441 protein-coding genes, 28 tRNA genes, 1 other RNA gene, 3 pseudogenes and 1 riboswitch (2 of these 474 cut by a window edge) are annotated in these 447,202 nt (G+C 60.8%); of the genes and pseudogenes, 295 read left to right on the plus strand and 178 right to left on the minus strand.

Annotated elements, in window-relative coordinates; all coding sequences use genetic code 11:
* The 9 genes from tig to QMY55_RS06770 all read left to right on the plus strand — a co-directional run.
* Positions 1 to 620: the 3' end of a trigger factor gene (gene tig, locus QMY55_RS06730; RefSeq protein ID WP_283487898.1), read on the plus strand. It extends 691 nt beyond the left edge of the window; the window shows 620 of its 1,311 coding nt (coding positions 692-1,311); its start codon lies beyond the left edge, outside the window; its stop codon occupies positions 618 to 620.
* A 132-nt stretch (positions 621 to 752) separates the two neighbouring features.
* Positions 753 to 1,361, plus strand: a complete 609-nt coding sequence (gene clpP, locus QMY55_RS06735; protein ID WP_003068910.1) for an ATP-dependent Clp endopeptidase proteolytic subunit ClpP — start codon at positions 753 to 755, stop codon at positions 1,359 to 1,361.
* A gap of 177 nt (positions 1,362 to 1,538) precedes the next feature.
* Entirely contained in the window at positions 1,539 to 2,801 is a 1,263-nt protein-coding gene (gene clpX, locus QMY55_RS06740; protein ID WP_283487899.1) for an ATP-dependent Clp protease ATP-binding subunit ClpX, read from the plus strand.
* Between the two features lie 152 nt (positions 2,802 to 2,953).
* Entirely contained in the window at positions 2,954 to 5,368 is a 2,415-nt protein-coding gene (lon, locus tag QMY55_RS06745) for an endopeptidase La (protein WP_283487900.1), read from the plus strand.
* 109 nt (positions 5,369 to 5,477) lie between these two features.
* Positions 5,478 to 5,553, plus strand: a tRNA-Gly gene (locus QMY55_RS06750).
* A 57-nt stretch (positions 5,554 to 5,610) separates the two neighbouring features.
* Positions 5,611 to 5,686: transfer RNA gene (locus tag QMY55_RS06755), tRNA-Gly, on the plus strand.
* Positions 5,687 to 5,742: 56 nt separating this feature from the next.
* A tRNA-Gly gene (locus QMY55_RS06760) sits at positions 5,743 to 5,818 on the plus strand.
* Between the two features lie 57 nt (positions 5,819 to 5,875).
* Positions 5,876 to 5,951: transfer RNA gene (locus QMY55_RS06765), tRNA-Gly, on the plus strand.
* A gap of 15 nt (positions 5,952 to 5,966) precedes the next feature.
* Positions 5,967 to 6,040, plus strand: a tRNA-Cys gene (locus tag QMY55_RS06770).
* 86 nt (positions 6,041 to 6,126) lie between these two features.
* On the opposite strand, the gene QMY55_RS06775 is transcribed toward QMY55_RS06770, so the two are convergent.
* Positions 6,127 to 6,378, minus strand: a complete 252-nt coding sequence (locus tag QMY55_RS06775) for a hypothetical protein (RefSeq protein WP_283487901.1) — start codon at positions 6,376 to 6,378, stop codon at positions 6,127 to 6,129.
* Here QMY55_RS06775 and QMY55_RS06780 point away from each other — a divergent pair.
* From QMY55_RS06780 to QMY55_RS06870, 19 genes are all read left to right on the plus strand, one after another.
* A complete protein-coding gene (locus QMY55_RS06780) occupies positions 6,377 to 6,550 on the plus strand; it encodes a hypothetical protein (RefSeq protein WP_283487902.1) in 174 nt (57 codons plus the stop codon). The genes QMY55_RS06775 and QMY55_RS06780 overlap by 2 nt on opposite strands.
* Positions 6,551 to 6,566: 16 nt before the next feature.
* Complete coding sequence (locus QMY55_RS06785; protein ID WP_283487903.1) at positions 6,567 to 7,214, plus strand: nuclear transport factor 2 family protein; 648 nt, start codon at positions 6,567 to 6,569, stop codon at positions 7,212 to 7,214.
* A 9-nt stretch (positions 7,215 to 7,223) separates the two neighbouring features.
* A complete protein-coding gene (locus QMY55_RS06790) occupies positions 7,224 to 8,306 on the plus strand; it encodes an alkene reductase (RefSeq protein WP_283487904.1) in 1,083 nt (360 codons plus the stop codon).
* A 327-nt stretch (positions 8,307 to 8,633) separates the two neighbouring features.
* Positions 8,634 to 9,548 (plus strand): VOC family protein, encoded by a 915-nt coding sequence (locus tag QMY55_RS06795; RefSeq protein WP_283487905.1) that lies wholly within the window; start codon positions 8,634 to 8,636, stop codon positions 9,546 to 9,548.
* A gap of 3 nt (positions 9,549 to 9,551) precedes the next feature.
* Positions 9,552 to 10,430, plus strand: a complete 879-nt coding sequence (locus QMY55_RS06800; RefSeq protein ID WP_283487906.1) for a CoA transferase subunit A — start codon at positions 9,552 to 9,554, stop codon at positions 10,428 to 10,430.
* A gap of 11 nt (positions 10,431 to 10,441) precedes the next feature.
* Positions 10,442 to 11,212, plus strand: a complete 771-nt coding sequence (locus QMY55_RS06805) for a CoA-transferase subunit beta (RefSeq protein WP_283487907.1) — start codon at positions 10,442 to 10,444, stop codon at positions 11,210 to 11,212.
* Between the two features lies 1 nt (position 11,213).
* The gene (locus QMY55_RS06810) at positions 11,214 to 12,119 is read left to right on the plus strand and encodes an enoyl-CoA hydratase (RefSeq protein ID WP_283487908.1); all 906 of its coding nucleotides are present in this window, start codon (positions 11,214 to 11,216) and stop codon (positions 12,117 to 12,119) included.
* Positions 12,116 to 13,204 (plus strand): NAD(P)H-dependent flavin oxidoreductase, encoded by a 1,089-nt coding sequence (locus QMY55_RS06815; RefSeq protein ID WP_283487909.1) that lies wholly within the window; start codon positions 12,116 to 12,118, stop codon positions 13,202 to 13,204. The genes QMY55_RS06810 and QMY55_RS06815 overlap by 4 nt, the downstream gene beginning before the upstream one ends.
* A gap of 24 nt (positions 13,205 to 13,228) precedes the next feature.
* A complete protein-coding gene (locus QMY55_RS06820; RefSeq protein ID WP_283487910.1) occupies positions 13,229 to 13,987 on the plus strand; it encodes an enoyl-CoA hydratase family protein in 759 nt (252 codons plus the stop codon).
* Positions 13,988 to 14,015: 28 nt separating this feature from the next.
* Positions 14,016 to 15,170, plus strand: a complete 1,155-nt coding sequence (locus QMY55_RS06825; RefSeq protein WP_283487911.1) for an acyl-CoA dehydrogenase family protein — start codon at positions 14,016 to 14,018, stop codon at positions 15,168 to 15,170.
* Between the two features lie 28 nt (positions 15,171 to 15,198).
* Positions 15,199 to 16,338, plus strand: coding sequence for an acyl-CoA dehydrogenase family protein (locus QMY55_RS06830; RefSeq protein ID WP_283487912.1), 1,140 nt, complete (start codon positions 15,199 to 15,201; stop codon positions 16,336 to 16,338).
* Positions 16,335 to 17,489 carry an acetyl-CoA C-acetyltransferase gene (locus tag QMY55_RS06835; RefSeq protein WP_283487913.1) on the plus strand — a complete coding sequence of 385 codons (1,155 nt, stop codon included), beginning with the start codon at positions 16,335 to 16,337 and terminating at the stop codon, positions 17,487 to 17,489. Before QMY55_RS06830 ends, QMY55_RS06835 begins: the two co-directional genes overlap by 4 nt.
* 38 nt (positions 17,490 to 17,527) lie before the next feature.
* Complete coding sequence (locus QMY55_RS06840) at positions 17,528 to 18,403, plus strand: SDR family oxidoreductase (protein WP_283487914.1); 876 nt, start codon at positions 17,528 to 17,530, stop codon at positions 18,401 to 18,403.
* Positions 18,404 to 18,458: 55 nt separating this feature from the next.
* The gene (locus QMY55_RS06845) at positions 18,459 to 19,607 is read left to right on the plus strand and encodes an acyl-CoA dehydrogenase family protein (RefSeq protein WP_283487915.1); all 1,149 of its coding nucleotides are present in this window, start codon (positions 18,459 to 18,461) and stop codon (positions 19,605 to 19,607) included.
* Positions 19,604 to 20,767 carry an acyl-CoA dehydrogenase family protein gene (locus QMY55_RS06850; RefSeq protein ID WP_283487916.1) on the plus strand — a complete coding sequence of 388 codons (1,164 nt, stop codon included), beginning with the start codon at positions 19,604 to 19,606 and terminating at the stop codon, positions 20,765 to 20,767. The genes QMY55_RS06845 and QMY55_RS06850 overlap by 4 nt, the downstream gene beginning before the upstream one ends.
* Before the next feature lie 223 nt (positions 20,768 to 20,990).
* Entirely contained in the window at positions 20,991 to 21,776 is a 786-nt protein-coding gene (locus QMY55_RS06855) for an SDR family oxidoreductase (RefSeq protein ID WP_283487917.1), read from the plus strand.
* A 3-nt stretch (positions 21,777 to 21,779) separates the two neighbouring features.
* Positions 21,780 to 22,256 carry a MaoC family dehydratase gene (locus tag QMY55_RS06860; protein ID WP_283487918.1) on the plus strand — a complete coding sequence of 159 codons (477 nt, stop codon included), beginning with the start codon at positions 21,780 to 21,782 and terminating at the stop codon, positions 22,254 to 22,256.
* A gap of 142 nt (positions 22,257 to 22,398) precedes the next feature.
* On the plus strand, positions 22,399 to 23,601 hold the full coding sequence (locus tag QMY55_RS06865; protein WP_283487919.1) for an acetyl-CoA C-acyltransferase: 1,203 nt from the start codon (positions 22,399 to 22,401) through the stop codon (positions 23,599 to 23,601).
* A 34-nt stretch (positions 23,602 to 23,635) separates the two neighbouring features.
* Entirely contained in the window at positions 23,636 to 24,907 is a 1,272-nt protein-coding gene (locus QMY55_RS06870; RefSeq protein WP_283487920.1) for a helix-turn-helix transcriptional regulator, read from the plus strand.
* Positions 24,908 to 24,974: 67 nt separating this feature from the next.
* On the opposite strand, the gene QMY55_RS06875 is transcribed toward QMY55_RS06870, so the two are convergent.
* The 4 genes from QMY55_RS06875 to QMY55_RS06890 all read right to left on the minus strand — a co-directional run bounded on the left by QMY55_RS06875 (position 24,975) and on the right by QMY55_RS06890 (position 29,973).
* Complete coding sequence (locus QMY55_RS06875) at positions 24,975 to 25,316, minus strand: hypothetical protein (RefSeq protein WP_283487921.1); 342 nt, start codon at positions 25,314 to 25,316, stop codon at positions 24,975 to 24,977.
* A 403-nt stretch (positions 25,317 to 25,719) separates the two neighbouring features.
* Positions 25,720 to 26,214, minus strand: a complete 495-nt coding sequence (locus tag QMY55_RS06880; RefSeq protein ID WP_283487922.1) for a hypothetical protein — start codon at positions 26,212 to 26,214, stop codon at positions 25,720 to 25,722.
* Positions 26,215 to 26,495: 281 nt separating this feature from the next.
* Positions 26,496 to 27,608, minus strand: a complete 1,113-nt coding sequence (locus QMY55_RS06885) for a Rieske 2Fe-2S domain-containing protein (protein ID WP_283487923.1) — start codon at positions 27,606 to 27,608, stop codon at positions 26,496 to 26,498.
* Between the two features lie 238 nt (positions 27,609 to 27,846).
* Positions 27,847 to 29,973 (minus strand): oxidoreductase, encoded by a 2,127-nt coding sequence (locus QMY55_RS06890; protein ID WP_283487924.1) that lies wholly within the window; start codon positions 29,971 to 29,973, stop codon positions 27,847 to 27,849.
* Positions 29,974 to 30,378: 405 nt separating this feature from the next.
* Between QMY55_RS06890 and QMY55_RS06895 the strand changes: the two genes are divergently transcribed.
* From QMY55_RS06895 to QMY55_RS06905, 3 genes are all read left to right on the plus strand, one after another.
* Positions 30,379 to 31,152 carry a 3-alpha-hydroxysteroid 3-dehydrogenase gene (locus QMY55_RS06895; protein ID WP_283487925.1) on the plus strand — a complete coding sequence of 258 codons (774 nt, stop codon included), beginning with the start codon at positions 30,379 to 30,381 and terminating at the stop codon, positions 31,150 to 31,152.
* Positions 31,153 to 31,262: 110 nt separating this feature from the next.
* The gene (locus QMY55_RS06900) at positions 31,263 to 31,637 is read left to right on the plus strand and encodes a steroid Delta-isomerase (protein ID WP_283487926.1); all 375 of its coding nucleotides are present in this window, start codon (positions 31,263 to 31,265) and stop codon (positions 31,635 to 31,637) included.
* Positions 31,638 to 31,887: 250 nt separating this feature from the next.
* Positions 31,888 to 32,814, plus strand: coding sequence for a polysaccharide deacetylase family protein (locus tag QMY55_RS06905; protein ID WP_283487927.1), 927 nt, complete (start codon positions 31,888 to 31,890; stop codon positions 32,812 to 32,814).
* A 29-nt stretch (positions 32,815 to 32,843) separates the two neighbouring features.
* On the opposite strand, the gene QMY55_RS06910 is transcribed toward QMY55_RS06905, so the two are convergent.
* Entirely contained in the window at positions 32,844 to 33,659 is an 816-nt protein-coding gene (locus QMY55_RS06910; RefSeq protein ID WP_283487928.1) for an enoyl-CoA hydratase, read from the minus strand.
* A gap of 114 nt (positions 33,660 to 33,773) precedes the next feature.
* On the opposite strand from QMY55_RS06910, the gene QMY55_RS06915 reads away from it, so the two are divergent.
* The 13 genes from QMY55_RS06915 to QMY55_RS06975 all read left to right on the plus strand — a co-directional run bounded on the left by QMY55_RS06915 (position 33,774) and on the right by QMY55_RS06975 (position 49,923).
* Positions 33,774 to 34,571, plus strand: coding sequence for an SDR family oxidoreductase (locus tag QMY55_RS06915; RefSeq protein WP_283487929.1), 798 nt, complete (start codon positions 33,774 to 33,776; stop codon positions 34,569 to 34,571).
* A gap of 62 nt (positions 34,572 to 34,633) precedes the next feature.
* Positions 34,634 to 35,578 carry a Zn-ribbon domain-containing OB-fold protein gene (locus QMY55_RS06920; protein ID WP_283487930.1) on the plus strand — a complete coding sequence of 315 codons (945 nt, stop codon included), beginning with the start codon at positions 34,634 to 34,636 and terminating at the stop codon, positions 35,576 to 35,578.
* Positions 35,579 to 35,588: 10 nt separating this feature from the next.
* Positions 35,589 to 36,704, plus strand: a complete 1,116-nt coding sequence (locus QMY55_RS06925) for an acyl-CoA dehydrogenase family protein (RefSeq protein ID WP_283487931.1) — start codon at positions 35,589 to 35,591, stop codon at positions 36,702 to 36,704.
* A gap of 26 nt (positions 36,705 to 36,730) precedes the next feature.
* Entirely contained in the window at positions 36,731 to 37,147 is a 417-nt protein-coding gene (locus QMY55_RS06930) for a MaoC family dehydratase (protein WP_283487932.1), read from the plus strand.
* Positions 37,148 to 37,170: 23 nt separating this feature from the next.
* Positions 37,171 to 38,352 (plus strand): lipid-transfer protein, encoded by a 1,182-nt coding sequence (locus tag QMY55_RS06935; RefSeq protein WP_283487933.1) that lies wholly within the window; start codon positions 37,171 to 37,173, stop codon positions 38,350 to 38,352.
* Between the two features lie 10 nt (positions 38,353 to 38,362).
* On the plus strand, positions 38,363 to 39,544 hold the full coding sequence (locus tag QMY55_RS06940; RefSeq protein WP_283487934.1) for an acyl-CoA dehydrogenase family protein: 1,182 nt from the start codon (positions 38,363 to 38,365) through the stop codon (positions 39,542 to 39,544).
* A 37-nt stretch (positions 39,545 to 39,581) separates the two neighbouring features.
* On the plus strand, positions 39,582 to 41,363 hold the full coding sequence (locus QMY55_RS06945; protein ID WP_283487935.1) for a long-chain-acyl-CoA synthetase: 1,782 nt from the start codon (positions 39,582 to 39,584) through the stop codon (positions 41,361 to 41,363).
* Between the two features lie 274 nt (positions 41,364 to 41,637).
* Positions 41,638 to 43,017, plus strand: a complete 1,380-nt coding sequence (locus QMY55_RS06950; protein ID WP_283487936.1) for a DUF1329 domain-containing protein — start codon at positions 41,638 to 41,640, stop codon at positions 43,015 to 43,017.
* Positions 43,018 to 43,034: 17 nt separating this feature from the next.
* Positions 43,035 to 44,762, plus strand: a complete 1,728-nt coding sequence (locus QMY55_RS06955; RefSeq protein WP_283487937.1) for an N-acyl-D-amino-acid deacylase family protein — start codon at positions 43,035 to 43,037, stop codon at positions 44,760 to 44,762.
* Between the two features lie 222 nt (positions 44,763 to 44,984).
* A complete protein-coding gene (locus tag QMY55_RS06960) occupies positions 44,985 to 45,548 on the plus strand; it encodes a nuclear transport factor 2 family protein (RefSeq protein WP_283487938.1) in 564 nt (187 codons plus the stop codon).
* A gap of 290 nt (positions 45,549 to 45,838) precedes the next feature.
* Positions 45,839 to 47,218 (plus strand): DUF1329 domain-containing protein, encoded by a 1,380-nt coding sequence (locus QMY55_RS06965; RefSeq protein WP_283487939.1) that lies wholly within the window; start codon positions 45,839 to 45,841, stop codon positions 47,216 to 47,218.
* Positions 47,219 to 47,253: 35 nt separating this feature from the next.
* On the plus strand, positions 47,254 to 48,747 hold the full coding sequence (locus QMY55_RS06970; RefSeq protein ID WP_283487940.1) for a DUF1302 domain-containing protein: 1,494 nt from the start codon (positions 47,254 to 47,256) through the stop codon (positions 48,745 to 48,747).
* An 81-nt stretch (positions 48,748 to 48,828) separates the two neighbouring features.
* On the plus strand, positions 48,829 to 49,923 hold the full coding sequence (locus tag QMY55_RS06975; RefSeq protein WP_283487941.1) for a dienelactone hydrolase family protein: 1,095 nt from the start codon (positions 48,829 to 48,831) through the stop codon (positions 49,921 to 49,923).
* 173 nt (positions 49,924 to 50,096) lie between these two features.
* On the opposite strand, the gene QMY55_RS06980 is transcribed toward QMY55_RS06975, so the two are convergent.
* The 4 genes from QMY55_RS06980 to QMY55_RS06995 form a co-directional block, all read right to left on the minus strand.
* On the minus strand, positions 50,097 to 50,846 hold the full coding sequence (locus QMY55_RS06980; protein ID WP_283487942.1) for a glucose 1-dehydrogenase: 750 nt from the start codon (positions 50,844 to 50,846) through the stop codon (positions 50,097 to 50,099).
* A 124-nt stretch (positions 50,847 to 50,970) separates the two neighbouring features.
* The gene (locus QMY55_RS06985) at positions 50,971 to 51,438 is read right to left on the minus strand and encodes a nuclear transport factor 2 family protein (protein WP_283487943.1); all 468 of its coding nucleotides are present in this window, start codon (positions 51,436 to 51,438) and stop codon (positions 50,971 to 50,973) included.
* Positions 51,435 to 53,909 (minus strand): efflux RND transporter permease subunit, encoded by a 2,475-nt coding sequence (locus tag QMY55_RS06990; protein WP_283487944.1) that lies wholly within the window; start codon positions 53,907 to 53,909, stop codon positions 51,435 to 51,437. The genes QMY55_RS06985 and QMY55_RS06990 overlap by 4 nt, the downstream gene beginning before the upstream one ends.
* Positions 53,906 to 54,907 (minus strand): WD40/YVTN/BNR-like repeat-containing protein, encoded by a 1,002-nt coding sequence (locus tag QMY55_RS06995; protein ID WP_283487945.1) that lies wholly within the window; start codon positions 54,905 to 54,907, stop codon positions 53,906 to 53,908. Before QMY55_RS06995 ends, QMY55_RS06990 begins: the two co-directional genes overlap by 4 nt.
* A 344-nt stretch (positions 54,908 to 55,251) precedes the next feature.
* Here QMY55_RS06995 and QMY55_RS07000 point away from each other — a divergent pair, with 344 nt between their 5' ends.
* Complete coding sequence (locus tag QMY55_RS07000; RefSeq protein ID WP_283487946.1) at positions 55,252 to 55,455, plus strand: hypothetical protein; 204 nt, start codon at positions 55,252 to 55,254, stop codon at positions 55,453 to 55,455.
* Positions 55,456 to 55,796: 341 nt separating this feature from the next.
* Positions 55,797 to 56,000, plus strand: a complete 204-nt coding sequence (locus tag QMY55_RS07005) for a hypothetical protein (RefSeq protein WP_283487947.1) — start codon at positions 55,797 to 55,799, stop codon at positions 55,998 to 56,000.
* Between the two features lie 256 nt (positions 56,001 to 56,256).
* On the opposite strand, the gene tesG is transcribed toward QMY55_RS07005, so the two are convergent.
* The 5 genes from tesG to QMY55_RS07030 all read right to left on the minus strand — a co-directional run bounded on the left by tesG (position 56,257) and on the right by QMY55_RS07030 (position 60,944).
* On the minus strand, positions 56,257 to 57,297 hold the full coding sequence (tesG, locus tag QMY55_RS07010) for a 4-hydroxy-2-oxovalerate aldolase TesG (RefSeq protein ID WP_283487948.1): 1,041 nt from the start codon (positions 57,295 to 57,297) through the stop codon (positions 56,257 to 56,259).
* A 15-nt stretch (positions 57,298 to 57,312) separates the two neighbouring features.
* Positions 57,313 to 58,245 (minus strand): acetaldehyde dehydrogenase TesF, encoded by a 933-nt coding sequence (gene tesF, locus QMY55_RS07015; RefSeq protein WP_283487949.1) that lies wholly within the window; start codon positions 58,243 to 58,245, stop codon positions 57,313 to 57,315.
* 6 nt (positions 58,246 to 58,251) lie between these two features.
* Entirely contained in the window at positions 58,252 to 59,046 is a 795-nt protein-coding gene (tesE, locus tag QMY55_RS07020) for a 2-hydroxyhexa-2,4-dienoate hydratase TesE (protein ID WP_283487950.1), read from the minus strand.
* Positions 59,047 to 59,052: 6 nt separating this feature from the next.
* A complete protein-coding gene (locus QMY55_RS07025; protein WP_283487951.1) occupies positions 59,053 to 59,892 on the minus strand; it encodes an alpha/beta fold hydrolase in 840 nt (279 codons plus the stop codon).
* A 74-nt stretch (positions 59,893 to 59,966) separates the two neighbouring features.
* The gene (locus QMY55_RS07030) at positions 59,967 to 60,944 is read right to left on the minus strand and encodes a flavin reductase (RefSeq protein ID WP_283487952.1); all 978 of its coding nucleotides are present in this window, start codon (positions 60,942 to 60,944) and stop codon (positions 59,967 to 59,969) included.
* Positions 60,945 to 61,228: 284 nt separating this feature from the next.
* Here QMY55_RS07030 and QMY55_RS07035 point away from each other — a divergent pair, with 284 nt between their 5' ends.
* The 10 genes from QMY55_RS07035 (at position 61,229) to QMY55_RS07080 (ending at position 71,432) form a co-directional block, all read left to right on the plus strand.
* The gene (locus tag QMY55_RS07035; RefSeq protein WP_283488900.1) at positions 61,229 to 62,416 is read left to right on the plus strand and encodes an acyl-CoA dehydrogenase family protein; all 1,188 of its coding nucleotides are present in this window, start codon (positions 61,229 to 61,231) and stop codon (positions 62,414 to 62,416) included.
* 102 nt (positions 62,417 to 62,518) lie between these two features.
* A complete protein-coding gene (locus tag QMY55_RS07040; RefSeq protein ID WP_283487953.1) occupies positions 62,519 to 64,249 on the plus strand; it encodes an FAD-dependent oxidoreductase in 1,731 nt (576 codons plus the stop codon).
* 10 nt (positions 64,250 to 64,259) lie between these two features.
* Positions 64,260 to 65,993, plus strand: a complete 1,734-nt coding sequence (locus QMY55_RS07045) for an FAD-binding protein (RefSeq protein ID WP_283487954.1) — start codon at positions 64,260 to 64,262, stop codon at positions 65,991 to 65,993.
* An 82-nt stretch (positions 65,994 to 66,075) separates the two neighbouring features.
* On the plus strand, positions 66,076 to 67,149 hold the full coding sequence (locus tag QMY55_RS07050; RefSeq protein ID WP_283487955.1) for a ferredoxin--NADP reductase: 1,074 nt from the start codon (positions 66,076 to 66,078) through the stop codon (positions 67,147 to 67,149).
* 3 nt (positions 67,150 to 67,152) lie between these two features.
* Positions 67,153 to 68,775, plus strand: coding sequence for a FadD3 family acyl-CoA ligase (locus QMY55_RS07055; protein ID WP_283487956.1), 1,623 nt, complete (start codon positions 67,153 to 67,155; stop codon positions 68,773 to 68,775).
* A gap of 97 nt (positions 68,776 to 68,872) precedes the next feature.
* Positions 68,873 to 68,948 (plus strand) — tRNA-Gly (locus QMY55_RS07060).
* A 99-nt stretch (positions 68,949 to 69,047) separates the two neighbouring features.
* Positions 69,048 to 69,136: transfer RNA gene (locus QMY55_RS07065), tRNA-Leu, on the plus strand.
* A gap of 218 nt (positions 69,137 to 69,354) precedes the next feature.
* Positions 69,355 to 69,954, plus strand: coding sequence for a LysE family translocator (locus QMY55_RS07070; RefSeq protein WP_283487957.1), 600 nt, complete (start codon positions 69,355 to 69,357; stop codon positions 69,952 to 69,954).
* Between the two features lie 182 nt (positions 69,955 to 70,136).
* The gene (locus QMY55_RS07075; RefSeq protein ID WP_283487958.1) at positions 70,137 to 70,766 is read left to right on the plus strand and encodes a DUF6806 family protein; all 630 of its coding nucleotides are present in this window, start codon (positions 70,137 to 70,139) and stop codon (positions 70,764 to 70,766) included.
* Positions 70,767 to 70,844: 78 nt separating this feature from the next.
* Complete coding sequence (locus tag QMY55_RS07080; protein WP_283487959.1) at positions 70,845 to 71,432, plus strand: YgjP-like metallopeptidase domain-containing protein; 588 nt, start codon at positions 70,845 to 70,847, stop codon at positions 71,430 to 71,432.
* Positions 71,433 to 71,461: 29 nt separating this feature from the next.
* Here QMY55_RS07080 and murI read toward each other — a convergent pair whose 3' ends face one another.
* The 5 genes from murI to QMY55_RS07105 form a co-directional block, all read right to left on the minus strand.
* The gene (gene murI, locus QMY55_RS07085; RefSeq protein WP_283487960.1) at positions 71,462 to 72,370 is read right to left on the minus strand and encodes a glutamate racemase; all 909 of its coding nucleotides are present in this window, start codon (positions 72,368 to 72,370) and stop codon (positions 71,462 to 71,464) included.
* Positions 72,371 to 72,462: 92 nt separating this feature from the next.
* Positions 72,463 to 73,005, minus strand: a complete 543-nt coding sequence (locus QMY55_RS07090; RefSeq protein ID WP_283487961.1) for a hypothetical protein — start codon at positions 73,003 to 73,005, stop codon at positions 72,463 to 72,465.
* 67 nt (positions 73,006 to 73,072) lie between these two features.
* On the minus strand, positions 73,073 to 73,660 hold the full coding sequence (locus tag QMY55_RS07095; protein ID WP_283487962.1) for a hypothetical protein: 588 nt from the start codon (positions 73,658 to 73,660) through the stop codon (positions 73,073 to 73,075).
* Positions 73,657 to 74,463 (minus strand): DUF6630 family protein, encoded by an 807-nt coding sequence (locus tag QMY55_RS07100; RefSeq protein WP_283487963.1) that lies wholly within the window; start codon positions 74,461 to 74,463, stop codon positions 73,657 to 73,659. Before QMY55_RS07100 ends, QMY55_RS07095 begins: the two co-directional genes overlap by 4 nt.
* A 19-nt stretch (positions 74,464 to 74,482) precedes the next feature.
* Positions 74,483 to 75,085, minus strand: coding sequence for a hypothetical protein (locus QMY55_RS07105; RefSeq protein ID WP_283487964.1), 603 nt, complete (start codon positions 75,083 to 75,085; stop codon positions 74,483 to 74,485).
* A gap of 550 nt (positions 75,086 to 75,635) precedes the next feature.
* Between QMY55_RS07105 and QMY55_RS07110 the strand changes: the two genes are divergently transcribed.
* The 8 genes and pseudogenes from QMY55_RS07110 to QMY55_RS07145 all read left to right on the plus strand — a co-directional run bounded on the left by QMY55_RS07110 (position 75,636) and on the right by QMY55_RS07145 (position 83,568).
* On the plus strand, positions 75,636 to 78,611 hold the full coding sequence (locus QMY55_RS07110) for a monovalent cation/H+ antiporter subunit A (protein WP_283487965.1): 2,976 nt from the start codon (positions 75,636 to 75,638) through the stop codon (positions 78,609 to 78,611).
* A complete protein-coding gene (locus tag QMY55_RS07115; RefSeq protein ID WP_158387552.1) occupies positions 78,611 to 78,976 on the plus strand; it encodes a Na+/H+ antiporter subunit C in 366 nt (121 codons plus the stop codon). The genes QMY55_RS07110 and QMY55_RS07115 overlap by 1 nt, the downstream gene beginning before the upstream one ends.
* Positions 78,973 to 80,796, plus strand: a complete 1,824-nt coding sequence (locus tag QMY55_RS07120; protein WP_283487966.1) for a monovalent cation/H+ antiporter subunit D — start codon at positions 78,973 to 78,975, stop codon at positions 80,794 to 80,796. The genes QMY55_RS07115 and QMY55_RS07120 overlap by 4 nt, the downstream gene beginning before the upstream one ends.
* A complete protein-coding gene (locus QMY55_RS07125; RefSeq protein WP_283487967.1) occupies positions 80,793 to 81,293 on the plus strand; it encodes a Na+/H+ antiporter subunit E in 501 nt (166 codons plus the stop codon). Before QMY55_RS07120 ends, QMY55_RS07125 begins: the two co-directional genes overlap by 4 nt.
* Positions 81,290 to 81,568 carry a K+/H+ antiporter subunit F gene (locus tag QMY55_RS07130; protein ID WP_283487968.1) on the plus strand — a complete coding sequence of 93 codons (279 nt, stop codon included), beginning with the start codon at positions 81,290 to 81,292 and terminating at the stop codon, positions 81,566 to 81,568. The genes QMY55_RS07125 and QMY55_RS07130 overlap by 4 nt, the downstream gene beginning before the upstream one ends.
* Positions 81,565 to 81,951 (plus strand): annotated as a pseudogene (locus QMY55_RS07135) (monovalent cation/H(+) antiporter subunit G); the annotation flags it as partial. The gene QMY55_RS07130 and the pseudogene QMY55_RS07135, both read left to right, overlap by 4 nt.
* A 144-nt stretch (positions 81,952 to 82,095) precedes the next feature.
* The gene (gene crcB, locus QMY55_RS07140; protein WP_283487969.1) at positions 82,096 to 82,470 is read left to right on the plus strand and encodes a fluoride efflux transporter CrcB; all 375 of its coding nucleotides are present in this window, start codon (positions 82,096 to 82,098) and stop codon (positions 82,468 to 82,470) included.
* 222 nt (positions 82,471 to 82,692) lie between these two features.
* Complete coding sequence (locus QMY55_RS07145; protein WP_283487970.1) at positions 82,693 to 83,568, plus strand: LOG family protein; 876 nt, start codon at positions 82,693 to 82,695, stop codon at positions 83,566 to 83,568.
* Between the two features lie 111 nt (positions 83,569 to 83,679).
* On the opposite strand, the gene QMY55_RS07150 is transcribed toward QMY55_RS07145, so the two are convergent.
* The 14 genes from QMY55_RS07150 to QMY55_RS07215 form a co-directional block, all read right to left on the minus strand.
* A complete protein-coding gene (locus QMY55_RS07150; protein ID WP_283487971.1) occupies positions 83,680 to 84,207 on the minus strand; it encodes a DUF2199 domain-containing protein in 528 nt (175 codons plus the stop codon).
* Positions 84,208 to 84,218: 11 nt separating this feature from the next.
* Positions 84,219 to 84,863 carry a DUF938 domain-containing protein gene (locus QMY55_RS07155; protein ID WP_283487972.1) on the minus strand — a complete coding sequence of 215 codons (645 nt, stop codon included), beginning with the start codon at positions 84,861 to 84,863 and terminating at the stop codon, positions 84,219 to 84,221.
* 62 nt (positions 84,864 to 84,925) lie between these two features.
* The gene (locus tag QMY55_RS07160; RefSeq protein WP_283487973.1) at positions 84,926 to 85,513 is read right to left on the minus strand and encodes a hypothetical protein; all 588 of its coding nucleotides are present in this window, start codon (positions 85,511 to 85,513) and stop codon (positions 84,926 to 84,928) included.
* Positions 85,514 to 85,749: 236 nt separating this feature from the next.
* Positions 85,750 to 86,217: a hypothetical protein gene (locus tag QMY55_RS07165; RefSeq protein WP_283487974.1), complete on the minus strand. Its 468-nt coding sequence runs from the start codon at positions 86,215 to 86,217 to the stop codon at positions 85,750 to 85,752.
* Positions 86,214 to 86,639, minus strand: a complete 426-nt coding sequence (locus QMY55_RS07170; protein WP_283487975.1) for a GFA family protein — start codon at positions 86,637 to 86,639, stop codon at positions 86,214 to 86,216. The genes QMY55_RS07165 and QMY55_RS07170 overlap by 4 nt, the downstream gene beginning before the upstream one ends.
* A gap of 66 nt (positions 86,640 to 86,705) precedes the next feature.
* Positions 86,706 to 87,371, minus strand: a complete 666-nt coding sequence (locus QMY55_RS07175; RefSeq protein WP_283487976.1) for a TIGR02117 family protein — start codon at positions 87,369 to 87,371, stop codon at positions 86,706 to 86,708.
* Between the two features lie 21 nt (positions 87,372 to 87,392).
* Positions 87,393 to 87,764 (minus strand): hypothetical protein, encoded by a 372-nt coding sequence (locus QMY55_RS07180; RefSeq protein WP_283487977.1) that lies wholly within the window; start codon positions 87,762 to 87,764, stop codon positions 87,393 to 87,395.
* A 236-nt stretch (positions 87,765 to 88,000) separates the two neighbouring features.
* On the minus strand, positions 88,001 to 88,627 hold the full coding sequence (locus QMY55_RS07185) for a hypothetical protein (RefSeq protein WP_283487978.1): 627 nt from the start codon (positions 88,625 to 88,627) through the stop codon (positions 88,001 to 88,003).
* A gap of 12 nt (positions 88,628 to 88,639) precedes the next feature.
* A complete protein-coding gene (locus tag QMY55_RS07190; RefSeq protein WP_283487979.1) occupies positions 88,640 to 89,248 on the minus strand; it encodes a hypothetical protein in 609 nt (202 codons plus the stop codon).
* Between the two features lie 18 nt (positions 89,249 to 89,266).
* Positions 89,267 to 89,743, minus strand: a complete 477-nt coding sequence (locus QMY55_RS07195) for a hypothetical protein (RefSeq protein WP_283487980.1) — start codon at positions 89,741 to 89,743, stop codon at positions 89,267 to 89,269.
* Between the two features lie 78 nt (positions 89,744 to 89,821).
* Positions 89,822 to 90,592: a hypothetical protein gene (locus tag QMY55_RS07200; RefSeq protein WP_283487981.1), complete on the minus strand. Its 771-nt coding sequence runs from the start codon at positions 90,590 to 90,592 to the stop codon at positions 89,822 to 89,824.
* A 106-nt stretch (positions 90,593 to 90,698) separates the two neighbouring features.
* Complete coding sequence (locus QMY55_RS07205) at positions 90,699 to 91,280, minus strand: suppressor of fused domain protein (protein WP_283487982.1); 582 nt, start codon at positions 91,278 to 91,280, stop codon at positions 90,699 to 90,701.
* A gap of 168 nt (positions 91,281 to 91,448) precedes the next feature.
* Positions 91,449 to 93,002, minus strand: coding sequence for a fumarate hydratase (locus tag QMY55_RS07210; protein WP_283487983.1), 1,554 nt, complete (start codon positions 93,000 to 93,002; stop codon positions 91,449 to 91,451).
* A gap of 327 nt (positions 93,003 to 93,329) precedes the next feature.
* The gene (locus QMY55_RS07215; RefSeq protein WP_283487984.1) at positions 93,330 to 95,480 is read right to left on the minus strand and encodes a putative bifunctional diguanylate cyclase/phosphodiesterase; all 2,151 of its coding nucleotides are present in this window, start codon (positions 95,478 to 95,480) and stop codon (positions 93,330 to 93,332) included.
* Positions 95,481 to 95,721: 241 nt separating this feature from the next.
* Here QMY55_RS07215 and fumC point away from each other — a divergent pair, with 241 nt between their 5' ends.
* The 3 genes from fumC (at position 95,722) to QMY55_RS07230 (ending at position 99,537) form a co-directional block, all read left to right on the plus strand.
* Positions 95,722 to 97,113, plus strand: a complete 1,392-nt coding sequence (fumC, locus tag QMY55_RS07220; RefSeq protein WP_283487985.1) for a class II fumarate hydratase — start codon at positions 95,722 to 95,724, stop codon at positions 97,111 to 97,113.
* A gap of 106 nt (positions 97,114 to 97,219) precedes the next feature.
* Positions 97,220 to 97,864 (plus strand): ParB-like protein, encoded by a 645-nt coding sequence (locus tag QMY55_RS07225; RefSeq protein ID WP_283487987.1) that lies wholly within the window; start codon positions 97,220 to 97,222, stop codon positions 97,862 to 97,864.
* Positions 97,861 to 99,537 (plus strand): SulP family inorganic anion transporter, encoded by a 1,677-nt coding sequence (locus QMY55_RS07230; RefSeq protein WP_283487988.1) that lies wholly within the window; start codon positions 97,861 to 97,863, stop codon positions 99,535 to 99,537. The genes QMY55_RS07225 and QMY55_RS07230 overlap by 4 nt, the downstream gene beginning before the upstream one ends.
* Here the strand turns inward: QMY55_RS07230 and QMY55_RS07235 are convergent.
* The 5 genes from QMY55_RS07235 to QMY55_RS07255 form a co-directional block, all read right to left on the minus strand.
* On the minus strand, positions 99,492 to 100,085 hold the full coding sequence (locus QMY55_RS07235; RefSeq protein ID WP_283487989.1) for an SMI1/KNR4 family protein: 594 nt from the start codon (positions 100,083 to 100,085) through the stop codon (positions 99,492 to 99,494). The two genes, QMY55_RS07230 and QMY55_RS07235, sit on opposite strands and share 46 nt — an antisense overlap.
* A 17-nt stretch (positions 100,086 to 100,102) precedes the next feature.
* Entirely contained in the window at positions 100,103 to 101,317 is a 1,215-nt protein-coding gene (locus QMY55_RS07240) for a multidrug effflux MFS transporter (protein WP_407650640.1), read from the minus strand.
* Positions 101,307 to 101,780, minus strand: coding sequence for a MarR family winged helix-turn-helix transcriptional regulator (locus QMY55_RS07245; RefSeq protein ID WP_283487990.1), 474 nt, complete (start codon positions 101,778 to 101,780; stop codon positions 101,307 to 101,309). The genes QMY55_RS07240 and QMY55_RS07245 overlap by 11 nt, the downstream gene beginning before the upstream one ends.
* Positions 101,781 to 102,107: 327 nt before the next feature.
* Positions 102,108 to 102,449, minus strand: a complete 342-nt coding sequence (locus QMY55_RS07250; RefSeq protein ID WP_283487991.1) for a hypothetical protein — start codon at positions 102,447 to 102,449, stop codon at positions 102,108 to 102,110.
* Positions 102,450 to 102,504: 55 nt separating this feature from the next.
* Complete coding sequence (locus QMY55_RS07255) at positions 102,505 to 103,200, minus strand: DUF3334 family protein (RefSeq protein WP_283487992.1); 696 nt, start codon at positions 103,198 to 103,200, stop codon at positions 102,505 to 102,507.
* A gap of 82 nt (positions 103,201 to 103,282) precedes the next feature.
* Here QMY55_RS07255 and QMY55_RS07260 point away from each other — a divergent pair, with 82 nt between their 5' ends.
* A complete protein-coding gene (locus QMY55_RS07260) occupies positions 103,283 to 103,837 on the plus strand; it encodes a hypothetical protein (RefSeq protein ID WP_283487993.1) in 555 nt (184 codons plus the stop codon).
* Between the two features lie 101 nt (positions 103,838 to 103,938).
* Here QMY55_RS07260 and proX (QMY55_RS07265) read toward each other — a convergent pair whose 3' ends face one another.
* From proX (QMY55_RS07265) to QMY55_RS07290, 6 genes are all read right to left on the minus strand, one after another.
* On the minus strand, positions 103,939 to 105,006 hold the full coding sequence (proX, locus tag QMY55_RS07265) for a glycine betaine/L-proline ABC transporter substrate-binding protein ProX (RefSeq protein ID WP_283487994.1): 1,068 nt from the start codon (positions 105,004 to 105,006) through the stop codon (positions 103,939 to 103,941).
* A 106-nt stretch (positions 105,007 to 105,112) separates the two neighbouring features.
* Positions 105,113 to 106,201 carry a glycine betaine/L-proline ABC transporter substrate-binding protein ProX gene (gene proX / locus QMY55_RS07270; protein WP_283487995.1) on the minus strand — a complete coding sequence of 363 codons (1,089 nt, stop codon included), beginning with the start codon at positions 106,199 to 106,201 and terminating at the stop codon, positions 105,113 to 105,115.
* 93 nt (positions 106,202 to 106,294) lie between these two features.
* Positions 106,295 to 107,341 carry a glycine betaine/L-proline ABC transporter substrate-binding protein ProX gene (proX, locus tag QMY55_RS07275; RefSeq protein ID WP_283487996.1) on the minus strand — a complete coding sequence of 349 codons (1,047 nt, stop codon included), beginning with the start codon at positions 107,339 to 107,341 and terminating at the stop codon, positions 106,295 to 106,297.
* Between the two features lie 26 nt (positions 107,342 to 107,367).
* Positions 107,368 to 108,573, minus strand: a complete 1,206-nt coding sequence (proW, locus tag QMY55_RS07280) for a glycine betaine/L-proline ABC transporter permease ProW (RefSeq protein ID WP_283487997.1) — start codon at positions 108,571 to 108,573, stop codon at positions 107,368 to 107,370.
* Between the two features lie 12 nt (positions 108,574 to 108,585).
* Positions 108,586 to 109,887, minus strand: a complete 1,302-nt coding sequence (gene proV / locus QMY55_RS07285) for a glycine betaine/L-proline ABC transporter ATP-binding protein ProV (RefSeq protein ID WP_283487998.1) — start codon at positions 109,885 to 109,887, stop codon at positions 108,586 to 108,588.
* A gap of 724 nt (positions 109,888 to 110,611) precedes the next feature.
* The gene (locus QMY55_RS07290; RefSeq protein ID WP_283487999.1) at positions 110,612 to 111,253 is read right to left on the minus strand and encodes a TIGR00645 family protein; all 642 of its coding nucleotides are present in this window, start codon (positions 111,251 to 111,253) and stop codon (positions 110,612 to 110,614) included.
* 409 nt (positions 111,254 to 111,662) lie between these two features.
* Between QMY55_RS07290 and acs the strand changes: the two genes are divergently transcribed.
* Both acs and QMY55_RS07300 read left to right on the plus strand, forming a co-directional pair.
* Entirely contained in the window at positions 111,663 to 113,657 is a 1,995-nt protein-coding gene (acs, locus tag QMY55_RS07295; RefSeq protein ID WP_283488000.1) for an acetate--CoA ligase, read from the plus strand.
* Positions 113,658 to 113,856: 199 nt separating this feature from the next.
* A complete protein-coding gene (locus QMY55_RS07300) occupies positions 113,857 to 114,306 on the plus strand; it encodes a LapA family protein (protein ID WP_283488001.1) in 450 nt (149 codons plus the stop codon).
* A 92-nt stretch (positions 114,307 to 114,398) separates the two neighbouring features.
* On the opposite strand, the gene QMY55_RS07305 is transcribed toward QMY55_RS07300, so the two are convergent.
* The 9 genes from QMY55_RS07305 to QMY55_RS07345 all read right to left on the minus strand — a co-directional run bounded on the left by QMY55_RS07305 (position 114,399) and on the right by QMY55_RS07345 (position 121,856).
* Entirely contained in the window at positions 114,399 to 115,178 is a 780-nt protein-coding gene (locus QMY55_RS07305) for an ABC transporter ATP-binding protein (protein ID WP_283488002.1), read from the minus strand.
* A 2-nt stretch (positions 115,179 to 115,180) separates the two neighbouring features.
* The gene (locus QMY55_RS07310) at positions 115,181 to 115,894 is read right to left on the minus strand and encodes an ABC transporter permease (protein ID WP_283488003.1); all 714 of its coding nucleotides are present in this window, start codon (positions 115,892 to 115,894) and stop codon (positions 115,181 to 115,183) included.
* A complete protein-coding gene (locus QMY55_RS07315; protein ID WP_283488004.1) occupies positions 115,891 to 116,577 on the minus strand; it encodes an ABC transporter permease in 687 nt (228 codons plus the stop codon). The genes QMY55_RS07310 and QMY55_RS07315 overlap by 4 nt, the downstream gene beginning before the upstream one ends.
* 69 nt (positions 116,578 to 116,646) lie before the next feature.
* Positions 116,647 to 117,408 carry a lysine/arginine/ornithine ABC transporter substrate-binding protein gene (locus QMY55_RS07320; protein ID WP_283488006.1) on the minus strand — a complete coding sequence of 254 codons (762 nt, stop codon included), beginning with the start codon at positions 117,406 to 117,408 and terminating at the stop codon, positions 116,647 to 116,649.
* A 143-nt stretch (positions 117,409 to 117,551) separates the two neighbouring features.
* The gene (locus QMY55_RS07325; RefSeq protein ID WP_283488007.1) at positions 117,552 to 118,334 is read right to left on the minus strand and encodes a transporter substrate-binding domain-containing protein; all 783 of its coding nucleotides are present in this window, start codon (positions 118,332 to 118,334) and stop codon (positions 117,552 to 117,554) included.
* A 346-nt stretch (positions 118,335 to 118,680) separates the two neighbouring features.
* Entirely contained in the window at positions 118,681 to 120,018 is a 1,338-nt protein-coding gene (gene argG / locus QMY55_RS07330; protein ID WP_003057205.1) for an argininosuccinate synthase, read from the minus strand.
* 106 nt (positions 120,019 to 120,124) lie between these two features.
* Positions 120,125 to 120,442: a pyrimidine/purine nucleoside phosphorylase gene (ppnP, locus tag QMY55_RS07335; protein WP_003057202.1), complete on the minus strand. Its 318-nt coding sequence runs from the start codon at positions 120,440 to 120,442 to the stop codon at positions 120,125 to 120,127.
* Positions 120,443 to 120,579: 137 nt separating this feature from the next.
* Positions 120,580 to 121,368 carry a glycine zipper 2TM domain-containing protein gene (locus QMY55_RS07340; protein WP_283488008.1) on the minus strand — a complete coding sequence of 263 codons (789 nt, stop codon included), beginning with the start codon at positions 121,366 to 121,368 and terminating at the stop codon, positions 120,580 to 120,582.
* 125 nt (positions 121,369 to 121,493) lie between these two features.
* Positions 121,494 to 121,856, minus strand: a complete 363-nt coding sequence (locus QMY55_RS07345; protein ID WP_283488009.1) for an ArsC family reductase — start codon at positions 121,854 to 121,856, stop codon at positions 121,494 to 121,496.
* Between the two features lie 100 nt (positions 121,857 to 121,956).
* On the opposite strand from QMY55_RS07345, the gene folC reads away from it, so the two are divergent.
* From folC to QMY55_RS07470, 25 genes are all read left to right on the plus strand, one after another.
* Entirely contained in the window at positions 121,957 to 123,282 is a 1,326-nt protein-coding gene (folC, locus tag QMY55_RS07350) for a bifunctional tetrahydrofolate synthase/dihydrofolate synthase (RefSeq protein ID WP_283488010.1), read from the plus strand.
* A gap of 73 nt (positions 123,283 to 123,355) precedes the next feature.
* Complete coding sequence (locus QMY55_RS07355) at positions 123,356 to 124,291, plus strand: SPOR domain-containing protein (protein WP_283488011.1); 936 nt, start codon at positions 123,356 to 123,358, stop codon at positions 124,289 to 124,291.
* Between the two features lie 33 nt (positions 124,292 to 124,324).
* Positions 124,325 to 124,822 carry a CvpA family protein gene (locus QMY55_RS07360; RefSeq protein WP_283488012.1) on the plus strand — a complete coding sequence of 166 codons (498 nt, stop codon included), beginning with the start codon at positions 124,325 to 124,327 and terminating at the stop codon, positions 124,820 to 124,822.
* Between the two features lie 197 nt (positions 124,823 to 125,019).
* A complete protein-coding gene (purF, locus tag QMY55_RS07365; RefSeq protein ID WP_283488013.1) occupies positions 125,020 to 126,528 on the plus strand; it encodes an amidophosphoribosyltransferase in 1,509 nt (502 codons plus the stop codon).
* A 300-nt stretch (positions 126,529 to 126,828) separates the two neighbouring features.
* Entirely contained in the window at positions 126,829 to 128,040 is a 1,212-nt protein-coding gene (locus tag QMY55_RS07370) for an O-succinylhomoserine sulfhydrylase (RefSeq protein ID WP_283488014.1), read from the plus strand.
* A gap of 150 nt (positions 128,041 to 128,190) precedes the next feature.
* Positions 128,191 to 129,597, plus strand: a complete 1,407-nt coding sequence (gene gltX, locus QMY55_RS07375) for a glutamate--tRNA ligase (protein WP_283488015.1) — start codon at positions 128,191 to 128,193, stop codon at positions 129,595 to 129,597.
* 74 nt (positions 129,598 to 129,671) lie between these two features.
* A tRNA-Ala gene (locus QMY55_RS07380) sits at positions 129,672 to 129,747 on the plus strand.
* Between the two features lie 45 nt (positions 129,748 to 129,792).
* A tRNA-Glu gene (locus tag QMY55_RS07385) sits at positions 129,793 to 129,868 on the plus strand.
* Between the two features lie 48 nt (positions 129,869 to 129,916).
* A tRNA-Asp gene (locus tag QMY55_RS07390) sits at positions 129,917 to 129,993 on the plus strand.
* A gap of 86 nt (positions 129,994 to 130,079) precedes the next feature.
* Positions 130,080 to 130,155 (plus strand) — tRNA-Glu (locus QMY55_RS07395).
* 48 nt (positions 130,156 to 130,203) lie between these two features.
* Positions 130,204 to 130,280 (plus strand) — tRNA-Asp (locus QMY55_RS07400).
* 9 nt (positions 130,281 to 130,289) lie between these two features.
* Positions 130,290 to 130,365, plus strand: a tRNA-Ala gene (locus QMY55_RS07405).
* Between the two features lie 45 nt (positions 130,366 to 130,410).
* Positions 130,411 to 130,486 (plus strand) — tRNA-Glu (locus QMY55_RS07410).
* Positions 130,487 to 130,534: 48 nt separating this feature from the next.
* Positions 130,535 to 130,611: transfer RNA gene (locus QMY55_RS07415), tRNA-Asp, on the plus strand.
* Between the two features lie 9 nt (positions 130,612 to 130,620).
* Positions 130,621 to 130,696: transfer RNA gene (locus QMY55_RS07420), tRNA-Ala, on the plus strand.
* Between the two features lie 45 nt (positions 130,697 to 130,741).
* Positions 130,742 to 130,817, plus strand: a tRNA-Glu gene (locus QMY55_RS07425).
* Positions 130,818 to 130,865: 48 nt separating this feature from the next.
* Positions 130,866 to 130,942: transfer RNA gene (locus tag QMY55_RS07430), tRNA-Asp, on the plus strand.
* A 289-nt stretch (positions 130,943 to 131,231) separates the two neighbouring features.
* Positions 131,232 to 131,645, plus strand: coding sequence for a hypothetical protein (locus QMY55_RS07435; protein ID WP_283488016.1), 414 nt, complete (start codon positions 131,232 to 131,234; stop codon positions 131,643 to 131,645).
* A 263-nt stretch (positions 131,646 to 131,908) separates the two neighbouring features.
* Positions 131,909 to 133,276, plus strand: coding sequence for a TolC family protein (locus QMY55_RS07440; RefSeq protein ID WP_283488017.1), 1,368 nt, complete (start codon positions 131,909 to 131,911; stop codon positions 133,274 to 133,276).
* 55 nt (positions 133,277 to 133,331) lie between these two features.
* Positions 133,332 to 134,546, plus strand: coding sequence for an efflux RND transporter periplasmic adaptor subunit (locus QMY55_RS07445; protein WP_283488018.1), 1,215 nt, complete (start codon positions 133,332 to 133,334; stop codon positions 134,544 to 134,546).
* A 4-nt stretch (positions 134,547 to 134,550) separates the two neighbouring features.
* Positions 134,551 to 137,640 carry an efflux RND transporter permease subunit gene (locus QMY55_RS07450; protein ID WP_283488019.1) on the plus strand — a complete coding sequence of 1,030 codons (3,090 nt, stop codon included), beginning with the start codon at positions 134,551 to 134,553 and terminating at the stop codon, positions 137,638 to 137,640.
* A gap of 148 nt (positions 137,641 to 137,788) precedes the next feature.
* Entirely contained in the window at positions 137,789 to 138,121 is a 333-nt protein-coding gene (locus tag QMY55_RS07455) for a P-II family nitrogen regulator (RefSeq protein ID WP_283488020.1), read from the plus strand.
* Between the two features lie 147 nt (positions 138,122 to 138,268).
* Positions 138,269 to 138,344, plus strand: a tRNA-Ala gene (locus tag QMY55_RS07460).
* A 45-nt stretch (positions 138,345 to 138,389) separates the two neighbouring features.
* Positions 138,390 to 138,465, plus strand: a tRNA-Glu gene (locus QMY55_RS07465).
* A 48-nt stretch (positions 138,466 to 138,513) separates the two neighbouring features.
* Positions 138,514 to 138,590 (plus strand) — tRNA-Asp (locus tag QMY55_RS07470).
* 97 nt (positions 138,591 to 138,687) lie between these two features.
* Here QMY55_RS07470 and QMY55_RS07475 read toward each other — a convergent pair.
* The 3 genes from QMY55_RS07475 to QMY55_RS07485 form a co-directional block, all read right to left on the minus strand.
* Complete coding sequence (locus tag QMY55_RS07475) at positions 138,688 to 139,446, minus strand: 3-hydroxyacyl-CoA dehydrogenase (protein ID WP_283488021.1); 759 nt, start codon at positions 139,444 to 139,446, stop codon at positions 138,688 to 138,690.
* A gap of 244 nt (positions 139,447 to 139,690) precedes the next feature.
* On the minus strand, positions 139,691 to 140,239 hold the full coding sequence (locus QMY55_RS07480) for a phasin family protein (protein WP_283488022.1): 549 nt from the start codon (positions 140,237 to 140,239) through the stop codon (positions 139,691 to 139,693).
* Positions 140,240 to 140,305: 66 nt separating this feature from the next.
* A complete protein-coding gene (locus QMY55_RS07485; RefSeq protein WP_283488023.1) occupies positions 140,306 to 140,509 on the minus strand; it encodes a hypothetical protein in 204 nt (67 codons plus the stop codon).
* Positions 140,510 to 140,556: 47 nt separating this feature from the next.
* Between QMY55_RS07485 and QMY55_RS07490 the strand changes: the two genes are divergently transcribed.
* From QMY55_RS07490 to QMY55_RS07520, 7 genes are all read left to right on the plus strand, one after another.
* A complete protein-coding gene (locus QMY55_RS07490) occupies positions 140,557 to 141,015 on the plus strand; it encodes an acyl-CoA thioesterase (protein WP_283488024.1) in 459 nt (152 codons plus the stop codon).
* 224 nt (positions 141,016 to 141,239) lie between these two features.
* Positions 141,240 to 142,475, plus strand: coding sequence for a nicotinate phosphoribosyltransferase (gene pncB / locus QMY55_RS07495; RefSeq protein WP_283488025.1), 1,236 nt, complete (start codon positions 141,240 to 141,242; stop codon positions 142,473 to 142,475).
* Positions 142,476 to 142,666: 191 nt separating this feature from the next.
* Entirely contained in the window at positions 142,667 to 144,070 is a 1,404-nt protein-coding gene (locus QMY55_RS07500) for a sodium:proton antiporter (protein WP_283488902.1), read from the plus strand.
* 30 nt (positions 144,071 to 144,100) lie between these two features.
* Positions 144,101 to 145,078 (plus strand): 2-hydroxyacid dehydrogenase, encoded by a 978-nt coding sequence (locus tag QMY55_RS07505; protein WP_283488026.1) that lies wholly within the window; start codon positions 144,101 to 144,103, stop codon positions 145,076 to 145,078.
* A gap of 148 nt (positions 145,079 to 145,226) precedes the next feature.
* Positions 145,227 to 145,634 (plus strand): tautomerase family protein, encoded by a 408-nt coding sequence (locus QMY55_RS07510; RefSeq protein ID WP_283488027.1) that lies wholly within the window; start codon positions 145,227 to 145,229, stop codon positions 145,632 to 145,634.
* A gap of 312 nt (positions 145,635 to 145,946) precedes the next feature.
* A complete protein-coding gene (gene rmuC / locus QMY55_RS07515; protein WP_456064500.1) occupies positions 145,947 to 147,557 on the plus strand; it encodes a DNA recombination protein RmuC in 1,611 nt (536 codons plus the stop codon).
* Positions 147,554 to 148,747, plus strand: a complete 1,194-nt coding sequence (locus tag QMY55_RS07520) for an MFS transporter (protein ID WP_283488028.1) — start codon at positions 147,554 to 147,556, stop codon at positions 148,745 to 148,747. Before rmuC ends, QMY55_RS07520 begins: the two co-directional genes overlap by 4 nt.
* A gap of 130 nt (positions 148,748 to 148,877) precedes the next feature.
* Here QMY55_RS07520 and lapB read toward each other — a convergent pair whose 3' ends face one another.
* The 9 genes from lapB to gyrA all read right to left on the minus strand — a co-directional run bounded on the left by lapB (position 148,878) and on the right by gyrA (position 160,969).
* The gene (gene lapB / locus QMY55_RS07525) at positions 148,878 to 150,035 is read right to left on the minus strand and encodes a lipopolysaccharide assembly protein LapB (protein WP_283488029.1); all 1,158 of its coding nucleotides are present in this window, start codon (positions 150,033 to 150,035) and stop codon (positions 148,878 to 148,880) included.
* Positions 150,025 to 150,369 carry a LapA family protein gene (locus QMY55_RS07530; RefSeq protein ID WP_283488030.1) on the minus strand — a complete coding sequence of 115 codons (345 nt, stop codon included), beginning with the start codon at positions 150,367 to 150,369 and terminating at the stop codon, positions 150,025 to 150,027. Before QMY55_RS07530 ends, lapB begins: the two co-directional genes overlap by 11 nt.
* Before the next feature lie 69 nt (positions 150,370 to 150,438).
* Positions 150,439 to 150,753, minus strand: a complete 315-nt coding sequence (locus QMY55_RS07535; RefSeq protein ID WP_283488031.1) for an integration host factor subunit beta — start codon at positions 150,751 to 150,753, stop codon at positions 150,439 to 150,441.
* Positions 150,754 to 150,860: 107 nt separating this feature from the next.
* Positions 150,861 to 152,543 carry a 30S ribosomal protein S1 gene (rpsA, locus tag QMY55_RS07540; protein WP_283488032.1) on the minus strand — a complete coding sequence of 561 codons (1,683 nt, stop codon included), beginning with the start codon at positions 152,541 to 152,543 and terminating at the stop codon, positions 150,861 to 150,863.
* Between the two features lie 183 nt (positions 152,544 to 152,726).
* Complete coding sequence (locus tag QMY55_RS07545; protein ID WP_283488033.1) at positions 152,727 to 154,799, minus strand: bifunctional 3-phosphoshikimate 1-carboxyvinyltransferase/cytidylate kinase; 2,073 nt, start codon at positions 154,797 to 154,799, stop codon at positions 152,727 to 152,729.
* 111 nt (positions 154,800 to 154,910) lie between these two features.
* Positions 154,911 to 155,807, minus strand: a complete 897-nt coding sequence (locus QMY55_RS07550; RefSeq protein WP_283488034.1) for a prephenate dehydrogenase — start codon at positions 155,805 to 155,807, stop codon at positions 154,911 to 154,913.
* A complete protein-coding gene (gene pheA / locus QMY55_RS07555; RefSeq protein ID WP_283488035.1) occupies positions 155,807 to 156,907 on the minus strand; it encodes a prephenate dehydratase in 1,101 nt (366 codons plus the stop codon). The genes QMY55_RS07550 and pheA overlap by 1 nt, the downstream gene beginning before the upstream one ends.
* Before the next feature lie 135 nt (positions 156,908 to 157,042).
* Complete coding sequence (gene serC, locus QMY55_RS07560; RefSeq protein WP_283488036.1) at positions 157,043 to 158,152, minus strand: 3-phosphoserine/phosphohydroxythreonine transaminase; 1,110 nt, start codon at positions 158,150 to 158,152, stop codon at positions 157,043 to 157,045.
* A gap of 111 nt (positions 158,153 to 158,263) precedes the next feature.
* On the minus strand, positions 158,264 to 160,969 hold the full coding sequence (gene gyrA / locus QMY55_RS07565) for a DNA gyrase subunit A (RefSeq protein ID WP_283488037.1): 2,706 nt from the start codon (positions 160,967 to 160,969) through the stop codon (positions 158,264 to 158,266).
* Positions 160,970 to 161,198: 229 nt separating this feature from the next.
* On the opposite strand from gyrA, the gene ompA reads away from it, so the two are divergent.
* From ompA to QMY55_RS07595, 6 genes are all read left to right on the plus strand, one after another.
* A complete protein-coding gene (gene ompA, locus QMY55_RS07570) occupies positions 161,199 to 161,840 on the plus strand; it encodes an outer membrane protein OmpA (protein ID WP_283488038.1) in 642 nt (213 codons plus the stop codon).
* An 85-nt stretch (positions 161,841 to 161,925) separates the two neighbouring features.
* On the plus strand, positions 161,926 to 162,639 hold the full coding sequence (gene ubiG, locus QMY55_RS07575; RefSeq protein ID WP_283488039.1) for a bifunctional 2-polyprenyl-6-hydroxyphenol methylase/3-demethylubiquinol 3-O-methyltransferase UbiG: 714 nt from the start codon (positions 161,926 to 161,928) through the stop codon (positions 162,637 to 162,639).
* Between the two features lie 5 nt (positions 162,640 to 162,644).
* Positions 162,645 to 163,310, plus strand: a complete 666-nt coding sequence (gene gph, locus QMY55_RS07580; protein WP_283488904.1) for a phosphoglycolate phosphatase — start codon at positions 162,645 to 162,647, stop codon at positions 163,308 to 163,310.
* Between the two features lie 12 nt (positions 163,311 to 163,322).
* Positions 163,323 to 163,699: a transfer-messenger RNA gene (gene ssrA / locus QMY55_RS07585) on the plus strand.
* 440 nt (positions 163,700 to 164,139) lie between these two features.
* Positions 164,140 to 164,418 (plus strand): type II toxin-antitoxin system TacA family antitoxin, encoded by a 279-nt coding sequence (locus QMY55_RS07590; protein ID WP_029577227.1) that lies wholly within the window; start codon positions 164,140 to 164,142, stop codon positions 164,416 to 164,418.
* Positions 164,415 to 164,918 carry a GNAT family N-acetyltransferase gene (locus tag QMY55_RS07595; RefSeq protein WP_053821302.1) on the plus strand — a complete coding sequence of 168 codons (504 nt, stop codon included), beginning with the start codon at positions 164,415 to 164,417 and terminating at the stop codon, positions 164,916 to 164,918. Before QMY55_RS07590 ends, QMY55_RS07595 begins: the two co-directional genes overlap by 4 nt.
* A 15-nt stretch (positions 164,919 to 164,933) precedes the next feature.
* Here the strand turns inward: QMY55_RS07595 and QMY55_RS07600 are convergent, their stop codons facing one another.
* From QMY55_RS07600 to QMY55_RS07630, 7 genes are all read right to left on the minus strand, one after another.
* Entirely contained in the window at positions 164,934 to 165,365 is a 432-nt protein-coding gene (locus QMY55_RS07600; RefSeq protein WP_283488040.1) for a LacI family transcriptional regulator, read from the minus strand.
* Complete coding sequence (locus QMY55_RS07605; RefSeq protein WP_283488041.1) at positions 165,362 to 166,717, minus strand: recombinase family protein; 1,356 nt, start codon at positions 166,715 to 166,717, stop codon at positions 165,362 to 165,364. Before QMY55_RS07605 ends, QMY55_RS07600 begins: the two co-directional genes overlap by 4 nt.
* Positions 166,714 to 167,220, minus strand: coding sequence for a DUF2924 domain-containing protein (locus tag QMY55_RS07610; RefSeq protein WP_222228008.1), 507 nt, complete (start codon positions 167,218 to 167,220; stop codon positions 166,714 to 166,716). The genes QMY55_RS07605 and QMY55_RS07610 overlap by 4 nt, the downstream gene beginning before the upstream one ends.
* Entirely contained in the window at positions 167,217 to 167,435 is a 219-nt protein-coding gene (locus tag QMY55_RS07615; protein WP_283488042.1) for a hypothetical protein, read from the minus strand. Before QMY55_RS07615 ends, QMY55_RS07610 begins: the two co-directional genes overlap by 4 nt.
* Before the next feature lie 125 nt (positions 167,436 to 167,560).
* Complete coding sequence (locus QMY55_RS07620) at positions 167,561 to 168,775, minus strand: hypothetical protein (RefSeq protein WP_151022076.1); 1,215 nt, start codon at positions 168,773 to 168,775, stop codon at positions 167,561 to 167,563.
* Between the two features lie 17 nt (positions 168,776 to 168,792).
* Entirely contained in the window at positions 168,793 to 169,683 is an 891-nt protein-coding gene (locus QMY55_RS07625) for an ImmA/IrrE family metallo-endopeptidase (RefSeq protein ID WP_249041645.1), read from the minus strand.
* A 17-nt stretch (positions 169,684 to 169,700) separates the two neighbouring features.
* Complete coding sequence (locus QMY55_RS07630) at positions 169,701 to 170,021, minus strand: helix-turn-helix domain-containing protein (protein WP_151022080.1); 321 nt, start codon at positions 170,019 to 170,021, stop codon at positions 169,701 to 169,703.
* A 204-nt stretch (positions 170,022 to 170,225) separates the two neighbouring features.
* On the opposite strand from QMY55_RS07630, the gene QMY55_RS07635 reads away from it, so the two are divergent.
* From QMY55_RS07635 to QMY55_RS07710, 16 genes are all read left to right on the plus strand, one after another.
* A complete protein-coding gene (locus tag QMY55_RS07635) occupies positions 170,226 to 171,455 on the plus strand; it encodes a hypothetical protein (RefSeq protein WP_283488043.1) in 1,230 nt (409 codons plus the stop codon).
* The gene (locus tag QMY55_RS07640) at positions 171,418 to 172,422 is read left to right on the plus strand and encodes a hypothetical protein (RefSeq protein ID WP_283488044.1); all 1,005 of its coding nucleotides are present in this window, start codon (positions 171,418 to 171,420) and stop codon (positions 172,420 to 172,422) included. The genes QMY55_RS07635 and QMY55_RS07640 overlap by 38 nt, the downstream gene beginning before the upstream one ends.
* Before the next feature lie 182 nt (positions 172,423 to 172,604).
* Positions 172,605 to 172,817, plus strand: a complete 213-nt coding sequence (locus QMY55_RS07645; RefSeq protein WP_151022085.1) for a helix-turn-helix transcriptional regulator — start codon at positions 172,605 to 172,607, stop codon at positions 172,815 to 172,817.
* Positions 172,814 to 173,284 carry a hypothetical protein gene (locus QMY55_RS07650; RefSeq protein ID WP_151022087.1) on the plus strand — a complete coding sequence of 157 codons (471 nt, stop codon included), beginning with the start codon at positions 172,814 to 172,816 and terminating at the stop codon, positions 173,282 to 173,284. Before QMY55_RS07645 ends, QMY55_RS07650 begins: the two co-directional genes overlap by 4 nt.
* A gap of 5 nt (positions 173,285 to 173,289) precedes the next feature.
* Positions 173,290 to 173,604, plus strand: coding sequence for a hypothetical protein (locus QMY55_RS07655; protein WP_283488045.1), 315 nt, complete (start codon positions 173,290 to 173,292; stop codon positions 173,602 to 173,604).
* Positions 173,601 to 174,488, plus strand: a complete 888-nt coding sequence (locus tag QMY55_RS07660; protein WP_283488046.1) for an ATP-binding protein — start codon at positions 173,601 to 173,603, stop codon at positions 174,486 to 174,488. The genes QMY55_RS07655 and QMY55_RS07660 overlap by 4 nt, the downstream gene beginning before the upstream one ends.
* Positions 174,489 to 174,490: 2 nt before the next feature.
* Entirely contained in the window at positions 174,491 to 175,093 is a 603-nt protein-coding gene (locus QMY55_RS07665) for a hypothetical protein (protein ID WP_151022093.1), read from the plus strand.
* A 13-nt stretch (positions 175,094 to 175,106) separates the two neighbouring features.
* Entirely contained in the window at positions 175,107 to 176,783 is a 1,677-nt protein-coding gene (locus tag QMY55_RS07670) for a DEAD/DEAH box helicase (RefSeq protein ID WP_283488047.1), read from the plus strand.
* A 155-nt stretch (positions 176,784 to 176,938) separates the two neighbouring features.
* Positions 176,939 to 177,202: a DUF6511 domain-containing protein gene (locus tag QMY55_RS07675; protein ID WP_239901896.1), complete on the plus strand. Its 264-nt coding sequence runs from the start codon at positions 176,939 to 176,941 to the stop codon at positions 177,200 to 177,202.
* Complete coding sequence (locus QMY55_RS07680; protein WP_151022100.1) at positions 177,202 to 177,957, plus strand: PD-(D/E)XK nuclease family protein; 756 nt, start codon at positions 177,202 to 177,204, stop codon at positions 177,955 to 177,957. The genes QMY55_RS07675 and QMY55_RS07680 overlap by 1 nt, the downstream gene beginning before the upstream one ends.
* Positions 177,954 to 180,143 (plus strand): AAA family ATPase, encoded by a 2,190-nt coding sequence (locus tag QMY55_RS07685; protein WP_283488048.1) that lies wholly within the window; start codon positions 177,954 to 177,956, stop codon positions 180,141 to 180,143. Before QMY55_RS07680 ends, QMY55_RS07685 begins: the two co-directional genes overlap by 4 nt.
* Positions 180,144 to 180,457: 314 nt before the next feature.
* On the plus strand, positions 180,458 to 180,919 hold the full coding sequence (locus tag QMY55_RS07690) for a crossover junction endodeoxyribonuclease RuvC (RefSeq protein WP_151022102.1): 462 nt from the start codon (positions 180,458 to 180,460) through the stop codon (positions 180,917 to 180,919).
* Between the two features lies 1 nt (position 180,920).
* Positions 180,921 to 181,133, plus strand: a complete 213-nt coding sequence (locus QMY55_RS07695; protein WP_151022104.1) for a hypothetical protein — start codon at positions 180,921 to 180,923, stop codon at positions 181,131 to 181,133.
* Positions 181,126 to 181,530 carry a DUF6362 family protein gene (locus QMY55_RS07700; protein ID WP_283488049.1) on the plus strand — a complete coding sequence of 135 codons (405 nt, stop codon included), beginning with the start codon at positions 181,126 to 181,128 and terminating at the stop codon, positions 181,528 to 181,530. The genes QMY55_RS07695 and QMY55_RS07700 overlap by 8 nt, the downstream gene beginning before the upstream one ends.
* A 377-nt stretch (positions 181,531 to 181,907) precedes the next feature.
* Positions 181,908 to 183,323: a site-specific DNA-methyltransferase gene (locus QMY55_RS07705; protein ID WP_283488050.1), complete on the plus strand. Its 1,416-nt coding sequence runs from the start codon at positions 181,908 to 181,910 to the stop codon at positions 183,321 to 183,323.
* On the plus strand, positions 183,320 to 184,585 hold the full coding sequence (locus QMY55_RS07710) for a site-specific DNA-methyltransferase (RefSeq protein WP_283488051.1): 1,266 nt from the start codon (positions 183,320 to 183,322) through the stop codon (positions 184,583 to 184,585). The genes QMY55_RS07705 and QMY55_RS07710 overlap by 4 nt, the downstream gene beginning before the upstream one ends.
* Here the strand turns inward: QMY55_RS07710 and QMY55_RS07715 are convergent.
* The 3 genes from QMY55_RS07715 to QMY55_RS07725 form a co-directional block, all read right to left on the minus strand.
* On the minus strand, positions 184,579 to 184,980 hold the full coding sequence (locus QMY55_RS07715) for a hypothetical protein (protein WP_283488052.1): 402 nt from the start codon (positions 184,978 to 184,980) through the stop codon (positions 184,579 to 184,581). The genes QMY55_RS07710 and QMY55_RS07715 overlap by 7 nt on opposite strands.
* Before the next feature lie 58 nt (positions 184,981 to 185,038).
* A complete protein-coding gene (locus QMY55_RS07720; protein WP_283488053.1) occupies positions 185,039 to 185,578 on the minus strand; it encodes a DUF3489 domain-containing protein in 540 nt (179 codons plus the stop codon).
* Positions 185,579 to 185,668: 90 nt separating this feature from the next.
* Positions 185,669 to 185,845 (minus strand): hypothetical protein, encoded by a 177-nt coding sequence (locus QMY55_RS07725; RefSeq protein ID WP_165572369.1) that lies wholly within the window; start codon positions 185,843 to 185,845, stop codon positions 185,669 to 185,671.
* 106 nt (positions 185,846 to 185,951) lie between these two features.
* Here QMY55_RS07725 and QMY55_RS07730 point away from each other — a divergent pair, with 106 nt between their 5' ends.
* The 27 genes from QMY55_RS07730 (at position 185,952) to QMY55_RS07860 (ending at position 208,239) form a co-directional block, all read left to right on the plus strand.
* On the plus strand, positions 185,952 to 186,479 hold the full coding sequence (locus tag QMY55_RS07730; RefSeq protein ID WP_283488055.1) for an elements of external origin: 528 nt from the start codon (positions 185,952 to 185,954) through the stop codon (positions 186,477 to 186,479).
* Positions 186,479 to 188,440, plus strand: a complete 1,962-nt coding sequence (locus tag QMY55_RS07735; protein ID WP_283488056.1) for a phage terminase large subunit family protein — start codon at positions 186,479 to 186,481, stop codon at positions 188,438 to 188,440. Before QMY55_RS07730 ends, QMY55_RS07735 begins: the two co-directional genes overlap by 1 nt.
* Before the next feature lie 22 nt (positions 188,441 to 188,462).
* Positions 188,463 to 188,669: a phage head-tail joining protein gene (locus QMY55_RS07740; protein ID WP_283488057.1), complete on the plus strand. Its 207-nt coding sequence runs from the start codon at positions 188,463 to 188,465 to the stop codon at positions 188,667 to 188,669.
* Entirely contained in the window at positions 188,669 to 190,162 is a 1,494-nt protein-coding gene (locus QMY55_RS07745) for a phage portal protein (RefSeq protein WP_283488058.1), read from the plus strand. Before QMY55_RS07740 ends, QMY55_RS07745 begins: the two co-directional genes overlap by 1 nt.
* Before the next feature lies 1 nt (position 190,163).
* Positions 190,164 to 191,483 carry a S49 family peptidase gene (locus tag QMY55_RS07750; protein WP_283488059.1) on the plus strand — a complete coding sequence of 440 codons (1,320 nt, stop codon included), beginning with the start codon at positions 190,164 to 190,166 and terminating at the stop codon, positions 191,481 to 191,483.
* 3 nt (positions 191,484 to 191,486) lie between these two features.
* Positions 191,487 to 191,864, plus strand: coding sequence for a head decoration protein (locus QMY55_RS07755; protein WP_239901885.1), 378 nt, complete (start codon positions 191,487 to 191,489; stop codon positions 191,862 to 191,864).
* A 14-nt stretch (positions 191,865 to 191,878) separates the two neighbouring features.
* Positions 191,879 to 192,880 (plus strand): major capsid protein, encoded by a 1,002-nt coding sequence (locus tag QMY55_RS07760; RefSeq protein WP_261661808.1) that lies wholly within the window; start codon positions 191,879 to 191,881, stop codon positions 192,878 to 192,880.
* Positions 192,880 to 193,164: a head-tail joining protein gene (locus tag QMY55_RS07765; protein WP_261661809.1), complete on the plus strand. Its 285-nt coding sequence runs from the start codon at positions 192,880 to 192,882 to the stop codon at positions 193,162 to 193,164. The genes QMY55_RS07760 and QMY55_RS07765 overlap by 1 nt, the downstream gene beginning before the upstream one ends.
* Positions 193,165 to 193,174: 10 nt before the next feature.
* Positions 193,175 to 193,600 (plus strand): hypothetical protein, encoded by a 426-nt coding sequence (locus QMY55_RS07770; protein WP_283488060.1) that lies wholly within the window; start codon positions 193,175 to 193,177, stop codon positions 193,598 to 193,600.
* A 5-nt stretch (positions 193,601 to 193,605) separates the two neighbouring features.
* Positions 193,606 to 193,782, plus strand: a complete 177-nt coding sequence (locus tag QMY55_RS07775) for a DUF7210 family protein (protein WP_239901883.1) — start codon at positions 193,606 to 193,608, stop codon at positions 193,780 to 193,782.
* 2 nt (positions 193,783 to 193,784) lie between these two features.
* The gene (locus QMY55_RS07780) at positions 193,785 to 194,537 is read left to right on the plus strand and encodes a phage tail tube protein (protein ID WP_283488061.1); all 753 of its coding nucleotides are present in this window, start codon (positions 193,785 to 193,787) and stop codon (positions 194,535 to 194,537) included.
* A gap of 11 nt (positions 194,538 to 194,548) precedes the next feature.
* The gene (locus tag QMY55_RS07785; protein WP_283488062.1) at positions 194,549 to 194,950 is read left to right on the plus strand and encodes a DUF6631 family protein; all 402 of its coding nucleotides are present in this window, start codon (positions 194,549 to 194,551) and stop codon (positions 194,948 to 194,950) included.
* Between the two features lie 50 nt (positions 194,951 to 195,000).
* A complete protein-coding gene (locus tag QMY55_RS07790; RefSeq protein WP_197483786.1) occupies positions 195,001 to 195,162 on the plus strand; it encodes a hypothetical protein in 162 nt (53 codons plus the stop codon).
* Entirely contained in the window at positions 195,140 to 195,787 is a 648-nt protein-coding gene (locus QMY55_RS07795) for a DUF6441 family protein (RefSeq protein ID WP_283488063.1), read from the plus strand. Before QMY55_RS07790 ends, QMY55_RS07795 begins: the two co-directional genes overlap by 23 nt.
* A 3-nt stretch (positions 195,788 to 195,790) precedes the next feature.
* Complete coding sequence (locus QMY55_RS07800) at positions 195,791 to 198,985, plus strand: tape measure protein (protein WP_283488064.1); 3,195 nt, start codon at positions 195,791 to 195,793, stop codon at positions 198,983 to 198,985.
* A 2-nt stretch (positions 198,986 to 198,987) separates the two neighbouring features.
* Positions 198,988 to 199,959, plus strand: a complete 972-nt coding sequence (locus QMY55_RS07805; protein WP_261661812.1) for a hypothetical protein — start codon at positions 198,988 to 198,990, stop codon at positions 199,957 to 199,959.
* Positions 199,960 to 199,980: 21 nt separating this feature from the next.
* Positions 199,981 to 201,123 carry a hypothetical protein gene (locus QMY55_RS07810; protein WP_283488065.1) on the plus strand — a complete coding sequence of 381 codons (1,143 nt, stop codon included), beginning with the start codon at positions 199,981 to 199,983 and terminating at the stop codon, positions 201,121 to 201,123.
* Positions 201,124 to 202,806 carry a hypothetical protein gene (locus QMY55_RS07815; protein WP_283488066.1) on the plus strand — a complete coding sequence of 561 codons (1,683 nt, stop codon included), beginning with the start codon at positions 201,124 to 201,126 and terminating at the stop codon, positions 202,804 to 202,806.
* Positions 202,803 to 203,606: a DUF2163 domain-containing protein gene (locus tag QMY55_RS07820; RefSeq protein WP_283488067.1), complete on the plus strand. Its 804-nt coding sequence runs from the start codon at positions 202,803 to 202,805 to the stop codon at positions 203,604 to 203,606. The genes QMY55_RS07815 and QMY55_RS07820 overlap by 4 nt, the downstream gene beginning before the upstream one ends.
* Before the next feature lie 9 nt (positions 203,607 to 203,615).
* Positions 203,616 to 203,846, plus strand: a complete 231-nt coding sequence (locus QMY55_RS07825) for a hypothetical protein (RefSeq protein WP_105855892.1) — start codon at positions 203,616 to 203,618, stop codon at positions 203,844 to 203,846.
* The gene (locus QMY55_RS07830; RefSeq protein WP_283488068.1) at positions 203,843 to 204,070 is read left to right on the plus strand and encodes a hypothetical protein; all 228 of its coding nucleotides are present in this window, start codon (positions 203,843 to 203,845) and stop codon (positions 204,068 to 204,070) included. The genes QMY55_RS07825 and QMY55_RS07830 overlap by 4 nt, the downstream gene beginning before the upstream one ends.
* Positions 204,067 to 206,289 (plus strand): phage tail protein, encoded by a 2,223-nt coding sequence (locus tag QMY55_RS07835; RefSeq protein ID WP_283488069.1) that lies wholly within the window; start codon positions 204,067 to 204,069, stop codon positions 206,287 to 206,289. The genes QMY55_RS07830 and QMY55_RS07835 overlap by 4 nt, the downstream gene beginning before the upstream one ends.
* 1 nt (position 206,290) lies before the next feature.
* A complete protein-coding gene (locus QMY55_RS07840) occupies positions 206,291 to 206,644 on the plus strand; it encodes a DUF2793 domain-containing protein (protein WP_095558432.1) in 354 nt (117 codons plus the stop codon).
* 65 nt (positions 206,645 to 206,709) lie between these two features.
* A complete protein-coding gene (locus QMY55_RS07845) occupies positions 206,710 to 207,012 on the plus strand; it encodes a DUF6127 family protein (protein WP_088860322.1) in 303 nt (100 codons plus the stop codon).
* Positions 207,009 to 207,236: a DUF7940 domain-containing protein gene (locus QMY55_RS07850; RefSeq protein ID WP_088860321.1), complete on the plus strand. Its 228-nt coding sequence runs from the start codon at positions 207,009 to 207,011 to the stop codon at positions 207,234 to 207,236. Before QMY55_RS07845 ends, QMY55_RS07850 begins: the two co-directional genes overlap by 4 nt.
* Positions 207,233 to 207,742, plus strand: coding sequence for a lysozyme (locus QMY55_RS07855; RefSeq protein WP_283488070.1), 510 nt, complete (start codon positions 207,233 to 207,235; stop codon positions 207,740 to 207,742). Before QMY55_RS07850 ends, QMY55_RS07855 begins: the two co-directional genes overlap by 4 nt.
* Positions 207,739 to 208,239: a hypothetical protein gene (locus tag QMY55_RS07860; protein WP_283488071.1), complete on the plus strand. Its 501-nt coding sequence runs from the start codon at positions 207,739 to 207,741 to the stop codon at positions 208,237 to 208,239. The genes QMY55_RS07855 and QMY55_RS07860 overlap by 4 nt, the downstream gene beginning before the upstream one ends.
* 14 nt (positions 208,240 to 208,253) lie before the next feature.
* Here the strand turns inward: QMY55_RS07860 and QMY55_RS07865 are convergent, their stop codons facing one another.
* From QMY55_RS07865 to QMY55_RS07905, 9 genes are read right to left on the minus strand one after another with little or no spacing between them, the layout of a single operon-like run.
* Positions 208,254 to 209,267: a DUF4917 family protein gene (locus QMY55_RS07865; protein ID WP_283488072.1), complete on the minus strand. Its 1,014-nt coding sequence runs from the start codon at positions 209,265 to 209,267 to the stop codon at positions 208,254 to 208,256.
* A gap of 5 nt (positions 209,268 to 209,272) precedes the next feature.
* On the minus strand, positions 209,273 to 210,409 hold the full coding sequence (mcrC, locus tag QMY55_RS07870) for a 5-methylcytosine-specific restriction endonuclease system specificity protein McrC (RefSeq protein ID WP_283488073.1): 1,137 nt from the start codon (positions 210,407 to 210,409) through the stop codon (positions 209,273 to 209,275).
* Positions 210,409 to 212,631: an McrB family protein gene (locus tag QMY55_RS07875; protein WP_283488074.1), complete on the minus strand. Its 2,223-nt coding sequence runs from the start codon at positions 212,629 to 212,631 to the stop codon at positions 210,409 to 210,411. The genes mcrC and QMY55_RS07875 overlap by 1 nt, the downstream gene beginning before the upstream one ends.
* Positions 212,632 to 212,643: 12 nt before the next feature.
* Complete coding sequence (locus tag QMY55_RS07880; RefSeq protein WP_283488075.1) at positions 212,644 to 215,637, minus strand: type I restriction endonuclease subunit R; 2,994 nt, start codon at positions 215,635 to 215,637, stop codon at positions 212,644 to 212,646.
* Between the two features lie 4 nt (positions 215,638 to 215,641).
* The gene (locus QMY55_RS07885) at positions 215,642 to 216,805 is read right to left on the minus strand and encodes a restriction endonuclease subunit S (protein WP_283488076.1); all 1,164 of its coding nucleotides are present in this window, start codon (positions 216,803 to 216,805) and stop codon (positions 215,642 to 215,644) included.
* Positions 216,798 to 218,324 (minus strand): type I restriction-modification system subunit M, encoded by a 1,527-nt coding sequence (locus tag QMY55_RS07890; RefSeq protein ID WP_150427983.1) that lies wholly within the window; start codon positions 218,322 to 218,324, stop codon positions 216,798 to 216,800. Before QMY55_RS07890 ends, QMY55_RS07885 begins: the two co-directional genes overlap by 8 nt.
* On the minus strand, positions 218,321 to 219,808 hold the full coding sequence (locus QMY55_RS07895; RefSeq protein WP_283488077.1) for a type I restriction-modification system subunit M: 1,488 nt from the start codon (positions 219,806 to 219,808) through the stop codon (positions 218,321 to 218,323). The genes QMY55_RS07890 and QMY55_RS07895 overlap by 4 nt, the downstream gene beginning before the upstream one ends.
* Positions 219,808 to 225,237 carry a DUF4011 domain-containing protein gene (locus QMY55_RS07900; RefSeq protein WP_283488078.1) on the minus strand — a complete coding sequence of 1,810 codons (5,430 nt, stop codon included), beginning with the start codon at positions 225,235 to 225,237 and terminating at the stop codon, positions 219,808 to 219,810. The genes QMY55_RS07895 and QMY55_RS07900 overlap by 1 nt, the downstream gene beginning before the upstream one ends.
* Before the next feature lie 40 nt (positions 225,238 to 225,277).
* On the minus strand, positions 225,278 to 226,192 hold the full coding sequence (locus QMY55_RS07905) for a helix-turn-helix transcriptional regulator (protein WP_283488079.1): 915 nt from the start codon (positions 226,190 to 226,192) through the stop codon (positions 225,278 to 225,280).
* Positions 226,193 to 226,351: 159 nt separating this feature from the next.
* Between QMY55_RS07905 and QMY55_RS07910 the strand changes: the two genes are divergently transcribed.
* The 21 genes from QMY55_RS07910 to QMY55_RS08010 all read left to right on the plus strand — a co-directional run bounded on the left by QMY55_RS07910 (position 226,352) and on the right by QMY55_RS08010 (position 249,279).
* A complete protein-coding gene (locus QMY55_RS07910) occupies positions 226,352 to 228,229 on the plus strand; it encodes an ADP-ribosylglycohydrolase family protein (protein WP_283488080.1) in 1,878 nt (625 codons plus the stop codon).
* A gap of 16 nt (positions 228,230 to 228,245) precedes the next feature.
* Complete coding sequence (locus tag QMY55_RS07915) at positions 228,246 to 228,755, plus strand: hypothetical protein (protein ID WP_283488081.1); 510 nt, start codon at positions 228,246 to 228,248, stop codon at positions 228,753 to 228,755.
* Between the two features lie 23 nt (positions 228,756 to 228,778).
* Entirely contained in the window at positions 228,779 to 229,279 is a 501-nt protein-coding gene (locus QMY55_RS07920; protein ID WP_283488082.1) for a hypothetical protein, read from the plus strand.
* Positions 229,276 to 229,878, plus strand: coding sequence for a hypothetical protein (locus QMY55_RS07925; RefSeq protein ID WP_283488083.1), 603 nt, complete (start codon positions 229,276 to 229,278; stop codon positions 229,876 to 229,878). The genes QMY55_RS07920 and QMY55_RS07925 overlap by 4 nt, the downstream gene beginning before the upstream one ends.
* A gap of 577 nt (positions 229,879 to 230,455) precedes the next feature.
* Positions 230,456 to 231,673, plus strand: a complete 1,218-nt coding sequence (locus QMY55_RS07930; protein ID WP_279885908.1) for a tyrosine-type recombinase/integrase — start codon at positions 230,456 to 230,458, stop codon at positions 231,671 to 231,673.
* 63 nt (positions 231,674 to 231,736) lie between these two features.
* Positions 231,737 to 232,333, plus strand: coding sequence for a hypothetical protein (locus QMY55_RS07935; RefSeq protein WP_279885910.1), 597 nt, complete (start codon positions 231,737 to 231,739; stop codon positions 232,331 to 232,333).
* Between the two features lie 117 nt (positions 232,334 to 232,450).
* Entirely contained in the window at positions 232,451 to 232,699 is a 249-nt protein-coding gene (locus tag QMY55_RS07940; protein ID WP_158392212.1) for a helix-turn-helix transcriptional regulator, read from the plus strand.
* Between the two features lie 9 nt (positions 232,700 to 232,708).
* On the plus strand, positions 232,709 to 232,990 hold the full coding sequence (locus QMY55_RS07945) for a hypothetical protein (protein ID WP_283488084.1): 282 nt from the start codon (positions 232,709 to 232,711) through the stop codon (positions 232,988 to 232,990).
* Positions 232,990 to 233,208: a hypothetical protein gene (locus QMY55_RS07950; protein ID WP_283488085.1), complete on the plus strand. Its 219-nt coding sequence runs from the start codon at positions 232,990 to 232,992 to the stop codon at positions 233,206 to 233,208. Before QMY55_RS07945 ends, QMY55_RS07950 begins: the two co-directional genes overlap by 1 nt.
* Positions 233,208 to 235,655 (plus strand): DUF3987 domain-containing protein, encoded by a 2,448-nt coding sequence (locus QMY55_RS07955; protein WP_283488086.1) that lies wholly within the window; start codon positions 233,208 to 233,210, stop codon positions 235,653 to 235,655. Before QMY55_RS07950 ends, QMY55_RS07955 begins: the two co-directional genes overlap by 1 nt.
* A gap of 302 nt (positions 235,656 to 235,957) precedes the next feature.
* Positions 235,958 to 236,269, plus strand: coding sequence for a hypothetical protein (locus QMY55_RS07960; RefSeq protein WP_283488087.1), 312 nt, complete (start codon positions 235,958 to 235,960; stop codon positions 236,267 to 236,269).
* A complete protein-coding gene (locus QMY55_RS07965) occupies positions 236,266 to 236,979 on the plus strand; it encodes a hypothetical protein (protein WP_283488088.1) in 714 nt (237 codons plus the stop codon). Before QMY55_RS07960 ends, QMY55_RS07965 begins: the two co-directional genes overlap by 4 nt.
* Before the next feature lie 220 nt (positions 236,980 to 237,199).
* Complete coding sequence (hsdR, locus tag QMY55_RS07970) at positions 237,200 to 239,782, plus strand: EcoAI/FtnUII family type I restriction enzme subunit R (RefSeq protein ID WP_283488089.1); 2,583 nt, start codon at positions 237,200 to 237,202, stop codon at positions 239,780 to 239,782.
* A gap of 63 nt (positions 239,783 to 239,845) precedes the next feature.
* Entirely contained in the window at positions 239,846 to 240,484 is a 639-nt protein-coding gene (locus QMY55_RS07975) for a hypothetical protein (protein ID WP_283488090.1), read from the plus strand.
* A gap of 70 nt (positions 240,485 to 240,554) precedes the next feature.
* The gene (locus tag QMY55_RS07980; protein ID WP_283488091.1) at positions 240,555 to 242,054 is read left to right on the plus strand and encodes a type I restriction-modification system subunit M; all 1,500 of its coding nucleotides are present in this window, start codon (positions 240,555 to 240,557) and stop codon (positions 242,052 to 242,054) included.
* A gap of 42 nt (positions 242,055 to 242,096) precedes the next feature.
* A complete protein-coding gene (locus tag QMY55_RS07985) occupies positions 242,097 to 243,842 on the plus strand; it encodes a restriction endonuclease subunit S (protein WP_283488092.1) in 1,746 nt (581 codons plus the stop codon).
* A 10-nt stretch (positions 243,843 to 243,852) separates the two neighbouring features.
* Complete coding sequence (locus QMY55_RS07990; protein WP_283488093.1) at positions 243,853 to 244,857, plus strand: Abi family protein; 1,005 nt, start codon at positions 243,853 to 243,855, stop codon at positions 244,855 to 244,857.
* Positions 244,858 to 245,040: 183 nt separating this feature from the next.
* On the plus strand, positions 245,041 to 246,588 hold the full coding sequence (locus QMY55_RS07995; protein WP_283488094.1) for a DUF262 domain-containing protein: 1,548 nt from the start codon (positions 245,041 to 245,043) through the stop codon (positions 246,586 to 246,588).
* Positions 246,585 to 248,651: a GmrSD restriction endonuclease domain-containing protein gene (locus QMY55_RS08000; RefSeq protein WP_283488095.1), complete on the plus strand. Its 2,067-nt coding sequence runs from the start codon at positions 246,585 to 246,587 to the stop codon at positions 248,649 to 248,651. Before QMY55_RS07995 ends, QMY55_RS08000 begins: the two co-directional genes overlap by 4 nt.
* Positions 248,648 to 248,890, plus strand: a complete 243-nt coding sequence (locus tag QMY55_RS08005; RefSeq protein WP_283488096.1) for a hypothetical protein — start codon at positions 248,648 to 248,650, stop codon at positions 248,888 to 248,890. Before QMY55_RS08000 ends, QMY55_RS08005 begins: the two co-directional genes overlap by 4 nt.
* 312 nt (positions 248,891 to 249,202) lie before the next feature.
* Positions 249,203 to 249,279 (plus strand) — tRNA-Arg (locus QMY55_RS08010).
* Positions 249,280 to 249,374: 95 nt separating this feature from the next.
* Here QMY55_RS08010 and QMY55_RS08015 read toward each other — a convergent pair.
* Positions 249,375 to 250,754, minus strand: coding sequence for a M14 family metallopeptidase (locus QMY55_RS08015; RefSeq protein WP_283488097.1), 1,380 nt, complete (start codon positions 250,752 to 250,754; stop codon positions 249,375 to 249,377).
* A gap of 543 nt (positions 250,755 to 251,297) precedes the next feature.
* Entirely contained in the window at positions 251,298 to 253,127 is a 1,830-nt protein-coding gene (locus QMY55_RS08020; protein ID WP_283488098.1) for a DEAD/DEAH box helicase, read from the minus strand.
* 266 nt (positions 253,128 to 253,393) lie between these two features.
* On the opposite strand from QMY55_RS08020, the gene ettA reads away from it, so the two are divergent.
* Together ettA and QMY55_RS08030 are read left to right on the plus strand one after the other, a co-directional pair.
* On the plus strand, positions 253,394 to 255,055 hold the full coding sequence (gene ettA, locus QMY55_RS08025) for an energy-dependent translational throttle protein EttA (RefSeq protein WP_283488099.1): 1,662 nt from the start codon (positions 253,394 to 253,396) through the stop codon (positions 255,053 to 255,055).
* 48 nt (positions 255,056 to 255,103) lie between these two features.
* Complete coding sequence (locus tag QMY55_RS08030) at positions 255,104 to 257,233, plus strand: DUF1631 family protein (RefSeq protein WP_283488100.1); 2,130 nt, start codon at positions 255,104 to 255,106, stop codon at positions 257,231 to 257,233.
* Between the two features lie 9 nt (positions 257,234 to 257,242).
* Here QMY55_RS08030 and QMY55_RS08035 read toward each other — a convergent pair whose 3' ends face one another.
* Positions 257,243 to 258,265 carry a P1 family peptidase gene (locus tag QMY55_RS08035; RefSeq protein ID WP_283488101.1) on the minus strand — a complete coding sequence of 341 codons (1,023 nt, stop codon included), beginning with the start codon at positions 258,263 to 258,265 and terminating at the stop codon, positions 257,243 to 257,245.
* Positions 258,266 to 258,466: 201 nt separating this feature from the next.
* Between QMY55_RS08035 and QMY55_RS08040 the strand changes: the two genes are divergently transcribed.
* A complete protein-coding gene (locus tag QMY55_RS08040; protein WP_283488102.1) occupies positions 258,467 to 259,303 on the plus strand; it encodes a MetQ/NlpA family ABC transporter substrate-binding protein in 837 nt (278 codons plus the stop codon).
* A gap of 204 nt (positions 259,304 to 259,507) precedes the next feature.
* On the plus strand, positions 259,508 to 260,350 hold the full coding sequence (locus QMY55_RS08045) for a MetQ/NlpA family ABC transporter substrate-binding protein (protein ID WP_283488103.1): 843 nt from the start codon (positions 259,508 to 259,510) through the stop codon (positions 260,348 to 260,350).
* A 3-nt stretch (positions 260,351 to 260,353) separates the two neighbouring features.
* Here QMY55_RS08045 and QMY55_RS08050 read toward each other — a convergent pair whose 3' ends face one another.
* The gene (locus QMY55_RS08050) at positions 260,354 to 261,556 is read right to left on the minus strand and encodes a leucine-rich repeat-containing protein kinase family protein (RefSeq protein ID WP_283488104.1); all 1,203 of its coding nucleotides are present in this window, start codon (positions 261,554 to 261,556) and stop codon (positions 260,354 to 260,356) included.
* Between the two features lie 56 nt (positions 261,557 to 261,612).
* Here QMY55_RS08050 and QMY55_RS08055 point away from each other — a divergent pair, with 56 nt between their 5' ends.
* Positions 261,613 to 262,590, plus strand: a complete 978-nt coding sequence (locus QMY55_RS08055; protein WP_283488105.1) for an SMI1/KNR4 family protein — start codon at positions 261,613 to 261,615, stop codon at positions 262,588 to 262,590.
* 1 nt (position 262,591) lies between these two features.
* Complete coding sequence (locus tag QMY55_RS08060) at positions 262,592 to 263,101, plus strand: ankyrin repeat domain-containing protein (protein WP_283488106.1); 510 nt, start codon at positions 262,592 to 262,594, stop codon at positions 263,099 to 263,101.
* 57 nt (positions 263,102 to 263,158) lie between these two features.
* Here the strand turns inward: QMY55_RS08060 and QMY55_RS08065 are convergent, their stop codons facing one another.
* The 8 genes from QMY55_RS08065 to QMY55_RS08100 all read right to left on the minus strand — a co-directional run bounded on the left by QMY55_RS08065 (position 263,159) and on the right by QMY55_RS08100 (position 270,560).
* A complete protein-coding gene (locus QMY55_RS08065; RefSeq protein ID WP_283488107.1) occupies positions 263,159 to 263,527 on the minus strand; it encodes a copper-binding protein in 369 nt (122 codons plus the stop codon).
* A 20-nt stretch (positions 263,528 to 263,547) separates the two neighbouring features.
* Positions 263,548 to 264,045: a DUF411 domain-containing protein gene (locus QMY55_RS08070; RefSeq protein WP_283488108.1), complete on the minus strand. Its 498-nt coding sequence runs from the start codon at positions 264,043 to 264,045 to the stop codon at positions 263,548 to 263,550.
* Between the two features lie 17 nt (positions 264,046 to 264,062).
* Positions 264,063 to 264,551: a cupredoxin domain-containing protein gene (locus QMY55_RS08075; protein WP_283488109.1), complete on the minus strand. Its 489-nt coding sequence runs from the start codon at positions 264,549 to 264,551 to the stop codon at positions 264,063 to 264,065.
* A 14-nt stretch (positions 264,552 to 264,565) separates the two neighbouring features.
* The gene (locus tag QMY55_RS08080; RefSeq protein ID WP_283488110.1) at positions 264,566 to 265,963 is read right to left on the minus strand and encodes a multicopper oxidase family protein; all 1,398 of its coding nucleotides are present in this window, start codon (positions 265,961 to 265,963) and stop codon (positions 264,566 to 264,568) included.
* Position 265,964: 1 nt separating this feature from the next.
* On the minus strand, positions 265,965 to 267,398 hold the full coding sequence (locus QMY55_RS08085; protein WP_283488111.1) for a TolC family protein: 1,434 nt from the start codon (positions 267,396 to 267,398) through the stop codon (positions 265,965 to 265,967).
* Positions 267,395 to 267,754, minus strand: a complete 360-nt coding sequence (locus QMY55_RS08090; RefSeq protein ID WP_283488112.1) for a hypothetical protein — start codon at positions 267,752 to 267,754, stop codon at positions 267,395 to 267,397. The genes QMY55_RS08085 and QMY55_RS08090 overlap by 4 nt, the downstream gene beginning before the upstream one ends.
* Positions 267,755 to 267,869: 115 nt before the next feature.
* A complete protein-coding gene (locus tag QMY55_RS08095; RefSeq protein WP_283488113.1) occupies positions 267,870 to 268,331 on the minus strand; it encodes a hypothetical protein in 462 nt (153 codons plus the stop codon).
* Positions 268,332 to 268,436: 105 nt separating this feature from the next.
* Positions 268,437 to 270,560 carry a heavy metal translocating P-type ATPase gene (locus tag QMY55_RS08100; protein WP_283488114.1) on the minus strand — a complete coding sequence of 708 codons (2,124 nt, stop codon included), beginning with the start codon at positions 270,558 to 270,560 and terminating at the stop codon, positions 268,437 to 268,439.
* Positions 270,561 to 270,599: 39 nt separating this feature from the next.
* Between QMY55_RS08100 and QMY55_RS08105 the strand changes: the two genes are divergently transcribed.
* From QMY55_RS08105 to QMY55_RS08120, 4 genes are all read left to right on the plus strand, one after another.
* A complete protein-coding gene (locus tag QMY55_RS08105; protein ID WP_283488115.1) occupies positions 270,600 to 271,073 on the plus strand; it encodes a MerR family transcriptional regulator in 474 nt (157 codons plus the stop codon).
* Between the two features lie 57 nt (positions 271,074 to 271,130).
* A complete protein-coding gene (locus tag QMY55_RS08110) occupies positions 271,131 to 271,934 on the plus strand; it encodes an MlaE family ABC transporter permease (RefSeq protein ID WP_283488116.1) in 804 nt (267 codons plus the stop codon).
* 144 nt (positions 271,935 to 272,078) lie between these two features.
* A complete protein-coding gene (locus tag QMY55_RS08115) occupies positions 272,079 to 273,053 on the plus strand; it encodes an MlaD family protein (RefSeq protein ID WP_283488905.1) in 975 nt (324 codons plus the stop codon).
* Positions 273,050 to 273,748 carry a hypothetical protein gene (locus tag QMY55_RS08120; protein ID WP_407650643.1) on the plus strand — a complete coding sequence of 233 codons (699 nt, stop codon included), beginning with the start codon at positions 273,050 to 273,052 and terminating at the stop codon, positions 273,746 to 273,748. The genes QMY55_RS08115 and QMY55_RS08120 overlap by 4 nt, the downstream gene beginning before the upstream one ends.
* Before the next feature lie 66 nt (positions 273,749 to 273,814).
* Here QMY55_RS08120 and QMY55_RS08125 read toward each other — a convergent pair whose 3' ends face one another.
* Complete coding sequence (locus QMY55_RS08125) at positions 273,815 to 274,852, minus strand: porin (RefSeq protein WP_283488118.1); 1,038 nt, start codon at positions 274,850 to 274,852, stop codon at positions 273,815 to 273,817.
* Between the two features lie 506 nt (positions 274,853 to 275,358).
* Between QMY55_RS08125 and QMY55_RS08130 the strand changes: the two genes are divergently transcribed.
* A tRNA-Pro gene (locus QMY55_RS08130) sits at positions 275,359 to 275,435 on the plus strand.
* A gap of 235 nt (positions 275,436 to 275,670) precedes the next feature.
* Here the strand turns inward: QMY55_RS08130 and QMY55_RS08135 are convergent.
* The 5 genes from QMY55_RS08135 to cbiT all read right to left on the minus strand — a co-directional run bounded on the left by QMY55_RS08135 (position 275,671) and on the right by cbiT (position 281,612).
* Positions 275,671 to 278,043, minus strand: a complete 2,373-nt coding sequence (locus tag QMY55_RS08135; protein WP_283488119.1) for a DNA polymerase II — start codon at positions 278,041 to 278,043, stop codon at positions 275,671 to 275,673.
* Positions 278,044 to 278,417: 374 nt separating this feature from the next.
* Positions 278,418 to 279,167, minus strand: a complete 750-nt coding sequence (gene cobF, locus QMY55_RS08140; protein ID WP_283488120.1) for a precorrin-6A synthase (deacetylating) — start codon at positions 279,165 to 279,167, stop codon at positions 278,418 to 278,420.
* Positions 279,167 to 279,961, minus strand: coding sequence for a precorrin-4 C(11)-methyltransferase (gene cobM / locus QMY55_RS08145; protein ID WP_283488121.1), 795 nt, complete (start codon positions 279,959 to 279,961; stop codon positions 279,167 to 279,169). Before cobM ends, cobF begins: the two co-directional genes overlap by 1 nt.
* Positions 279,958 to 280,416 (minus strand): cobalamin biosynthesis protein, encoded by a 459-nt coding sequence (locus QMY55_RS08150; protein WP_283488122.1) that lies wholly within the window; start codon positions 280,414 to 280,416, stop codon positions 279,958 to 279,960. The genes cobM and QMY55_RS08150 overlap by 4 nt, the downstream gene beginning before the upstream one ends.
* Positions 280,413 to 281,612, minus strand: coding sequence for a precorrin-6Y C5,15-methyltransferase (decarboxylating) subunit CbiT (gene cbiT, locus QMY55_RS08155; RefSeq protein ID WP_283488123.1), 1,200 nt, complete (start codon positions 281,610 to 281,612; stop codon positions 280,413 to 280,415). The genes QMY55_RS08150 and cbiT overlap by 4 nt, the downstream gene beginning before the upstream one ends.
* On the opposite strand from cbiT, the gene QMY55_RS08160 reads away from it, so the two are divergent.
* Complete coding sequence (locus QMY55_RS08160; RefSeq protein ID WP_283488124.1) at positions 281,611 to 282,357, plus strand: cobalt-precorrin-6A reductase; 747 nt, start codon at positions 281,611 to 281,613, stop codon at positions 282,355 to 282,357. The genes cbiT and QMY55_RS08160 overlap by 2 nt on opposite strands.
* 13 nt (positions 282,358 to 282,370) lie before the next feature.
* On the opposite strand, the gene cobJ is transcribed toward QMY55_RS08160, so the two are convergent.
* From cobJ to QMY55_RS08185, 5 genes are all read right to left on the minus strand, one after another.
* Positions 282,371 to 283,147 carry a precorrin-3B C(17)-methyltransferase gene (cobJ, locus tag QMY55_RS08165; protein WP_283488125.1) on the minus strand — a complete coding sequence of 259 codons (777 nt, stop codon included), beginning with the start codon at positions 283,145 to 283,147 and terminating at the stop codon, positions 282,371 to 282,373.
* Between the two features lie 10 nt (positions 283,148 to 283,157).
* Positions 283,158 to 283,898, minus strand: a complete 741-nt coding sequence (gene cobI / locus QMY55_RS08170) for a precorrin-2 C(20)-methyltransferase (RefSeq protein ID WP_283488126.1) — start codon at positions 283,896 to 283,898, stop codon at positions 283,158 to 283,160.
* An 8-nt stretch (positions 283,899 to 283,906) separates the two neighbouring features.
* Positions 283,907 to 284,536, minus strand: a complete 630-nt coding sequence (locus tag QMY55_RS08175) for a precorrin-8X methylmutase (protein ID WP_283488127.1) — start codon at positions 284,534 to 284,536, stop codon at positions 283,907 to 283,909.
* Entirely contained in the window at positions 284,520 to 285,791 is a 1,272-nt protein-coding gene (locus QMY55_RS08180) for a nitrite reductase (RefSeq protein WP_283488128.1), read from the minus strand. Before QMY55_RS08180 ends, QMY55_RS08175 begins: the two co-directional genes overlap by 17 nt.
* Before the next feature lie 202 nt (positions 285,792 to 285,993).
* Positions 285,994 to 286,232, minus strand: a riboswitch (cobalamin riboswitch).
* 123 nt (positions 286,233 to 286,355) lie between these two features.
* Positions 286,356 to 286,790 (minus strand): YbaN family protein, encoded by a 435-nt coding sequence (locus QMY55_RS08185; protein WP_283488129.1) that lies wholly within the window; start codon positions 286,788 to 286,790, stop codon positions 286,356 to 286,358.
* Between the two features lie 224 nt (positions 286,791 to 287,014).
* Here QMY55_RS08185 and QMY55_RS08190 point away from each other — a divergent pair, with 224 nt between their 5' ends.
* Positions 287,015 to 288,118, plus strand: a complete 1,104-nt coding sequence (locus tag QMY55_RS08190; RefSeq protein WP_283488130.1) for an enoyl-CoA hydratase/isomerase family protein — start codon at positions 287,015 to 287,017, stop codon at positions 288,116 to 288,118.
* A gap of 134 nt (positions 288,119 to 288,252) precedes the next feature.
* Here the strand turns inward: QMY55_RS08190 and QMY55_RS08195 are convergent, their stop codons facing one another.
* Positions 288,253 to 289,338 (minus strand): DUF72 domain-containing protein, encoded by a 1,086-nt coding sequence (locus tag QMY55_RS08195; RefSeq protein WP_283488131.1) that lies wholly within the window; start codon positions 289,336 to 289,338, stop codon positions 288,253 to 288,255.
* A 179-nt stretch (positions 289,339 to 289,517) separates the two neighbouring features.
* Here QMY55_RS08195 and QMY55_RS08200 point away from each other — a divergent pair, with 179 nt between their 5' ends.
* The 5 genes from QMY55_RS08200 to QMY55_RS08220 all read left to right on the plus strand — a co-directional run bounded on the left by QMY55_RS08200 (position 289,518) and on the right by QMY55_RS08220 (position 298,092).
* Positions 289,518 to 291,908 carry a Tex family protein gene (locus tag QMY55_RS08200; protein WP_283488132.1) on the plus strand — a complete coding sequence of 797 codons (2,391 nt, stop codon included), beginning with the start codon at positions 289,518 to 289,520 and terminating at the stop codon, positions 291,906 to 291,908.
* A 56-nt stretch (positions 291,909 to 291,964) separates the two neighbouring features.
* A complete protein-coding gene (locus tag QMY55_RS08205) occupies positions 291,965 to 293,209 on the plus strand; it encodes an alpha/beta hydrolase family protein (RefSeq protein ID WP_283488133.1) in 1,245 nt (414 codons plus the stop codon).
* On the plus strand, positions 293,196 to 294,131 hold the full coding sequence (locus QMY55_RS08210) for an HDOD domain-containing protein (RefSeq protein ID WP_283488134.1): 936 nt from the start codon (positions 293,196 to 293,198) through the stop codon (positions 294,129 to 294,131). The genes QMY55_RS08205 and QMY55_RS08210 overlap by 14 nt, the downstream gene beginning before the upstream one ends.
* A gap of 87 nt (positions 294,132 to 294,218) precedes the next feature.
* A complete protein-coding gene (locus tag QMY55_RS08215) occupies positions 294,219 to 295,331 on the plus strand; it encodes a patatin-like phospholipase family protein (protein WP_283488135.1) in 1,113 nt (370 codons plus the stop codon).
* A gap of 373 nt (positions 295,332 to 295,704) precedes the next feature.
* Positions 295,705 to 298,092, plus strand: coding sequence for an AI-2E family transporter (locus tag QMY55_RS08220; RefSeq protein WP_283488906.1), 2,388 nt, complete (start codon positions 295,705 to 295,707; stop codon positions 298,090 to 298,092).
* A 327-nt stretch (positions 298,093 to 298,419) separates the two neighbouring features.
* Here QMY55_RS08220 and QMY55_RS08225 read toward each other — a convergent pair whose 3' ends face one another.
* Positions 298,420 to 299,556, minus strand: coding sequence for an iron-containing alcohol dehydrogenase (locus tag QMY55_RS08225; protein ID WP_283488136.1), 1,137 nt, complete (start codon positions 299,554 to 299,556; stop codon positions 298,420 to 298,422).
* A 228-nt stretch (positions 299,557 to 299,784) separates the two neighbouring features.
* Positions 299,785 to 300,705 carry an MBL fold metallo-hydrolase gene (locus QMY55_RS08230; RefSeq protein WP_283488137.1) on the minus strand — a complete coding sequence of 307 codons (921 nt, stop codon included), beginning with the start codon at positions 300,703 to 300,705 and terminating at the stop codon, positions 299,785 to 299,787.
* Between the two features lie 221 nt (positions 300,706 to 300,926).
* On the opposite strand from QMY55_RS08230, the gene QMY55_RS08235 reads away from it, so the two are divergent.
* Together QMY55_RS08235 and QMY55_RS08240 are read left to right on the plus strand one after the other, a co-directional pair.
* Positions 300,927 to 301,895, plus strand: a complete 969-nt coding sequence (locus QMY55_RS08235) for an alpha/beta hydrolase (RefSeq protein ID WP_283488138.1) — start codon at positions 300,927 to 300,929, stop codon at positions 301,893 to 301,895.
* Positions 301,896 to 301,911: 16 nt separating this feature from the next.
* The gene (locus QMY55_RS08240) at positions 301,912 to 302,769 is read left to right on the plus strand and encodes a GNAT family N-acetyltransferase (RefSeq protein WP_283488139.1); all 858 of its coding nucleotides are present in this window, start codon (positions 301,912 to 301,914) and stop codon (positions 302,767 to 302,769) included.
* Between the two features lie 334 nt (positions 302,770 to 303,103).
* Here the strand turns inward: QMY55_RS08240 and QMY55_RS08245 are convergent, their stop codons facing one another.
* Together QMY55_RS08245 and ygfZ are read right to left on the minus strand one after the other, a co-directional pair.
* Positions 303,104 to 303,601: a GlcG/HbpS family heme-binding protein gene (locus QMY55_RS08245; protein WP_283488140.1), complete on the minus strand. Its 498-nt coding sequence runs from the start codon at positions 303,599 to 303,601 to the stop codon at positions 303,104 to 303,106.
* Positions 303,602 to 303,923: 322 nt separating this feature from the next.
* Entirely contained in the window at positions 303,924 to 304,898 is a 975-nt protein-coding gene (gene ygfZ, locus QMY55_RS08250; RefSeq protein WP_283488141.1) for a CAF17-like 4Fe-4S cluster assembly/insertion protein YgfZ, read from the minus strand.
* Between the two features lie 45 nt (positions 304,899 to 304,943).
* Between ygfZ and mltG the strand changes: the two genes are divergently transcribed.
* The 6 genes from mltG to QMY55_RS08280 all read left to right on the plus strand — a co-directional run bounded on the left by mltG (position 304,944) and on the right by QMY55_RS08280 (position 309,892).
* Positions 304,944 to 305,939, plus strand: a complete 996-nt coding sequence (gene mltG / locus QMY55_RS08255) for an endolytic transglycosylase MltG (RefSeq protein ID WP_283488142.1) — start codon at positions 304,944 to 304,946, stop codon at positions 305,937 to 305,939.
* Positions 305,940 to 306,073: 134 nt separating this feature from the next.
* Entirely contained in the window at positions 306,074 to 306,751 is a 678-nt protein-coding gene (tmk, locus tag QMY55_RS08260) for a dTMP kinase (RefSeq protein WP_283488143.1), read from the plus strand.
* Entirely contained in the window at positions 306,748 to 307,782 is a 1,035-nt protein-coding gene (locus QMY55_RS08265; protein ID WP_283488144.1) for a DNA polymerase III subunit, read from the plus strand. The genes tmk and QMY55_RS08265 overlap by 4 nt, the downstream gene beginning before the upstream one ends.
* 79 nt (positions 307,783 to 307,861) lie before the next feature.
* A complete protein-coding gene (locus QMY55_RS08270) occupies positions 307,862 to 308,218 on the plus strand; it encodes a PilZ domain-containing protein (RefSeq protein ID WP_283488145.1) in 357 nt (118 codons plus the stop codon).
* A gap of 127 nt (positions 308,219 to 308,345) precedes the next feature.
* Positions 308,346 to 309,164 (plus strand): TatD family hydrolase, encoded by an 819-nt coding sequence (locus QMY55_RS08275; RefSeq protein WP_283488146.1) that lies wholly within the window; start codon positions 308,346 to 308,348, stop codon positions 309,162 to 309,164.
* Complete coding sequence (locus tag QMY55_RS08280) at positions 309,161 to 309,892, plus strand: ankyrin repeat domain-containing protein (RefSeq protein ID WP_283488147.1); 732 nt, start codon at positions 309,161 to 309,163, stop codon at positions 309,890 to 309,892. The genes QMY55_RS08275 and QMY55_RS08280 overlap by 4 nt, the downstream gene beginning before the upstream one ends.
* A 196-nt stretch (positions 309,893 to 310,088) precedes the next feature.
* On the opposite strand, the gene msbA is transcribed toward QMY55_RS08280, so the two are convergent.
* The gene (msbA, locus tag QMY55_RS08285) at positions 310,089 to 311,942 is read right to left on the minus strand and encodes a lipid A export permease/ATP-binding protein MsbA (RefSeq protein WP_407650644.1); all 1,854 of its coding nucleotides are present in this window, start codon (positions 311,940 to 311,942) and stop codon (positions 310,089 to 310,091) included.
* Positions 311,943 to 312,240: 298 nt separating this feature from the next.
* Here msbA and tolB point away from each other — a divergent pair, with 298 nt between their 5' ends.
* From tolB to QMY55_RS08310, 5 genes are all read left to right on the plus strand, one after another.
* Positions 312,241 to 313,560, plus strand: a complete 1,320-nt coding sequence (tolB, locus tag QMY55_RS08290) for a Tol-Pal system beta propeller repeat protein TolB (protein ID WP_283488148.1) — start codon at positions 312,241 to 312,243, stop codon at positions 313,558 to 313,560.
* Between the two features lie 64 nt (positions 313,561 to 313,624).
* On the plus strand, positions 313,625 to 314,152 hold the full coding sequence (gene pal / locus QMY55_RS08295) for a peptidoglycan-associated lipoprotein Pal (protein ID WP_283488149.1): 528 nt from the start codon (positions 313,625 to 313,627) through the stop codon (positions 314,150 to 314,152).
* Positions 314,152 to 314,913 carry a tol-pal system protein YbgF gene (gene ybgF, locus QMY55_RS08300; RefSeq protein ID WP_283488150.1) on the plus strand — a complete coding sequence of 254 codons (762 nt, stop codon included), beginning with the start codon at positions 314,152 to 314,154 and terminating at the stop codon, positions 314,911 to 314,913. The genes pal and ybgF overlap by 1 nt, the downstream gene beginning before the upstream one ends.
* Positions 314,913 to 315,740: a tRNA threonylcarbamoyladenosine dehydratase gene (locus QMY55_RS08305; protein ID WP_407650645.1), complete on the plus strand. Its 828-nt coding sequence runs from the start codon at positions 314,913 to 314,915 to the stop codon at positions 315,738 to 315,740. The genes ybgF and QMY55_RS08305 overlap by 1 nt, the downstream gene beginning before the upstream one ends.
* A gap of 94 nt (positions 315,741 to 315,834) precedes the next feature.
* A tRNA-Lys gene (locus QMY55_RS08310) sits at positions 315,835 to 315,910 on the plus strand.
* A 72-nt stretch (positions 315,911 to 315,982) separates the two neighbouring features.
* Here the strand turns inward: QMY55_RS08310 and QMY55_RS08315 are convergent.
* The 23 genes from QMY55_RS08315 to QMY55_RS08430 all read right to left on the minus strand — a co-directional run bounded on the left by QMY55_RS08315 (position 315,983) and on the right by QMY55_RS08430 (position 331,879).
* Positions 315,983 to 316,942, minus strand: coding sequence for a tyrosine-type recombinase/integrase (locus tag QMY55_RS08315; protein ID WP_328517810.1), 960 nt, complete (start codon positions 316,940 to 316,942; stop codon positions 315,983 to 315,985).
* Positions 316,943 to 317,019: 77 nt separating this feature from the next.
* Positions 317,020 to 317,238 carry a hypothetical protein gene (locus QMY55_RS08320; protein ID WP_283488153.1) on the minus strand — a complete coding sequence of 73 codons (219 nt, stop codon included), beginning with the start codon at positions 317,236 to 317,238 and terminating at the stop codon, positions 317,020 to 317,022.
* A gap of 88 nt (positions 317,239 to 317,326) precedes the next feature.
* Positions 317,327 to 318,214, minus strand: coding sequence for a hypothetical protein (locus QMY55_RS08325; RefSeq protein WP_283488154.1), 888 nt, complete (start codon positions 318,212 to 318,214; stop codon positions 317,327 to 317,329).
* Positions 318,211 to 318,489 (minus strand): hypothetical protein, encoded by a 279-nt coding sequence (locus tag QMY55_RS08330; RefSeq protein ID WP_283488155.1) that lies wholly within the window; start codon positions 318,487 to 318,489, stop codon positions 318,211 to 318,213. Before QMY55_RS08330 ends, QMY55_RS08325 begins: the two co-directional genes overlap by 4 nt.
* Positions 318,490 to 318,705: 216 nt before the next feature.
* Entirely contained in the window at positions 318,706 to 318,858 is a 153-nt protein-coding gene (locus QMY55_RS08335; RefSeq protein WP_283488156.1) for a hypothetical protein, read from the minus strand.
* The gene (locus QMY55_RS08340) at positions 318,834 to 319,085 is read right to left on the minus strand and encodes a hypothetical protein (protein ID WP_283488157.1); all 252 of its coding nucleotides are present in this window, start codon (positions 319,083 to 319,085) and stop codon (positions 318,834 to 318,836) included. The genes QMY55_RS08335 and QMY55_RS08340 overlap by 25 nt, the downstream gene beginning before the upstream one ends.
* The gene (locus QMY55_RS08345) at positions 319,085 to 319,687 is read right to left on the minus strand and encodes a hypothetical protein (protein ID WP_283488158.1); all 603 of its coding nucleotides are present in this window, start codon (positions 319,685 to 319,687) and stop codon (positions 319,085 to 319,087) included. Before QMY55_RS08345 ends, QMY55_RS08340 begins: the two co-directional genes overlap by 1 nt.
* Positions 319,688 to 319,691: 4 nt before the next feature.
* The gene (locus QMY55_RS08350) at positions 319,692 to 320,408 is read right to left on the minus strand and encodes a DNA methyltransferase (RefSeq protein WP_283488159.1); all 717 of its coding nucleotides are present in this window, start codon (positions 320,406 to 320,408) and stop codon (positions 319,692 to 319,694) included.
* Complete coding sequence (locus tag QMY55_RS08355) at positions 320,366 to 321,850, minus strand: hypothetical protein (RefSeq protein ID WP_283488160.1); 1,485 nt, start codon at positions 321,848 to 321,850, stop codon at positions 320,366 to 320,368. The genes QMY55_RS08350 and QMY55_RS08355 overlap by 43 nt, the downstream gene beginning before the upstream one ends.
* 220 nt (positions 321,851 to 322,070) lie before the next feature.
* Positions 322,071 to 322,817, minus strand: a complete 747-nt coding sequence (locus tag QMY55_RS08360; protein ID WP_283488161.1) for a methyltransferase — start codon at positions 322,815 to 322,817, stop codon at positions 322,071 to 322,073.
* A gap of 95 nt (positions 322,818 to 322,912) precedes the next feature.
* On the minus strand, positions 322,913 to 323,848 hold the full coding sequence (locus QMY55_RS08365; RefSeq protein ID WP_283488162.1) for a recombination-associated protein RdgC: 936 nt from the start codon (positions 323,846 to 323,848) through the stop codon (positions 322,913 to 322,915).
* A gap of 351 nt (positions 323,849 to 324,199) precedes the next feature.
* Positions 324,200 to 324,697, minus strand: a complete 498-nt coding sequence (locus tag QMY55_RS08370; protein WP_283488163.1) for a siphovirus Gp157 family protein — start codon at positions 324,695 to 324,697, stop codon at positions 324,200 to 324,202.
* A gap of 58 nt (positions 324,698 to 324,755) precedes the next feature.
* The gene (locus QMY55_RS08375) at positions 324,756 to 325,427 is read right to left on the minus strand and encodes a hypothetical protein (RefSeq protein WP_283488164.1); all 672 of its coding nucleotides are present in this window, start codon (positions 325,425 to 325,427) and stop codon (positions 324,756 to 324,758) included.
* Positions 325,428 to 325,476: 49 nt separating this feature from the next.
* Positions 325,477 to 326,127, minus strand: a complete 651-nt coding sequence (locus QMY55_RS08380; RefSeq protein WP_283488165.1) for an ATP-binding protein — start codon at positions 326,125 to 326,127, stop codon at positions 325,477 to 325,479.
* Between the two features lie 40 nt (positions 326,128 to 326,167).
* The gene (locus QMY55_RS08385; protein ID WP_283488166.1) at positions 326,168 to 326,386 is read right to left on the minus strand and encodes a hypothetical protein; all 219 of its coding nucleotides are present in this window, start codon (positions 326,384 to 326,386) and stop codon (positions 326,168 to 326,170) included.
* Positions 326,387 to 326,536: 150 nt separating this feature from the next.
* Positions 326,537 to 326,857 carry a hypothetical protein gene (locus tag QMY55_RS08390; protein WP_283488167.1) on the minus strand — a complete coding sequence of 107 codons (321 nt, stop codon included), beginning with the start codon at positions 326,855 to 326,857 and terminating at the stop codon, positions 326,537 to 326,539.
* A gap of 250 nt (positions 326,858 to 327,107) precedes the next feature.
* Complete coding sequence (locus tag QMY55_RS08400; protein WP_283488169.1) at positions 327,108 to 327,446, minus strand: hypothetical protein; 339 nt, start codon at positions 327,444 to 327,446, stop codon at positions 327,108 to 327,110.
* Complete coding sequence (locus tag QMY55_RS08405) at positions 327,443 to 327,592, minus strand: hypothetical protein (protein ID WP_283488170.1); 150 nt, start codon at positions 327,590 to 327,592, stop codon at positions 327,443 to 327,445. Before QMY55_RS08405 ends, QMY55_RS08400 begins: the two co-directional genes overlap by 4 nt.
* On the minus strand, positions 327,589 to 327,975 hold the full coding sequence (locus QMY55_RS08410) for a hypothetical protein (protein WP_283488171.1): 387 nt from the start codon (positions 327,973 to 327,975) through the stop codon (positions 327,589 to 327,591). The genes QMY55_RS08405 and QMY55_RS08410 overlap by 4 nt, the downstream gene beginning before the upstream one ends.
* A 920-nt stretch (positions 327,976 to 328,895) precedes the next feature.
* On the minus strand, positions 328,896 to 329,192 hold the full coding sequence (locus QMY55_RS08415; protein WP_283488172.1) for a hypothetical protein: 297 nt from the start codon (positions 329,190 to 329,192) through the stop codon (positions 328,896 to 328,898).
* Between the two features lie 382 nt (positions 329,193 to 329,574).
* Entirely contained in the window at positions 329,575 to 330,075 is a 501-nt protein-coding gene (locus tag QMY55_RS08420) for a CCDC90 family protein (protein ID WP_283488173.1), read from the minus strand.
* A gap of 280 nt (positions 330,076 to 330,355) precedes the next feature.
* On the minus strand, positions 330,356 to 331,141 hold the full coding sequence (locus QMY55_RS08425) for a hypothetical protein (RefSeq protein ID WP_283488174.1): 786 nt from the start codon (positions 331,139 to 331,141) through the stop codon (positions 330,356 to 330,358).
* A gap of 24 nt (positions 331,142 to 331,165) precedes the next feature.
* Positions 331,166 to 331,879 (minus strand): S24 family peptidase, encoded by a 714-nt coding sequence (locus QMY55_RS08430; protein WP_283488175.1) that lies wholly within the window; start codon positions 331,877 to 331,879, stop codon positions 331,166 to 331,168.
* Positions 331,880 to 331,978: 99 nt separating this feature from the next.
* Here QMY55_RS08430 and QMY55_RS08435 point away from each other — a divergent pair, with 99 nt between their 5' ends.
* Entirely contained in the window at positions 331,979 to 332,254 is a 276-nt protein-coding gene (locus QMY55_RS08435; protein ID WP_283488176.1) for a YdaS family helix-turn-helix protein, read from the plus strand.
* Between the two features lie 62 nt (positions 332,255 to 332,316).
* Here the strand turns inward: QMY55_RS08435 and QMY55_RS08440 are convergent, their stop codons facing one another.
* Entirely contained in the window at positions 332,317 to 332,550 is a 234-nt protein-coding gene (locus QMY55_RS08440; protein WP_283488177.1) for a hypothetical protein, read from the minus strand.
* A gap of 109 nt (positions 332,551 to 332,659) precedes the next feature.
* Here QMY55_RS08440 and QMY55_RS08445 point away from each other — a divergent pair, with 109 nt between their 5' ends.
* The 13 genes from QMY55_RS08445 to QMY55_RS08505 all read left to right on the plus strand — a co-directional run bounded on the left by QMY55_RS08445 (position 332,660) and on the right by QMY55_RS08505 (position 339,057).
* Positions 332,660 to 332,902 carry a hypothetical protein gene (locus QMY55_RS08445; protein WP_283488178.1) on the plus strand — a complete coding sequence of 81 codons (243 nt, stop codon included), beginning with the start codon at positions 332,660 to 332,662 and terminating at the stop codon, positions 332,900 to 332,902.
* 28 nt (positions 332,903 to 332,930) lie between these two features.
* Positions 332,931 to 333,155 carry a hypothetical protein gene (locus QMY55_RS08450; RefSeq protein ID WP_283488179.1) on the plus strand — a complete coding sequence of 75 codons (225 nt, stop codon included), beginning with the start codon at positions 332,931 to 332,933 and terminating at the stop codon, positions 333,153 to 333,155.
* 14 nt (positions 333,156 to 333,169) lie between these two features.
* A complete protein-coding gene (locus QMY55_RS08455; RefSeq protein ID WP_283488180.1) occupies positions 333,170 to 333,346 on the plus strand; it encodes a hypothetical protein in 177 nt (58 codons plus the stop codon).
* A complete protein-coding gene (locus QMY55_RS08460; RefSeq protein ID WP_283488181.1) occupies positions 333,339 to 334,118 on the plus strand; it encodes a hypothetical protein in 780 nt (259 codons plus the stop codon). The genes QMY55_RS08455 and QMY55_RS08460 overlap by 8 nt, the downstream gene beginning before the upstream one ends.
* Positions 334,118 to 334,480 carry a hypothetical protein gene (locus QMY55_RS08465; RefSeq protein WP_283488182.1) on the plus strand — a complete coding sequence of 121 codons (363 nt, stop codon included), beginning with the start codon at positions 334,118 to 334,120 and terminating at the stop codon, positions 334,478 to 334,480. Before QMY55_RS08460 ends, QMY55_RS08465 begins: the two co-directional genes overlap by 1 nt.
* The gene (locus tag QMY55_RS08470; RefSeq protein WP_283488183.1) at positions 334,458 to 335,432 is read left to right on the plus strand and encodes a DnaB-like helicase C-terminal domain-containing protein; all 975 of its coding nucleotides are present in this window, start codon (positions 334,458 to 334,460) and stop codon (positions 335,430 to 335,432) included. The genes QMY55_RS08465 and QMY55_RS08470 overlap by 23 nt, the downstream gene beginning before the upstream one ends.
* Before the next feature lie 199 nt (positions 335,433 to 335,631).
* Positions 335,632 to 336,075, plus strand: coding sequence for a hypothetical protein (locus tag QMY55_RS08475; protein WP_283488184.1), 444 nt, complete (start codon positions 335,632 to 335,634; stop codon positions 336,073 to 336,075).
* A complete protein-coding gene (locus tag QMY55_RS08480; protein WP_283488185.1) occupies positions 336,072 to 336,224 on the plus strand; it encodes a hypothetical protein in 153 nt (50 codons plus the stop codon). The genes QMY55_RS08475 and QMY55_RS08480 overlap by 4 nt, the downstream gene beginning before the upstream one ends.
* Before the next feature lie 199 nt (positions 336,225 to 336,423).
* Positions 336,424 to 336,597, plus strand: a complete 174-nt coding sequence (locus tag QMY55_RS08485; RefSeq protein WP_283488186.1) for a hypothetical protein — start codon at positions 336,424 to 336,426, stop codon at positions 336,595 to 336,597.
* Between the two features lie 130 nt (positions 336,598 to 336,727).
* Positions 336,728 to 337,066, plus strand: a complete 339-nt coding sequence (locus QMY55_RS08490; protein WP_283488187.1) for a hypothetical protein — start codon at positions 336,728 to 336,730, stop codon at positions 337,064 to 337,066.
* Positions 337,063 to 337,659: a recombination protein NinG gene (locus QMY55_RS08495; RefSeq protein WP_283488188.1), complete on the plus strand. Its 597-nt coding sequence runs from the start codon at positions 337,063 to 337,065 to the stop codon at positions 337,657 to 337,659. Before QMY55_RS08490 ends, QMY55_RS08495 begins: the two co-directional genes overlap by 4 nt.
* Complete coding sequence (locus QMY55_RS08500) at positions 337,656 to 338,306, plus strand: hypothetical protein (RefSeq protein ID WP_283488189.1); 651 nt, start codon at positions 337,656 to 337,658, stop codon at positions 338,304 to 338,306. Before QMY55_RS08495 ends, QMY55_RS08500 begins: the two co-directional genes overlap by 4 nt.
* A 346-nt stretch (positions 338,307 to 338,652) precedes the next feature.
* Positions 338,653 to 339,057: a hypothetical protein gene (locus tag QMY55_RS08505; RefSeq protein WP_283488190.1), complete on the plus strand. Its 405-nt coding sequence runs from the start codon at positions 338,653 to 338,655 to the stop codon at positions 339,055 to 339,057.
* On the opposite strand, the gene QMY55_RS08510 is transcribed toward QMY55_RS08505, so the two are convergent.
* Complete coding sequence (locus tag QMY55_RS08510; RefSeq protein ID WP_283488191.1) at positions 339,044 to 339,262, minus strand: hypothetical protein; 219 nt, start codon at positions 339,260 to 339,262, stop codon at positions 339,044 to 339,046. The two genes, QMY55_RS08505 and QMY55_RS08510, sit on opposite strands and share 14 nt — an antisense overlap.
* A 68-nt stretch (positions 339,263 to 339,330) precedes the next feature.
* Here QMY55_RS08510 and QMY55_RS08515 point away from each other — a divergent pair.
* The 19 genes from QMY55_RS08515 (at position 339,331) to QMY55_RS08600 (ending at position 351,409) form a co-directional block, all read left to right on the plus strand.
* Positions 339,331 to 339,404 (plus strand) — tRNA-Gly (locus QMY55_RS08515).
* A gap of 77 nt (positions 339,405 to 339,481) precedes the next feature.
* The gene (locus tag QMY55_RS08520; RefSeq protein ID WP_283488192.1) at positions 339,482 to 340,000 is read left to right on the plus strand and encodes a hypothetical protein; all 519 of its coding nucleotides are present in this window, start codon (positions 339,482 to 339,484) and stop codon (positions 339,998 to 340,000) included.
* Between the two features lie 129 nt (positions 340,001 to 340,129).
* Complete coding sequence (locus QMY55_RS08525) at positions 340,130 to 340,465, plus strand: hypothetical protein (protein ID WP_283488193.1); 336 nt, start codon at positions 340,130 to 340,132, stop codon at positions 340,463 to 340,465.
* Between the two features lie 80 nt (positions 340,466 to 340,545).
* The gene (locus QMY55_RS08530; protein WP_283488194.1) at positions 340,546 to 341,175 is read left to right on the plus strand and encodes a terminase small subunit; all 630 of its coding nucleotides are present in this window, start codon (positions 340,546 to 340,548) and stop codon (positions 341,173 to 341,175) included.
* Positions 341,165 to 342,628 carry a phage terminase large subunit family protein gene (locus QMY55_RS08535; protein WP_283488195.1) on the plus strand — a complete coding sequence of 488 codons (1,464 nt, stop codon included), beginning with the start codon at positions 341,165 to 341,167 and terminating at the stop codon, positions 342,626 to 342,628. Before QMY55_RS08530 ends, QMY55_RS08535 begins: the two co-directional genes overlap by 11 nt.
* Before the next feature lie 4 nt (positions 342,629 to 342,632).
* Positions 342,633 to 344,060, plus strand: coding sequence for a DUF4055 domain-containing protein (locus QMY55_RS08540; protein WP_283488196.1), 1,428 nt, complete (start codon positions 342,633 to 342,635; stop codon positions 344,058 to 344,060).
* An 11-nt stretch (positions 344,061 to 344,071) separates the two neighbouring features.
* Complete coding sequence (locus tag QMY55_RS08545) at positions 344,072 to 344,824, plus strand: hypothetical protein (protein ID WP_283488197.1); 753 nt, start codon at positions 344,072 to 344,074, stop codon at positions 344,822 to 344,824.
* Positions 344,825 to 344,895: 71 nt separating this feature from the next.
* Complete coding sequence (locus QMY55_RS08550) at positions 344,896 to 346,050, plus strand: P22 phage major capsid protein family protein (protein WP_283488198.1); 1,155 nt, start codon at positions 344,896 to 344,898, stop codon at positions 346,048 to 346,050.
* Positions 346,051 to 346,099: 49 nt separating this feature from the next.
* Positions 346,100 to 346,333: a hypothetical protein gene (locus QMY55_RS08555; protein ID WP_283488199.1), complete on the plus strand. Its 234-nt coding sequence runs from the start codon at positions 346,100 to 346,102 to the stop codon at positions 346,331 to 346,333.
* Between the two features lie 2 nt (positions 346,334 to 346,335).
* Complete coding sequence (locus QMY55_RS08560; protein WP_283488200.1) at positions 346,336 to 346,854, plus strand: DnaT-like ssDNA-binding protein; 519 nt, start codon at positions 346,336 to 346,338, stop codon at positions 346,852 to 346,854.
* 1 nt (position 346,855) lies between these two features.
* Positions 346,856 to 347,245, plus strand: a complete 390-nt coding sequence (locus tag QMY55_RS08565; protein ID WP_283488201.1) for a hypothetical protein — start codon at positions 346,856 to 346,858, stop codon at positions 347,243 to 347,245.
* Positions 347,246 to 347,249: 4 nt separating this feature from the next.
* On the plus strand, positions 347,250 to 348,311 hold the full coding sequence (locus QMY55_RS08570) for a hypothetical protein (protein WP_283488202.1): 1,062 nt from the start codon (positions 347,250 to 347,252) through the stop codon (positions 348,309 to 348,311).
* The gene (locus QMY55_RS08575) at positions 348,311 to 348,760 is read left to right on the plus strand and encodes a hypothetical protein (protein WP_283488203.1); all 450 of its coding nucleotides are present in this window, start codon (positions 348,311 to 348,313) and stop codon (positions 348,758 to 348,760) included. The genes QMY55_RS08570 and QMY55_RS08575 overlap by 1 nt, the downstream gene beginning before the upstream one ends.
* The gene (locus QMY55_RS08580) at positions 348,757 to 349,182 is read left to right on the plus strand and encodes a DUF4128 domain-containing protein (RefSeq protein ID WP_283488204.1); all 426 of its coding nucleotides are present in this window, start codon (positions 348,757 to 348,759) and stop codon (positions 349,180 to 349,182) included. Before QMY55_RS08575 ends, QMY55_RS08580 begins: the two co-directional genes overlap by 4 nt.
* A gap of 12 nt (positions 349,183 to 349,194) precedes the next feature.
* Positions 349,195 to 349,398 (plus strand): hypothetical protein, encoded by a 204-nt coding sequence (locus QMY55_RS08585; protein ID WP_283488205.1) that lies wholly within the window; start codon positions 349,195 to 349,197, stop codon positions 349,396 to 349,398.
* A 93-nt stretch (positions 349,399 to 349,491) separates the two neighbouring features.
* Positions 349,492 to 350,217 carry a hypothetical protein gene (locus tag QMY55_RS08590; protein ID WP_283488206.1) on the plus strand — a complete coding sequence of 242 codons (726 nt, stop codon included), beginning with the start codon at positions 349,492 to 349,494 and terminating at the stop codon, positions 350,215 to 350,217.
* A 105-nt stretch (positions 350,218 to 350,322) separates the two neighbouring features.
* Positions 350,323 to 350,751, plus strand: coding sequence for a hypothetical protein (locus QMY55_RS08595; RefSeq protein ID WP_283488207.1), 429 nt, complete (start codon positions 350,323 to 350,325; stop codon positions 350,749 to 350,751).
* The gene (locus tag QMY55_RS24870) at positions 350,748 to 351,053 is read left to right on the plus strand and encodes a phage tail assembly chaperone (RefSeq protein WP_456064501.1); all 306 of its coding nucleotides are present in this window, start codon (positions 350,748 to 350,750) and stop codon (positions 351,051 to 351,053) included. The genes QMY55_RS08595 and QMY55_RS24870 overlap by 4 nt, the downstream gene beginning before the upstream one ends.
* 173 nt (positions 351,054 to 351,226) lie before the next feature.
* A complete protein-coding gene (locus QMY55_RS08600; RefSeq protein ID WP_283488208.1) occupies positions 351,227 to 351,409 on the plus strand; it encodes a DUF2158 domain-containing protein in 183 nt (60 codons plus the stop codon).
* Between the two features lie 25 nt (positions 351,410 to 351,434).
* Here QMY55_RS08600 and QMY55_RS08605 read toward each other — a convergent pair whose 3' ends face one another.
* The 4 genes from QMY55_RS08605 to QMY55_RS08620 all read right to left on the minus strand — a co-directional run bounded on the left by QMY55_RS08605 (position 351,435) and on the right by QMY55_RS08620 (position 352,828).
* Positions 351,435 to 351,635 carry a hypothetical protein gene (locus QMY55_RS08605; protein ID WP_283488209.1) on the minus strand — a complete coding sequence of 67 codons (201 nt, stop codon included), beginning with the start codon at positions 351,633 to 351,635 and terminating at the stop codon, positions 351,435 to 351,437.
* Positions 351,636 to 351,644: 9 nt separating this feature from the next.
* On the minus strand, positions 351,645 to 351,959 hold the full coding sequence (locus QMY55_RS08610) for a helix-turn-helix domain-containing protein (RefSeq protein ID WP_283488210.1): 315 nt from the start codon (positions 351,957 to 351,959) through the stop codon (positions 351,645 to 351,647).
* The gene (locus QMY55_RS08615) at positions 351,956 to 352,294 is read right to left on the minus strand and encodes a type II toxin-antitoxin system RelE/ParE family toxin (protein ID WP_283488211.1); all 339 of its coding nucleotides are present in this window, start codon (positions 352,292 to 352,294) and stop codon (positions 351,956 to 351,958) included. The genes QMY55_RS08610 and QMY55_RS08615 overlap by 4 nt, the downstream gene beginning before the upstream one ends.
* Positions 352,295 to 352,447: 153 nt before the next feature.
* Entirely contained in the window at positions 352,448 to 352,828 is a 381-nt protein-coding gene (locus tag QMY55_RS08620; protein WP_283488212.1) for an Arc family DNA-binding protein, read from the minus strand.
* Between the two features lie 118 nt (positions 352,829 to 352,946).
* On the opposite strand from QMY55_RS08620, the gene QMY55_RS24835 reads away from it, so the two are divergent.
* The 11 genes from QMY55_RS24835 (at position 352,947) to QMY55_RS08670 (ending at position 364,411) form a co-directional block, all read left to right on the plus strand.
* Positions 352,947 to 353,117, plus strand: coding sequence for an Arc family DNA-binding protein (locus tag QMY55_RS24835; protein WP_407650648.1), 171 nt, complete (start codon positions 352,947 to 352,949; stop codon positions 353,115 to 353,117).
* A gap of 76 nt (positions 353,118 to 353,193) precedes the next feature.
* Positions 353,194 to 354,207 carry a BRO-N domain-containing protein gene (locus tag QMY55_RS08625; protein WP_283488213.1) on the plus strand — a complete coding sequence of 338 codons (1,014 nt, stop codon included), beginning with the start codon at positions 353,194 to 353,196 and terminating at the stop codon, positions 354,205 to 354,207.
* A gap of 91 nt (positions 354,208 to 354,298) precedes the next feature.
* A complete protein-coding gene (locus QMY55_RS08630) occupies positions 354,299 to 354,769 on the plus strand; it encodes a hypothetical protein (protein WP_283488214.1) in 471 nt (156 codons plus the stop codon).
* Positions 354,770 to 354,864: 95 nt separating this feature from the next.
* Positions 354,865 to 359,970 (plus strand): phage tail length tape measure family protein, encoded by a 5,106-nt coding sequence (locus QMY55_RS08635; protein ID WP_283488215.1) that lies wholly within the window; start codon positions 354,865 to 354,867, stop codon positions 359,968 to 359,970.
* A complete protein-coding gene (locus QMY55_RS08640; RefSeq protein WP_283488216.1) occupies positions 359,967 to 360,905 on the plus strand; it encodes a hypothetical protein in 939 nt (312 codons plus the stop codon). Before QMY55_RS08635 ends, QMY55_RS08640 begins: the two co-directional genes overlap by 4 nt.
* Complete coding sequence (locus QMY55_RS08645; RefSeq protein ID WP_283488217.1) at positions 360,905 to 362,293, plus strand: hypothetical protein; 1,389 nt, start codon at positions 360,905 to 360,907, stop codon at positions 362,291 to 362,293. The genes QMY55_RS08640 and QMY55_RS08645 overlap by 1 nt, the downstream gene beginning before the upstream one ends.
* Positions 362,294 to 362,304: 11 nt before the next feature.
* On the plus strand, positions 362,305 to 362,715 hold the full coding sequence (locus QMY55_RS08650; protein ID WP_283488218.1) for a hypothetical protein: 411 nt from the start codon (positions 362,305 to 362,307) through the stop codon (positions 362,713 to 362,715).
* Between the two features lie 58 nt (positions 362,716 to 362,773).
* On the plus strand, positions 362,774 to 363,181 hold the full coding sequence (locus QMY55_RS08655; RefSeq protein WP_283488219.1) for a hypothetical protein: 408 nt from the start codon (positions 362,774 to 362,776) through the stop codon (positions 363,179 to 363,181).
* On the plus strand, positions 363,178 to 363,477 hold the full coding sequence (locus QMY55_RS08660) for a hypothetical protein (RefSeq protein ID WP_283488220.1): 300 nt from the start codon (positions 363,178 to 363,180) through the stop codon (positions 363,475 to 363,477). Before QMY55_RS08655 ends, QMY55_RS08660 begins: the two co-directional genes overlap by 4 nt.
* Entirely contained in the window at positions 363,474 to 363,950 is a 477-nt protein-coding gene (locus QMY55_RS08665) for a glycoside hydrolase family 108 protein (protein WP_283488221.1), read from the plus strand. Before QMY55_RS08660 ends, QMY55_RS08665 begins: the two co-directional genes overlap by 4 nt.
* Positions 363,947 to 364,411: a hypothetical protein gene (locus QMY55_RS08670; protein WP_283488222.1), complete on the plus strand. Its 465-nt coding sequence runs from the start codon at positions 363,947 to 363,949 to the stop codon at positions 364,409 to 364,411. The genes QMY55_RS08665 and QMY55_RS08670 overlap by 4 nt, the downstream gene beginning before the upstream one ends.
* Before the next feature lie 236 nt (positions 364,412 to 364,647).
* Here the strand turns inward: QMY55_RS08670 and QMY55_RS08675 are convergent, their stop codons facing one another.
* The gene (locus tag QMY55_RS08675) at positions 364,648 to 364,800 is read right to left on the minus strand and encodes a hypothetical protein (protein ID WP_283488223.1); all 153 of its coding nucleotides are present in this window, start codon (positions 364,798 to 364,800) and stop codon (positions 364,648 to 364,650) included.
* 242 nt (positions 364,801 to 365,042) lie between these two features.
* Positions 365,043 to 365,372 (minus strand): hypothetical protein, encoded by a 330-nt coding sequence (locus QMY55_RS08680; RefSeq protein WP_283488224.1) that lies wholly within the window; start codon positions 365,370 to 365,372, stop codon positions 365,043 to 365,045.
* Positions 365,373 to 365,571: 199 nt separating this feature from the next.
* Between QMY55_RS08680 and QMY55_RS08685 the strand changes: the two genes are divergently transcribed.
* From QMY55_RS08685 to rimO, 4 genes are all read left to right on the plus strand, one after another.
* Positions 365,572 to 366,063, plus strand: a complete 492-nt coding sequence (locus QMY55_RS08685; protein ID WP_283488225.1) for a hypothetical protein — start codon at positions 365,572 to 365,574, stop codon at positions 366,061 to 366,063.
* Positions 366,064 to 366,886: 823 nt separating this feature from the next.
* The gene (locus tag QMY55_RS08690; protein WP_283488226.1) at positions 366,887 to 367,114 is read left to right on the plus strand and encodes a hypothetical protein; all 228 of its coding nucleotides are present in this window, start codon (positions 366,887 to 366,889) and stop codon (positions 367,112 to 367,114) included.
* Between the two features lie 858 nt (positions 367,115 to 367,972).
* Entirely contained in the window at positions 367,973 to 368,146 is a 174-nt protein-coding gene (locus QMY55_RS08695) for a hypothetical protein (RefSeq protein ID WP_283488227.1), read from the plus strand.
* A gap of 1,168 nt (positions 368,147 to 369,314) precedes the next feature.
* Positions 369,315 to 370,721 (plus strand): 30S ribosomal protein S12 methylthiotransferase RimO, encoded by a 1,407-nt coding sequence (gene rimO / locus QMY55_RS08700; protein ID WP_283488228.1) that lies wholly within the window; start codon positions 369,315 to 369,317, stop codon positions 370,719 to 370,721.
* Positions 370,722 to 370,900: 179 nt separating this feature from the next.
* On the opposite strand, the gene efp is transcribed toward rimO, so the two are convergent.
* From efp to QMY55_RS08715, 3 genes are all read right to left on the minus strand, one after another.
* Positions 370,901 to 371,455: an elongation factor P gene (gene efp / locus QMY55_RS08705; RefSeq protein ID WP_003056627.1), complete on the minus strand. Its 555-nt coding sequence runs from the start codon at positions 371,453 to 371,455 to the stop codon at positions 370,901 to 370,903.
* Between the two features lie 190 nt (positions 371,456 to 371,645).
* Entirely contained in the window at positions 371,646 to 372,767 is a 1,122-nt protein-coding gene (gene earP / locus QMY55_RS08710; RefSeq protein WP_283488229.1) for an elongation factor P maturation arginine rhamnosyltransferase EarP, read from the minus strand.
* A gap of 12 nt (positions 372,768 to 372,779) precedes the next feature.
* Positions 372,780 to 373,697, minus strand: a complete 918-nt coding sequence (locus tag QMY55_RS08715; RefSeq protein WP_283488230.1) for a LysR family transcriptional regulator — start codon at positions 373,695 to 373,697, stop codon at positions 372,780 to 372,782.
* Between the two features lie 160 nt (positions 373,698 to 373,857).
* Between QMY55_RS08715 and QMY55_RS08720 the strand changes: the two genes are divergently transcribed.
* The 7 genes from QMY55_RS08720 (at position 373,858) to QMY55_RS08750 (ending at position 380,795) form a co-directional block, all read left to right on the plus strand.
* On the plus strand, positions 373,858 to 375,090 hold the full coding sequence (locus QMY55_RS08720) for a CaiB/BaiF CoA transferase family protein (RefSeq protein WP_283488231.1): 1,233 nt from the start codon (positions 373,858 to 373,860) through the stop codon (positions 375,088 to 375,090).
* Positions 375,091 to 375,143: 53 nt separating this feature from the next.
* Positions 375,144 to 376,079: a hydroxymethylglutaryl-CoA lyase gene (locus QMY55_RS08725; protein WP_407650687.1), complete on the plus strand. Its 936-nt coding sequence runs from the start codon at positions 375,144 to 375,146 to the stop codon at positions 376,077 to 376,079.
* A 181-nt stretch (positions 376,080 to 376,260) separates the two neighbouring features.
* Positions 376,261 to 377,247: a Bug family tripartite tricarboxylate transporter substrate binding protein gene (locus QMY55_RS08730; protein WP_283488233.1), complete on the plus strand. Its 987-nt coding sequence runs from the start codon at positions 376,261 to 376,263 to the stop codon at positions 377,245 to 377,247.
* Positions 377,248 to 377,476: 229 nt separating this feature from the next.
* Positions 377,477 to 379,429, plus strand: a complete 1,953-nt coding sequence (gene uvrC, locus QMY55_RS08735; RefSeq protein WP_283488234.1) for an excinuclease ABC subunit UvrC — start codon at positions 377,477 to 377,479, stop codon at positions 379,427 to 379,429.
* A 68-nt stretch (positions 379,430 to 379,497) separates the two neighbouring features.
* Positions 379,498 to 380,061 carry a CDP-diacylglycerol--glycerol-3-phosphate 3-phosphatidyltransferase gene (pgsA, locus tag QMY55_RS08740; protein ID WP_283488235.1) on the plus strand — a complete coding sequence of 188 codons (564 nt, stop codon included), beginning with the start codon at positions 379,498 to 379,500 and terminating at the stop codon, positions 380,059 to 380,061.
* Positions 380,062 to 380,432: 371 nt separating this feature from the next.
* Positions 380,433 to 380,705: an HU family DNA-binding protein gene (locus QMY55_RS08745; protein WP_218243206.1), complete on the plus strand. Its 273-nt coding sequence runs from the start codon at positions 380,433 to 380,435 to the stop codon at positions 380,703 to 380,705.
* A 14-nt stretch (positions 380,706 to 380,719) separates the two neighbouring features.
* Positions 380,720 to 380,795 (plus strand) — tRNA-Val (locus QMY55_RS08750).
* A 196-nt stretch (positions 380,796 to 380,991) separates the two neighbouring features.
* Here the strand turns inward: QMY55_RS08750 and QMY55_RS08755 are convergent.
* The 5 genes from QMY55_RS08755 to QMY55_RS08775 form a co-directional block, all read right to left on the minus strand.
* Positions 380,992 to 381,747 (minus strand): porin family protein, encoded by a 756-nt coding sequence (locus QMY55_RS08755; RefSeq protein WP_283488236.1) that lies wholly within the window; start codon positions 381,745 to 381,747, stop codon positions 380,992 to 380,994.
* A 22-nt stretch (positions 381,748 to 381,769) separates the two neighbouring features.
* Positions 381,770 to 383,245 carry a metal-dependent hydrolase family protein gene (locus QMY55_RS08760; protein WP_283488237.1) on the minus strand — a complete coding sequence of 492 codons (1,476 nt, stop codon included), beginning with the start codon at positions 383,243 to 383,245 and terminating at the stop codon, positions 381,770 to 381,772.
* 163 nt (positions 383,246 to 383,408) lie between these two features.
* Positions 383,409 to 383,855 (minus strand): universal stress protein, encoded by a 447-nt coding sequence (locus tag QMY55_RS08765; RefSeq protein ID WP_283488238.1) that lies wholly within the window; start codon positions 383,853 to 383,855, stop codon positions 383,409 to 383,411.
* Between the two features lie 360 nt (positions 383,856 to 384,215).
* A complete protein-coding gene (locus QMY55_RS08770; protein ID WP_283488239.1) occupies positions 384,216 to 384,617 on the minus strand; it encodes a DNA breaking-rejoining protein in 402 nt (133 codons plus the stop codon).
* A 263-nt stretch (positions 384,618 to 384,880) separates the two neighbouring features.
* Positions 384,881 to 385,537: an FABP family protein gene (locus QMY55_RS08775; protein ID WP_283488240.1), complete on the minus strand. Its 657-nt coding sequence runs from the start codon at positions 385,535 to 385,537 to the stop codon at positions 384,881 to 384,883.
* Positions 385,538 to 385,861: 324 nt separating this feature from the next.
* On the opposite strand from QMY55_RS08775, the gene QMY55_RS08780 reads away from it, so the two are divergent.
* From QMY55_RS08780 to QMY55_RS08790, 3 genes are all read left to right on the plus strand, one after another.
* Entirely contained in the window at positions 385,862 to 387,757 is a 1,896-nt protein-coding gene (locus QMY55_RS08780; protein ID WP_283488241.1) for a SurA N-terminal domain-containing protein, read from the plus strand.
* 67 nt (positions 387,758 to 387,824) lie between these two features.
* Positions 387,825 to 387,900: transfer RNA gene (locus QMY55_RS08785), tRNA-His, on the plus strand.
* Between the two features lie 121 nt (positions 387,901 to 388,021).
* Positions 388,022 to 388,097: transfer RNA gene (locus QMY55_RS08790), tRNA-His, on the plus strand.
* 209 nt (positions 388,098 to 388,306) lie between these two features.
* Here QMY55_RS08790 and ureG read toward each other — a convergent pair.
* From ureG to QMY55_RS08830, 8 genes are all read right to left on the minus strand, one after another.
* Entirely contained in the window at positions 388,307 to 388,990 is a 684-nt protein-coding gene (gene ureG, locus QMY55_RS08795) for an urease accessory protein UreG (protein WP_283488242.1), read from the minus strand.
* Positions 388,987 to 389,712 (minus strand): urease accessory protein UreF, encoded by a 726-nt coding sequence (locus QMY55_RS08800; RefSeq protein WP_407650688.1) that lies wholly within the window; start codon positions 389,710 to 389,712, stop codon positions 388,987 to 388,989. Before QMY55_RS08800 ends, ureG begins: the two co-directional genes overlap by 4 nt.
* The gene (gene ureE, locus QMY55_RS08805; protein WP_328517811.1) at positions 389,696 to 390,226 is read right to left on the minus strand and encodes an urease accessory protein UreE; all 531 of its coding nucleotides are present in this window, start codon (positions 390,224 to 390,226) and stop codon (positions 389,696 to 389,698) included. Before ureE ends, QMY55_RS08800 begins: the two co-directional genes overlap by 17 nt.
* 14 nt (positions 390,227 to 390,240) lie before the next feature.
* Positions 390,241 to 390,714 (minus strand): GNAT family N-acetyltransferase, encoded by a 474-nt coding sequence (locus QMY55_RS08810; protein WP_283488244.1) that lies wholly within the window; start codon positions 390,712 to 390,714, stop codon positions 390,241 to 390,243.
* A gap of 20 nt (positions 390,715 to 390,734) precedes the next feature.
* Entirely contained in the window at positions 390,735 to 392,453 is a 1,719-nt protein-coding gene (gene ureC / locus QMY55_RS08815) for an urease subunit alpha (RefSeq protein WP_283488245.1), read from the minus strand.
* A gap of 1 nt (position 392,454) precedes the next feature.
* On the minus strand, positions 392,455 to 392,760 hold the full coding sequence (locus QMY55_RS08820) for an urease subunit beta (RefSeq protein WP_283488246.1): 306 nt from the start codon (positions 392,758 to 392,760) through the stop codon (positions 392,455 to 392,457).
* Positions 392,761 to 392,782: 22 nt separating this feature from the next.
* Entirely contained in the window at positions 392,783 to 393,400 is a 618-nt protein-coding gene (locus tag QMY55_RS08825) for a HupE/UreJ family protein (RefSeq protein WP_283488247.1), read from the minus strand.
* 64 nt (positions 393,401 to 393,464) lie between these two features.
* The gene (locus QMY55_RS08830; RefSeq protein ID WP_283488248.1) at positions 393,465 to 393,767 is read right to left on the minus strand and encodes an urease subunit gamma; all 303 of its coding nucleotides are present in this window, start codon (positions 393,765 to 393,767) and stop codon (positions 393,465 to 393,467) included.
* A 370-nt stretch (positions 393,768 to 394,137) separates the two neighbouring features.
* Between QMY55_RS08830 and QMY55_RS08835 the strand changes: the two genes are divergently transcribed.
* The 9 genes from QMY55_RS08835 (at position 394,138) to QMY55_RS08875 (ending at position 404,413) form a co-directional block, all read left to right on the plus strand.
* Positions 394,138 to 396,132 carry a TonB-dependent receptor gene (locus QMY55_RS08835; RefSeq protein ID WP_283488249.1) on the plus strand — a complete coding sequence of 665 codons (1,995 nt, stop codon included), beginning with the start codon at positions 394,138 to 394,140 and terminating at the stop codon, positions 396,130 to 396,132.
* A 15-nt stretch (positions 396,133 to 396,147) separates the two neighbouring features.
* Entirely contained in the window at positions 396,148 to 396,879 is a 732-nt protein-coding gene (locus QMY55_RS08840; protein ID WP_283488250.1) for a DUF4198 domain-containing protein, read from the plus strand.
* Between the two features lie 259 nt (positions 396,880 to 397,138).
* The gene (urtA, locus tag QMY55_RS08845; RefSeq protein WP_283488251.1) at positions 397,139 to 398,398 is read left to right on the plus strand and encodes an urea ABC transporter substrate-binding protein; all 1,260 of its coding nucleotides are present in this window, start codon (positions 397,139 to 397,141) and stop codon (positions 398,396 to 398,398) included.
* A 204-nt stretch (positions 398,399 to 398,602) separates the two neighbouring features.
* Positions 398,603 to 400,216, plus strand: a complete 1,614-nt coding sequence (gene urtB / locus QMY55_RS08850) for an urea ABC transporter permease subunit UrtB (protein ID WP_283488252.1) — start codon at positions 398,603 to 398,605, stop codon at positions 400,214 to 400,216.
* A gap of 142 nt (positions 400,217 to 400,358) precedes the next feature.
* A complete protein-coding gene (gene urtC, locus QMY55_RS08855; RefSeq protein ID WP_283488253.1) occupies positions 400,359 to 401,567 on the plus strand; it encodes an urea ABC transporter permease subunit UrtC in 1,209 nt (402 codons plus the stop codon).
* On the plus strand, positions 401,564 to 402,439 hold the full coding sequence (urtD, locus tag QMY55_RS08860; RefSeq protein ID WP_283488254.1) for an urea ABC transporter ATP-binding protein UrtD: 876 nt from the start codon (positions 401,564 to 401,566) through the stop codon (positions 402,437 to 402,439). Before urtC ends, urtD begins: the two co-directional genes overlap by 4 nt.
* A gap of 123 nt (positions 402,440 to 402,562) precedes the next feature.
* Positions 402,563 to 403,255 carry an urea ABC transporter ATP-binding subunit UrtE gene (gene urtE, locus QMY55_RS08865; protein WP_283488255.1) on the plus strand — a complete coding sequence of 231 codons (693 nt, stop codon included), beginning with the start codon at positions 402,563 to 402,565 and terminating at the stop codon, positions 403,253 to 403,255.
* 3 nt (positions 403,256 to 403,258) lie between these two features.
* Positions 403,259 to 404,089 (plus strand): urease accessory protein UreD, encoded by an 831-nt coding sequence (locus QMY55_RS08870; protein ID WP_283488256.1) that lies wholly within the window; start codon positions 403,259 to 403,261, stop codon positions 404,087 to 404,089.
* Positions 404,090 to 404,131: 42 nt separating this feature from the next.
* Positions 404,132 to 404,413, plus strand: coding sequence for a hypothetical protein (locus QMY55_RS08875; protein ID WP_283488257.1), 282 nt, complete (start codon positions 404,132 to 404,134; stop codon positions 404,411 to 404,413).
* A 97-nt stretch (positions 404,414 to 404,510) separates the two neighbouring features.
* On the opposite strand, the gene QMY55_RS08880 is transcribed toward QMY55_RS08875, so the two are convergent.
* Positions 404,511 to 405,092 (minus strand): TetR/AcrR family transcriptional regulator, encoded by a 582-nt coding sequence (locus QMY55_RS08880; RefSeq protein WP_283488258.1) that lies wholly within the window; start codon positions 405,090 to 405,092, stop codon positions 404,511 to 404,513.
* A 107-nt stretch (positions 405,093 to 405,199) separates the two neighbouring features.
* On the opposite strand from QMY55_RS08880, the gene QMY55_RS08885 reads away from it, so the two are divergent.
* Positions 405,200 to 406,471, plus strand: coding sequence for a beta-ketoacyl-[acyl-carrier-protein] synthase II (locus tag QMY55_RS08885; RefSeq protein WP_283488259.1), 1,272 nt, complete (start codon positions 405,200 to 405,202; stop codon positions 406,469 to 406,471).
* A 434-nt stretch (positions 406,472 to 406,905) separates the two neighbouring features.
* Here QMY55_RS08885 and QMY55_RS08890 read toward each other — a convergent pair whose 3' ends face one another.
* Positions 406,906 to 407,877: a Bug family tripartite tricarboxylate transporter substrate binding protein gene (locus tag QMY55_RS08890; protein ID WP_283488260.1), complete on the minus strand. Its 972-nt coding sequence runs from the start codon at positions 407,875 to 407,877 to the stop codon at positions 406,906 to 406,908.
* An 83-nt stretch (positions 407,878 to 407,960) separates the two neighbouring features.
* Positions 407,961 to 408,734 (minus strand): 3'(2'),5'-bisphosphate nucleotidase CysQ, encoded by a 774-nt coding sequence (cysQ, locus tag QMY55_RS08895; RefSeq protein WP_283488261.1) that lies wholly within the window; start codon positions 408,732 to 408,734, stop codon positions 407,961 to 407,963.
* 1,134 nt (positions 408,735 to 409,868) lie between these two features.
* Between cysQ and cysD the strand changes: the two are divergent.
* From cysD to QMY55_RS08935, 8 genes and pseudogenes are all read left to right on the plus strand, one after another.
* Positions 409,869 to 410,771, plus strand: a pseudogene (gene cysD / locus QMY55_RS08900) (sulfate adenylyltransferase subunit CysD); the annotation flags it as partial.
* Positions 410,771 to 412,684 carry a sulfate adenylyltransferase subunit CysN gene (gene cysN / locus QMY55_RS08905; protein WP_283488262.1) on the plus strand — a complete coding sequence of 638 codons (1,914 nt, stop codon included), beginning with the start codon at positions 410,771 to 410,773 and terminating at the stop codon, positions 412,682 to 412,684. The pseudogene cysD and the gene cysN, both read left to right, overlap by 1 nt.
* Before the next feature lie 113 nt (positions 412,685 to 412,797).
* Positions 412,798 to 413,907, plus strand: a complete 1,110-nt coding sequence (locus QMY55_RS08910) for a DUF1214 domain-containing protein (protein WP_283488263.1) — start codon at positions 412,798 to 412,800, stop codon at positions 413,905 to 413,907.
* The gene (locus QMY55_RS08915) at positions 413,904 to 415,091 is read left to right on the plus strand and encodes a sulfotransferase family protein (protein WP_283488265.1); all 1,188 of its coding nucleotides are present in this window, start codon (positions 413,904 to 413,906) and stop codon (positions 415,089 to 415,091) included. The genes QMY55_RS08910 and QMY55_RS08915 overlap by 4 nt, the downstream gene beginning before the upstream one ends.
* A 294-nt stretch (positions 415,092 to 415,385) precedes the next feature.
* On the plus strand, positions 415,386 to 415,841 hold the full coding sequence (locus tag QMY55_RS08920; RefSeq protein ID WP_283488266.1) for a nuclear transport factor 2 family protein: 456 nt from the start codon (positions 415,386 to 415,388) through the stop codon (positions 415,839 to 415,841).
* Between the two features lie 13 nt (positions 415,842 to 415,854).
* Positions 415,855 to 416,334, plus strand: a complete 480-nt coding sequence (locus tag QMY55_RS08925) for an SRPBCC domain-containing protein (RefSeq protein WP_283488267.1) — start codon at positions 415,855 to 415,857, stop codon at positions 416,332 to 416,334.
* Positions 416,335 to 416,376: 42 nt separating this feature from the next.
* Positions 416,377 to 417,171: an SDR family oxidoreductase gene (locus tag QMY55_RS08930; RefSeq protein WP_283488268.1), complete on the plus strand. Its 795-nt coding sequence runs from the start codon at positions 416,377 to 416,379 to the stop codon at positions 417,169 to 417,171.
* A 30-nt stretch (positions 417,172 to 417,201) separates the two neighbouring features.
* Positions 417,202 to 417,594 (plus strand): nuclear transport factor 2 family protein, encoded by a 393-nt coding sequence (locus QMY55_RS08935; RefSeq protein ID WP_283488269.1) that lies wholly within the window; start codon positions 417,202 to 417,204, stop codon positions 417,592 to 417,594.
* 299 nt (positions 417,595 to 417,893) lie between these two features.
* Here QMY55_RS08935 and QMY55_RS08940 read toward each other — a convergent pair whose 3' ends face one another.
* On the minus strand, positions 417,894 to 419,342 hold the full coding sequence (locus QMY55_RS08940; protein ID WP_283488908.1) for a sensor domain-containing diguanylate cyclase: 1,449 nt from the start codon (positions 419,340 to 419,342) through the stop codon (positions 417,894 to 417,896).
* Positions 419,343 to 419,930: 588 nt separating this feature from the next.
* Between QMY55_RS08940 and QMY55_RS08945 the strand changes: the two genes are divergently transcribed.
* Positions 419,931 to 420,245: a helix-turn-helix domain-containing protein gene (locus QMY55_RS08945; protein ID WP_283488270.1), complete on the plus strand. Its 315-nt coding sequence runs from the start codon at positions 419,931 to 419,933 to the stop codon at positions 420,243 to 420,245.
* A 316-nt stretch (positions 420,246 to 420,561) separates the two neighbouring features.
* Positions 420,562 to 420,996: an EamA family transporter gene (locus tag QMY55_RS08950; RefSeq protein ID WP_283488271.1), complete on the plus strand. Its 435-nt coding sequence runs from the start codon at positions 420,562 to 420,564 to the stop codon at positions 420,994 to 420,996.
* Positions 420,997 to 421,774: 778 nt separating this feature from the next.
* Here the strand turns inward: QMY55_RS08950 and egtB are convergent.
* Positions 421,775 to 423,004 carry an ergothioneine biosynthesis protein EgtB gene (egtB, locus tag QMY55_RS08955; protein ID WP_407650649.1) on the minus strand — a complete coding sequence of 410 codons (1,230 nt, stop codon included), beginning with the start codon at positions 423,002 to 423,004 and terminating at the stop codon, positions 421,775 to 421,777.
* Positions 422,991 to 423,956: an L-histidine N(alpha)-methyltransferase gene (gene egtD, locus QMY55_RS08960; protein ID WP_283488273.1), complete on the minus strand. Its 966-nt coding sequence runs from the start codon at positions 423,954 to 423,956 to the stop codon at positions 422,991 to 422,993. The genes egtB and egtD overlap by 14 nt, the downstream gene beginning before the upstream one ends.
* 162 nt (positions 423,957 to 424,118) lie before the next feature.
* On the opposite strand from egtD, the gene QMY55_RS08965 reads away from it, so the two are divergent.
* A complete protein-coding gene (locus QMY55_RS08965; RefSeq protein WP_283488274.1) occupies positions 424,119 to 424,457 on the plus strand; it encodes a GNAT family N-acetyltransferase in 339 nt (112 codons plus the stop codon).
* A gap of 230 nt (positions 424,458 to 424,687) precedes the next feature.
* Here the strand turns inward: QMY55_RS08965 and QMY55_RS08970 are convergent, their stop codons facing one another.
* Positions 424,688 to 425,701, minus strand: a complete 1,014-nt coding sequence (locus QMY55_RS08970; protein ID WP_283488275.1) for a LysR family transcriptional regulator — start codon at positions 425,699 to 425,701, stop codon at positions 424,688 to 424,690.
* A gap of 53 nt (positions 425,702 to 425,754) precedes the next feature.
* Here QMY55_RS08970 and QMY55_RS08975 point away from each other — a divergent pair, with 53 nt between their 5' ends.
* Positions 425,755 to 426,219, plus strand: a complete 465-nt coding sequence (locus QMY55_RS08975; RefSeq protein ID WP_283488276.1) for a (2Fe-2S)-binding protein — start codon at positions 425,755 to 425,757, stop codon at positions 426,217 to 426,219.
* Positions 426,220 to 426,236: 17 nt separating this feature from the next.
* A complete protein-coding gene (locus QMY55_RS08980; protein WP_283488277.1) occupies positions 426,237 to 428,498 on the plus strand; it encodes a xanthine dehydrogenase family protein molybdopterin-binding subunit in 2,262 nt (753 codons plus the stop codon).
* Positions 428,499 to 428,811: 313 nt separating this feature from the next.
* Here the strand turns inward: QMY55_RS08980 and QMY55_RS08985 are convergent, their stop codons facing one another.
* The 5 genes from QMY55_RS08985 to QMY55_RS09005 form a co-directional block, all read right to left on the minus strand.
* The gene (locus tag QMY55_RS08985) at positions 428,812 to 428,979 is read right to left on the minus strand and encodes a hypothetical protein (RefSeq protein ID WP_283489065.1); all 168 of its coding nucleotides are present in this window, start codon (positions 428,977 to 428,979) and stop codon (positions 428,812 to 428,814) included.
* A gap of 21 nt (positions 428,980 to 429,000) precedes the next feature.
* Positions 429,001 to 429,906, minus strand: a complete 906-nt coding sequence (locus QMY55_RS08990; RefSeq protein WP_283488278.1) for a LysR family transcriptional regulator — start codon at positions 429,904 to 429,906, stop codon at positions 429,001 to 429,003.
* A 63-nt stretch (positions 429,907 to 429,969) separates the two neighbouring features.
* Complete coding sequence (locus QMY55_RS08995) at positions 429,970 to 430,842, minus strand: pirin family protein (RefSeq protein WP_283488279.1); 873 nt, start codon at positions 430,840 to 430,842, stop codon at positions 429,970 to 429,972.
* Positions 430,843 to 430,854: 12 nt separating this feature from the next.
* Positions 430,855 to 431,427, minus strand: a complete 573-nt coding sequence (locus QMY55_RS09000) for an NADPH-dependent FMN reductase (protein ID WP_283488280.1) — start codon at positions 431,425 to 431,427, stop codon at positions 430,855 to 430,857.
* A gap of 53 nt (positions 431,428 to 431,480) precedes the next feature.
* Complete coding sequence (locus tag QMY55_RS09005) at positions 431,481 to 432,740, minus strand: patatin-like phospholipase family protein (protein ID WP_283488909.1); 1,260 nt, start codon at positions 432,738 to 432,740, stop codon at positions 431,481 to 431,483.
* Positions 432,741 to 433,041: 301 nt separating this feature from the next.
* Between QMY55_RS09005 and QMY55_RS24875 the strand changes: the two are divergent.
* Positions 433,042 to 433,233 (plus strand): annotated as a pseudogene (locus QMY55_RS24875) (hypothetical protein); the annotation flags it as partial.
* A gap of 3 nt (positions 433,234 to 433,236) precedes the next feature.
* Entirely contained in the window at positions 433,237 to 433,962 is a 726-nt protein-coding gene (locus tag QMY55_RS09020) for an FAD-dependent oxidoreductase (protein ID WP_283488282.1), read from the plus strand.
* A 393-nt stretch (positions 433,963 to 434,355) separates the two neighbouring features.
* Here QMY55_RS09020 and QMY55_RS09025 read toward each other — a convergent pair whose 3' ends face one another.
* Positions 434,356 to 435,294, minus strand: a complete 939-nt coding sequence (locus tag QMY55_RS09025) for a GlxA family transcriptional regulator (RefSeq protein WP_283488910.1) — start codon at positions 435,292 to 435,294, stop codon at positions 434,356 to 434,358.
* 116 nt (positions 435,295 to 435,410) lie between these two features.
* Between QMY55_RS09025 and QMY55_RS09030 the strand changes: the two genes are divergently transcribed.
* The 5 genes from QMY55_RS09030 to QMY55_RS09050 all read left to right on the plus strand — a co-directional run bounded on the left by QMY55_RS09030 (position 435,411) and on the right by QMY55_RS09050 (position 440,606).
* Complete coding sequence (locus tag QMY55_RS09030; protein ID WP_283488283.1) at positions 435,411 to 436,211, plus strand: SDR family NAD(P)-dependent oxidoreductase; 801 nt, start codon at positions 435,411 to 435,413, stop codon at positions 436,209 to 436,211.
* A 21-nt stretch (positions 436,212 to 436,232) separates the two neighbouring features.
* The gene (locus QMY55_RS09035) at positions 436,233 to 437,366 is read left to right on the plus strand and encodes a thiolase family protein (protein WP_283488284.1); all 1,134 of its coding nucleotides are present in this window, start codon (positions 436,233 to 436,235) and stop codon (positions 437,364 to 437,366) included.
* 22 nt (positions 437,367 to 437,388) lie between these two features.
* Complete coding sequence (locus QMY55_RS09040) at positions 437,389 to 438,621, plus strand: Bcr/CflA family efflux MFS transporter (RefSeq protein WP_283488285.1); 1,233 nt, start codon at positions 437,389 to 437,391, stop codon at positions 438,619 to 438,621.
* 21 nt (positions 438,622 to 438,642) lie between these two features.
* A complete protein-coding gene (locus QMY55_RS09045; protein WP_283488286.1) occupies positions 438,643 to 439,056 on the plus strand; it encodes a PaaI family thioesterase in 414 nt (137 codons plus the stop codon).
* 311 nt (positions 439,057 to 439,367) lie between these two features.
* The gene (locus QMY55_RS09050) at positions 439,368 to 440,606 is read left to right on the plus strand and encodes a GGDEF domain-containing protein (protein WP_283488287.1); all 1,239 of its coding nucleotides are present in this window, start codon (positions 439,368 to 439,370) and stop codon (positions 440,604 to 440,606) included.
* Between the two features lie 113 nt (positions 440,607 to 440,719).
* Here the strand turns inward: QMY55_RS09050 and QMY55_RS09055 are convergent, their stop codons facing one another.
* The 3 genes from QMY55_RS09055 to QMY55_RS09065 all read right to left on the minus strand — a co-directional run bounded on the left by QMY55_RS09055 (position 440,720) and on the right by QMY55_RS09065 (position 442,544).
* Positions 440,720 to 441,031: a hypothetical protein gene (locus QMY55_RS09055; RefSeq protein ID WP_283488288.1), complete on the minus strand. Its 312-nt coding sequence runs from the start codon at positions 441,029 to 441,031 to the stop codon at positions 440,720 to 440,722.
* Positions 441,032 to 441,111: 80 nt separating this feature from the next.
* A complete protein-coding gene (locus QMY55_RS09060) occupies positions 441,112 to 441,894 on the minus strand; it encodes a molybdopterin-dependent oxidoreductase (protein ID WP_283488289.1) in 783 nt (260 codons plus the stop codon).
* Positions 441,891 to 442,544 carry a cytochrome b/b6 domain-containing protein gene (locus QMY55_RS09065; RefSeq protein ID WP_283488290.1) on the minus strand — a complete coding sequence of 218 codons (654 nt, stop codon included), beginning with the start codon at positions 442,542 to 442,544 and terminating at the stop codon, positions 441,891 to 441,893. The genes QMY55_RS09060 and QMY55_RS09065 overlap by 4 nt, the downstream gene beginning before the upstream one ends.
* Positions 442,545 to 442,639: 95 nt before the next feature.
* On the opposite strand from QMY55_RS09065, the gene QMY55_RS09070 reads away from it, so the two are divergent.
* The 3 genes from QMY55_RS09070 (at position 442,640) to QMY55_RS09080 (ending at position 445,445) form a co-directional block, all read left to right on the plus strand.
* Complete coding sequence (locus QMY55_RS09070; RefSeq protein WP_283488291.1) at positions 442,640 to 443,350, plus strand: response regulator transcription factor; 711 nt, start codon at positions 442,640 to 442,642, stop codon at positions 443,348 to 443,350.
* Positions 443,350 to 444,825, plus strand: coding sequence for a sensor histidine kinase (locus tag QMY55_RS09075; protein ID WP_283488292.1), 1,476 nt, complete (start codon positions 443,350 to 443,352; stop codon positions 444,823 to 444,825). Before QMY55_RS09070 ends, QMY55_RS09075 begins: the two co-directional genes overlap by 1 nt.
* Before the next feature lie 236 nt (positions 444,826 to 445,061).
* Positions 445,062 to 445,445: a c-type cytochrome gene (locus QMY55_RS09080; RefSeq protein WP_283488911.1), complete on the plus strand. Its 384-nt coding sequence runs from the start codon at positions 445,062 to 445,064 to the stop codon at positions 445,443 to 445,445.
* Between the two features lie 169 nt (positions 445,446 to 445,614).
* Here QMY55_RS09080 and blaOXA read toward each other — a convergent pair whose 3' ends face one another.
* Complete coding sequence (gene blaOXA / locus QMY55_RS09085; protein ID WP_283488293.1) at positions 445,615 to 446,421, minus strand: class D beta-lactamase; 807 nt, start codon at positions 446,419 to 446,421, stop codon at positions 445,615 to 445,617.
* Between the two features lie 523 nt (positions 446,422 to 446,944).
* On the opposite strand from blaOXA, the gene QMY55_RS09090 reads away from it, so the two are divergent.
* Positions 446,945 to 447,202, plus strand: the 5' portion of a protein-coding gene (locus QMY55_RS09090; protein WP_283488294.1) for an AraC family transcriptional regulator. It continues 921 nt past the right edge of the window; 258 of the gene's 1,179 nt are visible here — the first part of the coding sequence; the start codon lies at positions 446,945 to 446,947; the stop codon falls past the right edge of the window.

A 447,202-nucleotide genomic window follows, 5' to 3' on the forward strand; every position in this document is an offset into this window, starting at 1 on the left:
AGACTGCCGACTTCCTGGTGACCGTCAAGAAGGTCGAAGCTCCCAACCTGCCCGAAGTCAACGAAGAATTCGTCAAGACTCTGGGCGTGGAAGGCGGCTCCGTGGCTGCTCTGCGCGACGACATCAAGAAGAACCTGGAGCGCGAGGTGAAGTTCCGCGTTCAAGGCCGCAACAAGCAAGCCGTGATGGACGCTCTGGTGTCCGTGGCCGAGCTGGATCTGCCCAAGGCTTCTGTGCAAGCTGAAGTGGGCCGTCTGCTGGAAGGCGCCCGTGCCGAGCTGCAACAGCGTGGCATCAAGGATGCGGCCAAGGCCGAGATCCCCGAAGACATCTTCCTGCCCCAGGCCGAGCGCCGCGTGCGTCTGGGTCTGGTGGTGGCCGAGCTGGTCAAGACCAACAACCTGCAAGCTACGACCGAGCAGATCAAGGCTCATGTGGAAGAGCTGGCTTCCAGCTACGAAAAGCCTGAAGACGTGGTGCGCTGGTACTTCGGCGACCGCAACCGTCTGGCAGAAGTGGAAGCCGTTGTGATCGAAAACAACGTGACCGACTTCGTGCTGGGCAAGGCCAAGGTGACCGACAAGGCCGTGTCCTTCGACGAACTGATGGGTCAGGCTTAATTGCCGGCCTTTTATCGGTGCTAGCCCTAGGGCGGTATCGATAAGTTAAAAAGCGGGGCTTGTGCTTTTGCGCGCAAGCCCCATTTTCTTTTCAGAATGCGGCTACAGTAGGCGCATAGCACTGGAGAAAACATGAGCGCATTGGATACATTGGGTTTGGGCATGGTGCCCATGGTCATTGAACAGTCGGGCCGCGGTGAGCGCTCCTATGACATTTATTCGCGTCTGCTCAAGGAGCGCGTGATTTTCCTGGTGGGTGAAGTCAACGATCAAACCGCCAATCTGGTGGTGGCACAGCTGCTGTTTCTGGAGAGCGAAAATCCCGACAAGGACATTTCCTTCTACATCAACTCGCCCGGCGGCAGCGTGACCGCTGGCATGGCGATTTTCGACACCATGAACTTCATCAAGCCTGACGTGTCCACACTGTGCACAGGCATGGCTGCGAGCATGGGGGCTTTCCTGTTGTCCGCCGGCGCCAAGGGCAAGCGTTACGCACTGCCCAATGCCCAGGTCATGATTCACCAACCCTTGGGTGGTGCGCGTGGTCAGGCGACCGAGATCGAAATCCACGCCCGCGAAATCATCAAGACCCGCGAGCGCCTGAACAAGATCCTGGCCGAGCGTACCGGCCAGCCGCTGGAAAAGATCCAGAACGACACCGAGCGTGACTATTTCCTTTCGGCCGATGAGGCTAAGGAATATGGTCTGGTGGACCAGGTCATCAGCAAGCGTTCCTGAAAACCATAGCGCCTGACGCTTGTCCGTATTGGGCTGGGAGGCGCTTATGGTGAAAAGGCAGGATGCTGAATAAACCTCCTGCCGAGATGCTCGGCGGCGTTTGTCCCTGAAGGGCAAACGCCGCCTTGTCTTTAGTTATCATTAATTTTCGTTTTTTCGTAACGAGGCACAGCCCCCATGGCCGACAAAAAAGGCTCTTCCACCGAAAAGAATTTGTATTGCACCTTCTGTGGCAAAAGCCAGCATGAGGTCAAGAAGCTGATCGCTGGTCCCTCCGTCTTCATCTGCGACGAGTGCATTGATCTGTGCAACGAGATCATTCGCGATGAGCAGCCGGCCGCTGATGCCAAGGACAGTCGCGGCGATTTGCCAACGCCCGCCGAGATCAAGACCAACCTCGACAACTATGTGATCGGTCAGGAGCAGGCCAAGCGTACGCTGGCCGTGGCGGTCTACAACCACTACAAGCGTCTGCGCTACAAGGACAAGGCTGGCAAGGACGAGGTGGAGCTGACCAAGAGCAATATCTTGCTGATCGGCCCCACAGGCTCGGGCAAGACTTTGCTGGCCCAGACCCTGGCGCGCCAGTTGAACGTGCCGTTCGTGATGGCCGATGCCACCACGCTGACCGAAGCCGGTTATGTGGGCGAAGACGTCGAGAACATCATCCAGAAGCTGTTGCAAAGCTGCGACTACGACGTGGAGCGCGCGCAGCGCGGCATCGTCTATATCGACGAAATCGACAAGATCTCGCGCAAGTCCGACAACCCCAGCATCACGCGTGATGTTTCGGGTGAAGGTGTGCAGCAGGCCCTGCTCAAGCTGATTGAGGGCACCATGGCCAGCATTCCTCCCCAGGGTGGACGCAAGCACCCCAATCAGGACTTCCTGCAGATCGACACGACCAATATTCTGTTCATTTGCAGCGGTGCTTTTGCGGGTCTGGAAAAGGTCATCGAAAACCGTACCGAGGCTTCGGGCATCGGTTTTGGTGCTACCGTCAAGAGTAAGAAGCAGCGCTCCATCTCCGATATCTTCCTGGAGATCGAGCCTGAGGATCTGATCAAGTTCGGCATCATTCCCGAGCTGGTGGGGCGTATGCCCGTGGTCACGGCTTTGGCCGAGTTGAGCGAGGATGCGCTGGTGCAGATCCTGACCGAGCCCAAGAATGCTCTGGTCAAGCAATACAGCAAGCTGCTGGCCATGGAAGGGGTGGAGCTCGAAATTCGCCCTGCAGCCCTCAAGGCCATTGCCCGCAAGGCTCTGGCGCGCAAGACCGGTGCCCGTGGCCTTCGCTCCATTGTCGAGCAGGCGCTGATCAGCACCATGTTCGAGCTGCCGACTGCTGAAAACGTGGAAAAGGTGGTGGTGGAAGAGGCCACTATCGAAGACGGTAAGGAGCCATTGCTGGTTTACCGCGAGGCCGCGAAAAAGGCCTGATACTTTGCAGGTGGTCAAGGTGACGGCGATGTTCGCCGGCCTGCCGCCTGGGCTGAAAGGCAATGCCCTTGGGCTGGCAAAAACAATTTGCTCCCAAGGGTTGAAATACACCGGTAGGCGGACCATCTTCCGCTGAGAAACCGAGGATACCTATGTCTGGACAAACCCCTTTGCCTTCTACCGAGCTGGAACTGCCGCTGCTGCCCTTGCGCGATGTGGTGGTGTTCCCGCATATGGTGATTCCGCTTTTTGTGGGGCGTGCCAAGAGCATCAAGGCTCTGGAGCTGGCCATGGAGGGCGACCGCCGCATCATGCTGGTGGCGCAGAAAACCGCTTCCAAGGATGAGCCTGCAGCGGAAGACATGTTTGATGTGGGCTGTGTGTCCACCATCTTGCAGTTGCTCAAGCTGCCCGACGGCACGGTGAAGGTGCTGGTCGAAGGTCAGCAGCGGGCCCTGGTCAAGCAGGTCAAAGACGAGGAGTCGCATTTCACGGCTTCCGTCGTGCCTGTGGAGGCCGAGGGCGATGCGCATGAGCAAAGCGAGATCGAAGCGCTGCGCCGTGCCGTGACCCAGCAGTTCGACCAGTACGTCAAGCTCAACAAGAAGATTCCCCAGGAAATCCTGACCTCGATCGCCAGCATCGACGATGCTGGCCGTCTTGCCGACACCATTGCTGCGCATCTACCTCTCAAATTGGAGAGCAAGCAGGCCGTGCTGGACCTGGTGGATATCAAGATTCGCCTGGAAAACCTGTTCGAACAGCTTGAGCGCGAAGTGGACATCCTCAATGTCGACAAGCGCATCCGTGGTCGCGTCAAGCGCCAGATGGAAAAGAACCAGCGCGACTTCTACCTGAATGAGCAGGTCAAGGCCATTCAGAAGGAGCTGGGCGAGGGTGAAGACGGCGCCGACATCGAGGAAATCGAGAAAAAGATCAAGCTCGCCAAGATGCCCGCCGAGGCCCGCAAGAAGGCTGAAGCCGAGCTCAAGAAGCTCAAGCTGATGTCGCCCATGTCGGCGGAAGCCTCTGTGGTGCGCAACTACATCGAGGTGCTCACCGGTTTGCCCTGGAGCAAGAAGACCAAGATCAAACATGATCTGACCAATGCCGAGACCGTGCTCAACGAGGACCACTTCGGCCTGGAAAAGGTCAAGGACCGCATCCTTGAATATCTTGCCGTGCAGCAACGCGTGGACAAGGTCAAGGCACCCATCCTGTGCCTGGTCGGACCTCCTGGCGTGGGCAAGACCTCGCTGGGCCAGTCCATTGCCAAGGCGACCGGCCGCAAATACGTGCGCATGGCGTTGGGCGGCATGCGCGACGAGGCTGAAATCCGTGGCCACCGCCGCACCTATATCGGCGCCATGCCGGGCAAGGTGCTGCAGAGCCTGGAGAAGGTCAATACCCGCAATCCTTTGTTCCTGCTCGACGAGATCGACAAGCTGGGCATGGATTTCCGTGGTGATCCGTCAAGCGCCTTGCTGGAAGTGCTGGACCCCGAGCAGAACAACAAGTTTGGCGACCACTATGTGGAGGTCGACTTCGACCTGTCCGATGTGATGTTTGTGGCGACTTCCAACTCCATGAACATTCCATCGGCCTTGCTGGATCGTATGGAGGTGATTCGCCTGTCGGGTTATACCGAAGACGAAAAGACCAATATCGCCATGCGCTACCTGTTGCCCAAACAGATCGGCAACAACGGCGTCAAGGATGGTGAGCTGGAAGTGACCGAATCGGCGATCCGCGACATCGTGCGTTATTACACCCGCGAGGCTGGTGTGCGCTCGCTGGAGCGCGAACTTTCCAAGATCTGCCGCAAGGTGGTCAAGGGTCTGCAGCTCAAGAAGCTTGAACCCAAGGTGGTGGTGACGGCCGACAACCTGCCTGATTACCTGGGCGTGCGCAAGTTCAGCTATGGACGTGCCGAACTCAACAACCAGATCGGCCAAGTGGTGGGCCTGGCCTGGACCGAGGTGGGCGGCGATCTGCTGACCATTGAAGCAGCAACCATGCCCGGCAAGGGCGTCATCACACGAACCGGCTCGCTGGGCGATGTGATGAAGGAGTCGGTTGAGGCGGCCCGTACCGTGGTGCGCAGCCGCGCACGCATGTTGGGTATCAAGGATGAGGCTTTTGAGAAGCGTGATATCCACGTTCACGTGCCCGATGGAGCCACGCCCAAGGACGGCCCCAGTGCGGGCGCAGCCATGACTACGGCTTTTGTATCGGTGCTCACAGGTATTCCTGTGCGCGCTGACGTGGCCATGACCGGCGAAATCACCTTGCGTGGCGAAGTCACTGCCATTGGTGGTCTCAAGGAAAAGCTGCTGGCTGCACTGCGTGGCGGTATCAAGACCGTGTTGATTCCTGAAGAGAACGTCAAGGATCTGCAGGAGATTCCGGATAACGTCAAGAGCGGCCTGGAGATCGTTCCCGTCAAGTGGATTGATCAGGTGCTCAAGGTCGCTCTGGAGCGCGAACCCCAGCCTCTAGCCGAAGAAGAAGTGGCGGCCGTTCCAGCGGCAGATGCCAAGTCTGTGGAGCCTGCCGTCAAACATTGATGGCTGATTTATGAAAAATGTGGCGTTTTTCCTGAGAGTCCTCAGAACTGCGCTACAATTCACCCATCGCAGCAAACGACGTTGTACAATGTCTGGCTTCGGTGGTTATGCGGGAATAGCTCAGTTGGTAGAGCGATACCTTGCCAAGGTATAGGTCGACGGTTCGAACCCGTTTTCCCGCTCCAGGTTTCAGAACCTGTAGCAATACAGGTTCGCATCAGAAGGCGATGAGTCTTTTGAATGCGGGAATAGCTCAGTTGGTAGAGCGATACCTTGCCAAGGTATAGGTCGACGGTTCGAACCCGTTTTCCCGCTCCAGGTTTTCAGAACCTGTAGCAATACAGGTTGCATCAGAAGGCGGAAGTCTTCTGAATGCGGGAATAGCTCAGTTGGTAGAGCGATACCTTGCCAAGGTATAGGTCGACGGTTCGAACCCGTTTTCCCGCTCCAGGTTTCAGAACCTGTAGCAATACAGGTTCGCATCAGAAGGCGATGAGTCTTTTGAATGCGGGAATAGCTCAGTTGGTAGAGCGATACCTTGCCAAGGTATAGGTCGACGGTTCGAACCCGTTTTCCCGCTCCAAATTTTTGTGATAGCGGCGCGATAGCAAAGCGGTTATGCCCCGGATTGCAAATCCGGTTAGACCAGTTCGACTCTGGTTCGCGCCTCCAGATAAGCCAGAACTCTCATGAGTTCTGGCTTTTTCTTTTTGAGCTCTCAGAGAGCCTCTCCCCATTGTTGGCAAGTCCTTCAACGATCAAACTGGCAGCGCCCCAGCGCGCTTGGACCCGCTAACGTCACCCTTGATGCGTTGTTTTTCAGCCTTGCCGTACTTTTGTACGGCTTGTGGCTTCGACTGACGCAACCCGATGCCTTGTCTTACCCACCAAATCTGCGATTTGCCGGGTGACGTTAGTGGCCCATAGTCTTGTTGGACGATGGGCAGGCATATGTTTTTTCTTACGCTGTCTCCATGTTGGGTCCAAGCCGATGTGGCGATTCCTGCCATGGTCGAAATCCTGGTCACGGCCGGCAGCTGTCCGACGAGGCTTCGCTCAAGAACACTGAAAGCTGATCTCGAGGAGGTGGCCAATGCCACCCTGTTCCTGACCAGTTATGTGACCGAAGCCGCACTGCCTGTGGACGACGGCCTTTCCGCCATGCTGGTGACGGCGCTGTAAGAAAGAGTCTCAAGAGATGAGTGAACCCGTGAATCAGTGGCCGCAAACGCTGGAAGAGCGTATCGACCGCCTGGAATCGCTGGATGCGATCCGTCAGCTGGCAGGCAAATATTCCCTGTCGCTGGACATGCGCGACATGGATGCCCATGTCAACCTGTTTGCGCCCGATATCCGCGTGGGCAAGGAGCGCGTGGGGCGCGAGCATTTCAAGGCTTGGCAGGACAGCACGCTGCGTGATCAGTTCACGGGCACCTCCCACCATCTGGGCCAGCACATCATAGAGTTCGTGGACCGGGATCACGCCACCGGCGTGGTCTATTCCAAGAACGAGCATGAGTGCGGCGCCGAGTGGGTCATCATGCAGATGCTGTACTGGGATGATTACGAGCGCATTGACGGCCGGTGGTTCTTCCGCCGCCGTCTGCCTTGCTACTGGTATGCCACGGATCTGAACAAGCCGCCGATAGGCGATATGAAGATGCGCTGGCCCGGTCGCGAACCCTATCACGGCGCCTTCCATGATCTGTTCCCGAGCTGGAAGGAATTCTGGGCCCAGCGCCCCGACAAGGACGAGTTGCCGCAGGTGGCCGCACCAGCGCCTCTGGAGCAGTTTCTCAAGATCATGCGCCGTGATACACCGCCCCCGCGCATGCGTGTGCGCTAAGGAGTCCGCATGGGTCAAATTCTTTTCACGCCCGTCAAGCTGGGCAAGATTGCGTTGCAAAACCGCGTGGTCATGGCGCCCATGACGCGCAACCGTGCTGCCGAGGATGGCGTGCCCACCGAGCTCATGGCCGAGCATTACGGCCAGCGCGGCGATGCTGGCCTGATCGTGGCCGAAGGCAGCTGGCCCGAGGTCACGGGTCAGGCCTACTGCCGCCAGCCCGGTATAGAGACCGCCGAGCATGTGCGTGGCTGGCGACGCGTGACCGATGCCGTACATGCGCGCGGCGGCTCCATCGTGCTGCAGATCATGCATTCGGGTCGTATCGGCAGCAGCCATATCAAGCCACCAGGCGTGCGCTCCGTATCGTCTTCGGCGGTGCAAGCGCAGGGTCAGATATGGACCGATGCGGCAGGCATGCAGGATTTTGATGTGCCGCAGGCCCTGACCACGCAAGAGGTGCGTCAGGCCATTGCCGAGCATGCGGCCGCCGCCAGGCGCGCCGTGGATGCGGGCTTTGACGGCGTGGAGCTGCACGGCACCAGCGGCTATCTGTGCATGCAGTTCATGAGCTCGGGGGTCAACCGGCGCAGTGACGAGTACGGTGGCAATGCCGCCAATCGCGTGCGCTTTGCGGCCGAATGCCTGGCAGCCATGGGAGATGCGATCGGGGCCGAGCGCGTGGGCCTGCGTCTGAATCCGGGCAACACCTATAACGACACCTCGGACGAGAACTCCGCGGCCACGCATGCCGAGCTGATGCGCCAGGCCGCGAGGCAGGGCATTGCCTATCTGCATGTGATGCGGGCGGTGTCGGACCCTGGCATCGATGCCTTCAAGCTGGCGCGCGAGAACTTTGGTGCCAACCTCATACTCAACGACGGCTTCGATGCGCAAAGCGCCGAAGCCGCGCTGCAGGCCGGTGACGGTCAGGCCATCTCGTTTGCGCGCCACTTCATCGCCAACCCCGATCTGGTGCGGCGCATGCGCCTGGGCTTGCCGCTGTCGACGTTCGATCGCAAGACGCTCTATACAGAAGGAGCAGAGGGCTATAACGACTATGCCCAGGCAGCAGAGGCGCTGACCACCTGATCCGCGAAGCCTGCTTGAGAAAGCCTCGGGTCAATGATTCCAAGGCACGCAAGCTGTTTATCGTGTTGGCCGCATTTTCCTGGGGGGATGCGGCATTTTTTGTTCACGTCGCCAACTTGCGCCCGGATGTCGACACGAGCTAATCCGAATGGCTGTCAGGGTTTGGGAGTATTGCGCCTCAATAGCCGCCAATCAGGCGTGGAGTGCTATTGATTTTGTATAAGACGGCGCCTCTTCGTTAGTCTCAACGGACGATGTTTTCAAGGCTTCTCATCTCCAGAATCAGCTGCATCACTACAGCTGAACTGGGTTGGAGGCCCCGACATCATGATGGAAATACGTGGACTGGCGTACGTTGTTGCCGAGAGCTCTGATTTGGACCGTTGGGTCGGCTATGCACGCGATGTGCTGGGCATGATGCCCAGCACCACGGCGGGTGGCGATCTGCTGATCAAGATGGATGAGCGTCAATTCCGCTTCCAGGTGCAGCCTGGCCGCAATGACAAATACTCGGCATCCGGCTGGGAGGTGGCCAACAAGGAAGCCTTTGAGCAGGCGCTCAAGGTGCTGCAGGCTGCCGACGTGCACTACGAGATGGGCAGCCCCGAGCTGTGCGCCAAGCGCCATGTGCAGCAACTGGTCATCGTGATGGATCCATCGGGCAACCGCCACGAGATCGTCTGGGGCTTCAAGTCCGACTTCACTCACTTTGCCTCGCCCCAAGGGGTGTCGCGCTTCATCACCGGCGACTACGGCCTGGGCCATACCGTGCTGCCAGCGCCCGAGTTCGACAAGACCGTGGCTTTTGCGCGCGACGTGCTGGGTTTTGGCCTTTCTGACATCTACAACTTCAAGCCTGCGGGCGATGCCGGTCCCACGATCCGCATCCACTTCTTCCACTGCGCCAACGGCCGCCACCACAGCCTGGCGCTGGCGGAGTTCCCCGCGGCCAGCGGCTGCGTGCACGTGATGGTCGAGGTGGACAACATGCCCGAGGTGGGCCGCGCCATGGACCGCATGCAAAAGAGCCAGGTCAAGCTGTCCGCCACCCTGGGCCAGCACACCAACGACAAGATGATTTCGTTCTACATGAAGACGCCCTCGAACTTCGATCTGGAGTTCGGCTATGGCGGCGCCATCGTCGACTGGGATCAGCACATCACGCATGAGTTCACAACCGTAAGCCTCTGGGGGCACGACTTCAGCGTGGGCCGTCCCGAAAGCAAGCAACAGGAGGCATGAGACATGGCCAATAAATTGATGACGGCAAAAGAGGTTGTGGCATCCATCAAGGATGGCATGACGATTGGTATCGGTGGCTGGGGGCCGCGTCGCAAGCCCATGGCTCTGGTACGCGAGCTGCTGCGCAGCCCCGTGAAGGATCTGACCGTGGTCGCCTACGGCGGTGCCGATGTGGGCATGCTCTGCGCGGCCGGCAAGGTCAAGAAGCTGGTCTTTGCCTTCGTCTCGCTGGACTTCATCCCGCTCGAGCCCTATTTCCGCAAGGCGCGCCAGAGCGGCGCCATCGAGGTCATGGAGATCGACGAAGGCCATATGGTGCTGGGCTTGAAGGCCGCGGGCATGCGCATTCCCTACATCCCCACCCGCGTGGGTCTGGGCACCGACGTGCTCAAGCACAACAACGGCATCAAGCTGATCGAGTCGCCTTATGACGGCAAGGAGTGGCTGGCCATGCCGGCCATCCATCTCGACGTGGCCCTGCTGCATGTGGACCGCGCCGATGCACGCGGCGTCTGCCAGATCGCTGGCCCCGACATCTATATGGACGACCTGTTCGCCCGTGCTGCCAAGAACACCTATGTGAGCTGCGACGAACTCGTGGAGTCCAGCAGCTTCGAGTCGGCCGAGGCCGCGCGCCTGGTGTTCTGGGAGCGCTCCGAAACCACGGGTGTGGTGCATCTGCCCGGTGGTGCTCACCCCACTTCCTGCGCGCCGCTGTACGGTTTTGACGTCAAGCACTTCAAGGAGTACGTGGCCAGCAGCAAGGAAGAGGGTGGCTGGAGCGACTACCAGCAAAAGTACCTGCGGTGCACGGAGCAGGAGTATCTGGAAAAAGTGGGCGGCATGGAGGCGATCAAGCGCCTGCCCCTGCCCGTGTTCTGAGGAGGCGGAAGATGAGTGAAATTGCATTGGTGGATCGCGTCATCTGCGCCGCGGCACGTGCCTGGGAAAACGACGGCGAGGTGCTGGCCACGGGCATTGGCCTGGTGCCGCGCCTGGCGGCATCGCTGTGCATGAAGTCCCTGAATCCGGACCTGATGATGACGGATTCCGAAGCCTGGATCGTGGGCGAGCCTGTGCCCGTGGGGCCGCGCGGCGACTACAAGATCAAGCGCGAAACCTGGATGGGCTTCTCGCGCATCTTCGACAATGTCTGGGGCGGCAAGCGCCATGCCATGGTGGGGCCGGTGCAGGTGGATCGCTTCGGTCAGGGCAATATCTCCATGGTCGGCAGCGACTACGCGCGACCCAAGTCCATGATGCTGGGCGTGCGCGGCTTTCCGGGCAACTCCATCAACCACGCCAACTCCTTCTTCGTGCCCAACCACAGCACCAAGGTGTTTGTGGAAGGCGAGGTCGATGCTGTGGGTTCGGTGGGCTACAACCCCGCGCGTCTGGCCAAGGGCTGGACCCTGGAGGAAACCACCGACATCCGCTTCATCTTCACGAATCTCTGCGTGATGGACTTTGGCGGCCCCGGCTATCAGGCGCGTCTGTTGTCCCTGCACCCCGGCGTGAGCGTGGAGCAGGTGCAGCAAGCGACGGGCTTTCCCTTGCACATCCCCGAGAGCGTGGGCGTGACGCCCGATCCCACGCCCGAGCAGCTGGCATTGCTGGCCCAGCTCGATCCGCACAATCTGCGCTCGACAGCGATGGGGGCCTGAGATGGAAAATGCGGCTGCCAGCGAATTCGTGACGCGAGAGGACCAGGCTGTCTACGAGACGCAAGAGCCCGTGCTCTACAGCGTGGACAACGGTGTCGCCACGGTCACCATGAACCGGCCCACGTTCAACAACGTGCAGAACTCGCAGATGACCTATGCGCTGGATGCGGCATTCCGCCGCGCCACCGACGACGACAGCGTCAAGGTCATCGTGCTGCGCGGCGAAGGCAAGCACTTCAGCGCGGGCCACGACATAGGTTCGCCGGGCCGCGACATCAACAAGCCGTTCGAGCGCGTGCATCTGTGGTGGGACCACACCAACAAGCCCGGTGGCGAGCAGCTGTTTGCGCGCGAGCAGGAGGTGTATCTGGGCATGTGCCGCCGCTGGCGCGACATTCCCAAGCCCATGATTGCCATGGTGCAGGGGGCCTGCGTGGCCGGCGGCCTGATGCTGGCCTGGGTCTGTGATTTGATCGTGGCCAGCGACGATGCCTTCTTCCAGGACCCAGTGGTGCGCATGGGCATTCCGGGGGTCGAGTACTTCGCGCATGCCCATGAGCTGCACCCGCGCATCGCCAAGGAGTTTCTGCTGCTGGGCGATCGCATGACGGCAGACCGTGCCTATCAGATGGGCATGGTCAACCGTGTCGTGCCGCGTGCCGAGCTCGAGGACCAGGTTTATGCCATGGCCCAGCGCCTGGCGGCACAGCCGCGTCTGGGACTGGCGCTGACCAAGATGGTCGTCAACAAGGCAGAAGAGCTGCAGGGCTTGCGCTCCACCATGGACATGGCTTTCGGCTACCACCACTTTGCCCACGCCCACAGCCAGGCCATGGGCATGGGCCAGCTGGGCGGCCAGGACGCGAAGTCCATGGCCAAGGCCAATAAAGAAGAGTCAAAGGCATGAGCAATATGAACGATATGGGCAGCTTGCGCACCCCCATCTGCGACCTGCTGGGATGCCGCTATCCCATCATCCAGACCGCCATGGGCTATGTGGCCGGTGCCGATCTGGTGATAGGCACCACCAATGCCGGTGGCTTCGGCTTTCTGGCCGGCGCCACCATTGCGGCCGACAAGATCGAGGCCGAAATCCTGCGCGTCAAACGTGAGACCGACGACCAGCCTTTCGGTCTGAACTTTCATATGTTTCAGCCCAACGCCCAGCAGCTGCTGGACCTGGCGGTCAAGCACCGCCTGCGTGCGGTCAGTTATGGCCGCGGGCCGGACAAGAAGGTGATAGGCCGTTTGCGCGATGCAGGCATCGTCTGCATGCCCACTGTGGGCGCCTTGAAGCATGCGCAAAAAGCCATAGAGATGGGCGCCAATGCCATCACCGTGCAAGGCGGCGAAGGTGGGGGCCACACGGGCAGCGTACCGACCACGGTGCTGCTGCCCCAGGTGGTGGATGCGGTCGATGTGCCCGTGATTGCCGCCGGCGGCTTCTACGACGGCCGCGGCCTGTTGGCGGCTCTGGCCTATGGCGCCTCGGGCATTGCCATGGGTACGCGCTTTCTGATGACCAGCGACTCCAAGGTTCCTGAAGCGACGCTGCAGCGCTATCTGGCCACCAGGGACGCGGAAAAGATCGCCATTTCGCATCTGGTCGATGGCATGCCCCAGCGCATGATCCCCAACGAATATCTGGCCATGCTGGAAAAAGCCAGCCCCATGAAGCGCCTGCGCATCGCGCTGAGCCTGGCGCTGCAATGGAAGGCCGAGACCGGCATGACCACGGGCCAGGCCATCAGCATCTTCATGCAGGCCGTGCGCGAGGACTCGTCCTCCGTGGCCCAGACCGTGATGGCTGCCAACGCACCCATGCTGCTGCAGCGCTCCATGGTGGACGGCAACCCGGCCGAGGGCGTGATGTCTGCCGGCCAGGTGGCAGCGTTGATCGGCAAGCTCGACAGCTGCGAGGACGTGATCGGCGGCATCGTGCGCCAGGCCATGGAAAGACGCAATGCATTGAATGCACTGACTCCCGCATAACAACAAGCCAACGAGAGACTGGATATGTCCCTTCAACAATTTCATTCCACTATTCATGACAACGGTGTGGCGGAGCTGGTCATCGACCGTGCGCCTGTGAATGCCTTGAATGCGGCAGGCTGGAACGGCCTGGCGCGCGAGATCCAGTCGCTGGGCGACAGGCCCGAGGTGCGCGTCATCGTCATCCGCGCCGAGAACCGCGGCTTTTGCGCCGGAGTGGACATCAAGGAGCTGGCCGCCAACGACAAGCTCATCGTCAATGTGAACGCCGGCAACTACGCGACCTTCAAGGCCGTGCACCTCAACAAGGTGCCGGTGATCGCAGCCGTGCACGGTTTTGTGCTGGGCGGCGGCATAGGCATCTGCGGCTCCTCCGACATCGTGATCGCCGCTGAAGACGCGACCTTCGGCCTGCCCGAAGTGGACCGTGGCGCCATGGGGGGTGCCGCCCATCTGCAGCGCATGTTTGGCGTGCAGAAGACCCGCTATCTGTTCTTCACAGGCGAGATGATCGGCGCTGCCGAAGCTCTGCGCCTGGGCGCCATCGAGCGTGTGGTGGCGCGTGAGCAGTTGCGCGATACCGCCATGGATATCGCCAACAAGATCGCCGCCAAGAGCCCGGCCATGATCCGCATCGCCAAGGAGGCATTGACCGGCATCGAGGATGGAAATCTGGAAGACAAGTACCGCTGGGAGCAGGGCTTCACCCTGCAGGCCTATATGAGTCCTGATTCCGCCGAGACGCGCAGCGCCTTTGTGGAAAAACGCGACGCCAAGTTCTGAGTATTACCGCGCAACGAGGAGACAAGACATGGATTTGACATACACCCCGGCGCAAAAGGCCTTCCGTGCCAAGGTACGCGAATGGCTCCAGGACAACGTGCCCAAGCAGCGCCTCAAGAGCTATGACACCCGCGAAGGCTTCGAGCAGCATCGCGAGTGGGAAGCCAAGCTGGCCGCGGCAGGCTATAGCGCCGTGACCTGGCCCAAAGAGCTGGGTGGTTGCGGTTGCGATCTCAACGAATGGCTGATCTTTGAAGAGGAATATTGGGCCGCCGACGCGCCCGCCCGCGTGAACCAGAACGGCATCTTGCTGCTGGGCTCCACGCTGATGGAATTCGGCACGCCCGAGCAGAAAGCCCGTTTTCTGCCGCGCATGGCGCGCTGCGACGATATGTGGGCCCAGGGTTGGTCCGAGCCCAATGCGGGCTCCGACATGGCAGCCATCAGCAGCCGTGCGATCCGCCATGGCGACAAGTTCATTCTCAACGGCCAGAAGATCTGGTCCACGCGCGCCATCTTTGCCGACTGGGTGTTCGGCCTGTTCCGCAGCGACCCCACTTCCAGCCGCCACCATGGCCTGAGCTACATCCTGGTGCCGTTGAACACGCCCGGTATTACGGTACGGCCCATCCGCGCCATCAATGGCAGCGAGCACTTTGCAGAAATCTTCTTCGACGATGTGGAAGTGTCTGCCGAGAACCTGCTGGGTGCCGAGGGCAAGGGCTGGCATGTGGCCATGGCCACGGCAGGCTTCGAGCGTGGCCTGCTGCTGCGCTCTCCCGCGCGGTATCAGCGCAGCGCCCAAAAGCTCATTGATCTGTATCTGCGTAACCAGGTGGAGGCCGACCGCGACCACTCCATCCGTGACGCCGTACTGCGTGCCTGGCAGGGGGCGGAGGCCTACACGCTGTCGTCCTATCACACCGTCGGCCGTCTGAACAAGGGCGCGCAGATCGGAGCCGAGGCCAGCACCAACAAGATCGTCTGGTCCGAGCTGGACATCCTGATTCACGAGACAGCGATGCGCATCCTGGGTCCGCGCGCCGAGCTGACGGACGACGCCGAAGCCAATGAATGGCTTGAAGGTTTCCTGTTCTCGCAGGCCGGCCCCATCTATGCGGGCAGCAACGAGATCCAGCGCAACATCATTGCCCAGCGCATGCTGGGTCTGCCCAAATCCTAACGCTGCATTGTTTGGCAGGGAGACCACCATGGACTTCACTTTTACCGAAGATCAAATTGCTTTCCGCGACTCGGTCAGCCGCTTTCTGATGACCGAAGCCGCGCCCGAGTTGCTGCGCGATATCTGGGAAACCGAGACCGGCCGCTCGCCCGAACTGTGGGCCAAGATTGCCGAGCAAGGCCTGATGGGGCTGTCGGCTCCCGAGGCTGACGGCGGCATGGGCATGGGTGATATCGACTGGGCTTTGCTGCTGCAGGAGGTCGGCTACTACGCGCTGCCTGACTCGCTGACAGACACCGCTTATGTGGCCGTGGGCATGCTCTCGGCGCTGCCCGAAGGACATGGCGCGCGCGCCTGGCTGGCCAGGATCGCCGAAGGCCGTTGCCGCGTGGCGGTCGGCCACTCCGTCAATCCCCATGTGGCGGATGCTGCACTGGTCGATGTGCTGCTGCTGCCCCATGCCACGGCAGCCGGGATGGAGTTGCACCTGCTGCTGCCCCAGCAATGCCAGATCACGGCGCTGCACAGCATCGATGCATCGCGCCGCCTGTGCAAGGTGGAGTGGACGGCCAGCGATGCGACCCGCATTCTGGATGCCGTCCAAGCTCAGAAGGTCTGGGACCAGGCCGGTGAGCGCGGAGCACTGGCTGCCGCTGCCCAGATGCTGGGTCTGGCCCAGCGCATGCTGGACCTGTCGGTGGACTATGTGGCCCAGCGCAAGCAGTTCGACAAGGTCATCGGCAGTTTCCAGGCCGTGCAACACCACCTGGCAGACATGGTCACCAAGATCGAGTTCGCCAAGCCTGTGCTCTATCGCGCTTTCTATGCGCTGCAGCATGACGAGGCCGATCTGGCCGTGCGCATTTCGCACGCCAAGCTCCAGTGCAGCGAAGCGAGCTGGTTTGCCTCACGCAACAGCCTGCAGGTGCATGGCGCCATGGGCTACACCTGGGAAGTCGATCTGCAGATGTTCATGAAACGTGCCTGGGTGCTGGACTCTGCCTGGGGAGACAAGGGCTTTCATTCCGCGCGTCTGACCCAGGGCCTGCTGCGCAGCCCCAACGCCCCCGTCGGCCCCGGCGCCACATTCGACCGTGAAACATCCGTGTGTGGCGGCTGCGCATCGCAGGCCGTTGCCAAGAACATTGCAGAGGAGGTGGCTGCATGAGCCAGCAAGCCTATATCGTCGATGCACTGCGTTCGCCTACGGGCAAGCGCAAGGGCTCTCTTGCCGCCGTGCACGGCGCCGACCTTGGTGCCCATGTGATCAAGGCATTGGTCGAACGCAACGAAGTCCCCGCGTCGGAGTATGACGATGTGATCTTTGGCTGCGTGGACACCATAGGCGCGCTGGCCGGCGACATCGCCCGCACCTCGTGGCTGGCTGCCGGCATGCCGCTGAACGTGCCCGGCACCACGATTGACCGTCAGTGCGGCTCATCCCAGCAGGCCATTCATTTTGCGGCGCAGGCCGTGATGAGCGGCACGCAGGATGTGATCCTGGCTGGCGGCGTGCAGACCATGTCGGCCATTCCCATTTCTTCGGCCATGCTGGCGGGCCAGCCTCTGGGCTTTAGCACACCGTTTGCCGAAAGCAGGGGCTGGAAGGCGCGCTTCGGCGATGCGCCTGTCAATCAGTTCTATGCGGCACAGCGCATTGCCGACCATTGGGGCATCAGCCGCGAAGACATGGAAGTCTTTGCCAAGCAAAGCCACGATCGCGCGCTCAAGGCCATGGAAGAAGGCCGTTTCGACCGTGAAATCGTGCCCTTTGGCGACTTCCGCATGGACGAGACTGCCCGCCTTTCCACGCTGGAGAAAATGGCCACGCTGGAGCCTGTGGACCCGACCTATCCGTCCATCACTGCTGCGGTGTCCAGCTCCACCTGCGATGCAGCCGCTGCAGTGCTGGTGGTGTCCGAGGCCGCGCTCAAGCGCTACAAGCTGACACCCCGCGCGCGCATTCATCACATCAGCGTGCGTGCCGACGATCCGATCTGGCATCTGACCGCTCCCATTGCGGCCACGGAGTTCGCTCTCAAAAAGGCCGGCATGAAGATGTCCGATATTGACTTGGTCGAAATCAACGAGGCCTTTGCCTCGGTGGTCATGGCCTGGCTCAAGGAAACCGGCTACGACCATGCCAGGACCAACGTCAACGGTGGCGCCATCGCGCTGGGTCATCCGCTGGGAGCTTCGGGCGCCAAGCTCATGACCACCTTGCTGCATGAGCTGGAGCGCACGGACGGCCGCTACGGCCTGCAGACCATGTGCGAAGGCGGCGGCCAGGCCAATGTGACCATCATCGAGCGCCTCTGATTTTTCGGAAGCGCCTTCAAGACAAAGAGGGAATGGAAATGGGTATTTGCCAAGACAGAACCGTCGTCATCACCGGTGCGGGCGGCGGCCTGGGCCGCGCCTATGCGCTGGCCTTTGCGCACGAGGGTGCCAATGTGGTGGTCAATGACATCCGCGCCGAAGCGGCTCAGGCCGTGGCCGATGAAGTCAAGGTCGCAGGTGGCCGGGCCATCGCCAATACCGGTGACATCACCACCGTGGCTGGCGCCCAGTCGATTCTGGATGCCACACTGGCGGCATTCGGCGATGTGCAGGTCATCGTCAACAACGCCGGCGTGCTGCGCGACCGCATGTTCCTGAGCCTGTCGGAAGAGGACTGGGACATGGTCATGCGCGTGCATCTGCGCGGCCATTTCTGCATGGCCAAGGTGTTCGGCGGCTACTGGCGCGACCAGAAGAAGGCGGGCAAGGAGGTCGATGCCCGCATCATCAACACCAGCTCCGGCGCGGGCCTGCAAGGCTCCATCGGCCAGAGCAACTATGCGGCAGCCAAGGCCGGCATCGCCGGCCTGACCCTGGTGCAGGCAGCCGAGCTGGCCCGCTATGGCATCACGGCCAACTGCCTGGCGCCTGCCGCGCGTACCTCCATGACCGAAGGCGCCATGCCCGACCTGGTCAAGAAGCCCGAGTCCGGTTTTGACGTCTGGGACCCGCTGAACGTGGCCTCCATCGTCGTCTGGCTGGGCAGCAGCCAGTCCGCGCATGTAACGGGCCGCTGCTTCGAGGCCAAGGGCGGCGAGCTGTCCGTGGCCGACGGCTGGTTCACCGGCAAGATCCATGACAAGCAGGCGCGCTGGGAGCCCGCCGAGCTGGGCGGTGTGGTCGATCAGCTGATTGCCGCCGGCAAGGCACCACAGAAGGTCTACGGCACTTGACGACACGGCCGGGTCACGGTACCCGGCTTTTTAAAAACTCAGGACGCGAGCCATCATGGATTTAAGTCTGAACGATGAGCAAAAAATGATCGCCGAAAGCGCGGTGGTGTTTTTGCAGGAAAAAAGCACGACGGCGCAGGTACGCAAGATGGCCGAGAGCGAAGACGGCATGGACCGTGCGCTCTGGCTGGAAGTGGTGGACATGGGCTGGTGCGGCGTGGCTGTGCCCGAGGCCGCAGGCGGCATGGGCCTGGGATGGCGCGAGCTGGTGCTGCTGCAGGAGCAGATGGGCTATCACCTGGCCTGCGTCCCTTTCTTTGATGCCGTGATCGCCCTGACACCGCTGTGGCAGAGCTTGAGCCAGACCGCGCAAGGCTTGCCCGTGGTGGAGCGCCTGGCCCAGTCCGGCCAGATCTGTGTGCTGGGCATGACGGTGCGCGGTGATCTGCCTGCCGCTGCTGTGGTCAAGGCGGATGGCGATGCCCTGGTGCTCAACGGTCAGTGGAATCAGGTCGGTTCCGGCGCTCATGCCGATGTGTTTTTGCTGCCTGCCACGCTGCCTTGCGGATCGCTGGGGCTGCTGGAGGTGGATGCCAGGGCCGAAGGCCTGACGGTGCAGGCGCTGCAGACCGTGGATGCCACGCGCAGCAGCGCCGATGTGTCGGCCGTGGACGTGAGGCTGACTGGCGCGGCTTTGCTGATGCATGGCGACGCCTTGAGCAAGCTGTGGGCGCAGACGCGCAATCTGGCCGCCATCGGCCTGGCCGCCGAGCAGGTGGGCGTGGCCGAGCGTGCTCTCGATCTGGCTGCGGACTACACCAAGGAGCGCCAGCAGTTCGGCAAGGCCGTGGGCAGCTTCCAGGGCGTCAAGCACCGCGCAGCGCAAATGCTGGTCAAGGTGGAAACCGCCAGATCGGCGGTTTACGCAGCAGCTTTCATAGCTGATACCGCCGGTGATGCAACGGATTTGACCTATTTCGCGGCGCAAGCCCGCACGGATGCTACGGAAGCCGCTCTCTTTTCCACGCGTGAAAGCATCCAGCTGCATGGTGGCGTGGGCTTTACCTGGGAGTTTGATCCGCATCTGTTCTTCCGTCGCGCGCAGGCCAGCAGCCAGCGCATGGGGACGGTGGAGCAGTGGCGCGAGCAGGTGGCCGCGCGTTTGTTGGATGAGCCTTTTGAGTCAGTTGCGGAGGCAGCATGAAGATGCAGGAATCGGAAATCAATGAAGCCTTCCGCACCGAGGTGCGCGAATGGATGGGCCGGCACCTGAGGGGCAAGTTTGCGCCGCTCAAGCATGCCAGCGGTCTGGGCGCCGAAGGCTATGACGCAGAGCTGGCCAAGGAGTGGGAGCAGGAGCTGGCCCGGGGCGGCTGGACGGGCCTGGGCTGGGAGACGCAGTATGGCGGCCGCAATCTGCCACTGGCCCAGCAGGTGATCTTCCACGAGGAATATGTGCGCTGCGGCGGCCCGGGCCGCATCGGCCACATTGGCGAGACCCTGCTGGCGCCCACGCTGATGGCTTTTGGCACGCCCGAGCAGAAGCAGCGTTTTCTGCCCGGTATTCTGGCGGGCAAGGATTATTGGGCTCAGGGCTATTCCGAACCTGGCGCCGGCTCCGACCTGGCGGCCATCCGTACCAAGGCTCAGCGCGATCCGGCCACCGGTGAATGGGTGATCAACGGCCAGAAGGTCTGGACCTCCTGGGCCCATGAGTCCGAATGGATCTTCGTGCTGGCCAGAACGGAAGAAGGCAGCTCGCGTCATACAGGTCTGACCTTGTTGCTGGTACCTCTGAATCAGCCCGGCGTGGAGGTGCGTCCGATCCGCCAGATCACGGGGACTTCGGAGTTCAATGAAGTCTTCCTTGACGGTGCCCGTACCGAGGGTGCCCTGCATCTGGGGCCCGTGGGCGACGGCTGGAAGGTCGCCATGTATTTGCTGGGCTGCGAGCGCGGTGCTTCGACACTGGGCCAGCAGGCACATTTCCGCTACGAGCTGGATCTGATCATCGCCCTGGCCAGGCGCAACGGCGCAGCCCGCGACCCGCTGCTTCGCCAGCGTCTGGCCAAGGCCGATATGGGCCTGCAGACCTTGCGTGCCCACGCGCTGCGCGCAAGCAGCGAGAACACGCCCATGCGCGTGGCCTCGGTCTCCAAGTACGCCTGGTCCAACTGGCACCGCGATCTGGGTGAGCTGGCCATGGATGTGCTGGGCGAGCAGGGCGAACTGCTCATGACCGATGCGGCGCTGCGCCCCCTGCAGCAACTGTGGCTGGTCAGCCGTGCCGACACCATTTATGCAGGCACCAATGAAATCCAGATGAATCTGATGGCCGAGCGCGCCCTGGGCATGCCGAGGTAGGCGTTCCCCCTGAGCCGCTGCGCGGCTTCCCCCTGAGGGGGACGACGGCCTTGGCTGCGGGGCGGCGGGGCCGCCTAGGCCCTTGCTGGCCGTCTCCTCGTTGGATTCGCGCTCTGGGGATTGTTGCTGAGGCGACATTAGGGAATCGCCTATCGTCCAAAGTGACGATGTTGCGGCGCAGCGTGAGAGAGATGATGAACTCAACTCTTCAATCTGACGACAAATGACAAGCGCTCCCTCCTACGTTGCCCCCCACGGTCTGCTCAAAGACAAGACTGTTCTCGTGACCGCCGCTGCTGGCGCCGGTATTGGCTTCTCTGCTGCAAAACGTGCGGCCGAAGAAGGCTGCAAGGCCTTGTTCATCTCGGACGTGCATGAGCGCCGCCTCGCCGAAGCCGTGGAGCAGATCCGGAAAGACACGGGCTTGACCCAGGTCTTCGGCAAGCTCTGCGATGTGAGCAAGGAAGAGCAGGTGCAGGCCCTGATCACCGAAGCCGACCAGACCATGGGCGGTATCGATGTACTGATCAACAACGCCGGTCTGGGCACCAGTTGCAAGGTCGTCGACATGAGTGACGAGGAGTGGAGCAAGGTCATAGACATCACGCTGACCGGCACCTTCCGCATGACGCGCGCAGCGCTCAAGGTCATGCAGCCACGCGGCAAGGGCGTGATCGTCAACAACGCCTCGGTGTTGGGCTGGCGCGCCCAGGTCGAACAGGCCCATTACGCGGCGGCCAAGGCCGGCGTGATGGCCTTCACGCGCTGCTCGGCGCTGGAAGCGGCCGAGTTCGGCATACGCATCAATGCCGTGGCGCCTTCGATTGCCATTCACGCCTTCCTCAAGAAGTCGGCATCCGAAGAACTGCTGGCCAAGCTGTCCGAGAAAGAGGCTTTCGGCCGCGGTGCCGAGCCCTGGGAGGTCGCGAACGTAATGATCTTCCTGGCCAGCGATTACTCGTCCTATATGACGGGCGAAGTGGTGTCGGTCAGCTCGCAAAGGGCCTGAGCCATGAGCGCAGTTGCGGAAAAAGTAATGTTCAACTCGGCCGCCGCCGTGCTGGCCTCGGTGGGCCGTCCGCTGGGCGAGACCGAGTGGATGCAGATCAGCCAGCAGCGCATCGACCAGTTTGCCGATGCCACGGGCGATCACCAGTGGATTCATGTCGACCCCGAAAAAGCCAGCAGTGGCCCCTTCGGCGCCTGTGTGGCCCATGGCTATCTGACGCTGTCGCTGGCCAATCTGTTTTTGCCCCAGCTCGTGGCCTATGAGGGTCTGAAGATGGGCGTGAACTACGGCTGCGAAAAAGTGCGCTTTCCCGCGCCGGTACTGGTGGATTCCTGGGTGCGCGGCAGCGGCGAGGTGGTGGCGGCAGCGCCGCTTGGCGACAACGGCGTGCAGGTCACGATCCGCATCACGGTACAGGTTCGGAACCAGGACAAACCTGGCTGTGTGGTGGAGACCATCAGCAGACTGTTTTTCCAGTGAAAAGCTGGCGAACCTTTTTCAAATGCCAATGCATAGCAGCCTGGCCAATCAATGAGGAGCGCGCCACAGCCAGGGTGGCCGTCCTCACACAGGCAACTTCGCTTGCCCAAAGCATGACGAACAAAAAATGAGGAGACAAGACATGAAAGATGCAGTCATCGTTTCGACGGCACGTACCCCCATAGCCAAGGCATATCGCGGCGCCTTCAATGACACCGAGGCCCCGGTGCTGGGCGGGCATGTGATTCGTGCGGCGCTGAACAAGGCCGGTGTGGCCGGCGAGGATGTGGGCGACGTCATTCTGGGCATCGCCGCCCAGCAGGGCACCCAGGGCTACAACCTGGGCCGTTTGTGCGGCTATACCGCAGGCCTGCCCGATTCCGTGGGCGGCATGGTGATAGACCGCATGTGCGCTTCGGGCCTGATGAGCATTGCCACGGCATCCAAGAGCATCATGACGGGTGAACTGGACATTGCCGTGGCCGGTGGCCTGGAGTCCATCTCCCTGGTGCAGAACAAGTACAAGAACGCCTACCGTGCCCAGTCCCAGGCCGTGCTGGCGGCCGAGCCCACGGCATATATCCAGATGATAGAGACGGCCGAGCTGGTCAGCCAGCGCTATGGCATCAGCCGCGAAGCGCAGGACGAGTACTCGCTGCGCAGCCAGCAGCGCGTGGCAGCCGCCCAGGCCAGGGGCCTGTTCGATGAGGAAATCGTGCCGCTGACCACCGTCAAGCAGTTGTTCGACAAGGAAGGCAATGTCACCGGCAGCGAGGAAGTCACGCTGACCCGTGACGAAGGCAACCGCGCCGACACCACGCTGGAGAGCCTGACCAAGCTCAAGCCCGTCTGGAAGAACGGCCAGTGGGTGCCGGAAGGCCGGTTCATCACCGCCGGCAATGCTTCTCAGCTGTCCGACGGCGCCAGCGCCTGCGTGGTGATGAGCGCTGACGAGGCGCGCAACCGTGGCCTGGCGCCCCTGGGTACCTACCGCGGTGTGGCCGTGGCTGGTTGCCGCACCGATGAAATGGGCATAGGCCCCGTCTACGCCATCCCCAAGCTGCTCAAGCAGCATGGCCTGACGGTGGGCGATATCGGTCTGTGGGAAATCAACGAGGCCTTTGCCTGCCAGGTGATCTACAGCCGCGACCAGCTGGGCATTCCCGACGAACGCCTGAACGTCAACGGCGGTGCCATCTCCATCGGTCACCCGTTCGGCATGTCGGGCGCGCGTCTCGTGGGTCATGCCCTGCTCGAAGGCCGCCGCCGTGGCGTGCGCTTTGTGGTGGTGAGCATGTGCATCGGCGGTGGCATGGGTGCCGCCGGTCTGTTCGAGCTCAACTGAAGCATCGTTGCGCGTGCAGCGAGAGGAGGCGAACATGATGGCCAGTGCCTACGCCCGGATGGGGTTTTCCGCATACACGCCGCCATCGATGGCGTGCGTGATCAGGGATGGAGCGATTCTCGATGGGTTAAGTCCGGCGGCCGAGGCTGCCACGGCTTCGGCCGCCGTGGCGGCCCCCACCGAGCTGATCAGTACCGAGCGTTTCAGCGAGTTCATCAACCATCTCTACGACGCCGTTTCTCAGACGGAGGAATGGGCGCCGTGCCTGGAGGTCATCCGCAAGCAACTGGACTGCAATTTCGCGTCGCTGATCATCCGCGACACCAGGGGCGAGCACGAAGGCTTGATCGTGACGGCTGCCGGCGGGCGCACGGATCTGCTGACGCACGACAAGTACAGCGAGCTCAGCCCCTTTCGCGACATGCCCAAAGAGCGCTTCATGACCATCACGGACTTGATGAGCGAGGCCGAGTGGCGCGAGAGTTTCTACTACACGGACTGGTGCCGGCTGCACAACGTCTACCATGTGATGGCGGCGAGGATCGTGACCGATGATGGCAGCGTCTACGGCCTGAATGTCACCCGGCCCGAGTCGGCGCCGGCTTTCAGCAAGCGCGACATGGCCCTGGGCCAGTTGCTGATGCCGCACATCCGGCGGGCGCTGAACCTGCATCTGGCGCTGCACCGCGACCGCCAGGTGATCTCACTGTACAGCCGTGCCACCGCGCAGCTGATGGTGGGCGTGGTGGTGCTGGACCAGAATGGCAAGGTGCTGGAGAGCAACCCGGCGGCCACCAGCATCCTGAACATGCAGGACGGGTTGAGGGTTTCGGGCGGCACGCTCGAGGCCACCTACGCCAACGACAACCGCAAGCTGCAGCGCCTGATCAAGGACGCGCTGCTGCATTCCGAGCTCGCGGGACTGGGCCTGACCGAAGGCATGTCGGCCAGCCGCCCTTCGGGCCAGCTCAACTGGGGCGTGGTGGTGCAGAGCATCTCCTCCGACGAGTGGACCGAAGGCAAGCAGCGCCCCAGCGTCGCCGTCTTTGTGCGCGACACGGGCGGCAAGGCCGATCCTCCGGTGAAGCTGGCCCAGCAGCTGTTCCAGCTGACCCCGGCCGAGACTGGGCTGGCGATTCAGCTGGCCAACGGCCTGTCGCTGGAAGAGGCCGCCGAGGCGCTCAATATCCGCCGCAACACGGCCAGAGCCCATCTGCGCTCCATCTTCTCCAAGACGGGGGTGCGTCGTCAGACCGAGCTGGTGCGGATTTTCCTCAACAGCGTGGCCTGGCTGGGGGACAAGTAGGTGCTTGGTGGAACGATCAAAAAACGGGCTTCGGCCCGTTTTTTTGTTTGCATTTGATGGCGGTCATTCAAGCCGCAAGGCTCAAGGCCTGCCGAGTGTCGGCGGCCTTTGTTGAAAGGCTTTTGCGCGGTGGAATCTTCAGCTTTCGCGGTTTCCGGTTCGAGCCCGTACCGCTGCAGACCTCCAGTGCCTCACCCAGCAGCTCCAGCTGCCTGGGGCCGCAGACCTGAACTGCGGGCGGTCCATCAGGTGTGTAGATGAAATAGTGAACGCGCAGATAGTCGTGCTTGGAGGCTACTTCCGCATAAAGACCCAGCTCGGCCGCGTACTTTTGCAGGTCTTCTGCCCATTGCTTGAGCTGTCCCAGATCTGCCCTGGGCAGTCTTCCCCGGCGTCCGTTGCTCAGCATCAGCTGCAAAGACCTTGGCAGGCCTGGCAGTCGATCCAAAACAACGTTGCCACATGCTTTCCTGACCCTCTCCCTGTTGCTGAGCTTGCGTCCCATCAGATCCTCTGAACTAGTTCAACCGTGCATGAGCTCTGAAGAATACCTGCACTCCGGCGCCCGGGCTCTTTGGGGCGTGACCTGAAGTTTCAACTTGCCGTGTTTTCGTTGAAATGCTTGCACCCTGTTGCAAATTGGGGAGGATTTAACGTGATCTGCGTTGCGCAAACCCCGCACTCGCAGGCTCTGGTGCTCATGAGGCTATAGCTTCAGGCGCTTGATTTGTGAGGGTTTTGAAAGGGATTCCTTGGAATCTTAATGAGAGAAAGCGCTGAATGCTCTTGTTTTGATAGTGAATGCCTGGCGCCTAACGGGGGATGGGACAGAGCTTGGCGCTGTTGGCGACCGCCGTGAAGGATTGCCGGACAGCGTTGTAGCGGTGCGCGATCAGATACGGGGTGCATTGGTCTGTGCCGCGCGCGCAAGTCTGCATGGCAACGCATAAGTGGCGGCCATGTCCCCAGACCTTGGCAGGCGGCTTGTCGAGTATGCCTTCGTAAAGAATCTGTTCTTGTTCTGCGCCATCTTTGCTGCTGCGCCAGCGGACCGAAATCTCTGTGGCGAAATGGTCATACCCAGCGTAGCGATAGCCGGAGAAGTATTGAATCGCTCCGACACCAGGGACGGAGGTGCTGCCTGAATCCTGGCTCTCCCAGTCCAGGGCTTCTTCGGCATGCGTGGGGGAGGAGAGCTGCAGTAGGAATATCGCAAGCAGGGGCAGCGCGCGGCAAACGATGAGCTGGAGTTTGCGCCGTGAGCGCCGGGTCGATTTATCCGTTGCTCTGCCGATTGATAAGTCCATCAAGCCTCCTGCCTGGTACGTCCTATAAGGAGCGCATAGAGTGATGCAGCCAGGGACGGTAGCTGCCGCCTCGTGCCTGCTATCTGCTCAGATCGTGCGTGCTGAACCGGGGCAACCAGACTGACGATCTGCCCGGATTTCAGAGTGTAGCTGCAGGCAGATCTTTGGCTGAAACAGCTCCTGTAGCTCTTCGTGACGGGTATGTGCTGGTGCTGCGCAAGTGTCTGGCCAACAAAAAAGCCCATGGAGAAAACCATGGGCCTTTTCGTGGGGAGCTCAGATCAGGCGACGGCCGCCTTTTCGCTATCGGCTGTGTATGCCACCATGCCGCGAGGCACATACTTGCCCTCGCACTGCTCCAGATAATCGGCCGCCTTGGCGCGCGGGTTGTAAAACTGCTTGTACCAGATACGGGCCTTGAGGAAGGCGCCGTCGCTGGGAATGAACAGCGGGTTCAGGCAGGGAGCCTTCTGCGACCAGACCTCGAAGTCCTGTGCAAAGGCCAGGCGGCTGGCTTCCTGGAACTGCTTGGCGGCGATTTCGTCGGCCTTGGTGGGCCGGCCGCCATGTGCGGTCTTGACCAGCAGGTTGTGCCAGACCTTGATCCTGCCGTCCTCGACGGGGGTGTGCATGATCATCATGAAAGAGTTGAACATGCCGCTGAGCTTGGCGACCAGGATGGCGGGGCCGTGGTACCAGGTGTCGGTATGCAGATCGGTACTGGCACCGCCTTCGCCGACCAGGGTGCGGTGACCGCCGCACTGGCGCTGAATGGCGTTGTGACCCTTGAATTCATTTTCGAAGCGCGTCACGGTGGAGCCATGGATGGGGCTCAGATGGCCGTAGTCGGCAATATTGTCCACGACCTCCATGGGGTGCTGGTTCAGCTCGCCCAGATAGTCCCACTGACCGTTGACATAGGTTTCGTCATGCCAGTCGCCAAAGCTGGGCAGCTCATAGTCGGGCTCGCCGCCTTCGGGGTCGAACCAGACCCAGATGGCTCCGTATTGCTCGACCACCTTCCAGCTCTTGACTGCGGCCGCTGCGGGGATGGCGCCGTCGTGATAGGGGATGTGGTTGCACTTGCCGTCTGCGCCGAAGCGCCAGCCGTGGTAGGGGCAGCGGATGCCGTCGCCTTCCACATTGCTGCCGCCGCCGTCGATCACCACATAGCTGGTGGTGTTGGGTGCTGCCAGATGGGTCTTCATATGGGGGCAGTAAGCGTCCAGCAGAATCACCTTGCCGCTTTCGCGGCCACGGTAGAGCGCGAAATCCTGGCCGAAGAAGCGTACGGCCACGGGCTTGTGGGTGTCTAGCGCCTTGGCCTCGGAAATCATGAACCAGCCACGTGGGTAGGTGAATTCACCGAGGCGGTAGTCCTTCGTGGTTGCCATTGCAGAGGTCTCCGTATTTAGTTTTGGACGGATGAATCTTCTGGCATGGCCCCAGGCTGCGCATACTCTGTTTGGACGAGTGGAGATGTGGCTTTGATCTTGCGCAAACCACCCAGGGTTTGCACCAATCCGAGTGTGAGTGCGTGCTCAAGCCTTGAAGATGGAAACTCTGTCATTCAAGAAAAAACCGCCTGCAGCCCGGTCGCTGCAAGCGGCTGCAGCTACAAAATCTGCAGTCTTAGATGCCGAGGCCAGCTGCATGGCCCGAATGCATGGCTCCCTCGATATAGCCGAGGTCGTTGCAGTCGCCGATGCGGCGCACGGGAGTCTGGGTCAGCGATTGGATCAGCTCCGCCACGCTGGAGTCGGCCTCTGCACCCAGGGCCAGCACCACGGAATCGGCAGGCGTGCGGCATTGCTCGCCGCTCTTGTCGGTCCAGATGACCTCCTTGCGTTTGATCTCGGTCACCGTGGCCTGCATCATCAGCTTGCCATGGGCCTTGATGGCGTCATAGACGCGCCAGCGGCGCACGATGGGCAGTTCGGAGCCGGGGTACGTGCCGGGGTCCAGCACGGTGACTTCGCGGCCGCGCTCGAGCAGGAACTCGGCCAGCTCCAGCCCTACCAGGCCTGCGCCGATGATGGTCACGCGTTTGCCCAGCGGCATCCACAGCTTGGACAGGTTCTGGATGGCGGCCGTGCTGTCCGTGACCTTGAGCATGCCGCCGGCCTTGAATAGCGCGCGCTCGGCCAGGCTGAGCTTGGCCCTGGCGATCTCGTCGGCGCGGTCGCCCGTCATCAGGCGGCGCAGCTCGTCGCCGCTCCAGACATGGCTCTGGTCCGCGCCGGGAATGGCCGGGGCTGCGCGTCTGGCGCCGGTGCCGACCAGGATTTCGTCGGGCTGGAGTTTGGCCAGCAGCCCGGTATCCACCGTGGTGTTCAGGCGTACCTCGATCTGCGGGTGCTGCATCTGCCTGACCAGATAGTCGAGCAGGCGGCCGTTTTCCGGGTAGGCCAGGGCTGCAAAGAACAGCGTACCGCCCAGGCGGTCGCTGCGCTCGGCCAGCGTGACGCGGTGTCCGCGCAGGGCTGCCACGCGCGCAGCTTCCATGCCCGAGGGGCCGCCGCCCACGATCAGCACATGCCTGGGCTTTTCGGCAAAGGTGATGGCCTTGGTGGTTTCGTGGCCGGTCTGCGCATTGACCGCGCACTTGATGCCCTTGTTGATGAAGATTTCGCTCACGCAGGCATAGCAGTAGATGCAGGGGCGCACATCCTGGGCGGCATTGGCATGCAGCTTGTTGGCCAGCTCGGGCTCGGCCAGCAGCTTGCGGCCCATGGCCACAAAGTCGATCTCGTTGTTGCCGATGGCCTTGGCCGCATCGTCCAGCTCCCAGCGGCCGGCCGAGATGACGGGAATGTTCACCGTCCTCTTGAAGCGAGCCGCGAACTCGCGGTAGGCATTGGGCTTTTGCGGAATTGGCGCATCGGTGAAGGCCGAACCCGTGGGCAGGCGCGCATAGGCCGAGACGCTGATGGCGTCCATGCCCAGCTCCTCGCAGAGCCTGGCGGTCTTGAGCGCCTCGTCCATGGCGATGCCGCCGGGCGTGTGCATTTCCTCGGCATCCAGGCGTACCCAGACCGGGAAGTCGGGGCCCACGCGCTTGCGCACCTCGGTCAGCACCTCGCGCAGCAGACGGCTGCGGTTTTCATAGCTGCCGCCGTATTCGTCGCTGCGGCTGTTGAAGTAGGGCGAGAGGAAGTTCGCAATCATGTAGTTGTGCGCGCAGTGCACTTCCACCGCATCGAAGCCGGCCTGCCTGGCGCGCATGGCGGCGGCGCCAAACCATTCGATCATCTGCGCGATATCGGCCCTGTCCATCACGCGGTAGCGGTCCGGGTGCGGGCCCACGCCCACAAAGGTCGAGAACTCCTTGGGCGTGATGGTGCTCATGGCCTCGGGTACGGGCGCATCGGGCGGAATCGAGGACACCCACATCTCGCGGCCATGGCTGCGGTCATTGGCCGCGACCTTGCCGCTGTGGTTGATCTGTATGGCCACCTTGCCGCCATGCGCGTGCACGCGGCGCGTGACTTCGGCCAGACCCGGAATGAAGTCGTCGCTGGAGATGCCCAGCTGATGGGGTTCGCTGGTACCCGTGGGCCAGGAGATGGCGGCCGTACCCATGATGACGAGGCCGGTGCCGCCCCTGGCGCGTGCTTCGTAATAAGCCTGGGCGCGCTCGCCGCAGATGCCGTCGAGGCCTCCATAGTTCTCGCCCATGGGCGCCATGACGATGCGGTTCTTCAGCTCCATGGTGCCGATACGCCCTGGCTGCAGCAGGGATGCGTGGGGATTGCTCATATTGCTTGCTGTCTCCTTTGGTGATTGACCGATTTCGGCTTCTTCTGGGATGGTGTTTGTTGCATCGATCCTGTGCGCAGTGCGGGCATCTTCGGTGACGATGAATTGCAGATTGGCTTGAGAGTGGTCGGTGCAGAAGAGGGCGGCTCTGCGTCTGATCCTGCAGCCATGGCATGCATGGAGCCCATCGGAATTCGCTGCTTGAGGGCGATAGGGTCAGCGGTGCTGGACTGCAGGAGAAGGGTGGGCATGACCGGGTTTGTGCGTGCGCAAATCTTGCTCCGGTGGGGAATGACCACGGTAAGTTTTCCCTGGGGGACTCACATCGTCCGTTTGCATGTAGTCCGGTTTTTCGCGATGGGTTTTGATGTGCGCCATCACAACCCAGGCAAAAGGAAGAAAGACATGTCCACCATCGTGATGAGCGGCTGTGCCACAGGCATTGGCGCTGCCACGCGCAAGGCGCTGGAGGCGGCTGGTCACAAGATCATCGGCATCGATATCCGTGATGCGGAAGTGATCGCCGACCTTTCCACGGCCCAAGGGCGAAAGCAGGCCATTGCCGATGTGCTGTTGCAGTGCAGCGAAGGCATGGACGGTGCGGTGCTGTGCGCAGGCCTGGGAGTGCAGGTCAAGCCCGCAGGCAAGGTGACTTCGGTCAACTACTTCGGCGCGGTGGAACTGCTGGACGCCTTCTTGCCCGAGCTGCAAAAAGGCCATCGGCCTGCCGCTGTCGTCATCTCGTCGGTCGCTTCGGCCCATCTGGCCTGGGACAGAAACCCGCTGGCCGCAGCCTTTGAAGCCGGCGATGAAGCCCAGGCTGCCGCCATTGTGGAGGGGGCGGGCGATCAGGGCGGCAACCTGGCTTATGCAGGCAGCAAGAACGCACTCACTGTTGCCGTGCGCAAGCGCGTTGAGACCTGGGGCAAGGCCGGCGTGCGTCTGAACACCGTTGCCCCTGGTGCGACCGATACCCCGCTGCTGCAGGCGGGTCTCAAGGACCCGCTATATGGCGAATCGATCGCCAGGTTTGTGCCGCCGTTGGGCCGCCGTGCCGAGCCCTCGGAAATCGCGGCGGTCATCGCTTTCCTGATGAGCCCCGCCGCCAGCTATGTGCATGGCGCGCAGTTCGTGATTGACGGCGGCATTGATGCGCTGATGCGGCCGACAGCGTTTTGATCCCACGGCCTTTGCTGGGGGCAGTCCGCGTTGCGGGGTGCTCCTTGCTGGCCATTTTGTGCTTGGACAGTGCCGGTTTTCAGCGGCATTCATTGAAAGGATGATGGAAGATGAACACCATAGAACATATGACGGGCGTGGTGCAGCGCTATGTGGCTGCACTGAATGCCGGCGATCTGGAGGCCATTGTTGCCCTGTATGCCGATGACGCCACGGTCGAAGACCCCGTGGGCTCCGAGCCTCAGCGAGGTATCGCGGCGATTCGGGCTTTTTATGCCGGCGCGCTCAGACTGCCTTTGCAGGTTGCTCTGCAAGGCGAGGTGCGGGCCGTCGCCAACGAAGCGGCTTTTGCCTTCAGCGTGAGCGTTGAATACCAGGGCCGCAAGACCGTGGTCGCACCCATCGACCATTTCCGCTTCAATGAAGCCGGCAAGGTGGTCAGCATGCGCGCGCTGTTTGGTGAGCAGAATATGCACGCGGGTTGAGTGTGAGCCGCTGCGGAGCAGAGCCTGATCTGCTCCTGATTTCAAAGCTGCTTGCGCTTGATTGATAGAGGGATTGCACATTAACCATGCTGAACTCTATGAATATCAGGCGCAAGCAGCTTTTGTTTTGATAGCGATTCATGTGCTGCTGTGAGCAGGGGGAGCGCTTGCGCAATTTCAAGCAATAGGGATAGGGTACGCTGAGGGCTGCCACCCCGCACCACCATGCACCGATGTGCAGCAAGCTCCAATGACCTCCCTATCTCGCGCGTTTTTGGCGCTGATTCTTGTATTCCTGTCCTCGTCGGGATTGGCTCAGAGCCTGAGCTTGACATTCGACGACGGTCTGAATCCCGATACGCAGCCCGGAGCGCGGGAATGGAACCAGCGCATCCTTTCACATCTGCAACAGGCGGATATCTCTGCAATGGTGTTTCCGTCGCTGGCGCGTACCGGAACTGGTGCAGGCCTGGATCTCATCATGGATTGGGCGCGGGCCGGCCACGCGGTGGGCAATCACACCTCCAGGCACCGCAGCCTGGCATCGGACCAGGTGACGCTGGCCGATTTTGTGCGGGATGTGAAAGAGGGCGATACGGTCCTGAGTCACTTTCCCACTTGGGAGCCCATGCTGCGCTTTCCTTATCTGAAGGAAGGCGACACGACCGAGAAGCGCGACGGCATGCGGGCCTGGATGAGGGCCAACGGTTACAGAGCCGCGCCTGTTTCCATCGACGCCAGTGACTGGTACTACAACCAGATCTATTCGGCCCACGCAAAGAGCGGCGCGCAGGAAAAGGCCGCCCAGGTCAAGAAGGCCTACATCGAGCATCTGCTGGATCGGGCCAGCTATTACGACGGCCTGGCCAAGCAGGTGCTGGGGCGAAGCCCCATGCATGTGATGCTGCTGCACACGAATGAAATCAATGCAGCTGCCCTGCCACAGGTGATTGCGGTGTTCCGAGAGAGAGGTTGGCACTTTGTGGCACCCAAAGCTGCGTTTGACGACCCTGTCTACTCTTTGCCGGTCAACACATTGCCTGCTGGCGAAAGCCTTATTTGGGCCAGTGCAAAAGCCGCAGGGCTTTCCGGGCTGCGATATCCGGCGGAGGATTATGTCTACGAAGAGCCCAAACTCCGATCGCAATCGCTGCTGCCCCAAGGCTCCTCAAGATAGGGAGGGCATTTGCCCTCTCTTGAGCCTGCTCACTCACCCTTGAACGCAGGCCGTCGCTTCTCGATGAACGCATTCATGCCTTCCTTTTGATCGCGTGTGGCAAACAGGATCTGGTTGGCCTTGCGCTCCAGCATCAGGGCGGTGTCCAGAGAGGCATCCATGCCGGCAATCACGACTTCCTTGATCTGCTCCGCGGCCAGCGGCGGCATGCTGGCAATCAGCTTCGCCATTTTCAGTGCCTCGGGGATGACCTGATCGTCCTCGCAGACCAGGCTGACCAGACCCATGGCGTAGGCTTCGTCAGCACTGACGGGTTTGCCGGTCAGCAGAATGCGCATGGCCTGGAACTTGCCCACGGCGCGCACCAGGCGCTGGGTGCCGCCGATGCCGGGCATGATGCCGATACAAATCTCTGGCTGGGCAAAGCTGGCACCCTTGCCGGCGATGATGATGTCGCAGTGCATGGCCAGTTCCGAGCCACCGCCAAACGCATAGCCGCAAACGGCGGCAATGACGGGTTTCGGGCATTTTTCGAGGGGCGCCCAGACGCGCTCGGTGTGGCGTTTCATGATCTCTATGGGACCGCAGGAGTCCATGCTCCGGATGTCGCCGCCCGCCGCAAACACCTTGTCACCACCGGTCAGAACGATGCAGCGCACGCCGGCGTCTGCGCTCAGCTCGGCGAAGGTTCGGGACAGTGCTGCCTGCAGGGAAAGGCTGAGCGCGTTGCGCGCCTGTGGGCGGTTCATGCGCAGCACGGCCACGCCGTCCGGACTGTGTTCCACGATGAGTTCGGGTTCGCTGGACGTCACGTTCTCCGCGGCCTGGCTGCCTGCTGGGTTCATCCCTTGCTCCTGTTTTTCTGGCGTTGCATGGCGCCCATGCTGTGCCGCGTCAGGGCGGCAGTCATCGTCCTTTTGGACGTATCTGTCGACAGGGGTGAAACCTAAATTGGGGCCATGGATACAAACCACGAATACCAAAACAAGGTGGTGCTGGTCACGGGCGGCACCAAGGGAATCGGCAAGGGCATTGCGCAGGCGTTTCTTGCGGCGGGGGCCACGGTGGTGGTCTGCGGTCGCCAGCAGCCCGACGACCTGCCAATGCATGGCGGGCGCAGCGCCGGCTTCATCGCCTGCGATGTGCGCGAGGCCCAGGCCGTCCAGGCCCTGGTGGACGAGGTGCATGCGCGCCACGGCCGGCTCGATGTGCTGGTCAACAACGCCGGCGGCGCACCGGCGGCGGACGCGGCCACGGTCTCGCCGCGCTTTCACGAAAGCGTGCTGCGGCTGAACCTGTTTTCCACGCTGCATGCCTCGCAGGCAGCCAACGCCGTCATGCAGCGGCAGCCGGGCGGCGGCGTCATCGTCTGCATAGGCAGCGTCAGCGCGCTGCGTCCCTCGCCGGGCACGGCGGCCTATGGCGCGGCCAAGGCGGCGGTGCTCAACCTGGTCGGCTCGCTGGCCGTGGAGTGGGCGCCCAAGGTGCGTGTGGTGGCCGTGAGCCCCGGCCTGGTGCGCACCGAGCAGTCCCACCTGCACTTTGGCGATGGCGACGGCCTGGCCGCCGTGGCGCAAACCATTCCGGCTGGCCGCCTGGCCGAGCCTGAGGACATTGCCCAGGCTTGCCTGTACGTGGCCTCTCCCCGCGCCTCGTACATGAGCGGCACCAACCTGCTGCTGCACGGCGGCGGCGAGCGCCCGGCTTTCCTGGGGGCCTCGAACGCGGAGCCAGGCGCCGGGCATGTGGCGGCTTAGGCCGCCTGATCCCATGGCCCCAGTTGCCGGCTGACCAGAAAAAAATTCCAAAGGAGACGAACGTGAGCGATCAAGACTGGATGGAGCAGGCCCGCGCCCTGGTGGGCCGGCAATACGGGCGCATCTACGCCTGGGACCCGGTCAACCGGCCCATGATTCGCCATTGGTGCGAGCTGATGGGCGTGGAGATGCGCAGCAACGCCGAGGGCCGGGCCATTGCGCCGGCGGCCATGCTGCAGGTCTGGTGCATGGCCGGCCCCGAGGCCAACCACTACCCCGAGGGATCCACCACCGACAACCCCTTCGAGGTGCTGGGCTGCCTGGAGGCTCAGGGCTTTGCGGCGGTGGTGGCGGTGAACTCCGAGTTCAGCTTTGCACGCGATGTGCTCGAAGGCGAGCGGCTGTACTGCACCACGCGGCTGGAGAGCCTGAGCGAGCAAAAGACCACGGCCCTGGGCGTGGGCTATTTCGTGACGGTCGTCATGGACTACTACGCCCAGGGCGAAGCGGGTGGCGCGGACGATCCCGTGGGCCAGCAGCTGTTCCGCGTCTTCAAGTACCGTCCCGCGCAGCAGGCCAGGCCGGTGGCTGCCGGCGCGCCGTCCGTGCCCGTGATTCCACGCGCCATGCCGGGTCTGAACGACGACAACCGCTTCTTCTGGGAAGGCGCCCAGCAGGGTCGGCTGCTGATCCAGCGCTGCCAGGGCTGCGGCGACCTGCACCATCCGCCCGGGCCGGTCTGCCCCCAGTGCCAGAGCTTCGAGTGGGACACGGTGCAGGCCAGCGGCCGGGGCACGGTGTACTCCTATGTGGTCATGCACTACCCCGAGGTGCCGCCCTACGAATACCCGAATCCCATCGGCCTGATCGAGCTGGAAGAGGGCGTGCGCGTGGTCGCGCAGCTGGTGGGCGTCCAGCCCGATCAGATGCAGATCGGCATGCCGGTGCAGGTGGAGTTCAACACCTTCGGCGAGTTGACCCTGCCGCAGTTCCGCCCTGTGGCTTGAGGAGCTTGTCATGGACTTTCAATTCAACGAAGAACAGAGTGCCTTCGCGGACATGGCCCGGGGCCTGTTTGCCGATTACTGCGGCGACGACCAGCTGCGCGAGCACGACCGCTCGGGCCGGCCCTTCATGCAGCCGCTGTGGCAGCAGTGCGTGGCCGCGGGCCTGCACGGCATTGTGGTGCCCGAAGCGGCCGGCGGACTGGGACTGGGCGCGACCGAGCTGATGGCCGTGCTGGAACAGCAGGGCCGCGCGCTGGCCCAGGTGCCGCTGTGGCAACAGCAGGTGGCGGTGGCCGCGCTGGCCCGGTTTGGCGGCGATGGCCAGAGCATTGGCGCCGTCATCGAGGCGGCCATGCAGGGCGAGCTGCTGGCCTTGTCGCTGCAAAGCCTCACGGCCAGCCGCGGCGCGCCGCTGCGCCTGGCGGACCAGCGCCTGAGCGGGCGCCTGCAGGCCGTGGCCCTGGCTGGCCAGGCGCATTGGGCCCTGGTGGCCGCCGAGGTCGACGGTGGCGAGCCTCGGCTCGCTTTGGTCGACCTGCAGGCGGCCGGCGTGCAGCGCGTGCAGGGCATGCGCCAGGACTACTGCGGCGTGGCCGACCTGGGCTTCGAGGGCACGCCCGTGCTGGCCGTGCTGGGCGCGGGCGCTGCTGCCTGGGCGCAGGAACAGGCCACCGCCTGCCTGGCCGCGCTGCAGCAGGGCCTGACGCAGGAGCAGCTGCGCCGCACGGTCGAGTACGTGAGCGAGCGCCAGCAGTTCGACCGGCCCATAGGCACGTTCCAGCTTGTGCAGGGGCAGATGGCCGACGGCTACATCCTGCTGCAGGCCCAGCGCAGCGCGCTGTGCCAGCTGGTGTGGCGCCTGGATGCGTGCCTGCCCTGCGTGCCCCAGGCGCATGCGGTGCGCGCCCAGTCCAACGAGCTGGGCCTCAAGGTGGGCCGCATGGCCCAGCACGTGCATGGCGGCATGGGCGTGGATGTGACCTACCCCATGCACCGCTTCCTGCTCTGGTGCCGCGCGCTGGCGGCCGAGCTGGGCAGCGCCGAGCACCACCTGCAAGCCCTCGGCCAGTGGCTGGCCGGCCACGGCTGCCTGGGCTGGAAGTACGACCTGCCCGAAGACCGATAAGAAGAGTGTTCCAAGGAGACAACGCGATGAGCAAGCCAAGCCCCCGCTTCGAGACGGTGAACGTCGGCGATGAACTGCAACCCCTGAGCGTGCCCGTCACCGTGCCGCTGATCACGGGCGGCGCCATCGCCACGCGCGACTACCAGAACGTGCACCACGACGCCGATGCCGCGCGCGCCCTGGGCTCGCCCCACATCTTCATGAACATCCTGACCACTAACGGCCTGGTGCAGCGCTTCGTCGAAAGCTGGGCCGGCTCGGGTTCGCGCCTGATGGACCTGAAGATCCGCCTGGGCGCGCCCAACTACCCGGGCGACACCCTGCAGTTCACCGGCGCCATCACCGGCAAGCACGAGGCCACGCGCAGCGTGCAGGTCGCGCTCAAGGGCACGAACTCCATGGGCGCACACGTCAGCGGCACGGTACAGGTCGCACTGCCATAAGAACGATTTGGGGAGACCGCACGGTGAATGACCTGAACATTTCCGGGCGCGCGGCCATCGTGGGCCTGGGCGCCACCGAGTTTTCCAAGCACTCCGGCCGCAGCGAGCTGCGCCTGGCCATGGAGGCCACGCTGGCCGCGCTGGCCGATGCCGGCATAGCTCCGAAGGAGGTGGACGGCTTTTCCTCCTACACCATGGACAAGGTGCCCGAGTACGAGATCGCGCGCCTGCTGGGACTGCCGAACGTGAGCTTCTTCTCGCAGGTGCCGCACGGCGGCGGCGCGGCCTGCGCGCCCGTGCTGCACGCGGCCATGGCCGTGGCCACGGGCGTGGCCAAGACCGTCGTGGTCTACCGGGCCATGAACGAGCGCAGCTGGTACCGCTTCGGCACGGGCGACTACGGCTTTCGCTCCCAGCCGTTCTTCGAGAGCGTGAACTTCGGCTGGTACATGCCGCACGGCTTCCACACGCCCGCGGCCTGGGTGGGCATGTTCGCGCGCCGCTACATGCACACCTATGGCGCAACCAGCGAGGACTTCGGCCGCGTGGCCGTGGCCGTGCGCGACTTCGCTGCCACCAACCCGGCGGCCTTCTTCCATGGCAAGCCCATCACGCTGCAAGACCACCAGCAGAGCAAGTGGATCTGCGACCCGCTGCGCCTGCTGGACTGCTGCCAGGAGTCCGACGGCGCCGTGGCCCTGGTCATCACTTCCAGCGAGCGTGCGCGCGACCTGCGGGCCAGGCCGGTCTACATCAAGGGCGCGGCCCAGGGAATCAGCGCGGGCCAGCAGTCCATGACCTCGTTCTACCGCGAGGACATCACCGGCCTGCCCGAGATGGGCCATGTGGCGCGCCAGCTGTGGCGGCAAAGCGGCCTGGGGCCCAAGGACATACAGACGGCGGTGCTGTACGACCACTTCACGCCCTTTGTGCTGACCCAGCTTGAGGAGTTCGGCTTCTGCGCGCGCGGCGAGGCCAAGGACTTCGTGCGCGCCGGCCAGCACGCGCGTGGCGGCCTGCTGCCCATCAACCCCCACGGCGGCCAGCTGGGCGAGGCCTATATCCACGGCATGAACGGCATTGCCGAAGGCGTGCGCCAGGTGCGCGGAACCTCGGTCAACCAGATTGCCGACGTGCGCAACGTGGTGGTCACGGCCGGCACCGGCGTGCCCACCAGTGGCCTGATCCTGGGCGATGCGGTTTGAGGGAGATGCCATGTTCATTGATCTGACCCCCGAGCAGCATGCGCTGCGCCTCCAGTGCCGCGACTACTTCCAGGCGCTGATGACGCCCGAGCTCAAGGCCCGCATGCGCGGCGCCGAGGGCGGCGACGAATACCGCGCCCTGATCCGCGAGATGGGCCGCGACGGCTGGCTGGCCATAGGCTGGCCCAGAGAGTACGGCGGCCAGGGCCTGTCGGCCACCGAGCAACTGATCTTCATGGAGGAGGCCAATATCGCGGGCGCGCCGCTGCCCTTCGTGACCATCAGCACCGTGGGCCCGGCGCTGATGGCGCACGGCTCCGAGGCGCAGAAGCAGGAGTTCCTGCCCGGCATGGCCAGCGGCGACACTATCTTCGCCATCGGCTACTCCGAGCCCGGCGCGGGCTCGGACTTGGCCGTGCTCAAGACCCAGGCCAGCCTGCAGGGCGACCTGCACAGCGGCCACTTTGTGGTCAATGGGCAGAAGCTCTGGACCTCGGGCGTGGAGGCGGCCGACTACGTCTGGCTGGCCGTGCGTACCAGTCCCGATCTGGCGCGCCACAAGGGCATTTCCATCATGGTGGTGGATACGCGAGCCCCCGGCTTTTCGCACACGCTGATCGAGACCGTGGGCGTGTACACGGCGGCCACCTACTACGACAACGTGCAGGTGCCGGCCAGCCGCCTGGTGGGGCCGCTCCACGGTGGCTGGAAGCTCATCACCGCGCAGCTCAACCACGAGCGCCTGGGCCTGGGCGCCTGGTCCGACAAGGTGTTCGGCCCCTTTACCCGGGTGCTGCAATGGGCCAAGGCCAGGGACGAGGACGGGCGCTGTGCCATGGACCAGGCCTGGGTGCGCCGCAGCCTGGCCGAATGCTATGTGCGGCTGGAGGCCCAGCGCCTGACCAATCTGCGCATTGCCGCCAGCCTGGAGGCCGGCGCGCTGGATGTGAGCCTGGCCTCGGCTTCCAAGGTCTATGGCTCCGAAGGCGTGGTCGAGGTGCTGCACAAGCTCATGGACATCGTGGGCAGCAGCGCCCTGGTGCGCGGCGGCTCGGCCGCGGCCTATCTGATGGGCGAGCTGGAGTACGAGCTGCGCGTGGCCACCATCAACACCTTTGGCGGCGGCACCAACGAGATCCAGCGCGAGCTGATCGCCCAGTTCGGCCTGGGCCTGCCGCGCCCGCAGCGCTGAGCATGGCGCCCACAAAAGCAAGAGGAGGAGACCCAGGATGAGCGTATCGACCACCGTGCCGCCGCGCGAGCAGACCCAGCAGAAGCTGGACCGCCGCTCGGCCATTGCCGCCAGGTACCTGGCATCCCTGCCGTACACCACGGCCGACCGGCTCGAGGACAGTGCGCGCCAGTTCGGCGAGCGCAGCCTGGTGCTCGAAGGCTTGCAGCGCTACAGCTACGCCGAGGTCAACCGGCGCGCCAACCAGGTGGCGCGTGCGCTGCGCCAGCAGGGCGTGGTCCGGGGCGACGTGGTGGCCCTGGCCATGGAGAACCGCGCCGCCTTCTTCTTCGCCTGGTTCGGCATCGCCAAGCTGGGCGCCGTAGTGGCCTTCATCAACACCCATGTGTCGGGCCGGCTGCTGCAGCATGCGCTGGAGGTGACCGGGGCCCGCCATGCCATCGTCGGCGGGGAATGCTCGGCGCGCTTTGCGGAGGTTGAAGACCTGGCGCTGTGGCACTGGCCCGATGCCGGAGCGGGCGAGTCTTGCGGCCCGGACCTGCAGGCCCTGGCCGGTGCCCAGGACGGTGGCAATGTGCCGCAAGAGTGGCGTGACGGGCTCAGGGCAGGCGACACGGCCCAGTACATCTTCACCTCGGGCACCACCGGCCTGCCCAAGGCGGCCATCGTCAGCCATGCGCGCTGGCTCATGGCGGGCGACTGCATGCAGGAGCTGTGGGGCATGGGCGTGGACGACTGCATGTACTGCTTTCTGCCGCTGTATCACGGCGCGGCCTCGATGTCGCTCACGTCCACGGCGCTGGGCGCGGGCTCCGCCATCCTGGTGCGGCGCAAGTTCAGCCGCAGCGAGTTCTGGACCGACGTGCGCCGCCATGGCGTCACTTTCTGCCAATACGTGGGCGAGATCTGCCGCTTTTTGCTCAGCGCGCCGGCCCGGGCCGATGATCGTGAGCACATGCTACGCAAGATGGCCGGCACCGGCCTGTCGCCCGAGATCTGGCAGCAGTGGACCAGCCGCTTCGGCGAGGACTTCCAGATCTTCGAGGGCTGGGGCAGCACCGAGGCTAACACCAGCAGCATCAACCTGGACAACCGCATAGGCTCCTGCGGCCGCATTCCGTTCTGGGAGAAGACCAACCTGCGCCTGGTGCGCTACGACCAGGAGCAGGGCGACTACCTGCGCGATGCCGACGGCTTCCTGCAGCTGGCCGCCGTCGGCGAGCCCGGCGAGGCCATAGGCATGCTGATGGCCTACCCCGATGTGATGGCCGGGCGTTTCGAGGGCTATACCAGCGCCGAGGCCTCCGAGCAGAAGATCCTGCGCGACGTGTTCGCCCGGGGCGATGCCTGGTGGTCCTCGGGCGATTTGTTGCGTTGCGACGACGAGGGTTACCTCTGGTTCGTGGACCGCATAGGCGATACCTTCCGCTGGAAGAGCGAGAACGTCTCGACGCTGGAGGTGGCCGATGCGCTGGGCGACTTCGCCGGCCTGGACGCCATCACCGTCTACGGCGTGCCGGTGCCGGGCCATGGCGGCCGCGCGGGCATGGCGGCGCTGGTGCTGCGCGAGGGCGCGGGCTTCGATCCGCAGGCCTTCTGGGCGCTGGCCACCAGCCGCCTGCCGCGCTATGCGGCGCCGCTGTTCGTGCGCCTGATGGACCAGCCCGACATGACGGGCAACTACAAGCTGCGCAAGGTCGACCTGCAAAGGCAGGGCTATGACCGTGCGCAGACCGGCGATCCGCTCTATGTGCGCGACGACCGGCAGCAACGCTATGTGCCGCTTACGGAGGCCGCCGTAGAGCAGGCGCTGGGCTAAGCCTTCCTGCCTCTGAAAAAGCCCGTGGATGCGTCTGCATCCACGGGCTTTTTTGCATGGGATGCCCGCTGCGAATGCTTAAAAAATAGGCGCCGTATTCTGGTAAATGCCGGGATACGCCAAGTGGGGATAGGACTTAGTCCTGTCGGACGATGGGGAAAGGGGGCGCCGATTCCAGCATCTACTTGTCTGCGAACGGTGCAGGCAGCGGGGCAGCGCGAAGCGTCCGCAGGGTGCGCCCTGCAGAAAGACCAGAACCAAGGAGACCGAGAAGATGAAGTGTGCAGTGACCAAAACTTCGCTGGCCATGGCGGTGGGCCTGATGCTGTGCGCATCGGCCCACGCCAAGGCTACAGTGAGCGAAGTGGAGCAATTGGGCAAGGAGCTGACCTGTGTGGGGGCCATCAAGGCCGGCAACAAGGAGGGCACGATCCCCGAGTTCACCGGCAAGTGGCTGGGCGCGCCGCCCGGCGTGCGGCATAACCCCCACAGCGGCGAGCACCCGGTGGACATTTATGCCGACGAAAAGCCGTTGTTCGTCATCACGGCGGCCAATGTCGAGCAGTACGCCGACAAGCTCAGTCCGGGCCAGAAGGCCATGTTCCAGAAGTACCCCAAGACCATGCAGATCCCCGTCTACAAGGGACATCGCGATTTCCGCTATAGCGACGCAGTTTGCGAGACCATCAAGAAAAATGCGCTGGAGGCCGAGGTAACTGAAAACCAAATGGGGCTCAAGGGGCGTATGGGAAGCATCAGTTTCCCGTTTCCCAAGACGGGTTTGGAGGCGCTGTGGAACACCTTGCTGCCTACGCGTGCCTATACCGAAGAGAGCCAGGCCGATGCGGTCAATGTGCTGTCCAACGGCTCCATCGTCTACGGGCGCAACGAATCGCGTTACCTTTCGACATTCAATGACCCGGCCAAGATGGGCAAGCCCATGGAGGATGTGACAGCTTACGCCTTCACCAGGACGCAGCTTCCCGATCGTGAAAAGGGCACGGTGGTCATCGTGGCCGAGCCGGCCAACTACGGTACGACCAAACGCCTGGGCTGGATGTACGACCCGGGTACGCGCCGCGTGCGCCAACTGCCCGACTTCGGCTACGACATGCCGACGCCCGGCACGGGCGGCAAGCTCACCACCGACTCCGACCGTTTGTTCAATGGTCCGCCCGACCGCTACGACTGGAAGCTGCTGGGCAAGAAGGAGCTGTACATCCCCGCCAACGCCTATCGGGTGATGCAGCCCAACATCACGTACAAAGATCTGCTCACGCCCAACCATGCAAACCCCAAATACATGCGCTACGAGCTGCGCCGGGTATGGGTAATCGAGGGCACGCTCAAGCCGGGCTACCGCCACGTCTATGGCAAGCGCGTGATGTATGCCGACGAGGACACGGGCCAGGCCGTGGTGGGCGATATGTACGACGCGCGCGGCCAGCTGTGGCAGCACGCCTTCATCAACATGTACTACTCGTACGACCTGAACGCTTGGCATGCCGGCGCGTCCTTCTACCACGACCTCAATGCCGGCTCCTACCTGGGCTATGCGCTGGTCAACGAGCGACCCAATGGACCGATTCTGGACCGCGGCGGGCTGACGCCGTCCATGTACACGCCCGAAGCCGCGCGCAACGCAGGCAATTGATTCCAAGGAGAACACACATGAACACGATTCTGATTAAGGGCGGCACGGTGGTGGACGGCAGCGGCGCACCCGCCTTTGCGGCCGATGTGCGGGTGCAGGGCAAGACCATCGTCGAGGTGGCGCCCGGGCTGGCACCGCGCGAGGACGAGCGCGTGATCGACGCCAAGGGCTGCTACGTCACGCCGGGCTTCATCGAGAGCCACACCCACTTCGACGCCACCATGTGGTGGCAGGCCGACCTGGACCCGCTGCCGGGCTACGGCGCGACCACGGTGGTGATGGGCAACTGCGGCTTCTCGGCCGCGCCGATCTCGAACGACCCCGAAGTGGCCCACGAGATGATCAAGATCTTCTCCTTCTTCGAGGACATTCCCGAGGGGCCGTTCCAGAAGAACCTGCCCTGGGACTGGCGCAAGTGGTCGGAGTACCAGCGCTCCATGACCACGCGGCTGAAGATGCCGGCCAACTACGGCTCCTTCGTCGGCCATATCGCCATCCGCCTTGCGGCCATGGGCATGGACGCCTGGAGCCGCGCGGCCACGCCGGCCGAGATAGAGCACATGGCCGAGCTGCTGGAAGACGCCATGCAGGCCGGCGCTTTAGGCATGTCGTCCAACCTGCTCGACCACGACGGCCAGGACCGGCCGATTCCCACGCTGCTGGCCGACGACGCCGAGTTCGATGCGCTGATGGCCGTGCTGGACCGCCACCCGGGCTGCACGCTGCAGGTCATCGTCGACACCTTCATGCGCATGTCGGCGCCGGCCAGCGTGGAGCGCATCGTGCGCCTGCTGCAGGGCAAGAAGCTGCGCGTGCAGATCGCCGGCGGCATTCCCACGCTGGAGTTCCAGAAGCCGGCGCTGGACATCCTCAAGCCGCTGATCGAGCGCGCCCAGGCCGACGGCCACGACATCTGGCCGGGCTTTGCCCATGTCTCGCCGACCAACACCCTGTCGCTCACGCGCTCGCTGATCTTCGCCCAGTCCAACGACTACGTCTGGCACGAGGTGGTGCTGGCCGAGACCGAGGAGGCTAAGCTCGCGCTGCTGAACGACCCGCTCTGGCGGGCGCGGGCGCGCGAGAGCTGGGACACCAAGGTCTGGCCGCACGCGCCCATGGCCAACCCGCAGCGTCTGCACCTGCGCAACTCGGACAACGGCATGGGGCCCATCAACCTCACGCTGCAGGACTATGCCGACCGGCGCGGCCTGCATACCTCGGACGCCATGGCCGAGTGGATCATCGCCAACGGCGTGCGCTCCACCGTGCACATGGCGCCCTTTCCCATGCTGGAGGACTTGACCATCGAGCTGCTCAGGCACCCGCAGACCGTGGGCAATATCTCGGACGCACCGGCCCACGGCCAGATGTTCTGCGGCGGCGGCGAGAACATCCTGCTGCTGACCAAGTTCTGCCGCGACGAGGGCCGGGTGACGATAGAGGAGGCCATCCACGCGATGACCGGCAAGCTCGCGCGGCACTTCAACCTGAGCGACCGCGGCGCGATTAGGCCCGGCCTGCGCGCCGACATCGTGGTCTTCGACCTGGCCGAGATCCAGCGCCGCGAGGAGTACAAGCGCTTCGACGTGCCCAATGGCGACTTCGGCGTCACCTGGCGTTACACGCGCGATGCTGCGCCCATGCGCCTGACCATGGTCAACGGCATGCCGACCTTCTTCGAGGGGCGCTTTACCGGCGCCATGCCCGGAGAGTTCGTGAGCCCGCGCGCCGAGTCCGCCGCCTGATGTCTCTTGAGCCTCTTCTAACGGGAGAGGTTGAATATCAAAAATCATAGCTTCTAGCGCTTGCTATGCAAGAAATTCAAATAGAAATGTATTTGAAATTATTGCTGATAGAGCGCAAGAAGCTCCCCTATTTGAAGCAACCCAAAAGCCGGCCACGGGCCGGCAGGCAGCGCCGCGCCTTGCGCGCTGGCCATCCTCTCCACCACCACCGGAAATCCACGAATGACCTACAAGATCGACCCCCGCAAGCAACTGCGCGCCATCGAGGCCCGCCTGGCCCAGCCCGGCGACGACGCCAAGACCGTGCGCAACCTGCGCAAGATGCTCGAGCACATGCACGCCGAGGCGTTGGGCGACTTCGAGACGCTAATGGCCACCGTGTCGCCGCAGGCGGCCTACATGAGCTTCAGCTCCGGCCCCGATTCACCTCAGAGCCCGCGCTCCAAGGAGGCCATCGCCCAGTACTACGGCGGCATGGTGGCGGCCAACTGCCACCAGATCGAGCACGCCATCGACCGTCTCGTCGCCGACCGCGACCATGTGACGGCCGAAGGGGCGCTGCGTATCGCCTACCCCACGGAGGTGTTGCGAGCCATGGGCCGGGCGGTGGATGGCGACGCTCCCTACTATTTGTTCGAGGCGCGCCTGCTCATTGTCTGGGGCTTCGACGAGCACAGCCTGGTGCGCTGCGAGGACTCCTACATCGCGGGCGACGGCTTCGCTGGAATTGAAGCGAGACCGCTGCAGCAGAAGGATATCTTCGCGCTCGTGACTGACCAGAGTTAATGTACGGATCACCTTCTCGCTTCCTAGCTGGGACGGCTGAGGGTGGTTGATTTTTTAGATCATTTCCCGTGCTTTCAAGACCCGTTATGCCTGAGTGCAAACGGGTTTTTTTTATGCATGTAGGTGCGGAAGCTGGCTTTCCAGGGTCTGACATTAGTCTCATCAGACGATGGCCGAAAGAGGTTGCAACCGTACTATCCGCTCGCCTGTCGATGGTGCAGGTAAGAGGATGCGATGAAGCTCCGTTTGTAGCCGCGAAAAAGTAAAAAACCAGAACCTAGGAGACATTGATGAAGCGTGTAATGGGAAAGACCCCGCTTGCTGTGGCGGTGGGGCTGATTGTGGCGGTATCGGCCCAGGCCAAAGTGTCTGCCAGCGATGCAGAGCGCTTAGGTAAGGACTTGACTTGTGTCGGCGCGATCAAGGCAGGCAACAAGGAGGGCACGATTCCCGAGTTCACCGGCAAGTGGTTGGGCGCGCCGCCCGGCGTGCGGCATAACCCCCACAGCGGCGAGCATCCGGTGGACATTTATGCCGACGAAAAGCCGCTGTTCGTCATCACGGCGGCCAATTTTGAACAGTACGCCGACAAGCTCAGTCCGGGCCAGAAGGCCATGTTCCAGAAGTACCCCAAGACCATGCAGATCCCCGTCTACAAGGGGCACCGTGACTTCCGCTACAGCGACGAGGTGTGCGCGGCCATCAAGAAGAATGCGACGACGGCAGAAATGGTGACCGATGGTCAGGGCATCAAGAGCCTGGGTGGCGCCATCAGCTTCCCCATTCCCAAGAATGGCCTCGAGGCGTTCTGGAACACGATGCTGCCCACGCGCGCCTATACCGAGGAGAACGTTGCCGACTCGGCCAACGTGTTGTCCGACGGCTCCGTCACCTTCGGCCGTAATGAGCTGCGCTACCTGGCACCGCCCAACAACCCGGCTGAAGTCGGCAAGCCGGTGGGCGATGTGACGGCCTACACCATCACCAAGGTGCAACTTCCCGAGCGCGAAAAGGGCAGCGTCACCATCACCTCGGACCCCGCCGACTACGGCACGAAAAAGCGCTTGGCCTGGCAGTACGACCCCGGCACCCGCCGTGTGCGCCAATTGCCAGAGTTCGGCTTCGACCAGCCCCTGCCCGGCACTGGCGGCAAGATGACCGTCGACTCCGACCGCCTGTTCAACGGCTCGCCAGAGCGCTACAACTGGAAGCTGGTGGGCAAGAAGGAGATGTACATTCCTGCCAACGCCCTGCGTCTGGTTCAGCCGACCGTCAAGTACAAGGACCTGCTCACGCCCCACCACCCCAATCCCGAGTTCCTGCGCTATGAGCTGCGTCGGGTCTGGGTGATCGAGGGCACGCTCAAGGAGGGCTACCGCCATATCTACGGCAAGCGCGTGATGTATGCCGACGAGGATACCGGCCAGGCCGTGCTCAGCGACATGTATGACGCGCGCGGCCAGTTGTGGCAGCACGCCTCGGTCAATATGTACTACTCGTACGACCTGAATGCCTGGCACGCCGGTACCTCGTTCTATCACGACCTCAACGCCAATTCCTACTTGGCCTACACGCTGTTCCAGGAGCGTCCGAAGGGCCCGGTGCTTAACCGCGGCGGAATGACGCCTTCCATGTTCACCCCCGAAGCCGCTCGCAACGCCGGCAACTAAGTTTTATCAACCAGCGATTCATCATGAAAAACAATATGAAGAAACTCACACCCATCGCAGTGGCCGCGCTGCTGTCCCTGGGCATGGGGGCTGTTCACGCGGGGGAGACGGTTGACCTTGGCGATGGCTTGAAGTTCGACTGGCGTCTGAACTTGAACTATGGCCTGGGTGTTCGTCTGAACAATCCTTCCCCGGTGATTGCATCTGACGGCAACAACAACTTTAAGAAGGGTTCTCTGACGGCCAACCGCCTTGGGGCGGTATGGGAGAGCAGGCTGTCCAAAGGCGATAGCGGTTTTGTGCTCAATGCCAGCACCTTCTATGACGATGTGTACCACCAGAGGAATGACAACAAGGGGCCGATCAGCACGGGCGGCCCTGCCGATCAGTTCACCTCGGCGGCCAAGCGCTATGGCGGCGGCTACTCGCGTCTGCTCGACACCTATGCCTACACGAGCTTCAACCTGGGTGAAGCCCGTGCCACGATGCGCCTGGGCAAGCAGGTGATGAACTGGGGCGAGTCCATGTTCTTTGCCAATATCGCCGGTGCGCAGGGCCCCAGCGATGCGGCCAAGGCGGCATCGCCTGGTGCGGAAATCAAGGAAATCCTGCTGCCCGAAGACCAGATCTCGGCATCGCTGGAGGTCAACCCCAAGCTGTCGCTGCTGGCCCACTATCAGTTTGGCTTCCATGAGACGCTGCTGCCGGCCGTGGGCATGTATACCAGCACCACCAACCTGATCGGCCCCGGCGCGAACTGCGGCTACAGGGCTGGACCGGCCTGCTATCTGCCGCGGGGCGACGACATCCGTCCCGGCAAGTCCGGTCAGTGGGGTATCGGTACGCGCTACCGTCTGACGAGTGAAACCGAACTGGGCCTGTACTACCTAGACTACAAGGATCGCTCGCCCACCGTCGCGATGAACGCTCTGGGGGGCTACAACATCAAGTACTTTGACGGCATCAAGATGCTGGGCGCCACGGTCAGCACGACCTTCGGCATGTTCTCCGCCTTCGGTGAAGCCAGCTACCGCAAGGGCACGCCCGTGCTGATGGGCGATCTGGCCACGCCGGTGCGCGGCAATGTGGTGCAGGGCAACGTAGGCGGCATCTTCAATATCGGTCGTACCTCGTTTGCCGATGATGTGTCCCTGGCGACTGAAATTTCCGGCTCACGTGTGATGAGTGTGGAAGAGGGCAGCCTCAACGATCTCAACTTCAAGACCCGCAACTCGCTGGTGGGCGCGGCGACCCTGACGCTGGGCTACCCCGGTATCTTCGAGGGCTGGGACATGAGTGTTCCCATCAGCTACCAGTCGCAGATCGTTGGTCGCTCGATGGTGGGTACTTTTGGCGGTGGTCAGGGCGACAGCCGTCTTAGCCTGGGCGTGACCTTTGTTCGCAAAAACAACCTCTCGATCAACGTCACTTACGCCAACTACATGGGCAATCCTTCCGTCGATCCGCTGAAGAACCGGATGCTGACAGACCGCGATCAGCTGTCTGTGACTGCAAAGTACTCGTTCTAAATCTCACGAGCAAATCCAACCCCAAAGGCCCGGTCATTCCGGGCTTTTGTGTCTGAGGTGGGAGTTAAGGAAATGCAATTCATGATCTCCAGGAAATGGTCCGGTCTGGGCATGGCGCTGCTGTGCCTGTGCAGCGCTTCGGCCGGGGCTCAGTCCATGTTCGATGCACTGCCGCCCTTGCCAAGAGTCATTCCCATGATGCCGCCCACGGTGCTGAACGGCGACACGCAAGGCGAGATTCGATTTAGATCCAGCAGCCCTTATGACCTCGATGTGCTGCTCAATCAGCCGGGCAAGGCCGAAGCCACCATGGGCATGGGCAAGCTGCTTTTGCCGGCACATGCCAGTGAGAAGAGGCCGGTGCCTGCCATGGTCATATTGCCGGGCGGGGCTGGAGCGATTCCGGGGCGTGAGAACGAAACCGCACAGGCGCTGGCCGATAGCGGCATTGCCGCGCTGGTCATCGACAACTTCAAGCCGCGCGGCATCAGCGAGGAAATGCCCGATGCGCTCAAGGTCATGGGGACCTCGGAGTTCGACGCGGTGGCCGATGCCTATGCGGCGCTGAAGACCTTGAACAAGCACCCGGCGATTGACGGCGGGCGCATCGGCCTGATGGGGTTTTCCAAGGGCGGGATCGCGGCGCGCATGAGCATGGACGAGCGCATCCGAGAGAAGCTGGCCCCCGAGGTGCGGCCCTTTGCCCTGCATGTGGATTTCTACGGCCCCTGCTATGCCAAATTGCAGACGCGCAAGACCACGGGGGCGCCGTTGATGAGCTTTCGCGCCGGCAGGGATGCATCGAACGACCTGGTGGCTTGCACCGAGCAGGAGACGGCGCTGCGCCACGCTGGCTCGGACGTCAGCACCGTGGTCTATGCCCGGGCCGGCCATGATTGGGAAAGCACCCGCGTGCGTCATGTCACGGACAAGCCCTATCTGGCCGGCTGCACCATCGAGTTCAACGACAAGGACCTGCCCATGCTCAACGGACAGGTGCTGATCCCAGAGGGGGCCAGGCCAGACCGACAGACCCGCTACCAGATCCGCATCCAGAGCGGCAAGGCGCTGGGCGACTGCGTGAAGGTCGGCTACCTCAGTGGCCGCGACGAAACCGCGCGTAGCCTGGCGAGCCGGCAGCTGCTGCAGTTTCTGAAGGCGCGCTTCGAGATGTAGCAGGAGTAGGACCCGCCACCAGGCCCGTAGTGATGCGGGCCTTTTTTGTGCATGAAAATGCTGCGTGGTCATTGACCATGCTGCGTTATTTGATCCTGTTTTTTATGAGTGCGCCCGCATGAAAAAAGCCACACGGCACATGCCGTGTGGCTCTGAGGCCGGCGCGCAAGCGCTTACATGATGACGGAGCCTGCGGTCAGGCCGCCGTCGACTACGAATGAGGCGCCGGTGGAGAACGAGGATTCGTCGCTGGCCAGGTAGACGACCATATTGGAGATTTCCTGGGGATGGGCGAAGCGCGTGAGGTTGGAGCCCTCGAAGTCCTTGTCCTCGATGGGGTGCAGGGCCTGGGTCAGCGGCGTGGCCACAGCACCGGGGTGCACCGAGTTGACGCGGATGTGGCGGTCCGCCAGCTCCAGGGCCACGGACTTGGTCATGCCGGTCGAGCCCCATTTCGAGGCGCAGTAGCCCAGCAGACCGGGGTGGGCGGTGAGCCCCGAGGTGGACGAGATGTTGATGATGGAGGCCGGCGCGCTCTTGGTGAGGGCTTCGAGCGCGGCCTTCATGCCCAGGAACTGGCTGGTGAGGTTGATCGCCAGCGTGCGATTCCACTGCTCGACGCTGTAGTCCGAGAGCGGGCCCATGGTGAGGATCCCGGCGTTGTTGACCAGGGTGCTGAGCTTGCCGAAGCGCTGCACCGTGATGGCCACGGCCTTTTCCCACTGGTCGAACTGGGTCACGTCGAGATGTACATAGTGCGCGGCATCGCCCAGTTCCCTGACCAGGGCCTGGCCTTGCTCATCGGCGATATCGCCGATCACCACCTGGGCGCCTTCGGCTACGAAGGCCCTGGCGTGCGATGCCCCCATGCCCATCGATCCGCCCGAGATGAGGGCAACCTTGCCTTGCAGACGTCCGGTCATGCCTGGCCCCCCTGCCGCACCGTGAATGGAGCGCGTTGCTGTTGTCTCATGCTTTTCTTTCTTTGGAAAATGCCCGGTTGCGGGCGGGTTACAAAAAATCGACAGCCGGTGGAGAAGGTTCGATCTAAGCGGCTGCGGGTGCTGGCTGCATCACGCTGCGGTCGCCGATCTCCAGCAGCAGCGTCATGCTGCGGCTGTGGATGCGCCAGCCCTGTGGCTGCTGCACCCATTCGTCCTCGTAATAACCCACCGCGTCATAGCGCAGCGGCGCGCGCTCGTGCAGGCCGGCATGTACGGCGCGCACATGAATCTTGCTGCGCACACGGGCGGGGTCGGAGGCGTCGACCTCCAGGTTGCCCAGCAGGTGCTGTGTGGGGCCGCAGCCCCCCATGTGCACATCGATCATGCGGCGGATTTCGGCCGCGCCCTGGCAGACATAGCTGCCGCCATAGGTGGCAGTGCAGTCCGCAGTGAAGACCTGGTCCAGCAGCGCCAGGTTGCGCGTATCCACGGCCGTGGCATAGCGGTTCAGGACCTGGAGCAGCGCGTGTTCGAGCGCTAGCTGCTCTGGGGTGCTGGGGGCGGCTTTCATTGCGGCTTTCCTTTCACGGGGGATTGAGGGGTGGGCTGGAGCGCTCCGCCTCGACGGTGTGGGGCGGCTGCGCCGGTTGTCGGCGCCGGGCGGGTCCGCTGGGCAGCGGCACGGGCGCGGGCCTCGGCGCCTTCCACGTTGAGCCAGTAGGCCATGGCAGGCAGCAGGAAGATGGCGCCCAGCATGTTCACCAGGAACATGAAGGCCAGCAAAATGCCCATGTCGGCCTGGAACTTCAGCGCCGAGAAAGCCCAGGTGCCGACACCGATGGACATGGTCAGCGCGGTGAAGATGGCCGCATTGCCACGCTGGCGCATGGCTTCATAGAAGGCCTCGCGCAGTGTGATGTCGCGCTCGCGCAGCTCATGCTGCATGCTCTCGAACAGGTAGATGCCGTAGTCCACGCCCACGCCCACACCCAGCGCCACCACAGGCAGCGTAGGCACTTTCAGGCCAATGCCCAGCATGGCCATCAAGGCATTGCAGAGGATGGAGACGATGGCCAGGGGAACGACAATGCACAGCACGGCGCGCCAGCTGCGGAAGGTCAGCCAGCACAGCAAGGTGATGGCGCCAAAGATGGAGCCCAGCATCTGCACCTCGGCGTGTTCCACGGCCTCGTTGGTGGCCGCTGCCACGCCGGCGTTGCCGCCAGCCAGCTTGAACGTGATGTTGGGGGTCTTGTCTTCAGCGATGAAGTTGCGCACTTCATCCACCACATGGCTCAGCGTTGCGCCTTCGTGATCCTTCAGGAAAACCTGCAGATTGATGACCTTGCAGCCTTCGGTGTTCAGGCCCAGATCGGGCGAAAGCGCCCTTGTGCCCGAGCGCAGAGCGGCTTCGGTGCGCTGCAGAGCAGACCAGCGGGGGTTGCCCTCGTTGTTGCTCGAGGCCGCAATCTTGGCCAGACCGGAGACGGTAGAGACCGATTGCACGCCGTCGACACGGCTCACGCGGGCTTCAAAGCGCTCCACGGCATTCATCACCTGCCAGTTCAGGCAGCTCTCCTCGAGGTTCGAGGTCTCGACAAAGACGGACAGCACGTCCATGCCGATGGAGTAGTTGCTGATGATGTTGTCGTTGTCGCGGTTGTAGCGCGAGTCGGCACGCAGCTCGGGCGCTCCGGTGCCTACGTCACCGGTCAGCAAGTGGCGCGACTCGTAAGTGCCTGCTGCCAGCAGCGTCAGCGATACGAACAGCGTCAGCAGGGCCGGGCGACCTTCGGCCAGAGCCGAGAGCTTCCACCACAGCGGGCTGCGGCCGCTGGCCGTCGAGGAAGGGGCCTGCATGGCCTTTTTTTCCAGGCGCAGATTGGCCAGCACGGCAGGCAGGAAGATCTTGTTGGTGATGATCATCAGCAGCACGCCCATGCAGGCGGTCAGGCCCAGCTCGTGCACGATGGGAATGTCGATCAGCATGATGACCATGAAGCCCAGGGCGTTGGTCAGCAGGGCCAGCGCACCGGGGATGGCCAGCTTGCGAATCGCATTCTCGGCAGCCAGCCTGGAGCTCAGGCCCGCGCGCACATCATGTTTCCAGGCTCCTGTCATCTGCACGGCATGAGACACGCCAATGGAGAAAATCAGGAAGGGCACCAGAATCGACATGGGATCAATGCCGTAGCCGATCAGCGGCAAAATGCCCAGCAGCCAGATCACGGGCAGCAGCGCCACGGCCAGACCCACCACCGTGATGTTGGTGGACTTGGTATAGAGGCGAAGCATGATGGCCGTGACGACAAAGGCAATGGCGAAGAAGGTCATCACCGTGCTCAGGCCGTCCATCACGTCGCCCAGCACCTTGGAAAAACCAATGATGTGGATGGAGATGTTCTTGCCTTCGAACTTGCTGCGGATCTCCTCCAGGCGCTGTGCCACCTTGTGATAGTCGAGCTTTTCGCCGGTCTTGGAATCCACTTCCAGCAGGTCGGCGCGCACCATGGCGGATTTGAGGTCGTTGCTGACCAGAGAGCCGATCTGGCCGGACTTGGCCACATTCGAGCGCACCTGGGCCAGCCCTTCGGCGTCGGCTTCGAAGCGTGAGGGGATCAGCACCTCGCCCACATAGCCGTCTTCGGTGATTTCTATGTACTTCACGTTCGGCGTGTAGAGCGAGTACACCTGGCCGCGGTTGACGCCGGGGGTGAAGAACACCTCGTCGGTGACACCGCGTAGGGCTTCGAGGAATTCCCGGTTGTAGATATCGCCCTGGCCCTTCCATTCCACGCTGACCAGGATGCGGTTGGCGCCCGAGAAGGTGGCAGAGTGTTTGAGGAACGCCTCCATATAGGCGTGGCGCATGGGGATGAGCTTGTTGAAGCCCGGGTCCAGATGCGTGCGCATGGCGGAGACGCCCAGCAAGGCGGTGGCAAGCAAGGTGAGCACGACGATGGTCTTGCTCCAGGAGATCAGCCAGCGGGCGGTGGCGGCGATGAACCGGTCCAGGCGGCTTACGGGTTCGGTCAAGGTCATGGCTTGTCTCCTTGGTCAGCCTGGGGGGCGGCCTCGGCCTGTGGGGGAAAGGGCTGCAGCCCGGCGTCGCTGGATATCCAGCCGTTGTTGGCGCCGGCCAGCACGATGTCGGTCAGCGTGGCGCGGCCCCTGGCGCGTTCCAGGGAGAAAGTCTTGCCGCCATCCATGCTCAGGCCCAGCATGCTGCCCTGACCGACCAGAACGATGGTTCCGTCGCCTTCCAGGGCGTGGCCAAAGAAGGAGATGGGGGCGGGAACCTGGGACTTGAGCCACTGCGCGCCCGGCGCCGACTGCAGGAAGGCATTGCCGCGCATGCCGTAGATCAGCCAGCCGTCCCCCTTGGTTGCCATGGCGTTGTAGAACGAACCGTTGTAGAAGGCGGGCTCGGTGTGCCAGGTGGCACCGGCGTCGTCAGACTTGAGCACCAGACCGCGCTCGCCCACGATCAGCCAGTGCTGCTGGTCGGCAGAGCTGGCAATGCGGTTCATATGCTTGTCTTCGACTTCTGCGGGCAAGGCCAGGGGCTGCCAGCTCTTGCCGCCGTCCTTGGACTCCAGTGCACGGCCAAATGCGCCCACGGTGATCCAGTCACCCGATGGCAGGCGTGCAACCGACATTAGGGGTTCGCCGTTTTCCTTGGAGAAGGCCATCTCCTCCCAGGTGCTGCCGCCATCCTTGGTGCGCAGAATCCAGCCTTCGTGGCCCACGGCAAAGCCGGTCTTTCTGTCGGGCGCAAAAGCGACGCTGACGATCAGGGCCTGACGATCCTGGTTCAGCCTGGCGGCAGTCCAGTGGGCGCCCTTGTCGTCCGAGTAGAGGATTTCGCCCATGGCTCCGACCGTGAGGATGCGGTCGCCAACCTGGGTGATGGCATTGAAATGGGTGCGCTCCACGCCTATGGTCGTGGGTGCGAGAGGTGGCGGGGTGCGAGGCGCAAAGGCTAGCGCGGAGGCAAATGCCACCAATGCTGCTGCGCCTATACCGACGGCTGTTTTCACTTTGTCTCCTTATGGGCCTGACACACGCTTGTGCGTGAGTCGCGAACACATATGCAGATTCAGGATTCGAGCCTTTGGCAACATCGTCCGAATGGACGTTAGCTCTGGGAACTGAGGGTATCTACGGGGCTGAGTTCTTAGTCTGCATTGACGATGGCCCGGGTGCTCTTTGCTCCCACAATGAGGCAACAATTTCTAAAAGAGGGAGACCAATTTGGGTTGGCAAGAGGAGGTAGCGCTGGTCGGCATTGCGCAGTACAGACCTGAGAGGCAGGCGACCGCGCCGCGCATGCTTCATCCGGAGTCGGTGGCCGATCTGACGCAACGGGCACTAGGCAACAGGCGTGGGCACCGAAGCGTTGAAGATCGGCATGGCCTTGCGTCCGGCGCCGGGTGACCGTGCCGTCAGCTTCAAGACCCGTGCGCTCGCGCATCAGGGGCGTGAAGCAGCTCAGGCGCAGCATGCAGATGATCATGGAGCTCAACATCCATGTGGCGGCCAGGACCATCCGGCTGTCATCAGCGATCTGGTGATTCTCTGTATGTGATTGCCTGGGCCCGGACGGTGGTGGCCGTCCGGTCTGGTTCAATTTCTTCAAGGTTTGGGCTTTGCTTTGGCAAAGCCCTTTTTTGTACCCGTTCGGCAGCCAGGCTGTTGAAATTGATAGCTGATGGCGCTTGTCTCCAAAGCATTTGAATTCTTGAAAAGCCTGAAATCTATTGTTTTAGGGTGGTGGAAGCTCTTGTTTCAATAGCTAAAACCATATCGAAGCAAAGTCTGCGGGTTGGCACCTAAGTAGATACCTGCTCATCAAGATGGACGATGCCGGCGTTTTTGCGCTGGCGATACTGCAGTCAAAGAGCCATTGAGACGGAACAGGAGACAACGATGAAAAAGCAATTCCATCTGCTGAACGGATTCAGGGTCATCATGCTTGCTGCCGCAGCGTTGGCCCTGTACCTGCCCGCCACGAACATGCCCCAACAGACGGTAGTGGCGGCGCAGGAGACTACCCAGGTCAAGCTGCCAGAGGGCATTCGTCTGGCCAGCTCCCAGACTTCCTGGCAAGTGGTCGCGGCTCTCGCCTATTGATCTCCAGGCCTGGGGCAGGCGCAGCACCGCCCTGAAAACGATCCGCGGCAGGTCCGTGCATGGCCGGACTTCGCTCGCTCTTTCTGTGGCCCTTCGTCCCGGTGCAAAGCCTGGCATCGTTGCCCGGCCTTTCTCTCCCTGCAGGTCGCTCTTGTTCAGATCTTGTGCACCGTGCTCCGTTGTCCATGAAAAAAGGTTCAGCGGCCGCCCAGGCAGCCACTGAACCCCATACAAAGTGGAAATGAACCGGTAAAGACTAGGCTGCGACGGGCTGCTTCTGGCGCTGGCGCACCATGGTCAGTGCCGTGTCCTCAATCATGTCTTCCTGGCCGCCCACCATGCCGCGGCGGCCCAGCTCCAGCAGCAGCTCGCGCGCGGGAATGCCGTACTTGGCTTCGGCGCGCTTGGCAAACAGCAGGAAGCTGCCGTACACGCCCGCATAGCCCAGGGTCAGCGCGTCGCGGTCGATGCGGATGGGGAAGTCCATCAGCGGCACGACCAGGTCTTCGGCCACGTCCTGGATCTTGAATACGTCCACGCCGGTTTCAATGCCCATGCGCGCGCATACGGCGATCAGCACCTCCATGGGCGTGTTGCCCGCGCCCGCGCCCAGGCCTGCAGCCGCAGCGTCAATGCGATTGGCGCCGACTTCGATGGCGGCCAGCGAGTTGGCAATGCCCATGGCCAGGTTGTGGTGGCCATGGAAGCCCAGTTCGGTCTCGGGCTTCAGCGCCTGGCGCACGGCGGACAGACGCTCCTTCACGTCGTCCGGCAGCATATAGCCGGCCGAGTCGGTGATGTAGATGCAGTTGGCGCCATAGCTTTCCATCAGCCTGGCCTGCTTGACCAGACCTTCGGCGCTGTTCATATGGGCCATCATCAGAAAGCCAACGGTGTCCATGCCCATCTTGCGGGCCATGGAGATATGCTGCTCGGACACGTCAGCCTCGGTGCAGTGCGTGGCCACACGGATGGTGGAAACGCCCAGCTCGTGGGCCATCTTCAGGTGATCAACGGTGCCAATGCCGGGCAGCAACAGGGCCGAGACCTTGGCCTGCTTCATCAGCGGGATGACGGCGGACAGGTATTCCTCATCCGTATGGGAGGGGAAGCCATAGTTGACCGAGCTGCCGCCCAGACCGTCGCCGTGGGTGACTTCGATCAGCGGCACGCCCGCCGCGTCCAGACCTGTGGCCACAGCCTTCATTTGCTCCAGCGAGATGAGGTGGCGCTTGGGGTGCATGCCGTCACGCAGCGTCATGTCGTGAACGGTGATTTTCTTGCCTTTGAGGGACATGTGTTTCTCCTTGGATCAGGCTGCAACAGCGGATGCGGCGGCTTCAGACAGCTCGAAGCGGCCAGCCAGGATTTCTTCGGCAAACATCTCGGCGGTGCGTGCGGCTGCGGCGGTCATGATGTCCAGATTACCGGCGTACTTGGGTAGGTAGTCGCCCAGGCCCTCGACTTCCATATAGATGGAGACGCGGTTGCCGTCGATGACCGGGCCGTTGACCAGCTTGTAGCCGGGCACGTATTTCTGTACTTGCTTGATCATGTCCTGCACCGAGGCTTCGATCTCGGCGGGCTTGGGCGTGTCCACCGTCAGGCAGTGGATGGTGTCGCGCATGATCAGCGGCGGCTCGGCCGGGTTGATCACGATGATGGCCTTGCCCTTTTGCGCGCCGCCGATCTTCTCGACTGCGCCCGAAGTGGTGCGGGTGAACTCGTCGATGTTCTTGCGCGTGCCGGGGCCGACGGAGCGGCTCGATACCGTGGCCACAATCTCGCCGTAGCTCACGGCCTGCACGCGCGATACCGCAGCCACCATGGGGATGGTGGCCTGGCCGCCGCAGGTGACCATGTTCACGTTCATGGCCTTTTCGGCGACCTTCTCGGCCAGGTTCACGCTGGGCACGCAATAGGGGCCGATGGCCGCGGGCGTCAGGTCGATCATCAGCACGCCCAGCTCGTTGAGCTTGCGGCTGTTTTCGGCATGGACATAGGCGCTGGTGGCGTCGAAGGCGATCTGGATGCCGTCTTGCTTGACGAAGGGCAGCAGGCCGTCCACGCCGTCGGCCGTGGTCTTGATGCCCATTTCACGGGCGCGTTTCAGACCATCGGATTCGGGGTCGATGCCGACCATCCATACGGGCTCCAGAATCGGGGAGCGCTGCAGCTTCATGAGCAGGTCGGTGCCGATATTGCCAGGCCCGATCAGCGCGCACTTGATCTTTTTTTGCGTCATGGTGTTTTACTCGGTGAATTGAATGGAGCAGGTGCCCAGGCCTTCGATGACCATCTTGAAATGGTCGCCGGCGGCCGCAGGCACCAGGGGAGCGAGGGAGCCGGAGAGAATCACTTCACCGGCCTTGAACGGAATGCCGAAGGCGCCCAGGGTGTTGGCCAGCCAGGCCACGGCTTCGGCAGGGTGGCCTTGCACGGCACTGCCAAGGCCTGAGCCTGCGGGCTGACCGTTCTTGTGCATCTGCATGGAGGTGGCGGCCAGATCTAAGGACGCAGGATCGGTGTGCTGCTTGCCGATGACAAAGACGCCGCAGGAGGCGTTGTCGGCCACGGTGTCCTGGATGCGGATCTTCCAGTCGTTGATGCGCGAGTCCACGATCTCGAAGCAGGGCGCCACCCATTCGGTAGCGGCCAGCACATCTTCCTTGGTCACGCCCGGGCCTTGCAGGTCCTTCTTGAGCATGAAGGCGATCTCGCCCTCGGCGCGGGGCTGAATCAGACCCGCGGCTTTGAGCGAGACAGCTGCGCCATCTTCAAACTCCATGCTGTCGGTCAGAAAGCCAAAGTCGGGCTGGAACACGCCCAGCATGTCTTGCACGGGCTTGGAGGTCACGCCTATCTTCTTGCCGATCACGCGCTCGCCCGCGGCTTCGCGCAGGCGCAGCATGTGCAGGGAGATGTGATAGGCATCCTCGACCGTCATCTCGGGGTGGCTGTCGGTCAGCGGTGCCAGGGTCCTGGCTGCGCGCAGCGCCTCATACAGGCGCTGGCCTTGCTGTTCGATGAATTGCTTGTCACTCATGATCAATCAGCCGTTCTTCATGAAGTCGATGCAAGTGCGATTGAACATCTCGCGATGCTCGACTTGCACCCAGTGACCGCACTGGTTGACCAGCACGACGCGGCAGTTTTTGATGCCGCGAGCCAGCTTGTCCGCACCGCCCACGGGGTTGAATGCATCCTGCATGCCCCAGAAGCCCAGCACATTGCATTGCAGCTGCGGCAACTGCTCGGTCATATTGGGGATGTACAGGCGTGAGCGCGAGGCCTCGGTCTGGGTCAGCGCAATGGGCGCGCGCTCGTTGATGATCTCGTCGGTCAGCAGGGCCTGGTCCACCACCTGCATGCTCATGACGGCGCGCATGGCTTCGGGGCCGGTCTTGCCCGATTTGTAGACATTGAACATATTGGCAATGCCGGGCATGGCCATATAGGCTTCAAACTCTTCCACGCCGCCGGGCGCCATGAGGATCAGGCTTTTGACATCTTCTGGGTACTTGAGTGCATAGCCCAGGGCCACCGCGCCGCCCAGCGAGTTACCCAGCAGGGTGATGTTCTTCAGCCCCAGTTGATCCACCAAGCCCTTGACGCCGGCGATGAAGAAATCCATGTCGTACTGCTTGGGCTCTTCGGTCTTGGAAGACAGGCCGTAGCCCAGCAGATCGGGAACGATGGAGTGGAAACCCGCCTTGGCAAATTCAGGATAGTTGCCCTTGAAGTTGCTGTAGCCGCTGGCACCCGTGCCGGCGCCGTGTAGAAAGATCACCGCCTCGCCCGAGCCCTGCTCGTGATAGTGCACGCGCTGGGGATGACCGGCCACCAGGCCGATGTCCACATATTTGCCTTCTGGAATAGAAAAAGTGCTCATCTCTGTTCTTTATGGTTGGAGTGAATAGGCGAAGGCTGTCTCCTACCTTCGGGTGAGGGAAAGCATTGAAGGGGTCAGACCTTGGCCTGCCAGAGCTTGGGCAGACCAGGGTCGGTAGCGGCAATGGCTTTCTTGAGCAGATTGCGCATGGTGGCGGCTTCCATTTCGCCCAGGCTTTCGATGAGATCGGTTTCCACGGCCTTGGCGGCCGCCAGCACATGCAAGATGGCTGCATTGCCCTGGGTCGTGAGTTGCAGTGACTGCGCGCGCTCCGGGCTTTCCTCGACCCAGCCCTTGCGGATCAGCGACTGCAGGGCCACGGCGCCGATATCCGTGCCGGTGTAGGCCATGTGAGAGGCGATTTCGGCAGGGGATTGGGGCTGCTGGATACTGAGCAGCGAGAGCACGTAAAAATCGGCATCCGTCATGCCATAGGCCGCCATGGGCTTGCGCAGACCGCTCAGAAATTGGAAGTGCGCGCGGCCCATCAGATAGCCGATCAGATTCTCGGAATAGGCGGTGTTGGTATCGGCCGCAGGCTCGCTGGCCACGGCGTCGGCCTTGCGTGAAGCCAGGGCGTAGCCCCCGGTCACATATAGCAAAGGTGCATGAGGGTTGGCGTCATAAGCGGTGACCTCGCCCACAAAAATGATGTGGTCGCCCCCGTCGTACTGGAAAGCGGTCTTGCATTTGAAGCGCGCGCTGCAGTCCTGCAGCAGCGGGGCATGGGCGGCCTCGGAGTCCAGCGCCAGGCCCGAGAACTTGTCTTCGCCAGCGCGCGCAAAGCGGTTGGACAGCGCCTCCTGCTCGTTGGAGAGGATGTGCACATTCCAGGTGTCGGCGCTCTGGAACACGGGCAGGCTGCGTGCGTTCTTGGCCAGGCTCCACAGCACCATGGGCGGCTCCAGCGAGACCGAGTTGAAGCTGTTGGCCGTGATTCCTACAGGCTCACCGTTTTCGGCACGAGTGGTGACGATGGTGACCCCGGTGCCGAACATGCCCAGGGCGCGGCGGAAGTCTTTGGGATCGAAGGGTGCTGCGGTGCTTTGCATGAGGTGAATGTCTCCTTGATGCAAGAGTGCGGCGATTGGGTTTTCTTTGAATCCTTCACATGGACTAGCAGGGAAAAGCAGCTCTCGGTGTTTGTCCCAGGTCCGTTTCTGGCGGCAGAAATCGCTTGCGGGAAGGGACTGTGAAGAGTGTCCGCTCGTTAGTCTGATCGGACGATGAAGCTGTGTTTGTGCGGTGAGAGCATTCTTTGCCATAGGCCCAATGCCTTGCCCACCACACCACAAGCCGCCCGGTGGAGCGGCAACCGGAGACAGCTATGAACACAATGACCGACAACTACCTCACCCCTGATGCACTGGCTGTGATCGAGCGTGCCAGGGCCCTGGCTGTCAAGCTGGCCGAGCGCGCCCAGCAGGCCGACCGTGAAGGCCGGATCAGCGACGAGACCATTGCTGAGATGGCCGAGGCAGGTCTGTTCCGCGTGCTGCAACCCAAGCGCTGGGGCGGTTACGAGATGGATCCGCGCGTGTTCTATACCGTGCAGATGGAGCTGGCCAAGGGCTGCATGTCCACGGCCTGGATCTACGGCGTGGTCGGTGTACACCCCTGGCAGCTGGCGTTGTTCCCTGACCAGGCCCAGCAGGATGTCTGGGGCAAGGACAGCGGCGTGCGCATTGCCTCCACCTATATGCCCACGGGCAAGGCCGAGCCTGTGGAGGGCGGCTTCAAGTTCAGCGGTCGCTGGAGCTTCTCCACCGGCTCCAAGCACTGCGACTGGCTGTTCCTTGGCGGTCTGCTGCCCAAGCGCGATGGCACGCCGGGCCTGGAGCATGTGACCTTTCTGCTGCCCAAGTCCGACTACCGTATCGAGGACAACTGGGACGTGCTGGGCCTGCGCGGCACGGGCAGCCACGACATCGTGGTGGAAAACGCTTTTGTGCCTGCGCACCGCATCCAGTACACCAATGACCACAGCGACGCTGGCTGCCCCGGCCGCAAGGAAAACACCGGCTGGCTGTTCCTTATTCCCTTCACCCATGTGTTCCAGCGTGCGGTCTCCACCGCCTGCCTGGGCGCGCTGGAGGGCGCGATCGCCTCGTTCACCCAGCGTGCGACCTCGCACATAGGCAAGCATGGCAACAAGATGGCCGAGGACGTGAATGCCCAGACTGCCGTGACCGAGGCCACGATTGCGCTGGACCAGCTCAAGCTCACGCTGTTCCGCAACTACGCCCGAATCGTCGATGCCGCCAAGACCGGTATCCAGCTCTCGCTGGAGGAGCGTTTGCTGCAGCGCGCTCAGGCCTCCTATGTACCCAAGCTCACGGGCTTTCATGCCAACGAGCTGATGCGTGCCTGCGCGGCCAGCGGCACGTTCAAGACCAATCCCATCGAGCGCGTGTTCCGCGACATCCACCAGGGCCGTACCCATATCGCCAACAACACCGATGCCTATGTGCGCGCTTATGGCTCGCATGTGCTGGGCATCGCCAACCAGGAGCCTTTTGTCTGATTGAGTTCAGCAAAAGCTGCGGCAGTTGCCCATTGCGGTCGCTGTCGCACTCGCCTTATTGCGACAGTCCATCCATAAAACAAAGATTGACGGAGACAGGGAATGGCAGAACAAGAATATGACCTGATCGTTGTGGGCTCTGGTGCGGGGGCCTTGCTGGGCGCCATTCGCGCTCAGGAGCAAGGCCTCAAGACATTGGTGGTGGAAAAGACGGATCTGTTCGGTGGTACCTCGGCTCTGTCGGGTGGCGGCATCTGGATTCCCGTCAATTACGACCAGCAGAACGCGGGCGTCAAGGACGATCTGGAAACCGCATTCAGCTATATGAAGCGATGCGTGCGCGGCATGGCCAGCGATGACCGCGTGCTGGCCTATGTGGAAACCGCCAACAAGATGGCCGAGTACCTGCGCCAGATCGGCATTCCCTACCGCGCCATGGCCAGGTATGCGGATTACTACCCGCATATCGAAGGCTCCAAGCCCGGTGGTCGAACCATGGATCCCATGGACTTCAATGCTGCCAAGCTGGGCCTGGACGCACTGGAAACCATGCGACCGGGCCTGCCGAGTACCCAGATCTTCGGTCGCATGAGCATGAACGCCTTCGAGGCCCATTCCATGCTTTCGCGCGAGTTCAAGTCTCGCTTCTCTCTGGTTGGCATCATGCTCAAATATTTTCTCGACTACCCCTGGCGCGGCAAGACGCGCCGCGACCGCCGCATGACCGGTGGTCAGGCGCTGGTGGCCGGTTTGCTGACGGCGGCCAACAAGGCGGGCGTCGAGATGTGGCGCAATGCCCCGTTCAAGGAGCTGATGCAGGATGCATCAGGCCGTGTGACGGGCGCTATCGTCGAAAAACATGGTCAGCGCACAGAGATCAAAGCCAGGCGCGGCGTAATGCTGGGCGCTGGCGGTTTCGAGCGCAATCAACAGATGCGCGATCAGTATCTGAACAAACCTACCAAAGCCGAGTGGACGGCCACGCCTGTGGGCGGCAATGAGGGTGATGCTCATCGTGCGGGTCAGACCGTGGGGGCTCAGTTGCACCTCATGGATTGGTCCTGGGGCGTTCCGACCATGGATGTGCCTATGGAGCCTGCATTCCGTGGCATCTTTGTCGAGCGCTCACTGCCAGGCTGCATGGTGGTCAATGCCAAGGGGCAGCGATTCCTCGATGAATCAGGTCCATACCCCGAGTTTCAGCAGGCCATGTTGGCCGAGGAAGCCAAGGGTAATGGCGGTGTGCCCGCCTGGATTGTGTTTGACGCGAGCTTTCGTGCACAAAACCCCATGGGCCCGCTGATGCCAGGCTCTGCCGTGCCCGACAGCAAGCTGCACAAGAACTGGCTGAACAATGTCTACTGGAAGGGCGAGACGCTGGATGATCTGGCGGCCCAGATCGGTGTCGATGCCGCGGGTCTCAAGGACAGCGCTCGTCGCATGACCGAATACGCCAAGACCGGCAAGGATCTGGATTTTGACCGTGGCGGCAATGTGTTCGACCGCTATTACGGCGATCCGCGTTTGAAGAACCCCAATCTTGGCCCCATAGAGAAGGGGCCGTTCTATGCCATGCGTCTGTGGCCCGGCGAGATCGGTACCAAGGGCGGTCTGCTCACCGATCGCGAAGGCCGTGTGTTGAACACCGAGGGCCAGATCATCGAGGGTTTGTATTGCGTGGGCAACAACTCTGCTTCGGTCATGGGGCCTGCCTATGCGGGCGCTGGCTCCACGCTGGGCCCCGCCATGACGTTTGCCTTTCGCGCCGTGGCCGATCTGGTTGGCAAGCCACTGCCACTGGAGAACCCGCATCTGTTGGGCAAGGCGGTTTGAAGGGACTGAAATGACAAACGGTTCCAAGCAACAGATCAGCACGATCAACCCGGTCGGCCCGGCGCTTGATGTACGTTCTGCAGAGGATGTTCAGTGGTCCGATGTCGCCGATGTGGTCGTGGTCGGCTGGGGGGGCGCAGGAGCCAGCGCCGCCATTGAAGCGCGCGAGCAAGGCGCCGAGGTGCTGGTGATCGACCGTTTCAGCGGTGGTGGTGCCAGTGTGCTTTCCGGCGGCGTGGTTTACGCCGGTGGCGGCACCAGATACCAGAAGGAGGCCGGCTTCGAAGACAGCCCCGAAGCCATGACCGCCTACCTCAGGCATGAGGTCAATGGAGTCGTCAGCGATGCCACTCTGGCGCGTTTCAGCCGCGAGAGCGTGGCCAATCTGCAGTGGCTGGAAAAGCAAGGCGCACGCTTTGATTCCACCATGCCGGCTTACAAGACCTCGTATCCGCCCGATGGTGTTTATCTCTACTACTCGGGCAATGAGGTCGTGCCGGCCTACGGCAACCCGGCACTGGCCGAGAAGCCCGCTCCGCGCGGTCACCGTGTGATGGCCAAGGGGCAATCTGGCGCTACTTTCTTTGCAGCGCTCAAGCAGTCCACGCTGGCCCATGGTGCCCGTACGCTGACCCAGGCGCGTGTCCAGCGCCTGGTGCGCGAGCAGGAGACCGGGCGTGTGTTGGGCGTAGAGGTGACGGTGTTGCCAGACGGTGATCCACGCACCGAACGCCATAAAAAGCTGGATGAACTGGTGGCCAAATGGCGCTTGTACCAGGCACCGCGTGCGCAGGCGGGCCGCCGCGAAGCGGCCCAGATCGAGAGCGAGATTGGCGAGAAGCTCTTTGTCCGCGCCAGAAAAGGCGTGATCCTCTGCACCGGCGGCTATATCTTCAACTCCGAGTTGATGGACCAGCATGCCCCAGCCTACAAGCCGGGCTGGCTGACAGGGGCGGCCGGTTGCGACGGCTCGGGTCTGCGTCTGGGGCAGTCCGTGGGTGGAATAGGGCAGGACCTGAACAATATCTCGGCCTGGCGCTTCCTCACTCCTCCGGCCGTCTGGCCCAAGGGGCTGGTGGTCAACACCAAGGGCAAGCGCTTTTGCAACGAGCAGGCCTATGGCGCCAAGCTGGGCTACGAGATGATGGAAAAGCAGGGCGGCAAGGCCTGGCTCATCATCGACAGCAGTCTGCGTCGTCAGGCAACCTGGCAGTGCCTGTTTGGTGGCCTCTGGGCTTTCCAGTCTGTTCCGGCGCTGGCGCTGATGTACAAGGTGGCGATCAAGGGCCGGTCGGTGGCCGATCTCGCTTGCAAGATCGGTGCTGACGCAGCCCTGTTGCAGCGCCAGTTCGATGCGGCCAATGCCGCGGCACGCGGCGAAATCGACGATCCCATGGGCAAGTCCCGGGATCTGCGCCATGAGTTCAAGGGTGGTTCTTTGTTTGCCATCGACATCTCCATTCACCAGAAGATGTTCCCGCTGGCCGTGCTGAGTCTGGGTGGCCTCAAGATCAATGAGGACAGTGGTGCGGTCGTCGATGGCGCAGGCCGTGACATACCAGGCCTGTATGCCGCAGGGCGTACGGCCATTGGCGTGGCGTCCTCGCGCTATGTCAGTGGGCTTTCCTTGGCGGACTGCGTGTTTTCCGGGCGTCGTGCAGGAAAGGCCGCGGCTTTGGCTGATGCGCCGCCATCCAGTGCCGCTGCAACTGCCTTGGGAGCAGAGGAAAGCCTGATTGTTTAACCCCTGAATGTTGGGGGCAGCCATGGGTTGGAGCGCCGGCCGTGGCTGCACAGATAAGTGTGAGTGAGTAAGGGGGATAAAAATGAGCAGTGAAGCCACAACAACCGCATCGCGCTATCACCCGTTGCGGGTGCGCGCGGTGATCGACGAAACACACGACACCAAATCCATTGTGTTTGATGTACCCGAGGCGTTGGCTGAGCAGTTCAGCTACAAGCCCGGCCAGTTTCTGACGCTGCGACTGCCGATAGAGGGCCACTTTGTACCGCGTTGCTATTCCATGTCCAGTGCACCGGAGCTGGATGATGCGCTGCGCGTGACCGTCAAGCGCGTGCATCAAGGGCGAGGCTCCAACTGGGTCTGCGACAAGGTGCGAGTGGGTGACACCATCGAGCTCATGCCGCCTTCCGGCCTGTTTTCTCCCAGGAATCTGGGCCAGAACTTTCTGCTTTTGGCCGGGGGCAGCGGCATTACGCCAGTGTTTTCCATCTTGCGCACCGTGCTCAAGCAGCATCGGGGCAATGTCGTTCTGTTCTATGCCAACCGTGACGAGCGCTCGGTCATTTTCAAGAAGGACCTGCAGCAACTGGCGGCAGAGTATCCGGACCGCTTGCAGGTTGTGCACTGGCTTGACTCGGTGCAAGGAGCTCCTTCCCTGCAGCAGTTGGTGGCCTGGGCCACGCCCTGGATACCCCATGCCGGTCAGGCCTTTATCTGCGGGCCGGGTCCTTTCATGGATGCCGCGCAAGCCGCGATGATTGCAGCCGGCATGCCCGCAGAGCAGGTGCATGTGGAGCGCTTTGTTTCTCTGCCTGACGAGGAAACCCTGCAACAGATGCAGCGGCAAGATGCGGCTTCGCTCGGGGAGGCGGCTGTCGATGAGGCGGTGGTGCAGCTGCGCCTGGATGGTGAAGACTACGAATTTGCCTGCAGCGGCACGGAAACCATTCTTGAAGCCGGTTTGCGCGCTGGCATCAACCTGCCTTTTTCCTGCCAGGCCGGAATGTGTGCCTCCTGCATGTGCCAGGTGCAGGACGGCAGCGTGCATCTGCGCCACAACGAGGTGCTGGATGCCAAAGACCTGTCCAAGAAATGGACCCTGGCCTGCCAGTCGGTTCCCACCAGCGAGAAGCTGCGCGTCAAATTCCCGGAGTAAACCATGTCGAACATCCAACAGAACGCGATGCCGGAGGCCGCACTGACCCTGCCTGGCATGCTGGCCGATGTGGCCGGCCGCTTTGCCGAGCGTGCAGCCATTGTCGAAAATGGCAACTCCATCAGCTATCAGCAGTTGCAGCAGTTCAGCCGCCAGGTGGCGCGGGCCCTGATGACGCTGGGTGTGCAGGCCGGTGACCGTGTGGCTCTGTGGGCGCCCAATCTCAGCGAATGGATTGTGGCGGCCTGCGGAGTGCATGCCGCGGGCGCCGTGCTGGTGCCCCTGAACACGCGCATGAAGGGGGCCGAGGCTGCCGACATTCTGGAGCGTAGCCGCGCCAAGGTGCTGGTCAGCGTGGGCGACTTCCTCAACAACTACTACCCCGACCTGCTGAGCGGACAGCGCCCTGCGACGCTGGAGCATCTGGTGGTGCTGGGCGACAAGGTCTTGCCCAGCGCGGATTTGAGCTGGGCCCAGTTCATGGCCAAGGCCGATGCCACAGATGCGCAGGCACAGCTGCAGCGTGAGGCCCGTATCAAGCCAGACGATACGGCGGACCTGATGTTCACCTCGGGCACCACGGGCCGTCCCAAGGGCGTGATGTGCGCGCACCGCCCGACGATTCTGGCATTCAAGGCCTGGTCCGATGTGGTGGGATTGAGCGAAGGCAGCCGCTATCTGATCGTCAACCCTTTCTTTCACACCTTCGGCTACAAGGCAGGCTGGGTGGCGGCTTTGCTGCAGGGCGCGACGGTCTATCCCGAACAGGTGTTCGATGCCGAGGCGATCCTGCGCCGCATCGAAAGCGACCGCATCAGCTTCATGCCCGGGCCGCCCACGCTGTTCCTGTCCATGCTGGCCCATCCGGGGCTCAAGAACTTCGATCTGAGTTCACTGGAGTCCTCGGTCACGGGGGCTTCGACCGTGCCTCCGATTCTGATCAAGCGCATGCGCGAGGAGCTGGGCATCAGAAACGTGACCACAGCCTATGGTCTGACGGAGTGCGGTGGCTGTGCCACCTTGTGTGAGCCGACGGATTCGGTGGAGACCGTGGCCAATACCTGCGGCAAGGCTTTGCCCGGCACCGAGGTGCGTTGCGTGGACGGGCAGGGCCGGACCGTGATGGCCGGCGAAGCCGGTGAGGTACTGCTGCGTGGTTATCACATCATGCAGGGCTACTTCGAGGACGAGCAGGCCACGGCAGAGACCATCGACGTCGACGGCTGGCTGCATACCGGCGATGTCGGCGTGCTCGACGAGCGTGGTTATCTGCGTATTACCGATCGACTCAAGGACATGTTCATCGTGGGCGGCTTCAATTGCTACCCTGCCGAAATCGAGCGCCTGCTTTCCAACCATCCCGAAGTGGCACAGGTTGCCGTGATCGGCGTGGCCGACGAGCGCATGGGCGAGGTCGGCTGTGCCTGCGTGGTGGTGCGCAACGGTATGACGCTGGACAAGGATGCCTTCATTGCCTGGTGCCGTGCCAATATGGCCAATTACAAGGTGCCGCGTTTTGTGCTGCAACTCGACAGCCTGCCCGTCAACGCCTCCAACAAGGTGCAAAAGCGGGACTTGATACAGATCGTCAAAGACCGCCTTGAGCCGGCGGTCCAGGCTGCTTGAAACCTGTAGAGCGAGAAATTTGCCGAACTTGAAAAGTCAATGAAATTTTCTGGCTATAATTCGAGTCTGTTCTGAAAAGCCTGATGCTTTCAGAGATGCGGGAATAGCTCAGTTGGTAGAGCGATACCTTGCCAAGGTATAGGTCGACGGTTCGAACCCGTTTTCCCGCTCCAAGTTTTGAAAAGGGAAGCAAAAGCTTCCCTTTTTTATTGCGTTGGCCTGTTGGCTGATGCAATACTTGCCGGGTGGTGCTTGCACCATGTGGCAAGTGGGCCTCGATGGTGAAATTGGTAGACACTGCAGACTTAAAATCTGCCGCTTTTAACGAAGCGTGCCGGTTCGATTCCGGCTCGAGGCACCAGTCTTTTGAGTGCGTTGACAAGGACTCCAGGCTTGTGGCCTCGAAGTCCTTTTTGTTTTGCACCCGCTGAAAAATGGCGTTCCCAGTGCGTGAAACATGGATGACAGAAACCTGTCGGCTCCCGCGCTCTGCGTCGAAAATTCTCTTTATGTCGTTATTCTTGCTGCATCGCAACAAAACATGCCCTGTTCTGCCGTTATCGCGGGGCTTGTTCAGGGATGAACGTTAACGATTGGTCTTTTCTGTTGGTCATTGCGACCATTCTTCTCACTCCCGGGCCCACCAATACCTTGCTGGCCTCTTCGGGCATCAGCCAGGGGCTGCGCCGCTCGGCTCCTTTGCTGTCCTTTGAGTGTCTGGGCTATGTCTGTGCGACCAGCATCTGGGGGCTGGTGCTCAACACCACGATGCATGACTATCCCTTTGTCATCAACATCATCAAGGTGGTCAGCGGTCTGTATATCGGCAAACTGGGCTTGCGGCTCTGGTACCAAGCCGGGCGGGATCCGTTACAGGAGTTGCTGGTTTCGGTCAGGCCTCTTGAGCTGTTCATTGCCACGCTGCTCAACCCCAAGGCCGTGATTTTTGCGATGGCGCTGTTTCCGGTGCAGACCTGGCTCAGCGTCTCCAACTATGCGGGAGTCATGGGCCGCTTTGTGCTGTTGGTGGCATCGATTGGCGGGCTGTGGATTGTATTTGGCTCCTTGCTCATAGGCGGCCGCGTCCGCTGGCTGCAGCCCCAGGTGTTTCAGCGCCTGGCGGCATTGACGTTGTGGGGTTTTGCGGCCTGGTTGCTGATCAACGGCATTTTCTTCTGAGCGTGGCTGAATCCACGAGCCTGCGCGGTTATGACTTCGGTGAGAAAATCTCCCTCTGTAATGCTATCGGGCACAGGGGTGCCAGGCATTGGTTAAGGAGCTTGGAAAAGCTCCGGCTTCGATGCAATATGGAGCTGAAGCTCTGTCATGCTGGTAGGGCCTGCACTCCAAGAGATCAATAAATGTCTAGTTACAACGCTGCTTTTGAAATTCATGTCCACGGTCAGGTTCTGCTCCGTGCTGATGTTACGTACGAGCAGCTCCAGGATGCGCTGCGCCCTTTGTGGGCCTATGCCGGTGCCCGCTCGCTGAAGGAAGGGGAGTCCAGCTTCTACGATGAAGAGCCTGGCATCCAGTTCAATGCGCAAGAGCGCGCGCTGCAGATGTGCTGGACGGTGCGTGGCGATGACGATTTCCGACAGGCTCTGGACGATATGTGCATGGGCCTCAATGAGCTGGCAGAGCAGGGTTCGCCCATCGAGGTGACGTTCTACGACACCGAGTTCGACGAGGACGAAGCACCAGCCGAAGCGCAAAGCCGCGACGACTTCCTGATGCTGTTCGTCGGTCCCAATCCGGCGGCCATCATGCAGGTGCAGCGCGATCTGCTGGTGCAGGATGTCGTCAACCTCATGGAGCGCCATTTCGACGGCGCCGAGCTGGGCGGTGTGGTGCAGGAAATCGACAAGCTGTTCTCGCAGCGTTTCGAGGCTCTGGTCAGCTCGCTGGAGCTGGGCAAGCCTCCGCGCGGCGGCTCCGGTGGCTCCGGCTCTGGTCATGGCGGCAATCGCCGCCCGCGCCATCTGCATTGATTCGGCCTCCAGCCTTTTGCCTGACCTCAAGCCCTCCCGGGTGCAGCAACTGCGGCACCGGAGGGTTTGTCATTTGATATGAAGCCTATTCCAACGCCCAAGTATTCGGGCTCCATCAGCGCGCAGCTGCGCAAGGACAAGGCTGCGGCGGCATCGCCGCTGGCCCTGCCTTATCTGGCCAGCTATGCGCCGTCGCTGCAGCAGAAAGTGCGCGACTGGCTGCAGGCCGGCAAGGCCGCTGAATGGCTGTTGCGCAAGTATCCGCAGGCGCATGCGGTGCGTACGGACAAGGCTTTGTACGACTATGTGGATGCCCTCAAGGCGCAATATCTGCGCAACGCAGGCCAGCTGCATCGAGTCGCCTACGACAGCAGGATCCATGTGGTGCGCAATGCCCTGGGCCTGCATACGCGCCGCGCAATTGCGCATGGCGGCAAGCTCAATGCACGCCACGAGATTCATGTGGCCGCCATGTTCAAGCAGGCGCCCGATGATTTCTTGCGCATGATCTGTGTGCACGAGCTGGCGCATATCCGCGTCATGGATCATGACAAGGCCTTCTATCAGCTGTGCACGCATATGGAGCCGGACTACCATCAGCTGGAGTTTGATGTGCGTTTTTATCTCAGCTATCTGGATACAGGCGCAGAGCCTCTCTGGGGCTGAACTGGTCCGAGGCAGGGCCCGCCGACGGCTCAGGCTGTCATGGCCTCTGCGCTGGGTGAAGGAATGGCCGCATGGCTGCAGCAGCTGCCTGGCAGTTCCAGCCAGCGCTGGGCAGCAGCCTGCAGCGCAGGCAGCGAGCCTGTGGTCATGAGCCGAATCTGCGCGGGCAGGGCCAAGCGGGGGCTGGCTGCATCGCTCTCGGCTTTTTCCGGAGCCAGCAGGCTGCGCTGCTCCAGCATGCGCCGGGTCTGGCGGGCGACGGGGGCGCCGGTATCCAGAAACTGTATGTCGGGGCCCAGCAACGCGCGCAGATCATCCTTGACGAACACATAGTGGGTACAGCCCAGGACCAGCGTATCCATCTGCCCGGTTTTTTGGCCAAATTGGCCCAGGGCGCCGATGTACTTTGCGCAGAGTGCTCTGGTTTCGGTAGTCTCCGTGCTTTCGGGCAAAGGCTGTTCGGTGCTGCGCTCTATGGCCTTGGCCAGACCGTCGCAAGCCATCAGGTGAAAGTGGGCGCGCTGACCATGCTCGTCCACCAGTCGTGCCACGCGCCCGCTGCTGATGGTGCCGCGTGTGGCGATCACGCCCACATGATGGGTCTGGCTGGAAAAGGACGCGGGCTTGATCGCCGGCTCCACCCCGATCACAGGCAGGTCCGGCATCTGCGCGCGCAGCAGCTCCACGGCAGCGGCCGTTGCCGTGTTGCAGGCAATGACCAGGATCTTGATGTCATGGTGCTCGCGCAGATGCCGGGCGATTGCCAGGGTTCTCTCCTGCACAAAGGCGTCCCCGCGCGCATCGCCATAGGGGGCATTGCCGCTGTCGGCCAGATAGACAAACTGCTCATGGGGCAGCTCGTGGAGCAGCGCCTGCAGCACGCTGAGGCCGCCTACGCCGCTGTCAAAAATGCCTATGGGAGACTGTGAGTGGTGCATGGCCTGGGCGGTGGAGTCGGTAGTGGGGTGGAGAGCTGCCCCGCAGTATCTGCCGCTTTGAAATTGGCAGTGGCAACAGGGCTATGGCGGGCTCAATTATGGTCCTGACCGGTTTGCGCGGCAGGCAGACCGCACAGGGAGCAGAACTGATCGTCATGAGACACCTCGTGGCCGGCCGGGCAGTAGCGGGTGGCAAGCATGCCGGGCCGCTTCCAGCTGGAAAAGAAAATGCTGAAGGCCATGGCATAGAAAGCCATGCCGTGACCTGTGAAGGCCCTGACGCCTTGCTCGTTGTCCACGCTGGAGTTGGAGATGACGGCGAGAAAGTTCACGATGGCATAGCCGAAGATGGTGAAGGCGGCATAGCGCATCCAGTCCGGGCAGCCTGCCAGCACTTTTTTCCAGGAGAACTTCAGGCGGTTGCCGTTGTTGATGCGTTGCGCAATCAGCACTGCAGGAATCCAGACCACAAAGATACCTCCACCCAGTGCAACCGACAGGTTTGTCTGCTGATCCTCATTGAGCAAACTGGTGAGCAGCTCCAACTGGCCCGTCAATGCGAGCAGGTTCACGCAGGCGCACAGCAGCAGGCCAAGGCCAGAAATCAACATCAGAGGGAGCAACAGGATTCTCATATTTCTACGCAAGTGATATCAAAAATGTAGCTGAAATCGCTTGATGTGTATGCGATGAGGTCGGTTTTCATTGGGGTTCTGCTCTGCGTGTGGCCAGCGCAATGCTGTCAATGGAGCGGCCAAAATAGCTTTGCCGGGCCGTCAGGCGTGCAGGCATGGGGCCGTCGGGAAGGCGGTCAAAGGCTTGCTCGTCTATGCAGAACTCGAAAAACATATAGCGCACCTCGGCCAGCTTGAGCTGGTAGTGACAGCTATAGCGTCCCGAGCTGCGCTTTTTGGTCGCGCTGCTCTCGGTCTGGACTTCCGTGGCGAAGACCAGGTTGTAGGTCTTGGGCAATGTGGCCGCCAGATTGAGCCAGAGCACCAGCAGCCAAAATCCCAGGCACAGTGGAATCATCAGCAGCCGCTTGAGGGGGCCGTAGTCTTGCCAGGGGCCGGCAGGTTTCCATTGACCGCGCTTGTACAGAACACGCAGCCAGATCAGGCCCAGAGCAGTCAATGCCAAAGAGAGGTAAAGCGCCTGCAGTTGCCATGTATCACTGGGCACAAAGCCCCGAGAGAACATGGGTACCAGCGCACCCAGCATGACGATCAAGAAAACGCCGACCAGCCATTTCTGAGCGCTTGAGGCGTCTGGGCTCCATAGTCCCTTCATGCGTCCAGCTCCTGCAGGTTCAGGCCCACCTCCTGCAGCGCCTGGCGCAGACGCTCTGCAGAGGCTGCATCTTGCAAACTCAGCAGATAGCTGTCGTCATCGTTTTCTATGACGCAAAGCCTGAGCTCCAGCGGCGCAAGCGCAGTGTTCACCGCCGCAATGGCTGCTTCGGCATCATCGAGTTCCGAGTCTTCGAGTTCATCCCATGGCGCTTGGGCATCGAGTTCTGGATAGTGTTTTTCCAGCAGATCGGCAGCGCCGTCAATGACAGACTCGTCATCCTTCCAGTCGACTCTGGCGATATGGCCTTCGTCTGCCAGCTGACGCAGCACCCAGTCCAGGCGCTGCTTTTTGCGCAGGTCTTCCAGTTGCATTTCATTGCGCAGCAGCCATTGCCGGGTCCAGCCAGCGTCGCGGCTCAATGCTGTGACCAGCTTTTGCAGCGGCTCCTGCCATTGGGGCTTGCGCCCTGTGCCGCGTCGAATCTGCTCGGGTGTTTCAGACAGCAGCTGGATGGCCCAGGTCATCATGGGCTCCATGCACCGTTGAGCGCGTTTGTTGAAGCTGTTGCCGGGGCTCAGCGACTGCAGCTGCGCAGCCTTGGAGCCCGGCTGCGCGGGACATTGCAGCAAGGCATCGAAAATCGGTTCACTGCCGTTGTTGTCGTGCAGACTGATGGTCAGGCGCAAGCTCAGCCCTTCGGCATTGCGGCGCAGATCCAGCAGGCGCTCGCCGTCGTGGGCCTTGCCCTGCACATCTGCGGGAAGTGCCTGCAGTACTTCGATCAGATGTTGAAGACTCATAGGTGGAGGGTGGTGGGCTTCATTCGTAGTATTCCCAGGCCGCAAGCATGGCTGCAGCCTGCTCTGCGCTGCCTGTGAAACGGGAGAGTTCGGCAAGTATCCGGGCTTTGCCCTCGGTGCTCAGGCCATCGTCGAGATTCAGCTCCTGCTCGTCCAATGCTTGATGCGCATTGGCGACCGTGACCAGCGCTCCGATGGCGGTGTAGAGGTCCGGTGCGAAAACCTTGGGAGCCCAATGCCCTGCACCATGAAAGGCAAACAATACCTGGCCGGACAGCCTGTCGTAGATGAAAGGATCCCCACCTTGCTCTGCAATCACCAGCCAATGACCGGGCCAGTTGTCAAAGGGCTTGTCGGGGTCCGATTGCCAGGCATAGCCTGCTTGCAGACCGAACAGTCGGCCAAGCGGCGGTATGCACACAGGATTGCCGCCCACGGACAAAGTGATGCCCACAGGCCCCACCGATTCATAGATCACTTCGCCCCAAGGGCCTATCTGTGCGTAAAAGTCCGCTATTTCCTGGGGGAGGGTCTTTTCGTCACCTTTCCAGAGACTGGCGTCCTGGGCGCGCAGCTCCCCCCAGTTGGAGAGCAGATGACGGATTTCTTCGGTGCTGTGCATAAAGTTTGGTGTATTTTTTGACCCTACAGGCATTGGGCGGAGTCACACCCCGCATGACGGGCAGTGGCTTGCGCCGGACCACAAAGCCGAAATGCCCAAGGCATGCCTGAGCACCGCGAGGCCTCGCTGCCGGGTTTGCGGTTCAATATATTCGATAAAAAGTCTTCTCACGCCCTTTCCACTTGCGCAGGCTGCTACGAAAAGTGATGCGGATAGCCGGATGCGGGCAGATTGGCATCGCCCAGGCCTTGTGTTGCTGCTCGTCGCAGTCGGCGGTGGTGGGGCAGGCATGCGGCATCGGCTGCTTGAAAGCTTCGTATATGCATGGGTAGGCAAAACTGCAGATAGTCGCCAGAATATTTTGGCGGCCCGCTGAGAGGGGACTTGAAGGTGATTGCTGGGCGATTGATCGCTGTTTTATATCTGCATGCAATCAGCGGGTTTGATGATTTTTCTGTCAACAAAAATCAATAACCATCAGTCTAAAGTCATTGAGGTGCTCAGGTTTTTGTAGCGGCGAAAGCGGAGCTTCCTCTAAAATAATTCGCCCATGCCCCTCATTACCCTCGTCCTTTTACCCTTTATAGGCAGCCTTTTGGCGGCCTTTCTGCCCGCGAACGCGCGCAATACAGAATCCACTTTGGCCGGCATCATTGCCCTGGCCTGCGCCATACAGGTAGGGATGCTTTTCCCTGAGGTAGCGGATGGGGCCGTGCTCAGGCAGGAGGTCGAATGGCTGCCGGCGCTGGGTCTGAATCTGGTGATCCGCATGGACGGATTTGCCTGGATGTTCTCCATGCTGGTCTTCGGCATTGGCGCGCTGGTAGTGCTGTATGCGCGCTACTACATGTCGCCCGCCGATCCTGTACCACGCTTTTTCTCTTTCTTTCTGGCATTCATGGGGGCCATGGCCGGGGTGGTGCTCTCGGGCAACATCATCCAGCTGGTGTTTTTCTGGGAGCTGACCAGTCTCTTTTCCTTCCTGCTGATTGGTTACTGGTACCACCGCAAGGATGCACGCCGGGGTGCACGCATGGCCCTGACGGTGACGGGCACAGGGGGGCTGGCCATGCTGGTGGGCATGCTGGTGCTGGGCCATATCGTGGGCAGCTATGACCTCGACAATGTGTTGGCTGCCGGTCAGCAAGTGCGTGACAGCAGCCTGTACATGGTGGCGCTGGTATTGATCCTGCTGGGCGCGCTGACCAAGAGTGCGCAGTTTCCCTTCCAGTTCTGGCTGCCCAATGCCATGGCTGCGCCGACGCCGGTATCGGCCTATCTGCATTCGGCCACCATGGTCAAGGCCGGCGTGTTCTTGCTGGCACGCATGTGGCCGGTGCTGGGAGATACCGATGCCTGGTTCTGGATGGTAGGCAGTGCGGGTGCGCTGACGCTGCTGATTGGCGGCTATTGCGCGATGTTCCAGCATGATCTCAAGGGCTTGCTGGCGTATTCCACGATTTCCCATCTGGGGCTGATCACCTTGCTGCTGGGCCTCAACAGCAAGCTGGCCGCGGTGGCGGCGGTGTTTCACATCATGAATCACGCCACGTTCAAGGCCTCGCTGTTCATGGCCGCCGGTATCGTGGACCACGAAAGTGGCACGCGCGACATTCGGCGTCTGTCCGGTTTGCGCTTGATGATGCCCATCACGGCGACTCTGGCCTGTGTGGCCAGCGCAGCCATGGCCGGTGTGCCCCTACTCAACGGTTTCATCTCCAAGGAGATGTTCTTCGCCGAGACGGTTTATCTGGATGCCGCACCCTGGGTAAAGACAATCTTGCCCGTGCTGGCAACGGTGGCAGGCATGTTCAGCGTGGCCTATTCGCTGCGTTTCACGGTGGATGTATTTTTCGGCCCCAAGGCCACGGATCTGCCCCATGAACCTCACGAGCCCCCTCACTGGATGCGTGTGCCGGTCGAGCTGCTGGTGCTGGCCTGCTTGATCGTGGGCATCTTTCCCGCATGGGCCATCGGCGGCTTTCTGGCTGCGGCTGCAACCCCTGTGGTGGGCGGCGATTTGCCTGAGTACAGCCTGGCCATCTGGCATGGCTGGAACATGCCGCTGATGATGAGTCTGGTGGCACTGGCCGGCGGCATTGTGCTGTATGTGCTGCTGCGCTGGCAGCGCAGCTCGGGCAACTTTGACACTACCCCTGTGCTGGGCCAGGTCAGTGGTCGCAGGGTCTTTGAAAACCTGATGGCCCGCCTGACCTTGATGGGACGCGCCGGCCGCCGTGCCTTGTCGACCCGACGCTGGCAATGGCAGATGCTGTGGCTGACCTGCGTGACACTGATTGCCGCAGCGCTGCCGCTGTGGCTTCGCGGCATGCAACTGGGCAACCGCGGCGTGCTGCCGGTGTCATCGGCGTTTGTACTACTTTGGGCGATTGGCTGCCTGTGCGCATTGGGGACTGCCTGGAAGGCCAAGTACCACCGTATGACGGCGCTGATCATGCTGGGCGGATCGGGCCTGTGCATGGTGCTGACCTTCCTGTGGTTCTCCGCACCTGATCTGGCCCTGACGCAACTGGTGGTGGAGGTGGTGACCACGGTGCTGATCTTGCTGGGGCTGCGCTGGCTGCCCAAGCGGGACAAGAACATGCGTACCGATGACAGCTTTGATGCCAGGGCCAAGGCCCGACGTCTGCGCGATCTGGTGCTGTCGCTGATTGCGGGTGGTGGTGTCGCCTGGCTGGCTTTTGCCATGATGAGCCGCCCGTTCTACGAAAGCACATCGACCTTCTTCCTCGAACATGCGCTTGGCGGCGGCGGTGGCACCAATGTGGTCAACGTGACGCTGGTGGACTTCCGCGGCTTCGATACCTTTGGCGAAATCGTGGTTCTGGGTATCGTGGGCATAGTCATCTATGCATTGCTGCGGCGCTTCCGTCCGGCGCGCGAAGCCATGGACATTCCCGAACAGCAGCGCTATGTGCCGGGCGACTTGCAGACCGATCTGCTGAACCCCCGCAATGCCAGCGATACAGCCGTGGGCTATCTGATGGTTCCTGCCGTGCTGGTGCGCTTGCTGCTGCCGTTTGCCACGCTGGTGGCGGCCTATATCTTTGTGCGTGGGCACAACCAGCCCGGCGGTGGCTTTGTGGCGGGACTGGTGTTCTCCGTGGCCTTGCTCATGCAGTACATCATTTCGGGAACGCACTGGGTGGAGGCCCATTTGCCGCTGTATCCACGCCGCTGGATAGGCGCAGGCCTGCTGTTTGCATTGGGCACGGGCCTGGGCTCCATCGCCGTGGGTTACCCCTTCCTGACCAGCCATGGCTTTGATTTTTCGTTGCCGTTGATTGGCCATGTGCACTTTGCCAGCGCCACTTTCTTTGATATTGGCGTGTTCGCCCTGGTGGTGGGATCGGTGATGCTGATCCTGACAGCGATTGCTCACCAATCGGTTCGCGGTCACAGATTCCACGCGCGCATGCTGGAAGAACAGGAACAAGAGGCCAAGAAGGCCGAGGCCGCAGTGCAGGCCGCTACCGCCGATGCGCTGGCCCGAGGAGGTATGTGATGGAAATCGTTCTGGCTGTTGCCATTGGAGTGCTGACCGGCTCCGGCGTCTGGCTGCTGCTGCGGCCCCGTACCTTCCAGGTCATCATGGGTCTGTCGCTGTTGTCCTATGCAGTCAATCTTTTCATCTTCAGCATGGGCCGTCAGGGCCTGGCCATCAACAAGGCCCCGGTGCTGCAAAACGGCGTACCCACCGATCTGTCGCATTACGCCGATCCCATGCCCCAGGCACTGGTGCTGACGGCCATCGTGATCGGCTTTGCCATGACGGCACTGTTCCTCGTGGTGCTGCTGGCATCGCGTGGCAGCTCGGGCACCGACCATGTGGATGGTGTCCATTCGCGGACTGAGCAGGAAATGCTATGACCGGATGGACCGAGTTCTTGATGCCGCATCTGATGCTGGCACCCATCATGCTGCCCATGTTCACGGCAGCGCTGATGCTGTTCATGGGCGAGGAGCGCCAGCGCCTGAAGCTGGGCATGAACATTTTGTCCACTACGGTGGGCCTGCTGCTCGTCATCATGCTGCTGGGCTGGACCAACCAGTCGGGCGCGACGGCCACCATGGCTGTCTACCTGCCAGGCAACTGGCAGGCGCCTTTTGGCATTGCGCTGGCACTGGACAGACTCAGCGCGCTGATGCTGCTGGTGATCTATGTCGTGGCGCTGGCGGCCCTGGTGTTTTCGGCGGCGCGGGGGCACAAGGCTGGCGTGCATTTCCACCCGCTGTTCCAGCTGCAGCTCATGGGGCTGAGCGGAGCGTTCCTGACCGCGGACCTGTTCAACCTGTTCGTGTTCTTCGAGATCATGCTGGCTGCCTCCTACGGTTTGCTGCTGCATGGCTCGGGGCGCACCCGTATCCAGGCGGGGCTGCATTACATTGCCATCAATCTGGTGGCTTCCTCACTGTTCCTGATCGGCGTGTCCATGCTCTACGGCATTACGGGCACGCTCAATATGGCCGATCTGGCACGTGCCATTCCCCTCGTGCATGAAGCGGATCGCGGCTTGCTGCATGCGGCTGTGGGCGTGCTGGGCACGGCCTTTTTGATCAAGGCTGCGATGTGGCCGCTGAACTTCTGGCTGGTGCCCGCATACAGCGCGGCCATAGCGCCATCGGCGGCATTGTTTGCCGTGATGACCAAGGTGGGCGTCTATGTCATCTTGCGCCTGTGGACGCTGCTGTTCAGCTCCGAGGCCGGTGAGTCGGCCCTGTTTGGTGGCAACTGGCTGATTGTGGGCGGCATGGTGACCATGGTTTATGGGGCCATCGGCATGCTGGGTTCGCAGCGGCTGACCCATCTGGCGGGCTTTGCCGCCATCCTGTCTTCGGGCACCTTGCTGGCCGCCACGGGCTTTGGCCAGAACCTGCTGACAGCAGGCCTGCTTTATTACCTGCCTGGATCGACTCTGGCCGTGGCGGCGCTATTCCTGATAGCCGATGTGGTGGATCGCTGGCGTGTCGATGAGGAGGCTGGTGAGCCCTACGAGGATGAGGAGGCACCATTCCTCAACGCGGAGCTGTTGCCCACCGAAGGCTTCAACCTTGATGAGGACGAAGAGCTGTTGATCGGCCGGGCCGTGCCTGCTGCGGCAGCCTTCATCGGTGTGAGCTTCATGATCTGCACCTTGCTGATCTCGGGCCTGCCACCGCTTTCGGGCTTTGTCGGCAAGTTCGCCATGTTGACCACCTTGCTCAATCCCCTGGGCCTGGGGACCAGCAATGGCATACAGGCCGGCTGGCAGGGCTGGGCCATGGTGGCGTTGCTCATCGTCACGGGCCTGATGGCCTTGATCGCATTGACGCGGGCGGGTATTCGCCATTTCTGGGCCAATCCCGAGCAAAGTGCGCCTTCGCTCAAGGTGGCCGAAGGGCTGCCGATTGCCGCCTTGCTGCTGTGCTGCGTGGCCTTGACGGTCAAGGCCGATGATGTGATGCGCTACACCCAGCGTGCGGCCAACGCCCTGCATTCGCCCGATGTCTATGTGAGTACCGTGATGGGGCAAACTCCCGTGCCGGCGCCCAATGACAAAAAGGCCCTGGATGCAGAAAGCCCCGAAGCTGCAGCCCGTGCTGCCGCCCGTGAAATGCAGGATGAACCTGCGCCCGGTATCGCCGAGCCTGAAAGCGAGAGCGCCGAATCCCTGCCAACGCTTGCGCGCAAGGAGGGCGGTCAATCATGAGAAAACTATTCAAGAGCATCTTCCCGGCGCCACTGCTGTCCGCCGCTTTGCTGCTGCTGTGGCTGCTGCTCAATCGCTCGGTCAGCTCCGGGCAGATTCTGCTGGGCCTGATTCTGGGCCTGCTGATTCCCTTGCTGCTGCGTGGCCTGCGTCCGTTGCCGGTGCAGGTCAGCCATCCGCTGACCATTTTGAAGCTGGCGCTGCGCGTGGTCTGGGATACCTCGGTATCCAACTTCAATGTGCTGCGTTTTTTAGTACTGCCCAAGCAACGCAGACATCCAGCTGCCTTTGTGCACATTCCGCTGGAGCTGCGTGACCCCAACGGACTGGCGGTGCTGGCCATGATTGTCTGCATCACGCCAGGCACGGCCTGGGCCGAGATTTCGCGGGATCGCTCCATGCTGCTGATCCATGCTCTGGAGGTGGAAAGCGCCGAGCAGACCATCGCGCATATCAAGCAATACTACGAGCGCCCGCTGATGGAGATTTTTGAATGAGCCCCTGGTTTTATTGGGTGTTGATGGCTTCTCTGGTCATGTTGCTGGCGGCCATGGGATGCGCGGTGCTGCGTCTGCTCAAAGGCCCGCACGCGCAGGACAGGGTGCTGGCGCTGGACTGCATGTATCTGAACGGCATGCTGGTCATGCTGGTCATGGGCATTCTGTATGACAGCACCAATTACTTCGAGGCGGCTCTGCTGGTGGCCTTGTTCGGTTGCGTGGGCTCGACCGCCATGGCCAAGTTCCTGCTGCGCGGCGAGGTGATCGAATGAGCACCGAGACCATTGGTGTGGACCTGCCGCTGTGGGCGCAGATTCTGGTGGCTGCGCTGGTGTTTGGCGGGGCGCTGATTGCGCTGCTGGGCTCCATGGGGCTATGGCGGCTCAAGAGCTATTTCGAGCGCGTGCACTCACCCTCCATCATTGCCACCATGGGCTGCTGGCTCATCATGCATGCCACCTGGATCTACTTTTCCGTCAGCGGTCAGGGCTTTGTCATGCACTCGGTGCTGATCGCCATCTTCATTGCCGTGACGGTGCCCATCACCACCATCTTTCTGATGCGCGCAGCGCTGTTTCGCTCACGCCGCGCGGGCGAATCCGTGCCGCCCACGCTGAGCAATCTGGTGCTCAACGAACCTCTGGATGAAGAGGAGAGCGACGAAGCTGCAGGGGACAAGAGCGATAGCAGTGATGAAGGCGACAAAGGCGACCAGGGCAGCAAGGCGCTCCCATCCGGCAAGCCGGCAGACACGCACTGATGCGGTAGATGACTGGCGTTTTGCTCTAAATTGCCACCCATGCTGAATATTTTTGCCATTTGCGTCGGTGCCTGCGTCGGGGCGCTATCTCGCTGGGGGCTGGGACTGTGGCTGAGCAGCGGCGCGACCATGCCCTGGGGCACCTTGGCTGCCAACCTGATCGGCGGCTATCTGATCGGCCTGTTCGTGGCGCTGTTTCAGGCCATGCCGCAGCTCGATCCGGCATGGAAACTGGCTTTGATCACGGGCTTTCTGGGGGCATTGACCACGTTTTCCAGTTTCTCCGCCGAGGTCATCGGACTGCTGCAACAGCAGCGCCTGATTGCCGCGGGGGGCTGGGCAGGCCTGCATCTGCTGGGCTCGCTGTGCATGACCTATCTGGGGATTCACAGCTGGTCGTGGTTCGGCCGCTGAGCCGGGCTGGCTCACCATTGCGCACTATGCTGGTAAACCTCTTATGCATGCAGAGGCTAAATACTGGCGAAAGCTATAGCTTTGTGAGCGTATAGTGCAAGCATCACACGCGCTTCACGCGCATTTGATATTGAAGTGTTTGACGGATGGGCGGTCCGTGCCAGCGAACTTTCAACAGTTCCACTGGCCAGTGCTGTCCAGCATTCTTAGATCCGAGGCTCCATGCAAATTTCTTCTCCTCTGTCCGATACCGATCTGGCCAATGCCTGGGCTGAACTTCACAACCAGGCGCATAACGGCAAAGAACTGGAACCTCATTCCAACCGTCTTGCTTTCGCCGACCCGGAGTTCATGTTCCGCCGGGAAACGCGCGGCATTCGCATGCAGCTGGAACTGCTCAAGCCCGATCTGGGGCAGATCGAGCACAATATCGAACACACCGTGGTCGTCTACGGCAGCGCCCGTTTTGTGGACATGGATCAGGCTCGCCAGCAGCTGGCAGAAGCCCGTGCCAGCGGCGACACGCAACGCATGGCCCTGGCCGAGCGCACGCTGCGCAATGCCGAGCGTTACGAGGCCGCGCGTGCCTTTGCGCGCATCGTGGCCACCGAAGGCATGAAGCAGCCGCCCAGCGAGCGTTTCTATATCTGCACGGGCGGCGGCCCCGGCATCATGGAGGCGGCCAATCGCGGCGCGCATGATGCGGGTGCGCCCAATATCGGTCTCAACATCTATCTGCCGCACGAGCAGCATGGCAACCCCTACATCACGCCGGAGCTGAGCTTCAAGTTCCACTACTTTGCGCTGCGCAAGATGCATTTCATGATGCGTGCCAAGGCGCTGGTGGCCTTCCCCGGCGGCTTTGGCACCATGGACGAGCTGTTCGAGGTGCTGACGCTGGTGCAGACGCACAAGAGCAAGCCCGTGCCCGTGATTCTGTTCGGCAAGGAGTTCTGGAAGAAGGTGTTGAATTTCGACGTGCTGATCGAGGAGGGCACGATCTCGGCCAAGGATCTCAATCTGTTCCGCTACACCGATGATCCAGCCGAGGCCTGGCAGCTGATTCAGCAGTTCTACCAGACAGGCTGGAATAGCTGATCTGCCTATTGCACGCATATGAAAAGCTGTCAGAGGGTATTCCTCCGGCAGCTTTTTTTTGCTCATGAATCCATAGCTTGTGGCGCTTTGTCACTAAGCGCTGCAGCCTTGTCAGGCCTGGATTCCATGCAGGGCTTGCTCGGCCAGCTGCTGGGCACGTGCAATTGAAATGCCTTCATGCTGGTCGATGACCAATGCATCGCTTTCATCGCCGGAGCGATGCAGCCGCACGCGCGGACGTGTGCCATCGGTCTGGATATGGACGTCGGCGGGGCGTGACTTCTGCGTGGGGTAGACGGCAATCAGATTGGACAGCCAGCCGAAGAAGATCAGGTCTTCGGGCAGCTTGTTGTAGGAGTCCAGATAGCGCTGAAAGCTGGTCTCGCTGGCCGAGACCCAGACACCCCAGAGAAAGGGCTCTTCCACACCATGAATCGGCACCTCCAGAAGCGCGCGCACATAGTATTGCGTGCCTTCGGGGTGGGTGATGACGCAGAGATCGTCGCCCAGCTCGGCCCATTCCTCGCGCTCTTGCTCGCTCAGATATCGGTAGGGTGCTGGAGCGTCGAAAGCAAAGCTTGGAGAGCCCTCATGAAGCTCGTCGCATTTGCGGCATTTGTAGGCAAAGATGGCGGCCATGGTGCTCCGTCTCAAAGTTTGTGAAAGACCAGTGTGCGGTTGTTGGCGGGCATGGCCTGGTCGAGTTGCAGCTGCATGCCATGCTCCTGTGCCAGAGCCGTGATGGCTTCAAAGTCGCGAATGCCGCTGGCCGCATCGCGTTGGCGCAGCCAGGCGTCGAAAGCCTGGTTGCTTTTGCTGGTGAACTGGCCACCATAGTTGAACGGCCCATAGATGGCAAACATGCCGCCTGTCGGCAGATGCTGACCCACCAGCGTAAACATGCGCTGCACCAGAGGCCAGGCCACGATGTGGCAGGTGTTGCTGGTGAATACGGCATCAAAAGACTGGGGGCTGCCGCTGTCAGGCCAGGCACTGCTGGCCAGATCAAAAACCAAGGGCGCACGCAGATTGGCAGCGCCATGGGCTGCATGCCAGGCCTGGATGCCTGCATGCTGCTCTTGCAGGTCGCTGGTCTGCCAGATCAGATGGGCTAGGCGAGGGGCAAGGAAGACGCTGTGCTGGCCGGTGCCGGAGCCAATCTCCAGCACATGGCGGCTACATGCAAAAGCGGTGCTCAGTACTTCGAAAATCGGGCCTTGATTGTTCTCGCAGGCCTGGGAAAAAGGCAATGGTGAGGAGGCGTTCATGTGGATGTGGAGCGAGACGGTTTTCATCAGCTTCTCTGCATTGTCCTCGTCGGGTGGGCGTCGCAGTGAGCTTGGGAGCCGTCACGCTCTCAGGGATTGAAGCGTAGCTTGATCTCGGGGCGCACACCTACTTCGCCGATGCGCCATGTATAGCTGCCGCTGCCGGAGGCAGGGGCGTTGTTCGCATTGTGAGAGATGACCTCGGCGCCTTCGGGAACATTGACGCGCAGGCTGCCATTTATCAGGACACCCATCTGGGCGAGGTCTGCTTTCTCCTTGCGCTTGACCGGTTGCACGGCAATCGTCATCACCCCGTCATGGCTGCTCTGGACGGAGAGCATGTCCAGCAGCTTCAGGGGCTCGCCCGCTTTGCGGCGGCCCTCCATTTCCAGCTGATAGCGGGCCTTGCCCATATAGACCGCTTTTTTGACATCGGGGTTCTGGCGCAGTTTCTGTGCTTCTGCGGCCAGGCTTTGCTGTTCCTTGTCGCTGAGAATCCCTTGCCGTTGCATCTTCAGCATGGCCATGGGGTCGATGGCGGTTCCTTCGTAGCTGTAGTCAAGGCTGGCATCGGGCTGAATGTCTATCTTCGCGGAAAAATGCTCGGGAATCAGGCAGCCGCTCAGCAAGGCTGCAGTTGCCAGGGCGGTCATCACCAGAAATGGTCGCAGATGCATGGTTGGTTCCTTTCTCACACCAGCGCCACACTGGTTTTGCATTGGGAGAGCTCGGCAATGCCTTGGTCGATGAAAGGCTGCGGGCCCTCGGGGCTGTGCACCCGGCGAGCTTGATTGACGCCTACAAATGCCACTTTGGCAATGCCCGATGACACCTATACGCTGGACAAGAATGGCCCTCGGCCAGCGGGCGTATGTCTTGTGCGCTCAGTGCAAAGCTTTTGCTCATCCTCACCTTATTTGTCGTAGATGCCGATACGGGAGAAGAAATCCTGGGTGCTGGTCAGCGTCAGCGAGTCCATGTAGTCGCTGCAGCTGAGGCGAGCCAGAGTCTTGCGGTTTTTGCTGACCAGGATTTCGGTGCTGCCAGCCAGTGGCTCGTGAATTTCGTAGTCATAGGCGCCGTTCTTGAAGCGCAGCGCGGCACCGCGAGGCAGCAAATCCAGCTTGAACAGGCCAAAAGGATGGCGGGGAGCGGAGGGGTAGGCAAACTCCTGCGTCGCTCCCTTGTAGGCACGGTACTGCAGATAGCCCTTGTTGGCTCCCAGGTCTTGCGATGCGCAGAGGGTATAGAACTTGCCATTGGCTTCGCAGTACCAGACCTGGCGTTCGGTCTGCGTGCAGGCATCGGGGCCTGCATGCGCTGTGCCGTGCAGGGACAGCAAGATCAGCGTGGTGCTCAGGGCCGTGCTCAGATGCTTCATGGCTTGCTGCTCGTGGGAGGAAGAGGTTGCTGCTCCACGCGCTGCAGCGATGCATCCATGCAGGCCCAGTCCGGGGCACTGGAGGCCCAGATATTCATGATGGGAGCCACGGAGGACGGGTTGTCGAGATTGCCGATACGGACCACGCGCAGCTGCGACCGTGCTGACGAGTAGGCGAAAAGCTGCGAGCCGCAGTTCGGGCAGAACTGGCGCGTGAGCTCATTGCCGCTGGCGGCAAGCTTGCGAAACTCGGCGACTTCGCCGCTGACGCTCAGGGCATCGACGGGCACCAGGGCATTGACCGTGCCGTTGGAGGCCAGATGCTGGCAGTCTCTGCACCAGCACACGCGCGCCATTTGCGGCTCGGCACTCAGCTTGAATTGCACCTTGCCACAAAGGCATCGGCCGGTTCTGTCGGTCATCAAGGTCTCCTGTGTTCGAATGGGCAGGCCATGGTAGCCGCTGAGCCTGGCGATACAAGCGCTGGCTCAGCGCGCGGCTTCGCAGCGCATGGCACTACGCTGTGCCGCGCCCAGCACGCTGCCGGCCGTCAGGCTGATGCGCGGCGAGATGGTGATGCCCGCTGCCTCCAGCACCGATGCCGTCCAGCGGTTGCAGGTATTGAGAGCGTTGTAGCTGCCATTGGCAATATAGAACTGACTGTTGCCATAGATGCCCGGGCCTGCGTCTACGGGCTCGCCACTGGCGCTGCGTGCAAAGCTGTCTGCCACCAGCGATGCCATGCGTTGATAGGCGGCTTCATCGAGGCAAAGAGCGGCGCTGTCGCTGCCCTTCAGAAAATGCTGCACATCGGTTACGGCCACCACATGCATGACCGACCCCCTGGAGGCAAACATGGCCTCCAGCGCCAGGCCGGCTGTCACGTTCTTTGCCCGGTAAAAGCCCACATCGCCCCAGCCAATCTCATAGTGGCTTGCGCCGGGAAAGCGCTGGCGTAGCAGCGGCAGCCGTGCGTTGATGGCCTGGGCCGGCAGCAGCAGACCGGCATGCCAGCCATTGCCAACGATATGGATGGTGAACGAACCTGGGGTGGGGACAGGGGGTTCCGGCCTGAAAAGCTGGCTGCCAATCCACCAGGCCAACGCAGCCATCATGAGCAGCAGCAAAAGAATGCGCTTGAGCGTAAAGAGCATGAAACAGGGCAAAGAGCTGCTTCAGCTTTCGCTGGTGAGGGGCCAGAGGCCGATATCGAGCAGCAGATTGCCAGGGAGCGGATGTACTGCTTGCCCCGAGATGCTCAGCTCCGTCCAGTCGCTGCGGTCTGCGGACTCGTGGTCTTCCATGATCCAGTAGTCGGAGGAGGGCGTACGGGTGCGGGTCTCGGGCAGCTCCAGCACCTTGGCGCTGGCGGTGATGCGGTGGCGTTCGCAAAACTGCAAGGTGGCGATCGCATCATCGAGCTGCAGCTTGGCGGGCAGCACGCTTTTGTCGCCTTGCTTCAGCCGCTCAAGCAGCAGGTTGCGCTGTTGCGCCAGGGACTCCAGAACGGGCTGGAATCTTGGGTTTGAAATGGTGGGGCTGCTCATGTCGCTGATGGCTTTGTGAATTGTGTTCGTTAATTGTTTTGATAGCTTCTCGCGCTGACTGGATATGGGCTCAAGGCAAAAAACACCGAATTAACCAGGGTGCCGGGCCGGGCTTGCCGGACACCGCTTTCCACCACGCGCCTTGATTGGCCGGGCAGAGACGCCACGCGGCATTTCAGAAAATGCCTGGGCACTGGCAGCAGTCTGTTGCGGTCTGGCCGTTGCACAGAGGGGAATCAGCATTGCCACAGCCATTTGGCTGACTTCGCGGGAGTGCCCTGGCAGCCGCAGCGAAACACATAGGCGCAGCCTCCGCCACCAAAGTTCATATCGTTTTCCCAGTTCGGGCCCTCTTCCAGCTGTGCGACAAATTCCATGGGCTGGGCGCAGGCGTCGCAGTTCGGTGTCTCCTCGCTCTGCAGCCATGAAGGCTGGCCGCCTTGCTGCCCCAGCACTTCGCGGCCCGGTTGCCCGCTTCGGGCGATCCACTCCTGCCGGGCTTGCTCATAGCTGGGGTTCTCCATGCTCTGCAAAACCGTGCCATAGCGGGTGCTCCGCAAGGTCTCGCCCTGCCCGGGCGGCTGAAGCAGTTGCAGCGCATGCGCTCTGACGGCAATGGCCCGGTTGCCGCCTGCGTCTGCATCCCATTCCTCGCAGCCACCGGGGTCGTTCTGGCACATGAAGAGCAGCAGCAATTCATCGTCGCCAGTTCGGATCTGGCCCTGGAACTGCATGGCGCCGCCGCATTCGCGGCACAGCGGCCAGGTTACCGCATGGGCTGGCGCGCTGGGCCGGCCGCCAAAAAGGGTCTGGTCGCTGGCCTCGGCGCCGGTGTCAGGCTGATGAATCAGCAATTGGGTCATGGTGTTTCCTCATCAAGCCAGGCGATGTGCCGCCCAGTCAAAGCTGCGGGTATGGGGGGCGAAAAATGCGCTGGGCAGCGTCAGCCCAATGCTCTTCAAGGCCTGATGCAGAGCGCGCTGTGTATGGTGGCCGTGCCCGCAGACGTCGGTTGCGAACAGCGTCTCCTGTGGCTCATAGCTCAGGCAATATTCAAAATCAAGATCGCCGCCCCACATGCCGCAGGCGTAGTAGACGACGGTCTCATGAAGCTGCTTTGCCAGAGTCGCCAACATGCTGCGCAGGTGCACCGAGGGCAGGGATGTTTCTGGCACCTGATCTGCCAGCGGCGTTGCAATATCGGCTTGCAGGCAGTGCAATGTGCCGGGGTTCAGGGGCAGGGAGGCCGTGTCCAGAATGGCTTCTTCATGCCACTGCGCGCCCTGGGCCGTGGCAGCGCAGACGGGGCGAATGACCAGCAGGCCGTCCTGGGGCAAGCCATGGCGATGCTCTGGCAGATACCAGTCAATGTCTTGCAGGCTGTGCAGGTGATAGGCAAAAGGCGCAAGCAGGGCAGAATTGCGAACGGCTTGCAGTGCAGCGGGCGTTGCGCGCAGCAGGATTTCTTGGGCGTACCAGGTCATGTTTGAAGAGTGAAAAGTTCAGTTTCGTGCATAGACCATGATCACCCGGTTCAGATAAAGCCCGTCCGTCACCACATTGACGCTGCGCAGCAAGCGGTCGCCATCCTGTGTCAACCGGTCGCAGATCTGGGTATCGCCATCGTCATAGCGCAGCAAGGCATTGCCGTGCTGATTGTCTTGTGGCATGGCCCAGGAGGCCATGGTTTCGGGGCGCAGATAGGCCGTGCTGCCAACCAGGGTGCAGCGGCCGGAAAATGGCTGCACGGTGTCGCTCAGGCATCCTTCGGCATCAAACCACATCACCTGAGCGTCGCCTGTGCATTGCTCGCTGAAGCCATCGGCATGGATTTCCATGCGCAGCCCCTGGGCAGGTTGCACCAGGGGCAGAAGTGAACGGCCATCATCATTGAGCCAGCCGGAAATGGCATCGTCTGGTGCTTCATCGTCCTCGTGCAGGATTTCAATTTCGCTGTTGATGGCGTGGCTGGAAACCAATTCCCATGTCCCTTGAAAAATGCTGAGTTCGGAGTTGTTCATCATGGTCCCGTGAGTATGGGCGATGGGCCTTCGGCCTCAAGCACCTTGCTGCTCGTTTTTGGATGACTTGCCGCGCTGGATATGGCGGTGACTGAGCCACAGCAAAACCACGCCCATAAGGGCCAACACGGTCGCAAAACTGGGCCAGAAAAACAAGACCCACAGCCAGCCGTAGCCGGGCTGGAAAGTTTTGAAACTCAGTGGCGCAAGCAGCAGCAACTGCACCTGCTCGCCCCGCAGTTGCGGGCCAACTTCCTGCACCGTAAAGCGGTAGTGTGATGGGCCAGTGGCCTGGGCAATGCGCGCCTGGGTGACCATGGGCCAGGTGAACTCGCCAGGGCGGGCGCTGTCGGTCCAGGGCGTCAATGGCCTGTCAATCGTGCTGTCGTTGCTGCTGCTGGCCGGCATGGCGACATAGGGCATCTGCTGGTCACTGGTTTCCACCAGGATTTTGAGGGGCTCACCGGGTTTGGAAAAAGCCAGAGAGGGGACCGCGACCCCCTGGGGCGGTATAGCCGGGGTGAGCCATTCACCGAGCTCCGGCCGGCTTTGGCCGGACTGGCGCGCAAACCGCAGTGCAAAGTTGCTGGGATGGGAGCAGGGGCGCCATACCGTGATTTCCGCACTTTGCCCAGCCGTCAGCGTGATGGGCAGTTGCACGGTTCGCACGCTGAGCTGGAACAGGCCGGTTGTCGCCAGCAGCAAAACCAATAGCAACACCCACAGCGCCCACATGGCCTGAAGGCCTGGTGAGAGCTGACGCCAGCGGCTGGCTGCAGAGGTGCTGCTGGATGAGTTGGGCTGCATGGGCATGTGTTGGAGTGGTTTACAGAGGGGTCAACTGCCCCGGGATCGGTCAGCGCTGGCCTTGCTTGCGTATAGGTATGGACTGGAGCCGCAAGAGTCCCGTCGTTCAGCGCGGCGCGAAGAGATTGATCTCGCGCTGCTCAAAGTATTGCCGCAGGCATGCTATGCCGCTTGCGCGGTAAACCTCCAGCTCCGGTCGGGTGATGGGGACGACATTGAGAATTTTCACGCACTGCGCCTCATGGCAGATATGGCTCCAGCCATCGTCCACGAATGCAGGGTGTATCAGCACGCTGCGCATGTCCGCGAAATGTGGAATATGGCCGGCCTCGGGAATCACATGCCACCAGTCCAGATGGCTGTGGTTGATGAAGGGATAGAGCGAGAGATTGGCCAGAAACAGCGTGATCCTGCCCATGGTCTGCGGGTCCACATTGCCTTCAAGTGAGAAGTGCAGCTCGGCCCGCCCGCCGGGCCTGGCCATTTCCTGGTCCGACATGCCTATGGTGGCAAAGCTGGTGATGTCCAGCTCTTCATCGGCGGGCCAGACCATCACGTCGACGAAGGCAGGTACGGCTGTCGAGCTGCCTACGGGAGCATCTTCATAGCGTATGGATTGTGCTGGTTCGCCAAACCGGGCGATATGCTCGCGATAGACGGCTTTGACAAGGGCTGACGGTTTTTTCATGCAGCAAGCAGCAGATGCATGCGAGTTGGATGGGAGCCTCGGGCGAGGGATTCACAGGCGGGCCGGCTCTGAAGCTGCCCTGTACTGGTGTCAATATAACCAAGCCACCCATGAAAAAACCGCCCGAAGGCGGTTTCTTGGATTCAAGCGGTATCCGCGCAGCAAAGCTTATGCGCCGGCAACCGAGATGCCCTTGAACTCGCCCGTGGCGATCTTTTCCTTCCAGATCGCGGGGCCGGTGATGTGGGCGCTGGTGCCGCCGGCGTCCACAGCCACCGTGACGGGCATGTCGACCACGTCGAACTCGTAGATGGCTTCCATGCCCAGGTCTTCAAAGCCCACGACCTTGGCGTGCTTGATGGCCTTGGAGACCAGATAGGCGGCGCCGCCCACGGCCATCAGATAGGCCGACTTGTGGTTCTTGATGCTCTCGATGGCGACGGGGCCGCGCTCGGCCTTGCCCACCATGGCGATCAGGCCGGTCTTTTCCAGCATCATGTCGGTGAATTTGTCCATGCGGGTGGCCGTGGTGGGGCCGGCGGGGCCGACGGCTTCATCACGCACGGCATCCACGGGGCCCACGTAGTAGATGATGCGGTTGGTGAAGTCCACGGGCAGTTTTTCGCCCTTGGCCAGCATGTCCTGAATGCGCTTGTGGGCGGCATCGCGGCCGGTCAGCATCTTGCCGTTGAGCAGCAAGGTGTCGCCGGGCTTCCAGCTGGCGACCTCTTCCTTGGTCAGGGTGTTGAGGTCCACGCGCTTGGACTTGTTGTAGTCCGGTTCCCAGTCGATCTTGGGCCAGGTGTCCAGCGAAGGCGCGTCCAGGTACACGGGGCCGCTGCCGTCCATCACGAAGTGGGCGTGGCGGGTGGCTGCGCAGTTGGGGATCATGGCCACGGGCTTGGAGGCCGCGTGCGTGGGGTACATATTGATCTTGACGTCCAGCACCGTGGTCAGGCCGCCCAGGCCTTGGGCGCCGATGCCCAGGGCGTTGATCTTCTCGAACAGCTCCAGACGCAGCTTTTCCACGTCATCGAGCTCTGCACCGCTGGCAGCCTTTTGCTGCAGCTCGTACATGTTCAGGTCTTCCATCAGGCTTTCCTTGGCCAGCAGGACGGCCTTCTCGGCCGTGCCGCCGATGCCGATGCCGATCATGCCGGGAGGGCACCAGCCTGCACCCATGGTGGGGATGGTCTTGAGCACCCAGTCGACCAGGTCGTCGCTGGGGTTCATCATGATCATCTTGGACTTGTTCTCGGAGCCACCGCCCTTGGCCGCCACGGTCACTTCCACGGTGTTGCCGGGCACGATCTGCACGTTGATGACGGCGGGCGTGTTGTCCTTGGTGTTCTTGCGCTTGAAGTGGGGGTCGGCCACGACGGAGGCGCGCAGCGTGTTGTCGGGGTGGTTGTAGCCACGGCGCACGCCTTCGTTGATGGCGTCTTCCAGCCCCATGGTGAAGCCGTCCCACTTGACGTCCATGCCGACCTTCAGGAACACGTTGACGATGCCGGTGTCCTGGCAGATGGGGCGCTGGCCGGTGGCCGACATCTTGGAGTTGGTCAGGATCTGCGCCATCGCATCCTTGGCCGCAGGGCTTTGCTCGCGCTCATAGGCACGGGCCAGGTGCTGAATGAAATCCGGTGTGTGGTAGTAGCTGATGTACTGGAGGGCGCCTGCGATCGAATCGATCAGGTCCTGCTGGCGGATGGAGGTGGTCATCGTGAAAGCTTCTCGGGGGTTGCAATGTGCGCGTGTGGGGTGCGCGCGGCTCACCTGCTGATTATCGGCCCAAGCATGGGCCTTTACAGGTCAAAGCCGACTAGTCTTATATAGGACTTGGCTGTGTGCCAGCTTACTGCATCTGCCCGGTGCATGTGCTCCAGGGGAATGTGATTGCTTTTATTATGATAGCTTCAGGCGCTTGATGGGTATGTGGTTGAGGCTGTTTTTATATGATTCTTTTGAGCGCTGAGTTGCGCAGAACTTCACGAGGCCTGCTGGCCGGGCAGCTCACAACTCACATAGCCGCCGCGGGTCGGTAGTGAATCAGGCCGGTGCCAGCCCACCGAATACGGAGTCCGAGAAATCCGCAGTTCCCGCAGGCTTGTCGCCGCGGGCCCAGGCCAGCAGCATGTCGGCAGGCATGGGTCTGGCGTAGAAATAGCCTTGCAGTTCGTCGCAGCGCATATTCAGCAGGATATCGCGCTGGCCGGCGGTCTCCACGCCTTCAGCCACCACGCGCAGGCCCAGTGCATGGGCCAGGCCCACCACGGCCTGGACTACGGCGCGGGCGTCTTCCTCGGTTTCGAGGTCGCGGATGAAGCTGCGGTCGATCTTGAGCTGCTGGGCGGGCAGCTGGCGCAGGTAGTTGAGGCTGGAGTAGCCGGTGCCAAAGTCGTCGATCGACAGATAGACGCCGATGTCGCGCAGCTCTTCGAAGGTGCGCTGCGTGGCCAGGGTGTCTTCCATGGCGATGGATTCGGTGATCTCGCACAGCAGCTGGTCGGCATCGACGCCATGGTTTTGGAGGGCCGTGGCAATGCGCTGGGCCAGGCCTGTCTCGCGCAGCTGGTGCACGGACAGATTGATGGCTACGCGCATGTGCAGGCCCAGTGCACGCCACTGGGCGAGCTGGCGGCAGGCCTCCTCAATGACCCAGTTGCCCAGTGCGAGGATGATGCCGAAGCGCTCGGCCAGGGCAATGAAGGTGTCCGGGCTGATCATGCCGCGCTCGGGGTGCACCCAGCGCAGCAGTGCCTCCACGCCGATGATGCTGCCGCTGGAGCCGTCGACCTTGGGCTGATAGTGCAGCGTGATCTGGCCGCGTGCAATGGCATGGCGCAGATCGTTCTGCAGTTCCAGCTGGGCGCTGGCATCGCTGCCCATATGGGGCTCAAAGACCACGATGCTGTTGCCGCCGTTGCGTTTGGCGGCGTACATGGCGGCGTCGGCATGCGCGATCAGGTGGTCGCCCACGCCATGGTCGGGAAAGACCACGATGCCGATGGAGCAGGTGATCTGCAACTCTTTGCCGCCCAGATGGAAGGGCTCGGACAGGGCCTGGAGAATGCGCCTGGCCACGGCCATGCAGGCGGCCACGTCCTGAACATCTTCCAGCAGCACGAGGAATTCATCGCCGCCCACGCGTGCCACGGTGTCGCTGGTGCGTGCCTGGGCGGCCAGACGCTCGGCCGCGCTTTTGAGAATCTCATCGCCGGATGCATGGCCAAAGGAGTCGTTGATGGGCTTGAAGCCATCGAGATCGACGAACAGCACGCCGGCGCGCTCCCTGACCTTTTGGTGATTGCTGCGTCCCATGCGCAGCAGGGCGTGGGCCAGCCGGTCTTCAAACAGCAGGCGGTTGGGCAGGTTGGTCAGCGGGTCCGTGAAAGCGCGCTGCTGTAGCTCGGCATTGGCTTTTTGCAGCTGGGTATTGCTGTCCTGAAGCGACTGATTGAGCCGGAACGCCGTGCTCTGCAGCCTTGCATCGAGCAAAGTGCTGAACAGGGCCGCGATCAGCAGCATGGCGGTGGTGATGACGATGATGGTCGTCAGCTCCGGACCGCCCAGAGCATTGGCCGTCAGGCAGATGCTGCCTTCCGCGAAATGCGCGGCAGCCATGCCGGTGTAGTGCATGCCGCAGATGGCAACGCCCATGACCAGGGCCGCCAGGGTCTGGTATAGCCATAGCTGCCTGCCGGTCAGGGAGTGCAGAACGCGAAACAGATTGAGTGCCGTGGCCGAGGCCAGTATGGCAATCAGGGCCGAGACGATGACCAGTTCCCAGTCCCAGACAATGGGCAGGGTCAGCTCGATCGCATGCATGCCCAGGTAGTGCATGGCGCAGATGCCGCCACCCATGAAGAGCGAAGCGGTCAGAAACTGCGGCCACCGGTAGTCGGGCCGCGCCGCCACGGCCAGTGCAATGCCCGAGGCCACAACCACTGCCAGCCAGGACAGCAGCGTAATGAGGCCGTTATAGCCGAGCAGTATGGGCAGCTCGAAGGCCTGCATGCCGATGAAGTGCATGGCCCAGATGCCAGTGCCCATCACCATGGAGCCTATAGACCACCAGATACGGCCCAGGTTGCCTGAGGCCATGCGCACGCGCCGGGCCAGCCCCAGCGTGACGAAGGAGGAGAACACGGCAATGATCACGGACACCGCGACCAGGACCGCGTTGTAGTCCGATGTCATGAAAGTGGTGGCAACGAGGGGAAAGTCGATGAGCATTGATGTGGCAGTCCAGCAAGGCTGTCCGTTGTCAGGGCCGAACGGGAGCTAATGTAACTACCTATTACAGCCCTCTGCCCGCGCAGGGATGTTGTACCCCCTGCCTTCATCGCCAGAGCCTGCGCTAGCATGGGGCTGAGCTTGATATCACGGCGGCCAGATTTTCCGGGCCGCCGTACCGACTCGTATCGCAAGGAGTAACACCATGACCGTGACGCGCCAGGAAAAAGATACCTTCGGACCGATAGAGGTTCCGGCAGACAGACTGTGGGGCGCGCAGACGCAGCGCTCCCTGCAGAACTTCGACATCAGCGGCGAGCATCAGCCGCGCGAGATCATTCTGGCGCTGGCCCAGGTCAAGCAGGCGTCGGCCACCGTCAATCAGCAACTGGGTTTGCTGGACGCGAAAAAGGCCCAGGCCATTGTCGCGGCGGCCGAGGAGGTCGTTGCCGGCAAGCATCCCGATGAATTTCCGCTGGTGGTCTGGCAGACGGGGTCGGGCACGCAGACCAATATGAACGTCAACGAGGTGTTGGCCAACCGCGCCAGCGAGCTGCTGGGCGGCGAGCGCGGCGAATCGCGTCTGGTCCATCCCAACGACGATGTGAACAAAAGCCAGTCCAGCAACGATGTCTATCCCACAGCCATGCATGTGGCGGCCGTTGCGGCCATCGAGCAAAAATTGCTGCCGGCCATGGCCAGGCTGCGTGCCACGCTGCAGGCCAAGAGCGTGGCTTTCAAGGACATCGTCAAGATCGGCCGCACCCATTTGCAGGATGCGACGCCGCTGACGCTGGGCCAGGAAATCTCGGGCTGGGTGGCTCAGCTAGCACATGGCGAAGCACATGTGCGCGCGGCATTGCCCCATCTGCACGAGCTGGCGCTGGGCGGAACGGCCGTGGGCACGGGCCTGAATGCGCCCAAGGGCTATGCCGAGGGGGTGGCCAGGGAACTGGCGCAGATCACCGGTTACCCGTTCGTCACCTCACCCAATAAGTTTGAGTCTTTGGCCAGTTGTGACGGCTTGGTGCATGCGCATGGTGCTCTTAAAACAGTAGCCGCCAGCTGCATGAAGATTGCCAACGATGTGCGCTGGCTGGCATCGGGCCCCCGCAGCGGCCTGGGCGAGCTGTCGATCCCCGAGAACGAGCCCGGCTCATCCATCATGCCGGGTAAGGTCAATCCCACCCAGTGCGAGGCCATGACCATGCTCTGCGCCCAGGTCTTTGGCAACGATGTGGCCATCAATTTTGGCGGGGCCAGCGGCAATTTCGAGCTCAATGTCTTCCGCCCGCTGGTGGCGCATAACTTTCTGCAAAGCGTGCGTCTGCTGGCCGATGGCATGGTCAGCTTCAACGACCACTGCGCCGTGGGCATAGAGCCCAATCGTGCGCGCATCACCGAGTTGCTGGACCGTTCGCTGATGCTGGTGACGGCCCTCAACCCCCATATCGGCTACGACAAGGCGGCCTTCATCGCCAAAAAGGCGCACAAGGCAGGAACGAGCCTGCGCGAGGCCGCCATTGCCAGCGGCCATGTGACGGCCGAGCAGTTCGACCAGTGGGTGGTGCCCGAGCATATGGTGGGAAATCTGTAAGCCAGCTTCGCCTGCTGTGAAAATGCTTCAAGAGCCCGTATGACGGGCTCTTTTCTTTTTCAAAAGCCGTTCACACAATGCTGCAATGTTCATCGCTGGAGTTCCCATGCCCGCACAGCAGCACCTGGTTCAGGTTCCGGTCACAGAATTGCGTCCCACGCAGATGACGGTGGGCGCGGCGGAGGTGGCGCTCAAGCGCTCGCAATGGGCGCAGCTCAAGTCCAAGGCGCGGGACAAATTGCTGCTCAGCCACTGGTTCCCGGCGGTCAAGGGGCCCAGAAACCAGTTCTTCATCGTGGACCACCATCACCTGGGGCAGGCGCTTGTGCACGAGGAAGTCAAAACCGTCTGGGTCATGCAGCTGGCCGATTACAGCACGCTGGAGCTGGATATGTTCTGGCGCTTGATGGAGTTTCACCATTGGGCCCACCCGTATAACGAAAAAGGCCTGCGCTGCGAGTTTTCCGCCATTCCCAAGATATTGAGCAAACTCAAGGACGACCCCTACCGCAGTCTGGCCGGGGAAGTGCGCAAGGCAGGAGGCTATGCCAAGGATTCCTCACCTTATACCGAGTTTCTCTGGGCCGATTTCTTCAGGCCGCTGTTTCGCAAGTCGGATCTGAGCGCCAAGGGCGGGCAGGGTTTGCCGCAGTCGCTTGTGGTGGAAGCCGTGGCTCTGGCTCGCGGTCCCAAGGCGCAGTTTCTGCCGGGGTGGTCCGGAGTCTCCGGCACCTTTCACCAGTCGACATGAGGACCCCGCGCCTGACACCTACGGGGGCAGACTGGATTGCAGGTCTGTCCATCGCAGGCCTGTTGCTGCCCGAGGCCGTGGCTTACTCAGGCATCGCGGGAGCACCGCCCCAGGCCGGGGTGATTGCGCTGTTCGCAGGCCTGCTGGTCTATGGTTTGTTGGGGCGCAGCCGCTTTGCGATTGTGTCCTCCACCTCTTCATCGGCGGCGGTGCTGCTTGCGGCTTCCAGTTCGGTACAGCATGTCACGGCCGATCATCGCGCACTCATGGGTGTGGGCATGGTGCTGGTGGCAGGCATTGTGTTTGTGCTGGCAGGCTTGCTGCGGCTGGGCGCCATCTCCCAGTTCATTGCCAAACCGGTGCTGCGTGGTTTTGCCATTGGCCTGGCGCTGACCATTGTGGTCAAGCAACTACCCCTGGCCGTGGGTGTGCACCCGGCTCACAGTGATTTTCTGCATTTCGGCTGGGACTTGCTGGGGCTGCTGCCGCAATGGAACTGGCGGGGGCTGGCCATGCTGGTGGCTGCCTTGCTGGCACTAAGGCTGCTGGCACGCTGGAAGGCGATGCCCGGTGCCTTGCTGGTGATTGCCGCAGGCATTGCGCTGGATGCATCGGGCTACTGCAACGCCTGGGGCATAGTGCCGGTGGGGTCGCTGCAACTGGGCAGTGCCCATCTGGCCGTACCCGAGCTGGACTGGGCCGACTGGCTGCGCGTGGGGCAGCTCGCAGTGGCTCTGGCATTGATTCTGTATGCCGAGTCCTATAGCTCCATTCGTTCATTGGCCCTGCGACACGGCGATGCAGTTTCGGCCAACCGCGACCTGCTGGCCCTGGGCGGTGCCAATATTGCCTCGGCGCTGTTTCAGGGCTTGCCCGTGGGGGCAGGGTTTTCAGCCAGCTCTGCCAACGAGACGGCGGGTGCGCAGAGCAAGGCAGCAGGCCTGATTGCCTGCGCCGTGGTGGCTTTGCTGATATGGCAGCTGCTGCCGTGGATGGAGCGCATTCCCGAGCCCATGCTGGCGGCCATCGTCATCCATGCCGTAGCGCATTCACTCAACTGGAAGGTGCTGCAGCCCTACTTTGCCTGGAGGCGGGACCGCACGGTGGCGCTTACCGCATTTGCCGCCGTCATTGTGCTGGGCGTGCTCGACGGTCTGCTGCTGGCCATGGTGGTCAGCATCGCCATGCTGCTCAAGCGCATGGCCCAGGCCCGGGTCAGCGAGCTCGGGCGGCTGGCGGACGGCCATGATTTCGTGGACCGCCAGACCCACCCGGAGGCTCTGCCCGTGGCCGGCTTGCTGATCGTGCGGCCCGAGGAGCGCATGTTCTTTGGCAATGCCGATGCGGTCATGGCCGAGATCAGTGCCCGCGTACGCAGCAGGCCGGGCCTGCAGGCCGTGGTGTTGAGCCTGGAGGAATGCCCTGACCTGGACAGCACCAGCATAGAAGCGCTGACGGAGCTGGCCGGCCAGCTGGCCAAGGCTGGGGTGCAACTGCGTCTGGCACGCGTCAAGGATGGGGTGCGGGACTTGTTGCAGCGCGTGCAGATTGCGGGGCTGAGCCCGGACAGCTACCTGGCCTGGAGTGTGGATGATGCGGTGCGCGCCCTGCTTCAGCTGCCAGCGGCTCACCAGGTGCCGGGAGGGGCGACACAGCCTGCGTCTTCGATATAGACATGCTTGCCTTGCTCCAGCTCGTCGGCCAGTTGCGCGATCCAGGCCGAAAAGCTGGGTGCCAGAACCGTCCTCGGACCGACCTCGCCGTCGAATTCGATGATCTGGCCAGCCTGCCCGCCTTCCGCCGGTTGCAGGTCCAGCATGGCGGCATCGCCCGAATTGTCGGTCAGCGCAATACGCAGCCCATCCCAATAGACGGGACGGATGGGGCCTTGCAGCTCGTCGGTCTGGTAGTCACTGCCCTGGCCCCAGCCCTCGTTGTGCTGCATGTCGCGATACATCTGCCAGAGCTCCAGAATTCTGGCCGTGGAGAGCAACTCGCCGTGATAGAGCAGATAGCCTTCGTTGGCCGCGCCGTTGTGCAGGCTCAATGAGTGGCGCAGATCGTCGGGCAGGCGCAGGCCCAGGGCGGTCTCGAGCTCTGCAATCTCGTCCTCGGACGCGCCTTCGGCCAAGACCAGCGTGCCTTGCGGCGTGTTTGCGGCATACCAGCGGGCGATGCGGCTCCAGTTGTGCTGGAGGTCTTGGCGGAGGTCTGGGTTCATATGTCTCTTTCTGACGGTTAGGCCGTCTTCACGCGCAGAGCGCTGCGAAAGCCGAGTTGTCCCACGATGCAGGCCAGCGTCAGCACGGTGAAGGCGGACAGGGCAGGATTGTTGCCCAGACTTGCGCCCAGCGTGCACAGGCCACCGACGGCCATTTGTGAAAAGCCGTAGACGCCTGCTGCAGACCCGGTGAGGTCGGTATGCACGCCCAGCGCCTTGGTCAGAGCCGCCGGGCTGGTGACGCCCGAGCCCAGGGTATAGACCATCATGATGCCCACCAGAACTGGCACGCTGAGATGGTGGGTGAGCGTTAGCAGCAACAGCAGGGCAACGCAGACCAGGCTCAGTAGATTGCCGCTCAGCATCAACCTCTCCACCGGCAAATGCTGAATCAGCTTGCGCGCCAGCGCATTACCCACGGCCATGCCCGCCATCAACAGGCCCAGGTAGAGGCCGACCTCCGATTTGCTGGCATGCAACTGGTCCATGAAGATAAAAGGTGCGGCGGCGATAAAGGCGTAGATGGAGGTGGTGGCGCTGCCACCGCCAATGGCGAAACCCAGGAACTGGGGGGAGCTCAGCAGGGTGCGATAGTCGTCGCGCACCTTGCGCCAGTCGAGCTGGCCCGTGGGCCTGCCGGTTTCAGGCAGCAGGCGCCACACACCCAGGGTCGTGAGCAGGCCCATCAGTGTCAGCGCCGCAAAGATGGAACGCCAGCCAAAGACGGCATCCAGCCCGGCGCCCATGGATGGGGCCACGCCGGGGCCGATCATCATCATGAGATTGAGCAGAGCCAGGCTGCCCACGGCTGTCTCGGGTGTGGCCGTATCGCGTGCGATGGCCCGGCCCAGTGCCAGCCCGGCGCAACCGCCCAATGCCTGAAACAGGCGGGCTCCGACCAGCATGGATGCTGAGGGGGCCAGTGCTGCCCAGAGGCTGGCTGCGGTGTAGAGGCACAAACCGGTGAGCAGCATGGGGCGGCGGCCCAGTGCGTCCGACATGGGGCCATAGATGAGCTGGCCGACGGCCAGGCCCACGATATAGACCGTGATGGTCTGCTGCATCTGGGCGTTGCTCGCCCCGAAATGTCGCGCCGCATCGGGCAGGGCCGGGATGAACATATGCATGGCCAGGGTGCCGACGATGGTGACGATGGCCAGCAGCCACAGGGGCGCTTTGGGTATGGAGGAAGTCGACGATTGCATGGCTGGATGAATGGCTTCAGTTTTCATCGGAGGGCTCTTCCGACTCCAGCGCCGCCATGCGATCGAGCATGGTGTTCAGAGCGGCCTGCATGGGGTCAAGCAGCTCCTCGGGTACCTCTTGCATTACCTCGGTACGCATCTGGGCCACCACTTTCTTGACGGCCTCCACCTGGGCGCGACCGGCCGAGGTCAGCTGTATGCGTTTGACACGGCGGTCCGTGTCATCAATGCGCTCCACCCAGCCCTGGGTTTGCAGACCGTCGATCAGACGCACGACGGAGGAGCTGTCCAGCGCCAGTGAGTGGGCCAGATCCTTTTGCCGCATGGCCCCGCTGTCACGCTCCAGATGCAGTAGCGGCAGCCACATGGCCTGTGTCAGTCCCAGTGGAGCAAGAGCCTTGTCCAGCGTGCGTCGCCACTGCTTGTTGACCTGGGCCATGGTGAACATGAGCTGGCGTTGGCGCTCCGGCAGGGCAGTGGATCTGGACATGATGAATGATGCAATTCAAATAGTTGGTATTCAAATTATTGCAAAGCATTCTTTCATGCGTTGTGACAAGGGGATATAGAGCCGCGCCCGGATTGACTGCGCATTCGTCTGCCTGCATAGACAAACCGGTTGGCGAGCAAACAGACAGAGTCCGTCAGCTAGGCTGGGACAGTGACTCCGGTCAAGGTGATTGCGTGGCGGACTTCAAGAGCCCGGGCAAAACGGCCTTTAGCCAAGAGCGTGGGGCCCTTTGGGGGGCGCACCAGCGGGTGGTCTGTATCCGGCCTTGGATTGCACAGCGTCTCGAGGTCCCGGATAAGCCGCGGGTCAGGGCTTTAGCTTGTGGGCAGGGTCCGATGGCAGTGCAGAAGGCCAGGCATCCATGGGATCTCTCTTGTGGCGAACAGGCTCTGCAGGCGTGCTGCTGCCACTGGGCCTGTACCGAGACATATTGCTGCTCTCATGCTGGCCCACTTTGCTGAAGTCGATATGAAGGCTGCGCTGCTGGCCTGGGCCCGAGAGTGCCGACTGTTCATAGGCCCGGGCCGCACTGCCGCTGCACTCGTAGCCCACACCATTGGCATTCATGCAACGGGCCTTCTGTGCATGGGCCGCATTGCCAACCAGCGCGAGGCTGCAGCAGATCAGGGGCAGGAGGGCGATGCGCATGGTGTGCTCCTTCGGGACGGGGACACCATGCTAGTTCCGCTTGCTGCGTGCTGTATTACAGGCCCAAGGATTTGAGCAAATCCTCGGTATCGCTGTTTGCAGCGGTATTGATAGCGGCAGGCGCTTGCTGAGCCTGCGCTTCACGGGTTTGGGCCATGACAAGATCGGGGTCCGGTTTTTCCTGGGCCTCAAAGTCCTTGATCTTGATGAACTCCATGTGGTCCACGGCCATCTCCAGATAGAAGATGTTGTTGTTGCCGGTGTAGAAGGTCACGCGGCGCGCTTCGGGCGCATCGAGGTTGGCGTCCACACTGAGGTTGACCTGCTTGTTCAGGCGGATCATCTTGGGCTGACTTTGCGAGATATGGGTTTGCAACTCGCGCTGCACCTTGCTGGTGAAGTCGCCCACGACCTGGTTCATCAGCTCGCCCATGACGTTGCTGACATCGTCCGATGTATAGGCGCTGGCCAGATCGCTCTCGGCCATGCCCATGGACAGCAGATAGCTGCGGTACAGCTCCATGGCGGCTTCGGCCGAGAAGTTGATGATGATCAGGGCCGAGAAGCCGCCGTCTATCAGTACAAAACAGCCGATATCGGGCTTGAGACTGGTTTTGGTGATGCGCTGCACCATGCCCGAATACTGGATGGGGCACTGGGTGGCGACCTGCAGCACGCGCGAGACGGAGTTGCACAGGGCAATCAGCACATCTTCGGTGCCGTGAATGATGGGGGCGTTTTGTGGGCTCATGGCTGTGATGATTCAACAGAGCTCCGATTATGGATGCAACACTTTGTTGCATTCAACTGAGCCAGGCCAGAACACCGTGCTCATGTCTGGTAACGTGCGCGCTGTTTTCGAGATTGCAGAGGTATTCATGCAGAACAAGCTGTGGCAACTGACGGCCGGTGCGGTGGTGGTGATGGGCCTGGCGGGCTGCTCGACCATGTCATCCATGACAGACAAGGTTTCGCAGAGCTGGGACAAGACCTGGTCCAGCCTCAGTGGCAAGAGCGCATCGACCAAGCCTGCCCAGGCCTCGGGCAAAGCGGCTCCTGTGGCAGAGCCCACAGGGCTCAAGCCCAGCACGCAGACGGAGCGCTGGCAGGGCCTCTATAGCCTAGAGAGCGATAGTGGGAGGTTTCAGGAGTGCGGCACGGGCCAGATCGTGCCGGTGCTGGCCGAGAAGGACAATGTGCTGCTGGAGCAGGCCTATCTGAATACCCGCGGCAATGCCGCCGCCGTGATGCTGGCCGAAGTCATGGGCCGCATGGTGGAGCAGCCCGCCAGCGACCCGGTGCTGGCCCAGCAGGGGCGCAAGGTGCTGGCGCTGCGCGTGGAGCGCTTTGTCACGCTGTCGAGCAAAACGGCCTGCCCCAAGCCCTGAGCCTGTTGGCGAGACCCATGACAGAGAGCCAGCAATGCTGGCTCTTTGTTTTTGATAGCTGTTCGCACTTTCTGGATAAGCGTCAGAGCCCGATTTGATGCTTATCTGCGTGCGGCGCTCCGTGCCTGCTCCAGCCAGCTGTCAAAGGTTTTCTGGTGGGCCTTGATCCAGCCATCGACATGACGGTTGACATCCGCGGCGCTGTTTTCACCCTGGCGCATGCGCATGTTCTGGGCGTCGATGTCTGCGATGGGAAGCTGCATCACGGCAAACAGCCTGGCTGCGGCGGGATTTTTCTCGGCCCAGGCCTTGTTGGCCAGGATGTACTGCTGATTGAGCTGGAAGCCGTAGTTCTTGCCATTGGGCAACTCGGTATTGTCTTCGCCCTGGGCGCCGGGGATGTTGGGCACTTCCAGCCAGGTCACCTCCTTGCCGGGACGCAGCACGGTGTTGACCCAGAACGGCGTCCACACATAGTAAAGAATGGGTTTGCCGGTTTTGAAGCGGGTGATGGTGTCGGCAATCAGGGCCTGATAGTTGCCTTGCAGATGGGTGATGGAAGACTCCAGGCCCAGACTCTTGAGATGCTTGTTGATGGCCAGCTCGCAGCCCCAGCCGGGGTTGCAGCCTGTCAGGTCGGCCCTGCCATCGCCATCGGTGTCGAATAGCGCTGCCAGCTTGGGGTCCTTGAGCTGCATGATGCTGGTGATCTTGTATTTGTCGGCCGTGGCCTTGTCGATCAGATAGCCCTGTACCGCATTGCGCGAATAGACGCCCGCTCGATAGAAGGCCTTGTCGCCACCGTTGTTCTCATAGAAAGCACGGTGCAGCGGCATCCAGTGAGTGGCCGTGAAAGTCGCATCGCCCTGGGCAATGGCCACATGCTGGGTGCCGTTTTCCAGACTCTTCATGGGCAGAACCTTGTAGCCCAGCTTTTCCAGGGCGCGTGAGACCAGCAGGGTCTGGAACATTTCCTCATCCACCGTGCCCTTGATGGGCTGCACCGTGATGCCCTTGCCCGGGAGCTCGGTCGAAGCGGTCTGGGCCTGCGCCACCGTAACGGCTGCGGCGCCCAGGGCCAGCAGGGTGCAGGCCGTCAGCTGGCGGCGTTTGCGCTGCCAGAAAGAATGTGCAGAGGAAGAGGAATGTGCGGACGTGCTGCTGTGCATGAATACTCCTTGGATGCTGGGTGCCTACCCCGAAATCGGCATGGAAGAAAGCGAAAGGGTTGATAAAAAACGGCGCCCGGATCTTGTCCGGTGCGCCGTTGGTCAATCAGGACTTCACTGCCGCAGCCTTGGCCTGGGCAATCCAGCCGTCAAAGGTTTTCTGATGAGCCTTGATCCATGCGTCCGCATGGCGGTTGATGTCCGAAGCCTTGCTCTCACCTTCGCGCAGCAACTGGTTCTGGCGGCTGATGTCGTTGATGGGAATCTGCATGATCTCGAACAGCTTGCCTGCGGCGGGGTTGTTTTCCACCCAGATCCTGTTGCCCACGATGTATTCGTTGTTCAGCGGAAAGCCGTAGTTGCGGCCGTTGGGCAGCCTGGTGTCGGTGCCGGCCTGCACGCCGGGCATGGATGAGCGCGGCACCTGCAGCCACACCACTTCCTGGCCGGGGCGCAGCACATTGCTGAGCCAGTAGGGCGTCCAGGCGTAATACAGCACGGGCTTGCCGGCCTTGAAGCGGGCCAGAGTGTCGGCAATCAGGGCCGGATAGTTGCCCTGGGTGTAGCTGACGGTGTTCTCCAGACCGAAAGCCTTGATCTGATGGGCCACCACAGCCTCGCCGCCCCAGCCTGCGTTGGGACCTATCAGATTGGCCTTGCCGTCGCCGTTCATATCGAACAGCGCGGCCAGCTTGGGGTCCTTGAGCTGGTCGAGGTGGGTGATCTTGTGCGCCTCGGCGGTCTTCTTGTCGATCATGTAGCCCTGCGCGGCCCCGGCTGCATACACGCCCTTGCGCGAGAGCCTGGCATCGCCGCCGGCCTGCTTGTAGAACTCGGCATGGTGAGGATTCCAGTGGTTGGCCATGAAGGTGGCATCGCCATTGGCCACGGCCACATGGATCAGCGGATAGTCCAGCTCTTCCCAGGGCTTGACCGTATAGCCCAGTTGCTCCAGCGCCTTCATCACCAGCAGGGTCTGGAAGTTCTCCTCAGCCAGAGCGCTCTTGACGGGCAGCACCGTGATGCCCTTGCCTGGCAGCGCATCGCCTGGCAAATTCCGGCCTGCGGCCCAGCTTGCGGATAGGTTCAGCCCCATTGCGGCAGCAGCAGTGCCCAGCAGCATCTGGCGCCGCTGCGCTGCGGCCTGTGCAGGGTGGAATCGGGCCGAAGTCATGGTTTGCAAAGTCTTGCTCATCTTTTTTGTCTCTCCTTGGTATGCAGCGGGCCTGGCGGCCCCATAAAAAAACGGTGGCCGCCGTAGCGGTCACCGTTGTTGTCTTGATGCGGTTCAGGGCTTGTGGGCGGCAGCGAGAGCCTGCGCAATCCAGCCGTCAAAAGCCTTCTGGTGGGCCTTGATCCAGCCATCGGTATGGCGCTCGATGTCGGCGCTCTTGTTCTGGCCCTGGCTCATCATGTAGTTCTGGGCATTGATGTCGCCCACGGGCAGCTTGATGATTTCAAACAGCTTGGCGGCAGCGGGGTTCTGCTCGGCCCAGGCCTTGTTGGCCACGATCTGCTGGTTGTTGGCAATGAAACCGTAGTTCTTGCCGTTGGGCAGCTTGGTGTCGGTGCCGGCCTGTTCGCCAGGCAGGGCCGAGAACGGCACCTGAAGCCAGACCACATCCTTGCCGGGCTTGAGCACATTGCTGACCCAGTAGGGCGTCCAGGTGTAGTAGAGGATGGGTTTGCCGGCCTTGAAGCGGGTGATGGTGTCGGCCATCAGCGCCGAATACGTGCCCTGCTTGTGCGTGACGGTGTCGCGCAGCTTGTAGGCCGTGAGCTGGTGCTCGATCATGGCTTCGCAGCCCCAGCCCGGCGTGCAGCCCGTCAGGTCGGCCTTGCCATCGCCATCGGTGTCGAATAGCTTGGCAATCTCGGGGTCCTTGAGCTGGCCCAGATTGGTGATCTTGTGGGCATCGGCCGTCTTCTTGTCGATCAGATAGCCCTGGGCCGCATTGGCCGAGTAGATGCCCTTGCGGTAGAGCTTGGCGTCGCCGCCCGCGTTCTTGTAGTAGTCGGCATGCAGAGGATTCCAGTGGTTGGCCATGAAGGTGGCGTCACCGTTGGCCAGTGCGATGTGGGCCGTGGGGTATTCCACCTCCTTCATGGGCTGCACGTCGTAGCCCAGCTTTTGCAGCGCCTTCATGACCAGCAGGGTCTGGAAGGTTTCCTCGGCAATCGAGCTTTTCAGCGGCTGGACCTTGATGCCTTTGCCTGGAAGATCGTCCGCTGCGAAGGCGGCGCCGCCCGCCAGGGCCATGCCTGCAGTAGCGGCGCCGGCCAGGATCCAGCGGCCCAGGGTGCGGCGGGAGTTCGGTGTGATGGCTGTCTTCATGGTTTTCTCCTTGGTTCTCGTTGGCATCAGACTTTGGCTGCAGTAGCGGCTTGCTCGGGCGCGGGAGCCGGTTGCTGGGGGCGCAGCATGCGCATCACCAGACCGGCTGGGCCGGTAGCCCACCAGCGGGCGCTGCCACGCTTGGGCTCGCCCATGGCCTGGGTGATGCGGTCAAGCACGATGGCCAGCAGCACGATGCCCAGGCCACCCACGGTCGCCAGGCCCATGTCCAGGCGGCCAATGCCGCGCAGTACCATCTGACCCAGACCGCCGACGGCAATCATGGAAGCGATCACCACCATGGACAGCGACAGCATCAGCGCCTGGTTGATACCGGCCATGATGGAAGGCATGGACAGAGGCAGTTGCACCTTCCACAGCAGCTGGGCGGGCGATGCGCCATAGGCGCGGCTGGCTTCGACTAGGTCTGGGCGCACCTGGCGGATGCCGAGGTTGGTCAGGCGGATCAGCGGCGGCAGTGCAAACACGATGGTCACGATGACGCCGGGCACGTTGCCGATACCGAACAGCATCACCACGGGCACCAGATAGACGAAGGCGGGCGTGGTCTGCATGGCGTCCAGCAGCGGACGGGTCCAGCGCTGTGCGCGGTCGCTGCTGGCCAGCAGAATGCCTACGGGCAGGCCGATCACGATGCAGAAGAACAGCGAGGTCAGCACCAGGGCCAGCGTCACCATGGCTTCGGACCAGATGCCCAGCAAAGCCACGATCAGCAGCGAAACGGCTGAGCCTATGGCCAGCTTGCGGCTGGCAAACTGCCAGGCCAGCAGTGCGATCAGCAGCACCAGCACCGGCATGGGCAGGGTCTGCAGCACATCGGTCACGCCGTTGAGCGTGGCATCAATGGGGGTGCGCACGGCCTGGAAGAAGGGGCGGAAATGATCGACCACCCAGGTCAGGCCGTTGTTGATGGAGTCCTGCACGGGCAGGCCGTCTGTCGTGATCTGGTGCCACAGATGGGCCAGGCCGCCATCGTCGCCGGGAGCATCGCCGCCAGCCGAGGTGCCGAGCCAGTCGCTGCTGCTGACGGAGTCGGCAGCGTCGCTGCCGGCCCAGGGATCGGCATTCACATCGCTGGTCGCGGAGGTGTCGGGAGCGGCAGTGGCTGCGGCGTTGCCGCTATCGGCAGGTGCAGAGGCTGCTGCCCATGGATCTTCAAAGGCCGCGTTCGAGGTTTCGGTGCTTGGGTTGTTCAGTGCGTTATCGGTCAAATCGGTCCCTCCTTATGGTGCTGCGGTCGGTGTGGCGCTGGCTGCGCCCTGTGCGCCGGGCTGGAAGTGCGGGTTCAGCTTGATGGGTGGAATTTCCTTCTGGGGCGGCGGCACGGGCGGTGTGGCGCGGTCCAGGAACTTGAGCATGGTGGTGCGGCTGATGACGCCCAGATATTTGCCGTCCTCGTCGACCACGGGCAGCGCAAACGGTGGCGAGGCCACCGCGCCAAACAGATCGGCCACGGGCGTATTGCTGGCGATGGGCTGCACATCGGGGATGAAGGCGTGCTTGAGACCCAGCATGCCCTCGTGTCCCTGCAGCGCATCGCGCAGCGACTGGGAGGACACCACGCCCAGGAAGCGCTTGCGGGCATTGAGCACATAAGCGTGGTCCCGGTCGGAGTCTTCCAGCAGACGCAGCGCGGCGCGGCAACCGCGGTCGCTGTGCTCGGAAATCACGGTCAGCGCCTGGCGTGCAATGTCGGAGGCCTTGAACACGGCCGCTGCATCCACGCCCTGGATGAAGGTGCGCACGTATTCGTTGGCGGGGTTGCGCAGGATGTCGTCCGGCGTGCCCACTTGCTGCACCACGCCATCCTTCATGATGGCGATGCGGTCGCCGATGCGCATGGCTTCGTCCAGGTCGTGCGAGATGAAGACGATGGTGCGGCGTTTGATTTCCTGCAGGCGCAGCAGCTCGGATTGCATCTCGGTACGGATGATGGGGTCGAGCGCCGAAAAGGCTTCGTCCATCAGCAGAATAGAAGGATCGGATGCCAGCGCGCGGGCCAGGCCCACACGCTGCTGCATGCCGCCCGACAGCTCGTCAGGGTAGCTGGCGCCCCAGGCGCCCAGGCCGACCTGCTCCAGCGCGTCCTGCGCCTGCTGCTGACGGGTGGCTCGGTCCACGCCGGCCAGTTCCAGGCCGAAGGCCGTGTTGTCCAGCACTGTCAGGTGGGGCATCAGTGCGAACGACTGGAACACCATGGAGATGTCCTTGCGGCGCAGCGCGCGCAGTTCCTTGTCGCTCAGGGCATTGATGTCCTGACCATCGACCAGGATGCGGCCGCTGGTGGGCTCGATCAGGCGGTTGAGCATACGCACCAGCGTGGACTTGCCCGAGCCCGACAGACCCATGACGACGAAGATTTCACCGGCTTCGATGGTGAAGTCGGCATCGAACACGCCAATAGACTGCCCGGTCCGGGCCAGGATTTCCTGTTTGTCCAGGCCTTGCTTGACAAGGTTGAGAGCGGTCTTCGGGTCGTTGCCGAAGACCTTGAAGACGTGATCGATAGCGATTTGCTTGGCCACTGTGGCGTTCTCCTTTTGGATGAGATGGAACACAGTCCAGCGCCCACATCCGGCAACAGCCGTGGGGCGCTGGCGCGCAAGCCAAAATGAGCTCTGATGCCGCAGCTCAGCCCGGCCTTTATGGGCGGGCTGCGCAATGCAGTTGGCGCAGTGAGAGCGCCTGTCAATCCGCCCGGATGGCACAGCAAGGTGTGCGCAAGAGCGTCAAAGCTTGGAGAAGCGGGTCACAACGGCTGGGTTGGAGTACCGACGGGCACACCGCAGCGTTACTTCTCGGTCGGATCATTTCCGGCACAGCGGCCAGAAAGAGCCTTGGCATCAGAGCCTGGTTTCGGCCCGGTTGACGGGGCGGTGTTCGGCTGGCGCGTAGCGCCTGGAGCTGGACACTGCTTTTCCGCCGGGAAAAAGGGATCAGCCGCATTCAAAAGAATGGGTGATAACCTGCAAGGCAGGCTGTAAATGACTTTTTAATATATCGAATTGAGTTTTATGCGTCAAATTTAGCTGTAAGCAATCGGGCCAAACAGCGCATGATTTCGTAACGATAAGACAGGTTGAATCTCAAAAAAGATAGCTTTATGCGCTTGATATCAAAGCGTTTGAAGGTGATTTGGTCTATTTTTTTGTAACTTGTCAGCTTTTATGGAAAAACCATGGCCTGCAGGCATGAAAAAAGCCCCGTCATGGCAGGCCATGCGGGGCTTGATGGAGGGCAAACCAGCGATCAATGGTGGTGATTGCTGCTGGTCAGTTTGTCGGTATAGGCAATGGCCAGAGCACTCAGCAGGAAGACCACGTGAATGATGGTCTGCCACATCAGCACCTGGACTTCGTAGCTGCCGGCATTGATGAAGCTCTTGAGCAGATGAATCGAGCTGATGCCGATGATGGACAGTGCCAGCTTGACCTTGAGCACCGAGGCATTCACATGGCTGAGCCATTCGGGCTGGTCGGGGTGGGCTTCCAGTCCCAGGCGGCTGACAAAGGTCTCGTAGCCGCCGACGATGACCATGATCAGCAGATTGGAGATCATGACCACGTCGATCAGCGCCAGAACCACCAGCATGATGATGGTTTCGTTCAGATGGGTGATCTGCACATCGCTCTTGTAGCCGATGTTGGTGATCAGGGCCTGCAGGGCTTGCTGATTGCCGAAGACCGCTTCGACCAGATGCCATAGCTCCAGCAGAAAGTGCCAGACGTAGACGGCCTGAGCGGCGATCAGGCCCAGGTACAGCGGCAACTGCAGCCAGCGGCTGGCAAAGATCAGTGCAGGCAGGGGGCGCAGGGCGGCCGGTGTCTGGTAGCTGGCGGGGTGCTGCGGGGCAGAGGCCTTGTCGGCATCGTCGGAATGAGTTCGGCTCATGATGGAGAGTGTGGCCGCAGCCAGGCTGCGCCGGGCACGGCGCGGCCAGCCAGAGCTTGCGGCGATGGCTAGGTTGAAGATGGGATGCAGCGAAAGTGAAGACGCGCGCCGCAGTGTTGAAATGCTTTTGTGCAGTGCACGCAATGGACTGCGGCCAGGGTGAAACAGCGGTGAGCCGGAGACACGCCTTGCGGCAGGCGCGCGATTTTAAGGGTTTGCGCCAATTTTTTGGAGCAAATATCGCGCAGGTGCTCTTGAATATTGCGTCAGATGCTGCAAAGTTGTGAGCGAATCCTTCGTTTTTTCATGGCCGAAATAACGATGCAAATTTCAGTCAGTGGCGTGTAAGACCGAGCGCCGACAGTACACCCACAATAATTTCATTGCGAAGTATCAGGAGACAACAAAGATGAGCACTACATCCTCTGCAATCGAGTCGGTATTGGTGGAAAACCGCGTGTTCCCGCCTTCCGCAGACTTTGCTGCCAAGGCGCGCATCTCGGGCATGGCGCAATACCAGGCCTTGTGCGATGAGGCAGAACGTGACTACGAAGGCTACTGGGCGCGCCTGGCCCGTGAGAACGTGGTCTGGACCAAGCCTTTCACCCAGGTGCTGGACCAGAGCAATCCTCCGTTCTACAAGTGGTTTGCCGATGGCGAGCTCAACGCCAGCGCCAACTGCTTGGACAAGCACATGGGCACGCCGGTCGAGAACAAGACCGCCATCATCTTCGAGGCCGACGGCGGTGAAGTCACCAAGGTCAGCTACAAGGAGCTGCTGGCCCGCGTGAGCCAGTTTGCCAATGCGCTCAAGGCGCGCGGCGTGAAAAAGGGCGACCGCGTCCTGATCTACATGCCCATGACCATCGAGGGCGTGGTGGCCATGCAGGCCTGCGCCCGTATCGGCGCCACGCATTCCGTGGTGTTCGGTGGTTTTTCGGCCAAGGCTGTGCAGGAGCGCATCGTGGACGTGGGCGCCAGCCTGGTGATCACCTCCAACTATCAGATGCGCGGCGGCAAGGAGTTGCCGCTCAAGGCCATCGTGGACGATGCACTGGCACTTGGCGGCTGCGAGGCCGTCAAGACCGTGCTGGTCTATGAGCGCACGGCGACTGCCTGCAATATGGTGGCAGGCCGCGACATCACTTTCACCGAGGCGCTGGCTGGCCAGTCCACGGAGTGCGCGCCCGAGGCCGTGAATGCCGAGCACCCGCTCTTCATCCTCTATACCAGCGGCTCCACCGGCAAGCCCAAGGGCGTGCAGCATGCCACCGGCGGCTATGTGCTGTGGGCCAGGCAGACCTTTGAATGGACCTTCGACCTGAAGGACAGTGATGTGTTCTGGTGCACGGCCGACATCGGCTGGATCACCGGTCACAGCTATGTGGCCTATGGCCCGCTGGCCGCAGGCGCCACGCAGATCGTCTTTGAAGGCGTGCCTACCTTCCCCAACGCGGGTCGCTTCTGGCAGATGATCGAGCGCCACAAGTGCAGCGTCTTCTACACCGCGCCCACGGCCATCCGCTCGCTGATCAAGGCGGCCGATTCGGACTCCGGCGTGCACCCCAAGAACTGGGACCTGTCCAGCCTGCGCGTGCTGGGTTCGGTGGGCGAGCCCATCAACCCGGAAGCCTGGATGTGGTACTACAAGAACGTGGGCGGCGAGCGCTGCCCCATTGTGGACACCTTCTGGCAGACCGAAAACGGCGGCCACATGATCACGCCGCTGCCCGGTGCCACACCGCTGGTGCCAGGTTCCTGCACCTTGCCGCTGCCCGGCATCACGGCAGCCATCGTCGATGAGTCTGGCAATGACATGCCCAACGGCGCAGGCGGCATTCTTGTCGTGAAAAAGCCCTGGCCTTCGATGATCCGCAATATCTGGGGCGACCCAGAGCGCTTCAAGAAGAGCTACTTCCCCGAGGAGCTCAAGGGCTATTACCTGGCCGGCGACGGTGCGGTGCGCAGCGAGGACCGCGGTTATTTTCGCATCACGGGCCGTATCGACGACGTGCTCAATGTCTCGGGTCACCGCATGGGCACGATGGAGATCGAATCGGCTCTGGTGGCCAAGACCGATCTGGTGGCGGAAGCCGCCGTGGTGGGGCGTCCCGACGATCTGACCGGCGAAGCCATTTGCGCCTTCGTGGTGCTCAAGCGCGGCAAGCCCACGGGCGAAGAAGCCAAGCAGATTGCCAACGAGCTGCGCAACTGGGTGGCCAAGGAAATCGGCCCGATTGCCAAGCCCAAGGACATCCGTTTTGGCGACAACCTGCCCAAGACCCGCAGCGGCAAGATCATGCGCCGCCTGCTGCGTTCGCTGGCCAAGGGAGAAGCCATCACCCAGGACACTTCGACACTGGAGAATCCGGCCATCCTGGATCAGCTGGCTGAAACCAACTGAGCCACGCCGCTGCAGCGCAAGACGCTTGCTGCATTCGACGACCTTCATATGGCGCAGGCCATATGAGTGGTCAAAGAGTTCTGGCATTACAAAAAGCCGCTGCCTGCAGCGGCTTTGGCGTTTTGGGCCTGTCTCTGACCTGATGCGGGTCCAACTTGGGTTAAAAACAGGTGCTTGCGCAACCCGCTAGGAGAACAAGATGAACTTTCGCACCATTTCCATTGCCATCATCGTGGCCCTGATCGCCGTGCTGGCGGTCTTCAACTGGAATGCACTGGCCACGCCCACGCCTGTTTCCTTTGGCGTGACGGAAATTCAAGCCCCTCTTGGAGTGCTGATGCTGGCGCTGACGGTCTTGCTCAGCGTGTTCTTCATCGCCTATGTGCTGTGGCTGCAAAGCTCGGTGCTGCTGGAGGCGCGCCGCCACAGCAAGGAGATGCAGACCCAGCGCGATCTGGCGGACAAGGCCGAGGCCTCGCGCTTTACCGAGCTGCGCGGCGTGCTCGAAGCCCTGCATGCTCAGGACAAGCAGGACCTGATGGCGCGTCTGGATGTGCTGGAGGCCCATCTGGTCAGCCGGGCTCAGGAGTCGGACAACAGCACGGCGGCCTATGTGGGCCAGCTGGAGCAGCAGCTTCACCTGCGTTGACTGAAATTTGATAGCTGCCGGCGCTTGCTGGATAAGCGCTAGAGGCCCAAAGCATCAAAGCCGCTGGAGACAGCGGCTTTTTGCATGGCGCCCTATTTCAGGTTGCCGGAGAGGAATTTGGCCAGCCGTTCGCTGCGTGGATTGCTCAGCACCTCGTGCGGATGGCCTTGCTCCTCGATCAGGCCCTGGTGCAGGAAGATCACGTGGTTGGACACTTCACGGGCAAAGCCCATTTCGTGCGTCACCACCAGCATGGTGCGGCCCTGCTGGGCCAGTACCTGCATCACGCGCAGTACTTCGCCGACCAGCTCCGGGTCCAGGGCCGAGGTGGGCTCGTCGAACAGCATCACCTCGGGTTCCACGGCCAGCGCGCGCGCAATGGCCACGCGTTGCTGCTGGCCGCCGCTCATGTGGCTGGGGTAGGCATCCTCGCGGCCCTCCAGTCCCACCAGCTGCAGGTATTTGCGGGCGCGGGTCACGGCTTCGTCGCGCGACAGGCCCAGCACATGGACCGGCACTTCGATGATGTTCTGCAGCACCGTCATGTGTGCCCAGAGGTTGAAGTGCTGGAACACCATGGCCAGTCGTGAGCGCAAGCGCTGCAGCTGGCGCTGGTCGGCCGCGGCCAGCGCGCCGCCTGGGCCGGGGCGCAGCTGCAGCTCTTCGTCTGCCACGATGATGCGGCCCTGCTGAGGTTGTTCCAGCAGGTTGATGCAGCGCAAAAAGGTGCTCTTGCCCGAGCCCGAGCTGCCGATGATGCTGATCACATCGCCGGCGCGGGCATTGAGCGAAACGCCCTTGAGCACTTCGTTCTGCCCATAGCGCTTGTGGATGTCCAGGGCCTGGAGTTTGTAAGGGGTGTTGCTTGTCATGCTCATGCCTTGCGCGGTGCCAGATAACCCAGATAGCGGCGTTCCAGCAGGCGGTTGGCACCGAGCAGGCTGAAAGTGATGCACAGGTAGATGGCGGCCGCGAAGAGGTAGGCCTCGAACGGCAGGTAGAAATCGGAATACACGCGGCTGGCGGCGCCGGTCAGGTCCAGCAGCGCCGGCACGGTGCTGGCCAGGCTGGAGCTGTGCAGCATCATGACCACCTCGTTGCCGTAGGCGGGCAGCATGCGGCGGATGGCGCTGGGCAGCACGATGCGGCGCATCAGCTGCCAGTCGCTCATGCCCATGGCGCGTGCGGCCTCGACCTCGCCCTTGTTGGTTTCGCGAATGGCGCCGGCCAGCATCTCGGCGGTGTAGGCCGCGGTGTTCAGGCTGAAGGACAGCAGAGCGCAGAAGAACGGCTCCTTGAAATGTGTCCAGGGCCAGACGGTGTCCCAGCGCGCCTGCACCCATTCGAGCTGGGCGAAGCCGTAATAGATCAGGTACACCTGGATCAGCAGCGGCGTGCCGCGCATGAAATAGGTGAATGCACTGACGGGCACGCGCACCAGGGCCGAACGGCTGACCAGGGCTAGCGCGAACAGCAGCGCCAGCACGGCGCCCACGGCCAGGCTGATCAGCGTCAGCTGCAGCGTGACGACCAGACCCTCGGCGTACAGCGCCAGGGTGTCGGCTTCGAAGATGACGCTCCAGTTCATAGCTGCACCTTGTCCGTTCCCAGGCTGTAGCGCGCGGACAGGCGCTTGAGCAGCTGCAGCGACACGGCGGTGAAGATCAGGTACAGCGCCGCCGTGAACAGGAAGAAGGCGAATGGCTCGCGCACGGAGGCGCTGGCCTGCTTGGCCAGATAAGTCATGTCATGCAGGCCGATCAGGCTGACCAGCGCCGTGGCCTTGATCAGTACCAGCCAGTTGTTGGTGAAGCTGGGCAGGGCATAGCGCACCATCTGCGGCAGCGTGATGCGCATGAAAGTGCGCATCGGGCTCATGCCGAAGGCCCAGGCGGCTTCCATCTGGCCCTTGGGGATGGCAAGAATGGCACCACGGAAGGTTTCGGTCATATAGGCGCCGTAGATGAAGCCAATGGTCAGCACGCCAGCGGCAAAGGGGTTCAGGTCCACGCTCTGGTCGCTGCCCAGGGCTTCGAGCAGGCTGTTGAGGCCGATGGCGCCGCCGTAAAAGATCAGCAGCATCATCAGTAGTTCGGGAATGCCGCGCACCACGGTGGTATAGACCGTGGCCGGCCAGGCCAGCATGCGACGGCCCGAGAGCTTGGCGGCCGCGCCCACAAGCCCGATCAGCGTGGCCACCAGCAGCGACGCCAGCGACACGGCGACCGTGAGCAGCGCTCCCTGGAGGATCGAGTAATAGTATCCGCTCATGTCATGCAGCTTGCGCGCCTTGCGCCATGCAGCCCGCAGGATGCACAGTGCAAGGCGCGCAATGTGGCTTTATTGGCCGTAGGGGTCGAAGTCGAAGTACTTCTTGGCGATCTTGGCGTAGGTGCCGTTCTTGCGGATCGTGTCGATCGCCTCGTCGAGCTGCTGCTTGAGCTCCTTCTGGCCCTTGCGCATGGCGATGCCGATGCCTTCGCCGTAGTACTTCACATCGTACTGGTCGGGGCCCACATAGCCGTAGTTCTTGCCCTCGGGCTTGCGCAGGAAGCCACCGTTCACTTCAACCTTGTCAGCCACGGTGCCGTCCAGGCGGCCGGCATCCATGTCCAGATAGACCTGGTTCTGCGACTGGTAGGACACCACGTTCACACCGGCGGGCTTGAGTTCGCCCATGGCCCATTTTTCCTGGGTGCTGCCCTTGAGCACGCCGATCTTCATGCCTTTGAGCGAGGCCGGACCGTCGTATTTGACGGTCTTCTTGACCACGATGGCGCTGGGTGTCTTGTAGTAGCGCTTGGTGAAGTCCACCACGCGCTGGCGCTCGGGTGTGATCGAGATGGAGCTGACGATCACATCGAACTTGCGGGCCTGCAGGCCGGGGATGACGCTGTCGAACTCGGACTCTACGAATACGCACTTGCGCTTGAGCTGTTCGCACAGCGCATTGGCGATGTCGATGTCGAAACCGACGATTTCGCCCGAGGCGGTTTTGTACTCAAAGGGCTCGTAGGCCGGATTGGTGCCCACCCGCAGGTCGGCGGCCAGGGTGGAGCCGGCCAGAGTTGCGAGGGCCACAGCCATCAGCGATGCGCGCATGGTGATTCCTTGTCTTGGATACGATATATGCGAAAAAACCAGCCCAGCTGGCGCAGGTGAGCGCACGCCACGTTGTAGGTCACGCGGTTACTGCAAGGCGGTGAACCCGGTATTCTCGCCGTTTCTGGCCGCAGCGCGGAAAATTAATTGCCGTAGGGGTCAAAGTCAAAGTATTTCTTGGCAATGTTGTTGTATGTGCCATTGCTGCGGATGGTCTTGATGGCGGCATTGATCTGGTCCTTGAGCTCTTTCTGGCCCTTGCGCATGCCGATGCCTATGCCGTCGCCGTAGTACTTGGTCTCGTACTGGTCGGGGCCCACGTAGCCGTAGTCCTTGCCCTCGGGCTTGCGCAAAAAGCCGCCATGCACCTCCACCTTGTCGGCCACCGTGCCGTCAAGACGGCCCGACTTGATGTCCAGATACACCTGATCCTGGGCTTCATAGGGCACGATGGTCGCGCCCACGGGTTTGAGCTCTCCCATGGCCCATTTTTCCTGGGTGCTGCCCTTGAGCACGCCAATGCGCTTGCCCTTGAGCGAGGCCGGGCCGATGTAAGACGTGCCTTTTTTCACCACGATGGCGCTGGGTGTCTTGTAGTAGCGGTCCGAGAAATCGATGATGCGCCTGCGCTCTTCGGTCATGGACAGCGAGCTGATGACCACATCGTATTTCCTGGCTTGCAGGCCTGGAATCATGCTGTCCCAGACCTGCTCGACAAACACGCATCTGCGCTTGAGCTCGGTGCAGATGGCGTTGGCGATGTCCACGTCGAAGCCCGTGGGCTTGCCGTCGGCGGTCTTGTAGGTAAAGGGTTCGTAGGTGGGGTCTATGGCCACCTTGAGGTCTGCCGCCTGGGCAGAAACCGCGGCTATGCCGCAGGCTGCGAGGATTGCGAAAGGCGCGACAGCCCATGTTTTCTTTGCCATACCCGTCCTTGGTTGTGCGGGAGTTCCGCAGGATGTACCAGCTTGTGGTCGCATTCTAGGCAGCAGCCTTGTCTCGGATGCTGCTTTTGTGGCGCTGTGGCGCTATCGAATACCCGGGGTAGCAATGCCGTGCCATGCTGGCATGGGAAATGGCGTACCAGCCCGCGCGCCTGCCCAGCCAGGAGAGACTTTTCATCAAAGGGGCTGGCAATGAAAAATGGCACCCCACGCTCCCCGCTGCGCGCGGTTCGCTGCCCCTCCGAGAGGGGCGCTTTTCATCTTGGGGCGGCCCGGCAATGAAAAAGCCGCTGACTGGCAGCGGCTTTTTCGCAGAGACCGACAGGAATTACTTCTTGTCGTTGCCCAGCTGTGGCAGAGCGTTGGCGCTGCTCACGCTCAGCAGGCCGGCTTGCGAGTAGATGGCCAGCTTGGCGCGGGTGTCGATCAGGTCCAGGTTGCGCATGGTCAGCTGGCCGATGCGGTCGATGGGGCTGAAAGGCGCATCTTCGACCTTTTCCATGGACAGACGCTCGGGAGCGTAGGTCAGGTTGGGCGACTCCGTGTTCAGGATGGAGTAGTCGTTGCCGCGGCGCAGTTCCAGCGTCACGGTGCCAGTCACGGCGCGGGCCACCCAGCGCTGCGAGGATTCGCGCAGCATGATGGCCTGGGGGTCGAACCAGCGGCCCTGGTACAGCAGACGGCCCAGGCGCAGGCCGTTGATGCGGTACTGCTCGATGGTGTCCTCGTTGTGGATGCCGGTCACCAGACGCTCGTAGGCAATGTGCAGCAGGGCCATGCCGGGGGCTTCGTAGATGCCGCGGCTCTTGGCTTCGATGATGCGGTTCTCGATCTGGTCGCTCATGCCCAGGCCGTGGCGGCCGCCGATGCGGTTCAGCTCCAGGAAGACTTCCACGGCATCGGTGTATTCCTTGCCGTTGATGGCCACGGGGCGGCCTTCTTCGAAGGTGATGGAGACTTCTTCTGCCTTGACTTCGACCTCGGGCTTCCAGAAAGCCACGCCCATGATGGGGTTCACGATGCGGATGCCGGAATTCAGGAATTCCAGATCCTTGGCTTCGTGGGTGGCGCCCAGCATATTGGAATCGGTGGAATAGGCCTTCTCGGCCGACATCTTGTAGCCGAAACCTTCCTTGGTCATGAAGGCCGACATTTCGGCACGGCCACCCAGCTCGTCGATGAAGTTGCTGTCCAGCCAGGGCTTGTAGATCTTCAGCGCGGGGTTGGTGAGCAGGCCGTAGCGGTAGAAGCGCTCGATGTCGTTGCCCTTGAAGGTCGAGCCGTCACCCCAGATGTTGACGTCGTCTTCCTTCATGGCGGCCACCAGCATGGTGCCGGTCACGGCACGGCCCAGGGGCGTGGTGTTGAAGTAGGTGATGCCGCCGGTGGAAATGTGGAAGGCGCCGGACTGGATGGCGGCAATGCCTTCGTTGGCCAGCTGGGGACGGCAGTCGATCAGACGGGCCTTTTCTGCGCCATATTCCATCGCCTTGCGGGGGATTTCGTCGTAGTCGGCTTCGTCGGGCTGGCCCAGGTTGGCCGTGTAGGCGTAGGGCAGGGCACCCTTGTTCTTCATCCAGCGCAGAGCGGCAGAGGTGTCCAGGCCGCCGGAGAAGGCGATGCCGACCTTCTGGCCGACGGGAACATGTTGCAGAATGGTTTCCATGAGATTTCTCTTCAAAGTGATAGCTGCAAACGCTTGACAGGTAAGCGATTGGGGCTGAAAAGGCTTGAAATTCTCGGGTCTGTCCCGAAGCCGGGCCAGGCGCGGATTACGCGTAGTGGCAGATGTAGTGATAAGCCTCGGTCACGCGGATGTCGAACTTGGAGTTCGCGGGGATCTGGAAGCTCTCGCCAGCCGAGGACTTCTTCCATTCGTCGCTGCCATCGAGCTTGTATTCGCAGGAGCCGCCCACGCATTCCATGATTTCTGCGGCCGCCGTGCCGAAGGTCAGGGTGGCAGGCAGCACCACGCCGACGGACTTCTTGGTGCCGTCGGCCAGCGTGAAGCTGTGGCTGACGCACTTGCCGTCAAAGTAAACATTGGCCTTGGTGGTGAGGCTGACGCCAGCAATGGTTTCGGTGGTCATGGAAGAAGTACGCGAAGCGCGGTCAAGATCAAAACCATTGATTTTAGGCCAGGGGACCCGCACCCGCGCGAATGTCTGTCAAAGCGCTGAAAACACAAAAGCCCCGGAGCGGGGCTTTTGTTTGCTGTGGCAGGGACTTAGCGGCGCCAGCCGTGACCACCATAGCCGGGGCGGTAGTAGCCGCCATGGCCGCGATAGTAGTGGCCGGGGCGTGTAGCGTAATAGGCGCCGGCGCCAATGACGGCACCGATCAGCAGGGGCGCCACATAGTCAGTGGCGGAATAGCTGCTGCCCACGGAATAGCTGGGAGCGACGGGCTGAGGGGCGTAGTAACCGCTTTGATAGCCGCCCTGGTAATCGGCAGGGTAACCATTGGAATAGCTGTCAGGATAGCTGGTCGAGTACGCCGCCTGCGGAGGCTGTTGCGTGCTGTAGTAACCGTTGCTGCCATAGGCGCTGTTATTCACCTCGGGTTGCACATTCAGTGCAATCCACTGGCCGGGCGGGTTGGTGGTTTGCGTGCTGTAGTTGCGACCGTTGTACTCATAGGTCACGTTGTAGCCCACGGTGCGGTTCTGATAGAAGGTCTGCGTGCTGCACTGGCGCATGTTCTGGTATTGCACGGGCCCCGAGGCCTCGACCTGATTGCCCAGCATGGCGCCGCCGATCAGGCCGGCAGCCGTCGCTGCTGCGCGGCCACCGCCGCCGCCCACGGCGTTACCCAGCAGGCCGCCTGCGATGGCGCCCACCACGGCCCCCGCGCCTGTGGGGCGAGGCGCCACGGCCACGGGTTGGTCCGAGCACACCTGCTGGGGCACGGCAACTTGCTGAGTGATGGGGGTGGATGACAGCACGCGGCCCCGTTCCTGGGCAAATGCCCCGGTGGCTGTCACGGCTGCAATGGTCAAAAACGCCAGGGTCTTCATATCAATCTCTCCTGTCTCTGCATGCTTAACGCAGCAGACTGCAGAAAAGTTTAGTCGTCTCTTGTGAAGACTGGGGATAGGCTCCGTAAAACTAGGTAAAGCCTTGTGCGAATGTTTGCGTTTGCTTACTTTGTAGCGATGGACTGCCATTCCTCGGGCTTGAAGCCCACGGTGACTGCTCCGGTGCCCCATTCCACGACGGGGCGCTTGATGGTGCTTGTGTGTTCCTGCATCACGGCTGCGGCGCTGGCCGCGTCATGCACGCCGGCCTTGAGGGCTTCGTCGAGCTTGCGCCATGTCGTGCCCTGGCGGTTGAGCACTTTTTCCCAGCCTGCGGCTTCCATCCACTGCGACAGATGCTCTGGCGGCACACCTTGCTTTTTGAAATCATGGAAGGTGTAAGTGATCGCCTGCTCATCGAGCCACTTGCGTGCTTTCTTGACGGTATCGCAATTGGGGATGCCAAAAACAGTGGTGGTCTTGCTCATGATGCTGCCTGATTTCAAACGTATGGTTCCAGTTTTAACAAGATATGCCAAGGGTTGCCCCTCATAGGGCCTCTGGCAGTGGGCGACAATAGCGACCAGTATGCACACCACATTTGCCACACTGGATGCCTGGCTCGCCTATTGCGAACGTCTGCATCCCCAGAACATCGCCCTGGGTCTGGATCGCGTGCGTGAAGTCGCACAGCGCATGGGCCTGCAGTTTGATTGCCCCGTCATCACGGTGGCGGGCACCAATGGCAAGGGCTCGACCTGCGCCATGCTGGAGGCAGTCGCCCTGCAGTCCGGCTATCGCCCCGGTGTCTACACCTCTCCTCATCTGGTGCACTTCGAAGAACGCTGCCGTGTAGGCGGCGAGATCGTCACCCCCGAGCTGTTGCTGCCGCACTTCGAAGCGGTGGAGCAGGCACGTGTGAAGGATGGCAATGAGGTTGCACTCACTTATTTCGAATTCACGACGCTGGCCATCCTGCGCCTGCTGAGCCTGTCCAAGCTGGACGTGGCAATCCTCGAGGTAGGTCTGGGCGGACGCCTGGATGCGACCAACATCGTCGATGCCGACTGCGCCATCATCACCAGTATCGATCTCGACCACATGGAACTGCTGGGTCCCGACCGCGAGAGCATTGGCCGCGAGAAAGCCGGCATCATGCGTGCCGGTCGTCCCGTCATCGTCAGCGACCCTGTTCCGCCGCAAAGCGTGATTGACCACGCAGCCGACATCGGTGCCGATCTCTGGCGCTTCGGCAAGGACTTCAACTATGACGGCGACAAGCAGCAATGGGGCTGGGCAGGGCGGGGCCGTCGCTACGCAGGCCTGGCTTACCCGGCGCTGCGCGGTGCCAATCAGTTGATGAATGCCTCGGGCGTGCTGGCCGCCTATGAAGCCATCCGCGCCAAGCTGCCGGTGACGGCGCAGGCCGTGCGCACGGGCTTGTCCATGGTGGAGCTGCCCGGCCGCTTCCAGATCATTCCCGGTCAGCCAACCTTGGTGCTGGATGTGGCGCACAACCCGCATTCGGTGGCGGCACTGACGGCCAACCTCGATGCCATGGGCTTTTTCCCGACCACGCACGCCGTGTTCGGGGCCATGGCCGACAAGGACTGGACGCATATGCTCACCAAGGTCGCTCCGCTGATCGACCGCTGGTATTTCACGGACCTGCCGACCGCTCGCGCCGATACCGCAGAAGGCCTCAAGGCCAAGCTGCAGAAGCTGCAGGCCGAAGGGGCTGTTCGCAAAGATGTGAGCATGGAATGCTTTGCCAATCCGCAGCAGGCCCTGGATGCTGTGGTAAGCGCAGCCGACGCGGCTGATAGAATCGTAGTCTTTGGATCGTTCTTCACCGTCGGTGGGGTGCTGCAAAACGGCACACCACGCCTGAACGCCAAACATCTGGCTCATTGACCTGGCTCACTGAGCCTGAGGCTCGCTCCTCCATCTTTGGATAGTGGAGCGGCCGCAACAAAGTCCTCACTCCATGGCACTTTTCAATTTCCGTTGGCCCGGCAAGAAAGACGAAGCCGAGTCTGTGGCTGGCGCCAAGCGTCCCAGCCGCCTGGCCCAGGGCGAGAGCGTGGAAGCCATGCGTCGTCGCGCCCGCCATCGTCTGATTGGCGCAGCAGCGCTGGTTCTCGTCGGGGTGATTGGCTTTCCGCTGCTGTTCGATACGCAGCCGCGCCCGATCCCCGTCAATATTCCGATTGAAATTCCTGATCAAGCCAATGTTGCTCCCGAGGTGGTGCCTGGTACCCAGGTGGCCGCTCAGACGCCTGCAGCCTCTGGGCGCGTGACGGCCAATGCGTCTTTGGACGATGGCGAAGAGGTGCTGACGCCTTCTGCAAGGCCAGCAACTCCAGCTCCCACACAGACACCGGCAACAGCAGCCGTGGCTGGTGCCGCTGCTGGCGCAGCAGTCGTGGCCGCAGCGCAGTCACCCAAACCAGAGCCAAAGCCCGAAGTCAAGCCTGAGCGCAAGCCCGACCCCAAACCGGAACCCAAGCCCGAGCCCAAACCTGAAAAGCCCAAGGCCGAGGTGAAAAAGCCCGAACCAAAGCCTGAGCCCAAGCCGGAAACCAAGCCCGAGCCAAAGCACAAGCCAGAGACCACCAAGGCTGATGAGGCAGCGCGTGCCCGTGCATTGCTGGAGGGGCGCAGCGCGCCCGAAGCAGCTGCGACCAAGGAGGCGGCTGGCAATGAGCGGTTCATCGTGCAGATCGGCGCTTTTGCCGATGCAGGCAAGGCCAACGAAATCAAGTCCAAGCTGGGTGGTGGTGCCTTTACGCAGACCGTGGATACCAAGGATGGCAAGCGCACCCGTGTTCGCATGGGGCCCTTCAAGAGCCGTGACGAGGCCGACAAGGCTGCTGCGCGAGCCAAGGGTCTGGGTTTGCCGGCATCGGTTTTCAAGGGCTGATGCCTGCAACCAGGTTTTGAGCTGAGCTTTTCGATGACCGCACTGGACTGGATTTTTGTGGCCGTCGTGCTGGGCTCCATGTTGCTGGGGGCCTGGCGCGGACTGGTCTATGAAGTCCTTTCCTTGATGGGCTGGGTGGTCGCCTTTGTCGTGGCGCGCACCTGGGCCCAGGAGGTGGCAGTGTGGTTGCCGCTTGACGGCTGGGATATGCAGCTGCGCTATGCGGCCGGTTTTGTGTTGTTGCTGGTGGGGGCAATGTTTGCCTGGGGGCTGGTGTCCTGGCTTTCCAAGCAGCTGATTGAAGCAGTGGGCCTGCGGCCGGTGGATCGTTCGCTGGGGGCTTTGTTCGGCCTGTTGCGCGGTGGTCTGTTGCTGCTGGTGCTGGCGCTGGTGATTCAGTACACGCCCTTGCATACGGCGTTGTGGTGGCAGGAATCGGGGCTGGCCCCCTGGTTGACGCAGGCATTGGGTTGGGTGCTGCCCGCCTTGCCTGAGGACTGGGGGCAGTATCTGCCCAAGGCTTCCACTTGAAGCGGGGTTTTTAGCCGCAATTTGCCTAAGGGCGAAAAGTGGTCAAGGTGCTTGTTGTAAAACGCAGCGAGTGCTTGCAGGAATTTGGTGCGGGCGTGATCCGCGTGCACCCGATGTCAAAGCGCAGGCTAGCCAATGGGTGGCAAAGCAGGCGAGTGTGGCGAAGAGTGATCTTCGCAAACAGATGGAACGCAACTATGTGTGGAATCGTTGGTGTGGTCAGCACCGCACCCGTGAATCAGCTGATTTATGACGCTTTGCTGCTGCTGCAGCACCGTGGGCAGGATGCAGCCGGCATCGTGACCCAGCAGGAACGCAAGTTCTTCATGCACAAGGCCAAGGGCATGGTGAAGGACGTGTTCCGCACCCGCAATATGCGGGCCCTGCCCGGTAATGTGGGTCTGGGCCAGGTGCGCTACCCCACGGCGGGCAATGCCTCCAGCGAGGAAGAGGCTCAGCCTTTCTACGTGAATGCACCGTTTGGCATCGTGATGGTGCACAACGGCAACCTCACCAACGCCAAGCAACTGCGCTGCGAACTGGCCGACACCGACCATCGTCACACCAACACCGAGAGCGATTCGGAAGTGCTGCTCAACGTGCTGGCACACGAAATCGGCCGCGCGTCCGGCAGCGCGCCGCTCAAGAGCGAGGACATCTTCAAGGCCGTGCGAGCCGTGCACAAGCGCATCAAGGGCTCGTATGCCGTGATCGCGCTGATCGCCGGCTATGGTCTGCTGGCCTTCCGTGACCCCTATGGCATTCGTCCCCTGTGCATGGGGCATGGCGCTGACGGCACCATCATGCTGGCCAGCGAGTCCGTGGCGCTGGAAGGCACAACCCATGTCTTCGACCGCGACATCGCTCCCGGCGAGGCCGTGTTTGTGCATAACGATGGCCGTGTCGAAAGCCAGCAATGTGCCGATGAAACCCATCTGAACCCCTGTGTGTTCGAGTTCGTCTATCTGGCCCGCCCCGATTCGACCATGGACGGTATCTCGGTCTACCAGGCGCGTCTGAACATGGGTGAGACGCTGGCCAAGCGCGTGGTTTCCACCGTGCCGCCCAGCGAGATCGACGCCATCATCCCGATTCCCGAATCCAGCCGTCCCAGTGCCATGCAGCTGGCGCAACTGCTGGGCATTCCCTACCGCGAAGGCTTCGTGAAGAACCGTTATGTCGGCCGCACCTTCATCATGCCGGGCCAGGGCGCGCGCAAGAAATCGGTGCGCCAGAAGCTCAATGCCATCGGCAGCGAGTTCAAGGGCCGCAACGTGCTGCTGGTCGATGACTCCATCGTGCGCGGCACCACCTCCAAGGAAATCGTGCAGATGGCGCGCGATGCGGGTGCCAACAAGGTGTATCTGGCATCGGCTGCGCCTCCCGTGCGTCACCCCAATGTCTATGGCATCGACATGCCTACCCGTTCCGAACTGGTGGCTCATGGCCGCACGGTTGAGGAAATCCGTGAAGTCATTGGCTGTGATGCGCTGATCTACCAGGATGTGGAAGCCATGAAGCAGGCCGTGGGCAAGATCAATACCCAGGTCGAAGGTTTCGAGGCTTCCTGCTTTGATGGGATCTACATCACCGGCGATATTTCGGATGCAGAAGTGACGGCACTCAACGAAGGCCGTAACCGCGGCAGCGAAGAAGAGAGCGAGGACACGTCCCGCCTGTCTCTGCCCAACGCGCAGGAAAGCTGAGCGTTCAAGCTCTGCTTGAATGACCGGATGTGAAAGGGTTGCTGCGGCAACCCTTTTCATTCAGGAGGACAATGGCAGGGCTGAGCGCATGGTGTGCTCTTGATATATGAGCGTGTTACGCAAGTTGGTAAAGCGTTTGAGCAGGATTTTGCTGAATGTTTGAATGACTGCGTGCTCGGCATCTTTGAAGATCGGCATGGCGGGTGCCGCCGATCAAGCTGGTCAAGTGATTGCGCCAGGGCTGCAGAAAGCCTGAGGCCGGACTTGCTGCCAGTACCCAACCATCTGGACTTGATAATTGTGAGCAACAAGACATTACCTGAAGGTTTGCATCCTGAGACTCTGGCTGTGCGCGAAGCGGTCGAGCGCAGCCAGTGGGGCGAGCATTGCGAAGCCCTGTACATGACCAGCAGCTTTGTGCAGCCCGATGCCGCCACGGCAGCGCGTCGCTTTGCCAACGAAGAGCCTGGTTTTACTTACAGCCGCACCGGCAACCCTACCGTCACCAGCTTTGAAAAGCGTCTGGCGGCCATGGAAGGCACGGAATGCGCTGTTGCCACATCCACCGGTATGTCGGCCATTCTGCTGGTGGCGTTGACCGCGCTCAAGGCTGGTGACCATGTGATCTGCTCGCAGTCCATGTTCGGCTCCACCATCAAGCTGCTGGGCACGGAAATGGCTCGCTTCGGTGTGGAGACCAGCTTTGTTCCGCAGACCGATCTCGAAGCCTGGAAGGCCGCGATCAAGCCCAACACACGCATGCTGTTTGCCGAGACGCCCACCAACCCGCTGACCGACCTCTGCGACATCGCAGCGCTGGCAGACCTGGCGCACGCCAACAAGGCGCTGCTGGCCGTGGACAACAGCTTTGCCACCCCCGTGCTGCAGCAGCCCGTGAAGTTCGGCGCCGACATCATCGTGCACTCGGGCACCAAGTTCCTCGACGGCCAGGGCCGTGTCATGGCGGGCGCGGTTTGCGGCACCCTTGCCCTGGTGGACAAGGTCATGGGCACCTTCCTGCGCAGCGGCGGCCTGAATATCGCTCCGTACAACGCATGGACGGTGATGAAGGGGTTGGAAACACTGGCCCTGCGCGTCAAGGCGCAAAGCGCTGCGGCGCTGGACTTTGCCGCCTGGCTGGAAGCTCACCCCAAGGTCGCGCGTGTTTATTACCCCGGCCTCAAGAGCCATCCTCAGCATGAGCTGGCCATGCGCCAACAAAACGGCATGGGCGGTGCTGTGCTGGCCTTCGATGTGGTCGGTGAGGGCGCCGAGCAACTGCGTGCCAACGCCTTCCATGTGGTGGACAGCACGCGTCTGTGCTCGATCACGGCCAACCTCGGCGATGTGAAAACCACCATCACCCACCCAGCCAGTACCTCGCACGGTCGTCTGACGGAAGAGCAGCGCCAGGCTGCCGGTGTGGGCCAGGGTTTGATTCGTATTTCCGTGGGGCTCGAGCATCTGGATGACCTCAAGGCCGATCTGTCGCGCGGACTGGATACGCTGTGAAACACCCCCTGAGCCGTTTTGCGCCTATGCCTTCTCAAAAGGCAATCTTGGGGCTGTGGAGTGGCTCTGGCTCGGCATCTCTGGCCGAAGCTGCGTGCGCATCATGTGCCGCAGTTTTGGCGCAGGGGATGCTGCACAAGGATTTCTGATATGACAAATAAAATTCGCACCCGCTTTGCCCCTTCGCCCACGGGCTTCATCCATCTGGGCAATATTCGTTCCGCTCTCTATCCCTGGGCTTTTGCTCGTGCCAATGGCGGTGACTTCGTGCTGCGCATCGAAGACACCGATCTGGAGCGCTCTACCCAGGCTTCCGTGGATGTGATCCTCGAAGGCATGGAATGGCTGCAGCTGGACCATGACGAGGGTCCGTTCTACCAGATGCAGCGCATGGATCGCTACAAGCAAGTGCTGGCCACGCTGCAGGAAAAAGGCTATGTCTACCCCTGCTATATGAGCATGGAAGAGTTGGATGCACTGCGTGAAAAGCAGATGGCCAACAAGGAAAAGCCGCGCTATGACGGCACATGGCGTCCCGAAGAAGGCAAGGTGCTGCCAGCGATTCCCGCAGGCGTGAAGCCCGTGCTGCGCTTCAAGACTCCGCAAACCGGCGTGGTAGCTTGGGACGACAAGTGCAAGGGCCGCATCGAGTTCCAGAACTCCGAGCTGGATGATCTGGTGATTGCCCGCCCTGATGGCACGCCCACGTACAACTTCTGCGTCTGCGTGGACGATATGGACATGAACATCACCCACGTGATTCGTGGCGACGACCATGTGAACAACACGCCGCGCCAGATTCACATCTTCGAAGCGCTGGGTGCGACTGTGCCTACCTTTGCCCACCTGCCCACCGTGCTCAATGAGCAGGGCGAGAAGATGAGCAAGCGCAACGGTGCCAAGGCTGTGACGCAGTACCGCGACGAGGGCTATCTGCCCGATGCCATGGTCAACTATCTTGCCCGTCTGGGCTGGAGCCACGGCGACGACGAAATCTTCAGCCGTGCCCAGTTCCTGGAGTGGTTCAACCTCGACCACTTGGGTCGCAGTGCTGGCCAGTTCGACGAAGCCAAGCTGCGCTGGGTCAATGCCCAGCACCTGAAGGCCATGGATGACGCCGAGCTGGCCAAGATGGTCAAGCCCTTTGTCGTCAAGGCAGGAGTTGCTGAGAACCTGATCGACGCCGATGACAGGCTAGTGCGCATTGCTGCCTTGTTCAAGGATCGCTGCGAAACCCTGGTGGATCTGGCCAACTGGGCCAAGGTCTTCTATGTGGATGGCGTGGAACGCAATGCCGAAGACTATGCAAAGCATGTGACGGAAGCTGCCAACCCTGTGCTGGATGCATTCACTGCCGTGATCGAGAGCGTGGAATGGAGTAAGGACGCCATTGCCGCAGCCATCAAGGAGCTGCTGAAGGCGCAAGGCGTGAAGATGCCCGTGCTGGCCATGCCAGTGCGTGTTCTGACGGTGGGAACAGCCCATACTCCGTCGGTGGATGCGGTGCTGGAATTGCTCGGACGCGAAAAAGTTATCGCTCGTTTGAAAAATCGCTAAAAACCTGTCTATAATTCGAGGCTCTGCACAACGCGATTGATAAAAAGATTGCGTTGCAAAGAGAAGGAATTTTTGGGGGTATAGCTCAGCTGGGAGAGCGCTTGCATGGCATGCAAGAGGTCATCGGTTCGATCCCGTTTACCTCCACCAAAATTTTTGACGGCTGATCGAGAGATCAGAAACGTTCTAGGAATTGACCCTATCGTCTAGAGGCCTAGGACATCACCCTTTCACGGTGAGTACCGGGGTTCGAATCCCCGTAGGGTCGCCAAGTTTGAAGCGCTTGCAGCTGCATGTTGTGCAGTGAAGCTTCCTGCCAGGAGTGGTAGTTCAGTTGGTTAGAATACCGGCCTGTCACGCCGGGGGTCGCGGGTTCGAGTCCCGTCCACTCCGCCAGTTTGGCTAGTCGCTTGATTAAAAAAGCGCCTTTATTTTCAGAAGGCGCTTTTTTAATCGGTGCGAAAGCAAAGATTCTAGGTTATGACCCTATCGTCTAGAGGCCTAGGACATCACCCTTTCACGGTGAGTACCGGGGTTCGAATCCCCGTAGGGTCGCCAAGTTTGAAGCGCTTGCAGTTGCATGATGTGCAGCAAAGCTTCCTGCCAGGAGTGGTAGTTCAGTTGGTTAGAATACCGGCCTGTCACGCCGGGGGTCGCGGGTTCGAGTCCCGTCCACTCCGCCAGTTATCTTTGGGGGTATAGCTCAGCTGGGAGAGCGCTTGCATGGCATGCAAGAGGTCATCGGTTCGATCCCGTTTACCTCCACCAAAGTTTTTGACGGCTGATCAAGAGATCAGAAACGTTCTAGGAATTGACCCTATCGTCTAGAGGCCTAGGACATCACCCTTTCACGGTGAGTACCGGGGTTCGAATCCCCGTAGGGTCGCCAAGTTTGAAGCGCTTGCAGCTGCATGATGTGCAGCAAAGCTTCCTGCCAGGAGTGGTAGTTCAGTTGGTTAGAATACCGGCCTGTCACGCCGGGGGTCGCGGGTTCGAGTCCCGTCCACTCCGCCAGTTATCTTTGGGGGTATAGCTCAGCTGGGAGAGCGCTTGCATGGCATGCAAGAGGTCATCGGTTCGATCCCGTTTACCTCCACCAAAATTTTTGACGGCTGATCGAGAGATCAGAAACGTTCTAGGAATTGACCCTATCGTCTAGAGGCCTAGGACATCACCCTTTCACGGTGAGTACCGGGGTTCGAATCCCCGTAGGGTCGCCAAGTTTGAAGCGCTTGCAGCTACATGATATGTAGCAAAGCTTCCTGCCAGGAGTGGTAGTTCAGTTGGTTAGAATACCGGCCTGTCACGCCGGGGGTCGCGGGTTCGAGTCCCGTCCACTCCGCCAGATTTATAAAAAGCCATCCATGCAAGTGGGTGGCTTTTTTGTTTTGGAATTTTGCATCGTGCTTGCCAGTCAGGATATCGTGCAGCTATGGACTTCCTAGCAAGAGCCCCTTGAGCAGCAATGACTATGACAACAGGCTATGGTTTGCATCAGTGCTAAAAGCTGACAGAAATTTTCCTTTCGGGAACTTTTCTCACGAATAGACACACCATCTTGTCTGCCTCAGGCCTTTTTGGCCTGATGTCTTACTGTCCTTCTTCTCGTCGTTGCTTGTTTCTCCAGAGAGTTCATGCGCCCGGTCTCGTCGTTTCTGCTGTCATTGCTGATGTTTGCCGCCATTGTGGGTGTGCAGATTGCCGTGATCTGGCCTGCAGGTGCGCATGACGTTGTGGCCATGAGCCATTCTTCGGAGGTTGAGCCTCACGAGTACGGCGTGGATATATTGCAGGAGTTCGAAGAGGATGTGGAAGACGAGACGGTGGAGTTCTCCATCCATCGGCCACATCGCACTGTCGAACTCAATCCTGCACAGGAAGATCGCAACGAGCTGTTTGGCCCGCCCGAAGATATCGCGGTGGGTATTGCTCATGTCTGGATGCAACCGCAAGCGCATGTGGAGCATCCTGATTCCGCTTGTCTGGACGGAATGCTGCGTCCGCCCAGTGACCGCCTGCCGCTGGCAGGCGGGTTCCAGCGCGTTTGATACAGGCCTGAGAGCCTGTGCACATGTTCTCGGATCTCATTGACTGATTTCAGCGTCGTAAAGCTTCAGCCTGCCGGTGTTCAGCCGCTGGCCTGAAGTCTGTTGCCCCGGTCGCGGGCAGCTTATCCACTCGACAGCTATCGCACCTGCCTCTTGGTGTTCCCTGGCCTTTGTAGCGCAGCAGGCTTGCTGCCGCATACGTACGGTTTGGGCATTCAACTCTTTCCTTACTTCATCTGCCCTCAAGAAGGCAGCTGTGTTCCATGTTCTATAGATCGATAGTGCCGGCGTCTTTGCCGGTCCAGGCGGCTGTACGTCATCACGATGGTGCCTCTTCCAGGCGCTGGTTGCGCCCTAGTGCGCTGGCCTTGTGTCTGGCTGCTGCCCTGTCTGCCCAGGCTGCCGGGCCTGATGCGGCAGCGGCTCAACCCCGCGCCACCATTTCCGACCATGCCACGCCCAAACTCAGCCTGAATCGGCTGATCGAGACCGTGCTGGATCACAACCCCGAGTTGCGCTCCGTGCAGCAGTCCAGCGTGACGGCACAGGCTGCGGTAGTCAGTGCAGGTGCATTGCCCAACCCCAAGCTGGAGTGGAGCCGCGGTGACAACAAAGCCCGTATGGCCTCGGCCACGCCCGGCAGCGTGAATTCCGTGGGGATTTCGGTGCCCATCGAGATGCCTTCGGTGCGCAGTGCCCGCATCGAAGCCGCCGAAGCCGGCCAGCGTGCCTCGGTGCATCAGATTGCAGCCTCCCGCAATGCCTTGGTGGCCCAGGTCAAGCTCAAGGCTTATGAGGTGGTGCTGCGCCAGGCTCAGGTGCAGGCTGCGCATGATGCGGTCAAGCTGCTGGAGCAGGCTCATGAGCGTGTCCGTGTGCGGGTAGCCAGCGGAGAGGCTGCGCGCTACGAAATCATCAAGGCCGACGCCGAGCTGATCAATGCGCGCCAGCAGGAGCAGACAGCGCGATTGATGGTCGAACAGTCTCAACTCACGCTCAACCGCCTGGCCGCCGGCCAGTTGCCAGTGCGTTTTGATCTGGACCTGTCTTTGCAAGACCCTGTGCAACTGGATGCACTGCAGCAGGGTATTGAGTCTCACCCCGAGTTGCTGCAGCTGCGCTCGGAAGTGGAAAAGGCCGAGGCCCAGAAGCAGGGTGCCAAGGCCGGCCGCTGGCCAGGGATTGAACTGCGTTATGCCCAGACCCGCGAGCCCGACATTCGCAACAACACCGTGGGCGTGAGCATGCAGATTCCGCTGTTTGACCAGCGTCGCGGCCCGATTGACGAGGCTGCTTCCGAAGAGCAGCGCGCACGGCTGCGTCTGGACGGGCGCAAGGCGGAGCTGCAGCAGCAGATGCTGCAGGCCAGCAAGGTGCTGGAGATGGCGCAGGTGCGCACCAAGGCCCTGGGAGAAGGATCGGTCAAGGAGGCGGAGGCAGCCTTGCGCGTGGCCGAGGCGGCCTATCGCTACGGCGAGCGCGGCATTCTCGACGTGCTGGATGCCCAACGGGTCTTGCGCACCGTGCGTGCCGATCTTCTGGAGGCCCGCTACCAGATGCAATCCGCACGCATTGAGCTGGATTTTCTGGCTGGCCGCTATGCGGATGCCGCTGCAGCCATTGCGCGCTGAGGCCGCACTACCGATTTCACGCAGAGACCGAGTTTTATTGTTTTAGGCACGCTTTATGTCTTCTCAACACAGCATGTTTTCAGCGGGGCACCACCGCCCGGCTTCCCTGGTCCTGGCTCTGGCGATCGCCGGGTTGATTTCACTGACTCTGACAGCCTGCGGCAATGGTGAAAAACCTGCGACCGCCGTGGCGGAGCAGGTCAAGCCAGAGCTGGATCCTTCGGAAGTGATGGTTTCTCCAGAAATGGCCAGCAATTTCAAGGTTGCGGCCGTGACTCAGACCGAGCTGGCCTCGGTGCAGGAGATTGCAGGCCGCATTGAGGCCAATGAGCGCAAGGTGACGCGCATTGGTGCCGTGGTCACCGGGCGCGTGACCGAGGTACTGGCAGAGGCCGGCGACCGCGTCAAGTCCGGTCAGGTTCTGGCGCGTGTGGCGAGCCCGGAGCTGACTTCGGCACAGCTGGCCTATATGCGTGCCAGTGCCACGGCCACCTTGGCGGAGCGATCTGTGGAGCGTGCGCGCCAGCTGATTGCCGCCGATGTGATCGGCTCTGCCGAGCTGCAGCGCCGCGAGTCCGAGGTGCAGATTGCCCGTGCCGAACTGCGCGCGGCGGGCGACCAGCTCAAGCTCATGGGACTGTCGGGCGATGCACTGACGCGCTTGCGAGGTCAGGGTAGCGTTGCGCCGGCTGCAGCCATTGCAGCCTCCTCGGCCGGCATCGTGATCGAGCGCCAGGTCAGCCAGGGGCAGGTAGCTCAGCCGGGTGACCCCTTGTTCACCGTGGCCGACCTGTCCAACGTCTGGGTGGTGGGGGCATTGCCCGAGCAGATGGCACGTAGCGTGCAAGTGGGTCAGGACGTTCAGGTTGATGTGCCGGCTCTTGGACTGACCGTGGAGGATCCACCTATCACCGGAAAGATCATTTATGTGGGCGATACCGTATCGACGCAAACCCGCACGGTTGCCATTCGCACTCAGGTGGATAACAAGGATCTGGCCCTCAAGCCCCAGATGCTGGCGTCCATGAGGATTCAGGGAGCGGTTGAGAAAGTGCTGGCCATTCCCGCGGTCGCTGTGGTGCGCGAGAACGACAAAGACCATGTCTATGTGAAGAAGGCCGAGAACCATTACCGCCTGACCCCCGTGGACCTGGGAGCCACCAGCGGTGGACAGCGTCCCGTGCTCAAGGGCCTGAGCGAAGGGGCTGAAATCGTGGTCGAGGGCGCTTTCCATTTGAACAACGAGCGCAAGCGCGCAGAGCTGGAGTAAGCCCATGATTGCCTCCATGATTCGTGCCGCGCTATCGCAGCGGCTGGTGGTGATCGTGCTTGCCCTGGTGATGTGCGGATTCGGCCTGCGTGCTGCCATGAATCTCTCGGTGGATGCATTCCCCGATGTGACCAATGTGCAGGTGCAGATCGCGACCGAAGCGCCAGGACGCTCGCCCGAGGAAATCGAGCGCTTCGTGACCGTACCGCTGGAAATCGCCATGACCGGCTTGCCGGGCCTGACGGAGATGCGCTCGCTCAACAAGAGCGGCCTGTCCATCATCACCCTGGTGTTCACCGATGCGACCGATGTGTACTTTGCCCGCCAACTGGTGACGGAGCGGCTGATCGAGGTCACGCCGCGCATGCCGCAGGGCATTGTTCCCGTGCTGGGGCCTGTTTCCACAGGTTTGGGCGAGGTCTATCAGTACACGCTTGACCATCCCGACGACGGCAAGCGCGAGCTGACACAGGCCGAGCTGACCGAGCGGCGCACCATCCAGGACTGGGTGGCGCGTCCGTTGCTGCGCTCCATTCCCGGCGTGGCGGAAATCAACTCGCAAGGTGGCTATGTCAAGCAGTACCAGGTACTGGTGGACCCAAGCCGCTTGCGTCACTATGACCTGACCGTGCGCCAGGTGGTTCAGGCCGTGGCGGATAACAATGCCAACGCCAGCGGCGGTATCCTGCCCCAGGTCACCGAGCAGTATCTGATTCGCGGCGTGGGCATGATCCGTTCGCTGGACGATATCGGCAACATCGTGCTCAAGGAGCAGGCAGGCATTCCCGTCTACGTGCGTGATGTGGCCACGGTGCAGATCGGCGCCGAAGTGCGCCAGGGCGCCATCATCAAGGGCGGCTATACCGAAGGTGTCTCCGGCATCGTGCTGATGATGCGCGGCGGCAATGCCAAGGAAGTGGTGACCCGCGTGAAGGAGCGCGTGGAGGAAATCAATTCCAAGGGCATGCTGCCTGGGGGTCTGCAGATCGTCTCGTACTACGACCGTACCGATCTGGTGGATTCTGCCTTGTGGACCGTTGGCAAGGTGCTGATCGAAGGCATCTTCCTGGTGGTCGTCGTGCTGTTCATCTTCCTGGGCGATGTGCGCTCCAGCCTGATCGTTGTGGCGACGCTCATCATCACGCCGCTGACGACTTTCATCCTAATGAACAAGTACGGCATCTCCGCCAATCTGATGTCTCTCGGGGGGCTGGCGATTGCCATCGGCCTGATGGTGGACGCGACCGTGGTGGTGGTGGAGAATGTCTTTCACAAGCTGGGGCAAGCGGGAAATAGCGTCGGGGAGCGCGTGCGTACTGTGCTGTCCGCTACTACAGAAGTAGCAACGCCGACCATTTTCGGTATTGCCATCATCATCCTGGTGTTCCTGCCATTGATGACGCTGCAGGGTATCGAAGGCAAGATGTTTGGGCCGCTGGCGCTGACGATCGCCATGGCGCTGGCGGTCTCGCTGGCAGTCTCGCTGTTCCTGTCGCCCGTGCTGTGCTCGTACTTCCTCAAGGGCGGCGCGGATCATGACACCAAGCTGATCGCCTTCCTCAAGCGCCACTACATGCGCCTGCTGGAGGCCGCGACATCGCGCAACCGCCTCACGCTGGCCGTGGCCGTGATTCTGCTGATTGGCTCTCTGGGCCTGTTTCCCTTTCTGGGCAAGTCCTTCATGCCGACCATGAAGGAGGGGGCGCTGACGCCTCAGATCAATCGCGTTCCCAGCATCTCGCTGGATGAATCCATTCGCATGGAAATGGCCGCGATGAAGGAGGTGGCGCAGGTCGATGGTGTGAAATCCGTGGTTTCCAAGCTGGGGCGTGGAGAGTCGCCGGCCGACCCTGCAGGTCCCAACGAGTCTGATCCCATCGTGCTGCTGGACCCCGAGTCCGAGCGCACGCAGGACGAGATCGATGAGGACATCCGTCAGCGCCTGTCCAAGATTCCTGGTGTTCAGATCGTGCTGTCCCAGCCGATTTCGGAGCGTGTGGACGAAATGGTGACGGGCGTGCGCTCGCAGCTGGCCATCAAGATCTTTGGCGACGAACTCGATGAGCTCAAGGATGTGTCCGAGCAGGTGGCGCGAATCCTCAAGAGCGTGCATGGCAGCACGGACATTCGCATCGAGCGCCTGTCCGGCCAGCAGGCCTTGACCGTGGATATCGACCGCAAGGCGATTGCGCGCCATGGCCTCAATGTGGCCGATGTGCAAAGCGTGCTGGAGTCGGCCATTGGCGGCAAAGACGTGACCACGCTGTATGAGGGCGAGCGCCGCTATGCCGTGGTGGTGCGCTTTCCTGAAGCCTTCCGCAGCTCGCCTGCATCGATTGGGGCAACGCTGCTGACCACGGCGACCGGGGGGCAGGTGCCGTTGAACAATGTGGCACGCATCGAACTGGTGGACGGCCCTGCACAGATCAGCCGTGAAGGCGGCAAGCGCCGTGTGGTGGTGGGGGCCAATGTGGAAGGGCGTGACCTGGGTGGCTTTGTGACCGAGGTCGAGCAACGCCTGGCGCAGGAGGTGAAGCTGCCCGACGGCTACTACTTCAAGTTCGGTGGCCAGTTCGAGAACATGGAGCGTGCCATGGGGACGCTGCAGGTGATCGTGCCGCTGACCATTGCGGCCATCTTCTTCCTGCTGTTCCTGTTGTTCAACTCGGTCAAGCTGGCCAGTCTCATCATTCTGGTGCTGCCCTTTGCTTCGATTGGCGGTCTGATCGGCCTGTTCGTCACTGGCGAATATGTGAGCGTTCCCGCGTCGGTGGGCTTTATCGCGCTCTGGGGTATTGCCGTGCTCAATGGCGTGGTGTTGGTGACCTGCATCCGTCATCTGCGCGAAGACGGCATGAGCGTGCATGACGCCGTGCGCGAAGGCTGTGCTCAGCGTTTTCGTCCGGTGATGATGACCGCGACGGTGGCCTTGCTGGGGCTGGTGCCTTTTCTGTTTGCGACGGGACCAGGCTCTGAAGTCCAACGACCGCTGGCGATTGTGGTGATTGGCGGTCTGATTTCTTCGACGCTGCTGACGCTGGTGGTATTGCCCACGCTGTACCGCTGGTTTGATGAAAAGCCGAGGGAAGCGTAAGCCACCTGTGCGGCGTTGCCGCTTTCCCCTCTCTGGCGCTTGACGCCGGAGCGGGCGACACCGCTGCAACGGGGCAGCTCTTGCGCGGTGTCTCTGACTCAGTCAGCGCCGAATTTTGAAGGCGTGAACATGGATAGGAGAGAGAACGATGACGATGAAAGAAATCCGGGCCATCGTGCGACCGAGCCGGCTGGAGCGTTTGCGCGCAGCCTTGCGTGCCATTCCCAATTTTCCGGGCGTGACCCTTTTCAAGGCCGAAGGCTTTACTGCGCCTGCAGCGATAGACAAGCGTACCGTCAAGGATGAGCTGACCGATTTTTCGGACAAGCTGATGGTGTGCGTGATTGCCGATGAGTCCATGGTCGAGCCGATTCGTGAAGCCATTGTCAATGCCTGCCGTACCGGTCAGATCGGTGACGGATTGGTCTGGACGGTGGACATCGCCGAGATGCATCGCATCCGCGATGGTGAAGAGGTCTGATACCGGCTGGGCAACAATTCGAAGGGGCGCCATGTGCGCCCCTTTTTCATGCGCTGAAGGAAAATTTCGCGATTTTCGAAAATCGGGTCAAAAAGGCTGTGCTACAATTTTTGTACTGCAGCGATGAGGCACTGTCTTGTTGCTCAAGGGGGTATAGCTCAGCTGGGAGAGCGCTTGCATGGCATGCAAGAGGTCATCGGTTCGATCCCGTTTACCTCCACCAAAATTTTTGACGACTGATCGAAAGATCAGAAACGTTCTAGGAATTGACCCTATCGTCTAGAGGCCTAGGACATCACCCTTTCACGGTGAGTACCGGGGTTCGAATCCCCGTAGGGTCGCCAAGTTTGAAGCGCTTGCAGCTACATGATATGTAGCAAAGCTTCCTGCCAGGAGTGGTAGTTCAGTTGGTTAGAATACCGGCCTGTCACGCCGGGGGTCGCGGGTTCGAGTCCCGTCCACTCCGCCAGATACAAAAACCGCCATCAAGCAATTGATGGCGGTTTTTTCTTTGCCTGAAAAGAAAACAGGCCTTCGTAAAGGCCATGTCTTCGATATGGATGGAATTACTTGGGTGCCATGCGGATGGCGCCGTCCAGACGGATCACTTCGCCGTTGAGCATATCGTTGTCCAGGATATGTTTGACCAGCTTGGCATAGTCCTCGGGCTTGCCGAGGCGGCTGGGGAAGGGCACGCTGGCGGCCAGTGCATCCTGCACTTCCTGCGGCATGGTGAACAGCATGGGGGTGCCAAAGATGCCGGGCGCAATCGTCATATTGCGGATACCGCTGCGCGCCAGGTCGCGAGCGATGGGCAGGGTCATGCCGACGACACCACCCTTGGAGGCAGCATAGGCCGCCTGGCCGATCTGGCCGTCATAGGCTGCAACGCTGGCCGTGGAGATCAGCACACCACGCTCGCCGGTAGCTTCGGGCTCGTTCTTGCTCATGGCATCGGATGCCAGGCGAATCATGTTGAAGCTGCCAACCAGGTTGACCATGATGGTCTTGGTATAGGTGGCCAGGCTATGGGGGCCGTTCTTGCCCACGGTTTTTTCTGCAGGAGCAATGCCTGCACAGTTCACCAGGCCAACCAGCTTGCCCAGGCTGGTAGCCTTGGCCACCACGGCCTGACCATCGGCTTCGTTGCTGACATCGCAGCGCAGATAAACACCGGCGATTTCGCGCGCTACGGCCTCACCGCGCTCGGTGTTCATGTCCGCAATCACAACCTTGCCGCCATTGGCGGCCAGCATGCGGGCCGTGCCTTCTCCCAAACCCGAAGCACCGCCGGTGACGATGAATACCCGATCCTGAATTTGCATGAGCTGTCTCCTGAAATGTGACGTTGACGTAAACGTCAATTATGCACAGAGACCGGCCAGTATTCGTATTGCGGAAAGCGCACAAAAAAAAGCCCGGTCTCAAAAGGCCGGGCTTGAAGGGATCCGTGAAACGGGGGTTTCAGGAGGATCCAAGGAGACAACTTGTGTGAGATCGTCTGATCTCGCATGCTGGCAATTATAGGTGTAAACCCTAGGTATTGCCAAGCCTGCAGAAAAACCTTGCTTAACGCTTGCCGCTGGAGGCGGTCTTCACCGCTTCGGCAGCGGTTTGGGTGGCGGCATTGAAGTTGGCTTCGGCGACGTCGGAGGCTTGCTTGACAGCCTTTTGCACGGAGTCAAAAGCGCTGTTGGCGGCAGAAACGGCGCTCTTCAGCACGGCCACGGCAGATTCGGAACCGGCGGGAGCGTTCTTGGCGGAAGTTTCCACCAGGCTGTTGAAGTTCTTGCGAGCTTCGGCGGACTGGGCTTCCAGGGCCTTGTTGAATTCGGCAGCGGTGCTGCTGGCGATGTCATACAGGTGGCGGCTGTAAGAAGCGGTCTTCTCTGCCAGGGGCTGGAACAGGCCGGCTTGCAGTGTCAACAGCTCTTGTGCGTCCTTGACGCTCAGAACAGCTTGTGTGTGCTGGGCAGCTTCGTTCAGGGCTGCGCGAGAAGCGGTGACATTCAGTTCCACCAGCTTTTCCACGCCGGCGAAAGCCTTGCTGGTCAGGCCGAACAGGGTTTCGATGTTGGCTTTGTGGGCGCTCAGGATTTGGTCAGGGGTCAGGCTCATTTCAATGCTCCAAATTTACGGATCTAACAAAGGGATCGGACCGGAGAAACATCTGCTCTGACATGATCATTCTCCTTGAATGACTTTATGTTGCAGTGCAGCATGGAATGAATTGTGAAAGAGTTTCTTCGGCAATGCAAGCATTAAATTGTTGCAGTGCAGCACAAAAGATTGATGACTGTTGTTTTTGAGTAAGTATTTGATTTCTCTCAACTTTGTTATGTCGGATAACTGACTTTGAGAGAGGCAGGCATTAGCTTGTGTACCCATGTCGCCTGTGTGCTGACGGCTTTCAAGGCGGGCTGCAAAATGCCTGAATGAGTGAAATCCAATCCCCCAAAGCAGGCCGGGCACAGCCACAGGAGCGCAGCAGTTATTGTGTATTTCGCGATATCAGCACGCGCTGGTCTGACAACGATGTCTATGGGCATGTGAATAACGTCGTCTATTACAGCTGGTTCGATACGGCAGTGAATGCCTATCTGATCGAGCATGGAGCGCTGGATATTCATGCGGGCCAGACCATTGGTCTGGTCATAGAGACGCAGTGCAATTACTTTGCTCCACTGGCCTTTCCGCAGTCCGTGGAGGCGGGGATTCGCGTCGCGCATATCGGCAGCTCCAGTGTGCGCTATGAGGTGGGTCTGTTTGCCAAGGGACAGACGCATTCGGCGGCGGCCGGGCACTTTGTCCATGTCTATGTGGATCGTGAGTCGCGCAGGCCGGCGAGCCTGCCTGAAGCCCTGCGCCAGGCATTGCTGCCGTTGAAGACCTGAGGTTCTCAAGAAACATAGCTGATAGCGCTTGATGGATAAGCGCTGCAGCCATATTTCATCAAGTTTTTGCTGAGCCCTTGGCTCAGGCAGGGCAGTTAAGGCCAGAGGCCATTGGCTCACTGTGAATCGCCTACACTCATAAACCTTCTTGAGGCGGGCCGGGCATGCATGCGGCCAACCTTGTCCAATGATTGAACACGGACCGCCAAGGCCCACCGTCGTCCATGATCATCACCAGCCTGCTAGACACCGACCTGTACAAATTCACGATGATGCAGGTGGTGCTGCATCAGTTTCCGGGCGCGCAGGTGGAATACCGCTTCAAATGCCGCAATCCCGGAGTGGAGCTGGCTCCCTATGTCAATGAAATCCGCGAAGAGATCCGTTCGCTGTGCAAGCTGCGCTTTCAGGATGCCGAGCTGGCCTATCTGAGTTCGCTGCGCTTTATCAAAAGCGATTTTGTGGATTTTCTGAGCCTGTTTCAGCTCAACGACAAATACATCACGGTCACGCCTTTGGCCAATGGAGAGATCGACATCACCATCAAAGGCCCATGGCTGCACACGATTCTTTTCGAAATTCCGGTGCTGGCCATCGTCAATGAGGTGTACTTCCGCAATACCCAGCCCGTGCCCGATTTTCTGGAGGGGCGCAAGCGCCTGGACGAGAAGATCGCACTGCTGCAGGGCACTGGCCTGGAGTCGCTCAAGATTGCCGATTACGGTACGCGCAGGCGCTTTTCCAAGGCCTGGCATGAAGAGGTGCTGCGCGTGCTCTGCGCCAAGCTGGGCCATGCAGGCTCGCGCGTGAATGGTCCAGCTTCGGGCCAGCGCAAGGGCCAGCTGGCAGGCACGAGCAATGTGCTGTACGCGATGAAGCTGGGCCTGATTCCGTTGGGTACCTTGGCCCATGAATATCTGCAGGCCTGCCAGTCTCTGGGCCCACGGCTGCGCGACAGCCAGATCTTTGGTTTCGAGACCTGGGCTCGGGAATATCGTGGCGATCTGGGCATTGCGCTGTCCGATGTCTACGGCATGTCGGCGTTCCTGCGTGACTTCGATCTGTACTTCTGCAAGTTGTTCGACGGCGCGCGCCATGACAGCGGTGACCCGTTTGACTGGGGTGAGCGCCTGATTGCGCACTACAAGGCCAACAAGATCGACCCGCTGAGCAAGGTGCTGATCTTCAGCGACGGACTGACGATTCCCAAGACCATTGAGCTGTTCGAGCGTTTCAATGGCCGTTGCCAGCTCGCTTTCGGCATCGGCACGAATCTGACCAATGACCTGGGCAGCCCGCCCAGCCATGTGCCGCTGCAAATCGTGATCAAGATGACGCGCTGCAATGGCCAGCCCGTGGCCAAGCTGTCGGACACGCCGGGCAAGAGCATGTGCGATGACGAGAAATATCTGGCCTATCTGCGTCAGGTGTTCAGCATTGCCGCACCACAGAGAGCTTGAATAGAAGTTGCGATGGCCTGGGCAGGCCCGGCCATCGCGGCAGAGGGGTACATGACTTAGGCAAATCAGGTGCAGGCAGGCGCTGCGCCTCAAGGCGGCATTCTTGCTCATCCTTGTTTGCCCAGGTCCTAAGGTAGATGGAGGAAGGCCTTTTGAACAACCGCAAACCTTGGGTCAAGGCCGCCGTGGCCATGGCAACAACCTTGGCCGTCGGCAGCGCCCGAGCGGCAGAAATCGACGGCGCAGCCATGTCCGTGGCCTGGGGCGTTCCGTTTGTGGGCATGCTGCTGTCGATTGCGCTGATGCCCTTGCTGGCACCGCATTTCTGGCATCAGCACTTTGGCAAAGTGACTGCGGGCTGGGCGCTGGCTTTTCTGCTGCCGTTTGCGCTGGTCTATGGCATGGGCGCTGCCGGGGTGAATCTTGTCCATGCGCTGCTGGCCGAGTACTTGCCGTTTGTCATCCTGCTGACCGCGCTGTACACCGTGGCTGGCGGTATTTATGTGCGCGGCAATCTGCGCGGGTCGCCGGGGCTCAATACAGCCATTTTGGCGATCGGTGCCGTGCTGGCCAGCTTCATGGGAACGACAGGCGCTTCGATGCTGCTGATTCGTCCTTTGCTGCGTGCCAATGACAACCGACGTCATCAGGCCCATGTGGTCGTGTTTTTCATCTTCATCGTCTCCAACGCCGGCGGGGCGCTCACGCCGCTCGGTGATCCGCCTCTGTTCCTGGGCTTTCTGAAGGGCGTGGATTTCTTCTGGACGGTGCGCCATATCTGGGGTCCCATGCTGTTCCTCACGCTGGCGCTGCTGGCGATCTTCTATGTGATCGACCACCGTCTGATGAGCGAGAAAGGCGAGACCGATCTGCCCGACCCCACACCCAGCGTCGATGTGACGGGTACGCAAAGCCGTCTGGGATTTGATGGCAAACTGAACTTTGCGCTGCTGGCGGTGGTGGTGGCTCTGGTGCTGATCAGCGGCGTATGGCGAACACCGGCAGGCTTCGAGATTGCAGGCACCCATGTGGGCGTGCCGGGACTGGTGCGAGATGTGGGCCTGCTTGTGGTTGCGCTGCTGTCGATCAGGCTTACACCGGCTCGCGTGCATCAGGCCAACGAGTTTGGCTGGGGGCCGATGCAGGAGGTTGCCAAGCTGTTTGCCGGCATCTTCCTGACCATCATTCCCGTGATCGCCATGCTCAAGGCCGGTGTCGACGGTCCCTTCGGCGCTGTGGTGCGCGCGGTCACCAACAGTGATGGTTCGCCCAACCCTGCCATGTATTTCTGGGCCACGGGCGTACTGTCCTCCTTTCTGGACAACGCGCCGACCTATCTGGTGTTCTTCAATACCGCGGGTGGTGACCCGGGGCATCTGATGACCGATATGGCGCTGACGCTGACCGCCATCTCGGCCGGTGCGGTTTTCATGGGGGCCAACACCTATATCGGCAATGCGCCCAACCTCATGGTCAAGGCGATTGCCGAAGATCGCGGCGTCAAGATGCCCGGCTTTTTTGCCTATATGGCCTGGTCCATCTGCATTCTGCTGCCGTTGCTGGCGGCAATCACATGGCTGTGGTTCATGCCCTGAGGCAGCCACCTGACCACCGAGGAGACAACAATGAATCACAAACCCCGCATTCTGATTGCCCGCGCCATCTCGCCCGAGGTGGTGCAGCGGCTGCAGCAGCATTTTGAAGTTCAGTCCAATCAGGACGATGTGGTCTGGTCTGCAGCCGAGCTGGCTCGGCAACTGCAGGGCAAGGACGGCGTGCTGACCACAGGCTCGCAGACCATCAATGCCGAACTGCTGGCGGCCTGCCCGCAGCTGAAGATCGTGGCCAATATGGCCGTGGGCTACAACAATTTCGATGTACCGGCGATGACCGCTGCCGGCGTGCAGGGCACGAACGCCCCCGATGTGCTGACCGAGACCACGGCGGATTTCGGCTTTGCCTTGCTGATGGCGACGGCACGCCGCATTTGCGAGAGCGAGCACTATCTGCGTGCGGGGCTGTGGAAGGACTGGCATTACGACCTGTTTGCCGGTGCCGAGGTGCATGGTTCCACGCTGGGCATTCTGGGCATGGGCCGTATCGGTCAGGCCATTGCCCGTCGCGCCGCCCATGGCTTTGGCATGAAGGTCATCTATCACAACCGCTCGCGCCTCGACACGGCGCTGGAGGCAGAGTGCAAGGCCAGCTATGTCAGCAAACCGGAGCTGCTGGAGCGTGCAGACCATCTGATGCTGGTGCTGCCACTCACCCCCGAAAACCGTCACGCCATCGGTGCGGCAGAAATTGCCCGGATGAAGTCCACGGCCACACTGATCAATATCGCGCGCGGCGGCATTGTCGATGATGCGGCCCTGGCTCAGGCTTTGCGTGACAAGCGCATTGCCGCAGCGGGCCTGGATGTGTTCGAGGGCGAGCCTGCCGTGCACCCGGATCTGCTGACCGTGCCCAATGTGGTGCTGACGCCCCATATCGCCAGCGCCACCAGGGGCACGCGCTCGGCCATGGCAGGGCTGGCAGCCGACAATCTGATTTCCTTCTTTGCAGGCAAGGGGCCGCTGACGCCGGTCAATCAGCTGGTCTGATGAACGGGGACGGGTGGCGATTAGGCTGCATCACGTCACATCAGTTTGAGGGCGGATGCGTGGTCTGAGCGCTGTCCCGGCTTTGATAATTTCAGCCCGCCAGGCGCTTGTGTGCACGGCGGGCTTTTTTATTTCCAACGAGACAGCCATGCCTTTTATCCGCACCAGCGTCCACAAGGACACCCCAGCCGCTCAGCGTCAGGCCATCGTCAACGGCATCCATCAGGCTTTGATCGATGGCATCGGCATGCCCGCCGACGAGCTGTTCAACATGGTTGACGACTATGACGAGCAGAAGTTCTTCTTCAGCCGTACCTTCAACGGCTACAAGCGCTCGGACCGCGTGGTGGTGGTGGAGATCACCATGCGCCGCGGCCGCAGCGATGCGATGAAGCGCGCCCTGTACGCCAACATCGCCGCCAATCTGGAAAAGGACGCAGGTGTGGCTCCCGCCGATGTGTTCATCTTCACGCACGAAAACGACTATTCGGACTGGTCGGTGGGCGGAGGCAAGTTCGCCATGGCCATTGCCCAGCAAGTCGGCCCAGACGCCTGATTTGGGCAGCAGCCTGTTGCCGATTCGAGGCCGCCACGCTGGCAACAGGCGCTCACACTTTTGTCTCGTTTGATTTCGCATTGAAGGCGCAGGACTGATAATTTGCCCGCACGCAAGTGTTTGCAAACTTCAGCTTGCGCGTGAAAGTCGGCCAGGCCCTGTCTTCAGGGGCTGGTTGCTTGGCGAAATCTATGCGAAATATGGCTGCAGCGCTTGCCCAGTAAGCGCTGTCAGCTATGAAAACAAAAGTGCGAAAGGCATGGCAAGACAGTGACGACGTGGTGGCTTGGGTTGGCGGCGGCAGCCGTATTGATCGTGGTCCTGCTTTTGGTGCTGCTGTGGCGGCTGCAGGACTTGCGCCGTCAGACCGAATCAGCGCTGGGACCGGAGGCCCTGAGACTGCAGGCCCAGTTGCTGCAAGGCATGCAGGCACTGGATATGCGGCTGCAACAGCTGGAGCGCAGCAGCCAGAGCACACAGATGAGTGTGGCCAAAAGCGATGGTGCACTCGATCGTGTGACGCAGCATGTGCAGACACAGCTGGCCCAGGCCCAGCAAGATGCCCAGCTGGCGCGCCGGGAGCAGGGGGCCGCCCTGACCGGTTTTCGGGAAGAAGTGAGCCAGCTGGCGCAGCGCCTGACGGCGGACAGCCAGCAGGCCCGTGCGGCGCTGGTGCAAAGCAGTATCGAGCAGACGGCTCATGTGCAGCAGCGCTTCGAGGCGCTGGCAGAAACTACGCGCGGCATATTGGACTCGCTCAAGGGGGATATCCAGCAGCAGCTCACCCATATGAGCACCAATATGGGCGCGGCGCTCAAGGACCAGCTCACGGGTAATGGCGAACAATTGCGCCATCAGTTTGCGGTGCTGCAGGATGCCGTGAGCCAGCAACTGGGGGCATTGGCGCAAGGCCAGCAGACCACGGCCGAGCAACTGCGCGGTACGCTCAACGAGCGGCTGGCCACGATTCAAAGCGATAACGCCGCCCGGCTCGACGAGATGCGGCGCACCGTCGATGAGAAACTCCATGCCACGCTGGAGCAGCGTCTGGGCGAATCCTTCAAGCTGGTCAGCGACCGGCTGGAGCAGGTGCACAAAGGCCTGGGCGAGATGCAGACCCTAGCGGGCAGCGTGGGCGATCTCAAGCGCGTGATGACCAATGTGAAGTCGCGCGGCACCTGGGGCGAGCTGCAGCTGGGCTCCATCATCGACAATGTGTTGACGCCCGAGCAGTACGCCAGGAACGTCAAGACCGTGCCGGGCAGCGACGAGCTGGTGGAGTTTGCGATCCGCCTGCCGGGCCGCCACGACGAGCAGCCCGTGTGGTTGCCCATCGATGCCAAGTATCCGGTCGAGCATTACCAGCGCCTGCAGGATGCGCAGGACAGTGCGGATCGCGTGGCCATCATGGCTGCGGGCAATGCGTTTGAAACCTCGATTCGCGGTGAAGCCAAAAAGATCGCCAGCAAATACATCGCGCCGCCGCACACCACGGACTTTGCCGTGATGTATCTGCCCACCGAGGGCCTGTTTGCCGAGGTGCTGCGCCGGCCGGGCCTGGTGGAGGCGCTGCAGAGCGAAAGCCGTATCGTGGTCACCGGCCCGGCGAATCTGGCCGCGATGCTCAGCAGCCTGCAGATGGGCTTCAAGACCCTGGCGATTGAGAAGCGCTCTTCCGAAGTCTGGGGCGTGCTTGGCCAGGTCAAGACGGAGTTTGGCAAGTTCGGTGAAGTGGTCGAGGCCACGCGCAAATCTATTGATGCAGCGGCGCGCAGGTTTGATCAGGTGGGTGTGCGCACCCGAGCCATTCAGCGCCATCTGCGCAATGTGCAGGAGCTGCCGGCCACTGCCGGGCCTGAGCAGCCTTTGTTCCCGGCAACGCCACCAGGCAACGATCAGATCAGTGCCGAGGATGAAGAATGAATGCTGCGTTGCTGCGCTTGATCCTGGCGCAAATCTGCATTCACGGCTGCATGACGGGCATGCGCATGGCCACGCCGTTGCTGGCGCTCAGGGAAGGCTATAGCGCAGCAGCCGTGGGTATGCTGCTGGCACTGTTTGCGCTGACGCAGGTGTTTCTGTCCTTGCCGGCCGGGCGTTATGCCGATCGCCACGGGCTCAAGCGCCCCTTGATCCTCAGTGTGGTGGCTGCGAGCTCCGGGGCTGGTTTGGCGGTGATCTTCCCGCTTTACCCGGTGCTGTGCGCGAGCGCCTTGCTCACCGGAGGTGCGGCAGGCACGGCTCTGATTGCGTTGCAGCGCCATGTGGGCCGCATGGCGCACAACAAGGAGGAGCTGCGCAAGGTCTTCAGCTGGCTGGCCATAGGGCCGGCGATTTCCAATTTCCTGGGGCCGTTCGCCGCGGGCCTGCTGATTGACTACGCAGGAGGCGAAGCTGCCAGCGATGTAGGTTTCAGGGCCGCTTTTGTGCTGCTGGCCTTGATGCCGCTGGCTGCCTGGTTCTGGGCGCGTACGGTGCAGGAGTTGCCGCCTGTGCAAGTCTCTGGTGTCGGTAAAAAGGCCACGGCCTGGGATCTGCTGGAGAACCGAGGTTTCAGGCGTTTGCTGCTGCTGAACTGGGCACTGTCCTCCTGCTGGGATGTGCATACCTTTGTCGTGCCGATTCTGGGGCATGAGCGCGGACTGCCCGCTTCGGTGATCGGCACCATTCTGGGAGCATTTGCGATAGCGGCAGCCGTCATTCGCATGCTGATCCCTATTTTGACGCGCCACCTGGCGGAGTGGCAGGTGGTGCTGGGTGCCATGGTGTCGGCCTGCATTCTGTTCATTGCTTATCCATTCATGCCGGGAGCCTGGAGCATGGGGGGCTGTTCGGTTCTTTTGGGGATCGTGCTGGGCTCGGTGCAACCCATGGTGATGAGCATGATTCACCAGATCACCCCAACCGAGCGACATGGCGAGGCTCTGGGTTTGCGCATGATGGCCATCAACGGCTCCAGCGTTCTGATGCCGGTGCTGTTTGGCTCCCTGGGGGCGGTGGTAGGTGTTTCCGCACTGTTCTGGGCGGTGGGTACGCTGGTGGGCAGTGCGACGCGTCTGCCCTGGTTGATAGGACATCAGGACATGCCCAGGGGCGAATGGGAGCAGCATTAAGGGAGCTGTCCTGAACCTTCCCACGTACCCAGAATCGGTAAAGCAAAAAGCCGACCGGCTTCGCATGCCACCTCTGACGCAGGGAGGGGATGCGAAGCCAGTTGGCTTTTTGATGGCGTGAAGGGGTGGCTTACAACTCTTCGACCCGACGTGCCGGGTAGCTGTCCCAGCTCTGGCATCCTGGGCAATGCCAGAAATGCGTGCGTGCCTCAAAGCCGCAGGCTGCGCAGCGGTAACGTGTCAAAGGCTTGGTGGCATGGTTCAACGCTTTCTGCACGGCACCGTGGTACTGCTCTTCGGCCAGGGTTTCGCCCTCCAGCCATTGGGCTGCGGCTACCAGGGAGGGCTCATGCTGCAGGTGCTCGACGAGGCGCGTGCGGCCCAGGGCATTCGCGCTCTGGCTCTTCTTGTCCAGTGCCACCAGGGCTTGCAATAGGTCCAGCGAGGGCTGCTGCTCATAGTGCTTGAGCAATAGCGCGCGTATGGACTCGATCTCTCCCGTGGCTTCCGCGACTTCCACCATCAGGCTGGCCGCTAGCGGCAGCGCGATGGAGCTGTGCTGTGCCAAGGCCTGCAGGCTGGCCCAGGCCTTGTCGGACTGTCCCTGGCGATGCTGTAGCTGTGCCAGCTCCAGGCGGGGGCGGGGCGCCTGTGGAGCAGTTTCCAGGGCCTGCTGCAGCTGTACAAAAGCCTTGTCGAGCTGGCCGTGGGCTACCTGAGTCTGGGCATCCTCACACAGATAGTGAGCCAGGCGCGTGCTGAAGTCGCCCTGGTTGGCTGCCTGCATTTTGCGCACGATGGCAGCGGCTTGAACCCAGTCACGCGAGCGTTCGTAGATGGCCAGCAGGGCCAGGCGGGCGTCGCTTTCGTACTGCGTGCCTTCCAGTCGATTCAGGGCCTCCTCGGCGCGGTCAAGCAGGCCGGCCTTGAGGAAGTCCTGCGCCAGTGCATGCTGGGCTCGGTCCCGGTCGGGGCGCGAGAGATCGGCGCGGCTCAGCAGATGCTCATGCACGCGCACGGCACGGTTGTATTCGCCGCGGCGGCGAAACAGATTGCCCAGGGCAAAGTGCAGCTCGGTGGTGTCGGGGTCGTTCTGCACGGCCTCGATAAATGCGTCAATCGCCTTGTCCTGCTGCTCGTTGAGCAGAAAGTTCAGGCCCTTGAAATAGGCCCTGGGTGCCTGGCGATTGTCTGCGCGTACCTGGCGCAAATCCCAGCGCGATGCCAGCCAGCCAAGCACAAAGGCGACGGGCAAGCCCAGCAAGATCCAAGTCAGGTTAAATTCCATGCAGGTCGCTCGGGGAGATGATCGAAGAAGAGGACTGGGGTGCAGCGGCGGTGGCGGAGTTCTCTGCCGCGGATGGGTTGGCCGCGGTGGGTGCCGCATGCTTGCCGGCCTGTACTTCGCGGGCGGCGCTGCGATGCTTGAGCCAGCGCGGCACCATGCCCAGCACGCCCACAAACAGCCCCAGCGCGAAAGCTGCAAGCACGATCAACACCAGGGGCGCGGTCCACGCCGTGCCAAAGAAGAAATGCACGGTGGCGTCTTGCTGGTTGTTGAGTGCGAAGGCGAACAGAGTGAAAAAAATGGCTGCCTTGAGCAGCCACAACAGGTATTTCATGCTTCCCCTTGTGTGACGGGAAGATTTTAGGCCAGCCCATGTGCCTGTCGGCAAATAGGCCTGTATTGCTCAGAGTGCCTGCGTGGGCGCCTGCTCTTGAGTCTTGAGGTTGTCCACGGCTTCGCGCAGGGCCTTGCCGGGCTTGAAATGGGGTACGCGCTTGGAGGGGACTTGAACCGATTCTCCGCTGCGGGGGTTGCGGCCGATACGTGGCGGGCGATGATTGATGGCAAAGCTGCCGAAGCCGCGAATTTCGATGCGGTGACCGCGTACCAGTGCGTCGCTGACGGCGTCCAGAATGGTCTTGACGGCCTGTTCTGCATCGCGTTGGTTGAGTTGGCCGAATCGGGCGGCAAGTTCTTCGACGAGGTCGGATCGGGTCATCGGATGATGAAAGCTAGGTTGAAAACAACAACGGGCGCACAAGGCGCCCGTTGTCTTTGACGCTGAGCAGTCGGTCAGACCAGCTGACCGACCGGCTGAGGCAAGAATTACTTGTCAGCGTCCAGCTTGGCGCGCAGCAGGGCGCCCAGGCTGGTGGTACCAGCGTTTTCCTTGGAGGACTGAGCCGACAGAGAAGCCATGGCTGTCTGCTGTTCAGCGTGATCCTTTTGCTTGATGGACAGCTGGATGTTGCGGCTCTTGCGATCCACGTTCACCACCACGGCAGTCACTTCGTCGCCTTCCTTCAGCACGGAACGGGCATCTTCCACGCGGTCGATGGAGATTTCCGAAGCGCGCAGGTAACCGATGATGTCTTCGCCCAGGTCGATTTCAGCGCCCTTGGCGTCCACAGTCTTGACCTTGCCGGTCACGACTTGGCCCTTGTCGTTCACAGTGGTGAACGTGGTGAAGGGGTCGCTGTCCAGTTGCTTGATGCCCAGGGAGATGCGCTCGCGCTCAACGTCCACGGCCAGCACGATGGCTTCGACTTCCTGGCCCTTCTTGTAGTTACGAACAGCGGCTTCGCCGGTTTCGTTCCAGGACAGGTCGGACAGGTGAACCAGGCCGTCGATACCGGCAGCCAGACCCACGAACACGCCGAAGTCGGTGATGGACTTGATGGGGCCCTTCACGCGGTCGCCGCGCTTGGTGTTCTGGGCGAATTCTTGCCAGGGGTTAGCCTTGCACTGCTTCATGCCCAGGGAGATGCGACGCTTGTCTTCGTCGATTTCCAGAACCATGACTTCCACTTCGTCGCCCAGGGACACGAGCTTGGTAGGAGCAATGTTCTTGTTGGTCCAGTCCATTTCGGAAACGTGCACCAGGCCTTCGATGCCGGGTTCCAGTTCCACGAATGCACCGTAGTCGGCAATGTTGGTGACCTTGCCGAACAGACGAGTGCCCGAGGGGTAGCGGCGAGCCACACCCATCCATGGGTCGTCGCCCATTTGCTTCAGACCCAGGGACACGCGGTTCTTTTCGGTGTCGAACTTCAGGATCTTGGCCGTGATTTCCTGGCCGGCAGTCACCACTTCGGAAGGGTGACGCACGCGGCGCCATGCCATGTCGGTGATGTGCAGCAGGCCGTCAATACCGCCCAGGTCCACGAACGCACCGTATTCGGTGATGTTCTTGACCACGCCCTGAACGATAGCGCCTTCCTTCAGGGTTTCCATCAGCTTGGCGCGCTCTTCGCCCATGGAGGCTTCCACCACAGCGCGACGCGACAGCACAACGTTGTTGCGCTTGCGGTCCAGCTTGATGACCTTGAATTCCATGGTCTTGTTTTCGTAGGGGGTCAGGTCCTTGATAGGACGTGTGTCGATCAGCGAACCGGGCAGGAATGCGCGGATGCCGTTGACCAGAACGGTCAGACCGCCCTTGACCTTGCCGGAAGTGGTGCCGGTCACGAATTCGCCGGATTCCAGAGCCTTTTCCAGCGACAGCCAGGAAGCCAGACGCTTGGCGGTGTCGCGCGACAGGATGGTGTCGCCGTAACCGTTTTCGATGGAGCCGATGGCCACGGAAACGAAGTCACCCACTTGGACTTCGACTTCGCCCTGGTCGTTCTTGAACTCGTCCAGAGGCACGTAGGCTTCCGACTTCAGGCCGGCGTTCACCACCACGAAGTTGTGCTCAACGCGCACGACTTCAGCGGTAATGACTTCGCCAGGACGCATTTCGGTGCGTGTCAACGACTCTTCAAAAAGGGCGGCAAAAGATTCAGACATGTAGTTCCTTGACCGCAAACAGGTTTCCGGCAGCACCATTGCCACCGTTTTTATGACTGAATGCGGAGGGTTGCGGGTTTGAGACCCACGGGGTTAAAGGTTAACAACCTTGCTGCCGGCTCGCGATCTGCGGGGCCTGACATCAAGGGCCAACAAGTCAGCTGCGGGGCTGCACCTGAAAAATCAAGAGCGGCCAAACGGCTGGCGTTCCTGCCACCACATCAGCACCTGGGCAACCACTTCTTCAATGGTCATCTCGGAGCTGTCGAGCTGCAAAGAATCCTCGGCGGGCTTGAGTGGCGCGGTCGCGCGATTCATGTCGCGGGCGTCGCGCGCCTCAAGGTCTGCCAAAAGGGTGGAAATATTAGCTGAAATCCCTTTGGAAATCAACTGTTTATGGCGCCGTTCGGCGCGGCATTGGGCGGAAGCCCACAAATAGACCTTGAGCGGCGCATGGGGAAAGATCACCGTGCCCATGTCGCGACCGTCGGCAACCAGGCCGGGAAGAGCCTGGAAAGCCAGTTGCAAATCGACCAGTGCGCCGCGTACGGCGGGCAGGGTGGACACGCGCGAGGCATTCATGCCGGCTTCTTCGCTACGGATGGCCAGACTGATGTCCTCGTCACCGAGCCACACGCGCTGCTGGGCATCAAAATGCACGGGCATCTCAAGCGCCATCTCGGCAATGGCTTCCTCGTTGGATTCGTCCAGCGTCATGCCTGCACGCGATGCGGCCAGGCCCGTGATGCGGTAGAGCGCGCCGGAGTCCAGCAGCTGGTAGCCCAGAGCCTTGGCGACTTCTGCGGCAATCGTGCCCTTGCCCGAGGCCGTGGGGCCGTCGATGCAGATCACGGGGATATGTTCGCGCTCGGTCTGGCAGACCGAGAACAGGGCCTCGAAATAGTCGGGGAAGGTCTTGGCCACGCACTTTGGGTCTTCGATGCGCACGGGCAGTTTGGCCGGATTGAAAGCGGCCAGCGAAAAGCACATGGCGACGCGATGGTCGTCATAAGTGTGAATGCTGGCGGCCTTCCAATGGGCCTTGGTCGCTGGTGGCGTGATGCGGATAAAGTCCGCGCCTTCCTCCACCGTGGCGCCGAGCTTGCGCAGCTCTATGGCCATGGCGGCGATGCGGTCGGTTTCCTTCACGCGCCAGCTGGCGATATTGCGCAGCGTGGTCACTCCGTCGGCATACAGGGCCATCACGCCCAGCGTCATGGCGGCGTCGGGGATATGGTTGCAATCGAGGTCGATGGCCTTGAGAGGCCAGCTGCCACGGCTGACCTGCAGCCAGTTGGGGCCGCTTTCAACTTGCGCTCCCATGGCCTGGGCGGCTTCGATAAAGCGGATATCGCCTTGAATCGAGTCCTGGCCCACACCCAGAATGCGGATGCTCTTGCGCTCCGCCGTGCTGTCGGCATCGGCTTCATCGATTGTGCCGGTGGCAATGGCCCCCAGGGCGATGAAGTAACTTGCGGAGGAGGCGTCGGCCTCCACATGGATGGCACCGGGCGACTGGTAGCGGCTGCCTGCGGGAATCACAAAGCGCTGCCAGCTGTCATTCTTTACGGCAATGCCGAAGCGCGCCAGCAGCTCCAGCGTGATGTGGATATAGGGTTTGGAGATCAGCTCGCCCACCACTTCGATGGTGATATCGCGCTGTGCCCCGGGGACATTGGCCAACAAGGGCAAGGCCATCAGCAGCGAGGTCAGGAACTGGCTGGAGACATCGCCGCGCACCTTGATGGATTCGCTACCCAGCTGGCTGAAGTCGGGCTGTCCGATCTTCAGGGGCGGAAAACCTTCATCCTTCAGATAGTCGATCTTGCAGCCCAGCTGGCGCAGCGCATCGACCAGGTCGCCGATCGGGCGTTCGTACATCCGGGGCACGCCGGTCATCTCGAAGTCGCCGCCCAGCACCGACAGCGCCGCAGTCAGCGGGCGCATGGCCGTGCCGGCATTGCCCAGGAACAGCGTGGCCGCAGTGCCGGCCGGCAGCTGACCACCGATGCCGGTGACCGCAATGGCCTGGCCAGGGGTGACGACGTCCGGGCTGATGCTGCATCCCAGCTGCTTGAGTCCGGCCAGCATGACGCGGGTGTCGTCCGAATCCAGCAGGTCGTGAATGGTGGTCGTGCCCTGGCTCATCGCCGCCAGCAGCAGCACGCGATTGGAGATGCTCTTGGAGCCGGGCAGGCTGACGGTGCCGTTGGCGGAGTCCAGTGCGGGCAGATCCAGGAATTCAGTCGTGAACATATCTATTGCTCCCTGAGCTGCTTGGCAGCTTCCCCCTAGCGGGGACGAGGCCCTTGCAGCGCGGCGGCGCTTGCTCGGTGTCTCTTTGATGGAATGTGTTGCGTTTCAGATTCAGCTGCTGCGCTTGGTGCCCATTTTCCAGTGGGCGCGGGCCGCGCTGGCCAGCGTCAGCCGGTCTTGCAGGCCCTGGCCGTCATCGGCCTGCATCAGAGCTTCAAGCTGCTCCAGTGCCTGACGGAAGTTGCGCGACTGGGCCAGCACCTGTTCGCGGTTGGCCAGCAGCACATCGCGCCAGAGTTTGGGGTCGCCGGCGCCGATGCGGGTGAAGTCGCGAAAGCCAGGGCCGGCCAGCGACAGGACCTCATCGGCATTGGGCTGGTTGAGCACGCTTTGCATCATGGCAAAAGCCAGTAGATGGGGCAGGTGGCTGACGGTGGCCAGGGCGCTGTCGTGCGCTTCGGGCGACATGGCTTTGACGTTGCAGTCCAGTGCCTGCCACAGCGCCTGGGCCCTGGTCAGATGGGCCGTCAGCGTGCGCTCGGTGGGCGTCAGAATGACCTGCGCGCCACGGTACAGATTGACGTCGGCATGCTCCACGCCGGCCACTTCCTTGCCGGTGATGGGGTGGGCGGGCACAAAGCTGCCGATCTGGTCGCGCAGCGCCGAACGTGCGGCTTGCACCACATCGACCTTGGTCGAGCCCACGTCCATGATCATCATCTGGGGCGTGACCAGATGCTTGATGGACTTGAGCGTGGCTTCGGTGGCGGCCACGGGCACGGCCAGCAGCACCAGATCGGCTCCGGCGGCGGCCAGCAGGGCCGAGGGGGCCTCCACATCGATCACGCCCATCTGCCGGGCACGCTCGGTGGTGGAGGGGGATTTGCTATAGCCCACCACGCGCTTGACCAGGCCCGCTTTTTTCAGGGCCAGCGCAAACGAGCCGCCCATGAGGCCGCAGCCAATCAAGCCCAGTTGCTCGAAGGGCTGCACTTGCTGAGTTGCCATCACTTGCTCGCAGGGTAGGTGCCCAGCACCTTGTAGAAGGCGCACAGGCTGCGCAACTCATCGAGTGCGGCGGCCACATTGGCCTGGGCCGGATGGCCTTCGATGTCGATATAGAAGTAGTACTCCCACTGGCCGGTGCGCGCGGGGCGTGACTCGAAGCGCGTCATGGACACGCCGTGTTTCTTCAGTGGCACCAACAGGTCATGCACGGCGCCAGCGATATTGGGCACGGACACCACCAGGCTGGTGCAGTCATGGCCGCTGGGGGCGGCCGTGGCCAGCGTATGGGGCAGGCAGATGACGGCAAAGCGCGTGCGGTTGTAGGCGTCGTCCTGAATCGCATGGCTGACGATGTGCAGGCCGAACTGCTGGGCCGCGCGTTCGCCGGCGATACCTGCCCAATTGGGATGCAGGGCGGCCAGGCGTGCGCCTTCGGCATTGCTTTCCACGGGGCGGCGCTCGGCATGGGGCAGATGCTTGGACAGCCAACCCTGGCATTGGGCCAGGGCTTGCGGATGGGCGGCCACGACTTCGACGCCATCCAGCGTGTTGCTGGTGCGCATCAGGTTGTGGCGGATCAGCATGCTGACTTCGCCGACCACATGGCATGGCGTGTGTAGGAACATGTCCAGCGAGCGTGTGACCACGCCCTCGTTGGAGTTCTCCACGCCCACCACGCCGTACTGGGCGCTGCCGGCGGCCGTGGCATGAAAGACTTCCTCGAAGCTGTTGCAGTACATCAGGTCGGCCGCGCCGCCGAAGTACTGGATCGCCGCTTCTTCGCAGAAGGTGCCGGCAGGGCCGAGCACGGCCACGCGCTGGGGCGATTCCAGCGCCAGGCAGGCGGACATGATTTCGCGCCAGATGGCGGCCACATGGGCGCCCTTCAGGGGGCCGGGGTTGTTGGACTTGATCTTCTCGATCACCTGGGCCACACGGTCCGGGCGGAAGAAGGCCGAGCCTTCTTTCTTCTTGAGTTCGCCCACCTGTTCAGCCACATGGGCGCGCTGGTTGACCAGTTCCAGCAACTGGCGATCCAGCGAGTCGATCTGGTTGCGCAGCGTCAGCAACTCGGGGCTGGCTTGGGGGTCTTGGCTCATGAAATCCTCGGTTCTTGTAGCTGCTGGCGCTTATCCCGCAATGATTTCAATCTCATAAATGGTGAAATTCATTGGCTGGTAAGCGTCAGCAGCTCATCTTTTTCAATCGGTGCGATGCTTGGCGCAGGGCACGGCTCAGGCCTGATGCTGCTCGAAATCCTGCATATAGGCGATCAGCGCCTGCACGCCTTCAATGGGCATGGCGTTGTAGATGCTGGCGCGCATGCCGCCCACGGACTTGTGGCCCTTGAGCTGCAGCAGGCCGGCTTGCTTGGCGCCGGCCAGGAAGGCATCGTTGCGCGATTCGTCGCGCAGGAAGAACGGAATGTTCATGCGCGAGCGGCAGTTCTCCGCCACCTTGTTCACGTAAAAGCGCGACTGGTCCACATAGTCATAGAACAGCTTGGCCTTGGCGATATTGCGCGCCTCCATGGCGGCCACGCCAGTCAGATCACCTTCCTTTTGCTCCTTGAGCCATTTGAAGGTCAGGCCGGCCATATAGATGCCCCAGGTTGGAGGCGTGTTGTACATGCTGCCGTTGTCGGCCACGATTTTGTAGTCGAAAGCGCTGGGGCAGATGGGCAGGGCGTGACCCAGCAGATCTTCGCGCACGATGACGATGGTCAGGCCGGCAGGGCCGATGTTTTTTTGAGCGCCGCCAAAGGCCAGACCCACGCGGCTCCAGTCGATGGAGCGCGAAGCCACATGCGAGGAGAAGTCCACGACCAGCGGGGCATCCGAGCCCAGGGTCTTAAGGTCGGGCAGTTCCTGGAATTCCACGCCATGGATGGTCTCGTTGCTGCAGATATGGACATAGCTGGCGCCGCGGCTCAGCTGCCATGACGAGGCCGCGGGAATCGTGGTGTAGGCGCTTTCCTTGGCCGTGGCGGCGATATGCGATTCGCTGGCGTACTTGGCCGCTTCCTGAGCCGACTTCTGGCTCCAGCTGCCGGTGACCACAAAATCCACCACGCCGGCGCGCGACAGGTTCATGGGCACGATGGCGTTCTCGGCAATGCCGCCGCCCTGCATGAACAGAATCCTGAAGTGGGCAGGTACGGCCAGCAGCTCGCGCAGATCGGCTTCGGCGGCCTCGTAAATGCTGATGAATTCCTTGCCGCGATGGCTCATTTCCATCACGCCCATACCGGAACCTTGCCAGTCCAGCATTTCGGCGGCTGCGGTCTGCAGCACTTCTTCAGGGATGGCGGCGGGGCCTGCGGAGAAGTTAAAAGGGCGGTTCATCAGATTTACGCTCAAAACATGTGAAGGCGCTTGTGTAGCTTGCGCTCTCAGCTATCAAAAACATTGCGCCACGGGCAAGTGGGCAGGCCCGTGGCGACTGGGGGCCGCAGCTTAGGAAGCGTCGCCGGACTCGGCAGAGCCTTCTGCGGCATCGCTGCCTGCCTCGTTGCCTTCTGCACCGTCGGCGTTCTCGCCACCTGCATCATTCGCATCGTTTTCCACAATGCGCTGCAGACCGATGAGCTTGGCGCCTTCGTCCAGGTTGATCAGCGTCACGCCTTGCGTGGCACGGCCCAGTTCGCGGATTTCCGCGACGCGGGTACGCACCAGCACGCCAGTGTCGGTGATCAGCATGATCTCGTCCTCGGGCGCCACCAGGGTGGCAGCCACGACCTTGCCGTTGCGTTCGGACTGCTGGATTGCAATCATGCCCTTGGTGCCGCGGCCGTGGCGCGTGTACTCGCTGATGGCCGTGCGCTTGCCATAGCCATTTTCGGTGGCGGTCAACACGCTTTGCGAACCTTCGGCCACGTTGCCCGTGCCGTCGTCGGCTTCGGCGACCAGCATGGCAATCACGCTCTGGTGCTCCTCGATGTTCATGCCGCGCACGCCGCGTGCATTGCGGCCCATGGGGCGCACATCGTTTTCGTCGAAGCGCACCGCCTTGCCGCCATCGCTGAACAGCATCACATCGTGCGCACCGTCCGTCAGCGCCGCGCCAATCAGGAAGTCGCCTTCGTCCAGACCCACGGCAATGATGCCGGCCTTGCGCGGGTTGCTGAACTCGGTCAGCGCCGTCTTCTTGACGGTGCCCATGCTGGTGGCCATGAAGACGTAGTGATCTTCGGGGAAGCTGCGGTTATCGCCCGTGAGCGGCAGCACCACATTGATCTTCTCGCCGTCCTGCAGCGGGAACATGTTGACGATGGGGCGGCCGCGCGAGCCGCGCGAGCCCGAAGGCACTTCCCAGACCTTGAGCCAGTACATGCGGCCGCGGTTGGAGAAGCACAGCAGATAGTCGTGTGTGTTGGCAATGAAGAGCTGGTCGATCCAGTCGTCTTCCTTGGTGGCCGTGGCCTGCTTGCCACGCCCGCCGCGCTTTTGCGCGCGGTATTCGCTCAAGGGTTGGCTCTTGATATAGCCGGTGTGCGAGAGCGTCACCACCATGTCGGTGGGCGTGATCAGATCTTCGGTGGACAGGTCTTGCGCGCTGTACTCGACGGTGGAGCGGCGCTCGCCCTTCTTGGACTGGCCGAACTCGGCCTTCACGGCGTTCAGCTCTTCGCCAATGATGATGGAGACGCGCTCGGGCTTGGCCAGGATATCCAGCAGGTCTTCGATGACCGACATGATGTCCTTGTACTCGGCCACAATCTTGTCCTGCTCCAGACCGGTCAGGCGCTGCAGGCGCATCTGCAGGATTTCCTGGGCCTGGGTTTCGGACAGGCGGTACAGACCGTTGCTCTGCATGCCGAACTCGACTTCCAGGCCCTCGGGGCGATAGTCGTCGGCATTGACCACGCCGCCATCGGTGCGGGTGCGGGTCAGCATCTCGCGCACCAGCTTGCTGTCCCAGGATTTTTCCATCAGCGCGGCCTTGGCCACGGGAGGTGTGGGAGCGTTGCGGATGATGGCGATGAAGTCGTCGATATTGGCCAGTGCGACGGCCAGACCTTCCAGCACATGGCCGCGGTCGCGCGCCTTGCGCAGCTCGAACACGGTGCGGCGGGTCACCACTTCGCGGCGGTGCTCCAGGAAGACCTGGATCAGATCCTTCAGGTTGCAGAGCTTGGGCTGGCCGTTGACCAGGGCCACCATGTTCATGCCGAAGGTGTCTTGCAGCTGGGTCAGCTTGTAGAGGTTGTTGAGCACCACCTCGGGCACTTCGCCGCGCTTCAATTCGATCACCAGGCGCATGCCGGACTTGTCCGACTCGTCCTGGATATGGCTGATGCCCTCGATCTTCTTTTCGTGCACCAGCTCGGCCATGCGCTCCTGCAGCGTCTTCTTGTTGACCTGGTAGGGCAGCTCGTCAACGATGATGGACTGACGCTGACCCTTGTCGATGTCCTCGAAGTGGCACTTGGCACGCATCACCACGCGGCCACGGCCGGTGCGATAGCCTTCCTTGACGCCGTTGATGCCGTAGATGATGCCGGCCGTGGGGAAGTCCGGTGCGGGAATGATCTCCATCAGCTCGTCGATGGAAGCTTCGGGGTTCTGCAGCAAATGCAGGCAGCCGTCCACTACCTCATTGAGGTTGTGCGGCGGGATATTCGTGGCCATACCCACGGCAATACCCGAGGAGCCATTGACCAGCAGGTTAGGCAGGCGGCTTGGCAGCACCAGCGGCTCCTGCTCGGAGCCGTCGTAGTTAGGGCCGAAGTCCACCGTCTCCTTGTCGATGTCGCCCAGCATTTCATGAGCGATCTTGGAGAGGCGGATTTCCGTGTAACGCATGGCAGCGGCGCTGTCGCCGTCCACCGAGCCGAAGTTGCCCTGACCATCGACCAGCATGTGGCGCAGCGAGAAGTCCTGCGCCATACGCACGATGGTGTCGTAGACCGCGATGTCGCCGTGAGGGTGGTACTTACCGATGACGTCACCGACGATACGCGCCGACTTCTTGTAGGGGCGGTTCCAGTCGTTATTGAGTTCGTGCATGGCGTACAGAACGCGGCGGTGCACGGGCTTGAGGCCATCACGCGCATCAGGAAGCGCCCGGCCCACGATCACGCTCATGGCGTAATCGAGATAACTGCGACGCATCTCCTCTTCAAGGCTGATGGGCAGAGTTTCTTTAGCAAACTGGGTCATGTCTAGTGATACTTTGACGGCTGGAAAACGACCATTTTAGGTCGAATGACGTGTGGCAGCAGAGCAACATAACTCAGGAATTACGCAGCTGTCCTACTTGTTGGTGCCTAGTTGACAACACTCTTGCATGTTACGTATGGCACAATCGTTTCAACGTTTTTGGTGATGGTCACTAATGACGTCCACAGATTCGCAGCCTTGCTGCGGCTTTTTCCCCAAGAGGAGAACCATGAAGAAACTGAACAAAGTGGCGATGTTGTTTGCCTCTGCTGCCCTCGTGACGGCCGCCGGCGCACAAGTTAAGGCTGCAAACGGCGGCAACGTCATCGACAACTGGCAAAACGGCACCAGCGAGCTGGTGTGGAAGAACGGCACCAACGAACTGTGCTGGCGCGATGCCAACTGGACCCCTGCAACTGCCGCTGTTGATTGCGACGGTGCACTGAAGGCTCAAGTTGCTGCTCCTGCTCCCGCTGTTGTTGCTCCTCCCGTTGCTCCTCAGCCTGCTGTGGCCTCCAAGGTTACTTACTCTGCAGACGCTTTCTTCGACTTCGACAAGTCGGTGCTGAAGCCCGCAGGCAAGGCCAAGCTGGATGACCTGACCGGCAAGATCAAGGACATCAACCTGGAAGTCATCATTGCCGTGGGTCACACTGACTCCGTGGGCTCTGCTGCTTACAACCAGAAGTTGTCCGTGCGTCGCGCTGAAGCTGTGAAGGCTTATCTGGTGTCCAAGGGCATCGAAAAGAGCCGCGTGTACACCGAAGGCAAGGGCAAGACCCAGCCCGTGGCAGACAACAAGACTGCTGCTGGCCGCGCCCAGAACCGTCGCGTGGAAATTGAAGTGGTGGGCACTCGCGCTGCTCAGTAATCTTTCGATTGCTACACAAGAAAGCCCCGGTAACGGGGCTTTTTTTATGCACGAGTCGTTGCCGTAATCGCCGACAATTGAACCCATGACCAACACGATCAATGCCGACCCAGCAGAACTGGAGAAGTTCTCCAGTCTGGCCCACCGCTGGTGGGATCCCGAGAGTGAATTCAAGCCTTTGCATCAGATCAATCCGCTTCGGCTGGAGTGGATTGACGGGCAGGCTCCGTTGCAAGGCAAGCGCGTACTGGATGTGGGGTGTGGTGGTGGCATCCTGGCGGACTCCATGGCGCGCAAAGGCGCGGAGGTCATGGGAGTGGATCTGGCAACCAAGGCACTGCGTGTTGCGCAGCTGCATGCGCTGGAGACTGGGACCCCCAATATTCAATACCACGAGGTCAGCGTCGAGCAGCTGGCGCAGGAGCGGCCCGCGTCCTTTGATGTGGTGACTTGCATGGAGATGCTCGAGCATGTGCCCGATCCCTCATCCATCGTGAGAGCCTGTGCGACCTTGGTCAGACCTGGTGGCTGGGTGTTCTTTTCCACGATCAATCGCAATGCCAAGGCCTTCGGGTTGGCCATTGTGGCGGCCGAGTATGTGCTCAAGATGATTCCTAAGGGCACTCATGAATACGCCAAGTTGCTGCGCCCCAGCGAACTGGCGCGATTTGCTCGTGATGCCGGGCTGGATGTGCAGGGTAGCAAAGGGCTTGAGCACAACCCGGTGACAGGTCGCTATTGGCTCAGCAATGACACATCGGTCAATTACATGTTGGCCACGCGCCGCCCCCAGGAGTGATGTTCATGTGGAATCATGTGCAAGCGGTACTGTTTGATCTGGACGGTACCTTGATCGATAGCGCACCGGATTTGGGGGCTGCGGCGGACAAGATGCGTGTAGACCGTGGAATGGCATCACTGTCTTTGGCTTCCTACCGTCATATGGCGGGAGCCGGTGCTCGTGGGATGCTGGGCATTGCCTTTGGCATGACGCCAGAGTCTGATGGCTTTGCCGAGATGCGGGAGGAATTTTTCCGCAACTATGAGCGATGCATGACGGAGCGCACATATGCCTTTGAAGGTGTTGTGCAAATGATTCATTCCTTGCAGGCTGCGCCACTGACATGGGGGGTTGTCACCAACAAGCCCATGCGCTTTGCCGATCCGCTGACCCAGCAGATGCCCTTGTTTGCAGGTGCAGCAACTGTGGTCAGTGGCGACACCACGCCTTATTCCAAGCCTCACCCTGAACCATTGCTGGAGGCTGCTAGACGCATGAATATTGCGCCTGAACGCTGCATTTATGTTGGAGATGATGAGCGTGACATGCAGGCGGGTCGTGCTGCGGGCATGAAAACGGTTGCGGCTTGCTACGGTTATCTGGGCTTGAAGGCTGATACAAGTCATTGGGAGGCTGATGCACACATCAATTCGCCCCTTGAGCTTTTGAAACTGCTGGGAAGAGGCTAAAATAACTACCAAGGGGCTGTCCTGGTTTCGACGTGGGTTCGGGATCGGTGCGGTGCATGTCGAGCTTGAGTGATGCTCGTAAATCTCCATTCAAAAAACTAACTGCAAACGACGAACGTTTCGCACTCGCCGCTTAATCCGGTGAGCCTTGCAACAGCACGCTAGTGGGCTGGGCAAGGGGGTAGCAATACCTCCCGGCTGCAAGGGAATTTACATTAGCTGGCTGGATACCGGGCTTCTTGGTATTTGGCGAGATTTAAGGAAGCTGGCTACCCAAGCAGCGTGTGCCTGCGGGGTTTGGGTGGCGAGATCTAAAACAGAGCACTAAACATGTAGATCTGTCCGACGAAGGCTTACGGACGCGGGTTCAATTCCCGCCAGCTCCACCAATAATGAAACCCCAACCGTTCTCGGTTGGGGTTTTTTCTTGCCCGATCGCGCCGGTTCCCGCGTGTTGTTGGGGGCTCCTGCGGAAGCCTGCGGACTTCGCCGGTCAGCCTCCCAGCCCGTTCCGGGCCACATTCCACTCTCTCTTAGCCATTCCTCGCTCCGACCTCGCTCCCTGAAAGTTGCCCGAAGTCCGCAAGGGCCACAAGTCAGCGCCATACAGATCAAAGGGTTACGCGCGGACGAATCAAGCGGTTGGATTGCAGCATCGGGTGGCGAAGGACACGCTGCGGGTGCGTTTCGTCGGTAGTTATCGAGAACTACCGACATGTCGCAACGCGAAAGTACGTGCTTGGATGGTGGCTAAGATAAGGAACCTATTGTCAGGACAATGTCCGGACGAGTACAATAAAGGAATCCAATATCAGTCCGGAGGGGCACCATGAGCACCCTGAATCTTTCCAAGACCGAACGCATTGACGTTCGTGCCAGCACGCCGGTCAAGCAGCTGCTTCAAGAAGCCGCACGCGCCTGCCACAAGAACGTCAGCGAGTTCCTGCTCGACGCGGGCGTGACGGCGGCCGCGCAGACGCTGGCGGATCGTCGCCAGTTCGTGCTGGACGACACACAGTGGCAGGCCTTCCAGGAGGCGCTGGACCGCCCGGTGCAAAGCAAGCCGCGTCTGAAGAAGTTGCTGCGTGAACCTGGGGTGCTGGATTGAGCAATGACTACTCGCCCGTTCGCAAGCTGGCTGCAACGGATCAGGTCGATGCGTTCGACTGCGGCCAGGCCGCGCTGAACCAGTTCCTGCAGCGCTACGCGCTCGTCAACCAGAAGGCCAACAGCGCGCAGACCTATGTCTGCTGCCAGGGTGACGTGGTGGTCGGCTTCTACAGCCTAGCCGTTGGTAGCGTCGATCCGGAAGCCACGCCGTCGAGAGTGATGAAGGGGCTGGCGCGCCACCCGGTGCCGGTCATGATCCTGGCCCGGCTCGCCGTGGACAAGGAGCATCAGCGTAAAGGTCTGGGCCAGGCCTTGCTCAAGGATGCACTGCTGCGCACCGCACAGGCCGCCGACATTGCGGGTATCCGCTGCCTGTTGGTCCATGCCAAGGACGACGCAGCACGGCAGTGGTACGAATCGTGGGAATTCGACCCCAGCCCGACTGATCCGTACCATCTGTTCCTGATGCTCAAGGATCTCAAAGGCATGTTGAGCTGAGGTGGTGTCTCCACCTCAGAGTCCGACTCTCTCCCGCTGCTCATCCCACAGCGCTGGCGGATCAACCGCCAGATCAAACAGCGTGACGTGGTTCGGCAATTCGTCGTCCAGGATGGCCGCCACGATGTCGGGTGCCAGCGTGGTCAGGTTGACCATCCGGCTGACGTAGCTGTTGTCGATCCCCTCCCGCGTGGCGATTTCTTTCAAGGACTTCGCTTCCCCCGATTCCAGCATCGCCAGCCAGCGGTGACCCCTGGCCAGCGCCAATTGAATGGAGGTCGGTGCCACGTCCCATGGTCTGACCGGTGCAGTCTCACCGTTCGGGAGAGTGACCAGCTTGCGGCCGCTGCGCCGCTTGATCTGGATCGGCACAGACACAGTTAGCCGGCCATCACTCGCCTCAACGATGTCCGGCTCGCCAGTTTTCTGGATGCGGATGTCGCTCATGCCAACGCCTCCGCTTGTTGCTCGACCGGCTCGGGACGCAGTTCCAGCACCAGGCGTTCGATGCCGTTGGCGCGCAATCGCACCTCGAGGTCATTGGGCGAAACGATCACCTTCTCGACCAGCAATTTCACGATCCGGGTCTGCTCCGCCGGGAACAGTTGATCCCAAATCGCGTCGAGTCGGGTCATGGCCACGGTGATCTTGGCCTCGTCCAGCGTTGGGTCGAGCTTGATCGCCTGTGGCAGCATGTCGCCGAGCAGATTCGGGGCACGCAGGATCGCGCGCAGTTGATCGAGTACCGCCGATTCGAGTTCTGCGGCAGGCAGTCGCGGCAGACCCGAGGCGCCCGCGTGTTCCTTGGCGTCGCGCTGGGGCACGTAGTAACGGTAGCGTCGGCCATTCTTCTTGGTGGTGTGCCACGGCGACAGCGCACGGCCGTCGTTGCCGAACACGATGCCCTTGAGTAGATAGGGAACCTTGGCCCGCGTCGTGTTGCCCCGCACCCGGCCGTTGGTATCGAGGATCGCGTGGACGCTGTCCCACAGTTCGCGGCTGATGATGGGCGGATGCTCGGCCTGGTACCACTGGTCCTTGTGCCGCAACTCGCCAAGGTAGGTTCGGTTGCTCAGGAGCTTGTAGATGTGACCCTTGTCGATCGGCCTGCCATCGCGGGTCTTACCGTCTTGCGTGGTCCACGCCTTCGACGTCACGCCATCCAGTTTTAGCTCTTTAACCAGTGCGGTGCTGGACCCGAGTTCGACGAAGCGCTGGAAGATGTGCCGGATCAGCTTGGCCTCACGCTCGTTGGGCACCAACCGCCGGTTCTCGACGTCGTAGCCCAGCGGCGGCACGCCGCCCATCCACATGCCCTTGCGCTTGCTAGCGGCGATCTTGTCGCGGATGCGCTCGCCAGTGACCTCGCGCTCGAACTGCGCGAAGGAGAGCAGGATGTTCAGCATCAACCGGCCCATCGAGTTCGTAGTGTTGAACTGCTGGGTGACCGACACGAACGACACGCCGTAGCGCTCGAACACCTCGACCATCTTGGAGAAGTCCGCCAGGCTACGCGTCAGGCGGTCGATCTTGTAGATGACGACCACGTCAATCTTGCCAGCTTCGATGTCCGCCATCATGCGCTGGAGCGCCGGGCGCTCCATGTTGCCGCCAGAAAAGGCGGGATCATCGTAATCGTCGGCGACCGGAATCCAACCCTCCGCGCGCTGGCTGGCGATGTAGGCGTGACCGGCATCGCGCTGAGCATCGATGGAGTTGTATTCCTGGTCCAGCCCTTCATCGGTGGATTTGCGCGTGTAGACCGCGCAGCGCATGCGGCGCTTCAAGACTTCGCTCATCGACCACCTCTCTTCTTGGTGGCGGGCTTGGTCTTGGCATTGGATGGCGGCTTGAGCCCAAAGAACAGTGGCCCCGACCAGCGCATGCCGGTGATTTCGCGGGCGATCATCGAGAGGCTCGGGCACATGCGGCCCTGGAAGTCATATTGGCCGTCGGCGGTCGCGATCACGCGGTACTCGACGCCTTTGTATTCACGGACCAGCACCGTGCCTGCGGCCGGACGGTAGTCGCGGTCGCGCTTTTTCACCTTGCCAGTTTCGACCAAAGATTGGATGCGACGCTGATTGCGATCCAGCAGATTGGCGTTGACCTTGCGGAACTCAAGCTCCTGCAGTCGGTAGGCAATCCGGCGTTCGAGGAACTGGCGGTTGTGGGTGGGTGTGTCGCCACCGACCAGCTTCTGCCAGAGTGCCCGGATCTCTGCCATCGGCATCTCGGGCAGCCTGGCGATCTGCGCCGCCACCGACGGCGGCGTGGAAAATAATGGTGTTTGTGTACTCATTTGGACTCCGTAGTTATCTTGTTGACGGGGTCTGCATGAACGCGCTGGTTGCCAGAGAAGCCAAGCTCAAACTCGCTCGCTTCTGCCCTGGCTGCGGACTGCTCTGTGCCGGTGATACGCAGGCGTGCCAGGCCGTTGGCCAGCAACGACGCGATCTCGTGGCGACGCTGCTCCGGCGTCATCCGCTCCGGTGGTAAATGGTTGATTTGATGCATTGGTGGCGGTCCTCTCGGTCAAACTCACATGCAGTGAAATTGTCCGGATGGACTGCCGCCGACACCATGAGGGAGTTTCGGAGCCGTGCGAACCGATGCGGGTTGCTGCGAAAAGCAGGTCCCTTTTAGCTCGCCAGATGACGGGCGAGGATGGTCTTCATCAACGAATTGCCTGGCTGGGTGCTGGCGATCATGTCCCGGATCTGCTCGTTGACCTGCTGGGTTGGCAACCCAGCGTTCTCCGCCGCCTGCGTGACTGCCGAATAAGCATCGAGCACATCAGCGCCGGTGATCTCATAGCCGTGTCCAAGAGAGATCCAACGCAACGCGGCGAGGCCTGCGGCGAGCGCGAATGCTGGCTGCTTCTCGGCGTAGTCACGGGCAGCGCGCGTCAGCGTGCGTGGATCGGTCGGGCTGCGCGTGCCCAGCTCGATCGCCGCATTGAACAAACCCGCATCCTTGGCAGCGGCGAACCACTTGCCCTCGGCGCCAGGCGTGCTGGCTACCAGGTCGCGTAGGATCTCTTCCGGCTGCTTATGGGGATACTTCTTGGCAATGGCGCGAAACGTCGCCAGGTTCGTTGTGCCCTGATTCGCCTCGATGGCGTAGCGGCGGTAGGCCTCGTCGAGCAAGCCCGAGGACAACAGGATTTCTTCGCAGGCCTGGGCAATCTGCCAGCCAGGATCATTGAGACCGCGCGACTCCTCGGCATAGCGGATCGCCTCCGCCTTCCTGCCCATCGCTGCCAATGCCTTCACGCCCCAGCGCCGATCGTGCCACCACTTGAACCGCGCCTTGTCGAGTAACGCCAACAGTTCCTGGTGGCGGCCCGCCGCGTACATCGATGCTAGGCAAGCGCTGGTGCCTTTGAAAAATCCATGTCCGGAAGCCTTCGGGCTCCACACGCTCTCGACGACCGGCAAAAACTCATCGGCCCAGTGCGACGCCAGTTCCGGCGTCACGCATAACTCTCCCCAGTAATCGCCGAGCACTTCGATGTAGGGTATCTCGTCTTCCTGCAGCGCTTGCCACAAGCGTCCGAGCCAGCGTAGTCGCAGCTTCGGCTCGACATCGGCCTTGGCAATGATCGGCACCAGTGCGTCGATGGCCTTATTGACCGCCGAGCCCAGGGCACCCGAGGAACTATCAACCTGCTCGAGCGCCGGGGACAACTTTTCGAGGAGTTGCACCGCACCCTCGGCTGCGAGCAGCGGCTCCTTGCGCGCGACCTGCTTGATTTCCGCGAGGGCTTCCTTGATACGCTGAATTGGCGTATCGGATCGCCAGCCGAAGGCGTGACGACGGAAGCGGGAACTGAACTGCCATTTGTGCGCGCTCACGACCAATTCCTCATGATCTATCGCACAGGGTACTGGCCGTTGCGGATGAATCGATCAAAGGTATCCTCCTCTGCCTCTTCATCATCATGCCGAGGCCGTTGCCATTCGGCGTCGGGCATCAACAGCAGCGTCAGAGTGTAGTCGTACTGCCCCGCCACCCGGGTCATTTCAGTGACGGGCATGCTGGTGGGTTCGCGTGGAAACCAGTCCTGTGCTCGGCCCGTCTGTTGATCGCCTGCATCCCAGCCGTTGTAGCTGTGAGCCAACGCTTGTCGAGGCAACTCGATGGTGTTCTTGCGGGTGGCGAAGTAAGCGCCGGACCGTAGTGCCGCCTCGTTCGACTTGGCCCACAGCATGTGATCATCACGGCTGGCCACCAACACGGCGCGCTTCGGGGCGATTTCGGTCCAGCGCAAGGCTGCAGCCGTCAGCGAAACGCCGTAGCGATCCGCGCAGTGACTCAGCAGATCGAAGCTGATCGACTGCCCATCCACCTGGCGCCGGAAGTCGTCCAGCGGCATCAGCAGGGTCGAAGCAAACAAGTCCGCTTCTGACTCGATGTCGCGCTCGTTGTTGTCGCCCGTTTCGATGTCGCCGTCGCCGCACTCGAATAGGTCCCGCTGGTGGCGGTGCAGGATGTAGTGGCCGAACTCATGCGCGATCGTGAAGCGCTTGCGGCCCTCCGAAGGGGTGGCACTGTTGTATAGGAGCAGCCACTTCGAGCGCGCCTTATTGGCTTTCAGCAGACCATCGAAACCGTCGAGATCTTCGCCCTGGACCTTGTCGATCGGCGAGTCTGAAAAGCACTGGCGGGAATACTCCAGCGCCAGCTCGTCAACCTTGACCGGAAAACGATCCGCACCGAGCACCGTGTTGAGCATGGACGAGATGCGATTGGCCTCGGCCATGGGCTTCTTCGCCTCCGTCATTCATCTTCCCAGGCATCGAGGATCTTGCGGATCTTCTTTTTGTCCGGCTCCGACATGGTTTTGTACTTGCGGAAGAAGGCCTCGTCGAGCACTTCCTCGTCCGGGGTGGTTGCCGACTCGGTCAGCAGGAACTCCGTGGTGACCTCGAGGACGGCGGCGATCTTGCCGATCTTCTCGGCCGATGGCTTTGGGTCGTCTTTGTTTTCCAGTTCCCAGATGTAGCTCTTGCTGGAGTCGGTCAGTTCGGCCAACTGTTCCAGGCTGAGCTTCTTTTGCTTCCGCAGTGCGCGGATCTTGTCCCCCAGGGGCGATGGCACCGGTATTTCCTCATTTGTTGGCTTCAATCCTAAAATAATACCACTGTACCGAACGAATTCGTACCTGCTTGACAAACCTATAACCGCTCCGCGACAATCTAAATCGTTCGGTACACCGAACTTCATCGGTCTGCACACCCCAACAAGAAGAAGGGGCCGTCGAGGCTGATACCAAGCCGATCCAAACCTTTGAGGGGTATGTAGATGAACGATGCAGAAAACCTGAGCAAGCTCCTGGGCCACCTGCCACCGGCGGTGTTCCGTGAATTTATGGTGGATGAATTCGGCCTGGCCATGCCGGACGCGGACGCCAAGAAGCCCAAGAAAGAACAGCGTGAGCAGATGGAGGCTGTGCTCGCGGCTCTTGGGGTGGGCGAGCGGCAGCGGATCGAAGAAGTGGCCGAACGGATCGTGCTGCTGTCGGACGGCGCCGGCCAGGACGTCATCGACGGCTTTAAGGACGACATCTTCGATGACGCGGCCCGGGAAACCTTCGCAGCGATTCCGAACCAGTACGAGCGGGCACTGTGGCTGCACGTCCATGAACCCGTGATCTTCGAGGAAGCCCTCAACGCCCGACAGGCCGACGTGTTCCGGCAAAGCGCCTCCTGCTACTCCGGTTTCATGGCACCTGCCAATCTGGCGGTACTCGACGACGCGACGGCCAAGGCGGCATTCCACCAAACCGTCGCCCAGCAACTCGGGTGCTCCGATGACGCGGTCGCGATCCAGATCTTCAAGCGTCTGCGGCCCGACACGCAGACCGGCGAGGACGTGGATCTGTACCAGATCAGCATCCATCACAACCGCCCACCGGAAATCATCGACTGCGTGCAGGCGAGCGAATTGGTGCCCCAGGAAGTGATCCGGGCGGTGTCTTCGCACATCACATACGAGCCGGCCAATGGGCACCTGGAGGTGCTGTCGAAAGATACGGCTGGCCGGGAAGCATTGGCGCGCATCGTGGCCGACTCCCTGCTGCAATCGCCCATCACCGGCGAGAAGATCCCGCTCAAACAATACGACTACCAGAGCTTGGCGGCGCCGCGAAATTTCGATTTGTCCGGCGAGCCGGTAGCGTTCGTCAAGGTCGTCGAGCTCGGTTACGCCGCCGGAAATGGGCGGTCGCTCCTGGTGAAGATCTGGACCAAGGACGTCGATGACATCTATGCGGCCGCCCGGTCGTTGATCGGCCCCGCCTTCGACTTCCGCGATCACCACCTCAACTACGCCAAGCTGTCCATCAAGCTGAAAAAGGTCGGCAAGGACCGCGCACGGACGATTACCGTGATCCTGCGTGACGACAACAAGTGCAACATCAAGACCAAGCGGGAAAAGGACCGGGCGCTGTGCGACCGACTGCTGGCCAAATGGCATCTTGTGAAGGAGATCGGCCATGTCGTCGAAGCCCCTGCCGACACAGTCGCTGCTTGAACTGATCGACCTGTTCGAGCAGTCTGGGCAGCCGATTGCCGACGGCGACGGACTGCGGCTTCGTGGGGTGCCCGGGTGGAGTGTCCTTGGACGGACATCTTTGACGCCGAAGCTGCTGGAGCAGTGGACCGACTGCGTCGGCTACGCCGGGAGTTACCCTGCATCGCTCGACGACGAACTTGTCAATGCTGACCTGACCGAAGATGAGCAGGCTGATCGGTATCGCTACCGCTGTCCTCAGACTTTTCGGTGGAAGTTTGTCCCCGCCGCCGAAGTCGCCGTCTACAGCGTTCGACCAGCAGCAATCCTGAGCACCATCGCCGATCTCCTGGGTATCGCGCAGGCTCTGCGAAAAGGGATCGATGCGCCGCTGCTGGACGATGCCCTCTGGCATTTGGGGAAGGCACGAATCGGACCCGCGCTGACAGACGTCTGGCTCGTTCGCGGCTTGGCGCACTCCGTCGAAGAGGTATTTCGCCACTTCAGCCAGACAAGTCTTCCTGACCAGGGTCTGATCTTGTCGTCTGGCGGTGTATTGCCGCAGTTTGTGCGCCCACCTCGCAGTTACCGATTCGCATCGCTACGAGCTGCAATCGTCGACTACGTCGCCACGCCGTGCATCGACATGGATCTCCTGCATCGCATCCTGGCCGCTTCGCCCGATGGCGCGATCCGCCCCGTGTTGCCGGTGCACTTCGACGAGTACACCAACACGCTGACCATCCGCACCAAGACCAAGCCCTGGACGATCAAAGGAGAGCGTCAGGCTGCGGCAGTCCGCTACATGTTCGAACAGGCCATCAACGACAGATGGCTCCTTCCCGCTGCCGAAATTCTCGGTGCAGCCTATGCCGACAAGAAGACCGCTCGCAGCCAGCGCATGCAGAACCTGTTCAGCGGCAACACGGAGTGGGAGCACTACATCGACAACCCTGAGAAGGGAAAGTATGGCTTCCGCCGAGATTGACCGGCCACCAGTTGGCAGCAGCACGCACAACCGCCTTCGGGCGGTTTTTTGCTTTCTGGCCCCCGCTTTTCCCCGCAGAAGCTGCGCCCGTACATCAGCCCGTACATGGCGGCGGCAGACGCCCGCACAGGCCGACTTCGAAACTGACCTCATGAATTCGCAACAACCAGAAGGAGTGCATCGTGAGTGTCAAACATCTGAATCAAGGCCAACTGGCCGAACGCTGGGGAGTCAGCGAAGCCACGCTTGAGCGCTGGCGTTCCGAGGGAATCGGTCCGGTATTTCTGAAGCTGCAAGGTCGCGTCGCCTATCGCATCGAGGACATCGAAGCCTACGAGGCAGAGAGCCTGCGCAAGAGCACCTCTGAACGCGTCAATGCTGGAGGTGCGGCATGAACCGTATCTCTCCCGATCAGGCATTGGCCACCCCAGCCGGTGAACTGGCTGAGCTTGCCAGCGAATCGCTGTTCCAGCTCAAAAACGACGCGACTGATCTTCTTTCCATGGCCAAGGCGATCGTCGAGCACGTCGATCGCGCACTGGACCTCAAGTACGCCGGCCGCGCTCACCAGCTGCGCCTGGCAGCCGGCAAAGACACCGGCGTCGTCCATTTCGACGACGGGCACGTCCGCATCACCGCCGATCTGCCCAAGAAAGTCGACTGGGACCAGAAGCGGCTCGCCGAGATCACCCGGCGCATCGCCGCCAACGGTGACGACCCGTCCGAGTACGTGGAGATCAGCTATCGGATCTCGGAAACCAAGTTCAACGCGTGGCCCGAGTCGCTCAAGAGCGCCTTCGCTCCGGCACGCACCCTCAAGACCGGCAAGCCGGGCTTTCGTCTCGCTCTGCTTCAGGAGTAATCGCCATGAAAACCAAACCTACGCTGCTCGAACTGCTGCGCAAGCAGCCGGAAATGTATCTCCGTGATCTGCCGGAAAACATCCGCATCCCGGCACTGGACGGCAATCGCCCCGACGAAGTCGTGCGTCGCATCGAAGACGCCACCATTGATGACTTGGCATTCGCGATCCAGGGCATGGAGTTGGAATCCCGTCTGATCCATCGCCGTCTGAGCGGTCTGCGCGACCTGTACGAAATGGCCCGCAAGCGCGGCGCACTCGGCGTGACCACCGTCGCTGACGCGTTCGCCAGCATCAGCGCCGAGGAGGCCGGCAAATGAGCCTCCCCATCATTACTGCAGACCAGCGCCTGGCCGAGCGCCGTGGTGTGAAAGGCGTGCTCGTCGGCAAGAGCGGCATCGGCAAGACGTCACAGCTCTGGACGCTGAAACCCACGGCCACGCTGTTCTTCGATCTCGAGGCTGGGGACTTGGCCGTCGAGGGCTGGGCGGGCGACACCATCCGTCCACGCACCTGGCAGGAGTGTCGTGACTTCGCGGTGTACATAGGCGGACCGAACCCAGCGCTGCGCGACGACCAGCCGTTCAGCCAGGCCCACTTCGATGCTGTGTGTGCGCGCTTCGGCGATCCAGCCGTGCTGGACAAGTACGACACCGTGTTCGTCGACTCCATCACCGTGGCCGGACGCCTGTGCCTGCAATGGTGCAAAGGCCAGCCGCAGGCCTACTCCGAGAAGACCGGCAAACCCGACAGTCGGGGTGCGTATGGGCTGATGGGCCAGGAAATGATCGCCTGGCTGACCCACCTGCAGCACACGCGCGGCAAGAACGTCTGGTTCGTCGGCATCCTCGACGAGCGCCTCGACGATTTCAATCGCCGGGTGTTCTCGCTGCAGATCGACGGCTCCAAGACCGGCCTGGAACTGCCCGGCATCGTCGATGAGGTGGTCACCCTGGCCGAGCTGAAGGCCGATGACGGCGCCAGCTACCGCGCATTCGTCTGCCACACGCTGAACGCATGGGGATACCCCGCCAAGGACCGCTCCGGGCGGCTCGATCCGATCGAAGAACCGCATCTCGGTCGGTTGATGGAAAAGATCGCCGGCCCTGCCAGGCCCGCCGCCGAGCGACTCGACTTCGCGCGCCCCGCGCCATCTGCCGCGCCTGTCCCTAACACCGAATCCACTTCCACTCAGGAGTCCTAATCATGACCTATTTCGATTTCAATTCCGCTTCCGAACAGACCTCTTTCGACCTGATCCCGAAGGGCACGCTGGTGCGCGTCCGCATGACCATCAAGCCGGGTGGCTTCGATGATCCGTCGCAAGGCTGGACCGGCGGCTACGCCACTCGCAACGACAACACCGGCTCGGTGTACCTGAACTGCGAGTTCGTTGTGATGGAGGGCGAGTTCGCCCGTCGCAAGATGTGGTCTCTGATCGGCCTGCACAGCCCGAAGGGCCCTGAGTGGGCGAACATGGGCCGCACCTTCGTCAAGGCGATCCTGAACTCCGCGCGCGGCGTTCACCCCGGCGACAACAGTCCTGCTGCGCAAAACGCGCGCCGCATCAGCGGGTTTGCCGACCTCGACGGCATCGAGTTTCTCGGCAAGGTCGACTGGGACAAAGACCAGAACGGCCAGGACAAGAGCGTTATCAAGGCCGCGATCACGCCCGACCACAAGGACTACGCCGCCCTCATGGGCGGGGCCGCAAAGCCTGCGGTGTCAGGGGCTGCCAACGGGTCGAACGCGTATGCCCAGGCTACGGGACGTGCCTCCGTGCCGGGTCGCCCGAGTTGGGCACAGTAAGGGGGACGCCGCCATGATGCTTCGCCCCCGCCAAGCCCTGTTGGTCGAGCGCTCCCTGGCGGCTCTCGCCCAACACGGCAACACGCTGTCTGTTGGCCCCACCGGGTCGGGCAAGACCATCATGCTGTCGGCGGTGGCCGGCAGCCTGTTGGCCGAGCCAGATGCCAAAGCCTGCATACTCGCCCACCGCGACGAACTGACTGGCCAGAACCTGACCAAATTCGCACGGGTGAATCCGGGCATCAGCACCTCCGTGTTTGATGCCAAGGACAAATCCTGGTCAGGGCGCGCCACGTTCGCGATGGTGCAAACGCTGTCGCGCGACAACCATCTCGCTGCCATCCCGATCCTCGATCTGCTGGTGATCGATGAAGCGCATCACGCAGCCTCGGCGTCGTACCGCCGCGTAATCGACCGCGTGTTGGACAAGAACCCGCGCGCCCAAATCTTCGGGGTGACGGCGACGCCAGTCCGCAGTGACGGCAAGGGACTGCGAGAGGTCTTCAGCAACGTCGCGGATCAAATCACCCTCGGCGAGCTGATCGCCTCCGGCCACCTCGTACCACCACGCACCTATGTCATCGATGTCGGGGCCCAGGAGCAGTTGACGAAGGTCCGGCGCACGGCCACCGACTTTGACATGACGGAAGTCGAGGCGATTCTCAACAAGACGCCCATCACCGATGCCGTGATCCGTCATTGGCGCGAGAAGGCCGGCGACCGCAAGACGATCGTGTTCTGCTCGACCGTTGCCCATGCCGAGTGCGTGCGCCAGGCATTTCACGACGCCGGGGTGCCTACCGTGATCGTGCACGGCGAGCTGTCCGATGCGGAGCGCAAGGCGCGCCTTGCAGAGTACGAGTCCGGCGCCGCACAGGTGGTCGTCAATGTGGCCGTGCTCACGGAGGGCTACGACTTCACGCCTACGTCGTGTGTTGTTCTGCTGCGACCCAGCTCGCACAAGTCGACGCTGACCCAGATGATCGGGCGTGGCCTGCGCACCATCGATCCTATCGATCATCCCGGCGTCATCAAGACCGACTGTGTGGTGCTGGACTTCGGCACCGCCACCTTGATGCACGGTTTCTTGGAGCAGGACGTCAACCTCGACGGGCACCAGCATCACGGGGAAGCGCCGACCAAGGACTGCCCGTCCTGTGAAGCCACCCTCCCGCTCGGCTGCCGCGAATGCCCGCTGTGCGGATTCGTCTGGGAGAACGAGACCGCCGAGGAAGGTGATGCGCTGGCCGATTTCGTGATGACCGAGATCGATCTGCTCAAGCGATCCAACTTCCGCTGGTGCGACCTGTTCGGCTGCGACGACGCGCTGATGGCGACCGGCTTCAACGCATGGGGTGGCGTGTTCTTCCTGAATGGACGCTGGCACGCCGTGGGCGGTGGCAAGGATCTGCAGCCACGCTTGCTGGCCGTCGGCGACCGCACCGTCTGCATGGCCAAGGCCGATGACTGGCTGAACGACCGCGAGTCGGCGGATTCCGCGCACAAGACCCGGCGCTGGCTGAACGAGCCGCCTACGCCCAAGCAACTGCAGTATCTGCCGCAGGCGCTGCGCGCCGACTTTGGCATGACACGTTATCAAGCCTCGGCGCTGCTGTCCTTCCAGTTCAACAAGTCGTCGATTCAGCGCCTCGTGGTGGCTGCCAACGATGCCCACCGGGAGGCCGCGTGAAATGTGCAGTCTGCTCACGAAAGGCCAAGGGCTTCGGCTACTTCAATCCACGCCTGCCGCGCAGCGATCCACGCCGTTACTCGGACCGATGGGTGTTCTGCTCCATGCGCTGCCAGAACGCATTTTCACGACTCATGGTAAAGACCGGAGGTCACATGATCGACCCGAGTGACATGGAGCTGGCTGCTATGGCGTCCTGCCTGGCGCCGCTTGGAGAGTACGTCGGCGCCATCGGCATGCAGCGCCCGCTGGCGGACTACAGCAAAGACGAAGTGCTGATGCTGATCGACGTCGTGGTGACCGCCTACCAGGAACACATGCTCGTCGAGCACGAGCGGATGGCGGAGAAGGACCGCGCTTTTCTTGAGGAGCGACTCGCCCGCCAAGGCAAATCGGTTTCGACGGGGGTGCCGTTCTGATGCTGGACTTCAATCACCGCCCCAAGATCCACGAGCAGATCGGCGCGCTCATCGATACCGCGCTGAGCGCCGAACGTGACACCCAACCCCGGCGCAACTATCTCGGCGCGTCGCGGTTGGGCGTTGCCTGCGAGAGGGCGCTGCAATACGAGTATCTGCAGACACCGGTCGATCCTGGCCGGGACATGCCAGGTCGCGTTCTGCGCGTCTTCGAGGTGGGCCATGTCCTCGAAGAATTGGCCATCCGCTGGCTGCGCATGGCCGGATTCGATCTGTACACGCAAAAGGCCAGTGGCGGTCAGTTCGGATTTTCCGTCGCAGGCGGCCGCATCCAAGGCCACGTCGATGGTGTGCTGAACGGCGGTCCCGCAGCGCTAGGAATGAGCTATCCGGCCCTGTGGGAGTGCAAGACCATGAACGACAAATCCTGGCGGGACACGGTCAAGCACGGCGTCAGCAAATCCAAACCGGTTTATGCCGCGCAGATGGCCATCTATCAGGCCTACATGGAGGCCAGCGTTCCGGGCATCTCTGCGAACCCGGCGTTGTTCACCGCCATCAACAAGGACTCCGAAGAGATCTGGTTCGAGCTGGTTCCGTTCGACGGCGGCCTGGCGCAGCGTATGTCCGATCGCGCGGTTCGGGTCATCACGGCAACGGACAGCCAGGAACTCCTGCCGCGCCATGCGACCACGCCAACGCATGTCGAGTGCAAGTTCTGCCCCTGGCAGGACCGCTGTTGGAGTTCGACATGATGGCCGACAACATCATCTGGCTCGACTTCAATGACGCGCCCGAGCAGCGCGACGAACTGACCTCTGACACCGATGCCTTGCGCGCTGGCTTGCTGGATCGACTTGAGGCCGTCCTCCACTACCTGTTTCCGCAGGGGCGCATCCGGGGTGGCAAGTTCTACGTCGGTGATGTCGATGGCAACCCGGGTAAGAGTCTGGTGGTTGAGCTGGACGGACCACGGCGAGGCCTGTGGAAAGACTTCTCCACCGACGAGGGCGGCGACATCATCGATCTGTGGGCGCGCTCGCAGGGCCGCTCCGCCCGCAGCGACTTCCCTCGCATCGCTGGTGAGATCCGGCAGTGGCTCGGTCTTGCACAACCGAACATCACGCCAATGCGCCGCGATGTTCGCAGCGTGCCGATGGATGAACTCGGCGCTTACACCGCCAAGTGGGACTATCAGTCACCCGAAGGCGAACTGATCGCCTGCGTCTACCGCTACGACCCACCGACGGGCAAGGAATATCGCCCCTGGGATGTCCGCGCCCGCATGTGGCGCGCCCCCGACCCCAGGCCGCTTTACAACCTACCGGCCATCGCGAAAGCGCGAGAGGTCGTCCTGGTCGAAGGCGAGAAGTGTGCGGCTGCGTTGATCGCCTCCGGCATTGCCGCCACCACCGCAATGAACGGCGCCAAGGCACCAGTCGACAAAACCGACTGGCGTCCATTAGCCGGGAAATCCGTGGTCATCTGGCCGGACCGGGATGCACCCGGTTGGGACTACGCCGAGAGCGCGGCTCGCGCTTGCGTGGTGGCGGGCAGCACATCCGTGGCCATCCTGGTGCCGCCCGCCGACAAGCCGGCCAAGTGGGATGCCGCAGACGCTGTCGAAGAAGGCTTCGACTGCGCGGCATTCATCGCCCAGGGTGACCGACGGATCGTAAAGGCTGCGGCTCCTTCTCTGCCTACCTTCACGCTCGGCGAACTGCTCGACGATAACTCACCGCTGCCACCCGATCTGATCTCTCCGCGCGTGCTGACGCCGGCTGGCATGTTGGTGTTCGGCGGTGCGCCCAAGGTCGGCAAGAGCGACTTCCTGTTGTCTTGGTTGGCGCACATGGCGGCTGGCGCTGTATTCCTCGGCATGCAGCCACCCCGTCCGCTGCGCGTGTTCTACCTGCAGGCCGAGGTCCAGTACCACTACCTGCGCGAGCGCGTGAAGGATGTCCGCCTGCCGTCCCACCGGCTTCTGGACGCCCGCGCCAACTTCGTCGCCACACCACAGTTGCGGCTGGTGCTCGATGACGCGGGACTGGCACAGGTGATCCCGGCGATCGCGCAGGCTTTCGGCGGCGAGCCTCCCGACATCATCGCCATCGATCCGATCCGCAATGTGTTCGACGGCGGCGACGCCGGCGGCGAGAACGATAACGGCGCCATGCTGTTCTTCCTGTCCCAGCGGGTGGAGCGCATTCGCCAGGCGGTCAATCCCGACGCTGGGATCATTCTTGCGCACCACACCCGGAAACTGGGCAAGAAGCAGTTTGAGGAGGACCCGTTTCAGGCACTGGCCGGCGCGGGAAGTCTGCGCGGCTACTACTCGACCGGGATGTTGTTGTTCAGGCCCGACGAGACCAGAACGACCCGCCAGCTGATCTTCGAGCTGCGCAATGGCGCGGGTATCCCGCAACGGCACGTCGACAAGATCAACGGCGAGTGGCGCGAGGTCGATGCCAACGAGCGGCTGGTGATGAAGGACTACGGCGAGCGCTTGGATGCCGAGCGCCGCCGCAAGCGCGACGCCATCCTTCAGATCTTGTTCGAGGAGGCCAGCAACGGGCGCTGCTACACCGCCAATCAGTTCGCGGAGTCCTTCGAGGGCAAGGCAGGCCTGGGCGGCGAGCGCACCATCCGCGAACGCGTCTCCGCGCTCTCGACGCAGGGCTACATCAAATACTTCCGCAACGCTGCGGACTACGGTCTGCCGTCCAGCGGCCGCACCAAGTTCGGCTATCTCTGCGTCGAAGGCATGGTGCTGCGCATGCCTGCGGGCGATGTCGACACGGCCACCGGCGAGTTGCCGATGCGCGAGTACACAGTACTCCCGACCCATTACAAGTGCCCGCATTCCGGCGCCTCGATGCCTGTCGAGAACCCCGACGTGTGGGTCTACCACGACGAATTGAACGACCCGGAGGCCTCATGAACATTGCCCAATCGGCAGTTGGCAGCAGCGTTGCCAACTGCACTCACGTCCTTGCCAACTACACGCAGTTGGCAAACCCCTGCCAACTGGAATCCCTGGCAAATCAAGGCGCTGCCGGAATTACCCCGCAGTTGGCAGTTGGCAACACTGCCAACTTGCCAACTGGCGCAAACCCGCGTGGTTGCTGGACTTTCTCGCGTTCTCCAGTTGGCGAAAACTCCCCTTCCTACTACGTAGGAGAGGGACCCGAAGGTCCCTCCACCCTACGTAGGGGGCTTGCCGGCCACCCCGGATCAGATCATCGGCGGCCATCCATGCCCTCGATCCTGGCACTGGATCTCGGCACCCAGACAGGCTGGGCGCTGCGCGACCGAGATGGCGCAGTGACCAGCGGATCGGAATCCTTCAAGCCGCAACGCTTCGAGGGTGGCGGCATGCGCTACCTGCGATTCAAACGCTGGCTCACCGAGATCAAGCAGTCCTGCGACGGCATCGACGCCGTGTACTTCGAGGAGGTGCGCCGCCACGCCGGGGTCGATGCAGCCCACGCCTACGGCGGCTTCATGGCCCACCTCACCGCATGGTGCGAGCACCACCAGATCCCGTACCAAGGCGTCTCGGTGGGTACGATCAAGAAGCACGCCACCGGCAAGGGCAACGCGAACAAGGATCAGATGATCAGCGCCGCCCGGTTGCGTGGCCACGCACCGGCTGACGATAACGAAGCCGATGCCATTGCGCTGTTGCACTGGGCCATCGAGACGCTGGAGGTGTGAGATGAAGGTTCCGACTCCCGCCTACCGCTGTGCCCTGGCTCGACTGCAACCCGATCCGCGCCCCGATCCGGAGCAGATCAAGCGTGAGGGCTGGCGCGACCAGCAGATCCTGGTGATCTCGCCCGACGACGCACGGCTCGACTGGGTCGAACGCGAACTGCTGCGCCGGATCGGCGATCGGCTGTACGGGGCGAAGGAGCGTCGACATGGCTGAATGGACGATCGAAACCGTGGCCGACCGGTTCATCGAGGCCGCAAGAACCGCCCACCGCCTTCCTCCGGTTCGCGTGCAGGGCTACTTCAACTGCTGGCCGGCGATCAAACGCATGCCATGGGAAAACCTCGGCGCGGAGCCGCCGGTCTACCGCTTTCCTCCCGACCCGGCTGCCATCGACCGGATGATGGAGACGATGCGTTGGGTGCAATGGCTGGAGGAGGAACAGCGCCACCTCGTCTGGATGCGGGCACAGCGCTACCCATGGAAGGAGGTCTGCTGCCGCTTTGGCTGCGACCGCACGACCGCCTGGCGCCGTTGGCAGAAGGCATTGGTGGTGGTCGTCGAGCAACTGCGGACGGCGAATAGACATGGAGATGCGGTCAACTGCCACTGACGTTGCGTGTAGTTGCGAAAAATCGCGACGCCGTTCGGAATCCTGCGGAACGATGCGGGTTTCAGCCACTTTTTGGCGCGCAACATCCTGAGGTTTTTTCGCTAGTATTACGGCTAATCTTGCGAGCATTGGGTGAGTGAAGGCCACGGAGCGATCTGTGGCCTTCGTCGTTTCCGGCCCGCGATGGCCATGACCTGTTGCGACGGGTCCTTCCTGGCCAGGAAGCAATGCGGGGGGCGCGAGCGCGACGCTTTTTTAGCGTCAGGGTGCGAACCAAGGTTCGCACGGTTCGCAGTTCGCACCCGGTACGTTCGCACCAACTCCAAAACCCGCCCACGGTTGTCGTCGGCGGGTTTTCTATTTTCGGGACACCATCTTTGAATACGCTCAACGTCGAGTACCGCAAGGTCGAGGCGCTGATTCCCTACGCCCGCAATCCGCGCACGCACGCCGAAAGCCAGATCGCCAAGATCGCGGCCAGCATCGTCGAGTACGGCTGGACGAATCCGATCCTGGTCGACGGCGACAACGGCATCATCGCCGGACACGGGCGTTTGGCCGCTGCGCGCAAACTCGGCCTGGATCAGGTGCCGGTGATCGAACTGGCCCACCTGACCGTCGCGCAAAAGCGGGCACTGGTGATTGCCGACAACCGACTGGCACTGGATGCAGGCTGGGACGAAGAGATGCTGGCCCTTGAGCTGGCCGAGTTGTCCGACGCGGGATACGACCTCGCTCTGACCGGCTTCGAGGAAGCCGAGATCGAGGCTCTGCTCACCAGTGCGGTGGCCGTCGCAGATGATGAATCCGAGTCCGAAGCCGACGAGCCTGACGCGGCTGACGACGTGCCAGACGCGCCCGTCGTGGCGGTGTCCCGGCCGGGCGATGTCTGGGCGATTGGCCCGCACCGCCTGATCTGTGGCGACGCCACCGACCGGAACGTGGTCGCTGCGCTGATGCAGGGTGACCTCTCTCGCCTGTGTTTCACCTCGCCGCCCTACGGCAACCAGCGCGACTACACCTCGGGTGGCATCTCCGATTGGGATGGCCTGATGCGTGGCGTGTTCGCGCATCTGCCGATGGCAGGCGACGGTCAGGTGCTGGTCAACCTGGGCCTGATCCACCGCGACAACGAGGTGATCCCGTATTGGGACGCTTGGCTATCTTGGATGCGCCAGCAGGGCTGGCGGCGCTTTGCGTGGTACGTCTGGGATCAGGGGCCGGGGATGCCCGGCGACTGGGCAGGCCGCTTCGCGCCGAGCTTCGAGTTCGTCTTCCACTTCAACCGGGAGAGCCGCAAGCCGAACAAGATCGTCCCCTGCAAGCACGCAGGCCAGGAATCCCACCTGCGCGCCGACGGGTCGTCCACCGCCATGCGCGGCAAGGATGGCGAGGTGGGCGGCTGGACGCACAAGGGTCAGCCGACGCAGGACACCCGCATCCCCGACTCGGTGATCCGCGTGATGCGCCACAAGGGCAAGATCGGCCAGGACATCGACCACCCGGCCGTGTTTCCGGTGGCGCTGCCGGTGTTCGTCATCGAGGCCTATACGGATGCGGGCGACATCGTGTTCGAACCCTTTGGCGGCAGCGGCACAACGATGCTGGCTGCCGAGCGAACGGGCCGCATCTGCCGCAGTGTGGAAATCGCGCCGGAGTACGTGGACGTCGCAATCAAACGCTTCCAGCAAAACCACCCCGGCGTGCCGATCACCTTGATCGCCACGGGTCAGTCCTTCGAGCAGGTGGCAGCGGATCGCACCACCACCCTCGATGCCGAGGTGTTGGCATGAACTGGTTGGCAGACAAGATTGAGCAGTGGCCGACAGCCAAACTGCTGCCCTATGTCCGCAACGCGCGGACGCACTCGGATGAACAGGTGGCGCAGATCGCCGCCAGCATCGCGGAGTTCGGATTCACCAATCCGATCCTGGCGGGCAGCGACGGCATCATCGTCGCTGGCCACGGTCGTCTCGCCGCCGCCCAGAAGTTGGGTCTGGAACGGGTACCGGTGGTCGTCCTCGACCATTTGACGCCAACCCAACGCCGAGCTCTGGTGATCGCAGACAACCGCATCGCGGAGAACGCGGGCTGGGACGATGCGATGCTCCGGATCGAACTGGAAGCCTTGCAACTCGAAGGTTTCGATCTGGACATCACCGGCTTTGACGCCGACGCGCTGGCCGAACTGATCGCGGGCGACGAGCCGGACAATGAGGGACAGACCGATGAGGATGCGGTACCGGAGGTTGGCGAAATTCCAATATCGCGCCCGGGCGATGTCTGGATCATGGGCCAGCACCGACTGCTGTGCGGCGACTCGACCGTGGCAGAGAGCTATGCCCGGCTGATGCAAGGCGACGTGGCAGACATGGTCTTCACCGACCCGCCGTACAACGTGAACTACGCCAACAGTGCCAAGGACAAGATGCGCGGCAAGGATCGCGCAATCCTCAACGACAACTTGGGCGATGGCTTCTACGACTTCCTGTTGGCAGCATTGACGCCCACCGTGGCGAACTGCCGGGGCGGCATCTATGTGGCGATGTCATCCAGCGAGCTGGATGTGCTGCAGGCCGCCTTCCGCTCCGCCGGAGGCAAATGGTCGACCTTCATCATCTGGGCCAAGAACACTTTCACCTTGGGGCGCGCCGACTACCAGCGCCAGTACGAGCCGATCCTCTACGGATGGCCCGAGGGCGCACAGCGCCACTGGTGTGGCGACCGCGACCAGGGTGACGTCTGGAGCATCAAGAAGCCGCAGAAGAACGATCTGCATCCGACCATGAAACCGGTCGAGCTGGTCGAGCGGGCGATCCGCAATTCGAGCCGCCCGGGCAACGTGGTGCTCGATCCGTTCGGTGGTTCTGGCACAACGCTGATTGCGGCCGAAAAGTCAGGCCGTGTCGCGCGGCTGATCGAACTCGACCCGAAGTACGTGGATGTGATCGTGCGCCGGTGGGAGGACTTCACCGGCAAGCAGGCCACCCGCGAGGCGGATGGTGTGCTATTCGATGTCGTTTCAAGCCACCTGGGATCTAATCGGGGTCAGTAAGATCCAGGCTGCTGGGGCAGTTGTCCTTGTCCTGGTTGCGACCAAGGCTGATACCCATTGCCCATGGCTTGGTTAAAGACATTTGCCTGAGTCGTCTGGTAGTGACGGTGATTCTCTGCCTGCTGAGCATTCCAGGCCATGTTGAAATCTGTATTGTTGCGGTGGACCGCTTTGTTCAGATCCGTATCGTTTGTGTATGCCGAAGTCCGGAACTGAGTATTCAATTCGGCCTCGCGAATTTCCTTCTCAATAAGTGCCTTGTCAGTCGCTGTGTCGTACTGGCTTTTGAGTTCGATTAACTTCTGGTAGACGGCAAGGAGATCCTTGTTACCTATGTTTTTCGACAGATGTTCTTCCAGAAACTGCCGGCATTTGTCGAAATCTTGACTGTTCATTGTGTCGCCCTCATTGGTAGTCCGTGAAAACCCGATATGGCGTCGACCTACCGATTTTTCAAGATTGAATTATTCGGTACACCCGCACGCCACCTGGTACCTTGTCCGAGACGATGGCCAGGCCTAACTTCTTCTTGAAGGCCCCGGCAAAGGTGCCGCGTACCGTGTGTGCCTGCCAGCCAGTGGTTTCGCAGATCTGCTGCACCGTTGCACCCTCCGCGCGCTGCAGCATCCGGATGACTTCAGCCTGCTTGCTGTTTTCGCGGGTGCGCGGCTTGGCTTGCGCCGTGATCTTGTCCCGAGCCCACTCGGCCTCGGCGGCCGTCACGGCGGCCTCGATCTCCGGGTCAGCCCCCAGGGACGCTACGGCGGGCTCTGCTGCGGGGCGAGCACGACCCATCGCGTCGTAGCCCTCGGCGGCCACGAACCAGTCCGTGCCATTGGTGGTGATCAGGGCCCGGTTGAACAAGCCGTCGAGCACCTTCTTGCGGGCGCCGCCTTTGATGTTGGCGGGGAACCAGTCGATCTTGCCGTTGGTGTGCTCAAGGGCGTAGGCCAGGATCGCGTGCTGGGCCGGGGTCAGTTGGGTGGTGGTCATTTGCTGCTCCTTCGGGGTCGTTGATCGGTTGACGTGATGAACGCGCTGTTCGGGAATGAAGCCAAGCGCTTCCTGCTTGGCTCCCGGCGTTCAATCGAGGAGGTAGAGGTCAGCTTCCGGAACGAGCTCCGTGTACCCGGCCCTGTGCAGGACGACGACCTTGCCGTCCCGCCAGCCTTGCACCACGCCGACCCTGCGTTGGCCCTTGGCGTTGTAGTAGGCGACCTGGTCGCCTTTCTTGGTGGGTTGGCTGATGGTCTTGTTCATCGCGTTCTCCTTTGGTTGTTCGTGCTGACATCCGTATGAACGCGCTGTCCCCGATGGAAGCCAAGCTGATTCCGAAGGAGTGACGAACCAAGAATTGAAGGGGCAGATGGGTATCTCGATTCGCGCTTACGCCCGCCACCGTGGGGTCACCGACACCGCCGTACACAAGGCGATCCGTGCCGGTCGTATCACGCCGGAGGCTGACGGCACCATCGACGCCGACCGCGCGGATCGCGAGTGGGCGCGCAATTCGGAGGCTCCCAAGGCCGGAACGCGCGCCAAGGCCCCGAAAGTCGCCGTGCCGGAGGGCGGCGGCGACGGGCCGGCTGCCTTACCCGCTGGTGGCACATCGCTCCTTCAAGCGCGCACGGTCAACGAAGTGGTCAAGGCGCAAACCAACAAGGTGCGTCTGGCCCGCCTCAAGGGCGAACTGGTGGATCGGCCACAGGCCATCGCCCACGTTTTCAAGCTGGCACGCTCCGAACGCGATGCGTGGCTCAACTGGCCTGCGCGCATCTCGGCACAGATGGCAGCCAAGCTCGGCGTCGATCCGCACACGATGCACATCGCCCTGGAGGCGGCGGTGCGTGAGCACCTGCAGGAACTGGGCGAGATGCGCCCAAGGGTGGATTGATGGTCATGGACTACGAAGGCGCTGCCGAGATCGAACGCGCGTGGCGTGAAGGACTGACGCCCGACCCGCTGCTCACCGTGTCCGAATGGTCGGATCGCCACCGGACGCTTTCCAGCAAGGCGTCTGCCGAACCCGGGTGCTGGCGTACCAGCCGCACGCCGTACCTGAAGGCCATCATGGATTGCCTGTCGCCGACCTCGCCGGTCGAGCGTGTGGTGTTCATGAAAGCGGCACAGCTTGGCGCGACCGAGATGGGATCGAACTGGATCGGCTATGTGATCCATCACGCACCCGGTCCAATGATGGCGGTGTGGCCAACAGTGGAGATGGCCAAGCGCAACTCCAAGCAGCGGATCAATCCGCTGATCGAGGAGTCGTCCGCACTGGCTGAACTGATTGCACCGGCGCGCAGCCGGGATTCCGGCAACACCATCCTGGCCAAGGAGTTCCGGGGTGGCGTGCTGGTGATGACTGGAGCCAACAGCGCGGTCGGGCTGCGCTCGATGCCGGTGCGGTATCTGTTCCTCGACGAGGTCGACGGTTATCCGTTGGACGTCGAGGGTGAAGGGGACGCGATCTCGCTGGCAGAGGCACGTACACGCACGTTCGCGCGGCGCAAGATCTTCATCGTCTCGACTCCGACGATTTCAGGGGCATCGGCTATCGAGCGCGAGTACGAGGCCAGTGACCAACGTCGCTACTTCGTGCCGTGTCCGCATTGCTCCCACCGTCAGTGGCTGCGTTTCGAGCAGCTCCGCTGGGACAAAGGGCAACCGGAGACCGCTGCCTACATCTGCGAGTCGTGTGACACCGCGATTGCCGAGCACCACAAAACGTGGATGCTGGAGCACGGCGAGTGGCGCGCGATGATCACCGATGGCACGGGCAAGACGGCAGGCTTCCACCTGTCGTCGCTATACAGCCCGGTGGGCTGGCGTTCGTGGCGTGAGATCGCCGCTGCGTGGGAAGCCGCCGTCAGTAAAGAGTCGGGATCGGCCGCTGCCATCAAGACCTTCAAGAACACCGAGCTGGGTGAAACCTGGGTCGAGGAGGGCGAAGCCCCGGACTGGCAACGACTGGTCGAGCGCAGAGAGGACTACCGCGTCGGCACGGTGCCGCAAGGCGGTCTGCTCTTGGTCGGTGCGGCCGACGTGCAGAAAGATCGTATCGAGGCGTCGGTCTGGGCCTTCGGGCGTGGCAAGGAGTCGTGGCTGGTCGAGCACCGAGTCCTGATGGGCGATACCGCACGGGACACAGTGTGGAAGGCGCTGGCCGCGATGCTGGCCGAGAACTGGACGCACGCCTCGGGGGTGGCGATGCCACTGGCGCGCTTCGCGCTGGACACCGGCTTTGCCACGCAGGAGGCTTACGCCTTCGTGCGAGCCTGCCACGATCCGCGCGTGATGGCGGTCAAGGGCGTACCGCGCGGTGCCGCACTGATCGGCTCGCCGACGGCCATCGATGTCTCGCAGGGCGGGAAGAAGCTGCGCCGGGGCGTCAAGGTGTACACAGTGGCGGTCAGCATCGCCAAGCTCGAGTTCTACAACAACCTGCGCAAGAGCGCAGATGTTGGCGAGGACGGATTGGCCACGGTGTTCCCGGCTGGGTTCGTCCATCTGCCCAAGATCGACGCCGAGTTCATTCAGCAGCTGTGCGCCGAGCAACTGATCACCCGCCGCGACCGCAACGGCTTCCCGGTGCGTGAGTGGCAAAAGATGCGTGAGCGCAATGAGGCGCTCGACTGCTACGTCTACGCCCGCGCGGCTGCATCGGCGGCGGGTCTGGATCGCTTCGAGGAACGTCACTGGCGGGAACTGGAGCGACAACTGGGGCTGGCCAGTCCGCCAGCCCTTGAAACACCTACTGAATCGATCAACGAGGCCACCCAACGCGGTGGCCTCGCTGTTTCTGCGCCCCGCAGCACCGGGCGACGAGTGATTAGGAGCCGCTGGCTCAGCTGACAGATGTGCCGATGAGGACACGATGACTTACACCACTACTGAGCTCGACGCGTTGAAGCGTGCGCTGGCCACTGGCGAGCGCCGTGTGAGCTTCGGCGACAAAACGATTGAGTACCGCTCAGTCGAAGAGTTGCAGGTCGCCATTCGAACTGTCGATACAGAGATCGCCCGAAATTCAGGGAAAAGCCTCGTCCGTCAGTTGCGCGTCACGACCCGGAAGGCCACCTGATGAGCTGGTTCTCCAAACTTCGGCGCGGCATGTTTGGCGGCCCGTCGCCGACTTACGACGGTATCGGCGGTGGTCGGCGAGCGATTGCCTGGCAGGTCGGAAATCCTGGTGCCGTTGCCGCGCTGGCCTTCACCCAGAACGAGCTCCGCGCCAAAAGCCGCGACCTGGTGCGACGCAACGCTTGGGCGGCCGCCAGCGTGGAGGCCTTCGTCGCCAACGCGATCGGCACGGGCATCAAGCCGCAGTCGATGCTCGCGGACAACACACTGCGGGAAGCCATTCACGCCCTGTGGTGGGACTGGTGCAGCGATGCCGATGCAGCCGGCTTGACCGACTTCTACGGCCTGCAAGCACTCGCCTGCCGGGCAATGCTGGAAGGCGGGGAGGCGCTGGTGCGGCTGCGCTATCGCCGACCCGAAGACGGTCTGGCGGTTGGTCTCCAGCTCCAGCTGCTGGAACCCGAACACTTGCCCACGACGATGAACCTGGAGCTACCTTCCGGCAACGTGGTACGGGCCGGCATCGAGTTCGATCGGCTCGGCCGCCGCGTCGCCTACCACCTGTATCGCTCGCACCCCGGTGATGGCGCATTGGCGCCAATGTCCGGCACGGGTGGCATGGACACTGTGCGCGTGGCTGCCTCCGAGATCATCCACCTGTTCCGTCCGCTGCGTCCTGGCCAGATCCGGGGCGAGCCGTGGTTGGCGCGGGCGCTGGTCAAACTCAATGAGCTGGACCAGTACGACGACGCCGAACTGGTGCGCAAAAAGACGGCGGCGATGTTCGCGGGCTTCATCACCCGCCTGGCGCCCGAGGACAACCTCATCGGCGAAGGGCTGACGGACGCCAACGGCGTGTCCCTGGCAGGACTGGAACCCGGGACCTTGCAGCTGCTGGAGCCTGGTGAGGACGTGAAGTTCAGCCAACCGGCTGACGTCGGAGCCAGTTATGCCGAGTTCCTGCGCATGCAGTTCCGGGCCGTCGCCGCCGCGATGGGCATCACTTACGAGATGCTCACCGGCGATCTGACGCAGGTGAACTACTCGTCGATCCGCGCCGGATTGCTGGAGTTTCGCCGCCGCTGCGAAGCGATCCAGCATGGCGTGATCGTCCACCAGCTCTGCCGCCCGATCTGGCGCGCCTGGATGGAACAGGCTGCGCTCGAAGGTGCACTCGATCTCCCGGGCTTCGTCGGACGCAAACGGGAATACCTGGCCGCCAAATGGATTCCGCAGGGCTGGCAGTGGGTTGATCCGAAGAAGGAGTTCGACGCGATGCTCACCGCAATCCGTGCCGGGTTGCTTTCGCGCTCCGAAGCCATTTCCGCCTTCGGCTACGACGCCGAAGACATCGACCGCGAGATCGCGTCCGACAACCAGCGGGCCGATGAGCTGGGGCTGGTCTTCGACTCCGACCCGCGCCACGACAAATCGCCCGTCAACGCCTCGGCGACCGCCACTCCGGCTCCGCCGCAAGAACCCCAGGACAACTGATATGCAGCTCGTACACCTGGCGTCCCGTCTCTACGGGACGCCGCTTCTCATTGCGCGTTCGAAACTGGACGTGATCCTGTCCGTCCTCGGCCCGCGCATCGGATTGCCCGAGATCGATGCTGCCGTCCCGCTTCCCACTTCGAAAGCCGGCACTGCGGTCGGGCAGCCCGGCATCGCGATCATTCCCGTGCACGGCACCCTGGTACGACGGGCGATGGGACTGGAGGCGGCGTCTGGCCTGACCTCCTATGGGGAAATTGCGGCACGCATCGACGCCGCGCTGGCGGACCCACAGGTCAGCGGCATCCTGCTCGACCTAGATTCGCCCGGCGGCGAAGCGGGAGGCGTGTTTGAGCTGGCCGAGCGGATTCGCGCCGCCAACGACATCAAGCCGGTGTGGGCGCATGCCAACGACTCGGCGTATTCGGCGGCTTACGCGATTGCAGCCGCCGCATCGCGCCTGACCCTGTCGCAAACCGCAGGTGTGGGCTCCATCGGTGTCATTGCGCTGCACGTCGACCAGTCCGTCAAGGATGCCAAGGACGGCGTCGACTTCACTGCGATCTACGCCGGCCACCACAAGAACGACTTTTCTCCCCACGCGCCGCTGTCGCCACAGGCGGCTTCCACCCTGCAGGCGGAAGTGGATCGGCTCTACGGAATCTTCGTCAGCCAGGTCGCGCAAATGCGAGCTCTTGACAGCGATGCCGTGCGGGCGACCGAAGCCAGCCTGCTCTTCGGCGAGGCTGCTGTGACGGCAGGCCTGGCTGACGCGGTGATGAGTTTCGATCAGGTCCTGATCGAGTTCTCCAACGCACTGGATGCGCAACGCCGGCTGGCGACACCCAGTACGGGCGCCGCGAAGCGCGGCCCGCTCGCCCGTGCCTCGCTTGCTTCACGGAACGCACCCCCGCAGATTTCCAGCCAACAACAGTCTCATTTGGAGAAAACCATGACCGATCACGAACAGCAGCCCCGTCTGGACGAATCCGAGCCGGAGGTCACGCCAGACCCGGCAGACACCCCAGCGCATGATCCCACCACCCCGCCCGTGTCTGCATCGCTCGTCGGTGCGCACGCCAACGGCCGGATCGAGGCACAAGCCATTGCCGAGATCTGCCTGATCGCAGGCACGCCACAGCGCACGGCGGAATTCCTCGCATCCGGGATGAACGAGGCCCAAGTCCGCCGCGCACTGCTCGAAGCTCGCGCTGAACAGCCGGAGATTGCCTCACGCATCACCGCCGATGCGGGAACCACCGTGCAGCCGGAGAGCAGCCCGGTCGTTGCCGCCGTCAAGAAACTCGCCACGAAGGAGTAAGCCATGTCTGCCATTCAGGAAACCAACAACCTCGGTGATCTCCTCAAGTACGAGGCGCCGAATCTCTATTCACGCGACCTGGCCACGGTTGCTGCCGGTCAAAACCTGCAGCTCGGCGCCATCGTCGGCCGCGACAGTACGACCGGCAAGCTGAAAGCGCTCGACCCGGCCGCCACCGATGGCACTGAGAACGCGGTCGGCGTGCTCGCCGCTGACGTGGACGCGACCCTGATCGACCGGGAAGACGCGCTGCTGATCTCCCGCCACGCCATCGTCGCCAGCCATGCCCTGGTGTGGCCGGTCGCCATCACCCCTACCGAGAAGGCCACTGCGATCGCTCAGATCGAAGCGCGTGGCGTCCTCGTCCGAACCGCCGCCTGAATTAGGAGACAACCATGCAGAACCCTTTTACCAATCCCGCGTTCTCGATGGCGGCGCTCACGGCGGCCATCAACATTCTTCCCAACCGTTATGGCCGCATCGAGGATCTCGGTTTGATGCCGGCCAAGCCGGTGCGCCAGCGACAGGTCATCGTCGAGGAGATGAACGGCGTACTGAACCTGCTGCCGACCTTACCGCCGGGCGCCCCGGGCACGGTCGGTGTGCGCGGCAAACGCACCTTGCGTTCGTTCGTGATCCCCCACATCCCGCATGACGATGTCGTCCTCCCGGAAGAGGTTCAGGGCATCCGCGCCTTTGGTTCGGAGACTGAAACGGAAGCCGTCGCAGGCGTCATCGCGCGCCACCTGGAGACCATGCGCAACAAGCATGCGATCACGCTAGAGCACCTGCGTATGGGTGCGCTCAAGGGCGTCATCCTGGATGCCGATGGTTCCGTGCTGTACGACCTGTTCGACGAGTTTGACATCACGCCGCAGACCATCGCCTTCGATCTCGGCAACGCCGGCACGAATGTGAAGGCGAAATGCCTCGCAACCCTGGCCGCGATCGAGGACAACCTCAAGGGCGAATTCATGAGCGGTGTGCACTGCCTGTGTTCGCCCGAGTTCTTCTCCGCGCTGACGGGCCATGCCAAGGTCGAGAAAGCGTTCGAGAACTGGCAGCAGGGTGCCATCCTGATCAACGACGTGCGCCGTGGCTTCACCTACGCCGGCATCACCTTCGAGGAGTATCGCGGGCAGGCCACCGATCCCACCGGCACCACCCGTCGCTTCATTGCGGCTGGCGAGGCCCATGCCTTCCCGCTGGGCACGGTGGATACCTTCGGTACCTACTTCGCGCCAGCTGACTTCAACGAGACGGTCAACACCATCGGGCAGACGCTGTATGCGAAGCAGGAGCCGCGCAAGTTCGATCGGGGTACTGACCTGCATACCCAGTCCAACCCGCTGCCCATGTGCCACCGCCCAGGTGTGCTCGTGAAGCTGACGGTGTGATGGTGCGCATCGAAGACTTCTACGACGCCGCTGGGCGGTCTGGCTTGCTGGTGGATGCGGAAATCGATGGCCACACTGTCGCTGTCGATTTCCGTTCGCCAGACGAGACCGTACTCGACGGGCTGGCCCTGTCCGCCGACTACACGATCCGCTTCCCGGCCTCGACACAGCCGAGCCTGGCAGCAGGGCAGACCGTGACGATCGGAGCCCACAGCTACCGCGTCCGCGATATCCGCAGCATCGGCGACGGCAGCGAGCGACGCGCCGACCTCACGCGACTCTGAGGGACTCGGCATGAATTCGATCCGCGAGCAGATCTTGCGGGCGGTTGCCGCACGCCTGAGCAACGCCGTCGCGCCCGTGCCGGTGCTGCGCCACCCAACAACACCGGTTGCGCGCGATACCGGACCCGCGCTCTTGATGTTCACCGAAGGCGACGCCATCACCGCGCACGCCAACAACCGCGTCGACCGAACACTGACGATTCGCTGCGTCGCGGTGGCGCGTGGCGAGGAGGCCTTCGACGTCGCGGACCGGCTGATCGTGGCCGCACATGCTGCATTGATGACCGATGCCAACGTCACCGGCCTCGCGCTCGCGATCCGGGAGATCGATGGCGAATGGGATGCCGAGGACGCCGATGCCGGCGCCGTCGCGTTGCCTGCCCGCTACGAGATCCGTTACCGCACCAATGCCCAAGACCTCACCCAGACAGGATGACCTTAATGACGCTTGAACTGATGAAACCCCACACCCACGCCGGAGTGCGCTATGCCCCCGGCGCGTACCTGGATGTCGACGAGGCCACCGCACGATGGCTGATCGACCACGCCGTCGCCCAGGAGGTCGCAGTGGCCGACGCCGCCCCGAAGCTCGCCACCCCCGTTCGTAAAGGAGACTGACCATGCCGTATTTCTCTGGACAAGGCCGTGTCTACATCGGCGCCCGCGACACCGCCGGCAACCCGCAAGGGCTGAACTTTGTCGGCAACGTGCCGGAGCTCAAGGTGTCGCTGTCGGTCGAAACTCTGGAGCACCAAGAATCGACCAGCGGCCAGCGCCTGACCGACCTGCAGTTGATCAAGACCAAGAAAGGCGAATTCGCCTGCACGCTGGAAGAACTGATCGCCGTGAACTTGGGGTTGGCGTTGTACGGCACGACCACCGACCAGGTCAGCGGAACGGTCACCGCCGAGGCGCTGCCCAACCCGGTCACTGTGGGTAGTCTGTACCTGCTCGCCAAGCAGAACGTCTCGTCGGTGGTGGTCAAGGATTCCACGGCCACCCCAAAGACGCTGCCGGCGGGCCAGTACCACCTCAACGCCAAGCACGGCTCGCTGTCGATCACCGATAAGACAGCGGGCGGCCCCTTTGTGGAGCCGTTCAAGGTCGACTACGCCTATGGCGCGGCCCAATCGACGGCGCTGTTCACCCAGCCGCTGCCCGAACGCTGGGTGCGTTTCGAGGGCTTGAACACCGCCGACAGCAACCGCGAAGTGGTGATCGACCTGTACCGCGTGGCGATCAATCCGGCCAAGGAGCTGTCGATCATCACCGAGGAGTTGCTCAAGTTCGAGCTCTCCGGGCAGGTACTGGCCGACACGCTCAAGCCGGCCGCCGGTGATCTCGGCCAGTTCGGCCGCATCGTGCTGCTGTGAAGGAGCTGCCAATGACCCCTTCCGATCTCGATGTGCTCGTGCCGCAGGCTCGGCTAATGGAAATGGCCGGGCAGCGCCTTACCATCAGCCCACTGGTGGTCGGCGAACTGCCGGCGATGCTCAAGGCCGTGCGGCCTTTTGCCGAGCAGCTAACTGGCGAACCGGACTGGCTCGCCTTGCTCTGTGATCACGGCGACGCTTTGCTGGCTGCGCTGGCGATCGTCAGCCGTCAGCCGCGCGAATGGGTGAACGCCCTGGCGCTCGACGATGCGATCACGTTGGCCGCTGCCGTGTTCGAGGTGAATGCCGATTTTTTCGTGCGCCGGGTCGCGCCGAAGGTCGGCGATCTGGCGCAGAGCCTGAACGGACAAAAGAAAGGTCTGTCGGCTGGATCGACGCCGTCGCCCGCCTGATCCGCAGCGGTCACCGCTACCCGGACATCCTGGGATACACGCTGGGCCAGGTGAACGCCTTCCTGTCGGCCGACGACCGTCTCGAATACGAGCGTCTCTCCATCCAGTTGGCGGTTATGACTGCCGCCGCCCAAGGCAGCCGCGACGGCATCCGTCAGTTGCAGGCCGAACTCCATCAGGGAATGCGCGATGAAGATCGATCTGGTCGCTGAGGGCTTGCTGGATCGTCGTCGCTTCAACGCCTGGCAGGCCGATAGCCACAAGGCGATCCGCGCGGCAGTTGCCCGCGCGATGCGTGACAGCGGCAAGGATATGGCCGAACAGGTCCGCGGTGAGATGCGCGCCAGCTTCCGGACGGCCAGCCCCAAGTTCCTGCGCTCCATGCACGCCAAGGTGTTCGACCGCAAAACCAATGAGTTCCCGGCCCTCTACCTCGGCTCGAAGGTGCCGTGGCTGGGCATCCACGAGCAAGGCGGAACGATCCGGGGGCGGATGCTGATCCCGCTGTTGCCTCAACACCGGCGCATCGGGCACAAGGCCTTCGCCCGGGTGATCGATGCGCTGATGCGATCCGGGAACGCCTGGTTCATCGAGAAGAACGGCCAGCAGATCCTGATGGCCGAGAACCTTGCCGAGAACGCCCGGCCGCTCACGCGCTTTCGCCGCGCCGAGCGCGAACGCAGCGGCGCAAAGCGCCTGCGGCGCGGCCAGGAGATTCCCATCGCCGTGCTGGTGCGGCGCGTGAGCTTGAGAAAACGCTTCGACCTCAACCGTGCGGTGCGGGTCGAGCTTCCCCGCCTGACGGCGGCCATCCGCAAGGTAATGTCGAAGGTTTGAACGATGGCGAACAACCGTGCCCAGATCCTCATCACCGCAGTCGATGAGACGCGACGGGCCTTCCAGTCGATTAATGGCAGTCTGTCGCAATTGCGCGACCAAGCCAGTCAGGTCGGCGCCGTCCTGTCCCGCATCGGTGGGGCCATCGGGGTCGGGCTGGGCGTGCGCGAACTGGTGGAAGTTGCCGACCAGTACAAGAACCTGCAGGCCCGGCTCAAGCTCGCTGTCGCGTCCCAGGAGGAGTTCACCCGCGCCGACGCGGCGTTGTTCGAGATCGCGCAGCGCAACCGCGCGCCGCTGGCAGAGACCGTCACGCTTTACGCGCGGCTGGCGCCCTCGGTGCAGGCGCTGGGTCGTTCGCAGGCGGATGTGCTGGCGGCGACCGATGCCATCGGACAGGCCGTATCGCTCTCCGGCACCTCCAGCGAGGCCGCGGCCGGGGCGCTATTGCAGTTGGGCCAGGCCTTCGCTTCGGGACAACTGCGCGGCGAGGAATTCAACTCGGTCATCGAGCAGACGCCGCGTCTGGCGCAGGCCATTGCCGACGGGATGGGCGTGCCGCTGGGCGCGCTGCGGGCCCTGGCGCAAGAAGGCAAGATCACCTCGGAAGCGGTGCTCGATGCTTTGCTCAAGGAGAGGGCGCGTCTGGCCGAGGAATACGCGAGCCTGCCCGATACGGTCTCGGGCGCGCTCACCCGTCTCAAGAATGCCTTTCAGCGTGCATTCGGCGAGCGCGATTCCAATTCGGGCCTCACGGCAGGCCTTGCGCAAGCTATCCAGCTCGTCGCCCAGCATCTGGAACTTCTGATCGATCTGGCCGGCGTCGTGCTGGTCGCGGCTTTCGGCCGGATGGCAGGTGCCTTTACAACCAGCATTGCCGCCGCCCGCGCGGAGGCGGTGGCGCGGCTGGCCAACCTGCGCACGCTCGAAGCTGAGGCGCTGGCGCGGGTGCGCGTGGCCGACGCCGCCCTGGCCCAGGCGCGGACGCAAGGCCTCGCCACCAGCGCTCTGGTCACCGACGCGGCCAAGGCCCGGCTGCAAGCCAGCGCCGCCAGCAGTGCCGTGACCCAGGCCGTCGCGTCCACATCGCTGCTGGGGCGTGCGGCAGGGCTGTTGCGTGGGGTGCTGGCGCTCCTGGGTGGCCCCATTGGCTTGATCGTGACTTCAGTGACGCTATTGGCGGGCGGGCTCTATTCGGCGCGCGACGCCGTGGTCGATTTCGGTGGCAAGACCGCATCGATCAAGCAGATCGTTGTCGCCACCTGGGATCTGGTGGTCGAGAAGGTGGGCGAAGTCATCAGCGCCCTGGGGCGGCTGGTCGGTGCCAACGACCTCTCCTGGGCCCGCGTGCGCGAGGTGATGCTCGGCGCACTCAAAACCATCAGCACGGCGATCCGCACGATGGTCAATGGCGTCATTGGCGCGTTCAACGCGGTCGGCAGTGTCGCCGGGATCACGGCGGCCTTCCTGGTCGAGCGTTTCCGAAACGCATTCTCCGACATCGGCGATCTGGCGCAGGCCTTGGGTCAGGACGTAGCCGCTGCCTTCAGCGGCGACTTCTCGATGCAGTCGCTGCGTGCCGTCCTCGGCCGCCGACTTGGCGAGATGCGCGACTTCGGCAAAGAACTGGCGGGGACCGTGCGGGACGCCGTCACGCGCGACTACGTCGGGGAAGCTGCTCAGGCCATCGCCGGTCGCATCCGACCTGAGCAAACCCAGCCCGGCGTATTCGGTCGCCCGCAACCACCGGGCACGCCGACGCCCGACAAGGGTGTCGAGGCCGCCAAGCTGGCCCTGGTACAGGCGCAGGCCGAGGCGGAATTCAAGATCCTCAAGGACGCACTGGATCGCCAGGCGCGGGAATTGGATGCGGCGCTCGAAGACCGGCTGATCTCGCTGAAGGACTACTACGCGGCCAAGACCCGGATCGAGCAGCAGGAGATCGATGCGGAAATCCGCCGCGCACAGGTGTCACTCATCGAGCAGCAACGTCTACAAAAAACCGGCAAGGACGAACCCACTCGCATCAAAGCGAAGTCCGAGGTCGCCAAGCTCGAAGCGGATCTCACGGTCCTCAACAACAAGCGCGCCGACGTCGAGGTCGCCAATGCCCGCAAAGCGGTCCAGGCTGAGCGCGAGTTGCGCGAGGAACTCGCCAAGGTTCGCGACGAATTGCTCGATCTCACCGGTACCGCAACCAGCCAGGATCGCCGCACGGCCATCGAGCGCCAGTACCAGAGCCTGATCGCGCGGCTGCGCGCCGAGGGTGACACCGAGGGCGCGGCCACCGTCGGGAGGCTGATCGACGTCAAAGCGGCGGCGGCCGATCTGGCTGACTACGAGCGACAGTTCAACGATGCGCTCTCGCGGATGCGTGCCTCCGAGGAGTCGATCAACCTGCAGCGCCAATCGGGGCTGCTCTCGGAATCTCAGGCCCGCCAGCAGATCCTCTCGCTGCACCGACAGACCGGCCAATCACTTGATGCACTGCTGCCGCAGTTGGAGGCGAGCGCCACAGCCATCGGCCCGGATGCCGTCGCCCGGGTACAAGCGTGGAAAAATGAAATCGCGCAGGTGAAGCTGGTGGTCGACGACGTGGCGATGGCCATCGACGGTGCGGTGCAGGACGGTTTCGCGCAACTGTTCCAGGACATCGGCAGCGGCGCCAAGTCGGCCAAGGAGGCGTTCGCGGATTTCGGTCGATCCGTGCTGCAGACGATCAACCGGATCGCCTCGCAGAAGCTGGCCGAAGCCTTGTTCGGCAGCCTGATGGGGGGTGGCGCGGCAGGCAGTGCTGGAGGGCTTGGCGCGCTGATCTCGTCGTTCTTCGGCTTTGCGTCGGGGGGCTACGTGACCGGTCCCGGCACCTCGACCAGCGATTCGATCCCGGCGCGGCTCTCGCACGGCGAGTATGTGGTCAATGCCCGTGCGGTGAGCCGGCTCGGTGTGTCTTTTCTGGACGCCATCAACGGCTTGTCTGCCGGACCTCGTGTGGCTGGCGGGCGCTTGGCCTTTGCCGCTGGAGGCCTGGTACCCGAAGCCCCGGCGCAGCCGGCCCCGGGCCAGAATATCCGCATCGTCAACGTCATCGACCCGGCGATGGCGGCCGATTACCTCAACAGCAGCGCCGGCGAGCGCACGGTGATGAACCTCATCCAGCGCAACGCCGCGTCGGTGCGCAACATTCTGGGACGCTGAACATGGCATGGACTTCCGGAACGGCAACCAATGCCGCCGACCTCTTTAACAAACTGATCACCTTTCTGACCGCCGATGCAACCCTGGTCGCCGGGGGCGAAGCCTGGACGTTGCTGCGTCGCGACACCTTCGCGCTTGACGCCAAACGCGATCTGGTGGAGCTGCGCGGCCCAGGCTCCTCGGCAGGCGATGCGATCTATGTGCAGGTCTGTCTGTTCGCCGACGCGGCTGCACCCGCGTATTCCATCCGGGTTCTCGGCTCGCAATCGTGGCAAAGCGCCGTCTCGATCAGCACCCCGGAAGGCCAACCAGGCAGTTTGCTCTCGGGGGCCGGTTCGCTCGGCATCTTGCCGAGAATGCCGGTGTTCAACAGCGCGATCAGTTACTGGTTCGTCGCCAACGGCCGCCGCTTCATCGTCGTGGCGAAATCCTCGGCCTACTGGGGGGCGCTGTACGCCGGGTTTTTCCTGCCCTACGGCACGCCGTCGCAGTACCCGTATCCGCTCTTCATCGGCGCCAACACCTCGCGCGGCGACAACTATCAAAGTTCGGATCTCGATATCGCGGGCAGCGCGTTCTGGCGCAACGATGGTGAGTACGGCAGCTACAGCGCAGCTATCCTGCAGCCGAGCGGCGGCTGGGTCGGCACCAACCGCTTCGATACGAGCTACACCGGTCGCGCCTGGCCCTGGGCAATGTCGCAGGAGACCAGGAGGAACAGCGTAGGGCGCTACGACATGGGCAACCTCACGCAGTTGCCGAACGGCGCCAGTCCGCTGCTGCCGGCCATCCTCTATGACTGCGGAACCTCCCGTCCCTTCAACGTCTGGGGCGAGCTGCAAGGCGTGTTCGCCGTGCCCGGCTTCGGGGTGGCCGCTGGCGACACCGTGACGGTGGCCGGCAAAGTCCATTTGGTCGTCCAGGCGGCGACTTCCACCAATGCGGCGCGCTTTGCCGCCATTCAACTGAACTGAGAACTTGCTCGAGGCGATTCAATGGCTTACATCACTGGCGCGTCGGCGGACATCAACACACTGCTGACCGCCATCAAGAACTTCGCGGTCGCCAATGGCTGGACGGCAAACGCCACCGACACCTTCACGCTGACGTTTCCGACCTATGGATCGACTGGTGGTGCGACCCACGCCGGCACGACGTCGATGATTTCCTCGGTCAGCGGCTCTGATGCGTACCGGAATCAGTCGGAAACCAGCCTGACGGCGAACCGGGTCGTGTTGTCCAAGAACGGCGTGTCCTACCAGCTGTTCGCAGTCAACAAAAAGCTCTACAAGAACGGCGTCAACGGCACCTATGCCTGCCTGGAGGCCTGGGCGTGCGACGGCTTCGTCGCTGGCACCGCCGCCAACCTGCAGACCAACAATCGAAAGTTCGTGATGGTCGGCCCGATGGCCACCTCGCTCTACGCCTACCACCTGTTCTCGAGCGGAGACTTCATCCATGTGGTGATTGAGGAGATGCCAGGGCGTTTTCGACACCTGTCGTTCGGTTTCATCAACAAGTACGGCGCTTTTGCCGGAGGGCAGTACCTGACCGCAGGCTGCCCCATCGAGTCGTTCACGACGACGCCCAATGCGTTCAACACTTCAAATCACATGATTCCTTTCGGTGCGAACGGCTTGGGACCGTCGAGGGCATCGCTTGCATCGAACGGTTATCCGGGTAGTTATGTCAGAGCCGACATCGATGGTTGGACGGTCGGTTGGCGGCTGATCTCGACCGGCTCGTACACGACGGAACAGTTGGACGCCTACGGGTGCTCAAGCTACGCCAATGCGACCAACAACCGCGCGGGCTATATCGGGTCCGGGACCCAGAACTCCCTCAACACCCTGGCGCACGATCTGGCCTACCACTGCTCCCCGCAAAGCTACAACGGCCTGGCGCCGATGCTGCCCTGCTACGTGGGCGTCAATCGCACGCCCTACGTCGGCACTTGGACGCTGCTCGGCGAGTTCCCCGATGTGCGCTTCCTGAACATCTCGAACTTCAACCCGGGCGACGAACTGATCCTCGGCACCGACGTGTGGAAGATCTTCCCGCTGTGGAACAAGGCCTACACGCCCGGGGCGGAACCGATCAGCTACGACTACGGCCTGGCCTACCGCAAGGTGATGTAAATGCCCGACTTCGCCGGAGCCTTCTCATCGGCCATCCTGGGCGGCGCAGCGGCCGCCGGGATGAACCTGCTGTGGGACAACGGCCGTCCCGCGTATTACGCGCCGACCACGGTCGTTGCGGCCATCGTCGTTGCCGTGGGCGTCATCACCAGCGGCCAGCCGTCGCCCGAGGCCCTGATCACTCGGGCGGGCGCGCATTGCGGCGCCTTCTCGGACGACTACTACTACCGGATCTACCTACAGCCTTCCCGGATCGAGTTCGGCAACCTGGTGATCCCCAGTACCAAGACCGTCGAGATCTGGAACGCTTATCCCGACCCGGTGACGATCTTCCAGCTGGATGGCGACACCGAGGGCCTGTCCCTGGGGTTCTTCCCGCCCACGAGGCTGCGGGGGCTGGAGGACATCTTCTACGAGGTCACGGCCACACTCGATGGCCCAAGCTTCGTCGATACGCTGCTGACGCTGCATTTCTCGGCCGGCGGCACACGGGATCTGGCGATCAGCTATGGCCGCGTGCTGGTCATGGGCCTGCTGCACGATTGGCAAGGCGGCTTCACCGAACGGCTGGAATGGCTCACCGACGTGCTGACGATGCGTGACGGTGGTGAGCAGCGGGTGCGGCTGCGGACCGATCCCCGGCGCTCGTTCGAGTTCGACGTGCTGGAGTACGGCAACGGCGGGCAGCTTGATCTCTTGATGAACGTCTGGCAGTCGCGCGTCTATGCCGTGCCGGTGTGGACCGACAAGGCCTGGCTCGCGGCCGCCATCCATCCCGGCGACACGGTGCTGGCCGTGAGCACGACGGATCTGGATTACCACGCCGGCGGATTGGCTATCGTCGGCTCAAGCGCTGGCGCCAGCGAGGCACTGGAAGTCCTGTCCCTGACCGCCGGGACGATCACGCTCAAGCGCCCGGCCTTGGGGAACTGGCCCGCAGGCTCCTGGATCGCCCCGGCCCGGCTGGGACGGTTACCCGCCCAGCAGACCGTGACCCGGCCAACGGCGGCGATCTCCCAGGCCAAACTGCGCTTCGAGCTGGAGGACCTAGCTTCGCCAGTGGCGGCGACGAGTTCACCGATTCAGTACCGAGGCTACGACACGCTGCTGCTGCATCCAAACCGGGTCGAGGACGTCAGCATCGACTATCAGCGACTCGCCGATGTGTTCGACGTTGAGACCGGTACGCCTGCGGTGATCGACAGCCCGAACCGGCCCTTTATCGTGCGCCGCCACCAGTACCTGCTGCCAGACCGCACCCGGCTCACTGCGATGCGAGGCTGGCTCGCGGCCCGTGCAGGTCGTCAGGTGCCTTTCTGGGTGCCGACGTGGGAGCGTGGTCTCGAGGTCGCCCAGCCCTTCGCCCTGGATGCCACGGAAATTCTGGTCCAGGGCCGGGGCTTCGCCACCTACTACCAGGCCATGCCCGGTCGCCAGGACGTCGCGTTCCTGCACAACAACGGCACTTGGTATCTGCGGCAGATCACCGCGTTCGAGTTCGTGGACGGGGTGGTGGAACGGATGCGGATCGACGCCGCTCTGGGCGTCGCCTGTACGCCGTCTGATTTCCGGATCGTCTGTTTCCTGGAACTGGCCCGACTGGAGAGCGATGCCGTGGAATTTTTCTTCGAAACGGATCGTGTGGTTCGGGTGACTTTGCCTATTCGGAGCATCAACGGATGACCTATCAGAACCAAGAAAACAGCCTCCATGCCGGCCAGCCGGTCGAGTTGTATCGCTTCGCGCTGGGGACCACCATCTGGCGCTACACGTCAGCGCGGGATGCTGTGACCTACAACGGCGAGCAGTACATTCCGGCACCGATCCGGCGCTCGGAGATCGAGCAGACGCAGGAGTTCGGCCGCGCGATGCTCAATCTCGAAGCAGCGCTCGACATTGGCGTGGTGCAGTCCTTCATCGTGACCCCGCCCGATGGCGTGCTGTCACTCACCATCTTTCGCCAGCACCTGACCGACCCCGGTACGGAATTCATCACTTGGTGGAAGGGGCGGGTCGTGTCGGTGGTGTTCGGCGGTGTGACGGTGCAGATGCGCTGCGAGCCGATTTTTACGACGCTCAAGCGTTCGGGGCGGCGGGCGAACTACCAGATCAACTGCCGCCACCCGCTGTACCACGGCGGCTGCAAGGTCAACGCGGCCGACTACAAGACCGCCGGCATCGTCGAGAGCGTGGCGGGGCTGGAGGTGACCGCCTCGGTCTTCCTGCCCAAGCCGATTGCCTGGTTCGTCGGCGGCCGGCTGATGTCCGCCGGGGCGCAGCGAATGATCGTCGCCAGTTCCGGCGGTGCGGTGACCCTCTCGGCGCCGATCCCAGGCTTAAAAGCCGGCGATGCGTTCGAGGCCTATCCGGGCTGCGACCACACGCTCACGACCTGCGCCGCCAAGTTCGGCAACCAGCTGAACTACGGCGGCTTTCCCTACATCCCGGTGAAGAACCCCTTTACCGGGGACGCCATCGTTTGAGGATGTTCCATGTGGCAATACCTGATCGTGTGGGTGATCACGACGGTTCTGTCGTCGCTGCTCGCCCCGAAACCCAAGACCACGACGCCGCAACCCGGCGATGTCGATGCACCGCTTGCCGCGACCGACAGCCCGATCCCGGTGCTATTCGGTACGCGCACGATCAAGCAGCCGAACTGCGTGTGGTTCGGCGATGTGAGGACAACGCCGATCAAGACCAAGGGGGGCGGCAAGAAATGAGCGCCCCCCGTATTGCTACCCATCTCGATGCCAAGGCGCTCGGTTACTGCAACGCCGGTCTGCGCCGATGGTTTCCGCGTGACGGCGTGACCTTCGATGATTTTCGGCAACAAGGCGTGACCACCGGCTGGCTGCGGGCCACCGGGGATGCGATGGCCATCCGGCTGGCCGAGTACGTCGAGCAGCAAGCCAATTCTTTAATGAGTGAGGGAGCCAAGGCATGAGCGGCGGCGGCAAAGGCAGCAAGAGCGTCACGGTCGGCTACCGCTACTACGCGGGGATGCATCTGGCGCTGTGCCACGGCCCGGTCGATTCGCTCAACAGGATCGTGGTCGGCGAGCGCACAGCGTGGTCGGGGTCGTTGACGTCCAGCGGACGGATCGCCATCGATCAGCCGAACCTGTTCGGCGGCGACGAGCGCGAAGGCGGCATCGTCGGTGCCGTGGATCTGGTGATGGGCAACGCCTCGGACGGCCAGAACGACTATCTGGTGTCCAAGCTGGGCGCCAACGTACCGGCTTTCCGGGGCGTGGTGTCGCTGGTGCTGCGTCAGCTGCAACTGTCGGCGATGAACCCCTATATCAAGCCCTGGAGCGCCGAGCTCACGCGGATCATCCGGCGATCCGACGGCTCGCCGCAGTGGTACTCGGACAAGGCGGCCATCGCCGGCGACATGAACCCGGCGCACATCATCTACGAGTGCCTGACCGACCGCACCTGGGGCCGGGGCTACAGCTCGGCCGAGATCGACGATGCGTCGTTTCGCGCTGCCGCCGACACGCTCTACGCCGAGAGCTTCGGCCTGTCGATCCTGTGGGACCAGCAGCAGGACATCGAGGCTTTCATCGAGCGCATCCTGCAGCACATCGACGGCTCGATTTATGTGAGCCCACGCACTGGGCTGTTCACGCTCAAATTGACCCGCGATGACTACGACCCGGCAACGCTGCTGGAGCTGAACCAGACCAACGTGATCCGGCTGGAGTCCTTCGAGCGCACCTTGCCCGAGGAGCTGGTCAATCAGGTCACGCTGTCCTATCACGACCGTACGACTGACAAGAGCGTCTCGATCTCGGTGCAGGACATCGCCGGCATCGAGCGATCCCTGGGCGAAATCAAGGACGCCAAGGTCAGCTACGAGGGCGCGGCCAATGGCGCGCTGGCTGCGCGCCTGGCCATGCGGGATCTGCGGCAACTGTCCTCCACCCTGGCGAAGATCACGCTGGTGGCCAACCGCACCGCCGCCTGCCTCAACATCGGTGACGTGTTCAGATTCTCCTGGCCCGAGCTGCGGATCGAGCAGTTGATCTTGCGGGTGGCGCAGATCAGTTACGGGACACTGGCCGATGGCCGAGTGCGGATCACCTGCGTCGAGGATGTGTTCGGCCTGCCCGATGCCGTTTACCTGGCGCCCGCCGAGAGTGGCTGGGTCGATCCCCGGCAAGCGCCCATCGCCGCGAACTTCGTGTCGTTGAGCGAACTGCCGTACTGGACAATTGTTCATGAGATGACGGGCGAGTCGGCCGCCGCTCAGGCCGAAATCGATCCGAATGGCGGGTTCCTGTCCGTGTCAGCGGTGCGCCCCTCCGATGCGGCGATCAACTACGCGGTGTTGACCCGGCAGGGATCGGCGGTCTTCGAGAAGATCGGTGTCGGTGATTTCATCCCGTCCTGTGTGCTGGCAAACGACATCGGACAAACCAACACGGTGCTGAACGTGCTCTACGGGGTCGATCTGGATCTGGTCACGCTCAATACCTACGCGCAGGTCGGCAGCGAGCTGGTCGCCGTGAAAGCGGTCAATGTGGCTGCCGGCACGGTCACAGTGGATCGGGGCGTGTTGGACACAGTGCCGGCGAAGCATTCAGCGGGTGCGCGGCTGTACTTCATCGAGGGCGGGCAGTTCTACAACACGAGCCAGTACCTGAGTGGAGAGACGGTGCAGGCCAAGGTGCTGCCTGCCACCGGGATGGGCGTCTTGGCAGAGGCGTCGGCGCCGACGATCAGCTACACGTTCGCCAAAAGGCAGATCCGGCCCTATCCGCCCGGCAAGCTCCGGGTCAACAACCTCGACTACAGCGTGAGCTACATCACCGGGGAGGTGACGGTCAGCTGGGCGCACCGCAGCCGGGTGCTGCAGACCGCCTATCTGGTGACGCAATCCGAATCCAACATCGGGCCGGAACCCGGGACGACCTACACCGTGCGGATCTATGGCGAGGCGGGGACGCTCAAGCACATCGAAACGGGGCTGACCGGCACGAGTTGGACCTATCCGATGGCCGCCGAGATTTCCGAGAGCGGCCTGAATCGACCGAACGAAAAACTGACCGTCAAGGTCGAGGCGGTGCGCGACGGGTACACCAGCTGGCAGGCCCAGCAGATCGACATCCCCGAGTGCCGTGGCTACGGCATGTTTTACGGGGCAACCTACGGAGAATGAGATGGCTGCACTGATTGGCCCGAACCTGGGCGTGAATTACGGGTGGACCGCCCGCGAATCGGGCTGGAACGCGGGGATGGATGCGAACCTGAAGCTGCTCGATGCCGTCCTGCAGTTGTCGGTGAAGTCGCGCGCTCAAGCCACGCCACCGGCCACGCCCGCCAACGGCGATCGCTACATTGTGGCGGCTAATCCTACCGGCGCGTGGGTCGGGAAAGCCGGCCAGATCGCCGTGCGCATCGAGGCGGGATGGTCGTTCTACGCCCCGAAGATCGGCTGGACCTGCTTCATCGAGGACGAGAGTGTGCTCTCAGCCTACAAAGCCACTGGCTGGAGCACCGGCGTCGCCATCTGATCATTACCTTCGCCACCCCCTGAAACCCGCCCACGAGGCGGGTTTCGCATTTCTGGAGACCACCCATGACTGAACCTGACAGCAAACCAGCGCTCGTCGAGAACATGCTCCTGCTGCGCAAGGAGGACTTCGACGAACTGCTCGACCGTGCCGCCGAACGCGGAGCCGAGCGTTGCCTCGCCCATCTCGGCCTGGAAAACGGCCACGCGGCGCGCGACATCCGCGAGCTGCGTGATCTGCTGGATGCGTGGCGCGATGCCCGGCGCACCGCGTGGCAAACCTTCATCAAAGTGGTCACCACCGGCATCCTGGCCGCGCTGCTGGTCGGTGCCGCCATCAAACTCAAACTGATGGGAGGCATCCAATGACCGCCAAGCCGAAGATCTGCCTTCTGGACGACTGGCGGCGCGTGTTGCGACGTGCCTGGAGCATCCGCTTCTCGCTGCTGGCTGCTGCCTTCACGGCGGCTGAAGTGGTGGTGCCGCTGTTCGGGAATGTACTGCCGCGCGGCGCGTTTGTGCTGCTGGCCTTTGCCGCCAGCATCTGCGCAACCGTTGCTCGCATCGTGGCGCAGCCGGAGATGCACCGATGACCCGCCCACCATCGCCGGTGATGCGCAGAACGGTGGCCGGCCTGACGCTGTCCGCCGCAGCCCTAGTCGGCATCGTGCTGCACGAGGGGTACACCGACCGCGCAGTGATCCCGGTCAAGGGCGATGTGCCGACCATCGGGTTCGGCACCACCTCCGGCGTGAAGATCGGCGACACCACCACGCCGCCGAAGGCGCTGGCTCGGGCACTTACCGACGTACAGCAATTCGAGGGAGCGCTCAAGCAATGCGTGACCGTGCCCCTGGCCCAGCACGAGTACGACGCGCTGGTGAGCTTTTCTTACAACGTCGGGAGCCGCGCGTTCTGTCAGTCCACGCTGGTCAAGAAACTCAACGCAGAGGACTACACCGGGGCCTGCGCCGAGTTGCTGCGCTGGCGCTTCTTCCAGGGTAAGGACTGCGCGCTTCCCGCCAATGCGCGCCTGTGCGGCGGGTTGGCCACACGGCGCGAGGCCGAGTACCGGCAGTGCATCGGGGAGGCATCGTGAGTGTGATTCCATGGCCGTACCGGCTGCTGGCCCTCGCGGTGCTCGGCGTCGCCCTGGTCGGCTTCGGCTGGATCAAGGGCGCAAACCACGTTCAAGCGCAATGGAATGCCGCCGTCCAGCAACAAGCCCTACAGACCGCAGCCATCCGCGAGCGGCAGGCGCAAGCCACCGTCAAGGTCGTCACCCAGTACGTCGATCGCGTCCGCATCGTCCGTGAGAAGGGCGACACCATCATCAAGGAGGTTCCCGTCTATGTGCCCGTTCAAGCTGATGCTGCTTGCACTATCAACCGTGGCTTTGTGCGCCTGCACGACGCTGCCGCCGCAGGTGAATTGCCCGAACCCGCCCGAGATGTTGATGCGACCGCCGCAGGCATTGCGCTCTCTGCCGTCGCCGGAACCGTTGCCGCCAACTACCAGACCTGCCACGAGAACGCCGAGCAGCTAAGGGTGTTGCAAACGTGGGTCAGGGAGATGAAGGTTGCCAGCGAGCAGTAGGGTTCAGCACCGCATCATGGATTGTTCCAGCACCCTGGACTCTGCGAATCGAAGAACGTTACAGCGGTTTTTGGCAAAGACCGGCCAACGGCCTTGAGGACCTGGTGGCAGAACGCTTGCTGATCTCCATCTGGCTGACCAGTGAAAACCGAGACGGCCATTCGCTTTGGCGGATTCGCCGCGATGGCATCAAGCACATGCTGGTCTCGCTCGTCAAAGCTCCAGCCATAGACGACCAGGCTCTCTCCAAGGGCGGGCAGCACCTCTTCATATACGTTCGTCAGGTAGTGACTTCGGCGAATCGCAGCGACCTTCTGATGACTGGTTCCCTCGCTAACAAACACGGGCACATAGTGCCCGGACGCCCACCTCCGGGTTATGGTGCCAAGCAAGTCACCTGCGCCTCCCGCGCCTACAGAAAGCTTTGTCTCGTCACCAAGGTAGTCACGAGCAACCGCAAGACTGCCGTGAGGGTAGAAAACTAATGTTGCTCCTGCAGCGTGCCCATAGGGTCGCCGCAGATAATCCCAATCCGTCTGAAATTCCCCGTCGTGGAATGCGTCTTTGAACCAACTTCCGTGCGCCGCGTTGAACAGCAGCATGGCCCAGTACAAGGTGAGGTCGTAGTTCAGGCTGACGACCGTGGGAAACGCGCTTGCAAACGCACCGACCCGCTGTAGGTCGGTGGCAACATCGGCATGCACCGGATGCACGCTGTGCACGGCCTCGATCAGCGCTGTGCGAACCTCCTCATAGGCTGCGGAGATGGCGGCCGACGGCGTCCCCAATGCCCCGTTGACATGCTCGGCATACCAGCACGCGAGCAGAACATGCTCGAAGTCGGTTGTCCCGAGCTTGGCGAATATTGGGGCAGTAGTGGCGAGCAGTCCTTTTGCATCAGCAATGCCATGGAGTGTTGGGTATGCGAACTCCTTGTGGATGGCGATGCTGGCGCCGTTGCCCAGAAGGAGGGAGCTCCAACCGTCAGCGCTGATGTTTGCCCAGGTGTCGATGTAGATTCGATCCATGCTCTTCACTGGCCTGTCACTGACTGGATCGGGTCAAAGAATCGCAGCAGTTGCGATCGAATATCCGCCGTCGACGCAGTCAGATCCACGGTGGCAAAACGAATGCGATGCCCCTGGATCAGCACTGTCTCGTCGACCATCTGGCCGATCGCGGGATGCAACAACAATCCACTCGCGTGATCTGCAAGCGCATCGCCGCACCCAACCTGGGAGCGCAGATAGGCGTAGATCTGGTACACGTATCCGCTGCGCAGGGTTTCCTCACGGTACCAACCGCTCGTCACAATCGAGGTGAACTTGGTATCGATGACGATCCGCTGCCCGTTTGACGGGTGGTCGAGCACGACATCAGTTCGCATGGTCGGCAATATCTTGTCGATCCCCGCCGTCTTCTGCTCGATCTGCCAGCCCATCGTCCCGCCGCACAGCACCCGCCAGCCCTGCGGACTCAATACGACTTCGTAGAAGCCGCCCACCGCCCGCTCGAACAAACGGCGTACCCACGTCGCTTCTCTGTCCGGCAGAGAGAGTACATTCGCACCCGACGCCTCCGTAGGTAGCACTAGGTCGAACGCCAGCTTTGCGGCTGCCACCATGAACCGGTCGTCCGCATCGTTACGGCCGAAACGATCAGTGCTCATTTGGGCGCGGGTCGGTGCGTCCCCTGATACACCCATTGCCTTCATGCCACCCGCAAGTGCGCGGCACCGATGGGCAACGTCCTTCCTCTGAACGATCCTGGAGATCGACTCCAAGGCTGCTCGGACGAAACGATTGCGTGGTGTGTCGATGGTGAGTTCGTCGAACCGGCACGCCACCAGGCCTCTATCCATCAACTGATGGCGTTCGGTGGTCAAGACGTCGATCCGGCCACGCACGCGATTGATGACTGCATCACGAGATCGATATCCAAGACTCAAGCGGCGACGCTGTCGCACCTCAACCGCGTGGGCAAGGATCTCCGCGACTAGATCCGGTAGATCGTCCGGGCGGTCTTCCAAGCCGATCTTGCCGATGCCGCGAGTGCGGAACAGGTCAGAGGCGTAGAGCATCAGCAGCCAGAGGTTGCGCACCGGAATGCGTCCGATGAACCCCTCAGCGCTCATGGATGCACTTTCCACCTGTTCTGCGACGGCGGTCATCACCAGCCCTGCGTCAGCCGTGCAATCGCCTTTTGTGCTTCGTCGGGCGCGTCGAACCAGTATTCATCCAGCAACGGGCCGATCTCCGTATCCACGACCTGCTGGAACCACTTCTTCGTGTCTCCCGCCTCCAGTCGATGTGCGGGTGTCACATAGCTGTGACCAATCCGGAATTGCTTGCCAAGGCGCGCATCCGTCGCGATCTGATCGTTCAGCTCGGCGATACGGCGCTCGATATCCGCGACCAAGCCCGGATCGACAGCGCAATCCTTGACCACCCAATCCCGCCAAACCTGGCCGAGTCTCGGCTCCAGTCCAACGAAAGCAAAGCGGCGACGCAATGCCAGATCGACCAGTGCAAGCGATCGGTCGGCGATATTCATGGTGCCGACCACATAGAGATTCTCGGGAATATGGACGGGACGTCGTTTGCCGTCCGCATCCGGATAACAGAGTTCCAGCGCTTCGTTGGGCGTCCGTTTGCCCGCCTCAAGCAGCGTCAGCAACTCGCCGAAGATCTGCGCCGGGTTTCCACGGTTGATCTCCTCGATTACCACGACAAACTTCGACGAAGGGTCCTTCGATGCAGCCTTGATGGCTTCCATGAAGACACCGTCCGCCAGCGACAACTTGCCTTCGCCAGTGGGGCGCCACCCTCGAACAAAGTCCTCGTAGGACAGGTTGGGGTGGAACTGCACGGCGCGGACCTTGCTGTCGTCCTTCTGGCCCATGAGCGCGAACGCGAGCCGTTTGGCTAACCAGGTCTTGCCCGTGCCCGGAGGCCCCTGAAGGATGAGGTTCTTTTTTGTGCGCAGACGATCGAGCAAGCGGTCAATCTCGGCCCGCTCCAGGAAACAGCCGTCCTTGAGGATGTCCTCCACCGAGTAGGGAGCGATTGGCGCTGCCACCTGAAAGGCTTCGCGAACTTCGCCTTCAGTTTCCTGTTCTGCTCCGGCATTGGTACCGATATCGCCAGCCGGCACAGGCTCGTCAACCGGGTCTTTGTACATCCAGGACGCAAGAGACAAGTCTGGGAAACTGTGGACGGGATAGCCGTCTTCGCCGAAGCGCGAACGCAAATCGTCCAGCAGCTTCAAATAGGCCCGACCATCACATGGGCCTTGCTGACCACTGATGGCGACATTCAGGCCGAGCCGCTTGTTGATGTAGTGGCGCGACTGGCTATCCAAGGTCAGGAATTCCCACGGATGCGCCCAGTAGAGACCTGTCGAAAGGTTCCATGCGACACCCCACACTTGGGTTGCCTCATCATAAGCCCGGATGAAGGCATCGCGAGTGTCCAACTGGTCGCCATCGACCATCTTGCTCGCGGCAACGAATACCTTCCATAGGGCGTCGATGTCGCCCGCACCACGCTTGTCAGCATAGGCGAAAAACCAGGAACGTTGGTTGTTGAGGACGGGGATGCCCTCGAATGAAGGCGGGACCGGCACCGTGACACCCAGCAGCTTGGCAAGTTCACCCGCGATGGTCTTGCGGTTGGCATCGGTCATGGACCGGTTAAAGGTGCCCATCGTGGTGAACGGGCAAATGTCGCGCAGCGGACCACTGGTTCCGTCGGGAAACTTATCCTGGAGATAGGTCAGCCCCGGCACCCGGGACGCGATCTCGTGGATGCCCTCGATGAGCGGCGTTCGATCGTCTGCGTGGGCCAGCAGCTTTTCGGCCACTGCCTCGTAGAAGTCCGTCCACTCGAAGCGCTGCTTTTCTTGTGAAGTTGTGCCGTAACGCTCCCGCCAAAACGGCTCGTTGCGAAAGCGATCGATATCCTGCGGCTTGCCGTCAAAGGCGAATGCGATCAGCGCATCGTTCATCCATTCGCCAGGTAACACACGCCAGATCGTCGCTCGGTGAGTGTAGAAGTACCACTCCCGCACCGGCTCGACCTTGGCCCAGTCCACCTTCACCCGCTTCCCGTCGTTCAGGTTTTCGGTGATCGTGCCGACCGCCTTGATCCCCATAACCGAAGCCGCGCGGCCTCGGCTATCGAAGGGCAGACCGTGCTTTCGCGTGTAAGACGACTTGATGGCGATCCGCTCTCCCGGGCGCATGGAACGCACCACATCGAGGAGCTTGTCGTCGTATCCGTTCTCCCAAATTCCTTCTGCAAGAAATCGCGGCATCTGATCATCTGTACCGCCATAGCTCGCGCCGACGAACCAGGTCGCCTGCGGTGCACTATCTATCGTCTGAGTGGTCATCCCCCGCCCCCTTTAGTAATACTGCCGGATGTAGCTGTAGGCCTTCTCGAACAGCTCTTCATCAGCATGCAGCTTGTATTTGAAGAGGGCCTTGCGCAGTGCCTTCTTGACCTCACGCTCACCCGCCTGAGTACCTTGCCAGCCCGGGAAGCGGACGAGGCGCACGATCTCGTCGATGTCCGCCACAACGCGTTCGACCATGATGGGCGTCTCGGCGGTCTTCACCTCGTTGAACAGCTCGGTCAGCGCCGCCTTTCCGCGATCCTCGTCCTCTTCGGGCGGGACCTCCTTCTCGGCTTGCAGCGTCTCCTTGGCGATCTCCAGCAACTGCTTCAGAAACTCGACGCTGTTGATCTGCCCGGATTCGAAGCGGTCCTTCAGCGCATCGAGCCGCTCCGACAGCTTCTTGAACTTGGGGTTGCCGCCATGCCCGCGCAGCCGGCGCTTGAGCTTGATCTCGATCTCCTTGGCCTTCTTAGGGTCTGGGTTCGACAGAACCGCTTCCAGCAGATCAGCGTCCAGCACCAGGGTGTCGAGGTCATCCCGCACCGCGTCGACATGCACGTTCTGGTGGATCAGCTCGATGGTCTTTGCGCCCAGCGAATGCCAGATCAGCTTGCCGTGACCACTGGACGGCTGCACCGACTGGTACACCTGGGACAACCACTTGTAGTCCTTCTCGAAGGGGCCCAGAACAGTGTCCGGTGAAAGCGCCTCCCAGATCTTGTTGAGCACGCTGTACTCGGCGGCAAAGTTGTCTCGCACCTCGTTGTTGGGCAGGCACTGCTGTGCCGCGATCAGGCCCTCATAACCTTGCAAGCTGCGATCGCAGCCAGAGAAGAAGGCCAGGCACTTCTGCATCGACTCAGGCAGCTTGTCCTTCAGCTCCTGGATATTGCTGACCACCTGCTTGACGCTCTGGTCGTCGAATTCCAGCGCCGCTGCCACGTCGTCGAAGATGCCGAGGTAATCCACGATCAAGCCGTGGGTCTTCTGCTCGGAGTAGGTGCGGTTCACGCGGCAGATGGCCTGCAGCAGCGTGTGGTCGCGCAGCGGCTTGTCTAGGTACATCGCCTGCAGGATGGGCGCATCGAAGCCGGTCAGCAGCTTGGCCGTGACGATGATCAGCTTCAGTGGGTCGGCCGGGTCGCGGAACCGATCCAGCAGTCGCTCTTCTTCGTCGCGGCTTCGGTCGTAGGGCACGTACTCTGGATGTTCCTTCTTGTCCGCCGCCTGCACCGACATCACGATGTCTGTAGCCTCGGGCGGCAGCAGCTTGTCCAACTCGGTTTTGAACAGCAGGCAGGATTCCCGGTCGAAGGTGACGATCTGGCCTTTGAAACCGTTGGGCTCCACCTTGGTCTGGAAGTGCTCGACGATGTCCTCGCACACCTTGCGGATGCGCTCAGGCGTCTTGACCAGCACGGCCATCTTGGCGGCGGTCTTCGCGAGGTTGTCCTTGTCCAGATCCGACAGGCCGCCGGTCAGGTCTTTGTACGCGGCATCCAGCGCCGCCTTGTCGATGTGCAGGTCAATCAGTCGTGGCTCGAAGTGCAGCTTCAGCGTGGCACCGTCGCGGATCGACTCCTCGAAGCCGTACCGGCTCATGTAGCCCTTCTCATCCTCGTCGGCACCAAAGGCGTAGAAGGTGTTGCGGTCGGCACGGTTGATCGGCGTGCCGGTCAGGCCGAACAGAAACGCATTGGGCAGGGCCTCACGCATCTTGCGACCGAGGTCGCCTTCCTGCGTGCGGTGCGCTTCGTCCACCAGCGCGATGATGTTGCTGCGGTCGTTCAGGCTGCCCGTGGCCTCGCCGAACTTGAAGATCGTGGTGATGATGATCTTGCGCACATCCTGCGCCAGCAACTGCTGCAGTTTGTCGCGGGTATCTGCCTTTTCCAGATTGGGGATGTCCGCCCCGGTGAAGGTGCCCGTGATCTGGCTGTCGAGATCGATCCGGTCCACCACGATCAGCACGGTGGGATTCTTCAGGCCGGCGTGCATGCGCAGCTTCTGCGCGGCGAAGACCATCAGCAGCGACTTGCCCGAGCCCTGGAAGTGCCAGATCAGCCCTTTCCTGGGGTAACCCGCCAGCACGCGCTCGACGATCTTGTTGGCCGCTTCAAACTGCTGGTAGCGGCAGATAATCTTGATGCGCTGCTTTTTCTTATTGGTGGCGAATAGAGTGAAGCTGCCGAGGATGTCCAGCACTACATGCGGACGCAACATGCTCTCCGCTGACAGCTTGAGCGACTTCAGTGGGTGGTGCTGGCCATCATCGCCGTCACCATCCAGATGCCAAGGGCCCCAATCTTTTACTGGCAGACCGATGGAGCCGTAGCGGTAGGCCTTGCCCTCAGTGGCCACCGAGAACACGTTGCAGACGAACAGCTCGGGTACGAACTTCTCGTAGTCGTCGTGCACCTGTACAGCACCGTCAACCCAACTGATGCACTTCTTGACTGGCGTCTTGGCCTCGATCAGTACCAGCGGCAGACCATTCACCAACATCACCAGATCGGCACGGCGTTCGGTGGAGCCAGCTCGGTAGGTGTACTGCTGGGTGACGATGTACTGGTTCTGCCCCAGGTCATCGAAGTCGATCAACCGCACCGGCACATGCTCATTGTTGTGGCCGAAGGGCATCGAGCGCTCGCCACGCATCCAGGCGGTCATCTCCTCGTTGGCGCGGATCAGACCGTCTGAACGCACCGACAGCACGATGGCCCGCAGCTTGTAGAGCACTTCATCGGCGCGGTCAGGCTGAGCGGCAATCTCCGGGTTCAGGCGGGTCAGCGCATCGCGCAGCCAGGGCTCGACCAGCACCTCCTGAATCTGGCGTGGCACCTCCGCCGGGGCAGCGTAGCGCCAGCCGATGCCTTTGGGGCTGGGTCCGTAGCTGGCTTGGGGTTCCTGGGCGGTGTTAGCCGGGACAGACTTGATCGGGCCGGCGAGCAGATCGCGGACGTAGGCTTCGACGGTGTTGGATTCGTTAAAAGCAGCCATCGAACTACTCCATCGACAATGCGGTTAGATGTGCGGTGCGGCGCATCTCATGCGTTAAATCAAGCCTAGCTGCCAGTTGGCTCTCGGCTGATTCAATCCCCCTTAATCTGGCCACTAGCTCTCTCTGCTCTTCCAGAGACGGCACAGGGATTGGGAAACTCTTGAGCAGGCCGCAACTCAGTGCGTGCTGGTTCGTACCCTGCGACCAATGACGAAGTGCTTCGTAGCTAGATTCCAGTAGATAAAACAGATACCAAGGATCAAGCGAATCACCTGGGATGACGGCGCCAAAGTTCTGGTTAATGCACGAGTCAATCGCCAGCATTGCTGCACGCCCCCGAGTCTGCCCCTCACCAATCATTGCAACGAGGGTTGCACCAGCAGGAATCAATGTCAGTGGACACTCAGACAAAGCCTTTTCGGTGATGAATTCGTCTGCGTGTCGAATCAACCGTTCGTTCACTTTTCCTGTTGGAAGCCATGGAATAGCACCTTTCCAGAATTCATCGTTTGCACGGCGCGGTGTAGATCCGTTTCTAATTTCTGCTACAGAGCCCATCTTCACTTTTGGGGAGCTAATTCTTGAAAATGTCTCAAGTGCTACCGATTTCCTTAACTTTGTCGCAGCAGCGAGTGCTTTCAGAACTGCTTCAGACTGCTCTTCGACAGCAGAGAGAAGGTGGATAGTCCGGCGCTGATCTCCTAATGGCGGCAGTGCAAAATCGAAATTTGCCAAACTTGTCCAGTTCGTGCGCGGGCTCAGCGACCCAGCCGACGTACCCACGGCGTGATCAAAAAAAGCATCAGTCTGGCAAATGAAGGGCAACAGCTCCGGCAGCAAGACCTGTGCGTCCTTGGTTTCCAACACATAGATGTCCCCGGAGCACACTCCAGAGAAATCCGCCACAGCCACCTTGCGCTGGTAAGCGCGGCGCTTGCCGAACAGCACCTGCCCCGGTTGAAAAACGCTCGTGAATGTCACGCCGTCAGCGACATTGCCCCAGCTGCGGATGCGCAAATCACCGGGTTCGAGATGTTCCAGACCGACGTAGCGTTCAATGCCATCGGCCAGCGGATCTTGGCTGCGGGCTTTCGAGAGACGTACCACATCGCCAAATTTCACCCGGCGCCAGCCGGGCTTCAGGGTTTTATTGTTCTTGTCAGACACGCTCGATGTCCTCCGTAATCACTCCATCCAGCGTTTCCACCAGCGCGTCCATCTGTTGCCAGAAGGCACGGCCATCGGTTTGCCATTGATCCCAGGCTGAGCGCAGCGATACCGCGTCACCATTGCTGTCGGTGGCGATGGCGGCGGCAATGCGCTTCACGTACAGCGGGATCGAGAGGTTGCCCGCATTGATGCCGATTTCGGCCAGGGTGGCGACCTTGGCGAAACCGGGAACATCGGCAAACGTTTTGTAAGCGGTCAGGATGCGCTGCTGGTGCTCGGGCTTAAGAAAGCTCTGCGCCCGTTCGCGGGTTACCTCACTCACCGCGTCGATGAAGATCACCTTGCCCTTGCGAGCGGCGACCTTCTTGCGGTTGCAGATGACGATGCACGACTCCATCGGAGAGTTGTAGAACAGGTTGGGGCCCAAGCCGATGACGGCCTCGACCCAGTCCTGCTCGACCATCTTGGCGCGCATGGCCTGTTCTTCGTTACGGAACAGCACACCGTGGGGCCAGAGCACGGCACTACGCCCCTTGGTGGTGAGGCTGGTCAGGATGTGCTGTTGGAAGGCGTAGTCGGCGCGGCCCTGCGGTGGCGTACCCAGCGAGTTGCGTCCCCACTTGTCACTACTCCAGGCCTCGCGATTCCACTGCTTGATGGAGTACGGCGGGTTGGCCAGGATCACATCGAACTGGCGCAGGCGGTCGCCTTCGATGTGCTTGGGTTCAGCCAGGGTGTCACCCCGGATGATCTCGAAGTCCTCCACGCCATGCAGGAACAGATTCATGCGGGCGATGGATGAGGTAATGAGGTTGCGCTCCTGCCCGTAGAGCTTGAGCGTGCGGTACTCTCCGCCCGAGCGCTTCACTTCGTCCAGCGCTGAAATCAACATGCCGCCGGTACCGCACGTGGGGTCGTAAATCGACTCGCCCGCCTGAGGTGCAAGAAGTTGCGTCATCAAGTGGACGACGGTGCGGTTGGTGTAGAACTCGGCCGCCGTGTGGCCTGAGTCGTCCGCGAACTTCTTGATCAGGTACTCGTAGGCGTTGCCCAACTCGTCCTCGGGGACGTTGGCCACCGAGAGTGTCTGCGTCGAGAAGTGCTCAATCAGGTTTTTCAGCGTTTCATCGGGCAGGCGCTCGCGGTTGGTCCAGGGTGCATCGCCGAAGATGCCATCAAGCAGATCCGGGTTGGCGGTCTCGATAGCACGCATGGCTTTCTGGATGGCGGCGCCTACGTTCTTGGGTGCCTGGCGAACATCGTTCCAGTGAGCGCCTTGGGGAATCTGGAAGCGGTGGTTCTCCGCGAACTGCGCGTAGGAGAGGTCGCCCTTCGAGTTGGCCAGGGCCGCCTGGTATTCCTCCTCCCACACATCCGACACGCGCTTGTAGAACAGCAGCGGGAAGATGAACTGCTTGTAGTCGCCGGCGTCGATGAGGCCGCGCAGCAGCACGGCGGCACCCCACAGGTAGCTTTCGAGTTCTTGTTGGCTGATGCGTTTACTTGGGTGACTCATTTCAGCCATCCCCCTTCAGTAATGACCTGCGCGAGCCGCTCTTCGGCTTCACGGCAGCGGATGAGCGCGTCCTTGAATGCCGTGATGGCAACCGGCAGCGGGGGGATGTCTTCTTGCAATGGCGGCAGGACATAGCGCGAGATGTTCAGCGTCCAGTCCTCGACTTTGATCTCGTCGAGGCTGACCACGCGGACCGCGTCCTGCACATCGGCAAAGCCGCGATACCAGCCGAGGATCTCGGCGGCGTGCTCGGGTTCCAGATAGTTTTGCGCGCGCCCCCGGCGGAACAGGCGTGACGCATCGGCGATCAGCACCTTTTTTTTGTGCTTGACCGGTTTGCGCTTGCGCAAGACCAGGATGCACGCGGCCAGGCCGGTGCCGTAAAACAGGTTGGGCGCCAACCCGATTACGGCCTCGACCAGATCCATCTCCAGCAGTTTCTGGCGGATGCTGCCTTCCACACCTTTGCGGAACAGGGCGCCCTGGGGCAGCACCACGGCCATCCGGCCGCTGACGTCAGCCATTGACTTGACCATGTGCTGCACCCAGGCAAAGTCACCGCTGGATGAGGGCGGCAGACCAGCAAAGTTGCGGCCGAAGGGATCGTTCAGCCACAGGTCCTCGCCCCACTTTTCCAGCGAGAAAGGGGGGTTGGCGATCACGCAGTCGAAGGTGGCCAGTCGGTCGACCTCGAAGAAGGCCGGGTTGCGCAGCGTGTCGCCGCGCACCACCTGGAAGTCTTCAATGCCGTGGAGGAACAAGTTCATCCGCGCAATGGATGAGGTGGTGAGGTTCTTCTCTTGTCCGTACAGCTTGCCCCACAGCCGCTTCACGTCGCCATGCTGTTCCTTCACGTGCTGCACGGCGGCCAGCAACATGCCGCCGGTACCACAGGCCGGGTCGTAGATGGTCTCGGCTTCTTTGGGATCGAGCATGTCGATCATTAGCCGCACGACGCTGCGCGGGGTGTAGAACTCCCCGGCCTTCTTGTTGGTGGCGTCGGCGAACTTCTTGATCAGGTATTCGTAGGCGTCGCCAAGCAGATCTGAGTTGACGTTCTTGTTGCCAAACGGCAGCTTGGAGAAGTGCTCGATCAGGTCCTTGAGCAAGGCATCGGACAGCCGCTCCTTGTTTGACCACTGGGCATCGCCGAACACGCCGTATAGGGTGTCGGGGTTGGCCTTCTCAATCTCGCGCATCGCGCGCTGAAGGGCCGTCCCGACATTGCTGGCCTTGGTGCGAACGTCGTTCCAGTGGCAGTCTTCCGGGATCTGGAAGCGGTGCGATTCCGGAAACCAGGCGAGTTGCTCGTCACCGGTCTCATCAACGATCTCCTGGTACTCCTCGTCCCAGACGTCGCAGATGCGCTTGAAGAACAACAGCGGGAAGATGTAGGTCTTGAAGTCAGCCGCATCCACCGGGCCGCGCAGGATGTTGGCGGATTCCCAGAGGTGTGACTCGAGGGTAGCTAAAGAAACAAGCATTAGTGCTGAGCTCTCTTAATTTCTATGATTTGGAACGTCTTGGATGCGCTTCCAGCAAGATGAAGCACCACCTCGTCACCGACGACAGCACCGAGTATTGCCTGTGCTAGTGGACGGCTTTCATTAACAATCCCGTTGGCAAAGTCGTCTTTGCTTCTGGTGATCTGGACGGTCATAACGTCGTTAGGACGAGCAAGATCGATGTATCGAACTACGTCACCCACCTCAATTTCGAGGTCATCTTCTGTGTCGATCAGTACAGAGCTAACCGCTGCTCTTTCCCTCTCAGCTTGAACAGTGTTCTCAACCGATTCGATTTGCTGAGTGACGCGAACAGTCGATTGCCCTGAACCTTGCCCTTCTTCGATCCAAGCGTCTCCGGCGGGATGCTCGGGCTTCCAGCTCTCGCGCAAATACTCAAGGAAGTTGATGAGTTTCTCGGTTTCTTGTCGTGGAGTGCGGAACCAGTCCGTTGACCAGATGCGCCAAATGCGACCACGCCAGCCAAGAGCCTCAAGGATCTCTTGACGGATGCGGTCACGATCGCGAACTGACAAAGCCGAGTGATAGGTTGCTCCGTCGCATTCGATTGCTGCCAGATATGATCCTGGCGCGTCTGGATGCTTGACGGCGATGTCAATGCGGTATCCCGCCACACCGAGCTGAGGGGTGACTTCATAGCCACGCATCTTGAGCATGTCCATGACGGAGATCTCGAAATCACTGTCTGGTTCGCGGTCTGTTTCCTCTATGGTCGGCAACGAGCCTGTGCGGGCGTACTCGAGATAATTGCGCAGCGCCTTGGTGCCGTCCGGAGTAGTGCCATCCATCACGATGTCTTCGGGACGAAGAGATGTGTACAGGGCGATTGACTTTTTGGCGCGGGTGAACAGCACGTTCAGTCGACGCCAGCCGCCTTGCCGACTGATGGGGCCAAAGTTCTGACGAACAGCACTGGACCCTGGTGGCTTGCCAAAAGTCGTTGAGATGATGATGGCGTCGCGTTCATCACCTTGTACGTTTTCGAGGTTCTTGATGAACAAGGGCTGACCCTCGGACGCCCAATGGTCTCGGTAGGAGTCAGCCCCGCGAACCGATCTCAGTCGCTCTTCCAGCAGTTCTGCGATCAAGTCACGCTGCTTAATGTTCAACGTGACGATGCCAAGTGAATCATTGGGGCGTGTTGCTATGTGCTCAGCGACCGCATCTACGATCCGCTTAGCTTCGCGCAGATTAGTTTGGTTTTCATAGATGGCGTCGGCCAGGTAGACGGCACGCACACCGAGCTTGCCGCCCTGACCATACGGTGAAGGGAAGATCACCAAATTGCCACGGTAGAAGCTATGGTTTGAAAAAGCGATCAACGAATGATGCTGTGAGCGGTAATGCCAGCGCAGGGAGCGAGCCGGCCTGAAATGCGATGAGCAGACATCCAGAATGCTCTCGGCATCCGTGGTGGTGAAGTGATCGTCACCACCGTCACCGTCCTGATTCATCCGGGAGAAGAACGACGTCGGGGGCAGCTGCTTCGGATCACCAACCACCACCAATTGACCACCACGGGCGACCGAGCCTATGGCCTCTTCGGGCTTCAGCTGGGATGCTTCGTCCATGATGACGAGGTCAAACTTGATGACCCCTGGAGCCAGATACTGCGCCACGGCTTGAGGTCCCATCATGAAGCAAGGCTTGAGCGCCTGAATCGACCCACCGGCTCGGGTAAGAATTTTCCGAACAGGCATGCGTGGGCGTTGTTGAGGCATGAGGTAGTTCAGGAGAACCATCTCAGTCCGATCATCGACGCGAGCACCGTTCCTGCCGGGAGGCGGAGAGGCCTTGCGAGTGCATTCGTAGGCGATTGCCTTGCCACGTAGAGCAATGATCTCCTTGTCCAGTCGTTTGAACTCGTCGCGGATCTGGTTGTGCTTGAGGCCAGTAAAGCGCCCAAGCTGGGGGATGTTGCGGAAGGCTTCCCGAGTGATCGTGCTGTAGGTGCAATAGGCGTAGGCGTCTGACAGCTCATCAGGTTTGATGCGCTTTCTCTCAAGAAGCTCGACGAACTCAGACAAGGCCAGCTCGTTGGCCTCCTTGCGGCGGGTCAGATACAGCGACCAAGGAATCAGAAGGTCCTGATCCTCGACTGCCTTTTGAACTGCGCCATGCAGGGCGCTGACAAACAGCTCTAAGTCCTCGTCTGCAGGTGCGCCCGTCCAGGTTTCCAGTTCGAACTTCCCGAACTGAGACAGAGCATTGCTCAGGCTCTCAACCTGCTGCAGTCCCGTGTGGACGGGTTCCAGTGCGGCAGCAAGGGTGCGGCAGGCGTCAATCGTATGCCCGGTGCGCAGCTTGTACTTGACCTGCGGAGATAAATTGAGACCGTCGATACTTTGACCGAAGGACAGCGCCTCGATAGCGGTCGAACAGTCCGTATCTACGCCCAGATAGAGGTCGCCGAGGAGCGACTTGACGCGTGCATTGGCTTGAATCTGTGACTTCAGCGACGAACGCTCCAAGGCTGCATCGCATCCGGCGATTACTTGGCTGAATGTCGCTTGGCTGCGAGCCTCCAACTCAAGCCATTCGAATCGGTCTTCGAGGGCTTCTGTGAATTCACCGGTCTTCTCCAACACCTTGTCGAGGAGATTGCTGCCGCTGAATTCAGAGAGGCGTTTAAGCTTTGTGTTGATGTCTTTGACTGCTGCGATTGCGGTCGTGATCTCCAGCTTGACCGTCGAGAATTCGCGGCGCAGGGCTCGGGCTTGGTCGGCAGTGAAGCTGATTGGGTCGATCAGAACGGCTTGGATATCTTCTGAGGCGACTTTGATGCCCCGATTCCACTTCGCCAAGGCAAGGTATCCCTCCAATGGGAATGGGGTAGCTGGCGCGGGGAAACCGAGGAACTGCGTCCAGGTCGGAGAGGACTTCCACTTTTCTTTGAGTCCCGTCAGCTTGACGATTTTTTCGAGCTGCTCCAGCCGCTTTTGGCCAGGCATTTTGCGCTTGGTGCGTTGGAGCGCCTTGTGCAGCCCTACCGCCTTGCGCCACCGACATTGGAAGATGCGGTACCACGCATCGCCTTCTCGCAGGGTCAGGATGGCTTGCTTGATATCTCCTTCATGCGGCAAGGTATCCACATAGAGTGAGTCCCCGAGTTCTTTTTCAAGACCGGTCCACTCTCCTTGGAGGGCAAGCAACTGATCAAGGGCCTGGACCGCGCCATCGCGAGTCAGTCCAGGATTCTGGAGATGGAAGTGCTCCTCTGGGGCATCCAGCACGAGATCGGTAAAACTGAGCAACTGCTCCAGCTTCTGCTTCGATCCGTCATAGGGGATGTTCTTTCCGCCGAGGAAATCGATCAGGTTGGCATTGGCCGTTGAGAGTTTGCCAGTAGCCTCGACGAGCTGCTGATGCAGGATGCGCAGATCGTTGAGTGCGCCCAGTTCCGCGCCCAAGCTACTAGCGATTCGTTGCAGACTCTTGAGTTCATCTGCGACCGAATTAGTAACGCTGGACTCCAGCTTCAGAGCTGTATTGACAGATCCCTCAAGGCTGTGGAATTGCTCGACCTGTTTGGCAAATGCGTCAATCGCTTGGGCCGCTTTAGTTCCTGTCTCATCATCCTCAAAGAAGCCTGGGATGAGGTGAAGCGGTAGCTGCTGATTGGCAGTCGCAAGCAGCTTTTTCAGTATGGACAGTTGCTCGCCGCTGAAATCCAGGGAAAGGTTGTAGACTTGGCCTCCAAGCACTTGCGAGAAGTGCTTCGCGTCATCCTCAAAGGTTCGAGACCACCCATCAGCCGCCTCAAATAGCTGGGCAAGCTTGACTTCGTCGCCGGGAATCAGACGTTCAGGGTAGAAACCCCAGAAGGTGCTGCTTGCATCAAAGCCGCCAACCGACTTGTACTGGGAGCCGAGATACCCCAGACAGTCCATGCGACGACCGAATTCGAATTCGGAAATTTGAGTTGCATCGCTGATGTTGATCTGGCTGAGCATGCTCTCTTCGTTGCTCAGACCTTGGCGGTGTTTCTCAGCTCGCCACATGATCTGATGCAGCGTCAAGCCAAACTCGTTGTGAGCGACGGAGTTGATCAGGTCTGTGTAGGCTTTGAGATCGTGACGATGAGCTTCCAACTGCTGCTGCAGACGGGGAAGATCATTCGGATGGTTGGGCCTGAAGGCGGTTCGCTTGGCAATTTCTTCCAAGACCCGCTTCTTGTTGGTCTTGTTACTGTGCAGCTCGAGAATAAACGGATCTAGGCCAGCCAGTGACAGGCGGTTTTTTACGACTTCAAGAGCAGCTAGCTTCTCGGCGACGAAGAGCACCTTCTTGCCTTCTGCAAGGCAGGCCGCGATCAGGTTCGTGATGGTCTGGGACTTGCCTGTTCCCGGAGGGCCTTCGATCACTAGGTTCTTCTTGAGCGACAGGACATCGATGAGGGCGCTGTGCTGAGAGCTGTCAGCGTCGTAGACCAGTGGGATGCTGGCACCAGGGCCTTCTTCCACCAGGTGTTCTTCGGCTAGGCTCAGTCCAGCTCCGCCGTCATCTGCTCGTCCTTCGAACACCTCTCTGACAATGGGGTGGTCGATCAGTGAGTTCTCGTCGCCGTTCTCAGGCCATTTGGTGGGGTCCAGATCGCGAACCAGCAGCATGTTGCTGAAGCTGAGCAAGCACAGGGAGACGCGGTGCTTGAGGGCGAATCCAGGCTGCTTTTTGATGATCGCCTGAACCTCAGCAAAGTACCCGTTTACGTCAATCTGCTCCTCGGCAAGCTCGGGCAAAACCAAACCGAAGTCGTTGCGCAGCTTCTCCCGTAGAGACAGGTTTTCCGAAATGTCGTCGCCTGTGTACTGGAGCGAGAACTGCTGGATGCCCGCGATTTCCTTCTTCTGCAGCGACACTGGGACACTGATCAAGGGCGCAGTGAACGTCTTATCGCTGTCACGCTGGTCTGGGAACTCTAAGAATCCAAGCACCAAGAACAGCATGTTCGCGCCCGTTTCCTCAATAGCGAGCGTGGCCTCACGCTCGATCTTGCGGCAGTGCTTCGCGAGATCGTCCGGGTACATAAGTGATCGGACATTCGATTCATCCGAGCTCTGACCGACACCAGGGATGTCGTAGCTCGTTGAGATGCCTTGGGACTTGGCCCATTCCCTAGGCTCTGGTCTTTGTAAGCGACCGTTGCGCTCCAACCAGTCCCCTCTGGATGGTTCTGGCAGTCCGAGAATGCTGATGCTGGCTTTGTTGTTTGCTTCGACCAGTCGCTGATAGATTGCTGCGGGATGACCCTCAATGAACTGAAGTGACTTGCCAGCAGTGTGCTTGAAGTTAATCAGGCGATTTCGACCGGTGAGATCTAATAGCTTGAGGCGTAACTGTTCAAGCGCAGAAGTCAGCGCGGAAGAGTCCAAGTTCACGGTTGTCATTGTTTTTTCCTTGACCGAAACGAACGGATTGCGTAGCCCATCAGTCAGCCTCCGCTTCTGCTATTTTTTGTTCTTGCGATTTATAGCCAGGTGCCAAAGTCGCATTCTTGACTCCATAAATTGCCAAGTGGTCTTTGAGCCATAAACGGTACTCGTGCCCGCGCAAACTGTGGTCAGGGGAGCAGTCGACACTCCATTTGCGCAGGATGTATCCGGCGGTGGCGGCGCGCAGATTCATCCGCAGCACGCCGCCCTGCATGCCGTAATCCATCTCGGTGATCTCCGGCCGGGGTTGATCCGGGTGCGGCACCAACTCGAGCTCGACGATCCGGGTCCACTGAATGTCCTGATCGCTTGTTTCGTGGGGCGCCACGGGCTGCCCCTTGAGCACCACCGGGCGCTTGATCCGAGTGATGACGAAATCCCGGAACTCTTGGGACTTCCGGTCGAAGGCGCGGACGTGCCAGCGCAGACCGTTGTCGATCAGCGCGAACGGGACGATCTCCCGCTCGGTGCGGCCACTGGAGATCGAGTGGTACTCGATGCCGAGCGGACACTCCTGGTGGATCGCCCGGGTCACGCTTGCCAGCACATCCAGATCCGGATGCGTGAGCCGTGACGGGCTCTCGCTGGCCACCCACGCCTTTAGCCGCATCGGCTCGCCGTCGCCAAAGCCCTGGGTCAGCCACGACAGCACCCGCTCCGGGGGGAAGTCGAAGACGGGCCCGAAGTCCGGCCCCAGGACGTAGGACTTGCCCTTGGAGTCGTAATCGATGTTGCCCGGGGCCAACTCTTTATACAGCGCCAGATCCCTGGATGCGGCGGCGGACTGGATGCCAAACCGCGTGACCAAGTCCTGGCGGCGTATCTCCCCAATGAAGCGCACGCGCAACTCCACAAACGCGAGCCGGTCGCGTTGTGGCTGGGTTAGATCTGCAAGCTGTTCGTTCGACATCCTGGCTGGCTCGTTCGGGTTAGCGAATGCTTGTGCGGGTTATTGCGGAAAGTATATGGTCTGCCCTAGAATCTGTCCATGACTCTATTTTGATTTGTTTGTGCGTCGCATTGTGATAACTACATGCGGCGCGGCGGCAAAAGGATCGGTACGGGCGCCATGCAAGATTTCGCGGAGCTTCACCTCAAGCCAGAGACGCTGGCGCGGTACGGGTTGCCGGACATCCCGTACCCGGTCCCAGCGGCCGATCTGAAGTCGGCCCTGCTCGATAACGGGGACCTGCCGCTGGCCGTGATGCTGCACGGTCTGCAGCAGCGTAGCCGGGATGGGGAGGCCGAATGGCAGCAGGTCGAACCCGCAATGGATCGGCTTGCCGAGCTATTGGCGCCCGACGATGCCCGCGATGTCGTTTCAGCCGCTGGTGACCACTGGTGGCTCGAGGTCGGGCCCGTAGACCTCGGCGGCAAACTGGTCACCATCCAACGTGGCGATGCTCTGATCGCTGCCATCACCGCCCGGGACGACGGACGATTGCGGGTGGCCGTGTTTCGCCCGTTGGACGCCAAGAGCGCGGAATACCTGATCGGGCTGGGGCAAGTGCCTCACCCTGAGCACGGTGTCTGCATGCGCGAGAACAACTGGGAGTACGCGCTCGACTGCTCTGCCGGCAACGGCAACTACTACGCTGCCGACCGGGGCGAGACCTACCTGTCCTACTGGGAGAAAGGCCTGGGCATCAGTTGGGACGGCTCCAATGTGCCCGAGTGGCGCAAGCAGCTGGACCTTGTCGCCCGGCCCGCCGCCCGCGTCGTCGCAGAGCTGGGCGTCTACTACACCTTGTCCGGCAACGAGAACGAGGAGCCTGTGGCCGATACAGGCGCGGCGGAAGAGTTCGAGACAGCGGCAGCACCGGCCTGGCGCAGCAAGCGCCAGCAAAAGCGCACGGTTCAGGGGCGGTTTCTGGGCTGCCTACTCGGCGGCGCAGTCGGCGATGCGCTGGGTGCACCGGTGGAGTTCATGAAGCGGGCCGAGATTCTGCGTCGCTTCGGCCCGAAGGGCATCACCCAGTACGCACCGGCTTATGGTGGCCTGGGGACGATCACCGACGACACGCAGATGACCTTGTTTACCGCCGAGGGGTTGATCAGAGGCTGGGTGCGCGGCTGCTTCAAGGGCATCACGACGTACTCCGGGGTCACGGCTCACGCCTATTTGCGCTGGCTGCAAACCCAAGGCGAACGCCCGACATGCGACATCAATTTCGGCACCGATGAGCCTGGCTGGCTGCTTCAGCAGCGTCCGCTGCACAGCCGTCGCGCACCGGGCAACACGTGCCTATCGGCCCTGCGGGCGATGAACTCCCTCGGGGAGCCGGCCCGCAACGACAGCAAGGGTTGCGGCGGCGTCATGCGGGTTGCGCCAGTCGGTCTGTTCGCCTGGCGACTGCGGCAGTACGAATCTCCCCAAGACGCCTTCCGGCTGGGTACCGAGTTGGCTGCGCTGACCCATGGCCACCCGACCGGAGCCCTGACCGGTGGTGTGCTGGCTGTGCTGATCCTGGCGCTGACCGATGGCGCGTCGCTGCGCGAAGCACTGGCCGCCGCCAAACGCCTCCTGCCAGCCGAGCCCGGCCATGATGAGACGCTGCGGGCAATAGAGATGGCCGAGGAGTTGGCCGATTCCGGTCTGCCCCATGAAGAAGCCATTGCCCGGCTGGGCCAGGGCTGGATCGCCGAGGAGGCCCTGGCGATCTCCATCTATTGCGCGCTGGTCGCCCGCAATTTCAAACACGGCGTGATCTTGGCGGTGAACCACGATGGCGATTCCGACTCGACCGGAGCGATCGTCGGCAACCTGCTGGGCGCGATGCATGGCGTGAAGGCAATCCCTGCCGAGTGGCTGGAGCCGCTGGAACTGCGCGACGTCATCACCGAATTGGCGGAAGACCTCTACGCCTTCAAGGATTGGGCAATCGGCGAGTACAGCGACAACGAAGAGCTGAACCAGCGGATCTGGCGGAAGTACCCGGGATTCTGAGATGGAGTGAACTGGCATGAGCGGAAATCGATGGGACCAGCCGGGCGTGCCCCACAAAGGATGGCACTGCGTGGATGTGGTCGACCTGCGGGCCGACGGCGAGTCGGCGGACGAAACCGATTACGCGACCTGCCAGATGTGCGGCAACGAGAAGATCCGCTACGTCCACATCATGGAACACCCGGATCTGGATGAGAACTTCGACGTCGGCTGCGTCTGCGCCGAGAAGATGAGTGGCGACTACGAAGGACCGAAACGGCGTGAGGCCAAGTTGCGCAACCGGGCAGCACGCCGAACCCGATGGCTGCAACGCAAGTGGCGGGTGTCCGCCAAGGGGAACAGCTTTTTGAACGTCGATGGGCACAACCTCGGCGTCCACATGAACAAGTTCAAGCGGTGGGGCTACCGGATCGGCAGCCGGTTCAGCACCAAGACCTACGCAACCAAAGACGAAGCCAAGCTGGCGCTGTTCGATGACTTCTGGGCCGCGACCCAGGATGACGATCGGCTGTGGAGCACCGACTGAATCGAAAGAAGGGGAAGAACAACATGACGGCTCAAATTGCAGAAAGGCTGCACTACCAAGGGGAGGACGTGGCGATGTGCACGAACCCTCTCAGCGACTACTTCGCCATGGGCGGATTCAACCCGCGCTTCGAGTCGAACTGCACGGCGCTATGGCGCGGCTACGTCGGCAGTTGGGAGATCGTTGACGACCGCCTGTACCTGGTCGGTCTGACCGGAACGCTCGAAGACGGCGCCGAGGCATCATTGGCAACCATCTTCCCAGAGTTCCCAGAGCGTGCGTTCGCCCACTGGTACTCCGGCACGATCCGCATCCCCCAGGGCAAGCAACTCGAATACGTCCACATGGGCTACGGCAGTACCTTCGAGAGAGACCTGTTCCTAGATGTCGAGCGGGGTGTGGTTGTGACAACCCGAGTGCGTCAAAACGGAGTCGCTGACTTTGAAAGCGCCCCTGAAGGCTATGAGGTCGGGGCCATGACGGTGTTTCCTCGAACCGGCAAAGGCGAAGGGGAGTCGGCGTGATCTATCTCTACTGGTATCTCGGTGTCGGAGTGGCGGTCCTCGCCGTCGTCTATGGCGCACACCGCCTGACAAAGGAGAAAGAGTCCGAATTTCTTCGTGATCTACTCGACGCTGTCAACCCGGATCGCAAGAAACTTTCCTACCGCATCCTCAACAACGTCGTCGCGCCGGTTCTGACTGCGATCCTGGTTGTCGCCGTCTGGCCTGTGGCTGTCTATATGAAGGCTAAAGAGATGCTCCAGAAGAAGGACGGGACTGAGATCGAAAAGGAGCGCGAATTCGCCGTTGAGCGTCAACATCTTCAGGAACGCCTGACGGTGCAGGAGGTCGAGAGGCGCGAAGTCGTCACCGACCCGCTCAAAGCTGTGCCTGAATTGCCTTTTGGCCATCTCAACGCGGCGTGGCAGGAGTTCCTCAACGGCCACGTCGATGGCGGTGAGTTATGGTCGTTCTCGGCGCGGTGGCAGACGACATGGGGGCGCAAGGAGCTGAGGTCCGGATATGTGGTGGTCCGGGACGGAGCGCCGTGTGCCCACTTTCTGACTGTATGGAAAAACATCCTGGACGACACCGACGGCGAGGCCAAACAGGCGCACTGACGATATACCGGGATGCTCGGAAGGCAGGCTGACTCAACGTCACCTGGGGCTCCAGACTTCAGGAACAGATCCGCATCTTCGATGGCCTGCGGACGCTGGTTCAATTCCGCAAATGGGAATCGAACTGGCGCCATGAGTGATGCCCCGGACGGGTGACCTCGGCCAGGCAGAACTGGCAGGATTGTCGGCAGTTGGGGCCGGATTCCGCACCTTTCCGCAGGAGTTCGCGGTGGTCGTAAGGCGCTGAGTTACTGAGGTTTGGCGCAGGGTTCCACCCCACCACCATCCACCAAAACAAAGGCCACCAAGTACATACACTTGGTGGCCTTTTTCATTGGTAAATCAGTATCTTGTAGAACAATGGCATACAGGGGAGAACATTGACAGCCAAGCTGTGACCGGGGAACATATCGGGGAACAAAGCGACGTTTTTGATCTTGACCGGGGAACAGAGAGGGTCGCCGGGGAACACGATAGGCACTGTGTTCCGTTTTCTCTCTATAGACCGTTCATAAACGCGGAACGTCGTGGCCGGGGAACATTTCCCTAAAACCTTTGAAAGCCGGGGAACACGCTAATGCTTACAGATGCTCAGTGTCGCAATGCCACATGCCCTCCTGATAAAAAGCGGGCACGTTTGACGGACTCAAGTGGGCTGTATCTGGAAGTCAGTCCTGGAGGATCCAGGCGCTGGTTTCAGAAAATTTACCGAGACGGCAAGGAAACGAGGCTGGCGCTGGGGAGCTACCCGACGGTGAGTTTGACTGCTGCAAGGCGGGCCAGAGATGCTGCAAAGTTGCAAAAAGCCGACGGAGTGGATCCGATACAGGCGCGTAAGGTTGAACGGCTGAAGGCCAGCAATCCTGCGGGAGATAGTTTTCAGGTCGTTGCGCTGGAGTGGTATGAAAAGCAGGAATCTCAATGGAGCGAAACGCACGCTGTACGCGCTAAGCGCCAGCTAGAGAGGGATTTGTTCCCATGGCTGGGCGATAGGCGATTGGCGGATATCGAGCCTGTGGAGCTTTTGGCAGTGCTGCGCAAGATTGAGGAGCGTGGTGCGGTTGAGACAGCTGACCGAGGCTTGATGTTGGCTCGCCAAGTCTGGCGCTATGGCGTTGCCACGGGGCGGGTGGGTCGTGACATAACGGGAGACCTCAAAGGGGCATTGTCACCGTATCGTGGTAAGCACTTTGCTGCCATTACAGAGCCTCAACAATTTAGTGAGCTGCTGCGGGCCATCAAAGGGTACAAAGGCGGGCCGGTCGTTCGCGCCGCTTTACGGCTGGCTCCGATGCTGTTTCAGCGTCCCGGCGAGTTACGTGGTGCGGCCTGGGCAGAGATGGATTTGGATGCCGCGCTGTGGACGATTCCGGCAGCCCGGATGAAGCGCAACAAGGACGGTAAGGAAAACGGGCAGCCCCATATCGTCCCGCTGTCTACACAGGCTGTTCAGATTCTGGAAGCCCTGAAGCCATACACGGAGATTACCGGATTGGTGTTCCCCGGTGAGCGGCAGCGCAGCAAACCTATATCTGAAAACTCAGTTCGCACTGCCTTGATATCTATGGGCTACACGCCAGATATTCAGACTTGGCATGGATTCAGAGCTTCGGCACGCACCATGCTTGCTGAGCAGTTGGAGTTCGACCCTCTGGTGATTGAGGCGCAGTTGGCTCATGCGGTGCGTGATGCTAACGGGCGCGCATACAACCGAACTACCTATTTGAAGCAGCGCCAAATCATGATGCAGCGTTGGGCAGATTACTTGGATAAGTTAACTGCTGCAGGAGCCTGAGTGAGCCATCGATTGCTACGAATTTCCTACGCAAAAAAGTTGTGAGCGAACCTAAGGATATAGATGACCGTAGATCAGGATTGGCATGAAAAAATATTTGGTGAGATCGTTGGCCCCATTCCTCCTGGAGGCATAACTCGGACAGTGCATGTCCCTGAAGAGGTGTACCAATTTTTTATGGAATATGCGGCAGGCCGAAGCCGTCATGTGAAGGTATTACAGGCAGAGGGCTATGACTACGACGCGTTGCTGCAAAGGTGTGCAGGAGCATTGCAGGCTGGAGATATGCAGGAGAGTCGCATAAAGGGGCTTGTCCAAGTACTGACTGATTGGCAGTCCACCGTTCAGGTAACGAATGAACTTACTGAAAGAAGTCTTGCACTTGTTGAGGATGCTCGTACTTTAATGGAGCTCCAATATGCACTCGGGGTAAAGGAAGGTAAGTCAGTTGCTCCCAAAAAAGGAGCTGAGAAGAGGCACGCAGAACATAGGGCCATGAAGGCTGATGTTTTCTCATGGCTTGATATCAATATGTCTAGCTTCAAAAGTATGGATAGGGCTGCGGAGGCTATTGCGGGGAAGGTTGCTCCTATTGCTTTCAGAACCGCGCGAGCGTGGGTTGGAGAATGGAAGAAGGTACGCGCTGCTAGCAAAGCGTAGGTTGTGCAAGCGGGCTGAACTGTTTGCTGGCTAAGAGGCTTCAAAAGCCATCTCAGAAAAAACAGACTGCTACCCATCGAAACAACGGCAAGCAAAGCCGAGGAAAGATGGACAGCTATGGCTCTTTGGAGAATTGAAGCCTGTAAGGCAGAGACAGGCGACCGCAGCAATACCAGCATTTACAACGCTATCCGTGCTGGCACTTTTACGAAACCCGTAGCCATTGGCCAGCGAGCAAAAGCCTGGCCTGACTACGAGGTCAAGGCGATTGTTCGTGCGCGTATTGCTGGTAAATCGGATGACGAAATCCGCGAACTGGTGAACCGCTTGCATGAAAAGCGTGTAGATCCGCTGGCTATGGTCTAAGGAGGGCATATGAACAAGCCCCAAGACCTTCTGAGCCTGGCGCAAGCCGCTATCAACTATGCCCAGGCGGTGGCCAATACCGCCCAGTGCAAGGGTACGTTGCATGCCGGCTATCACGCCTGGCGCATTCAGACCCAAACCTTTGAGTACATCCCGCGCCGCAGCGATGCATGGAATGCCATGATGCTTGCCACTGCTGGCGAGTACCAGAAGTTGCGCAATGCAAAAAGCCGTGAATGGCGTGCCAAGCAGAAGTTGCTGGCTCTGGCCAAGCGCTGGGAGGGCATGTAATGGCCTTGAAGACAACACCCGGCACTACTGGCACCGCAGCATCGAGCGCTGCAGACGCGCCCCCTTCGACTAACACCAATAAGGATTTTCACGTCCTGCACTCCAGCGCAGAAACGCAGAGCGAAACCTACTGGGCGCAGCGCTGGGGCCTGGTGCGCCATCTGCCCAAGTTGCACGATACGTGGCTGTTCGTGGCGCAGATTGGGGAGCGCATGTAATGGTGTTTGTTGAGCAATTCCAAAGCGCCATCGCAGCGGCTGGTCTGCCTTCCCCCGAGTTGGTCCAGGGCGATGGCAAGCTGTACCGCTACAGCACCAATGGCAAGCGCGGTGATCAATCGGGCTGGTTCGTACTGCACGATGATGGGGATATGGCTGCGGGTGCATTCGGCTGCTGGCGCACTGGCATCCAGCAGACCTGGTGCAGCAAGGAGGTGAGCATGTTCACACCTAGCCAGCTCAGCGCCCACCAACAGCGCATGCAGGCCATTGCCAAGCAGCGCGAAGCCGACAAGGCCCAGCGCCAGCAGGAGGCTGCGGTTGTGGCGCTCAAGCGCTGGGAGGCTGCTGTGCCAGCTGCCGCAGACCACCCTTATCTGATGCGTAAAGGCATTCAAGCCCACGGCATCAAGGCAGAAAGCGAGTCTTTGCTGGTCCCGCTGCGCGACGTCTCTACCACTTTGCATAGTCTGCAGGCCATTGGCCCCGAAGGTGACAAGCGCTTCCAGCTGGATGGTCGCATCAAAGGCTGCTACTTCGCCATCGGCAAGCCCAAGGGGCTGCTGATTGTGTGTGAGGGCTTCGCCACGGGTGCATCCATCCATGAGGCCAGCGGCCATGCTGTGGCCTGTGCGATGAATGCTGGCAACCTGCTGGAAGTAGCCCAGGCACTGCACCGCAAATACCCTCAACTGCGTCTGATGCTGGCAGCGGACGATGACTGGAAAACCGACGGCAATCCTGGCCTGACCAAGGCCCGTGAAGCCGCCCAGGCGGTGGGGGCACTGCTGGCGCTGCCACGCTTTGACGGCCTGCGTGACGATAAAGCCACCGACTTCAACGACCTGCACCAGAGTGAGGGACTGGAGGCTGTGCGCGCATGCATTGAAGCAGCAATGACAGTGCAGGCCATGGCTGAGTCGGCGCCCATGCCGTCGTCGGCTGATACGGGCGCGGCATGGCCTGACCCCACGCCGTTGCCTGACGGTCTGCCGGCAGTGATGGCCTTTGATGAAGAGCTGATGCCTGTGGCGCTGCGTGCCTGTGTCATGGATATTGCCGAGCGCATGCAGTGCCCGCCAGACTTCACAGCCGTGGGCACCTTGGTGGCTTTGTCCAGCTTGATTGGTGCGCGTGCGGTGGTCAAGCCCAAGGCCCATGATGACTGGCAGGTTGTCACCAATCTTTGGGGAGCCATTGTGGGCCGCCCTGGCGTCATGAAGTCTCCTGCTTTGAGCGAAGTGCTCAAGCCCTTGCACCGCCTTGAGAAAGCGGAGCGTGAGCTGTGGCAGGCAGAGCTTGAGGCCTGGGAGCTTGATTGCAAAGTGGCCGAACTAGCGGAAGCGGCCAACGAACGCCAAGCCAAGAGCCTGGCTGCCAAAGATCCAGCGGCAGCGCGTGCCTTGCTGGAGCCCAAGGACATGCCGCCGAAGCCGGCCATGCGCCGCTATGTGATCAACGATGCCACCGTGGAAAAACTGGCAGACCTGCTGGTCACTAACCCCTGGGGCACCTTGGTCTATCGCGATGAAATGCATGGACTGCTGTGCAGCATGGACAAGCAAGGTCAGGAAGGCGCACGCGGCTTTTACCTGACGGGCTACGACGGCAACCAAGGCCATGCAGTTGACCGCATTGGACGTGGTGAATCCTATGTGCCCCGCGTCTGCTTGGCGATGCTGGGCGGTATCCAGCCCGGAAAAATCCAAAGCTATGTGCGCGATGCGGTGGCTGGAGGCTCTGGTGACGATGGATTGTTGCAGCGCTTTGGTATGACGGTTTGGCCTGATATCAAAACCGAGTTCGTGTATGTGGACCGGAGGCCAGACCTCGCCGCCCGCCAAGCCGCGTGGGAGGTTTTTGAGCGCCTGAATGCTCTGCAGCCAGCCAATGAGGATGCCGCCATCGTCTGGAGCTTCAGTGCCCATGCTCAGGCACTGTTTGAAGAATGGATGGTGCCTTTCGAGCAGGAAATTCGCAGCGACTCGCTCCATCCTGCCCTGGTGTCGCACCTCTCCAAGTACCGCAAGCTGGTTCCGGCGCTGGCGCTGATCTTCGCTTTGGTCGATACGCCAGACAGCGCCAGCATCATTCACGAGAACGAATTGATGCGCGCATTGGCCTGGGCAGACTATTTGCGCAGTCATGCAGAGCGCCTTTATGCCGCAGCGGTTGTCCCCGAAACGTCGGGTGCACAAACACTGCTGGCCAAGCTCAAGGGCGGCAAGCTCAGCGATGCCCATGGGAATGCGCTCCTGCAATTCACCCCACGCCAAGTGGCTGTCAAACACTGGGCCGGATTGGGCACCCCGGATGCTGTGCGTAAAGCTGCCGATCTTTTGGCTGACTATGGCTGGCTGGTCAAAGACGTGGTGAGCCTGCCGGGGCGCCGTGATAGTGAGATTTATGTGCTGCATCCCCAACTGCTGAAAGGGAGTGCGCAATGAACTGGCTTGCACGCCTCAAGGCTGAAACCCACCGCTCAACGCACGCTACAAACGCTACGCCCGCCAAGAACGTAGCGTTTGTAGCCCCCACTGCACAAGCAACTCTCACAACCGAGCAACATCCCGCAGCGCATCTGGCCCTGGGTGCCCTGAGCCCTGCGCCGAACACTGGCAAGGATACGAACGCTACGGACGCTACGACCACCCCAAACGTAGCGTTTGTAGTGCCCCCTCCATCAACAAAACTCACAGCAGTGGGGCAAGCAGACTCTGATCGGTGGTGCTGGCCGCACAGCAGCGCCATGAACACCCTGGAGATTGACACCTTCATCGTGCGCCTAGAGCAGTTCACACGCCAAGGCGTCTCACTGCCAAATGCTGAGCTGCTGGCCGAGCGCCTGGTGCTGCGTGACCGGGATGAGGACGATCGCCAACTCTGCCTGGAATGCCAGCACCTGCAAGGCGATGTGGGCCGCTGGCGCTGCTCGAATGCTCATGCAGCGCGCATGGCCGTTGGTATCGCCAATGCGCCGTTGCCAGTGGGTATGACACAGCAGTTGCAGCGCTGCCCCGGTTTTAGAGCTGACCAATCTTCTGCCGGAGGAACGATATGAATCAACGCAAATCAAAGGCGCAAGCGCAGAACAACAAGAGCGAGGATAAGCATTTGACTCGCAAGCAGATTGAGTGTGTTGAGGGTGAAACCAAGGAGGCGACTGCCTTGAATTTTGCCAAGTTGGTCATATCGCCCGAAATGGCCAGTTTTCGCGTGATAACCAACCGTGAGCGTGAAGACCTGATGGCGCAGCTGGACACGCCTTCCCTGATAGGCGCTTTGCGCGAGCAAACCCAGGCCGTACATCGTGGTGATATGAAAGCAGCCGAGGCCATGCTCATGAACCAAGCTACGGCACTGCAGTCTTTGTTTGTGAAGTTGACCGAAACAGGACTACAGGCAGGACTACTGCGTCAGCAGGAAACAGCTTTGCGCCTGGCGCTCAAAGCCCAAAGTCAATGCCGCGCCACGCTGGAGACTCTGTCCAATATCAAGAACCCGCCAGTGGTGTATGCCAAACAAGCCAACGTGACGACAGGGCCGCAGCAGATCAATAACGGAGTGCCCTCAAGCGCGCCGAATGAGCCCGCAGGCACGCAGCAAAAAAAATCTCGCAAAAACAAACTGAAGGAATTGCCGCATGAACAAGAGCAATGGCTGGACTCAGGAGCGCCGGGCACAGCAGGCGGCACGGATTCGTCAACAAAAGCCATGGCTCCAGTCCACAGGCCCAAAAACCGTGGAGGGCAAGGCCAAGGTAGCGCGTAACGCCTATAAAGGTGGCGCATGGAAAGCCATGCAAGAGCTGCGCCGCCGATTGAACGAAGGCTTTGAGGAACAGCAGCGTTTTTTAAATGGGCTATAGGGCAGTTGAGCCAAGTAAGAGTCTTGGAGCCCATTTTTGTCTGCGTGAAATGAGGTGGAAATATTGCCGTTAATGGATTGGCATAATCAGTTACAAAATTAGCAGGTGGCCCGGAGAGACGCATTGGATAAAAAGCAGCTCAGCGAAGCAGATATTCGCTCAAAGTTTATTGACCCAGCCATCCTCAAAGCGGGCTGGAGTGAAGCAAACCAGATTTACCGCGAATACGCCATCACCAATGGTCGCATTGTGGTGCGTGGGCAAAGAGCACAGCGCAATATGCAGACAGCTTTGCGAGCGGACTACTTGCTGTGCTGGCAGTATGGCCAGCCTCTGGCAGTGGTGGAGGCCAAGGACAACAATCACACCGTAGGCGCGGGCTTGCAGCAGGCCACTGACTACGCCGAGCGCATGGGCGTGCCATTTGCGTTTTCCAGCAATGGTGATGGCTTTGTGTTCCGTGACGCCACCTTGGCCGATGGCGTGCTGACTCAAGAGATTGGCCTCGATAAATTTCCCAGCCCCGAGGATTTATGGGATCGCTACTGCGCTTGGAAGCAATGGACACCCGAGCAAAAGCAGGTCAACGCCTTTGCCTACCATCAGGGCGACAACGGTCGTGTGCCACGCTACTACCAGCTGCATGCCATCAACCGCACACTAGAAGCCGTGGCCGCAGGACAAAACCGCGTGCTGCTGGTCATGGCCACGGGTACAGGCAAAACCTACACGGCTTTCCAGATCATCTGGCGCTTGCTTAAAAGCGGTGCAAAAAAGCGTGTCTTGTTTCTGGCAGATCGCAACATCCTGGTCGATCAAACCATGGTGGGGGATTTCAAACCCTTCAAGGGCGGCATGGCCAAGCTCAGTCCCAATGCCAAGGGAATTGAGCGCGTGGATGCACAGGGCGTTAAAACCGTAGAAGAGCTGGAGCTGGCTGTCACCAAGGGCAAGAAAAGCACCGGTGGCAAGCAAGTCAACAAAGCCTATGAGGTGTACTTGGGGCTGTACCAGGCCGTCACTGGCAAGAACGGTGCAGACGACGTTTACAAGCAGTTCAGCCCTGACTTCTTTGACCTCATCATCATTGACGAATGCCACCGTGGCAGCGCCAATGAAGACTCGGCTTGGCGCGAAATTCTGGACTACTTCAGCAACGCCACGCAGGTGGGGCTGACGGCCACGCCCAAAGAAACGGAAGACGCCTCCAACATTCACTACTTTGGTGAGCCCGTCTACACCTACACCCTCAAGCAAGGCATTGAAGACGGCTTTCTGGCTCCGTACAAAGTCGTGCGTGTCGATCTGGACCGCGATACCTTTGGTTGGCGCCCTCCTAAGGGCATGCTCGACGATAACGGCCACCTCATTGAGGACCGCATCTACAACGCTGCGGACATGAACCGAAACTTGGTGCTGGGCCTGCGCGACCGCGTGGTGGCAGACAAGATCACCCAGTACCTCAAAGGCACGGACCGCAATGCCAAAACCATTGTGTTCTGCGAAGACGTAGACCACGCTCAGCGCATGACTGCCGCGCTGGCAGAGGCCAACAAAGACATCTGTGCCACCCGCCACAAATATGTGATGCAAATCACCGGCGACAACGAAGTAGGCAAGCGTGAGCTGGACAACTTCATTGACCCTGACAGCGCAGACCCCGTCATCGCCGTCACCAGCAAGCTCATGAGCACGGGGGTAGACGCCCAAACCTGCAAGCTCGTGGTGCTGGACCAGAACATCAAGTCCATGACGCTGTTCAAGCAAATCATCGGGCGCGGCACGCGCTTGAATGAGGAGCATGGCAAGCAGTTCTTCACCATTCTTGACTTCAAGCGTGCCACCGAGCTGTTTGCCGACAAAGACTTTGATGGCGAACCTGTGCAAATCTACAAGCCAACAGGTGATGACGATGTGGTGCCACCACCACCTGCGGATGACGAAAGCGTTGTGCCTGATGGCGACAACGGCTTGCCAGACACGGGTGGTGAAGGCCAAGGCGGCAAAACCAAAGACCCGGCTGGCGTCTATGGCGACGGAGCTGGCGAAAACGGGAGCGAAAACACGGGTGGAGGAGGCGGCACAGACAAGCCGCGTAAATACGAGATTGGTGGTCGCGTTACTGTGAGCATTGCCCGAGAGCGCATCCAGTACCTCGACGCCAACGGCAAGCTGGTGACGGAGAGTTTGCGTGACTTCACCCGTATCAATCTGGCCAAAAAATACGACTCGCTGGATGCTTTTTTGCAAGCCTGGACGGGTGCAGACCGCAAAGAAGCGCTCGTGCAAGAGCTGCAACACCACGGCGTGCTGCTCGATGTGCTGGCTGAAGAGCTGGCGCTGGAAAAAGGCGAGGGCACAACGCTGGCTGAGGCTGATCCATTCGATGTACTGCTGCATGTGGCCTATGACCAGCCCATCCTCACGCGCAGCGAACGTGCCCGCCGCGCCAAGCAAAAACTGGCCGACGATGGTGTTTATGCAAAGTACGGCAACACAGCCCGCAAAGTTTTAGAAGCCTTGATCGACAAATACGCCGACGAAGGCATCTTTGCCATTGAAAATACCGACATCCTGAAGGTACAACCCTTCACCCAGATGGGCAGCAACGTAGAGCTGATGAAAAGCTTTGGAGGCAGCAGGCAGGACTACCAGGCTGCCATGACCCAACTAGCCCAAGCCATCTACCAGCCACCGGCTGCATAAACAGGTAAACCCTCGCTGCCAGTGCTTGCCATGCAAGTGCTGGCATGGTTTTTTTGCGAAACAATGTCTCACCTCGTCGACCAAGAAGCAGCATTGCACTTCATCCACCACTACCAGCGCTTGCTGGTTGAGGTGGCGGCGCACCCTACTTTCCCCAAGCCTCAGGCGGCGAAAGTGGAATGCCTTGAGCTGCTGACGCAGGCTCGTGGCTGGATGCTGGCCCACCCCCATGTGTTGTCAGATGCGCAGGCTGCACTGCGCAAAGCCAAAAAGCCCTTGCCGGATGACGTAGAGCAAGCCGTGCGCAGCATGCGTGCGGGGCGCTGGGTATATTTGCGCGACACCGCGCACTACAGCATCTTGCTGCCTGTCATGGCACATGAACGTGCCGAGGCTTATGCCGTCAAGTCCCTGACCACGCGCCTGCGCGATATGACGGGCAGTAGCGGTCTGGTGCTGCAGACAGCCCTGATGAACTACGCGGGCGGCATTACCACCGATGGGCTGGTGGGCACGGTGGCCTATCTTGGCCCCGGCTACCGCGATAGCTATGGTGACTATGTGGCGCAGGCGCGCCTGCAAGGCCAGTTTTACCAAAAGCAACTACCGGCCTTGCCAGTCACGGCTGAGCAAAAGCAGGCGGTTAAAAACAATCCTGCAGCGCCTCGTAAAACCGCCCAGAAAGCCATTTCCAAAATCTAAAACGATAGCGGTAAGCGATGAATTAATCTGCGCTTACCGCTGTTTTGAGTCCTATTCTTTGAGTTCCCGAATGTCCAACCTCTCCAGCTCCATCAAATCCATCCAAGACATCATGCGCCAAGACAGCGGCGTCGATGGTGATGCCCAGCGCCTGTCCCAGCTCACCTGGCTGCTGTTTTTGAAAGTGTTTGACGCGCTGGAAGAAGAGCTGGAATTCACCCAAGACAACTACCAAAGCCCCATCCCCACCGGCATGCGCTGGCGCGACTGGGCGGCTGATGGAGAGGGCATCACCGGCGAAGCCTTGATTGACTTTGTCGACAACCAGCTCATCCCCACCTTGGCCAGCCTGCCCGGCAGCATCGAGCACAACCCGCGCGCCTATGTGCTGCGCAGCGTGTTCGATGACACCTACAACTACATGAAAAGCGGCCACCTGCTGCGCCAGGTCATCAACAAGCTGGCCGTGATTGACTTCAACCGCCAGGCAGAGCGCCACCAGTTCAACGACCTGTACGAAAAGCTGCTCAAAGACCTGCAAGCCGCAGGCAACGCGGGCGAGTTCTACACGCCCCGCGCCGTCACGCAGTTCATGACGGACATCATCAACCCCCAGCTGGGCGAAGTGGTCATGGACCCCGCCACCGGCACCGGCGGCTTTTTGGTCTGCGCCATTGAGCACCTGCGCCTGCAAGCCCAAACGCCCGAGCAGCAAGCCCTGCTGCAAACCGCCGTGCGCGGCGTTGAGAAAAAGCCGCTGCCCCATAGCCTGTGCGTGACCAACCTCATGCTGCACGGCATTGAGGTGCCCAGCCAAATCAAAAACGACAACACCTTAAGCCGCCCGCTGCGCGACTACACCAAGGCAGATCAAGTCGACATCATCCTCACCAACCCGCCCTTTGGCGGCACGGAAGAGCCGGGCATTGAAGACGGTTTTCCGGCTGACCTGCGCAGCCGCGAGACGGCAGATTTGTTCATGATCCTCATCATGAAGCTGCTCAAAGATGGTGGCCGCGCCGCCGTGGTGCTGCCTGATGGCTTTTTGTTTGGCGAAGGCAGCAAAAGCCGCATCAAAGAAAAGCTGCTCACCGAGTGCAATCTGCACACCATCGTGCGCCTGCCCAATGGCGTGTTCAACCCCTACACCGGCATCAAAACCAACATCTTGTTCTTCACCAAGGGCCAGCCCACGCAAGAGGTTTGGTACTACGAGCACCCCTACCCCGTGGGCGTGAAGAACTACAACAAAACCAAGCCCATCCACATCAAAGAGTTTGATGCCGAGAAGGCTTGGTGGGGCAGCGCCGCAGACGGCTACGCCAGCCGCGAGCAGACTGAGCAAGCGTGGAAAGTCAGCATCGACCAGCTGCGCGCCGCCAACTGGAACCTTGACCAGAAAAACCCCCATGTGGGCGAACAGGTGAGCCATGACCCCGACGAGCTGCTGGCGCAATACCAGCAACTGCAAGCCGATGCACAAGCGCTGCGCAATGAGCTGCAAGCCATGCTGGCCCAGTCGCTGGCGGGCGGTGCCCATGTTGCAGATGCTGCGGCATTGAAGAATTAATAGCGGCTAGCGCTTGATAGATAAGGATTTCAGGTTCAAACCATGCTGAAAACAAGCACTGACCAGCGCAAGCTGCTACCAAATTTTGAACAACTATTCGCCACCACCGCCCAGGCCCCCGGCGGCGTGGCGCGTCTGCGTGAGTTGATTTTGACGCTGGCGGTGCAAGGCAAATTGGTGCCGCAAGACCCCAGCGACGAACCGGCCAGTGAGCTGCTGAAAAAGATTCGGGCAGAAAAAGACCGCTTGATTGCAGAAGGAAAAATCAAAAAGGACAAGCCACTGGCGGTAATTGCGGAAGAGGAAAAGCCGTTTGAGTTGCCGGTGGGGTGGGAATGGGTGCGACTTGGTGCCTTGACGGAACTTATTACCAGTGGTTCTCGTGATTGGGCTGAGTATTACTCAGATTTTGGGCCAATATTTTTACGTATGGGTAATCTCTCAAAGGGTAGTTACCGGTTACGCCTCTCCAGTCTGCAGCATGTGATTCCACCAAAGGGTGGAGAGGGTAGTCGTACCAGTCTTATAGAAAATGACCTGCTCTTATCAATTACTGGTGATGTGGGAATGCTTGGGTTGATACCGAAGAATTTTGGTGAAGCCTATATAAATCAACATACTTGCTTGATTCGTTGGATGGAAATTCTTAGAAATGAGTTTTTTCCAATGCAAATGCTCTCCAATGCTATTCAAGACCAGTTAAATGCTCCTCAGCGTGGAGTTAAAAACAGCTTTCGATTAAGTGATGTATCCGGGGTCATACTTGCACTTCCCCCCCTTGCAGAACAATCCCGCATCGTTGCCCGCGTCGAAGCACTGATGCGCCTGTGCGATGCGCTGGAGGAAAAAGGCCGCCTGGAACACACCCAGCACCAGCAACTGCTGCAAGCCATGCTGGACAGCCTGACCCAAACCACCGATGCACGCGATTTGGCACGCCACTGGCAGCGGCTGGCGCAGCACTTTGACCTGCTCATCGACCGCCCCGAAGCCGTGGACGCGCTGGAGCAAACCATTCTGCAACTGGCCGTGCGCGGCCTCCTGGTGCCGCAAGACCCCAGCGATGAACCTGCGAGTGAATTGCTCAAAAAGATTCGGGCGGAAAAAGACAGGTTAATTGCAGAGGGGAAGATTAAGAAAGATAAACCGCTTCCTGCGATTGGGGAGAATGAAAAGCCGTTTGAATTGCCCGATGGGTGGAATTGGACTCGGGTTTCTGAAATATGCTCTATTGTCACAGATGGTGAACATGCAACACCCCAGAGAATTGAGGATCCATCACAAGTTCCATTAGTTACCGCTAAAAATGTGCGCAGTGAGTTTATGGACTACTCAGTGACTGACTATGTTCCGAGAAATGTTGCCGAGCAATGTTGGAAACGCTGCAAACCAGAACTTGGCGATGTATTAATGGTCTCCGTTGGTGCAACGACAGGGCGGCTCTGTGTTTTGCGCGAAGAAGTTGATATGGTTCTGGTTCGTAGCGTTACGTTATTACGGGCGGTTAAATTAGGCATTGATATTTCATATTTCGCCCTGAATTTAATGTCGTGTGATACACAGAGAGAAATATGGGGAAGTGTTAAGCAAAGTGCTCAGCCATGCTTGTATTTGGCAAAGTCAGCAGCTTTGAAAATTGCACTCCCCCCCCTCGCCGAACAATCCCGCATCGTCGCCCGCGTCACCGAGCTGCGCGCCCTGTGCCAGCAGTTGCGCGAAAAGCTGGCCCAAGCGCGCCACACTCAAACCCAGTTGGCGCAGGCGTGGGTAGAGCAAGCGGCAGCGTAAGAGAGCAGGCATGGCAGGCTACGCCAAACCTTGGACCAGTTATGCCGACCAGTTGCAGCTATTGCAGCAGCGCGGCATGCAGGTGTCTGACCCCGCCAAGGCGCTGGAGTATCTGGAGCGCATTGGCTACTACCGCCTCTCAGGCTATTGGCACGACATGCGCCAGTGGCAGCGCGATGCAGCAGGCCAGCGCGTGGTGCTGGACCAGTTCAAGCCGGGCACCCAGTTTCAAGATGTGGTGGCGCTGTATGTGTTTGACAAGCGCTTGCGCCTGTTGGTGCTGGATGCGCTGGAGCGCATAGAAATTGCGCTGCGCGTGGACTTGTCGTACCGGTTGGGGCAAAAGGGTGCTTTTGCGTACCAAGACGCGGCGAGCTTCAATGCCAATTTCACCCAGAAAAAGAAGCGTTCGGGCTTTACCGCCCATGAGGATTGGCTGAAGAAGCACAGCAGCTTGATTCAGCGCAGCAGCGAGAAGTTCATCCAGCACAACCGCAGCAAATATGGCTTGCCTTTGGCTATTTGGGTGGCTTGCGAGGTGTGGGACTTTGGGTGCATGTCGGTGCTGTTTTCTGGCTTGCCTGAGCCTGAGCAAAACGATATTGCCCAATCCTATGGGCTAGCTACCGACAGCGGTAGTGTGCTAGGCAGTTGGCTGCGCAGCTTGAACTACCTGCGCAACGTGTGCGCGCACCACAGTCGCTTGTGGAACCGCAACGTGGTGGACCAGCCCAAGCTGCCCAAGCAAGGCAGTGTTGCAGCTTTGGATGCATTTCACGGCGCAGCCTTTTTAGTGGCCCGCCCGTTTGTGCTGCTGTGTATTTGCCAGCACTTGATGCGGCAAATCAATCCACTTTCTACCTGGAGCCAGCGGGTGCAAGCACTGCTGCATGATTTTCCGCAGCTCAGTCACGTAGGGCTGACACTGCAAGGCATGGGAATGCAAGCGCAGTGGCTGCAAGCTTCCAACGAGGCAAATGCCCCGTACTGGACAACCCTTGTTGCCCAAGCATAGGCAAAGAAAAACCCCCAGCAGCTAGTGCAAGCACATCACTGAAGGGGGCCGTGTTGAGACGAATTCTATCCAAATTTGGACATTAAGGCGCAAAAAATGTTTGGCTGCTGTGGTCTGTAGAACGACTGATGGGCGCGGCAGCCAGCCTGATGAGAAAAGCGCAGAGGCGGAGTGAGAGGGGATATGACAGAAAAAACGGGAGTGCATGACCTGCAAGCGCAGGCACAGATTCTGAGTATGAAGGCGTGGCTGACGCATCAGCCAGGGCAGCCAGCTTTGCATATTCCTGATTACCAGCGTCCCTACAAATGGAGCTTGGCTCAGGTGCAGCAGTTGCTGCTGGATATTGAGCAGCAAACGCAGGCTACGGCGCAGGAGCAGGGTGCCAGCAGTTACCGTATGGGCACGGTGGTAGTGCATGTGGAGGCGGCAGGCGTAGCTGAGGATGGGGCCAATAGCCGGGTAGGGAAGTCAGAGCCAGCGTTAACTGTGCGTCGCAACATTGTGGATGGGCAGCAGCGCACCGTGACTTTGCTGCTGGTGCTGCATGCGCTGCGCAATACGGTAACGGTGCTGCCTCCGCTGCAATGGCAGCATGAGTTGTTGAAACTTAATTTGTTTGAGCCGCAGTTTGCGCAGGCTGAATCGAAGCGGCAGGTGCAGGCCAACTATCAGGTGATTGCCCGTCATATTCGGCAGGCGCAGTGGGGGCAGGCACAGGTACAGTTTTTGCTGGAGCGCTGCGAGGTAGTGCGCGTTGAACTGCACAGCCTGACGGAAGCGTTTCAGTTCTTTGATGCACAAAATGGGCGCGGCAAGGCGCTGTGTGTGCATGACTTGCTAAAGGCTTTTCACTTGCGGGCGCTGCGCCCGGCGGAGCTGGCTCTGCGTGGCCAGGCGGTGCAGGCGTGGGAGCGGTGTTCGCAAGACGACCTTGAACGGCTGTTTGCGCGCTTTTTATTTCAGACCCGCCAGCGTAGCCGGGGGCGGGAGGCGGAGTTTTTTGGCAAGCGGCATGTGGGTTTGTTCAAAGGCATCAGTCTGGAGCGCCATGCCGCCGCGCCCATGAGCCGTACCTGGCGCATGCTGGATGACGCTGTGCATTTGCTGGAGAGCCATACGGGCACGCGTGGGCAGGTGTGGCCTTGCCAGCTGGATGCACCCGTGGTCAACGGACTACGGTTTTTTGACTGGGTGCAGCACTACTGGGGCATGGGCTTTCACCTCAAGCAGGAAAAGGATCAGTTGCCGCCGTGGGCGAAAAAGCTCCAGCAACCGCTGGCTGAGGAAGCCCATGAAATTTTGCTGACGCTAGGCCGCTATGCAGGGCGCGAGCGCAAGGGTGACTCGCATGTGCGGGCCGTGTTTGATGCCTTGCTGATGTATTACCTGGACAAGTTTGGTGAGCAAGGCTTGTCGCAGGCAGTAGAGCTCGCTTTTGCCTGGGCTTATGCGCGCTTGCTGAATCGGCGAGTGATGGTGGGCAGCATGGACAAGTTTGTGAGTGAAAGTGGCGTCAACCCGTTTGCAGTGCTGCGCGATGCAGTCACGCCGCAGGATTTTTTAGGGATGGCTTTGCCGGCTGCTTTTCACGGCAATAGCTACCAGGGCGGCGAGCAGTCGCGGCCCAAGGGGCTGGCGGCCTTGGAAGACTTGATGCGCAAGCTGGGTTACTGGCTGCAGACCACGCAACAAGATGCCCAGAAGCAGGGCGCAGGAGAGAGCGCATGAGCGACAAGCAAAAGCCACAGCTGCTGACGGTGCAGAAGGTGTTGAGTGACGGCATCTACTCCATCCCGGTGTACCAGCGCAATTACGCCTGGGGTGTGAGAGAGATTGGCCAGCTGATTGCCGATGTGCGTGACTATGCCCAGCGCAATGCACAGAGTCAGGTGCATGACTACTACATTGGCACTTTGGTGGTGTATGAGCGAAGCACAGAGCAGAAGGCCTATTGGGAGGTGGTAGACGGTCAGCAGCGACTGACGACACTTAGCTTGCTGGTGTCTGTACTGCGCGCATTGCACCCAGAGCTGGCTGCCTCGATGCAGCGTATGCCATTGGAGTTTGAGTCGCGCGAGGCATCCAGCCATGCGCTGCAAGCGGTGTTCGCCCAGCCATTGCGTGCTGCTGAGATGGTGAAGTCCGATGTGGCGAAGGTCAGTATTGATGACGCCAGCGGCGCCAGCAGTATCTGGGAAGGGCGCTCCATTATTGAAAGCTTGTTGCGCGAAATGCCTGAGGCCGAGCGCAAGGCGTTTGCCAGCTTCTTGCTGGAGAGCGTGCGTTTGTTGCGGGTAGAGCTGCCGCCCCGTACGGACTTGAATCATTACTTTGAGGTGATGAACAACCGTGGGGAGCAACTGGCCAAGCATGAGGTGCTGAAGGCGCGCTTGCTGGGGGCGCTGCAGCTGCAAGGCAAGCAGGTAGCAATGAAGGTGTTGCACGCGGTGTGGGATGCCTGCGCAGTGATGGACCGGTCGGTGCAGTCTGGGTTTGTGCCAGCCTTGCGCAAGAGTTTGTTTGCTGCAGATGGCAGGCTGTTGCTTGTGAAAAATTTGCAGGAGCTGCTGACATGCTTTGATGGGAGTGAAGACGAGGCCGTAGTCTTGACATCGCTGTCGCAGCTGGTAAATGCTGACTCTTTTGCCGCGGGTGTGCGGCATCAAACCGGCAAGCCTCTAGTTGCAGAGGAGGAAGATGACGAAAGCAAAGCCCAGTTTGGTGCGGTGATCAACTTCCCTAACTTCTTGCTGCAGGTGTTGGCCATGATGCCGGGGGAAGCATTTACCAGTACCCCCTTGGATGACAAGCATCTGCTGACGGCGTTTGAGCCATTGCTGCGTGGCGATGCAGCGCAGATACAGGAGTTTGCGTACAGGCTGCTGCGCTGCCGGTTTTTGCTGGACCAGCATGTCATCAAGAGCAGTGTGGAGAGCCAGGGCGATGATGAGCATTGGCAACTGCAGCGCTGCAAGTTCAGAAACGACAAAGCGGTGTTGCAGTGGGTCAATGCCTTTGAAGCGACGGAGCAGGATTGCGGAGAGCGCCTGCGCATGTTGCAGGCCGCGCTGCATGTGTCGTACATGCTTCCCACGCGCAAACACTGGTTGCAAGGCGTGCTGCGCTGGCTGTATCGGCAGGATGTGAGTGCGGCCATTGATGCGCAGGCGTTTTTGCTGGCGCTGGAAGCGTTGGCCAAGGCTTTTGTGTTGGAGGTGGGGAGTGGCGCAACCTATGAGGAGGTCGTGCGCCGTGAAGATGGCTTTTTTGCCCCACGCGTGCCTGTCTCTGACTTGATGAAGGCTTTGCCTAATCAGCTGGCTTATGGGAAGGCACGACTGATTGACTTCAATTTTCTGGACTATTTGCTGTGGCTGCAGGCCAAAAGTACCCAAGAGACCAAGACGCTTGAGTGGCGAGAGTTTGAGTTCACCAGTACCCGCAGATCTGTGGAGCACTTGCATCCGCAGACGGAGCTGTTTGACGGGAACTCATGGGCGGATGAGCATCTGCACGCTTTTGGCAATTTGTGCCTGGTCAGTCATGCGATGAACTCGCGCTTGAGCAATTCAGGGCCAGAAGACAAGTTCAGGCAATTGATCAGTGAGAGCGAGAAGAAAAATCAAAGCTTAAAGGCGCTTGAAATGCATTCTGTATTTGTTGCCCAGAAGGCGTGGCTGGCGGATACGGCCATGCGCGAGCACGCAAATCAAATGTTTGCGCTGATGCATCGTGCGTTTGGCTCTGGCAATTTGATCGATCTCAGCATCACAGAACAGGAAGCGTTATGACCCACATGGAGCAACTAAAGCAACTTTTGCACAAGGAGCCAGATGCCTTTTGCGTGAGCTGGATTCAGCGCCGGCTGCGATTGGGTTACACCAACGCCTGTGCGCTGCGCGACGAGGCGTTGAATGCAGGCTTGGTCACGCGTGTATATCGTGCGACGGCTGATGGAGGGAAAGAGTTTGCCTATGTGCAGCCTGGGCTGGAGCCGGGCGCTGAGCAGGTCTGGATTCCTGAGGGTTGATTACTTCTTGTCCTTCTGCTGGTGCGGAAATGTCTCGATGGCTCTGCCAGTGATGGTGTTTCTGTCTCAGTCGTGCATCAAGCTTGATTAGGGCTCAAGCGCCTTGTGAGACGATGCCTGTTGGAATTATTGGGGTGGGCTGTAAGGTATACTTTTAAGCTACCAATTTAAAACCGGGGAACAAACCGGGGAATAAGATTGATGCTGAATTAGCGTTATTTGAATAAAATCAATGACTTATATTGATGATTCAATTGACGCCAGCCCACCATCTCTCAACAACCCAGCATCAGCTGGGTTGTTTCAATAAATCTGCCCGTAGCTCAGTTGGATAGAGCAACAGCCTTCTAAGCTGTGGGTCACAGGTTCGATCCCTGTCGGGCAGGCCAGATCTTTCAAAGCAAAGCCCGCCATGATGAACATGGCGGGCTTTGCTTTATGTGTAGTGCCCTCGGTGCTGAGCACGGCAGATGCCGCGAACTGCTTATTCCGCTTCTTCTTCAAATACTACCGAGGGTGCGGTGACGACTCGTGCAATATCGGAAGGCATTGTGATCAAGTGCTTGTACAGATAGTTGTACTGGGTATCAGGCTCCAGGGCTGCAACGGCCAAGTTGGCCTTGGCCTGATTGAGGGAGATGTAATAACTGCCCGCAGGTGTATCAATAGAGCCGCGAGTGAGTACAAAACCACCGGTCTGCTGTGATTGGTAGCTATCAGCCAACATTTGACCCGGCTCAGCGATCTGCGCAACCTGAATGCCCAGCATGCGCAGACGCTCAACGGCCTGGCTGGACTCGCCGGAGATCCAGTATCCACAGGGACGTGGTCTTGTCTGGCTGGACTTGAGTGTCAGAGACGAGTTCCAGTCCACCCGGGCTTGAAGCTCCTGGCCAGAGTTGGCCTGGAACATGCTGATATTGCGTTGTTCGGGCGTTTTCTGGGCTTGCACTACCACTGTTCCACGGCAGGCTTGAGAGGCAATGTCGCGAGCAACGAAGGATTCCACCTGATTGAGGTTCTTTGCCTTGGCTGCAGCGCTGCGCAGAGCGCTATTGACTGCGGTGACCAGGCTATGCACACGGCGCTGGATGTGCAGACGGCCCAAGTCGCTGCCCCGGCTGGATACAAGAACGGACGCTGCATTCTTGAGGCTGCTGGCGTTGCTTAGACTATTGGGCGCAATGCTGGCCATGGACAGTGTTTTGTCATTGGCCTGTGTGCTGGTTTCGTAATACCAATCACTGCTGATCTCCGATTGACTCAGCGCGTTGCGCATGGGGTCGGTGATCCATTCGCGTGCAGCTTTGTTCACAAATTCATGACCGTTGGCAGTGGCTGCAGGTTGGAGCAGGGTGTCGTACCGTTGAACTGCCTCGAATCTTTGCAGGAAGCTGCCTCCAGCGGCGAATTCTTGAAGATCAATCACGACTGCTGGGCGGTAATTGCGGGCCAGTTTGGCAAGAGCTTGTGCTTCAGGCGTGCTTAGCGTCAGATGGTCGTGAGCCAGGTCGGTGCCATCAGCGGTCAATGTGCTTGCGGTCTGGGCTCCATCGGGGTTGGCGCGCGGCACGATGATGACGTTGATCTGTTGCAGCAGTGGCGACAGCAGCCCTCCTTGCCCCAGCTCACGGGTTATGGCAAGTAGTGCTTCGGCGCTTGCAGGTTCATCCCCATGCTGTTGACCGACCAGCAAGACAGTGGGCTTGCCGTTGTTGTTCAGGGAGGTCGCCTGTGTGCTTTGACCTTGTGCGGCGAGGAGGGCGAGCAGAGGCTGGCCGCGCTGAGAGGTGCCGATGGTGGCTACATCCAGTCGCTGGCCGTTGGCCGCTTTCCCTGAAACTGACTGCAACCAACTTTCCATTTCCGCCTGAGTGGTGAATTGCTGGCGGCCTTCGGCGAGGCCTGGAGTCTCATAACGGACTGTGGGGGCGGGAAAACGGGCTTCGATGGATGGGTTGTAGGGCAGAGGTGTCAGCTGGGCTGTGGGAGCCACTGGCTGACTGACGGCTGAGTTGGTGGCAGGGCTGTCGATCTGAGAAGGGGGACGCCCGGGAGTGGGTGCAGAGGTGCCTGTCCATACTGGCAACTGAACATTGGCACAGCCGGTAAGCAGGCTAGCCAGGGCCACAGCCGTGAGCTTTAGCATTCCGCTGACTTTCCGGGCGGGCGTACGCGTAGCATGAAGGGACACGGATGTGGAGGAAAACGTCATAGTTTTAAAGCACGAATGAATAAAAGAACATGCCTGAAACGGCAGGCGCAAGCTTCGCACACTCTGTGGCGATGTTAGACCCGCAGTCTTGCTGCCTGCTGTCAGCCCATGACCAAGCTGTGATCAGGAAAAGAAGAAGGGGCTGCAATATTGACTATTGCAGCCCCTTTGGGCGGGGCAGAAGGCGCTTATTTAGCGGCCATAGCCGCCACCAAAGCCGCCGCGGCCTCCACCTCGGTTGCCGCTGCCGCCGAAGCCGCCTCGGCCGCCGCCGAAGCCACCGCGACGACCGCGATCAGCCATGCTGTCCACGCTGGTGCGCATGGGGTCTGGCTGGCCGCCATTTCCGCTGCCCCGTGGGCCGTTGCCGCGGGCGTGACCGAGTTGTGTGCCCAGATGAGCATCGGGGCGAGGTGGCTGGTCTTCGTAACGACCGCCACTGCGTTCGCGATCACCAAATTGTCGAGCACCGTTGCTGCCGCTACGCTTGGCAGGGCGCTGTTGGCCATTCTGTGGGCGAGGTGCGCGATCAGCTTGGCCGAATTGAGGTTGATCCGAGTGTTGATTGCGGTCCGCGCTTTGGCCGCGCTGTTGTGTGCGGTTGTTGCTGCGTGGCTTGTTGTGCTGGCGTGCCGGGCGTTGACCTTCTGCACCCTGATCGCCTTGTGTTCCGGCTGGATCTTGACCTTGGGCGGCGGCAGGGCGACGGTTTCCTCGTCCGCGATCTGTGCCAGCAGTCTTGTTGGTGCGAATGCGCTCCATCATTTCCTGGCGAGCGGCCTTGGCCGCTGCTTGCATGACATCACGGCTGGGGGGCTTGCCTGCGCCGCCCCATAGTGTCTGGCGACCCATGGCGATGGGCTCGGCCACTTCGCCTTCTTCGGGGCCGAAGCCCTCGATGGGCTGCACCGGAATCTCCTGCTTGGTGAAGCGCTCGATGTCCATCATGAAGCCTTCTTCGTCCATGCAGACCAGGCTCACGGCATTGCCTTCGCGACCTGCACGACCGGTACGGCCAATGCGGTGCACATAGTCTTCCGAGATATTGGGGATCTCGTAGTTCACCACATTGGGCAATTCGTCGATATCGATGCCGCGTGCCGCGATATCTGTAGCCACCAATGCACGCAGCTCACCGGTCTTGAAGCCTTCCAGTGCTTGTGTCCGGGCGCTTTGGCTCTTGTTGCCATGCAAGGCCATGGCGCTGACACCATTCTTGGTCAGATATTCGGCCACGTTGTTGGCACCGAACTTGGTGCGCGTGAACACCAGCACCTGACTCCAGTTATTTTCCTGGATGATGTGCAGCAGCACCTGCTTCTTCTTGCCGCGGCCCACGGGGTGGATCACCTGCTTGATGCGCTGCACCGTGGTGTTGCGCGGCGTGACCTGAATGGACTGGGGGTTCTTGAGCAGGCCGCTGGCTAGCTCGCGGATCTCATCGCTGAAGGTGGCGGAGAACAGCAGGCTTTGCTTGTCCTTGGGCACCAGTGCCAGCACTTTCTTGACATCGTGGATGAAGCCCATGTCCAGCATGCGGTCGGCTTCATCAAGAATCAGCATCTCGACGGTGGACAGATCCATAAAGCCCTGGCCGGCTAGATCCAGCAAGCGACCAGGTGTGGCCACCAGCACGTCTACGCCTTTTTCAATGCGGGCAATCTGTGGTTTCATGCCAACACCGCCGAAGATGACGGTGGAATTGATGTCCAGGTATTTGGCGTAGCTGCGCAGGTTTTCTTCAACCTGAGCGGCCAATTCGCGAGTGGGTGTCAGCACCAGAGTGCGGATACCTTTGCCGCCAAATTTGTTTTGGGGTGCGGTGCCTTCGGACAGACGCTGCAGCATGGGCAGCGTAAAGGCTGCGGTTTTGCCAGTGCCGGTTTGGGCACCAGCCAGCAGGTCGTGGCCAGCGAGAACCAGGGGAATGGCCTGAGCCTGAATGGGGGTGGGGTTTTCGTAGCCCTGCTCTTGTACGGCCTTGAGAATGGCGGGTGCCAGATTCAGTTCTTCAAATGTCATTGTGATCAATTGCGCCAATCCTTGGCGCGGGGTATCAGCCTGTCATGGCGGCCCGTGGGGCAGCCTGGCCAGTTGTAGGCAGATAAAGTTTGCGTGTCGGGAGCCTGGAAACGCTTCCGTTGTCCCCAGCTGAAGTGCTGCTGCAATAGGCAACTGGACGCCTGTTGCGAGGGGTATTGTCGCATGCACCGATAATCATGGTTGGATTGCCGTGCAAAGCGGCACGTTTTTTTGCATAGATTCACGTTACTCAAAGCAATTCGGACATGGCTCAATACGTTTTTTCGATGAACCACCTGACCAAGACTGTGCCGCCCAAGCGCCAGATCTTGAAGGATATTTCACTGAGTTTTTTCCCTGGCGCCAAGATCGGCGTGCTGGGTCTGAACGGTTCGGGCAAGTCTTCGTTGCTGAAGATCATGGCCGGCGTGGACAAGGAGTTCGAAGGCGAGGCCATCCCCATGGCAGGCCTGTCCATCGGCTACCTGCCACAGGAACCCCAACTGAACCCTGAGCACACCGTGCGTCAGGCGGTCGAAGAAGCCATGGCTGAGGTGAACAACGCCAAGGCACGCCTGGAAGAGGTGTATGCGGCCTATGCCGAAGAAGACGCAGACTTCGACGCGCTGGCTGCCGAACAGGGCGAGCTGGAAGCCATCATCGCTGCCGCAGGTACCGACTCCGAGCACCAGCTGGAAATCGCCGCTGATGCGCTGCGTCTGCCCGCATGGGATGCCGTCATCGGCCAGCTCTCCGGTGGTGAAAAGCGCCGGGTGGCACTGTGCAAGCTGTTGCTGTCCAAGCCCGATATGCTGCTGCTGGACGAGCCTACCAACCACCTGGATGCAGAATCGGTGGACTGGCTGGAGCAGTTCCTGCATCGCTTCTCGGGCACGGTGGTGGCCATCACCCACGACCGCTACTTCCTGGACAATGCCGCCGAGTGGATTCTTGAACTGGACCGTGGCCACGGCATTCCCTACAAGGGCAATTACTCCGACTGGCTGATCCAGAAGGGCAACCGTCTGGAAGCCGAACAAAAGGGTGAGGAAGCCCGTGCCAAGGCTCTGAAGAAGGAGCTGGAGTGGGTGCGCCAGAACGCCAAGGGTCGTCAGGCCAAGTCCAAGGCCCGTATTGCCCGCTTCGAAGAGCTGAGCGATTACGAATACCAGCGCCGCAACGAAACACAGGAAATCTTCATTCCTGTGGCCGAACGACTGGGCTCCAAGGTCATCGAGTTCAAGAACGTTTCCAAGGCTTTTGGTGACCGTCTGCTGATCGACAACCTGTCCATGAACATCCCTGCCGGTGCCATCGTCGGCATCATCGGCCCCAACGGTGCCGGTAAATCGACGCTGTTCAAGCTGATTGCGGGCAAGGAACAGCCCGATAACGGTACGGTTGAAATCGGCCAGACCGTGAAGATGGCCTTTGTGGATCAGCACCGTGATGCGCTGGCCAATGAAAAGACCGTGTGGGAAGACATCTCCGGTGGTCTGGACATGATCAATGTGGGAAAGTTCACCATGGCTTCGCGCGCTTATGCGGGCCGCTTCAACTTCAACGGCCAGGACCAGCAAAAGAAGGTGGGCATGCTCTCCGGAGGTGAGCGCGGCCGTCTGCACCTGGCCAAGACCCTGATTCAAGGCGGCAATGTGCTGCTGCTGGACGAGCCCTCGAACGACCTGGACGTGGAAACCCTGCGAGCTTTGGAAGACGCGTTGCTGGAATACGCCGGTACCGTGATGGTGATTTCCCATGACCGCTGGTTCCTGGACCGTATCGCCACGCACATCCTGGCCGCTGAAGGCGATTCGCAGTGGGTGTTCTTTGATGGCAACTATCAAGAATATGAAGCGGATAAGAAAAAACGTCTGGGAGAAGATGGTGCTGCACCCAAGCGCATGCGTTACAAGGCGTTGAAGTAAGCATCAAAATGTCTCCAGCTTCGGCTGGAGCGGGTATTCTTAGGGGCTATGAGCCTCGCCCAAGCATCTGTATCCGTGTTGCGCACCTGCCTTGTCCAGGCAGTGCGTGGCGCGGACGCATTGATGCAGCGCCTGTTGCAGCGTACCGAGTACGCCCTGGAACAGGCGCTTTTTCATGACTCCCCCAATATTCAGCGCGATGTGCTGAGTGCAGCACTGCATAACTTGCAGCAGCACCGCGCGCATTTGATCAGCAGCTACCCGCAGAATTTGCTGGAAGCACTGGTCCTGTCTGCCCGGCAACCGTTTTCCTTCACTGCCCAGTCCCTCGATATGGGGGACGCATCGCTGCGCTCACTGACAGGCATGGCAGAGTCCGCCCATCGACAACTGCAGGCAGAGCACAAGCTGCTGCAGATGGTGGCGCCGCAGGTAGAGCTGGCCCTGGCAGATCTGGACGCATTGATGTGCGGTGCGCAAGGTCTGGAGCTGGCCAACCCCGAATGCAATCCCCTGCGGCCTGAAAACTATGTGCGAGCCCTGGATCAGTCCTTGACGGCTGTTCAGCCTGCAGCCGAAGTGGCGCAATGCTGGCGCGATCTCATGGGGCCGCAACTGGGCAGTATTCTGGTGACGGAATATGCCAAGGTGGCAACACTGCTGCGCCAGCAAAGCGTTCAGCCGGCGCGCTACGGGGTCGAATCCACAGATGGTCATTCATCTCAGAGTCTGCTGACCTTGCGATTGCTGCAGGAAATGGCAACCGATCTACGCTGGATTGAAGATAGGTACTTCACCGTGCCACAGTCATTGACGGACTCGATGCTGGCAGGCTGGCCTGAGCCGTCAGCGATGGCTGCAACCCAGCCCGATGTGTTGCTGGGATTGCAGACCGGCTGGGCGTCGTATTCCAGCAACGCCTTGCAAATGACCGAGCCGTCGCAGCTCTCGGGAGGGATGGGCTTGCAACTGCCGGCTCTGGCACCCAGCCAGACGCCACAAGCCTTGGTGCAGGTGCGTACGGTGCAGCGCATGATGGCGCATATGTACAGCGATGCCCGGTTGTTGCCTGCAGTGCAAAGCGTGTTGCATGAGCTGGAGCCCTCTCTGGTTCGCCTGGTCGAGCATGACGCGACATTTTTCGACAATCGACAGCATGCGGCCAGGCAATTGCTCGATGAGCTGACGGCGCGCAGCCTGTGGTTTGTGAGCGAGTCTGCGCTGGGTTTTGCGCATTTCATTGAGGTGGCAAGGGCGGTGGCAGCCAGGCTGGCGGGTTTGCAGCAGATCAATGCTCAGACCTTTGTGCTGGCTTTGCAATTTGCGCGTGAGCAGTGGCCGCCCGATGGGGCATTGGGCACGGTCATATCGCTGAGCACCTTTGCAGAGCCTGCAAGCACAAGTCAGGGGCTGATGACATCGGCGCTGGGTTTGCTTGAGCGGCCGTCCGTCCAGGGCTTGATCCGCTCCAAGCCCGATGCCCGAAGCATTGCACAGACGATTCGCAATCTGCCCAGTGCCAAAGGGGTGCCTGAAGACATTCTGGATTTCGTGACAGGCCCCTGGGCGGAGGTGGTCGCGCGCGCGCAGCAGCGCCAGGGCGAGGGCTCCGAGCGCGACCCGGGCGGCTACCTGGCCTTGGTGCCCAGTCTGCTGTGGAGCGTGTCTGCCCAGGCCGCGCAGGATACGGCAAGGCTGATAGCTTTGGCGCCCAGGTTGCAGCGGCGCCTGGCTCGCGGCTTGCAGAGCGTGGGGCGTTCGGAGGCCGAGATCGCAGCGCTGGCTGCACGCATAGGCAGCTTGCAGCAGCAGGCACTGGATATGGGTGGGGTTGAGCCACGCCAGCCTGAGCCTGAAGGTGCAACTGTGTCTGTAGAGCAGGCTCCATCTTTGCCGCAGACGCAGCCTATGCCCGCTGCGATGCCTGAGATTGAAGCGATGCCCACGCCAGAGCCCAGCAAGTCTGTGTCAGATACCGCTGTGCAATGGTCGCTGGGTACCTGGGTAGAACTGCGCAGCGAGCGCCAGCAACTGCGCACGCAACTGACCTGGGTCAGCCCGCAGCAAAGTCTGTTTCTGTTCACCGCAGAGGATGGCAGCACGCAGAGCATGACGCGGCGCATGCGGGACAAGCTGCTGGCCAAGGGGCAGTTGACACGCATCGCTGCCCAGGTTTGAGAGCCTGCGTCAGCACACTCCCATATCGCAGGCCGAGGGCAACCTGGGTTGATTGGCTACCTCTACAGAGTGAGCCAGCAGGATGGCACGGGCCGTGGCGACCGCCACTGCCTCGGCGGCCAGCGTGCACAGTGTCATCATGCCCAGGCTTTTGCCGGACTGGCCGGTGCCCAGGGCAAAGAGGCTGTCGCCATCGCTCATGGTGTGCACGGGGTTGATGGCGCGGGCCAGCCCGTCGTGGGCGACAACTGCCATTCTGTGGGCCTGAACCTTGCTCAGCTGCGCATCTGTGGCAACTACGCCAATCGTGGTGTTGCTGCCTGCCAGTACCGGCCTGGGCTCTTCGCCATCGAGCAAGGCATCACGCGTGCCGCGCAGCTGCAAGCCATCCTTGGCGCGGGTGCCTGCAAGCAACTGAGCTGTAAAGGGATTGAACACATCGCCCAGCGCGTTGCAGGCAATGATGGCGCCCACGGTCACGCCATCGACCGTGAAGCTGGCCGAGCCTATGCCACCCTTCATGGCGCGATCCAGGCCAAACACCTTGCCCACGACGGCACCGGCGCCAGCACCTACCGAGCCTTCGGCTGCGCGATCCGTGCTGGCGTTCCGGCAGGCCGCATAGCCCGCAGCCGCATCGGGGCGTACCAGCCAGTCGCCCATCATCACGTCAAACAGCACGGCGGCAGGAACCAGCGGAATGCGGCCCACGCCTATGTCGAGGCCCACCCCCTGTTCCTCCAGCCAGCGTACTGCGCCCGTTGCAGCATCTAGGCCCCAGGCACTGCCGCCGGACAGCATGATGCCGTGCACCTGTTGCACCAGATTGCTGGGATGCAGCAGATCGGTCTCGCGCGTGCCGGGTGCCGCGCCGCGCACATCGACACCGCCCACGGCACCTTCGGGGCAGAGCACCGCAGTGCAGCCCGTGGGGCGGCGCGGATCCGTGAAATGACCGACGCGCAGGCCCTTGACCAGGCCGATGTGGCCCTGGTGGCGGAGCAAATCCTGAATGGACGAGGGTGAGGGCATGTTGGAGCTACCTTTGGCGTGGGATGGGCAATGCTGCGTATCAGTGTGAGTATTGCGCCTGTATATATGTTTATCTAGCTAAACAGATTGCTTTTTCTTCTTAAGAGCAGTCCCCTGGAAGGTTCATACTCACTCCATTGCTGCAGTGCAAAAAAGGTGTGATGCCTGTGCTGCCGGTTTTTGATGTTCAAGGAGTGATTCATGTCTGCACGTTTTTCTTTTGCCGCCAGTCGCCGCGCAGTTCTGGCAACGGCTGCCATGGCCTTGCTGGCCACAGCGGCAGCTCCTGCTCTGGCCAATGATGCTGCCAAGAAGAACCTGCTGATTGGCGCCACCGCCGGCTCCAATTACGACCTGCTGCAAAAAGGCATAGTGCCTCAGCTGCAGAAAAAGGGCTATCAGATCAAGCTGATCGAGTTCAATGACTATGTTCAGCCCAATCTGGCGCTGTCCGACGGTTCGCTGGATGCCAATTTCTTCCAGCACCGTGCCTATTTCGATCAGTTCACCACCGATCGCAAGCTGGCGCTGAGCGTGATTGCGCAAGGCCCGGTGGCACCCATGGGCGTTTACAGCAAAAAGCACAAGTCCTTGGCCGATATCAAGAGCGGCGCCAAGGTGGCTCTGCCCAATGACCCCAGCAACCTGGCGCGTGCATTGCTGGTGTTGCAGCAGGCCGGCCTTGTCAAGGTCAAGGAAGGGGTGAACCCGGCTCGCATCTCCGAGCTGGATCTGGCTGCCAATCCCCACAAGCTCAAGTTCGTTGCGCTGGAGGCAGCCCAATTGCCCCGCGTGCTGGAAGACGCTGACTATGTGGTGGTCAATGGCAACTTTGCCGTTTCCTCGGGCCTGAAGCTGAGCGAAGCCGTGGTGCTGGAAAAGACTCCCGATCTGTACCTGAACGTGGTGGCCGTGAAGACCGGCAACGAAAACAGCCAGTGGGCCAAGGATCTGGCCGCCGCCTACCGCTCGCCCGAGTTCAAGGCCGTGGTGGACAGCCAGTTTCCCGGCTACTCCAAGCCTGCCTTCCTGAAGTGATAGGGTTGGACTGAAGACGCCAAGGGCCGCGATGCGGCCCTTTTTCATGCCTGTGGATTTGCTGGTTTTAGATGAAAAGCAAATAAGAGCATGGGTTTTTATTGGTTGGAATTTGTCTCCGCGGTCTGGATACTGCAAAGGCCTCTGCATGCTGCAGAGCCAAACCTTTCGCATCAAAACTCAGTACATTGACGAGGAGCAAGCATGACCCATCTTTTTTCCGTGGCACGGCGCCGCCGCGGTCTTCTGGCCACCACTCTGCTGGCAGGCGCTGCACTGGTCATGGGCGTCTTGCCGGCGACGGCCCAGGACGCGGGCAAAAAGCAATTGGTCATTGGCGGCACGGCAGGCTCCAACATTGATCAGCTGCAATACGGCATCGTCCCCATCCTGCAGAAAAAGGGCTACAAGGTGCGTCTGGTGGAGTTCAACGACTATGTGCAGCCCAATCTGGCCCTGGCCGATGGCTCGCTCGATGCCAACTTCTTCCAGCACGAGGTCTATTTCAACCAGTTCAAGGGCGACCGCAAGCTCGATCTGACGGCCCTGGTCCAGGGGCCGATTGCTCCCATGGGCGTCTACAGCAAGCAGCGCAAGAGCCTGGCCGAGCTGAAGGAGGGCGATCGCATCGCCCTGCCCAATGACGCCAGCAATCTGGCGCGGGGCATCTTGCTGCTGCAGCAGGCGGGGCTGGTCAAGCTCAAGGAAGGCGTGAACCCGCTGCGCGTGTCCGAGCTGGATCTGGCCTCCAACCCCAAGAAGATCAAGCTCGTTCCCCTGGACGCAGCTCATCTGCCGCGTGCGCTCGATGATGCGCAGTACGCCATCATCAACGGCAACTTTGCGATTTCCTCGGGCCTGAAACTGTCGGATTCGGTGCTGCTGGAAAAAACGCCCGAGCATTATCTGAACATCGTGGCTGTCAAGACCAAGGACAAGGATGCCCAATGGGCCAAGGATCTGGCTGCAGCCTACAAGTCCGCCGAGTTCAAGAGTGTGGTGGACAGCAAGTTTGCGGGCTATGCCAAGCCCGCATTTCTGCAATAAGTCTCAGCCGACAAGGGCTTGAACCTCGTTTTCCAGATGGCGCAGTGCACGCAGCTCGATCTGCTGCAGCTGCGCTTTCTGAGTTTCAGGCAGGCCTTGCAAAAGTGCAGCCGCCCCAAAGTCGCTGAGTACGGCCCGCCCGGTCTGCAGATTGCACAGGATATTGTGGGCATACAGATCTCCATGCAGCAGATCACGGCCGTGCAGATGGGTGATGGCAGAGCGTATGCCTTGCAGCAGCTGCTGGGCCTGGTCGGCTTGCAGGCGCAGTTCGGGGTCATAGACATCACGTGTGCAGCTGTCGAAGCTGGGCGGCCCGGCCAGCGGCTGCATGGCTGAATCCAGCAGGGGCAGGGCCGTGGCCATTTGCCCGTCAGGAGCGCCCAGAACCTGCGCCAGTGGCGTCAGCAGATGAGGATGCTGTCCTGCCGCAATGCCTGCTGCCAGTTCGGATTGCGGCGTACCGTCGCTGGTCTGGGCGGCCTTGAAAACCTTGAGTGCCAGCTCCTGTCCGTTGAGGCTGGCGCGGTAGATATGGCCGCTGGCGCCTTCGCCCAGCTTGCCGGCAATCTGCAAATTTTGATAGAAAATGGACTCAATCCCATGCGCTGAAAGCGTATCCAGCTCCTTTTTTTGAGTCATTGGATTACCTGCCAGCGCCAGCCACGCCAGGCGAGGCAGCCGGAAGATGACTTCGGGAGCATCTTCGAAACGGTTGCTTGCCATGCGCAGCAACTCCAGCGCCTGGCAATGTTGCAGGCTCTGGGGCAGCTGCCTCAGCTGGTTGCACGACAGCATGAGCTTTTGCAGGCGTGTGCATTGGCCGATGGACTCGGGCAGCCGCTGCACGTGGTTGTCCGTGAGAATCAGCCAGCGCAGGCGCGCCGGCAGGCTGTCCTCGGGCATATGCGTGATGCGGCAGGCTTTGAAACCCACCATTTCGAGTTGCGGCATGCGGCCCAGCACGAGGGGCAGTTCGCTGAACGGATTGTTCGAGGCAAACAGAATGCGCAGCCGCGCAAAACGCGTCAGATCATCGGGCAGGGTGCTGAGCCGGTTGCCCGACAGATCGAGAATTTCCAGCGTCTCGGTCAGCTGATAAAGCGCGGCGGGGAACTGGGTCAGCCCATCGCTGAGCCTGATATGGTGTGCGCGGGCCAGTGAACCATTGGCCAGCCCGGAGTGAAACTGCTCTAGCGTCAACATAGGACGCGCAGTCTAAGCCCCGCGCACGAAATGCACAGAAAACACGAAATGCCTGCATGAAAATCTTCAAAGACCTGCCCGCGCTGGTGCAGGCATTGCCCGAACTCGCGCCGAGCGACTGGGTGGATCTGCCTGCCGATGCCGCTGTCCAGCTTGTGGCGCCAAATCAGTCCCCGCCAGCAGATCTGCTGAAACAGCCTGCCTTGCGCTTTGTGGCGCGCGATGCGAATGAGGTGCAGCGCATGGGCTATGTGCCGTGGATGCCGGTGGCGGTACTCGCCCGGATGCACTGGCCTTCACCATTTGACGCGCAAGCATGGTCTCGCTTTCTGCAGGCCGAGTTCGGGCGCAGCCAGCGCTTTGTAGAAAACCATGATGTGTGGGATGAGGCCGATGTGCCCGAGCCGTACTGGCTAACGGTCAATGCCACGGCAGAGCAGCGACTGGCTTACTGGCATCAAGGCCTGCAAGCCCATGCCTGGATGGACGAAGAGCCTGCTCAAGCCAAGCCCTTCAGCCGGGCCGAGTTGCGCCTGTGCGAATGGCGCCTGGGTTGCAATCTGCCCCAGTCCTTGCGTGACTATCTTTTGCAGCTTGGTGTGCTGGACTGGGCCGAGCGCTTGCTGAGTCCGCGCTTTGACCTGCTGGCGCCGGACGCGGACATGGACGCCATCGGGCCCGTGAAGGTCGTGTTTCCGGGTATTGCCGATATTGTGGAAATGAGTGCACCGCAACAGGCGCAGGAGCTGATGGCACAGCTGAGCGAGCTGGTGGTGTTCGGCGACTATCTGGGCAATGGCAATCTCTGGTGCTTTGACCGTCGCGATGGCTCTGTCTGGTATCTGGACCATGACAGCAGCCCCTTGCTGACCCGTATGTTCGTAGATGTGGGCGACTATCTGGACGCACTGGCTCTGATGTCGCTATGCCGCAGTCATGCCGTGGCCCAGGGGCGGGATGATGGCGATGAACAGGCCGAAGCGCTGCTGAGCGAGCGCTTTGGGCAGAGGCTAGTCAAGAAATGGATGTACTGAGATGACGATGAAACTGCTCAAGGCCGCTGAAAGAGGCGATATCGCTGCGCTGGAGCTGCACCTGAAGAATGGCGACGATATCGCCTATGTGCAAAAGAGCACAGGCCTCAATGCGCTGATCACGGCACTTAACTGCGGCAACGAGGCCGCAGCCCAATGGCTGGTGGAGCAAGGCAGTCCGCTGGATCAGGTGAGTCTGGCAACGGGCATGACCGCCAGCGCCTGGGCAGCCTTCAACGGGCGCACAGAGATGCTCCAAGTGCTGCAGCAAGCGGGGGCCGATCTCGACAAGACCGGGGATGGCAAAGGCCGCACCCCGTATCTGATTGCCGTGGACCATGGCGCCTGGGCGGCCGTACGCTGGTTCTGGTCGGCCGGGGTCGACCTCCAGCGAAGAGACGCCCAGGGTCGCAATGCCCATGATCTGCTGGTGTGCAGTGGTCGTGATGTGCCCGGGGATGTGCTGGAGCGCGTGGCAGGCCATGCCGCTGCACCGCCCACGGGGCGCTGACGTGATGACGATGCCATGCTTGCATGGCATCGTCATCGTCTCAACGGCGAGGCTGCATCAGGACGCTGGCTGGATGCGGGTGATGATCAGCGAGCCATCCTTGTCCTCGGCATGGAACAACACCTTGTCACCGGCCTTGAAAGAGGCCGACTGTGCGGAGCTTGACAGCGCAAACACCATGGTCATGGGAGGCATGTCCAGGTTCTTGATTTCTTCATGGCGGATCGTCAGCTTGCCTGTGCGGGCGTCCACACGGGTGATTTCTCCGGCGGTCAGCACATCGGTCTGGCCGGTCGATGTGGCTGCCGAAGCATCGGCCATCGCCCCATGACCTGCGTGCGCCGAGTGGTCCTGTGCGGAAGCCGGAGCGGCCAGTGCCATGCCGAGGCTCAGGGCTGCCAAAGTGGTGTGAAAGAGGTTTCTCATCATGTTCTCCTGAATTGGGGTCAGCCGCGGTAGCTGGTAAATACGACGGTGCTGACACCGCTGTTCATGAGGTTCTTGGTAACCAGCAGCACATCAAATGGGTCCTTGCGGCCGCCGTATTCGGGGCCGTCCATGCCGGGGCTGCCAATGGGCATGCCGGGTACGGTGATGCCCAGGGCCTTGGGCTTGGCTTGGAGCAGCTTGTGCACATCGGCAGCCGGTACATGGCCTTCGACCACATAGCCCCCCACCAGTGCGGTGTGGCAGGAGCCCAGGTTTTGCGGCAGGCCCAGCTTGGCGCGCACGGCGTTGTTGCCCACGTCGTGCACCTTGACGGCAAAGCCGGCTTGCTCCATCAGGGCAATCCAGTCCTTGCAGCAACCGCAGTTCGGGTCTTTCCAGACTTCCATGGGAATCTTGGCGGCGGGGGCGGTTTTGTTGGCGTAGGCGGGCAAGGCTGCAGCCGCGGCAGCAACTGCCAGCAGGTGCAGGGCGTGACGACGATTGGTGGATTGCATGGATATCCTTTCTTGGTTTATTCGGTAACGGTGAAGCGACCCGTCATGCCGGCCTGGTAATGGCCTGCAATCAGGCAGGCGAAGTTGAAATTACCTGCGCGGTTGAAGCTCCACACCAGGTCTTCAGCCTTGCCTGGAGCCACATGGGCCATATAGGGTTCGGCATGTTCCATGCCGGGGTACTTGAGCATCATCTGTGCGTGCTCGTCGAGCGAGGCCCTGGTGCCCAGCACCATCTCATGCATGAGCTGGCCTTTGTTGACCACGCGCAGGCGCAGGGTTTCGCCCCGCTTGACGGTGAAATGATCGGGGGCAAAGCGCATGTCGTCGGTCATCTCAATCGTGAGCGTGCGCAGCGCGGCCCGCTCGTCGGACGCAATTCCCCAGGCTTTCTGTTCCTTGATGACAGGGCCTGTCGCCGAGGCATGGCTGGTGTTTCCATGCGCAAATGAGGTGCTGGCGCTTGCCAGCAAAGCGCAGGCAGCTATGAATTGCATAGTTTTCATGGTGAGCATTCCTGTCAGTGGTGAGCGTGGTCTTTGCCGGTGTCGGGTTTGCGAGCGTTGGCGGCACCGGGCGCATTGCCGGGTGCTGTCTGGCGCGGTGCGCTGGCATCCAGCGGTGCGCCTTTCCATTCATAGGCTTGCGTACCCTTGGGTTGCGGGTACCAGCCTGGATCGCCGTAGTCGTTGGCACCCAGGTTTTTGCGCACCTTGAAGCTGGTGAACATCCCGCCCATTTCGATGGGGCCGTAAGGGCCCTGGCCGGTCATCATGGGGAAGGTGTTGTCGGGCAGAGGCATTTCCATGGCGCCCATATCGCCCATGCCGCGCTCGCCCATCAGCATGTAGTCGGGCACGATCTTCTGGATCTTGCCCACCAGGCCGGCATGCTGAACGCCGATCATGGTGGGCACGTCGTGACCCATGGCGCCCATGGTGTGGTGGCTCTTGTGGCAGTGGAAAGCCCAGTCGCCGGGTTCGTCGGCCATGAATTCCACCTGGCGCATCTGGCCTACGGCCACATCCGTCGTCACCTCGGGCCAGCGGGCGGACTTTGGAATGGGGCCGCCGTCGGTGCCCGTGACCTCGAACTCATGGCCGTGGATATGGATGGGGTGGTTGGTCATGGTCAGATTGCCCACGCGGATGCGCACCTTGTCGCCCTGACGCGCCACCAGTGGACTGATGGCGGGGAAGGCGCGGCTGTTGAAGGTCCAGATATTGAAATCCGTCATCTCGTTGATGCGCGGTGTCATGGTGCCGGGCTCGACCGCATAGGCGCTGAGCAGGAAGGCATAGTCGCGCTGCACCTTGTCGATCAGCGGGTGGGCTGTCTTGGGGTGGGTGATCCACAGGCCCATCATGCCCATGGCCATCTGCACCATCTCATCCGAATGCGGGTGGTACATGAAGGTGCCGGGGCGGCGCGCCTCGAACTCATAGACGAAGGTCTTGCCCGGCGGGATGTGGGGCTGGTTCAGACCGCCCACACCGTCCATGCCATTGGGCAGACGCTGGCCATGCCAGTGGATGGTGGTGCTCTCGGGCAGGCGGTTGGTGACGAAGATACGCACCTTGTCGCCTTCCACCACTTCGATCGTGGGGCCCGGCGACTGGCCGTTGTAGCCCCACATATTGACGAAAAATCCGGGCGCCACCTCGCGCACCACGGGCTCGGCCACGAGGTGGAACTCCTTGACGCCCGCATTCATGCGCCAGGGCGTGGTCCAGCCGTTGAGCGTGACCACGGGTTGGTAGGGGCGACCGTTGGGCGGCGTCAGAGGCGCGGCCGTGTCGGCGCTGCCTTGCATGACGGGTTCGGGCAGGGCCGCCATGGCAACCCGGCTGACGGCCATTGAAGTGGTGGCGGCTGCCACTGCAGTGGCAGCGCCAGTGAAAAAGGATCGGCGTTGCATATCAGTGACCTGCCTCGGCTTGTGCAGCGGGCGCTGCGGTGGTGTTGACGGTGGGGGTGGTTCCTGGCGATGTGCCGGTCAGGGCCAGGCGCAGATCGGTTTCGGCCAGCCAGAAGTCGCGCTGGGCCTCGGTGGCGGTCACCACCGCTTGCGTGGTGCTGCGAGCCTGGGCCAACAGCTGCCAAACACTCATGAACATGCCGTTGTAGCGGTAGACGGTTTCTTCCTGCATCAGCTTGGCCAAGGGCAGAACCTCGGCCTGCTGCTGCTGGGCCAGGTCGTAAGCCGTGCGGTAGGCCAGCCAGTTGCTGCGGGCTTCGCTGCGTGCACGTATGGCGTTGTCGCGCAGCAACGATGCGCTGCGCAGCACCTGGTTGCGTGCCATGCCGCGCGCGGCAAAGCCCCAGTCAAATAGCGGCAGCGGCATGTCGAACTCCCAGCCCTGGGTCTTGTCGCTGTGACCGGTGGCTCGTTCGGTGCTGGTGTTGTTGCTGTAGCTGGCGCCGATATCACCAAAGATGGTGTCCACAGTGGCCCAGCCCTGGCGGCCGGCGGTCACATCCAGGTCGCGGCGCAGAGCGCCCAGATCCAGCCGCTGACGCAGGGCGGTGGCTTCGGCGTCATCGCCGCCGCGCAGCTCGGAGGCTTTGGGCAAGGCGGGCAGTTGCTCGGGCAGCTTGTAGGCCAACTGCTCGCCCCACAGACCCATGCGGCGGGCCAACTGCTCGCGTTCCAGCTGGGCGTTCAGACGCGCGCGTGCCAGCTGGGCGGAGGCCTGCTGCTGCTGGGCCAGCTCTCTGGCCTGGTCCATCTTGCTGAAGTTGCCGACCTGGGCCATGCGGCGTGCCAGCTCACCGCCCAGAGCCGCTGCCTCGTGCATGCGTTCGTTGGCGGCTAGAGCCTGCTCGGCGGCCACGGCGCGCAGCCAGGCGCGGCGTGTGTCGGAGGCCAGCAGCAGCACCTGCTGGGCGGCCGTCAGAGTGGCTTGCTCCATCTGCCAGCCCTGCCAGCGGCTGCGCCAGGGCAGGGTGATGAGCTGCACCAGGCCAAAGCTGAGCTGGCGCTCGATCTCGCGCTCGTGGCCGTTGCGAAAGCGGCCGAAGGTAAAGCTGGGGTTGGGCAGGGTCAGGACCTGCACGCGCTGCGCGTCGGCAATGCCGAGCTGCGCCAGCTGGGCCTGCAGGCCGGGGTTGTTGAGCAGGGCGATGCGCACGGCGGTGTCGGCATCGACAGGGGCTTTGAGCCAGTCGGCAATCTGGGCCTGCGCATCCTGCAGGGCCTGGGCGTCCGGCGACGGCAGCTGTGCGCCAGCGGGCAGCCTGCCTTCGGTATGTCTGGCCACGTCGCCGCGCAGTCCGTCGGGCGAGATGCTGGCGCAGCCGGCCATAGCCAGTGCAGCGAGCAATGGCGCGGCTTTGAATGCAAGGCGCCTCATGGCTGGCCTCCATGATGGTGCTGATGTGCGGATATACCGCTGTCCGGGGCCGGGCCGGAGGCATTGCCCTGAGATTTTTCCCACCTGAGCACATCGCCATGGCCGCGCGGGAACTCGCTTACCGCGGCATTGGCGGCTTTCCAGTCGCCGGGCTGGGTGACGATGGCTGCGCTGGCCATGAGCGGTTGATGCTGCAGCGCCAGCGTGGGCGCTGCGGGGTTGAAAACGTTGTGACTGCTGGCTGGGGACTGGGCCGCCGGGAGAGTCGGTGCGGACGGCTGGGCCAGGACTGGCGGGCTGATACCGGCCATGAGCAAAGCCATGGCTGTCAAAGAAAGAGGATGCGCTTGGCGCATAGAGGATTCCTGTCGTCTAAAACCGGGGGAAGGTCCGCAGTTATGAGCGTTTTACGGCCAAAACCTAGACAGCAAGCGCGATGGCTGCTATCAAAATGCGGACGCACCTAGGGCGTTAGAGCGCAGAAATCGGTGGTTTGACGAGGTCGGCAGGCGCGGCGCTGGCAAAGCGCGCTGCACCATGGGCCGGCTGGGCGGCCAGGGGGAGGCTGGAGTGAAGCGTCAGCAACTCGGGCTTGGCCAGCGTCGAGTGGCAGATGCCGCAGGCCGTGCAATGGCCTTCATGCTGGTGGCAGTCGCTGTCGGCGGCATTGGCGCTGCAGTTCACGGCCCCTGCAGGGCCTGCCTTGTGGGACGCGGCCATGTCGTGATGCGGCTGTGCGTCGGTCGCGAGGCTTGCATGCGCGTGGTGCACAGCGGCTGCCATTGCGGCCACTTCGTCCAGGCTTTGCGTCTGCACCAGCGCATGTCCCATGTGATGGGACTGGCCAGTGTTCTGCTCCATGGCCATGGCATCGCCTGCCAGGCCGCGCAGGGCCAGCAGCAAAACCAGGAACAAGGAGAAAAAGCGACGCATGGGCTGAATGATAGCGAAGGGCGGGGTTTAGTTCCCCCACCCGGTGCAGTAAATCGTAAATTTGATAGCTGCTTGCGCTTTCCCATCAAGGGCTAAGGTCGAATTTCATGCATTTTCAGGTCTGTTGCCCCAATGGCGCAGGCGCAGGCCATTGGCGACCACCAGCAGGCTCACGCCCATATCGGCCAGCACGGCCAGCCACATGCTGGCATTGCCGCTGACGGCCAGAATGAAGAAGGCCAGCTTGATGCCCAGGGCCAGGCTGATGTTCTGCCAGAGCACGCTGTGCGCGCGCTGCGAGAGATCAACCACCTCGGGGATGCGGCGCAGGTCGTCGTTCATGAGCACCACATCGGCGGTCTCCATGGCCATGTCGGTGGCATGCATGCCGCCCATGGCAAAGCCTATGTCGGCCTGGGCCAGTGCCGGCGCGTCGTTGATGCCGTCGCCCGTCATGGCCGTGGGGCCGATGTCGCGCTGCAACTCGCTCAGGGTCTTGAGCTTGTCCTCGGGCAGCATATTGCCGCGTGCATCGCTGATGCCTGCTTCCGCGGCCACCGTGCGCACGGTGGCGCTGTTGTCGCCGCTGAGCACAATGGGCTTGACGCCTAGCGCCTGCAACTGGGCCACGGCCGCCTTGGCCTGGGGGCGCAGCGGGTCGGCCACGGCAAACAGCGCCTGCACGCCATGCTCATTGGCCAGCAGGGTGACGGTGCGACCCTGTTGCTCCTGCAGCATCAGCGCGGCCTTGAGTTCGGCACTGTCCCAGCCTTGCTCGCCCACCCAGCGCAGATTGGCCAGCGTCCAGCGCTGCCCCTCGACCTGGGCCTGCACGCCGCGGCCGGGCAGGGCTTGCAATTGCTGTGCTTCGGCGAAGTCCTTGCCGATCTGCTCTTCCAGCCCCTGGGCAATCGCCCGCGAGACGGGATGGTCGGAGCGCGATGCCAGCGCATAGGCGCGGGCGGCGGTGTCATCGCTGCCCGTTGCATTCCAGCTCTGCCAGTCCACCAGCTTGGGCGAGCCCGTGGTCAGCGTGCCGGTTTTATCGAGTGCAATGGCCTTGAGGCTGCGGGCCGACTCCAGCGCGCTGCCGCCCTTGATCAGAATGCCGCGTCTGGCGGCGGCAGTGAGGGCGCTGACCACGGTGACCGGGGTGGAGAGCACCAGGGCGCAGGGGCAGGCGATGACCAGCAGGGCCAGGGCCTGGTAGGCGGCCTGATGCCAGCTCCAGTCCAGCAGCCAGGGCGCGAGCAGGCCGAGGGCAATCGCCAGAACCAGCACGATGGGGGTGTAGACCTCGGCGAAGCGGTCGACAAAGCGCTGTGTGGGAGCCTTCGAGGACTGCGCCTGCTCCACGGCATGGACGATGCGCGCAATCAGGCTATCGCTTGCGGGGGCGGTCACGCGCAACTGTAGCTCGCCATCCTGATTGATGGAGCCGGCATACAGTTCATCGCCCGGGCCTTTGTGCGCCAGCGCGCTCTCGCCCGTGATGGGAGCCTGGTTAACCGAGCTTTCACCTTCAGTCACCTGACCGTCCAGCGGCACGCGAGCGCCGGGCGTCACGCGCAGCACGGCGCCCAGCGGAACTTCGCTGACGGCCATGCGCTGGGTGCTGCCATCGGGCTGCAGCACATCGGCAGTCTCGGGTGCCAGTTGCAGCAGCTTGCGGATGGCCAGGCGGGCCTTGTCCATGGCCTGGTCTTCGATGCGCTCTGCCGCCGCATAAAGGGCCATGACCATGGCAGCCTCGGGCCACTGGCCGATGATGAAGGCGCCCGTGACGGCCACAGCCATCAGGGCATGAATGCCGAGCTTGAAGCGAAACAGATCCTTGATGCCTGCCTTGTAGACGCCCAGGCCCGAGAGCGCAATGCCCAGCACGGCCAGTGCCATGCCCAGGTAATGCAGCAGAGCGTTCGCGCCGTCGCCGCCAAACCAGTGGCAGGCTTCGGCCGCCAGGGCGGCGGCCAATGCCGCATAGATGCGCGGCCAGCCGGGCAGCACGCCATGGTCATGCCCGGCGTGGTCGTCATGATCGTGGTCATGGCTCTTGGCCGGCTGGCTGATGGTGAACGGTGCGCAGCAGTCCGTACCGCAGGCAGAGCTTGCGGCAGGTGCTATGGATTTTTTTGAAGTGGCGGCGGCGACCTGTGCATGCCCATGCTCGTGGGTATGCTGGTGGTCGTGGCCGTCATGGGCGTGGGTGGACAGGCTTTCTTGCTTCATGGCAGTATTAAAAACAATAAAGTCACTTTAAGGTCAAGCATGCTGCTCAATTCTTCTGATCTTCCGCGCTGGCGTATCGGCGAGGCGGCCAAGCGTTCGGGCATTGCTGCAGCCAATATTCGCTATTACGAGAAGGAGCAATTGCTCTCGCCCGGCGTGCGCGAGGACAACCAGTACCGGCTTTACACCGACGGCGATGTGCACCGCCTGCGCTTTATCCGCCTGTGCCGTGCCATGGACATGTCGCTGGACGAGGTGAGGACCTTGCTGGCGCTGGACGGTGCGCGCAAGGCCGATTGCGTGGCCGCACGCGATACGCTGGATACGCACCTGGGCCATGTGCGCGAGCGTCTGGCTGAACTGCAGGCGCTGGAGCATGAGCTGGAGCATTTGCGCGGCCAGTGTGACGGTACGGACAGTTATTGCCACATCATCGAGGCCTTGCATGCCCAGGCCGACGAGGCGCTGCCCGAGACCTTGCAAGGCGGACCAGCCGCAAAGCGCCATGTCTGAAGGGAAGTCTCATAGGTTTATGCCCAGGTCACTTGTAGTGGGCGCTATCATTCCTGCATGAGCTGGAGCGAAACCACCCTCAAGCTGCCCGGACGGATGGGGTCTGCGCTGGGCGCGCAGGCCCTGGCTTCGTGGCGCAGCATTTATCTGACGGCCGTGGTGCTGGTGCTGGTCGTGACACCGTCCAGCTACCGGCGTGGCGCGCGCGGCATGCTGGCGCAGCAGATCTATGTACAGACCGCGCCCGTACTCACGGGCTTTACGGCGCTGGCGGCATTGTTGTGCGCGGTGATTGCGCGCATCGTGATGGTGACGGCGCAAAGCTATGGGCTGTCGCACTATGCGCTGGATCTGGTGGTGCGGGTGATGGTGATCGAGTTGATCCCGTTGACGGCGGCCTTGTTTGTGGCGATGCGTTGCACCATTCCCGCAGGTGTGCAGGTGGTGCAGATGCGCACCCGGGGCCAGCTCGATACCTGGAGGCGGCAAGGCGTTGACCCCATTCGCGCTGCGCTGGTGCCGCGTGCGGCGGCCGGTGTCTTTGCCGCCATCACGCTGGCAGCGCTCAGTTGCATCGTGGCGTTGGTGACGGTCTATATCAGCGTGTATGGCTTCAACCTGGCGGGGTTTGGCGGTTATACGCGGGTGTTCGGGCGGATTTTCACGCCATCGCTGACGCTGGTGTTCGTGCTCAAGACCTGGTTTTTCAGCCTGACGGTGGCGATCATGCCGCTGGCATCGGCGCTGTACACGCCTGTTGCACGGCATCGCCAGGGTGGCGCTGAGTTGGGAGGATTTGCGCGCATGTTTGCCGTGCTGCTGCTGATCGAGGTGATCTCTCTCATGGGCAACTATTACTGATTGGACTTACGCAAACAAGGATGCGCCAGGATGGCTTTTTTAGGCCAAGGTCTTGCCCGAACCTGACTTGCGTGAGTCATGACTGAGAAGGAAATCACGGTGACCGAGTCCAAAGAGCCCGCAAGACGTGGCAGCGAAACCCGGATGGCCGAGGAGCAATTGATCGATGATGAATTGCTGGACCTCAAGCCGGTTGCGCATTTGCGTGCCAAGGCCGCGGCGCTGCTGGCGCTGACCTTGCTGCTGATTCTGGGGGCCGCAGGCTACTTGTTGTATGCGCGTGGCGTGTTCGAGCCCACGCAGCGTCTGGTGCTGACCGCCGATGACTCGGAGGGCGTGGCGGTAGGCATGGACATGACCTTCTCGGGCTTTCCCATAGGCCGCGTCAGCAAGATCGAGCTGGCCGACGATGGTTCGGTGCGCATTCTGGTGGATGTCCCTGAAAAAGATGCACATTGGCTGCGTCAGTCCAGCGTCTTCACGCTGGTCAAGGGCATTGTGGGCGGTACCACCATTAAGGCGTACTCAGGCATGCCTGGCGATGCGCAGCTGCCTGCGGACTCTGTGCGGCCCGTACTCAGTGGCGATGCCACGGCCGAGCTGCCGCAGATCATCAACTCGGCCAAGGAGGTGCTGGCCAATGTGGCGGCCATGACTTCCTCCGATTCGGCGCTGGGCGGATCTCTGGCCGAAGTGCGCAAGCTCGCCGAGCGCATGCAGGGGCAGGGCGGTGCTCTGGGTGTGGTGCTGGGCAGCGACGAGGAGGCTCGCAAGGTGACCCAACTGCTGGAGCGAACCAGCTCGGTGGTCAACCGCATGGACCGCATGGTGGCCCGGGCGGACAGCCAGGTTTTCGACGCGAATGGCGTGATGCCTCAGGTCAAGGCCACGGTAGAGCAGCTCAATGGGCTGCTTGCCGATACCCGCAAGAGCATGGCCAAAGTGGATGCCGTGCTGGCCGATCTGCAGGTGGTTGGCAGCAATACCCGCGAAGCATCGACTGACCTGGGGGCTTTGCGTGCCGAAGTGGAGAGCAATCTGCTGCGTCTGGAGTCGGTACTCAATGACCTGCAGCGCAAATGGCCGTTTTCCCATAAACCGGAGCTGAAGCTGCCATGAGTATCTGTTTTAAGCGAAATATGGCCTTGGCCCAATCTGGTAAAGCGCTAGCAGCTATCGCTGTAATAGCGCTTGCTGCCTGCGGCAATCAACCTCCTGCGCCTGACTGGGCCTTGAGTGCCGAGGCGGCCGCGCAAAAAGCCAGTGTTGCCTATCTGCAGGGGCAGCAGCGGGTGGAAGCTCTGCAATGGCAAAAAGCCCGTGATGCCGTGGCCAGCACAGGCCGCCCCGATCTGGCAGCCCGTGTGGAGCTGATGCGTTGTGCGGCTCAGGTGGCTAGCCTGGAGTGGGACAACTGTCCCGGCTATGCGGCATGGGCCCAGGATGCGGCCAGGCCCGAACAAGCTTATGCGCGCTATTTGCAAGCCCAACTGGAGATGGCGGATATAGCGCAGCTGCCAGAGCCGCAGCGCGCTGTGGCTTCGGCCATAGCCACGTCGGGAACGCCTGCGCTTGCCGACATCAAGGATCCGCTGTCTCGTTTGGTGGCCGCAGGCGTCGTGCTGCGAGCGGGAGGGGCAACGCCACAGCTGTTGAAGCTAGGTGTGGATACCGCATCTGCGCAGGGCTGGCGTCGGCCTTTGATGGCCTGGCTGTTGTTGCAGCGCAAGGCGGCACAACAGGCTGGTGACGTGGAGGAGGCAGCGGCCATTGACCGGCGATTGAAGCTGCTGGACGCGACCTTGCCTCGATAAAAGCAGAGTACCTGCCATGAAAAAAGCGAGGCCTTGGCCTCGCTTTCTCGCTAGGGTGAACTGATCTTAGAAGCGGTGACGAATACCAGCGATCAGGCTGGTACCTGTCTTGGGGTTGGCATCGCTCACGCGGTCGTACATCAGAGCGGTATACACATCGGTGCGCTTGGACAGGAAGTGGTCATAGCCCAGCGTTGCTGTGGTGCGAGTGGCATCGGTAGCCGCTTCGTACTTGGTACGGGCCACGGCAGCCTTGACGGTACCAGGCGTGCCGGTGACGGGGATGTCCAGACCCAGCGAGTAGGTCTTGCTCTTGCTGTTCAGATCCTTGACCTTGGCCTGGCCATAGGTTGCGTACAGCTTCACCACATTGAAGTTGTAGCTACCGCCGACCATCCAGTCGCTCTTGGTGGGCATGACCGTGCCGCTGCCGGGGTTGGTGATCTGGTCACGTTCATAGAAGGCGGTCAGGCTCAAGGGACCATTGAAGTACAGGGCATTCACGCCCATATTCTTCTTGCTCTTATCGCCAGGAGTCGACTGCTCGCCGAACTGGTAGTACACGTTGGCGGTCAGGCCACCGAAGTTAGGCGTTGTGTAGACCAGCATATTGCTCCAGCCGGTGTCGGCGGGCGTGGTCAGGCGAGCACCGCCCCAGGCGGCTGTGGGTGTGTTGGCATGCAGCACCAGAGGCGAGATCGTGAACGAATCGCCAAAGGGGTTGGTCAGAATTGTGGGCAGGAAGTTGGGAGCCTTGTCTCGGCCCAGGCCGATGCGGCCGAAGTTGCCGTTCAGGCCAATGTTGGCATCGCGCGAGAAGAAGGTGTCACCCGGGAAACGGCCGTAGTCACCGCTGTCCATGCGCATGAAGGCAGTGAGGTTGAAATCGACCTTCAAACCACCGCCAAGGTCCTCTGTACCCTTGATGCCCCACCAGGAGGTGGTCATGCCACCGGAGCCCACGACCGACTTGCGATCCTGGCCGGCCATCTTGACGGAGCCGGCGTACATGTCGGCCAGGCCGGTCAGCTGGACATTGCTTTGTGCGTATGCGGCACCGGAACAGACCAAGGCGGCTGCGAGTGCGATAAACGAATTTTTCATGGAGCCTCTCTTAATTAATCGCTATATATAAAAATTGCGCTGTGAAATATAGCGGCGGTTTGCATACAGGGCTGTATCCAATGCCACTCAGGTCGATGAAATCATCTTTTCAATGCGATGACAGTGGTTTTTTCGCATCAGTAAGGCAGGGGAATCACGGAGGGGGACCTGCCGGGACATGGTCCTGAAAAGCGTAAGAAATTCCTGAGAGATAGAGCAGTCGTTTGTTTTGATGTGAGCGAGTGCTTTTTTAAGACTCTCATGGAATGGTAGTCATTCCTTTGAGGAAAAAGTAGGTGGAGGCTTGTCTGCCGGTCCTGGTGCTGATGCAGCATCACCGGGGTGAATGTGTGCAGGGTTCAGGCAGTACCTCTGAACGTTGTTCCGGACGGCTTGCCAGTCGTGCTGAAGCGGAGTCCAATCTTGGAAGATTTCGCTTTTTTGAGAAAAGAGAGCGTTTTCCCTGAAGCAGTCATTTTTTGTGCCTATAATTCCTCCCATCGACACGGAATGTAGCGCAGCCTGGTAGCGCACTTGCATGGGGTGCAAGGGGTCGCGAGTTCGAATCCCGCCATTCCGACCAATTTAGATAAGGGTTCCTAGCTATCAAGTTAGGAGCTCTTTTTCTATTGCGAAAGATTTACCCCACGAGGGGTAGCGGCGCGGATCACGGCAGCCCAGGCCTCCTGTGAAAAGCTGCCTAGATAGAGGAAATGGCGGCTGCAGGCACAAAAGCTGTGCTTGCTTCTCAAGGAGACTGGCAATCACTTTGGCAAGCACCTCTTTCAGACCTTGGTTCTCTCGTCTGTGCTGGACTGTTAAAACAGCGTCTGCTGAGAAGACGTCAGAGTGGCGAAGTCTTCTCCCAGTGGGTGCAGGATCGAGTCGGCAATAGGCTGAATCTGTTTCGCCAAATAGTGCTCGTAGTCGATGGGGGATTGGCGAGCTTCCAGGGGCTCAGGCCCGCTCTTGGTCATGACATATTGGATCCAGCCGCCGTTCTGATATTGCGTAGGCCTTTTTATCCGGATGTTGTATTCATCGGCAATGCGAGCAGCCCGTACTTGGGGCGGCACGTGAGTGACATAGGCATCCAGTCGATGCCGCAAGCGTTTGCGGTAGATGAGCAGATCATCCTTCTTGCCGGACAGTGTCGAATAGGTGTACTCGATAACAAACTCGCGATAGGGGGCACCTTGGAAGACGCGCGAGAGCAAGCCCTCCTGGAACTGCCGTGCCAGCGGCGTCCAGTCGCTTCGAGCCATCTCCAGACCGCGGTAAATCATGGCCTCATTGCCTGCAGCATCCACACTCAACCCCGCATAGCGCTTCTTGCTGCCAACGTCCGAGCCTCGGATGGTGGGCATGAAGAATTTCTTGTAGTGCGTGTCGAACTCGATTTCGAGAAAGCTCTCCAGATCCTGCTCTTCCAGCAAGGTTTGCTTCCACCAGGCGTTGATGTCTCTGGCCAGTTCCGCTGCCACAGCATGGGCTTCTTCGTTGGTGTGAGTACGCTTGAGCCAGATGAAAATGGAATCCGTGTCCCCGTAGATGGCTTCGTACCCGCGCTTTTCCACGAATTCCCGGGTGAGTTTCACCATCTCATGACCCCGCAAGGTGATGGCTGAAATCAGATCGGGATTGAAGAACCGGCACTCCGATGCTCCCAAGACCCCGGCGAATGAATTCATCACCAGCTTGAGCGCTTGGGACAAGGGTTCGTTTCTGGCTCGCTTGGCCTCGTCACGGGCATGCCAAAGAGTGGTCACAATTTCTGGCAGGCAATGCTTCTCGCGTGAGAAGAGCGTGCCTCTGGGGCCCTTGATGAATCGCGCAGGACCGTGGGCATGCAGGCCTTCGGTCAATCCCACGGGATCCACGAGAAAGGTGCGAATGATCGAGGGATAGAGGCTTTTGTAGTCGAGCACCACTACGGAGTCATAAAAGCCTGGTTTGGAATCCATGACGTAGCCACCCGGGGATGACTTCCCCTGAACGTCGCCGACATTGGGGGCTACATACCCCATGCGGTGCATGCGCGGCAGATAGTGATGGCTGAACGCGGCGATGGAGCCACCAAAGTGGTCCAGTTGCAAGCCTGTTGCATGGGCACGCTCCATCGCAAACTGCAGCAACTTTGCCTTTTCGAAGATGCGTAGGACCAGCTCGCAGTCGCGGATGTTGTAGATGGCCAAGGCAGGCTTGTCATGCTGATAGCGTCGCTCGATTTCAGCCATCTTGTCGTATTCGCTCCCGATGTCCTTGCCTTCGCCCAGGAGTTCCTGAGCGACGTTCTCCAGGCTGAAAGACGGGAAGCTCCAGACGGCTGCCCTCAAGGCCTCGATGCCATCAATCACCGCTCGGCCGGGCATGGGTGCGAATAAGTAGCCCTGTTTGCCCGGATGCGTTCGCCATGCGATGGGTTTGCGCTCTCGGCCCAGCAGAAGTGGGGTTGCACAGCCGTCCGCAGCTTTTTGCAGAACGTGCAGGTCAAACTGGATGACGTTCCAGCCGATGATCACGTCAGGATCATTGCGTGCAAACCACTCATTGAGGTGCTCAATCATGGCTTGGCGGGTTGGGCAGTAGATCAGCTGAAAACCGGGCGGCTGCATGTGCTCTGTGGGTGGTTCGCCCAGCATGAACACCACGCGCTCCGCCATGCCATCCAGCGCAATGGAATAAAGATCCTGATGCTGGCTGGTCTCGATGTCCAATGACACGACCTTCAGCACCGGTCTGAAATCGGGTGCAGGCTGGAGCTTGCAGTTCACCAGCGTTGAGTTTTCAATTCGTCCGCCTTCCAGCATCACACCAGCAGTGATGAAGCGTTCCATCAGATAGCGCTCGTGGGGGCGGACATCGGCTTCCAGAAGCGATACGCCGAGCGGCTGAAGGGCGCGAGCCAGTCGTCCGAGCTGGCGAAAATGCTTGGCATAGATCCCCAGAACAGGCTCTTGTTGAAAGCTCTTCAGCTCCAACTCGCGCAGCTCCACATCTGAACGAGCTGAAAGCTGTGCCTGTACCGCTGCGCGGTGTCGACTCTCGACGAAAGCTACAGAGGTCTGCGCAGTCAGCAGAACCTTCAAAGGGCCGGAGTCCGTCGCCAGCCAGTACTCGATCTCGGATCCCGATGGCGTGTCCCGCCAATGACGGGTCAGGATGAAGCCTTGATGTTTGGAGAGGGACACGAAAGCTGAGAAGCAAAAAGAAGAAAACAGACGCTAGCCGCCATTCTCACCTGTGAATCGAGCAAATATGCTTGCGGTAGCTGGACCTAGCATACCGGGGCTGCCCCATTGGACGAGGCGAGCTAATCGATCTATGCAACAACGTATCGGTTCACCGAACTGGGCCGCCCACAGACGGCTTCAACACGGACTGCCGATAAGCCATATGGCATTGGGGTGTAGAGGCTGGGTGCAGCAACCCACTTTTCCCTGCTTGTCTGGTTTAGCCCCCATTCCCATTTGCCGAGATGGCTGCTTTGCAGGTGGCCTTTAAGGAAATGGTGAGTGCGAACAGCATGGGCTGACTGGTAAGTGTTCGTTGCTCATGCGGACGATCAGCCTCTGCGCAGCAGGTAAATGTCCATGATCCATCCATGCTCTGCGCGTGCTCTCTGACGTTGGGCGCTGATGGCTGCTTTTACGTCGCCCAGCGCACCGTGCATCAGGATCTGCTGAGGCATGCCCAGATAGGCGCCCCAATAAATGGTGACATTGGGCTCGGTGACCTGCTCATAAGAGCATTGGCCATCGAGCATGACAACCAGCGTATTTATGTTCGGAGGCCAGCCAGCTTCACGCAGCTGGCGGCCTGTGGTTACCAGGAATGGCGAGCCAATTTCATTGAGGGCGATGCCATGCGCGCTGCATAGCACCTGCATTGACGTGATGCCGGGAATGACTGTCACCTGCTGCTGCGCCAGCCCCAGGCGTGAAGCAATGCGCAGCGTGCTGTCATACAAGGCCGGGTCACCCCAAACAAGCAGTGCAATACGGCCCTGTCCTGAAGGCAGATGCGCCTGCAGGCAGGACTGCCAGCGCTGGGCAATCGCTTCATGCCATTCATCGACCTGTCTGTCGTAGTCCGAACCCTGCTGCCTGCGTACCGGCATATCGAAGTGGGCGATGCGGTCATCGCCGACCTCCAGCCTCTGTAGCAGGGAAAGGCGAACCTGCGCCAGCTCGGCCTTGTTGTCTTCCTTGTGCGGAAGCAGGATCAGGTCGGCACTACGGATAGCGTTTTCTGCTTCTTTGGTGATGTGGTCAGCATTGCCAGTTCCGATGCCGACAAGAAATAGCTGCAGCATCAGGCGCCTTCCGTACCTGCGGGGAAGCGTGGCTCATCCCCGCGAGGGCGGTAGCGGCGGTCGTAGTCGTTGGCATAGAGCCGACTCAGGCCAAAGTCCTGCTGGCTCAAGGTAGGGCCTATCAGTATCAGGGCACTGCGCTGCAAGGCATTGGTTTGTGCAGCTGTTGCCAGCTGGCCCACATGGGTGCGCACGATCAGCTCATCGGGCCATGAAGCGCGCCACACAATGGCTGCAGGGCAGTCTGGGCCATAGTGCTTGCTCAACTCCTGTTGAACCTCTTGCGCCACATGTACCGAAAGGTGAATGGCCAGCACGGCGCCCGTGGCGGCAAATGCGGCCAGTGCTTCACCTTCTGGCATGCTTGACGCGCGGCCCGAAGTGCGGGTCAGAACCACGGACTGGCAGGATCCCGGCAGCGTCAACTCTGCCTCAAGCGCGGCGGCGACGGCGCTGAAGGCTGGAACACCGGGTGTGACCGTATAGGGAATCTGGCGCTCGCGCAGGCAGCGAAGCTGCTCACCCATGGCGGACCAGATGCTCAAGTCACCGGAATGCAGGCGGGCGACATCCTGGCCCTGGTCGTGGGCCGCTTGCATCTCGGCCACGATCTCGTCCAGGGAAAGAGGCGCCGTGTTGATCAGCCGCACATCGCCAGGGCAGTGAGCGAGCAGCTCGGTGGGAACCAGCGACCCTGCATAAAGGCAGACAGGGCAAGCGGCCAGCAAGTCGCGGCCGCGCACGGTGATGAGGTCGGCAGCGCCGGGGCCGGCGCCAATGAAATGAACTGTCAAGAAAAAGCTCCGGTTTCCAAAATGTGAGAGTGTTGCGTGCCCCTGGCAATCGCAAGAGTGGCGCGTCTGTCTTCAGACACGATGCGCTTTGCCAATAACAGCGGGTTGCTTAGTGCGTCGGCACTTCGATGGGCGGCGAGCAAGGCCAGAGCTTCCGATACGCTGCCCGTGGCAAAACGCTGCAGCAGACGCTCGGAGGTGGAGGGCGTCTTGATCTGCTGTATGTCTGACTCTGCATGGCATGACCACTGAAGGTCCGGGAAAGTCAGATCGGCCCAGCTTTCGAGGGCGATGGCTGCAACTGTCCTGGCCTTGGAGTGCAGGACAGAAAACGATACAGGGCCTTGCCAGGATTTCAGCTGGGGCTGATGTTGGCAGGCCTGGAGCCAGCAACTGCTGAAAGAGTCTTGTCCCGCATCCGACTTGAAGCCCCAGCCAAGGTAAATAGTGGTCATGGAGAGTTGCTCCAGATCCATTGAATGATGGGGCGCGCGGCTTGCCATGAGTGCATGCGGCCAAGCGGCACGGCCTCACTCCATTGCAGCTGCAGCAACTGGCCGCCATGTGTCCGATGCAGCTCCATCAGGAGCGCTTGAGTCTCCAGCGCCACCGCGTTGACGACCAGGCGCCAGCCCGAGCCAAGCCTTGCGCAAAGCGCATCAAACAGCTCCTGTGTGAAGCCGCCCCCTACAAATACCGCCTCTGCTGGGGGCTGTATTGCAGACAGGGCTGAAAGCGAGTCGCCATGGATCACTTTCAGCGGTACTGCGTAGCGCCTGGCATTCAGCGAGATATTGGCTACGCGCTCGGCATGCTGTTCCACGCAAACAGCATTTCCTCCTGCCAGGCACCACTCGACCGAGATCGAGCCAGAGCCCGCCCCCAGGTCCCACAAGCACTCGCCTTTGCGAGGTGCCAGTGCCGCCAAGGTCATGGCCCTGATGGGGCTTTTGGTGATCTGACCGTCGTTGGCAAATGCCGCGCTGCAGCGGCCAGGCACTTGTGAAAGGCTGGCACCTCCCCGTGCTTCAAAGGCCGCAGCAACGGGTGCGCTCATGGGCATTTCGGTCAGGCTGGCGCTCAGTTCCTGCGCCAGACCTTCCCGCATGTTCTGTGCATCACTGCCAGCTTGAGAGATCAGCCACATAGGGCTGTGGCCCCAGCCTTGCCCGGTCAGCCATGCAGCCATTTCCTGTGCGGCGGCGCCGTCGCGCAGCAGGCAGATAAAGCGCTGGCCTTCGGCCAGCAACGGCGTCATCGTCTCGAAGCTGCGCGCATGCAGGCCCAGGCAGTGGGTATGTTCCTGGGGCCAGCCCAACTGGCCGGAAATCCATGAAAATGTGGACGGCAACGGGTGGTTGCGCCATTCCCCTTTTTCAAGGTGCTTGGCAATCGATGCGCCTGCGCCGAAGTGAAATGGATCGCCCGAGACCAGCATGGCGACCTGCCTCTGCTGGCGTAGCTCAAGCACGGGTTCCACGCTGAATGGAACAGGCCAGGGGCGGCCACGGCTGCCGACCTGCGCCAGCTCCAGATGGCGTGGGCTGCCAAATACCAGCTCCGCATGGTTCAGGTCTTGCAAAGCGGCAGCACTCAGGCCCTGCAAACCAGACGGGTGGATCCCGATGATTGAAAGCCACGGATTGGCCATGACCCAAGTTCTCCTGTTAGGCGGCACTTTTGATGCCTATGTTCTGTCGACCAAACTGCATGAATCTGGCATTGCTGCGGTGTACTCCTATGCGGGAGCAACCCAGACGCGGCGCACGCCGGCATTGCCGATGAGGGTGGGTGGCTTTGGCGGCGTCGAGGGCTTGCTTGCCTATCTGCGAGACAAGCAGGTCACTCATGTGATCGATGCCACACACCCTTTTGCGGCGCAGATGAGCCGCAATGCCATTGCCGCCTGTGCGGCGGCGGGAATTCCTCTGCTGTCCATGGAGCGCCCTGGCTGGAGCCCGCAGGTCGGAGACCGCTGGATTCGGGTGCCGGACATGGCCGCCGCAGCCCAAGCTCTGCAGCCGGGTGATGGACGTGTCTTTCTGGCCATTGGCCGCAAGCAACTGGCCGCTTTTGCAGGCAAGGCTGAGCAGCATCATTTCGTGCTGAGGGTGGTGGATCAGACCGAAGAGGCTCTGCCCTTGCCTGCAGACCGCTATGAGCTGATCGTTGCGCGCGGGCCGTTTCAGATCGAGGACGAAATCGCATTGCTCAAGCGCCATGCCATTGATTGCATTGTCAGCAAGAATGCCGGCGGGGCCGATACCTATGCCAAGATTGCAGCCGCCAGGGCATTGCATATACCCGTCATCATGGTGGACAGGCCCCAGCTGCCGCAGCGGCCTCAATGCCAGACTCCCGAGCAGGCGATGAGCTGGCTGAAGAAGTCGCTCTGAGGCTGCGGAGCTTTCAGGCATATGAAGGCATCTCGTAGCTGCGCGGCGTGTAGACATGCCGGCCTATCCGGCGGGTCAGGCGATTGCCCACAATCACCAGGGTTCGCATATCGGCCATCTCGGCCTTGGCCGATGAGAGGGATGTGACGGTGACGGTCTCGTCGTCTCTGCTGACATTGCGGGCAAAGCAGATCAGCCGCTCTGGCTCGCACTCCTCGCGCAATACCTTGAGGGCTCTGACAAAGCCTTCGGGTCGCGACCTGGAGCAGGGGTTGTAGAAGGCCATGGCGAAATCGGCCTGTGCGGCCAGACGAATACGACGCTCTATCACGGCGGCGGGCTTGAGGTTGTCCGACAGATTGATGGTGCAGAAATCATGGCCCAGCGGTGCGCCCAGACGGGCTGCTGCGGCCAGCATGGCCGTGATGCCTGGTTGTACCTCGATCTGCAGGGCACTCCAGCGCTGGCGCTCGTCGGGGCTTGCGTGTTCCAGAACTTCGAACACGGCACTGGCCATGGCAAACACACCGGGGTCGCCGGACGAGAGCATCAGCACTTTCCTGCCTTCGGCTGCGACGTTCAAGGCGGCTCTTGCGCGGTCAAGCTCCTCGCGGTTGTCGCTGGCATGCAGGCGCAGATGGGCCAGGCCCGACAGGCGTTCAACGTAGGGGAAATAGCCAAAGGCATCCGTGGCCTCGGCAATGGATTTTTTGACCTGCTCCGTCAGCAAGTCCGCATGGCCCGGGCCAAGGCCAACCACGCAAAGCTGGCCTGTGATTGCATTTGGCATGGGATGCTGCTCACATGTCATTGGCAGGGCGGCGACCTTGGCCGTGCACGATCACGATGGCGAAATACGGGCAGCGTTCGGGCGCGTTGCACAGCGGCATGACTTGCTGGTCGCTCATCGTGCCGTTGATGACCAGCCAGGCCTGGTCCAGCTTGCCTTGTTCGGTCAGCAGCGTGCGAATGCGATTCAGGTGACGGCCCACCTTCATGATGACCAGCGCGTCGGAGCGCGCCATATGTTCGCGCAGCGGTGCATCGGCCAAGGTTGCGGGCAGCACGCTCATGACATCGTCGCCCCAGGTCATGGGGATGCCTGTGGCGTGCCAGCAGCCCACCATGCCTGGAATGCCGGCCAATACCTCGACCTGGGCAATGCCCGCTTGCTGCAGGCGCACGTAAAGATGCATGAAAGAGCCGTAAAAAAACGGATCTCCCTCGCAGAGCACAACCACTTCCTGGTCCTGCGCCAGCTCTGTCAGCCGGGACTGCCAGTCCAGATAGAAGTCCGAGAGCTGGGCGATATAACGAGGATCGTCATGCGGGATCTCCGTGGTCAACGGATACTCCATCGGGTATTCGGTGACCTGTGCATGCAGCATGCCGTTGACCAATTGTCTGGCCTTGCCCGGATGGCCACGCTTGCGAAAGTAAGCCACGTGGCGCGCATTGCGCAGCAGTCGATCGGCTTTCACGCTCATCATCTCTGGGTCGCCAGGGCCAAGGCCCACGCATACGATTTTTCCGCGATTCATCACTGACCTCACTCTATGGGCGTGGCCAGCGCATTGACGGCCGCCACGGTGATGGCCGATCCACCCAGGCGGCCCTCGACAATGGCAAAGGGAATCTGCGCCCACTCGCGCAAGGCAGCCTTGGATTCCGCTGCACCCACAAAGCCCACAGGGCAGCCGATGATGGCGGCGGGGCGGGGGCAGTCAGGATCTGCCAGCATGTTCAGCAAATGAAACAGGGCAGTGGGGGCATTGCCGATGGCGACCACTGCGCCTTCCAGCCGGCCGCGCCACAGCTCCAGGGCTGCAGCGCTGCGCGTATTGCCCATGGTCAGGGCCAGCTCGGGAGTGCGTGCATCCTGCAGCGTGCAGATGATGGGGTTGTTGGCCGGTAGCCGCTTGCGGGTGATGCCTTCGCTGACCATGCGGGCATCGCAGAGGATGGGGGCACCCGCTTGCAGCGCCGCCTCTGCAGTTACCGCAAAGTCCGGTGAAAAATGAATGTGAGAGGCCAGCTCCACCATGCCTGCGGCATGGATCATCCGGCAGGCCACGCGCTCTTCCAGTGCGCTGAAGCGCGCCAGATCGGCTTCGCGGCGGATGATGCTGAAAGACTGACGGTAAATCTCTTCACCGTGCTTTTCATATTGATAGCTCATGGATCAGTTTTTGTATTCCTGCGGGCTCTGATGGCAGGGCCTCACAGGGGATTTGAATGGTGGGGCTAGCGAGCCGGCCGGGCGGGCCGGCGTTCAGCAGCAACTGACCCGTATTGCCAGTGCTGGCAAAGACGACGGCGGTGGCGTCGCCGGGCAGCGCACAGAGCTTGGGGCAGCCGCTGATGTGCATCTCCGTGCCTTCCCGCGTATGCGGCGCAAGCTGCAGTGCCAGGGTCTGGGCAGGAATCAGTGCCTGTGTGCATCCGGGGCTGCCGGTACAGGCCGAGACGCGGTTGCGGGCATCTGCTGCATCGGTCATCCAGTGGGCAGTGCTCAGTGGCGCCGCTTCGAGTTCGCTGCCTGGCAGCAGCAGGGAGCGCCAGGGCGTAACCCTGATTTCCGTCTTGGCAGGCAGGCAGCCTGCCAGTTGCTGCATTGCCGGTGCGTCGATACGGCCAAGGGGGGCGCCTATGACCCAGTCATGTCCGTGCAGGCCGGGCTTGACGGGGCGCGCGAATGCTTCGGCGCCGGGCGCTGCTGCATATTGTGGAGCGGTTTTGAGCACCGACAGCTCAGGCTGCTGAGTCTTGAGCAACTGATGCAGCCGTGTGGGCGCTGCACCTGCGGCCGACATGCGCTGGCGTGCGAACCAGATGGCGACTTGCAGGGCAGCATCTATCGCTTCCGCGGCAGAGGTATAGCCATATCGCTTGCTGGAATCGCCCAAAGAGAGGGCATAGCCGAGCCCTGCCTGGTCCGGCTGAACCCATAGACGCAGATCTGCCGAGATGCCCCTCAGGCTTTGTGCCGGGTCATCGACCAGCAGGCCAAACTTGCTGGGAAGCGCCGTCATACCTTGCTGTTGCAACGCGCGTGGGCTCAGGTGCTGTGCCACGGCCGCAGAAAGCAGGTCTGCCAATTCGTGGGTCCGATCCCGGACTTGGTAGAAAGGGCTGCAGTGGACGGCAGGGGCCAGGTCGGCATCGACATTGGCAGGTACCAGACCTGCATCGATCAGCCCTGAACGCAGTGCCGTCAGTTGCGCGTCTTCCACTCCGCGCAACTGGACATTGCCCAGGCGGGTCAGCTCCAGCTGTGGGTGGGCATGCGAGAGTGCGAGGCCGGAAAGAATACGCCACTGCGCGGCACTGATGGAGGCGCAATGCGGGCGTATGCGCACAATCCAGCCATCCTGGGCCTGCATGGGCCGCCAGGCGGTTGGGCACCATCCCTGCACCTTGACGGAGTCAGCCATGGCAAGCCGCCGCCGCTATCGCGCAGATGTCGTCGCAAGCGGCGGGCCGCAGTCGCGCCAGCCAGAGAATTCCTCGCACCATGCCAGATCCACAGTCGGTCAGGCCGATACCCGGGCCGGACGATTGATATGTGCAGAGGAAGGAGGTGAGGAGATTGGCGGCGCAGCTGCACCAGCCCATCAAGCCACATGCAATCCCGCTGCGCCTTGTTCACATCAGGCCGGTCTCCGGACTTACAAAGCTCAACTCGGAAGTTGAATTCAGAGACGTCTTCCCGCTTTCGCAGTGACTGTCATTGCACGCAATGACCTGTGTCTGAATATCTTTGATTACCGTTGCGGGTGCAGTGCAGGAATATCGGGCTGGGCCGATCACCTGCTTCTCGTTTCATTTCCTGCCGCGCAAAGCGGCCAGGAAACACCTGTGATCAGCGTGAATCTTAAGCGATAACTTTTCGCGCTGAGTCTTCAGGCCCTTTGAAATTTGCATTGGCTCGGCGGATTGCTCGTTCTGGGGAGGATGTCGGCAGAGAGGATGCGCAGCTTATGGCCCCAGTTTGGGCTTCAGGTTTGGGGTTCGGGCCGCAGCCATAGCCAGATCAGTACGCAGCCCATGATGCTGAGCGTTACGGCCGTCAGCCAGGGCTTGTGAGAGACATAAAGAATCAGTGTGCCGCTCAATAGCATGCTGGCCGTCGCCGTCCATTTCACGCGGCGGCTGACATGTCCGCCCGCATCCCAGTTGCGCAGCAGAGGGCCGAAAATGTGGTGGGCGTAGAGCCAGCGATGCAGCCGGGGTGAACTGCGTACAGCCGCCCAGGCCGCCATGAGGATGAAGACCGTGGTCGGCATGCCGGGCACGACAGCGCCTATCAGCCCCAGCAGCACGCAGATCAGTGCAAAAGCCATCAGCAGATAGCGCACAGGAGCCGAAAGCGGTTTGGGCTCCAGGCTTCCGGTTTGGGCTGATGTGTCGGGCTGGGGCGGGAGATCGGTCATGAAAAGCAGCTGAAAAGCGGCAATGTGGGAGGCAGGGTGGTCTGGGCAAGGTCGCTTCCAGAACGCTTCCCATATTAGCCAGCTCAGGCGCTGGTATGGTTTTTCCCGTTCCCGACAATGGCTGCATTTGTCACGTCCTTGTCCCAGCTGGCGTGGTCGGGCCTCGCATAATCAGTCGTCAGCCCCAGGCCTCTACATGGCCCAAGATTCAAGGAGTAACAACAATGACGACCACCCCGAGCACGGACTCGCCCGAAGTGATTGCCGAAGTGCGCGGCAAGCTGGGCATGATTACGCTCAACCGCCCGCGGGCGCTCAATGCGCTGTCTCTGGGCATGGTGCGGGAACTGCTGGCAACGCTGCTGGCCTGGCAAAAGGACCCGGCAGTGCTGGCCGTGGCCATTCGCGGCAGCAACAAGGATGGCGTGTTTGGCGCATTCTGTGCGGGGGGCGACATCCGCTTTCTGCATGCGGCCGGCAGCAGCGGCAATCCGCAGCTCGAAGACTTCTTCACCGAGGAATATGCGCTCAACCATCTGATTCACACGCTGGGCAAGCCCTATATCGCTTTCATGGACGGCATCGTCATGGGCGGCGGCATGGGCATCAGCCAGGGCGGCTCGCTGCGCCTTGTGACCGAACGTACCAAGATGGCCATGCCCGAGACGGCCATCGGTCTGTTCCCCGATGTGGGCGGCGGCTATTTCCTCTCGCGCTGCCCCGGTGCGGTGGGCGAGTGGCTGGCGCTGACGGGTGACACCATTGGCGCGGGTGATGCCCTGGCCTTTGGCCTGGCCGATGGCTGTATTCCCCTGGATCAGCAGGCTGAGCTGTGGGAGACGCTGGCGACAACGGACTTTGCCAATGTCGATGCGCTGAACGCCGTGGTGCGCTCGCGCTTTGTGAGCGTGGAGCCCAAGAGTGCAGAGCACCTTGCCGAAATCAATGCCTGCTTTGCGCAGCCCACGGTGGCCGCCATCGAGCAGGCACTGCAGCAGGGCAGCGACTGGGCCCGCGCCGAAGCAGCCACGTTGCGCAAGCGCTCGCCGCTGATGCTGCATGTGGTGTTGGAGCAGATTCGCCGTGCGCGCCGGATGACGCTGGCCCAGGACCTGCGCATGGAGCGCGATATGGTGCGCCACTGCTTCTATCTGCGTCCCGGTCAGAGCGAGACGGTGGAAGGCATTCGCGCCCTGGCCGTGGACAAGGATCACCATCCGCGCTGGAGTCCCGCCAGCATTGAAGATGTCGGCGATGCGCAGTGGCTGGCGTTTTTCGACAGTCCCTGGCCCGCGCATTCCCATCCGCTGGCGCAGCTCAAGGACTGACACTAGGCAGCGGTTGGCACGGCCATTGACAAAGCCTGGCGGGCCCAACTGCCGGGCTTTGTTTTTGATAGCTGTCAGCGCTTGATGGGAAAGCGCTGAAGCCGGTTTTGATGCGGACTGTGAAAGACAGGCTTCTAACGGGCAGCAGGCAGATCGGCAATGGCCTGGGCCAGCAGGGCGATGGAGCGCGGCGCACAGCCTTCGGCATCATTGCTGATGGTCACAAAAGCGGGCTGCCCGGCGCCGGTGATTCCCTTGACGGTGCGGGCCAGCCACTGGCGGGTGTGCTGGTCTTCGCTGCGGATTTCGCAAAAGGGCTCGTGCTTTTTTTGCGCATCGGCATAGCCATAGGCGCCAAAGCTGCGGTTCAGGTTCCAGCGGCAGACCAGCGGACCGGGCCATAGCGCACGCAGTATGGGCAGTTGCTCTTCGATGGGCGGCATCTTGCCGTGCAGGCCCAGGCAGAAGGTCGCGCCATGAGCCTTGAGCGTATCGACCAGGGCGGGGCCCAGCAGTTCCGGATCGCGCAACTCCACCGCCACAACCACCTGCGGATGCTCGGCCAGCGCCTGCCGCACGGCGGCCAGCATCAGGCCCAGCTTGCCGAAAACCAGACCGGGACGGCTCAGCAGCCCCCAGGGCAGGGGGCTGAGCTGGAATACCAGTACCGCCAGCCTGGAGCCCAGACCTTCGAGTGTGGGCTGGACAAAATGCTCGACAGCCAGGCGCGGGTCCAGAAAAGCCGGATTGTCTTCGCGTGGCTTGCCTTCCTCGGTGCGCACCTGGGCATCGGTCACGCCGGCAGGGCATTTGACGACGAAGCGAAAGTCCTCATCCACCTGGGCTGCAAACGCCGCGTACTGGCTGGTGGTCAGCGGCCGCCAGAAGGTGCGATCCACACAGATGGTGCGCAGCAGCGGGTGCTGGTGATAGGCGCTCAGGCCTTTCCTGGCCAGTACGTCCTTGGAGTAGGCTCCGTCCCAGACCAAGCCCTCCCAGCCGGGATAGGACCAGGTCGAGGCACCCATATGCAGATTGGCAGGCAGCTGGGAAGCCAACTGCGCATATTGCATGGCCTGTGGGGCCAGGGCGATATCGCCGCGCCGGGGCTTGCGTGTCTGGAGTTCGGGCTCCGCGACTGGCTCAGGCAAGGTCTGTCCCGGGCTCGCCTTGAGCGGCGGCTCATCGGCAAAGAAGTCGTCCTGGAACAGATCTGGCATGGTGCCAAGGATTTTAATGAAATTGGCAGTTGGCGCTTATATGGCAAGCGCTGATAGCTATGAAATCCATAGTTTTTAAGCTTTGCTTGCACTTTGCCTGCCCATTCCGCCCGGTGTGGCGGCATGCGTATGGCAAACTCATTAGCTTTCTATATGGCACGCCGTGGGGCGAGTATCGAATGCAAAAAATCATTGGTCAGATTGCTCAGGAACTGGATGTCAAGCCGCAGCAGGTCAGTGCGGCGGTGGAGCTGCTGGACGGCGGTGCCACGGTTCCGTTTGTGGCCCGCTACCGCAAGGAAGCCACGGGCGGGCTCGACGACACGCAGCTGCGCACGCTTCATGAACGCCTGACCTACCTGCGCGAGCTGGAAGACCGCCGCGTGACCGTGCTCAAGGCCATTGACGAGCAGGGCAAGCTGACCGATGCGCTGCGCCTGGCGATTGCCAGTGCGCCGACCAAGCAGGAGCTGGAAGACATCTACCTGCCGTTCAAGCAAAAGCGCCGCACCAAGGGCCAGATCGCCAAGGAGTTCGGCATCGAACCCCTGGCCGACAGGCTGTTCGCCGACCCCACGCTCGATCCGCACAAGGAGGCCGAGGCCTTCTGCAAGCCTGCCACCGTGCTGGATGACGGCAAACCCGGTCCTGACTTCAGCACCACCTTTGCCGTGCTGGACGGCGTACGCGACATCCTGTCCGAGCGCTGGGCCGAGGACCCGGCGCTGGTGCAGAAGCTGCGCGAATGGCTGTGGGATGAAGGCCTGCTCAAGTCCAAGAAGGTCGAGAGCAAGAACGAAAACGACCCCGAGGTCGCCAAGTTTCGCGACTACTTCGAGTACGACGAGCCCATTGGCCGCGTGCCCTCGCACCGTGCCCTGGCCGTGTTCCGTGGCCGTGCACTGGAGGTTCTCGAAGCCAAGCTGGTGCAACCTGTCGAGCCTGAACCGGGCCAACCCAGCCTCGCCGAGGGCAAGATCGCGCTGCACCTGGGCTGGAGCCACGCCAAGCGCGCGGCCGACGACCTGATCCGCAAATGCGTGGCCTGGACATGGCGCGTGAAGCTGAGCCTGTCCACCGAGCGCGACCTGTTCTCGCGCCTGCGCGAGGATGCTGAAAAGGTGGCCATCAAGGTCTTCGGCGACAACCTGCGCGACCTGCTGCTGGCCGCACCCGCGGGCCAGCGCGCCGTGATCGGCCTGGACCCCGGCATCCGCACCGGCGTCAAGGTGGCCGTGGTGGACAGCACCGGCAAGCTGGTGGATACGACCACCATCTACCCGCATGAGCCGCGCCGCGACTGGGACGGCTCGCTGGCCGTGCTCGCCCGTCTGGTGGAAAAGCACGATATCAATCTGATTGCCATCGGTAACGGCACAGCCAGCCGCGAAACCGACAAGCTGGCGGCAGACCTGATCAAGATCGCGTCCAAGGCCGACAAGAAGATCGAGAAGGTGGTGGTCAGCGAGGCCGGTGCCTCGGTCTATTCGGCCAGTGAGTTTGCGGCGCAGGAAATGCCCGATATCGACGTAAGCCTGCGCGGTGCGGCATCGATTGCCCGTCGCCTGCAGGATCCGCTGGCCGAGCTGGTCAAGATCGACCCCAAGAGCATTGGCGTGGGCCAGTACCAGCACGATGTGAACCAGAGCGAGCTGGCCCGCCAACTGGATGCCGTGGTCGAGGATTGCGTGAACTCCGTGGGCGTGGACTTGAACACCGCTTCTGCCCCGTTGCTGACGCGCGTTTCCGGCCTGTCGGGCTCGGTCGCCAAGTCGGTCGTGCGCTGGCGCGATGCCAATGGCTCGTTCAGGAACCGCAAGCAGTTGATGGACGTGGCGGGCCTCGGCGCCAAGACCTTCGAGCAGGCGGCGGGCTTTTTGCGCATACGCGGCGGCGACAACCCGCTGGACATGACCGGCGTGCATCCCGAGACCTACCCGGTGGTGGAGCAGATCATCGTCAAGACCGGCAAGCCGATCGACCAGATCATGGGCCGCGGCGAGGTGCTCAAAAGCCTCAAGCCCGAGCAGTTTGCCGACGACAAATTCGGCGCCGTGACCATCAAGGACATCCTGGGCGAACTCGAGAAGCCGGGCCGCGATCCGCGCCCTGACTTCGTGGTGGCGCGCTTCAACGACGGTGTGGAAGACATCAAGGACCTCAAGGAAGGCATGACGCTGGAAGGCACGGTGAGCAACGTGGCCCAGTTCGGTGCCTTTGTGGACCTGGGCGTGCACCAGGACGGCCTGGTCCATGTGAGCCAGATGAGCCACAAGTTCGTCGAGGACGCACGCGAGGTGGTCAAGACCGGCCAGATCGTCAAGGTCAAGGTGCTGGAAGTCGATGTGGAGCGCAAGCGCATCAGCCTGACCATGAAGCTCGATGCAGCGCCCGCAAGACGCGACGGCCCGCGCGACAACCGCTTCGAGGGCGCTGGCCGTGGCAACAGCTATGGCGGCAATCGTGGCGGTGGTCGGGACGGCTATGCGCAGCCTCAGCGTGGTAACCAGCCCACACAGCAAAATGCCATGGCTTCAGCTTTTGCCAAACTGCAGGGCCTGAAGAAATAATCTCTCCTTTGGTCGCCATACGAAAATATTGAAAGGCGACCTCCTGAGGAGAGGGAATGCGAGGACAAAAAGGCCGGATTCTGCCGGCCATTGCTGTATTGCTGCTGGTGGCGTTTGTGGGCATGAAAATGACATCCCGAGGGTGGATGTCGCTCGACAAGCTCAAGGACAGGGTGGAAGCAGAGCGCCCCATGCCCCTGGTCTGGCCTCCGGCGCTCGCCGCTGCCGACGAAGGTTTTTGTCATACCGTCAAGCTCAATCTTGCGCAAATCGACAAAGCGCAGGAGGAGGGGCTGGCGGTGGACAAGAGTCGTCGCTGCATCAGCCGCACCACGATGGCTGAGTACGAGGCAGAAAAAGCCCGTCATGCGGCAGCCAGGCGTGCCAATGCTGCGCGACGCGAAGAGCAGGCGCAGATAGAAAAAACGGTGGAGCAGCAGATATCGACGGGGGCCATCACCTTGCAGAATCTGCTGCAGGCGCGTGCGGGACTGCAGACGCAGATCGTCACGGCGCTGCTGCCCAATGCTAGGACGGCCATCGCGCCCATGCCGCAGCCGCCCGCACAGTGGTTTGTACCCATGAGCTATGCCAGTGGCAATCTGCAGCTCAAAGCCTTTGTCACGCCCGATCCCGGTGGTGGACGCAAACTGCCGCTGATGGTGTGGCTGACCGGTGGGGACTCCAACACCCTGGGGGATTTCTGGACCGAAGGGGCGGCTGCGAATGACCAGAGCGCCGCGGCCTTTCGCAAGGCCGGCATGGCCATGCTGTTCCCTGCGCTGCGCGGCGGCAACGACAACCCGGGGCAGCGCGAGTACTTCTGGGGCGAGGTGCAGGACGTGGCCGCGGCCATCCTGCAGGCAGCGCAGCTGCCTTATGTCGATGCTTCGCGCATCTATCTGGGTGGCCACAGCACAGGCGCTACGCTGGCACTGCTGACGGCAAGCGCGGGGCTGCCTGTACAGGGGGTGTTTGCTTTCGGTCCGGTGGACGATATCAGCGGCTATGACTGGCCGGTGAAATGGGGGCAGTTGCCAGTCGAGGAGAGGCGGCTGCGCTCGCCCATGTACTGGCTGCATGGCATCAAGAGCCCGACCTGGATCATCGAGGGCAGCAAGCGACCCAGCAATATCAACAGTCTGGACAATCTTTGTGCTGTACGAAAATCGGAGCATGTGCACTGCGTTACCGTTCACGGGAGTGACCACTTTTCCGTGTTACAACCCATGACGCGCAGGATTGCCAGCCAGTTGGTCATGGGGCAGCCGGTGCAACTGCAAAGAGATGAAAAGCTATAGAACAGCGGGTGAGCCTGTCGCTGCGCAGCCTGCCCTGCCGCCCAAGGAAGAAGTGGCAGAGCGGTCTTCCGTACCGGGCGAGACTCGCACCAAACCACTGCCGTTAGCTGCCGTGCTGGAGGCACAGTCCACGCTGCCCAGCCAGCCGCGGGCGCTTGCGCTGCTAGCTAGCGAGCTGCTCAGACCACAGCCGCATATGCGCAGTCTGTCGCAGCTTTTTTCCATGGATCCTGTGCTTGCCGCCCGCTTGCTGGCCATGGCCAATGGCCCCGCGCATTTGATGCGCCAACGCGTGCACAGCATTCCCGAGGCGCTGGTCGTGCTCTCTCCCATGCAGCTGCGCCAGTTGCTGCACAAGGCCCGGCCCGGGGTGGATCGTCCTTCGGCCTCTGGCTGGCAGCTGGCATCGTTTTGGCGCTATAGCCTGGATACGGCTCGTCTGGCGCGTGCGCTGGCCATGTCGGTGCAATGCAATGCTTCGGCAGCCTATGCACTGGGGCTGGTCCATGGCCTGGGTGAGCTGCTGCTGCAGCAGGCAGACCCGGGCACCGCGACCCGGCTGACCGAGCTGCTGGAGCCGCTGCACCCGCGCAGGCCTTTGGTGGAGATGCAACTGATGGGCTACTGCTCGGCCCAGATCTGCGCCCATCTGGCCAAGCAGTGGAGTCTTCCCTCCGTGCTGGCCGAAGCGCTGCAATATATGCACCAGCCGCTGCAGCAGCCGGTCTTCGAGCCTTTGACCGGGGTGTTGCATCTGGCCATGTGGCGGGCCGGTACGCGCGCCTTGGGATGGAGCGAGCGCCAGCTGGCGGTTTCGTTTCCCGCAGAAGTCGGGCTGGCGCTGGGCATGGATATCGACATGGTGTTGCGCCAGGCATCGATTGACTGGCATGCGGGCGGCGAGCCCGATGTGATTTTCTAGGCCTTTTCAGCGATGGCGCCTGGATGATGGAGTCCGTGCCTGCTTAGGTGACAGGTGAAGATTCCCGCCATCAGCAACAATGTGCGCATGACTTCTTCTCCGCGCAGCTTGCGCATCTATGCCGGCCCCAAGGCTCTGACCCATCTGCGCCAGAATGGATTGGCGCCTGAGGATGTGCGTGTCATTCCTGCCGCAGCAGGCGGGCCCAAGGGCTTGATTCTGGGGCCGCTTGATCGCTTTATTTTCGGCCATTGGCTGGCGCGGAGCCGGCTGCCGGTCGACCTGGTGGGCGCCTCCATCGGAGCCTGGCGCATGGCGACGGCCTGTCTGGAGCAGCCCGTGCAGGCATTCGAGCGGCTGGAGAGCGACTACATCGCCCAGCGGTTTGATCCGCCCGCCGGGCAAAAGCGCACACCGGCCTGGCTGGTCAGTGAGCGGTTTGCACAGAGTCTGCAGGATTTCTATGGCGGCAGAGTGGCCGAGGTGCTGAACCACCCGCGCTACCGCCTGCATGTGGTGACTTCGCGTGGGCAAAAGCTGCTGGCGCGCGAATCGCGCTGGCGCACGCCGGTCGGCTACCTGGGCGCATTTGCCGCCAACGCGCTGCACAGGCCCGCCCTGGGGCGCTGGCTGGAGCGCGTGGTGTTTTCCACGGGTGAGAGCGGCTCTGTGCATGGACTGCCTTTTTCGGCGGGCGGCTTGCGCACGCGGCAGGTGAGCCTGAACGAGGCCAACTTCATGGATGCGGTGCGCGCCAGCTGCTCGATTCCCTTTGTGCTGCAGGCCGTGCACGATATCTCAGGCGCGCCGCGCGGGGCCTATTGGGATGGTGGCATTACCGACTATCACATGCACCTGGACTATGTGGCGTCGCAGGCCTCGGAGGGAAGCGGCGGCATCGTGCTTTATCCCCATTTCCAGAAAGCCGTGGTGCCGGGCTGGCTCGACAAGGGGCTGCGCTGGCGGCACAAGCCCAGCCGTTTTCTGGATGCCATGGTGGTTCTGGCCCCGGACCCCGCCTGGGTAGCAGGCCTGCCGCGTGGCAAGCTACCTGACCGCCATGACTTTGTGGATTTCGGCAGCGACCATGACGCCCGGGCCGCAGCCTGGAATGCTGCAACTGCTGCCAGCCGGCAATTGGCCGATGAATTTGCGCAATGGCTGGAGCATCCGGATATGTCCCGGGTGGAGGCTTTGTAGCCTGTTCTTCGTTGTGATGAGCAGTCGGCGCCTGCCGTGCGCAAATTTACGGTAAAAAACTGTACGCAATGCGCATGTTTCAAGCGCTTGCAGCTATCAATATCCATTAGCCGAGAATTGCGGTGCAGGCTGTGCCGTCTCCCGGCTGCAAGCGTTGCAAGGCTCTCTCAACACCACAAGGCCGTTCATGTCCCTGCCTCCACCCGACCACCACCACATCGGTCCCGATGATGCACAGGAGCCTGTGAAGCTGGGCGCGGTTGCTCCGGGCGAGCCTTATGCGCGGGCGCCGGTCGAAATTGAAGCGCTGAATCGCAAGCCCCAGTCGGGAGCGACCAGCTGGAGCGGCACCGAGCGACGGCGCAGCCCTGCCATGCCTGGCCTGGTGCAGCTGGGCGATATGGTGCCGGCGCTGCGCCTGCTGGTGGGCATGATGATCGCGAGCCTGGTGATCGCGGCCCTGTACTTTGGACGGGAGATGCTGATTCCGCTGGCTCTGGCTTCGTTGCTGGGCTTTTTGCTGGATCCGGCCGTCTCGCGCCTCAAGCGCTGGGGCCTGCCACGGCTGGCTGCAGCCGTGGTGGTGGTGGCGCTGGCGCTGGGTGTGCTGGGAGGGCTTGGCATGTATCTGGGCAGCCAGGTGCAGCAGCTCAGCGCGGATCTGCCAACCTACCAGTCCACCATCCGCGACAAGCTGCGTGGCCTGCGCAAAAAAGCCAATATGCCCAGCGCCTGGGATGGAGTCTTCAAAACCTATCACACCGTGGAAAAGGAGATGGTCAACACGGACGGCAAGCCAGCACGCGTGCAGAAGGTACAGATCGAGACCCCCGAGTCCAAGCCCACGACGCAGATGCTGCAATGGCTGAGCCGGATTGCCGAGCCGGTCACCACGGCCGGCATTGTGTTGCTTTTTGTGATCTTGATCCTGCTCGATCGCGACGAGCTCAGGGATAGGCTGCTGCGGCTGATGGGCGGCAATCTGCATCTGGCCACCGATGCGCTGGACGAGGCCTCGCGGCGCATCGGCAAATATCTGCGCATGCAGTTCATCGTGAACCTGAGCTATGGCATCCCGCTGGCTGCGGGCCTGTGGTTGATAGGCGTGCCCGGTGCCATTCTCTGGGGCGTGCTGGGGGCCATCATGCGCTTTGTGCCCTATGTGGGGCCCATGCTGTCGGCCGTGTTTCCTCTGGCACTGGCTTTTGCCGTGGATCCCGGCTGGAATATGTTTCTCATGACGCTGGGCCTGATCTTGCTGCTGGAGCTGATCAGCAACAACGTGATCGAGCCCTGGCTGTATGGCTCCAGCACGGGGCTGTCCACGCTTTCCATCATCGTGGCGGCCACTTTCTGGACGGCGCTGTGGGGTCCCATTGGACTGATTCTGTCCACGCCGCTGACGGTCTGCCTGCTGGTGATGGGGCGCAATATTCCGTCGCTCAAATTCATAGAGATCCTGCTGGGCAGCGAACCCGTGCTGGGTCCGCAGCAGCGCCTGTATCAGCGGCTGCTCGCCGATGACAGCGACGACGCCGTCAGCACGGCCCTGGAGACGGTGGAGCAGGGCCTGCCCGTTAGGCCAGGCCAGCAGGACAAGGCCAATGCCGTGAGCAATTTCTATGACGAGGTGGCGATTCCTGCGCTGCGCATTGCCACGCAGCAGCATCTGGAGACGGCCACGGCCGAGCATAGGCTGCGCCTGTCCAGCGGCATGGATGCGCTGCTGGAAGAGCTGCAGGAGCATTACCCCGTGAGCAATGAGCCGCAGCCGGACGCAGCGGGCAAGCCGCGCAGGCGCTTGCGCATTCACAGTGCTGGCGCGCGCTGGGAAGTCGATACGCTGGCGGCAGCGATGGTGGCCCATGTCGAGGGGCTGTATGGCCATGAGGTCAGCAGCTCCGACTGGGCGCTGGCCACGCAGACCCATCTGGGGCTGCGCAGCAGCCATGGCCTGCCTGCCGACAAGGACTGGCGGCAGGCCATGCAATATACCGATCTGCTGGTGCTGTCCATGTTCAACAGCCAGCCGCAAAGCATGGCACGCCGTCTGGTGCGTCGCATGCAGCGGCGCTGGCCCGATGTGCCTATCGTGCTGGCGCTGTTCAATGCACCGACGGCGGCGGCGGATCCCGGCTTTGCAGCCAGGTGCGGGGCACAAGCCTGCGTGACCAGCATGCATGAGCTGCATCTGTGGGTGGAGGCCTTGCAGGCCGAGGAGCTCAGTGAAGGGGTGATTGCCGCGCCTGTGTCCGAAGACGATGCGGCCAGGGTGCAGTGCCTGCATGACAGCGGCGTCATGGATGAGGCGCTGACGCCGCTGTACCGGGACACGGTGCAAAAGGCGATCAATGCTTTCAACACGCGCTGGGCCCAGGTCTCCTGGGTGGATGCTCAGCATGTCTACGCCCCCGGCAGCCTGCTCGTGCTGCAGACCGAGGGCGACCACGGCGCGGGCATGGCACGCGAGCAGAGCATCTGTTCCTACGTGGTCTACCAGGCGGAGCTGGTCGTGATCGGTGATATCGCTCGCGACCCGCGCTTTTCAGGCAATCCGAACCTGCAGCAAAAGCAGGTGCGCTTCTATGCCGGTGCACCGCTGATCGATCGCAAAGGATATGTGCTGGGCTGCTTTGCCATCATGGATGACCAGCCACGCAATATGTCCGATGACGATATGGCGCTGCTCAGCAATATGGCGGAGCAGCTGATGCAGGACATTCGCGAGACGCGCAGGCAGGGCCATGCAGACAAGGAGTGAGTCTGCATGAATCAAAGCCTGCCGCACAAGCGTTTGCGCAGCAGGCTTTTTTATTGCCGCCGGGCCGACCCAAGGCAATAAGCGACCCTCTTGGGGGGAGCGGCCACACGAAGTGGGCAAACGTGGGGGCTTTTTTATTGCCGCCGGGCCGCCCCAAGGCAATAAGCGACCCTCTTGGGGGGGAGCGGCCACACGAAGTGGGCAAGCGTGGGGGCTTTTTATTGCCGCTGGGCCGCCCCAAGGCAATAAGCGGCCCCCTCGGGGGGCAGCGGCCACACGAAGTGGGCAAGCGTGGGGGCTTTCTTATCAACCGGAGTGTTTGCGAACTCAAAGAGAGCTGCTCAGCAACTGCTCATAGTCCTGCGCCGAGGCCAGGCGCGGATTGGTGGCATGGCAGTGGTCCTTGAGGGCGCCCTCAATCACGGCTTGGAACTGCCCGGCTTCCACCCCCATGGCTGCGAGCCCCGAAGGCAGGCCCAGACGTGCATTCATGTCGCGAATGGCCTCGGGAATGTCGCTGCCGCTGGCAAGGCCCATGGCGTGGGCCATGCGGTTGAGCCTGTCTTCGCGCTGCACGCTCTCGGCACTGGCGTTGAAGAGCACCACGGCGGGCAGGAACATGGCGTTGAGCGTGCCGTGGTGCAGGCGTGGGTTCACGCCGCCCAGGCTGTGGCTCAGGCTGTGCACACAGCCCAGGCCTTTCTGGAAGGCCATGGCGCCCTGCATGCTGGCACTCATCAGCTGGCGGCGCGCCTCGCCGTCCAGGCCGTTGCGCGTGGCACGCTCGATATGTGCCCAGCCGCGCGTCAGCCCGTCCAGTGCGATGCCGTCGGCGGGCGGGTTGAAAGCCGCAGCCATGAAGGTTTCCATGCAGTGCGCAATCGCATCCATGCCCGTGGCTGCGGTCAGCATGGGTGGCAGGCCATAGGTCAGTTCGGGGTCGCAGATGGCCGTTTTGGGTACCAGGTGCCAGCTGTGAAAGCCCAGCTTGCGGTGGTCGTCGACGATGATGATGGCGCCGCGCGCCACTTCGCTGCCGGTGCCGCTGGTGGTGGGCACGGCAATCAGCGGGGCCACATGAGCGCCGATGCGGGGCGAGCCGCCCTCGATCGTGGCGTAGTGGGACAGCGGCCCTTCGTGGGTGGCCGCAATGGCCACGCCCTTGGCACAGTCGATGGCGCTGCCGCCGCCCACGGCAATCAGGCCGTCGCAATGCTGGGTCTTATAGAGTTCGGCCGCGGCACGCACGGCCGCTTCCGTGGGGTTGGACGGCGTCTGGTCGAACACGGCGTGGGGCAGGTCGCCCAGCGCCTCCAGGGCTTTTTGCAGAATGCCGGCAGCCTTGACGCCAGGGTCGGTGACGATCAGCGGCTTGCTGATGCCCACGCGCTCACATTCCTGGCGCAGCAGTTTCACGGCGCCGAAGTCGAACTGGATCTGGGTGACGTAATTGATAAAAGCCATGACCTGGGTGCTCAATCTCGAAATGGGAATTTGGAAAATCTAGAGGCCCTGTGCTGCGCCGCAAAGAAAGCAAACCCTGAGAGGGCGGCCAAGGGCGTCGTGCCGGGGACAGGCGCCATGGCACAAGGCGTTTGTGGGTTTGAGTGAAATCAGACGTAAACGCTTTTCGGTCAAACGCCGGCAGCTATTGTTTTTGTAGTTTATCAACCGTGAGGCGCGCTTACCAACTCAGGCCTGATAGTGATAGCGCTGCTCTTCATCGGCGGCGACCTGGCCCGCCGCAGTCAGCTCTGCCAGGTGCTGCTCCATGGTTCGGGTCTCGGCCGCCGCGGCCCAGGGCACATTGGCGCCGCTAGGGTAGAGCAGGCCTATGCCCGTCATCTCGGCAATGGTCTTGGGGGATTCGCGAATCCAGTCCAGAAGCTTGGCATCCCGCTCGTCTATTTTTGAGCTGAAGCTGGCGAGATCGCGCAAGAACACCTGCCTGTCGGTATAGATGCCGCGGTGGTGCGAGGTGACCCAGACCCGAGCGGGAATCTCCGGCAGCCTGGTCAGGCTGCGGCGAAAGCTGCTCAGGCTGGAGGAGGCATCGCCATAGTAGGGGCCGAAGCCCGTGAGGTCGATATCGCCTATGAAGGCCACGCCTTCTTGCTCCTCCACCAGCACGGTATGGCCGGCGGTGTGGCCTGGCATATGAAAGGCGCGAACCCTGGCCTGGCCCAGATCCCAGACGGCGCCATCGTCATAGGCCCGGGCGTCGGGGCGGGGGGCGTAAAAGAAGTCCTTCCGGAAGGCCTTGAGCAATTGCCCGGACAACGGGTTCTGCTCCGGCATGCCCAGCGCCGCACACATGCCTGCCCAGCTGCGCGCGGCCTGCACATCGCCGTGATGGACATGGACTTGCGCATGAGGCAGGCGATGCAGGCCTGCCATATGGTCTTCATGCGCATGGCCCATGAGGATGATTTCGGTGGAATCGAATTCCGGGCCTATATGGTTGGCCACGATGGGGGTGTCAAAAGCGGCTCTGGTGTCCGAGCCCTGGATCAGAATCTGATTGCCATCGGGGTATTTGCCGCTTCGCTTGCCGAAGAAAACTCGGACCCGGCCAAAGTCGGTGCGGGGAATGCTCGTGTCAGGGGTGTTCATGGCAGCGCTTGCGTGGGTGGATGAAGGGTGAAGGCTGGATTCGGCCAAGATATACCAGGACTTTGCGAGCCTATGTCACCTGATGGGCAGGCTGGCAAGCGTTTGCAGGCAGTGGCTCAGGTGTCTGGTGGAAATGTGCATGGGTCATGCGCTTGACAGTGAGCGCCCCCCGGATGGCCTCACAATGCCGGCTGTGTTTTCAATCCCCGTGAATCAAGAGCATGTCTGATCCATCTTCCGCGTTGACGCCCTCCATGCGCGATGTGCTGCGCCGCATGGAGCGCGCAGCGCGTACGCCCATGTATCAACTGGGCGCTGCCGGAGCCAAGGCCGCTTATGAGGCGGGTGCGGGCGTGCTGGAAATCCCCGCCGTGCCACTCGCGCGTGTCGAGGCGCTGCAGATTCCTGCCCGCGATGGATATGCCTTGCCTGCGCGGCTTTATGCGCCAGTGAGCCGTGACGATGCCGTTGAGGAAGGCCTGCCGGTGCTGCTATACCTGCATGGCGGCGGCTTTACCGTGGGCAGCGTGGCCACACATGACCAGCTTTGCCGGCAACTGGCGCATCTGGCGGGCTGCATGGTGGTGTCGCTGGACTACCGGCTGGCGCCGGAGTTCCGGTTTCCCGTTGCCCACAACGATGCCTGGGATGCGCTGCAGTGGCTGGCGGCCCATGGCGAGGAGCTGGGCGCTGACGCCAGCCGCATCGCCATCGGCGGCGACAGCGCGGGCGGCACCTTGTCGGCCTATTGCGCCATCGAGGCGCGCGACACGGGATTGCCGCTGGCGTTGCAGCTGCTGATTTATCCGGGAACCACGGCCCATCAGGATACGGACTCGCACCGCCGCTATGCTCAGGGCTTTGTGCTCGATGAACCTGCCATCACCTGGTTCTTCGCCCAGTACCTGGCCCATCCCGAAGATCGCGAAGACTGGCGTTTCGCGCCATTGCTGGCGCCGGATGTGGACGGTGTGGCACCAGCCTGGATCGGCCTTGCGGAATGCGATCCGCTGGTGGATGAGGGCGTGCAATATGCCGACAAATTGCGCATGGCGGGTGTGCCTGTGGATCTGGAGATCTACAAGGGGGTGACCCATGAATTCGTCAAAATGGGCCGTGTCATCGCCGAAGCCAGGCGCGCCCATGCGGATATGGCCGCAGCGCTCAAGAGTGCCTTCGGCTTGAACTGAAACCAGAGAACAGAATATGAACCGACAAGACTTTCGCAGCTTTACCCGTATTGAGGTGCGCTGGGCCGAGGTGGATGCGCAGAAGATCGTCTTCAACGCCCATTACCTGATGTATGCCGATGTGGCCATCACCCACTACTGGCGCCAGCTGGCGATTCCTTACGAGGCAGGCTTTGCCGCGCTGGGCGGCGAGCTGTTTGTCAAAAAGGCCAGCACCACCTATCACGCCTCGGCCACGCTGGGCGATGTGCTGGATGTGGGCATACGCTGCGTCAGGCAAGGCAATAGCTCGGTGCAGTTCGAGGCCGGCATCTTCCGCGGCATGGAGCTGCTCAATACCGTGGAGCTGGTCTATGTGTTTGCAGACGCCGCCACGCAGACGCCCCAGCCTCTGCCGCAGGCCATGCGCGATGTGCTGACGGCGTTTGAAGCGGGCCAGGAGGTGGTCAGCCTGCGCTCCGGCAGCTGGAACGATCTGGGCCGCGAGGCCGAGCGCCTGCGCATGGCGGTATTTGTGAAAGAGCAGGGCGTGCCGCGCGAGATCGAGATCGACGAGTTCGATCCGATTGCCCGCCATGTCGTCTTGCTCAATGCGCTGCAGCAGCCCGTGGCAACGGGCCGTCTGGTCAGCGATGCGCCGGGCGTGGGCCGCATCGGCCGCATGGCGGTGGACCGTGGCGTGCGCGGCGGCCGCTGGGGGCGCATGGTGCTGGACAGCCTGGTCGAGGCTGCCCGCGAACGCGGCGATAGCGAGGTGGTGCTGCACGCTCAGCGCCATGCCGAGCCCTTCTATCTGCGTGCAGGCTTCCTGCCCGAGGGCGATCCCTACGAGGAAGCCGGCATTCCTCACATCACCATGCGCCGGGTGTTATAAGGATTCCGGTTTTGATAGCTGTCAGCGCTTGATGGATAAGCGCTGCAGTCTGATTTGATTCATATCCGAAAGGCCTGAACATGGGACGCATCATGACGGTGCTGTGCGTGATCGGCGTGCTGGCCGCGGGCTATGCGGCCTATCGCTACGGCGTGTTTTGACGCAATACAGCGAGAAAGGTGACTGAGCGGCTGAAGGTGGGCGCCACCCAAAAGCGACAAAGCCAGCGTTGCTGCTGGCTGTTGTTGGCGGGAGCGCTCTGCGGCAATGCCCCTGTGGCTGTGCCGCACGCAGGTTCGAATCCTGTCCTTTCTCACCTGCGGTGTCTGCGGGTTTATTGCAGCTGATCCTTGATGGCGGCCAGCGCCTTCTGTGCGCAGGCTTCATCCAGATGACCGCCGGGGGCGCCGGCCACGCCGATGGCGCCCACGGTGTCATTGCCAATCTTCACCGGCACGCCGCCGGCCAGCACCAGGAAACCGGGAATCTGGGCCATGCCGGCAGCATCGGGGTTGGACTGAACCGCCTTGGCAATGCCGCTGGTGGGGTTGCGCGAAGAGGCCGAGGTGAAGGCCTTGGCGCGCGAAGCCTCTACCGTGTGGGTGCCTGCGCCATCGGCGCGCACCAGGGCCAGCAGCACGCCGGCGCGGTCCACCACGGAGGCGCTGACGTTATAGCCTTCGGCGCTGCAGGCCGCCACGGTCTGCTGGGCCAGTTGCCCGGCGGTGGCCGATGCAAGGCTGCGGTTGGTGGTGGTGGAAGCCAGGGCGGCGGCGCTCAGGCCCAGGGCAATGGCAGCGGTCGCGGCGGTCTTCAGCAGGCGTTGGTTCATTTCGACTCCTAGAGTTCAGGTTGGGACTTACGCAAACAAGGGTGCGCCAAGGGTTGCGGCCTTGAAGCGAAGCTCTTGTTTGAACCTGATGTGCGTAAGCCGTACAGGTTTCAGGCAATGGCTGAACTGTAGGGGGCGATTGCGGGCCTGCCCATTCGCAGCTTTGCCCAGTGGGCTCAGTAATCCTACGGATGGCTGGCGCTGGGTCTGCAGTCTGTCCTGTCATGGCTGCAGGCCCGGCAGCCACAGCCCTGTCCACTACCGCGGCGATGCGCAAGGCGGAAAGGCAGGCTGGGCGGCGGAGGCAGGGGAATAGCGGCAGTCAGATATCGGCCAGCAGCTCGTAGGGCAGGGGCAGCAACTGCAGATCGATGCCGTTGGCTGCGTCGGCGCTCTGGCCTTCGCTCAATGCAGCGTGGGCAAACAGGTCGTCGCGCGTGGACGATGCAATCTGCATGGACACCAGGGCATCCCAGCCTCCGCCGGGCGTTGCCGCAGCCTGTACCACGGTGCCCGTGGATTGCTCCAGATCCTCGTGGCTGAAGACTTCCTGACCCACGGCCAGAGCCTTCTCTGCATGGACCAGATAAGTGCGGCGCTTGAGCGTGCCGCGGAACTGGCTGCGGGCCACGATCTCCTGGCCGGGATAGCAGCCCTTTTTGAAGTTCACACCGCCCAGGGACTCGTAGTTGAGCATCTGGGGCACGAAAGCGTCGACCACGGGCGCGGACAGCGTGGCCACGCCGCTTTGCACTTCGGACCATTGCCACAGGTCTTCGCCTAGCGCTTGGCCTTCGGGGCGCTGGCCTGTGGGGGCAATCCACAGCGCACGGTCATTGCCTGCCGCCGGGTAGAGGGCCAGCACACTGGCTTGGCCTTCATGTTTGAGACTCCATGGGGCGGCATCGGCACCCAGGTATTGCTGGGCCGCGCTGCCGGCCAGGCCGTAGAGGCCGAATTCGCCAGTGGCGTCGCTGAGCTTGCATTGGGCGCGCAGCACAAACATGGACAGGCGCTTGAGCGTGGGCGCCAGCAGGCTGCGGTCACAAATGAGCACAATTTCCTCGGCCGAACGCTTGAAACCGATAAAGCTGGCCAGCATGCGGCCCTTGGCCGTGCAAAACGCAGCCAGACGGGCGTGATTCATATCCAGCAGCGCAAAGTCGTTGCTCAGCTGACCGTGCAGAAAACTGGCCGCATCGGCCCCCATGGCGCGAATGACACCCAGATGGGAGAGGGGAGTGATGCCGTTGAGAGGCTGCAGGGCTGTGGGAGCGGACAAGGTGGACTGAGTCATGGCTGAATTATGATCGCCGCTCTAAGTCTTCAATGGATCAAGGTTGTGCGTGCTTTATTTCGTGCACTGATTATTTTGCTGTTGCTGGCCGCTGCTGCGGCGGGCGGCGCATGGTGGTGGCTGCATCAGCCGCTGCAACTGTCCCAGCCCAATCTGGAGCTGGAGATCGAGCCCGGCACCACACCGCGCGGTGTGGCCCAGAACGTGGTCAAGGCTGGTGTGCAGACCGATGCGCGCCTGCTGTATGCCTGGTTCCGTCTCTCCGGCAAGGATCGTGCCATCAAGGCCGGCAATTACGAGCTGAGCACGGGCCTGACTCCCTATGAGCTGCTGCAGAAGCTGGCACGTGGCGAGGAAAGCCTGCGTGCGCTGACTCTGGTCGAGGGCTGGAACTGGCGTCAGGTGCGCGCAGCCCTGGCGCGCGAAGAATTTCTCAAGCAGGACAGCGCGGGCATGAGCGACGAGGCCATCATGGCCCAGCTCGAACGCGCGGGCGTGCATCCCGAAGGCCGCTTCTTCCCTGATACCTATACCTATGCCAAGGGCAGCTCGGACATCGCCTTGCTGCGCCGCGCCCTGCATGCCATGGATCGCCGCCTGGCCGATGCCTGGGCCATGCGTGCAGCCAACACGCCGCTCAAGTCCGCCGATGAGGCCCTGATCCTGGCCAGCATCGTGGAGAAGGAAACCGGCAAGGCCGCAGACCGGGCCCAGATTGCCGGGGTGTTCAGCAACCGGCTGCGCGTTGGCATGTTGCTGCAGACCGACCCCAGCGTCATCTACGGGCTGGGGGCCAAATTCGACGGCAATCTGCGCAAGCGCGATCTGCAGACCGATACGCCCTGGAACACCTATACCCGCGCAGGCCTGCCGCCCACGCCGATCGCCATGCCCGGCAAGGCCGCGCTGATGGCGGCCGTGCAGCCCGAGCAGACTAAGGCTTTGTACTTTGTGGCGCGCGGCGATGGCTCCAGCCACTTCAGTGCCACGCTGGACGAACACAATAGGGCGGTGAACCGCTATCAGAGAGGCGGGCAATAAGTTCCCCCTGAGGCGCTGGCGCGCCTTCCCCCTGAGGGGGACGACACCCTCGGTGCGCGGCGGCGCTTCCTCGGTGTCTCTTTGATGGGGCATGCCTTTTCGGGTGCAGCTCGCAATAAATGGATGATTTTTGAATGACAACAGGACTGTTCATCAGTTTCGAGGGCATAGACGGTGCGGGCAAGTCCTCGCATATCGAAGGTCTGGCCCAGGCTTTTCGCGACCAGGGGCGCGTCGTGACCCTGACGCGCGAGCCCGGTGGCACGCCCCTGGCGGAGAAGCTGCGTGCGCTGATGCTGCACGATGCCATGGACCCGCTGACAGAGGCGCTTATTGCCTTTGCGGCCCGGCGCGACCATCTGGTGCAGGTGATCGAGCCTGCGCTGGCACGTGGCGAGGTGGTCATCAGCGACCGTTTTACCGATGCCACATTTGCCTATCAGGGCGCTGGCCGGGGTTTTGACTGGGATCAGCTATCGATTCTGGAGCGTATGGCGCAGACTGGTACTGCGCTGCAGGCGGATTTGACTCAAAATTTCATGCGTGAACCCGATATGACGCTGTGGTTCGATCTGCCGGCCGAAGTGGCGGCAGAGCGGCTGGCCACGGCCCGCGTGCCCGACCGTTTCGAGGCTCAGCCCGGTGAATTCTTTGCCCGCGTCGCCCAAGGCTATGCACGTCGTGCGCAAGCTGCGCCGCAGCGTTTTGTGCGCATCGATGCCAACAACAGCCGCCACGCCGTCTGGCAGCAGATCACCCAGGCGGTGATCCGCAAGGGCTGGCTGGCCTTTATGGTCGGGAACAAGCCATGAGTGAAACCTCGCCACAGGCCCCGTGGATTGGCATTCAGCGCAACCGCCTGCTGCAGCAGCGCGGCCATGCCTGGTTGCTGCAAGGCCCGTCGGGCCTGGGGCAGTATGAGCTGGGCCTGTCGCTGGTACGGGCCTGGCTGTGCGAGCAGCCCACGGCCGAGGGCGCTTGCGGGCATTGCGGCAGCTGCCATGCGATCGATGTGCGTGCCCATGCCGATCTCTGCGTGCTCATGCCCGAGGTGCAGATGATGGCCCTGGGCTGGCCGCTGCCCGAAAAGGCCCAGGCCGATATCGACGACAAAAAACGCAAACCCAGCAAGGAAATCCGCGTGGAAGCCATGCGTGATGCCGTGGAGTTCTGCCAGCGCACCAGCGCGCGCGGCAAGGGCAAGGCCGTGCTGGTCTACCCGGCCGAGCAGATGAATGCCATCACGGCCAACGCCTTGCTCAAGACGCTGGAGGAGCCGCCAGGAGATACCCGTTTTGTGCTGGCCAGCGAAGCTGCGCATCTGCTGTTGCCAACGATCCGCAGCCGCTGCCTGACTCACACCATGACCTGGCCCACAGCGTCCGAGGCCTCCGCCTGGCTGAAGGCCCAGGGCTTGCAGCCAGAGGATGCCGCTGTTGCCCTGCAAGCCGCAGGCGGGCGTCCTGGTGATGCGCTGCGCATGTCTGCCGATGCGGGCAAGGCGGCGGCATGGTCCCAATTGCCGCGCCAGTTGGCCAAGGGGGATGTGGCGGCCCTGGCCGCATTTGCCCCTGCCGATGCGGTGGAAGCGCTGCAGAAGATCTGTCACGACCTGATGGCCATCGCCTCCGGCGCCGGCCCGCGTTACTTCTCGGGGGCGGATCTTCCGGCCAAGCCGCTGTCCATGGCGCTGCTGGCGACCTGGTCGCGCGAGCTGATGCAGGCTGCGCGCACCGCCGACCATCCGTTCAATGCCGGCCTGATGACCGAGGCACTGGCCGCCAGGGCGCGTGCCGTATTGATCTCGGGCAAGGTCGCCCGAGCCGGGAAGCCGGCCATCTGAGAGCGGTTTGGTGGGTGCTTGCCCAGGGTGTTAACCTAATGCCCTGCTGTTTTGCACCTCCACAGACTTTTTCTCCTCTATGAATGCCATCAACACTCCCCGTCCCAGCGTGATGCAGCTGGCGATCAAGGAAAAGGTCGCCTTGTATGCGGCCTATATTCCGTTGTTTGCAGAAGGGGGGATCTTCGTGCCCACACAGCGAGACTACCGCCTGGGTGATGATGTCTATGTGCTGCTGACCTTGCCTGAAGATCCCCAGCGCTATCCCGTCGCCGGCCGTGTGGCCTGGGTGACGCCGGAGCGGGCCTCGGGCAATCGCACGCAGGGCGTGGGTCTTCAGTTTCCCAAGGATGCCAAGTCCGCCGAGCTCAAGGCCAAGATCGAGCAAATCCTGGGTACGGCCCTGAGCTCCGAGAAGCCCACTCAAACAATTTAACCCCCTGAGCGGCTTTGCCGCTTCCCCCAAGGGGGACGACAGCCTCACTGCGGGGCGGCCCTTGCTCGCTGTCTCTGAGCTGGAGCCTGCCTGTTTAATGAGAGGCTGACTTATTACAGATTTCGTGATGTTCACCGATTCCCACTGCCATTTGAATTTTCCAGAGCTGAGTGCCAATCTCGCTCAAATCCGTGAGGCCATGGCCGCCGCCAAGGTCACGCGTGCGCTGTGCATCAGCACGACCATGGAAGAGTTTCCCGATGTGCATCAGCTGGCGCTGGACTATGACAACTTCTGGGCCACGGTGGGTGTGCACCCCGATACCGAGGACATGACCGAGCCCACGGTGCAGGACCTGGTCGACCGCGCGGCGCTGCCGCGCGTGGTAGCCATCGGCGAAACCGGCCTGGATTACTACGGCATGGAAGACCGCAAGGGCGGCCGCACGATTGCCGATCTGGAGTGGCAGCGCGAGCGTTTTCGCACGCATATCAAGGCTGCCCAGATCACGCAAAAACCGCTGGTCATCCATACGCGCAGCAGCTCCGACGATACGCTGGCCATTTTGCGCGAGTGCGGCGAGGCCGATGCCGCCACGCAGGCTGGCGGCGTTTTTCACTGCTTTACCGAGACCGAGGCCGTGGCCCGCGCTGCTCTGGACATGGGCTACTACATCTCCCTGTCGGGCATTGTGACCTTCAAGAACGCCCAGCATCTGCGCGATGTGGCGGCCTTTGTACCCCTGGACCGCCTGCTGATCGAGACGGACAGCCCTTATCTTGCGCCCGTGCCTTACCGCGGCAAGACCAATAATCCTTCCTACGTTCCCTTCGTGGCCAAGCAAATTGCCGAGGTGCGCGGCATCTCCGTAGAGGAAGTCGCTGCGGCCACCAGCGCCAATTTCGACCGCCTGTTCAAGGGCGTGACCTCCGGAGCCAGTGCATGACCCAGCTTTGCGCCGCCGCTATCGACTCCAAAACCACGCGCCGCCAGGCTTTGCACTGGCTGGGCGCAGCAGCGGTGACCGGAGTTGCCGGGCTGGCGTCGCCCGCCTGGGCCAATGCCTACGATGACTATTCGCGTGCCTTGGTCAGCGATAACGACAGGGCCATGGTGGATCTGATCTTTCGCGGCTTCGATCCCAACACGCTGGACACGCGCGGCCGCCCGGGGCTGGTTTCGGCGCTGCATCAGGACTCGCTCAGGGTTTTCGAGGTGCTGCTCAAGGCCCCCAAGGTCGATGTGAATCTGGCCTCCAAGCAGAACGAGACGCCGCTGATGATGGCCTGCATCAAGGGACATCTGGACCTGGTCAAACAACTGATTCAGCGCGGCGCCGACGTGAATCGTGAAGGCTGGGCGCCGCTGCACTATGCGGCCTCGGCCGATATGCCCCAGACACTGGACATTGTGAAGCTGCTGCTGGAAGAGAGCGCCTATATCGATGCGGCCTCGCCCAATGGCACGACGCCGCTGATGATGGCCGCCCAGTACAGCAGCGAGGCCGTGGTCAAGCTGCTGCTGCAGGAGGGGGCGGACATCACGCTGCGCAATCAGCGCAATATGACGGCGGCCGACTTTGCCAAGCTGGTGGATCGTCAGTACATGGCCGATCTGCTGGGCAAGGCCCTGCAGCACGAGCGCCGCACTCAGCCATCGCGCGGGACCTGGTAGGAGCAGCTTGGCCGGCTCCCTATTTTTGTCAGGACTTACGCAAACAAGGATGCGCCAAGGACTGCTGCCCAGAGGCGAAGCTCTTGCCCGAGCCTGATTTGCGTATGCCGTATTTTGATAGCTGACAGCGCTCAATAAAAAAGGACTTCAAGCCTATTCAGGCCTGAAGTCCTTTGTTTATGTGCGGTAGCAGCTCTTAAATTTGAGGCTCGCCCGGCGTGGCGCTGCGCACCTGGTTGTGCAAACGGGCATACAAACCGCCCAGGTCCATCAGTTCGGCATGCGAGCCTTGCTCGGCGATCTGGCCGCGCTCCATCACCACCACGCGGTCGGCATGCTCGATGGTGGACAGGCGGTGGGCAATCACGATCGTGGTGCGACCCTGCATCAAACGGTTCAGGGCTTCCTGCACCAGGCGTTCGGATTCGTTGTCCAAGGCCGAGGTTGCCTCGTCCAGAATCAGGATAGGCGCATTCTTGTACAGCGCGCGGGCAATGGCCAGGCGCTGGCGCTGGCCGCCAGACAGCTGGCTGGCGTTATGTCCCACCAGGGTGTGCAGGCCCTGGGGCAGGTTGCGCACAAAGTCGCCGAGGTTGGCCGCTTCCAGGGCAGACCAGATGCGGGCTTCGTCGATGTCGGCACCCAGCGCCACATTGGCTGCCACGCTGTCGTTGAGCATGACCACATCCTGACTGACCAGGGCGAATTGCTGGCGCAGCGCATTCAGATCCCATTCGGGCAGCTGCACGCCGTCCAGCGTGATCTGGCCGCTGGTGGGCGAGAGAAAGCGCGGAAGCAGATTGACCAGCGTGGTCTTGCCGGCACCCGATGGGCCGACCAGGGCCACGACCTCACCGGCCTTGATGCTCAGGCTCAGACGCGACAGGGCGGGGGCCTTGTCCTCGCCGAACTGCACGCTGACATTGCTCAGCTGCAGCGCGCCGCTGACGGTGCCTGTGGGCTTGAAACTGCCGCCTTGTTCATCGGTCGAGCCTTCGAGCAGGGACAGGCCGCGCTCCAGCGCAGCCACGCCGCGCGTGATGGGGTTGGCCACATCGGCCATGCGGCGAATCGGGGCGATCAGCATCAGCATGGCCGAGATGAAGGCGGCAAAGCCGCCCACCGTGACATCTTGCACGGCGCCTATGCCGTCTTCGCGGCTTTGCCAGAGGGCGATGCACAGAATCACCGACAGCGCAATCGATGCCAGCACCTGGGTCAGCGGCGTCATGGCGGCCGAGGCAATCGTTGCCTTGGTATTGAGGCCGCGCAGCTGGCGGCTCAGCTCGCTGAAGCGCGACTGCTGGGACTGCTGGGCACCATGCAGGCGCACCATGCGGTGGGCCAGCACGTTCTCTTCCACCACATAGGCCAGCTGGTCGGTGGCGGTCTGGCTGCTCTTGGTGATGCGGTACAGGCGGCGCGACAGCGTCTTCATCACCCAGGCCACGCCAGGCACCATGAAGGCCACGATCAGCGTCAGCTGCCAGTTCAGATAGATCAGATAGCCGAGCAGCGCAATCAGCGTGAAGCCGTCGCGCGAGATGCTCATCATGGCCTGCACCAACTGTTGGGCGCCGGTCTGCACCTCATAGACGATGGTGTTGGACAGGGCGGAGGCCGACTGGCGCGAGAACAGGCTCATGTCGGCGGCCAGCAGCCGCTCGAACAGCTTCTGGCGCAGTGCCAGCATGCCGTCGTTGGTAATGCGTGCCAGTGCGTACTGGCCTGCAAACTGCGCCAGGCCACGAATCACGAACAGACCGATCAGAAACACCGGCACCGTCCACAGCGGCAGCGAACCTGCGGTGAAGCCGCTGTCCAGCAGTGGCTTGAGCAGGGCGGGCATGGCGGGTTCGGTGGCAGCGCCGATCAGCGTGGCGAAAATGGCAAGGCCCCAGGCCCAGCGCTGACCCGAGAAATAAGGCGTCAACCGTTTGAGGCGTTGCATCAGCGGCAGCTCGGCGGGATGGCTGGCCGCTGGTGGCTGAGGTGTGACGGGCGCTGTCTTGGCGTCGTCACCCGGTGGTGAGGGAGGGGTAGCTTGCATAAGCCCTCGATTCTAGGGCTTGGGTCAGGTCATTCGAGCTGGCCTTGTTTTGCAATCTGCCTGTAACTGGGTATAAGAGAAAAAGCCTACCGGCCGATGCCGGGCCGCTGTCACATTCGGAAAGAATTAGCTGGCAGCTCATGTATGCCAACTCTGGCATGCTCTTGTTTTGAAATAATTGTCGCACTTGCGTTTGATCACCCTACTGAGCACGTTCTTACATCAGCCAGTAGTCAGTGTGTGTAACATTCGCGCTTGTGTTTGTGCCGGGGTTTCCCGGAGATTTTGATGGCTGCCAATGACACTTGACCGACTTCCATCCCTTTCCTCTTTAGCGGCAGGGCCGCATGCTTCACGCCGAGCCATGCTGGGCACTCTTGCTGCCGCTTCTGCGATGCCGGCAATGGCCCAGTTTCGCGTTGAAGTGACCGGTGTGGGCCTGACCCAGTTGCCTATCGCCATTGCGCAGTTCAAGGGAGAGGGGGCAGCACCCCAGAAGATTTCGGCCATTATCCAGGCGGACCTTGAGCGCAGCGGCCAGTTTCGCGGCGTCGATGCTTCGGGCGTAGCCCTGGACGAAACCTCGCGCCCCGATGTGGCCATGTGGAAGCAAAAAGGCGCTGATGCGCTGGCATCGGGCAGCATCACCCGCCTGGCCGATGGCCGCTGGGATGTGCGTTTTCGCCTGTGGGACGTTGTCAAGGGTGCCGATCTGGGTGGCCAGGGCTTTGCGGTCACGACCGGTGACCTGCGACTGGTGGCCCACCGCATTGCCGACTACATCTATGAAAAGCTCACGGGCGAGAAAGGCATTTTCTCCACCCGCATCGCCTATGTGACCAAGGCAGGCTCGCATTACCGTCTGTGGATTGCCGACGCCGATGGCGAAAACGCCCAATCTGCCCTGTCCAGCCCTGAGCCCATCATCTCGCCCGCCTGGGCGCCCAATGGCACGCAGCTGGCCTATGTGTCGTTTGAAGCGCGCAAGCCCGTGGTCTATGTGCACGATGTGGCCAGCGGCCACCGCCGCCTGCTGGCCAATTTCCGTGGCTCCAACAGCGCGCCAGCCTGGTCGCCCGATGGCAGCCGCCTGGCAGTGACGCTGAGCCGCGACGGTGGCTCCCAGCTCTATCTGCTCAGCGCCCAGGGCGGCGAGCCGCGCCGCCTGATGCAAAGCACAGGCATCGATACCGAGCCTTGCTTCTCCAGCGATGGCCGCACCATTTACTTCGTCAGCGATCGTGGCGGTGCGCCGCAGATCTACAAGGTCTCGGTGTCTGGCGGTAACGCCGAGCGCGTGACCTTCAACGGCAGCTACAACATCTCGCCCTCCATCAGCCCGGATGGCAAGTGGCTGGCCTATATCTCCCGCGTGGGCGGCGCCTTCAAGCTGCAGGTCATGGATGTGGCCACCGGTACCGTCAACTCGGTGACCGATACCACGGCAGATGAAAGCCCCAGTTTTGCGCCCAACAGCCGACTCATCGTCTACGCCACCATCCAGGGCGGTCGCGAAGCGCTGATGACGACCACGCTGGACGGCAAGATCAAGGCACGCCTTGCAGGACAAGGTGGAGACATACGAGAGCCCGACTGGGGCCCGTTCCAGAAACATTGATTTGAGTTGGTTCCTTTCCCTTTTCTAGTGATGAAGTCCGCTGTGGACTGTTCGGAGAAATCTCATGTTGACTATCAAACGTCTTTCTTTGGCTTTGGCTGTGACTGCCCTGGTTGCAGGTTGCAGCTCGGGCGTTAAGCTCGACGACAAGCCCGTCGATGGCTCGCTGACCAGCCAGGGCGCTGGCGCCAATGGCCAAGGCCAAAGCGGCGTGTCCGGTGTGGACCTCACCGGTTCTGCCGCCTCCAAGGCCGGCCCTCAGGGCGTCAGCCGTATCGTGTACTTCGACTTTGACAGCTACTCTGTCAAGGCCGATGCACAGCCCCAGATCGAAGCTCACGCCAAGTTCATCAAGGCCAATCCCTCGGCCAAGGTGCAACTGGAAGGTCATACCGACGAGCGCGGCGGTCGTGAATACAACCTGGCCCTGGGTCAAAAGCGCGCCGAAGCCGTGCGTCGCTCCCTGGGTCTGCTGGGTGTGAACGATTCCCAGGTCGAAGCCGTGAGCTATGGCAAGGAAAAGCCTGCCGTGGAAGGCCATAGCGAAGACGCTTACGCTCAAAACCGCCGCGTCGAAATCAACTACCGTTAATGATGCAGCAGGCTTTGTTGACTCTCCGTCATGCAACGCTGCCCAAGCTGGTGGCGGCTGGACTGCTGGCTGGTTCTGCCCTCAGTGCTCATGCAGCCCTGTTTGGTGATGACGAGGCGCGCCGCGCCATCATCGAACTGCGCCAACGCGTTGACAGCCTGCAGCAATCGCAGGAGCAGACCCGTCGCAGCCTGCTGGATCTGCAATCGCAGATCGAAGCGCTGAAGTCGGAGCAGGCGAAGCTGCGTGGGCAGAACGAGCAACTGACCCGTGATTCGGCCGAGTTGCAGCGCGGGCAGAAGGAACTGGCCAAGGGCCTTGACGAGCGCTTGCGCCAGTTCGAGCCTGTGACAGTCAATGTGGACGGCCAGGACTTCGCGGCCGATCGCAACGAGCAGCAGGACTTCGAGCAGGCTCTGGGTCTGTTCCGTTCGGGCAAGTTTCCTGAGGCCGGTCAGGCATTCGCGGCTTTTCTGCGCCAATGGCCCAAGAGCGGCTACACCCCTTCGGTGCGCTTTTGGCTGGGCAACTCGCAGTACGCCACGCGGGACTACAAGAATGCCATTGGCAACTTTCGCTCCGTCATGACGAATGCTCCCATGCATGCGCGAGCACCGGAGGCGGCCCTGTCCATTGCCAATTGCCAGGTGGAACTCAAGGACACCAAGGCAGCGCGCAAGACTCTGGAAGATCTGCTGCAAGCCTATCCCAACTCGGAGGCGGCAGGCATTGCCAAGTCCAAGCTGGCGACGCTCAAGTGATGGCAGAGCATTTGCAATCTCAAGCGGAAACAGCGCCTTCCAACGGCGCTGTTTTTTCTATGAACGAAGAAGTTGATGCGCAGCGGCGCTTTGGTGGGCTGGAGCGCTTGTATGGTGTGCAGGGCGCAGCCCGGATTCGCGCAGCGCATGTGGTGGTGGTAGGCATAGGCGGAGTCGGCTCCTGGACGGCCGAAGCCCTGGCCCGCAGCGGCGTCTCAAAGCTGACCCTGATCGATATGGATCATGTTGCCGAGTCCAATATCAATCGCCAGATCCACGCGCTGACCAGCACCGTGGGACAGGCCAAGATCGAAGCCATGCGTGAGCGCATTGCCCAGATCAACCCTGCCTGCGAGGTCAACTGCATTGATGATTTTGTGGATCCTGACAACTGGCTCAAGCTGCTGCCCGGCGGTGCCGATGCCGTGATCGATGCCTGCGATCAGATCAAGGCCAAGGCCGAAATGGCGGCTCATGCACGCAAGGCCAAGCAGTGCTTTATTTCGGTCGGGGCAGCTGGCGGCAAGCGTCTGGCCCATCTGGTGGATATTGGCGATCTCAGCGCAACTACGCATGATCCCTTGTTGTCCCAGTTGCGTTATCGCCTGCGCAAGCAGTATGGTGCGCCCAAGGATGGCAAGCGCATGGGGGTGAACTGTGTGTTCAGTCGTGAAGCCGTGGCGCTGCCCGATGCCTCTTGCGCCATCGAGAGCGGAGATGGCAGTCTGAACTGCCACGGCTATGGCTCGGTGGTGGCGGTGACTGCCACTTTTGGCCAATGCGCGGCAGGCTGGGTGCTCGATCAATTGGCTCGTCAACAGGCCTGAAGCAAACTAATCGATGAGTTTGTTCAAGCAGTCGGAAAAATAGATTACAATAACGCCATTCCACTGATTAAGCAACACTGCTTTTGATGTGTGGGGGTCTTTAGCTCAGTCGGTAGAGCAGCGGACTTTTAATCCGTTGGTCGCGAGTTCGAATCTCGCAGGACCCACCAGAATGCATAAGCCGCTACAGCTATTAAAGCTGTAGCGGCTTTTCTGTTTTATTCCCATCGTGGGAATATTCATTACTTCAGGGATGCGCGCTTCGACACCCTGGTGCGGTCATAAACCCGTGCGGTGGTTGCTGTGTTGGCATGCAGCTCAGGCAGGCTGCCGTACTTTTCCTTGTGCTGAGTCGTGTAGTACGCCCGCAGATCATGGAATGTGAATCTGCGAGTAATCACTCCCTCTTTAAGTGCTGAGACCATTGCCCGTTGCCATCCGGTGAGGAAGTTTGCTTCGGTCATCGGGTTGCCCTTGGTATTGTTGAATACATGGAGTGAGCTGTCGGGGCGCGGCATCCCGATCAGGCGTATGGCCAAGTTCTCCATTGCTGGACCCATCTGGATGGTTTCGGCCTTCGTGGCGCCAAGGTGCTGTTTGGCACGCATCAGGCGTATTACCTTGGCCTGCATGTCGATCTGGGGAATTTGCAGCTCCAAAAATTCGGCTCGCCGTGACCCAGCAAGCGCAGCAAATTCAGCCATGAGCGCCAGGGTTCTGTTGTGCGGGCCTGATCTGAAAAGCCAGTCAAGAAAGGCGCTCAGCTCATGCGGTTCCGGGGCCTCGGTGCGCGGGCGCTCTGAATTTTTCTTCACCTGCTTACATGGGTTGGCGTCAATGTCGCCGCGCTCGATGGCAATATTCATCAAGTTGGAGAGCAGGGCCACCTCCCGATTTCCACGCACCGGGGCATCGGCTCGCTCCACCCGCAGGTAACGGGCAATGTCAGAGGGGCGGATAGCCGCAGCAGCAACATCGCCCATAACCCCCAGCAGGTTTATGCTGTATTTTTCATAGTCGCTCTGTGTTCGGGGCTTGAGGTCTGTCCACTTCGCACTCTTGCGATACAGGCCCCACAGCTCACGCACTGTGCCGGCCGAATTCAATTCGGCAGTCACGCCGAGCACCTGGCGGATTGCTTCATCGCGATCTGTGCCGAGATTTACGGGCTTTCCGCCGACCGGGTGGTAACGGTAGGTCACCTTCCCATCTTTGCGAGGTCGGGCCTCCATTCTCGGCAGGAGGCCAAAGCCGGAGGCTCGCTCTCGTCTACGTCCCATCATTTGCTCCAGTTAAAACCGCGTGATTGTGTTGCGGTGGCTTCCTTCTGCTTCAGCCGCTCTTCGGCAGCAGCTCGCCCGACGATTGGCACGCCATCGGGGCGGCGGCCAGCAACAGGGATGCCAAGTACCTTTTCAATGAATCGCTTCTGTGCTGCCCTCTGGGTGAGCGGTGAGCACAGATCATCAATCTCTTGAGGCGATAGGTAGAGGTTCATTCCATCCTCCAAAAAGAGAACCCCGCATCAGCGGGGCTCGGGGTTGCGGTTTTGCTGCTTCTATTTGCGAGCGCGGCGTATCTCTCGTTTAGATGGGCGGGGCATTTGGTTTCTCCTGTATTCCGTGGGCGCGCTCGATGGCGCGAACAAGCCTTACAACCAAGCCGCTAGGCTTCGGGTTCGTAAGCTGAAGCACATCCAAAATCTGCTCATCAGTCAGCGGCTTGCGCTCCTGCGCTGGTGGTGTTGGCGCGGCTGCGAGCATGGTGCGCACTTGCTGCTCTGTGTAGAGCTTGGTTGGCTGAAGTCCCTCTGACTCCACCATTGAATTCACATGCTTCGGCAGTAGTCGACCGATAAATATTCGGCCTTCGATCAAATACCCCCAAGGCTCCGGCATCTGCACCGCTGCCTGCTGGGCCTTGAGCTGCGCCTCGGCCTCCATGGCGCGCCATTTCCAGTCGTCTTTCCTCTTGGCCAAGCCTGATAGAGCGCCTTTGGCAGCATCGCGCTCCACCTCCAGCTCCTTCACGCGCTGTTCGGCGCGCTCCAGGCGGGCCAGCAGCGGGGAATTGCTGCGCACATCCTCCTGCCACCGCTCCAGCTCCTGCACGCGGGCATGCAGGCGCTTGATTTCAAAGGTTCGTTCATGCAGATAGTCCAGCACTTGGCGGACTTGCGATCCATTGGCCTTGAAAACGGCACCATGCACTTGGGCGTGTAGGGCCGCTTCTCGCATCCGCGCGAGGTCAATGTTCAAACCGGGCTGGTTTGGAATTTCAACAGTCTGAGTTGTGCGCTCCAGTTCCGCGATGCGTCCAGCCTGGCGCGCAATCAGGTCTGCTGCTGCCGTGTATTTGTCCCAAGCGGCTTTGCCGTTGTCGTCACACATTGACTTGCGCGAACCAAGATGGCTGCGGCGCGCGATCAAGAACTGCTGTGTTTGCAGCGCCTCTGCTTGTGCTTGTTGTGTCATGGGCGAATCTCCGTTGTTCCCAGTAGCAGGTAGGCAATCCGCTCGCGCCACGTCATATATCTGGATTTGCCGCGAGCATTTATCAGCAGCAAGCCGTCGCGCTTCTTGTGGACGCGCACAGCGCTACTGTCGAGAGCATGGCTCGCCTCAATCAGTGTTTGCTTTGCAGAACCAACAACCGGATCGTTATATGAAAGATTGCGCGCAACCCCTTGGCACTTGGATGCGAGGGTAGATTGGTATTCGCTGGTGGTTTGCGGTGCTTGTTGTGTCATTGCTTGGGTTCCTGTGTTACGGGTCTCTTCTCAAGAGAGAGCGGCCAGAAGTGGGCGCGCTTTCTTTCAGGCGCTCGCTCCACAAACGTTGTGTGCTCGCAGCAGCCCATGTGGCTCCATTCCTTTCCAACAATCACCGGCTTTTTGCTGTGCCACCACCAGCTGCCGTTGGCATCCATGGCCCGCCATCGCGCCCATTCCGGGGCGGTGCTCCAGCTACTCATTGCACTGCTCCTTCTGCGCCATAACAAAGATGCCGGGGCGCGCGCCATGGAATTGGTCGACGCCCATATGGAACCGCTCGCAATGCTTGCGCGCAAGCCACCGCACAACAAACAGCGGCATCAGTTCAATCCATGCTGCAAGCATTCCTGCGCTCCTTCCTTGGCTGCTGCCTGTTTTAGTCGCCACTTAATCTGGCGCGCATAGGTGTTGTCTGGCGCACGCTCGACCAATCCATCTCGCGTCATCCGCTCCAGCTCGCGCCGCACAGGTGCCGCGTTCCCGCGAAAGCCGATGATGTTGGCTATCACGTATGTCATTTCGCCACTGCGCCGATACTTTTCACTAAGAACCTCGATGATCTTTTCCCGCATCACTCACCCCCTTGCGCTGCCTGGGTGGCATCATCGGATTCGAGAAAATCGGCAGGCAGCGTGACGCCTTGTGTGTCATCTGGAAACCAGCTGAACGGCTCCGATTTTTTGAGCACTTCATTCAGCTTTTCAAAAGCCTCGCGCACATCCTCTGGCACCTCGCCGTCTTCCGGCAGGATGTCGCAGAAATGCTCGTTCGGCTCAATCTCTTCTGGGTAAGAAGGCCTGCACTTGGTCAGGCGCACATCTTCTGGCTTGATCTGGTTTTCTTCCAGCCAATCAATCAGGTCTTCTGCATCAAAGAAGTAGCGGTCGGTGTCGTACAGGTGGAGCGGTAACGCTTCGGGCGTGTATGCCTCCTTTGGCATGTCTTGCCAGCGCTGCTCCAGGCACTCTTTACGGCACTCACGGCAGTAATTGCCGTTCGCTATAGGTTGATGCTCCGGGTTTTTGTCGCATTTGTGATGTGTGGAACCCGCATAACGAGCCAGGCGCTCGTCTTTGCCCCAAAACTTCCCATCACTAGACACCCAGCCCGTGACTGTCTGAATGCTTGCGGCCTCATTGGACTCGGCCATGATGATTTGTGTATTTGCTCTCATGTTCTTATTCCCCTTGCGCTGCCTGGGCGGCGCGCTGTGTTTCGTATTCCCTCTGCAAGCGATCAACCGCTGTTTGATAGTGCACGGGGTCAATTTCGATGCCAACGAATTGGATGCCACGGCGTAGACATGCAACACCCATGGTTCCGCTACCCATGTGGGTGTCGGTCACATCGCGCGCCTTTGCCTGGTCGATGCACCAGTCAGCCAGTGCTACTGGCTTTTGATTGGGGTGCAGCTTGCGCGCGCCACGACTGATGTTTTCTTCACCACGGCGGCAGATTCCGCGCCAGAGCTGGCGGTGCATGCGTGGCACACCAGAGAGGTTTGTCCACGCCATTTCGAGGTCAGCACCATCGTCCGGCGTGGTCTGCTCGCGCTTGTCCCACACAAGCCACTTGCCGTTTGCAGGCAAGCGGTCTGCGTAGTAATTGCCGCCCCAGAGGATGACAACATCGCCTGCGCTCAAGAGCGGGGCAGGGTCGAATGGCACGGCATTGCCGACGATGGGCGCATGCTGCACATCGGTTTGCACCAGCTTGTTGCGACTGCGTTTTTGCCGGTAGTCGTTACCGTAGGGCGGGTCAGCGATCAGGGCATGGGCGCGTGGCAGGTGGGGCAGAACGTCTTTGAAGTCCGCGAGATACAGCTGGCAGCAGCCGATTACGTGTGTTGGCTTCACTGCTGCTCCCCCTTTGCTGCCGCGATAGCTGCGCTGCATGCTTCTTCAGGCGTGTCGCCTTGGCCGCTGGCAATCACCTTGCGGTCTGGATTTACGGTTGGCATGGGCGGCATGCTGCGTGGGTGGTCAGTGATCCAAGCGCACCAGCCTGTTTGTCGCGTGTGGGCCAACTCAAAGTAGGCGTACTCGTTTTGCTCCAGTTCTGCGCTGTGAATGGCGATCAGGTCGCGGATGGCATCCCGCGCGTCTGCCTGGGTCTGCGCCTGGGGTGCTGCAAACAATGGCGTGGTGAGCTTCCCAGCGGGCGTTTTGCGTGCTGGCAGGTATCGCCCGGCGTTTGCAGAATCAGGCCCGTCCGGGTCGCGGTGGTGGTCGAGCTGTTCCTTGCTGACATACAGAACGGGAACTTGCTCCACCGACTGCGCTGGAAGTCCGGTAGTAGCGGCCTGGGCCAGCAGGGCGCGCACTTGCTGCTCTGTGAATAGAGCAATGGACTTGTCCCAGTCGCCGTGCCTGTTGAAATTCAGCTCTTGCGGCTCATGCCCGGCGCACTCACCGTCGCGGACGATGCAACGCTGATTGATCCATGCTGCAGGCTCAGGCAGCACCACTGGCGCGGCTGCTCCGGTCAGTAGATGCGTTTCGGCTATGAGTGACGCTCTGGAGCCGCACTTTGCGCATGCGGCTGTCATCGTGCCCACTGTGTTGCAGTCAGGGCATCTGTCTTCGACCGGGCTTTCACCTTGCCAATCGCACTTGCTGCACGCAGCCTTGCTGCCGTCTGCATCGTTGATGCCGACATGCCCGCAATCACTACATTCGCGCACTTCGATGTAGGTGGGCGCGGCTGCCGGGGTGGCGTCATGGTCTGCGGCGGAGAAAAGCGCACCACAGTCAACGCACAGGTATCCGCTTTTCACAACATGGTTTCGTGCGTCTGCAATCCGATGGGTGCATACCCCTGCTGGGGTGGCGGTAAGCGCGGGTGCTGCAGCAAGCACATTGGCATAGCGTTGTTGCATGCCCGCGCGCTCCATCAACTCGCCTAGAAGTTTTTGGTCAAGTTCGCGTGCAGCGTCCTCTTCGCCTTCACTCATGATTGCGATAAGCATTGCTTCGGTAGGCGCTATCGGAACCAGCTTCCAGTCATCAGGCACTGCCACGGCTGCGGGCGCTGCCTGCACAGGGGCTGAGCGTTCCGCAAGTTCGCGGATGGCGGCAACTGCACATTCGATGCCATTCATGTCACGCAGATGCATGAATTCGGGCAGGTGCTTACGCAGTTCTGCTGCGCAAGCCAGCCAAGCCTCCGTGTGCTCATCCATGTATGGGACGCGCACTGGATACACATCGTGATTTCCAGCGGGCAGCCCAGGTGAATACAGCTTGGCGTTGGTGATCTTGCCGCTCTCGTCAACATCGATATTGACGCAAGGCCAGATGTCAGCTTCTGGCTCCTGAATCTGGTGCAGGCAGGTCACGGGCATGGCCAGCGCCTCCCGCACGCTGGCAAGGGCCAGAACTTCGCTGGGCTTGAAGTCGCCGCGCTCAGTACCGTCCTTGGTGAGGCGGCCAACTGCCACTTCTAGGCCAGCTTCGGCCTGCAGCAGTGCGTTCTTGAGGGTGCTGATGATGTCTTGCATATGGGTGGCTCCCAGAATGAGAAAAGCCCGGATAGAGCCGGGCTTGGGGTGGTGGTGGTCAGGCTGGGATGACCGCTATCACTGTGTTGACGCCGGTCCCACTGGATTTGAAGCTGTTTTCCGGCAGCGGCTCAATGCGCCCGCCGCGCTCATTTACAAGGTCTTGGAATGCCTTGGTGCGCGCATCGGCACGGAATGTCACGCCAGCGGCCATTACCGCCACAAGCAGGCCGCCAGGCTTCAGGAACTGATGGGCATGCATGACATGCTTGATGTCTGCCTGTTTCATGAAGGGTGGGTTCATCACCACGCGGTCATAAACTGGTTCGGGTGTGATCGTGAGAAAGTCAGCCGTCACTGTTCGCCCCAGCTCTACGGGAGCCTCCATTGCACAATGGAAAGCATTCCCCTGCTGGATTTCGTAACAGTCAACATTTGCGCCAGCTTCGGCGCAGGCCCAAGCAATTGCCCCCTGGCCCGCACTCGGCTCAAGCACTCGCATTCCGGCCCGAATCTCTGCAAGTTCAAGCAGACGATCTACCACTGCAGGAGGGGATGGGAAGAAGTTGAATTCGTCTTTCGGGATGACCACGCTGCCGGACAGAATGATCTGCTCCATGCGCTCAAAGGCATCGCCATCGAAGACGTGGGCTTGTGCTTTGCGGTTCCATTTGCCGCCAGCAGCCTCAAGCACTTTGTTGACACGGGTGTAAAGGGCGCGATCAAGCTGGCCGGTAAGCGCAACATTGCTGCCTGTGGTTTGAGCCGAGCTAAGGACGGCGAGGACATCGTTTTCGATTTTCATAGGGCTCCAGAAAGCAAAAAGCCCGCTCAATGGCGGGCAGGTGATTCATTGATGTGGGCGCGCGGCCCGGTTCATGCAAATCTATGAATGGGTGATCAGTTGCTGGCGCTGGCAGCCAGCGAGGCGGGCAGGTCGCCCAGGCCGGTGCGGCCCTCGCCACCCAGGGCCTCAATCAGATCGGGGATTAGGCGCGACAGCTCACCGGTGGCAATGGCCACATCGGTGTCAAAGCCGGCATCGTCCTGGCTGTTGCCGTCCATGACCGCATCCAGCAGCGTGATGTTCTTGATCTGCAGGCCTTCGGTCAGCACAAAGCTCACGCGGTCGTCCCAGGTCATGGCCAGCTTGGTGGGGCGCTTGCCGTGCTCAATGTGCTGGCGCACCTCATCAATATCCAGCGGGTGGCGGGCGTAGCGCACCACGGCCTTTGATTCGTCGGCGGCTTTCAGCTCAGTCTCGCGGTCGGCGGTGAAGCCGGAGGGCGGCTCCTGGGTGATCAGCCAATGCGCCATGGCGGCCTGCGGGCTGGTCTGGGTGTCAAGCAGGGCCAGAGCGAAGCCGGGCAGGCCTTCGACCAGCAGCGTGACCACCTCGTCGGCTCGGCCCTGGGCACTGGTATCGAGCACCAGGGTGCGGGCCTGCGGGTCGATCCAGACCCACATGCTTCCCTGCTTGGTGAACGCCATGGGCAGCAGGTCCAGCTTGGCCTCGTCCTTGAGCTCTTTCTTCTCTTTCTTGCCAGGCTTGCGGCCCTCGGTTTTTTCGATGTGCTCGGCCTTTTCATTGACCTTGCGGTTGAGCACGCTGGCCGGCAGCATTTTGGACTCGCTCATGAAGCGCATCACCCATTGGCCGGCCACGGATTCGGCCAGCGGGCCATGCTGTTCGCCACGCGGAGGCACCCAGCCCACAGAGCGCTCCTGCGTTGCACCACACTCGGCAAACACCGTTTTTTGCAGCGCCTCTTCCAGCACCTGCAGATCGCCCTGCCAGCTCTCGGCAATGCGATAAACAATCATGTTCTTGAACATCAGGACTCCAGAAAAGAGAAAGCCACCACAGAGGTGGCTTGGGGGTTGGTGTAGGTGGCGCAGGTCATGGGCGCTCTTTCAGGCACTCGACGGTCTTGTCATCCAGCCACTGGGCATGCATGCCAGGACAGGCGAATTCATCGCGCGGGCTTTCTCAGCGTCTTGGGGATCGACTGATCCGGTGCATATATTTCAACCGTCGTAAACAGTGCGCCACAGTTCTTGCTGACACACTTACGCACGCGGTGGTAGTAGATGGGATTGCCGTCCCCGGCGCGGGTTTCTTGCACTCTTATGCTTGAGCCGCACTCAGGGCACTTGGGCTTGTTGGTCATAGAGCCACTCGACGGCCTAGCTGATGACCAGACGGTCTTTGCGGACGATTGACGCGCCCGCCACGGCCTCTCCAGCCTTGATTGCCGCTTTAATCTTAGTCTTGCTGGGCTCTGGCGGCTTGGGATCGCCGGACAGGCTGGCTGGGAACTTCGCTCCGTCCTCGATCACTATGGATTCATCGCGGTCGATGTAGAGCTTTGCGCCAAACAATCCAGACTCATGCTTAACCTCGGTGATGCCCGTGGCCTTCATGCAGTCGGCCATATAGGCTTTAAAGCGATCCAAGCGCAACTCACGAGTCTTGAGCTTTTCCTGCATCTGCTTGAGCATCGTCTTGGCGGCTTCAAGGTTCGATTCCTCGTCCTTGGCATAGGCCACGCAGGCAACAGCCTTTTGCTCAAACAGAGCGCGGCTTTCTGCGTATGTCTCGATCAATTCACCCGTGTCTGGGTCGATGCTTCCCAAGCTCTCACGGACTTGCTGGGCTGCGTCGAACAGTGTGATGTAACTCATATAAGCCTCCGTTAATATCAACCTAACGCTTGTTTAGGTTGATATATTTGCTATCAATTTAGAATGGGATGTCGTCGTCTGACGAGTTGAAGCCGCCGTTCGCTGGGTGGCCTGCGGGTGGTGCGTCGTGGTGACCGCCGCCTGTTGTTGGGCGTTGTGACAGACGATTGCGCAGAGGGCGATCGGCCAGCAGAGCCACGATGGAGGACAGCTTCTTGGGTTGAGTGGCGCGATCAAGGATTTCTGCTGCGGTGAATTCCGTTGCCGCCTCAAACGGCGCGACCAGCTCCAGGCGCCAGCCGGTTTCGCCGGTCTTCTGGCCGTCACGCATCTTTTCGTACTCGGTGTTGACTAGTACCAGGCCGATAGGCTTGTCCAGCAGCTCAGGGAAGATATCAGCCTCTTCCTTGTACTTCTGCTTGGTATCCCAGTCCGTGCGCTCCACTTCGGCGCGTGCAATGCTCAGGGTCTTGAGCTTCATGCAGGCCATGATGGCGTTGATAGCCTTGTAGCCCATCAACTGCTCATTCTGGGCACTCATCGTCCAGATATCGAAGCGAGTTGTCTGCTTGGAGTCAGACTCGAACGTAAAGCCGACCCCGTGAGTACCTTTGTTGGAACTGATGAGCTTTTCGGCGCGAATGAACTTGCCTTTGTACTTCCCGGTTTCAGAGAGATAGCTGCTGATGTTTTCAGCTTCGCGGGCAGCGTTGGCGTTGAGTTGATACATGGCGCGATGGCCTTTCTTGGGTTCGCTTGGGATGAAAAAAGGCCGCTGGTTAGGCGGCCTGGGTGATTCCGTAGAACTCGCATATCTGCTGGTCTACGGCATGGAGATCGTTGGGGATGTGCTGCTCGGAAAACATCCCCATGGGTGATTTGCAGCAGTCCTGCCCATTCGTCTGTGTGGAGAACAGGTACTGGCTATTGATGATTTCTGTTCTCAGGACGATGGTGAAATAGCCTTCCGGGACGATCTTTTCGTCCACCATGCGCCCTACAGTCTTCATGCGAATCTGGCCGTGGTCGTCTGATTGGGTGTGTGCCAAGATGTAAACGCGGCGGTGTTCAGCCAATTGGCCAGCAAGCTCAAACAGCTGCCAAGCGCTTTTTGCGATGTCGGTGAACTTGTCATATCCGCGCTCGGTGCTTCGATTCATCATCTCGTTAACCATCACGGCCTGGTAGTCATCTATGACAACCACATCCTTTGTGCTGCCACGCATGGCCTTCATGATCGTTTCGGCACTGCTGCTTCGAATAACACTGCCCTCTGGGTTTGTTTTGGTGCAAGGCTTCCAGTCAGCCGAGCGAAATGGCAGAGGCTTGTTGATGCACTGGATCAGCAGCGTTTGAGCAGGGGCGAGATTTCGCAGGCTGGTTGATTTACCGGTGCCTGATGAGCCGAGGACAAGTGTTGCGATAGACATGGCTTGGGTTCCTTGGGTTTTGCTTGAGTGAAAGTAGGGCTCAGAAAGGCAGAGTGACGCGCTCGTGCTTTGGCAACTGCTCTATGTCGCTCTCAAAAGTCACCGATCCATGGTCGGGTGCTGGCGGGCGGCGGGGCATCTTCTTTCCTGTCAGTCCGGCCAGTTGGCGCAGCTCAGGGCTGCTGTTGTTGACGCCTTGGCTGAGAACCAGGCGTAGAGCCAGTGAGCGTCCAGGCAGTTGTCGGCTTCGTGGGTTCATATCACCCTCAAATAAAAAGCCCCGGCAGCGAAGGTGCACGCCAGGGCATATAAAAGAAAAGCCCGAACTGGGTCGGGTTGGGGTTCTGGATTGGTCATGGCTTCAGTGCAAGGGCAATAAAGGCCAGGGTGATGAGGAAGAGGGCGGCGATCATGCTGGCTGTCCTGTGGCCTTGGTGATGGCGGAGCGCAGAACGCCTGCGGCATAGGCATGGGCATTTCTCTGTTGACTGAGTGGGTCGAAAGCTGCCGCCTCCAAGCCTTTAAGTCCAAGTTTGCAAGCCTCCAGCAACTCAGGCGCAGTGGCAATGAGGCGGGCGTTGGCCTCTTGTTGCTCAGACCCTTGATTTGTTGGTCCGCATGCAGCCACCTCTTGAATAAGGCCTCCACCAATGCGCGCTTCGACATAGACGGTCGAGAATCCTTCCCGGTGCTTAAACCAAGGCCCCGTGGTGTGCATTTCTTCGCTCATGGCTTTTCCTTCAAACATTGAACGGTTTGCGCATCCAGCCACTCGGCGTGCATGCCAGGGCAAAGCCATGCACCGGCAGCAGCTCGTTTCAGATCGGCGGCGGTCGTGGCCGGGGTGTCAGCTGCCTGGGCACTGCAGCCCGAAAGGGCGGAACACACCAGCAGAATGAGCAGGGCCAGAAACAACAAAGCCCGCTTGTTTGCGGGCTTCTTGCGGCGCGGGAGGCGCTGTAGCTGTATCGGGGAGGGCATCAGGTAGCTCCTTTGCGCGCAATTTTTGCATCCGATATTGCTGGAGACCAATTGTTGTATGGGCCTACGAATTCGACTTGATTTCCAGGGGGAGACTGGTCAAACTGCACGTTCGGCCTGCCGCTGCCATCATCAAACAGGGTTCCTGTGTTCCATGCGTCTGCTAAGTCATCCCAGCCTTTTACATCCGCCGATCGAATGTGAACAGGATGTCGCATGTGACGCTCCATGCAACCTTTTGAGCATGCGATAACTTCCGTACAAAATGCTCCACCACCTGCAAAGAATCGCTCTGGTGTAGATTGGCAGTTCGGGCATGGATTCAACGGTTTGCTCATATCGCCTCATACTGGTTTTCGGTTTCAGGGGCCAGAGCAGCGCGGATCTGCTCGGGGGACAGTGGCTCTGCCATCTGGCCCAGCACCTGCTGGGCGCAGAACTCGGCAAGGGCTGGGTGCAGGGAAATTCGTTCTGCTGGGCTCATTGCAGGCTCTCCAAGTAATCGTTGTAGACCTCGTGAGCCCAGGTCTTGCAGAACCATGTGGCCATGGCTTGCAGCATCTTTTCCTTGGCCGCCTGGGTCATGTCGATGATGAATTCGCTGTATGCGTCGGAAACATCGTCGTCTGAGTCGTCCATGGCATCGCGCAATATTTCCTCGGCTGAGTAGCGACCGAGGAACTTGCGATGGTCAAACCAGCCTGCAGGCGTGTGAATGGCTTGGAGCTGTCTGAACACGATCCCAGGGGCTTCGCGCTCTGCGGCTTCGCGGTGTTCATCAGCTGCTTCCTGCTCGCTTTCCCAGCGCTCGGCGTCTGCCGTCGGGTTGCAGGTGGGGCCGGTGAAGAGGGGGAGTCGTGCGTTCATGACAAGCTCCAGGAATAAAAAAGCCCCGACTAGCGGGGCGAACTGACCGGAGTCAGGGGGAGTAGGTGATGGCGCAGCTTCCTTCTGCCCGATGAGGGTCAGGCAGAAGAAATGCGCACTTGGGTTAATAAAAGGTGCTGCACCATCACAGATAGGGGCCGGTACTGATCTCCGGCATCTCGCTTTCAAGGCGACGTTTCCACTCATCGTGGCAGGGCATCAGTCTGCTCATTCCCTATCTGTGATGGCCCCGCTTAGCCCTGCGGGGGAAGGCGCATGCAGGCCGCATGCTGGCGAATCACTCACATTTCCATATCTCCTTTTCAAACCGCAGCGCCCTGGGTCAAGGCGCTCTGGTTTGATTGCCGCGCGTCCTTGGCTATCGATACCTGCTGTCCTGCAGGCGTGCGCGGCGGCTGGCGTAGCCCGGTGAAACCGGTTCCAGCTTCCTGATTGACCGCTCAGGCGGGCGAATGGTGCTTGATTGATCTGACCCAGCTGGGCCTGGCTCGCGAGTGTTGGTTCTCGCGCCACCTGTCTTTTGCTTCTGCCGACAGATCACAGGGGCAGGGCGCTTTCATCAAGTGCGCCAATTCATCCGAGCTGGTTTTTACAGAGCTTGGATGCGCAGCTCGATCGCTTGGCACCCACCGCCTGCAACCTGCTGCGCCCCTCTGGAGCTAACCCCGCCTTTGCTTCCTGTCGGCTTCGGCCCCGGATCGCTGGGCCTTGGGTGTTTCGCGTTTGTTGCTGCGATGAGTGAACTATAACAAGTGTTGATTATTTATGTCAACAAGTGTTTTTTATTCGTTGATTTTTGGCGCTGAAATCAACTGGCGTGTTTGTGATTTATGCCCAACGCCAGAAGGCGCGGGCCACACGAACCGCAAATAGAACGATGCTGCGAAGTAGGTGACGCATCAGTGCATGCGTACGTCGAAATAAGCCTCTTCTGAGGCAATGTCGCGGAATCCCGCTTGCCGCGCTTTCTCGAAAGCTTTGCTCCAGGCCATTGCAATCTTTTCCTCTGCCTTGCTGATGAGTCCTCCTTCGGAGGCATCGGTAAACAGCTTGTAGGCCTGGCGCAGGTCTTCCTCACTGAGGAAGCTCTTCAGTAGCTCTTTGGTAAAGCGGCCTTCAGCCTTTTCTTTGATGGCTAGGTCCATGTCGCTGGGGCAGTCCACAAGGCGCACATTGATGACAGATGCGAGTTCCATGATTTCTCCTGTACTGGTTGAATGCACAGTTAAATTTTGGCAAATAACTGTTTATTTGTACAGTATTTTGTGCGCAAAAAAGCCCGCTGCTGCGGGCTGGTGGTGAGGTGGAGGAGGGCTACTCTTGGCCCAGCTCGGTCAAAGTGTCTTGCAGGGATTTGATAAGGCGCTTCACGTCTTCGGGCGGCATCTCGATCCACGACGTTGAGACAGGCAGGCCTGATGTCGTCTTCGCTGTGTGCTTCAGGCCGATCAACGGTTTTCCGTCCTCGACACGGGTGCGAATGCTAGTGAACTGAAGGCGAGGGGCGGGAACTGTCATGGCCGGGATGGTGCCATGAAAAAGCCCGCTCGTGGCGGGCTTGTGTGAGTACTGTGAGAGCTATTTTTGTGGCGTAGACGAAGGAACTGCACTCGGTACGTTGATGATGATCGGGGCCTGCTGAGTGGGTTGAGTCACTGAAGACGTGGATGGCTTGAGTGCATTACTCATGGCGAGAAACAAGCCGCCAAAGCCCAAAAACAAGCCGATCACAGTGGCGATCATCCAACGCTGGATGTCCACAGAATTTTTGTGCATGTCAGCGCGGAGTTCCCCAAAACCTTTGGCCATGTCGGTGCGCAATTCTCCAGTAGTCTTTGCCATGTCGGCTCGCAGCTTCTCAAAGTCGGTGCGCAGGCTGGAGGCATCCGCTTTTGCAGAGTGGCGTAGCTCATCCAGATCTGCCTTGGTTGGCAGATTCTTTACAGCTTCCTCAAGGGCGGTGACGCGGGCTTCCATGCCCCCATTATGAGGCGGTTCCCCAGAATTGCCAGCTCCGCCACCACCGCTGACTGTCTTGAACCCCTTTGCAGCCGCGTTGAAGCTCAACACGTTACTCATTGGGCGCCCTTTCCTGCAGGGCTGTGTACATCAAGTCAAGAAGGGTCTTTGCCCTGGGCTGGAAGGACTCTACATCCTGGGCCGACATTAGGAGCTGTAGGTTTTCTTCGATAGCCTGGGCCTGCGCAGGGTTTCGATGGGCTGTCGCCTTGAGTGCGCAGCCCAAGGTCAGTCCAAGAATGGTCAGCTGTTGCGCCATGTCGGAAAGTACATCTCCAATACCGGGGCTTGGGGGCGGCTGTATTTCTGTCGTCATCCCTCTCTCCTTAAATTTTTTATCTCAGAAATCTCGTTTGCCAAGCACTTCGCCAGTTCGACGGTCTACGGCCCATGCATGCTTGACACGCATAACAACGGCATCACCAGTCCATCTTGTTTCAAATGGGATGTCTAAAGATGGCGAAGTCCCATCATAAATAGTTCCAATATATGGAGAGTCTATGTTCCCCACGTAGAAGATATTTAAATTATCTTTTATAGACTTCGCTTTGCTTGGCTCTATATTTTCTATGCGAAGCGTGTACTGGAAAGGAACATAATGCACGCCAGATAATGCAATGGCACATACTTTTGATTCTGTTTTTGATACTTGCCTAGTCACGCCATACGCATTAGCTGCTTTATATGAGCTTTCTTTTTGGCTAATTACATCAATGGCATCCCAGTTAGATAATTTTCCTGAAACTGCTGTAGTTTTATTTACTTCTGGGGTCCACACATTCAATGTTTTTTCATCGGCGTTGTACTTGTATTCAAGATGAAGAGATGGATCCCTTCTGAATGCGATAGAGTCGATTGGCTTTACATTTCCAACCAACGCATTGCTCTTCCATGCGTCAGTTCTTAGTGTGTATTGCTCACTTGTCTCGTACTCATCTTTTGATAGCTTTGCGGCCTTTAAAGCTGCTGCAAATCGTTTGCAATCATGCCCGCGATAATTTGCAGGAAGTACTTCTAAAGAGATATCAAACGGGCTATTGTCAAACCCACTCTTACCAGGTTTGTTAGATTGCGCATTCGCCGCAAATGCTGCCAAAAATGCCGCCGCAATCAAAATCCTCTTCATCCCTCTCTCCTTATTACTTGTTTTCTACAACCCACCAGTTCCGCTCTTGTCGCGGACGCGGCCAATGATCGAAATTTGCTCATTGAACTGGGATGCCATGACCTCTTCATCTTTATAGGCCGGGTTGTCGCTGCGTAGAACGACCTCGCCACTGATGCGGCGATAGAAAAGCCGCTTGATGCGCAGCTCATTGCCATAGCGGATTGCATACACCTTGCCATCGAGCACTTGGTCAAGAGTATTCTCAGCCTCATTCACCAAGACGGAGTCACCATGAAACAGGAATGGCTCCATGCTGCCGTTTTTAACCTTGAAACGCTTTAGCTTGTCTGGGTTTAGGCGCTCTTGTTGGAGCCATGACAGGCGATATGTCGCTGGTTCAGAGCACTCCTCCAACTCGTAGGAGACCACAACCTGACCGGGCCCAGCGCTGAAGTGCACCTTGTATTCAGGGATTCTGATGTAACCCTCAGGTAGGTCGTCTTCAGCATGCAAGGCAATGATTCCGCCGCCCCCAGCGTCGGATTTCATCGAGCCTTTCTCATCGCGCAGCCAAGCGTGGCTGATCATCTCTTTAGGAAAGGCTTTGATCAGATCTTCCTTGAAATTGGTTCTATCGCTTGCGCGACGAACAATTGCACTGATGGTCGGCATGGCGACGCCGCTCTGCTCTGCGACCTCGGATGGTCCCCATCCCATTTCCCGCATGGCGGCTTCTAGACGTTCTCCAAATTTCATCAGTCGAGCCTATAACAGTTGTTGAGAACAAGGGTTGATGAATAAATCAACATGTGTTAGTCTTTGCGTATGCGAAATGAAACACCTGTTGATGCTCTGATGGACGCAATTGAGCGTGCTGGCGGTCAATCTGCACTCGCGACAAAGCTCACCAAGACCGCAAAAGAGTCCATTTCTCACGCGCGAGTGTGGAACTGGATCAATCGCGGGAAAAAAGCCCCCGCTGAGTTGTGCCCTTTGATTGAGAGGGTGACAGGTGTCGCATGCGAGCGGCTTCGTCCTGATGTTGACTGGGCATATTTGCGCTCCACTGTCGCCTCCGAATTGACCCAGCCCATCCCATCCGCCACTCCCAAGGAGGCGAGCCATGGTTGAGCCAAATGTCGCTGGCTTCGATGCCGCCTTGGAGAGGTTCGTGTGCGAGCAGGAACTCCGTACTACTTCGAGATGCTCGAAATCCACTGACGGACGAATCCCTCGACTCCTTCGAGCACTGCATCCGGTACGTGACTCGAAAGAAGCTTCACCTGCATCGTTTCCGAACGCTCCTGCAAAACATCTAGTAGGGCCTGCTTCTCTGGGTGCTTCGCGATGAGTGCATTCAGAACCATTCCGATGGCTTCGATCTGTCCTTCGATTCTTTCGAGTCGCTGCAGTTCTTCGTTGTTCATGTCCGCTCCCCTGAAAGCTTTTGGTTGCGTGAGAACTACCAGCATAGCCAATGGTGCTGCGGCCTTCCATCCCCTCTAACTCCACAAGACTCCCACCAAGGACGCCCCTATGACCTACAAGAACCGCGAACTCGTCCGCAAGCCAGCAGGAATGCTGCGTGTCAATTCCATCGAACAAGAGGACCTTGATTTCCTGGTGGATTACTACGGAGGTGGGCAGCCTGCTGAGGTGTGGCGCCGTGTCTTGATTGAGGTCGCTCGTGAAAAACGTCATGAGGCGAATTCTTTATCGCCCATGCGCGTAGCTCAAGCCGTTGACAAGAGCCCGTTTGGCCTCATGCGTGCAGCGTGAGTCATGAGCACAGGAGCGAAGACACGCTATGCCGCCGCCGCAAATACCAATCCATGACGTGCCCTATGACCTCGAAGGGCTTGATCCGAAAGCGCTTGATGCTATCGAAGCAGAAGCAAAAGCGCGCGGAATTTCTTTTGATGAAGCTGTGAAACAGATGCTCATCGAGCATTCGCGCCAGCTTCAATCCCAACAAATGCGCCGCATTCCGAGCCTCATTGCAAGGCTCTTTGGTTCCGGGCGAGTTCACTAGGAGTTACTCAAAAGATGACTTCAGCCCACAAAGAAAAACGCCTGCAGTCGTTGGCGCGACGTGCAGGCGATCTTGAGATTAAGGCTATGGACGCTGGGCAGCGAGACCGTGCCATTCACTTCATGCGCCGAATGTACCGGTTGCTTGAACTGCTGGCAAGCCTGCGCGAACAGGAGAACTTCCATGCGTGACTACGGTGTTGTTTCTCCCAAATTCTGGATAGGCGAGACAGGTAAGGCGCTGCGTGGGAATGCAGCCGCTCAGGTCCTGGCTCTTTATCTGATGACCTGCCCTCATGCCAACATGATTGGCGTGTTTCATTGCCCTGTTCTGTACATGGCACATGAGACAGGATTAGGCATGGAAGGGGCTTCTAAGGCCCTTGAATGCCTCATCGAAGCCAAGTTTTGCACCTATGACGAGGCTTCCGAGACCGTTTTTGTGCACCGCATGGCTGCATTTCAGATCGGAGAGTCATTGGCTGCTGCTGACAAGCGCTGCAAGGGTGTTGAGCGTGAGTGGCAAAACATCAGCTCTTCCAAGCACAAGCATGCGTTCTTTGCTATGTATTCAGTAGCGTTTCATCTGCCTAAATCGGCAGAAAACGCAAGCCCCTCGGAAGCCCCTTTGAAGCCCCATGCAAGCCAGGAACAGGAACAGGAACAGGAACAGGAACAGGATATTGATGCTCCTTCTGCGAAGTCGCCACGCGGCACGTCGCTGAGCGCCGAATGGTCTTTGCCTGATGACTGGAAAAACTGGGCTCAAAGCGAAAGGCCCGACCTGGACGTGATATCGGTTGCGGATTCGTTCCGCGATTACTGGATTGCCAAGCCGGGGAAGGACGGGCGCAAGGCCGACTGGAAGGCAACGTGGCGCAACTGGGTAAGGAACCAGCGCCGCGATGCTCCGCGCTTCCAGCCGCCGGCAGCACCCCAATCGGGCATTGGGAGGTTCGTCTGATGCGCGGCCACCAACCGATTCTCGACATGCGCCGCGAAGGCTATGTGCCCAACTCTGCAGTCTTCGTGTCCGACACCGATTGCGTGCTAGAGGCCTGGAGCGCACGCAACTGGCATGGGGTGGCCAACAACACTCACCCAACGGTGTTGATTGAGCTGACGGACGCCCTGGAGCAGTTGGATTTTCGTTTTGCTGTGGGCTTGCATGTGAGCCTGATGTGCCAGCGAGGAGAGGAACGAGCGAAGCGCTTGTTTGCCGCTATCCGTAGGGTTGAACCATGCGTTCTGGCCTGCGCAATGGGTAATGAAATCTGGATTTTCAAGAAAGAAGAGGGCGGCAATGGCAAACGTATTCGTGCCTGACGACATTGATTTTGCTCTTTACGAGCAGGAGACCGACGCCCAGCAAAAGGTGCGCGAGGCGGCGGTTTGGGTGCAAGAGCTGATCGACCGCATCAAGAACCCGGCCCGCACGCCACAGGCATTCATGCCATGGCGCAAGACCATGGGCCTGCTGCAGTTCCGTCCCGGCGAAGTGACCCTGTGGGGAGGCGCCAACGGAAACGGCAAGTCTCTGGTGACTGGGCAGGTCGCCTTGTCACTTTGCGGCCAGGGCGAGCGCGTAGCCATTGCATCGTTCGAGATGAAACCTATCAAGACGCTGGAGCGCATGGGGCGCCAGTGGTCAGGCACCAACCCCGCTCATCCAGCCTATGCAGGCAGCGAGCTGGGCCTAAAAGCGTTGATAGACACCTATGAGCAATTCAAGGAATGGACGGGAGACAAGCTCTGGCTGTACGACCAGCAAGGCACCGTGACTGCAAAGCAGGTCTGTGCCGTCATTCGCTATGCGGCTAAAGAGTTGAAGGTGACGCATTTCGTGGTGGACAGCCTGATGAAGTGCGTGGCTGGCGAGGATGACTACAACGGACAAAAGCTGTTCGTGGACGAACTGACTGCCATTGCCCGCGATCACCAGATTCACATCCACCTGATTCACCACATCAAAAAGCCAGCCTCTGAGGATCACAAACCCAACAAGTACGACATGAAAGGCTCTGGCGCCGTGACCGACCAGGTGGACAACGTGGTGATCGTTTGGCGCAACAAGCCCAAGGAGCGAAAGCGTGAAGAGGGACTGCTGACCGACGAGGCCAATTTCAAAGAGCCTGACTGCCTGCTGATCTGCGACAAGCAGCGCAACGGCGAATGGGAAGGGTCCATCGGCCTTTGGTTTGAGAAAGACAGCCAGCAGTTTGTTGCGGCGCTGGGCGATGAGCCTTTGACGCTGTATTGCCCTCCGGAGGCCTACTGATGACCACCTGCATCACCTGCCAGCACTGGCAACCCAAAGAAACCTCCCCTGCTATGGCCCGAATGGGTTTTGCCCAGTGCATGAAAAAAGCTAGGGGGCACACATATAGCTCAGGCTCCCCAGCTTGCGACTTTCACAAGCCAGTAGACGAAGCAATCACCCAGAAGAGGGCGATCTTCATCAAATCGAAGGATGCGGCATGAACCAGGCGCAACAACCAGAGGCGCTCTACCTTGCGCGCGAGTTGGAAATCGGCTCTTTCTCTCCCAACATCCTGCAAAACGAACAAGGCCTACGCAATAAGTCGGCTGCTGAACTCCGCCGCCTGCATGCCCGTGTGCAGGAACTGGAATTGCGCTGCTGCTCAAAGCCGATCCCATGGCCTGAGGACGCAAAAGATGTACGCGACTTTTTTAACTGCGATTTCATCTCTGCGCAATTCGCAGCTGAAGACCAATCACCATGCGATGAAGACCGGTATCTGATCAGTGCTCATGACTTCTTGAGCGCCGTGAACTGGTGGTCCGATTTCCCTCATATGCGTATTCCCGAACAGGAAGGCCTTGAGCGCGACCATGCAGACGAGGACGCAGCCATAGCAGCCGGGAAGGTTCAGGCGGCTGTGCAGGGGAGGGTGGAATGACCCGATACCAAGCTCTACGGCGCATCGGCCTTGACCCGCTCGCTGCCGCGTTTGTTGCCTTTTTCAACTGGTTGTTCGGTGCGTCCAGCAATGAAATTCACTTCATGCACATGGTCATCGAGTTTGATAAGGAGGAAGGCGATGACTGAGCGCCTAGAAATCGACCTGTTCAGTCGCCAACAGGCTTGGCTAGCCATCAAGGGGGCGCCATTGGGTCAAAGAGTACCTAGAGCACCGAAACGTAGCAGGCCGAGCAGCAGCACTGAAGAAAGACCTTAATGAGCAGCGCAGGCTAGGAAACACAGGCAAGCCCGGCGAATGGCTTGAGGCAACAGAACAGGAGAAGAGATGAAAGAGATCAAGGCCCATCAGTTCTACCGACTGCCCAGCGGCAGCGTTATCAAGGTCAACAGCCCATTGAGCGGCGGCGAGTGGAACTGTACTTATCAAAGCGGTGAAGACATTGGCTGCCAAGTGACGCTGAGCGCTGAGTTTCTGCTGAGGCACGGGGAGCGCACATGACGATCAGGCCAAAACCACGCATGACAAAGAGGGATGGCCGCTGGATGTGCTGGACGAAGGCCATCTTTGGTGGGCGCATTGTCGGCTGGGGCAAGACCCCTGATGCTGCCTTCAAGGCTTGGAGCGAGGCATGACAGAGCGCCTCGAAATCGACCCCCAGGCTGCGGTGGACTACCTTCTTGCCACTGCGCCACGCTATGCGGCAGCCAAGGCTAAGCGGGTACAGCTCGAAGAGTTCCGCAAGTCCAAGAAGGCCATCCTGATGCAGCAGTCTGACGGCAAGACGATTGCAGACCGCGAGGCCTACGCATACAGCCATGCGGATTACTTGGAACTACTGCAAGGCCTGGAGTCTGCCGTGGAGGCTGAAGAGCTGTTCCGCTGGAAGATGAAGGCGGCCGAGCTGCAGATTGAGATCTGGCGCTCGAAAGAGGCCAGCAACCGGGTAGAGGGGAGGTCTGTTCGATGACATTCCGTCGCACCCGCTGCGCACATTGCCGCGCAAAGTTCTCGCCAGAGCGTCCGAGCCAGATTGTCCACGCTGAATGCGCAGAGGCATATGCCATAGCCAAGCGTGAAAAGGAAGAACGCGCCCAGGCCAAGGCCGATCGTATGGCCACCAAGGTAGAGAGAGCGGAAACGCGCCGCCGCAAGGAGGCGATGAAGTCTCTCCGAGAGCTGCTCGCCGAAGCCCAGACCGCGTTCAACGAATTTATCCGTCTTCGTGATGCAGGCAAGCCATGCATTTGTTGTGGCATGCCATTCGAACCCATGAAGCCGGGCGGCTCAATGGATGCTGGCCATTTCCGCTCGCGTTCCACCGCGCCCCAGATCCGCTTCAACGAAGACAACGTGTTCGGACAGCGAAAAAACTGCAACCGACCTGGCGGAACGACCTACTCCAAGTTCCGTGTCGGCGTGCTCGCGCGCATCGGCCCAGAGCGCCTAGAGGTCATTGAGACCAATAACGGTGTCCACAAGTGGACTCACGACGAAGTCCGAGGAATTCGGGATAGCTACCGAGCCAAAGCTAAGCAACTAAAGAAAGAGAGCGCTGAATGACCGAGGCACCAACAATGCAAGAGCACTATGCACAAGCTATTACCGCCAGCAACCTTCGCTGCGAAACTTTGGATGGATCACGTAGTAGCGCTGATCTGCTGATTGCGGCAGGCTGGTGTAAGTCTCGCTTCGGTGCCGCCCTGATGCGCCTGCAGGCCGAATGGGATGGAGCTGAGCGCTGGGGTGTGAAAGTCCCAGTGAGACCCACGAAGCGCGCAATCATGGCCGAGGCCAAAGTGACGATGCGCGACGGCATCCGCAAGATCACCAAGGACAGCATGGAGGCGGCACGCAAGAAACTGGAGAAGCGCTACGAAGCCGAGCTGCGCAAGGCCGTCACCGCGCTTAAGTCGTTGCCCGAAGTTGCATTGCACTTGCAGATCGGTCTGGCATTGGATGGTGAAGATGCCGAGCTGGCCGCGCCTTTGTTGTTGTACTGGCTCGACCCGAATTGCCGGGTGTGCCATGGACGAAAGTTCCAGCTCGCCCCTTGCAAGACCAAGCTTTCCGCGCGTGCTTGCGGTTGTTGCGACGGGCTCGGAGCTGCCAAAGCTCCAGGCGGTGAGAGCGGTCAAAAGCTCTTGGACTTCATCAATAGCTGCGCCTTGCGGGCAGGCGGCGAAGTCAAAAAAGCTTGCCTGTCTTGACATAGGGTGGTAGCATTGCGCCGTGAACCGCAAGCGATGAAATCCAGCGCTTCACGTCACTGCAAATCCACCTCTGCATTCAGCCCGTAGCGTTGCAGACAGCCAGAGATGGATAGACGCGCCCATAAAAAAGCCCGCTAGGTTCGCCAGCGGGCTTTGTTGTTTCTCCCCTTGATCCAGCCAGGGGCCACGCCCGAGCCGCTTGAAGGCGTGGAAGACACTACCGCGAGCTGTCGTGGAGCTGGAGTACAGCGAACGGCATCCCCCAGCGGCTCTGCCGGAAGTCCGGATGGGGTTCTATTTACCAAGGCCAGCCAAGTGCTGGCTTTTTCTATTGGGGCGAGCCATGAGCAAGCAAAACCAGGTTGAGATCCTTACTAATGGATGCCGCAAGCTGATCTTCATTGACGGAATGATGCTGCACTCGGTCTTGGATATCGATGTGCCGCTGGAGCAGGGCGAGATTGCTCCCAGGGTCACGATCAAGCTGCATCCTGAGTTGGTCACTATCCGTCAAGTGGACGGCAAGTGGATCACGGACATGCTGAAGCCTTCGCCTCTGACTGCTGATGACGAAGCGCAATTGTTTGGCGCGGCGTACCAGGCAATGGTCAATGCATTTGCTTCGCACGCAGACCGCCAGCAGCAGCGGGAATTGCTTCCTCGGATATTGGAGGAGTTGAAGGCCCTGCGCAGCCTGATGGAAGGCGTAACGCAGGGCGGGAACAGTGTGAGCGTTAACGTTGAATAAAAATGCGTAGCTCCGTCCCCTGTGGCGAGGTGCTCCATTGGCGCTTGGTAATAGTCAGTTCGACATCCAGCCCTTCAATTATCAAAGTGTCGCCAACATGGACTTCTCCTGTTGTGCCGTAGTGCCATAAAAGAGGTGAGCGCTCAATAGCTTTTTTTATTTCTTCGTCTTCGCACTTGAAGATGACTGGAGTTCTTTCGTTCATGTTTCCGCCCTCCTGGCGATAGTTGAGTAAGGACTTCTATCGTATTCCAGGAGGGCAAATCAATTAATGCGGCTTTGGCCTATCGGTCGGGCATCAGCCTTCCAAGCTGAGGAGCCGGGTTCGATTCCCGGAAGCCGCTCCAAACATCAGAGCCACAAAGTGGCCACACCGCAACCGCCCCAGAGGCGGTTTTTTCGTTTCCAGACTATGAGGTTCGCCATGAACAAACTGACCTTCAACGGCTTCGAGTTCAATGTCATCGAGCACAGCGGGATGCAGTACCTGACGCTGCCCGAGATCGCGGCAGTGCTGTACGAGAAAGAAGGGGGAGCCCAAACTGACACCCCCTTGGTCGAGTCCCGTGTGCGCAAGCTCTACCAGCGCCACGCCGACGAGTTCCGCAAGGACATGACGGCACTGATCCGCATGCAGACCGCCGGCGGCATGCAGGAGGTGCGCGTTTTCAGTCTGCGCGGATGCCATCTGTTGGGCATGTTCGCGCGCACTACGGTTGCCAAGCAGTTCCGCTCCTGGGCACTTGACGTGCTGGATGCCCAGCTGAACGAGGGCAAGGGCTGGCAGCAGGAATTCAACAAGGCCTGGATGGAATACACCAGCGAAAAGGCGGTGGCCAGTCTCTGCGGAAAGGGCCTTCGCCGGTGGCGCGACAAGAGCAAGCCCTTGATGAACAGGGTGACTTCCGCCGCAGACAAGGCCCAGATCCTTCTCCCTCTCTGATTTCTCGCCTGGAAACGAGTAGCCCGCTTCGGCGGGCTTTTTTATTCCGCCACCGCTCGGGCGCATCCACCACGCCTCACATGCCAGGGACGCCTTGCCCGCAGCGGTGGCACCTATCAAAGGAAATTCATGTCCAAGATTGACTTGACTGCCGGTACAGCAGCTTCGCTGTTCCTGGGCGGCTTTGCCTCTATTGTCTTGGTCCTTGTGTGGGCTGGATTTTGGTCGGGGCTGACGCTGTCCACTCTGTGGGGGTGGTTTGTTGTGCCGACATTCGGACTGCCAACACTCTCCATCATTCAGTCATATGGCTTGGCTCTGGCATTCCGATGCATGCAGGGGATGGCAAACAAGACGACTGGCAGTGATGGATTCGCGATGGAGGTGGCAAAAGGTATCGTCCTGCCGCCTTTGTTGGCTGGGTTGACGCTGGGTGTGGGTTGGGTGGCGAAGAGCTGGATGTAACCCCTGAGCCCTCCGCAGAGGGCTCTTTGCATTGCGCCTGATGGAGTGCAGCGCAAAGAGAACTGATTGAAAGGCCTGCCATGGCAACAAGACCGGCAAAGGCAAAGCCGGCTGCTGACGTGGCTGGCGTACAAGACAATAAACTCACGCCGAAACAGGCACGCTTTGTCGAAGAGTACCTGATTGACCTGAACGCAACCCAGGCTGCGATCAGAGCCGGCTACAGCGCCAAGACGGCTCCGGAGCAGGCGAGCCGTCTGTTATCGAATGTCAAGGTTTCGACCGCCGTGCAGGCCGCAATACAGGCCCGCTCCGCACGCACCGAGATCACCCAAGACATGGTGCTGCGAGAGTTGGCCAAGATCGGTTTCAGTGACATCCGCAAGGTGGTGCGCTGGGGAACGACGGAGCTGCGCACGACCGAGGACAAGGAAGGCGAGACGGTGACGGAGCCGTACCACGGACTGCGTCTGGTTGCGGCTGATGAGATCGATGACGACACGGCTGCCGCCATCTCTGAGGTGAGCGAGGGCCGAGACGGTCTCAAGGTCAAGTTTCACGACAAGAGGGGCGCGCTGGTGGATATCGGCCGGCACCTGGGCATGTTCAAGGACCGCGTCGAGCACACCGGCAAGGACGGCGGCCCCGTCGAGGTGGTCTACATGACGCCGGAGGCTATCCGGAAGGTGATGGAGCAAGATGACTGCTGACGAAAGCATCCGGGCGGCCATGTGCAGGGCTGATGGCCTGTACTTCGCCCGGTTCTTCTTCAAGCAGCGCATGGGCGCCAAGATGATCGTGGCGCCGCACCATAAGGTGATCCAGGAGACCCTGGACCGCGTGGTGGCCGGCGAGATCACGCGGCTGATCATCAACATCCCGCCCGGGTACACGAAAACGGAGTTGGCGACAATCAACATGATCGGGCGTGGCTTGGCGCTGAACAATCGCGCGCGCTTCCTGCACCTGTCCTACTCGCACAACCTGGCCCTGCTGAACTCCAGCACGGCGCGCGGGATGGTCAAGTCTGCCGCGTACCAAGCCATGTGGCCCATGGCGCTCAAGGATGACGCCGACAGCAAGGCTATGTGGTGGACGGAGCACGGCGGCGGGGTGTATGCCTCGTCGGCCGCCGGCCAGGTCACTGGCTTCCGGGCTGGGCACATGGAGCCGGGCTGGCAGGGCGCGCTGATCATCGATGACCCGGTGAAGCCCGACGACGCCTACAGCGAGACGGTGCGGGACGGGGTGAACAAGCGGTTCAACGAGACGATCAAGAGCCGCCTGGCCATCGAAACGACCCCGATGGTGGTGATCATGCAGCGCATCCACTACCACGACCTGAGCGGCTACCTGCTGCGCGGCGGGTCGGGTGAGAAGTGGCATCACCTGAATCTGCCGGTGATCATCGACAACAGCGAGGCGTACCCCAGCGAGAACACGCACGGGATACCGATCGCGCACGGCCTGCCGGATGGCTGGCTCTGGCCGTTCAAGCACAACGAGACCCACCGGGCCGCGCTGTTCTCCCACCGGAGGACGGCCGAGGCCCAGTACATGCAGCGGCCGCGCCGGTTCAACGCCGAGGGCGCGCTGTGGACGGAGCAGCTGATCGCCTCGGCGCGTCGTCTGCAGGTGACGCAGGAGAAGGTCCGCACGGTTGTCGCGGTGGACCCGGCGACGACCGCCAGCGACGAGAGCGATGAAACCGGGATCGTCGTGGCGAGCGGCTACGGCCACCGCGAGGCGAAGCAGTACACGGTGGACGGCGACTACAGCGGGCGTTTCAGCCCGAATGGCTGGGCTCAGAAGGCCATTGCGGCATACGACCAGCACCATGCCAACGCCATCGTGATCGAGACGAACCAGGGAGGCGACATGGCCGAGGCCACGCTGCGCAATGCCGGGTTCAAGGGCCGCATCGTCCGCGTGCACGCCAGCAAGGGGAAGTTTGCCCGCGCTGAGCCGATCTCTGCTCTCTACGAACAGGGGCGGGTTTCGCACCAGGGCGCGCTGTACACACTGGAAAACCAGCTGATGGAGTACGCGCCGGCCACGGCCAAGAAGTCGCCCGACCGCCTGGACGCAATGGTCTGGGCGCTTACCGAACTCGCTCCGATAGGCCTGAAGTCAGCGGGCGTCGTCATGACAGGTTTTGGATAGACACATGGAAGACCCAAGCATCAAACACCCGTCATACCTGCGCTTCGCCCCTTCCTGGGAGCTGATGCGCGACGCCGTCGCCGGCGAGGATGACGTAAAGGCCAAAGGCACGCGATACCTGCCGATGAAAACCGGCACATCGGTCATCGAGGATCAGGCCTTGAAGGGACGGGTCTACGACCTTTACAAGACCCGCGCCGAGTTCCCAGAAGTGACGGCTCCCACGATCCGGGGCGCTGTCGGCATCATGCTGGGCAAGCCGGCGAAGATCGAACTTCCTCCAGAACTGGAGCATCTGCGCGAGCGCGCGACCCTTGACGGCCTGACGCTCGACGCTCTGCATCGGCGCATGGGCATGGAGGTCATGACCACTGGCCGATACGGACTGCTGCCTGGCCTGATGGAGGACGGCACGCCGTACCTGTCGGGCTACGTGGCCGAGTCCATCACCAACTGGGACTCGACGGGCGGCGTGCCGGATTACGTGGTGCTGGACGAGTCCGGCCCGGTCCGCGACCGCGCCACGGGGCTGTGGACGCGGCTAAACAAGCTGCGCCAGTGCATGGCCTTCGACGGACCGTACCGCGCGCGGGTTTGGGAGCAGTCCACCGGCGGCGCATGGGCGGCTGGTGAGGAAGTTGCTGCGGCCACGCCAAGGGGACAGCCGCTGGACTTCCTCCCATTCGTCTTCGTCGGCTCCCTGGACCTGACGCCAGACCCCGACGATGTGCCGCTGTACGGCCTGGCCAAGCTGGCTGTCCGCATCTACCGCCTGGACGCCGATTTCTCGTTCTCGCTGCACATGACCAGCGAACCGACTCCGGTGGCCATCGGCTTCGATGATCCGAAGCAGGCAATTGACGATGGCATCGCGCCCAAGACGCTCGGCTCGTCGGTGCTGTGGATCTTGCCGAAGGACGGCGACGCCAAGTACTTGGAGTTCTCCGGTCCGGGCCTGGAAAAGCAGGCGGACGCCATTCAGGAGGCCCTGGGCCGCGCGGCGCAGTTCGGCGCCCAAGTCATCCAGTCCGGGCAGTCTGCAGAGAGCGGCGAGGCGCTGAAGCTGCGCGCCGCCAGCCAGACCGCCACGCTCACGAGCATCGCGCAGACCACGGCCGCCGGCCTGGAGCGCGCGCTGCGCAACACCGCCATCTGGGTTGGTGCCGATCCTGAAAAGGTCATTGTCACGCCGAACCTGGAGTTCTTCGACCGCTCCATCACCGCCCAGGAGATCCAGGCGTTGGTGGCCGCGTGGCAGGCCGGCGCCATGTCTCACAAGGCCCTGTTCGACAGGCTGCAGCAGGGCGGCGTGATCCATGAGGACCGGTCGTACGAAGACGAGGGGAAGGACATCCTCAATGAGGGTGTCGGCCTCGATCCGCTGGTGAGCCCCGGCTCACAAATTCCCGGCGCCGAGGGCGCCATCAACTAGGAGGCCATGACGTGGCTCTGAAAGCAATCTACACATCCGCCGACGAAGTACCCGAGGCACTGAAGGAACTGTACGCAGAAGCAGCCGATGGCCGCTTCGTGCTCGACATCGAGGACGTGGACAACCACCCCAAGGTGCGCGGCGTCATTACGGCGAACAAGGAAAACGCCAAGAAGGCCCAGGAGCGCCTGGCGAAGGTCGAGGAGCTGACCAGCAAGCTGAGCGCGCTGCCAGAAGACTTCGACGCTGAAGAATGGACACGCCTGAAGACCGGCGGAAAGCCCGACGAGCAGTTGCAGGGCCTGAAGGACCAGCACACGCGAGCCGTCGAGGCCCTGAAGGCAAAGCACGCCTCCGACCTGGCAGCCATCACCGCCCAGGTGGCGGAGCGCGACGGCTACATCGACGGCCAGACCCGCCGTGACGCCTTGTCTGCTGCCCTGGACGAGGCCGGCTTCGACCCCGCCCACAAGCCCATGTTGGCCAAGTTCCTGGCCGACCAGATCAAGGTGCGCCGCGAAGAAGACGGCCGCCGCGTTGCGTTCGCCGACACCGACCTTGGCGAGCAGTCGCCGCAGGACTTCGTGAAGGACTTCGCGTCCAAGGCTGGCAAGGCCTACCTGGCGAAGGCGTCGGGCCCCGGCGCGCCCGGCAGCCAGAACACGCGCACCGGCGCCAAGACCATGACCCGAGCAGATTTCGAAAAGCTGGACCCAGCGACTCAGGCCAAGACCATGGCCGAGCGCGTCCAGCTCGTTGACTGACCCCCGCGATGCGGGAACCCCTGGCCGATGGCCATTTCATTCCGTTGAACAGCCATTGAAAAGGAGAAATCATGGCGACTTCCAATACCCTGACCGGCGTCATCCCGACGCTGTACGAGGCCCTGAACATCGTCTCGCGCGAGATGGTGGGCTTCATCCCCGCAGTGCGCCGCGACACCAACGTCGCGCGCGCTGCCGTGGGCCAGACCGTGCGCTCGCCTATCGGCGTTGCCGGCGACCTGGAAGACATCACGCCCGGCGTGAACCCCCAGGCCAGCGGCGGAACCACGGTGGACTACACCGACGTGCAGATCACGGCATCCAAGGCCGCGCCCATCCTGTGGTCCGGCGAAGAGCAGCGCGGCGTGGGCCACACCGGCACGCTGAACGACATCCTGCGTGACCAGTTCGCCGATGGCATGCGCAAGCTGGTGAACGCCATCGAGAACGACATCTGGATGGCCGCCTACAAGGCGTCCTCGCGCGCCTACGGTACGGCCGGCACCACGCCGTTCGGCACGGCCGGCGATCTGTCTGACTTCGCTGGCATCGCCCGCATCCTGGACGAGAACGGCGCGCCCGTGATCGACCGCCAGCTGGTTCTGGGCCACGCCGCCATGGGCAACCTGCGCGGCAAGCAGTCGGTGCTGTTCAAGGTCAACGAGGCCGGCTCCAGCGACATGCTGCGCGACGGCATGACCGACCGCGTGCAGAACTTCGCCCTGCGCCACTCGCACCCCATCGGCGTGCACACCAAGGGCACGGGCGCCAGCTACGTGACCGACGTGCTGGATGCCATCGGCTCGCGCTCCATCGCGGTCGATACCGGCACGGGCACCGTCCTGGCCGGCGATGTGGTCTCGTTCGCTGCCGACTCGGCCAACAAGTACGTTGTCAACACCGGCATCACGGCACCCGGCACCCTGGTGCTGGGCAAGCCCGGCCTGCGCGTGGCGATCCCGGACGGCAACGGCCTGACGGTCGGGAACAACTACACCCCGAACGTCGCGTTCCACCGTGGCGCCATCGTGCTGGCCACCCGCGCGCCCGCGCTGCCCGAGGGCGGCGACAGCGCAGATGACCGCACGGTGATCACCGATCCGCTGACTGGCCTGTCCTTCGAGGTGTCGGTGTACCGCCAGTACCGCCAGGTCAAGTACGAGATCGCCATGGCCTGGGGCGTGGGCACCCCGAACGGCGCTCACATCGCAACCCTGATCGGCTGATGCCGACGCGAGGGGCTTCCGGGCCTCTCGCCTCTTTGGAGAGCTGAACATGAGCGAACTGATCAAGGTCGTCCGCGGCGAAGGCGAAGAGGCCGACATCCGGCCGGACTGGCTGGAGCAGTGGGAAGGCTGGGGATGGAAAGCGGCTGCGGCAGGCGATGACCTCGACGCCATGGACGCTGAAGTCCTGCATGCCCTGGCCAAAGAGCGCGGCGTGAAGGTGCATGCCAACGCCGGCGCAGACAAGGTGCGTGAGGCCCTGCGTCAAGCCGCGAAGGACTGAACATGACCCATTACGGCACTCTTTCCGGCGCCCTGGCGTACCACGCAGTGTCAGCCGGCGGTGCCGCGTGGTCTGCTGTCGGCGTCACCGATGACCAGCGAACATCCGCCCTGGTACGCGCCAGCCGGTCCCTGGACGGTCAGTATGGAGCGCGCTACCCCGGCCGTCCGACTGCCGGCCGCGCACAGTCTCTGGCATGGCCCAGGGTTGATGCCTTCGACTTCTGCCAGACCCCGCCGGAGGCATTGCCAGAGGATGCTGTGCCAGTGGAGATCGAGCGCGCCACCTACGCCCTAGCCCTGGTGGAGCTTCGTACTCCTGGCGCTTCGAGCCCGAGCTTCACGCCGGGCGCCATCAACAAGCGCGAGAAGGTTGACGTGATCGAGCGTGAACGCTTTGGGCCGAACGACGGACTATCGCTCACGCTGGAGGCTCAGCGCGCGCAACTGGCAGAGGTGGAAGACTCCCTGCGCTGCCTGCTGAAGAGTTCCGGCGCGGTGCAATGCATCTTGAGGGTGTGAAATGGCCAACTTCTACGCCGACATGGCCGATATGGCTCGTGGCCTGCTGGCTCCAACCAGCCAGGGCGGTCTGGGCCAGGGCGTCATCGTGCTGACGCGCAAGACTCCGGGCGTGCCCGGGCCCAACCCCTGGGACCCCGTGGAGACGGTCACGCAGTCCGAGACACTGTCTGGCGCCGTGAGGGGCGTTTCGCAGAAGCTGGTAGGCACTGATTTCGGTGGCACTGTGGTTCAGGCATCTGACCGGCAGGCTATCTGTGCAGTGCCCGCGCTCCAGTACCAGGCCGGCGACGTGCTTTCCATTGATGGTGTGCCGGTGCACATCATCGCTTTCTCCAACATCCCTCCTGCCGGGACTCCATCGGCGGTGAGATTCATCATCAAGGGGTAGTTCCATGGCCACGCGCCCCACGATGTCACAGGCGCGCCTGTTCGCACTCCTGATTGCCGAGCTGACGCCGGAGGTGCACCGCGCTTTCATGGCCTCGGTGACAGACCTGCAGAGCAACGTCGATTGGCGCGCGCTGCTGGATGCCCTGGAGCGCATGGACACGCCAGCTGCCATCACGGCACTGCACATCGATCCGGCAGCCTGGGCAACGTACAGCGCCGTGATGACCGAGGTTTACGCCAAGGCTGGCGCATCAACCATCGCGCAGATCCAGGCCCAGGGCATCGCAGGCATAGGCGTGCGTTTCCGCATGACGGACCCCAGTGCTCAAGAGTGGATACGCGAGAACGTGGCCAGCCGAGTCGTCGGCTTCAGCAACGAGCAGACCCAGATCGCGCGCACGGTCATCGAGGCCGGCTACGCCCAGGGCCAGGGGCCGCGCAACATCGCCGTGGACCTGGTTGGTCGGGCCACAGGCGGCACTGCCCGCGATGGTGGTGTGCTGGGACTCGACGCCCCCCGTGCATCGCGCCTGCAGGCTGTGACTCAGGGCATGCGAACCGCCGATGGCGTCCGCGATCTGGTGATCGAGCACGCGGACGGCACGGTGTCGGTCCGCTACAAGGTCAACACCGCCACAGCGCAGCGCATCCTGAAGGCGCACAAGGCCGGGACGGCAGTTCCAGATGCAGAGCGGGCAATCAGTGAGCGCCAGTACCGCAATGCCCTGCTCAAGGATCGCGCAGACACTGTGGCGGCCACAGAGACGGGTAACGCCGTTATGTCCGGACGCATGGAGCAGTGGAAACAGCTTGTGGAATTGCAGGGCCTGGACCCGATGGCCGTGAAAAAGACTTGGCAGCACCGACGCGGCGCGTCGATCTACCACCGACCTGACCATCTGGCCAAGTCAGGGAAGTCGGTGCAGGGTCTGTTCACGCCGTTTGTGTTTCCTGACGGCGCTCAGCTGCAGTATCCGCACGACCCGAAGGGCGGCGCGCGGCACGTCATCCGCTGCGGCTGCGACTGCATCTACGAGTTGGACCCAACCAGAGGGCTGACGTGATGGGCGCTTTTGCAGATCAACTGAGCGCCTGGGGCAAGCAGACCGAGGCCCGCATGGAGGCCATCTACCGACGCAGCGTGAAGCTGCTGGCGGACGAGATGGCTACCACCAAGCCCCAGGGCGGCCGCGTGCCATTCGAGAGTGGCAACCTGGCGCGCTCGCTCGTGGCCTCGACCCAGGGCATGCCGAAGACCAGCACCGCACCGACGGCTGGCGCCACGGTGGGCGTGGTCATCGCCACCCTGAAGCTGGAGCAGCCTGTGTGGCTCGGCTACCAGGCTATCTACGCGCGCCGGCAGAACTACGGGTTTGTCGGCGCAGACAAGCTCGGCCGCGTGTTCAATCAGCAGGGCGCCCACTTCGTGGAGTACGCCATAGAGATGTGGCCGATCATCGTCAAGTTGGCGGCAGAAGACACGCAGGCCAGGGCGGAAGGGAAGATTAAATGAGCCCAGGCATCGAAACATCTATCTGGCTGGCCCTCAAGAGCCGTATCGACACACTGCCGCTGGCCTACCCCAGGGCCTGGCCTGGGCAGACGTTCCAGGTGCCTAGCTCTGGCGGTCTGCCGCAGCCATTCCTGCGCATTGGGCGCGTCACCACGGACCCTGTGCGGCTGTTCCTCGATGACGGCCAGCCACACCGACGCACCGGCTCGCTCATGGTCACCCTGGTGTACCCGCTGGGCCAGGATATAGCGGTCTACGACCAGGTCGCTGCCGGCATCGCCAGCCATTTCATCGATGGCGTGCAAATGCGCCACGGCGCCGTGTGCGTGAAGGTCCGCGACTATCCGCATGTGCAGGATGGCTATGAGGACACAGGCTACTGGAACGTCCCTGTGCGTATCCCGTGGCAATGTTTTGCATGAAAGGAGGCACTCATGTGCACTGACTGCAGAGCGCGGCAGCAGCTTGCGCGCGACGCCCTCTACAGGGCGAAGGTAGGCGAGGCCCTGGGCCACATCGCCAAAGGCGCCGCCGAGATGGCGGGTCTAAAGCAGAAGACTGGCGCCGCCGAACTGGCGGAGCAACAAGCGCCGCGCAGCACGCGTCGGCGCAAGAAGGGCGCAGGCCCCGCTGAATAGCGGCGCCGCAGCCCAAGATTCCCCAACCAGCCCGGCCGAGCGCCGGGTTTTTCGTTTCGCCGCCTTGCGCGGCTTTTTTGCGTAGGAGTAGCTATGAGCGAACAGCTTTACACCATGGCGGGCACCCGCTTTTTCATCAGCGACAAGCCGGTCAACGGCAAGGGCGAGATCATTCCCGCAGACTTCGCTGGCACCACCTGGATCGAGGTCCGCGGACTGTACAACGTCGGCGAGCTCGGCGGCGAACAGACCATCAACAGCTTCGAGCTGCTGAATGAGGTCTGGGCGCGCAAGACCAAGGGTGGCCGCGACGGCGGAACCCTAACTAATCAGTTCATCCCGATGGCCCTGGATGAGGGGCAGAAGAAGTTCCTGGAAGCCATCGAATCGTGCCGCCCGTACCAGTTCAAGATTGAACGTGGCGCGGACTGCGCGCCCGAGTCGGTTGTGACGATCAGCGTCGGAGATCCTGCTGTCGTGTCCTGGCCGGGGCATGGTTTCGAGGCCGGTCAGCCCATCGTTTTCTCCAACGAAGGCGGCGCGCTGCCTACCGGACTGACGGCAGGCACCGTGTACTACGTGATCGCTGCAGGCCTGACCTCCGGCGCCTTCTCTGTGGGCGCGACCGCCGACGCAACGGACGGAATCGAGACCACGGTAGCCGGCAGCGGCGTGAGCACCGCAACCGCTCCCCCGGCCGGAATGACCAACCTATTCCAGGGCCTGGCCTCCGATGGCGCCAAGTCCGGTGGCGCCAAGAACGACCTGTACACCCAGACCTGGAATGTGGCCGTTGATGGCCGCGTGCTGACAGTCTGACGCGCATCACGCGCCCACCACATCCCTCGGAAGAGGGTAGGGGCCTGCTGGGAGTGGTTCACCCTGCAGGCTCCGCTTGAACCACTGAACCAAGGAACTCGAAAAATGGATATCAACAGCATCATCCTGAGCGACGCGGCTCTGAGCATCATCGACAACGGCACCTGGGTACGCAACATTGATGGCATGCCGGGCCTGGGACTGAACGTGTGCGGCCTGGGATCTCCCGAAGTGCAGAAGTTGCTCAACGCCAAGCAAACCGAGATGCGCACCAAGAATGGCGGCAAGCCTCTGTCTGCCGAGCAACTGGCAAAGTCTTTGAATGAGACTCTCGCCGAGGTCGTTCTGAAGGACTGGGAGGGACTGGAGGACAACGGCAAGCCCGTCGCCTACGCCAAAGCTACGGCCAAAAAGTGGCTGACCACACGCAACGGCGAGCGCTTCGCATCCATCGTGTTGCGCGCAGCCCAGATGGTGGATGCGGACGCCAACAGCTTTGTGGAGAAAGCCGGAAAAAACTCGCTGACCGCCTGAGGTGGGCCCTCAAGCACCCAGATGCAGACCGGCTATCTAAGGCATATGAGCGTTTCGGACAAGAGGTCCCAAAGGCGCTCATAGCTCCAGTACTTGAGGACGTGGAGTTCCCCCTCTGGTCTGCATTCTGGGAGCTTTCCACCGAAAGGCCAATCGGCATGGGTGCTGGCCCTATCCCCGTGTCGAAGATTCGCAGTTACGCACCGGAATTTGGCATGGATACATCCTCATTCGTTCGAATCATGCGTCGCATGGACGATGAGTACCTGTCTCATGTGAACCGCCAGGACGGCAAGTCCTGAACAGTTGCCAGAGAGGTTTTTTATTTGCGCATCACGAAAGGATAATTTAGCGCACTGAAAAATTGGACTTGGCTTAAGCTGAGATTTAGGTGTGCAGGGTAAACCATCCACTTGAATTTCAAGCTCTTATCCCATAGATGTCAGTTGCCAATCTTGGTATATAGAGGAACTTTATGACTAATCTTGTAGTTGGTGAAGTGGTTCGGCTGAATAGCGGTGGACCTGTGATGACGGTTCAAGCCATTAACGTAAAAGACGCATTTGGCAAGGATGGCGCGGTGGAATGCGTGTTCTTTGATGGGTCCAAGCGGCTCGAAGAAGTATTCCAGCCCCAGCTTTTGACAAAGATTGATTAAAACTCAGCCACCTTCGGGTGGCTTTTTATTTGGATGACGCCGCGTAGCCAGGGCTGCGGGCGGCAATCTGCTCAGGGGTGTGAGCCGCGCCAATTCGGTCGGTCTTCAGGTCGGCCAGGGATTCAAGCAAGCCCGGGATTGCATGGCCCGCGTTTGCTTCCACAGCCTGCGCGATCTTCTCCAAGTCGGCGCATTTCAGTGCCTTATAGCTCTTGATGGTTGTCATGCCAGCCGTCTACACCACGGCCAAGCGCTGAACGGTATCAGGGAACTTCTCCACCATGCGCATAATGAGAGCAGCTTGAGCATTGGGCTTTGCGCGGCCTTGCTCCCAGTTCTCCAGCGTGCGTGGGTTGGTGCGCAGGTAGCGAGCGAAAACAGCGCGAGACAGACCAAGGCTGTCTCGCAGTGTCACGATCTCGGCAGCCTTGATTTCTACTTCCGGCTTGATCGCCACCTCGTGGGTGCGTAGGGTTCGTTTGCCGGAACGCTGTTCCTTGAGGGCGTCAAAGCCCTCGGTTAGTTCAGCAAAAATGTCGCGTTTGGTCATTGTCTGGCCTCCAGTTCTGCCTTGAGCATTGATTTGAGCGCTGCCTTTTGCTTTGAGCTCAAGTCGTCCATTTCGTCCTTGTCGTAGAGGGTGAAGAGCCAGAATTGGCCTTTGCCATCCCACCAGTAGTAGATCACTCGAAGCCCGCCGCGCTTGCCTTTGCCGCGCCTGGGGTCGGCATGCCGCACTTTGCGCAAACCTCCGGTGCCTTCGATCACATCACCGGCCTCTGGGTTCTTCATCAGGCTGTGCTGCAGGCTACGGAAGTTTTCGTCGTCCAAATAGTCAGAGCGGTAGCGCTCGAATGCGGGTAGCTCTACAAACACTGCTTTCATGCGCTGAATTGTACGCAGATTGCGTATATATGACAAGGGCGCGATAGTATCTTTGCTACGCCTCGAAAACCTGCAGAACCCCGCCTGTCGGACGAGGGGCGGGGTTTTGCTGCAAAAGAACTAAGTCGGTTTTGACTGAGGTCTGCGCATGAATTAATGATCGGCGGGTTTTTTAGGAGGCGATTTGCTAGAGACTTCTGCATGAACCTTCTTACCCTGCGCATTGGTGTACCGAATCATGCGTGGATCGGTCTCTAGTTCCTTTTTTCTCTTGACCGACAGTTGCCCGCTGGTAACTAGTCCTTTGAGTTCTGGCTTGTCGTGTAGCAGCAGATCGATGAGTCGTTCCATCTGCATGTGGAGATGTCCAATTTCATGCGCAGCGTTATAGGCGGACCCTGTAGGCTCAGAGCGCTCTAGTGATTGCTCTAGCCTGCTCACGATTTCAGCATGCAGCGATCTATTTCCCTGAGTGGCAGCTTCCTCCAGCCTGCTGCGTAGATCGTCAGGCATACGGAGTGGGTAGGGGGTCATGCGCGGCTTATCGTCCATTTAGAGATTGTGGCATCAAAGTGACTCCTTTCAATGAGTCCTATTGACTCATTGAAAAACATGGAGTCAAATGGAGTCCTTGCAAACGAAAGGAGCTCATATGAGAGGCAGCAAAACACTAGCGCCATCCCCAATACGCATCCCTGAAGAGCTGAAGCTATGGCTGAAGCACAAGGCTGTCGACAACTTCCGCTCCTTCAATAGCGAAATCGTTGCGCGACTCAACGAAAGCAGAAAGTTGGAAGAGGCCCTACATGCGAAGCAGGCCTGAAATAGATAAGGCCCTTACCGCGCCAACGGTAAAGGCCTTGGATGAAGTAACCCAACTTACCACAGAAGGATTCAACATGTCGGATTCTACCGAAGTAAAAGTCAGCAGCCAACCCACCCAGCAGACCTTCAACTTTGAGGGCCACGAAGTACGTGTTTTCATGAAGGACGCCGATCCATGGTTTGCTGCGAAAGACTTGTGCACAGCCCTGGGTCTCGTCAATTCTCGTAAGGCACTTCGAGCGCTTGGCGAAGATGAGAAGGGGGTAACCTCAAGTTACTCCCTTGGTGGAGAGCAGAAACTGGCTGTTGTCAGTGAAGGTGGCATGTGGACATTGGTACTGCGCTGCCGCGATGCGGTCATTGAGGGGACGGTTCCGTACCGTGTCCGCCGTTGGGTGACGAACGAAGTGCTTCCAGCTATCCGAAAGACGGGCGTTTATGTTGGCAAGCCGTTTTCAGTGAATCCTGCTGATGTGCTGACACAGGATGAACAAAACACGCTGCGCTTGATGCTGAAGTCAGCTGCCGACCGGATTCCGAAAGAAAAGCGCGGCGCTTTGATGGTGCAGGGCTGGAGCAAGCTCAAGGCCCACTTCAAGGTTAGCTATCGTGATATCCCACGGAACGAGTTCAGCGAAGCGGTTTCCATCATCGCGCGGCACACTGCAGAGTTCGAGGAATGGGAAGTGATGGAAGATGGAGCGAAGCAAGAGCCAAGAATTGACCCATTCAATGCTCAGGCGCTGATGGCGGCGCGAGAGGCTGCGAGCAGCTATTTTGATGCGGTGCGAGCCGGGAAATTTGCCAAGCCAGTGAAGTTTCCGCCTGAAGTATTGTGCGGCATCGTGGCCGAATCGCTGATGTGTCAGCGAATGCTCATGAGCATCAACCATGAAGGCTGCATGCAAATTTCTCCAGTTGATGGGAAGGCATTTGTTCTGAGCTTCGGCGGCTTCATTCATGGAGTGGCTACCAACGACATTGAAGCCAGCAATGCAGAGTTGGCAGATTTGGCGTCTGCTTGCAATCAGCGCCTGGCCAAGCGCATGCAGCATGAGGAGCGCGGGCAGAAGGTCCTGACCTACTGACACTCTTCAGTAACTCAGAACCCCGCTAGGCGGGGTTTTGTCGCTGTCTGAGCAGTTTGTTACCATCCCCCAAGTTCATCGCGGAGGGGATATGAAGAAATTTGCTGGAATGGCATGTGCGGCGCTTTTACTGTCTGCATGTGGTCCGCATGGTGAGGCGCAACAGGCAATTAAGGGTCTTCTGAACGACCCTGATAGCGCTAAGTTTTCTGCTATGTCAAATGGCGCGAGCAAGGGTGATGTTTGTGGCATGGTAAATGCCAAAAACAGAATGGGCGGATATGTTGGCGATACACCTTTCTTTTACGAAGCGCTGACTAAAACAGCTGCCATCGTCCCGCCTGTTGAAGAGGGGGCGTTTCGATCGCTTTGGTTTTCCATTAGGTCTGGCGGATTCGAATCAGATTTAAGCAAATTAAGTCAGCAATGCAGGCTCGTACGAGAATGGCCAAAGGTTTGTGGAGGCATGTATCCAGCTTCCAGTGCGCCGGAATGCGCGATAGTTCTTGATCTTGACGGGGCGAAGATGTACGACGCTCTCAAGTCAAAATATGACCGCTAGTTAGAAGTCAGTTTCCGGATACATACAGGCTCGCTTAGGCGGGCTTTTTTTATGGGCTCGCCATTGGCGGGCCTTTTTCATTTGTGAGGCAAGCCATGGAAATAGCAGCGCTGGGGCTTCGAGTGGACGCCAATGGTGTCGAGAGTGCAGCCAAGTCTTTAGAAAACTTGACCACTCAGGGCGCAAAAGCTGAGAAGACCCTTGAAGGTGTTGAAAGGACTGCATCAAAGGCCCAAAAGTCTCTTGAGGGTCTGGGGCAGGCTGGAAGCGGGGCGGGGCAGGCTGTAACAAAGGTGGGAGATGGCGCCGCTGCAGCTCAAGGGGTGGCTGTTCAATCGCTGGACAAAATCACCATGTCCGCAAAGGCCACGGAAGCCGCGTTGCGTGGTGTGCCAGCGCAGTTCACCGACATCGTGGTCTCGCTTCAAGGCGGCATGAACCCCATGACAGTGTTCCTGCAGCAGGGCGGCCAGTTGAAGGACATGTTCGGCGGCGCAGGCGCAGCAGCTAAAGCGCTGGGTGGATACGTTCTAGGATTGGTGAATCCATTCACAACTGCCGCCGCCGCAGCCGCTGCTGTGGGGGCTGCCTATTACTACGGCAGTAAAGAGCAGGACGCCTTTATCAAATCCATTGTCCTGACTGGTAATGCATCGGGCGTGACAACCGGCCAGCTCCGTGAATACGCGCGTCAGATTGATTCCGTGATTGGCACCCAGTCGCAGGCCGCCGCAGGTCTGGCGGCTTTCACCGCTGCTGGAGTGCAAGGCGGCGATGAACTGCGCCGCTATACCCAGACGGCCATTGAATGGGAGCGCGCCACAGGTCAAGCTGTTGAAAAGACGGCCGCACAATTCAGCAGTCTGCAAAAAGACCCGCTGGCTTCCGTACTCAAACTTAATGATGGTACTAATTTCCTGACAGTCTCGGTTTACGAGCAGATTAAGGCTCTGGAGGAACAAGGAAAGAAAACTGAAGCAGCTGAAGCCGCCATGAGTGCGCTGGATGCCACGATGCGTGAGCGCGCAAAGGCTATTGAAGCAAGCCTTGGCTATCTTGAGCGAGCTTGGCGCGGAATCACGGGTGCTGCAAAGGGCGCGTGGGATGCCATGCTCAATGTGGGCAGGCAGGCCGATCTGAACGATCAGCTGCAGGAAGTTGAAAAGAAGTTGCAGACTGCGCTTACCAGTCAGGCATGGGGCGAAACAGCTGGCGGAGCGGCTACTGGGCGAGTGACGGAGGCTTACAAGAAGAAAGTTCAAGAAAGCATTGACGCCCTTACAGCTCAAAAGTGGGCGCTCACGGAAAAAATGAACGCCGAGTCGATGGCGGCAGCTGTAACTGCGGATGCGACGCGACAACTACAGAATCGTATCGACTTTGACAAAAAGTGGGCGAAGGCTCTCGAAGGCGAAAAGTCGCTTACAGAAAAGCTGACTGCAGCTCGCAACGAAGCTGTTGCAGCTGGAAAGTCGGACGCCGACATCAAGACAGTGCTGGCGTTTGTCACCGAAGAGCACAACAAGGGGCTGAAAAAGGCGAAGGACGGCACCAAGGCGCACAACAAAGAGCTTTCCGACCAAGCAAAGGTGTATGCCGAACTGGCTGGCGTGAGCAGCACCTACTACGCCGAATTGGCGCGAGGCCAAAAGCAGCTTGCCAAGGGCAACCTGACCCAGGCTCAGTACGTGAAGTATGTTGAGGATCTGATTAAGAAGCAGCCTTTTGCAATTGCCTTGGCTAAAGAGGAAGAGAAGGCTGCGAAGGCGCTGCAAAAAGCGATTGATGACGACATCAATGCTTTTGAAAAATTGGGCCAGCAGCGCGAGTCCAGCCTCAAGTCTTTGCAAGATCTCGTGCGCAAGATGCAGCAAGAGGAAGAGGCGCATGCGCTGGCTGCATCTGCCAAGATTTCGCTCGCCGAAGCGACGGAGCGCCTGACTATTGCGCGGCTGCAGGAACATCTGGCTATGGCCCGTATGGGCGGTGAGTCTCAGTCTACGATTGATGCGCTTGAGCGTGAGCTCGAGGTACGTCAAAAGCTACTTGGGGCAATCCAGACAAAGGATGTTCGCGAGGCTAATAAAAAGGCAACAGAAGACGCGGCGAAAGATTGGGAGAAAGTTTCTCAGACCATCAGCCGGACTCTTTCCGACTACATCATGGCAGGCGGGAAAGATGCAGCCACATATCTGAAGCGCCTGTTTGCCACATTGGTGTTGGAGCCAACAGTTCAGACGGCTGTGGGTGCCATCATGGGAATGAAGGACCCTGCCACTGGTAAAGGAGGTATTGATCTTGGTGGAAGCCTGACAGACTGGTCTAACTGGGGCGGAAAGGGCTCCGACTGGCTGTTCGACCAGGGCGTGGGCATGAGCTTCAAGGGATTCGAAGGCCTTGGCTCCAGCATGCAGAGCTTGGGTGTGACGGTTGGACGTTTGGATGCCGCGTTGAAGACCATGCCCGGCATGTCCGGCGGCATTGGTTCTGCAGCCGGCTACCTGGGCAGCATCTATGCGCTCACACAGGGCCAGTACGGAACGGGCCTGGGTTCGGCAATCGGCACATGGGCGCTTCCGGGTATCGGAACGATGATTGGCGGAGCGCTGGGCAGTCTTGTGGATGGCCTGTTTGGTGGCGACTCCATTCCGCGCTATGCAGCGACTGCTGAATACCGTGGTGGCGTCACATCCAAGGGCTGGACGCCAGACGGACAGTGGAACGATGCGCTGTACCCCACAGTCAACGGTCTTGCTGGTGCTATCGGTTCGGCCCTGGATGCCACTGCAAAGACCTTCGGTCAGACGGCTGGCTATGAGCTGTTCGCGTCGTTCTCAAAAGACGCAGAGAGCAACATGGTGTTCGGCGCGCTCAACATCACCGGCCCGGACGGCAAATCGTTGGTGGACTGGTCTCAGTACAACAAAGACTGGGGCGGGCGCTTCTTCAGCGATGGTGAGGCGGGCGAGAAGGAATTCATGGCAGCAATCACTGCTGACGTGAAAACCGCGTTCCAAGCGATGGACATTCCGACCTGGTCCAAGCAGCTCGTCGGTGCGGCAGAAGACATCAACGGCATCAATGCGGCTCTGCAGCAGATCGGTGCAACAAAGGCCATGTTTGACTCCTGGGGTAAGTCCATGGTGATGTTCAAGGACATCACGGGCGAGCTGCAAACCCAGCTGCTGAATGGTTTTGGCGGCCCGGATGGGTTGTCTGCTGGCGTGGGCGCCTTCTATGAAGGCTTCTACACCGAGCAAGAGCGCATGACGATTCTTGCGGGCAACCTGCGCGAGTCGCTGTCCGGGCTGGATCTGAGCCTCGACCCCGCCATGGGTGAAACGGCTAAGGCTCAGTTCAAGTCGGCTGTGGAAGCAGCCATGGCGGCAGGCCAGGGCGAACTGGCGGCAAAGCTGCTGGCCATGAGCCAGTCGTTCGTCACTGCAGCAGACTATGCGCAAAAAGCCACGGACAGCCTGCGCTCCAGCCTTATCGGGTTGGAGGGCAAGTTTGCAGGTGGCGGCTTTTCGCGGCAGTACCATGCCGAAGATCTTGCATCACAAGTGCAGGGCATGCTGTCCGGTGTTGGCATCCAAAAAGATGCAGGCGTGCTGGCTCAGACGCTGCTGTCAGCGACGGCAGCAGATGTCGAAAGTTACTTCCGAGAAATCTGGAATGTGCTGCCTACTGACGAAGCGCGCCAGAAGCTGGTCAATGTTGCGGGGTCCATGCTGGATCTTGCTGCCGCAGCTGATGCTGCTGCAAAAGCCGTGGCATCTGAGCGTGAAGGGCTTGAGCAGCGCTGGCTGCAGGCTATCGGCGATACCACAGAGATGCGCCGCCGCGAGCTGGAAGCGCTTGACCCCAGCAACCGCGCGCTGTTGGAGATGATCTACGGGCTTGAGGATGCCAAGCAGAGCATGGCGGACCTCACAGCTGCTTCGCAGCAGGCTGCTCAAAAGGCGGCAGCGGCGTGGCAAGGCTGGGGCACGGCTGCAGGCTTGAGCGCTCAATACCTGGGCGACACATCGGGCCTTGAAGCCCGGCGCGCGATCCTCGGGGCGCAGATCTCTGCAAGCACGGATCCTGCCGACAGGCTGAGCAAGCTGCAGGAGCTCATCAGTATCGAGCAAGCGATTGGGCAGGCACAGCAGGCTTCTCGCAAGACGGAGCTTGATGCCATCAACACGCGTCAATCGGCGCTGCAGAAAGAAATCTCTGCGGCGCAGCAACTGCTGAGCGCAGCTCAATCGCTGGGCGACTATGCCCACTCGCTGCAGTTCGGAGCGACATCAGGGTTGTCCGATGCTGACAGACTGGCTGCGCTGAGCGGAGAGTACAACTTGCTGATCGGCAAAGCCCGGGGCGGGGATGCCGATGCGCTGAAGCAGCTGCAAGGCGTGTCGGGAGACTACCTGAGCCTGGCTCAGACGCTGGCGGTATCGGGTAGTGATTACTCGGTGCTGTCCGGGCGCATGGCCGCAGAGATGGAGGCGCTGGCCAAGGGGCGGGAGCTGTTCGCACAGTCGCAAGTGACGGGCTACGAGGCCCAGATCGCGCAGCTGACACAGCAATCTGACCTGCTGTCGGCCCAGGTGGAACTGACCGACAGCACGAAGTCGCTGATTGCGAAGTCGATGCTTGACCAAGCCGAGGTCTGGGACCGCGAGAACACCCAAGCGCTGACGCTCCAAGAGCTGCAGCAGCGTGCGACGGACTCGCTGGCTCTCATGCCTGACGGCATTGCCCGCGCTTTGCGCCCTGCGCTGGACTCCAATACCTCATATCTGGCCAGCAGCATAGGCAGCACTGTTGTCAATGCGCTCAACTCGCTGGCCGAGATGCTCGGCATGGATGGTTCGCATGCAACTGGTCTGTCGTATGTGCCATTCGATGGCTACCGCGCCGAGCTGCATCGCGGCGAGCGCGTGCTGACTGCCGAGGAAAACCGCATGTTCAGCGCGCCGCGCTCGTTCGTGATGCAGGGAGGCCAGGGAGTTTCCGGGCTTGTGGCTGAGCTGATGACCGAGGTTAGAGCATTGCGCACCCAGGTTGCAGCGTTGCAAAGACCCATGGAGCAAACAGCCGCCGCGACGACTCAGCATGCGGAGCAGTTCGACAACGCCACAGCAGGCGGCAACGGGATGGCCGTTTCGATCATGGAACAGGCCGCCCCTCTGCAAGTTAAGGAGGTTGCATGACGCAGGAGAGCGCTGCGCTGCTTGTGCCAAACGACATCACCCCGGCAATGATCACAGCGGGCACTTCGGTGCCCGTTGTCGATTCAGGCCGGGGGGAGGTCGCGTGGAGTTCGAGTACCGCGTACACGGGCAGCGAGAATCACATCAACTACAACGGCCGGCTGTATTCAGCCGTGGCCGCAAGCACCAACGTGCCACCGGGCACTGACACCACGAAATGGCGCGACACTGGGCCCACAAACCGGATGGCGCCGTTCGATGAACTGCTCAGCACCCAAGCGCGCGCGACCGGCTCGATCGAGTACGTGCTGCGCCCTGGGTTTTTTAACGGCCTGGCTCTGTACGGGCTTTTGGGTGAGCAGATCGAAATCACGATCTACGACGCACCGGGCGGGACCATCGTTGAGCACTGGACGCAGGAGCTTTGGGAGCAGCCTCTGGGGCTGTACGAATACCTGTTCATGCCGCTGCGCGCGCTGACGAAGAAGATCATCAGCGATCTGCAGCTCTACCCGGACCCGGAGCTGCACATCAAGATCACATCCGCCGGCAGCGGCGCGGTGGGCATCGGGATGATCGCTCTTGGGTTCTGGTCAACGCTGCTTGGCTCTGCGGTGGACTTCGGCGGCGTCGAGTACGGCGCATCGGCCCAGGTCAAAACGTACAGCTACATCAAGACCGAGGAAGACGGCACGACCACGATCATCCCGCGCGCGCCGGCCACCAACATCACATGCGATGTCGTCATCGACGCAGAGCAGGCAAACACGGCGGCGGAGATCCTGATGCAGGTCGCGGCCAAACCCGTGGCATTCGTGGCATCCGGCCTGCCGCGCTACGCATATCTCAACACCTTCGGGCTCGTTTCCGGGACCGTAACCCCTGTGGCCTGGCAACTGGCCCGGGTCAATATTTCTGTTAAGGGATACATCTGATGGCTATCCAACCCGTCCCTCCGCTCGTTCTGGCGAGCGAGTTCCCAACGAATGCGGATCGCACCGCTGGCGTGTGGAATGCCAAGGCTGCGGCCTGGGCAGGCTCCGAAAACGCGATGGCGACTAGCGTTAACGATATTGCCGAAGCTACACACAACAACGCCACGGAGGCAAAGACTGCTGCTGATGCTGCTGTACCGGCTGCATCCCAAGCTGTGGCGGCGCGTGATGAGGCCGTTCCCGCTGCCGCGCAGGCAGTTGCCGCGCGCGATCAAGCTGTCCCGGCCGCTGCACAGGCGCTCGCCGCTGCCCAACGTGCGGAAGACGCCGCGGCGAGTATCGAGGATGGGCCGGTGACCTCGGTCAATGGCAAGACCGGCGTGGTCAATCTGGACCCGTCAGATATTGGCAATGAGTTTTTGGAAGAAGACTTCCTCAATGGAGGATCACAGCGCAAGTGGTTTACGGGAACACTGGTACAGAAGGCCGTGCAGGCGCTGGCCCCAAAACCGAAATCTTTGTATTTCCACTCTGCAAACACAAACTACACAGTTCCTGTTGGGGTCAGTGTCGTGCGGTTCTACATCGGAGGGCGTGGCGGTAGTGGTGCATCTGGCGCAAGCGGCAACCGATCTGGTGGTGGGGGCGGTGGCTTTGCGTTTGGTGATCTGGCTGTAAATGTCGGCGATGTGGTTGCGTTGGAATTTGCAGCTGGCATTGCGACGGCAAAGCTCAATGGCATCGTCATGGGAACCGCGAATGTTGGCGACAACGGCGTTGCTACTGCTGCGGGTACTGCTGCTGTCGGTGGGAATGGGGGCACGGCAAGTATTCATGCAAGCGTGACTAACGGCGGTGCTTATTCTGGTGGCAAAGGGGGAGATTCCTCAACGCCTTCAGGCAACTCAGGGGGTGGTGGTGGTTCTTGCGGGTCGCCGCTTGGAAATGGGTTTGCTGGAGGCAGTGCGGCAACTGCTCTTGGGGCTGGCGGGGCTGGAATTGGAGGTAGCGGCGGTTTTCCAGGTGGTGGTGGTGCAGGTGGTGCTGGCAGCACTACGGGTGGTGGAAGTACTCCCAATGGTGCCTCTCGGAGCATTACAAACGCATTCACAGATCCATTGTTAAAAGGAGCCACAGGGGCAGCAACACCGGCTGGTCAAAACGGTATGCCTGGGGCTGGTGGAGGCAGTGCTGGGATAGGAGGCGACTTTGGGGGAGGTGGTGGTGGTTCAAGTGCTGCTGGCGGCGCTGGCGGTCTGATGGGAGGAGGAGGAGGAAATGGCTCCACTGCTATTGCTGCTGGCGGTGCTGGCGGCTACGGCGGTGGTGGCGGTGGTGGCAGTACAGGCGGTGCAGGCGGAGCCGCATTTGGCTTTCTCTACTACTGATCGGAGTAAACATGAGATACGCATACATCGAATCAGGCGTCGTTGTTGAGGTCGCACGCGTTGACCCTTTCAGCATCTTCTTTGAAGGCTACGCATCGAAGTTTGTTGAGGTTCCTGATAACGTGGAACCCGGTTATCTATCAACGGTGGATGGTTACATCCCTGCTCCTGTCGATCTTTTGTATCCACGTTTTGTCGGAAACGAAAAGCTGGACTTGTTCACTCAGTCAGAGCAATTGGCTGTAGTGACGGCAACGATGACCGACCCCATTGTCAAGCTGCTCTATGACCGCATGATCGGCGCGGCGTACATGAGCTACGAAGACCCTGAAACAGAGCAAGGCCTGGCCCTGCTCGAATCCAAGGGCCTGCTGACGCCAGAGCGCAAAGCAGAGATCGTTGTGCAGATGCAGCCAGCGTGATCGACACCACCACAACCAAACCGCCTTCGGGCGGTTTTTTTTATGCCCAGGGAGGGCTATGAATCAACTGGAACCGACGAATGTGGCCATTGCGCTGGCAAGCGTGCTGTTTGGCCCAGCGCTAGCGGCACTGGTGGGGCCGTATGCCGTGATCCTGATCGCGTCCACAGTGGGCGCGGCATGGGCGCTTGGTCGGCGCGATCCGAGCGCTCGCCTGGGCGCGGCCGGCTACTTCCTGCGGCTCAACGTGACCGCGCTGCTGGTGACAGTTGGCCTGGCCACGTTGGCAGGTCGCTGGCTTGGCTTTGACGAAACCAACTGGATGCTGGCGCCCATCGCTCTCCTGGTGGGCGGCGTGGGCGACGACTGGCCCAAGCTGGGCCGCTGGGTCTTTGAGCGTGCCGCACGGGTGCTTGAGCGCAAAGCCAACGGTGTGGGGGGCGGCGGGGAGGGTGGTGCTCCATGACATGGCAAACCCATCAACTCCTGGCGATGCTCAATCTAGCCCTCTGCATGGGTATTGGATGGGCCTGCATTTGCCGGCTCAACTCACATGTTTGCCGGACATACAAGCTGGCGCGCGCTCGCTATGCGCTGTTGCTGGCTGGTGCCGTAGCTTCTGGCTTTCAGCCGGCTCTTTGGGGCACATGGACCTCTATTGGAGACACGATTTTCAGCGCCTGTGTGCTTGCAGGTCTTGCTATCAATGTTGTGCGGTGGCATGGCGCTGCGCATCCATCACGCAGAAAGGACGACGAATGACATACTTTGATGAATGCTTTGAGAAGCTGATCGGCCACGAAGGGGGTTATGTGAACAACCCCCGTGATCCTGGTGGAGAGACCAAATTCGGTATCAGCAAACGGGCCTATCCGTCGTTGGATATCAAAGGACTCACGCTGGCTGAAGCCAAGGCTATCTACAAGCGCGACTACTGGAATCGCGCGCACTGTGACGAACTGCCCCACGGGGTGGCGTTCGATGTGTTTGACGGGGCTGTTAACTCAGGTCCCGGACAGGCCATTCGCTGGTTGCAGCGCGCCGCTGGCGTTGCTGATGACGGAATCGTCGGTCCGCTCACGCTGGCCGCAGCGAAGCGCATGGACCCCGAGGCGCTGCAGGCGCGCTACAACGGCCAGCGCTTGGACTTCATGACGCGCCTGTCCACTTGGGAGACCTTCGGTCGGGGATGGGCCAGGCGGATTGCAGTCAATCTGCAGAGGGTGGGCACATGATCGCGCCCGAATGGCTCAAGCCTGCCGCTGCGGGCCTGCTGCTGACACTCGCGTTTGCTGCAGGCTGGTCTGTCAACGGCTGGCGGGCCGATGCCGAACTGGCCAACCGAGAAAAAGCGTGGGCCGACGCAATAGCATGGAGCAGCCAGCAGGCCCTGGAGCGCTATCAAATCATGGAGAAAACCAAAGATGACGCAATTAAAGCCGCTGAGCAGCGCGCCGCAAGCAACCGCGCTGATGCTGATCGTGCTGCCGCTACTGTTGACAGCATGCGCAAGCAACTCGCCGGTGTGCCCGCCCGCATCGCAACCGCTACCCGCGCCGCCGTCGATGAGTACGCCGCTACCGCAAGTGAGCTACTCACTGACTGCACAGCGCAATATCAGCGCGTGGCAGAGCAAGCTGATGGCCACGCAAGTGATGCAGCCCTGATACGCGATGCGTGGCCGGCAGTCAAATAGCCATCAAATAAAAAGCCTCCCCTGGTGCTGATGCGCTGGGGGAGGCTTTTTTTGTTTGTGCCGCTTATTCGTATCCGATGGGCTTGATGTTGTGCTCTAGGGCGGCGCAGGCTAGGGCCAGCCACTGCGGTAGATTGGGGTCTTTCAGATACCTCGCGTATGTGGCCCGACTGAGTCCTAACGCATTGGCAGCGGAGACATATGTGAAGTCAAGGCGCTTTTGCCAAGCCTCTAAATCACTGTTTTTCATTCTTGGCTGCTCTGTCGAGTTGCTCGAGTATCCAGGGCACCAGCTTCTTGCCTTCTGCTTGCGCGGCCTTCACGTAGCTGGTTTTTTGAGACATGGGCAGAGTGAATTGAATCGTGCCTTGCTTTTCTTCGTCTGCCATATGCCTTCCTTGGTTAGGTTCTTGTTCTGACTGCGGCAGGGATGTGGGCCATGGCCTTGTCCGCGCCGACAATGACATACGGTGTGCTTTCAGACAGCGCCCACTTGAGCGCATCTGCTGCCGCATTGCCTGCGTCCCACAGGTTTGTGTTGTAGCCAACGCGGCTACGTGGGCTTGGCCCTGTTGGGTCGCTGACGCAGTACCTGCTGCCCTTTTCTGTGATTGTGATGACGCGCATGCTGTCAGTCTTTCTGGGTCGCGGCTTGTTCGAACTGGCGCCGGATCAACTGCGATGCAACACCGTAGGCGAACGAGTACGCGGGGGCTCCTGGCTCTGCGATGTGGTCTTGCAGGATTTTGTAGGCCTTGCCCACAGCATCGCTGTAGCTGAATAGCGTGCTGCTTGCGAACAGCTCTTGCAGCTCGGGTGAGTCGTAGAATGATTGCACGGTCGTGCCCGTCACATCGAAATACTGTCGGTATTCCTTCTCGCTCGCGCGAATCACCACGAACCACAGACCGGGTTTTTCTTCTACTGGATCGCCTACGCTGTATGAACTGAGTTTTGCCATGATCTACTCCTTGTGATTGATCGCTGCCTGTGCGGCAGAAGGTAAGGGTCCGGGTTCCGCCCGGTCGGTGGACTGCTTGTTTGCGGTCCATGTGGATTAATGTAGTCTCATATTGAGACTAATGCAAGCGTTATTTTACGAGTGCAAACCCTGTGGAGGGTCAGAGCAACTCACGCTCGCGCAACTGCACAATCCCTGCATGACCGCCGAATACCACCCCAATATCTGCACAGAGTGCGGCAAGCCCATCATCCTGGGTGCTCGTGCAAAGACCTGCTCCGAGAAGTGCCGCAGAGCCCGCTTGCGTAAGCAAAAACGCTTGCTCTATGAAAAGAATCGCGGCACGGATCACTTTAAAGCGCAGCAAGCAAAAGCCGTGGCTCGTCGCAAAGAACGGCGCGCGACTGATCCCGAGTTCGATGCCCAGGCCGCAGAAGCTGGCAAGAAGGCTGTCATCAAGGCTGTAGCAAAGCGCAATGCAGACCCAGACCGCCGCGCAGATCAGCTCAAGAAAATGCGTGACTGGAAGGCTTCTGCGTCAGAAGAGCAGAAAGAAAAGATGCGGGAAGCAAACCGGCGTTGGTATGCTGAGCTGAGCCCAGAGGCCAAGGCCGCGCTGATCGCCGAGAAGTCGGAAAAGCGCCGGCAGCGCAACGCAGCTAAAAAGGCGCAGGAGCCTCAGCGGGCCTGACGCTGCTCCCGTGTCAATTTGCGCCAGTCCCATGGTGCAATCGGCTCTGAATCTCGCCACAGGCCGACGCGGCGGGCCTTAGCCTCCTGCTCGGCAAATTCATACTCACCACAGCGGGCTGTCAGGGTGTCGCCGTCTGAGATGCCGACGACGAGGCAGACAAGGATGGTTGTAAGCATAAAAGTCGGTGGTTTTTATGGGAATAAGGCTGCGAGAGCCGCGCCATAGCTACAGCCTAGACGTTTCAAATATTCCCGCAAAGCGGCTGAAACCCGCATGGATGCTCAATTGTTATGCGGACTTTTAATCCGTTGGTCGCGAGTTCGAATCTCGCAGGACCCACCAGAATACTTAAGCCGCTACAGCTTTTAAAGCTGTAGCGGCTTTTATGTTTTATTCCCGCAGTGGAAGTGTGCGTCACTTCGGGAAAGTGTGTTTAGAACCCCTTGATCGCTTGCACTCCTGTGCTGTGGTGGCGGTATTGGCACGCAATTCCGGCAGGCTTCCGTGCTTTTCCTTGTTCGGTCAGCGGACCATGCTGCTCGCCACACGGCGGTGCCCAGTGCTACAGAGCGTTCCGGCACCGCACTCGATAAATACCGTCTTTTGCAGCGCATTCTCCAGCACCTGCAGATCGCCTGCCAGCTCTCGGCAATGCGATAAATGATCACGTTTTTGACCATGAGGGTTTCGGAAAACAAAGCTCGTTGGCAGCGGGGTGGGATATGAATGGGGTAGGAAAGTGGCAATTCAACAAACACTTACAAGAGAGCGCGTGCGGCAGGATTAGCCTGAGAAAACTCCAATTTTTCAAGGAGTTACCATGAAATCCCTACTTTTAATTGCTGCAGTTGTTGGTGTGCTGGCGGGTTGCTCGATGATGCCGGAGCGGGATTCCGGGCGCATGCATGACCAACGTGCCGACCAGATGATGGGAGGCAGTGATATTCGCTATGAATGGGGGCGTGGGGCATATCAAGGCCCAGGCAGCATGCCGCAGTGGTCCGGCGGGGATGACACTTCTGGAGGCCTTGGCTGGCGCCATGATTAATCACAGCAGAACTGTATCTTGCGCAACCAGTTGGCGCACCGATGTTTCGTGCCAGGCACCTCAAGGTGCTTCTTTCAGTCACTGCACGGTCTTGTCATCCAGCCACTCGTGCAGGCCCGGGCAGATGAATTCATCGCGCTGGCGTTTGACCAGCGCTGGTGGTTCGTCGGTTTGGACATTGGGTGCGGGCAGCAGGACGCCAACGGATCGCCAGCAGGGAGTCAGGAATCGTTTTCTGCATGAGTCGTCTCCAGCTTTGCATGGAATATCGGTGTAGCGCTTATTGGAACGGCGCTGGAGGCTATCAAATTTGATGATTCAAAGAGGTCAGGCCTCAAGCGTGAGAGATCAGCATGGCCGCGCCGACCAGGCAGAAGAGGGCGAAGCCGACTAGAAGCCACTGAGCTTTCAGTCTGCGGCCTGAATTGGGGATTGGTAAGTACAGGGCTTGGGTACGTGGTGGTGCATGCGATCCGATGAGCAAAGAAAAGCCCGCGAGCGGTTGCTGCGGGCTTGAATAAAGAACCGATGCCCTTTTGAGGAATGCCAGGGGAAGTGATTGAGAGGGAGGGAGGAGATTCCCTGGCTCGGTTTGAAAAGATGGATGCTGTTGTACACCATTTGGCATGACCACGGTTCGTCGTCGACGCGCTGGCCGCGCTGAAGATCGTAATTGCCGCTTGCCCTGGATTATTTCAGGGCTCAAATGTTTGTCTGAGTGGTCATGGCTGATGGTTCTGCTCTATCGCAGCGAGCATGGGCGCATGTTTGGGTGGTTGAAAATGTCTTACAAATTGGCCGCGGGTATTTTTTGCTCGAGGCTTAGATTTGAAACGTCTACCAACTAGAGAGAAAACTATGAAAAAACTGATTGCCTTTGCTGCCGCAGCGCTGATGCTGACTGGCTGCGTCATTGCGCCCCCGTATTACGATAACGGGCGTGGGCATGGCCGCGGCAACGGCCAAGGTCAGGATTACGACGATGGCGGCTATCACTGCCCTCCAGGTCAGGCCAAGAAAGGTCGCTGCTGATCAGATCAGCGACATCGTCGTTGTTCGCATCCCATCCAAAAAACAAAGCGTCCTTGATTGAGGGCGCTTTTGTTTTTGGCCCCGCACTTGGCGCCTATGGCAGCAGCGGGTGGTTGCCGCGACGGATAAGACCTAGAAAGGCGGGTTAATTAAAGTCAGGCAAAACCAGCCTGTTGGAGATGCAGGCAAAAAAGCCCGCACTATGCAAGCTGTCTCAGATTGCGGTTTAACAACCAAAGGAGGAGCATTCAGGTATCACGCACTTCAAGGAGAGCGGCGATGTCTACCTTCATGTTGCAACTGGTTGGTCTGTGGATCGTGATGGTGCTCGTGGCCTTGGTGATCTACGAGGTCAGGGACGATTGGCAGGCGTAAAAAGGCCCATCCCTTGTTTTGCCGGGCCATATTCGGTTGGGTTGGGTGTTTTGTATTGTGTGGAGCACCATGGAGTCGAGTCCGGCGGAAATGGCTGTTCGGGCAATGCACCCCACATCTTCGCTTGGAATCGTCCTAGTCAGGTAGCCGTTGAGCGGCCATAGCAAGCACTTGCCGTTGCGCAGCTTTGCCTCCATGTCGCTTGGCCTAGTTTGGCTGCCCCGTGCCTGAACGCGTCCAGCTTCATGATCTCCGATCAAGGGTGAAATATTCCTGTCACATGGGCGAGGCATGATGCATATCGCTGGGTTCTGGTTGTAGCACTGAAAGATGGCTTGACCCCTGGCGCCAATTCCAGAGCCCCTGCCGAGATGGTGGGGGCTTTTTCATTGCCGGGTGGCCCAAAGTGAAAAGTATCCCCTTCTCGACGGGGTAGCGATCCACATGTAGTGGGGGTGTGGGGCATTTCCCAAGGCCGTCGCGGAGCATGGGCTTGAAAGGGCGGCAAGGCCTTTGTGGGAGCCCGGTGGTAAAATGGCGCGATAAATCTGCTGGATCCGCGTTGAGGCTGGATTGTGAAATGGATGCTGAGTCCGTTGGTTGCGAGCTTGAGTTTCGCAGGACCCGCTAGATGACAGGCGCTGCAGCTCTTGATGCTGTAGCGCTTTTTCGTTTATCTCTTTGTTGTTCGCTTTGGCTCCAGGTGAGCCTGAACGATGAGGTTGCGCTTGCTGATGGAGTGGCGGAGCCGCCCTCTGTGTGAACCTGGCGCTAGTGCTGCTGGAAAAATCAAATGAACTCAACCGATTCTGTGAGCCCCGCGCAAACGACCACCCCCAAGGTCGGCTTCGTGTCGCTGGGCTGTCCCAAGGCCTTGACCGATTCCGAGCTGATCCTGACCCAGCTCAGCGCCGAGGGTTACCAGACCTCCAAGACCTTTGAAGGCGCGGATCTGGTGATCGTCAATACCTGCGGCTTTATCGACGATGCCGTCAAGGAAAGCCTGGACACGATTGGCGAGGCTCTGGCCGCCAATGGCAAGGTGATCGTGACCGGTTGCCTGGGCGCCAAGGCTGGCAAAGAGGGCGGCAGCAGCATGGTGGCCGAAGTGCATCCCAGCGTGCTGGCTGTGACCGGCCCCCATGCCACGCAGGAGGTGATGGACGCGGTGCACACCCACCTGCCCAAGCCGCACGACCCGTTTGTCGATCTGGTGCCCGGCAGCTTTGGCGATGCCGGCATCAAGCTCACGCCCAAGCACTATGCGTATCTGAAGATCTCCGAAGGCTGTAACCACCGCTGCACCTTCTGCATCATTCCCAGCATGCGTGGCGATCTGGTGTCGCGTCCGATTGGCGATGTGCTCAAGGAAGCCAAGGCGCTGTTTGAGGGCGGTGTCAAGGAGCTGCTGGTGATCAGCCAGGACACTTCCGCCTATGGCGTGGACATCAAGTACCGCACGGGTTTCTGGGATGGCAAGCCCGTCAAGACCCGCATGCTGGAGCTGGCCGAGGAGCTGGGCAATCTGGCCAAGCAACACGGCGCCTGGGTGCGCCTGCACTATGTGTATCCCTACCCCACGGTGGACAATGTTCTGCCGCTGATGGCCGAAGGCAAGATCCTGCCCTACCTCGACGTGCCGCTGCAGCACAGCCATCCCGATGTCTTGAAGCGCATGAAGCGCCCTGCCTCGGGCGAGAAGAACCTGGATCGCATCCGAGAGTGGCGCAAGATCTGCCCCGAATTGGTGATTCGCTCCACCTTCATTGCCGGCTTCCCTGGCGAGACCGAAGAAGAGTTCGAGCACCTGCTGAACTTCATCCGTGAAGCCGAGATCGATCGCGCCGGCTGCTTTGCCTATAGCCCCGTCGAAGGCGCTACCGCCAACGATCTGCCAGGCATGCTGCCCGAGGAAGTGCGCGAGGCACGCCGTGCCCGTTTCATGGAAGTGGCGGAAGAGGTTTCCACCGCACGCCTGCAGCGCCGCGTGGGTCAGGTGATGAAGGTCATCGTCGACAAGGCCGTGAGTCTGGGCAAGAAGGGTGGCATTGGCCGTACCTATGCCGATGCGCCAGAGATTGACGGCGTGGTGCATATCCAGCCGCCTGAAAAGGCCAGCAAGACCTACAAGGTGGGCGAGTTGATCAGCGTGCGCATCGTGGGCACGCAAGGTCATGACCTGGTGGGTGTGCCGGTTTGATGACTGGTTAAAAAGTGAGCTGCTGGCGCTTGCTCCGATTCGGTCTCAGGGATTAAAAGCCCTAAGATCAAGGCGTATCAAGCGCAAGCAGCTATCACTTTTCTGTGAGGTGGATATGAAAAAGGCTTCCCTAGGGAAGCCTTTTTGCATGGTGCGCAGCCGTCAAGGCTGCAGCGCCATTACACGCGCTTGCGGTATTCGCCGGTGCGAGTGTCGATTTCGATCTTGTCTTCTTGGGACACGAACAGGGGCACGGCCACTTCGAAGCCGGTAGCGATCTTGGCGGGCTTGAGCACCTTGCCGGATGTGTCGCCCTTGACGGCGGGCTCGGTCCAGGTGATTTCGCGCACGATGGTGGTGGGCAGTTCGACGGAGATGGCCTTGCCGTCGTAGAACACCACTTCGGCAGTCATGCCGTCTTCCAGGTAGTTCAGTGCGTCAGCCATGTTTTCGGCTTCGACTTCATACTGGTTGAACTCTTCGTCCATCCACACGTACATGGGGTCGGCGAAGTAGGAGTAGGTGCAATCCTTCTTGTCCAGGATCACGTTGTCGATCTTGTCGTCGGCCTTGAACACGTTTTCCGTGCCGAAATTGCCGATCAGGCTCTTGAGCTTCATGCGCACGGTAGCAGCGCCACGGCCGCCACGAGCGTATTCGGTCTTCAGAACGATCATGGGGTCCTTGCCGAACATGATCACATTGCCTGCGCGGATTTCTTGAGCGATTTTCATGGCTTGCTTGCGTTTGAAAGGTTGGAGCCGCTCTACACGGCAGGCAAGCTGTTCGCAATGGTTGCGCGGAGCAACGCATCAAAAGTGCGGCGGCGGGGCCTGCCGCGTGTACCGCGGCGGGGCGCGACCCTGAAGGCTTGACCGTCCGGCTGACCAGTCGCGAAGCCCTCAGAGAGGCAAAACGTCGATTTTAGCTTTTTTCGGCGACAAAAGCTTGAAGCTGCGCAATCAGCTCGGTTTGTTCCATCAATCTGGCTTGCCCAGCCCTGATGCAGCGGGTCCATTCATCAAGCATTTCGCGTGTGAGCAAAGGCAATGTTTGCGGTGCGGTCATGCCATTCCAGGCGTGGTGAAAGCGCCTGAGGCTGTCCGGGGCCTGGAGCCAGTCGAGAAAGGCATTCAGCTTGTCGTGATGGGCGTTGTCATGCTGGGGGTAGATATGCCAGACCATGGGCTGGCCCGCCCAGAGCGCGCGTACCAGCGAATCTTCCCCGCGCACCAGGTTCAGGTCGCAGCCCCAGAGCATTTCATCGAACTGGGGCTGAGGGCAGGGCTGCAGATACTGCGCTGGCAACTGTGCAGTTGGCGGCAATGTCTGCATGGCAGCCGTGGCCCGGCCTGGCGTGACCAGCAGGCGGGGCTTGAGATCGTTGGGTGCCACCAGTTGGTCGAGCAATTGGGGCAGGGCGGCTGGCTCGTAACAGAACAGCGAGATGCCGCACTCACCAGGCTGTACGCCATGGCGGGTGCGCCACTGCGGGCGGACTGCGGCGAAATCCTGCTGACGTTGGCTCAGGTCCTGTTCACGGACCAGCGAACCTGTGGCGCTGGTAAAACCTGGATAGAAAAACCAGCGCGTCAGCCCTGACGCCGGGCCGCTCATGATGCGAGATGGCAGGCGGTGGCAGCGCTCCACATAGTCCTCGGCAGACAGGTATTCAAGATTGATCCAGACCGGTGGCTGGCCTTGCGCGGCCTTGGCTGCGATGGCGCTGACAAAGGGGCTGGGAATCTCGCAGCCAAAGGCCTCGATCACCACATCGCCGATGGAAGCAGGCACATCCGCAGCTTGCGCAGGCCAGTCATGCACGCTGAGGCCCCGAGGCCAGGGCTGTGGGGCCATCCATTGCAGGGCGCTGGCGTCGTCCATCCACAGACGCACGTTCTGGCCGCGTGCGACCAGTTCTGCAGCCGTGCGCCAGCACACGCCCACATCGCCAAAGTTGTCGATGACCTGGCAAAAAATATCCCAGCTCAGTGGCGGATGCGAAGCAGCATCGGGGGCTTCTGGCAGCGGTACAAAATCCAGCATGGTGTCGGTTCTTCAGATATTTTTCAGAGGTTCGTCGGGCTGACACAGATGCTCGGCCAGCAATTGGGCCACGGGCGAGAGAGAGTCTTGCGAACGAACGCACAGCATGAGCTGGCGATCAGCCCAGCTTTCATCCAGGCGTATGCAGTGCAGCGGCAGTGTGCCCATGTAGATGCGTGCGCTGCCTTCGGGAAGAATGCCCAGCCCCAGGCCTGCGGCGACCATCAGGCATAGCGCGTCATAGCCGGTGACCTTCATGCGCAAACGTGGCTGCAGGCCTTGGTCGGCAGCCGAGCGGGTGATCAGATGGTTGAGCGCGCTGTCGGCATGCATGCCTATCAGGTCATGCTCCACGACCTGCTCCAGCTTCAGGCTGCGCTTGCGTGCCAACGGGTGCGATTGCGGCACGACCACTGCCAGCCGGTCACATCGGTAGGGGCGCAGAGTGACCCGGCTGCCATAGCTGCCGCGGTTGAGCAGTCCGATATCTGCCTCGTTGTCGGCTACGGCGCGCGCGATATCGGTGCTCACGCGCTCCTGCAGGCGCACATCCACATGGGGGTGTTGGTTCATAAAGCTTTGCAACTGCGCGGGAAGAAACTGCGTGATGCTGGAAATATTGGCCATCACCCGCACATGGCCGCGCAGGCCTTGTTCGCCGCCCTGGGCGTAGTCCCGCATCTGGGTGGCGATGCCGTCCATCTCGTTGAGCACGCCGCGCGCCATGTTCAGCAGTGCATAGGCGGCGGCCGTGGGCTGACTGCCCCGGTTGCTGCGGGTGAACAGCTCCACCTGCAGCTGCTCTTCCAGCTCGGCCAGGCGGCGGCTGGCGGCAGAAGGCGCAATGTGCTCGCGTGCAGCGGCACGCGCGATGGCGCTTTCCTCCATCACGGCCACAAACAGGCGCAGGGTGATCGGGTCCAGTTTCATGAGGGCGCCATTATCGGTCCAGCTATGCCCAAATGCGATGGCAGCGTCGCAGATCAGCGTTTTGCAGGAATTTCCTTACAGGGCAATATGGGCAAAAAGCCGCTTTCCTGAAGCTGGTCAACGCAAAGCGGCAAAGCAAGACAGGCATCAAGAGACAAGCATGACGACGATGAATATCAAAGACCCCGCCACGCAGATCGCCACACCGCGCGCGCTGGAAGGGGTGAAAGTGGTGGAGATGGGCCAGCTGATTGCCGGCCCCTTCTGTGGCAAGACCCTGGGCGAGTTTGGTGCCGATGTCATCAAGATCGAGGCGCCCGGCGCCGGCGATCCGCTGCGCAACTGGCGTCTGATCAAGGAGGGCACCTCTGTCTGGTGGCAGGTGCAGTCGCGCAACAAGCGCTCCGTCGCTCTCGATCTGCGTCAGAGCGATGCCCAGGGTATTGCCCGCAAGCTGATTGCCGAGGCCGACGTGCTGGTCGAGAACTTTCGCCCCGGCACGCTGGAGGGCTGGGGCATGTCGCCCGAGGAGCTGCACGCCATCAACCCCGGACTGGTGATTCTGCGCATCTCGGGCTATGGCCAGACCGGCCCCTATCGCGATCTGCCGGGCTTTGGCGTGATCGGCGAAGCCATGGGCGGGCTGCGCCATCTGACGGCCGAGCCGGGCCGGGTGCCGGTGCGCGTGGGCGTGTCGATCGGCGATACGCTGGCGGCCCTGCACGGCGTGATCGGCGTGATGATGGCTCTGTACCACCGCAAGGTGAACGGCGGCCCGGGCCAGGTGATCGACGTGGCCCTGCATGAGGCCGTGTTCAACATCATGGAGAGTCTGATTCCCGAGTACAGCGCCTTTGGCGCCGTGCGCGAGGCTGCCGGCAGTGCGCTGCCGGGCATTGCCCCCTCGAATGCCTACCCCTGCCAGGATGGCTGGGTGCTGGTGGCGGGCAATGGCGACTCCATCTTCAAGCGACTCATGACGGCCATCGGCCGCCAGGATCTGGCCGATGCGCCCGATCTGGCCGACAACGCGGGCCGCGTGCAGCGCGTGGCCGAGATCGATGCCGCGATTGGCGCCTGGACGCAGGTGCGCAGCGTGCAGGCGGTGATGGACGAGCTGGGCGCGGCACGCGTGCCGGCCGGCAAGGTCTACACGGCCAAGGATATTGCCGAGGACCCGCATTACCAGGCACGCGAGATGATTCTGACCCAGCGCACCCGCGATGGTTTCGAGCTTCAGGTGCCCGGCGTGGTGCCCAAGTTGTCGTTGACGCCGGGCACCGTGCGCAGCAGTGCTCCCCATGTGGGCGACGATACCGATGCCGTGCTGGCCGAGATAGGTCTGAGCGCCGAGCAGGTCGCCCAGTTGCGCGAGAAAGGCATCATCCAATGAGCGCCGTGAATTCTTGCAATAACGTCTGGAATGGTGCGGGCCGCCGCATCCATATGAACGAAGTCGGCACGCGCGACGGTCTGCAGATGGAGCAGGCCTTTGTGCCCACCGAGGACAAGATCGCGATGGTCAATGCGCTGTCCGAGGCAGGACTGTCCAAGATCGAAGTCACGGCCTTTGTCTCGCCCAAGGCCATTCCGGCCCTGCGCGATGGCGAGATCGTGATGCGCGAGATCGTGCGCCGGCCGGGCACGATCTACACGGCGCTGGTGCCCAATGTGCGCGGCGCGGAGCGTGCGATCGATGCGCAGACCGACGAACTCAATCTGGTGATGTCGGTCAGCGAAACGCATAACCTGTGCAATCTGCGCATGCAGCGCAGCCAGTCGTTTGAGGCGCTAAGGCAGGTGATCGCCACGGCGCAGCAGGCGGCAACGCCCGTCAACGTATCGCTTTCCTGCTGCTTTGGTTGCCCCATGGAGGGCGATGTGGCCGAGGCCGAAGTGCTGGCCTGGGTGCAGCGCTTTGCCGATCTGGGCGTGCAGGGCATCACGCTGTGCGACACCACGGGCATGGCCTATCCCAGTCAGGTGCATTCCATGGTCCAGGCCTTCAAGGCGCGCTGGCCGCAGATGGGCCTGACCCTGCATTTCCACAATACGCGCGGCATGGCTCTGGCCAATGTGCTGGCCTCCATAGCTGCGGGGGCGGATCGCTTTGATGCGTCGATTGGCGGGCTGGGCGGCTGCCCCTATGCGCCGGGCGCCTCGGGCAATGCCTGCACCGAAGAGATCGTGCATGCGCTGCAGCTCATGGGCTATGACACGGGCACAGACCTGGCCCGGATTGTGGCGGCTGCTCGCAGCCTGCCGGCACTGATAGGCCACGAGACGCCCAGCCAGATCGTCAAGGCCGGTGCGCGCTGGGACCGGCACCAGCCGCCAGCCGATTTTTCAGAAATCAAGGAACGCGCTCTGGCCAAGGTCTGAGGCAGATTTTTTTGATGACAACTGCATCAGCTCTTTCGGGGGAAGGGGCTGGCGCAGAACAACAGCCAACAACTTACGCAAATTCGGATCCGGTGCGGTGTTTGGTCGATACTGGTAACGGTACAAATGCCCGCTGTGCATCCTTGTTTGCGGAAGTCCATATTCCAACAAGGAGACAAACATGAACATTCAACGTCAACGCGTTCACCTGCTGCTGGCCACCACGGCTGCGGCTTTGGGCTTTGCATGCGGACCTGCGGCCGCGCAAGGAAGCTATCCCAGTAAAACCGTGCTGATGATCGTGCCTGCTGCTGCGGGCGGCACCACCGATCTGGCCGGCCGCATGGCCGCACAGGCGCTGGCTCCGGTGCTCGGGCAATCGGTGGTGGTGGACAACAAGGGCGGTGGCAACGGCGCCATTGCCGCCAATCTGGTCAAGCGCGCGGATGCCGACGGCTATACGCTGCTGATGCAGTACTCGGGCTACCACGTGATCTCGCCCCATCTGGTCAAGGCCAGGAGCTGGGAGCAGAGCGACTTTGTACCCGTGGCCAATGTGCTGTCGGCCCCGCAGATCATCGTCGTGCGCTCGGAACTGCCGGTGAAGACGCTGGCCGAGCTGGTGGCATATGCCAAGGCCAATCCTGGCAGGCTCAACTTTGCATCGTCGGGCAATGGCTCGCTGCAGCATGTGACGGGCGCCATGCTGGAGCAGCAGGCCGGCGTGAAGATGGTGCATGTGCCCTACAAGGGCACGGGCCCTGCGCTGCAGGACCTGCTGGGCGGCCAGGTGGACCTGACCTTTGGCACGGCGCCGCCGTTCATGCCCCATGTGCAAAGCGGCAAGCTGCGCGTGCTGGCCGTGACGGGCAAGCAGCGCCTGCCCAGCCTGCCCAATGTGCCGACCACGGCCGAGGCCGGCTACCCAGGCGTGAACGCTACTTCCTGGTTTGCCGTGTTCGCACCCAAGGCCACACCCCAGCCCGTGATCGACAAGCTGACTGCCGACATCAAAAAAGTGGTGGAGGACCCCGCCTTCAGGAAAAAGGCCGAAGAGCAGGGTGCCACGGCAGACTATATGAATCCGCAGCAACTGGGCGCCATGGTCAAGACCGAGTACACCAGCTGGTCCCAGGTGGTGAAGTCGTCCAGGATAGAAGCGGAGTAAGTCCCTCCGGGTGCGCAGGCAGCCTGGCGCTGCGCGCTTTGTGATTCATGATGGTTGCTCTCGAATCCGGAGCTGGTAGCGCATGGTGAATAGGGTTTTCAAGTATTTAGATACTTGAAATTCAAGAAACTCAGGCGCTACCAGCTCCTTTTTTGAAAGCGCATGATGGCTTCCAAGGACTTGCTTGCGTCCGTTGTTGAAGCTGCACACAAGCGCAGACAATAGCTTCATGTCTGACATGCACTCCGCTGAACTGCTGGCCCAAGTGGCCGCCTTGCCGCCACTGCCCGGTGTTTACCGCTACTTTGATGCGGTCGGGACTTTGCTTTACGTGGGCAAGGCCATCAACCTCAAACGCCGTGTCTCCAGCTACTTTCAGAAGGATCATGGAGGCACGCGCATAGGCCATATGGTCAGCAAGATCGTGCGCATGGAGACCACGGTGGTGCGCTCCGAGGCCGAGGCGCTGCTGCTGGAAAACAACCTCATCAAGACCCAGCACCCCAAGTACAACATCCTGTTCCGGGATGACAAAAGCTACCCTTATCTCAAGATGACCGGTGTGGCCCACAGGGATGGAAAAGAGGGCGAGCCGCCGTTTCAGGAGTTTCCGCGCATTGCCTATTACCGCGGCGCGGTGGACAAGAAGCATCGCTACTTCGGCCCCTATCCCAGTGCCTGGGCCGTGAAGGAAAGCATGCAGCTGCTGCAGAAAGTCTTTCGCCTGCGCACCTGCGAAGACACGGTCTATGCCAACCGCAGCCGCCCCTGTCTGCTCTATCAGATCAAGCGCTGCAGCGGTCCCTGTGTGGATCTGATCTCGCCCGAGGCCTATGCGCTCGACGTGCGCAATGCCGAGGCCATGCTGCGCGGCGAAACCAGCGAGCTGCTCAAGCAGCTGGAACAGCGCATGCTGGCCCATTCCGAAAAGCTCGAGTTCGAGCAGGCGGCCGAAGTGCGCAACCAGATCACGGCGCTATCGCGCGTGCTGCACCAGCAGGCCATCGAGACCACGGACGACAAGGACGTGGATATCCTGGCAGTCAAGGTGCATGGCGGCCGCGCCTGCGTGAATCTGGCCATGGTGCGCGGTGGCCGTCATCTGGGAGACAGGCCTTATTTCCCGGCCAATCTGGGGGATGCGGCATCGGTCTATTCCAGCGAGGAAGAGGTCGACGCCGCCGCTGCTGCCAAGCCGGTGGAGGAGCTGGTGCTCGAAGCCTTTGTGGCCCAGCACTATGTGGGCGTGGCCGTGCCGCCCACCTTGATCGTCAGCCATGCGGTTGACAAGAAACTGATCGCACTGCTGACCGAGCAATCCGGCGTGCGCATCACCGCCGTGCAGCAGCCGCGCGAGCAGCGCCGCATCTGGCTGGAGATGGCGCAAAAGAATGCCGACATCCAGCTGGCTCGTCTGCTGGCCGAAGAGGGCTCGCAACAGGCGCGCACGCGTGCGCTGGCCGAGGCGCTAGATCTGCCGGTCGAGAATCTGGACGAGCTGACCATCGAATGCTTCGACATCTCGCACACCAGTGGCGAAAACACCAAGGCTTCCTGCGTCGTTTTCCACCATCACAAGATGCAGAGCAGCGACTATCGCCGCTTCAATATCGAAGGCATTACCGGTGGCGACGACTATGCGGCCATGCGTCAGGTGCTCACGCGCCGCTACAAACCCGTGGCCGATGCGCAGCGCGAAGCGGGTGGTGCCGAGTTGACCGGCAAGCAGCCACATCTGCCCGATCTGGTGCTGGTTGACGGCGGCAAAGGTCAGGTCAGCATGGCACGCGAAGTATTTGCCGAGCTGGGCCTTGATCTGTCGCGTATCGTGGGCGTGGAAAAAGGCGAAGGCCGCAAGGTTGGTCTGGAAGAGCTGGTCTTTGCCGATGGGCGCGAGAAAGTCTATCTGGGCCACGACTCCGCGGCGCTGATGTTGGTGGCCCAGATTCGCGACGAGGCGCACCGCTTTGCCATCACCGGCATGCGCGCAGCCCGCGCCAAGGTGCGCACGGGCAGTAGCAGCCTGGAGGAAATTCCAGGAGTAGGCCCCAAAAAGCGCGCCCGTCTGCTGCAGCGATTTGGTGGAGTGCGTGGCGTGCAGGAAGCCAGCGTCGATGATCTGATGACGGTGGACGGGATCTCGGCCACACTGGCCGATGAGATCTACCGGGCCCTGCACTGAGGTGCTGCGAGAACGGGCCAAAGAGCGAGTCCACAACAGTGCCGCGCGCACATGACACAATAACGCCCATGTTTTTCACCATCCCAACTGTGCTGACCTTGACGCGGATCGTAGCGATACCGCTCATCGTCGGGGTGTTTTACGCGCCGCTCGACCAACACACTCGCAACCTCATCGCTACCGTGATGTTCATGGTGTTTGCCGCAACGGACTGGTTTGACGGCTATTTGGCCCGCAGGCTCAACCAGACATCGGCCTTCGGCGCGTTTCTGGACCCGGTGGCCGACAAGTTTCTGGTCTGCGCCTCGCTGCTGGTACTGGTTCATCTGCAACGCGCCGACGTGTTTGTGGCGCTGATCATCATCGGACGCGAGATTGCAATTTCGGCACTGCGTGAATGGATGGCTCAGATCGGTGCCAGCAAGAGCGTGGCCGTGCACATGATAGGCAAGGCCAAGACCATGGCGCAGATGGTGGCCATCCCCTTTTTGCTCTATGACGGAGTGGCGTTCGGGGTGATAGATACCGGAGTCTGGGGGCAGTGGCTGATCTGGATGGCTGCGGTGCTGACGGTCTGGTCCATGGTCTACTACCTGCAAAAGGCCTTGCCGGAAATTCGGGCCAGGCTCTGAGGTTGGGTCTCTTGCATAAAAAAGCGCTTGTTTATCAAGCGCTTTTTTGCTGTCTGGTGGAGATCGCGCAGCGCTTTGGGACGGGTCGATTGGGATGCAGGTTTTGTCAACCCTTGTCAATCCGTGAAGCCGGCAGATCATGATCGTTTAAAAAAGCCAACGTCAAGCCCTAAATCCGCGTGAAAACCGCATAGAATCTGCCTTTGTCGCTGGGATGCGCAGCGTGATCGACACTGAGAACTGCAGCTCAGGTTTGTGGGGAAGCCCGAAGCCTGTTCGCTGACTTGATGTTTGTCGCGGCTGATTCTGCCTGTGCAAGGTTTGCGTACATACAGAGACATTCCATTCACTTATTTCTCGAGAGGCATCTTGTGAATAAAACCGAACTGATTGAGCACATCGCTAACAACGCCGATATTTCCAAGGCCGCTGCTGCGCGTGCACTGGATTCCACAATCGACGCAGTGAAGAAAACACTGAAAAAAGGTGGTACAGTATCGCTTGTTGGTTTTGGCACATTTGCCGTCGGCAAGCGTGCAGCCCGTACCGGTCGTAACCCCCGTACCGGCGCAACCATCAAGATCAAGGCAGCCAAGGTGCCAAAATTCCGTCCGGGCAAAGCATTGAAAGATGCTTTGAACTGACAAAAAATTTAAGTGGGTCCTTAGCTCAGTTGGTAGAGCGGCTCCTTTACACGGAGTAGGTCGGCGGTTCGAGACCGTCAGGACCCACCACTAAAAACTAAAGAAAAAGGGCTTAGAGAAATCTAAGCCCTTTCTCTTTTTTAGCTCACAAAGTCGAAAAGCTCGCCGCTACCAAGCGATAAATCCCGCTTGTCAGTTCGTCAAAGAGCCGTCTGGCAAAGTTGGTCGGCAAAAACAAAGCAGGCTCTGCGGGAGCGAATCCCGCAAGGCCTCAACGGTAGAAAAGTCAGAAGCGGAACGTAGCGCCGATGATCGGGCCGCTTTGGCTGAAATCAAGTCGTTTGCCATCCTCGCGATAGTCGACGCTCAGGTGACGATAGCCCAGGGACAGATGGATATTGTCTTTCACCTGGTAGTTCACGGAACCATGGATCTGCCAGGTGAATTTGGAGCCCAGGCTCAAGCCACCCATATCGGCATACAGCAGGGTGGACCAGCGCGGTGCGAGGTCGTAGCGCCAGCGTGCGGCGACGATGGGGTCGACGAATGAGGTATTGGATCGGGCGGAGATCAGCCCTGGAACTTGGACTTCGGCCTTGATCTGCCAGAGCCGAAGACCTGCCATCAGGTCAACGCTTGACTGGGGGCTTGGCATCCAGTTGTGTCCACCGGTCAGAGTCAGGGAAGTCTGGCGTACTTTGCTATGGGCACTCTGCCCCAAGGGTAGCGCGGCCTTGTCGGATGTGGAGGCGTGACTGAAGTCACCCTGAAGGATGTACCGCCCCTTGCGCGCTGTGCCGTTGATAAAGGCCGCCATGTCGAGGTCGTCCAAGACATCCGAAAACGACTTGTTCACATGGGCTGTAGGGGCTCCTTTGAATGGGCGTATATGTCCATCGAGGCCCGTCATCCATACATATGGCGTGAACTGAAATCTCCAGCCGTCTGCTGCGGCATTTTCTGTGCTCTGTGCCAGAGCCTGTGAGCCGGTCAGCAGGCAGGCGGCGAGCATGGCAATGGTCTTGCCCAGTTGCGCATTCATGTGGTGCTTCATTGATCCCTCTTTACAGCGTGTTCTTGTAGACCTTGCCATCCTTCATGATCAGGCGCAGGTTTTGTTCTGGATTGATCAGGAAATCCAGGTTTCTGGATGGGTCGCCATCGGCGACCAGAATGTCGGCCAAGGCTCCGGGGGCGATGCGGCCCAGCGGCTGCGGATAGGGATTGCGCTCGCTGGACAGAGCAAGCAGTTCGCCATTCGTGGCGGTTGCCTGTTGCAGCAGCGTCAGCGGGTCATAAAACCGGGTTAGCTTGGCCAATTGCTTGCCTTGGGTTGCGGGGCCTTTGGGATTGAACAGCACATCGGTACCCCAGCCGGTCTTGATGCCGTGTTTTTGCGCCATCTCGTAGGCTTTGACTGTGCCCTGTGCGACCCTGGACTGGCTTTCGCGGCGCGCGGCATCGGGGTAGACATTGCTGTCCTCGTCCTGCAGAAACGGCTGCAGACTCCACCAGACACCCTCATCGCGCATCATGCGCACGCATTCCTCATCGGCCAGCTGGCCATGTTCTATGCTTTTGACGCCTGCCTTGATAGCCCGCTTGATGCCCTTGGGGGTGTACACATGGGCCATCACATAGGTATTCCAGTCGGCTGCGGCTTCCACGCCTGCACGCAACTCCTTTTCGGTGAACTGGGTGCTGTCCAGCGGGTCGTACAGCGATGCCACACCACCGCCCGCCAGCATCTTGATTTGCGAGGCGCCCAGCATCAACTGTTCGCGCACGCGGCGCAGTACCTCGGCTTCGCCATCGGCGATCATGGCCACGCCTGTCAGCTCCACCTGGCTCAGTGGCTCGTTGGCTGCACGTGGAATATCGCTGCGCAGCCTAAAGTCGCCATGCCCCGAGGTTTGCGAAATCATGGCTCCACTGGGGTAGATGCGTGGACCCGGGATCATGCCTTCATCAATGGCGCGCTTGAGTGCAAAGGCCGGGCCGCCGGCATCACGTACCGAGGTGAAGCCGCGCATCAGGGTGCGTTGCGCTTCCTGTGCCGCTGCCAGATATAGGTAGCCGAGGTCGGCTGTCATGGCGGTAGTCTGCGGTATGGCGGCCAGCATGGTGTGCCAGTGGGTGTCGATCAGGCCAGGCATCACCAGCTTGCCCTGGCAGTCGATGACCAGGGCACCTTCCACGGTTTCTGCCGTGGAGGGCAGTGCGGCAATCTGTTTCCCTTGGATCAGCACCTGTACGCCTTGGCGCGCAGGCTTGCCGGAGCCATCAAACAAGCGCAGATTGGTCAACAAGGTTGGGCGCTCCGCATGCTGGGGCAGGCCCGGGTTGGCTTCGGCGGCTTGCAGGCCCACAAACGGCGCCATCATGGCAGCGGTGCCGCCCACGAACATGCGGCGTGACATATCGCTCATGACACGTTCATGGAGCAACTGGCACAGCACGCTGCCACAGTTGCACGATCTGGGACGAATAGACCCGGTTTTCCATGTCAGGCCTGTGTCGGCTGCGATTGCGTTGCTCATCGGCACTCTAACCTTTCCAAAATCGACAAAGAAATGTCTGGCTTCAATGTGACAAATTGACCCATTCGCTCACAATTTGATGCAGGGATGCTACACGACGAGGCCATGAAAAACGCCCCGGCGCCAAGTGGCGCAGGGGCGTGGCGGCTTGGTTGGCGATGGCTTATTCGGCGCGATGTACCAGCACGGGGATGCTGCTATTGGTCAGCACCTTCTGGGTTTCGCTGCCCAGCAAAATGCCGCTCAGGCCTTTGCGACCATGAGAGGCCATGCAGATCAGATCGCACTGAGCATCCTTGGCCTGCTTGATGATGGCTTCGCTGACCGATGCATTGGTTACACGCACAGCATTGAAGGGCACGCCTTCTGCCTTGGCAAGCTCCTCGGCGAAATGCAGCACCGTATCGGCTTCGGCCTGGGCGCTTTTTTCAAACTCCGTTGCGTCATAGGCAATCATTGCGCGTGATCCGTAGATCAGAGCCTGGTAGTCCGCCATCACGAACAAGGCCGTTACCTGCGCGCCTTGTTCCTTGGCTAACTGAATGCCGGTGCGGACCGCCGCTTCAGAAAGTTTCGAGCCATCTGTAGGGATGAGTACATGCTTGAACATATCCAGCCTCCATGCGCCAAACCGGGCGCGTTGCTTGCAAAAATCCGAATCGGGCTGGGGACATATTCCCACTGCTAGAGGTGGGAGACAAGGGCTGGCACACAAGAACTCCATCGGTTTTTGATGGAAATCAATCTTGGGTGATTACCTATAAAAATGCCCTCTAATCATTGGAGGGCAAGCGCTGAAAGCTATCAAAGAATCTTGAGCGCATATTCTTGTGAATATCGCCCGGGTTTTGGATAGATAGTGCAATCGATTGGCGGCAGAAGGCTCCGGTGTCGCGGCTGGGTATTGCGTATGGGCCGGGGCGTATGGGCCGGGGGCCGGAGGCCTGTTTGGAGCGTATGCGCCAATCTTTCAATTGCCGGGTTCGAGCGAGATTGTGAAGCGCGCGCTTTCGCCTCTCTGGACAGCTTCGCGAGTGAGAAAAACTCGAACTCGGTAAGCGGTATCGGATTCAACGCGGAAGGTGCAGCTGTGAGGGGAAGCCTGGTTCAGACACAGAGCATCTGTAGAGTCGCCCTTGATGACCGACATGTGGCTGTTGGGATTGTTGGTGTGGAGCGTGACAGTCAGTTGCTGCAGTGCGTGAGTGTCCAGCCCGTATTGAGCGACGCCGTTGCCCGTGATCTGACCGCTATAGGTGTTTGTGGTGCTGCTCGCAAAGGATTGCGAGCTGCTTGTCTGAGCCATCGCGCAGCCTCCACTGAGGGTGCCAAAAAGTCCGGCGGCGGCCAACAGCGGCGTTAGGCGTTTCATGCGACTCTCCTGGCTGTGTTGGGCACAGCAATGGGCAGAACCAGAGCCCCGCGAGGACAAGGGCATCTGCTGTTTTGACATGGACAGGAGGAGATTACGCCCCTATGGATGGCGACGTCTATGGACAGCCATGTTTGTAGCGGGGGCGATCTGCCCCGCATCCTGCAGATTTGTGAGCGGCGCTTTTCATGCGTTTTTTGCCAACAAACACCTGTGCTCTTGTCAGCGCAGGCGAGTGAAGAACATAGGCATTCAATCCGGGCTCAGACAGAAGTCTGCTGCTCTTTGAGGGCCGCCAGCGCGGTAGGGTTGGGTGTGGGCTCGCCTATCTTGTGCAGCGTGTTGCGGTCGGTATGGGCAAAGGGCCGATTTTTGCCGGGGATGGTCAGCGTCGTTTCCTGCTCGTAAGACCAGGTTCCGTCCGGATGTTTGGTGACGGTGATGGTGTAGGCATCTGTTCTGAATGCGTGTTCCAGAAACGGGTTGGACGAGATGCCGTTGACGGTGGAGCCGCGTACGGCGCTGAGAGTGAAGCTGGTGGCGTCGGCGGTGGTCTTGCCGGTCGCCATGGCGGTCTGGCCGCGTGGGATGGTCAGAGTCTGAATGATGTTGCCCGTGGCCGGCTCCCAGAGCCAGTAGCCCACCTGGTCGTGAAAGGTTTCCACATCATCGGGTTTGACGATGCGTGTGTGATAGCGCAGGCCATAGAAAAGCTGCGGGCCGTTGGTTTGCGCATCAATGGGCTGCAGTTCCATGTGTTCGATGAAGGCCTGCTTTTCCGGGCCGTCGGCCTTGGGGTTGATGTCCAGGCCGCGTTTGCCGGTCCAGATGCCGGCCATGCCGGTGAACGGGCCGAGGTTGGCCAGGGTGTCTGCATCGGGTGTGGGCTCGGTGTAGATGTCTTGGGGAAAGTTTTCCATGGTGGGTGACGGGCTTTCGCGTTGAGATCTGTTGGACTTCAGTGTAGCGAGCTTGCAGGCTGCTTTGGCTGTATCCCCAGGTTGGACCGGCGTGGGGTATTTCTGCGTCAGTGAGTCGGGGCAGGGCGCGGCAATTGGAAGCGCACAGTTAGAATGGATGGGATTAGCCTAACCCTGTTGGTGGAGGTTGGATGGCAGTTCTGTAGTGCATTAATGCTCTGTAGAGGCCCGGACTGTGGCGCATTCGGGTCGCACGGCTTTCACCATTGTTGATAGGGCGAACGTAAGTTCGCCTTTATTTTTGCTGCCGCAGAAAGATTGACCATGTTCGAATCCATCCGCAAGCATTCCAAGTTCGTGATGATCTTGTTGTTCTTGCTGATCATTCCCTCTTTCATTTTTGTCGGGGTCAGCCAGAACTATTTCACAGAGTCCAGTCAGGCCGTGGCTCGTGTGGATGGGCATGACATTACCCAGCAGGACTGGGACAACGCGCATCGTGCCGAGAGTGACCGCCTGCGCGCGCAGAACCCCAATATGGACGCCAAGCTGCTGGACTCTCCGGAGGCGCGCTACGCCACGTTGGAAAAACTGGTGCGTGACCGCGTGCTGGTTGCCGCAGCGCAAAAGATGCATCTGACCACGACAGATTCGGAGCTGGTGCGCACGCTGCAGGAAATCCCCGCCATCGCCGCGCTGAAGAAGCCCGATGGTTCGCTGGATGCCGAGGCTTATAAAGCGCTGGTGGGCGCTCAAGGCATGACGCCAGAAGGCTTTGAAGCCAATCTGCGCAAGGAGCTGGCGCTCAACCAGGTTTTGGGCAGCGTGACTGCGACGAGCTTTACCACCGGCGCGCAGCTCAAGCAAGCCATGGACGCGCTGTATCAGCGCCGCGAGATTCAAGTGGCTCGCTTTGATGCGGCAGCGTTCGCACCCAAGGTTCAAGCCAACGAAGCCGATCTGAAGGCTTTTTACGAGGCCAATACGGGCCTGTTCAAGCAGCCCGAGGAAGCGGCCGTGGAATATGTGCAGCTGGATCTGGCTGCAGTTGCCGCTGGCATCAGCGTGAGCGAAGACGATCTGCGTACCTATTACAAGGAAAACGCACAGCGCTTGGCAGGCCCAGAAGAGCGTCGCGCCAGCCATATTCTGATCAATGCTCCCAAGGGTGCGCCTGCTGCCGAGCGTGAGAAAGCCAAGGCCAAGGCCGAAGAGCTGCTGGCGCGAGTACGCAAGGACCCCAAAAGCTTTGCCGATGTGGCCAAGAAAGAATCTCAGGATCCTGGCTCTGCCCCCAACGGCGGTGACCTGGGTTACTTTGGCCACGGCGCCATGGTCAAGCCTTTTGAAGAAGCTGTCTTCAGGATGAAAGACGGAGAGATCAGCGATGTGATCGAGTCCGACTTTGGCTATCACATCATTGAGTTGACCGGCATCAAGGCTCCCAAGGTGCCAAGCTTTGAGGAAATGCGTCCCAAGCTGGAAGCCGATCTGCGGAAGCAGCAGGCGCAGCGCAAGTTCGCAGAGGTGGCCGAAACCTTCACCAACGGTGTCTACGAGCAGTCGGAAAGCCTGCAGCCCATTGCGGACAAGCTCAAGCTCAGCATCCACAAGGCCGAGCATGTGACTCGTCAAGTCGCTCCTGGCGCGCAGGGCCCGCTGGCCAATGCACGTTTCCTGGAAGCGCTGTTCTCGCAAGACTCTCTGGAAAACAAGCGCAACACCGATGCGGTCGAACTGGCCCCCAGCAGCCTGGTGGCAGGCCGCGTGGTGAAGTACTCGCCTGCTCGTACCCTGGCCATGGATGAGGTGGGTGACAAGCTCAAGCAGCTCTATACCCAGAAGAAGGCGGCCGAGCTGGCAGCAGAAGAAGGCAAGGCCAAGCTGGCGCAGTGGAAGGCCAAGCCCGAGACGGCGCAGTTGCCCGCTGCGGTCGAAGTGGGGCGTGACCAGGCCAAGGACCTGCCACGAGAGGTTCTGGATGCGGCGATGCGCGTCTCCACTCAGACTTTGCCGGCCTGGGAAGGCGTGGACCTGGGCTCTGCCGGCTATGTGGTGATCAAGATCAACCGCATCACCGAGCGTCCTGCTACCGAGGCGCAAGTACTGGAGCAGCAAAAGGCCCAGTTCACACAGTGGGCCTCCATGGCGGAAGTCATGGCCTACTATGAACAGCTGAAAAAGCAGTTCAAGGTGCAGATGAAAGTGCCGCGTCCCTGATGATGTCAATGAATCGGCCTGAATTGAGTTTCAGGCCGATTTTTCGATTACAATAGATGCTTCTACGGTGGCTGTAGCTCAGTTGGTAGAGTCCAGGATTGTGATTCCTGTTGTCGTGGGTTCGAGTCCCATCAGCCACCCCAGATTTATCCTTTGAAATGAATAGCTTAAAAGCAATGCCCAGATGTCTGGGCAAAATTTTGGGCAAAACGATTCCTTGGAAATTTCGGTGTAGCTACCGATGTAGAATAAAAACGCTTTACGGTGGCTGTAGCTCAGTTGGTAGAGTCCAGGATTGTGATTCCTGTTGTCGAGGGTTCGAGCCCCTTCAGCCACCCCAAATAACAAAGCCCTGCAGGTATTTCTGCAGGGCTTTTCTCGTTATGGTCCGGCTTCAATATACGCATGGATTAAAACGTGCGCAATACATGCTGATACCGTCGCAGGTCCCATCGGCCCAGAAAAGCAAAAGCCCCGTTTTACGGGGCTTTTTTATGGCTGCACGGCGAATGTTTGAGGGTGCTGTTCACCCTTGATCAGCATTTCGCTCTAAGTTGGCTGGCGCGTTTGTACCGGGTTACCTAGCAGCCCATTCTGTTCAATGAACGCCACCACTTCGTCCAGCCCCTGTAAGGTCTTCAGGTTTGTCATGGCGAAAGGCTTGGTCCCTTTGGGGGTGGTGCGCATGCGCACGGTATCGGCGCGCATCACCTCCAGGTCCGCACCAACGTAGGGCGCCAGATCGGTCTTGTTGATGACGAAGAGGTCGCTCTTGGTGATGCCGGGGCCGCCCTTGCGCGGGATCTTCTCGCCCGCGGCCACGTCGATCACGTAGATGGTCAGGTCGCTGAGCTCGGGGCTGAAGGTGGCCGCGAGGTTGTCGCCGCCGGACTCGATGAAGACGATGTCGGCATCGGGAAACTGGCCCAGCATGCGGTCTATGGCCTCGAGGTTGATGGACGCGTCCTCGCGGATGGCCGTGTGCGGGCAGCCGCCGGTCTCCACGCCCATGATGCGCTCGGGCGGCAGTGCGCCGCTGATGGTCAGCAGGCGCTGGTCCTCCTTGGTGTAGATGTCGTTGGTGATGGCGACCAGGTCCCATTGATCGCGCATGGCCTTGCACAGCATCTCGAGGATAGTGGTCTTGCCCGAGCCCACGGGCCCGCCTATGCCCACGCGCAGCGGCGGCAGCTTCTTGGTGCGATTGGGAATATGGTGCAGTGCGGTGGTCATGATCTGAAGAGGCGTGAGTATTGGTGTTCGTGCCGGGCCGAGAGAATGGCCAGCAGGGGCGAGAAGGCCTGGCGCGCATCGTCCGGCAGGGTTTCGGCGTGCGCCACGGCGGCGGGGATTTCCTGGGCCAGGCGCGCGAGGATGCGCTGGCCCGCGCTCTGGCCCAGCGGCACGGCCTTGATCGCGGCCTGCACCATGTTCTCGGCCCAGCCGAAGGCATAGGCCAGCAGGGCCTGCTGCGCCACGGCCCCGGTGAAGGCGGTGGCCAGCGCAAAGGCGATGGGATAGCTGGGCCGCTGGCCCGACAGCGCCGCCAGCTGCCGGATCTGCGCGCTGCGCCCGGCGTCTGCCGTGTGCTGGTTGCGCAGCCAGTCGGCCAGCGAGCGGCCCATCTGCTCAGTCTGCAGGCGCAGCTCGCTGGTCTCGCGCGTGGCCAGCACCCAGCCGTTGAGCTGCTGCACGCGCTGTACGTCGCCGCGCTGCCAGGCGGGCAGGGCCTGGGCGATGACGGCCATGTCGCCGCGCGACTGGGTCAGGTGCAGCTGCTGCACCAGCCAGCCGGCGGCCTCCGCCTCCGTGGTGACCTGCGCGGCATGGATGGCAGCCTCCAGCCCTTCGGAGTAGGAAAAGCCGCCGATGGGCAGCGCCGGCGAGGCCAGCCACATCAGCTGCAGCAGCGTGGCCGGTGCGATGTGCAGCGGCGCTTCAGTGGCCGTGTCCATGGTGGTGTTCATGCCCATGCGCATGTCCGTGGTGGTGGCTGTGGCCGTCGTTGGTCACATGTCCCCCATAGGCACCGCCCTCGGGCTCGAAGGGGAGTTCAGCCTCGGTGACGGTCATGTGCATGCTGCGCAGCATGTCGGCCAGCACGTGGTCGGGCTCGATCTTCAGGTGGTCGGGCTGTAGCTCGATGGGCACATGGCGGTTGCCCAGGTGGTAGGCGGCGCGCATCAGGTCGAAGGGGCTGCCGTGCTCGGCGCAGGCCGTGATGTGCAGCACCTTCTGCGGCGCGGCCAGCACGCGGATCAGCGAGCCGTCCTCGGCCACCAGCACGTCGCCACCGCGCACGGCCTGGCCGCGCGGCAGGAAAATGGCCAGGTCGCGGCCCTGGCTGTCGGTGGCGGCAAAGCGGCTTTTCTGGCGTACGTCCCAGTCAAGCTCCACCGAGGCGGAGCGCTTGAGCAGGCTGGTGGCCAGGCCCTGGCCGGCGGGAAGGCATTTGGAAACTTGCAGCATACAGGGGCAATCGGTTAAAGCGCCAGCGTCATGAAGCAGCTGTTCGGGTCCGGGTGGTAGTTGCCAAAGGGCGCGCATGGCACAAAGCCATTGCGCTGGTAGAAGCGCCGGGCCGGTGCGAAGAAGGCCTCGGTGCCGGTCTCCAGGCTGATGCGCTTGGCGCCGCCTGCGCGGGCCTGGGCCAGGGCATGCGCCAGCACCTGCTGGGCCGCGGCGGAGCCGCGGTGGGCAGCCCCCACGCGCATGGTCTTGAGTTCTACATGGCCGGCATCCAGTTGCTTGAGCGCGCAGCTGGCCGCCAGGGCCGGCCCGGCCTGTTGTTGCGTCCAGCCGGTCCAGAAACGGATGTCGGGCTGGCGCAGCTGGCTTGCGTCCAGCGCATGCACGCTCTCGGGCGGCGAGATGCGGTGCATATCGTCCAGGTGCTCCTGGAGAAAGGCCAGTACACGCGGATCTGTCGCGGGGTCCAGCTTGAAGATCAGCTCCATGTCCATCGGTTCAGTCAGATTCAGAAAAGAAAGTAGCGCTGTGCCATGGGCAGGCTGGTGGCGGGTTCGCAGGTCAGCAACTCGCCGTTGGCCCGCACTGCATAGGTCTGTGCATCGACCTCCATATGCGGCGCCAGGTCGTTGTGGATCATGTGCTGCTTCTGTACGCCGCGTATGCCTTTGACGGCCGACAGGGTCTTGGCCAGTCCGAAACGTTCGCCGATACCGGAGGCCAGGCCGGCCTGCGAGACAAAGGTCAGCGAGGTCCTGGCGATCGCGCCGCCAAAGCTGGCGAACATGGGCCGGTAGTGCACGGGCTGGGGCGTGGGAATGGAGGCATTCGGGTCGCCCATGGCTGCCATGGCAATGCTGCCCCCCTTCAGGATGCAGAAGGGCTTGACGCCGAAGAAGGCCGGTTTCCAGATCACGATGTCGGCCCATTTGCCCACTTCGAGGCTGCCGACTTCGTGGCTGATGCCGTGGGCAATCGCGGGGTTGATGGTGTATTTGGCGATATAGCGCCTGATGCGGAAGTTGTCGTTTCTGGCGCCGTCACCTGGCAGCGGTCCGCGCTGCAGCTTCATCTTGTGCGCAGTCTGCCAGGTGCGCAGAATCACCTCGCCCACGCGGCCCATGGCCTGGCTGTCGGAGCTGAACATGCTGATCGCCCCGATGTCGTGCAATATGTCCTCGGCCGCAATGGTCTCCTTGCGTATGCGGCTCTCGGCAAAGGCCAGGTCCTCGGCAATCGAGGCATGCAGGTGGTGGCAGACCATGAGCATGTCCACATGCTCGTCCAGCGTGTTGATGGTGTAGGGGCGCGTGGGGTTGGTGGAGCTGGGCAGCACATTGGCCTCGCCCACCACCTTGAGGATGTCGGGCGCATGGCCGCCGCCCGCGCCTTCGGTGTGGAAGGTGTGGATGGTGCGGCCCTTGAAGGCGGCCACGGAGTCCTCTACGAAGCCGCTTTCGTTGAGCGTATCGGTGTGGATGGCGACCTGCGTGTCGGTCTCTTCGGCCACCGTCAGGCAGTTGTCGATGGCCGCCGGCGTGCTGCCCCAGTCCTCGTGCAGCTTCAGGCCGATGGCGCCGGCGCTGATCTGCTCGTGCAGGCCGCCCGGCAGGCTGGCATTGCCCTTGCCCAGAAAGCCCAGGTTCATGGGAAAGGCGTCGGCAGCCTGCAGCATGTGCTCCATATGCCAGGGGCCGGGCGTGCAGGTGGTGGCAAAAGTGCCGGTGGCTGGGCCGGTGCCGCCGCCGATCATGGTGGTCACGCCGCTGGTCAGCGCCTCCTCGATCTGCTGCGGCGCGATGAAGTGGATGTGGGTGTCGATTCCACCTGCGGTGACGATGTTGCCCTCGCAGCTGATGATCTCGGTGCCGGGGCCGATGATGATGTCCACGCCAGGCTGGGTGTCGGGGTTGCCGGCCTTGCCGATGGCCGCAATGCGGCCGTCCTTGAGGCCGATGTCGGCCTTGACGATGCCCCAGTGGTCGAGGATGAGGGCATTGGTCAGCACCGTGTCCATTGCCCCCTGTGCGCGTGTGCGCTGGCTTTGTGCCATGCCGTCGCGGATGGTCTTGCCGCCGCCGAACTTCACCTCCTCGCCATAGCCGCCCGCGGTCAGAGTGAAGTCTTTCTCGACTTCGACGATGAGTTCGGTATCGGCCAGGCGCAGGCGGTCGCCCACGGTAGGGCCAAAGGTTTCGGCGTAGGCGCGTCTATCCATTGTGGCCATGTCAGAGCGCTCCTTGAATCAGGCCGCGAAAGCCGTAGATCTTTCTGTCGCCGCCAATATCCACCAGCTCGACCGTGCGCTGCTGGCCGGGCTCGAAGCGCACGGCCATGCCGCTCGCAATATTCAGCCGCATGCCGCGCGCAGCCGCGCGGTCGAAATCCAGGCCCGCGTTGGTCTCGGCAAAGTGATAGTGGGAGCCGACCTGGATGGGTCGGTCGCTGGCATTCCTCACCACCAGCGCAAGCGTGCGGCGGCCGGGATTGAGGGCGTGTGCACCGGGGTCAAGCAACAGTTCACCGGGAATCATGGCGTGTCTTCCTTTCGCGTGTTCAGGCCAGCCGTGTCAGCATGAAGGCGCCGAGCGCCACCGTGGCCGTACCGCCGAGCTTGGCAATCCACCGATGGCGCTGCATCACCGCATGGCCCAGCACCATGCCCGCGATGTGCAGTGTGGCGGAGCCCATTGCAATGCCGGCCAGCGCGCCGAGGGCCGCGAGGCCGCTGTCGCCGGCCAGCTCAAAGCCATGGGCCGCGCCGTGGAAGAAGGCAAACATGCCGGCCAGTGCGGCTGCGGCACCCCAGGGCATTTTTTGCTGCACCAACACCAGCAGGCCCAGCACCAGCACGGAGGCGGCAATCATGGGTTCCACACCCGGCACCCACAGGCCGGCAAAACCCGCCACGGCGCCCGCCACCAGCAGGGCCACGAAGGCGGCAGGGGCGCGCCAGGCGGTGCGCAGGCCGGGCATGGTCAGCGCGCTCCAGGCGCCTACGGCCAGCATGGCGGCCAGGTGGTCGGCCCCGGTAAACGGGTGGGCGAAGGCGTGAGTCAGACTGTCCAGAAAATAGTGATGGCCGCCGCCGTCTGCGCCCACATGGGCGAGCGCGGACAGGGGCAGGGCAGTCGCCGCAGCGGCTGTGGTGGCAAGGAGCTTATTGAATTTCATAGCTGTCTGCGCTTGATGGATAAGGGTTTGATGGCTAAAAGGCTTGAAGTCTCTGGATGCAGCTTCAGGCAATGGGCTCGTGCACAGTGACGAGCTTGGTGCCATCCGGGAAAGTGGCCTCGATCTGGATGTCGGGAATCATCTCGGGGATGCCTTCCATCACATCGGCGCGGGTCAGCACGCGGCGGCCTTCGCTCATCAACTGGGCCACGGTCTTGCCGTCGCGTGCGCCCTCCATCACAAAGGCACTGATCAGCGCCACGGCCTCGGGGTAGTTGAGCTTGAGGCCACGGGCCTTGCGCCGCTCGGCCAGCAAGGCGGCGGTGAAGATCAGCAGCTTGTCTTTTTCGCGTGGTGTCAATTCCATCTTCTTCAATCCCTCAGTCGGCTCGCGCATTCGGCAGGACCGAATGAACGCGATGAGTCAGTTCCATGCCCCTTTATGTAGCAAGTGCCATGCCAAAGGCAAGAATTAATTGCAAGCCTATGGAGGCCGGATTGCTGCGGTTTTGCACCTTGTTGGGGCGTCTGCGAGGCAGGCTTGCACCAAGGCGTGTCTGTGTGGTTGCTGCGGATGCCTCTTGGTGCATTGCTCGGTTGTGGCGGTGCATCGCGTGGCACGAACTTTGCTCTTCTGGTGCATGAACAGAAGACCATGGAGCAAGAGGGGCGCGCAGTTGCTGCGGGCTGGGGTACAGCAGGGTTTGTTGACGATGGGCTGCGGATGCGCCGGCCTGTTGACTGGCTGGGCGTGGGCGCAGACGGCCAGGGAAGGCAATGCGGCGCTGCCCGAGGTACTGGTGAGGGCCCAGGTCAAAGGCCAGGCGCTGGATGAGGCGCAGCGATCGTTTTCCGTCACCGAGTTCGGGTCTGACGATATTCGCGAGCAGCCCAGGCAGGAAGTGGAAGCGCTGTGGAACAAGGTACCGGGCATGTATGTCAATCACTACCAGCTCAGCGGAGTGGCCAACGGGCTGGTGCTGCGCGGCTTCGGTGGCGGCGGGCATGGCGGCGATGTGGCGGCCACGCTGGACGGCATTTCGCTCAACGAGGCCATGTCGCATGCCGATGGCTATTTCGATCTGAACGTGGTGGTACCGCTGGAGCTGGACAAGGTCAATGTCCATCGCGGCCCGGTGTCGGTGCTGCAGGGCAATTACAACCGCGCCGGGCTGGTGGAGCTGCGCACGCGGCGCAGCGGCAGCTATACCGATGTCGATGTCAGCGCCGGTTCGCAGGGCATGCTGGATGCCCAGGCTGCCTTGGGGCGCGAGCTGGAAGGCGGCGATCAGCTCAATCTGGCGGCCCAGCATTCGCATGGCGATGGTGCGCGGCCCAGCTCCGGCCATGGGCGCAGCACCATCAGCGGCACATGGAAGCACCATGTGCATGAAAAGCTCGATATTTCGCTGTCCGGCCGCTGGCATGAGGCGCGCGGCGATTCGCCCGGCTATCTGACCGAAGCGCAATGGCGGCAAGACCCGCAGGGCAAGGATGGCCATGTGGTGGGCGATGGCGCCAACAAGCACTTCGGCACGCTGCGCCTGGATGCGCAGTACGCACTGGATGCGGATACCCGGCTGCTGGGCTTTGTCTACGGAACGCAGCAGGATTTTGTGCGCTGGTTCACCCGTCCGCGCAGCGGCACCTGGATGCAGCGCGAAGAGCGCTACGACCGCAGCGTGCTGGGCGCGGGGCTGAACCTCAGTGGCAAGTCCCGTCTGGCTGCGCGCGAGCTGAACTGGATGCTGGGCCTGGAGCAGGTGCGCGAGTCCACCGATTACGGTTACTGGGATGGCCTGGTGAACCGCCGGCGCACGGCCGCGGCGTTGGACGATCGCAATACGCGGCTGAACAACATGGCGCTCTACGGCCAAGGCAGTTGGCAGGCGACAGGCTGGCTGCAGACCACGGCCGCCCTGCGCTGGGACCACTTTGACGGGCGCTGCCGCTTGCTGGGCGCGGAAACCGGTGGCGATGAATGCAACCGCATGCAGGGCCGCAGCCATGCCAGCCCCAAGCTGGGTGCCATGGCGCAGCTCAATCCGCAGACGGCGGTGCGTGCCAGCTGGTCGCAAGGCTTTGCCTTGCCCAGCGACTTTGCCAAGTACGCGCTGCGCAACAGCGAACTCGGCGCCAATATCTTTCGCCAGACCGAGCTGGGCCTGCAGTGGAAACCTTCCAGCCAGTGGCTGATCGATGCAGCCGTGTACCGCGTCACGTCCAGCAACGAAATACGCAACACGGCACCGGGTGAATATGAAAACCTGGGCGCGACCCTGCGCAAGGGCGCAGAGCTGCAACTGCACTGGCTGCCCGGCCGCAGCTGGCATCTCGAATGGGCGTACGGGCGCAATCGCTCCGAAATCACGCAGAACGCCAACGCGGCATTGCAGGGACAGCGCGTGGTGGCGGTTCCCGAGTACACCAGCACCTTGCACGCACGTTGGATGCCGCGCGGCGATGTCACCGTGCATGGCGTGCTGCGCCATGTGGGTCGCGCGCCCATCAATGCCGGCAATACCGAATGGGCCGGCAGCTATCACTGGCTGGACCTGGGCCTGCAATACCGCCTGCCGGCCAGCGTGGCACGCCATGCCAGCCTGAGTCTGTGGCTGCGCAACGCTGCCAACGCGCGCTATGCCAGTATCACCACCATGATCGGTGGCCAGCGTCTGGTCGCGCCCGGCGCGCCGCGCAGCGTGCAACTGGGCCTGCAGTTTTCACTTTGATTCTTGGGAGTCCTCATGTCTGTGTTCAAGACGCGTAAAAACATCATCGCGCGCATTCTGTGCACCACGGCCGCCGCCTGGCTGCTCTGTGCCAATCCGGCCCATGCGCATAACGTCTGGCTGGAGCCAGATGCGCAGGGCGGCTATGTCATGCAATTCGGCGGCCATGAGGGCCTTGCCGAAACCTTTGACCCCGCCAAGCTGCAGCGCGTACATGCCTATGACCTGCGCGGGCGCGAGGTGGGCTGCGATGTGCAGAACCTGCAAGGCGGCATCCGCGTCAAGCCCGATGCCAAGGCTGCGCTGATCGCGGTGGAGCTGGATAACGGCTACTTCAGCAGCACCAGGCCCGAAGGCGCCATGCTGCCCCTGCCCATGGACAAGAACCCCGGCGCAGTGCACGGCGTGCATGCGCGCAAGTTTCACAAGACCGTGGTGCAGTGGGGTGCCGTCATGCAAAAGCCGTTGGGCCAGATGTTCGAAGTGGTGCCGCTCCAGGGCCAGGCGCCCCATGCCGGTCAGCCGCTCAGGCTGCAGGTGCTGCTGGATGGCAAGCCGCAGGCGGGGGTACGCCTGTCCTGGGGCGAAAACGGCTCGCCCGCGATGACGGATGCACAGGGCCAGGCTCTCATGACGCCCGCTGCAGGCAACAACACTTTGCAGGCCATCCTGCGCCAGCCGGTGCAGGGTGATGCCAGGACGACGCAAAACAGCTACGAGTACCTGCTGCGCTTTGCCGCGCATTGATTGCCAGGCACCTCAACAGTGCCTGATGTGCGGAATGCGGCTGGAAAAGCCTGCATCTGGTGCATGCGCAAGATTTGGCACAGCAATGGTGCTGCCGCAAGGGGTGGACTGATCGCGCTGCGGCATCGCCGCGTAGGGTGAGTGAGGAAAGCAGCAGGGCCCTGAGCGGCAACCGAACTGCGGATGTTGCTGGCACGGTACTTGCATTTGAGGAGATGCGGTCAATCGTGACCGAACAAAACCTCCCGGGAGTGCTGAAATGAATCGTCGCGGAACCCTCACTACACTGGCTGCATCCCTGGCTTTGGGCCTGGGCCTGAACTCGCAGGTGTTGGCAGCAGACACCATCAAGGTCGGGGTGCTGCACAGCCTCTCTGGCACCATGGCGATCTCCGAAACCGTGCTCAAGGACACGGTGCTGATGGCCATCGACGATATCAACGCCAAGGGCGGTGTGCTCGGCAAGAAGCTCGAGCCCGTGGTGGTGGACCCCGCCTCCAACTGGCCGCTGTTTGCGGAAAAAGCCAAACAGCTGATCACGCAGGATAAGGTGGCCGTGGTCTTCGGCTGCTGGACCAGCGTCTCGCGCAAGTCGGTGCTGCCGGTGTTCGAGCAGAACAACGGCCTGCTGTTCTACCCCGTGCAGTACGAGGGCGAGGAACTCTCCAAGAACGTCTTCTACACCGGCGCTGCGCCCAACCAGCAGGCGATTCCCGCCGTCGAGTACCTGATGAGCAAGGAAGGCGGCGGTGCCAAGCGCTTTGTGCTGCTGGGCACGGACTATGTGTATCCACGCACCACCAACAAGATTCTGCGTGCCTTTCTCAAGAGCAAAGGCGTGAAGGATTCCGACATCATGGAGACCTACACGCCGTTCGGTCACAGCGACTACCAGACCATCGTGGCCGATGTGAAGAAGTTCTCCACCGGTGGCAAGACGGCCGTGATCTCGACGATCAACGGCGACTCCAATGTGCCCTTCTACAAGGAGTTGGGCAATGCCGGCCTCAAGGCCAAGGATGTGCCGGTCGTTGCCTTCAGCGTGGGTGAAGAAGAGCTGCGCGGCGTGGACACCAAGCCCCTGGTCGGTCATCTGGCGGCCTGGAACTACTTCATGAGCGTGAAGAACCCGACCAACACCGCCTTCATCACGCAGTGGGGTGATTACGCCAAGGCCAAGAACATCGCGGGCCACAAGGACAAGCCCCTGACCAACGACCCCATGGAAGCCACCTGGGTCGGCATCCATATGTGGAAGCAGGCCGTGGAAAAAGCCAAGAGCACGGATACCGACAAGGTGATTGCCGCCATGGCCGGCCAGACCTTTATCGCGCCCGATGGCTTCACCGTGAAGATGGACGAGAAGAACCATCATTTGCACAAGCCCGTGATGGTGGGCGAGATCAAGGGCGACGGCCAGTTCAGCGTGGTCTGGAAGACCAAGGGCCCGATCAAGGCCCAGCCCTGGAGTCCTTACATCGATGGCAACGACAAGAAGAAGGACGAGCCTACGAAGTAAGGCTCCCCCTGAGGCGCTGCGCGCCTTCCCCCTCTCTCGCTTTGCTTCGCAATGCGGGAGGGGGACAACAGCCTCGCTGCGGGGCGGCGGGGCCGCCTAGGCCCTTGCTTGCTGTTACTGGCTTGGATTGCGCCAGTTTGACGGGTTGGTATCCAAAACATAGCTGATGGCGCTTTCTGCTTAGGCGCTCGAATCGGATTCGATATGAAATTCACGCACAAGCCATGGATATGGGCGGCGGTTGCCGGTCTCGGCGCCTTGCTGAGCTTTGCCAGCCACGCGCTGACGGCCGAGCAGGCCTATGCCATGGCCGCGGCCGACGATGCCGAGCAACGCGTGCAGGCCATCAATCAGGCCGTGCTTGCTCCTGACGCCCAGGTTGACGGCGGGCGTCTGGCGGCCTACCTCTCAGCGCTCTCCAACGATGAAGTTCGCGTAGCTCAGGGCAGGGCCTATGTGCTGAGCGGCGACGCCGCCACGGATCCCGCGACGGGCGAGGCCGCCAAGCTGCCGGCGGACGCCGAGGAAGTCGTCAACAACAATTACCTGCGCTCCGTCATCGACACGGCGCAGGCCGCCCTGGCGCTGGGCAGCAGGGATGTGAGCGCGCGCCGCCGTGCTGCCGGAAAGCTGGCGGCCGAGCCCGATGCCGAGCGGCTGCCCGTGATCGAGAAGGCGCTGGCCGGCGAGACCGATGCGCAAGTCAGGGACCTGCTGGCCAGGGCCAGGGCTGCCAGCCTGCTGGACAGCGAAGACCTGCAGCAGCGTTTGCAGGCCGTGGAGCAACTCGCTCACCAGAAGACGCCCGAGACCCAGTTGCTGCTGAACCAGCGCCTGTCCGGGGAGTCCGATCCGGGCGTGCAGAAAGCCATCAAGGCGGCGCTGGCCGGCATCGAGGAAAGCCTGGCCTGGGGCGATCGAATCGGCGCCGCCTTCAGCGGCATCAGCCTGGGCTCGGTGCTGCTGCTCGCGGCTCTGGGCCTGGCCATCACCTACGGCCTGATGGGCGTCATCAACATGGCCCATGGCGAGCTGATCATGATCGGTGCCTATGCCACTTATCTGGTGCAGGTCGCATTCCAGCGCTGGGTGCCAGAGGCTGCTTTTGGCTGGTATCTGGTGGTGGCGATCCCCGTTTCCTTTCTGGCCGCCGCCCTGGTGGGGGCGATTCTGGAGCGTGGCGTGATCCGTTTTCTCTACGGTCGCCCGCTGGAGACCTTGCTGGCCACTTTCGGTATCAGCCTGGTACTGCAGCAGACCGTGCGCAGTGTGTTTGGGGCGCAGAACGTGGGGGTGGAGAACCCCGGCTGGATGAGCGGCGGCATTGCGCTGCTGCCCAATCTCACGCTGCCATGGAACCGCATCGCCATCATCGTGTTTGCCTTTGCCGTGCTGGCGGCCGTGGCCCTCATGATCGCCAGGACGCGTCTGGGCCTGTTTGTACGCGGCGTGACGCAGAACCGCGCCATGGCCTCCTGCGTGGGCGTGAACACCGCACGCACCGACACCTATGCGTTTGCACTGGGTTCGGGCATTGCCGGGCTGGCGGGCTGTGCCTTGAGCCAGATCGGCAATGTGGGGCCGGATCTGGGCCAGAACTACATCGTTGACAGTTTCCTGGTCGTGGTGCTGGGCGGCGTCGGCCAACTGGCCGGCACGGTCTATGCGGCCCTGGGCCTGGGCGTGCTCTCCAAGCTGCTCGAAGGCTGGACCGGCGCCGTACTGGCCAAGATTGCCGTGCTGTTGTTCATCGTGATCTTCATTCAAAAGCGTCCGCAAGGAATCTTTGCCTTGAAGGGCCGCAGTGCGGAAACATGAAACACCCCCTGAGTCGCTTCGCGCCTTCCCCCTGCAGGGAGACGACACCCTCGGTGCGGAGCGGCCCTTCCGCGGTGTCTCGTACTTGGGCCGCGCCAGTTGTGCAGGCCATGTGCCTTGCTCCACATGAGGGAAAACTGACATGACAACCCAATCCATACCCATCGAACTGCCCAAGCCCGCGCCGCTGCTATCAGCCAAGGGCTGGACGGTGTTTCTCATCTCGCTGATCCTGGTCTGTGCCGTGGCTCCGGCACTCAATCTGTGGGTGCCCGAGGGCAGCGCCCTGCATCTGTCCGACTACATGCTGGGCTTGCTGGGCAAGTTCCTGTGCTATGCCATCTGCGCTCTGGCCATCGATCTGATCTGGGGCTATACGGGCATTCTGAGTCTCGGTCACGGCCTGTTCTTTGCGCTGGGCGGCTATGTGATGGGCATGTACCTGATGCGGGAGGCCGCTGGTCCCGGCGCTCTGCCGGCCTTCATGGGCTTTCTGGACTGGAAGGAGCTGCCATGGCACTGGGCGCTTTCGGGCAGCTTTGCCGCCACGGTGCTGCTGGTGTTTCTGGTGCCGGGCCTGATCGGGGGCGTGTTCGGCTACTTTGCCTTCCGCTCGCGCATCAAGGGCGTGTATTTTTCCATCATCACCCAGGCCCTGACCTATGCCGCCATGCTGCTGTTCTTCCGCAACGAGACCGGCTTTGGCGGCAACAACGGCTTCACGGGCTTCAAGACCCTGCTGGGCTTTTCCGTCAACTCGCAAGCCATGCATGTGCTGCTGTTTGCTCTCTCGGGGTTGGCGCTGCTGGGCTGCTTTCTGTTCTCGCGCTGGCTGATCCGCAGCAAATACGGCCGCGTGCTGCAGGCCGTGCGCGATGCCGAGTCGCGCACCATGTTCTGCGGCTACAACCCGCTGCCCTACAAGCTGTCGATCTGGGTCATCTCGGCCATGATGTGCGGTCTGGCCGGCGCGCTCTATGTGCCGCAGGTGGGCATCATCAATCCCAGCGAAATGAGCGTCGGCAATTCCATCGAGATGGCGGTGTGGACGGCCGTGGGCGGCCGTGCTTCGCTGGTCGGGCCCATCATCGGCGCGTTTGCCGTCAACGGCGGCAAGAGCTGGCTCACCGTGGCGGCACCCGAGTACTGGTTGTATGTGCTGGGCGCGTTGTTCATTGTCGTGACGCTGTTCATGCCCGGCGGCCTGATCCGTCTGCCAGGGCAGATCCGCCAGTGGCGTGAAAAACGCAGCGCGCAGACGCAGTCGGAGCTGAACCATGCCGCAGCCGCCATGGCCCGGAAAGCCAGCGAGCGCGCTGTCGCCGACACACTGAAAGGAGCCCGCGCATGACCCCCGACCTGATGCAGGAAGGCGCGGACCGGCTGGCCGCCTACCAGTTGCGTGAAGCCGCGCTGCATACCGAGTCCGGCGGCCGCAATGCCAGTCTGGCCCGGCCCGTGATTGCCGGCGAGGTCGATGTGACCCATGGCCGAATCCTCTACATCGAGGACGTGCATGTGAGCTTTGATGGCTTCAAGGCCATCAACGGCCTGAACCTGGACATCGCGCCCGGCGAGCTGCGCTGCATCATAGGCCCCAATGGTGCGGGCAAGACCACGATGATGGACATCATCACCGGCAAGACCCGCCCCGACAGCGGTACGGTGTTCTTCGGCTCCACCATCGATCTGCTGCGCTACAGCGAGCCCGAGATCGCAGCCATGGGCATTGGCCGCAAGTTCCAGAAGCCCACGGTGTTCGAGGAACTCACGGTGTTCGAGAACCTGGAGCTGGCGCTCAAGACCCACAAGGGCATTGCCGCCTCCATGCGGTTCAAGCTCAATGGCGAACAGAAAGACCGTATCGGCGAGGTTCTGCACACCATTCATCTGGCGGGCAGCGTGACGCGACAGGCGGGTCTGCTCAGTCACGGCCAGAAGCAGTGGCTGGAGATCGGCATGCTGCTGGCGCAGGAGCCCAAGCTGCTGTTGCTGGACGAGCCCGTGGCCGGCATGACTGATGAAGAGACCGTGCGCACGGCCGAATTGTTTCTCACGCTCAAGGGCAAGCATTCGCTGATGGTGGTGGAGCATGACATGAGTTTCATCGACACCATCAGCGAGAAGGTCACGGTGCTTTGCGATGGCTCGGTGCTGGCCGAGGGCTCGTTGGCCGAGGTGCAGTCAGATGAGCGCGTCATCGAAGTCTATCTGGGGAGGTAGCGCCCTGAGGCACTTCGCGCCTCGTCTCCAACGCAAACCTGTGGTTTGCCGGGCCGTGTTAGCGGCTCTTAGTCCAGAAAAGATAGCTGCTTGCGCTTGATGTGTAAGCGTCAGAGGTCAAAAATGCTTAAAGTCCAAAATCTGCACCAGTACTACGGCGGCTCGCATATCCTGCGCAATGTGAACATCACGGCCGAGATCGGCAAGGTCACGGTGCTGCTGGGCCGCAATGGCGTGGGCAAGACCACCTTGCTCAAAAGCCTGATGGGTCTGGTGCCCATCAGGAGCGGCAGCGTTGAATGGCAGGGCCGGGATGTGGCGCGCAAGACGCCTTATGAGCGGGCGCGCAGCGGCATCGGCTATGTGCCTCAGGGCCGTGAAATCTTCTCGCGCCTGTCGGTCGAGGACAATCTGCGCATGGGCTTGTCATACTGCTCGGCGCGCACCAGGATACCGGGCGAGCTGTATGAGCTGTTTCCCGTGCTCAAGCAGATGCTGCACCGCCGTGGCGGCGATCTTTCGGGCGGTCAGCAGCAGCAGTTGGCCATTGCCCGGGCACTGGCACCGCAGCCCAAGATCCTGATTCTGGACGAGCCCACCGAAGGCATACAGCCCAGCATCATCAAGGACATAGGCCGCGTGATCCGCATGCTGGCCCAGCGCGGCGATATGGCAATCCTGCTGTGCGAGCAGTACTATGATTTTGCGGAGGAACTGGCCGATCACTATGTGGTGATGGAGCGCGGCGAGGTGATTGCCGCAGGACCGGGCAGTGAGATGCAGCAAAAAGGCATTCGGAAATTGGTGGCAATCTGACCCATGGCTTGGCATGCGCAACTGGCGCTCGACTATCGCGAGCAGGAAAACAAAACCGCACTGCACTTCACGCACGATGGTCCATTGCGCGTGCTCAGGAGCCTGTACCCCGAGGGGCCGGGCATCTGCCACAACGTGCTGGTGCATCCGCCCGGCGGCCTGGTTGGCGGCGATGTGCTCGACATCCGCGTCCATGTCGGTGAGGGCGCACATGCGCTGATCACCACGCCCGGCGCCACACGTTTTTACAGAAGCAACGGCCAGCAGGCGCTGCAGCGCTCGCGATTGCAGCTTGCCGCTGGCGCAAGGCTTGAATGGCTGCCGCTGGAAACCATTGCCTACAACGGGTGCGATGCGGTCAACCGGCTCGAATTCGATCTGGCCGACGGTGCGCAACTGCTGGCCTGGGACGTGACGGCGCTGGGCCTGCCGCTGGCCGGGCAGCCGTTCGAGCACGGCAGTTTCACCCAGCACCTGCAATGGCCGGGGCGTTTCCTGGAGCACGGCGTGATTGCCGCGCAGGACTGCCTGCTGCTCGACGGCGACTTGGGCCTGGCAGGGCAGCGCTGTCTGGCCAGCCTGGTCTTTGCCAGCGGCTCGCCGCTGCAGCGTGCGCAGCGAGAGGCGCTGCTGGAAGCCACCCACGAGTTGCTGCAATCCGCGCCGGAAGCTGTCATCGCCGGGGTGACGGCGCCGAACGAGCATATGCTGGTGCTGCGCGCGCTGGCGCCGGTGGTGGAGCCTGCAATGGCGTTCTGGAAAAGCGCCTGGGCACTATGGCGTGGGCAGATCTGGGGGCTACAGGGTGCGATGCCCCGTATCTGGTCCATGTGACAAAAGTGCTGTTACAACCTGCGAACGCAATAGGTGGTGTAAATGCGCTATGCAACTGAAAAAATGCGCTATTCAGCTGAACAACTGCTGTTGGCCGCCAAGGTGCTGGAGTTGGCGGAAAAGCTGGCAGCGGAGGCCTTTGAGAGTGGAAAACGGCAGGTAATGGGGGCTGCGGTTGGCGCACGGTTTGGCGATCTTGTTGCGCCTGCTGAAATTGACGAAGGGCAACTTGCCTGGAGCCGAGAGCATCCTATGGATGAGTTCCTGCATTTGGCACTGGAGCGTATTGAATCGGCTGCTGATTACATTTTTCAAAATCGATGAATACACCAGGTCTGCGAACTTCTAAATTCCTGCCGGCGGATTGAGCATTAACTTGAGATACGTCGCAAATGTGCGAGCACGTATCTAAATCGGGCGATTACGGGGCTAGTTGCTCCCGCAGGGTTGCCAATATTTCTTCAGAAAGCGCCGGGTTGCCCGCTGCCGTGGCGCGTGCGAGGACCAAGGCACCGACCATGCTGCTGAGGGTCACGATAGTCTGATTGCGCTTGGCCGCGTCGTCACCCTGGAGCACGCTCATAAAGCGCTGGATGTTGCGCTCCACCCCCTGCGCAAAAACCTCCGACATTTCAGGCCCCGCTCTTGCGGCATCTGCAGCCAATGCCGCAGCCGGGCAGCCCTCTCCAGGGTGATCGCGGTGGGCCGCAGAAAGATAGCCATGCACCAGTGCTCGGAGTCTGGTTGCAGGAGCGCCATCTGCCTCTGAAGACTCCAGTCCGTCCAGCGGCGTGATCGTCCACTCGAATGCGCGCAGGCAGGCCTCGCGTGCGAGCGCATCCTTGGACTCGAAGTGTCGGTACAGCCCGCCATGTGTCAATCCTGCATCGCGTGTGATCTCAGCCACGCCCACGCCATCCAGGCCTTTTTCTCGATAAAGGCGCGCAGCGGCATCCACGATTCCTTCGCGGTTCTCTGCGGCCTGTGCTTTGCTCACTTTCATACGTTAGATGATACCCATCATCAAAACTCATTTATGATTGCAGGCATCATCAATAGGAACACGCTCCGCTCTTCGCAAGAGTTGGGTTTAACAGTGGAAGGTGCAGCATGGATCGTCGGGTAGTCATCACCGGCTTGGGCTTGGTGTCTCCTCTTGGGTGCAAGGTGGAACTGGCCTGGCAGCGCCTGCTGGCCGGCCAGTCCGGGGTACGCGCCTTGAATGCCGACCTGGGTGAAGGCACAGGTGTTTCTGTCGCTGGGCGGGTGCCTGACTTGGAAGAGGATCCCCAAGCCGGGTGGAGCCCCGAAGCCGCTATCTCGGCCAAGGAGCTGCGCCGCATGGATCGCTTCATTGCATTTGCATTGGGTGCGGCAGACCAGGCTCTGGCACACGCACAGTGGCGCCATCCAAGCGCCGAACAGCAGGAGCGCGCGGCGACCATCATCGGCTCCGGTGTTGGCGGCTTCGGCACCATTGTTGATGCGGTGCGAACTACGGATGGCAAAGGGCCGCAGCGCCTCTCGCCTTTCACCGTACCGGCTTTCCTGGCCAATCTGGCTGCTGGCCAGGTATCGATCAGGCACCAGCTCAAGGGTCCGTTGGGGGCTCCGGTGACGGCTTGCGCCGCCAGCATCCAGGCCATTGGCGATGCCGCACGTTTGATTCGCAATGACGAAGTGGACATGGCGCTCTGCGGTGGTAGCGAAGCCACCATTGACCGGGTTGCGCTAGGCAGCTTTGCCGCAGCAAAAGCCGTCACGACCTACTGCGACGGCGATCCCGCGAAGGCTTCCCGCCCCTTTGACCTGGCTCGGGACGGCTTTGTCATGGCCGAAGGTGCGGGCCTGCTGGTGCTGGAGGCACTGGATCATGCATTGGCGCGTGGCGCCAAGCCGCTGGCCGAAGTCGTGGGCTACGGCACCTCGGCCGATGCCTATCATGTCACTTCCGGGCCCGAGGATGGGGCCGGCGCCGCACGGTCGATGCGCGCCGCGTTGCGCCAGGCGCGGTTGCAAGCTCGTGATATTCAGCACCTGAATGCTCATGCGACCTCCACACCCGTCGGTGACCGAGGTGAGCTGGCTGCCATGCGTCAAGTGTTTGGAGCAGGCTTTGGCCCCTCGATCACGGCCACCAAATCCGCCTTGGGTCACATGCTGGGAGCTGCCGGCGGGGCTGCTGCGATCTTCACCGTCTTGGCCTTGCGCGACCAGGTCGCACCGCCCGTGCTCAATCTCGAGCATCCAGACCTATTGGCTGACGGTCTGGATCTGATCGCCGGAAGTGCGCGTGCCCATGCGATAGAGCACGCCATGCTCAATGGATTTGGTTTCGGCGGTGTCAATGCATCACTGATTTTGAAGCGATTTACAGTCTGAACCAAGCCGTCATTAGAGACCTCAATAGGCTACATCACACATGAGGTTCCCCTGCAGTTGTTCAGATTTTTAGCCTAAACGACTGCTAATGGGGCGGAAGGCGATCGTCTCAGAACGACTCGTTGCTGTCTGTTTGAGCTTCTCTTGCCGATGTCCACTATGCAGCGGTTACAGCTACGCATGACAGCAAAGCGACCTATCGGTAACTACTCCATAGAGGTCATCCGAGCATCGATACGGGCGGTGGCCCAACGCCGGATTTCTCGTAAGCAAGAGACAATGGGTCCGATGGTTTGCTGACGGTCCGCGTTATCACAGTTCATGAACAAGCGCTGCAGGCTCGATGCAGTCATTTAACCTAAGCCAAGGCAGATTCTGTGCGACGACTCCTACTTCAAATGATCTAGTTGAGCTTGAACGAAAAAATCACGAGTTCAATATAAAAAGCCGCTTTTCCTAAAGAAGCTTCGGTAGCTCTGATCTTCTGCCTGCAAAAATGGCTTGAACTGCTCGTAGTCCTTGTATGCAACTTCAAAACCTAAATTTTCTAATTGATCCACAAAGCTCGCGTCTTTGATCACGTTGTTGATCTCGGAGGATAGAAATAGAGCCAGTTCGGATGAAGCCCTCTTGGGAAGAAAGATTCCTTGCCAATATTCAAAGCTGACGCCTTGTAGCCCCTTTTCATGAAAAGTTGGGACATCGGAGAAGCGTTTAGACCTGTGAGCCGATGCAATGCCTAATGCGTGTATCTTTTGACTTTCCAGATGGGGAGCGATGGGAGCAAGCCCCGCAATCAGTAAGTCCACTTGATTGCTCATCAGGCTTGCAGTTGCGGAAGCACCCCCCACGTATGGGACATGCAATAACTCCACCCCCAGGGCTTTGCCCAAGCTCTCTCCCACCAAATGCTGCAAGCTGCCCACTCCTGAGGATGCGAAGCTCAGGCCACGGATATTTTTCTGGGCTGCAGTTGCGATATCCCCCAGCTGATGTATTGCGGAGTCACCCCGTGTGACAAGAACAATAGGAGCAGAAGAGACTTTGGCCACCGGCACCATGTCAGCGACTTCGCCCGACTCCCGGCTTCTGCTGTAGATTGGATTGATGAAAATTTCGGCAGGCGACGCCAAGAGCAGCGTATTTCCATCGGGTCTGGATTGCGCAACATAGTTCGCAGCAATGGCTCCGCCTGCGCCCGCCCTGTTTTCCACATAGACGGGACGTTGCAGTCGCGCGGAGAGCCGACTGGCAAACGCGCGCGCCAAGGTGTCCATCGCACCACCGGCTTCGAAGCCAACAACAATTTTGATGGGTTGGCGAGATGCTGCTTTATCGGCACAAGCTGCACTCATCAGCAGCCCGCAAAGTAGGCAGGCTCGAATTAGCGTTGTGGCAAAGTTCATCAATCGTCAAACAGAACGGCAAAGGGAATGCCCGCATCCCAAGCATTCAGGGTGGGTGAACATTACGGTGTGATAGCTTGAAATCAGCAGTAATTTGCCGAGCAGGCATAGAAATGAGGGTTGCTCAAATCTTGCTTCCCGTAGCTCAGAACATCTCCATTGAGCGCATGAATCTGGCCACCTGCAGCGACCAGCACCGCATGGCCCGCAGCGATATCCCATTCCATGGTGCGCCCCAAGCGGGGGTAGAGGTCTGCTTTTCCTTCGGCGACTAGACAAATTTTGAGCGATGAGCCTGCACTTTTAAGCGACCGCACCAAGCGCCCATCGAGAAACTGATCCAGCGCATCAGCATCGCCGTGCGAACGACTGGCCACCACATCAAGACCGTCGTCTGGAATGTTTCGGCATTCAATGGATTGGCGCTTCCCTTGCACTTCCAGCCATGCTCCAAGTCCAGTGGCACCTGCGTACATGCGATCCAGCGCTGGTGCGAAAACGACGCCCAGCACAGGGGCTCCATTTTCGATCAGCGCAATATTGACGGTGAACTCGCCATTGCGATTAATGAATTCCTTGGTGCCATCGAGAGGATCGACCAGCCAGAAGCATTGCCCCATCTCAGGAACATATCCCGCAGCAGCAGCTTCTTCAGAAACGACGGGAAACCGCGGCTGCAAGGCATCCAGACGCTCAAGAATCAGACGCTCGGCCTTTTCGTCGGCTTCAGTCACCGGCGATGCATCCTGCTTGCCGCGCACTTCAAAGTCGTCGCGGTAGATCTCCATGATTAATGCACCCGCTTCGCGGGTGATGGTCATAACGTCTTCAAGCAGTGCGCCTTGAGTCAGAGTCACAAAAATCTCCTGTTTTGTTATTCATATGGTCCGTTTGGCCTATGTGCCATTCAGAGGATAGGCCGACAGTAAATGCATCCGGATTTCCGCAAATAAGCGATTGAATGTTTAACAGGAATGCGCATGGCTGTTGGTAAGAAACTCAGCGTCCAAGAAATCAATCCACTGCGAATTCAGGCCGTGAAATTGCGGCTTGAAGGCAAAACGCTCAAAGAGGTCGGCATGGCAACAGGCCTGTCCACGCCAACCATCATTGCCGCCCATAAAGCCTGGCAGGAAGGAGGCTGGAATGCCGTTCTCGTGCGCGAGCGCGGTCGCAAGCCCGGCGAAGGCCGCACCTTGTCCGCAACACAGGAGCAGGACATCTATGTCCAACTGGTCAGCTCTCAGCCTGCTGACCATGGCTTGCCGTTTCTGCTGTGGCAGCTGGAAGCCATGCAGCAGCTGATCTTTCAGCGTCAGCAGCTGGAGTTGCCTGAGCGCACCAGCGCCCAATACCTGCAGCGCTGGAATCTCAATGCCGACCGCCCTGTCAAGCGCATGAAGCGGGCCTCCACCAATGTGCAACGCTGGTACGCCAGCACTTATCTGGACATTTGCGAGCAAGCCAGAAAAGAGAGTGCCAGCATTGTTTGGATCGACGATTTTGGCGCCCATAACAACTGCCCAGGACGCCTCAGGCACGGCATCCTGCGTGCCGTCAACAATCGCGGCAAGGTGTACTGGCAACCGTACGAGGGCAGCCTGCGCGCCGCGCATCTGGAAGATTTTTTTGATCGCCTAGGGCGCTCCAACGAAGGCAAGATCTTTGCCCTGCTTCCGGCCATGCAGTGGCAGCGCGCCGCCACTTTTTCATCGCTTTCAGGCGACAGCAACGAATGGCTGCGCCTGTTTCATTTGCCTGTCGCCACAGAGATGCTCAGCCACTCGAGTGAATTGGCCAGCAGCATTCTGAAGGCCGCACAAGACACATCGTTGACACCGAAAAGCACGTCAGCAAAAGCCCCAGCGCCACCGAAGCTCGACCCTATGGCGAGCATGGCGCAGCAAATTCTAAAACATCAATTCGCGCAAAAATTTGATTTAGCGGACTCCTACAGTTGGCAGCACCCAAAACCAAAAACCAAGGAGAAATCTGTGGTGCTGACTCATTTGCAAAGGCTGGAAGCCGAAAGCATTCAGGCCATGCGCGAGGTTGTTGCTGAGGCAGAAAACCCCGTCATGCTCTACTCCATCGGTAAGGACAGTGCAGTCATGCTGCATCTGGCGATGAAGGCCTTCTATCCGGGTAAACCACCTTTCCCTTTGCTACATGTGGACACAACCTGGAAGTTTCAGGACATGTATCGCTTTCGCGATCAGATGGCAGCCAAGCTAGGCATGGATCTGTTGGTCCACATCAACCCCGAAGGTCTTGAAATGGGTATCAGCCCATTCAAGCATGGCTCGCAAATTCATACCGACGTCATGAAAACCGAAGGTTTGAAACAGGCTCTCGACAAGTATGGCTTCGACGCCGCCTTTGGTGGTGCGCGCCGCGATGAAGAGAAGTCTCGCGCCAAGGAACGCATCTTTTCCTTCCGCTCGGACCAGCACCGCTGGGATCCCAAGAACCAGCGTCCGGAACTCTGGCATCTGTACAACACACGCAAGAACAAAGGCGAATCAATCCGAGTGTTCCCGCTGTCCAACTGGACCGAGCTGGATATCTGGCAATACATCTATCTCGAAAACATCCCCATCGTTCCACTCTATTTTTCAGCGCCTCGCCCAGTGGTGGAGCGAGACGGCACGCTGCTGATGGTCGATGACGAGCGCATGCCGCTCAAGAGTGGCGAAGTTCCCATGATGCGCAATGTTCGCTTTCGCACCCTGGGCTGCTACCCCCTGACGGGTGCCGTCGAATCCGACGCTAATAGCTTGCCCAAGATCATTCAGGAAATGCTGCTGACCCGTACTTCGGAACGACAGGGCCGGATGATCGACCACGACTCGGCCGCATCCATGGAAAAGAAGAAGCAAGAGGGGTATTTCTGATGTCACATGTATCCGCACTCATCTCTGAAGATATCGAGAAATACCTGAAGGCGCACGAGCAGAAAAGCCTGCTGCGCTTCATCACCTGCGGCAGCGTGGATGACGGCAAGAGCACGCTGATCGGACGCTTGCTGTACGAATCCAAGATGCTGTTTGAGGACCAGATGGAAGCACTGGTCGCTGACTCCAAAAAGGTCGGCACGCAGGGCGGCGAGCTCGATTTCGCGCTGCTGGTCGATGGTCTGGCTGCAGAACGCGAGCAAGGCATCACCATTGATGTGGCCTACCGCTTCTTTTCGACCGACCAGCGCAAGTTCATCGTGGCCGACACGCCTGGCCATGAGCAGTACACCCGCAATATGGTCACCGGTGCCTCCACCGCCGATGTCGCCGTGGTGATGATTGATGCGCGCCGAGGTGTGCTGACTCAATCCAAGCGCCATAGCTATCTGGCATCGCTGATTGGCATACGCAAAATCGTGCTGGCCGTCAACAAGATGGACTTGATGGGTTATTCCGAAAAAGTCTTCAACGACATCGTGGCCGACTACCGCGAGTTCGCCAAGAAAATCAATCTGGAAGACATCACGGCCATCCCCATGTCAGCCTTGCGTGGCGACAATATCACCGAGCAGAGCGAGCACATGCCCTGGTACCGCGGTACCACGCTCATGGGTTATCTGGAGACGGTGGAAATTGACGAAGCGCGCCAGCAGAAGCTGCCGTTTCGCATGCCTGTGCAATGGGTCAACCGCCCCAACCTCGACTTCCGCGGCTTTGCGGGCTGCATTGCCAGCGGCCAGATTCACCCCGGAGATACCGTCCGCATCCTGCCCAGCGGGCGCGTGACCAAGGTTGCGCGCGTCGTCACCCAAGATGGTGATCTGCAGCAGGCTGTTGCCGGTCAGTCCGTCGCTCTGACCTTGGCTGACGAGGTGGACTGCAGCCGGGGCGATGTGATTGCTGTCGCCGATGCACCTTCCGATGTGGCCGATCAGTTCCAGGTCACGCTGATCTGGATGCATGAGCAGCCCATGCTCGGTGGTCGCCCATATCTGATGAAGATTGGCGGTAAGACAATTCCCGTCACCTTTGCCGCACCCAAGTACAAGATCAATGTCAACACGCTGGAGCACCTGGCTGCGAAGGAGCTGGCGCTCAATGAAATCGGCGTCTGCAATCTGTCCAGCAGCCAGCCTATCGCTTTCGATGCCTATAAGGACAATCGCGAAACAGGCAGCTTCATCCTGATTGATCGCCTGAGCAACGCCACGGTGGGCGCGGGTCTGATCGACTTTTCGCTGCGTCGCTCGCAGAACATTCATATGCAGCATGTGAATGTGAACCAAGAAGCGCGCTCCGAACGCATGCATCAAAAGCCGGCCCTGCTATGGTTTACCGGTCTGTCGGGCGCTGGCAAATCCACCATTGCGAACCTGCTCGAAACCCGTCTGCATGCGCGTGGCCGGCATACCTATCTGCTCGACGGCGACAACGTGCGCCACGGCCTCAATCGCGACCTTGGCTTCACCGACGCAGACCGCGTGGAGAACATTCGTCGCGTCGCTGAAGTAGGCAAGCTGTTTGTGGACGCCGGGCTGATTGCCATCACCGCCTTCATCTCGCCATTCCAGGCAGAGCGCGAAATGGCGCGCAAGCTGGTGAAAGATGGCGAGTTCCTCGAAGTATTCATCGACACACCGCTTTCCGTTGCCGAAGAGCGTGACCCTAAGGGCCTCTACAAGAAAGTGCGCCGTGGCGAGCTGAAGAACTTCACGGGGATCGACTCACCGTTTGAAGTGCCGGAGTCTCCGGACATTCATATATCCACCCCCACGATGACTGCGCAAGAGGCCGTGGACAAGATCATCGCCGAACTGGTGGCCCGCGAAATCATAGCTGCGGAAGACTAAAGCAACTGGATGAACTGTGGCGTTGCCAGCCTTTGCAACGCCCCTCTTTCTTCTTTCATCCACCGCACACAGCCACCACCTGGCAATGCGCGGTACACAAAGAAAGCCAGATCATGGATACCCAAACCATCAATGAACAACTGCTCAGCGGCGAAACCTGGTCGCAGTTCTGCGATCACCTCAAGCGCTGCGGCCAGCAGATTCTGCGTCCCGAAACCCCTGCCGACCCCGCAACGCGGGCAGAAGGCTATCGCTATCTGACCCGACTGCTGCGCATCGCACTGGAGATGCATGTGGAATTCGCCGACCCGGCGTTTCCCAGCTTCTTCAAGACCTCGCACGAAACTGCCAAGATTGGCGCGGACAACCCGGACAATATTTACGAATACTCGCGCCTCAACGGTTCCATGCAATACCGCATTCATGGCAACCGGGGCACGGTTTCCTACCTGAGCATTGCCACGCAAAAAGGCGGCTATGAAACCGATGGCCGCATGGTCGTTACCGGGTTTATCGACGCCACACAGCTCCAGACTGATGAGAACGGCGACTTCGAACTCATCGTCAGCCGTGACCCGCAGCCGGGTAATTGGCTGCCCATGGAAGATGCCTCGGTGTCCTTGCTGGTGCGCCAGACCTTCATGGACCGCAAGATCGAAGTTCCCGCCAAGCTCGCCATCGAGCGCATTGGCACCACGGACACCCCCGGCCCACTGGATCCGCAGGTGCTGGCGCAGTCGCTGCAGCGCGTGACATCCTTTGTCGAAAACACCGCCAAGCTTTTTGCAGATTGGGCTCAAAGCTATCTTCCTCATAGCAATCAGTTGCCGCCAGCCGATCAGGCCTCCTGCCAATCCGTCGGCGGTGATCCCAATATCTTTTACTACCACTCGCACTGGGAACTGAGCGAGAACCAGGCCCTGGTCATTCATATCGACAAGGTTCCGGAATGTTCGTTCTGGAATCTGCAGATCAATAACTACTGGCTGGAGTCTTTGGACTACCGCTACCACCAGATCTGCATCAACAAGCATCAGGCGCAGTACGACGAAAACGGCGGCGTCACTTTGGTGCTGAGTGAAAAAGACCCCGGCATTGCCAACTGGCTGCAGACAGCCGGCGTGCGCCAGGGAACCATGTGCCTGCGCTGGGTCGGAGCCAAGGAACAGTGCCACCCCACGACCCAGGTGATCTCGATGGACCAGTTGACGGAGACTGTATGAACGCCCATGTAAACCCCCAAGCACTGCAGGTCCAGGAGCTGCTGCAAGCTGCGCGTGAGCGCGCACCAGGCCTAGTGAATTTTGGCGATGACAACTATCAACAAGCGCTTGAAGCTCTAACTCAAGCGCTGAACACCGAAGCGAAACTGTCTGCGGCCGGCATTGCCATGATGCGCGAGCGACTCGTGGGCCAACTGGTCAACCGTCTGATCATGGAAGACTATTTCAAGCGCTTCCCCGAAATTGCACAGGTCGGGATCGAAGACCCATTGGTCATCGTGGGTCTGCCGCGCACCGGCACCACCATGCTGCAGCGAACACTAGCCGTTGACCCGCGCTTTTACTCTGCGGCCTGGTGGGAGACCCGCTACCCCGCGCCGCTGACAGGGGAGGGTCCGCAAGATTGTGCAAACCGCATTGCAATGGCCAAGGCGGAAGTGGCTCAGATGATTGAGGCCATTCCGCAGATTCTGTCCATCCACCCCATGAGCGCCACGCTGTGCGACGAGGAATTCATGCTCATGGAGCATTCCTTTCTCTGCGCCATGGATGCCTACGCCGATGTGCCCAGCTACACGGCCTGGCTGGATCAGCAGGATCAACGCCCCGTCTATACGCAGCTCAAGAAGATGCTTCAGTTTCTGCAATGGCAAAAGCATCAGCGCGGTGAAGCGCAGGGCCAGCGCTGGCTGCTCAAGGCCCCGCAGCATCTGCATACGCTGGAAATTCTGCTGTCCGTCTTTCCCCAGGCTCAGGTCATTCTGACCCATCGCGAGCCCGCGCAGACCATCCCCTCCATGGCCAGCATGGCGCATACGCTGTGGCAGATCTACAGCGATCAGCCGGACCCGCGCTCCGCAGGTCGGCAGTGGAACAGCCGCATGGCGCGTGGCATTCACCACACCATGCAGGTACGCGAGCAGCAGGACAGCCAGCGCTTCCTGGATATCCACTTCTCAGACACCGTGGCCAAGCCCATGGAGGTGCTCGAGGAGGTCTATAAGTTTGCCAAGCTGCCCTTCACCGAGAAAGCCCGCGCCGATGCGCAGCAATGGCTGTCCAGCAACGGCCGTGAGAAGCGTGCGGGCCATGACTACAGCCTGGAAACGTTTGGTCTGAGTGAGCAGCAGATGCAAAGCGACTATGCGCTGTATCGGTCCAGGCATCTGCAAACCCAGGGCTGAGAGGAGAGTTCGGCTCTATGGAAAAAATCATGTTCAGCCTGTGGTGCCCGCGCAGCATTCGGCTGACAACTGGTGCCAGTCCCTGATGGATTTGCAAGCACTGTAGTGCTTCGCAGATTTGTGTCTCAGTCTGTCGCTGGACAGCGTATTCATGCTGTGTCCATCCCGGCGCCGACCAAGCAGTGGCTGCGGGCCTGCATGCCTATCTGGTCTGCGAGTCCGAGCTCTGCATCCTCACCAGCTTTCATCAAGTCAGCGCCTAAGACTGGCTCATCGTAAAAGGAGACAAAACATATGTTGGACTTAGAGGCCATTGAGCTCATCAAACAACTCAAGGCGCGCTACTTTCGCGCTATTGATACCTGCAACCTGGAATTGCTGCAGGGCCTCTTGACATCAGATATCAAACTGGCTTTCAAAAGCCCTGCCTATGAATTCCATCTGGTCGGCATAGACAAGGCGCTCGACTTCTACAGAACCTCTTTTACCAAGACCCGCCTGGCCATGCACAACGGCCACACACCGGAGATTGAGGTCAAGGGAGACGAGGCCACCGCGCTTTGGTATTTGAACTACGTTTTTATCAACCTCGAAGAGAAAACGCATATGCACGGCGGTGCGATCTATGAAGACCGCTATGTCAGGCGTGGTGGCCGCTGGTGGATTGCAGAGACTGGCTACAAGACCCTGCTTGAAACCGTTGAGCCGCTGAGCGAGCAATTGCAGATCACCTCCAAACCCATCAACTGAAGCGACATCCAATATGACCAAAGCAGCCAATCTAGTCACCTCCATCAAAGTGGAAATCAATGCACCCGCCAGCGTGGTCTGGGAAGTGCTGGCGGATCTGGAAAACTATCATCTCTGGAATCGTTTCTGTCCCGACATCCGCTGTGGGCTCAAGCTCAATGACCTCGTTGAGATGAAAATTCGTCATCCGCTGACGAGCGAAGTCTGGCCAGTCAATGAGTATCTGGTGGCATTTGAACCCGAGCAACTGCTGTCCTGGGAGCAGCGCCCAGTGCCAGGAAACAAGGATGCCGCACGCCGCGATCAATACATAGAGGCGATTGACACCAACCGCTGCACCTATTTCACCACCGACCAATTCCTTGGACTGAACGCAGACACGATCATGCGCGAGCATGGTGCCTGGGTAAAGATCGCCTTTGATCAGGTGGCTGTCGATGTCAAAAGCCGTTCAGAGGAACTCCATTTCGCCCGCACCAAGGCTGCGTTCTGAAAAGCAACTAATCCCTAAACCTATAAACCCAAGGAGGCCTTCATGCTCTTGAAGAACAAAGTCATCATCATCTCTGGCATCGGCCCCGGCATGGGCATCAAACTCGCCCTGCGCGCGGCAGAGTATCAGGCCAAGGCCGTGGTGCTGGCTGCCCGCACGCAGTCCATGCTGGATGAAACGGAGCAAACCATTCGCGATGCAGGCTACTCCTGCGAAATTCTCAAAGTCGCCACCGATATCTCCCTGCCCGAGCAATGCCAGCGGCTCGCAGAGCTAACCATCGCTAAGTTCGGTCGCATCGATGCGCTGATCAACTCGGCCTATGCACATGGGACCTGGGAATCCTCGAGCAACTCGTCTATGGACGACTGGCGCAAGGTCATGGAAGTCAATCTGTATGGCTCCATGAACATGACCCAGGCGGTTGTTCCGCAGATGAAAAAACAAAAAGACGGCAGCATTGTGATGATCAACACCATGGCGACTCGCCGTCCCAATCAGCTGGAGGCAGGCTACGCGGTATCCAAAGGCGCCTTAAAAACAGCAGTGCAATATCTGGCAGAGGATTTGGGGCCTTTTGGTATTCGCATCAATAGCACCTACAACGGATGGATGTGGGGTGCTCCTGTCAAAACTTATTTCCAGGCCGAAGCCAAGCGTCAGGGCGTTCCTATGGAGTCACTGGTAGATCTCATCGCCAAGCAGATTCCATTGCGCAATGAGATCCCGGATGATGCAGATTGCGCTTCAGCCGCGCTCTATCTGGCCAGCGACTATGCGCGAGCGGTGACGGGCGCTCAACTGGACGTCAGTGGCGGTCATTACCTACCTCACTAAATTTCAGCGGAGAACGGCCTGCAGACTTTTTTGGATATTGAGGAAATCAAACAACTCAAGGCACGCTACTTCCGCAGCACCGACACCTGCAATCTAGAGCTTTTGCAAACCGTTCTGGCAGATGATGTACATCTCCGCGCTGACAGCCCAACCTACCAGTACGAGATCAATGGTATCGACGAAGCCATGAATTTCTACCGCAATGCCTTCACCAGCCGGCGTTTGGGCATGCACAACGGGCATATGCCAGAAATCAAGATCGATGGCGACACTGTTACGGGAATCTGGTACCTCAATGATCTGCTTATCAATCTTGATGAGCAGATCATCCTCACTGGCAGTGCGCTGCACGAAGACTGCTATATCAAAGTCGCCGGTCAGTGGCGAGTGCAACGCACGGCTACAGGCGGCTGCTGGAGATGATTGAACCTCTGAGCAGTGGTTGTCGCATCACATCGCAATCTATTACGAGCAGCGTATCGGTACATTGATGGCGATGGGACTGCATCTAGGCAGGTAGTAGGCAGTCTTGGCCTATCTTTTGAGCATAGGAGGCAGTCCAAGCCGCTCGATGTTCGGTACCGGTAACGGTGGCTGTTGTGCGATAAAAATTCAAAGGCGCTTCTCAGCTGTGGATTCAACCGATCGATGCAACGCATTCGTCAAACATCTCAACCGAAATATGCAATCAGGTATGAGTTTGGATAAGGATCCCCTTTTTTCTATGTACTGGCCTGCTTGTCCAGCGCATAGCTGGCGAAATGGGCCGTAGACACTGCAACTCTGTTACGGCCTGTCGTCTTGGCGCTGTATAGCGCTTGATCGGCCGCGTAGATAAAAGCTGCTATATCGGTTTCCCATTCAGGCGTCCAGGTCACCACGCCTACGCTAATCGTGATATGGCCGTACTCGCTGCCTCGATTCTTAATCGAGAGGTCGGAGACTTTCATGCGAATGCTCTCCGCGATGTTGATGGCTCCATCCTGCGTGGTGTCTGGCAAGACGACCACGAACTCCTCACCGCCATAGCGAGCTGCACTGTCTCCAGGGCGGCGAATATTGTTGGCAATACACTTTGCGACGGCCACTAAGGCCTCATCGCCAGCTTGGTGACCATAGGTATCGTTGTAGCTCTTGAATCTATCAATGTCCATGAACAGCAACGAGAGCATGCTGCCGTTGCGCCTGGCACGACGCCATTCCTGATCGAGGATTTCGTCAAGCGTGCGGCGGTTGTTCAATCCCGTCAGTCCATCGGTCCTGGCCAGCATTGCAAGCTCTGACTCAGCCAATCTTCTTCGCTTCATCTGTGTTCCTAAAGCGATGGACAAGGCGATGAAGGCGACGACGAGTATGCCCAGGACTACGGAGATGGTGAGCGCGCGATGCCGCCAGGCAGCGTAGATGTCGGAGTGAGCCTCTGCCACCATGATGATGAGTGGCAAATTGGAGAGATTCTTAAAGTAATAGCGCCGCTGCACCCCATCGATGGTTGAGGTGCCTGAAAAACTACCCTCAGCTGCCAATAGAAACTGCTTGAAAGTACTGGCGTTGTGTATATCACTTCCAATGACTTTCTCGTCGTAGGGCTGACGCATGATCATCGTGCCGTCGCGCCGTATCAGCGCTATGGACCCATGTGGCCCAAGAGACAGTGCTGAAAACAGGTTGTGAAAGTAATCCAACTGCACAGCGATCAGCACAATCCCTGCAAAAGATCCATCAGCGCGAGAAATCCGACGGCTTAGCGGAATACTCAAAGAGCCATCACGCAACCGTGAGGCGTAGGGGCGGCCCACATACAAACCGACGTCCGGGTGGTCTCGATGCACCTGGAAATATTCGCGGTCTGCGAAATTAGCCTTTCTCGGCACGCTGCTTGCTGCATCAATGAGGATACTGCCCTCTGCATCCAGCACCAGCATCGATCCTAGATGAGTCGCAGTTGCGGCCCTGTCGAACAGCGCCATATTGCGCAGCTGAGGTGAGGCAGCGAGCACTTCGGGGTCGCTCATTCCTTCAACGGCAGCTTGAAGCGACAGTGCATAGAGCTCAAAAGTTCGCTCAATGTCACGCTCGGCCAGGAGAGCCACATTACGAGATGCCTCTGCTGCGCGATCCATTGCATCAACGCGACTTTGGTACAGGACCGCCGCGCAAATAGTCGCCATCAACACCGCAATCACGACTCCGGCGGTTGTGATGATGGACCCGTGGAGGTCTTGCCTGAAAGAAAACCATCGAAATGAATCGGTAACGTTGCGCGTCACAACTTTTGCTATCTCCGTGCACTTACGTTACTAAGGTTGAGCGCTGCCAAATTCCTGATACCAAGTGCCGTCTGACGACACAGACGCTCTCAACCTGGAACCATCAGGCAACAATGAAAATTGTTGAATAGTTTGGTTCAGCTCGAGGTGGCATGTGATTGGATATTTCAATTTTCTGACGTGAGTTGATGCAAATCAGTCGATATGAATGAATCAAAACGAAGGCGTGTGGCTACATCTAACCCAAGCTCATAGCAAGGCAAGGGCTAAGCGATTGAGGAAAGGTTTACGGCAGCAAATGTTACGAGCCATTGGGGGCTTGGTTGGTTCGCGGTGGGGTGTACCGTGGGGATGAGAACGTAAATGACGGGTTGCGTGGCCTGTTGCCGCCCCCTTGCGGTCTTTTGGCTTCCTGCTAGCAACGACCTTGCTTTGCAATGAAGCCTGCCATCAATGTGGTTGGCTCTGGTAAGGCCAACCGCGCGCCGCATGGACGCACTACATCAGCACATCGCGCAGAACCTCGCTCAGCCGCTTACGCTGCCACTCTTGGCTGAGCGTATCCACGTCAGCGAACGACAACTGGCGTGCCTGTTCAAGACCGAGCTGCGCACCATACCCGCTGCATACATCGAGTCCGTGCGCGTGGAGGTGGCGCGCAATCGACTGGAGACGACGGATGAGCCACTGGAGCGCATTGCCACAGCCTGTGGCCTGCATACCACTGATACGCTGACCCGTGCGTTCCGCAGGCAACTGAACACCACGCCTGCCGAATATCGCATCCGGTTTCGCACCTCTTAATGAAAAGGCTAGCTGCTGCATCGCGCCACTTGGTGGGGCCATTGTTCAACCGAGTTGCTCCGGCATCTTGCGTAGCCGAGATGACTTTCTGCCACGATTGGCGATCCATGAAAAAGACCGCCGAAAGCTTCATGGGCAACGACGGACGCACATGCGGTCTATTTTTTGACTTGGCAGACCAGCCTATTGAAGTCACCATGGTCGTGAGCACGCTGGACATCAAACGGTTTTCCCGTACCTGTGCGACGAAAATCAATGTGCTCTACATCCAAACGCCAATTGATCTCGGGATGACTGCATCGGATAGGAGACTTGCATGGCAACTTCTACAGGTTGGTTCTATTGGGCGGTACTGTCTGCCGTGTTTGCCGCGCTCACCGCCATTTTTGCCAAAATCGGCATTCAGGGCGTGGACTCGGACTTAGCCACGCTCATTCGCACGGTCATCATCATCGTTGTGCTGTCGGCATTTGTTGGGCTGACAGGCAAATGGACTAACCCCTTAAGCCTCTCTCCGCGGACATGGGTATTCCTAGGGCTTTCAGGGTTGGCGACAGGCGCGTCCTGGGTGTGCTATTTCCGTGCGCTAAAGATCGGCGCAGCATCCCAGGTTGCTCCCGTGGACAAATTCAGCTTGGTTCTCGTTGCGTTGTTTGCCGTCATTTTTCTGGGGGAGCGGCCGTCCTTGCGCGAGTGGTCAGGGATCGCGCTGGTGGCATCAGGCGTTCTGGTGCTTGCATTCAAGCGGTGAACGACCCAGGTAAGTACCTCTGTACACTTGTGGCTCCTGAGATCAATGCAGTGTCTCTGGCTAGCGAGTCGACATCTTGCACTGGGCTGTTGCCTGGTTCGTAGACACCAACTCAAGCTTCCTAGAGCTTTATCGGACTGATGTGTCCAAGCGATCAGTTGCTCAATGCGGTGCAGTTCGCAGTGCTCTCCCAATGCCAGCACGTCATCGCGCTCGATCTTGAGCTTGGCAACTTCTTTGCGCCGTCGCTCTATCTCAGCCTGCTCGGGCTTCATCACGTCCTTGCCGGGGAAGAGTGGTTCGGTGCAGGAGGATGTGAGAGCAGGGCGTCTACGGCGACTATTTGAAGACTACGAGATCAATCCGCAGGAGCAGAGCTTTTGTGTCTACGCAGCCTATCTTCCGAATCGTAGATATTCCCGAAAAGTGCAGGCCTTTCTGGATTCCCTGGTGGGCGCAGCAGCAGGATAACTGCCGATGGATTCCCTTGGGCTTATTCACATTAGGCTGTGCAGCAGTATCTCGCCGTCCCGCGGCATGTCTCAAAGCAACTCAGCCGCGCGACTCATGCGGTTGAATCGACATCCATTCTGGAGCCCAAGTCAGAGAAGCCGCCAGGCAGAGGAAGGCCATGAAGTGGGCTCTCCGGTACTGCTTGAGCCGTCCAAGGCATCGCTTAATGGCGTTGCGCGTACTGAGCGTTCTGCTGCAAAAGATTGAAGCAAGGCCATGGTTGCAGCTGCGGCTTCTTCGTATCGCCCGCTTGGCTTTCATCACATTACCCATCCCGTGCCAGCCGCAGTCCCGTCATCTGCCAACGCGCCGAAGCTGGAAAGAAATTGCGGTAGCTGGCACGCGTATGGCCGGGTGGCGTGAGGCACGAGCCGCCACGCAGCACGTACTGGTTGACCATGAACTTGCCGTTGTACTCGCCCACCGCGCCATCGGCGATGCGAAAGCCCGGGTACGGCGCATAGGACGACTGGGTCCATTCCCAGACCTGGCCCAGGCCGTCGCCTGCGGTCCCGGCCGGGTGCAAGGCCTGCAGCCCGGACTGCAGCGCCATCGCCTTCGCCCAGGCAACCTCCCATTCGGCCTCGGTTGGCAGCCGGGCCCCGGCCCAGCGCGCATAGGCATCTGCCTCGTAGTACGACAGATGGGACACTGGCCGACGGCCATCCAGCGGCAATGCACCATGCAGGCTGAACTCTTGCCAGCCCGCCACCGTCTGCCCGGGCTGGCTCGCCCGGCGCCAGTACCAGGGATGGGCCAACTGCTGCGCGCAGCACCAGTCCCAGCCCTCGGCCAGCCACCATTGCGGCTGGGCATAACCCCCGGCTTCGACGAACTGCAGGAACTCCGCATTGTTCACCGGCCGGCTGGCGATCTCGCAGCCCGGCAGGAAGACTTGGTGCCGCGGCCGCTCGTTGTCGAAGGCAAAGCCCTCGCCCACATGGCCGATCTCCCGCAGCCCCGATGCCACAGGCAGCCAGGCCGGTGCGGCAGGCGGCGGGGCTTCGGCTGCTGTCGCCTGCAGCGGTTGGTAGGCCGGCCACAGCGGGTGACAGGACAGCAGGTGCTTGATGTCGGTGAGCAGCAGTTCCTGGTGCTGCTGCTCATGCTGGAGACCAAGCTCCACTAGCTCAACCACTGGCTGCGGCGTGTGCTGCGTCAACAGCGCATGTATGCGCTCATCGACCGCAGCGCGGTAATCGAATACCCGGGCCAGCGACGGCCGTGTGAGCAGCCCGCGCTGCGCGCGCGGATGGCGGTCGCCAACCTGCTGGTAGTACGAGTTGAACAGCACGCGAAAATCCGCGTCGAACGGAGGCTGTGATCCCAAAACAAAAGTCTCGAAAAACCAGGTGGTATGAGCCAGATGCCATTTAGCCGGGCTGGCGTCGGACATGGACTGCACGCAGGCATCCTCGGCCGATAACGGCTCAGCCAGCTTCAACGTGCGTTGGCGCACTGCTTCGTAACGCTGGCGAAGATCAGGCATGGGCATGCACCATGGCAAACCACTGCCGCTCGTCGGTCCAAACCTGGCAGACGCCGAAGCCAGCCTCGGCAAGCGTCGCCTGGAACTGCGACAGCGGGTATTTGTAGCTGTTCTCGGTGTGGATGGTCTCGCTCTCGGCAAAGTGCCGCCCGCCGCCAGGCCAGGCCACGGTCAGCGGCCGGCGTGCACGCAGGTGCATCTCGATGCGCGAATGCCCGGAGTTGAAGAAGGCGTGGTGGGCCCAGTCGTCCTCGCCGAAATCGCTGCCGAGCAGGCGGTTCACATGGCTGAGCACATTCAGGTTGAAGCGCGCCGTCACGCCCTGGGCATCGTCGTAAGCGGGCTCCAGCCACTGCAGGGGCTTGGGCAGGTCGATGCCGATCAGCAGCCCGCCATCGGGCCCCAGCAGTTCGTGCATGCGCCGCAGCATGGCCAGTGCATCGGCCGGATCGAAGTTGCCTATGGACGAGCCGGGATAGAACACCAGCCGCCCGTTGCGCGGCAGATCGGGCGGCAGTTGCAGCGGCCCGGTGATGTCGGCCTGCACAGCGCGCGCGTCCAGCCCGGGGAATTCATCCGCGAGCCGGCACACCGCCTGGCTCAGGAAGTCGCCGGCGATGTCCACGCCGACGAAGTGGCGCGGCCGCAGGCTGCGGCACAGCGCGCGCACCTTCTCGCAGTTGCCGGCACCCAACTCGATCAGCACTTCGCAGCCCTGCAAGACCTGCGCCATGGCCGGCCCTGCGTCGGCAAGGATGGCCGCCTCGGTGCGCGTGGGGTAATACTCGGGCAGCCGGGTGATTTGCTCGAACAACTCGCAACCGCGCGCGTCGTACAGGTACTTGGGGGAGATGCGCGCCTGCGGTTGCAGCAATCCGTGCAGCAGATCGGCCCGGGCAGCGTGCAAGGCCGATGACTCCACCACAGGCGATATGACATCGTTGATAGAGCAAAACATGATCGAGTCCTTTAGCGTCGGTGATGGCGCTTGCAAGCGAAGTAGTATGACGGCTCAGTCTCTTTTGTGGGAGTGCAAGTCAGGCTTGGGGTTCCTCCACGGATGCTCAATGTTTTTATCAACGAGTCCTGTTGAGTATGCAGCAGCCAGTTCAGCATGAGCATGGCATTTCAAGCCTCGACAAATACCGAACGCTTACCTTACAGTTTGTCCATGCAATACGTCGTCCACCATCAAGAAGAAAATTCCAAAGGTGCGTTCTATGTCGAAAAAACTGGGCAGCGCATTGCCGAGATGACATATAGCCGCACGAACGCTTCCATGATCATCATCGATCACACCGATGTCGACGAGTCGCTGCGCGGCGAAGGTGTAGGCCGTCAACTGCTCAATGCGCTGGTGGCTTGGGCGCGCGCGAGTGGCACCAAAGTGCTACCACTATGCCCTTTTGCCAAGGCGCAGTTTGACAAGGATGTGTCGATACGCGATGTGCTCGTCTGACGAGTTGAATTAACCTACCTGCTCTTCGATGAAGATCTGGTGGTTGAATACTGCGCACCAGTCTCAGTGGTTAGCGAGAGAAAGCCAGATTATCGATCTCAGGAGCCCAAGCGGATATTTCTCTGTACTGAATCAGCATCGGAGTGATGTGCTTTTATATGTCTAGCGTCCTGGAAAACGCCTTCAGCTCTCGTGAATTGAGTGAATGGATCGGATGGTTTTAGAAACATCTATTTGCTGACTTGGACAGGCATCTTGCGATGCACATGCTGGACCAAAAAATCAAGAAAAATCCGGGTTTTGAGAGGTAAATGCGTACGGTGGGGGTAATAGGCGTAGAAGCCTGGGAAGCTGGCCCAATAGGGCTTTAGCACTTCAACTAACTGACCCGCATTGAATGCGTCAGACATAGATTCGCGCCAGCCAGTAATCACGCCGATGCCATCCAGGGCGGCGCGCATGGCCGTGTCGCCATTATTGACGGTCAGGGGGCCGCTCACGGCTCGCTCGCTCAGTTTGCCGTCGATATTGAATTCCCATTTGTAGACTGCGCCGCTGCTGCTCATGCGGTAGTTGATGCACTGATGCTGTTCCAGCTCCTCAGGGTGTTGCGGTGTGCCATGTACGCTGAGGTAGGCAGGAGATGCGCCAAAGCACATGGTCAGGTCCTGCGTGAGTGGCACGGCAACCATATCGCCCTCCAGCGACTCGCCATTGCGTATGCCGATGTCAAACCCTTCTCGCACAATGTCCACAAAGCCATCGTCATAGACCAGCTCGACATGAATGTGCGGATGGTGTGCAAAGAACTCGGCGAGCATGGGCTCGACCAGCACCTGGCCCGCGGGGTGGGAGATGGTCAGGCGCAGCGTGCCGCCTTCGACGCCCGCCTTGAGCTGAAGATCTTCTGTCGCCTCGCGCAGGTTGGCGAGAGCTGGGGAAATGCGCTCCAGATAGATTCTTCCTGCTTCTGTCAGATTGACGCTGCGCGTTGTCCGATCGAACAAGCGCACATCCAGACGGGTTTCCAGCTTTTTGATGGTTTGAGATAGTGCGGCCGGCGTGACTCCTATGGCGTGGGCGGCATAGGTCAGACTGCGATGCTGGGCTACCTGCTCAAAGGCTGCCAGATAGGCGAGTATTTCGGGTTTCATGGCTTCTATTTTTAAGCAAAGCTTAATAACGTAGATAGATCGCTTAGCTTTTTCTTTTGCATGGACTGGCGCACACTGCGTCTGCTTCACACGATGCCTATGCTCGTGTGGTAGCTCCTGTGTTGCAAAAAAGAAAGCACCCCATGCCTGTCCAATTCACTCTCAACGGCAAGCCCGCATCGGCCGATGTGGATCCGTCAACGCCCATTCTCTGGACCTTGCGCGACACGCTGGGTATGACCGGAACCAAATTTGGTTGTGGCATGGCCATGTGCGGTGCGTGCACCGTGCATCTGAATGGCCAGGCCATTCGATCGTGCATCACGCCCATTTCGGCGGCGCAAGGGCAAAAAATCGACACCATCGAAGCGCAGGCTGCCGACAAAGTGGGCAAGGCTGTTGAGGACGCGTGGGTGCGCAACGATGTGGCGCAATGTGGCTATTGCCAAAGCGGTCAGATCATGAGTGCGACCGCGCTGCTCAAAAGCAATCGCCGCCCGAGCGATGCGGATATCGATGCGGCCATGGCGGGCAATATCTGCCGCTGCGGAACCTATGCACGCATCCGTGCAGCCATCCACGATGCAGCCAAAAACCTGTCGGCCTAAAAGAAGGAGTACATCCCATGCCTATACCCAACCACGTTCTTGCGGACCTGCCCAAATGTCTGCGCACACTGGCTGCCGACACGATGGATGCTGGCGCAAAGCTCGAGCGACGCGAATTTCTCAAGTTGGCGACGGCTTCGGGCTTTGCGTTGGGCATCTTCCCCTCGGTTGCACTGGCGCAAGCGAAGAATGAAGAGCAGGTGTCGGTCAGCACACTCAAACCCACCCAGCAGCCATCGGCGTTTGTGAAGATTGATCGTGACGGTGCGGTGACGGTCACCATCAACCGTCTGGAGTTTGGTCAGGGAGTGCAAACCGGTCTGCCCATGGTGCTGGCCGAAGAACTCGATGCCGATTGGTCCAAGGTGCACAGCGTGCACGGCAATGCCGATCCCGCTTATGTGGACCCGGTCATGGGCATGCACTTGACGGGAGGCTCCACTGCCATCAAGAACTCCTATGTCCAGTACCGGGAGCTCGGCGCGCGCACCCGCGCCATGCTGCTGGCCACGGCTGCCAAGCGCTGGGGTGTCGACCCGCAGTCCTTGCGCACGCAGGCAGGGCAGGTGATCGGGCCGCGGGGCAAGAAGCTGGGCTACGGCGAGCTGGCGGATGAGGCCATGAAGATGCCGGTTCCGCAGCAGGTGAAGCTCAAGAGTGTCAAAGACTTTCGCATCATTGGCCGTGCCACGGGGCGGTTGGATGCGCGTGCCAAGTCCAGCGGTAGTCAGTCCTACGGTATTGACATGCATCTGCCAGGGATGCTGACCGCAGTCGTGGCGCATCCACCGGTGTGTGGCAGCAAGATTCAGTCGGTGGACGATGCGGCAGCCAAAGCCATCAAAGGCGTGCGTGCGGTGCTCCGCGTGCCCAGCGTGTGGGGCGGCGAGCTGGTCGCCGTGCTGGCCGATGGGTACTGGCCTGCCAAGCAGGGACGCGATGCCTTGAAAGTCCAGTGGGACAGCAGCGCTGTAGGCAAAGTCGATTCGGCCCGACAACTGGCTCAATATCGTGAACTGGCCAAGCAGCCTGGTGCGTTGAAGTTCGATGCCGATGTTTCGGCTCTGAGCGGTGCGGCTCACAAAATCAGTGCCGAATATGTGTTCCCCTATCTTGCCCATACGCCGATGGAGCCGCTGAACTGCACAGTGCGCGTGACCGGCGCCGGAAAGGATGTCAAGGCAGAGCTATGGTTGGGAACCCAGGCTCCGGGCTGGGAAGTGGCAACAGCGGCACGCGTGCTTGGCGTGGCACCAGAGAATGTCCGCGTCAATGTTCAGATGGCGGGTGGCGGTTTCGGTCGCCGTGCCAACCCGCGCAGCGACTATGTGGCCGAGGCCTGCGAGATTACCAAGGCTGTTCGGGCATCTGGCATCGACGCCCCGGTGCGCATGATCTGGAGCCGTGAGGACGATGTCAAAGGGGGCTACTACCGGCCCATGCATGTGCACCGTGCCGAGATAGGTTTTGACGAGAAGGGAAAGGTGCTCGCCTGGGACCATGTGATCGTGGGCCAGTCGCTTGCCAAAGGCACAGCGTTTGAAAGCTTCATGCTCAAGAACGGTGTGGACACCACCACGGTGGAGGGCATGAAGGAGCCCTACGACCTGCCGATGCGACTCTCGGTGCATCACCCCGAGCTCAATGCGCCGGTGCTCTGGTGGCGCAGTGTGGGGTCTACGCATACCGCTTATGTGATGGAGACCTTGATGGACGAGATCGCCCGAGCGGTCAAGCAAGATCCTGTCGCCTATAGGCTGCAACAGTTCGGTGACCAGCATCCGCGTCACAAGGCTGCGCTGCAACTGGCAGTCGAAAAGTCGGGCTACGGAAAGCGGCAACTGGCCGCAGGCAGAGCCTGGGGTGTGGCGGTTCACCAGTCTTTCGATTCGGTGGTCGCCTATGTGGTTGAGGCATCGATGAAAGATGGGGCGCCCAAACTGCATGCGGTCACCGCTGGCGTGCATTGCAACCTGGCTGTGAACCCCAAAAGCGTGGAGGCACAGGTGCAGGGCGGTGCATTGATGGGTCTGGGCATGTGCTTGCCCGGGGCTGCCATCACATTCAAGGAGGGGCAAGTGGAGCAGGGTAACTTCAACGATTACACGGTGGCTCGCTTGACGGATATGCCTGCGATTGCCGTGCATATCGTACCCAGTGCCGATGCCCCTACCGGCATGGGGGAGCCGGGTGTGCCGCCGCTGGCACCAGCTTTTGCCAATGCCATTGCCAAGCTGAGTGGCCATACACCACGCGAGCTTCCTTTCCGCGCAGCGTAAGAAAGTGAATTCCGCCAATTGCTAGCCAGTGTGCTGCCAGTTGGTGGAATTGGGTTCTCAAACAGTTCACTGAGTCGGGTTGGTGATATTTGAGAAGTACCTCATGCTCGTTTGACGAGCGACGGCGCTGTTGCATAAATCAGCGTTTTGCTAAACCTCTCCCAACCCCAGGCTGCCGACACCAGCAAGGCCGAGCGCGTGACGAAATGCTCGTCAACGAATAGCAGGCCGAACGCAGGTTGTGCGAGTCCGGCCACGCGGGGCGACAGCATCTTGGAGTGTGTCGGATAGATGTGCCGCGAAGTCGTGCGCATCAGGCGAATTCGCTCCGATGGTCTTTAGCAAGCGCCACGGCATCCGCTCCCGCCGCGAAGCGCAGGCGCTCGGAAGTGTCGTTCGCGGCCTGCCACACCACTTCGGCCACGTCGCTCTCCTTCGTCGTGGCCGCCGGTTGGGCAAACGCCTCGAAGTACAGTTTCACCTCTGAATCTTCGCGAGGCGTCTACGTGGGTCGGACCAGCCCAGACTCCTGCATCTTGGCAGTAGCGAACTCGACAAAGGCTTGGACCGCACGGGGCAGTTGCCGTCGGCTCTGGTACACGAGATAAACATTGACGCCCCGGATGCCAAACTGCGGCAGCACCGGAACTAGCGCACCACTGAGAACGCGAGGGGCAGTCATGATGTCGGGCAGCAGCGCGATGCCCAGGCCAGCTGTGGCTGCTTGAAGCAGGGCTTGCGCCGAGTTGGCGTGAAAACGTCCGGAGACTGGCACCTCGACCGGGCCATCCGGACCGTCAAGATGCCATGTTGCGCGGCCTGACACCATGGGCGTGGCGATGCAGTCGTGGCCCGACAAGTCCTGCGGCGATTGCGGCATGCCGCGCTCGCGCAGGTAGAGGGGGCTGGCCACCAGGGTCTGCTGGCCGGTGCCGATGCGCCGAGCTATCAAGGTGGGCTCATGCACCTCGCCCGCTCGGATGGCCACATCGATACGTTCTGCGACCAGGTCGGCCCGCCCATCGCTGAGCGCGAATTCCAACTGGACCTTGGGGTGGGCGTGCAGGAACTCTGCCACCCACTCCACCGGAAACCAGTGGAGGAAATCTGCTGCGGCTGCCACGCGGATCTTGCCGCTGGGTGACAGGCCGTCATTCGCCAGGTTGGCGGCGGCATCGGACAGGTCTTCCACGGCATCGGCGCAGCGGGCGTGGAAGGCCGCGCCGGCCTCCGTCAGCGTGAGCTTGCGCGTGGAGCGATGCAGCAATCTCGCGCCCAGCTGTTCCTCCAGCTGCTGGATGCGTCGGCTGAGAGTATTGGAAGGCATGCCCGCGCGGCGAGCAGCCTCGGCAAAGCTGCCGGCTTGTACCACCTGCACGAACAGCGCCACATCGTTCAAATCAACCAAGATGTCCTCCGGACACAGGCCTGGGGGAAGGGCGGCCTTGGCCTGTATTGTGCTGCGATTGCATCAGAATGCCGCGCGCGGCAGGTCTCCCAACTGGGCACCGATGATGCGGATTCCTGCCTCGCCCTGGCGCAGTGCCGCTTCGCTGGTATGCACGGAGTAGTGGCCCAGTACCAACTCAAACGGGTGCTTGGCTGCAGAGCCGAAGACGAACTGGGTGTCATGGGTGGCCCAGATGTCGATGGGTTCATGAGATTCCTCGAACACGGCCATTTCACCCTCATTCACCTGCTGCGGCACGCGCAGGCTGCCTTCGCTAACTGCGAGCCAGGCTACCGAGTGGCCGGCCGGTGGCTCGAAACGCCAGTGTTCGCCGGCCCGTAGTTGCACTGCGAGGTAGGTCATAGGGGAGGGCGCTGCAACCGGGCTGCTCTTGTCACCATACCGGCCCAGCAGCACTTTCGCAGGCCCTGCCTGCGGTAGCGCCTGCGGCTCCAGGTATTGGCTGTGCGCCGGTGCGTTCTCCAGTTCCGGCGGCATTGCCACCCACAGCTGGAAGCCCCGGATGCGGCCGGACGAGGCGGGCCCGCCTGTGTGCCAGACACCGCCGCCTGCCATCATCCACTCGACGCCACCGGCGGGCAGCGTACCGGCTTTCCCGGTGGTGTCCTCGTAGCGGATAGCACCCTCGATCAGATAGGTGAGCGTAGCGATGCCCGAGTGCGGGTGCAGCGGCATGGTGCCAGGGCGCATGGTGCTGTCATCGAAATGGTCGAGGAAGACGAAGGGCTTGACCCAATGCCCCAGGTCCGAGGGGCTCATCAGCCGGGTGATGCCGCCGTGCCCACGGCCACGTGTGCAATGCACGATGGGGCGGAAATGCTCGGCAGGCTGTGCTGCAATGGTGGGGGACTGTTCTAGAGTGAGCGAGTTCATGCGAGGCTCCTTTTATTGGCGTGCAGCCTTCAATGTCGCTGCCCACCAAGCCAGATCGTCCAGCAGTCCGCTGGCGGCCTGCGCCAGATGCGGGAAGTCGTCAAAGCTCTTGCCCTGCTGCAGGATGCCGAGAAACTCCACCATGCCGATATGCACCGCGTTGCGGATGGGCGCCATCTGCAGTTCCACGGCGTTCAGGCGCAGTTGCTCGATGGCCCGAGCGGCACCCACGCCGCCATAGCCTACGAAGGCAACGGGCTTGCGGTTGAATTCGGCGTAGGCATAGTCCAGCGCGTTTTTCAGCGCGGCACTGGGTCCGTGGTTGTATTCGGGCGTCACGATGATGAAGCCATCCAGACTGGCGATCTTGGTGGCCCAGGCCTGGGCGGCGGCATTCTTGGCTGGAGCCCAGGTCAGGGGCAGCGCTTCGTCAAAGAATGGCAACGGGTGGCTGCGCAGATCGATGAGCTCGAATTGCAGGTCGCTGCGCTGGCTGGCCAGTGTATGGATCCAGGCAGCCGGCTTGTCGCCGAAGCGGCCTTCGCGGGTGGATCCGATGATGATGCCGATGCGGGGTTGGGTCATGGTGAACTCCTGGTTGTGATGAGCTCTAGGTTAGGGGTGGGGAACCCTGCGCGCTAGACGGTATATGCGGCATGGATTCGTCCAGTTTTGGACGGAATGGCTGCAGGTTCCCAACCAAAGAAGACCAGGAGCTCATCCCGCTGGCGCATGGCGTCCGCATGGCCCAGTGCCATCAACTCCTGGGTGAAGCCGCTGTCGAACAGCAGGTAGCTGGCTAAGGCCGACGCCTGAGCTGTCTCGCGCTCCGAGCTTCCGCGCGGGCAACCCATCATGCTGCGCAAGCCTGCGGGCAGCGCTGCGGCATGCCGCGAAGCGATCACGTCGATACGCTCCGAGGGCGCGATAACCAGCAGTTCCACCGGTCGCAGCCCTGTGTTGGCACGAGCAGCAGGGGGGAGGCTGGCCAGCGTCTGGTTGACATGCCGCATGCGCTCCACATCCGCAGCCAGCGTGTCGAGGAAGATGCTCGACATGGCATGGCCAGCGATCTGGGCCAGGCTGGGGTAGCCCGTCAGCATATTAGGAGCTTGCGCGCCTTGGGGCTCCTGCAGGCGGCCGGCGCCGATGGCCAGGATGCGTTCGGCTCCCAGGTGCAAGGCGGCGGACAGCGGGGCTGCCTGGCGCATGGAGCCGTCGCCGAAGTACTCGGCATGGCCATCGGGCATGGCAATGTCGGACGCAGGGAACACAAACGGAATGGCGGACGACGCCAGCAGATGGGCGTGCGTGATGGTGCCCGGCACCGCGATGCGCTGGGAGCGCAGCCAGGGCGCAACCCGCTGTGCCGACTGGTAGAAGGTGTAGTGTTCGCCAGAGCTGTAGTTGGAGGCGCTCACGGCCAGAGCCTGTAGATGTCCTGTTGCCATCAGCATGGGCACGCGGTGTAGCGGCACCACGCGCCGCAGCAACTCGGCCAGTGGGGCGTTATCCAACAGCGAGCGGGGGTGCTGCCTGCGCCAGCGGCCCAGCAGCCGGACCAGGCCGAACAGCATGCGCCAGCCTTGAGCTTCTGCAGGCAGCGCGGCGGAGCGGTAGACCTGCTGCGGCTGAATATGGGCCCAGACATCGGCCAAAACGTTGACTGCCTGTTGGAAGTCGTCGGCATGCGAGGCCAGGGCGGCCGCGTTGATCGCACCTGCCGAGGTGCCAGTGATGATGGCGAAGGGGCTGGTGGCAGCCTGCTCGCCCGCTGCCCCGCGCAGCTCGGAGATCGCTTGCAGCACGCCCGCCTGGTAGGCGGCCCGTGCGCCGCCGCCGGTGAGCAGCAGGCCGATGGGACCGGCGCTGCGGTCTGTGTATGCCTGCGACGGCATGACGCCGAGAGGCGAGTCGGAGGATATGCGCATGATTCACTCCTTCCAGGGCTTGGTACCCGATGGCTATAGGCTACGGGTGCGCGGTGGCCTTGGGTAGCCGTTGTCCGTGGAGTGCAGCACTCCACGGAGTGGAGGAGTGGGGCGGATTATTCCTGGCGAGCCTGCCGTGCATCCAGGCTGTAGCGACCCGAGCCGTGGATGGCCAGCAGCAGAAGGGTGCCGGTGATGGACAGGTTTTCCATGAACATGATCATCTGCACCTGATCGCTGAATTGCTGTGGAACACCAGGCCCGTGAGCAGGCCTACGGCGAGGCAGCAACGTTGATACCGCACATGTTGGAGGCCTTTATGGCTGGAGATCGGGAATTAAAGAGGGGATGGGCGAAAACACCCAATTCGACCCGCTTCTCACGGTGGATATCGATTGGCGGGAATATTTACTCCATTGCACATATCCAATGTGTAGATCCATCGATTGCCAAGGAGTGAATCATGGGCATAGAGCACAGCAAAATCCTCGCACGTGAAGAGGTTGCACAGGGGACGATGGCATTCCATCTCGCCAAACCGGCAGGGTTTGACTTTCGCCCTGGGCAAGCGTTTGAGATCCAGCTGCCAGGAGCAACCCCTGGGGAGAGCAAATACGAGCGAAGTCACGCATTTTCCATCGTCAGCGCGCCGCACGAGAGTGAATTGGTGTTCGCCACGCGGATGAGGGACAGTGTTTACAAACGCGCTTTGAGAGCTCTGCCCGTAGGTGCTGAGTTGGATATCGACGGCCCATTTGGCTCGCTTACCTTGCACAAAAACACGGCGCGAGCGGGTGTGCTCATCGCTGGCGGGATTGGCGTGACGCCGTTTATAAGCATGCTGCGAAACGCTGCAATGCAGCAGTCACAGCAGGATCTGCTTCTGTTGTACTCCAATCGTCGTCCAGAAGATGCGGCGTTTCTCTCTGAGCTTCAAGCTCTCGAAAAGAAGAATCCAAAATTCCGACTCAAGGCGACCATGACGGATATGGCGCACTCTTCCGTGGACTGGAGTGGTGATAGACAAATGATCGATAGAGAGTGGCTCCAGCAGGCCATTGAGGGCTTGGCTAATCCGATCTTCTATGTTGCTGGCCCACCTTCCATGGTGGCGGCAATGCAGCAGTTGCTGTTGTCAGCCAGCATTGATGAGGACGATGTGCGCAGTGAGGAATTCTTTGGGTATTGAATTGGCAGACCTGCCCTGATTCAGATGCAATCGGTGTGCGGAAATCAGATGCGACAGTGCTGCAACCTCGTCGATATGAGTCACTGGCACGAGTTGCTGGGGATGACCGGTGCAACTCTGGTACTAGTCTGCTGCCAGGGTCTGGGCCTCCATGGCTCTACTTCTCTATTGGGCTGCGATGGCCTGCCGCTGGCGCAACTGTTGGACCTGCTCAAACGCTTTGTCAGTGAAGGCGACGGTAGACCTTTGCTGCTAAATCTATTGCGGCCAGTGGCGAGTACGCTGGAGTCTAGGATCCTGCCGGTGACTCTTGGCTGTTGACATAGGCGATGGCGTATCGCCTGACAGGGCAGATTACGCGCTTTGTTATACGTATCTGCACAGGTGCTATAGCTAGACCCGTGCTTCGCGCCGCACAGCCTGCGGTGGCATACCGAAGCCGCGCATAAAGGCCTCGCGCATGTGGCGCCGGTCGCGAAAACCTGTCTCCCGCGCCACCACCTCCAGAGGGTGGCGGCTGCTTTCGATCATCAGCCGTGCAGCTTCGAGTCGCAACCCCTCGACGGCTTTGGCGGGCGATTGACCTGTCTCGGCTGTGAACACCCGGCTGAATTGACGTGGGCTCAGGCTGGCAGCTTCGGCCAGATCTTCCACGCTAAGTGACTGTGAAAGGTTGCGCCGTGCATGTTCCAGCGCCTGCTGGATGCGGTCGGATTTGGGGGCTAGCTTGAGCATTTCCGAGTGCTGCGACTGCCCGCCCGAGCGGCGTTGGTGCATGACCAGGCGGTGTGCCACGGATCGTGCAATCTTCGCCCCAAGGTCCTTTTCTACCAGTGCTAACGCCAGATCAATCTCTGCCGTCATTCCGGCAGAGGTCCATATCGGTCCGTCAGCGATGTAAATACGGTCGGCTTCAATCTGTGTTTGTGGGTGGCGCTGCTGCAAGGCTTCTGCCCAATACCAGTGGGTGGTAGCGCGGCGTTTGTCGAGCAGGCCTGCGTCGGCCAGCAGGAAGGCACCGGTGCATAGGCCAGCGGCACGCCGTGCGCGTGCCGCGATCTTGCCCAGTAGCTGGATCAGCTCGGGCGCCGGGGGAGTGTCCAACGGCATGATGGTGCCCGCTACCAGCCAGGTATCGGCGCTGCTGTGCGTGGTTAGTGGCTTGGCCTGTAGCACAAGACCTGTCGAGGCACGGACAGTACCGTCCAGTGCATAGGTTTCCACGGTATAGAAAGTCCGCCTGGACACCAGATTGGCGAGTTCGAACACGGCTTGGGTGGCGAGTGCCATGACCTGGAAGCCTTCCGGGAGTATGTAGCCGATGCGGTGCATAAAAGCGTCCTTCTGGATGTCCTTTTTTATGACTATATACGTCATTTACGACATTGTCCGTATGTCACACCATTCACGCCATGGGTAGCACCCATCAATCTTCAAGGAGTTTCACCATGGCACAAACCCATCTCGGCACCGCTCTCGTTACCGGCGCTTCATCTGGCATCGGTGCACTGTATGCAGAAAAGCTCGCGCAGCGCGGCTACGATCTGATCCTGGTCGCCCGTAACCGTGAGCGGCTGAATGCGCTGGCCAGTAGCATCAGTACCCGCACCGGCCGCGCGGTGGAGGTGCAGCCGGCCGATCTGAACGACCGCGCAGAACTGGCACGGGTGGAAGAGCAATTGCGCACGGACGCCAGCATCACCCTGCTGGTGAACAACGCCGGTATGGGCACGCACACGCCGCTGCTGCAAAGCGATGTGGAGCAAATGACCAGCATGGTCGAGCTGAATGTCACTGCGCCGATGCGACTGGCTTACGCCGCAGTGCCTGGTTTCGTGGCAAGGGCGAAGGGGGCAATCATCAACGTCGCTTCCATCGTGGCCATTGCGCCGGAAACACTCAACGGTGTCTATGGGGGCAGCAAGGCCTTTGTGCTGGCTTTCAGTCAGTCCTTGCAGAAGGAACTGGTTGATACGGGCGTGCAGGTGCAGGTCGTTCTGCCTGGTGCCACCGCAACCGACTTTTGGGCCACTGGCGGTTTGCCGGTGGAGCATCTGGACCAGCGCATCGTGATGCGCGCCGAGGATCTGGTCGATGCCGCATTGCTCGGTTTCGAACGTGGCGAGAAAGTCACCATTCCTTCGCTGCATGCCGGAGAGAAATGGGACGCCTACGAGGCCGCGCGCCAAGCCATGGCGGGCCAGCTGTCCAGCAACACCGTTGCGCAGCGTTATGTGGCTGTGCACTGAGCATTTTGAGGAGCACAGATCATGAAAGCCGTCATCGCCGCTTATGCGCGCTCGCCGTTCCACTTCGCCCGCAAGGGCCGCCTGGCCGAAGTGCGGCCTGACACCCTGGCAGCGCAGGTCGTGCAGGGCCTGCTCCAGCGCACAAGTCTGGACCCAGCATTGCTGGAGGATGTGATCCTGGGCTGCGCTTACCCCGAAGCCGCACAGGGCAACAACCTGGCGCGCATCGTCGGTCTGTTGGCTGGCCTGCCAGAAGCCGTAGGTGGGATGACCGTGAACCGCTTCTGCGGCTCGTCGATGCAGGCGGTGCACATCGCAGCGGCGCAGATCGAGGCTGGCATGGGCGACGCTTTTCTCTGCGTGGGGGTGGAGTCCATGACCATGGTGCCGCAGGGCGGCTTCAATTTCTCGCCTAACCCCGAGTTGAAGGCCAATACCGATGCCTATATCTCGATGGGCGAGACAGCTGAGAACGTAGCACAGCGCTGGAGCGTGAGTCGCTCTGACCAGGAACTGCTTGCGCTGCAATCCCATCAGAAGGCTGCAGCCGCTCGCGAGCAGGGCCGTCTGAGCGGTGAAATCGTTCCTATCCGCTTGCCAGATGGCGAAGTGGTGGATGCCGATGGTTGCATTCGTCCCGCTACCGCCCTGGAGGCGCTGGCCGGGCTCAAACCCGTCTTCCGGCCTGATGGCGTGGTCACAGCGGGAACTTCTTCGCCGTTGACCGATGGCGCGGCGGCGGTGCTGGTCACCAGCGACGCTTTTGCCGAACGCCATGGCCTCCAGGCCCTGGCGCGCATCTGCAGCTTTGCGACAGTGGGAGTCGATCCGGCCATCATGGGTATCGGCCCGATACCGGCCACGCGCAAGGCGCTGGCGCGCGCCGGTCTGACGGTGGCCGATCTGGACGTGGTAGAAATCAACGAAGCTTTTTCGTCACAGGCGCTGGCTTGCATCCGTGATCTTGGCCTAGAGATGGCAACCGTGAATATCGACGGCGGCGGATTGGCCATCGGTCATCCACTGGGCGCCACGGGTGCGCGCATCACGGGTAAAGCTGCTTCCCTACTGGTGCGGCAGCGGGGGCGCTACGCCTTGGCTACACAGTGCATAGGTGGCGGGCAGGGCATCGCCACGATCCTGGAGCGAGTCTGAGTCTCTGCTTAATGACGAAACCATGAATACCTCTACTTCCGCTGCCCTGGCACAGGGCGACTCCGTGCCTGCCAGACTGAACGGTCGGCTACTGGGCGTACTCGCAGGGTTGGCTGCGCTAGGTGCACTGTCCACCAACATCATCTTGCCAGCCTTGCCTCGCATGGCGTCTGAGTTGAGCGTGGGTATGCGCGACATGGGCCCTGTGCTGTCGGGATTTTTCCTGGCCTTCGCGGTTGGTCAGCTGTTTGTCGGGCCAATCTCGGACCGCTGGGGCCGACGCGGTCCCGTGTTGAGTGGACTGTCTTTGTTCATTGCTGGCAGCCTGGTCTGTGCCTGGGCTCAGACTCTGCCTGTGTTGGTGGCGGGTAGAGTGGTGCAGGCCATAGGTGTGTGTGCCGCCTCTGTACTGTCACGAGCCATCGCGCGTGATCTGTTTGAAGGCGAGGCACTGTCTCGCACACTGGCTTTGACCATGGTGGCCATGGCTGCCGCGCCAGGTTTTTCGCCTCTGCTGGGAAGTGCGATGGAGTACGGTCCGGGCTGGCGTGGCAGTTTTGTGCTGGTGGGGTTTCTGGGTTTGCTGCTGGCACTGGCTTATGTGGCCGCAGTGGGAGAAACGCACTCTCGGGATCGCCGCGCGGCGGCAACATTCGGTGAAGTGCTGCGCGGCTATGTAGCCCTGGCACGGGATAGCCGTTTCATGGGGCCGGCATTCGCGGTGAGCGTGATCGTGGGCGGGCTGTATGCCTTTTTTGCAGCGACACCGGCCGTTTTGATGGGACGCATGGGGTTGAGTGCGTTAGGGCTTGGTTTGTTTTTTGCCTGCACGGTGTTCGTAGTCTTTGGTGCTGGGATGTTTGCACCGCGCCTGGCGCATCACTGGGGTGCTGTTCGAGTGAGCTGCATAGGCTGTATGGCAGCCTTGGTTGGCGCGCTTGCGATGCTGGCAGGTGGTGAGGGCCGCAACCTCGCGTATTTTGCCGGGGCGGTTGCGCTCTACCTTTTGGGTATGGGTTTAGTCAATCCACTAGGGACGGCCATGGCATTGGGGCCATTTAGTCGCCAGGCCGGGCTAGCCTCATCGCTATTGGGCGGTTTGCAGATGGCCTGTGCGGGCGTCATGACGGTGCTAGCCAGTTTGGCTGGATCCAGCGCAGGGCTTGGCATCGTACTGGCCGTGGCATCGGTAGCGGCGTTCGCTGCGCTGGTGGCAAGCGGACACCAACGAAAAGCAGTTCCATCCCCACAATGATTGATCGCACGGGAGCATGCAATGTTGCGTACTACGGAAACTATCGATAGCCTTTTCGAGCGTCAGCGTGGCACTCTGCCAGATACTTTTGGCGTGAGGCCGCTAGCCTTGGCCGAAGGTCGCATGACTATGGAGCTGACCATTGCCCCATGGATGATGGCTCCCAACGGATTCCTGCATGCCGCGACACAGGTGATGCTGGCCGATACCTGTGCGGGTTATGCAACCCTGGCGCATCTGCCGGACGGCGCGAAAGGGTTCACCACACTGGAGCTGAAATCCAACTTTCTCGGCACCGCCAAAGAGGGAGTCTTGCGCGTCGAGGCAGTGGCTGAACATCTGGGGCGGTCGACACAAGTGTGGTCTGCCACAGTAGTTAACGACAAGGGCCGCAAGCTGTCGCTGTTCCGCTGCTCGCAGATCATCCTTTGGTAAGCGACCTGCAGCCTGTTGGTGGCTTTGCCAAGTCCTGTGTCGGCCGGCCCAATCTGGACTCTAGCTGGGATGCTCCCATTTTATTAGGCAATTCCCAGCCTTAAGCCCGGGTGCACTCGCATCGCTTGACATTCCTTGACCTTGAGCTCTGGTGATAAGTTGAAGCATGTTGTAACATTTTTAAGACATGCTATGTCGCGTAGGCCAATGCCAAACTTCAGACAAGGCGGCGCATAGGCTTGTGCTGGCCTCTTTGAATCAGCAAGTAGTCTCTGCGCCACTGCCGCCCGTTTCCATGTACTCGTCCGTTTATGTCTGCAACCCTGCTTGAATGGTCTGTACCTGCGGCGATCCTCTTGTGCGCGATTGGACTCTGCGCCGCACGCTTCGTTGGTTTCACCACACTCCAATGGGGCAGCGCTCTTGGATGCCTGGGCACTGGCTACGCCATCATGCTTGTGCAGGCCAGCGAGTTTTCCCCTTACAAGCAAGCCCTCGAGGATGCTTTCATTCTGTGCGGCGTTATGTTGGCATGTCGCGCACTGCAGAGCCGTCGTGGCAGGCAGACTTCTCTCTATATTGAGATTGCGGTCCTGCTGGCCTCAACAGCAATGGTGATCGTCTCGGTTGTCCTATTTGCCAGCGCAAAACTGGAGTCGTTCTTCGTTCAGGCCTTTTGCGCGCTATTGATCTGGCGGGCCACGCTCTCTTTTGCAAGGCAGGTCGCAACTACGTCGGACAAGGTGCTTACCGCCGCGTTTCTTTTTATCGCGTTAGTGTTGACGGGTCAATGCGTCTTGTACATTGCCGCGCCGACACCTTCTCTCGCATTGGGAGAGTGGAGAGTCTCCGTCTGGGGGACTTTGATCCAATATACAGGGCTACTCGGAAGCATTGTTCTAACCTTCGCGGTCTTCATTGCGACGAGCTATGACGCCATAGAGAGATACCGTCACCAGGCCCACACCGACGCGTTGACGGGCCTGTTGAACCGACAGGGGCTCGATAGTCGTCTCGCCTCTCTTTCAAGCCTCCACTTTCCGGAGACGGCGATGCCGACGGGAGTGATCATGGCCGACATCGACCATTTCAAGCGCATTAACGATCTCTTCGGTCACGCGTTTGGCGACATGGTGCTGGCACGATTTGGAGCTCTTTTCCAACCAGGGGTAGGCATGCAAATCTGTGCTGCTCGGATGGGAGGAGAGGAATTCCTGTTGCTGCTGCCCGGAGCAAATCTGGAGAGCGCGACCGCAATCGCTGATGAGATACGCGCGAATTTCGTAGCGCAGAGTTGGGCCCCACATGCCCCCAATTCACGTTTCACAGCCAGCATGGGCGTTACCTTAGTCCAAGCGGGTGAACCTTTCGCCAACGCAATCAAGCGCGCAGACGACTTACTCTACACAGCAAAACGACTCGGACGGAACTGCACGGTTTCGGGAGAAGCGCCAAGCGATACCGTATATGACCTCTCCAAGAGCGGTGACCCCCATCCGCATCCGTTTGACAAAGCTTCGCCTATTGTGTGTGCGCAGCAACAGCGATAACTCTCTTTAGGTCATCTTCGGCGAGACCTATGCCTGTTTTTCAGCATGGAAATGGTTGTTCCAGCCGATATGCGTTGATCAGGCGTGACTGACCCCGTCACGCCCTTGATCTGTTACTTGTCCATGCCGGCTTTGGACATGGAGTCTTTAGCCATGCCATCCTTACCCATGGAGTCTTTGGCCATGCTGTCCTTGCCCATGTGGTCCATGGCCGATTTACCGTCCTTGGTCATTGCACCCTTGCTCATACCCTTGTCCATTCCCATGGCGTCCTTGTGCTTGGCATCCTTGTCCATGGAGGATTTCTCCATGCCCATTTGATCCTTGCCCATGGAGTCCTTGGTCATGGCGTCGGCCGCGAAAACCGAAGTGACGCCAAGAGCCAGACACATGGAGAGTGCAGCGGTGGTGAATGCGTTTTTCATGATGGTGCTTTCTAGGTTGAGGTGGAAAAAGGCGGCATGTGCCGCTGTGAGAACCGGAGAGATCGGATGGGAGCACTTCGTCAGCTGCCGCCGAACCAGTTGTAGCCCTGGTCTTCCCAGTAGCCACGGTTGAAGGTGTTGCTCACGAAGATGGCCCGTATGTGTTTGGGGTTCTTGTAGCCAAGCTTGGTGGGCATGCGCAGCTTCATGGGGAAGCCGTACTTGGGCGGCAGCGCCTGTCCATCCCAGTCGAGCGCGAGCAGCGTCTGCGGGTGCAGGGCCGTCGCCATGTCGATGCTGGTGTAGTAGTCGTCGGCACACTGAAAGCCCACGTAGCGCGCGCTGAGGTCCGCACCCACGGCACGCAAAAAGTCGCTAAAGCGTGGGCCACCCCATTTGCCAATGGCGCTCCAGCCTTCCACGCAGATGTGGCGCGTGACTTGTGTGTACTGTGGCAGTGCGCGCAGCTCCTGCAGCTTCCAGCGTCGCTTGTCGGACACGAGACCTGTGACTTCCAGAAGAAAGCTTGCCGCATCGACGTGAGGCACCTCGTCTTCGCCGTAGAAAGCGTTGAATGGAAACGGCCGGGTGATCATGGAGTCGGGATAGGTCGGTGCAAGACGTGAGGAGCTGAACAGCCAGCCCTGTACCCGGTCATTGAAGCGCGAGATCCGCGTCAGTGCCGCCTCGGCGGTGGCGTTGTCGTCGATGCTGCAGCCGCTGAGCAGCCCCAGGCCGCCCAGGGTGAGCCCGCGTGCCAGAAACTGCCGACGCGAGGCCTGCGGCAATTCCCGGTTGAGCAGGCGGCGCGCCTCGGCGACCACGGCTTCGGCGTTGTCCCGCTGCCAGATGGAGGGGGTCATGATCTGGTCTCCTTGGCGGCAGAGTGCAGAGTAGAGCGGCCCAGCAGCATGACAAGCAGCGAGCGCGGAACCAGGACGACCATGGCGATGTGCACGGCGACAAATCCGACGATGACCGCCATGCAGTAAAAATGAATGCGCCTGGCCATGTCGTAGCCGCCCAGAAGTTCGCGCAACAGCGGAAATTGCACCGATTTCCAGATCACCAGGCCGCTGGCCACCAGCATTACCAGGTCTGCAACGGCAAACAGGTAGGCTGCGCGCTGCACCTGGTTGTAGTGGCTCATGTCCGCATGCGACAGGCGTGCTGTCAGTGCCAGCCAGGCATCGCGCAGCACGCCGCGTGGGGTGACGGGAAACATGCGGCGCGCAAATCTGCCGGTGACCAGGTTGAGCAGCAGGTAGGCCAGCCCGTTGAGCACCAGCAGCCACATGCCGGCGAAGTGCCATTGCAGTGCTCCGCCCAGCCAGCCGCCCAGCGTGATGCTGCGGGGAAAAGCGAAGTCGAAGATGGGCGAGGCGTTGTAGATGCGCCAGCCGCTCATCACCATGACCAGGATGGCCACGGCATTGAGCCAGTGGGTAATGCGCAGCCACAGCGGTTGCAGTGCGGGGCTGCGTTTCGACGGTTGATGCGTGAGGGATGGCATGAGCGCATTGTTCGGCGCGGCTGGTCTCGAAGTCCTCACCGAAAGTTCAAAAAATCGTGATACATCGGTCTGCCCTGCTGCGAGAGAATGTGCCGATGGACACTCCGAAACGCATCCTGATCGTCGAGGACGATGACAACATTGCCGAGCTGTTGCGCATGCACTTGAGTGACGAAGGCTACGACGTCGAACATGTTGCCGATGGGCGGCTGGGCCTGGCCGCGGTGGAGCGCGGGGGCTGGCACGCGCTGGTGCTGGATCTGATGCTGCCAGGGGTGGACGGCCTGGAGATTTGCCGGCGTGCGCGAGCCATGACTTTTTACGTTCCCATCATCATCACGAGTGCCCGTTCCAGCGAGGTGCATCGCATCCTGGGACTGGAGCTGGGTGCCGACGACTATCTGGCCAAGCCGTTTTCGGTGATGGAGCTGGTGGCGCGTGTGCGTGCGCTGCTGCGGCGCAGCGAGGCGCTGGCCCGCAATGCCAGGCTGGAGTCCGGTGTGCTCTCGCTGGGCGGGCTCAGCATCGACCCGATTGCGCGCGAAGCCCAGGTGGATGGGCAGTCCGTTGAACTGACGCCGCGCGAGTTCGATTTGCTGTATTTCTTTGCCCGCCAGCCAGGCAAGGTGTTCTCGCGGCTTGATCTGCTCAATCAGGTCTGGGGCTATCAGCACGACGGCTATGAGCACACGGTGAACACGCACATCAACCGGCTGCGGATCAAGATCGAGAAAAATCCGGCCGATCCCAAGCGCATCCTCACCGTCTGGGGCCGTGGCTACAAGCTTGCGGAGGATGCCTTGTGATGCTGCAGCGCTTTTCACTTTCGCAACGGCTGTCGGCCGTGTTCGTGGTGCTGCTGCTGGCCTGCTGCGCGGCTTCGGTGGCGCTGCAGATGCGGGGCAGCGAAAGGCATGAGCAGGAGGTCATCCAGAGGCTTTCGCAAGACCTGGCTCCGCAGATTGCCCGCTACCCCGAACTGATGGAGCCGCGGGGCTTGAACCCTTCGGCCGTGCATGGGCTGTTCGACAAGCTGATGACCGTGAATCCTAGCGTCGAGGTCTACCTGCTGGATGAGAGCGGACGCATACAGTCCTATTCGGCACCGGAGGGGGCGGTCAAGCGCTCGCAGGTGAATCTGATGCCTGTGCGTCAGCTGCTGGGCGGCGCCGCACTGCCTGTCTTTGGGGACGACCCGCGCAGTCTCGGCGGCCGGAAGGTTTTTAGCGCGGCACCGTTGACGGTTGCGGGCCGCGATGCGGGCTTTGTCTACGTGATTCTTCAGGGAGAGAGCCGCGAGTCGCTGGCCGAACGTGTGAATGCCGGCAGTGCTGCGAACACCATGCTGAAGTCCATGGCACTGGTGGCGTTGCTCGGCATGGTGGCGGGGTTGGCGGCGTTTCGCCTCATCACGCGCCCGCTGCGCACGCTGACGCAAGCCGTGCGCGGCCTGGAAACCCATGGCATGTCCTGGCTGCCGCAGGCCCAACCGCTGCTGCAACAGGCTGCACGCGGGGGCAGCGAGATTGCGCTGCTGAGCCAGAGCTTCGAGCTGCTTGCACAACGCACGCAGGAGCAGTGGCAGGCTCTGCGCAATCAGGACCAGCAGCGGCGCGAGCTTTTTGCCAATCTCTCGCACGATCTGCGCACGCCGCTGACTTCGCTGCACGGCTATCTGGAGACCTTGCGCATGAAGTTTGAGGTGCTGGAGCCACAGGAGCGGCGCCGTTATCTCGATATCGCACTGGAGCAAAGCCGCAAGGTCGGCCGTCTGGCGCAGGAGATGTTCGAGCTCGCCCGGCTGGAGTACGGGGTGGTCAAGCCGGAGATGGAGCAGTTCTTCCTCGCCGATCTGCTGCAGGATGTATTCCAGAAATTCGAGCTGGCGGTGGAGGCCAAGAAGCAGCGCCTGGCGGCAGACATCGCACCGGGGTTGCCCCCGATCACGGCCGATCTGGCCATGATGGAGCGCGTGCTGGTGAACCTGATCGACAACGCGGTGCGGGCTGCGCCCGAGGGCGGTGCGATCACCGTGCAGTTGCAGCCGCACGTGCAGGGCGGCATCGAGGTCACGGTGCGCGATACCGGCCCCGGCGTTTCCTCCGCATTGCAGGCCTATCTCTTCGAGCGCCCTGTATTCACGGGGGCGGCGGTACAGGATGGGCGATCCGGGGGCTTCGGGCTCATGATCGTGCACCGAATCCTACAATTGCACAACAGCACAATCCGGCTACTGTCTCAGCCTGGTACAGGGGCCGTGTTCAGGTTCGTGCTTCGCTGAGTTGGCTATTACCGCAGCCCGTTTGCTCAGGGGCGAAAGGCTGACCAATCGACTTAATGCGTTTGCTCGGGGCAGCCGGCACATAGTTTCAATCGCTGCGTAAGGGGGCATTGACCTTCGAGGTTTGAGCGGCAGCAATGAGTCGAATGGCGAAATGTAATCTGTCAGAAGCGGGCATTTTGCGCCTAAGAAGCTATGCTTGCGGTCCGGGCATCTTCGTGAGACGACAAGATCAGATGAAAGCAAGAGAGTTGTTCATCGCTTCGCTAGGAGCGTTGATGTTGAGTCAATCATCACAATCCTTCGCGCAAAACAGCAACGGGAAAAATCTCTACGCACAGAGATGCGCGATGTGTCACGGTGCAGATATCAAGGGCACGGGGCCATTGGCCAATAAAAGCAACCCTCCCACGCCTGATCTCACAACCGTTGCCTTCAAAAAGCGACTTGAAGATTACCCGGGAGTCATTGTGTCATCGGTGATTCTCCGCCCGAATGGAGACCTGATTCCGAGAACGTTGCGGGAAAATGGGGTGAAGCTCGCACCGCACGCCTGGACGGTTCAGGATTTTCGCGACCTGCATAGATACATGAGTGACGTTATCTCCAAAAGTCGGTGATCGAGCGTTGATCATCTGATCGCGATGGGTCTGGCAATAGCCCGCCGAGCCGAGCACTGATCAGTCCTTTCAATTTTCGCGTAAGCGCAACTTTGGAGCTCGCAAGGAGGAGGGTTGAGCCATACACATTCCGCATAGTCCATAGATGCATGTGCCCCAAGGCCAGAATTTATGGAATAGGTGGTAGCGGTAGCGCGTTCAGGGAGCGCAGAACGTTGCGTGTGATGCTCTGGCGCTTGGCAAGGTCGCCGAGCCGGTTTGGAGTGTCCATGTTCAAGACAAAGAACACGGGGCCGCCGGGCCACTCGATCCAACCCACCCACCAACCGATTTTTCCGCTCCATCCCGTTTTGGCGCGCAGTATCCAGTTGGGGCCCGCCTCGTTGATCAGCACATCCTTTACCAGCCTCTGATGTTCGACCTGAAAAGGCAGTTGGTTGCGGTACAGCCGCTGCAGTAAAGCAATCTGCTCGAAGGATGAGATGGCGAGGTCGCCTTCAACCCAAAATGGCTTGTCGCCTGTGGTGACTGCATTGCCATACCCTATCTTTCGCATGTAGGCGGTTTCGCGTGCATCACCGAGTTCCTTGGCGAAGCGCTCATACACCCAGACAGTGGAATTCCTCATCGCAGAGCGCAGATCTTGGTCCACGTTCCACGCTTGCGTCGGGCGTTTTACTCCGTCCCACGGAATGACCTGAAATTCGTCACGCAGCAGCCCCGCATCAAGAGCGAATAGGCTGTGTGGAATTTTGAAGGTAGAGGCTGGAGAGTAACGTTGATGGGAACGCGCTGCGTTAAAGACGTAGGCTGTTTCAGATTTGTCTCGGGCATCGAGAACGACGATGCTGCCTTGAGCATCGGCTTCTATGAAAAACCGAGACCATTCGGCCATTTCTTGAAACTGCGGACCAGCCACTGTCGCTGGAACAAACCCCGTGGCCAGGGCGGATAACACGAAACTTCGTCGATTCATGCAACTAGTTTAAAGGCCCAAGAAACTCGGTCGGGGTGGCTGAAATAGTGGCAGTGTCGACTTGAAGCAAGGACGAACGGCTGTCGGTAATGCCTATTCAGGAGGTGCGATAGCTGGCTTTCAGTTGCCCCTGGGCTGCCTAACGCTCATAGTCAGTCGCTCAATGGAGACAGGTTGTTGGCTGTCTTGCTGGTGTATTTGTGGAGATGGCCACTATGGAGCGGTAACTGGTAGGTCTCGAATGGCTTTGCGCAACAGCCGTTACAAAGCCGGCCTAGGAGTCAACAGTTCACGAGCATTGATGCCTGGAAGTCGTATCGGGATTCGACTGGAAATTGTGATGACTGAGCTGACACATGGGCCATTTGGTGCTGGCCAAGCCTATATATGTTGATCTCAATGCGAGGCTGAGTCGCTGGGGCCAGCGGCCACTTCTGGGCAGAATCCAGACATGCACATCTAAATAGCGTGGCCTGCGACATAGCGCACTTAAGACTCATAGCCCAGACAAAGTCCACAGCGATTGCGTGATTCCAGTGGCCTGCTGCAAGGCCAAGCCCAAGAAACGATTCACGCAGCAACGAGCCTGATTTGCAAATTTGCCGTTAGGATTTCTCCTTGTGCGCCATTGAATGAAAATACCGACGATGATCAAGGCGTCTTCACAAAGACTTGCCGCTCGGTTCTGGATGTGAATATGGATACCTTGGTTAGAACGGTCACTCTCAACGGTTTTCTCAAGGTCTGCGGTATGCATGGGTTGAGAGCTCAAGAGCTGCTG

The organism is Comamonas resistens (assembly GCF_030064165.1).
Classification (GTDB): Bacteria; Pseudomonadota; Gammaproteobacteria; order Burkholderiales; family Burkholderiaceae_C; genus Comamonas; species Comamonas resistens.

Bases quoted from the DNA above. Each gene is read 5' to 3' on its own strand.
- clpP (WP_003068910.1), top strand. From the start codon at position 753: ATGAGCGCATTGGATACATTGGGTTTGGGCATGGTGCCCATGGTCATT.
- clpX (WP_283487899.1), top strand. From the start codon at position 1,539: ATGGCCGACAAAAAAGGCTCTTCCACCGAAAAGAATTTGTATTGCACC.
- lon (WP_283487900.1), top strand. From the start codon at position 2,954: ATGTCTGGACAAACCCCTTTGCCTTCTACCGAGCTGGAACTGCCGCTG.
- QMY55_RS06780 (WP_283487902.1), top strand. From the start codon at position 6,377: ATGGTCGAAATCCTGGTCACGGCCGGCAGCTGTCCGACGAGGCTTCGC.
- QMY55_RS06775 (WP_283487901.1), bottom strand. From the start codon at position 6,378: ATGGCAGGAATCGCCACATCGGCTTGGACCCAACATGGAGACAGCGTA.
- QMY55_RS06785 (WP_283487903.1), top strand. From the start codon at position 6,567: ATGAGTGAACCCGTGAATCAGTGGCCGCAAACGCTGGAAGAGCGTATC.
- QMY55_RS06790 (WP_283487904.1), top strand. From the start codon at position 7,224: ATGGGTCAAATTCTTTTCACGCCCGTCAAGCTGGGCAAGATTGCGTTG.
- QMY55_RS06795 (WP_283487905.1), top strand. From the start codon at position 8,634: ATGATGGAAATACGTGGACTGGCGTACGTTGTTGCCGAGAGCTCTGAT.
- QMY55_RS06800 (WP_283487906.1), top strand. From the start codon at position 9,552: ATGGCCAATAAATTGATGACGGCAAAAGAGGTTGTGGCATCCATCAAG.
- QMY55_RS06805 (WP_283487907.1), top strand. From the start codon at position 10,442: ATGAGTGAAATTGCATTGGTGGATCGCGTCATCTGCGCCGCGGCACGT.
- QMY55_RS06810 (WP_283487908.1), top strand. From the start codon at position 11,214: ATGGAAAATGCGGCTGCCAGCGAATTCGTGACGCGAGAGGACCAGGCT.
- QMY55_RS06815 (WP_283487909.1), top strand. From the start codon at position 12,116: ATGAGCAATATGAACGATATGGGCAGCTTGCGCACCCCCATCTGCGAC.
- QMY55_RS06820 (WP_283487910.1), top strand. From the start codon at position 13,229: ATGTCCCTTCAACAATTTCATTCCACTATTCATGACAACGGTGTGGCG.
- QMY55_RS06825 (WP_283487911.1), top strand. From the start codon at position 14,016: ATGGATTTGACATACACCCCGGCGCAAAAGGCCTTCCGTGCCAAGGTA.
- QMY55_RS06830 (WP_283487912.1), top strand. From the start codon at position 15,199: ATGGACTTCACTTTTACCGAAGATCAAATTGCTTTCCGCGACTCGGTC.
- QMY55_RS06835 (WP_283487913.1), top strand. From the start codon at position 16,335: ATGAGCCAGCAAGCCTATATCGTCGATGCACTGCGTTCGCCTACGGGC.
- QMY55_RS06840 (WP_283487914.1), top strand. From the start codon at position 17,528: ATGGGTATTTGCCAAGACAGAACCGTCGTCATCACCGGTGCGGGCGGC.
- QMY55_RS06845 (WP_283487915.1), top strand. From the start codon at position 18,459: ATGGATTTAAGTCTGAACGATGAGCAAAAAATGATCGCCGAAAGCGCG.
- QMY55_RS06850 (WP_283487916.1), top strand. From the start codon at position 19,604: ATGAAGATGCAGGAATCGGAAATCAATGAAGCCTTCCGCACCGAGGTG.
- QMY55_RS06855 (WP_283487917.1), top strand. From the start codon at position 20,991: ATGACAAGCGCTCCCTCCTACGTTGCCCCCCACGGTCTGCTCAAAGAC.
- QMY55_RS06860 (WP_283487918.1), top strand. From the start codon at position 21,780: ATGAGCGCAGTTGCGGAAAAAGTAATGTTCAACTCGGCCGCCGCCGTG.
- QMY55_RS06865 (WP_283487919.1), top strand. From the start codon at position 22,399: ATGAAAGATGCAGTCATCGTTTCGACGGCACGTACCCCCATAGCCAAG.
- QMY55_RS06870 (WP_283487920.1), top strand. From the start codon at position 23,636: ATGATGGCCAGTGCCTACGCCCGGATGGGGTTTTCCGCATACACGCCG.
- QMY55_RS06875 (WP_283487921.1), bottom strand. From the start codon at position 25,316: ATGCTGAGCAACGGACGCCGGGGAAGACTGCCCAGGGCAGATCTGGGA.
- QMY55_RS06880 (WP_283487922.1), bottom strand. From the start codon at position 26,214: ATGGACTTATCAATCGGCAGAGCAACGGATAAATCGACCCGGCGCTCA.
- QMY55_RS06885 (WP_283487923.1), bottom strand. From the start codon at position 27,608: ATGGCAACCACGAAGGACTACCGCCTCGGTGAATTCACCTACCCACGT.
- QMY55_RS06890 (WP_283487924.1), bottom strand. From the start codon at position 29,973: ATGAGCAATCCCCACGCATCCCTGCTGCAGCCAGGGCGTATCGGCACC.
- QMY55_RS06895 (WP_283487925.1), top strand. From the start codon at position 30,379: ATGTCCACCATCGTGATGAGCGGCTGTGCCACAGGCATTGGCGCTGCC.
- QMY55_RS06900 (WP_283487926.1), top strand. From the start codon at position 31,263: ATGAACACCATAGAACATATGACGGGCGTGGTGCAGCGCTATGTGGCT.
- QMY55_RS06905 (WP_283487927.1), top strand. From the start codon at position 31,888: ATGACCTCCCTATCTCGCGCGTTTTTGGCGCTGATTCTTGTATTCCTG.
- QMY55_RS06910 (WP_283487928.1), bottom strand. From the start codon at position 33,659: ATGAACCCAGCAGGCAGCCAGGCCGCGGAGAACGTGACGTCCAGCGAA.
- QMY55_RS06915 (WP_283487929.1), top strand. From the start codon at position 33,774: ATGGATACAAACCACGAATACCAAAACAAGGTGGTGCTGGTCACGGGC.
- QMY55_RS06925 (WP_283487931.1), top strand. From the start codon at position 35,589: ATGGACTTTCAATTCAACGAAGAACAGAGTGCCTTCGCGGACATGGCC.
- QMY55_RS06930 (WP_283487932.1), top strand. From the start codon at position 36,731: ATGAGCAAGCCAAGCCCCCGCTTCGAGACGGTGAACGTCGGCGATGAA.
- QMY55_RS06940 (WP_283487934.1), top strand. From the start codon at position 38,363: ATGTTCATTGATCTGACCCCCGAGCAGCATGCGCTGCGCCTCCAGTGC.
- QMY55_RS06945 (WP_283487935.1), top strand. From the start codon at position 39,582: ATGAGCGTATCGACCACCGTGCCGCCGCGCGAGCAGACCCAGCAGAAG.
- QMY55_RS06950 (WP_283487936.1), top strand. From the start codon at position 41,638: ATGAAGTGTGCAGTGACCAAAACTTCGCTGGCCATGGCGGTGGGCCTG.
- QMY55_RS06955 (WP_283487937.1), top strand. From the start codon at position 43,035: ATGAACACGATTCTGATTAAGGGCGGCACGGTGGTGGACGGCAGCGGC.
- QMY55_RS06960 (WP_283487938.1), top strand. From the start codon at position 44,985: ATGACCTACAAGATCGACCCCCGCAAGCAACTGCGCGCCATCGAGGCC.
- QMY55_RS06965 (WP_283487939.1), top strand. From the start codon at position 45,839: ATGAAGCGTGTAATGGGAAAGACCCCGCTTGCTGTGGCGGTGGGGCTG.
- QMY55_RS06970 (WP_283487940.1), top strand. From the start codon at position 47,254: ATGAAGAAACTCACACCCATCGCAGTGGCCGCGCTGCTGTCCCTGGGC.
- QMY55_RS06975 (WP_283487941.1), top strand. From the start codon at position 48,829: ATGATCTCCAGGAAATGGTCCGGTCTGGGCATGGCGCTGCTGTGCCTG.
- QMY55_RS06980 (WP_283487942.1), bottom strand. From the start codon at position 50,846: ATGACCGGACGTCTGCAAGGCAAGGTTGCCCTCATCTCGGGCGGATCG.
- QMY55_RS06985 (WP_283487943.1), bottom strand. From the start codon at position 51,438: ATGAAAGCCGCCCCCAGCACCCCAGAGCAGCTAGCGCTCGAACACGCG.
- QMY55_RS06990 (WP_283487944.1), bottom strand. From the start codon at position 53,909: ATGACCTTGACCGAACCCGTAAGCCGCCTGGACCGGTTCATCGCCGCC.
- QMY55_RS07005 (WP_283487947.1), top strand. From the start codon at position 55,797: ATGAAAAAGCAATTCCATCTGCTGAACGGATTCAGGGTCATCATGCTT.
- tesG (WP_283487948.1), bottom strand. From the start codon at position 57,297: ATGTCCCTCAAAGGCAAGAAAATCACCGTTCACGACATGACGCTGCGT.
- tesF (WP_283487949.1), bottom strand. From the start codon at position 58,245: ATGACGCAAAAAAAGATCAAGTGCGCGCTGATCGGGCCTGGCAATATC.
- tesE (WP_283487950.1), bottom strand. From the start codon at position 59,046: ATGAGTGACAAGCAATTCATCGAACAGCAAGGCCAGCGCCTGTATGAG.
- QMY55_RS07025 (WP_283487951.1), bottom strand. From the start codon at position 59,892: ATGAGCACTTTTTCTATTCCAGAAGGCAAATATGTGGACATCGGCCTG.
- QMY55_RS07030 (WP_283487952.1), bottom strand. From the start codon at position 60,944: ATGCAAAGCACCGCAGCACCCTTCGATCCCAAAGACTTCCGCCGCGCC.
- QMY55_RS07035 (WP_283488900.1), top strand. From the start codon at position 61,229: ATGACCGACAACTACCTCACCCCTGATGCACTGGCTGTGATCGAGCGT.
- QMY55_RS07040 (WP_283487953.1), top strand. From the start codon at position 62,519: ATGGCAGAACAAGAATATGACCTGATCGTTGTGGGCTCTGGTGCGGGG.
- QMY55_RS07045 (WP_283487954.1), top strand. From the start codon at position 64,260: ATGACAAACGGTTCCAAGCAACAGATCAGCACGATCAACCCGGTCGGC.
- QMY55_RS07050 (WP_283487955.1), top strand. From the start codon at position 66,076: ATGAGCAGTGAAGCCACAACAACCGCATCGCGCTATCACCCGTTGCGG.
- QMY55_RS07055 (WP_283487956.1), top strand. From the start codon at position 67,153: ATGTCGAACATCCAACAGAACGCGATGCCGGAGGCCGCACTGACCCTG.
- QMY55_RS07070 (WP_283487957.1), top strand. From the start codon at position 69,355: ATGAACGTTAACGATTGGTCTTTTCTGTTGGTCATTGCGACCATTCTT.
- QMY55_RS07075 (WP_283487958.1), top strand. From the start codon at position 70,137: ATGTCTAGTTACAACGCTGCTTTTGAAATTCATGTCCACGGTCAGGTT.
- QMY55_RS07080 (WP_283487959.1), top strand. From the start codon at position 70,845: ATGAAGCCTATTCCAACGCCCAAGTATTCGGGCTCCATCAGCGCGCAG.
- murI (WP_283487960.1), bottom strand. From the start codon at position 72,370: ATGCACCACTCACAGTCTCCCATAGGCATTTTTGACAGCGGCGTAGGC.
- QMY55_RS07090 (WP_283487961.1), bottom strand. From the start codon at position 73,005: ATGAGAATCCTGTTGCTCCCTCTGATGTTGATTTCTGGCCTTGGCCTG.
- QMY55_RS07095 (WP_283487962.1), bottom strand. From the start codon at position 73,660: ATGAAGGGACTATGGAGCCCAGACGCCTCAAGCGCTCAGAAATGGCTG.
- QMY55_RS07100 (WP_283487963.1), bottom strand. From the start codon at position 74,463: ATGAGTCTTCAACATCTGATCGAAGTACTGCAGGCACTTCCCGCAGAT.
- QMY55_RS07105 (WP_283487964.1), bottom strand. From the start codon at position 75,085: ATGCACAGCACCGAAGAAATCCGTCATCTGCTCTCCAACTGGGGGGAG.
- QMY55_RS07110 (WP_283487965.1), top strand. From the start codon at position 75,636: ATGCCCCTCATTACCCTCGTCCTTTTACCCTTTATAGGCAGCCTTTTG.
- QMY55_RS07115 (WP_158387552.1), top strand. From the start codon at position 78,611: ATGGAAATCGTTCTGGCTGTTGCCATTGGAGTGCTGACCGGCTCCGGC.
- QMY55_RS07120 (WP_283487966.1), top strand. From the start codon at position 78,973: ATGACCGGATGGACCGAGTTCTTGATGCCGCATCTGATGCTGGCACCC.
- QMY55_RS07125 (WP_283487967.1), top strand. From the start codon at position 80,793: ATGAGAAAACTATTCAAGAGCATCTTCCCGGCGCCACTGCTGTCCGCC.
- QMY55_RS07130 (WP_283487968.1), top strand. From the start codon at position 81,290: ATGAGCCCCTGGTTTTATTGGGTGTTGATGGCTTCTCTGGTCATGTTG.
- crcB (WP_283487969.1), top strand. From the start codon at position 82,096: ATGCTGAATATTTTTGCCATTTGCGTCGGTGCCTGCGTCGGGGCGCTA.
- QMY55_RS07145 (WP_283487970.1), top strand. From the start codon at position 82,693: ATGCAAATTTCTTCTCCTCTGTCCGATACCGATCTGGCCAATGCCTGG.
- QMY55_RS07150 (WP_283487971.1), bottom strand. From the start codon at position 84,207: ATGGCCGCCATCTTTGCCTACAAATGCCGCAAATGCGACGAGCTTCAT.
- QMY55_RS07155 (WP_283487972.1), bottom strand. From the start codon at position 84,863: ATGAAAACCGTCTCGCTCCACATCCACATGAACGCCTCCTCACCATTG.
- QMY55_RS07160 (WP_283487973.1), bottom strand. From the start codon at position 85,513: ATGCATCTGCGACCATTTCTGGTGATGACCGCCCTGGCAACTGCAGCC.
- QMY55_RS07165 (WP_283487974.1), bottom strand. From the start codon at position 86,217: ATGAAGCATCTGAGCACGGCCCTGAGCACCACGCTGATCTTGCTGTCC.
- QMY55_RS07170 (WP_283487975.1), bottom strand. From the start codon at position 86,639: ATGACCGACAGAACCGGCCGATGCCTTTGTGGCAAGGTGCAATTCAAG.
- QMY55_RS07175 (WP_283487976.1), bottom strand. From the start codon at position 87,371: ATGCTCTTTACGCTCAAGCGCATTCTTTTGCTGCTGCTCATGATGGCT.
- QMY55_RS07180 (WP_283487977.1), bottom strand. From the start codon at position 87,764: ATGAGCAGCCCCACCATTTCAAACCCAAGATTCCAGCCCGTTCTGGAG.
- QMY55_RS07185 (WP_283487978.1), bottom strand. From the start codon at position 88,627: ATGACCCAATTGCTGATTCATCAGCCTGACACCGGCGCCGAGGCCAGC.
- QMY55_RS07190 (WP_283487979.1), bottom strand. From the start codon at position 89,248: ATGACCTGGTACGCCCAAGAAATCCTGCTGCGCGCAACGCCCGCTGCA.
- QMY55_RS07200 (WP_283487981.1), bottom strand. From the start codon at position 90,592: ATGCAGCCCAACTCATCCAGCAGCACCTCTGCAGCCAGCCGCTGGCGT.
- QMY55_RS07205 (WP_283487982.1), bottom strand. From the start codon at position 91,280: ATGAAAAAACCGTCAGCCCTTGTCAAAGCCGTCTATCGCGAGCATATC.
- QMY55_RS07210 (WP_283487983.1), bottom strand. From the start codon at position 93,002: ATGACCACCTCCATCCGCCAGCAGGACCTGATCGATTCGATCGCAGGC.
- QMY55_RS07215 (WP_283487984.1), bottom strand. From the start codon at position 95,480: ATGACATCGGACTACAACGCGGTCCTGGTCGCGGTGTCCGTGATCATT.
- fumC (WP_283487985.1), top strand. From the start codon at position 95,722: ATGACCGTGACGCGCCAGGAAAAAGATACCTTCGGACCGATAGAGGTT.
- QMY55_RS07225 (WP_283487987.1), top strand. From the start codon at position 97,220: ATGCCCGCACAGCAGCACCTGGTTCAGGTTCCGGTCACAGAATTGCGT.
- QMY55_RS07230 (WP_283487988.1), top strand. From the start codon at position 97,861: ATGAGGACCCCGCGCCTGACACCTACGGGGGCAGACTGGATTGCAGGT.
- QMY55_RS07235 (WP_283487989.1), bottom strand. From the start codon at position 100,085: ATGAACCCAGACCTCCGCCAAGACCTCCAGCACAACTGGAGCCGCATC.
- QMY55_RS07240 (WP_407650640.1), bottom strand. From the start codon at position 101,317: ATGAAAACTGAAGCCATTCATCCAGCCATGCAATCGTCGACTTCCTCC.
- QMY55_RS07245 (WP_283487990.1), bottom strand. From the start codon at position 101,780: ATGTCCAGATCCACTGCCCTGCCGGAGCGCCAACGCCAGCTCATGTTC.
- QMY55_RS07250 (WP_283487991.1), bottom strand. From the start codon at position 102,449: ATGCGCATCGCCCTCCTGCCCCTGATCTGCTGCAGCCTCGCGCTGGTT.
- QMY55_RS07255 (WP_283487992.1), bottom strand. From the start codon at position 103,200: ATGAGCCCACAAAACGCCCCCATCATTCACGGCACCGAAGATGTGCTG.
- QMY55_RS07260 (WP_283487993.1), top strand. From the start codon at position 103,283: ATGTCTGGTAACGTGCGCGCTGTTTTCGAGATTGCAGAGGTATTCATG.
- proX (WP_283487994.1), bottom strand. From the start codon at position 105,006: ATGCACAGCAGCACGTCCGCACATTCCTCTTCCTCTGCACATTCTTTC.
- proX (WP_283487995.1), bottom strand. From the start codon at position 106,201: ATGAGCAAGACTTTGCAAACCATGACTTCGGCCCGATTCCACCCTGCA.
- proX (WP_283487996.1), bottom strand. From the start codon at position 107,341: ATGAAGACAGCCATCACACCGAACTCCCGCCGCACCCTGGGCCGCTGG.
- QMY55_RS07290 (WP_283487999.1), bottom strand. From the start codon at position 111,253: ATGAGCCGAACTCATTCCGACGATGCCGACAAGGCCTCTGCCCCGCAG.
- acs (WP_283488000.1), top strand. From the start codon at position 111,663: ATGAGCACTACATCCTCTGCAATCGAGTCGGTATTGGTGGAAAACCGC.
- QMY55_RS07300 (WP_283488001.1), top strand. From the start codon at position 113,857: ATGAACTTTCGCACCATTTCCATTGCCATCATCGTGGCCCTGATCGCC.
- QMY55_RS07305 (WP_283488002.1), bottom strand. From the start codon at position 115,178: ATGACAAGCAACACCCCTTACAAACTCCAGGCCCTGGACATCCACAAG.
- QMY55_RS07310 (WP_283488003.1), bottom strand. From the start codon at position 115,894: ATGAACTGGAGCGTCATCTTCGAAGCCGACACCCTGGCGCTGTACGCC.
- QMY55_RS07315 (WP_283488004.1), bottom strand. From the start codon at position 116,577: ATGAGCGGATACTATTACTCGATCCTCCAGGGAGCGCTGCTCACGGTC.
- QMY55_RS07320 (WP_283488006.1), bottom strand. From the start codon at position 117,408: ATGCGCGCATCGCTGATGGCTGTGGCCCTCGCAACTCTGGCCGGCTCC.
- QMY55_RS07325 (WP_283488007.1), bottom strand. From the start codon at position 118,334: ATGGCAAAGAAAACATGGGCTGTCGCGCCTTTCGCAATCCTCGCAGCC.
- argG (WP_003057205.1), bottom strand. From the start codon at position 120,018: ATGGAAACCATTCTGCAACATGTTCCCGTCGGCCAGAAGGTCGGCATC.
- ppnP (WP_003057202.1), bottom strand. From the start codon at position 120,442: ATGACCACCGAAACCATTGCTGGCGTCAGCCTCACCACCAAGGCCAAT.
- QMY55_RS07340 (WP_283488008.1), bottom strand. From the start codon at position 121,368: ATGAAGACCCTGGCGTTTTTGACCATTGCAGCCGTGACAGCCACCGGG.
- QMY55_RS07345 (WP_283488009.1), bottom strand. From the start codon at position 121,856: ATGAGCAAGACCACCACTGTTTTTGGCATCCCCAATTGCGATACCGTC.
- folC (WP_283488010.1), top strand. From the start codon at position 121,957: ATGCACACCACATTTGCCACACTGGATGCCTGGCTCGCCTATTGCGAA.
- QMY55_RS07355 (WP_283488011.1), top strand. From the start codon at position 123,356: ATGGCACTTTTCAATTTCCGTTGGCCCGGCAAGAAAGACGAAGCCGAG.
- QMY55_RS07360 (WP_283488012.1), top strand. From the start codon at position 124,325: ATGACCGCACTGGACTGGATTTTTGTGGCCGTCGTGCTGGGCTCCATG.
- purF (WP_283488013.1), top strand. From the start codon at position 125,020: ATGTGTGGAATCGTTGGTGTGGTCAGCACCGCACCCGTGAATCAGCTG.
- gltX (WP_283488015.1), top strand. From the start codon at position 128,191: ATGACAAATAAAATTCGCACCCGCTTTGCCCCTTCGCCCACGGGCTTC.
- QMY55_RS07435 (WP_283488016.1), top strand. From the start codon at position 131,232: ATGCGCCCGGTCTCGTCGTTTCTGCTGTCATTGCTGATGTTTGCCGCC.
- QMY55_RS07440 (WP_283488017.1), top strand. From the start codon at position 131,909: ATGTTCTATAGATCGATAGTGCCGGCGTCTTTGCCGGTCCAGGCGGCT.
- QMY55_RS07445 (WP_283488018.1), top strand. From the start codon at position 133,332: ATGTCTTCTCAACACAGCATGTTTTCAGCGGGGCACCACCGCCCGGCT.
- QMY55_RS07450 (WP_283488019.1), top strand. From the start codon at position 134,551: ATGATTGCCTCCATGATTCGTGCCGCGCTATCGCAGCGGCTGGTGGTG.
- QMY55_RS07455 (WP_283488020.1), top strand. From the start codon at position 137,789: ATGACGATGAAAGAAATCCGGGCCATCGTGCGACCGAGCCGGCTGGAG.
- QMY55_RS07475 (WP_283488021.1), bottom strand. From the start codon at position 139,446: ATGCAAATTCAGGATCGGGTATTCATCGTCACCGGCGGTGCTTCGGGT.
- QMY55_RS07480 (WP_283488022.1), bottom strand. From the start codon at position 140,239: ATGAGCCTGACCCCTGACCAAATCCTGAGCGCCCACAAAGCCAACATC.
- QMY55_RS07485 (WP_283488023.1), bottom strand. From the start codon at position 140,509: ATGGGTACACAAGCTAATGCCTGCCTCTCTCAAAGTCAGTTATCCGAC.
- QMY55_RS07490 (WP_283488024.1), top strand. From the start codon at position 140,557: ATGAGTGAAATCCAATCCCCCAAAGCAGGCCGGGCACAGCCACAGGAG.
- pncB (WP_283488025.1), top strand. From the start codon at position 141,240: ATGATCATCACCAGCCTGCTAGACACCGACCTGTACAAATTCACGATG.
- QMY55_RS07500 (WP_283488902.1), top strand. From the start codon at position 142,667: ATGGCAACAACCTTGGCCGTCGGCAGCGCCCGAGCGGCAGAAATCGAC.
- QMY55_RS07505 (WP_283488026.1), top strand. From the start codon at position 144,101: ATGAATCACAAACCCCGCATTCTGATTGCCCGCGCCATCTCGCCCGAG.
- QMY55_RS07510 (WP_283488027.1), top strand. From the start codon at position 145,227: ATGCCTTTTATCCGCACCAGCGTCCACAAGGACACCCCAGCCGCTCAG.
- QMY55_RS07520 (WP_283488028.1), top strand. From the start codon at position 147,554: ATGAATGCTGCGTTGCTGCGCTTGATCCTGGCGCAAATCTGCATTCAC.
- lapB (WP_283488029.1), bottom strand. From the start codon at position 150,035: ATGGAATTTAACCTGACTTGGATCTTGCTGGGCTTGCCCGTCGCCTTT.
- QMY55_RS07530 (WP_283488030.1), bottom strand. From the start codon at position 150,369: ATGAAATACCTGTTGTGGCTGCTCAAGGCAGCCATTTTTTTCACTCTG.
- QMY55_RS07535 (WP_283488031.1), bottom strand. From the start codon at position 150,753: ATGACCCGATCCGACCTCGTCGAAGAACTTGCCGCCCGATTCGGCCAA.
- rpsA (WP_283488032.1), bottom strand. From the start codon at position 152,543: ATGTCTGAATCTTTTGCCGCCCTTTTTGAAGAGTCGTTGACACGCACC.
- QMY55_RS07545 (WP_283488033.1), bottom strand. From the start codon at position 154,799: ATGTTCACGACTGAATTCCTGGATCTGCCCGCACTGGACTCCGCCAAC.
- QMY55_RS07550 (WP_283488034.1), bottom strand. From the start codon at position 155,807: ATGGCAACTCAGCAAGTGCAGCCCTTCGAGCAACTGGGCTTGATTGGC.
- pheA (WP_283488035.1), bottom strand. From the start codon at position 156,907: ATGAGCCAAGACCCCCAAGCCAGCCCCGAGTTGCTGACGCTGCGCAAC.
- serC (WP_283488036.1), bottom strand. From the start codon at position 158,152: ATGAACCGCCCTTTTAACTTCTCCGCAGGCCCCGCCGCCATCCCTGAA.
- gyrA (WP_283488037.1), bottom strand. From the start codon at position 160,969: ATGACCCAGTTTGCTAAAGAAACTCTGCCCATCAGCCTTGAAGAGGAG.
- ompA (WP_283488038.1), top strand. From the start codon at position 161,199: ATGAAGAAACTGAACAAAGTGGCGATGTTGTTTGCCTCTGCTGCCCTC.
- ubiG (WP_283488039.1), top strand. From the start codon at position 161,926: ATGACCAACACGATCAATGCCGACCCAGCAGAACTGGAGAAGTTCTCC.
- gph (WP_283488904.1), top strand. From the start codon at position 162,645: ATGTGGAATCATGTGCAAGCGGTACTGTTTGATCTGGACGGTACCTTG.
- QMY55_RS07590 (WP_029577227.1), top strand. From the start codon at position 164,140: ATGAGCACCCTGAATCTTTCCAAGACCGAACGCATTGACGTTCGTGCC.
- QMY55_RS07600 (WP_283488040.1), bottom strand. From the start codon at position 165,365: ATGAGCGACATCCGCATCCAGAAAACTGGCGAGCCGGACATCGTTGAG.
- QMY55_RS07605 (WP_283488041.1), bottom strand. From the start codon at position 166,717: ATGAGCGAAGTCTTGAAGCGCCGCATGCGCTGCGCGGTCTACACGCGC.
- QMY55_RS07610 (WP_222228008.1), bottom strand. From the start codon at position 167,220: ATGAGTACACAAACACCATTATTTTCCACGCCGCCGTCGGTGGCGGCG.
- QMY55_RS07615 (WP_283488042.1), bottom strand. From the start codon at position 167,435: ATGCATCAAATCAACCATTTACCACCGGAGCGGATGACGCCGGAGCAG.
- QMY55_RS07625 (WP_249041645.1), bottom strand. From the start codon at position 169,683: ATGGCCGAGGCCAATCGCATCTCGTCCATGCTCAACACGGTGCTCGGT.
- QMY55_RS07635 (WP_283488043.1), top strand. From the start codon at position 170,226: ATGAACGATGCAGAAAACCTGAGCAAGCTCCTGGGCCACCTGCCACCG.
- QMY55_RS07640 (WP_283488044.1), top strand. From the start codon at position 171,418: ATGTCGTCGAAGCCCCTGCCGACACAGTCGCTGCTTGAACTGATCGAC.
- QMY55_RS07650 (WP_151022087.1), top strand. From the start codon at position 172,814: ATGAACCGTATCTCTCCCGATCAGGCATTGGCCACCCCAGCCGGTGAA.
- QMY55_RS07655 (WP_283488045.1), top strand. From the start codon at position 173,290: ATGAAAACCAAACCTACGCTGCTCGAACTGCTGCGCAAGCAGCCGGAA.
- QMY55_RS07660 (WP_283488046.1), top strand. From the start codon at position 173,601: ATGAGCCTCCCCATCATTACTGCAGACCAGCGCCTGGCCGAGCGCCGT.
- QMY55_RS07665 (WP_151022093.1), top strand. From the start codon at position 174,491: ATGACCTATTTCGATTTCAATTCCGCTTCCGAACAGACCTCTTTCGAC.
- QMY55_RS07670 (WP_283488047.1), top strand. From the start codon at position 175,107: ATGATGCTTCGCCCCCGCCAAGCCCTGTTGGTCGAGCGCTCCCTGGCG.
- QMY55_RS07675 (WP_239901896.1), top strand. From the start codon at position 176,939: ATGATCGACCCGAGTGACATGGAGCTGGCTGCTATGGCGTCCTGCCTG.
- QMY55_RS07680 (WP_151022100.1), top strand. From the start codon at position 177,202: ATGCTGGACTTCAATCACCGCCCCAAGATCCACGAGCAGATCGGCGCG.
- QMY55_RS07685 (WP_283488048.1), top strand. From the start codon at position 177,954: ATGATGGCCGACAACATCATCTGGCTCGACTTCAATGACGCGCCCGAG.
- QMY55_RS07690 (WP_151022102.1), top strand. From the start codon at position 180,458: ATGCCCTCGATCCTGGCACTGGATCTCGGCACCCAGACAGGCTGGGCG.
- QMY55_RS07695 (WP_151022104.1), top strand. From the start codon at position 180,921: ATGAAGGTTCCGACTCCCGCCTACCGCTGTGCCCTGGCTCGACTGCAA.
- QMY55_RS07700 (WP_283488049.1), top strand. From the start codon at position 181,126: ATGGCTGAATGGACGATCGAAACCGTGGCCGACCGGTTCATCGAGGCC.
- QMY55_RS07710 (WP_283488051.1), top strand. From the start codon at position 183,320: ATGAACTGGTTGGCAGACAAGATTGAGCAGTGGCCGACAGCCAAACTG.
- QMY55_RS07715 (WP_283488052.1), bottom strand. From the start codon at position 184,980: ATGAACAGTCAAGATTTCGACAAATGCCGGCAGTTTCTGGAAGAACAT.
- QMY55_RS07720 (WP_283488053.1), bottom strand. From the start codon at position 185,578: ATGACCACCACCCAACTGACCCCGGCCCAGCACGCGATCCTGGCCTAC.
- QMY55_RS07725 (WP_165572369.1), bottom strand. From the start codon at position 185,845: ATGAACAAGACCATCAGCCAACCCACCAAGAAAGGCGACCAGGTCGCC.
- QMY55_RS07730 (WP_283488055.1), top strand. From the start codon at position 185,952: ATGGGTATCTCGATTCGCGCTTACGCCCGCCACCGTGGGGTCACCGAC.
- QMY55_RS07735 (WP_283488056.1), top strand. From the start codon at position 186,479: ATGGTCATGGACTACGAAGGCGCTGCCGAGATCGAACGCGCGTGGCGT.
- QMY55_RS07740 (WP_283488057.1), top strand. From the start codon at position 188,463: ATGACTTACACCACTACTGAGCTCGACGCGTTGAAGCGTGCGCTGGCC.
- QMY55_RS07745 (WP_283488058.1), top strand. From the start codon at position 188,669: ATGAGCTGGTTCTCCAAACTTCGGCGCGGCATGTTTGGCGGCCCGTCG.
- QMY55_RS07750 (WP_283488059.1), top strand. From the start codon at position 190,164: ATGCAGCTCGTACACCTGGCGTCCCGTCTCTACGGGACGCCGCTTCTC.
- QMY55_RS07755 (WP_239901885.1), top strand. From the start codon at position 191,487: ATGTCTGCCATTCAGGAAACCAACAACCTCGGTGATCTCCTCAAGTAC.
- QMY55_RS07760 (WP_261661808.1), top strand. From the start codon at position 191,879: ATGCAGAACCCTTTTACCAATCCCGCGTTCTCGATGGCGGCGCTCACG.
- QMY55_RS07765 (WP_261661809.1), top strand. From the start codon at position 192,880: ATGGTGCGCATCGAAGACTTCTACGACGCCGCTGGGCGGTCTGGCTTG.
- QMY55_RS07770 (WP_283488060.1), top strand. From the start codon at position 193,175: ATGAATTCGATCCGCGAGCAGATCTTGCGGGCGGTTGCCGCACGCCTG.
- QMY55_RS07775 (WP_239901883.1), top strand. From the start codon at position 193,606: ATGACGCTTGAACTGATGAAACCCCACACCCACGCCGGAGTGCGCTAT.
- QMY55_RS07780 (WP_283488061.1), top strand. From the start codon at position 193,785: ATGCCGTATTTCTCTGGACAAGGCCGTGTCTACATCGGCGCCCGCGAC.
- QMY55_RS07785 (WP_283488062.1), top strand. From the start codon at position 194,549: ATGACCCCTTCCGATCTCGATGTGCTCGTGCCGCAGGCTCGGCTAATG.
- QMY55_RS07795 (WP_283488063.1), top strand. From the start codon at position 195,140: ATGAAGATCGATCTGGTCGCTGAGGGCTTGCTGGATCGTCGTCGCTTC.
- QMY55_RS07800 (WP_283488064.1), top strand. From the start codon at position 195,791: ATGGCGAACAACCGTGCCCAGATCCTCATCACCGCAGTCGATGAGACG.
- QMY55_RS07805 (WP_261661812.1), top strand. From the start codon at position 198,988: ATGGCATGGACTTCCGGAACGGCAACCAATGCCGCCGACCTCTTTAAC.
- QMY55_RS07810 (WP_283488065.1), top strand. From the start codon at position 199,981: ATGGCTTACATCACTGGCGCGTCGGCGGACATCAACACACTGCTGACC.
- QMY55_RS07815 (WP_283488066.1), top strand. From the start codon at position 201,124: ATGCCCGACTTCGCCGGAGCCTTCTCATCGGCCATCCTGGGCGGCGCA.
- QMY55_RS07820 (WP_283488067.1), top strand. From the start codon at position 202,803: ATGACCTATCAGAACCAAGAAAACAGCCTCCATGCCGGCCAGCCGGTC.
- QMY55_RS07825 (WP_105855892.1), top strand. From the start codon at position 203,616: ATGTGGCAATACCTGATCGTGTGGGTGATCACGACGGTTCTGTCGTCG.
- QMY55_RS07830 (WP_283488068.1), top strand. From the start codon at position 203,843: ATGAGCGCCCCCCGTATTGCTACCCATCTCGATGCCAAGGCGCTCGGT.
- QMY55_RS07835 (WP_283488069.1), top strand. From the start codon at position 204,067: ATGAGCGGCGGCGGCAAAGGCAGCAAGAGCGTCACGGTCGGCTACCGC.
- QMY55_RS07840 (WP_095558432.1), top strand. From the start codon at position 206,291: ATGGCTGCACTGATTGGCCCGAACCTGGGCGTGAATTACGGGTGGACC.
- QMY55_RS07845 (WP_088860322.1), top strand. From the start codon at position 206,710: ATGACTGAACCTGACAGCAAACCAGCGCTCGTCGAGAACATGCTCCTG.
- QMY55_RS07850 (WP_088860321.1), top strand. From the start codon at position 207,009: ATGACCGCCAAGCCGAAGATCTGCCTTCTGGACGACTGGCGGCGCGTG.
- QMY55_RS07855 (WP_283488070.1), top strand. From the start codon at position 207,233: ATGACCCGCCCACCATCGCCGGTGATGCGCAGAACGGTGGCCGGCCTG.
- QMY55_RS07865 (WP_283488072.1), bottom strand. From the start codon at position 209,267: ATGGATCGAATCTACATCGACACCTGGGCAAACATCAGCGCTGACGGT.
- mcrC (WP_283488073.1), bottom strand. From the start codon at position 210,409: ATGACCGCCGTCGCAGAACAGGTGGAAAGTGCATCCATGAGCGCTGAG.
- QMY55_RS07875 (WP_283488074.1), bottom strand. From the start codon at position 212,631: ATGACCACTCAGACGATAGATAGTGCACCGCAGGCGACCTGGTTCGTC.
- QMY55_RS07880 (WP_283488075.1), bottom strand. From the start codon at position 215,637: ATGGCTGCTTTTAACGAATCCAACACCGTCGAAGCCTACGTCCGCGAT.
- QMY55_RS07890 (WP_150427983.1), bottom strand. From the start codon at position 218,324: ATGAGTCACCCAAGTAAACGCATCAGCCAACAAGAACTCGAAAGCTAC.
- QMY55_RS07895 (WP_283488077.1), bottom strand. From the start codon at position 219,808: ATGCTTGTTTCTTTAGCTACCCTCGAGTCACACCTCTGGGAATCCGCC.
- QMY55_RS07900 (WP_283488078.1), bottom strand. From the start codon at position 225,237: ATGACAACCGTGAACTTGGACTCTTCCGCGCTGACTTCTGCGCTTGAA.
- QMY55_RS07905 (WP_283488079.1), bottom strand. From the start codon at position 226,192: ATGTCGAACGAACAGCTTGCAGATCTAACCCAGCCACAACGCGACCGG.
- QMY55_RS07910 (WP_283488080.1), top strand. From the start codon at position 226,352: ATGCAAGATTTCGCGGAGCTTCACCTCAAGCCAGAGACGCTGGCGCGG.
- QMY55_RS07915 (WP_283488081.1), top strand. From the start codon at position 228,246: ATGAGCGGAAATCGATGGGACCAGCCGGGCGTGCCCCACAAAGGATGG.
- QMY55_RS07920 (WP_283488082.1), top strand. From the start codon at position 228,779: ATGACGGCTCAAATTGCAGAAAGGCTGCACTACCAAGGGGAGGACGTG.
- QMY55_RS07930 (WP_279885908.1), top strand. From the start codon at position 230,456: ATGCTTACAGATGCTCAGTGTCGCAATGCCACATGCCCTCCTGATAAA.
- QMY55_RS07935 (WP_279885910.1), top strand. From the start codon at position 231,737: ATGACCGTAGATCAGGATTGGCATGAAAAAATATTTGGTGAGATCGTT.
- QMY55_RS07940 (WP_158392212.1), top strand. From the start codon at position 232,451: ATGGCTCTTTGGAGAATTGAAGCCTGTAAGGCAGAGACAGGCGACCGC.
- QMY55_RS07945 (WP_283488084.1), top strand. From the start codon at position 232,709: ATGAACAAGCCCCAAGACCTTCTGAGCCTGGCGCAAGCCGCTATCAAC.
- QMY55_RS07950 (WP_283488085.1), top strand. From the start codon at position 232,990: ATGGCCTTGAAGACAACACCCGGCACTACTGGCACCGCAGCATCGAGC.
- QMY55_RS07955 (WP_283488086.1), top strand. From the start codon at position 233,208: ATGGTGTTTGTTGAGCAATTCCAAAGCGCCATCGCAGCGGCTGGTCTG.
- QMY55_RS07960 (WP_283488087.1), top strand. From the start codon at position 235,958: ATGAACACCCTGGAGATTGACACCTTCATCGTGCGCCTAGAGCAGTTC.
- QMY55_RS07965 (WP_283488088.1), top strand. From the start codon at position 236,266: ATGAATCAACGCAAATCAAAGGCGCAAGCGCAGAACAACAAGAGCGAG.
- QMY55_RS07975 (WP_283488090.1), top strand. From the start codon at position 239,846: ATGTCTCACCTCGTCGACCAAGAAGCAGCATTGCACTTCATCCACCAC.
- QMY55_RS07980 (WP_283488091.1), top strand. From the start codon at position 240,555: ATGTCCAACCTCTCCAGCTCCATCAAATCCATCCAAGACATCATGCGC.
- QMY55_RS07985 (WP_283488092.1), top strand. From the start codon at position 242,097: ATGCTGAAAACAAGCACTGACCAGCGCAAGCTGCTACCAAATTTTGAA.
- QMY55_RS07990 (WP_283488093.1), top strand. From the start codon at position 243,853: ATGGCAGGCTACGCCAAACCTTGGACCAGTTATGCCGACCAGTTGCAG.
- QMY55_RS07995 (WP_283488094.1), top strand. From the start codon at position 245,041: ATGACAGAAAAAACGGGAGTGCATGACCTGCAAGCGCAGGCACAGATT.
- QMY55_RS08000 (WP_283488095.1), top strand. From the start codon at position 246,585: ATGAGCGACAAGCAAAAGCCACAGCTGCTGACGGTGCAGAAGGTGTTG.
- QMY55_RS08005 (WP_283488096.1), top strand. From the start codon at position 248,648: ATGACCCACATGGAGCAACTAAAGCAACTTTTGCACAAGGAGCCAGAT.
- QMY55_RS08015 (WP_283488097.1), bottom strand. From the start codon at position 250,754: ATGGAAAGTTGGTTGCAGTCAGTTTCAGGGAAAGCGGCCAACGGCCAG.
- QMY55_RS08020 (WP_283488098.1), bottom strand. From the start codon at position 253,127: ATGACATTTGAAGAACTGAATCTGGCACCCGCCATTCTCAAGGCCGTA.
- ettA (WP_283488099.1), top strand. From the start codon at position 253,394: ATGGCTCAATACGTTTTTTCGATGAACCACCTGACCAAGACTGTGCCG.
- QMY55_RS08030 (WP_283488100.1), top strand. From the start codon at position 255,104: ATGAGCCTCGCCCAAGCATCTGTATCCGTGTTGCGCACCTGCCTTGTC.
- QMY55_RS08035 (WP_283488101.1), bottom strand. From the start codon at position 258,265: ATGCCCTCACCCTCGTCCATTCAGGATTTGCTCCGCCACCAGGGCCAC.
- QMY55_RS08040 (WP_283488102.1), top strand. From the start codon at position 258,467: ATGTCTGCACGTTTTTCTTTTGCCGCCAGTCGCCGCGCAGTTCTGGCA.
- QMY55_RS08045 (WP_283488103.1), top strand. From the start codon at position 259,508: ATGACCCATCTTTTTTCCGTGGCACGGCGCCGCCGCGGTCTTCTGGCC.
- QMY55_RS08050 (WP_283488104.1), bottom strand. From the start codon at position 261,556: ATGTTGACGCTAGAGCAGTTTCACTCCGGGCTGGCCAATGGTTCACTG.
- QMY55_RS08055 (WP_283488105.1), top strand. From the start codon at position 261,613: ATGAAAATCTTCAAAGACCTGCCCGCGCTGGTGCAGGCATTGCCCGAA.
- QMY55_RS08060 (WP_283488106.1), top strand. From the start codon at position 262,592: ATGACGATGAAACTGCTCAAGGCCGCTGAAAGAGGCGATATCGCTGCG.
- QMY55_RS08065 (WP_283488107.1), bottom strand. From the start codon at position 263,527: ATGAGAAACCTCTTTCACACCACTTTGGCAGCCCTGAGCCTCGGCATG.
- QMY55_RS08070 (WP_283488108.1), bottom strand. From the start codon at position 264,045: ATGCAATCCACCAATCGTCGTCACGCCCTGCACCTGCTGGCAGTTGCT.
- QMY55_RS08075 (WP_283488109.1), bottom strand. From the start codon at position 264,551: ATGAAAACTATGCAATTCATAGCTGCCTGCGCTTTGCTGGCAAGCGCC.
- QMY55_RS08080 (WP_283488110.1), bottom strand. From the start codon at position 265,963: ATGCAACGCCGATCCTTTTTCACTGGCGCTGCCACTGCAGTGGCAGCC.
- QMY55_RS08085 (WP_283488111.1), bottom strand. From the start codon at position 267,398: ATGAGGCGCCTTGCATTCAAAGCCGCGCCATTGCTCGCTGCACTGGCT.
- QMY55_RS08090 (WP_283488112.1), bottom strand. From the start codon at position 267,754: ATGCGCCAAGCGCATCCTCTTTCTTTGACAGCCATGGCTTTGCTCATG.
- QMY55_RS08095 (WP_283488113.1), bottom strand. From the start codon at position 268,331: ATGCGTCGCTTTTTCTCCTTGTTCCTGGTTTTGCTGCTGGCCCTGCGC.
- QMY55_RS08100 (WP_283488114.1), bottom strand. From the start codon at position 270,560: ATGAAGCAAGAAAGCCTGTCCACCCACGCCCATGACGGCCACGACCAC.
- QMY55_RS08105 (WP_283488115.1), top strand. From the start codon at position 270,600: ATGCTGCTCAATTCTTCTGATCTTCCGCGCTGGCGTATCGGCGAGGCG.
- QMY55_RS08110 (WP_283488116.1), top strand. From the start codon at position 271,131: ATGAGCTGGAGCGAAACCACCCTCAAGCTGCCCGGACGGATGGGGTCT.
- QMY55_RS08115 (WP_283488905.1), top strand. From the start codon at position 272,079: ATGGCCGAGGAGCAATTGATCGATGATGAATTGCTGGACCTCAAGCCG.
- QMY55_RS08120 (WP_407650643.1), top strand. From the start codon at position 273,050: ATGAGTATCTGTTTTAAGCGAAATATGGCCTTGGCCCAATCTGGTAAA.
- QMY55_RS08125 (WP_283488118.1), bottom strand. From the start codon at position 274,852: ATGAAAAATTCGTTTATCGCACTCGCAGCCGCCTTGGTCTGTTCCGGT.
- cobF (WP_283488120.1), bottom strand. From the start codon at position 279,167: ATGCTGCAGCTATTTCTTGTCGGCATCGGAACTGGCAATGCTGACCAC.
- QMY55_RS08150 (WP_283488122.1), bottom strand. From the start codon at position 280,416: ATGACCACTATTTACCTTGGCTGGGGCTTCAAGTCGGATGCGGGACAA.
- QMY55_RS08160 (WP_283488124.1), top strand. From the start codon at position 281,611: ATGACCCAAGTTCTCCTGTTAGGCGGCACTTTTGATGCCTATGTTCTG.
- cbiT (WP_283488123.1), bottom strand. From the start codon at position 281,612: ATGGCCAATCCGTGGCTTTCAATCATCGGGATCCACCCGTCTGGTTTG.
- cobJ (WP_283488125.1), bottom strand. From the start codon at position 283,147: ATGCCAAATGCAATCACAGGCCAGCTTTGCGTGGTTGGCCTTGGCCCG.
- cobI (WP_283488126.1), bottom strand. From the start codon at position 283,898: ATGAATCGCGGAAAAATCGTATGCGTGGGCCTTGGCCCTGGCGACCCA.
- QMY55_RS08175 (WP_283488127.1), bottom strand. From the start codon at position 284,536: ATGAGCTATCAATATGAAAAGCACGGTGAAGAGATTTACCGTCAGTCT.
- QMY55_RS08180 (WP_283488128.1), bottom strand. From the start codon at position 285,791: ATGGCTGACTCCGTCAAGGTGCAGGGATGGTGCCCAACCGCCTGGCGG.
- QMY55_RS08185 (WP_283488129.1), bottom strand. From the start codon at position 286,790: ATGACCGATCTCCCGCCCCAGCCCGACACATCAGCCCAAACCGGAAGC.
- QMY55_RS08190 (WP_283488130.1), top strand. From the start codon at position 287,015: ATGACGACCACCCCGAGCACGGACTCGCCCGAAGTGATTGCCGAAGTG.
- QMY55_RS08195 (WP_283488131.1), bottom strand. From the start codon at position 289,338: ATGCCAGATCTGTTCCAGGACGACTTCTTTGCCGATGAGCCGCCGCTC.
- QMY55_RS08200 (WP_283488132.1), top strand. From the start codon at position 289,518: ATGCAAAAAATCATTGGTCAGATTGCTCAGGAACTGGATGTCAAGCCG.
- QMY55_RS08205 (WP_283488133.1), top strand. From the start codon at position 291,965: ATGCGAGGACAAAAAGGCCGGATTCTGCCGGCCATTGCTGTATTGCTG.
- QMY55_RS08210 (WP_283488134.1), top strand. From the start codon at position 293,196: ATGAAAAGCTATAGAACAGCGGGTGAGCCTGTCGCTGCGCAGCCTGCC.
- QMY55_RS08215 (WP_283488135.1), top strand. From the start codon at position 294,219: ATGACTTCTTCTCCGCGCAGCTTGCGCATCTATGCCGGCCCCAAGGCT.
- QMY55_RS08220 (WP_283488906.1), top strand. From the start codon at position 295,705: ATGCCTGGCCTGGTGCAGCTGGGCGATATGGTGCCGGCGCTGCGCCTG.
- QMY55_RS08225 (WP_283488136.1), bottom strand. From the start codon at position 299,556: ATGGCTTTTATCAATTACGTCACCCAGATCCAGTTCGACTTCGGCGCC.
- QMY55_RS08230 (WP_283488137.1), bottom strand. From the start codon at position 300,705: ATGAACACCCCTGACACGAGCATTCCCCGCACCGACTTTGGCCGGGTC.
- QMY55_RS08235 (WP_283488138.1), top strand. From the start codon at position 300,927: ATGTCTGATCCATCTTCCGCGTTGACGCCCTCCATGCGCGATGTGCTG.
- QMY55_RS08240 (WP_283488139.1), top strand. From the start codon at position 301,912: ATGAACCGACAAGACTTTCGCAGCTTTACCCGTATTGAGGTGCGCTGG.
- QMY55_RS08245 (WP_283488140.1), bottom strand. From the start codon at position 303,601: ATGAACCAACGCCTGCTGAAGACCGCCGCGACCGCTGCCATTGCCCTG.
- ygfZ (WP_283488141.1), bottom strand. From the start codon at position 304,898: ATGACTCAGTCCACCTTGTCCGCTCCCACAGCCCTGCAGCCTCTCAAC.
- tmk (WP_283488143.1), top strand. From the start codon at position 306,074: ATGACAACAGGACTGTTCATCAGTTTCGAGGGCATAGACGGTGCGGGC.
- QMY55_RS08265 (WP_283488144.1), top strand. From the start codon at position 306,748: ATGAGTGAAACCTCGCCACAGGCCCCGTGGATTGGCATTCAGCGCAAC.
- QMY55_RS08270 (WP_283488145.1), top strand. From the start codon at position 307,862: ATGAATGCCATCAACACTCCCCGTCCCAGCGTGATGCAGCTGGCGATC.
- QMY55_RS08275 (WP_283488146.1), top strand. From the start codon at position 308,346: ATGTTCACCGATTCCCACTGCCATTTGAATTTTCCAGAGCTGAGTGCC.
- QMY55_RS08280 (WP_283488147.1), top strand. From the start codon at position 309,161: ATGACCCAGCTTTGCGCCGCCGCTATCGACTCCAAAACCACGCGCCGC.
- msbA (WP_407650644.1), bottom strand. From the start codon at position 311,942: ATGCAAGCTACCCCTCCCTCACCACCGGGTGACGACGCCAAGACAGCG.
- tolB (WP_283488148.1), top strand. From the start codon at position 312,241: ATGACACTTGACCGACTTCCATCCCTTTCCTCTTTAGCGGCAGGGCCG.
- pal (WP_283488149.1), top strand. From the start codon at position 313,625: ATGTTGACTATCAAACGTCTTTCTTTGGCTTTGGCTGTGACTGCCCTG.
- ybgF (WP_283488150.1), top strand. From the start codon at position 314,152: ATGATGCAGCAGGCTTTGTTGACTCTCCGTCATGCAACGCTGCCCAAG.
- QMY55_RS08305 (WP_407650645.1), top strand. From the start codon at position 314,913: ATGGCAGAGCATTTGCAATCTCAAGCGGAAACAGCGCCTTCCAACGGC.
- QMY55_RS08320 (WP_283488153.1), bottom strand. From the start codon at position 317,238: ATGAACCTCTACCTATCGCCTCAAGAGATTGATGATCTGTGCTCACCG.
- QMY55_RS08325 (WP_283488154.1), bottom strand. From the start codon at position 318,214: ATGACACAACAAGCACAAGCAGAGGCGCTGCAAACACAGCAGTTCTTG.
- QMY55_RS08330 (WP_283488155.1), bottom strand. From the start codon at position 318,489: ATGACACAACAAGCACCGCAAACCACCAGCGAATACCAATCTACCCTC.
- QMY55_RS08335 (WP_283488156.1), bottom strand. From the start codon at position 318,858: ATGCTTGCAGCATGGATTGAACTGATGCCGCTGTTTGTTGTGCGGTGG.
- QMY55_RS08340 (WP_283488157.1), bottom strand. From the start codon at position 319,085: ATGCGGGAAAAGATCATCGAGGTTCTTAGTGAAAAGTATCGGCGCAGT.
- QMY55_RS08345 (WP_283488158.1), bottom strand. From the start codon at position 319,687: ATGAGAGCAAATACACAAATCATCATGGCCGAGTCCAATGAGGCCGCA.
- QMY55_RS08350 (WP_283488159.1), bottom strand. From the start codon at position 320,408: ATGCAGCGCAGCTATCGCGGCAGCAAAGGGGGAGCAGCAGTGAAGCCA.
- QMY55_RS08360 (WP_283488161.1), bottom strand. From the start codon at position 322,817: ATGAAAATCGAAAACGATGTCCTCGCCGTCCTTAGCTCGGCTCAAACC.
- QMY55_RS08365 (WP_283488162.1), bottom strand. From the start codon at position 323,848: ATGTTCAAGAACATGATTGTTTATCGCATTGCCGAGAGCTGGCAGGGC.
- QMY55_RS08370 (WP_283488163.1), bottom strand. From the start codon at position 324,697: ATGAGTTACATCACACTGTTCGACGCAGCCCAGCAAGTCCGTGAGAGC.
- QMY55_RS08375 (WP_283488164.1), bottom strand. From the start codon at position 325,427: ATGTATCAACTCAACGCCAACGCTGCCCGCGAAGCTGAAAACATCAGC.
- QMY55_RS08380 (WP_283488165.1), bottom strand. From the start codon at position 326,127: ATGTCTATCGCAACACTTGTCCTCGGCTCATCAGGCACCGGTAAATCA.
- QMY55_RS08385 (WP_283488166.1), bottom strand. From the start codon at position 326,386: ATGAACCCACGAAGCCGACAACTGCCTGGACGCTCACTGGCTCTACGC.
- QMY55_RS08390 (WP_283488167.1), bottom strand. From the start codon at position 326,857: ATGAGCGAAGAAATGCACACCACGGGGCCTTGGTTTAAGCACCGGGAA.
- QMY55_RS08400 (WP_283488169.1), bottom strand. From the start codon at position 327,446: ATGAGCAAACCGTTGAATCCATGCCCGAACTGCCAATCTACACCAGAG.
- QMY55_RS08405 (WP_283488170.1), bottom strand. From the start codon at position 327,592: ATGAGCCCAGCAGAACGAATTTCCCTGCACCCAGCCCTTGCCGAGTTC.
- QMY55_RS08410 (WP_283488171.1), bottom strand. From the start codon at position 327,975: ATGAACGCACGACTCCCCCTCTTCACCGGCCCCACCTGCAACCCGACG.
- QMY55_RS08415 (WP_283488172.1), bottom strand. From the start codon at position 329,192: ATGGAACTCGCATCTGTCATCAATGTGCGCCTTGTGGACTGCCCCAGC.
- QMY55_RS08420 (WP_283488173.1), bottom strand. From the start codon at position 330,075: ATGAGTAACGTGTTGAGCTTCAACGCGGCTGCAAAGGGGTTCAAGACA.
- QMY55_RS08425 (WP_283488174.1), bottom strand. From the start codon at position 331,141: ATGAAGAGGATTTTGATTGCGGCGGCATTTTTGGCAGCATTTGCGGCG.
- QMY55_RS08430 (WP_283488175.1), bottom strand. From the start codon at position 331,879: ATGAAATTTGGAGAACGTCTAGAAGCCGCCATGCGGGAAATGGGATGG.
- QMY55_RS08435 (WP_283488176.1), top strand. From the start codon at position 331,979: ATGGACGCAATTGAGCGTGCTGGCGGTCAATCTGCACTCGCGACAAAG.
- QMY55_RS08440 (WP_283488177.1), bottom strand. From the start codon at position 332,550: ATGAACAACGAAGAACTGCAGCGACTCGAAAGAATCGAAGGACAGATC.
- QMY55_RS08445 (WP_283488178.1), top strand. From the start codon at position 332,660: ATGACCTACAAGAACCGCGAACTCGTCCGCAAGCCAGCAGGAATGCTG.
- QMY55_RS08450 (WP_283488179.1), top strand. From the start codon at position 332,931: ATGCCGCCGCCGCAAATACCAATCCATGACGTGCCCTATGACCTCGAA.
- QMY55_RS08455 (WP_283488180.1), top strand. From the start codon at position 333,170: ATGACTTCAGCCCACAAAGAAAAACGCCTGCAGTCGTTGGCGCGACGT.
- QMY55_RS08460 (WP_283488181.1), top strand. From the start codon at position 333,339: ATGCGTGACTACGGTGTTGTTTCTCCCAAATTCTGGATAGGCGAGACA.
- QMY55_RS08465 (WP_283488182.1), top strand. From the start codon at position 334,118: ATGCGCGGCCACCAACCGATTCTCGACATGCGCCGCGAAGGCTATGTG.
- QMY55_RS08470 (WP_283488183.1), top strand. From the start codon at position 334,458: ATGGCAAACGTATTCGTGCCTGACGACATTGATTTTGCTCTTTACGAG.
- QMY55_RS08475 (WP_283488184.1), top strand. From the start codon at position 335,632: ATGAACCAGGCGCAACAACCAGAGGCGCTCTACCTTGCGCGCGAGTTG.
- QMY55_RS08480 (WP_283488185.1), top strand. From the start codon at position 336,072: ATGACCCGATACCAAGCTCTACGGCGCATCGGCCTTGACCCGCTCGCT.
- QMY55_RS08485 (WP_283488186.1), top strand. From the start codon at position 336,424: ATGAAAGAGATCAAGGCCCATCAGTTCTACCGACTGCCCAGCGGCAGC.
- QMY55_RS08490 (WP_283488187.1), top strand. From the start codon at position 336,728: ATGACAGAGCGCCTCGAAATCGACCCCCAGGCTGCGGTGGACTACCTT.
- QMY55_RS08495 (WP_283488188.1), top strand. From the start codon at position 337,063: ATGACATTCCGTCGCACCCGCTGCGCACATTGCCGCGCAAAGTTCTCG.
- QMY55_RS08500 (WP_283488189.1), top strand. From the start codon at position 337,656: ATGACCGAGGCACCAACAATGCAAGAGCACTATGCACAAGCTATTACC.
- QMY55_RS08505 (WP_283488190.1), top strand. From the start codon at position 338,653: ATGAGCAAGCAAAACCAGGTTGAGATCCTTACTAATGGATGCCGCAAG.
- QMY55_RS08510 (WP_283488191.1), bottom strand. From the start codon at position 339,262: ATGAACGAAAGAACTCCAGTCATCTTCAAGTGCGAAGACGAAGAAATA.
- QMY55_RS08520 (WP_283488192.1), top strand. From the start codon at position 339,482: ATGAACAAACTGACCTTCAACGGCTTCGAGTTCAATGTCATCGAGCAC.
- QMY55_RS08525 (WP_283488193.1), top strand. From the start codon at position 340,130: ATGTCCAAGATTGACTTGACTGCCGGTACAGCAGCTTCGCTGTTCCTG.
- QMY55_RS08530 (WP_283488194.1), top strand. From the start codon at position 340,546: ATGGCAACAAGACCGGCAAAGGCAAAGCCGGCTGCTGACGTGGCTGGC.
- QMY55_RS08535 (WP_283488195.1), top strand. From the start codon at position 341,165: ATGACTGCTGACGAAAGCATCCGGGCGGCCATGTGCAGGGCTGATGGC.
- QMY55_RS08540 (WP_283488196.1), top strand. From the start codon at position 342,633: ATGGAAGACCCAAGCATCAAACACCCGTCATACCTGCGCTTCGCCCCT.
- QMY55_RS08550 (WP_283488198.1), top strand. From the start codon at position 344,896: ATGGCGACTTCCAATACCCTGACCGGCGTCATCCCGACGCTGTACGAG.
- QMY55_RS08555 (WP_283488199.1), top strand. From the start codon at position 346,100: ATGAGCGAACTGATCAAGGTCGTCCGCGGCGAAGGCGAAGAGGCCGAC.
- QMY55_RS08560 (WP_283488200.1), top strand. From the start codon at position 346,336: ATGACCCATTACGGCACTCTTTCCGGCGCCCTGGCGTACCACGCAGTG.
- QMY55_RS08565 (WP_283488201.1), top strand. From the start codon at position 346,856: ATGGCCAACTTCTACGCCGACATGGCCGATATGGCTCGTGGCCTGCTG.
- QMY55_RS08570 (WP_283488202.1), top strand. From the start codon at position 347,250: ATGGCCACGCGCCCCACGATGTCACAGGCGCGCCTGTTCGCACTCCTG.
- QMY55_RS08575 (WP_283488203.1), top strand. From the start codon at position 348,311: ATGGGCGCTTTTGCAGATCAACTGAGCGCCTGGGGCAAGCAGACCGAG.
- QMY55_RS08580 (WP_283488204.1), top strand. From the start codon at position 348,757: ATGAGCCCAGGCATCGAAACATCTATCTGGCTGGCCCTCAAGAGCCGT.
- QMY55_RS08585 (WP_283488205.1), top strand. From the start codon at position 349,195: ATGTGCACTGACTGCAGAGCGCGGCAGCAGCTTGCGCGCGACGCCCTC.
- QMY55_RS08590 (WP_283488206.1), top strand. From the start codon at position 349,492: ATGAGCGAACAGCTTTACACCATGGCGGGCACCCGCTTTTTCATCAGC.
- QMY55_RS08595 (WP_283488207.1), top strand. From the start codon at position 350,323: ATGGATATCAACAGCATCATCCTGAGCGACGCGGCTCTGAGCATCATC.
- QMY55_RS08600 (WP_283488208.1), top strand. From the start codon at position 351,227: ATGACTAATCTTGTAGTTGGTGAAGTGGTTCGGCTGAATAGCGGTGGA.
- QMY55_RS08605 (WP_283488209.1), bottom strand. From the start codon at position 351,635: ATGACAACCATCAAGAGCTATAAGGCACTGAAATGCGCCGACTTGGAG.
- QMY55_RS08610 (WP_283488210.1), bottom strand. From the start codon at position 351,959: ATGACCAAACGCGACATTTTTGCTGAACTAACCGAGGGCTTTGACGCC.
- QMY55_RS08615 (WP_283488211.1), bottom strand. From the start codon at position 352,294: ATGAAAGCAGTGTTTGTAGAGCTACCCGCATTCGAGCGCTACCGCTCT.
- QMY55_RS08620 (WP_283488212.1), bottom strand. From the start codon at position 352,828: ATGACCCCCTACCCACTCCGTATGCCTGACGATCTACGCAGCAGGCTG.
- QMY55_RS24835 (WP_407650648.1), top strand. From the start codon at position 352,947: ATGAGAGGCAGCAAAACACTAGCGCCATCCCCAATACGCATCCCTGAA.
- QMY55_RS08625 (WP_283488213.1), top strand. From the start codon at position 353,194: ATGTCGGATTCTACCGAAGTAAAAGTCAGCAGCCAACCCACCCAGCAG.
- QMY55_RS08630 (WP_283488214.1), top strand. From the start codon at position 354,299: ATGAAGAAATTTGCTGGAATGGCATGTGCGGCGCTTTTACTGTCTGCA.
- QMY55_RS08635 (WP_283488215.1), top strand. From the start codon at position 354,865: ATGGAAATAGCAGCGCTGGGGCTTCGAGTGGACGCCAATGGTGTCGAG.
- QMY55_RS08640 (WP_283488216.1), top strand. From the start codon at position 359,967: ATGACGCAGGAGAGCGCTGCGCTGCTTGTGCCAAACGACATCACCCCG.
- QMY55_RS08645 (WP_283488217.1), top strand. From the start codon at position 360,905: ATGGCTATCCAACCCGTCCCTCCGCTCGTTCTGGCGAGCGAGTTCCCA.
- QMY55_RS08650 (WP_283488218.1), top strand. From the start codon at position 362,305: ATGAGATACGCATACATCGAATCAGGCGTCGTTGTTGAGGTCGCACGC.
- QMY55_RS08655 (WP_283488219.1), top strand. From the start codon at position 362,774: ATGAATCAACTGGAACCGACGAATGTGGCCATTGCGCTGGCAAGCGTG.
- QMY55_RS08660 (WP_283488220.1), top strand. From the start codon at position 363,178: ATGACATGGCAAACCCATCAACTCCTGGCGATGCTCAATCTAGCCCTC.
- QMY55_RS08665 (WP_283488221.1), top strand. From the start codon at position 363,474: ATGACATACTTTGATGAATGCTTTGAGAAGCTGATCGGCCACGAAGGG.
- QMY55_RS08670 (WP_283488222.1), top strand. From the start codon at position 363,947: ATGATCGCGCCCGAATGGCTCAAGCCTGCCGCTGCGGGCCTGCTGCTG.
- QMY55_RS08675 (WP_283488223.1), bottom strand. From the start codon at position 364,800: ATGGCAGACGAAGAAAAGCAAGGCACGATTCAATTCACTCTGCCCATG.
- QMY55_RS08680 (WP_283488224.1), bottom strand. From the start codon at position 365,372: ATGGCAAAACTCAGTTCATACAGCGTAGGCGATCCAGTAGAAGAAAAA.
- QMY55_RS08685 (WP_283488225.1), top strand. From the start codon at position 365,572: ATGACCGCCGAATACCACCCCAATATCTGCACAGAGTGCGGCAAGCCC.
- QMY55_RS08690 (WP_283488226.1), top strand. From the start codon at position 366,887: ATGAAATCCCTACTTTTAATTGCTGCAGTTGTTGGTGTGCTGGCGGGT.
- QMY55_RS08695 (WP_283488227.1), top strand. From the start codon at position 367,973: ATGAAAAAACTGATTGCCTTTGCTGCCGCAGCGCTGATGCTGACTGGC.
- rimO (WP_283488228.1), top strand. From the start codon at position 369,315: ATGAACTCAACCGATTCTGTGAGCCCCGCGCAAACGACCACCCCCAAG.
- efp (WP_003056627.1), bottom strand. From the start codon at position 371,455: ATGAAAATCGCTCAAGAAATCCGCGCAGGCAATGTGATCATGTTCGGC.
- earP (WP_283488229.1), bottom strand. From the start codon at position 372,767: ATGCTGGATTTTGTACCGCTGCCAGAAGCCCCCGATGCTGCTTCGCAT.
- QMY55_RS08715 (WP_283488230.1), bottom strand. From the start codon at position 373,697: ATGAAACTGGACCCGATCACCCTGCGCCTGTTTGTGGCCGTGATGGAG.
- QMY55_RS08720 (WP_283488231.1), top strand. From the start codon at position 373,858: ATGACGACGATGAATATCAAAGACCCCGCCACGCAGATCGCCACACCG.
- QMY55_RS08725 (WP_407650687.1), top strand. From the start codon at position 375,144: ATGAACGAAGTCGGCACGCGCGACGGTCTGCAGATGGAGCAGGCCTTT.
- QMY55_RS08730 (WP_283488233.1), top strand. From the start codon at position 376,261: ATGAACATTCAACGTCAACGCGTTCACCTGCTGCTGGCCACCACGGCT.
- uvrC (WP_283488234.1), top strand. From the start codon at position 377,477: ATGTCTGACATGCACTCCGCTGAACTGCTGGCCCAAGTGGCCGCCTTG.
- pgsA (WP_283488235.1), top strand. From the start codon at position 379,498: ATGTTTTTCACCATCCCAACTGTGCTGACCTTGACGCGGATCGTAGCG.
- QMY55_RS08755 (WP_283488236.1), bottom strand. From the start codon at position 381,747: ATGAATGCGCAACTGGGCAAGACCATTGCCATGCTCGCCGCCTGCCTG.
- QMY55_RS08760 (WP_283488237.1), bottom strand. From the start codon at position 383,245: ATGAGCAACGCAATCGCAGCCGACACAGGCCTGACATGGAAAACCGGG.
- QMY55_RS08765 (WP_283488238.1), bottom strand. From the start codon at position 383,855: ATGTTCAAGCATGTACTCATCCCTACAGATGGCTCGAAACTTTCTGAA.
- QMY55_RS08770 (WP_283488239.1), bottom strand. From the start codon at position 384,617: ATGAAACGCCTAACGCCGCTGTTGGCCGCCGCCGGACTTTTTGGCACC.
- QMY55_RS08775 (WP_283488240.1), bottom strand. From the start codon at position 385,537: ATGGAAAACTTTCCCCAAGACATCTACACCGAGCCCACACCCGATGCA.
- QMY55_RS08780 (WP_283488241.1), top strand. From the start codon at position 385,862: ATGTTCGAATCCATCCGCAAGCATTCCAAGTTCGTGATGATCTTGTTG.
- ureG (WP_283488242.1), bottom strand. From the start codon at position 388,990: ATGACCACCGCACTGCACCATATTCCCAATCGCACCAAGAAGCTGCCG.
- QMY55_RS08800 (WP_407650688.1), bottom strand. From the start codon at position 389,712: ATGGACACGGCCACTGAAGCGCCGCTGCACATCGCACCGGCCACGCTG.
- ureE (WP_328517811.1), bottom strand. From the start codon at position 390,226: ATGCTGCAAGTTTCCAAATGCCTTCCCGCCGGCCAGGGCCTGGCCACC.
- QMY55_RS08810 (WP_283488244.1), bottom strand. From the start codon at position 390,714: ATGGAGCTGATCTTCAAGCTGGACCCCGCGACAGATCCGCGTGTACTG.
- ureC (WP_283488245.1), bottom strand. From the start codon at position 392,453: ATGGCCACAATGGATAGACGCGCCTACGCCGAAACCTTTGGCCCTACC.
- QMY55_RS08820 (WP_283488246.1), bottom strand. From the start codon at position 392,760: ATGATTCCCGGTGAACTGTTGCTTGACCCCGGTGCACACGCCCTCAAT.
- QMY55_RS08825 (WP_283488247.1), bottom strand. From the start codon at position 393,400: ATGAAATTCAATAAGCTCCTTGCCACCACAGCCGCTGCGGCGACTGCC.
- QMY55_RS08830 (WP_283488248.1), bottom strand. From the start codon at position 393,767: ATGGAATTGACACCACGCGAAAAAGACAAGCTGCTGATCTTCACCGCC.
- QMY55_RS08840 (WP_283488250.1), top strand. From the start codon at position 396,148: ATGTCTGTGTTCAAGACGCGTAAAAACATCATCGCGCGCATTCTGTGC.
- urtA (WP_283488251.1), top strand. From the start codon at position 397,139: ATGAATCGTCGCGGAACCCTCACTACACTGGCTGCATCCCTGGCTTTG.
- urtB (WP_283488252.1), top strand. From the start codon at position 398,603: ATGAAATTCACGCACAAGCCATGGATATGGGCGGCGGTTGCCGGTCTC.
- urtC (WP_283488253.1), top strand. From the start codon at position 400,359: ATGACAACCCAATCCATACCCATCGAACTGCCCAAGCCCGCGCCGCTG.
- urtD (WP_283488254.1), top strand. From the start codon at position 401,564: ATGACCCCCGACCTGATGCAGGAAGGCGCGGACCGGCTGGCCGCCTAC.
- urtE (WP_283488255.1), top strand. From the start codon at position 402,563: ATGCTTAAAGTCCAAAATCTGCACCAGTACTACGGCGGCTCGCATATC.
- QMY55_RS08870 (WP_283488256.1), top strand. From the start codon at position 403,259: ATGGCTTGGCATGCGCAACTGGCGCTCGACTATCGCGAGCAGGAAAAC.
- QMY55_RS08875 (WP_283488257.1), top strand. From the start codon at position 404,132: ATGCGCTATGCAACTGAAAAAATGCGCTATTCAGCTGAACAACTGCTG.
- QMY55_RS08880 (WP_283488258.1), bottom strand. From the start codon at position 405,092: ATGAAAGTGAGCAAAGCACAGGCCGCAGAGAACCGCGAAGGAATCGTG.
- QMY55_RS08885 (WP_283488259.1), top strand. From the start codon at position 405,200: ATGGATCGTCGGGTAGTCATCACCGGCTTGGGCTTGGTGTCTCCTCTT.
- QMY55_RS08890 (WP_283488260.1), bottom strand. From the start codon at position 407,877: ATGAACTTTGCCACAACGCTAATTCGAGCCTGCCTACTTTGCGGGCTG.
- cysN (WP_283488262.1), top strand. From the start codon at position 410,771: ATGTCACATGTATCCGCACTCATCTCTGAAGATATCGAGAAATACCTG.
- QMY55_RS08910 (WP_283488263.1), top strand. From the start codon at position 412,798: ATGGATACCCAAACCATCAATGAACAACTGCTCAGCGGCGAAACCTGG.
- QMY55_RS08915 (WP_283488265.1), top strand. From the start codon at position 413,904: ATGAACGCCCATGTAAACCCCCAAGCACTGCAGGTCCAGGAGCTGCTG.
- QMY55_RS08920 (WP_283488266.1), top strand. From the start codon at position 415,386: ATGTTGGACTTAGAGGCCATTGAGCTCATCAAACAACTCAAGGCGCGC.
- QMY55_RS08925 (WP_283488267.1), top strand. From the start codon at position 415,855: ATGACCAAAGCAGCCAATCTAGTCACCTCCATCAAAGTGGAAATCAAT.
- QMY55_RS08930 (WP_283488268.1), top strand. From the start codon at position 416,377: ATGCTCTTGAAGAACAAAGTCATCATCATCTCTGGCATCGGCCCCGGC.
- QMY55_RS08940 (WP_283488908.1), bottom strand. From the start codon at position 419,342: ATGGCGACTATTTGCGCGGCGGTCCTGTACCAAAGTCGCGTTGATGCA.
- QMY55_RS08945 (WP_283488270.1), top strand. From the start codon at position 419,931: ATGGACGCACTACATCAGCACATCGCGCAGAACCTCGCTCAGCCGCTT.
- QMY55_RS08950 (WP_283488271.1), top strand. From the start codon at position 420,562: ATGGCAACTTCTACAGGTTGGTTCTATTGGGCGGTACTGTCTGCCGTG.
- egtB (WP_407650649.1), bottom strand. From the start codon at position 423,004: ATGCCCATGCCTGATCTTCGCCAGCGTTACGAAGCAGTGCGCCAACGC.
- egtD (WP_283488273.1), bottom strand. From the start codon at position 423,956: ATGTTTTGCTCTATCAACGATGTCATATCGCCTGTGGTGGAGTCATCG.
- QMY55_RS08965 (WP_283488274.1), top strand. From the start codon at position 424,119: ATGGCATTTCAAGCCTCGACAAATACCGAACGCTTACCTTACAGTTTG.
- QMY55_RS08975 (WP_283488276.1), top strand. From the start codon at position 425,755: ATGCCTGTCCAATTCACTCTCAACGGCAAGCCCGCATCGGCCGATGTG.
- QMY55_RS08980 (WP_283488277.1), top strand. From the start codon at position 426,237: ATGCCTATACCCAACCACGTTCTTGCGGACCTGCCCAAATGTCTGCGC.
- QMY55_RS08995 (WP_283488279.1), bottom strand. From the start codon at position 430,842: ATGAACTCGCTCACTCTAGAACAGTCCCCCACCATTGCAGCACAGCCT.
- QMY55_RS09000 (WP_283488280.1), bottom strand. From the start codon at position 431,427: ATGACCCAACCCCGCATCGGCATCATCATCGGATCCACCCGCGAAGGC.
- QMY55_RS09005 (WP_283488909.1), bottom strand. From the start codon at position 432,740: ATGCCGTCGCAGGCATACACAGACCGCAGCGCCGGTCCCATCGGCCTG.
- QMY55_RS09020 (WP_283488282.1), top strand. From the start codon at position 433,237: ATGGGCATAGAGCACAGCAAAATCCTCGCACGTGAAGAGGTTGCACAG.
- QMY55_RS09025 (WP_283488910.1), bottom strand. From the start codon at position 435,294: ATGCACCGCATCGGCTACATACTCCCGGAAGGCTTCCAGGTCATGGCA.
- QMY55_RS09030 (WP_283488283.1), top strand. From the start codon at position 435,411: ATGGCACAAACCCATCTCGGCACCGCTCTCGTTACCGGCGCTTCATCT.
- QMY55_RS09035 (WP_283488284.1), top strand. From the start codon at position 436,233: ATGAAAGCCGTCATCGCCGCTTATGCGCGCTCGCCGTTCCACTTCGCC.
- QMY55_RS09040 (WP_283488285.1), top strand. From the start codon at position 437,389: ATGAATACCTCTACTTCCGCTGCCCTGGCACAGGGCGACTCCGTGCCT.
- QMY55_RS09045 (WP_283488286.1), top strand. From the start codon at position 438,643: ATGTTGCGTACTACGGAAACTATCGATAGCCTTTTCGAGCGTCAGCGT.
- QMY55_RS09050 (WP_283488287.1), top strand. From the start codon at position 439,368: ATGTCTGCAACCCTGCTTGAATGGTCTGTACCTGCGGCGATCCTCTTG.
- QMY55_RS09055 (WP_283488288.1), bottom strand. From the start codon at position 441,031: ATGAAAAACGCATTCACCACCGCTGCACTCTCCATGTGTCTGGCTCTT.
- QMY55_RS09060 (WP_283488289.1), bottom strand. From the start codon at position 441,894: ATGACCCCCTCCATCTGGCAGCGGGACAACGCCGAAGCCGTGGTCGCC.
- QMY55_RS09065 (WP_283488290.1), bottom strand. From the start codon at position 442,544: ATGCCATCCCTCACGCATCAACCGTCGAAACGCAGCCCCGCACTGCAA.
- QMY55_RS09070 (WP_283488291.1), top strand. From the start codon at position 442,640: ATGGACACTCCGAAACGCATCCTGATCGTCGAGGACGATGACAACATT.
- QMY55_RS09075 (WP_283488292.1), top strand. From the start codon at position 443,350: ATGCTGCAGCGCTTTTCACTTTCGCAACGGCTGTCGGCCGTGTTCGTG.
- QMY55_RS09080 (WP_283488911.1), top strand. From the start codon at position 445,062: ATGAAAGCAAGAGAGTTGTTCATCGCTTCGCTAGGAGCGTTGATGTTG.
- blaOXA (WP_283488293.1), bottom strand. From the start codon at position 446,421: ATGAATCGACGAAGTTTCGTGTTATCCGCCCTGGCCACGGGGTTTGTT.